This window comes from Ensifer sp. ENS08, assembly GCF_014852195.1.
Lineage (GTDB): Bacteria > Pseudomonadota > Alphaproteobacteria > Rhizobiales > Rhizobiaceae > Ensifer > Ensifer adhaerens.
The window spans coordinates 56,334-516,692 of sequence record NZ_JACVBF010000001.1; the positions used below are offsets into that span (position 1 = coordinate 56,334).

The 460,359-nt window shown below is 62.5% G+C and carries 421 protein-coding genes, 4 tRNA genes, 4 pseudogenes and 1 riboswitch (2 of these 430 running past the window's edge); of the genes and pseudogenes, 198 read left to right on the forward strand and 231 right to left on the reverse strand.

The features are described 5' to 3' along the window. Positions 1-126: the 3' portion of a DUF2336 domain-containing protein gene (locus tag IB272_RS00265; protein ID WP_060584374.1), read on the forward strand. Its footprint begins 948 nt before the window's first position; only the last 126 of its 1,074 coding nucleotides appear in the window; the start codon falls outside the window, past its left edge; the stop codon is at positions 124-126. A gap of 62 nt (positions 127-188) precedes the next feature. Here IB272_RS00265 and IB272_RS35530 read toward each other — a convergent pair whose 3' ends face one another. From IB272_RS35530 to IB272_RS00285, 5 genes and pseudogenes are all read right to left on the reverse strand, one after another. Further along, entirely contained in the window at positions 189-746 is a 558-nt protein-coding gene (locus tag IB272_RS35530) for a hypothetical protein (RefSeq protein ID WP_348646776.1), read from the reverse strand. A gap of 159 nt (positions 747-905) precedes the next feature. Then, positions 906-1,112, reverse strand: a pseudogene (locus tag IB272_RS35535) (MerR family transcriptional regulator); the annotation flags it as partial. A 65-nt stretch (positions 1,113-1,177) separates the two neighbouring features. Next, the gene (locus IB272_RS00275; RefSeq protein WP_034789344.1) at positions 1,178-1,537 is read right to left on the reverse strand and encodes a DUF1491 family protein; all 360 of its coding nucleotides are present in this window, start codon (positions 1,535-1,537) and stop codon (positions 1,178-1,180) included. A 79-nt stretch (positions 1,538-1,616) separates the two neighbouring features. Further along, positions 1,617-2,579 carry a peptidoglycan-binding domain-containing protein gene (locus IB272_RS00280; protein WP_060584318.1) on the reverse strand — a complete coding sequence of 321 codons (963 nt, stop codon included), beginning with the start codon at positions 2,577-2,579 and terminating at the stop codon, positions 1,617-1,619. Then, complete coding sequence (locus IB272_RS00285) at positions 2,551-4,116, reverse strand: HAMP domain-containing sensor histidine kinase (RefSeq protein ID WP_082566257.1); 1,566 nt, start codon at positions 4,114-4,116, stop codon at positions 2,551-2,553. The genes IB272_RS00280 and IB272_RS00285 overlap by 29 nt, the downstream gene beginning before the upstream one ends. A 641-nt stretch (positions 4,117-4,757) precedes the next feature. Here IB272_RS00285 and IB272_RS00290 point away from each other — a divergent pair. From IB272_RS00290 to IB272_RS00300, 3 genes are all read left to right on the forward strand, one after another. After that, entirely contained in the window at positions 4,758-5,204 is a 447-nt protein-coding gene (locus IB272_RS00290) for a DUF5330 domain-containing protein (protein ID WP_060516215.1), read from the forward strand. Positions 5,205-5,389: 185 nt separating this feature from the next. Next, on the forward strand, positions 5,390-6,097 hold the full coding sequence (locus IB272_RS00295) for a hypothetical protein (RefSeq protein ID WP_192444173.1): 708 nt from the start codon (positions 5,390-5,392) through the stop codon (positions 6,095-6,097). A gap of 174 nt (positions 6,098-6,271) precedes the next feature. After that, the gene (locus IB272_RS00300) at positions 6,272-6,694 is read left to right on the forward strand and encodes a SufE family protein (RefSeq protein ID WP_034789482.1); all 423 of its coding nucleotides are present in this window, start codon (positions 6,272-6,274) and stop codon (positions 6,692-6,694) included. Between the two features lie 132 nt (positions 6,695-6,826). On the opposite strand, the gene mucR is transcribed toward IB272_RS00300, so the two are convergent. From mucR to IB272_RS00340, 8 genes are all read right to left on the reverse strand, one after another. After that, positions 6,827-7,258: an exopolysaccharide biosynthesis transcriptional regulator MucR gene (mucR, locus tag IB272_RS00305; RefSeq protein ID WP_034789336.1), complete on the reverse strand. Its 432-nt coding sequence runs from the start codon at positions 7,256-7,258 to the stop codon at positions 6,827-6,829. Positions 7,259-7,659: 401 nt separating this feature from the next. Beyond that, positions 7,660-8,019: a monovalent cation/H(+) antiporter subunit G gene (mnhG, locus tag IB272_RS00310; RefSeq protein WP_060584314.1), complete on the reverse strand. Its 360-nt coding sequence runs from the start codon at positions 8,017-8,019 to the stop codon at positions 7,660-7,662. Further along, entirely contained in the window at positions 8,016-8,399 is a 384-nt protein-coding gene (locus tag IB272_RS00315; protein ID WP_034789332.1) for a cation:proton antiporter, read from the reverse strand. Before IB272_RS00315 ends, mnhG begins: the two co-directional genes overlap by 4 nt. Continuing rightward, the gene (locus IB272_RS00320) at positions 8,396-8,872 is read right to left on the reverse strand and encodes a Na+/H+ antiporter subunit E (RefSeq protein WP_034789330.1); all 477 of its coding nucleotides are present in this window, start codon (positions 8,870-8,872) and stop codon (positions 8,396-8,398) included. The genes IB272_RS00315 and IB272_RS00320 overlap by 4 nt, the downstream gene beginning before the upstream one ends. Continuing rightward, entirely contained in the window at positions 8,869-10,431 is a 1,563-nt protein-coding gene (locus tag IB272_RS00325; RefSeq protein ID WP_192444174.1) for a Na+/H+ antiporter subunit D, read from the reverse strand. Before IB272_RS00325 ends, IB272_RS00320 begins: the two co-directional genes overlap by 4 nt. A gap of 7 nt (positions 10,432-10,438) precedes the next feature. Then, positions 10,439-10,816 (reverse strand): Na+/H+ antiporter subunit C, encoded by a 378-nt coding sequence (locus IB272_RS00330; protein WP_034789327.1) that lies wholly within the window; start codon positions 10,814-10,816, stop codon positions 10,439-10,441. After that, positions 10,816-11,235: a Na(+)/H(+) antiporter subunit B gene (locus tag IB272_RS00335; RefSeq protein ID WP_192444175.1), complete on the reverse strand. Its 420-nt coding sequence runs from the start codon at positions 11,233-11,235 to the stop codon at positions 10,816-10,818. The genes IB272_RS00330 and IB272_RS00335 overlap by 1 nt, the downstream gene beginning before the upstream one ends. Continuing rightward, on the reverse strand, positions 11,232-13,592 hold the full coding sequence (locus IB272_RS00340; protein WP_192444176.1) for a putative monovalent cation/H+ antiporter subunit A: 2,361 nt from the start codon (positions 13,590-13,592) through the stop codon (positions 11,232-11,234). Before IB272_RS00340 ends, IB272_RS00335 begins: the two co-directional genes overlap by 4 nt. 423 nt (positions 13,593-14,015) lie before the next feature. On the opposite strand from IB272_RS00340, the gene IB272_RS00345 reads away from it, so the two are divergent. The 3 genes from IB272_RS00345 (at position 14,016) to IB272_RS00355 (ending at position 16,733) form a co-directional block, all read left to right on the forward strand. Continuing rightward, complete coding sequence (locus IB272_RS00345) at positions 14,016-15,608, forward strand: EAL domain-containing protein (protein ID WP_051659159.1); 1,593 nt, start codon at positions 14,016-14,018, stop codon at positions 15,606-15,608. Positions 15,609-15,694: 86 nt separating this feature from the next. Beyond that, positions 15,695-16,102 carry a peptide-methionine (R)-S-oxide reductase MsrB gene (msrB, locus tag IB272_RS00350; RefSeq protein WP_034789321.1) on the forward strand — a complete coding sequence of 136 codons (408 nt, stop codon included), beginning with the start codon at positions 15,695-15,697 and terminating at the stop codon, positions 16,100-16,102. A 106-nt stretch (positions 16,103-16,208) separates the two neighbouring features. Next, complete coding sequence (locus IB272_RS00355; RefSeq protein WP_060584303.1) at positions 16,209-16,733, forward strand: hypothetical protein; 525 nt, start codon at positions 16,209-16,211, stop codon at positions 16,731-16,733. A gap of 7 nt (positions 16,734-16,740) precedes the next feature. Here the strand turns inward: IB272_RS00355 and IB272_RS00360 are convergent, their stop codons facing one another. Then, positions 16,741-17,397, reverse strand: a complete 657-nt coding sequence (locus tag IB272_RS00360; RefSeq protein WP_029742916.1) for a hemolysin III family protein — start codon at positions 17,395-17,397, stop codon at positions 16,741-16,743. A gap of 243 nt (positions 17,398-17,640) precedes the next feature. Between IB272_RS00360 and IB272_RS00365 the strand changes: the two genes are divergently transcribed. After that, positions 17,641-18,111, forward strand: a complete 471-nt coding sequence (locus IB272_RS00365; protein WP_034789317.1) for a GNAT family N-acetyltransferase — start codon at positions 17,641-17,643, stop codon at positions 18,109-18,111. Between the two features lie 2 nt (positions 18,112-18,113). On the opposite strand, the gene IB272_RS00370 is transcribed toward IB272_RS00365, so the two are convergent. After that, positions 18,114-18,458 (reverse strand): TraR/DksA C4-type zinc finger protein, encoded by a 345-nt coding sequence (locus tag IB272_RS00370; protein ID WP_029742914.1) that lies wholly within the window; start codon positions 18,456-18,458, stop codon positions 18,114-18,116. Between the two features lie 65 nt (positions 18,459-18,523). Next, entirely contained in the window at positions 18,524-18,946 is a 423-nt protein-coding gene (locus IB272_RS00375; RefSeq protein ID WP_029742913.1) for a universal stress protein, read from the reverse strand. Positions 18,947-19,246: 300 nt separating this feature from the next. Between IB272_RS00375 and IB272_RS00380 the strand changes: the two genes are divergently transcribed. Beyond that, entirely contained in the window at positions 19,247-20,125 is an 879-nt protein-coding gene (locus IB272_RS00380) for a VOC family protein (protein ID WP_060584300.1), read from the forward strand. 61 nt (positions 20,126-20,186) lie between these two features. Here the strand turns inward: IB272_RS00380 and IB272_RS00385 are convergent, their stop codons facing one another. After that, positions 20,187-20,543, reverse strand: a complete 357-nt coding sequence (locus IB272_RS00385; RefSeq protein ID WP_034789314.1) for a helix-turn-helix domain-containing protein — start codon at positions 20,541-20,543, stop codon at positions 20,187-20,189. A gap of 130 nt (positions 20,544-20,673) precedes the next feature. On the opposite strand from IB272_RS00385, the gene IB272_RS00390 reads away from it, so the two are divergent. Then, on the forward strand, positions 20,674-21,513 hold the full coding sequence (locus IB272_RS00390; protein WP_060584298.1) for an SDR family oxidoreductase: 840 nt from the start codon (positions 20,674-20,676) through the stop codon (positions 21,511-21,513). A 166-nt stretch (positions 21,514-21,679) separates the two neighbouring features. Beyond that, positions 21,680-23,839 (forward strand): inverse autotransporter beta domain-containing protein, encoded by a 2,160-nt coding sequence (locus IB272_RS00395; RefSeq protein ID WP_060584296.1) that lies wholly within the window; start codon positions 21,680-21,682, stop codon positions 23,837-23,839. 64 nt (positions 23,840-23,903) lie between these two features. Here IB272_RS00395 and IB272_RS00400 read toward each other — a convergent pair whose 3' ends face one another. The 3 genes from IB272_RS00400 to IB272_RS00410 all read right to left on the reverse strand — a co-directional run bounded on the left by IB272_RS00400 (position 23,904) and on the right by IB272_RS00410 (position 25,570). Next, on the reverse strand, positions 23,904-24,662 hold the full coding sequence (locus tag IB272_RS00400; RefSeq protein WP_060584294.1) for a class I SAM-dependent methyltransferase: 759 nt from the start codon (positions 24,660-24,662) through the stop codon (positions 23,904-23,906). Positions 24,663-24,774: 112 nt separating this feature from the next. Next, complete coding sequence (locus tag IB272_RS00405) at positions 24,775-25,140, reverse strand: SH3 domain-containing protein (protein ID WP_112975671.1); 366 nt, start codon at positions 25,138-25,140, stop codon at positions 24,775-24,777. 157 nt (positions 25,141-25,297) lie between these two features. Next, complete coding sequence (locus IB272_RS00410) at positions 25,298-25,570, reverse strand: DUF2798 domain-containing protein (RefSeq protein WP_060516228.1); 273 nt, start codon at positions 25,568-25,570, stop codon at positions 25,298-25,300. Positions 25,571-25,717: 147 nt separating this feature from the next. On the opposite strand from IB272_RS00410, the gene IB272_RS00415 reads away from it, so the two are divergent. Next, the gene (locus IB272_RS00415) at positions 25,718-26,638 is read left to right on the forward strand and encodes a LysR family transcriptional regulator (RefSeq protein WP_034789469.1); all 921 of its coding nucleotides are present in this window, start codon (positions 25,718-25,720) and stop codon (positions 26,636-26,638) included. Between the two features lie 3 nt (positions 26,639-26,641). On the opposite strand, the gene IB272_RS00420 is transcribed toward IB272_RS00415, so the two are convergent. Further along, complete coding sequence (locus tag IB272_RS00420) at positions 26,642-27,043, reverse strand: helix-turn-helix domain-containing protein (RefSeq protein ID WP_060584291.1); 402 nt, start codon at positions 27,041-27,043, stop codon at positions 26,642-26,644. Positions 27,044-27,177: 134 nt separating this feature from the next. On the opposite strand from IB272_RS00420, the gene gstA reads away from it, so the two are divergent. From gstA to IB272_RS00445, 5 genes are all read left to right on the forward strand, one after another. Continuing rightward, positions 27,178-27,795, forward strand: coding sequence for a glutathione transferase GstA (gene gstA / locus IB272_RS00425; protein WP_348646771.1), 618 nt, complete (start codon positions 27,178-27,180; stop codon positions 27,793-27,795). Continuing rightward, entirely contained in the window at positions 27,792-28,187 is a 396-nt protein-coding gene (locus IB272_RS00430) for a nuclear transport factor 2 family protein (RefSeq protein ID WP_060584289.1), read from the forward strand. The genes gstA and IB272_RS00430 overlap by 4 nt, the downstream gene beginning before the upstream one ends. 9 nt (positions 28,188-28,196) lie before the next feature. Then, positions 28,197-28,403 carry a 4-oxalocrotonate tautomerase family protein gene (locus tag IB272_RS00435; RefSeq protein ID WP_060584287.1) on the forward strand — a complete coding sequence of 69 codons (207 nt, stop codon included), beginning with the start codon at positions 28,197-28,199 and terminating at the stop codon, positions 28,401-28,403. A gap of 153 nt (positions 28,404-28,556) precedes the next feature. Next, the gene (locus IB272_RS00440; protein ID WP_034789294.1) at positions 28,557-30,665 is read left to right on the forward strand and encodes a S9 family peptidase; all 2,109 of its coding nucleotides are present in this window, start codon (positions 28,557-28,559) and stop codon (positions 30,663-30,665) included. A 71-nt stretch (positions 30,666-30,736) separates the two neighbouring features. Beyond that, positions 30,737-31,255, forward strand: coding sequence for a DUF1697 domain-containing protein (locus IB272_RS00445; RefSeq protein WP_060516230.1), 519 nt, complete (start codon positions 30,737-30,739; stop codon positions 31,253-31,255). A gap of 57 nt (positions 31,256-31,312) precedes the next feature. Here IB272_RS00445 and IB272_RS00450 read toward each other — a convergent pair whose 3' ends face one another. Next, a complete protein-coding gene (locus IB272_RS00450) occupies positions 31,313-31,927 on the reverse strand; it encodes a TetR/AcrR family transcriptional regulator (RefSeq protein WP_034789290.1) in 615 nt (204 codons plus the stop codon). A gap of 238 nt (positions 31,928-32,165) precedes the next feature. Here IB272_RS00450 and IB272_RS00455 point away from each other — a divergent pair, with 238 nt between their 5' ends. The 8 genes from IB272_RS00455 to IB272_RS00490 all read left to right on the forward strand — a co-directional run bounded on the left by IB272_RS00455 (position 32,166) and on the right by IB272_RS00490 (position 41,076). Continuing rightward, positions 32,166-33,122: a homocysteine S-methyltransferase family protein gene (locus tag IB272_RS00455; RefSeq protein ID WP_060584283.1), complete on the forward strand. Its 957-nt coding sequence runs from the start codon at positions 32,166-32,168 to the stop codon at positions 33,120-33,122. A gap of 152 nt (positions 33,123-33,274) precedes the next feature. Further along, positions 33,275-34,780, forward strand: coding sequence for a protein adenylyltransferase SelO (locus tag IB272_RS00460; protein ID WP_060584281.1), 1,506 nt, complete (start codon positions 33,275-33,277; stop codon positions 34,778-34,780). A gap of 426 nt (positions 34,781-35,206) precedes the next feature. Beyond that, entirely contained in the window at positions 35,207-37,543 is a 2,337-nt protein-coding gene (locus IB272_RS00465) for a glucose/quinate/shikimate family membrane-bound PQQ-dependent dehydrogenase (RefSeq protein WP_060584370.1), read from the forward strand. A gap of 104 nt (positions 37,544-37,647) precedes the next feature. After that, positions 37,648-38,115, forward strand: a complete 468-nt coding sequence (locus tag IB272_RS00470) for a hypothetical protein (RefSeq protein ID WP_113135467.1) — start codon at positions 37,648-37,650, stop codon at positions 38,113-38,115. A 230-nt stretch (positions 38,116-38,345) separates the two neighbouring features. Then, positions 38,346-39,221 (forward strand): alpha/beta hydrolase, encoded by an 876-nt coding sequence (locus IB272_RS00475; protein ID WP_060584277.1) that lies wholly within the window; start codon positions 38,346-38,348, stop codon positions 39,219-39,221. 125 nt (positions 39,222-39,346) lie between these two features. Further along, positions 39,347-39,760 carry a helix-turn-helix domain-containing protein gene (locus tag IB272_RS00480; RefSeq protein ID WP_034789279.1) on the forward strand — a complete coding sequence of 138 codons (414 nt, stop codon included), beginning with the start codon at positions 39,347-39,349 and terminating at the stop codon, positions 39,758-39,760. Positions 39,761-39,974: 214 nt separating this feature from the next. Continuing rightward, on the forward strand, positions 39,975-40,478 hold the full coding sequence (locus IB272_RS00485; RefSeq protein ID WP_060584276.1) for a GNAT family N-acetyltransferase: 504 nt from the start codon (positions 39,975-39,977) through the stop codon (positions 40,476-40,478). Between the two features lie 10 nt (positions 40,479-40,488). Continuing rightward, complete coding sequence (locus tag IB272_RS00490; protein WP_034789277.1) at positions 40,489-41,076, forward strand: DJ-1/PfpI family protein; 588 nt, start codon at positions 40,489-40,491, stop codon at positions 41,074-41,076. Between the two features lie 52 nt (positions 41,077-41,128). Here IB272_RS00490 and IB272_RS00495 read toward each other — a convergent pair whose 3' ends face one another. The 4 genes from IB272_RS00495 to IB272_RS00510 all read right to left on the reverse strand — a co-directional run bounded on the left by IB272_RS00495 (position 41,129) and on the right by IB272_RS00510 (position 44,194). Further along, positions 41,129-41,803, reverse strand: coding sequence for a nitroreductase family protein (locus IB272_RS00495; protein ID WP_034789276.1), 675 nt, complete (start codon positions 41,801-41,803; stop codon positions 41,129-41,131). Between the two features lie 58 nt (positions 41,804-41,861). Continuing rightward, a complete protein-coding gene (locus IB272_RS00500; protein WP_060584274.1) occupies positions 41,862-42,776 on the reverse strand; it encodes a cytochrome c in 915 nt (304 codons plus the stop codon). A gap of 105 nt (positions 42,777-42,881) precedes the next feature. Further along, the gene (locus IB272_RS00505) at positions 42,882-43,328 is read right to left on the reverse strand and encodes a cytochrome c (RefSeq protein ID WP_034789273.1); all 447 of its coding nucleotides are present in this window, start codon (positions 43,326-43,328) and stop codon (positions 42,882-42,884) included. Positions 43,329-43,558: 230 nt separating this feature from the next. Next, positions 43,559-44,194 (reverse strand): LysE family translocator, encoded by a 636-nt coding sequence (locus IB272_RS00510; protein WP_060584272.1) that lies wholly within the window; start codon positions 44,192-44,194, stop codon positions 43,559-43,561. Between the two features lie 131 nt (positions 44,195-44,325). Here IB272_RS00510 and IB272_RS00515 point away from each other — a divergent pair, with 131 nt between their 5' ends. Then, a complete protein-coding gene (locus IB272_RS00515) occupies positions 44,326-45,009 on the forward strand; it encodes a YafY family protein (RefSeq protein ID WP_060584270.1) in 684 nt (227 codons plus the stop codon). Positions 45,010-45,093: 84 nt separating this feature from the next. Here IB272_RS00515 and IB272_RS00520 read toward each other — a convergent pair whose 3' ends face one another. Continuing rightward, positions 45,094-45,696: a superoxide dismutase gene (locus IB272_RS00520; protein ID WP_060516240.1), complete on the reverse strand. Its 603-nt coding sequence runs from the start codon at positions 45,694-45,696 to the stop codon at positions 45,094-45,096. Positions 45,697-45,914: 218 nt separating this feature from the next. Here IB272_RS00520 and IB272_RS00525 point away from each other — a divergent pair, with 218 nt between their 5' ends. The 3 genes from IB272_RS00525 to IB272_RS00535 all read left to right on the forward strand — a co-directional run bounded on the left by IB272_RS00525 (position 45,915) and on the right by IB272_RS00535 (position 47,653). Beyond that, on the forward strand, positions 45,915-46,253 hold the full coding sequence (locus IB272_RS00525) for a hypothetical protein (RefSeq protein WP_192444177.1): 339 nt from the start codon (positions 45,915-45,917) through the stop codon (positions 46,251-46,253). Between the two features lie 112 nt (positions 46,254-46,365). Next, complete coding sequence (locus IB272_RS00530) at positions 46,366-46,953, forward strand: TetR/AcrR family transcriptional regulator (protein ID WP_192444178.1); 588 nt, start codon at positions 46,366-46,368, stop codon at positions 46,951-46,953. Between the two features lie 184 nt (positions 46,954-47,137). Beyond that, on the forward strand, positions 47,138-47,653 hold the full coding sequence (locus tag IB272_RS00535; protein WP_060584265.1) for a hypothetical protein: 516 nt from the start codon (positions 47,138-47,140) through the stop codon (positions 47,651-47,653). Positions 47,654-47,727: 74 nt separating this feature from the next. Here IB272_RS00535 and IB272_RS00540 read toward each other — a convergent pair whose 3' ends face one another. Next, positions 47,728-48,609 carry a branched-chain amino acid aminotransferase gene (locus tag IB272_RS00540; RefSeq protein WP_060584263.1) on the reverse strand — a complete coding sequence of 294 codons (882 nt, stop codon included), beginning with the start codon at positions 48,607-48,609 and terminating at the stop codon, positions 47,728-47,730. Positions 48,610-48,761: 152 nt separating this feature from the next. Here IB272_RS00540 and IB272_RS00545 point away from each other — a divergent pair, with 152 nt between their 5' ends. From IB272_RS00545 to tam, 6 genes are all read left to right on the forward strand, one after another. Next, a complete protein-coding gene (locus IB272_RS00545; protein ID WP_060584261.1) occupies positions 48,762-49,295 on the forward strand; it encodes a GNAT family N-acetyltransferase in 534 nt (177 codons plus the stop codon). Further along, the gene (locus IB272_RS00550; RefSeq protein WP_034789258.1) at positions 49,292-50,332 is read left to right on the forward strand and encodes a zinc-dependent alcohol dehydrogenase family protein; all 1,041 of its coding nucleotides are present in this window, start codon (positions 49,292-49,294) and stop codon (positions 50,330-50,332) included. Before IB272_RS00545 ends, IB272_RS00550 begins: the two co-directional genes overlap by 4 nt. A gap of 108 nt (positions 50,333-50,440) precedes the next feature. Beyond that, entirely contained in the window at positions 50,441-51,124 is a 684-nt protein-coding gene (locus IB272_RS00555) for a YoaK family protein (protein ID WP_034789257.1), read from the forward strand. 106 nt (positions 51,125-51,230) lie between these two features. Next, positions 51,231-51,791 carry a phosphatase gene (locus IB272_RS00560; RefSeq protein ID WP_034789256.1) on the forward strand — a complete coding sequence of 187 codons (561 nt, stop codon included), beginning with the start codon at positions 51,231-51,233 and terminating at the stop codon, positions 51,789-51,791. 190 nt (positions 51,792-51,981) lie between these two features. Continuing rightward, a complete protein-coding gene (locus IB272_RS00565) occupies positions 51,982-52,644 on the forward strand; it encodes a haloacid dehalogenase type II (RefSeq protein WP_034789254.1) in 663 nt (220 codons plus the stop codon). Between the two features lie 12 nt (positions 52,645-52,656). After that, a complete protein-coding gene (tam, locus tag IB272_RS00570) occupies positions 52,657-53,430 on the forward strand; it encodes a trans-aconitate 2-methyltransferase (RefSeq protein ID WP_060584259.1) in 774 nt (257 codons plus the stop codon). 21 nt (positions 53,431-53,451) lie between these two features. Here tam and IB272_RS00575 read toward each other — a convergent pair whose 3' ends face one another. Next, positions 53,452-54,345, reverse strand: a complete 894-nt coding sequence (locus tag IB272_RS00575; protein ID WP_060584257.1) for a LysR family transcriptional regulator — start codon at positions 54,343-54,345, stop codon at positions 53,452-53,454. 139 nt (positions 54,346-54,484) lie between these two features. Here IB272_RS00575 and IB272_RS00580 point away from each other — a divergent pair, with 139 nt between their 5' ends. The 3 genes from IB272_RS00580 (at position 54,485) to IB272_RS00590 (ending at position 57,861) form a co-directional block, all read left to right on the forward strand. Continuing rightward, entirely contained in the window at positions 54,485-55,666 is a 1,182-nt protein-coding gene (locus IB272_RS00580; protein ID WP_060584254.1) for an MFS transporter, read from the forward strand. 104 nt (positions 55,667-55,770) lie between these two features. After that, positions 55,771-56,607 carry an aldo/keto reductase gene (locus IB272_RS00585; protein ID WP_060584252.1) on the forward strand — a complete coding sequence of 279 codons (837 nt, stop codon included), beginning with the start codon at positions 55,771-55,773 and terminating at the stop codon, positions 56,605-56,607. Positions 56,608-56,700: 93 nt separating this feature from the next. Then, entirely contained in the window at positions 56,701-57,861 is a 1,161-nt protein-coding gene (locus tag IB272_RS00590; RefSeq protein WP_060584251.1) for an MFS transporter, read from the forward strand. On the opposite strand, the gene IB272_RS00595 is transcribed toward IB272_RS00590, so the two are convergent. After that, positions 57,858-58,769 carry a LysR family transcriptional regulator gene (locus IB272_RS00595; protein ID WP_034789456.1) on the reverse strand — a complete coding sequence of 304 codons (912 nt, stop codon included), beginning with the start codon at positions 58,767-58,769 and terminating at the stop codon, positions 57,858-57,860. The two genes, IB272_RS00590 and IB272_RS00595, sit on opposite strands and share 4 nt — an antisense overlap. A gap of 108 nt (positions 58,770-58,877) precedes the next feature. On the opposite strand from IB272_RS00595, the gene wrbA reads away from it, so the two are divergent. Beyond that, positions 58,878-59,510 carry an NAD(P)H:quinone oxidoreductase gene (gene wrbA, locus IB272_RS00600; protein ID WP_060584369.1) on the forward strand — a complete coding sequence of 211 codons (633 nt, stop codon included), beginning with the start codon at positions 58,878-58,880 and terminating at the stop codon, positions 59,508-59,510. Beyond that, entirely contained in the window at positions 59,510-60,712 is a 1,203-nt protein-coding gene (locus IB272_RS00605) for an MFS transporter (protein ID WP_060584249.1), read from the forward strand. Before wrbA ends, IB272_RS00605 begins: the two co-directional genes overlap by 1 nt. 75 nt (positions 60,713-60,787) lie before the next feature. On the opposite strand, the gene IB272_RS00610 is transcribed toward IB272_RS00605, so the two are convergent. Continuing rightward, a complete protein-coding gene (locus IB272_RS00610; RefSeq protein ID WP_034789243.1) occupies positions 60,788-61,180 on the reverse strand; it encodes a hypothetical protein in 393 nt (130 codons plus the stop codon). Between the two features lie 250 nt (positions 61,181-61,430). Between IB272_RS00610 and IB272_RS00615 the strand changes: the two genes are divergently transcribed. After that, positions 61,431-63,005: a helicase HerA-like C-terminal domain-containing protein gene (locus IB272_RS00615; protein WP_060584247.1), complete on the forward strand. Its 1,575-nt coding sequence runs from the start codon at positions 61,431-61,433 to the stop codon at positions 63,003-63,005. Between the two features lie 80 nt (positions 63,006-63,085). Next, positions 63,086-63,287 (forward strand): annotated as a pseudogene (locus tag IB272_RS00620) (PhnA domain-containing protein). Between the two features lie 58 nt (positions 63,288-63,345). On the opposite strand, the gene IB272_RS00625 reads toward IB272_RS00620, so the two are convergent. After that, positions 63,346-63,603, reverse strand: a complete 258-nt coding sequence (locus IB272_RS00625; protein ID WP_060516252.1) for a hypothetical protein — start codon at positions 63,601-63,603, stop codon at positions 63,346-63,348. 138 nt (positions 63,604-63,741) lie between these two features. Here IB272_RS00625 and IB272_RS00630 point away from each other — a divergent pair, with 138 nt between their 5' ends. After that, on the forward strand, positions 63,742-64,029 hold the full coding sequence (locus IB272_RS00630) for a DUF1236 domain-containing protein (protein ID WP_060584245.1): 288 nt from the start codon (positions 63,742-63,744) through the stop codon (positions 64,027-64,029). 89 nt (positions 64,030-64,118) lie between these two features. On the opposite strand, the gene IB272_RS00635 is transcribed toward IB272_RS00630, so the two are convergent. Continuing rightward, entirely contained in the window at positions 64,119-64,541 is a 423-nt protein-coding gene (locus IB272_RS00635; RefSeq protein WP_043610962.1) for an organic hydroperoxide resistance protein, read from the reverse strand. Positions 64,542-64,657: 116 nt separating this feature from the next. On the opposite strand from IB272_RS00635, the gene IB272_RS00640 reads away from it, so the two are divergent. Further along, complete coding sequence (locus IB272_RS00640; RefSeq protein WP_060584243.1) at positions 64,658-65,134, forward strand: MarR family transcriptional regulator; 477 nt, start codon at positions 64,658-64,660, stop codon at positions 65,132-65,134. A 74-nt stretch (positions 65,135-65,208) separates the two neighbouring features. On the opposite strand, the gene IB272_RS00645 is transcribed toward IB272_RS00640, so the two are convergent. The 4 genes from IB272_RS00645 to IB272_RS00660 form a co-directional block, all read right to left on the reverse strand. Further along, the gene (locus IB272_RS00645) at positions 65,209-65,997 is read right to left on the reverse strand and encodes a L,D-transpeptidase family protein (RefSeq protein ID WP_034789236.1); all 789 of its coding nucleotides are present in this window, start codon (positions 65,995-65,997) and stop codon (positions 65,209-65,211) included. A 139-nt stretch (positions 65,998-66,136) separates the two neighbouring features. Next, on the reverse strand, positions 66,137-68,470 hold the full coding sequence (locus IB272_RS00650) for an EAL domain-containing protein (protein WP_060584241.1): 2,334 nt from the start codon (positions 68,468-68,470) through the stop codon (positions 66,137-66,139). Positions 68,471-68,644: 174 nt separating this feature from the next. Next, entirely contained in the window at positions 68,645-70,015 is a 1,371-nt protein-coding gene (locus IB272_RS00655) for a PepSY domain-containing protein (RefSeq protein WP_060584239.1), read from the reverse strand. Positions 70,016-70,139: 124 nt separating this feature from the next. Next, complete coding sequence (locus tag IB272_RS00660; protein ID WP_162732970.1) at positions 70,140-70,508, reverse strand: hypothetical protein; 369 nt, start codon at positions 70,506-70,508, stop codon at positions 70,140-70,142. A 197-nt stretch (positions 70,509-70,705) separates the two neighbouring features. Between IB272_RS00660 and IB272_RS00665 the strand changes: the two genes are divergently transcribed. Then, positions 70,706-71,368: a glutathione S-transferase family protein gene (locus IB272_RS00665; protein WP_034789232.1), complete on the forward strand. Its 663-nt coding sequence runs from the start codon at positions 70,706-70,708 to the stop codon at positions 71,366-71,368. A 28-nt stretch (positions 71,369-71,396) separates the two neighbouring features. Here the strand turns inward: IB272_RS00665 and IB272_RS00670 are convergent, their stop codons facing one another. Next, the gene (locus IB272_RS00670; protein WP_060584235.1) at positions 71,397-72,335 is read right to left on the reverse strand and encodes a LysR substrate-binding domain-containing protein; all 939 of its coding nucleotides are present in this window, start codon (positions 72,333-72,335) and stop codon (positions 71,397-71,399) included. 89 nt (positions 72,336-72,424) lie between these two features. On the opposite strand from IB272_RS00670, the gene IB272_RS00675 reads away from it, so the two are divergent. Together IB272_RS00675 and IB272_RS00680 are read left to right on the forward strand one after the other, a co-directional pair. Then, positions 72,425-72,619, forward strand: coding sequence for a hypothetical protein (locus tag IB272_RS00675; protein ID WP_034789229.1), 195 nt, complete (start codon positions 72,425-72,427; stop codon positions 72,617-72,619). 40 nt (positions 72,620-72,659) lie between these two features. After that, positions 72,660-73,040 (forward strand): MmcQ/YjbR family DNA-binding protein, encoded by a 381-nt coding sequence (locus tag IB272_RS00680; protein ID WP_060584234.1) that lies wholly within the window; start codon positions 72,660-72,662, stop codon positions 73,038-73,040. On the opposite strand, the gene IB272_RS00685 is transcribed toward IB272_RS00680, so the two are convergent. After that, positions 73,016-73,600 (reverse strand): dihydrofolate reductase family protein, encoded by a 585-nt coding sequence (locus IB272_RS00685; RefSeq protein ID WP_060584364.1) that lies wholly within the window; start codon positions 73,598-73,600, stop codon positions 73,016-73,018. The two genes, IB272_RS00680 and IB272_RS00685, sit on opposite strands and share 25 nt — an antisense overlap. A gap of 171 nt (positions 73,601-73,771) precedes the next feature. Here IB272_RS00685 and IB272_RS00690 point away from each other — a divergent pair, with 171 nt between their 5' ends. After that, entirely contained in the window at positions 73,772-74,677 is a 906-nt protein-coding gene (locus IB272_RS00690; protein WP_060584232.1) for a bestrophin family protein, read from the forward strand. A 17-nt stretch (positions 74,678-74,694) separates the two neighbouring features. Here IB272_RS00690 and IB272_RS00695 read toward each other — a convergent pair whose 3' ends face one another. Next, on the reverse strand, positions 74,695-75,315 hold the full coding sequence (locus tag IB272_RS00695) for a glutathione S-transferase family protein (RefSeq protein WP_034789436.1): 621 nt from the start codon (positions 75,313-75,315) through the stop codon (positions 74,695-74,697). 260 nt (positions 75,316-75,575) lie between these two features. Beyond that, positions 75,576-75,947 carry a hypothetical protein gene (locus IB272_RS00700; RefSeq protein ID WP_060516262.1) on the reverse strand — a complete coding sequence of 124 codons (372 nt, stop codon included), beginning with the start codon at positions 75,945-75,947 and terminating at the stop codon, positions 75,576-75,578. A 92-nt stretch (positions 75,948-76,039) separates the two neighbouring features. Here IB272_RS00700 and IB272_RS00705 point away from each other — a divergent pair, with 92 nt between their 5' ends. Continuing rightward, complete coding sequence (locus IB272_RS00705; protein WP_060584231.1) at positions 76,040-76,792, forward strand: DeoR/GlpR family DNA-binding transcription regulator; 753 nt, start codon at positions 76,040-76,042, stop codon at positions 76,790-76,792. Positions 76,793-76,855: 63 nt separating this feature from the next. Here IB272_RS00705 and IB272_RS00710 read toward each other — a convergent pair whose 3' ends face one another. Further along, the gene (locus tag IB272_RS00710; protein WP_060584229.1) at positions 76,856-77,863 is read right to left on the reverse strand and encodes an asparaginase; all 1,008 of its coding nucleotides are present in this window, start codon (positions 77,861-77,863) and stop codon (positions 76,856-76,858) included. A gap of 71 nt (positions 77,864-77,934) precedes the next feature. Here IB272_RS00710 and IB272_RS00715 point away from each other — a divergent pair, with 71 nt between their 5' ends. The 3 genes from IB272_RS00715 to IB272_RS00725 all read left to right on the forward strand — a co-directional run bounded on the left by IB272_RS00715 (position 77,935) and on the right by IB272_RS00725 (position 79,554). Further along, positions 77,935-78,672, forward strand: coding sequence for a DUF3750 domain-containing protein (locus tag IB272_RS00715; protein WP_060584227.1), 738 nt, complete (start codon positions 77,935-77,937; stop codon positions 78,670-78,672). Positions 78,673-78,761: 89 nt separating this feature from the next. Continuing rightward, positions 78,762-79,247, forward strand: coding sequence for an NUDIX domain-containing protein (locus IB272_RS00720; protein WP_060584226.1), 486 nt, complete (start codon positions 78,762-78,764; stop codon positions 79,245-79,247). A gap of 10 nt (positions 79,248-79,257) precedes the next feature. Continuing rightward, positions 79,258-79,554, forward strand: coding sequence for a hypothetical protein (locus IB272_RS00725; protein ID WP_060584224.1), 297 nt, complete (start codon positions 79,258-79,260; stop codon positions 79,552-79,554). A 12-nt stretch (positions 79,555-79,566) separates the two neighbouring features. Here IB272_RS00725 and IB272_RS00730 read toward each other — a convergent pair whose 3' ends face one another. From IB272_RS00730 to IB272_RS00745, 4 genes are all read right to left on the reverse strand, one after another. Then, positions 79,567-80,565 (reverse strand): NAD(P)H-quinone oxidoreductase, encoded by a 999-nt coding sequence (locus tag IB272_RS00730; RefSeq protein WP_060516267.1) that lies wholly within the window; start codon positions 80,563-80,565, stop codon positions 79,567-79,569. A gap of 95 nt (positions 80,566-80,660) precedes the next feature. After that, a complete protein-coding gene (locus tag IB272_RS00735; RefSeq protein ID WP_060584222.1) occupies positions 80,661-82,457 on the reverse strand; it encodes a GGDEF domain-containing protein in 1,797 nt (598 codons plus the stop codon). A 218-nt stretch (positions 82,458-82,675) separates the two neighbouring features. Continuing rightward, positions 82,676-83,110: a DUF3995 domain-containing protein gene (locus IB272_RS00740; protein WP_060584220.1), complete on the reverse strand. Its 435-nt coding sequence runs from the start codon at positions 83,108-83,110 to the stop codon at positions 82,676-82,678. A 34-nt stretch (positions 83,111-83,144) separates the two neighbouring features. Further along, a complete protein-coding gene (locus tag IB272_RS00745; RefSeq protein ID WP_113135466.1) occupies positions 83,145-83,546 on the reverse strand; it encodes a hypothetical protein in 402 nt (133 codons plus the stop codon). A gap of 83 nt (positions 83,547-83,629) precedes the next feature. Here IB272_RS00745 and IB272_RS00750 point away from each other — a divergent pair, with 83 nt between their 5' ends. After that, positions 83,630-84,202: a TetR/AcrR family transcriptional regulator gene (locus tag IB272_RS00750; protein WP_060584216.1), complete on the forward strand. Its 573-nt coding sequence runs from the start codon at positions 83,630-83,632 to the stop codon at positions 84,200-84,202. 2 nt (positions 84,203-84,204) lie between these two features. Here the strand turns inward: IB272_RS00750 and IB272_RS00755 are convergent, their stop codons facing one another. After that, complete coding sequence (locus IB272_RS00755; RefSeq protein WP_034789210.1) at positions 84,205-84,753, reverse strand: HdeD family acid-resistance protein; 549 nt, start codon at positions 84,751-84,753, stop codon at positions 84,205-84,207. 146 nt (positions 84,754-84,899) lie between these two features. Between IB272_RS00755 and betI the strand changes: the two genes are divergently transcribed. The 6 genes from betI (at position 84,900) to IB272_RS00785 (ending at position 92,328) form a co-directional block, all read left to right on the forward strand. Next, a complete protein-coding gene (betI, locus tag IB272_RS00760; RefSeq protein WP_060584214.1) occupies positions 84,900-85,502 on the forward strand; it encodes a transcriptional regulator BetI in 603 nt (200 codons plus the stop codon). Then, positions 85,499-87,034 carry a choline-sulfatase gene (gene betC / locus IB272_RS00765; protein WP_060584212.1) on the forward strand — a complete coding sequence of 512 codons (1,536 nt, stop codon included), beginning with the start codon at positions 85,499-85,501 and terminating at the stop codon, positions 87,032-87,034. The genes betI and betC overlap by 4 nt, the downstream gene beginning before the upstream one ends. A gap of 1 nt (position 87,035) precedes the next feature. Next, complete coding sequence (gene betB, locus IB272_RS00770) at positions 87,036-88,499, forward strand: betaine-aldehyde dehydrogenase (RefSeq protein ID WP_060584210.1); 1,464 nt, start codon at positions 87,036-87,038, stop codon at positions 88,497-88,499. 265 nt (positions 88,500-88,764) lie between these two features. Further along, a complete protein-coding gene (gene betA, locus IB272_RS00775; RefSeq protein WP_060584208.1) occupies positions 88,765-90,414 on the forward strand; it encodes a choline dehydrogenase in 1,650 nt (549 codons plus the stop codon). 228 nt (positions 90,415-90,642) lie between these two features. After that, positions 90,643-91,527, forward strand: coding sequence for a sigma-70 family RNA polymerase sigma factor (locus IB272_RS00780; RefSeq protein ID WP_318266873.1), 885 nt, complete (start codon positions 90,643-90,645; stop codon positions 91,525-91,527). A 165-nt stretch (positions 91,528-91,692) separates the two neighbouring features. After that, entirely contained in the window at positions 91,693-92,328 is a 636-nt protein-coding gene (locus IB272_RS00785; protein ID WP_034789198.1) for a flavodoxin family protein, read from the forward strand. Positions 92,329-92,336: 8 nt separating this feature from the next. On the opposite strand, the gene IB272_RS00790 is transcribed toward IB272_RS00785, so the two are convergent. Then, the gene (locus IB272_RS00790; RefSeq protein WP_060584206.1) at positions 92,337-92,816 is read right to left on the reverse strand and encodes a hypothetical protein; all 480 of its coding nucleotides are present in this window, start codon (positions 92,814-92,816) and stop codon (positions 92,337-92,339) included. After that, a complete protein-coding gene (locus IB272_RS00795) occupies positions 92,813-93,202 on the reverse strand; it encodes a DUF6152 family protein (protein ID WP_034789195.1) in 390 nt (129 codons plus the stop codon). The genes IB272_RS00790 and IB272_RS00795 overlap by 4 nt, the downstream gene beginning before the upstream one ends. A 382-nt stretch (positions 93,203-93,584) precedes the next feature. Here IB272_RS00795 and IB272_RS00800 point away from each other — a divergent pair, with 382 nt between their 5' ends. The 4 genes from IB272_RS00800 to cysN all read left to right on the forward strand — a co-directional run bounded on the left by IB272_RS00800 (position 93,585) and on the right by cysN (position 98,990). Further along, the gene (locus IB272_RS00800; protein WP_060584204.1) at positions 93,585-95,498 is read left to right on the forward strand and encodes a HAMP domain-containing methyl-accepting chemotaxis protein; all 1,914 of its coding nucleotides are present in this window, start codon (positions 93,585-93,587) and stop codon (positions 95,496-95,498) included. A gap of 231 nt (positions 95,499-95,729) precedes the next feature. Beyond that, positions 95,730-96,488: a phosphoadenylyl-sulfate reductase gene (locus tag IB272_RS00805; RefSeq protein WP_060584202.1), complete on the forward strand. Its 759-nt coding sequence runs from the start codon at positions 95,730-95,732 to the stop codon at positions 96,486-96,488. Between the two features lie 43 nt (positions 96,489-96,531). Beyond that, on the forward strand, positions 96,532-97,485 hold the full coding sequence (gene cysD, locus IB272_RS00810; protein WP_060516276.1) for a sulfate adenylyltransferase subunit CysD: 954 nt from the start codon (positions 96,532-96,534) through the stop codon (positions 97,483-97,485). Further along, complete coding sequence (gene cysN / locus IB272_RS00815; RefSeq protein WP_060584201.1) at positions 97,485-98,990, forward strand: sulfate adenylyltransferase subunit CysN; 1,506 nt, start codon at positions 97,485-97,487, stop codon at positions 98,988-98,990. The genes cysD and cysN overlap by 1 nt, the downstream gene beginning before the upstream one ends. 130 nt (positions 98,991-99,120) lie before the next feature. On the opposite strand, the gene IB272_RS00820 is transcribed toward cysN, so the two are convergent. Then, entirely contained in the window at positions 99,121-99,264 is a 144-nt protein-coding gene (locus IB272_RS00820) for a hypothetical protein (protein ID WP_089045238.1), read from the reverse strand. Between the two features lie 488 nt (positions 99,265-99,752). Here IB272_RS00820 and IB272_RS00825 point away from each other — a divergent pair, with 488 nt between their 5' ends. Further along, positions 99,753-99,932, forward strand: a complete 180-nt coding sequence (locus IB272_RS00825; protein WP_034789185.1) for a hypothetical protein — start codon at positions 99,753-99,755, stop codon at positions 99,930-99,932. A gap of 68 nt (positions 99,933-100,000) precedes the next feature. Here IB272_RS00825 and IB272_RS00830 read toward each other — a convergent pair whose 3' ends face one another. Together IB272_RS00830 and IB272_RS00835 are read right to left on the reverse strand one after the other, a co-directional pair. Next, positions 100,001-100,837, reverse strand: a complete 837-nt coding sequence (locus tag IB272_RS00830) for a glycosyltransferase family 8 protein (protein WP_060584199.1) — start codon at positions 100,835-100,837, stop codon at positions 100,001-100,003. A 356-nt stretch (positions 100,838-101,193) separates the two neighbouring features. Beyond that, the gene (locus IB272_RS00835) at positions 101,194-101,607 is read right to left on the reverse strand and encodes a hypothetical protein (RefSeq protein WP_060516549.1); all 414 of its coding nucleotides are present in this window, start codon (positions 101,605-101,607) and stop codon (positions 101,194-101,196) included. A gap of 289 nt (positions 101,608-101,896) precedes the next feature. Here IB272_RS00835 and IB272_RS00840 point away from each other — a divergent pair, with 289 nt between their 5' ends. Continuing rightward, positions 101,897-102,829: a ribose-phosphate pyrophosphokinase gene (locus tag IB272_RS00840; RefSeq protein ID WP_060584197.1), complete on the forward strand. Its 933-nt coding sequence runs from the start codon at positions 101,897-101,899 to the stop codon at positions 102,827-102,829. Positions 102,830-103,037: 208 nt separating this feature from the next. Here the strand turns inward: IB272_RS00840 and IB272_RS00845 are convergent. Beyond that, positions 103,038-103,114: transfer RNA gene (locus IB272_RS00845), tRNA-Pro, on the reverse strand. A 318-nt stretch (positions 103,115-103,432) separates the two neighbouring features. Between IB272_RS00845 and IB272_RS00850 the strand changes: the two genes are divergently transcribed. Continuing rightward, entirely contained in the window at positions 103,433-103,870 is a 438-nt protein-coding gene (locus IB272_RS00850) for a hypothetical protein (protein WP_034801335.1), read from the forward strand. 63 nt (positions 103,871-103,933) lie between these two features. Here the strand turns inward: IB272_RS00850 and IB272_RS00855 are convergent, their stop codons facing one another. Next, positions 103,934-104,116 (reverse strand): YegP family protein, encoded by a 183-nt coding sequence (locus IB272_RS00855; protein WP_034801332.1) that lies wholly within the window; start codon positions 104,114-104,116, stop codon positions 103,934-103,936. Positions 104,117-104,241: 125 nt separating this feature from the next. Continuing rightward, positions 104,242-104,316, reverse strand: a tRNA-Gln gene (locus IB272_RS00860). Between the two features lie 203 nt (positions 104,317-104,519). Here IB272_RS00860 and IB272_RS00865 point away from each other — a divergent pair. Genes IB272_RS00865 through IB272_RS00880 form a run of 4 tightly spaced genes read left to right on the forward strand, consistent with a single transcriptional unit; the run spans position 104,520 to position 106,820 of the window. Next, the gene (locus IB272_RS00865) at positions 104,520-104,816 is read left to right on the forward strand and encodes a cupin domain-containing protein (RefSeq protein ID WP_034801330.1); all 297 of its coding nucleotides are present in this window, start codon (positions 104,520-104,522) and stop codon (positions 104,814-104,816) included. 17 nt (positions 104,817-104,833) lie between these two features. Further along, entirely contained in the window at positions 104,834-105,757 is a 924-nt protein-coding gene (locus IB272_RS00870) for an MBL fold metallo-hydrolase (RefSeq protein WP_060584195.1), read from the forward strand. A gap of 2 nt (positions 105,758-105,759) precedes the next feature. Then, positions 105,760-106,212, forward strand: coding sequence for a thiol-disulfide oxidoreductase DCC family protein (locus tag IB272_RS00875; protein WP_060584193.1), 453 nt, complete (start codon positions 105,760-105,762; stop codon positions 106,210-106,212). A gap of 11 nt (positions 106,213-106,223) precedes the next feature. After that, the gene (locus tag IB272_RS00880) at positions 106,224-106,820 is read left to right on the forward strand and encodes a DUF4166 domain-containing protein (RefSeq protein WP_192444179.1); all 597 of its coding nucleotides are present in this window, start codon (positions 106,224-106,226) and stop codon (positions 106,818-106,820) included. A 25-nt stretch (positions 106,821-106,845) separates the two neighbouring features. Here the strand turns inward: IB272_RS00880 and IB272_RS00885 are convergent, their stop codons facing one another. Then, entirely contained in the window at positions 106,846-107,754 is a 909-nt protein-coding gene (locus IB272_RS00885; protein WP_060584189.1) for a DUF1499 domain-containing protein, read from the reverse strand. Between the two features lie 267 nt (positions 107,755-108,021). On the opposite strand from IB272_RS00885, the gene IB272_RS00890 reads away from it, so the two are divergent. After that, positions 108,022-108,405, forward strand: coding sequence for a hypothetical protein (locus IB272_RS00890; protein WP_060584188.1), 384 nt, complete (start codon positions 108,022-108,024; stop codon positions 108,403-108,405). Between the two features lie 359 nt (positions 108,406-108,764). Then, a complete protein-coding gene (locus IB272_RS00895) occupies positions 108,765-109,037 on the forward strand; it encodes a hypothetical protein (protein WP_034801317.1) in 273 nt (90 codons plus the stop codon). 49 nt (positions 109,038-109,086) lie between these two features. Here the strand turns inward: IB272_RS00895 and ppdK are convergent, their stop codons facing one another. Continuing rightward, a complete protein-coding gene (gene ppdK, locus IB272_RS00900) occupies positions 109,087-111,753 on the reverse strand; it encodes a pyruvate, phosphate dikinase (RefSeq protein ID WP_034801313.1) in 2,667 nt (888 codons plus the stop codon). 317 nt (positions 111,754-112,070) lie between these two features. Between ppdK and IB272_RS00905 the strand changes: the two genes are divergently transcribed. Together IB272_RS00905 and IB272_RS00910 are read left to right on the forward strand one after the other, a co-directional pair. Then, on the forward strand, positions 112,071-113,951 hold the full coding sequence (locus IB272_RS00905) for a caspase family protein (RefSeq protein WP_060584186.1): 1,881 nt from the start codon (positions 112,071-112,073) through the stop codon (positions 113,949-113,951). 59 nt (positions 113,952-114,010) lie between these two features. Continuing rightward, positions 114,011-115,780 (forward strand): caspase family protein, encoded by a 1,770-nt coding sequence (locus tag IB272_RS00910; protein ID WP_060584185.1) that lies wholly within the window; start codon positions 114,011-114,013, stop codon positions 115,778-115,780. 1 nt (position 115,781) lies between these two features. Here the strand turns inward: IB272_RS00910 and IB272_RS00915 are convergent, their stop codons facing one another. From IB272_RS00915 to IB272_RS00925, 3 genes are all read right to left on the reverse strand, one after another. Beyond that, positions 115,782-119,243, reverse strand: a complete 3,462-nt coding sequence (locus IB272_RS00915) for a chromosome segregation SMC family protein (protein WP_060584184.1) — start codon at positions 119,241-119,243, stop codon at positions 115,782-115,784. Positions 119,244-119,348: 105 nt separating this feature from the next. Beyond that, complete coding sequence (locus tag IB272_RS00920) at positions 119,349-120,185, reverse strand: DsbA family protein (RefSeq protein WP_034801306.1); 837 nt, start codon at positions 120,183-120,185, stop codon at positions 119,349-119,351. Between the two features lie 221 nt (positions 120,186-120,406). Further along, the gene (locus tag IB272_RS00925; protein ID WP_034801304.1) at positions 120,407-120,913 is read right to left on the reverse strand and encodes a DUF721 domain-containing protein; all 507 of its coding nucleotides are present in this window, start codon (positions 120,911-120,913) and stop codon (positions 120,407-120,409) included. An 89-nt stretch (positions 120,914-121,002) separates the two neighbouring features. On the opposite strand from IB272_RS00925, the gene mutY reads away from it, so the two are divergent. The 3 genes from mutY (at position 121,003) to IB272_RS00940 (ending at position 123,803) form a co-directional block, all read left to right on the forward strand. Continuing rightward, a complete protein-coding gene (gene mutY, locus IB272_RS00930) occupies positions 121,003-122,094 on the forward strand; it encodes an A/G-specific adenine glycosylase (protein ID WP_113135462.1) in 1,092 nt (363 codons plus the stop codon). Between the two features lie 59 nt (positions 122,095-122,153). Then, the gene (locus tag IB272_RS00935) at positions 122,154-122,771 is read left to right on the forward strand and encodes an HAD family phosphatase (protein WP_060584177.1); all 618 of its coding nucleotides are present in this window, start codon (positions 122,154-122,156) and stop codon (positions 122,769-122,771) included. Positions 122,772-122,870: 99 nt separating this feature from the next. Then, positions 122,871-123,803, forward strand: coding sequence for a hypothetical protein (locus tag IB272_RS00940; RefSeq protein WP_113135461.1), 933 nt, complete (start codon positions 122,871-122,873; stop codon positions 123,801-123,803). Positions 123,804-123,860: 57 nt separating this feature from the next. On the opposite strand, the gene IB272_RS00945 is transcribed toward IB272_RS00940, so the two are convergent. From IB272_RS00945 to IB272_RS00960, 4 genes are all read right to left on the reverse strand, one after another. After that, complete coding sequence (locus tag IB272_RS00945; RefSeq protein WP_060516293.1) at positions 123,861-124,262, reverse strand: YkvA family protein; 402 nt, start codon at positions 124,260-124,262, stop codon at positions 123,861-123,863. Positions 124,263-124,502: 240 nt separating this feature from the next. Further along, complete coding sequence (locus IB272_RS00950) at positions 124,503-125,633, reverse strand: site-specific DNA-methyltransferase (RefSeq protein ID WP_034801293.1); 1,131 nt, start codon at positions 125,631-125,633, stop codon at positions 124,503-124,505. A 199-nt stretch (positions 125,634-125,832) separates the two neighbouring features. Next, positions 125,833-126,183, reverse strand: coding sequence for an antibiotic biosynthesis monooxygenase (locus IB272_RS00955; protein ID WP_034801289.1), 351 nt, complete (start codon positions 126,181-126,183; stop codon positions 125,833-125,835). 3 nt (positions 126,184-126,186) lie between these two features. After that, on the reverse strand, positions 126,187-126,507 hold the full coding sequence (locus tag IB272_RS00960) for an NIPSNAP family protein (RefSeq protein WP_060516551.1): 321 nt from the start codon (positions 126,505-126,507) through the stop codon (positions 126,187-126,189). 95 nt (positions 126,508-126,602) lie between these two features. Between IB272_RS00960 and IB272_RS00965 the strand changes: the two genes are divergently transcribed. Further along, positions 126,603-127,283: a winged helix-turn-helix domain-containing protein gene (locus IB272_RS00965; RefSeq protein WP_192444180.1), complete on the forward strand. Its 681-nt coding sequence runs from the start codon at positions 126,603-126,605 to the stop codon at positions 127,281-127,283. A gap of 20 nt (positions 127,284-127,303) precedes the next feature. On the opposite strand, the gene IB272_RS00970 is transcribed toward IB272_RS00965, so the two are convergent. Further along, positions 127,304-127,972, reverse strand: coding sequence for a GntR family transcriptional regulator (locus IB272_RS00970; protein ID WP_034801282.1), 669 nt, complete (start codon positions 127,970-127,972; stop codon positions 127,304-127,306). Between the two features lie 180 nt (positions 127,973-128,152). Here IB272_RS00970 and IB272_RS00975 point away from each other — a divergent pair, with 180 nt between their 5' ends. Both IB272_RS00975 and IB272_RS00980 read left to right on the forward strand, forming a co-directional pair. After that, positions 128,153-128,848 (forward strand): HAD family hydrolase, encoded by a 696-nt coding sequence (locus IB272_RS00975; protein ID WP_034801280.1) that lies wholly within the window; start codon positions 128,153-128,155, stop codon positions 128,846-128,848. Positions 128,849-129,076: 228 nt separating this feature from the next. Continuing rightward, entirely contained in the window at positions 129,077-130,183 is a 1,107-nt protein-coding gene (locus tag IB272_RS00980) for an ABC transporter substrate-binding protein (RefSeq protein WP_034801278.1), read from the forward strand. Positions 130,184-130,250: 67 nt separating this feature from the next. Here IB272_RS00980 and IB272_RS00985 read toward each other — a convergent pair whose 3' ends face one another. Beyond that, positions 130,251-130,802 carry a hypothetical protein gene (locus tag IB272_RS00985; RefSeq protein WP_060584362.1) on the reverse strand — a complete coding sequence of 184 codons (552 nt, stop codon included), beginning with the start codon at positions 130,800-130,802 and terminating at the stop codon, positions 130,251-130,253. A 281-nt stretch (positions 130,803-131,083) separates the two neighbouring features. Between IB272_RS00985 and thrC the strand changes: the two genes are divergently transcribed. From thrC to IB272_RS01005, 4 genes are all read left to right on the forward strand, one after another. Next, positions 131,084-132,484, forward strand: a complete 1,401-nt coding sequence (gene thrC / locus IB272_RS00990; RefSeq protein WP_060584171.1) for a threonine synthase — start codon at positions 131,084-131,086, stop codon at positions 132,482-132,484. A gap of 16 nt (positions 132,485-132,500) precedes the next feature. Then, on the forward strand, positions 132,501-133,802 hold the full coding sequence (locus IB272_RS00995; RefSeq protein ID WP_034801274.1) for a pitrilysin family protein: 1,302 nt from the start codon (positions 132,501-132,503) through the stop codon (positions 133,800-133,802). Between the two features lie 306 nt (positions 133,803-134,108). Continuing rightward, positions 134,109-134,720: a GNAT family protein gene (locus IB272_RS01000; protein WP_034801272.1), complete on the forward strand. Its 612-nt coding sequence runs from the start codon at positions 134,109-134,111 to the stop codon at positions 134,718-134,720. Then, positions 134,720-137,629 (forward strand): EAL domain-containing protein, encoded by a 2,910-nt coding sequence (locus tag IB272_RS01005; protein ID WP_113135459.1) that lies wholly within the window; start codon positions 134,720-134,722, stop codon positions 137,627-137,629. Before IB272_RS01000 ends, IB272_RS01005 begins: the two co-directional genes overlap by 1 nt. A 111-nt stretch (positions 137,630-137,740) precedes the next feature. Here IB272_RS01005 and IB272_RS01010 read toward each other — a convergent pair whose 3' ends face one another. Then, positions 137,741-138,346, reverse strand: a complete 606-nt coding sequence (locus tag IB272_RS01010; protein ID WP_034801471.1) for a YqgE/AlgH family protein — start codon at positions 138,344-138,346, stop codon at positions 137,741-137,743. A 169-nt stretch (positions 138,347-138,515) separates the two neighbouring features. On the opposite strand from IB272_RS01010, the gene IB272_RS01015 reads away from it, so the two are divergent. Further along, positions 138,516-139,358, forward strand: coding sequence for a protein-disulfide reductase DsbD domain-containing protein (locus IB272_RS01015; RefSeq protein WP_060584169.1), 843 nt, complete (start codon positions 138,516-138,518; stop codon positions 139,356-139,358). Positions 139,359-139,431: 73 nt separating this feature from the next. Beyond that, positions 139,432-139,917, forward strand: coding sequence for a peroxiredoxin (locus IB272_RS01020; RefSeq protein ID WP_034801256.1), 486 nt, complete (start codon positions 139,432-139,434; stop codon positions 139,915-139,917). Positions 139,918-139,967: 50 nt separating this feature from the next. Here the strand turns inward: IB272_RS01020 and rnhA are convergent, their stop codons facing one another. From rnhA to coxB, 13 genes are all read right to left on the reverse strand, one after another. After that, a complete protein-coding gene (rnhA, locus tag IB272_RS01025; RefSeq protein ID WP_060584167.1) occupies positions 139,968-140,435 on the reverse strand; it encodes a ribonuclease HI in 468 nt (155 codons plus the stop codon). Next, complete coding sequence (locus IB272_RS01030; protein ID WP_060584165.1) at positions 140,432-141,412, reverse strand: homoserine kinase; 981 nt, start codon at positions 141,410-141,412, stop codon at positions 140,432-140,434. The genes rnhA and IB272_RS01030 overlap by 4 nt, the downstream gene beginning before the upstream one ends. Before the next feature lie 40 nt (positions 141,413-141,452). Continuing rightward, positions 141,453-142,463: a 4-hydroxy-3-methylbut-2-enyl diphosphate reductase gene (gene ispH, locus IB272_RS01035; RefSeq protein WP_034801247.1), complete on the reverse strand. Its 1,011-nt coding sequence runs from the start codon at positions 142,461-142,463 to the stop codon at positions 141,453-141,455. A gap of 3 nt (positions 142,464-142,466) precedes the next feature. Then, entirely contained in the window at positions 142,467-142,832 is a 366-nt protein-coding gene (locus tag IB272_RS01040) for a DUF1304 domain-containing protein (protein ID WP_060584164.1), read from the reverse strand. A 54-nt stretch (positions 142,833-142,886) separates the two neighbouring features. After that, positions 142,887-143,654: an SURF1 family protein gene (locus IB272_RS01045; protein WP_034801243.1), complete on the reverse strand. Its 768-nt coding sequence runs from the start codon at positions 143,652-143,654 to the stop codon at positions 142,887-142,889. After that, complete coding sequence (locus tag IB272_RS01050) at positions 143,623-144,006, reverse strand: DUF983 domain-containing protein (protein ID WP_060584162.1); 384 nt, start codon at positions 144,004-144,006, stop codon at positions 143,623-143,625. Before IB272_RS01050 ends, IB272_RS01045 begins: the two co-directional genes overlap by 32 nt. After that, positions 144,003-144,491, reverse strand: coding sequence for a L,D-transpeptidase family protein (locus tag IB272_RS01055; protein ID WP_113135458.1), 489 nt, complete (start codon positions 144,489-144,491; stop codon positions 144,003-144,005). Before IB272_RS01055 ends, IB272_RS01050 begins: the two co-directional genes overlap by 4 nt. A 100-nt stretch (positions 144,492-144,591) precedes the next feature. Continuing rightward, positions 144,592-145,470, reverse strand: a complete 879-nt coding sequence (locus tag IB272_RS01060; protein ID WP_060584159.1) for a cytochrome c oxidase subunit 3 — start codon at positions 145,468-145,470, stop codon at positions 144,592-144,594. 64 nt (positions 145,471-145,534) lie between these two features. Beyond that, a complete protein-coding gene (locus IB272_RS01065) occupies positions 145,535-146,128 on the reverse strand; it encodes a cytochrome c oxidase assembly protein (RefSeq protein WP_034801235.1) in 594 nt (197 codons plus the stop codon). 11 nt (positions 146,129-146,139) lie between these two features. Beyond that, positions 146,140-146,280 (reverse strand): hypothetical protein, encoded by a 141-nt coding sequence (locus IB272_RS01070; RefSeq protein WP_043619862.1) that lies wholly within the window; start codon positions 146,278-146,280, stop codon positions 146,140-146,142. Next, positions 146,280-147,236, reverse strand: coding sequence for a heme o synthase (locus IB272_RS01075; protein ID WP_034801469.1), 957 nt, complete (start codon positions 147,234-147,236; stop codon positions 146,280-146,282). Before IB272_RS01075 ends, IB272_RS01070 begins: the two co-directional genes overlap by 1 nt. A 98-nt stretch (positions 147,237-147,334) precedes the next feature. Then, complete coding sequence (ctaD, locus tag IB272_RS01080) at positions 147,335-149,023, reverse strand: cytochrome c oxidase subunit I (protein ID WP_034801224.1); 1,689 nt, start codon at positions 149,021-149,023, stop codon at positions 147,335-147,337. Positions 149,024-149,043: 20 nt separating this feature from the next. Further along, positions 149,044-149,925 (reverse strand): cytochrome c oxidase subunit II, encoded by an 882-nt coding sequence (coxB, locus tag IB272_RS01085; protein WP_034801222.1) that lies wholly within the window; start codon positions 149,923-149,925, stop codon positions 149,044-149,046. Between the two features lie 366 nt (positions 149,926-150,291). Between coxB and IB272_RS01090 the strand changes: the two genes are divergently transcribed. Further along, positions 150,292-150,822 carry an invasion associated locus B family protein gene (locus IB272_RS01090; protein WP_034801218.1) on the forward strand — a complete coding sequence of 177 codons (531 nt, stop codon included), beginning with the start codon at positions 150,292-150,294 and terminating at the stop codon, positions 150,820-150,822. 130 nt (positions 150,823-150,952) lie between these two features. On the opposite strand, the gene ribB is transcribed toward IB272_RS01090, so the two are convergent. From ribB to IB272_RS01105, 3 genes are all read right to left on the reverse strand, one after another. After that, the gene (gene ribB, locus IB272_RS01095) at positions 150,953-152,053 is read right to left on the reverse strand and encodes a 3,4-dihydroxy-2-butanone-4-phosphate synthase (RefSeq protein WP_060516306.1); all 1,101 of its coding nucleotides are present in this window, start codon (positions 152,051-152,053) and stop codon (positions 150,953-150,955) included. 39 nt (positions 152,054-152,092) lie between these two features. Next, complete coding sequence (gene aroC, locus IB272_RS01100; RefSeq protein WP_192444181.1) at positions 152,093-153,190, reverse strand: chorismate synthase; 1,098 nt, start codon at positions 153,188-153,190, stop codon at positions 152,093-152,095. A 114-nt stretch (positions 153,191-153,304) separates the two neighbouring features. Continuing rightward, positions 153,305-156,484 carry an EAL domain-containing protein gene (locus IB272_RS01105; RefSeq protein ID WP_060584158.1) on the reverse strand — a complete coding sequence of 1,060 codons (3,180 nt, stop codon included), beginning with the start codon at positions 156,482-156,484 and terminating at the stop codon, positions 153,305-153,307. Positions 156,485-156,780: 296 nt separating this feature from the next. On the opposite strand from IB272_RS01105, the gene IB272_RS01110 reads away from it, so the two are divergent. Continuing rightward, on the forward strand, positions 156,781-157,041 hold the full coding sequence (locus tag IB272_RS01110; RefSeq protein WP_034801209.1) for a DUF1344 domain-containing protein: 261 nt from the start codon (positions 156,781-156,783) through the stop codon (positions 157,039-157,041). 152 nt (positions 157,042-157,193) lie between these two features. Here IB272_RS01110 and IB272_RS01115 read toward each other — a convergent pair whose 3' ends face one another. From IB272_RS01115 to IB272_RS01130, 4 genes are all read right to left on the reverse strand, one after another. Further along, on the reverse strand, positions 157,194-157,778 hold the full coding sequence (locus tag IB272_RS01115) for a histidine phosphatase family protein (RefSeq protein WP_034801207.1): 585 nt from the start codon (positions 157,776-157,778) through the stop codon (positions 157,194-157,196). A 47-nt stretch (positions 157,779-157,825) separates the two neighbouring features. Next, entirely contained in the window at positions 157,826-158,644 is an 819-nt protein-coding gene (fabI, locus tag IB272_RS01120; RefSeq protein ID WP_034801205.1) for an enoyl-ACP reductase FabI, read from the reverse strand. Between the two features lie 208 nt (positions 158,645-158,852). Further along, a complete protein-coding gene (locus IB272_RS01125; protein ID WP_060516310.1) occupies positions 158,853-159,944 on the reverse strand; it encodes a DnaJ C-terminal domain-containing protein in 1,092 nt (363 codons plus the stop codon). Positions 159,945-160,163: 219 nt separating this feature from the next. Beyond that, positions 160,164-160,616, reverse strand: coding sequence for an RT0821/Lpp0805 family surface protein (locus IB272_RS01130; RefSeq protein ID WP_034801195.1), 453 nt, complete (start codon positions 160,614-160,616; stop codon positions 160,164-160,166). Between the two features lie 71 nt (positions 160,617-160,687). On the opposite strand from IB272_RS01130, the gene pdxH reads away from it, so the two are divergent. Both pdxH and IB272_RS01140 read left to right on the forward strand, forming a co-directional pair. Further along, the gene (gene pdxH, locus IB272_RS01135) at positions 160,688-161,377 is read left to right on the forward strand and encodes a pyridoxamine 5'-phosphate oxidase (RefSeq protein WP_082566261.1); all 690 of its coding nucleotides are present in this window, start codon (positions 160,688-160,690) and stop codon (positions 161,375-161,377) included. A gap of 30 nt (positions 161,378-161,407) precedes the next feature. Continuing rightward, on the forward strand, positions 161,408-161,983 hold the full coding sequence (locus IB272_RS01140) for a GNAT family N-acetyltransferase (protein WP_162728760.1): 576 nt from the start codon (positions 161,408-161,410) through the stop codon (positions 161,981-161,983). Positions 161,984-162,016: 33 nt separating this feature from the next. On the opposite strand, the gene IB272_RS01145 is transcribed toward IB272_RS01140, so the two are convergent. After that, positions 162,017-163,048 (reverse strand): polysaccharide deacetylase family protein, encoded by a 1,032-nt coding sequence (locus IB272_RS01145; RefSeq protein WP_060584358.1) that lies wholly within the window; start codon positions 163,046-163,048, stop codon positions 162,017-162,019. 245 nt (positions 163,049-163,293) lie between these two features. Between IB272_RS01145 and IB272_RS01150 the strand changes: the two genes are divergently transcribed. Further along, on the forward strand, positions 163,294-164,571 hold the full coding sequence (locus tag IB272_RS01150; RefSeq protein ID WP_083523616.1) for a D-alanyl-D-alanine carboxypeptidase family protein: 1,278 nt from the start codon (positions 163,294-163,296) through the stop codon (positions 164,569-164,571). 25 nt (positions 164,572-164,596) lie between these two features. On the opposite strand, the gene IB272_RS01155 is transcribed toward IB272_RS01150, so the two are convergent. From IB272_RS01155 to IB272_RS01165, 3 genes are all read right to left on the reverse strand, one after another. Further along, entirely contained in the window at positions 164,597-165,253 is a 657-nt protein-coding gene (locus IB272_RS01155) for a hypothetical protein (protein WP_060603845.1), read from the reverse strand. Between the two features lie 6 nt (positions 165,254-165,259). After that, complete coding sequence (gene tldD, locus IB272_RS01160) at positions 165,260-166,675, reverse strand: metalloprotease TldD (RefSeq protein ID WP_060584148.1); 1,416 nt, start codon at positions 166,673-166,675, stop codon at positions 165,260-165,262. Positions 166,676-166,811: 136 nt separating this feature from the next. Further along, positions 166,812-168,008: a winged helix-turn-helix domain-containing protein gene (locus IB272_RS01165; protein ID WP_060584146.1), complete on the reverse strand. Its 1,197-nt coding sequence runs from the start codon at positions 168,006-168,008 to the stop codon at positions 166,812-166,814. A gap of 132 nt (positions 168,009-168,140) precedes the next feature. On the opposite strand from IB272_RS01165, the gene IB272_RS01170 reads away from it, so the two are divergent. From IB272_RS01170 to IB272_RS01190, 5 genes are read left to right on the forward strand one after another with little or no spacing between them, the layout of a single operon-like run. Next, complete coding sequence (locus IB272_RS01170; protein WP_060603842.1) at positions 168,141-168,821, forward strand: energy-coupling factor ABC transporter ATP-binding protein; 681 nt, start codon at positions 168,141-168,143, stop codon at positions 168,819-168,821. Continuing rightward, positions 168,815-169,420 (forward strand): energy-coupling factor transporter transmembrane protein EcfT, encoded by a 606-nt coding sequence (locus tag IB272_RS01175; protein WP_083523615.1) that lies wholly within the window; start codon positions 168,815-168,817, stop codon positions 169,418-169,420. The genes IB272_RS01170 and IB272_RS01175 overlap by 7 nt, the downstream gene beginning before the upstream one ends. A 36-nt stretch (positions 169,421-169,456) precedes the next feature. Further along, positions 169,457-170,020, forward strand: a complete 564-nt coding sequence (locus IB272_RS01180; protein ID WP_060584143.1) for a biotin transporter BioY — start codon at positions 169,457-169,459, stop codon at positions 170,018-170,020. A gap of 4 nt (positions 170,021-170,024) precedes the next feature. Beyond that, positions 170,025-171,527: an AMP-binding protein gene (locus IB272_RS01185; protein ID WP_192444182.1), complete on the forward strand. Its 1,503-nt coding sequence runs from the start codon at positions 170,025-170,027 to the stop codon at positions 171,525-171,527. Then, on the forward strand, positions 171,505-172,686 hold the full coding sequence (locus IB272_RS01190; RefSeq protein ID WP_060584139.1) for a thiolase family protein: 1,182 nt from the start codon (positions 171,505-171,507) through the stop codon (positions 172,684-172,686). The genes IB272_RS01185 and IB272_RS01190 overlap by 23 nt, the downstream gene beginning before the upstream one ends. A gap of 188 nt (positions 172,687-172,874) precedes the next feature. Here IB272_RS01190 and IB272_RS01195 read toward each other — a convergent pair whose 3' ends face one another. Further along, the gene (locus IB272_RS01195; RefSeq protein ID WP_034801160.1) at positions 172,875-173,276 is read right to left on the reverse strand and encodes a thioesterase family protein; all 402 of its coding nucleotides are present in this window, start codon (positions 173,274-173,276) and stop codon (positions 172,875-172,877) included. 16 nt (positions 173,277-173,292) lie between these two features. Between IB272_RS01195 and IB272_RS01200 the strand changes: the two genes are divergently transcribed. From IB272_RS01200 to IB272_RS01230, 7 genes are all read left to right on the forward strand, one after another. Continuing rightward, positions 173,293-174,264, forward strand: a complete 972-nt coding sequence (locus IB272_RS01200; RefSeq protein ID WP_060584137.1) for a zinc-dependent alcohol dehydrogenase family protein — start codon at positions 173,293-173,295, stop codon at positions 174,262-174,264. Between the two features lie 62 nt (positions 174,265-174,326). Beyond that, positions 174,327-175,256: a histone deacetylase family protein gene (locus IB272_RS01205; protein ID WP_060584135.1), complete on the forward strand. Its 930-nt coding sequence runs from the start codon at positions 174,327-174,329 to the stop codon at positions 175,254-175,256. A 2-nt stretch (positions 175,257-175,258) separates the two neighbouring features. Beyond that, positions 175,259-175,510 (forward strand): exodeoxyribonuclease VII small subunit, encoded by a 252-nt coding sequence (locus tag IB272_RS01210; protein WP_034801154.1) that lies wholly within the window; start codon positions 175,259-175,261, stop codon positions 175,508-175,510. Between the two features lie 164 nt (positions 175,511-175,674). Beyond that, positions 175,675-176,598 carry a pirin family protein gene (locus IB272_RS01215; protein WP_060516327.1) on the forward strand — a complete coding sequence of 308 codons (924 nt, stop codon included), beginning with the start codon at positions 175,675-175,677 and terminating at the stop codon, positions 176,596-176,598. A 246-nt stretch (positions 176,599-176,844) separates the two neighbouring features. Further along, positions 176,845-178,758 carry a 1-deoxy-D-xylulose-5-phosphate synthase gene (gene dxs / locus IB272_RS01220; protein WP_060584133.1) on the forward strand — a complete coding sequence of 638 codons (1,914 nt, stop codon included), beginning with the start codon at positions 176,845-176,847 and terminating at the stop codon, positions 178,756-178,758. Positions 178,759-178,896: 138 nt separating this feature from the next. Next, a complete protein-coding gene (locus IB272_RS01225) occupies positions 178,897-179,667 on the forward strand; it encodes a TlyA family RNA methyltransferase (protein ID WP_060584131.1) in 771 nt (256 codons plus the stop codon). Then, entirely contained in the window at positions 179,664-180,914 is a 1,251-nt protein-coding gene (locus IB272_RS01230) for a class I SAM-dependent RNA methyltransferase (protein ID WP_034801145.1), read from the forward strand. The genes IB272_RS01225 and IB272_RS01230 overlap by 4 nt, the downstream gene beginning before the upstream one ends. 127 nt (positions 180,915-181,041) lie before the next feature. Here the strand turns inward: IB272_RS01230 and IB272_RS01235 are convergent, their stop codons facing one another. The 4 genes from IB272_RS01235 to IB272_RS01250 form a co-directional block, all read right to left on the reverse strand. After that, positions 181,042-183,258 carry a methyl-accepting chemotaxis protein gene (locus tag IB272_RS01235; protein WP_060584129.1) on the reverse strand — a complete coding sequence of 739 codons (2,217 nt, stop codon included), beginning with the start codon at positions 183,256-183,258 and terminating at the stop codon, positions 181,042-181,044. A gap of 300 nt (positions 183,259-183,558) precedes the next feature. Next, a complete protein-coding gene (mcpU, locus tag IB272_RS01240; protein ID WP_246810306.1) occupies positions 183,559-185,637 on the reverse strand; it encodes a methyl-accepting chemotaxis protein McpU in 2,079 nt (692 codons plus the stop codon). Between the two features lie 378 nt (positions 185,638-186,015). After that, complete coding sequence (locus tag IB272_RS01245) at positions 186,016-186,768, reverse strand: crotonase/enoyl-CoA hydratase family protein (RefSeq protein ID WP_060584126.1); 753 nt, start codon at positions 186,766-186,768, stop codon at positions 186,016-186,018. Positions 186,769-186,779: 11 nt separating this feature from the next. Continuing rightward, complete coding sequence (locus IB272_RS01250; RefSeq protein WP_060584124.1) at positions 186,780-188,561, reverse strand: acyl-CoA dehydrogenase; 1,782 nt, start codon at positions 188,559-188,561, stop codon at positions 186,780-186,782. A gap of 289 nt (positions 188,562-188,850) precedes the next feature. On the opposite strand from IB272_RS01250, the gene IB272_RS01255 reads away from it, so the two are divergent. After that, positions 188,851-189,840 carry a transporter gene (locus tag IB272_RS01255; protein WP_034801135.1) on the forward strand — a complete coding sequence of 330 codons (990 nt, stop codon included), beginning with the start codon at positions 188,851-188,853 and terminating at the stop codon, positions 189,838-189,840. 76 nt (positions 189,841-189,916) lie between these two features. Next, positions 189,917-190,351, forward strand: a complete 435-nt coding sequence (locus IB272_RS01260; protein WP_060584122.1) for a VOC family protein — start codon at positions 189,917-189,919, stop codon at positions 190,349-190,351. Positions 190,352-190,481: 130 nt separating this feature from the next. On the opposite strand, the gene IB272_RS01265 is transcribed toward IB272_RS01260, so the two are convergent. Then, on the reverse strand, positions 190,482-190,910 hold the full coding sequence (locus IB272_RS01265) for a BA14K family protein (protein WP_060584355.1): 429 nt from the start codon (positions 190,908-190,910) through the stop codon (positions 190,482-190,484). Positions 190,911-191,326: 416 nt separating this feature from the next. On the opposite strand from IB272_RS01265, the pseudogene IB272_RS01270 reads away from it, so the two are divergent. Then, positions 191,327-192,337: pseudogene (locus IB272_RS01270) on the forward strand (GH25 family lysozyme); the annotation flags it as partial. A gap of 249 nt (positions 192,338-192,586) precedes the next feature. Here IB272_RS01270 and IB272_RS01275 read toward each other — a convergent pair. Together IB272_RS01275 and IB272_RS01280 are read right to left on the reverse strand one after the other, a co-directional pair. Continuing rightward, positions 192,587-193,681, reverse strand: a complete 1,095-nt coding sequence (locus IB272_RS01275) for a hybrid-cluster NAD(P)-dependent oxidoreductase (protein ID WP_034801131.1) — start codon at positions 193,679-193,681, stop codon at positions 192,587-192,589. A gap of 1 nt (position 193,682) precedes the next feature. Beyond that, positions 193,683-194,927, reverse strand: coding sequence for an aromatic ring-hydroxylating dioxygenase subunit alpha (locus tag IB272_RS01280; RefSeq protein ID WP_060584120.1), 1,245 nt, complete (start codon positions 194,925-194,927; stop codon positions 193,683-193,685). 103 nt (positions 194,928-195,030) lie between these two features. Then, a riboswitch (cobalamin riboswitch) is annotated at positions 195,031-195,232 on the reverse strand. Between the two features lie 317 nt (positions 195,233-195,549). Between IB272_RS01280 and IB272_RS01285 the strand changes: the two genes are divergently transcribed. The 3 genes from IB272_RS01285 (at position 195,550) to IB272_RS01295 (ending at position 198,779) form a co-directional block, all read left to right on the forward strand. Continuing rightward, on the forward strand, positions 195,550-196,149 hold the full coding sequence (locus IB272_RS01285) for a DUF6656 family protein (protein ID WP_034801127.1): 600 nt from the start codon (positions 195,550-195,552) through the stop codon (positions 196,147-196,149). 77 nt (positions 196,150-196,226) lie between these two features. Beyond that, positions 196,227-197,201, forward strand: coding sequence for an L-threonylcarbamoyladenylate synthase (locus IB272_RS01290; protein WP_060516346.1), 975 nt, complete (start codon positions 196,227-196,229; stop codon positions 197,199-197,201). Positions 197,202-197,345: 144 nt separating this feature from the next. Continuing rightward, complete coding sequence (locus tag IB272_RS01295) at positions 197,346-198,779, forward strand: FAD-binding oxidoreductase (protein ID WP_060584118.1); 1,434 nt, start codon at positions 197,346-197,348, stop codon at positions 198,777-198,779. A 69-nt stretch (positions 198,780-198,848) separates the two neighbouring features. Here the strand turns inward: IB272_RS01295 and IB272_RS01300 are convergent, their stop codons facing one another. Beyond that, complete coding sequence (locus tag IB272_RS01300) at positions 198,849-201,323, reverse strand: DUF1217 domain-containing protein (protein WP_060584117.1); 2,475 nt, start codon at positions 201,321-201,323, stop codon at positions 198,849-198,851. Between the two features lie 343 nt (positions 201,324-201,666). On the opposite strand from IB272_RS01300, the gene IB272_RS01305 reads away from it, so the two are divergent. Beyond that, positions 201,667-202,233: a DUF6101 family protein gene (locus tag IB272_RS01305; protein ID WP_034801118.1), complete on the forward strand. Its 567-nt coding sequence runs from the start codon at positions 201,667-201,669 to the stop codon at positions 202,231-202,233. A 401-nt stretch (positions 202,234-202,634) separates the two neighbouring features. Here IB272_RS01305 and ubiA read toward each other — a convergent pair whose 3' ends face one another. The 3 genes from ubiA to IB272_RS01320 all read right to left on the reverse strand — a co-directional run bounded on the left by ubiA (position 202,635) and on the right by IB272_RS01320 (position 205,461). Then, positions 202,635-203,594, reverse strand: a complete 960-nt coding sequence (gene ubiA / locus IB272_RS01310) for a 4-hydroxybenzoate octaprenyltransferase (RefSeq protein ID WP_034801116.1) — start codon at positions 203,592-203,594, stop codon at positions 202,635-202,637. A 74-nt stretch (positions 203,595-203,668) separates the two neighbouring features. Beyond that, positions 203,669-204,475, reverse strand: coding sequence for a MipA/OmpV family protein (locus tag IB272_RS01315; protein ID WP_060516353.1), 807 nt, complete (start codon positions 204,473-204,475; stop codon positions 203,669-203,671). Between the two features lie 170 nt (positions 204,476-204,645). Further along, a complete protein-coding gene (locus tag IB272_RS01320) occupies positions 204,646-205,461 on the reverse strand; it encodes a helix-turn-helix transcriptional regulator (RefSeq protein WP_192444183.1) in 816 nt (271 codons plus the stop codon). 109 nt (positions 205,462-205,570) lie between these two features. On the opposite strand from IB272_RS01320, the gene IB272_RS01325 reads away from it, so the two are divergent. The 5 genes from IB272_RS01325 to IB272_RS01345 all read left to right on the forward strand — a co-directional run bounded on the left by IB272_RS01325 (position 205,571) and on the right by IB272_RS01345 (position 212,354). After that, positions 205,571-206,767 carry an MFS transporter gene (locus IB272_RS01325; RefSeq protein ID WP_060516356.1) on the forward strand — a complete coding sequence of 399 codons (1,197 nt, stop codon included), beginning with the start codon at positions 205,571-205,573 and terminating at the stop codon, positions 206,765-206,767. 173 nt (positions 206,768-206,940) lie between these two features. Then, positions 206,941-207,981: a spermidine/putrescine ABC transporter substrate-binding protein gene (locus tag IB272_RS01330; protein ID WP_034801108.1), complete on the forward strand. Its 1,041-nt coding sequence runs from the start codon at positions 206,941-206,943 to the stop codon at positions 207,979-207,981. After that, on the forward strand, positions 207,978-210,347 hold the full coding sequence (locus tag IB272_RS01335) for a GGDEF domain-containing phosphodiesterase (protein WP_060584114.1): 2,370 nt from the start codon (positions 207,978-207,980) through the stop codon (positions 210,345-210,347). Before IB272_RS01330 ends, IB272_RS01335 begins: the two co-directional genes overlap by 4 nt. A 108-nt stretch (positions 210,348-210,455) precedes the next feature. Next, positions 210,456-211,727 carry a phosphoribosylamine--glycine ligase gene (gene purD / locus IB272_RS01340; protein ID WP_060584111.1) on the forward strand — a complete coding sequence of 424 codons (1,272 nt, stop codon included), beginning with the start codon at positions 210,456-210,458 and terminating at the stop codon, positions 211,725-211,727. 105 nt (positions 211,728-211,832) lie between these two features. Further along, complete coding sequence (locus tag IB272_RS01345; protein WP_060584109.1) at positions 211,833-212,354, forward strand: plant virulence effector HPE1-like domain-containing protein; 522 nt, start codon at positions 211,833-211,835, stop codon at positions 212,352-212,354. 118 nt (positions 212,355-212,472) lie between these two features. Here the strand turns inward: IB272_RS01345 and IB272_RS01350 are convergent, their stop codons facing one another. The 6 genes from IB272_RS01350 to IB272_RS01375 form a co-directional block, all read right to left on the reverse strand. Continuing rightward, positions 212,473-212,976, reverse strand: a complete 504-nt coding sequence (locus tag IB272_RS01350; RefSeq protein WP_034801098.1) for a DUF523 domain-containing protein — start codon at positions 212,974-212,976, stop codon at positions 212,473-212,475. A 63-nt stretch (positions 212,977-213,039) separates the two neighbouring features. Further along, positions 213,040-213,420, reverse strand: coding sequence for a cupin domain-containing protein (locus IB272_RS01355; protein WP_060584107.1), 381 nt, complete (start codon positions 213,418-213,420; stop codon positions 213,040-213,042). Positions 213,421-213,532: 112 nt separating this feature from the next. Further along, positions 213,533-215,698: a glycine--tRNA ligase subunit beta gene (gene glyS / locus IB272_RS01360; protein WP_060584105.1), complete on the reverse strand. Its 2,166-nt coding sequence runs from the start codon at positions 215,696-215,698 to the stop codon at positions 213,533-213,535. A gap of 112 nt (positions 215,699-215,810) precedes the next feature. Continuing rightward, positions 215,811-217,751, reverse strand: a complete 1,941-nt coding sequence (locus IB272_RS01365; RefSeq protein ID WP_060584104.1) for a DUF2207 domain-containing protein — start codon at positions 217,749-217,751, stop codon at positions 215,811-215,813. 109 nt (positions 217,752-217,860) lie between these two features. Continuing rightward, complete coding sequence (locus tag IB272_RS01370) at positions 217,861-219,132, reverse strand: 3-phosphoshikimate 1-carboxyvinyltransferase (protein ID WP_060584103.1); 1,272 nt, start codon at positions 219,130-219,132, stop codon at positions 217,861-217,863. A 72-nt stretch (positions 219,133-219,204) separates the two neighbouring features. Beyond that, a complete protein-coding gene (locus tag IB272_RS01375; protein WP_034801085.1) occupies positions 219,205-219,753 on the reverse strand; it encodes a LemA family protein in 549 nt (182 codons plus the stop codon). Positions 219,754-220,000: 247 nt separating this feature from the next. Here IB272_RS01375 and IB272_RS01380 point away from each other — a divergent pair, with 247 nt between their 5' ends. Continuing rightward, positions 220,001-220,198 (forward strand): hypothetical protein, encoded by a 198-nt coding sequence (locus IB272_RS01380; protein ID WP_034801082.1) that lies wholly within the window; start codon positions 220,001-220,003, stop codon positions 220,196-220,198. Here the strand turns inward: IB272_RS01380 and IB272_RS01385 are convergent. The 6 genes from IB272_RS01385 to IB272_RS01410 form a co-directional block, all read right to left on the reverse strand. Next, on the reverse strand, positions 220,191-220,757 hold the full coding sequence (locus IB272_RS01385; protein WP_060584102.1) for an AAA family ATPase: 567 nt from the start codon (positions 220,755-220,757) through the stop codon (positions 220,191-220,193). The genes IB272_RS01380 and IB272_RS01385 overlap by 8 nt on opposite strands. Next, positions 220,754-221,710 carry a glycine--tRNA ligase subunit alpha gene (locus IB272_RS01390; protein ID WP_060516372.1) on the reverse strand — a complete coding sequence of 319 codons (957 nt, stop codon included), beginning with the start codon at positions 221,708-221,710 and terminating at the stop codon, positions 220,754-220,756. The genes IB272_RS01385 and IB272_RS01390 overlap by 4 nt, the downstream gene beginning before the upstream one ends. A 125-nt stretch (positions 221,711-221,835) precedes the next feature. Further along, positions 221,836-222,027, reverse strand: coding sequence for a membrane protein (locus IB272_RS01395; protein WP_034801076.1), 192 nt, complete (start codon positions 222,025-222,027; stop codon positions 221,836-221,838). Between the two features lie 34 nt (positions 222,028-222,061). After that, positions 222,062-222,928, reverse strand: coding sequence for a S49 family peptidase (locus IB272_RS01400; protein ID WP_034801074.1), 867 nt, complete (start codon positions 222,926-222,928; stop codon positions 222,062-222,064). 173 nt (positions 222,929-223,101) lie between these two features. Beyond that, positions 223,102-223,872 (reverse strand): tRNA1(Val) (adenine(37)-N6)-methyltransferase, encoded by a 771-nt coding sequence (locus tag IB272_RS01405; protein ID WP_060584101.1) that lies wholly within the window; start codon positions 223,870-223,872, stop codon positions 223,102-223,104. An 11-nt stretch (positions 223,873-223,883) separates the two neighbouring features. Beyond that, positions 223,884-224,105, reverse strand: coding sequence for a DUF2007 domain-containing protein (locus tag IB272_RS01410; RefSeq protein ID WP_034801069.1), 222 nt, complete (start codon positions 224,103-224,105; stop codon positions 223,884-223,886). A 107-nt stretch (positions 224,106-224,212) separates the two neighbouring features. On the opposite strand from IB272_RS01410, the gene IB272_RS01415 reads away from it, so the two are divergent. From IB272_RS01415 to moaB, 4 genes are all read left to right on the forward strand, one after another. Continuing rightward, positions 224,213-225,229 (forward strand): polyprenyl synthetase family protein, encoded by a 1,017-nt coding sequence (locus tag IB272_RS01415; protein WP_034801067.1) that lies wholly within the window; start codon positions 224,213-224,215, stop codon positions 225,227-225,229. A 160-nt stretch (positions 225,230-225,389) separates the two neighbouring features. Then, positions 225,390-227,225: a tetratricopeptide repeat protein gene (locus IB272_RS01420; RefSeq protein WP_060516379.1), complete on the forward strand. Its 1,836-nt coding sequence runs from the start codon at positions 225,390-225,392 to the stop codon at positions 227,223-227,225. 7 nt (positions 227,226-227,232) lie between these two features. Beyond that, positions 227,233-228,144: a 4-(cytidine 5'-diphospho)-2-C-methyl-D-erythritol kinase gene (locus IB272_RS01425; RefSeq protein ID WP_060584099.1), complete on the forward strand. Its 912-nt coding sequence runs from the start codon at positions 227,233-227,235 to the stop codon at positions 228,142-228,144. Position 228,145: 1 nt separating this feature from the next. Continuing rightward, positions 228,146-228,688 carry a molybdenum cofactor biosynthesis protein B gene (gene moaB / locus IB272_RS01430; protein ID WP_034801059.1) on the forward strand — a complete coding sequence of 181 codons (543 nt, stop codon included), beginning with the start codon at positions 228,146-228,148 and terminating at the stop codon, positions 228,686-228,688. Between the two features lie 292 nt (positions 228,689-228,980). Here the strand turns inward: moaB and IB272_RS01435 are convergent, their stop codons facing one another. Beyond that, positions 228,981-229,502, reverse strand: coding sequence for a glycosyl transferase (locus tag IB272_RS01435; protein WP_034801056.1), 522 nt, complete (start codon positions 229,500-229,502; stop codon positions 228,981-228,983). A gap of 175 nt (positions 229,503-229,677) precedes the next feature. Between IB272_RS01435 and IB272_RS01440 the strand changes: the two genes are divergently transcribed. Both IB272_RS01440 and IB272_RS01445 read left to right on the forward strand, forming a co-directional pair. Then, a complete protein-coding gene (locus IB272_RS01440) occupies positions 229,678-230,835 on the forward strand; it encodes a PA0069 family radical SAM protein (RefSeq protein WP_034801053.1) in 1,158 nt (385 codons plus the stop codon). A gap of 221 nt (positions 230,836-231,056) precedes the next feature. After that, positions 231,057-231,707 carry a ribonuclease HII gene (locus IB272_RS01445; protein WP_060584097.1) on the forward strand — a complete coding sequence of 217 codons (651 nt, stop codon included), beginning with the start codon at positions 231,057-231,059 and terminating at the stop codon, positions 231,705-231,707. A gap of 299 nt (positions 231,708-232,006) precedes the next feature. Here the strand turns inward: IB272_RS01445 and IB272_RS01450 are convergent, their stop codons facing one another. From IB272_RS01450 to IB272_RS01510, 13 genes are all read right to left on the reverse strand, one after another. Beyond that, positions 232,007-232,492 carry a F0F1 ATP synthase subunit B gene (locus IB272_RS01450; RefSeq protein WP_034801048.1) on the reverse strand — a complete coding sequence of 162 codons (486 nt, stop codon included), beginning with the start codon at positions 232,490-232,492 and terminating at the stop codon, positions 232,007-232,009. 13 nt (positions 232,493-232,505) lie between these two features. Continuing rightward, positions 232,506-233,123 (reverse strand): F0F1 ATP synthase subunit B, encoded by a 618-nt coding sequence (locus tag IB272_RS01455; RefSeq protein ID WP_034801046.1) that lies wholly within the window; start codon positions 233,121-233,123, stop codon positions 232,506-232,508. A gap of 76 nt (positions 233,124-233,199) precedes the next feature. Then, positions 233,200-233,427 carry a F0F1 ATP synthase subunit C gene (locus tag IB272_RS01460; protein WP_025426100.1) on the reverse strand — a complete coding sequence of 76 codons (228 nt, stop codon included), beginning with the start codon at positions 233,425-233,427 and terminating at the stop codon, positions 233,200-233,202. A gap of 82 nt (positions 233,428-233,509) precedes the next feature. After that, complete coding sequence (locus IB272_RS01465; RefSeq protein WP_043620932.1) at positions 233,510-234,262, reverse strand: F0F1 ATP synthase subunit A; 753 nt, start codon at positions 234,260-234,262, stop codon at positions 233,510-233,512. A 60-nt stretch (positions 234,263-234,322) separates the two neighbouring features. Next, complete coding sequence (locus IB272_RS01470; RefSeq protein WP_034801042.1) at positions 234,323-234,682, reverse strand: AtpZ/AtpI family protein; 360 nt, start codon at positions 234,680-234,682, stop codon at positions 234,323-234,325. Positions 234,683-234,983: 301 nt separating this feature from the next. Beyond that, positions 234,984-236,105, reverse strand: a complete 1,122-nt coding sequence (locus tag IB272_RS01475) for a cell wall hydrolase (RefSeq protein ID WP_060584095.1) — start codon at positions 236,103-236,105, stop codon at positions 234,984-234,986. A 346-nt stretch (positions 236,106-236,451) separates the two neighbouring features. Beyond that, positions 236,452-238,353 carry a potassium transporter Kup gene (locus tag IB272_RS01480; protein ID WP_034801041.1) on the reverse strand — a complete coding sequence of 634 codons (1,902 nt, stop codon included), beginning with the start codon at positions 238,351-238,353 and terminating at the stop codon, positions 236,452-236,454. A gap of 16 nt (positions 238,354-238,369) precedes the next feature. Then, positions 238,370-239,347 carry a magnesium transporter CorA family protein gene (locus IB272_RS01485; RefSeq protein WP_034801039.1) on the reverse strand — a complete coding sequence of 326 codons (978 nt, stop codon included), beginning with the start codon at positions 239,345-239,347 and terminating at the stop codon, positions 238,370-238,372. 362 nt (positions 239,348-239,709) lie between these two features. After that, the gene (locus tag IB272_RS01490) at positions 239,710-240,873 is read right to left on the reverse strand and encodes an Mrp/NBP35 family ATP-binding protein (RefSeq protein WP_034801037.1); all 1,164 of its coding nucleotides are present in this window, start codon (positions 240,871-240,873) and stop codon (positions 239,710-239,712) included. A 27-nt stretch (positions 240,874-240,900) separates the two neighbouring features. After that, positions 240,901-241,251 (reverse strand): hypothetical protein, encoded by a 351-nt coding sequence (locus IB272_RS01495; RefSeq protein ID WP_162732968.1) that lies wholly within the window; start codon positions 241,249-241,251, stop codon positions 240,901-240,903. An 82-nt stretch (positions 241,252-241,333) separates the two neighbouring features. Beyond that, the gene (locus IB272_RS01500) at positions 241,334-242,107 is read right to left on the reverse strand and encodes a LuxR family transcriptional regulator (RefSeq protein ID WP_051659571.1); all 774 of its coding nucleotides are present in this window, start codon (positions 242,105-242,107) and stop codon (positions 241,334-241,336) included. A gap of 140 nt (positions 242,108-242,247) precedes the next feature. Beyond that, positions 242,248-242,988: an autoinducer binding domain-containing protein gene (locus IB272_RS01505; protein ID WP_034801035.1), complete on the reverse strand. Its 741-nt coding sequence runs from the start codon at positions 242,986-242,988 to the stop codon at positions 242,248-242,250. 195 nt (positions 242,989-243,183) lie between these two features. Then, the gene (locus IB272_RS01510; RefSeq protein ID WP_060584354.1) at positions 243,184-243,999 is read right to left on the reverse strand and encodes an IclR family transcriptional regulator; all 816 of its coding nucleotides are present in this window, start codon (positions 243,997-243,999) and stop codon (positions 243,184-243,186) included. A gap of 154 nt (positions 244,000-244,153) precedes the next feature. Between IB272_RS01510 and IB272_RS01515 the strand changes: the two genes are divergently transcribed. From IB272_RS01515 to IB272_RS01535, 5 genes are all read left to right on the forward strand, one after another. Next, positions 244,154-244,924, forward strand: a complete 771-nt coding sequence (locus IB272_RS01515; protein ID WP_060584093.1) for an SDR family oxidoreductase — start codon at positions 244,154-244,156, stop codon at positions 244,922-244,924. Beyond that, the gene (locus IB272_RS01520; protein ID WP_060584091.1) at positions 244,924-245,841 is read left to right on the forward strand and encodes a 2-dehydro-3-deoxygalactonokinase; all 918 of its coding nucleotides are present in this window, start codon (positions 244,924-244,926) and stop codon (positions 245,839-245,841) included. Before IB272_RS01515 ends, IB272_RS01520 begins: the two co-directional genes overlap by 1 nt. A 15-nt stretch (positions 245,842-245,856) precedes the next feature. After that, positions 245,857-246,492, forward strand: a complete 636-nt coding sequence (locus IB272_RS01525; protein WP_060584089.1) for a 2-dehydro-3-deoxy-6-phosphogalactonate aldolase — start codon at positions 245,857-245,859, stop codon at positions 246,490-246,492. Further along, the gene (locus IB272_RS01530; RefSeq protein ID WP_060584088.1) at positions 246,492-247,376 is read left to right on the forward strand and encodes an SMP-30/gluconolactonase/LRE family protein; all 885 of its coding nucleotides are present in this window, start codon (positions 246,492-246,494) and stop codon (positions 247,374-247,376) included. The genes IB272_RS01525 and IB272_RS01530 overlap by 1 nt, the downstream gene beginning before the upstream one ends. Before the next feature lie 96 nt (positions 247,377-247,472). After that, positions 247,473-249,197, forward strand: coding sequence for an IlvD/Edd family dehydratase (locus IB272_RS01535; RefSeq protein WP_034801023.1), 1,725 nt, complete (start codon positions 247,473-247,475; stop codon positions 249,195-249,197). A 63-nt stretch (positions 249,198-249,260) separates the two neighbouring features. Here IB272_RS01535 and IB272_RS01540 read toward each other — a convergent pair whose 3' ends face one another. Then, positions 249,261-250,355: a YfhO family protein gene (locus IB272_RS01540; protein ID WP_162732967.1), complete on the reverse strand. Its 1,095-nt coding sequence runs from the start codon at positions 250,353-250,355 to the stop codon at positions 249,261-249,263. 358 nt (positions 250,356-250,713) lie between these two features. Here IB272_RS01540 and IB272_RS01545 point away from each other — a divergent pair, with 358 nt between their 5' ends. Beyond that, positions 250,714-251,352 carry a PRC-barrel domain-containing protein gene (locus tag IB272_RS01545; RefSeq protein ID WP_060584081.1) on the forward strand — a complete coding sequence of 213 codons (639 nt, stop codon included), beginning with the start codon at positions 250,714-250,716 and terminating at the stop codon, positions 251,350-251,352. Positions 251,353-251,427: 75 nt separating this feature from the next. Here IB272_RS01545 and IB272_RS34820 read toward each other — a convergent pair. Both IB272_RS34820 and IB272_RS01550 read right to left on the reverse strand, forming a co-directional pair. Next, positions 251,428-252,000, reverse strand: a pseudogene (locus IB272_RS34820) (N-methylproline demethylase); the annotation flags it as partial. An 85-nt stretch (positions 252,001-252,085) separates the two neighbouring features. After that, positions 252,086-253,636, reverse strand: coding sequence for a trimethylamine methyltransferase family protein (locus IB272_RS01550; RefSeq protein WP_060584080.1), 1,551 nt, complete (start codon positions 253,634-253,636; stop codon positions 252,086-252,088). Positions 253,637-253,728: 92 nt separating this feature from the next. Here IB272_RS01550 and IB272_RS01555 point away from each other — a divergent pair, with 92 nt between their 5' ends. Continuing rightward, positions 253,729-254,667, forward strand: coding sequence for a LysR substrate-binding domain-containing protein (locus tag IB272_RS01555; protein ID WP_060584079.1), 939 nt, complete (start codon positions 253,729-253,731; stop codon positions 254,665-254,667). Between the two features lie 6 nt (positions 254,668-254,673). On the opposite strand, the gene IB272_RS01560 is transcribed toward IB272_RS01555, so the two are convergent. Next, complete coding sequence (locus tag IB272_RS01560; RefSeq protein ID WP_051659581.1) at positions 254,674-256,020, reverse strand: EAL domain-containing protein; 1,347 nt, start codon at positions 256,018-256,020, stop codon at positions 254,674-254,676. Positions 256,021-256,283: 263 nt separating this feature from the next. Beyond that, positions 256,284-258,002, reverse strand: a complete 1,719-nt coding sequence (locus tag IB272_RS01565; protein ID WP_060584078.1) for a response regulator — start codon at positions 258,000-258,002, stop codon at positions 256,284-256,286. 381 nt (positions 258,003-258,383) lie between these two features. On the opposite strand from IB272_RS01565, the gene mutL reads away from it, so the two are divergent. Together mutL and IB272_RS01575 are read left to right on the forward strand one after the other, a co-directional pair. After that, complete coding sequence (gene mutL, locus IB272_RS01570) at positions 258,384-260,201, forward strand: DNA mismatch repair endonuclease MutL (RefSeq protein WP_060584077.1); 1,818 nt, start codon at positions 258,384-258,386, stop codon at positions 260,199-260,201. A gap of 90 nt (positions 260,202-260,291) precedes the next feature. Beyond that, entirely contained in the window at positions 260,292-260,525 is a 234-nt protein-coding gene (locus tag IB272_RS01575) for a DUF2093 domain-containing protein (protein WP_034801006.1), read from the forward strand. Positions 260,526-260,578: 53 nt separating this feature from the next. On the opposite strand, the gene lpxK is transcribed toward IB272_RS01575, so the two are convergent. The 6 genes from lpxK to IB272_RS01605 form a co-directional block, all read right to left on the reverse strand. Then, on the reverse strand, positions 260,579-261,619 hold the full coding sequence (gene lpxK / locus IB272_RS01580; protein WP_060584076.1) for a tetraacyldisaccharide 4'-kinase: 1,041 nt from the start codon (positions 261,617-261,619) through the stop codon (positions 260,579-260,581). A gap of 213 nt (positions 261,620-261,832) precedes the next feature. Continuing rightward, positions 261,833-262,537 (reverse strand): HAD family hydrolase, encoded by a 705-nt coding sequence (locus tag IB272_RS01585; protein WP_060516415.1) that lies wholly within the window; start codon positions 262,535-262,537, stop codon positions 261,833-261,835. 24 nt (positions 262,538-262,561) lie between these two features. Beyond that, the gene (gene waaA, locus IB272_RS01590) at positions 262,562-263,875 is read right to left on the reverse strand and encodes a lipid IV(A) 3-deoxy-D-manno-octulosonic acid transferase (protein ID WP_060516417.1); all 1,314 of its coding nucleotides are present in this window, start codon (positions 263,873-263,875) and stop codon (positions 262,562-262,564) included. 91 nt (positions 263,876-263,966) lie between these two features. Further along, entirely contained in the window at positions 263,967-264,203 is a 237-nt protein-coding gene (locus IB272_RS01595; protein ID WP_043620984.1) for a DUF4170 domain-containing protein, read from the reverse strand. Between the two features lie 60 nt (positions 264,204-264,263). Next, positions 264,264-265,079 carry a 3'(2'),5'-bisphosphate nucleotidase CysQ gene (locus IB272_RS01600; protein ID WP_034800994.1) on the reverse strand — a complete coding sequence of 272 codons (816 nt, stop codon included), beginning with the start codon at positions 265,077-265,079 and terminating at the stop codon, positions 264,264-264,266. 84 nt (positions 265,080-265,163) lie between these two features. Beyond that, positions 265,164-266,510, reverse strand: coding sequence for a TldD/PmbA family protein (locus IB272_RS01605; protein ID WP_060584070.1), 1,347 nt, complete (start codon positions 266,508-266,510; stop codon positions 265,164-265,166). 147 nt (positions 266,511-266,657) lie between these two features. Between IB272_RS01605 and IB272_RS01610 the strand changes: the two genes are divergently transcribed. Further along, positions 266,658-268,493 carry a monovalent cation:proton antiporter-2 (CPA2) family protein gene (locus IB272_RS01610; RefSeq protein ID WP_113135450.1) on the forward strand — a complete coding sequence of 612 codons (1,836 nt, stop codon included), beginning with the start codon at positions 266,658-266,660 and terminating at the stop codon, positions 268,491-268,493. Between the two features lie 71 nt (positions 268,494-268,564). On the opposite strand, the gene IB272_RS01615 is transcribed toward IB272_RS01610, so the two are convergent. The 3 genes from IB272_RS01615 to IB272_RS01625 form a co-directional block, all read right to left on the reverse strand. After that, positions 268,565-269,446, reverse strand: a complete 882-nt coding sequence (locus IB272_RS01615) for a patatin-like phospholipase family protein (protein WP_060584069.1) — start codon at positions 269,444-269,446, stop codon at positions 268,565-268,567. Between the two features lie 83 nt (positions 269,447-269,529). Further along, entirely contained in the window at positions 269,530-270,090 is a 561-nt protein-coding gene (gene rsmD / locus IB272_RS01620; protein WP_060516422.1) for a 16S rRNA (guanine(966)-N(2))-methyltransferase RsmD, read from the reverse strand. Positions 270,091-270,096: 6 nt separating this feature from the next. Further along, positions 270,097-272,172, reverse strand: coding sequence for a pseudouridine synthase (locus tag IB272_RS01625; RefSeq protein WP_060584066.1), 2,076 nt, complete (start codon positions 272,170-272,172; stop codon positions 270,097-270,099). A 73-nt stretch (positions 272,173-272,245) separates the two neighbouring features. Between IB272_RS01625 and IB272_RS01630 the strand changes: the two genes are divergently transcribed. Continuing rightward, a complete protein-coding gene (locus IB272_RS01630) occupies positions 272,246-272,695 on the forward strand; it encodes a nucleoside deaminase (RefSeq protein WP_192444184.1) in 450 nt (149 codons plus the stop codon). Positions 272,696-272,710: 15 nt separating this feature from the next. On the opposite strand, the gene IB272_RS01635 is transcribed toward IB272_RS01630, so the two are convergent. The 5 genes from IB272_RS01635 to IB272_RS01655 all read right to left on the reverse strand — a co-directional run bounded on the left by IB272_RS01635 (position 272,711) and on the right by IB272_RS01655 (position 279,056). After that, entirely contained in the window at positions 272,711-273,190 is a 480-nt protein-coding gene (locus IB272_RS01635; RefSeq protein WP_060516425.1) for a GNAT family N-acetyltransferase, read from the reverse strand. A 115-nt stretch (positions 273,191-273,305) separates the two neighbouring features. Further along, positions 273,306-273,926 carry a hypothetical protein gene (locus IB272_RS01640; RefSeq protein WP_060516427.1) on the reverse strand — a complete coding sequence of 207 codons (621 nt, stop codon included), beginning with the start codon at positions 273,924-273,926 and terminating at the stop codon, positions 273,306-273,308. A gap of 127 nt (positions 273,927-274,053) precedes the next feature. Beyond that, positions 274,054-276,963 (reverse strand): isoleucine--tRNA ligase, encoded by a 2,910-nt coding sequence (gene ileS, locus IB272_RS01645; protein WP_034801431.1) that lies wholly within the window; start codon positions 276,961-276,963, stop codon positions 274,054-274,056. A gap of 244 nt (positions 276,964-277,207) precedes the next feature. Continuing rightward, complete coding sequence (locus IB272_RS01650) at positions 277,208-278,194, reverse strand: bifunctional riboflavin kinase/FAD synthetase (protein WP_034800973.1); 987 nt, start codon at positions 278,192-278,194, stop codon at positions 277,208-277,210. A 13-nt stretch (positions 278,195-278,207) separates the two neighbouring features. Next, on the reverse strand, positions 278,208-279,056 hold the full coding sequence (locus tag IB272_RS01655; protein ID WP_034800971.1) for a TIGR01459 family HAD-type hydrolase: 849 nt from the start codon (positions 279,054-279,056) through the stop codon (positions 278,208-278,210). 433 nt (positions 279,057-279,489) lie between these two features. Here IB272_RS01655 and groES point away from each other — a divergent pair, with 433 nt between their 5' ends. The 3 genes from groES to IB272_RS01670 all read left to right on the forward strand — a co-directional run bounded on the left by groES (position 279,490) and on the right by IB272_RS01670 (position 282,569). Further along, a complete protein-coding gene (gene groES, locus IB272_RS01660; RefSeq protein ID WP_004675403.1) occupies positions 279,490-279,786 on the forward strand; it encodes a co-chaperone GroES in 297 nt (98 codons plus the stop codon). Positions 279,787-279,848: 62 nt separating this feature from the next. Next, entirely contained in the window at positions 279,849-281,489 is a 1,641-nt protein-coding gene (gene groL / locus IB272_RS01665; RefSeq protein WP_034800965.1) for a chaperonin GroEL, read from the forward strand. Between the two features lie 630 nt (positions 281,490-282,119). Further along, positions 282,120-282,569: a hypothetical protein gene (locus IB272_RS01670; RefSeq protein ID WP_034800963.1), complete on the forward strand. Its 450-nt coding sequence runs from the start codon at positions 282,120-282,122 to the stop codon at positions 282,567-282,569. 118 nt (positions 282,570-282,687) lie between these two features. Here IB272_RS01670 and IB272_RS01675 read toward each other — a convergent pair whose 3' ends face one another. From IB272_RS01675 to hisS, 6 genes are all read right to left on the reverse strand, one after another. After that, positions 282,688-285,486, reverse strand: a complete 2,799-nt coding sequence (locus IB272_RS01675) for an EAL domain-containing protein (RefSeq protein WP_060584063.1) — start codon at positions 285,484-285,486, stop codon at positions 282,688-282,690. A 216-nt stretch (positions 285,487-285,702) separates the two neighbouring features. Then, a complete protein-coding gene (locus tag IB272_RS01680; RefSeq protein WP_060584352.1) occupies positions 285,703-286,926 on the reverse strand; it encodes an FAD-dependent oxidoreductase in 1,224 nt (407 codons plus the stop codon). An 87-nt stretch (positions 286,927-287,013) separates the two neighbouring features. Continuing rightward, positions 287,014-287,721 carry a glutathione binding-like protein gene (locus tag IB272_RS01685; protein ID WP_060584061.1) on the reverse strand — a complete coding sequence of 236 codons (708 nt, stop codon included), beginning with the start codon at positions 287,719-287,721 and terminating at the stop codon, positions 287,014-287,016. Between the two features lie 146 nt (positions 287,722-287,867). Then, positions 287,868-288,563, reverse strand: a complete 696-nt coding sequence (hisG, locus tag IB272_RS01690) for an ATP phosphoribosyltransferase (RefSeq protein ID WP_043618363.1) — start codon at positions 288,561-288,563, stop codon at positions 287,868-287,870. Then, positions 288,560-289,702: an ATP phosphoribosyltransferase regulatory subunit gene (locus IB272_RS01695; protein WP_060584060.1), complete on the reverse strand. Its 1,143-nt coding sequence runs from the start codon at positions 289,700-289,702 to the stop codon at positions 288,560-288,562. Before IB272_RS01695 ends, hisG begins: the two co-directional genes overlap by 4 nt. Positions 289,703-289,707: 5 nt before the next feature. Further along, complete coding sequence (gene hisS, locus IB272_RS01700) at positions 289,708-291,219, reverse strand: histidine--tRNA ligase (protein ID WP_060584058.1); 1,512 nt, start codon at positions 291,217-291,219, stop codon at positions 289,708-289,710. A 440-nt stretch (positions 291,220-291,659) separates the two neighbouring features. Between hisS and IB272_RS01705 the strand changes: the two genes are divergently transcribed. Both IB272_RS01705 and IB272_RS01710 read left to right on the forward strand, forming a co-directional pair. Continuing rightward, positions 291,660-292,088: a hypothetical protein gene (locus IB272_RS01705; protein ID WP_060584348.1), complete on the forward strand. Its 429-nt coding sequence runs from the start codon at positions 291,660-291,662 to the stop codon at positions 292,086-292,088. A 108-nt stretch (positions 292,089-292,196) separates the two neighbouring features. Beyond that, positions 292,197-292,583: a DUF305 domain-containing protein gene (locus IB272_RS01710; RefSeq protein ID WP_060584056.1), complete on the forward strand. Its 387-nt coding sequence runs from the start codon at positions 292,197-292,199 to the stop codon at positions 292,581-292,583. Between the two features lie 60 nt (positions 292,584-292,643). Here the strand turns inward: IB272_RS01710 and IB272_RS01715 are convergent, their stop codons facing one another. Continuing rightward, complete coding sequence (locus tag IB272_RS01715) at positions 292,644-293,288, reverse strand: DNA-3-methyladenine glycosylase I (RefSeq protein ID WP_060584055.1); 645 nt, start codon at positions 293,286-293,288, stop codon at positions 292,644-292,646. Between the two features lie 256 nt (positions 293,289-293,544). On the opposite strand from IB272_RS01715, the gene IB272_RS01720 reads away from it, so the two are divergent. Next, entirely contained in the window at positions 293,545-294,318 is a 774-nt protein-coding gene (locus IB272_RS01720) for a L,D-transpeptidase (RefSeq protein WP_034800946.1), read from the forward strand. A gap of 191 nt (positions 294,319-294,509) precedes the next feature. Further along, a complete protein-coding gene (locus IB272_RS01725; RefSeq protein WP_034800943.1) occupies positions 294,510-295,205 on the forward strand; it encodes a L,D-transpeptidase in 696 nt (231 codons plus the stop codon). 66 nt (positions 295,206-295,271) lie between these two features. Here the strand turns inward: IB272_RS01725 and glcF are convergent, their stop codons facing one another. The 4 genes from glcF to IB272_RS01745 form a co-directional block, all read right to left on the reverse strand. Further along, positions 295,272-296,567 carry a glycolate oxidase subunit GlcF gene (gene glcF / locus IB272_RS01730; RefSeq protein WP_113135449.1) on the reverse strand — a complete coding sequence of 432 codons (1,296 nt, stop codon included), beginning with the start codon at positions 296,565-296,567 and terminating at the stop codon, positions 295,272-295,274. A 111-nt stretch (positions 296,568-296,678) separates the two neighbouring features. Then, positions 296,679-297,059: a membrane protein gene (locus IB272_RS01735; protein WP_034800937.1), complete on the reverse strand. Its 381-nt coding sequence runs from the start codon at positions 297,057-297,059 to the stop codon at positions 296,679-296,681. A 31-nt stretch (positions 297,060-297,090) separates the two neighbouring features. Then, positions 297,091-298,302, reverse strand: a complete 1,212-nt coding sequence (glcE, locus tag IB272_RS01740; protein WP_060584052.1) for a glycolate oxidase subunit GlcE — start codon at positions 298,300-298,302, stop codon at positions 297,091-297,093. Continuing rightward, on the reverse strand, positions 298,299-299,738 hold the full coding sequence (locus IB272_RS01745; protein ID WP_060584051.1) for an FAD-linked oxidase C-terminal domain-containing protein: 1,440 nt from the start codon (positions 299,736-299,738) through the stop codon (positions 298,299-298,301). The genes glcE and IB272_RS01745 overlap by 4 nt, the downstream gene beginning before the upstream one ends. 106 nt (positions 299,739-299,844) lie before the next feature. Here IB272_RS01745 and IB272_RS01750 point away from each other — a divergent pair, with 106 nt between their 5' ends. Then, complete coding sequence (locus IB272_RS01750; protein ID WP_034800931.1) at positions 299,845-300,741, forward strand: LysR family transcriptional regulator; 897 nt, start codon at positions 299,845-299,847, stop codon at positions 300,739-300,741. Positions 300,742-300,813: 72 nt separating this feature from the next. Here IB272_RS01750 and IB272_RS01755 read toward each other — a convergent pair whose 3' ends face one another. Continuing rightward, positions 300,814-302,088: a DUF3422 family protein gene (locus IB272_RS01755; protein WP_034800929.1), complete on the reverse strand. Its 1,275-nt coding sequence runs from the start codon at positions 302,086-302,088 to the stop codon at positions 300,814-300,816. A 286-nt stretch (positions 302,089-302,374) separates the two neighbouring features. Here IB272_RS01755 and IB272_RS01760 point away from each other — a divergent pair, with 286 nt between their 5' ends. The 6 genes from IB272_RS01760 to IB272_RS01785 all read left to right on the forward strand — a co-directional run bounded on the left by IB272_RS01760 (position 302,375) and on the right by IB272_RS01785 (position 308,949). Further along, positions 302,375-303,163: a FadR/GntR family transcriptional regulator gene (locus IB272_RS01760; protein ID WP_089044715.1), complete on the forward strand. Its 789-nt coding sequence runs from the start codon at positions 302,375-302,377 to the stop codon at positions 303,161-303,163. Between the two features lie 313 nt (positions 303,164-303,476). Then, positions 303,477-303,983: an NUDIX hydrolase gene (locus tag IB272_RS01765; RefSeq protein ID WP_060516578.1), complete on the forward strand. Its 507-nt coding sequence runs from the start codon at positions 303,477-303,479 to the stop codon at positions 303,981-303,983. A 137-nt stretch (positions 303,984-304,120) separates the two neighbouring features. Continuing rightward, on the forward strand, positions 304,121-305,626 hold the full coding sequence (locus IB272_RS01770; protein WP_060584345.1) for an inorganic phosphate transporter: 1,506 nt from the start codon (positions 304,121-304,123) through the stop codon (positions 305,624-305,626). A gap of 11 nt (positions 305,627-305,637) precedes the next feature. Further along, entirely contained in the window at positions 305,638-306,375 is a 738-nt protein-coding gene (locus IB272_RS01775; RefSeq protein WP_060584049.1) for a 16S rRNA (uracil(1498)-N(3))-methyltransferase, read from the forward strand. 243 nt (positions 306,376-306,618) lie between these two features. Beyond that, a complete protein-coding gene (locus IB272_RS01780; RefSeq protein WP_034800925.1) occupies positions 306,619-307,992 on the forward strand; it encodes a glutamate--cysteine ligase in 1,374 nt (457 codons plus the stop codon). Between the two features lie 126 nt (positions 307,993-308,118). Then, positions 308,119-308,949, forward strand: a complete 831-nt coding sequence (locus tag IB272_RS01785; RefSeq protein WP_060516453.1) for a DUF937 domain-containing protein — start codon at positions 308,119-308,121, stop codon at positions 308,947-308,949. 301 nt (positions 308,950-309,250) lie between these two features. Here the strand turns inward: IB272_RS01785 and IB272_RS01790 are convergent, their stop codons facing one another. Further along, positions 309,251-309,547 carry a DUF1127 domain-containing protein gene (locus tag IB272_RS01790; protein WP_034800920.1) on the reverse strand — a complete coding sequence of 99 codons (297 nt, stop codon included), beginning with the start codon at positions 309,545-309,547 and terminating at the stop codon, positions 309,251-309,253. Between the two features lie 207 nt (positions 309,548-309,754). On the opposite strand from IB272_RS01790, the gene IB272_RS01795 reads away from it, so the two are divergent. Then, on the forward strand, positions 309,755-310,705 hold the full coding sequence (locus tag IB272_RS01795; RefSeq protein WP_034800917.1) for a LysR substrate-binding domain-containing protein: 951 nt from the start codon (positions 309,755-309,757) through the stop codon (positions 310,703-310,705). A gap of 92 nt (positions 310,706-310,797) precedes the next feature. Here IB272_RS01795 and katA read toward each other — a convergent pair whose 3' ends face one another. Further along, positions 310,798-312,282 carry a catalase KatA gene (gene katA / locus IB272_RS01800; protein ID WP_060584047.1) on the reverse strand — a complete coding sequence of 495 codons (1,485 nt, stop codon included), beginning with the start codon at positions 312,280-312,282 and terminating at the stop codon, positions 310,798-310,800. Between the two features lie 184 nt (positions 312,283-312,466). Here katA and IB272_RS01805 point away from each other — a divergent pair, with 184 nt between their 5' ends. Continuing rightward, positions 312,467-313,378, forward strand: a complete 912-nt coding sequence (locus IB272_RS01805; RefSeq protein WP_060584046.1) for a hydrogen peroxide-inducible genes activator — start codon at positions 312,467-312,469, stop codon at positions 313,376-313,378. A gap of 12 nt (positions 313,379-313,390) precedes the next feature. Here the strand turns inward: IB272_RS01805 and IB272_RS01810 are convergent, their stop codons facing one another. The 5 genes from IB272_RS01810 to IB272_RS01830 form a co-directional block, all read right to left on the reverse strand. After that, on the reverse strand, positions 313,391-314,266 hold the full coding sequence (locus IB272_RS01810; protein WP_060584044.1) for a dienelactone hydrolase family protein: 876 nt from the start codon (positions 314,264-314,266) through the stop codon (positions 313,391-313,393). 147 nt (positions 314,267-314,413) lie between these two features. Beyond that, on the reverse strand, positions 314,414-315,442 hold the full coding sequence (adhP, locus tag IB272_RS01815; RefSeq protein WP_060584042.1) for an alcohol dehydrogenase AdhP: 1,029 nt from the start codon (positions 315,440-315,442) through the stop codon (positions 314,414-314,416). 142 nt (positions 315,443-315,584) lie between these two features. Next, a complete protein-coding gene (locus IB272_RS01820; RefSeq protein ID WP_060516461.1) occupies positions 315,585-316,001 on the reverse strand; it encodes an MAPEG family protein in 417 nt (138 codons plus the stop codon). A gap of 83 nt (positions 316,002-316,084) precedes the next feature. Beyond that, entirely contained in the window at positions 316,085-317,587 is a 1,503-nt protein-coding gene (gene guaB, locus IB272_RS01825; protein WP_034800902.1) for an IMP dehydrogenase, read from the reverse strand. Positions 317,588-317,791: 204 nt separating this feature from the next. Then, entirely contained in the window at positions 317,792-318,778 is a 987-nt protein-coding gene (locus tag IB272_RS01830; protein ID WP_244546717.1) for an MBL fold metallo-hydrolase, read from the reverse strand. A gap of 186 nt (positions 318,779-318,964) precedes the next feature. Here IB272_RS01830 and IB272_RS01835 point away from each other — a divergent pair, with 186 nt between their 5' ends. After that, a complete protein-coding gene (locus tag IB272_RS01835) occupies positions 318,965-320,374 on the forward strand; it encodes a DHA2 family efflux MFS transporter permease subunit (RefSeq protein WP_034800899.1) in 1,410 nt (469 codons plus the stop codon). 51 nt (positions 320,375-320,425) lie between these two features. Here IB272_RS01835 and IB272_RS01840 read toward each other — a convergent pair whose 3' ends face one another. From IB272_RS01840 to IB272_RS01855, 4 genes are all read right to left on the reverse strand, one after another. After that, the gene (locus IB272_RS01840; protein ID WP_034800896.1) at positions 320,426-322,192 is read right to left on the reverse strand and encodes a penicillin-binding protein 2; all 1,767 of its coding nucleotides are present in this window, start codon (positions 322,190-322,192) and stop codon (positions 320,426-320,428) included. A 299-nt stretch (positions 322,193-322,491) separates the two neighbouring features. Continuing rightward, positions 322,492-322,872, reverse strand: a complete 381-nt coding sequence (locus IB272_RS01845; RefSeq protein WP_060584041.1) for a VOC family protein — start codon at positions 322,870-322,872, stop codon at positions 322,492-322,494. Position 322,873: 1 nt separating this feature from the next. Continuing rightward, complete coding sequence (locus IB272_RS01850; RefSeq protein WP_034800892.1) at positions 322,874-323,611, reverse strand: RlmE family RNA methyltransferase; 738 nt, start codon at positions 323,609-323,611, stop codon at positions 322,874-322,876. Then, positions 323,608-325,197 carry a Ppx/GppA phosphatase family protein gene (locus tag IB272_RS01855; protein WP_034800890.1) on the reverse strand — a complete coding sequence of 530 codons (1,590 nt, stop codon included), beginning with the start codon at positions 325,195-325,197 and terminating at the stop codon, positions 323,608-323,610. The genes IB272_RS01850 and IB272_RS01855 overlap by 4 nt, the downstream gene beginning before the upstream one ends. 317 nt (positions 325,198-325,514) lie before the next feature. Between IB272_RS01855 and IB272_RS01860 the strand changes: the two genes are divergently transcribed. Beyond that, a tRNA-Gln gene (locus IB272_RS01860) sits at positions 325,515-325,588 on the forward strand. 265 nt (positions 325,589-325,853) lie between these two features. Here IB272_RS01860 and IB272_RS34825 read toward each other — a convergent pair. Continuing rightward, the gene (locus IB272_RS34825) at positions 325,854-326,204 is read right to left on the reverse strand and encodes a hypothetical protein (RefSeq protein WP_246810289.1); all 351 of its coding nucleotides are present in this window, start codon (positions 326,202-326,204) and stop codon (positions 325,854-325,856) included. Here IB272_RS34825 and IB272_RS01865 point away from each other — a divergent pair. Beyond that, the gene (locus tag IB272_RS01865; RefSeq protein ID WP_246810290.1) at positions 326,203-327,804 is read left to right on the forward strand and encodes an integrase; all 1,602 of its coding nucleotides are present in this window, start codon (positions 326,203-326,205) and stop codon (positions 327,802-327,804) included. The two genes, IB272_RS34825 and IB272_RS01865, sit on opposite strands and share 2 nt — an antisense overlap. Positions 327,805-327,848: 44 nt before the next feature. Here the strand turns inward: IB272_RS01865 and IB272_RS01870 are convergent, their stop codons facing one another. From IB272_RS01870 to IB272_RS01905, 8 genes are all read right to left on the reverse strand, one after another. Continuing rightward, positions 327,849-330,185 (reverse strand): hypothetical protein, encoded by a 2,337-nt coding sequence (locus tag IB272_RS01870; RefSeq protein ID WP_192444185.1) that lies wholly within the window; start codon positions 330,183-330,185, stop codon positions 327,849-327,851. Between the two features lie 232 nt (positions 330,186-330,417). Further along, positions 330,418-330,732 (reverse strand): hypothetical protein, encoded by a 315-nt coding sequence (locus IB272_RS01875; RefSeq protein ID WP_192444186.1) that lies wholly within the window; start codon positions 330,730-330,732, stop codon positions 330,418-330,420. 319 nt (positions 330,733-331,051) lie between these two features. Then, a complete protein-coding gene (locus IB272_RS01880) occupies positions 331,052-331,990 on the reverse strand; it encodes a DUF429 domain-containing protein (protein ID WP_192444187.1) in 939 nt (312 codons plus the stop codon). 42 nt (positions 331,991-332,032) lie between these two features. After that, positions 332,033-332,809: an ATP-dependent Zn protease gene (locus IB272_RS01885; protein ID WP_192444188.1), complete on the reverse strand. Its 777-nt coding sequence runs from the start codon at positions 332,807-332,809 to the stop codon at positions 332,033-332,035. Beyond that, positions 332,806-334,779 carry an ATP-binding protein gene (locus IB272_RS01890; RefSeq protein ID WP_192444189.1) on the reverse strand — a complete coding sequence of 658 codons (1,974 nt, stop codon included), beginning with the start codon at positions 334,777-334,779 and terminating at the stop codon, positions 332,806-332,808. Before IB272_RS01890 ends, IB272_RS01885 begins: the two co-directional genes overlap by 4 nt. After that, entirely contained in the window at positions 334,772-335,311 is a 540-nt protein-coding gene (locus tag IB272_RS01895; protein WP_192444190.1) for a hypothetical protein, read from the reverse strand. Before IB272_RS01895 ends, IB272_RS01890 begins: the two co-directional genes overlap by 8 nt. 118 nt (positions 335,312-335,429) lie before the next feature. Further along, positions 335,430-336,500 (reverse strand): hypothetical protein, encoded by a 1,071-nt coding sequence (locus IB272_RS01900; RefSeq protein WP_192444191.1) that lies wholly within the window; start codon positions 336,498-336,500, stop codon positions 335,430-335,432. Positions 336,501-336,863: 363 nt separating this feature from the next. Further along, entirely contained in the window at positions 336,864-338,090 is a 1,227-nt protein-coding gene (locus tag IB272_RS01905; protein ID WP_192444192.1) for a hypothetical protein, read from the reverse strand. A 357-nt stretch (positions 338,091-338,447) separates the two neighbouring features. Here IB272_RS01905 and IB272_RS01910 point away from each other — a divergent pair, with 357 nt between their 5' ends. The 8 genes from IB272_RS01910 (at position 338,448) to IB272_RS35540 (ending at position 347,397) form a co-directional block, all read left to right on the forward strand. Then, complete coding sequence (locus IB272_RS01910; RefSeq protein WP_192444193.1) at positions 338,448-339,383, forward strand: HNH endonuclease; 936 nt, start codon at positions 338,448-338,450, stop codon at positions 339,381-339,383. 281 nt (positions 339,384-339,664) lie between these two features. Then, positions 339,665-340,831, forward strand: a complete 1,167-nt coding sequence (gene dcm, locus IB272_RS01915) for a DNA (cytosine-5-)-methyltransferase (RefSeq protein WP_192444194.1) — start codon at positions 339,665-339,667, stop codon at positions 340,829-340,831. A 232-nt stretch (positions 340,832-341,063) separates the two neighbouring features. Beyond that, positions 341,064-341,795: a GIY-YIG nuclease family protein gene (locus IB272_RS01920; protein ID WP_192444195.1), complete on the forward strand. Its 732-nt coding sequence runs from the start codon at positions 341,064-341,066 to the stop codon at positions 341,793-341,795. 19 nt (positions 341,796-341,814) lie between these two features. Continuing rightward, the gene (locus tag IB272_RS01925) at positions 341,815-342,198 is read left to right on the forward strand and encodes a very short patch repair endonuclease (protein WP_348646775.1); all 384 of its coding nucleotides are present in this window, start codon (positions 341,815-341,817) and stop codon (positions 342,196-342,198) included. 220 nt (positions 342,199-342,418) lie between these two features. Continuing rightward, entirely contained in the window at positions 342,419-343,288 is an 870-nt protein-coding gene (locus IB272_RS01930) for a hypothetical protein (RefSeq protein ID WP_192444197.1), read from the forward strand. Continuing rightward, positions 343,285-344,598: a ParB/RepB/Spo0J family partition protein gene (locus IB272_RS01935; protein WP_192444198.1), complete on the forward strand. Its 1,314-nt coding sequence runs from the start codon at positions 343,285-343,287 to the stop codon at positions 344,596-344,598. The genes IB272_RS01930 and IB272_RS01935 overlap by 4 nt, the downstream gene beginning before the upstream one ends. Then, positions 344,598-346,502 carry a DEAD/DEAH box helicase gene (locus tag IB272_RS01940; protein ID WP_192444199.1) on the forward strand — a complete coding sequence of 635 codons (1,905 nt, stop codon included), beginning with the start codon at positions 344,598-344,600 and terminating at the stop codon, positions 346,500-346,502. The genes IB272_RS01935 and IB272_RS01940 overlap by 1 nt, the downstream gene beginning before the upstream one ends. A 58-nt stretch (positions 346,503-346,560) precedes the next feature. Beyond that, positions 346,561-347,397: a DUF3883 domain-containing protein gene (locus IB272_RS35540; protein ID WP_192444200.1), complete on the forward strand. Its 837-nt coding sequence runs from the start codon at positions 346,561-346,563 to the stop codon at positions 347,395-347,397. Positions 347,398-347,572: 175 nt separating this feature from the next. Here IB272_RS35540 and IB272_RS01950 read toward each other — a convergent pair whose 3' ends face one another. Both IB272_RS01950 and IB272_RS01955 read right to left on the reverse strand, forming a co-directional pair. After that, positions 347,573-348,997, reverse strand: coding sequence for an HD domain-containing protein (locus IB272_RS01950; protein WP_192444201.1), 1,425 nt, complete (start codon positions 348,995-348,997; stop codon positions 347,573-347,575). Positions 348,998-349,007: 10 nt separating this feature from the next. Next, a complete protein-coding gene (locus tag IB272_RS01955; RefSeq protein WP_192444202.1) occupies positions 349,008-350,444 on the reverse strand; it encodes a radical SAM protein in 1,437 nt (478 codons plus the stop codon). A 46-nt stretch (positions 350,445-350,490) separates the two neighbouring features. On the opposite strand from IB272_RS01955, the gene tmk reads away from it, so the two are divergent. The 5 genes from tmk to IB272_RS01980 all read left to right on the forward strand — a co-directional run bounded on the left by tmk (position 350,491) and on the right by IB272_RS01980 (position 356,789). Next, entirely contained in the window at positions 350,491-351,147 is a 657-nt protein-coding gene (tmk, locus tag IB272_RS01960; RefSeq protein WP_192444203.1) for a dTMP kinase, read from the forward strand. Beyond that, entirely contained in the window at positions 351,144-351,929 is a 786-nt protein-coding gene (locus IB272_RS01965; protein WP_192444204.1) for a hypothetical protein, read from the forward strand. The genes tmk and IB272_RS01965 overlap by 4 nt, the downstream gene beginning before the upstream one ends. A gap of 154 nt (positions 351,930-352,083) precedes the next feature. Continuing rightward, positions 352,084-352,644 (forward strand): hypothetical protein, encoded by a 561-nt coding sequence (locus IB272_RS01970; RefSeq protein ID WP_192444205.1) that lies wholly within the window; start codon positions 352,084-352,086, stop codon positions 352,642-352,644. A 556-nt stretch (positions 352,645-353,200) separates the two neighbouring features. After that, the gene (locus IB272_RS01975; RefSeq protein ID WP_192444206.1) at positions 353,201-354,985 is read left to right on the forward strand and encodes an AAA family ATPase; all 1,785 of its coding nucleotides are present in this window, start codon (positions 353,201-353,203) and stop codon (positions 354,983-354,985) included. Continuing rightward, a complete protein-coding gene (locus IB272_RS01980) occupies positions 354,972-356,789 on the forward strand; it encodes an ATP-dependent helicase (RefSeq protein ID WP_192444207.1) in 1,818 nt (605 codons plus the stop codon). The genes IB272_RS01975 and IB272_RS01980 overlap by 14 nt, the downstream gene beginning before the upstream one ends. A gap of 487 nt (positions 356,790-357,276) precedes the next feature. Here IB272_RS01980 and IB272_RS01985 read toward each other — a convergent pair whose 3' ends face one another. The 3 genes from IB272_RS01985 to IB272_RS01995 form a co-directional block, all read right to left on the reverse strand. Next, entirely contained in the window at positions 357,277-357,465 is a 189-nt protein-coding gene (locus IB272_RS01985) for a hypothetical protein (RefSeq protein ID WP_192444230.1), read from the reverse strand. 646 nt (positions 357,466-358,111) lie between these two features. Next, on the reverse strand, positions 358,112-360,082 hold the full coding sequence (locus tag IB272_RS01990) for an ABC transporter substrate-binding protein (RefSeq protein WP_192444208.1): 1,971 nt from the start codon (positions 360,080-360,082) through the stop codon (positions 358,112-358,114). Positions 360,083-360,086: 4 nt separating this feature from the next. After that, the gene (locus tag IB272_RS01995) at positions 360,087-372,899 is read right to left on the reverse strand and encodes an RHS repeat-associated core domain-containing protein (protein ID WP_192444209.1); all 12,813 of its coding nucleotides are present in this window, start codon (positions 372,897-372,899) and stop codon (positions 360,087-360,089) included. A 796-nt stretch (positions 372,900-373,695) separates the two neighbouring features. On the opposite strand from IB272_RS01995, the gene IB272_RS02000 reads away from it, so the two are divergent. The 7 genes from IB272_RS02000 to IB272_RS02030 all read left to right on the forward strand — a co-directional run bounded on the left by IB272_RS02000 (position 373,696) and on the right by IB272_RS02030 (position 381,038). Continuing rightward, entirely contained in the window at positions 373,696-376,674 is a 2,979-nt protein-coding gene (locus IB272_RS02000) for an AAA family ATPase (RefSeq protein WP_060584037.1), read from the forward strand. A 6-nt stretch (positions 376,675-376,680) separates the two neighbouring features. Further along, entirely contained in the window at positions 376,681-377,847 is a 1,167-nt protein-coding gene (locus IB272_RS02005; RefSeq protein WP_060584035.1) for a YcaO-like family protein, read from the forward strand. Continuing rightward, on the forward strand, positions 377,837-378,595 hold the full coding sequence (locus tag IB272_RS02010) for a TfuA-like protein (RefSeq protein WP_060584033.1): 759 nt from the start codon (positions 377,837-377,839) through the stop codon (positions 378,593-378,595). Before IB272_RS02005 ends, IB272_RS02010 begins: the two co-directional genes overlap by 11 nt. Before the next feature lie 62 nt (positions 378,596-378,657). Further along, positions 378,658-379,869 (forward strand): hypothetical protein, encoded by a 1,212-nt coding sequence (locus tag IB272_RS02015; RefSeq protein ID WP_060584031.1) that lies wholly within the window; start codon positions 378,658-378,660, stop codon positions 379,867-379,869. A gap of 17 nt (positions 379,870-379,886) precedes the next feature. Next, the gene (locus IB272_RS02020; protein WP_034800879.1) at positions 379,887-380,375 is read left to right on the forward strand and encodes a hypothetical protein; all 489 of its coding nucleotides are present in this window, start codon (positions 379,887-379,889) and stop codon (positions 380,373-380,375) included. 24 nt (positions 380,376-380,399) lie between these two features. Next, a complete protein-coding gene (locus tag IB272_RS02025; RefSeq protein WP_034800877.1) occupies positions 380,400-380,663 on the forward strand; it encodes a hypothetical protein in 264 nt (87 codons plus the stop codon). Between the two features lie 126 nt (positions 380,664-380,789). Then, on the forward strand, positions 380,790-381,038 hold the full coding sequence (locus tag IB272_RS02030; RefSeq protein WP_034800874.1) for a hypothetical protein: 249 nt from the start codon (positions 380,790-380,792) through the stop codon (positions 381,036-381,038). Positions 381,039-381,069: 31 nt separating this feature from the next. Here the strand turns inward: IB272_RS02030 and IB272_RS02035 are convergent, their stop codons facing one another. Beyond that, positions 381,070-382,209 carry a fumarylacetoacetate hydrolase family protein gene (locus IB272_RS02035; protein ID WP_060584023.1) on the reverse strand — a complete coding sequence of 380 codons (1,140 nt, stop codon included), beginning with the start codon at positions 382,207-382,209 and terminating at the stop codon, positions 381,070-381,072. A gap of 261 nt (positions 382,210-382,470) precedes the next feature. Between IB272_RS02035 and IB272_RS02040 the strand changes: the two genes are divergently transcribed. Next, positions 382,471-382,887: a hypothetical protein gene (locus IB272_RS02040; protein ID WP_060584022.1), complete on the forward strand. Its 417-nt coding sequence runs from the start codon at positions 382,471-382,473 to the stop codon at positions 382,885-382,887. 127 nt (positions 382,888-383,014) lie between these two features. Here the strand turns inward: IB272_RS02040 and IB272_RS02045 are convergent, their stop codons facing one another. Further along, positions 383,015-383,632 carry a TetR/AcrR family transcriptional regulator gene (locus tag IB272_RS02045; protein ID WP_060584020.1) on the reverse strand — a complete coding sequence of 206 codons (618 nt, stop codon included), beginning with the start codon at positions 383,630-383,632 and terminating at the stop codon, positions 383,015-383,017. A 51-nt stretch (positions 383,633-383,683) separates the two neighbouring features. Between IB272_RS02045 and IB272_RS02050 the strand changes: the two genes are divergently transcribed. Next, a complete protein-coding gene (locus IB272_RS02050; RefSeq protein ID WP_060584019.1) occupies positions 383,684-384,478 on the forward strand; it encodes a 3-oxoacyl-ACP reductase family protein in 795 nt (264 codons plus the stop codon). A gap of 74 nt (positions 384,479-384,552) precedes the next feature. Here the strand turns inward: IB272_RS02050 and IB272_RS02055 are convergent, their stop codons facing one another. The 3 genes from IB272_RS02055 to IB272_RS02065 form a co-directional block, all read right to left on the reverse strand. After that, positions 384,553-385,806 carry an FAD-binding oxidoreductase gene (locus IB272_RS02055; protein ID WP_060584018.1) on the reverse strand — a complete coding sequence of 418 codons (1,254 nt, stop codon included), beginning with the start codon at positions 385,804-385,806 and terminating at the stop codon, positions 384,553-384,555. Positions 385,807-385,869: 63 nt separating this feature from the next. Then, positions 385,870-386,373, reverse strand: coding sequence for a TIGR00645 family protein (locus IB272_RS02060; protein WP_082566270.1), 504 nt, complete (start codon positions 386,371-386,373; stop codon positions 385,870-385,872). A 155-nt stretch (positions 386,374-386,528) separates the two neighbouring features. Further along, complete coding sequence (locus IB272_RS02065; RefSeq protein ID WP_034800864.1) at positions 386,529-386,693, reverse strand: DUF1328 domain-containing protein; 165 nt, start codon at positions 386,691-386,693, stop codon at positions 386,529-386,531. Positions 386,694-386,917: 224 nt separating this feature from the next. Here IB272_RS02065 and IB272_RS02070 point away from each other — a divergent pair, with 224 nt between their 5' ends. Then, positions 386,918-387,112, forward strand: coding sequence for a hypothetical protein (locus IB272_RS02070; protein ID WP_060584342.1), 195 nt, complete (start codon positions 386,918-386,920; stop codon positions 387,110-387,112). 105 nt (positions 387,113-387,217) lie between these two features. On the opposite strand, the gene IB272_RS02075 is transcribed toward IB272_RS02070, so the two are convergent. Further along, positions 387,218-387,415: a CsbD family protein gene (locus tag IB272_RS02075; RefSeq protein ID WP_060584017.1), complete on the reverse strand. Its 198-nt coding sequence runs from the start codon at positions 387,413-387,415 to the stop codon at positions 387,218-387,220. A gap of 61 nt (positions 387,416-387,476) precedes the next feature. Continuing rightward, on the reverse strand, positions 387,477-387,800 hold the full coding sequence (locus IB272_RS02080) for a hypothetical protein (protein ID WP_034800858.1): 324 nt from the start codon (positions 387,798-387,800) through the stop codon (positions 387,477-387,479). A gap of 491 nt (positions 387,801-388,291) precedes the next feature. Between IB272_RS02080 and IB272_RS02085 the strand changes: the two genes are divergently transcribed. Next, positions 388,292-388,540: a glycine zipper domain-containing protein gene (locus IB272_RS02085; protein WP_034800856.1), complete on the forward strand. Its 249-nt coding sequence runs from the start codon at positions 388,292-388,294 to the stop codon at positions 388,538-388,540. A gap of 46 nt (positions 388,541-388,586) precedes the next feature. On the opposite strand, the gene IB272_RS02090 is transcribed toward IB272_RS02085, so the two are convergent. Continuing rightward, positions 388,587-388,805 (reverse strand): NepR family anti-sigma factor, encoded by a 219-nt coding sequence (locus IB272_RS02090; RefSeq protein ID WP_060584014.1) that lies wholly within the window; start codon positions 388,803-388,805, stop codon positions 388,587-388,589. Between the two features lie 188 nt (positions 388,806-388,993). On the opposite strand from IB272_RS02090, the gene IB272_RS02095 reads away from it, so the two are divergent. Beyond that, the gene (locus tag IB272_RS02095; protein WP_060584013.1) at positions 388,994-389,791 is read left to right on the forward strand and encodes a response regulator; all 798 of its coding nucleotides are present in this window, start codon (positions 388,994-388,996) and stop codon (positions 389,789-389,791) included. An 18-nt stretch (positions 389,792-389,809) separates the two neighbouring features. Here IB272_RS02095 and IB272_RS02100 read toward each other — a convergent pair whose 3' ends face one another. The 8 genes from IB272_RS02100 to IB272_RS02135 all read right to left on the reverse strand — a co-directional run bounded on the left by IB272_RS02100 (position 389,810) and on the right by IB272_RS02135 (position 397,349). After that, positions 389,810-390,955 (reverse strand): AI-2E family transporter, encoded by a 1,146-nt coding sequence (locus tag IB272_RS02100; protein ID WP_034801402.1) that lies wholly within the window; start codon positions 390,953-390,955, stop codon positions 389,810-389,812. 122 nt (positions 390,956-391,077) lie between these two features. Further along, positions 391,078-391,248 (reverse strand): hypothetical protein, encoded by a 171-nt coding sequence (locus IB272_RS02105; RefSeq protein WP_089044705.1) that lies wholly within the window; start codon positions 391,246-391,248, stop codon positions 391,078-391,080. 177 nt (positions 391,249-391,425) lie between these two features. Next, positions 391,426-391,773, reverse strand: a complete 348-nt coding sequence (locus tag IB272_RS02110) for a RidA family protein (RefSeq protein WP_060516475.1) — start codon at positions 391,771-391,773, stop codon at positions 391,426-391,428. A 180-nt stretch (positions 391,774-391,953) separates the two neighbouring features. Beyond that, positions 391,954-392,784 (reverse strand): dipeptide ABC transporter ATP-binding protein, encoded by an 831-nt coding sequence (locus tag IB272_RS02115; RefSeq protein WP_034800847.1) that lies wholly within the window; start codon positions 392,782-392,784, stop codon positions 391,954-391,956. Continuing rightward, positions 392,781-393,623, reverse strand: coding sequence for an ABC transporter ATP-binding protein (locus tag IB272_RS02120; RefSeq protein WP_082566271.1), 843 nt, complete (start codon positions 393,621-393,623; stop codon positions 392,781-392,783). Before IB272_RS02120 ends, IB272_RS02115 begins: the two co-directional genes overlap by 4 nt. Positions 393,624-393,625: 2 nt before the next feature. Then, a complete protein-coding gene (locus IB272_RS02125) occupies positions 393,626-394,534 on the reverse strand; it encodes an ABC transporter permease subunit (RefSeq protein ID WP_034800846.1) in 909 nt (302 codons plus the stop codon). 10 nt (positions 394,535-394,544) lie between these two features. Further along, the gene (locus IB272_RS02130) at positions 394,545-395,549 is read right to left on the reverse strand and encodes an ABC transporter permease subunit (RefSeq protein WP_034800844.1); all 1,005 of its coding nucleotides are present in this window, start codon (positions 395,547-395,549) and stop codon (positions 394,545-394,547) included. A 204-nt stretch (positions 395,550-395,753) separates the two neighbouring features. Beyond that, positions 395,754-397,349 carry an ABC transporter substrate-binding protein gene (locus IB272_RS02135; protein WP_034800843.1) on the reverse strand — a complete coding sequence of 532 codons (1,596 nt, stop codon included), beginning with the start codon at positions 397,347-397,349 and terminating at the stop codon, positions 395,754-395,756. Between the two features lie 648 nt (positions 397,350-397,997). Between IB272_RS02135 and IB272_RS02140 the strand changes: the two genes are divergently transcribed. Together IB272_RS02140 and IB272_RS02145 are read left to right on the forward strand one after the other, a co-directional pair. Next, a complete protein-coding gene (locus IB272_RS02140) occupies positions 397,998-398,711 on the forward strand; it encodes a helix-turn-helix transcriptional regulator (protein WP_060516477.1) in 714 nt (237 codons plus the stop codon). Positions 398,712-398,721: 10 nt separating this feature from the next. Next, positions 398,722-399,177 (forward strand): response regulator, encoded by a 456-nt coding sequence (locus IB272_RS02145; protein ID WP_089044704.1) that lies wholly within the window; start codon positions 398,722-398,724, stop codon positions 399,175-399,177. A 64-nt stretch (positions 399,178-399,241) separates the two neighbouring features. Here IB272_RS02145 and rirA read toward each other — a convergent pair whose 3' ends face one another. Further along, on the reverse strand, positions 399,242-399,706 hold the full coding sequence (gene rirA, locus IB272_RS02150) for an iron-responsive transcriptional regulator RirA (RefSeq protein ID WP_034801384.1): 465 nt from the start codon (positions 399,704-399,706) through the stop codon (positions 399,242-399,244). 192 nt (positions 399,707-399,898) lie between these two features. On the opposite strand from rirA, the gene IB272_RS02155 reads away from it, so the two are divergent. Beyond that, positions 399,899-400,939: a Fe(3+) ABC transporter substrate-binding protein gene (locus IB272_RS02155; protein ID WP_034801382.1), complete on the forward strand. Its 1,041-nt coding sequence runs from the start codon at positions 399,899-399,901 to the stop codon at positions 400,937-400,939. A gap of 80 nt (positions 400,940-401,019) precedes the next feature. Here IB272_RS02155 and IB272_RS02160 read toward each other — a convergent pair whose 3' ends face one another. The 3 genes from IB272_RS02160 to IB272_RS02170 all read right to left on the reverse strand — a co-directional run bounded on the left by IB272_RS02160 (position 401,020) and on the right by IB272_RS02170 (position 404,885). Then, a complete protein-coding gene (locus IB272_RS02160) occupies positions 401,020-402,075 on the reverse strand; it encodes a M48 family metallopeptidase (RefSeq protein ID WP_060584012.1) in 1,056 nt (351 codons plus the stop codon). Continuing rightward, positions 402,065-403,156, reverse strand: a complete 1,092-nt coding sequence (locus IB272_RS02165) for a DUF898 family protein (RefSeq protein WP_051659565.1) — start codon at positions 403,154-403,156, stop codon at positions 402,065-402,067. The genes IB272_RS02160 and IB272_RS02165 overlap by 11 nt, the downstream gene beginning before the upstream one ends. Before the next feature lie 232 nt (positions 403,157-403,388). Then, positions 403,389-404,885, reverse strand: coding sequence for a CoA-acylating methylmalonate-semialdehyde dehydrogenase (locus tag IB272_RS02170; protein ID WP_034800841.1), 1,497 nt, complete (start codon positions 404,883-404,885; stop codon positions 403,389-403,391). A 128-nt stretch (positions 404,886-405,013) separates the two neighbouring features. Between IB272_RS02170 and IB272_RS02175 the strand changes: the two genes are divergently transcribed. After that, positions 405,014-405,895, forward strand: a complete 882-nt coding sequence (locus IB272_RS02175) for a LysR family transcriptional regulator (protein ID WP_034800840.1) — start codon at positions 405,014-405,016, stop codon at positions 405,893-405,895. A gap of 31 nt (positions 405,896-405,926) precedes the next feature. Here IB272_RS02175 and IB272_RS02180 read toward each other — a convergent pair whose 3' ends face one another. Further along, on the reverse strand, positions 405,927-407,690 hold the full coding sequence (locus IB272_RS02180) for an adenylate/guanylate cyclase domain-containing protein (RefSeq protein WP_192444210.1): 1,764 nt from the start codon (positions 407,688-407,690) through the stop codon (positions 405,927-405,929). 248 nt (positions 407,691-407,938) lie between these two features. On the opposite strand from IB272_RS02180, the gene IB272_RS02185 reads away from it, so the two are divergent. Continuing rightward, positions 407,939-408,139, forward strand: coding sequence for a hypothetical protein (locus tag IB272_RS02185; protein WP_060516485.1), 201 nt, complete (start codon positions 407,939-407,941; stop codon positions 408,137-408,139). Between the two features lie 49 nt (positions 408,140-408,188). Here the strand turns inward: IB272_RS02185 and IB272_RS02190 are convergent. Together IB272_RS02190 and IB272_RS02195 are read right to left on the reverse strand one after the other, a co-directional pair. Continuing rightward, positions 408,189-408,265: transfer RNA gene (locus tag IB272_RS02190), tRNA-His, on the reverse strand. 189 nt (positions 408,266-408,454) lie between these two features. Further along, positions 408,455-408,904 carry a phasin gene (locus tag IB272_RS02195; protein WP_034800834.1) on the reverse strand — a complete coding sequence of 150 codons (450 nt, stop codon included), beginning with the start codon at positions 408,902-408,904 and terminating at the stop codon, positions 408,455-408,457. A 230-nt stretch (positions 408,905-409,134) separates the two neighbouring features. Between IB272_RS02195 and IB272_RS02200 the strand changes: the two genes are divergently transcribed. Together IB272_RS02200 and IB272_RS02205 are read left to right on the forward strand one after the other, a co-directional pair. Then, positions 409,135-412,818, forward strand: a complete 3,684-nt coding sequence (locus tag IB272_RS02200; protein ID WP_060584009.1) for an ATP-binding protein — start codon at positions 409,135-409,137, stop codon at positions 412,816-412,818. A gap of 92 nt (positions 412,819-412,910) precedes the next feature. Further along, a complete protein-coding gene (locus IB272_RS02205) occupies positions 412,911-414,593 on the forward strand; it encodes an iron ABC transporter permease (RefSeq protein ID WP_113135487.1) in 1,683 nt (560 codons plus the stop codon). A 289-nt stretch (positions 414,594-414,882) separates the two neighbouring features. Here the strand turns inward: IB272_RS02205 and IB272_RS02210 are convergent, their stop codons facing one another. Continuing rightward, positions 414,883-416,835 carry an acetoacetate--CoA ligase gene (locus tag IB272_RS02210; protein ID WP_060584007.1) on the reverse strand — a complete coding sequence of 651 codons (1,953 nt, stop codon included), beginning with the start codon at positions 416,833-416,835 and terminating at the stop codon, positions 414,883-414,885. A 186-nt stretch (positions 416,836-417,021) separates the two neighbouring features. Between IB272_RS02210 and IB272_RS02215 the strand changes: the two genes are divergently transcribed. After that, positions 417,022-418,839: an AsmA family protein gene (locus IB272_RS02215; protein WP_060584005.1), complete on the forward strand. Its 1,818-nt coding sequence runs from the start codon at positions 417,022-417,024 to the stop codon at positions 418,837-418,839. 78 nt (positions 418,840-418,917) lie between these two features. Here the strand turns inward: IB272_RS02215 and IB272_RS02220 are convergent, their stop codons facing one another. The 4 genes from IB272_RS02220 to IB272_RS02235 form a co-directional block, all read right to left on the reverse strand. Then, positions 418,918-419,736, reverse strand: coding sequence for an ABC transporter permease subunit (locus IB272_RS02220; protein ID WP_034800828.1), 819 nt, complete (start codon positions 419,734-419,736; stop codon positions 418,918-418,920). A gap of 3 nt (positions 419,737-419,739) precedes the next feature. Continuing rightward, complete coding sequence (locus IB272_RS02225; protein WP_034800826.1) at positions 419,740-420,651, reverse strand: ABC transporter permease subunit; 912 nt, start codon at positions 420,649-420,651, stop codon at positions 419,740-419,742. Positions 420,652-420,655: 4 nt separating this feature from the next. Next, complete coding sequence (locus IB272_RS02230; protein WP_034801375.1) at positions 420,656-421,798, reverse strand: ABC transporter ATP-binding protein; 1,143 nt, start codon at positions 421,796-421,798, stop codon at positions 420,656-420,658. A gap of 104 nt (positions 421,799-421,902) precedes the next feature. Continuing rightward, positions 421,903-422,943 carry a polyamine ABC transporter substrate-binding protein gene (locus IB272_RS02235; RefSeq protein ID WP_306299847.1) on the reverse strand — a complete coding sequence of 347 codons (1,041 nt, stop codon included), beginning with the start codon at positions 422,941-422,943 and terminating at the stop codon, positions 421,903-421,905. 389 nt (positions 422,944-423,332) lie between these two features. On the opposite strand from IB272_RS02235, the gene IB272_RS02240 reads away from it, so the two are divergent. Next, a complete protein-coding gene (locus IB272_RS02240; RefSeq protein ID WP_051659564.1) occupies positions 423,333-424,301 on the forward strand; it encodes a fatty acid desaturase family protein in 969 nt (322 codons plus the stop codon). Here IB272_RS02240 and IB272_RS02245 read toward each other — a convergent pair. Then, positions 424,295-425,704 carry an XRE family transcriptional regulator gene (locus IB272_RS02245; protein ID WP_034800820.1) on the reverse strand — a complete coding sequence of 470 codons (1,410 nt, stop codon included), beginning with the start codon at positions 425,702-425,704 and terminating at the stop codon, positions 424,295-424,297. The two genes, IB272_RS02240 and IB272_RS02245, sit on opposite strands and share 7 nt — an antisense overlap. Positions 425,705-425,932: 228 nt before the next feature. Here IB272_RS02245 and aceA point away from each other — a divergent pair, with 228 nt between their 5' ends. The 3 genes from aceA (at position 425,933) to IB272_RS02260 (ending at position 428,960) form a co-directional block, all read left to right on the forward strand. Next, positions 425,933-427,222, forward strand: a complete 1,290-nt coding sequence (gene aceA / locus IB272_RS02250; protein WP_060601923.1) for an isocitrate lyase — start codon at positions 425,933-425,935, stop codon at positions 427,220-427,222. A 119-nt stretch (positions 427,223-427,341) separates the two neighbouring features. Next, entirely contained in the window at positions 427,342-427,581 is a 240-nt protein-coding gene (locus IB272_RS02255) for a hypothetical protein (protein ID WP_034800815.1), read from the forward strand. Positions 427,582-427,850: 269 nt separating this feature from the next. Beyond that, a complete protein-coding gene (locus IB272_RS02260; protein WP_060584002.1) occupies positions 427,851-428,960 on the forward strand; it encodes a helix-turn-helix transcriptional regulator in 1,110 nt (369 codons plus the stop codon). A gap of 65 nt (positions 428,961-429,025) precedes the next feature. Here IB272_RS02260 and IB272_RS02265 read toward each other — a convergent pair whose 3' ends face one another. Next, the gene (locus tag IB272_RS02265; RefSeq protein ID WP_060583999.1) at positions 429,026-429,907 is read right to left on the reverse strand and encodes a LysR family transcriptional regulator; all 882 of its coding nucleotides are present in this window, start codon (positions 429,905-429,907) and stop codon (positions 429,026-429,028) included. A gap of 89 nt (positions 429,908-429,996) precedes the next feature. Between IB272_RS02265 and IB272_RS02270 the strand changes: the two genes are divergently transcribed. Beyond that, positions 429,997-430,200, forward strand: a complete 204-nt coding sequence (locus IB272_RS02270) for a hypothetical protein (RefSeq protein WP_060516499.1) — start codon at positions 429,997-429,999, stop codon at positions 430,198-430,200. Between the two features lie 90 nt (positions 430,201-430,290). Here IB272_RS02270 and IB272_RS02275 read toward each other — a convergent pair whose 3' ends face one another. The 3 genes from IB272_RS02275 to IB272_RS02285 all read right to left on the reverse strand — a co-directional run bounded on the left by IB272_RS02275 (position 430,291) and on the right by IB272_RS02285 (position 434,737). After that, the gene (locus tag IB272_RS02275; RefSeq protein WP_034800805.1) at positions 430,291-432,816 is read right to left on the reverse strand and encodes a methyl-accepting chemotaxis protein; all 2,526 of its coding nucleotides are present in this window, start codon (positions 432,814-432,816) and stop codon (positions 430,291-430,293) included. Positions 432,817-433,170: 354 nt separating this feature from the next. Continuing rightward, positions 433,171-433,317, reverse strand: a complete 147-nt coding sequence (locus IB272_RS02280) for a hypothetical protein (RefSeq protein WP_089044690.1) — start codon at positions 433,315-433,317, stop codon at positions 433,171-433,173. Between the two features lie 235 nt (positions 433,318-433,552). Further along, positions 433,553-434,737 carry an NAD(P)/FAD-dependent oxidoreductase gene (locus IB272_RS02285; RefSeq protein WP_060583998.1) on the reverse strand — a complete coding sequence of 395 codons (1,185 nt, stop codon included), beginning with the start codon at positions 434,735-434,737 and terminating at the stop codon, positions 433,553-433,555. A 123-nt stretch (positions 434,738-434,860) separates the two neighbouring features. On the opposite strand from IB272_RS02285, the gene IB272_RS02290 reads away from it, so the two are divergent. The 5 genes from IB272_RS02290 to edd all read left to right on the forward strand — a co-directional run bounded on the left by IB272_RS02290 (position 434,861) and on the right by edd (position 441,894). Continuing rightward, positions 434,861-436,297: a glutamine synthetase family protein gene (locus IB272_RS02290; protein WP_034800800.1), complete on the forward strand. Its 1,437-nt coding sequence runs from the start codon at positions 434,861-434,863 to the stop codon at positions 436,295-436,297. Positions 436,298-436,312: 15 nt separating this feature from the next. Then, positions 436,313-437,599 (forward strand): FAD-binding oxidoreductase, encoded by a 1,287-nt coding sequence (locus IB272_RS02295; protein ID WP_060583996.1) that lies wholly within the window; start codon positions 436,313-436,315, stop codon positions 437,597-437,599. A 96-nt stretch (positions 437,600-437,695) separates the two neighbouring features. Beyond that, positions 437,696-439,171: a glucose-6-phosphate dehydrogenase gene (gene zwf / locus IB272_RS02300; protein ID WP_060516507.1), complete on the forward strand. Its 1,476-nt coding sequence runs from the start codon at positions 437,696-437,698 to the stop codon at positions 439,169-439,171. An 8-nt stretch (positions 439,172-439,179) separates the two neighbouring features. Continuing rightward, entirely contained in the window at positions 439,180-439,878 is a 699-nt protein-coding gene (gene pgl, locus IB272_RS02305) for a 6-phosphogluconolactonase (protein WP_060583994.1), read from the forward strand. Positions 439,879-440,073: 195 nt separating this feature from the next. Further along, entirely contained in the window at positions 440,074-441,894 is a 1,821-nt protein-coding gene (gene edd, locus IB272_RS02310; RefSeq protein WP_060583992.1) for a phosphogluconate dehydratase, read from the forward strand. Positions 441,895-441,953: 59 nt separating this feature from the next. Here the strand turns inward: edd and IB272_RS02315 are convergent, their stop codons facing one another. The 7 genes from IB272_RS02315 to IB272_RS02345 form a co-directional block, all read right to left on the reverse strand. Then, positions 441,954-442,319, reverse strand: coding sequence for a GFA family protein (locus IB272_RS02315; RefSeq protein ID WP_043617946.1), 366 nt, complete (start codon positions 442,317-442,319; stop codon positions 441,954-441,956). A gap of 77 nt (positions 442,320-442,396) precedes the next feature. Beyond that, the gene (locus IB272_RS02320; RefSeq protein ID WP_060583991.1) at positions 442,397-442,804 is read right to left on the reverse strand and encodes a hypothetical protein; all 408 of its coding nucleotides are present in this window, start codon (positions 442,802-442,804) and stop codon (positions 442,397-442,399) included. Positions 442,805-443,032: 228 nt separating this feature from the next. Further along, positions 443,033-444,121, reverse strand: a complete 1,089-nt coding sequence (ugpC, locus tag IB272_RS02325) for a sn-glycerol-3-phosphate ABC transporter ATP-binding protein UgpC (RefSeq protein ID WP_060583989.1) — start codon at positions 444,119-444,121, stop codon at positions 443,033-443,035. A gap of 49 nt (positions 444,122-444,170) precedes the next feature. Further along, positions 444,171-445,829 carry an alpha-glucosidase family protein gene (locus tag IB272_RS02330; RefSeq protein WP_060583987.1) on the reverse strand — a complete coding sequence of 553 codons (1,659 nt, stop codon included), beginning with the start codon at positions 445,827-445,829 and terminating at the stop codon, positions 444,171-444,173. A gap of 22 nt (positions 445,830-445,851) precedes the next feature. Beyond that, the gene (locus IB272_RS02335) at positions 445,852-446,997 is read right to left on the reverse strand and encodes a carbohydrate ABC transporter permease (protein WP_089044685.1); all 1,146 of its coding nucleotides are present in this window, start codon (positions 446,995-446,997) and stop codon (positions 445,852-445,854) included. Position 446,998: 1 nt separating this feature from the next. Next, a complete protein-coding gene (locus IB272_RS02340; protein WP_060516515.1) occupies positions 446,999-448,012 on the reverse strand; it encodes a sugar ABC transporter permease in 1,014 nt (337 codons plus the stop codon). A 189-nt stretch (positions 448,013-448,201) separates the two neighbouring features. Then, entirely contained in the window at positions 448,202-449,560 is a 1,359-nt protein-coding gene (locus IB272_RS02345) for an ABC transporter substrate-binding protein (RefSeq protein ID WP_060583984.1), read from the reverse strand. Positions 449,561-449,854: 294 nt separating this feature from the next. On the opposite strand from IB272_RS02345, the gene IB272_RS02350 reads away from it, so the two are divergent. Continuing rightward, positions 449,855-450,886, forward strand: a complete 1,032-nt coding sequence (locus IB272_RS02350) for a substrate-binding domain-containing protein (RefSeq protein WP_034800775.1) — start codon at positions 449,855-449,857, stop codon at positions 450,884-450,886. A 48-nt stretch (positions 450,887-450,934) separates the two neighbouring features. Here IB272_RS02350 and folD read toward each other — a convergent pair whose 3' ends face one another. Both folD and IB272_RS02360 read right to left on the reverse strand, forming a co-directional pair. Then, entirely contained in the window at positions 450,935-451,834 is a 900-nt protein-coding gene (gene folD, locus IB272_RS02355; RefSeq protein WP_060583982.1) for a bifunctional methylenetetrahydrofolate dehydrogenase/methenyltetrahydrofolate cyclohydrolase FolD, read from the reverse strand. Between the two features lie 251 nt (positions 451,835-452,085). Beyond that, positions 452,086-454,101, reverse strand: a complete 2,016-nt coding sequence (locus IB272_RS02360; RefSeq protein ID WP_060583978.1) for a GumC family protein — start codon at positions 454,099-454,101, stop codon at positions 452,086-452,088. A gap of 269 nt (positions 454,102-454,370) precedes the next feature. On the opposite strand from IB272_RS02360, the gene IB272_RS02365 reads away from it, so the two are divergent. Continuing rightward, positions 454,371-455,636 carry a lipopolysaccharide biosynthesis protein gene (locus IB272_RS02365; protein ID WP_348646772.1) on the forward strand — a complete coding sequence of 422 codons (1,266 nt, stop codon included), beginning with the start codon at positions 454,371-454,373 and terminating at the stop codon, positions 455,634-455,636. Between the two features lie 15 nt (positions 455,637-455,651). On the opposite strand, the gene IB272_RS02370 is transcribed toward IB272_RS02365, so the two are convergent. From IB272_RS02370 to IB272_RS02380, 3 genes are read right to left on the reverse strand one after another with little or no spacing between them, the layout of a single operon-like run. Beyond that, positions 455,652-456,530, reverse strand: coding sequence for a DUF6492 family protein (locus IB272_RS02370; RefSeq protein ID WP_060584341.1), 879 nt, complete (start codon positions 456,528-456,530; stop codon positions 455,652-455,654). Positions 456,531-456,541: 11 nt separating this feature from the next. After that, the gene (locus IB272_RS02375) at positions 456,542-457,357 is read right to left on the reverse strand and encodes a WecB/TagA/CpsF family glycosyltransferase (RefSeq protein ID WP_034800768.1); all 816 of its coding nucleotides are present in this window, start codon (positions 457,355-457,357) and stop codon (positions 456,542-456,544) included. Further along, positions 457,354-458,601 (reverse strand): glycosyltransferase family 4 protein, encoded by a 1,248-nt coding sequence (locus IB272_RS02380; RefSeq protein ID WP_234824383.1) that lies wholly within the window; start codon positions 458,599-458,601, stop codon positions 457,354-457,356. Before IB272_RS02380 ends, IB272_RS02375 begins: the two co-directional genes overlap by 4 nt. A gap of 140 nt (positions 458,602-458,741) precedes the next feature. Here IB272_RS02380 and IB272_RS02385 point away from each other — a divergent pair, with 140 nt between their 5' ends. After that, positions 458,742-459,731 carry a glycosyltransferase gene (locus tag IB272_RS02385; protein WP_060584340.1) on the forward strand — a complete coding sequence of 330 codons (990 nt, stop codon included), beginning with the start codon at positions 458,742-458,744 and terminating at the stop codon, positions 459,729-459,731. Positions 459,732-459,798: 67 nt separating this feature from the next. Here IB272_RS02385 and IB272_RS02390 read toward each other — a convergent pair whose 3' ends face one another. After that, positions 459,799-460,359: the 3' portion of a hypothetical protein gene (locus tag IB272_RS02390; RefSeq protein WP_034800764.1), read on the reverse strand. 6 nt of this gene lie beyond the right edge of the window; 561 of the gene's 567 nt are visible here — the last part of the coding sequence; the start codon falls outside the window, past its right edge — the gene reads right to left on this strand; its stop codon occupies positions 459,799-459,801.

Below are 460,359 nucleotides of genomic sequence, written 5' to 3' on the forward strand. Positions count from 1 at the left end.
GCAAGGCACGAAGCCTATTTTGCCGAAAATACTGCAAACGACACGCGCCACGTCGGCCCGCGCAAAGTTGCAGCAACGTCCGTCAACGGCCAGCCGCAGCGACTATTTGGCCGCCGCCGCGGCTGACACATGCTGCCGTTCATGCGGGCATGTCTCGCAACTTCGGCGATGGAGCCGACCTCCCCGCCCTAGAAAAGCTGCTTCATCGCGTCGATGATCCAGCTCCACTCACGACCGGTCGGAGCCTGCGGCGCCTGCCCCTGCAACACCGCCATCAATTCCTGGTAACGCGCCGAACGGGCGTGGTGCTTGCGGTACTGTTCGAGCTGCCAATCCAGGAAAACCTGATCCGGAGCCCGCTTCATCGCCCTTGCCGACTGCGCCAGCCAATCGGCAGCGATCTCTCTGCCGACGGCTGATTGTGGAGCAAGGTTGTTTTCGATCGCCGCCCTCACCCGCGCAAAGGTGGCTTCGGCGGCTTGAGCGTAGGCGGCGGGATCGAACTCTTCGGTCCACAGATCCGACATGTAGGCGCGCATCTCGGCGGCATAGGCCTTGTCCGACAGCATCTCCATCAGTTCAGCCCAGGCGTCGACCTGTTCGGCTGTCGGGTCGTCCGGCAGGTCCGGCGCACCGGCATCCATCATTTTCGTCTTCCACGCCGCATCCATCGGCGCGCCGCCGGCGACGTCATCATAGAAACGCTCGAGCGCGGCACGAAATTCCGTCTTTGAAATCCTGGTCACGGTCCACAATCTCCTGAGATCCGTTGGGGAGGGTTCATGGATCCTCAAAGCCATTCTCAAGGCCGTGGCGATCCGGCGCTTTGACCGGATTTCCGTTTCGAGCGTTCGAAGCCGCAAAGCCAGAACGTCGGTAAACGAGGTTCGGTTGGCCAGGATCTTGCTGATGTCCGCGAGGCTCACGCCCGCTTCACGCAGGGCAAGAACGAGGTCCAGCCGCGCCAGGTCGGCCCCGGAATACATACGGTAACCGCTCTCCGTCCGTGTGGACGGTGGCAGCAACCCCTTGTCCGAGTAAAACCGAAGCCGCCGGACCGGTACGCCGCTCAGCTTCGAAACTTCGCCTATCGAAAAGATTTGATCGCCCATAAACGCGTCCTACGGCCTCCACCAAGTGGAGAGTCAAGCAGGTCGGCGCATTCGGCAAGACGGCGTCAGGGCCGGCCTTTTCCATCTTCGGCAACGACCTCGAACAGATCGCCGCGGTCGTCCAGTTCGATCTCCACGATCCAGCAATCCGGATCGAAGCGGATCTCGCTTGCAAGCGCCGCGTCGACCTGCTCGGCGTCGCTGTCGCTGAGCCGCACTTCGAACTTGCGGCCGAGATCAATCTCGTCGGCGAAGAAATTCTGCGGCGCCGGGGCAAAGAGCGTCTCGGTGCCCAAACGCGTCCGCTGGCGAATGAAGATCGCGCCGGCGTCCTCTGCTCCCTTGCGCAGCACCGCGGCATAGCCGCCAAGCGAAAACGCACGACGCAGCAGGGACGAGACGAAGATGTGGGACTTCAGGCGCATGGGAGGCTGATACACGCGCGGAGCGAAGGAGGCAAACCGCAGCTGAGCGACGACAGGCGCGGGGCGTGCATTAAATGCGTCAGAGCGCGCCGATTTCCTTGAGCTTCTTCAGCACCTGGGGATTGGGTTCGCCGGTCTGTGGCAGGCGGTAGTGCTTTTCGAAGTGGCGAATGGCTGCCCGCGTCTGTTCTCCGGCAACACCGTCGACCGCCACGTCCGCATAGGCGAGGTTGCTGAGACCCTTCTGGATGTTCAGCACCAGTTCGCTCGATACCGGAATTTCCGCGCGCGGAACGAAGGTGCTTTCCTTCTCGGCCGAGCGGATGGCCGCAGCGACCGGATCGATTTCCACGCCCCCGCCCTTCGTTTCGGAAAGCGGCCGTCCAGCCGGAACCGCGGCGGCCTTTTCAGCCGGTGCAGACTTCAAGGCCTGCAGCAGCTCGACGCTCGCCGCGCCGGTTCCCGTGCGACCCGCCCGCTCCTCGAACCGCAGGATCGCTGCTGCCGTGCGCGGACCGCTCCGTCCGTCCGGCGCGCCGTCATAAAGGCCGATCCGGCCCAATTCCTTCTGGATCTCGGAGACAAGCTTCGACTGCGCCGGATCCGGCACGCTCGCGACCCGTTCGGGCGACGGCTTTTCCGACGCCACGTCCGCGGAGGCAGACGCGATCACATCCTCGACGTTTTCAGCCTTTGCCTCACCCTCGCGCTCGATAACGAAGGTGGTCACCTTTCGCGGCTCGATCTCCTCGCCCTTGGCGATGGCGATTCGCTGCGCCGTTTCGGCGCTGACGAGCGGGACGCGGGTGCGCAACAGCGGCGACGGGTGCGTGCCGTGCTGATACCACATGGCATTGGCCGCAACGAAGGAGAACACGACGAGGAAGGCGGCCGAGCCACCGGACACCAACGGATGGCGCGCCATCAGACGACCGGCAAGCCCAGCACCCCGTCCGGCAAGGACCAGCCCGCGCACGGCCAGGCCGGGCGTTTGCCGCGCAGCCTTTTTCCGGTCAGGCTGTTTTCGCTTGCGCGGTGCCATATCCCCGTTCCTCGTTCAAGCTTTTCCCCTCGAACCGCCCCCCTTCGGCGGCCGGGGCGACATCACAATCCTTCAGGCGCGGCGGAAATTCCACCGTCACCGGCGTACGCGCTTCTTCCTGCTCCGCGCAGGCGATACCAGAGCCATCACGCGGCAGCGTGACGACGATGACGGTACCCTCGCCTTCGCGGCTACGGATGGAAAGCTCTCCGCCGTGCAACGCCACCAGACCCTTGACCAGCGAGAGGCCAAGGCCGGTGCCTTCGTAGCGGCGAGTATAATCGTTCTGGATCTGGACAAAAGGTTGACCAAGCAGCGCCAGCTTGTCGGCCGCAATCCCGATGCCGGTATCGCTGACGGAAAGCTTCAGCATCGCGCCGTCGGCCTCCGCATCGATCGTGACGACGCCGCCCTGATCGGTGAACTTGATGGCATTGCCGACCAGATTGATGAGGATCTGCTGGAAGGCGCGCTGGTCTGCGTTGATCTCGCCGATGCCGCGGGTGATGCGGCTTGCAAGCTTCACGCCCTTTTCCGTGGCCTGGTGCGACAACATCGCCTCGCAGGCGGAGACGGCTTCGGCCACACCGAAGGGCTCGGGCATCAGCTCGTAGCGACCGGCTTCGATCTTGCTCATGTCGAGCATGGTGTTGACGACGGAAAGCAGGTGCTCACCGGACTTATGGATCAGGCCCACATATTCGCGCTGGCGATCGTTCTCGAGCTTGCCGAAATACTCGCCGGCAAGCACGTCGGAAAAGCCGAGAATGGCGTTGAGCGGCGTGCGCAGTTCGTGGCTGACGGCGGCAAGGAAGCGCGTCTTGGCATCGTTTGCCGATACCGCCTCGGCCGTTCTGGCCGCAGCTTCGGCGCGCAGGCCCGCTTCTTGCGAGACATCACGCGACTGAGCGAGGATCGCGACCAGCCGGCCATTGTCGTCGCGCAGCGGCGCCAGCTCACAGGACATATAGACGAACTGTTCGCCTTCGATCGGCAGCGTGCGCCGCTCGATGCGGATGTCGACCGTCGCCCGGTCGCCGCCCTGGCGAAGAATGTCGATCGCGCTCAGGAAGGTGATGCGATCGGATATGTGGATCTGCTCGATGAAACCGCGGCCCGCTGGATCGCGCATCAGGGTCAGATGCTCGGCCGCGTCGCGGCCGTGGACGGAAAGCACGTTGCCGCGCAGATCATGCACAGTCACAAGGCCCGCAAAGAGGTCATAGGCGGCAGACAGATCCGGAACGACCGGCTCCAATGGCGGCGCCACCTCTTCCGGCGCGCGGCCACGAACAATCGCGCCGGCAGCCGCAAGCAGCGAGGCCGAGGCCCAAAGAGCGGTTCCCAAAGGAAGAGCCGAAGACACGGGCATGGCGAGCGACAGGGCAAGCGGCACCACCGGCAGAGCCGTCAGGGAAACCGCTGCCAGCGTGCGCAAACGCTTCGCATGGCGGAGATCGGCCGGCGAAGACGCCTCACGACGGGGAAGCCACAGGGCCGCGACCTCGTCCACACGGGACGTCCATCTGCCAGCCATGTTACGCAATACGCTCACGCTTTACCCTGCTACATTTGTTGTTCTTGCGAGGCCGACGCTCTCTGTTTTCACGACCCTTTGGATCGAGACTCAAGCCGCCTCGTGACATGTCGGAATCTCGCATCCCCGGCTTAATGAAAGAATAAACGCGGCCGCGCCGGAACCGTGCGAAACGGTCGAAAAATCCCGTTTTGAGCCAAATCGGGCGACCTTCATTTCTTGTGGTTAATGGGGCGTAAGCAACGGATTTCTGTGCATTTTCTGCACTGTGTTAACGATTGTGGCGCGGCTTTTGGCGTGCGATTGCCGCTGCCTTCGGGGTTGCCGCGCCCGGCTCTGCCACGAACCTTAACGGCGAACGCTAAAATGCGACACAAATGCCCTGCAAATCGCCGGACACCGGCATTTCATTAAAATTTGAAGCAAATGCCGCTCGATTTCGAAAAGCCGTCTTGTGATTCCCGCCGTAATGTCGATCTCAACAAGGGGCCGGGCACCAAGAGAACGCCGGCAGGCTCCAAGGATTAGAAGGTGGCGTGAACGGGTATCAGGGGATACCACGGCGCTGCGGGATGTCGAAGGTGCAAAAGCCGGCTACAAGACTGGCGGGCCGCGGCAGCCGAACGAAGGATGGGCAGAACATGTGGTTTCTCATCAAGGCGACATTCTGGTTTTCGCTGGTACTGGTGTTGCTGCCGTTCCTCGACCCTTCGAGCGCGCAGAAACTCGAACACGCCCCGAAAGTGGAACTCGGCGACACCTTCTCTGCTGCCAATGAGGCGTTCCAATACATCAGCGCCATCTGCATCCAGAAGCCGGATGTCTGCGAGAAGGGTGCCGAAACCTTCGTTGCCCTCGGCCACCGAGCCCGCGAAGGCGCCCGCATCGCCTACGAATTCCTCGACACACAGTTTGCCGAAACCGATGCCACGACGCCGGATGCCAAGGTGACGACCGGTACGGTCACGCCGGCTGCCGACGTGGCAGCTCCGGCGACCGAGGTCAGCACCCTCGACGCCGAACCCGTCTTCAAGCGCACCCCGGTTCCGGAAAAGCGCCTCGACCCCAAGGCTGCCGTTATCCAGTGACCGCGCCGCATCCTGCACATTCCTGACTTACTGCCTGACTTGCCGTCCCGTTGCGGCCGCCGCGAGGATCCCATCCCCTCGCGGCGTTTTCTTTTTTGCACCCGCAACCGCTGATTTTCTCGCCGCACAGCCACACGCAAGCCCTGCCTGCTTAGGTCCGCCGCACCGACGGCTGGAGGCAGACAATGCAGATTTATGGGCTTTTCTCGAACGCCAGCGTGACACGCCCGGCGGCGTCCGGCGCCGCCCCCGGCGCAGGCGAAAGCAAGAGCCCTGCCTCGACCGCCCTGCTTCTTGGCCGCGATGACGAAAGTGCTGCGAACCGCGCCGCTGCCGCTAAAAAGAAGCTCGACGAAGTCAAGGAGCAGCTCCGCATGCTCCGGTTCTTCGCATCGGACCCGGAAACGCTTGCAAGGCTCGCCAAGCAGCTTGCACAACAGCTCGGCACGGCCGCCCAGCAGCTGGCCGGCGCCGGCGGCGGGGGAGCTGCAAGCGGCGTTGCATCCGCCTCGGCCGCAGCCGTGCTTGCCGATGCCGGCCCCGTGCAAGCAGATGCGTCCAGCGCGCAAACCGATGCCCCCGTGGCCGGCGGTGAGGCTGAGCCCTCTTCGGAACGGACAAGCTTTGCCGAGCGTGCCTATCGCGAATTCGGCGGGGATGACGGCGGCTCCGATCCCGTGGCGAAGGTGGCAGCCGAACTCAAATCTGTTGCCGAACAAGTGAAGCAACTGCTGTGCAAGGCGGAGCAGGAATTACGCGCCAAGGGATCCGGCCGCGATGCGGGTGAGGCCCGGACCGCCGGCCAGTCGCTTTCGGCCGCCACCGGCAATATCGAGGGCGCTGGCGGCAACGTGACCGTTTCAATCAGTATCCCGACAAGCATCTCGGTCTGACCAAGAGATAGGTGCTCCGCATCCGTCGTATATTTGCCGGTTCTCAATGGCTCTGCCATCGCCTATATGAAGGCTGAAAGCCCGAGCGCGTGAAAGCGGCGGGCAAGAACAGGAATGAAAGTGTTCGCGGCAAGGACCGGCGAGCCTATAATCTCCCGACGAATGGACCGGACCATGACGACGCTCGACCAGATCATCGACGATTTCGCCTTTCTTGAAGAATGGGAGGATCGCTATCGCTATGTGATCGAGCTCGGCAAAGCGCTGCCGGAAATGCCCGAGGCCAAGCGCACGCAGGAAAACAAGGTTCAGGGTTGTGCCAGCCAAGTCTGGCTCGTCACCAATGCGGCCGGCAATCCCGAGGATCCCGTCCTTAATTTCGAGGGCGAGTCCGACGCCCATATCGTGCGCGGGCTCGTCGCCATCGTGCTTGCCATCTACTCCGGCAAACATGCCTCCGACATCGCCCGGATCGATGCGATCGACACCTTCGGCAAGATCGGCCTGATCGAGCATCTGTCGACCCAGCGCGCCAACGGTCTGCGCTCGATGATCCGCCGCATCAAGAACGAGGCGGAGCTTCGCTTGGCGGCTTGAACAGCGCGGGGCCGGACGCACGACCTTCTCCATTGCCATCGAAACACAAAGGCCGGACACTCTGGTCCGGCCTTTGTGAACATGCCCATATCCGTCATGCGCGGGGCAATTGGGCCCGCGGGACGACCAGTCTTACTTGCCGCGACGCTTGCGGCGCTGGCCGAGACCCATTTCCTTGGCGAGGCGCGAACGTGCTTCCGCATAGGCGGGCGCGACCATCGGGTAATCGGTCGGCAGGTCCCACTTCTCGCGGTATTCTTCCGGCGACAGATTGTGGTGGGTCATCAGGTGGCGCTTCAGCGACTTGAAGGTGCCGCCGCATTCGAGGCAGGTGATCTGGTCGTCCTGAACGGACTTGCGGACCGATACGGCCGGCTTCGGCTTTTCGACGGGGATGACGACCGGCGCGGGAGCCGCCGTGTTGTTCAGCGCCGAATGCACATCTGCGATCAGCGTGGAAAGCTCGGCGACCGGAACCACATGATTGCTGACGTAAGCGGCAACGATTTCCGCCGTCAGCTCAACCAGAAGTTCATGGCTCGCGCCAAGCGCTGTTTCAGTCATTTCTTTCTCCTATCGGACTTAAGCACAACCCGAAACGGCGTTTCGGGGGAGGAACGCTTGCAAGAGCCGTCAGGAAGCCTTGGCTGCCTTGGGATGGACCATCAACGCGGCAAGGAGAAACACCGGCCGCGATATCAAGAGCTGGAATTTGATTACAAAACCTGCTGCCGAGTCACCGGTGACGACCGAACTCTCAAAGCAACAATCAGCATTCACAACTCAAGCTGGAATTTCAGATCAAAGTATTTTCCACGACGACACTTTACATTTACTCGATTAACATCGATGCGCGAAAAATCCAAACATAAATTTAGCGACACTTAGCAAGTTTATCTCCAAATTGCTAAAATGGCCACACTCGATCGTAATGTTCTGAAATACAGTTTCAGAACTGTCGTCGATCAGTCGCGACGCGGCTCTTCCTTTTGCGGAAGCTGATCTATGACAGACAGCTTTGTCAGCCTGTAACCTACCTGATGTGCGGCTTTTGCCAGGAGATGAGCCGAGATCGGCGCAGTCAGAACGAAGAAAAAGAAGCCTGCGAGCGCGCGAATCAAGATGGCTGGATCGAGAGAATGCACGCCTGCGCCCAGAAGCAACAGGCCCGATCCGATCGTGCCGGCCTTGGAGGCCGCATGCATGCGCGTATAGAGATCGGGGAAACGGATGATGCCGATCGCCGCCAGCAGCGAAAAGATCGCGCCGACGACCAACAGAACGGCGACCAGCAGGGTGACGGCAATCTCGAGGACCGGGCTCATCGGCGCGCGCCCTTGCGCTTGCGCTGCGTCGATTTGCCTCTCGTCGCCGACGCGCGTTTGACCTGCACTCCGCCCCCTTCGACAGCCGCCCTCTCCGGCGAGAGGCCGCGCGCGAGGACGAAGCGGGCGAAGGCGACCGTTGCCAGGAAACCGACAAGGCCGAGCGCGATGGCAATATCGATGTAAAGGTTGAAGCCGGTGCGTATGGCGACGACGGCGATGAGGCCGATGGCGATCGCCACCAGCATATCGAGGCCGAGCACCCGATCCGGCAATGTCGGGCCGCGGATGATGCGCCAGACCGTTATCAGAAGCGCTGCGGACAGGACGACAAACGCAAAGCCGGTGGCAAGGGCGAGGATCTGCGCCGACAGGGTCATTCGAAGGCCTCCTTGATCCGGCGCTCGAAGCCATTGGCGATATCGCGCCTGAGGCCGCCCGGATCGGCGCAGTCGAGCGCATGAACATAGAGCGTGCGGCGGTCGTCGGAGACGTCGACCGACAGCGTTCCCGGCGTCAGCGTGATGAGATTGGCCAGCAGCGCGATTTCGAAGTCGCTCTTGACCGTCAGCGGATAGGCGAAGATGCCGGGCTTCAACACCATCTTCGGCTGAATGACCAGCAAGGCGACCTTGGTCGCCGAAATTGCCAGTTCCTTGAAGAACAGCGCCGTCAGCAGGAAAAGCTTGATCGGGCGCACAGGGTAGGCAACGGGCTGAAGCTCGCGCCGGATGAGAAAGAGCGACAGTGCTCCGACGGCAAAACCGAGGATCAGGTTAGCCGGCGAGAAGCTGGCGCTGATGGCGCCCCAGATCGCCGTGAACACGAGATTGATGGTCAGGAACTTGGTCACGGGGCACCTCCCGGGAAGACCGAGTTCAGGTAGGCCGACGGCTCGGAAAGGCCCGCCGCTGCACTCTGAACCGTGGCAAGCAACGGCTCCGGATAAAGACCGATCGCCAGCGCCAGCACAGTCAAGGCTGCAAGCGGCAGAAGTGCCGCCGGCGCGATCGTCGCAGACGCAGCGCCGCCCTCACCAGAGGCCGCATCACGCCAATAGGCGAGCAGGAAGAAGCGGCCGGTGACGATGGTCGTCAGGAAGCCGGTCAGAAGCAGGACGGCCGCCAGCCACCAGGCGCCGATATCGAGCGCCGCCTTGACCAGCATCACCTTGGGCCAGAAGCCGGAGAACGGCGGCAGGCCGGAGACGGCGAAGGCAAGCATGAGCGTCAGCGCCGCGAAACCGGCATGGCGGCGATAGAGGCCCGCCAGAGAGACAAGCGAGAAGCTGCCGCCGAGCCTCGCCGCGACACCGGACGCGAGATAAAGCGCGGTCATGACGAGCATCGAATGCAGCGCGTAGAAGATCGCGCCGCCGATGCCGCCCGGGCCGCCGACGGCGACACCCGCAAGGATCGAGCCGATGCCGGAGACGACGAGATAGCCGAGCATGCGGCGGAAATCCGTCTGCGCCAACGCGCCCAGAACGCCGACGAGCATCGTCAGCGCGCCGGCAATGGCGATGACGAAGCTCAGTTCTTCGCGCTCGACCGGCAGCAGCATAACGGTAACGCGGATCAAGGCGTAGATCCCGACCTTGGTAAGCAGACCGGCAAAGAGCGCCGACACGACCACGCGCGGCGTATGATAGGACGCCGGCAGCCAGAAGTTCACCGGAAAGGCAGCAGCCTTCATGCCGAAGGCAAGCACGAACAGCGCCGTCAGCGTCATCAGCGGCGCCGTACCCGCGAGCCCCTCGGCCTTGCGGGCAATGTCGGCCATGTTGAGCGTGCCGAAGCTCGCATAGAGATAGCCGGTCGTGATCAGGAACAGGGTCGTCGCGACCAGGTTGAGGAAGCCGTATTTCACCGCTCCGTCGATCTGTTCGCGTTCGGAGCCGAGCACGATCAGGCCGAAGGACGAGATCAGCAACACCTCGAACCAGACATAGAGATTGAAGATATCGCCGGTCAGAAAGGCGCCGGAGACGCCGGCCATCAGCAGCATCAGGAACGGATAGAAGCCGTAGCGCCGGCCGCTGTCGTTGATGTCGGCGAGCGAATAGATGCCGCCGGCAAGCGCCACGACGGAGGCCGTCAAAGCAAAGAGCGCGCCGATCAGGTCGACGGTGAAGGCGATGCCGAAAGGCGGCAGCCAGCGCCCCATGACCATCGTTACCGGTCCGCTTGCAAGGACATGGCGAAGAAGGAGCGCGTCGATGATGACGAGCCCGGCCAGGCCGGCAACCGCGATGTAGGGATGCCAATCAATTTTCCGGCGCAGCATTACGAGCAGCGCGCCGATTGCGAGGCACCAGGCAACTGGCAGGATGACCAGCCAGTCGGCAGACGCGACGGGCTCGAGCACGAGCGCGGCGGAGAGATCTGCGGGGGGAGAGCTTGTAGCGGCCATGGGTCGGTCAGTATCCAAGCGGCGCGGCCGGCTCGTCCTTCGGCTCGGCAACGCGCATCTCGTCGGTATTGTCGGTTTGCAGCTGCTCGTATGCCCGCCACGCAAGAACCAGCAGGAACGCGAAAAAGGAGAAGGAGATGACGATCGCCGTCAGGATCAGCGCCTGCGGCAGGGCGTTGGCGGCGGGGCCGACGAGCGCATCCTTTTGGCTGGGAACGACCGGCGGGATGCCACGCGTGAGCCTGCCACCGGTAAAGATCAGGAGATTGACGGCATTTCCGAGGATGGCAACGCCAAGCAGCACCCGGATGACATACTTCGACAGGAGCAGATAGACGGCGACCGTGAAGAAGATGCCGACGAGCAGAGCGAACCAGGCTTCCATCATTCGCCTCCCCGCTCTTCGAGCGAAAGCGCAATCGAACTGATCGCGCCGACCACCACGAGATAAACGCCGCAATCAAACAGCATCACCGTCGAGAGCGGTACTTCCAGGCCGAGCACCGAGGGATAGACCCACAGGCCGGTCATGAAGGGAACGCGGGCGGCGATCGAGACCAGGCCGGCGAGCGTCGCGGCCAGGAGGCCTGCCCCGGCAATCGCCATCGGGTGCAAATAGATCGCACGGCGCACCGTCTCGACACCGCAGGCGATGCCGTAGATCGCCAGCGCCGACACCGCGATCAAGCCGCCGATGAAACCGCCGCCCGGCTCGTTGTGGCCGCGCAACAGGACGAAGATCGAAAACAGCACCATGAGGCTCGTCAGGAACGGCGCGACGGCGCGGAAAATCACCGACTTCATGCGCGTTCCTCCGCATCCGGATCGTTATCGGCGACGCGCCGCAGCGAACCCGCCCTCAAGCGAACCAAGGACAGGATCGCAAGACCCGTGACCATCACCACTGCGATCTCGCCCAGCGTGTCCGTGCCGCGGAAATCGACGATAATGACGTTCACCACATTGGCGCCGTGGGCGATCGACTTCGAGTAGAGGTTGAAGAAGTCGGTGAGCGTCGCATCGAAGGGTACACCCGTCACCTTCAACAGCATCAGCCCGAAGCCGAGACCGCAGGCAAGGGCGATCGCGACATCCGGGATTTTTTGCGCAAGCGGACGATGGTCCGATGGCGACAACCGGAGCCGCGTCATCACAAGCGCAAGGACGACGACCGAAAGCGTCTCGATCATGAACTGGGTGAAGGCCAGATCCGGCGCGCCATAGAGCAGGAAGATGACCGCGACGGCAAAGCCCTGGATGCCGAGCGAAACGATGGCGGTCAACCGGTCGGCAGCAAGCACCACGGCGATGAGGCCGATGACCGCGATCGCCATGATCGCCAATTCATGCAGCGGCACGTCGGCGGCAAAGAACGGCGCGCGCGGGAACTCGCCATAGGCGATCGGCACGACCAAAAGCACGAAGGCAATGAGGATGAAGGTCGCGGTCATGTAGACTTCGAGGCGCCCGGATTGCAGCCGGCGGGTCAGTGTGACGGAGAAACGAACGAGCCCGCGGATGAACTGGTCGAAGCCACGATCCGGACCCCAGCCGATATCGGCAAGGATCGTCACCATGAAGGCACGCACACGGTCTAGCTTCAGATAAAAGCCGATGCCGATGACTGCGGTCACGATCGACATGATCAAGGGCAAGCCGACGTGAGGAACGACCGAAATCGTGACCGCACGGGGTTCGCCCGCGATCGCCGACGCCATCGGCGTCGATACCAGTTCATGCGTCAGTCCGGAAAGCAGCGCCGCGGAGAGCCCCTTGGCGGCAAGCAGCGCCGGCCCGAGCCAGAGCAAGATCGGAGCCTCATGGGGCGCCTTCGGCGTCTCGACCTTTGCACCGACGAACGGCTTGAGCGCGACGGCAAAGGCCACCGCGAACATCAGTGCATTGCCGAGGATCGCAATCGCGGCAAAGACCAGGGAACGGCGATCGAAGCCTGAGAGTGCGTAGTAGATCTCCTCCTTGGCGATGAAGCCGAAGAAGGGAAACAGCCCGCCCATCGAGAATGCCGCGGCAAGCGCTATGACGAAGGTGAGCGGCATGGCGGAGCGAAGCCCCCCGAGCCTCGTCACGTCGCGCGTGCCGGTCTCGTGGTCGATGATGCCGGCGACCATGAACAGGGCGCCTTTGAACAGCGAATGGGCGACAAGATAGAGCACCGCCGCTTCGATCGCGTGGGGTGCGCCAAGCCCTGTCAGCATGACCAGCAGGCCGAGGGACGCCATCGTCGTGTAGGCGAGCATCAGCTTCAGGTCAGTCTGGCGGCAAGCGAGCGCCGCGCCGATGACGAGTGTCGCGCCGCCGAAGAGCGGCAAAAGGATCTGCCATTCGGGTGTGCCGCCGAGCACCGGGTTCAGCCGCATCAGGAGATAGACACCGGCCTTCACCATGGTCGCCGAATGCAGATAGGCCGAGACGGGCGTCGGGGCTTCCATCGCGTTCGGCAGCCAGAAATGGAAGGGGAACTGGGCCGACTTGGTAAAGGCGCCGCCAAGTACCAGGAGCAGCGCCGCCAGATAGAACGGGCTTTCGCGCATCTCCGGCCCGAAGGCAGACAGCAGCGAGAGCTGGGTGACGCCGCTGACGTTCCAGATGATCAGCAGTCCGGCAAGCAGGAACAGGCCCCCGCCTCCGGTTACGACCAGCGCCTGCAGGGCTGCACGCCTTGCCGCCTCGCGCGAATGATCGAAGCCGATCAGCAGGAACGAGGTGATCGAGGTCAGTTCCCAGAACACAAAGAGCATCAGGAAGCTGTCGGAGACGACGACCCCGAGCATCGAGCCCATGAACATCAGGATGAAGGAAAAGAACCGCCCCTGCTGCGGGTGGCCTTTCAGATAGCCGCCGGAATAGAGCACGATCAGCGCGCCGATGCCGGCAATCAGCAGGACAAATGTGAGCGACAGGCCGTCGATCAGCCAGGAAAAGCTGACGTTGAACGAGGGTATCCAGGCATAGCCGCCCGTAACCACCTCGCCCTTGGCGACTTCCGGCCAGAAGCCGATAAAATGCAGCACGATCGCCAAGGGAAACAGCGCAAGCACCCAGGCGGCGTTGTGCCCGAGAAGACGTGTCAGAAGCGGCGCGAGCAATGCCGCGACGAAAGGCAGTGCGAGGGCCAGAAATGTCAGGGCCGCAACATCCATCGTCCTGGCCTGCTCCTTTTATTTCATCGTATGATCGATCGGACTCCCGACATAAAAGAAGGGTGTTGGGGTCTCAAGCCTTATCCGGATAAAATCGGCGTTATATATTCGTCAGTTCGGCCGGACGAACCGAAGCGGAAGCCTTGCATTACCAGATTCGCGCGATTTACGCGGTGTCCGCCAACAACAATTAAAATGCTGTTAGCAAAATATTCATCGGGCGGCGGGGGATAGATCGAACATTCTGGAAACGGAACTGCAAGACGTGATAGTTGTATTTGCAGACTTTCTCAATTCAGAGCGAACCGACCAGAAGCCTCCGCCGGCAGACCTTGCAACGGCTCAGAAGCGGTTGCCCGCTTCAGTATCGATAACGACAGGCACGGAACAGAACATCACTATCTCGAATAGGGCGGGACCCGCTTGGAACGATCTCGCATAGTCGTCATCGCCAGTATCCTGGCCGCCCTCGGCGCGATCCTGCCGATGCTTGCGGCCTACTATCTTTCCTGGTCGATCGCCGTGCGCGGCGAACAGGCCCGGCTCGCCCGCCTGGCCGACTATGCCATCATGCGCGCAGACGCCGCGCTCGGAGAAGCGTCCCGGGCGCTGAAGACGGCCGACCGGTTCGATATGCCGCCATGCATGGCCACGCATATCGCAGCCTTGCGCTCCCTCGTCGTCAACACGACCGCCATCGAGGATATCGGCTACTTCGAGAACGGGTTGCTCAGATGCACCTCGTGGGGTTACCCGCCGCGTCGGCTCACCCGCTCGCCGCCTGCCGATTTCTTTGCGAGCAACGGCGTCGAAGTCATCCCGCGGATGTATCCGACGATCAGCACCGGCGCGCCCATGACGGCGTTCCGGTATCGCTCCTACACGGTGCTGACCAACCCGGTCCGGTTCGTCGACGTGATCGCCGAGCCCGGCACCCGGCTTGCAGTCGCCACCAAAAACGGCGTGCTGGTCAGCACCCTCAACGATCCTGACCCGTCGCTGACGGAACGGCTCGCCGATCTTCCGAAGACCGGCAGCAACGCCGACGACCTTTTTGCAACATCACGGGACGCAAACTGGATCGCCGTTGCCACTGCGCCCAGCATCGCCATTCTAAGCGACATGGATCGGGAACGCCTGCTGCTCTTACCAGGCGGGGCGCTGGTCGCGGCGCTGATGGTCGGGCTTGTCGTCTGGCTATCCCGGCGTCGTCTGTCGCCGCTTGGCGAGCTTTCGATTGCCGTGCAGCGGCGCGAGTTCATCGTCCACTACCAGCCGCTGATCGAGCTCAAGACCGGCATCTGCGTCGGTGCGGAGGCCCTGGTGCGATGGCGGCGACCGGATGGGCAGATGGTCCGGCCAGATCTCTTCATCCCTCTTGCGGAAGAAAACGGACTGATCGAGGAAATCACCGATCAGGTCCTCTATGCGACGGTCGCCGAATTGAAGAGCGTGCTCGTCGCCGACCGCTCGCTGCACATCGCGATCAACCTCGCCGCCGACGACCTGAAATCCGGGCGCATCCTGCCGGTGATCGAGACGGCGCTTCGAAACACCGGCGTGCTTACAGAACAGATCTGGCTGGAGGCAACCGAACGCGGCTTCATGGACGTCAAATCCGCCCGGGCAACGATCGAGGAGGCGCGCCGGCGTGGCCACTCCGTGGCCATCGACGACTTCGGCACCGGCTATTCGAGCCTGCAATACCTGCAGGAGCTACCGCTCGATGCGCTGAAGATCGACAAGTCGTTCATCGATACTGTCGGCACCGATTCGGCCACCAGCTCGATCACGCCGCATATCATCGACATCGCCAAATCGCTCGATCTCTACATCGTCGCCGAGGGGATCGAGCGGCAGGAACAGGCCGACTATCTCATCGAGCGCGGCGTGCAGTACGGCCAGGGCTGGCTGTTCTCCAAGGCGCTGCCGGCGGCCGAGTTCATCGCCTTCTACAATGACAGCAAACGCAGACTCGGGGCCGGGCCGGCGGTGATCCGCCGCGAAATCGCTTGAGGCCCCTTCACGCGGACGCGGCCTGGTGATGTTTGCGCGCGCGGTCCTGTATTCCTATATAGTCGCGGCAACGACAGGAGACGTTCATGACGACCGTAAAGACGCCGAAAGTGGTGAAAACCGATGCGGAATGGCGGGCACAGCTCTCGCCGGAGCAGTATCGCATCACGCGACAGCAGGGCACCGAGCGTCCGTTCACTGGTCCGTTCCTCAACAACAAACAGACGGGCACCTACGAATGCGTCTGTTGCGGCCGGGCGTTGTTCCGCTCCGACACCAAGTTCGATTCCGGTTGCGGTTGGCCGAGCTACTTCGCCGCGGTCGACGATCAGGCGATCCGCGAGATCGAGGACCGCTCCCACTTCATGGTGCGCACGGAAATCCGCTGCGCCGATTGCGATGCGCATCTCGGCCACGTCTTTCCCGACGGCCCGCCGCCGACGGGGCTGCGCTACTGCCTGAACGGCCATGCGATGACGTTTACCGAGGATTGACACCGCGGCGCGGAAGGAGTGGCATGGGATGCTGTTCCGCCGGGAACGGCCCCATGGCGCCAGCTGCGCTAGAAGCAATAGATCGAGCAAGCGAGAGGAGGTCCGCATGCTACGCATCCTGACAGCACTCGCATTGCTGCTTCCCTCCGCCCTCACAGCGGCGGCGGCCGAAGACTGGGTTCCCTACGCCAACGCCCGCTTTGGCTACGTGCTCGATATTCCTCCCGGTTTCGAGCTGCAGAGCCAGGGCGACAATAGCGATGGCGCGAGTTTTCACGCCAACGACAACGGCGCGACCCTTTCGGTCTTCGGCAGCACGCTCATGGACGGTGACTTCGAGACCGACGTCAACGACCGCATGGGCTACGAGCGGGAGGGTGACTGGCGGATTTCCTATTCGCGTGTGACGGCCGCCTGGGCGAGTTTCTCGGGCGCGCGCGGTGACGAAGTGTTCTACACCCGGGCGATCGCGCTCTGTGACGGCAGCGCCGCCTATTTCCGCCTGCAGTACCGCAAGACCCGGCTCACCAGCTTCGATGGCGTGATTTCGCGCATGGCGGAGGCGTTGAGACCTTCAGAAGGTTGCCAGCATCCACCGGTCGCCGCGGCCGCCGGCGAAGCGCCAAACTGATCGCCGCTCAGGACGCGGCGCTGAAACAGGTCAGCACGGCCGAATAGTGTACCGCCGCTCCGGTTACGACGAAGCCATGCCAGATGGCGTTCTGGAAGCGCAGCTTTTCCCACACATGGAAGATCACGCCGGCAGAATAGATAATGCCGCCGATCAGGATCAGCACGAGCGTCGTTGCCGTCAGCGCCGACAGCAGCGGGCCGACCGCGAGCACGCCGCTCCATCCCATGGCGAGATAGAGCAGGATCGCCAGCCGGTCGAAGCGGCCCGGGAAAAAGCACTTGATGGCGACGCCCAGACCGGCGATCGCCCAGATGCCGATCAGCATCACGAACAGGAAGGGATCATCGAGGCCGCGCTGCAGGAAGGGCGTATAGGTCGCGGCGATCAAGACGAAGATTGAGGAGTGGTCGAAGCGGCGCAGGAACCACTTGGTGCGCGAAACCGGATAGAGGTTGTAAAGAAACGAGATCGAGAGCGTCGCGAGCAGTCCCGCGCCATAGACGGCGGCGGCGGCAAGCTGGCCGGTCGTGCTCCACAGCGTTGCGTAGAAGATCAGCGCGGTCACGCCAACCAAGGCAGCCGCCAGGCCGATGCCGTGGACGATGCCGTCGGCAATCAGTTCCGAACGGTCATAGTTCCATTTGACGCCTGCGAATTCCACGTCTTCCCTCTCCCCGAGCCTTTTCTTCTCCGGCGGCGCGCATGCCCCGTCGCACCGCAACGTTTCCACCATCCTGCCACAAGGCCGCGCCGCGGCAAAGAAGCAGGGACGTGGCAAAAGCATCAACTTTTGCAACGCATTACAACAATCGCATGACCGGTTTGAGAAGTTTGACGGGAGACTTGCCGAAGGCCACGGCGATGACCACATGAACGGCCGAAGGATGCGATCGGGAGGATCATCATGTCAGTCTTGCGTAGCCCTCAGCCGGATCAGGCGGCCGCGCTCAGCGACCTCTGCGTGCGATCAAAGGCCGTTTGGGGTTATGACGCCGCCTTCCTTGAGGCATGCCGGGCGGCTTTGACGCTGACAGCCGACGACTGGATGGATTCGGAGCTTCAGGTCGCCATGGAGGGCGAGCGCATCCTCGGCCTGGCGCAGGTCCGCGGGAGCGGACAGGTGGTTGAACTGGACAAGCTGTTCATCGAGCCGGAAGCACGGGCGGCAGGCATTGGCCGGCAGCTTTTCGACTGGTGCGTCGCAGCCGCCCGCAAGCGCGGCGCAATAGTCATGACGATCGATGCGGATCCCGGCGCTGCCGACTTTTATCGCCGCATGGGCGCGGTCGATGACGGGGTCGTCGCGTCGAGCGTGATCCCCGGGCGGTTCCTTCCCCGACTGAAAGTGGATTTGGGGAGCGGTCCGACCGCCTGACGTCAACGCCCGCCGCGGGCGACCTCGGCCGCGCACTCCTGACAGAGTGGCGCATGAGGCACAGCCTGCAGGCGCGCCGCCGAAATCGGCAGGCCGCAGCGCACGCAGGTTCCGAAGGTGCCGGCGGCGATCCGATCGAGCGCGGCATCGATCGCGCGGATCTCCTCCTGGCCCGCAAGGCCAAGGCCTTCGAGAACCTCGTCCCCTTCCCGCTCGGTCACCCGGTCCGGGACATCAGCGTTCATCGGCTCATCGAGATCGTGCTCGATCCTGACCAGACGCCCCTGCAGCTCCGCCTTGCGGCGTGTCAGGCGGTCGTGAAAGTCGTCAAGCCCATGTTTGTCCATCTGAAGACTCCTTGGCGGTGGCGGCGCGAAGGTCTCGCGCCGCATGCGCTCTTGTTGTTCGTGGCTTACCGGTCGACGAGAACGGCGCAGGGGCAATGGCTGACGACCCGGCTTGCCGTCGATCCGATGAAGTAGTCGATGAGACCCGGCCGATGGGACGCGATGATGACGAGATCGGCGTTTTCTTCGCTGGCAAGGGCGTTAATGGTGCCGGCGGCCCCGCCGGTGCGGATTTCGATGCGGCCCTTGATCCCATGCTTGGTTTTGAGCGCCTCGAGCGTCTTTAACGCCTGCTTTCGGGATTCCTCGACCATCTCCAGCGGGAAATCCACGATCATGTAGCCTTGCGCATAGGCGTTCAGATCCTCGACGACGTTCAGCAGGATAATCTCGCCCCCCTCATCGATCAGCTTTTCGGCAATGCCGAGCACGGACTCGCCGTGTTCGAGCTGATCCATGGCAATCGGGACGATGATCTTCTTGTACATGCTGTACTCCTTCTGTTGCCCGCGCGGATCGCCAGGCTGTTGCCACAGGCCAATCCCTCGTCTCAAGATTGCGCCTCGACGGCATCTTCGGCTTTGATTGAAATCAAATCGAAAGCGCTGCGCGCGCATGGCCCCACTCGAAATGAGGTAGGGCGACGACAACCACTGTCAACGCGCGTCGAACACAACATCAAGTGACTGACAGGCTTCCGTGAACGAACGAGGCGGCCCATATTCCCAACAGTTTCGACGAAACTGAAACGGCGAACCGGCCGTAGCTTCGATGCCAAGGAGACAGACATGACCTCGCAGGAGACTTTCGACATGCCAACCGACCATGCGCTTGCCATGCCCGCGCATGTCGAGCATGCGCATCTGGTCGTCCAGGATCTGCCGGCCGTGTCCGCCTGGTATCAGAAGATCATGGGCCTGAGCCCGATCGAAGCGAGCAAGAGCGGCGAGACGCTGGGCGTCAATGGCCACCCGCTGCTGACGCTGACGACCGAAGGCAACGCCGCGCGGGCGCCACGCAACGCGCCTGGCCTCTTCCACAACGCCTTTCTTGTTCCGAGCCGCGAAGAACTCGGCCGCTGGCTCGCCCATATCGCGCACAACAATATCAGGCTGCAGGGCGCGTCCGACCACCTGGTCAGCGAGGCGATTTACCTCGCCGATCCGGAAGGCAACGGCATCGAAGTCTATCGCGACCGACCGCGGAGCGAATGGACGTTTAAGCCGGATGGGACCGTCGGCATGGATACGCTGCCGCTCGATCTGCAGGCGCTCTACGACGAAGCACCCAAGGACAATTGGGGCGGCATGGTGGACGGGACGGCCATCGGCCATATCCATCTGCAGGTGTCCGATATTCCTCAGGCCGATGCTTTCTTCCGCGACGTGCTGGGCCTGGGGCTGATGGCACGCTATCCCGGCGCGAGCTTCTTCGGCGCGGGCAAGTACCACCATCACGTCGCCGCCAATATCTGGAACTCGCGGGGTGCGCCGAAGCGCGAAGGCCACATGACCGGACTTTCGGATTACACGATCCAGTACAAGGATGCGGGCGAGCTCACAGCGGCGCTCGCGAAGCTCGATACGCTGGAAATCGCTGTGAGCCGCAACGGCAATGGCCACAGCCTCGTCGACCCCTGGGGCATCGGCCTCAAGCTCGTCGCCTGATCCTCTCTCCCAGGCCACAGGCGCCTTTGCGCCAGTGGCAAACTTGCCGGCCGCAGCCGCCTCAGGCGCTGCGGTCGTATTTTTGCTGGGCTTGCAGCACAGCCTCGATGTTCTCCTCCGCCCAGCGCGTCAGCGCCGCGACCGTCGAGGTCAGCGTGCGACCGAGCGGCGTGATCGCATATTCCACGGTCACCGGCACCGTCGCAAAGACGCTGCGGCTGACGAGCCCGTCCCGCTCCAGCTTCTTCAGGGTCTGCGACAGCACCTTCTGCGAGATGCCGTCGATCTCGCGCTTCAACTGGTTGAAGCGCACCGGCTGTTCATCGAGCTTTCCAAGCACCAGCACGGCCCATTTGTCGGCAAGCCTGTCCAGCACCAGGCGGGTCGGACAGGTCTGGATATAGACGTCGTACTCCATCGGGCACCCCATCGCGGTTTCCGGGCGGAAACCATGTCACCAAAAACTGCCTCCTTTACAGCATTTTCCCGGACCAGTATCTAGTATCCATCCGTAACATGGTTTCATTTGGATACTTAGGAGAACGGTGATGGCAGGCAAGACTCTGGTTCTTGGATCGAACGGGACGATCGGCAGCAAGGTGGTACGGGCGCTGGCCGCACGTGGCGAAACGGTCAGGGTTGCGTCCCGAAAGGCGACAGCCGTTGATGGCGCGGAAGCCGTCGCCTTCGACTACGAGGATGCCACGACCTTTGGCCCGGCGCTCGACGGCGTCGACCGCCTGTTCGTTCTGACACCGGCGGGATACCTCGACCCGGTCGGGCTGGTCGGACCGATCATGGCCGCCGCTGCCGCGCGCGGCATCAAGGTCGTGCTGATGACCGTCATCGGCGTCGATGCGGACGACAACATCCCCTATCGCCAACTTGAGCTGCAGCTCGAGAAAACCGGAACACCCTTCGTCATCCTCCGGCCAAACTGGTTCTCCGACAATTTCCAGAGCTACTGGATCGAGGGTATCCGCCACGGCGCGATCGCGGTTCCGGCGGCCGAAGGCAAGACGAGCTTCATCGATACACGCGACATTGCCGAAAGCATCGTGGCAGCGTTGACCAGCGAAGCCTTCAACGGCCGCGCCTTCAACCTCACCGGGCCGGAAGCGCTGAGCTACGGCGAGGCGGCAGCGATCCTGTCACGCGTGACCGTTAAGCCCATCGCCTACACGCCTGTCGATGACGAGACCTTCGTCGGCGTGCTGGTCGGCGCCGGGGTGCCCGAGGACTACGCCCGCTTCCTCGCGTCGATCTTCCATCCCGTGCGCGAAGGCTGGGTGGCAAACCCTACCGGCGACGTAAAGATATTGACAGGCCACGAGCCGCGTAGCCTGGAAACCTACGCCAAGGACAATGCCGAGGCTCTCAGGGCCTGACCGAACCCGGACGATGGCCGCTCGTTCCCGCGCGGGCGGCCTGCGTCAACACGCCGCTGGATAGTTCCCAGACAACCGATCAATAAACTTGAGTATTATACTCACATATTTTAACCGCATGCCCAATCGGCCTCGCCCAAGGTCGCATTCATGCGGAGTTAATAATATGAAAAATAAGAATTTTCTTGCGGCTGCCCTGGCGAGCAGCACCCTTCTTTCGAGCCCCGCGCTGGCGGTGGATTTTCGTCCGCAGGCGGAAATCGAAGGCGGCTTCTTCAGCGGCGGGTCAGCTGCCGGCGGCGGCTTTTTCCTCCCCTTCGTGCTCGATTCGGGCGATGCGATTTTCATCGACACACGCGGGGCCATTGCCAACGATTCCGTCCGCCAGGGCTCCGTCGGCGTGGGCTATCGTTTCCGCGCCAACGACCAATGGGTCATCGGCGGCTACGGCTACTACGACTATCTGAAGAGCGACCACGGCAACGCCTTCAGCCAGCTGTCCTTCGGCCTCGAGGCGCTCAGCGGTGACCTCGAAATGCGCAGCAACTTCTATCTGCCTTTGACCGGCGCCAAGACGCTGAGCGCCTTCAATGCCACCTATGTGCGCGACCACGTGCTCGTCTTCCAGGAAGGCAAGGAACGGGCGCGACGCGGCATCGACGCCGAAATCGGCGGGCGCCTGCCTGTCTTTGCGGAAGACTCCAACGTTCAGCTGAAGGTTTTCGGCGGCAGCTACTGGTATGGCGGCCGCAACCTCGGCGACATGTTCGGCGCCAAGCTGCGTGCGGAACTGACCTTTGCCGACCTGCCGGGCCTTTCCGAGGGATCGACCGTCTCGCTCGGCGTGACCGGCACCTATGACAACGAGGACAAGCTGAAGGGCGCCGTCATGGCACGGCTGCGCATCCCGTTCGGCGCGACCGGCTCGACCGCCGACGCCTTCGATCCGATGACCCAGCGTGTCGAGCGCGCCACCCGCATCCGCACCCATGCGGGCGCCACCGGCGATGTCGAGGCCGCGCAGCTTGCCGGCACCGGCCGTAACGCCGGCCGGGTGGTGACCGTTTCCTCGGCTTCCGGCAATGCCTCCGACATCAACGCCCTGATCGGGGCTGCCGGCGCCGACGCGCTGATCCTCGCGGACGGCAACCTCGGTCTCGACCGCACACTCGCGCTCGGCAACGACCAGACACTCCTTGGCGGCGGCGGCGCAATTACCGTTAGCGGCGCGCGCAGCGGCGCGACCGCAACCTTCGTCAATCAGGGTGCGGCCACCACGATCACCGGCTACAACCCCGCCGAGGACGTGATTGCCATGGCGTCCGGCGGTACCATCTCGTCGCTTTCGGTCCGCGGCGGCCTAGCCGGCATTTCGGCCACGAACGCCGCAGATGTCACCGTCGATAAGGTCGACATTGCCGCCACCAACCACGACGGCATTCGCTTCACGCGCGTTAATGGCGCGCTGGTTCAGGACAGCCGCATCCACGACCTCTACATTTGCGAGAACAACACGACCTGCGAATTCTCGATCTACAACCCCAACAAGGCGCCCTATGCCGCCGTCAGCTCCGTCGGCAGCCGAAACGTGACGGTGCGCGACACTGTCATCGACAAGGTCACCTATGGGGTCTTTGCCGGCGGCGAGTTCAGGAAGGTCGGACGGACAGACTACGAACTGGTCACCGGCACGCAGAACGTCACGCTCGACAACGTGACGATCAGCAACTCCCGCCGCGAAGGCGTGCTGCTCGTCGCCGGCAAGGATGTCAGGCTCAACCGTGTAACGGTCGACAATGCCAAGCAGGACCGGGACATGGATCTCGTTGTGCTGCAGGGCACCTCCAACGTCGCGATCAACGACATGCGGCTCTTTGGCGGCATCAACGGTCTGATGCTGGTCTCGAGCCCGAACCTCGATGCGACGACCACCAACGTCAACGTCAAGGGACTGACAGTCGACGGTACCCGCAACGCCGGCATCTTCTTCAATCCCGTCTCCGGGATTTCGCTCGAGGACGTCAAGGTAACGAATGCCGGCACCTATGGCGCCTTCATCTACGGCAACGAGTTCGAGTTCCTTGGAGGACCGGTGCGCGACGTCGTGCTGAAGAACATGGCGGTCGACAAAGCCGGCAAGGCGGGCCTCTATTTCTCGGGCCCGACAGAAGACATCGTCGGCAATGTCAGCGTGAGCAACACGCCGAAGGATTGCTTGCTCGACAACGGCTGGTCGGCCGGGACGATCACCCAGTCGCCGGGTTCGGTGCTGACCATCAACGGCGTCAAGCTCGATCAGGGCAACGCCGCGGCCCGTTGCCGCTGATAACCGAAGCCACGCCCGGGCGACCGGGCGTGGCTCTTTTGTCCGGTTTGCTTCGCCGCGCGATCTATACCGGGCGTCGGCATTCGAAGGTGACGACATGGTCACCGTCCCTTGGAGCACGGCCGAAGGTATAATCGCCGGAAATGACGATATCGGCGAAACCGGCTGCCTGCAGCGTCAGCAGCATTTCCTGAACGCCCCACCAGCGCATGGTGAAGAATTCAAGCTCGCTCGACGCCAGCCGTCCCTCCTGCCAGAGGTCGTAGCGCAGGTGCGAAACGGTCGTCTGGCCGAGGATGTCGGTCCTCACCCGCTGACTGGTCAGGGTCAAAAGGTCGCCCGCCTCCGTTTGCCAGCTTCGGATATTCGGCTGCAGGTCGGCGACCATGTCGCCCGGGTAAAGATCGAAGATCAACCGACCACCCGGTGCCAGGTGATCGTAAAAGCGCCTCAGCACGGCTGATGCCGCTGCATGATCGGCGATCAGCTGCAACGAACCGGTGGGTACGACAATCGCATCGAAGCGCTTTGCATAGGTGAAGGTCTCGAAGGTCTGGCGAGACAGGGCCGGCGCTAAGTCGCGGCCGGCGCATTGGGCGAGACAATAGTCGAGCATGTCCTGCGAGGCATCAAACCCGCAGACATCGAAACCGGCCTCCAGCAACGGGATCAGCGCTCGGCCGTTGCCGACGGCTGGTTCGAGGATCGGCCCACGATAGCCCTCGAGCCTCTGCCGATAATACTCGATGTCGCCGAAGGACTTTCCAATATATTTGTCTAAATTATAAACATGAGAGGCAAGTCTGCCATAGGTATTGTTCACGATACCCCTGCTCCCGATAAAACAAAGCAACGCTGTGCTTTATACGGGAGTATGCGACCAGGGCTGTTGTTTGCCAGCCACGCCGACGCTTTATCGTCATCGCCCAAACGTGTCAGAAGCGCGCCGGCCGGATGAACTTGCCGTAAACCCAGCCCTCCTGCCAGTTTCCACTGCGCTGCGGATCGTGCCAAATCTGGCACCAGGTGGCCCGCACGGCCTGGCGCTGGGCGGAAGCCGACCAGCGGGCGATGCGCTTGAGATCGACACCGTTCATGCAGCGGCCGGTCATTTGCAGTTTCGTGCCGTTGGGATAGCCGGCGCGGATCGCCGAGGAGGAGGATGGCCAAGCGCGCGCGTTGAGCACGTCGTTCCAGTCGACCCCGGACACTTCCCAGGCGGCGAACGTGCTTGCGGTAGCGGGAAGTGCGGTGGAGAGCGCCCCGGCCAGAATGGCCGCCTGCACCAGCTTGTTCAACATGCCCATCTCCATTGCCTTGATCAGACCGCCAGTCGTTGCGGCAGAAAACAGAATGCGACCCCTCGGCTGAATTGCAACTGAATGGATTCACGACGAGAGCGCCCCTTATCCCGACGTGGGCATGCCGCCCGCCCCGGTTTTCCGGGACGGGGTCTTGTCAGCCCGGCAGGCGGCAGACGACGCCGACCAGCCGCGCGACCACGGGGCGGACCATGAGCACGCAGACGAAGGCGACGGGCATGGCGAGCGCGTAGGAACCGAGCACGCGGGCCGGGTAGCCGGCGTCGATGCCGGTGTTGACGCCGACGATGACGCAGCACATCAGGAACGCCATGATCGCCGACATGAAGAAGGCGAAGGCAACGGGGGCCGCACGCGGCGGCAGCTTGCGGCTGCGCGCGAGCCGCGGCGCCGATAGGGTGTCTTCCATCAGAAGTCTCCTGGTTTGATCGAGGGGACCACCCCCTCGTTTCTGGCCGCACTATACGGATCGCGTCGCAGCCAAGTAGGCCATTGCAGCCTTGTTCAGAAACAGGCAAAACCATCGAATAGATGTTTCTATTCGATGGTTTGGGTTATGGACACTTTGCGCGGCGTCGAGAGTTTCGTCAGGAGCGTCGAGGAAGGCAGCATCGCCGCGGCGGCACGAAAGCTCGGGATTACACCCGCTTCCGCGAGCCAGAACATCGCCCGCCTGGAGCGAACGCTCGGCAGCCGGCTGCTCAGCCGCACCACGCGCCAGTTGGGCCTGACCGAGAGCGGGCGGATTTACTACGAGAGGGTGCGCGGCGTCGTACACGAGCTGGAGCTTGCAGCCGCCGCCGTTTCGGCACTCAGCACCGAGCCGCGCGGGCCGCTCAAGATCGCCTCATCCGTCGCCTTCGGTCGTCATGTGGTGGCGCCGCTCGTCCCCTCCTTCGCCGCCCGGTATCCGGATGTCTCGATCGAGCTCGTCGTCACCGACCGCGAGATCGATCATATCGGCGAAGGCATCGACATCAGCGTGCGCTTCGGCCTGCAGCTCGAACAGGGGCTGATTGCCCGCAAGCTTGCCTCCGTGCCGATGATCATCTGTGCAGCCCCCTCCTATCTGGAGCGACGCGGCCGCCCGCAGCAACCCGAAGATCTCGTGCACCACGATTGCCTCGTCTACCGCTATGCGGGGCATGGCCGGATCTTTCGCTGGGCGTTTACCCGCGACGGCCTGCGCTTCGAGCCGGAACTGAAGGCGACGATCGTCAGCAACGATATCGACACGCTCGCCGAGATGGCGATCGCCGGCGCCGGCATCACCCGGCTCGGCGCCTTCATCGCAGCGCCGCTGATCGAACGCGGGCTGGTGGTGCCGCTGTTCGGCGAACTGCCGCAGGAGGGATTGGCCAGCACCGACCACGAGCCCTTCGATTTCTATGCCTGCTTTGCCGACCGCCAGGCGCAAACGCCGAAGGTGCGCGCGTTCATCGAGCATGCGGTGCAGAGCCTGAAGGGGCGCTGGTAGGTCTTACCCACCGGTGACCGGGACCGGAGCGGCAGCCGTTTCCTTGCGCACGACCTCGACGCCTCGCCGCTGCTTCAGCCGATAGCCGACCTCGACGATGGCATGGATGGCCGGGATGAACTCCGCGCCGAGCTCACTGAGGCTGTATTCCACGGAAGGCGGCGACGTCGGCATGATCCGCCGCTCGACAGCACCCTTCTCCTCAAGTTCCTTCAACCGAGTGCTCAGCACCTTTGCCGAAATACCGGGCACGTCGATCCTCAGTTCGCTGAAGCGGCGCGGTCCGGCGCTCAAGGACCAGAGGATGTTCGGCGTCCATGCGCCGCCGAGTAGCACCATGCACTCGCCGACCGGGCAGTTCGGCGGCAAGGCCGCGGCCCGATTTTTCCGAATTTTCAAGCTCATGGACAAAACTTTCCAGTTACCGCTGGGAAACCGGAAAGGGAGATAACATAAGGTTATCTGATATACAAAGGTTACTGCTTCCGCTTAGGTTCCGCCGTCCTCGACAAACGGACAATCATTTCAGAAGGAACCAGATGATGAAGCTCTATTACGCCCCCGGCGCCTGTTCGCTTTCCCCCCATATCAGCCTGCACGAGGCCGGTGCCGATTTCGAGATCGTCCGGGTCGATACCAAGACTCATCGCACCGAGACCGGTGCGGATTACAAGGCGGTCAACCCCAAGGGCTACGTACCGGCACTGGTGCTGGAAAGCGGCGAGGTCGTTACCGAAGGTGCTGCTGTGGTGCAGTACATCGCCGATCGCTTTCCGGCGGCGAAACTTGCGCCTGAAAACGGCACGCTGGCGCGCACCCGCCTTCAGGAACAGTTGAACTTCATCTCATCGGAACTGCACAAGGCCTTCTCGCCGCTGTTCGACCCGACCGCATCCCCCGATGCAAAGGAGGCAGCCACGCTGCAGGTGGCGAAACGCTTGACCCATGTCGAAAGCCTGCTCGCGGACGGGCGCCCTTACCTGCTCGGGGAGGTCTTCTCCGTCGCCGACGCCTATCTCTTCACGGTCGTGAACTGGAGCAGCGGCACCGGGATCGCGCTCATGCAATGGCCGCATCTCGCAGCCTACATGCAACGGATCGGCGCACGTCCTGCCGTGCGCAGCGCAATGCAGGCGGAAGGCCTGGTCGTGGCATGAGCGCGTCACCGAAGGATCCGCAGTTCGCAGCCATCGTCCACGTCCTGCAACGCTACTTCGACGGGCTCTATCGCAGCGACACCGACATTCTCAGGCAGGTCTTCCACCCGAAGGCGCTCTATGCCACCGCAACGGACGGAACCCTGCTCGAACTCGACATGGACAGGTACTTTCCGATCGTCGAAAAACGTCCCTCGCCCGAAAGCCGAGACGAAGCGCGCATCGACCGTATTCTTTCCATCGAGTTCGCAGGCCCCGTAACCGCATTTGCCAAGGTGCAATGCGCCATCGGCGAGAAGGCCTTCACCGACTTTTTGTCCCTGGTCTTTCTTGACGGCCGCTGGCAGATCATCGCCAAGGTCTTCCATTACGACATCGCATCCGCGCAATAGGAGAAGCTTGTGCCCTACGTAAACATCAAGATCACCCGCGAAGGTGCAACCCCCGAGCAGAAAGCAACCCTGATCAAGGGCGTCACCGATCTGCTTCACACCGTGCTCAACAAGGATCCGGCCACCACCTTCGTTGTCATCGACGAAGTGGCGCTCGAAGACTGGGGCGTCGGTGGATTGCCGGTTGATGCGTACCGGCGAAAGGTCGGCGAATAATCGTAGCAACACGCTGCCCCTACCCACCACGATGGAAGGGGCAGCCGCCCGCCCGATGCCGCGGTGATCCGCGCGTAGCTCGATTGCGCTTGATCGCTTTCGACAGGGTCTCTATCTCATTGTCTCCCGCCGCATTGATCCCGGAGACGTATCTTGTCCGTATTCAGCAACCTCCCCAAAGCTCCCGTCGCCGCAAAGAAGCCGGTCAGCGACACGCGCCACGGCATTACCCGCACCGACGACTATGCCTGGCTGCGCGCGGACAATTGGCAGGCGATGTTCAAGGATCCCTCGATCCTCGATCCTGATATCCGCAAGCATCTGGAGGCCGAAAACGCCTACATGAACGCGGCGATGGATGACACCAAGGCACTTCAGAAGACGCTGTTTGCCGAGATGCGCGGCCGGATCAAGGAGGACGACAGCTCGATCCCGGTCAAGGACGGTCCCTTCGCCTACGGCCATGCCTATGTCACCGGCGGCGAGCAGCCGCGTTACTTCCGCATTCCCCGTGACGGCGACCACAAGGACGAGGCGATCCGGCAATTGCTGCTCGACGGCGACAAGGAAGCCGAAGGCAAGGCCTATTTCCGCCTTGGCGGGCTCGACCATTCGACCGACCATAGCCTCGGCATCTGGGGCTATGACGACAAGGGTTCGGAATATTTCACGCTTCGGGTGCGCGACCTCGCAACGGGCGAAGACCTGGCAGACGTGATCGAGAACACCGGCGGCGGCGGCGCCTGGGCGCCCGATGGCAAGAGCTTCTTCTACACAGTACTCGACGACAACCACCGCCCGTCGAAGATCTTCCACCATATCCTCGGCACCGCCCAGACCGACGACCGGCTGGTCTTCGAGGAGACGGATCCCGGCTTCTTCATGTCGGTCGGGGGCTCGCTGCTCGACGATTTCATCTACATCGACATCCACGATCACGAGACGAGCGAATACCGACTGCTCTCGACAAAGGATCTGACGGCTGAGCCGAAGCTCGTCGCCGAGCGCGTCACCGGGCTCGAATACGCGATGACCGAAGGCGGCGACGTCTTCTACATCCTCACCAATGCCGACGGCGCCAAGGACTTCAAGATCGTCGAAGCGCCGGTCACGGCACCGGGCAAGGAGAATTGGCGCGAGGTGGTGCCGCATAAGCCCGGCACACTGATCCTCAGCCACATGGCCTATGCCCGCCACCTCGTCTGGCTGCAGCGCCGCGAAGGCCTGCCGGAGATCGTCATCCGCGACCGCAAGACCGGCGAAGAGCACGCGATCGCCTTTGCCGAAGAGGCCTATTCGCTCGGCCTTTCCGGTGCTGCCGAATACGACACCGACGTCATCCGCTTCTCCTACTCGTCGATGACCACGCCGTCGCAGCTCTTCGACTACGACATGGCGACGCGCGCGCGCACGCTCTTGAAAACCCAGGAAGTGCCTTCGGGCCACAACCCGGACGACTATGTCACCCGCCGCGTCTTCGCGCCGTCCTGGGATGGCACCGAAGTGCCGGTGACGCTGCTTTACCGCAAGGACACGCCGCTCGACGGTTCGGCGCCCTGCCTGCTCTATGGCTATGGCGCCTATGGCATCACCATTCCGGCCGGCTTCAACACCAATTGCCTGTCGCTGGCCGATCGCGGCTTCGTCTATGCCATCGCCCATATCCGCGGCGGCAAGGATCGCGGCTTTGCCTGGTACGAAGACGGCAAGATGGCCAAGAAGACCAATACCTTCAAGGATTTCATAGCGGCCGCTGACTATCTGAATCAACAGAAGTTCACGTCCTACGCGAAGATCGTCGCAGAAGGCGGCTCCGCCGGCGGCATGCTTATGGGCGCGATCGCCAATATGGCGCCGGAGAAGTTCACCGGCGTTATCGCGGCCGTACCCTTCGTCGACGTGCTCAACACCATGCTCGACGACACCCTGCCCCTGACCCCGCCGGAATGGCCGGAATGGGGCAACCCGATCGAGAGCCGCGAGTTCTACGACATCATCGCCGGATACTCGCCCTACGACAATGTCGAGGCGAAGTCCTATCCCGCGATCCTGGCGCTCGGCGGTCTCACCGATCCGCGCGTCACCTATTGGGAGCCGGCGAAGTGGGTCGCGCGGCTGCGCGAGAAGACGACGGGCAGCGCGCCGATCCTGTTGAAGACGAACATGGACGCCGGCCATGGCGGCGCTTCGGGTCGCTTCCAGCGGCTCGAGGAGATCGCCTTCGAATACGCCTTTGCCATCAAGGTCGCCGGCAAGATGTAAACGGATCGGGATGAGTAAACCTGTTTGCGGTTTTTCTCATCCCATTGCCACCTGAGGTGAAAGGTCCCGCCATGCCCGTCCACGTCGCCCTGCTGCGAGCCGTCAATGTCGGTGGTACGGGATCGCTTCCAATGGCCGACCTCAAGGCGATCTGCGAGGGGCTCGGCTTTGCCGACGTCAAGACCTACATCCAGAGCGGCAACGTGCTGTTCCGCTCCGATCTGCCGGCGGCAGACGCGGCGGCAATGCTGGACAGCGCACTTCAGGAAAAGCTCGGTAAGGCGCCAGGCGTGATGATCAGGACCGGCGCGCAATTGCAGGCGATCGCCGATCAGGCCCCCTTCCCGGACGCCAAGCCCAATCTGCTGCTTGTCGTTTTCCTGCGCGAGCCGGCACCATCAGACGCGCTCGACAAACTCGTGGCACCCGATGGCGAAGAAGCCCAGGTTGCCGGAGCTGAGATCTATATCCACTTCCCGAACGGCTCCGGCCGTTCGAAGTTCAAGCTGCCGGCCGCCAAACCAGGCACCGCGCGCAACCTCAACACGGTGCGCAAGCTTGCTGCCTTGGCGCTTGAGATGGAAGGCTGACGCACCGCAAGGCGCCATTCCGGACGGAAAACCGCGTCACACTTTTCCTGGAATTGCTCAGGCTGCCGGCTGGAAAAGCAGCCGGACGAAGGATCGGAGTACGAGCAGCTGCTGCGGCAGGCTTTCAGGCTGCTTCAGCGCCTTCGACAGGATGATGCCGCCTTCAAGCACGGTCGAAACCATATCGGCCAGCTGGTCGACGTCGAGCGGCTCGCGTGGCCGGTAGACTTGCATGATCGCCTCGAACATCGTGCCGAAACGCCGACGCCACATCAGCGCCGCCTGCCGGTTGATCTCCTGGATCTCGCGATCGAAAGCGCGCTCCTGCGTGCACATGACCGCGACCAGGCAGCCGGGATGGCCGTTCGGCAGGTCAGCGAGAATTTCCGACAGCATCTTCAGTCCCAGAAGAAAAGCCTGCAGCGGGTCGTCTGACAATTGATGGGCGCGGCCGAAGATCTCGTCGTAGATGCGCTCGTCGTTCTCGATGTAGCGCTCGAGCAGAGCCCGCGCGAGTTCGTTCTTGTCGCGGAAATGGTAGAAGAATCCGCTCTTGGTGATGCCGGTCTCGGCGATCAGCTCGTCGATCGAAGTCGCGCCGAAACCCTTGGCAAGCACCGCCGCCTCGGCGACGTCGAGGATTCTGGCGCGCGTTTCCTCACCCTTTCGCATTAGCTGCTCCCTACCATTGGTACGGTTTCCAGCAATTACTCGGCGGCCAGCTCCTAGCGCAGCGGCGGCTGCAAGCCAGTAAGTCACTGATTTTTCGACACTAATTTAGTATATTAGCAATAGTATACCGCAAGTCGTCTAGTTTAGAAGATGATCATAAGGCAGAAATTTACTTGGTTCTGCGGTGTTGGAGGCATCCGCGGGCCCTTCAGCCAAGACTGAACCGGTGGAGACCGATATGGCCAAATACAGACGCAGCCTGCCGCTCTTGAAGGGTGGACTGTTCCTGAGTGACGGTGGCATCGAAACGACGCTGATCTTTCATGAGGGCATCTCCCTCCCGCATTTTGCCGCCTTCGTGCTCATTTCGACGGCGGACGGGCGCCGGCGCTTGCTCGACTACTACAAGCGATATCTCGCAATCGCACAGCAGCACGGCACCGGCTTCGTGCTCGACACACCCACCTGGCGCGCCAGCGCCGATTGGGGCGTGAAGCTCGGCTATGACGCCGCGGCCCTGGCCGAGGTCAACCAGAACGCCATCTACATGCTGGCGGAACTGCGCGCCGAGTACGAACGTCCGCAAGCGCCGATCGTGCTTAGCGGCGCCATCGGGCCGCGCGGCGACGGCTACCGTCTGGGCCGCATGAGTGCGGATGAGGCCGAGGATTATCACGGACCACAGATCTCCGCCTTTGCCGCCAGTGACGCCGATATCGTCGGCGCCTATACGCTGACCAGCATCGACGAGGCGACCGGCATTGCCCGGGCGGCCCAGAGCCATGGCATGCCCTGCTCGATTGCCTTCACGGTGGAAACCGACGGCCGGCTCCCAGACGGCCGAACCCTTCAGGCCGCGATCGAGACCGTTGATGCGGCGACCGGCGGCTATCCGCACTACTACATGATCAACTGTGCCCACCCCGATCATTTCGAGACCAGCCTCGATACGGGGAGCGCCTGGGCGCAGCGCATCGCCGGTATCCGAGCCAACGCTTCCAGGATGAGCCATGCCGAGCTCGACAACAGCGAAATCCTGGATGCCGGGGATCCCCTCGACCTCGGCCAGCGTTATCGAACACTGACGACGCATTTGCCACGATTGCGCATCCTTGGCGGTTGCTGCGGCACCGACCATCGCCACATCGCGGCAATCTGCGAGGCCTGCCTTCCACCGACGGCGCTTAGCGCCTGAGGCGCGGGGCCTCGCCCTCCCGGCCCTCTCGCAAGCAATTGCGGGAGGGCGCCTTCTCGTCGCCACCCTCGCGAAAGCCACAGTGTTTGTGTAGACTTGAACGGAAAGGACGGCAGCCGGACATCCCGGCAAAGGCCGTTGACCGCCCTGCCATGAATTACGCTCCCGCCTCGCCGACCGGAAATGCCGAAGCCTTTGCCTTCGACAACAGCTACGCGCGCCTGCCGCAGCAGTTCTTCGCGCGCGTCGCGCCCACTCCGGTGGCGGAGCCCTGGCTGATCAAGCTCAACAAGCCATTGGCCGAGGAGCTCGGTCTCGACGTGGCGACGCTCGAACGCGAGGGCGCCGAGATCTTTTCGGGCAATCGCCTTCCCGCCGGTGCCGATCCGCTTGCCATGGCTTATGCCGGCCACCAGTTCGGCACCTTCGTGCCGCAACTCGGTGATGGCCGGGCGATCCTCCTTGGCGAGGTGATCGACCGCAACGGGAAGCGGCGCGACATCCAGCTCAAAGGACCGGGCCAGACCCCCTTCTCACGGCGCGGCGACGGGCGCGCGGCACTCGGTCCAGTCTTGCGCGAGTACATCGTCAGCGAGGCGATGTACGCGCTCGGCATTCCGACGACACGGGCGCTTGCCGCCGTCGTCACCGGGCAACCGGTCTATCGCGAACAGATCCTGCCGGGTGCCATCGTCACGCGGGTCGCGGCAAGCCATATGCGCGTCGGCACGTTCCAATTTTTCGCGGCGCGCGGCGATATGGAGTCGGTGAAGGTGCTTGCCGACTACGCGATCGATCGCCACTACCCTGAGGTCAGGGACGCTGAACGGCCCTATCTTGCCTTCTACAAGGCGGTGACCGCGCGCCAGGCGGAGCTGATTGCGCGCTGGCTGCATGTCGGCTTCATCCATGGTGTGATGAACACCGACAACATGACGATCTCGGGCGAGACGATCGACTTCGGCCCTTGCGCCTTCCTCGATGCCTATGATCCCAAGAAGGTGTTTTCCTCGATCGATCAGATCGGTCGTTATGCCTATGCTAGCCAGCCGGCGATCGGGCAATGGAACCTGGCGCGCCTGGCAGAAACCCTGGTGCCGCTCTTCGACGACAACCAGGATACTGCGGTGGAACTGGCCAATGATGCGCTCGGCGAGTACGGCGCGATCTTCCAGCGCCACTGGCTGGATGGCATGCGGCGCAAGATCGGATTGGTCATGAGCGAAAAGGGAGATCTCGACCTGTTGCAGGCGCTGCTGACGGCCATGCATCAGGGGGAAGCGGATTTCACCCTCACCTTCCGGCGGCTGTGCGACAGCGCCCGCGACCCGGCCGCCGATGCCGTACTCGCCTCGACCTTTGCCTCTACCGGGGCAATCGGGCCGTGGCTGCAAGAGTGGCGTCAGCGTCTCAGTCGCGAGAAGGCGACGCCGGATGAACGCGCGACCGCCATGAGGGCGGTCAACCCGGCCTTTATTCCGCGTAACCACCGGATCGAAGAGGCGATCGCGGCCGCGACCGAAGATGCGGACTTCTCGCTCTTTGAGGCCCTGGTCGAAGTCACCGCCAACCCCTATGCCGACCTGCCGCAGTTTGCCCGCTACCAGGCTCCGCCGAGCCCGGGAGAGGAAGTCCAGCGCACCTTCTGCGGCACATAGCCGTCTCTGGAATGCGGCATTCCGGTGAGCCGTATTTCCGCGGCCTTGCGCTTATGCTGCCAGGCCGATTCATCAAATCGTTCTATGCCGCTGTTTTTACGCGGGGACGGGCACCTGGCTGCCCTCAGCCAACGCGCCGCCAGCGGCGCTTGAACACACCGGTCGTCCACGTTCGGCTGGTCGCCTTGACCGCAACTTTATTGCGGGCCTGCGAATATTTCCGCGTTGCGGAATGTGGCTATTGAAAGGCAAAGACGGCGCGTTAGGTGCTAACAGGACAGGCGCTCTGCGCCTTCCCTGACCGGGCGGCCGCGACAAGGCTTGCGACCGCCGCTTCGAAGCCACCTGTCTCACGCGGTCCCGGCAACGGACCGCCGCAATGGAAAGAACCGTGCCACTGCACCGTTCTTCGATGCGGGAGTTCCCATCATGCTCGTTCTGACGGCCATCGTCTTTGCAATCATCGGCCTCGCGCTTGGCGGCGGCGGCGCCAAGCTGCTGATGCTTGGCGGCAGCCCCTATTACCTCGCAATCGGCATCGGCTTCCTGCTGACGGCGGTGCTGCTGTTCATGCGGAAATCGGCGGCGATCTGGCTCTATGCGTTCATGATCCTGGGCTCGCTCGGCTGGGCGGTGTCTGAGGTCGGTTTCGACTGGTGGCAGCTTGGCCCGCGTGGCGGCGTCATCGTCCTTCTGGGGCTCTGGCTACTGTTGCCGGCCGTGCGCCGGCCGCTCGGCTTCGAAAGCCCGACGGGCGAGCGTTATGCCGTGAGTGGCTGGCCGCTGGCATTTGCAGTGCTGGTATCGGTTGGTGTCGCGGGCTACGCAATCATGCAGGACCCGCACGACATACGCGGCGATCTGCCGAGCGATGTCGTCGCTGAAAATCCACCGCTCGGCGGCTCGGTACCGCCGGACGAATGGCACCAGTACGGGCGCACCGCCTTCGGCCAGCGCTACTCGCCGCTCGATCAGATCACGCCTGAGAATGTCGGGGGGCTGAGGGTTGCCTGGCAATATCAGACCGGCGACATCAAGAGACCCGACGACGTGGGCGAAACGACCTATCAGGTGACGCCGCTCAAGATCAAAGACACGCTCTATGCCTGCACACCGCACAACTGGGCGATCGCGCTCGATGCGGCAACCGGCGAAGAGAAATGGAAATATGACAGCAACTCGGGCATGAACCCGGACCGCCAGCACCAGACCTGCCGCGGCGTTACCTATTGGGCCGACCCGGCTGCAGCCCCGGGCAGCCCCTGCGCCGAACGGGTGTACCTTCCGACCTCCGACGCGCGGTTGATCGCGCTCGACGCGGCGACGGGGTCCGTCTGCACCAGCTTTGCCGACAATGGCGTGCTGCATCTCGAAACGGGCATGAGATACAACCCGGCCGGTTACTATTATTCGACGTCGCCGCCGGTTGCCGTCGCCGGCAAGCTGATCATCGGCGGTGCGGTCAACGACAACTATTCCACCCAGGAACAGTCCGGCGTCATCCGCGCGTTCGACATCAACACCGGTGCTCTGATCTGGAACTGGGACAGCGGCAACCCTGATGTGACGGCACCGCTCCCCGAAGGCCAGACCTACACCACCAACTCGCCGAACAGCTGGTCGGTCTTCAGCTATGACGAGGGTCTCGGCCTCGTCTACATCCCCATGGGCAACCAGGTGCCCGACCAGCTCGGCATGGGCCGCAGCGAACACGTCGAGAAATATTCCTCCTCGATCGTCGCGCTCGACATCAATTCGGGCGCGGTGCGCTGGGTTCGCCAGACCGTACATCACGACCTCTGGGACATGGACGTGCCGGCGCAGCCGGCGCTGCTTGACATCACCAAGGAGGACGGCACCGTCGTGCCAGCTTTGGTCGGACCGACGAAACAGGGCGACATCTACGTGCTCGACCGCAGGAGCGGCGAACCGATCATCCCGGTCGAGGAGGTGCAGGCGCCGGGTGGCGCGATCCCCGAGGACTTCACCGCCCCGACCCAGCCGGTCTCCGGCCTCACCTTCATGCCTGCACCGCTGCAGGAAAAAGACATGTGGGGCGTCACGCTGTTCGACCAGCTTGCCTGCCGCATCGCGTTCCGCTCGCTGAAATATGAGGGACGCTACACGCCGCCGTCGATCGAGGGCACGCTCGTCTATCCCGGCAACTTCGGCACCTTCAACTGGGGTTCCGTCGCGATCGATCCGGAGCGGCAGGTGATGTTCGGCATGCCGACCTATCTCGCCTTCACCTCGCGTCTCGTGCCCCGCGACCAGGTGCCGCCGAAGGGCCAGGACGAGAAGGGGTCGGAGCAAGGGCTCAATCGCAACGATGGAGCGCCCTATGGCGTCTTCATGGGCCCCTTCCTTGGACCGCTCGGCATTCCCTGCCAGGCGCCGCCGTGGGGTTACGTCGCTGGAGCCGATCTCAGGACCGGCAAGATCGCCTACAAGCACAAGAACGGCACAGTCGAGGACATGACGCCGTTGCCGCTGCCGTTCAAGGTCGGCGTACCGGGCATCGGCGGGCCGATGATCACCAAGGGGGGCGTCGCCTTCCTGGGTGCCGCTGTCGACGATTATCTGCGCGCCTATGACCTCACGACCGGACGCCAGCTCTGGGAGGCGCGCCTTCCCGCCGGCGGCCAGTCGACGCCGATGAGCTATGCGGTCGGCGACAAGCAATACGTGCTGATCGTTGCCGGCGGCCACGGCTCGGTCGGCACCAGGCCCGGTGACTACATCATCGCCTACACTCTGCCTTGACGCGCGCGAAGCATCCCTAATTCTCGCTAGAAGGTTGCAAAAGTAAGCTCCGCGCAAGCCCGCGACAGCAGCTTCCCCCGGACGACAGATTCCGGGGGAATCCCATGAAGATCGACAACAGCATTTCGAACTACTACTTCTCCCAGCGCCGCCAGCAGGCGGGCACTATCGCGCCGATCGAGGAGAGCGGCGGTGATGCGCGCCCGCGCCAGGCCCCGACGATCGCGCCGCCTTCGACCTCGAACGCCCTTTCCAACGCGCTGTGGATGACGGCGGCGCGCGACGGCGAGAGCACGGCTTCGATTTCCGCCAAAGAAGGCCCTGCGGCCTCGGAAGGTTCGGTCAGCGACGAGTTTCTGAAGGAAGCGAAGAAGAGCCTGGTTGAGAAAATCCGCGAACAGGTCCTCAAGGCGATGGGCCTGACCGAATCGGATCTCAAGGAGATGCCCCCCGAGCAGCGGCAGGCCGCCGAGGAAGAGATCCGCAAGGCTGTCGAGCGCGCGATGGGTGTCGAGCAGCAGCGCGACGTGGCGACCGCCGATCTCGCCAACGGCGGCGACGACATCCCCTGAGAGGGCGGTTTGCGCCGATCGGCTTGTCTCGGTCGGACAATCGATGATATCCAGCGATCCTCCAAAGAGGACCAAGATCCATGCGCCTGATCCGTTAGCGACTTTCGCCGGCAGAAAACGACCGACGCCACAGCCGCCCTTCGGCGGTTTTTGGCATGGCTTTTTTTTCGGCCGCCTGAACGTCCTGACACGGACATGACCGTTCACCGGCCATCGCTAGGATCATCCTCATGACCACCAAAGACGGATTTGTTTCCGAAGCCGGCAGCCTTGGCGCCGGCCCCTTCGACCTCGGCTATAGGATCGAAGGCAGTGGCACGCCGCTGCTCGTCATCGGCAGCGCCGCCTACTACCCCCGCACCTTCTCCCAAGCGCTTCGCGAGAAGTTGCGGCTGATCTTCATCGACCACCGCGGCTTCGCACCGGCGCGGACCAACTATGCCGCTGGCGACATCGGCTTCGAGACGGTGCTCGATGATATCGAGCGAATGCGGGCGCATCTGGGGCTCGAACGCTTCGCCATTCTCGGACACTCCGGCCATGGCTATATGGCCCTCGAATATGCCAAGCGACACCCGGAGCGCGTCAGCCACGTGATCATGGTCGGCACCGGTCCGAGCCATTCGGCTCGTCATATGGCGCTCGCCGACCGGATCTGGGAAGAAACAGTGTCGCCGGCCCGAAAAGCGATCTTCGCACGGGAGATGGCCAAGCTTGGCGACGACATCACGGCGCGGCCTGAGGAACGTTTCAAAGCCCTGCTGATCCGGCTCGGCGCGAAGAGCTGGCATCAGCCGGACTTCGACGCAACGCCTCTTTGGCGAGATGTCACTGTCAACAACGCGGTATTCGACCATCTCTGGGGCGAGGTCTTTCGCGATATCGATATCCGCAAGGGTTTGAACAGGCTGGCAGCGCCGGTCCTGCTTGCGCTCGGCCGCTCGGACTATCTCGTCGCCCCGGCCTTCAGCTGGGACGAGTACCGGGCGGACTTCACGGACCTGACGGTGCGGCTCTTCGAACAGAGCGGGCATACGCCGCAGCTGGAAGAAAGCGATCTCTTCGACGAAGCCCTGCTCTCGTTCCTCGAAAACGACCGCGGCTAGGACAAGCCGCCCTCGCAGCGTCCAGCATTCAGAGGGGCCGAGACCGGCCCCTCCCCTTCCCAACCATTGACACTTGGTCGCGCCCAACTATCTATTGCTCCAGAAGCTATAGGTTTGAGGCGAGCATGTATTCCATCGGCGATCTCTCCCGGCGCACCGGCGTCAAAATCCCGACGATCCGCTACTACGAGCAGATGGGACTGATCGCAGCGCCCGAGCGCTCCGAAGGCAATCAGCGGCGGTACGAGAAAGGCGAACTTGAGCGACTGGCCTTTATCCGCCATGCGCGCGACCTCGGCTTGTCGATCGATTCGATCAAGGACCTGCTCGCCCTCAGCCAGCATCCGGAGCGACCTTGCGGCGAAGCCGACCGCATCGCCAGCGAGCACCTGGCAACGGTGCGCGAGAAGATCGCGCGATTGAGGAAGCTGGAGCAGGAACTGGAACGCATCGTCGCCTGCGACGGCAATCACACCGTCGGCGACTGCTATGTGATCCGGGCGCTCGCCGACCATTCCATGTGCGAGAGCGAGCACTGAGGCGGCAGCTTAATTAGTCGCCTTGAAAAATCCCCGTTGACAAAATCACGAAAACAAACAATCTAGCGCCCATGATCAAGAACGCACCCATTTGCCGCGTGTATTTTTGGCTGTTCCGATAGGAGCGGCCTGCTGATCATATTCAACAAGGCCGCCATCAGGCGGCTTTTGTTTTTCCGGCTCCTGATGGCGAGAAAACCCGAGGAGCCCAGACATGCTACAGACCGCCATCCCCACCCTTCATGCGACACCGGCGACGCGCCCGCCGATGGTGACGATCCGTTGCGCCAAGCAGCGCGACCTGCCGGAACTGCGCGACATGATCACCGAACTTTCGGCCCATCACGGCGACGCCGCCCCGATCACGCCGGAACAGCTGGAGCGTGACCTTTTCGGCCGTACGCCGTGGATTACGGCGCTCGTCGCCGAGGCCGGCAACCGGCTGATCGGCTACGCGATCCTCGTGCCGATCTACCGGGCCGCCGAAGGCGCACGCGGCATGGAGCTGCATCACCTCTTCGTTCGCCCGGAAAGCCGCGGCACCGGCATTGGCCGCCACCTGGTCGCCAAGGCGCGTGAGCAGGCGAAGATGGCCGGCTGCGACTTCCTTTCGGTCAGCGCCGCCACGGGCAACTTCCAGGCACACCATTTCTACGAATCCGAACGCTTCGTCCCTCGCCCGGTGACCGGCATGCGCTATATGCAGAAGCTGGGCTGAGGAGCTGCCGATGCGTCTTGCAATCGTCCTGTGCGAAGGCTTCGCCGATTGGGAATGTGCGCTGTTGATGGCGGCGGCGCGCACCCATCTCGGCGTCGATATCGAGGTTGCCACCGTCGACGGCGCGCGTGTCACCTCGATGGGCGGCCTCGACGTCTCGGCGCATCTCTCCGTCGATGCCCTCGACCCGGCCGGCTTCGACGGGCTGGTGATCTGCGGCGGCGCAATCTGGGACACGAACGAGGCGCCCGATCTCTCCTCGACGATCCGTGCCTTCGATCGCAACAAGCGGGTGGTCGCAGCCATTTGCGGCGGCGTCCATGCCCTTGCGACATGCGGCCTTCTCGACCGCGTCGACCACACCGGCAACAGCGCCGAAAGCCTTGCGGCGCTGACCGGCTATCATGGTGCTTCGCACTATCGCGATCAGCCGCAGGCGATGCGCAGCGGCCACGTGGTCACCGCCGCCGGCACCGCGCCGATCAGCTTTTCCGGCGAGATCCTGCATGGCCTCGGTCTCGGCTCACCGGAGCTCGACGGATTTCTTGCACTCTACGGGCGGGAGCATCGGCCCGACGACAGCGGCAGCATCGGGTAAGCCGCCTTCCATTTCGGTGCAGAAAGCGGCCTCTCCACTTTTGGCAACAGGCCTAGAGCCAGTTCGAGATCTGATCGAGCGGCTTCTTCACCTTGCCGGCCACCGGCACGGTCGCATCCGGGGCTGGATAGCCGGCCACCAGAATCAGGAACGGCTTTTCACTGTCCGGCCGACCACAAATCTCGTTGAGGAAGTTCATCGGCGCCGGCGTATGGGTCAGTGTCGCAACGCCCGCATGATGCAGCGCCGTGATCAGGATGCCGGTAGCAATGCCGACGCTTTCGTTGATGTAGTAGTTCTTTTTCAGATCGCCCGGATTGGGACCACCGCGCTTCTGCGAGAAGACGACGATCAGGTAGGGAGCAGTCTCAAGGAAGGGCTTGTCTTCGTCGGTGCCGAGCGGCGCCAGCGCGTCGAGCCACTCCTGCGGCGCCTTGTCCCGATAGAAGATACGCTCCTCCTCTTCCGCCGCGTGGCGCACCTCGGCCTTGATCCGGGGGCTCTCGATCACGGTGAAATGCCAGGGCTGATGGTTGGCGCCGCTCGGCGCCGTGCCCGCCGCCTTCAGACAGGTTTCGATGACCTCACGCGGCACCGGACGATCGCTGAAGTAACGCGTGGTGCGGCGGCGGTTGACCTCTTCATAGAAGTCCGCAGCGCGGGCCACCATCTCCTCGGGGCTGCGTTCGATCCACTGGTCGTAGGGCGCGGTTTCGTGTGGGCGCATCCAGTCTCCTCCTCGTTATGAAGCCGAGTTGAGCGCGCCTTGCTACGAAGATCAAGCGTTAGAGCGCCGGTACCGCCTTCAGGTAGGCGGCGATCGCCTCACGGTCGGCCGGCGTCAGTTTTGCCATGTTCTTCTGCACTTCCACCATGGAACCGCCGACGGAATCGAACTCCGGCGTGAAGCCGGTTTCCAGATAGGAGGCGATATCAGAGGCGCTCCAGCTGCCGATGCTCTTGGAGCCGGGCGTGATATCGGGAATACGGCCCTCGCCTTCCGGGTTCGGCGCGCCTGCGAGCCACTGATCCGGCTCGAAGCCTCCGAGCGCGTTTCTCGGCGTGTGGCATTCGCCGCAGTGGCCAAGCCCCTCGACGAGATATTGCCCGCGGGCGAGCTTCGGGTCGTTGGCGTCCACCGCGGTGCGTGGCTTGTCGGTCAGGAACAGCAGCTTCCAGCCACCCAAGGCTATCCGCATGTTGTAAGGGAATGGCAATTCGTGCGGCGGCGCCACCTCGGTGCTCTTCGGCAGCGTCTTCATGAAGCCCCAGAGGTCGTTGACGTCCTTGGCCGCCATGCGCGCATAGGAGCCGTAGGGGAACGACGGATAGAGATGCTCGCCGTTGCGCCCGACGCCGCGGGTCATGGCGTTGCCGAACTCGGCGAGCGTCCAGGCGCCGATTCCGGCCGTTTCGTCCGGAGAGATGTTCGGCGCGTGGAAGGTGCCGAAGGGGCTCTTCAGCGGCGCGCCACCCGAAAGCACCAGACGCGCGTCACCTTCGGCGCCCTTGTTGGCATGACAGCTGACGCAGCCGCCGGCCCAGAAGACCTGTTCGCCCTTGGCAAGATCCGGTTCTCCGAGGCCCTCCCAATGGGAGGCGCTCCAGGGTGCCGGCTTCGTCAGCCACCAGAAGGCGGCACCGCCGACGACGCCCAGCACCACAAGACCCGATATCAGCTTTCTCGCCCGACGACCCATAGTCTCCCCTCATGCCCTGCCGCAACAGTGTGCTCAATACGAGTGAAGGCACGCGGCGGGACGTCGCGTGCCTCCTCTTTCAGCCGGATAGGACGTTGCCGCCGGTCAATTCTTCTTCAGGCGGTAGCTCTCATGACAGCTGCCGCAGTCCTTGCCGATGCCCCCGAGGGCCGCGCCAACGGCCGCCTGGTCAGCCGGCAGCTGCGCCAGAACCGCCTCGGCATCGGTGCCGAGCTTGGCGGCCTTGGCCTTGAAGTCATCCAGGTTTTCCCAGATCTTCGGGCTCGCCTCGGTCTCGTGGCCCGCTTCCGAGCCGGCCGGGAAATGGTCCGGGAAGGTCTTCATCGTCTCGCTGATCGTCGTCAGCGATGCCTTCACGACCTCCGCGTCATAGGGCTTCTCGCCCTTGGCGATGCCGGCAAGCGCGCCAGTCGCAGCGCCCACCTTCTTCATCGCCTGCTGGCGAACCACCTGCGGCTCGTCGGCTGCAGTCACGGCAGTAACACCCAGGCCCGCAAGAGCGGCAGCCAACATGAGTGCGCGTATTTTCATCAGGATCTCCCGGTCAATGAAATCTATTCGGCGAATCTGCCTGCCTGGCCTTCATGCCCAATGCGGCCGCATGATGTCATCTTGAGTATTCGACGGAAGTAACATTTTTTTGATGTGCTTGTTAGGACAAAGGAATTTCCGTCGGCCGGCGTAATTCCGGGATTTCAACAGGCCCGCCAATAACATGACTTTAAAATTCATGTTTATACTTTAGAGAAACCGGGACAGCTTCACTGTGCCGACCAGCCCTGCCACACCGTGAAAGCCGCGACCAGAACGAGCACCGCCCCGGCGGCCCGGCCGATCCACACGGTCGTCTCGGGGCTGCCGACCAGAAAATCCCGGCCGCGGCCGGCGGCAAGGGCAAGGCCGCCATAGACAGCGAGCTGCGTCGCCGCAATCATCGCGGCCATGACCAGGGCCTGCGACCAGATCGGCCCGAACTGGGGCTTGAGGAACTGGGGATAGACCGCCAGCATGAAGAGATAGGCCTTCGGGTTCATCAGGCTCGTCAGCGCGCCCTGGCGAAAACTCGCCCAGCGCGACAGCCGGTCCGCGCCGTTGATGCCGCCGATGGTGATCGAGCTTTTGACCAGGGAAAAGCCGATCCAGGCGATATAGGCAGCACCCGCGACGAGCAGCACGTTGAAGAGGCCGGGCACCAGATGCAGGATGACGCTGACGCCGAGTGCCGCATAGAGCGTGTGCAGCACGCCGCCCGCCATGATGCCGGCCGTCGCCGACAGACCGGAGGCCCGCCCTCCCGTTAGCGAGTTCGCAAGGACGAAGACCATGTCCATACCCGGCACGATGATGATGCCGAACAGAAGGGTGAAGAAGAGCCAGAGGTTTTCCGTGTAGGTCATGTCAGTTGTCCGTCGTCCGGGTTTTCATTTCTCAATCGAATTGCTGTTTTTTTCAATCCGTTGGCTGATGGTATAGATCCGGGCAACTGACAAGGTAGTGTCAGGAGCGTTGACGACGGGGGAGGTTTTCGATGCGCAAGGCGGCACGGCTTTTCGAGATCATCCAGATCCTCCGGCTTGCGAGAAAGCCCGTGACCGGCGCGCAAATGGCCGAGACGCTGGAGGTGACGGTGCGCTCGATCTACCGCGATATCGCGGCACTCCAGGCGATGCGCGTGCCGATCGAAGGCGGCCGCGGCATCGGCTATATTCTTAGGCCCGGCTTCGACCTGCCGCCGCTGATGTTTTCGATCGAGGAAACGGAAGCGATCGCCTTGGCTCTGGCGCTGCTGGCACGAACCGGCGACGAGGAACTGAAGGCAGCCGCCGGCCGCGTCAACCAGAAAATCACTGCAGCCGTGCCCGAGCCGCTGAGACTGGCCTTTCGTTCGCAGGCGCTGCACGCCTGGGGAACGATCGCCCCCTCGCCCGCCGGCATCGATCTCGCTTTGGTACGCCGGGCGATCCGCGACGAGCAGAAGCTCGAACTCGACTATCGCGACGAACTCGGCCGCGCCACAGAACGCACGATCCGGCCGGTGGCGCTGATCTACTATTCGGAAACTGCCAACATCGTCGGCTGGTGCGAGTTGCGCCAGGCGATCCGCAACTTTCGCGCCGACCGTGTCGAGCACTGCGAGGCGGTCGGCGCCTATTTTCCAGGCGAGGGAAACCGCCTCAGGGAACTCTGGATCAGCGGCTGGAAGACCACCTGAGCCTGGCCTCATCGGTACCCAGCACAAACGAAAAGACCCGGCGCAAGCGCCGGGTCCAAACGTCATGCATCGAAGACGGGCAGCTTACTTGGAAGCCGCTTCGTACATTTCGAGCACGTAATCCCAGTTGATCAGGCTGTCGACGAAGGCTTCGAGGTACTTCGGACGGGCGTTGCGGTAGTCGATATAGTAGGAGTGTTCCCAGACATCGACACCGAGGATCGGCGAGGCGCCGTGAACGAGCGGGTTTTCGCCGTTCGGGGTCTTGGAGATTTCGAGCTTGCCGTTCTTGACCGAGAGCCAGGCCCAGCCCGAGCCGAACTGGCCGGTGCCGGCGGCGATGAAATCGGCGCGGAACTTGTCGTAGCCGCCGAGGTCGGACTTGATGGCCGCGTCGAGCTTGGCCGGCAGGCTGGTGCCGCCGCCGCCCTTCTTCATCCACTTCCAGAAATGGATGTGGTTGTAGTGCTGGCCGGCATTGTTGAACAGCGGCTGGTTGGTGCCGTAGGACTTCTTGACGACTTCCTCCAGCGACAGGTCGGAGAGGCCGGCCTCTTCAGCAAGCTTGTTGCCGTTGGTCACGTAAGCCAGGTGGTGCTTGTCGTGGTGGTACTCGAGCGTCTCGCGCGACATGTAGGGCGCCAGCGCATCGTAGTCATAGGGAAGGTTCGGCAATTCGAAAGCCATGTGGGCATCTCCTCTTGGCATGGAATTTCGTCGGGAAATCCGTGAGCGGGAACATAGGCACCGACCCTCATGGAGGCAACCGATGCAATGCCAATTTTTCCTCAACCCACGGAATATACTTTCAACATCATTTTGAAAGCATGACACTTTCAAGCACATTCATGCCACGGTTTGGCTGCAGCTTCGCGACCGTTGCAAGCATGCATAAAGGACAGTCCATGCCGCAGCGTCTCATCCCTGCCCTCGCCCTTTCCGCCATCGCCGCTTTTGCTGCGTCCAGTGCAGCAGCCTCTTCCGGCGACGCGTGGGAGACATTCCGGGCAGAGGTTTCGAAGAAGTGCCTCGCCGCCGCCACCTCGCTGCAAAAACCCAGCGTCGTCGTAGACCCCTTCGGCTCGCAGAGTTTCGGGCTGGCGCTGGTGATCGGCACGCCCAAGAGCTCCAAGGCCGCCATCACACAGATCTGCGTCTTCGACAAGCAGAAGAAGACGGTCGAGCTCGGTGGTGAGCTTGCACCCGACGCGGTCAAGGTGGGCGTGCCGGCAAAGAAGAAATAGCGCGCGCGACCCGGCGCAAGCCGTCCAGTTGCCGTCCACGTCGGCCCCGGTCACTGCATATGTGGACTGCTCCTCACTTGAGCTTCGACCGACCGGTTGATAGATCTTGCTAATGGTGAGCGATACTTCCGAACGAATCCTGGACGCAACCGAACGCCTGATGGTGTCGCGGGGCTACAACGCGTTCAGCTATGCCGATATCTCGACCGCGGTTGGCATCGGCAAGGCGACCATCCACCATCACTTCCCGACCAAGGCGGACCTTGCCGCAGCCGTGCTTGCCCGCTACCGCAAGAACAATCGCCGCAGCGTTGAAGGACTGCTAGCAGCTGTCGGCGATCCGACGGCCCGGCTCGAGGCCTATGTCGGCTTCTGGGAAGAATGTATCGCTAAACGGGACATGCCCTTCTGTATCGGCGCCCTTCTGGCCTCGGAAATACCTTCGCTTCCCGATACTGTCGTCGCGCAAGTGCGCGGTCATTTTGCCGACCTTTCCGGCTGGCTCGGAGCCGTGATCGAGGATGGCGTAGCGAAGGGATCCCTGAGGACCGCTCACAGCCCCAAGGCGGCCGCCGAGGCGCTCATGGCGACGGTCCACGGCGCAATGCTCGCGGCCCGCGTCGCCGGCTCGGATCAAGCCACGTTTTCGGCGATCGCACGGCCCGCGTTGGCACAACTTCAGGCGCCAAACGATGCCTGACCCCGAAGCTCCGACCCTTCGAAGCGACACCGGTCGAAAAAGACAGTTGTTCCCGTGGGAACGGCGGGCCACATTTGCGAGCACTAGAAATCAAACCGAACGGACGCGATGGCAGGTGAAATCATCGCGTTTCTTTTTCAAACACATCCCGACCAACTAGTCGGTCGAATGAAGGAGGAAGATCATGGCAAATCCGCTTTCCACACTCGGCATCATCCATACCGTCATCAGCCTCGCCCCCTTCGTGGCGGGCCTCTATGGCTTTGCCCGGTATGGTGCGATTGTTCCCGGCACGCGCTCCGGCAAGCTTTACCTCGCCGCGATCATCCTGGCGGTGCTGACGTCCGCGGGGCTTTCGAGCACCGGCGGCTTCAACGCGGGCCATGCGCTCGGGATCGTCACGCTGCTCGCCATCGGTGGAAGCCTTGCAGCACAAAGGCTCGAATTTTTCGGCCGCCTGCGCCCCTACCTGGCAACGCTTGGCCTTTCGTTCAGCTATTTCCTGCTGATCGTGCCGGCGATCGCCGAGACGTTGAAGCGCCTGCCCGCCTCGCAGCCACTTGCCAGCGGCCCGGAATCGCCGATCGTGCAGACGACGCTGCTTGCCTGGCTGGTGATCTTCCTCGCAGGCCTCTCCGTCCAGGCCTACCTGATCCACAGGCGCGCCGTGGTCGGTGCGCGCGCGCCCCGCTCGCGCTGAGTGCCTGAACCGAAGGCCATCTTGCCCCGGCGCAGCGGGTACGACCGTGCGCCGGGGTTTTGCATGCGCGCAGTTCAGACGTCGCGGGCCGCGTGCGCCCAGTCCATGTAAAGATCGCGCGCCTTGGCGGCGACCGGGCCGGCCTGCAGGTCGCGGCTTTCGAGACGCGTCACAGGCAGCACCTTGGAGTAGTTGCCGGACGTGAAGATCTCGTCGGCCGCTTCGAAGTCCGCCATCGTCAGCGTCGCCTCGACCACTTCGAAACCGGCTTCGCGCAGCAGCGTCATGACGCGGAAGCGGGTGATGCCGGCAAGGAAGGTGCGATTGGCGGCCGGCGTAAAGACGACACCGTCCTTGACCAGGAAGACGTTGGAAGAACCGGTCTCGGCGATGTTGCCGAGCATGTCGCGCACCAGCGCATTGTCGAAGCCGCGCGAACGAGCCTCGGTCAGGATACGCGCGTTGTTGGGATAGAGGCAGCCGGCCTTGGCGTCGGTCGGCATCGATTCCAGTGTCGGACGGCGGAAGGGCGACAGCGTCAGCGACGAGCCGCCGTGGCCGTTGCCCATCGGCGCCTCGAACAGGCAGAGCGCAAAACGGGTCGATTCCGGGTCGATGGCGACGACACCGGCCGCGCCGTGCTCGGCCCAGTACATCGGCTTCACATAAAGCGCTGTCTTGCCGTCGAACTTCTTGGCACCTTCCCAGGTCAGCGCCTCGACCTCTTCCGCCGCCATCGTCGGCTTCAGGCCAAGCGCGGCGGCCGAGCGGTTGACGCGCTGGCAATGCAGGTCGAGGTCGGGAGCGACGCCGTCGAAAACGCGGGCGCCGTCGAACACCGTCGAGCCCAGCCACATCGCATGCGAGGTCGGGCCGATCAGCGGCGGATTGCCCGAGAGCCATTCACCATCGACATAGGTCCAGGTCACTGAGCGGGGGGATGTATCGACGGCCATCTGCGTCTCCTTGAGGTTTTTATTCTAGTCTTTCCGCATACCCCGAAAAAACAGCATCGGGGTGAATGGGTCTATCAAAAAATGTCATGGCGGCCGTTCTGGTACCGCGAAGGCCTCTCGCTTAGTCTCTTCGCCAAAGAAAAGGGAAAGCCGTGCGCATCAAGCATCTCGACGCTGACGACGTGGACATCTTCCGCCGCATCAGGCTGGAAGCACTCAACCGCGAGCCGCAGGCCTTCGCCTCGACAGCGGCCGACTGGGAGCGCCTTTCGGCTGAGGAATGGCGCGCGCGGCTGACCGCCAACGCCGTATTCGTGGCCTTCGACAGCGATGAGCCGGTCGGCATCATGGGCCTGATGCGCGAGCGTGCGAGCCGGCTGGCGCATCGGGGCACGATCATCATGGTCTATGTGTGCGACGAGGCCCGCGGGTCCGGCGTGGCGCGACAGCTGCTTGCGCAACTGACCGATCATGCGCGCTCGGCCGGCATCCGACTGCTCGAACTCGTGGTGCGTGCCGACAATCCGACGGCGATCCGCTTTTATGAACGTGCGGGTTTCTACAAGATCGGGCACGTTCCCGGCGGCATGCTCGACGGCGACCGGGAGGTCGACGAATTTCTGATGGCACGCCACATCGACGGCCGCGCCCCACCCATTGAGACATTGCAAGGAGCGACCCGATGAAAGCCATGTATTACGACGCCTTCGAGAAGATGCCGGAAATCCGTACCCTTCCCGATCCGACACCGACGGAGAACGGCGTGGTCATCAAGGTCGAGGCAACAGGGCTTTGCCGGTCCGACTGGCACGGCTGGATGGGCCATGACGCCGATATCCGCCTGCCGCATGTGCCCGGCCACGAGCTGGCGGGCGTGGTGACCGCCACCGGCCGCGGCGTCATGCGCTACAAGGTCGGCGATCGGGTGACCGTGCCCTTCGTTTCCGGATGCGGCCGTTGCGGCGAGTGCCGCTCCGGAAACCAGCAGGTCTGCGAGGCGCAGTTCCAGCCGGGCTTTACCCACTGGGGCTCGTTTGCCGAATATGTCGCGCTCGACTTTGCCGACCAGAACCTCGTGCATCTGCCTGAAAGCATGGACTTCACCACGGCTGCGAGCCTCGGCTGCCGCTTCGCAACGTCGTTCCGCGCCATCGCCGACCAGGCCAAGGTCAAGGGCGGCGAGTGGGTGGCGGTGCATGGCTGCGGCGGCGTCGGCCTCTCGGCAATCATGATCGCGGCGGCCCTCGGCGCCCAGCCGATCGCGATCGACATCGCCGAAGACAAGCTCGCCTTCGCCAAAAAACTCGGCGCGGTCGCTGTCATCAATGGCCGTGACGTGCAGGACGTGGCAGCGGCGGTGAAGGATATCACCGGCGGTGGCGCCCATGTCTCGATCGACGCGCTCGGCAATCCCGTGACCTGCTTCAACTCGATCAAGAACTTGCGCCGGCGCGGCCGCCACGTCCAGGTTGGCCTGATGCTCGGCGACCAGGCGACGCCACAGATCCCGATGGCGCAGGTGATCGGCCACGAACTCGAAATCTATGGCAGCCACGGCATGCAGGCCTGGCGCTACGACGCCATGCTGGCGATGATCGCCGACGGCAAGCTGAAGCCGCAGCAACTGATCGGCCGGGAAATTTCTCTTGAAGAGGCGATCCCTGCCCTCGTCGCCATGGACCGCGCCACCGATCTCGGAATCAGCGTCATCACCCGCTTCTGACGGCCACGGCAAGCCGTGAACGCCGCAGCCGGTAGGCAATATGATGACCGCCCATTCCGACTCACCATCCGCATGCGCTAGCCTTGCCCCCAATCGGAGGCAAGGCAGATGACCATTGCGAGACGGCGAAGACTGATCAAGCGGCAGCGCACGGGCACGGCGCTGGCCGTCGCCGCGACGATCTCGTTTCTCGCCGGGATGACCGACGCGATCGGGCTCTTGAGCATCGGTGACTTCGTCTCCTTCATGAGCGGCAACACGACGCGGGCGGCGATCGCGCTCGGCGACGGCGACTTCACCGGCGCCTTGCTGCTCGTCGGCGCGCTTGGAGCGTTCATCATCGGCAACGCGCTCGGCGTGATTGCGGCCGCACGCCTCGGCGTCGTCGGCGTCCTCTCGATGGTCAGTTTGGTGCTAATGCTCTGCGCCGGCTTCGGAACCTCGATGCCAAAGCCCTTCTATTTCTACGGCATCGTGCTTGCCATGGGCCTGGTCAATGCCGCCGTCGAGCACATCGAGGGCCTGCCGATCGGGCTCACCTACGTGACTGGTGCCCTTTCCCGTTTCGGGCGCGGCCTCGGCCGCTGGCTGCTCGGCAACACCAACCGCCAATGGCTCATGCAGATCGTGCCCTGGCTTGGCATGTTCTCTGGCGCTGTCGCCGGCGCCGTCCTGCAGCGCCATTTCGGCCCGGCGTCTCTTTGGGCTTCCTTCGCGCTTAGCGCCGGGCTCACGCTGGCCACCATTCTGGTGCCGTCGCGCTGGTCGAAGCGCTACATCCATCCGGGCTGATCCCGCTCCGGCCACAGCTTTTCGCCTCCCCCCAAGATTTTGCCCTTAAGCCCGGACGGGTTTCAGGGCAAAATCCGCGCTGAAGAATCACGAGCGAGGTCCTGCCATGGCGCTTGCGGCAGCCGTTACTGCGGATGAACTTTACCATCCCATCCTCAACGCCAATCCGGCGCATCCGGCCGGCTGGCCGATCCGTGTCATCGTCAGCTCGCAGACCGAGGCGCGGCACAATCGTGCGCTTTGGGCGCCGACGCATCTCATCTCCGTGCGCGCACCCGGCAGCCGGCTTTTGTCGATGATCGAGCTGCCGCCGGAAAATCACCTGGAACTCTTTTTCGGCGACACCACCGATCCGGACGAACCGGATGCGGCGCGTCCGCAGGCGATCGACGCCGCATTCGCTTTCATCGACCGCTTGCCCGAGGACGCGCATCTGCTCGTCCATTGCCTGCGGGGCATTGGCCGCGCGACGGCGCTGACGCTGGGCATTCTGGCACGCTACATGCCGCCGGAAGAGGCAGCCGCGGCCCTGCATGCGCTTCGCCCGGAAGCCAAGCCGAACCGGCATGTGGTCAACCTGTGCGACACGGCGCTCGGGTTCAAGGGCAAGCTCGCCAAGCAGGCGCTACGCTTCCCGGCAAAAGTCTGGAAACCGGCCAAGGGCTAAGGCAGGAAACCTGCCTTTGAGCGGCCGGCCGTTGTGCGACGCACAAATATTTGACATGATCCGCGTAAAGAACGGTGACAGCGGGCTGTCCGATCGGGCGTGATGCTGTAAGCCTTTGTTTTCGGATAGGCTTTGACGTGGCATGTTCGCCTTGTCAGCCAGCACCGAAGACAACAGACGGGAGGAAACGATGTCCCACGCGGCCTATGTGTTTGACGCCTACGGCACGCTCTTCGACGTGCATGCGGCCGTCAGGCGCCACGCTGAGGAGATCGGTCCGGACGGACAGGCTTTTTCCGAACTCTGGCGCGCCAAGCAGCTCGAATATTCCTGGGTGCGCTCGCTGATGGGCAGCTACCAGGATTTCTGGAAGCTGACCGAACAGGCGCTCGACTTTGCCTTCGCGCGCTTTCCCTCCGCCGACCCGAAGCTGCGCAAGCGGTTGCTGGACGCCTACTGGACGCTCGACTGCTATCCGGAAGTGCCGGCCGTTCTGAAAGGTCTCAAGGAGCGCGGGGCGCGGATCGCCATCCTCTCCAACGGTTCGCCGGCCATGCTCGCGTCGGCCGTGCGCAACGCTGCACTCGATATCGTCATCGACGACGTCTTTTCGGTCGACGCGGTGAAGGCGTTCAAGACGGCGCCCGCCGTGTACGATCTCGTTACCACCAGCTACCGGCTCTACCCGCACGCAGTCTCGTTCCAGTCGTCGAACCGCTGGGACATTGCCGGGGCGACGAAATTCGGCTTCCGCACCGTGTGGATCAATCGGGCAGACATGCCGGACGAATACCGCGATCATGGGCCTGCCTTGATCCTGCCCTCTCTCGAAAGCCTGCAATTCGGTATCTGAAGGAGTTCTTTGATGGTCTGGTCGCCCGCGCAGTATCTCAAGTTCGAAGACGAACGCACCCGACCAGCCAGAGACCTTCTCGCCCAAGTGCCTGACCTGCCAGAAGGCCTCGCCTTCGACCTCGGCTGCGGCCCGGGGAACTCGACCGAGCTCATCCGCGACCGGTTTCCCTGGACCACGCTTTCCGGCCTCGACAGCGACGAGAACATGCTCCTTGCCGCCGCCAAGCGGCTGCCCGGGGTATCCTTCGAAAAGGCGGATCTTGCGGCCTGGGTTCCTCCCGCCGGCGCCTCGCTGTTTTACGGCAACGCCGTCTTCCAGTGGCTTCCGAACCATCTCACTATCTTCGAAAGGCTGATGAAGGCGCTTGCCTCCGGCGGTACGCTCGCGGTGCAGATGCCGGACAACCTCGGAGAGCCGAGCCACCTCCTGATGGAAGAGACCGCGCGCAGCCCGGCTTTCGCTGAAGCCTTTGCCGGCAAGACCATCCGCCGCAACCCGATGCCGCCGCCGGCAACCTATGTCGAATGCCTGGTTCCGTGGGCAGCGCGCATCGAGGTCTGGCATACGATCTACTATCATCGCCTCGCCAATGCCGAAGCGATCGTCGAGTGGGTGAAGGGGACCGGCCTCAGACCTTATCTCGATACCTTGACCGAGGACCGGCGGAGCGCCTTTCTCGCCGATTACACGGACAGGATACGCACGGCCTATCCGGCAACGAGCGACGGCAAGGTACTCTTGCGTTTTCCGAGGTTCTTCATCGTGGCGGTCAAGGCGGGCTGAGTTCGTCTGCCCGCCGGGCGCTTACATGCGCTCTGCCAGAAAATCGATAAAGGCGCGGATACGGGCAGCGAGATGCTCGTGGCCGGCATAGACGGCATAGACCGTCTCGATCTCGCCCGACTGATAGTCCTCGAGCAGCGGCACCAGCGTTCCAGCCTCGAAATCCGGCTCGACATGGAAACGACCGATGCGCCCGATGCCGACGCTGGCAAGGCAAAGCTGGCGGACGATCGAACCGCTCGATACCTGCATATTGCCGGAGACGGTTCGGTGCGCGATCTGAGACTGGCCCGGCGCGCGAAACGCCCACTCGTCGACGCTGCGGCGGAAGTTGAAGCGAACGCAGTTGTGGCCGTCGAGATCGTCAGGGGTTTGCGGGATCCCATACTTTTCAAGATAGGCGGGCGAGGCGATCACCACCGGCCGGGTTTCCATCAGCTTGCGCGCCTTCAGGGATGAATCACGCAGCGGTCCGGTGCGGATCGCCACGTCCGTGCGTTCGCCGACGACATCGATCATGCTGTCGGTCAGCGTCAGGTCAAGCTGGACCTCCGGGTATCGCGCCAGGAACTCCGGCGCGAGCGGCATGATGTAGCGCTCGCCGAAGCCGACGGCGGCGTTCACCCGCAAGAGCCCACGCGGCGCCATGCGTCCGCCGGCGGCAACGACATGCTCGGTCTCGGCGATATCTCCGAGGATCCGTTGCGCCCGCTGGAAATAGACTTCGCCTTCCGGGGTCAGCTGCAAGGTCCGGGTCGAGCGCACGAGCAGGCGCGTGCCAAGCCGGTCCTCGATGCGGGTCACCAGCTTGCTGACGGCCGACGGCGACAGTTTCAGGCGCCGCGCCGCAGCGGAGAAGCTGCGGGTCTCCGACACGGCGACAAAAACCTCCATCTCACCGGCTCGGTTGTCCATGCGCTTCCCTTTGAACTCAATTCACAAACGTTTGTCTGATTATGCGTATTATCGTGATGAGTGCAAAGGCTCATATTCCACCCGACTTCAACAACAACCACACGCCCGGTGCTCCCAGCCGGGTGGGAAAGGTCTCGTCGTGCCTATTGCCATACTTGCGCTGACGATCGCGGCCTATGCGATCGGAACAACGGAATTCGTGATCGTCGGCCTCCTGCCGACGGTAGCCACCGACCTCAATGTCACCCTGCCGCTCGCCGGCCTGATCGTCAGCGTCTACGCGCTCGGCGTCACCTTCGGCGCGCCTGTTCTCACCGCGCTCACCGGCCGGATCGAGCGCAAACCGCTGCTGATCGGCCTGATGGCGCTGTTCATCGTCGGCAATGCCGCCGCAGCATTGTCGCCGAGCTATGAACCGCTGCTCGTCGCCCGCGTCATTTCTGCCTTTGCCCATGGCGTGTTCTTCTCGGTCGGCTCGACCATTGCCGCCGACCTCGTACCGGAAGACCGCCGCGCCTCGGCCATTGCCATGATGTTCATGGGCCTGACCGTCGCGATCGTCACCGGTGTGCCGCTCGGCACCTGGATCGGCCAGACCTTCGGCTGGCGCGCCACCTTCTGGGCCGTCACCGGTCTCGGCGTCGTCGCTCTTGTCGCGATCGCAGCCCTGTTGCCGAACACGCTGTCCAAGGCGCCGCCGGCAAAGCTCATCGACCAGGTGCGCGTGCTCGGCTCCGGCCGCCTGCTGATCGTCTTTGCCATGACCGCGCTCGGCTACGGCGGCACCTTCGTCGCCTTCACCTTCCTGGCGCCGATCCTGCAGGACATCACCGGCTTTTCGGAAAGCGCCGTCAGCCTGATCCTGGTGCTCTACGGCATCGCGATTGCCATCGGCAACATTGCCGGCGGCAAGATCGCCAACCGCGACCCGGTCAAGGCGCTGATCGGCCTGTTCCTGGCGCAGGCGGCGGTGCTCGTGCTCTTCACCTTCACGGCCCCCTCGCCGATGCTGACGCTGGTCACGCTTGCAGCCCTTGGCTTCCTGTCCTTCGCTAATGTGCCGGGCTTGCAGCTCTATGTCGTGCAGCTTGCCAAGCAACATCGTCCGGGCGCCGTTGATGTCGCCTCGGCGCTCAACATCGCGGCCTTCAACCTCGGCATCGCCGTCGGCGCCTGGCTCGGTGGCGTCATCGTCGCCTCGCCGCTCGGCCTTGGCATGACGCCCGTGATCGGTGCCCTGCTCGTCGCCGCAGCCCTGCTGCTCACGCTCCTGAGCGGCGCCCTTGATCGTCGCACCGGGGCGGCCTACCAAACGGCTTGAACCGCCGTCTGCGAGGACCACCTATAGCCTCATTCCTTTTTCGCCCGGCCAGGTGGCCGGGCGCTTATCAAGCATAACATGCCCAGTACAAGGAGTTACCCACGATGCATTCCGTCAATTCCAACGGCGCCAACATTCCGGCGCTCGGCTTCGGCACTTTCCGCATGCCCGGCGCCGATGTGCTGCGCGTTCTGCCGGAAGCCCTGAAGCTCGGATTCCATCACGTCGATACGGCGCAGATCTACGGCAACGAGGCCGAAGTCGGCGAGGCCATCCATAATTCCGGCGTGTCACGCGCCGATATCTTCCTCACCACCAAGGTCTGGGTCGACAAATATGCCCATCGCGACTTCCTCGCCTCGGTCGACGAAAGCCTGAAGAAGCTGCGGACCGACCATGTCGACCTGCTTCTCCTGCACTGGCCGGGCGGCAGCGACGTGCCGATGGCCGAGCGCATCGGCGCTCTCAACGAAGTGCACAAGGCCGGCAAGGTTCGCCACATCGGCGTCAGCAACTTCAACACGGCGCAGATCGAAGAGGCCGTGAAGCTCAGCGACGCGCCGATCGCCACCAACCAGGTCGAGTACCACCCCTATCTCGATCAGACCAAGGTGCTTCAGACCGCCCGCAAGCACGGCATGTCGATCACCGCCTACTATGCGATGGCGAACGGCAAGGTGCCGAGCGATCCACTCTTGAAGGAGATCGGTGCCCGCCACGGCAAGACGGCCGCGCAAGTAGCGCTGCGCTGGCTCGTGCAGCAGAAGGACGTGATCACCCTTTCAAAGACCGCGACGATCGATCGCCTGAAGGAAAATTTCGCGATCTTCGACTTTGCGCTCGGCGACGGCGAAATGGCCGAAATCCACGCCCTTGCGCGTGCCGACGGCCGCATCGTCAACCCGGAAGGCCTTGCCCCCGTCTGGGACAAGGCTGCTTAACGAACGCAATCATTTCGCCGCCGGCCAATTCCCTGCCGGCGGCGGATACGATATGGACATCGCCTCAAGGACACGGATCGTAGGGAGGGGGCGATGTCGTTGCACGAGGCACAGGCGAGCGATTTTGCTCCCGACTGGCCGGCGATTATCGCCGTCGTTCTCGGTGTCACCGCCTTCTCGGTGGCGCAGGGGCTCACCTATCCGCTGATCTCGCTTTCGCTTGAGAGCCGCGGCGTTTCGGCGGGCATGATCGGCCTCAATGCCATGGGCTTTGCCGCCGGTCTCGGTGTTGCGACGCTTATTCTAGGGCGGCTGACGCGGCTCGCCTCGGCCGACAAGCTGATCATCGCCAGCCTCATCGGCTGTTCCATCTGTCTCGCGACACTTGCCTCGACGTCGGAACTCGTCATCTGGTTTATCGCCCGCTTTGCCCTGGGTTTCTTCGTCAGCATGGTCTTCATGCTTGGTGAAGCGTGGCTGAACACCGCCTGCCCGGACCGGCTGCGCGGCCGCGTCTCCGGCCTCTATGGGGCCGGCATGTGCGGCGGCTTTGCGGCCGGTCCGCTGGCGATCCCGTTGCTCGGCACCAGCGGCGGTCTCGGCTTTGCCCTCTTGGCGATCTATATCGCACTCGTCGCCTTCCTCACTGGGCTGCTGACCATGGGCGCCCGCACCCGGCCCGAGCCGTCCTCGACGCGGGACCTCTTCGCCTTTTTCGGGAAGGCGCCGATGCTGATCCTCATGGTGCTGATGTTCGGATTTGCCGATATCGCCGCGATCTCGGCGATGCCGGTCTATTTCGTCAAGACCGGTCACAGCCAGGCCTTTGCCGCGCTGAGCGTAACGGCGCTGGCGATACCGACAGCTGTGGCACAGCCTTTCATCGGCGTGCTTCTCGACCGCCTGCCGCGCCGCCGGGTGGCGATCTCGGCGGCCGCGATCGCTGCCAGCGGCTATCTGCTCGTGCCGTTGCTGTCGTCCGATATCGCTCTGCTTCTGACCTTCGCCTTCATCGGCGCGGCGAGCTTCGCGCTCTATACGGCGGCGCTCACCATGCTCGGGGAAGAGTATCGCGGCAGCATGCTGGTTGCCGGCAGTGCCGCCTTTTCGCTCGCCTATGCCGCCGGCAGCGCGGCTGGATCCGGCGCGACCGGCGCGCTGATGAACTTCATCAACCCGATCGCTGGCCCGATCGGCGTGGGCGTCGTGCTGGTGGTCTTCACGCTTGCCTTCGCGCTCAACGGCCGACGCTAGCCCTCCGCGCAGATCCGGGCGAGAGCCTCGCTGAAGATGCGGGCGGCCGGCCCGAGCGGCTCGTCGATCCGATGAACGAGATAGGCTTCGGCCCCCACCTGGCTGTTGCGGCCAAGGGCGGCCGTCGGCATGCGCACGAGCCGGCCTTCCGCAAGGTCGCGCTCCACCTGCCAGAACGGCAATCGACCCCAGCCGAGGCCCGAGCGGATCATCGCATGCTTTGTGTCCTGGCTGCTGACACGGCAGGTTTGCGGCGAGAGCACGCCGTAGTCGCGCCCGACCGTGCGCTGCGACTGATCCGACAGGACGATCTGCAGATGGTCCGCAAGCTCGGCATTGTCGAGCACGTCTCCCCCTGCGCGCAGCCCCAAGGGATGATTTGCGGCAACGACCGCGACGAGTTCGACCGTCGCAAGCGCCCGACGGGCGATCGCCGGGTCGCGGAAATCTTCGCCGACAGTGATGCCGAGCGTGAAGCGGCGATCGACCAGGCCGTCGAGCGGCCCACCGAGCGGCAGGACCGCAAGCCGGATCGACACATCCGGATAGGCGCCGCGCATCTCCTTCAGCGCCAGGCCGACGGTCTCGATCGGAAACAGCGTATCGACGACCAGAGAAAGCTCAAGCTCGATGCCTTCGCCGAGCCCGCGTGCCCGGGCGCGCATCGCGTCCACCCGCAACAGGATGTCGCGCGCATTGGCGAGCAGCGCATGCCCTTCCGCCGTCAGGACCGGCCGGTGGCCGGACCGGTCGAAAAGGCCGACCCCCAGTTCGGCCTCCATGTTGGCGATGGCGTGGCTGACGGCCGATTGCACCCGTGAGAGCCTGACGGCGCCGGCGCGGAAGCTTCCGCTTTCGGCGACGGTCACGAAGGTCCGCATCTGATCGAGAGTAAGGGCATCGAGCATGATCGATTCCATAGATCATCTTGATGAAAATTATATCACTCCAAGAGATCGAGAAAAGCACCCATCTTTTCTGTGAACGGCAATGCCGCCCACAAAAAGGAAACCGAAATGACCAAGGTGCTCGTGCTCTACTATTCCTCCTACGGCCACATCGAGACCATGGCGAAGGCCGTCGCCGAGGGTGCGCGCACCGCCGGCGCCACCGTCGCGCTCAAGCGCGTGCCGGAAATCGTCCCGGAAGCCGTGGCCGTCAAGGCCGGCTACAAGCGCAACCACGATGCACCGGTGGCAACCGTCGCCGAACTGCCCGACTATGACGCGATCATCATCGGCACGCCGACACGCTTCGGCAACATGGCCGCCCAGATGAAGAACTTTCTCGACCAGGCGGGTGGGATCTGGGCACGCGATGCCCTGGTCGGGCGTATCGGCAGCGTTTTTACCTCGACCGGAAGCCAGCATGGCGGCCAGGAATCGACGATACTCGCCACGCATACCGTACTGCTGCATCTCGGAATGGTGATCACCGGCCTTCCCTACAGCTTCAAAGGCCAGATGCGCATGGACGAAATCACCGGCGGATCACCCTATGGCGCCTCGACGCTGGCCGATGACGGCAACGGCGGCGACCGGCAGCCGAGCGCCAACGAACTGGAAGGCGCACGCTTCCAGGGGCGCCACGTGGGGGAACTGGCGGCAGCGCTGGTTGCCGGACGCACCCGCGTTGCGGAGATCGCCTGATGGCCACGGCCGCAGCCTTTGTTCGCGAAAGAACCGATTGGTCGGGCGTGATGACCGTTGTTGCGGCCGGCGTGGTCGCGGCGATGCAGGTGGGCAAGGGGCTGATTGCCGGCCCGCTGCTTCAGTCCCATCTTGGGCTCGACCTCTCCGCCCTCGGCTGGATCACCTCCGTCTTCGCAGTCGTTGGCGTCGTCGGGGGCATGGCAGCCGGCGCGTTCGTCACAGCTGCCGGCGACCGGCGCCTGCTTGGCATCGGCATGGCGCTGCTGGCGTTCGGTTCCTTTGCCGGCGCGGCGAGCCCAGCATTCACGCTGCTTCTGCTGTCGCGCATCATCGAGGGCTTCGGCTTTCTGCTTGTCGTCGTCGCCGGCCCCGCCATCCTCATGCGCCTGGTGACGCAGGAGCGCAGCGACCTCGTCTTTGCGCTCTGGAGCTGTTTCATGCCCGCGGGCATGGCGATCGCCATGCTGACGGGGCCCGCCTTTGCCGGTTGGCAGGCGATCTGGTGGAGCAACGGGCTGCTCACGCTTGCGAGCCTCGCCTCCATCTTCCTGGCCGTGTCGCCATCCCGGCAAGCGCCCCGTGTCGCCACCCGCTTCCGGGATGATGCCGCGGAAACGCTGACGAGCCGCGGGCCCGTGCTGCTCTTCGCGCTGTTTTCGCTCTACAGCCTGATGAGCTTCACGCTTTCCAGCTTTCTGCCGATCCTGCTGATCGAGCGCCTGCAGGTCTCGCTTGGAACCGTTGGCCTGTTGAGCGCCGTCATCACGCTGGTGAACGTCTTCGGCAATCTGGCCGCCGGCCATCTTCTGTCCCGCGGTTTCGCCCGCGGCAGGCTAGTCGCAAGCGCCGCGTTGCTGACCGGCGTGTCCGGCCTCTGGATCTTCCTGAGCCCTTCAGGCGGACATCTGATCCTGGCGCTCTGCCTCCTGTTTTCCGCGATCGGCGGGCTCATTCCGGCGACGCTGATCTCATCGGTGCCGCTCCTGTCGCCACGTCCGGCGCTTGCGCCGATGGCGATGGGCCTGCTGATGCAGGGCAGCAATCTCGGGCAACTCGTCGGCCCCGTCGCGGTCGGAACCGCGATCGAGTTCTACGGATGGACATCGGGTGCGGCTTTTATCGGCGCCAGTGCCGTTCTTTGCATCGGGCTGACGCCCACACTCGAACGGACGCTACGGGAAAGCAGGCCGGAACGCTGACAGGGACCGCAGGCAACAAAAAACCCACCGGCAGACGCCGGTGGGCTTCGCTTTTTTACGTTCGGGTCGCCGGTATCAGACGAACTGGCTGAGACCCGGAACCGAAGCGACGACTTCGTCGACCACGTCTGCGCCGGCCTTCTCCTTGGCGAACGCGATGGTTTCCTTTGCAAGTCCGGTGATTTCACCCATGCCGAGGCCCTGGCTCATCAGCTGCTGGCCGAGCGCCATGACGCCGCCACCACCGATTGCCGACATCAGACCGCCGAGCAGGCCGCCGCCGCCCGTGCCTTCGCCGTTGTACTGAGCGATCAGTTCGGACGCGCCCGGGATCGCTTCAATCATCTGGGCAACCGGACCGTCGGCGGCTTCGCGCTGCAGGAAGCCGAGGATCATGCCGACAGCCTTTTCGGCGGTTGCCGGCTCGATGCCGACATTTTCAGCAACGCGCGTGACCAGTTCATTCATGGAGAAACTCCCTCATTTTGGATTTTTGACGTTGACGTCAAGGTAAATGATCGCCCACCAAATAACAAGCCGTGAGCCGTGACTATCGACCTATCGATATCGCCGCATTCCGGTCGCGGATAGGCACAGCCTTGTTGCCGGGCGCAACCGCACCACCTATAACAGAAATCCAGGCACATTTCGATGACGGCGCGCCCCTGCGACACTGCGAACCGCCCGCTTTCATTGATGAAACGGAGATGAAGCCCACATGTTGGAAGAAGGCAAGCTCTTTATCGGCACCAGCCGCAAGCCTGATGATTCGATCAACAAGGGCGAGTATCTGGAGCTCAAGTTCGGCAATCGACACGGCCTGGTCACCGGCGCCACCGGCACCGGCAAGACGATCACCCTGCAGGTGCTTGCCGAAGGCTTTTCCAACGCTGGCGTCCCGGTCTTCTGCGCCGACGTCAAGGGCGACCTCTCCGGCATCGGCGCGATCGGCGAGGCCAAGGATTTCATCCTGAAGCGTGCCGAACAGATCGGCCTGCCGACCAATCCTTACGAGTTTCAGGAATTCCCGGTCATCTTCTGGGATATCTACGGCGAGAAGGGCCATCGCGTTCGCACCACCATGTCGGAGATGGGCCCGCTGCTCCTGTCGCGGCTTATGAACGCGACCGACGCGCAGGAAGGCGTGCTCAACATCGCCTTCAAGATCGCCGATGAGGGCGGACTGCCGCTCCTCGACCTCAAGGATCTGCAGGCGCTGCTCAACTACATGGGCGACAATGCCAGCACGCTCTCCAATCAGTTCGGTTTCATTTCCAAGTCCTCGGTCGGCTCGCTTCAGCGCGAGCTGCTGATCCTCGAACAGCAGGGCGCCGAACATTTCTTCGGCGAGCCGGCGCTGAAGATTTCCGACATCATGCGCACCACCAATGACGGCCGCGGCGCGATCTCGGTGCTGGCGGCCGACAAGCTGATGATGAACCCGCGGCTCTACGCCACCTTCCTGCTCTGGCTGCTGTCGGAACTGTTCGAGGAGCTGCCGGAAGTGGGCGACCCGGACAAGCCGAAGCTGGTCTTCTTCTTCGACGAGGCGCATCTGCTCTTCAACGACGCGCCGAAGGCGTTGATCGAACGCGTCGAACAGGTGGTGCGCCTGATCCGTTCCAAGGGCGTCGGCGTCTATTTCGTCACCCAAAACCCGCTCGACGTGCCCGACACGGTTCTCGGTCAGCTCGGCAACCGCGTTCAGCACGCGCTGCGCGCCTATACGCCGCGCGACCAGAAGGCGGTGAAGACCGCCGCCGACACCTTCCGCCCGAACCCGGATTTCGACTGCGCCACGGTGATCACCAATCTCGGCACCGGCGAGGCTCTGGTCTCCACGCTCGAAGGCAAGGGCGCGCCCTCGATGGTCGAGCGTACGCTGGTGCGACCGCCGCAGTCGCGCGTCGGCCCCCTGACGGAGGCCGAACGGAAGAAGGTCATGGACGTGAGCCCGGTCCGTGAGCTTTACGATGAGGATTTCGACCGTGAATCCGCCTACGAAATCCTGGCGGCGCGCGCCAAAAAGGCAGCCGACGCACGGGCCGAGGCACAGTCTCAGGCCGAGCAGCAGACGAGCGAGGCGAGCACCGGCGGCAGCCGCTGGACGCTGCCGGGCTTTGGCGACGACGATCAGGCGGCACCGGCCGGCAAGCAGGCGCGCCCGCGCAGCTCCGGCTACCAGCGCGAGACGGTCGTCGAAGCGGCGATGAAATCGGTCGCCCGCACAGTCGCGACCCAGGTCGGCCGCGCCCTGGTGCGCGGCATCCTCGGCAGCCTTAGCCGACGCTAACCAGGACCGGCCGACGCGGCCCATCCGTTCCCACGCGCCCTGACCAAATCAGGGCGCGTCGTCATTTCTGGAGCATCCGCATGGATGTGAAGGATTCAATCGGCGCCATCCCCAAGGACGGCGAAAACGTCACCCTGATCAAAGACCTGAATGTCAAGGGAACCTCGACGACGCTGAAGCGCGGGACGATGGTCAAGCGCATCCGCCCGCGATGAAGTCGAGTGCCGCGTCGAAAAGACCAAGGGTCGGGTGATGCGCACCGAATTTCTGAAGAAGGCTTAAGGCCCGCGCGGGATGCCGGAATGGCACGGCGAAATGACCCGACGGCCCGCCGTGCCGATCAATGCCGTGTCTTGTCAATGCCGTGTGTTGGGGAGGGTGAAGCGCTCAAGCGGCGCCCGCTCACCGCAACGGCGGCCCGCTGGGTGGCGGCGTATTCGTCCGTCAACTCCAGCAGAGCCAAGGCGATCTCGTCCCAATGCCACCCTACCCGCTCGGCGAGATCCGTCAGTAGTTGGAACTCCTCGCGCAATGCGGTCGCGCATTCGAGCTCTCGCTGCGCAAGCGCGCAGGTTCTGGTTTTCGGCCTGGCGATCATCCTATTTTACCTCCTGCTCATCAACTCCTCAGCCCGAGCATAGGTTCCAGCAGCTCCCAGTCGAAGCATAGGTTCCCGCGCCGCGGCAGGGGAACCAATCGGTCGCCGGACCGTTGGCTAGGGACAGGAGGTACTGTCATGAAGAAAATCATCCTAGCCGGTTTTGTGGCAAGCCTTGCCTTTTCCGGCGTCGCCCTGGCTCAGACCACGACGGTCATCGTTCCCGGCGAGGTCAAAACCTACGTCCTTCAGCAAACCAGCCCATCCGTGACCTATGACGGCACTGTCGTCGTGGGCGAACCCCTGCCCGACACGGTCGAGGTCTACCCGATCCCGCAGCAACCGACCTACGGCTATGTCGTCGTCAACCAGCAAAGGGTGCTGGTTGATCCGCAGAGCAGGCGGGTCATCGAGGTTCTGCAGTAGACCGGCACAACATGCCTGAAAAAAGAAGCCCGACGGAGACCGCCGGGCTTCTTTCAACAGGGGATCTGAGAGAACTCAATCTGAGAAACTTAGGCGACGGTCAGCTTGACGTCGATGTTGCCCTTGGTTGCATGGCTGTAGGGGCAAACTATATGCGCCTTCTGGACGAGATCTTCGAGCACGGCCTTGTCGACGCCCGGCGAAGAGATTTCGAGCGCAGCGTCGATGCCGAAGCCGGTGCCATCCTCGCGCGGACCGATGCCGACGGTTCCAGTCACCGTGGTGTCTTCCGGAAGCTTTACCTTCTCCTTGCCGGCCACGAATTTCAGCGCGCCGAGGAAGCAGGCCGAGTAGCCGGCTGCAAAGAGCTGCTCGGGATTGGTGCCGCGGGCGCCGTCGCCGCCAAGTTCCTTCGGAACGGTGAGCGTGACGTCGAGCACGCCGTCGGCGCTTTTGGCCTGGCCGGCGCGGCCACCGGTTGCGGATGCAGTGGTGCGGTAAAGAATGGGCATTGGCGGGGTCTCCTTTGCGTTTCCTGAGTGAATGCGATTTAGATAGCGCAAAATTCAATTGTACGCAAATTAATTTTGCAAATTGCATTTCGAGCGTCTTTTTGCGACAATGGCGCATGACGAACAAGGCGGCACATAGCGACACCATTCCCGAGGAAGCACTCGCGCTCGGCAAGCAGCTGTGTTTTGCGGTCTACTCTGCGGCGCATGCATTCAACCGCGCCTACAAGCCGCTGCTCGATCGTTTCGGCCTCACCTATCCCCAATATCTCGTGCTCCTGGCGCTCTGGCAACAGGACGAGATGACGGTCAAGCGGATCGGCGAGGAGATCGGTCTGGACTCAGGCACGTTGTCGCCGCTTCTCAAGCGCCTGGAGGCAGCCGGTTATGTCGGTCGCCAGCGCGACCCGAGCGACGAACGTCAGGTGATCGTGCGGCTGACGGACAAGGGCCAGGACCTGAAAAACGAGGCTTTCGGCATCCTGATCGGCATCAGCAAGGCCTCGGGATGCAGCCTGAAGCAAGCAGAAGACATTCGCGAGACGCTGCATCAGCTGACGCGGCAGCTCAATGCCGGCCCCGGCGAGGATTGACCGACCTGCCTTCCGCTAGACGCGGTGGGGGCTGTGCAGAAACGTGAGGGGCGGATATCCGCCCCTGCCCGTCATCAGATAACGAGGATCGGCGCCTTGCCGCGGACGCGATCGTAGAGATCCATGACGTCCTGGTTGAGCATGCGCACGCAGCCCGACGAGACCGCCTTGCCGATCGACTTCCATTCCGGCGTGCCGTGAACGCGGTAAAGCGTGTCCTGGCCGTTCTGGAAGATGTAGAGCGCGCGCGAACCAAGCGGATTGTTGAGGCCCGGGGCCATACCGCCGTTCTGGGCCGAATAGGGCTTTAGCTGTGGCTGGCGGGCGACCATGCTGTCCGGCGGGGTCCAGCGCGGCCACTTCTGTTTCCACTGGATGACGCCGCGACCCGACCAGGCAAAACCCTCGCGACCGAGGCCGACGCCGTAACGCAGCGCCCGGCCACCCGGCTGGATGAGATAGAGGTAGCGGTCGCCGGTATCGACGACGATCGTGCCCGGCTGCTCGCCGAAGGGATCGCTGACCTCCTGGCGGTAGAAGCGCGCGTCGATCTGGCGATAGGGAATTTCCGGCACCTGATAGCCACTGTCGCTCACAGAGGCATAGATGTCCGAGACATAGAGGCCCTGCGGCGGAAGACCGGTTGGAACTGGCCCTGGGCCATCCTGCCTTTCATAGATGCCTTCGGCGCGCGGATCGGTAAACCGTCCCTCGACCGCTGGATTGCGGAACACCGGCGCCGTCTCATAGCGAAAGACATCCGTGTTCATCGACGAAGTGCAGCTCGCAAGACCGGCGGAGGCGAGCGCCACGCCGGACGAGCGAAGAAACTGGCGACGGGAGAAAAGGACTGAAGAGGACATCGAACTCTGGGGGCTTGAGTGCGGCATGAGGAGTGCTGCATGAATTTGCTTAACGAAATGCTACGCACAGCCCCCACGGATTGGGGCGATGCTTGCATTTACGGCTGGAACGAAGCTTGCGTCGCGAGGGTGGCAGGGCTCAAACGCTGTGGATACTGAACCGCGGCTGCAGCATCAGCGCCTCGAAATCCGGAGCCGAGAGCGGCCGGCTGAAGAAGTAGCCCTGAATTTCGTCGCAACCGCTCTGGCGCAGGAATTCCACCTGGGCCTGGTTTTCCACACCCTCGGCAATGACACGAAGGCCGAGGTTCCGCGCAAGCGAAATGATCGCGGCGGTGATCGCGTTGTCGTCCAGATCCGTCGGAATGTCGGCGACGAAGGACCGGTCGATCTTCAGTCGGCGCACCGGGAAGCGCTTGAGCGCGCTCAAGCTCGAATAGCCGGTGCCGAAATCATCGATCGCCAGGTGCACCCCGATCGCCTGCAGCTCGTGCATGGTGGCGATCGCGCCAGGGACATCCTGCATGATCAGGCTCTCGGTCAGTTCCAGTTCGAGGCAGAACGGGTCAAGCCCGGTCTCTGTGAGAATCGCCGCGACATGGGCGGCCCAGTTGCGCTCACGGAACTGGCGCGCCGAAACGTTGACGCTGATGATCAGCGGCGGCAGGCCGGCATCCTGCCAGGCCCTGGCCTGGCGGCAGGCCGCGCGCAGCACCCAGTCGCCGATCGGCACGATCAGCCCGGTTTCCTCGGCGAGCGGAATGAACGCCGCCGGCGAGACCGTGCCGCGTTCGGGGTGGCGCCAGCGCAGCAACGCTTCGGCCGCGAAAACGCGGCCAGTCGCCAGATTCATCTGCGGCTGGAACTGCAGGAAGAACTCTTGCCGCGCGAGCGCCTGGCGCAGCTCCTCCTGCTGCTTGAGCTTCTCATGCGCCTTGGCGGCCATCTCTTCGGTGAAGACCTGCAGGTTGTTGCGGCCGAGCTCCTTGGCCCGGTACATCGCCATGTCGGCATTGGCGAGCAGTTCGCCGACCGTCTTGCCCTGATTGGGAAAACAGGCGACCCCCATGCTGCAGGTGACCTGCAGGCTGCGGCCCTCGATCTGCATCGGCGCGGCGATCGCTCGCCGGATATCCTCGAGCCGAGCCAGCACGATATCGCGCTCGCAGGGAAGCCCGTTCAAAAGCAGGATGAATTCATCGCCGCCGACCCGCACGACCATGTCGGACTTGCGCACCGAAGCGCGCATGCGCGAGGCCGTGACCTTCAAGAGTTCGTCGCCGGCGGCGTGGCCGAGCGTATCGTTGACCAGCTTGAAATTGTCGAGATCGAGGAAGGCGAGCACCGCCCACTGGCCGCTGCCGCGCAGGGCTTCCAGCGCCTCGGCGACCTGTTCCTCGAACTGTGCGCGGTTGGGCAGACCGGTCAGCGCGTCGTGGTGCGCCATGAAGCTGATGCGATCTTCCGCCTGCTTGCGCTCGATCGCGATGCCGGCGAGATGCGCCGCCATGGCGATCAGTTCCTTTTGTCCGTCGTCGGGCACGCCGACGACATCTGAATAGAGCGCGAAGGTGCCGAGCACCTTGCGCTCGCGCGAATGGATCGGGGTCGACCAACAGGAGCGGAAGCCGTAGGGAAGCACCAGCTCGCGATAATCGTCCCAGAGCGGATCGACCTGAATATCCGAGACGATCACCTGTTCGCCGCGCCAGGCGGCCGTGCCGCAGGAGCCCATGCGCGGGCCAATTTCGACGCCGTGGATGGTCGCGCAATAGGCCTCGTCGAGGCTTGGCGCTGCGCCGTGGAAGAGATACCGGCCATCGGGCGACAGCAGCAGCACCGAGCCCTTGATGCCCGGCATCAAGGCTTCGATCAACAGGATCATGTCGCGGAAGAAGGCATCGAGCGGCCGGCCGTTGGCGATCATCTCAAGCAGGCGCGCCTGCCCTTCGAGCAGCCGCTCGGCCGCCTTGCGATCGGATATGTCACGCGAAACGCCAACGATGCCGACGATCTTGCCGCTCTTGTTGCGCAGCGGCACCTTGGAGGTCATCAGCCAGCGATCGCGGCCCTTGCTGACGATGGCCCGTTCCTCGATGCCGAAGATCGGCTCGCCGGTTTCGATGACGCGACGCTCGATGTCGGCAATCGCCTTGGCCATCTGCGGCGGATGGAGATCGAAATCGGTCTTGCCGACGATATCCTTCATGGCTTCGAGCCCGTTGTCGGCAACCGTCACCTGATTGGCGATCAGGAACCGCCCCTCCACATCCTTGGCGTAGATGTAGTCCGGCACGTGGTTGATGATCGTCTCCAACCAGTAGTGGCGATCGGCGATATCGGGTTCGCTCGGAAAGATGCGCGCGACCTCCTCGGCCAGCCGATTGCTGGCGTCGATCAGGCGGCGCGTTTCCGCGTTGCCGCCGGCATTGAGAGCGGCATATCGCGGATTGCGGGACGTGTTCTTCGCCAAGCAAGGCCTCCCGACGCTCTTCGCCGCGTCGCTGGTCGATCTTTCCCCACTTCACGTTAGACGAGCAAGAGTTAGCTCTTCCTAAATAACTGTAGAAAAATCGTGTAGAGGTTGCAACGGTCAAGTTGCAAGAGGCGATAGAAGGGGTGGACGACGCCACCCCTTAATGTCCGCTCAGGACAACCGCCGGCGCACCGGTGCAACGCGCATCAGCAATTGATCGACGATCACCATGACGACGATCGCGATGCCCGTCAACGGAAACGCCAGCCCGAAGACAATGGCCATGACCCACAAGCCCACATAGACGCTGCGCCGCGGCGGCATCGGGGGCACGCCGATGCGTCCCGCCGGGCGCCGCTTCCACCACATGATGACGGCGGAAAGGGAAACGAGCACGATGGAAATGCAGGCGGCCAGCATCAGGAGCTGGTTGACGCGCCCCCATTCCTGCCCCTTGTGCACGTTGATGCTCCATTCGATGGCCTTTCCGAACGCCGGGTAATCGCCAAAGGAAATGTCGACGAGAGGCTTCCCGGAATATTGATCGATATGGATCGTGCGCTCCCGCGCAAGGTCGGCGGGAAAGATGGCGGCCGTATAGACGGCAGTCTCGTCGAGCGGGATCGCGAGCTCGTAGCCGGGCAGCATGCCCTCAGCATCCGCGATCGCGACGGCGCGATCGATCCCGACCGGCTCGCCCGCGCCACCGCTGGACGCCGGAACCGGCGCGTTTTCCATCAGCCAATTGGCCCTGGGCAACACGTCGGTCGACACCTTGCTGGAGGTCGGGACCTCATCCCAAAGCGCTGCCGGATAGCCGAGCCCCATCGCCGTCAGCTTGCCGTTGACCGTTGCACCCCAATAGCCGGACCACAGAAGCCCGGAGAAGGCGAGAAAGACGATCAGCAGGCCGGCGCCGATACCGGTCACCGCATGGAGATCGCGCCAGAACACCCGGCGTGCCGGCGTGCCGCGCACGGTCAACACACCGCCGGTCTGCTGGCGCGGCCACCAGAGATAGATGCCGGTGAAGACCAACAGGATGGCAAAGCCCGCAACGATCTCGATGATTGTTTCGACCGACTTGCCGAAATAGTCGAGGCTGTGCAGGTCCTCGACCACCCGGTTGAACTCCTCCGATGGCGCGACCCGGTCGAGGATCGCGCCGGTGTAGGGATCGACGAAGACCAGCATGCGCGCCTTGCCGATGCCGACAGTGACGCGTGCGGAGCGATCCACGCCGGCCGGCGTGCGATAGGAGACGGCAGCGCTGCCGGGCACGGACTCCACCGCCGTCGCGACGATCGCCGAGGGCGACATCCGTTCGGCGCCCACTGCCACGACGTTGCGGTAGGCAAAGACGGTATCGTCGATCTCGTCGTTGAACAGATAAAGCCCCCCGGTCAGCGCCAGGCTGATCATGAAGGGGATGACGAGCAGGCCGGCAAAGAAGTGCCAGCGCCAGATGGCACGGTAGAGCGAGATGCCGCGCTCTGTGGCCGCGGGGCTGTCCACGGCATTGGTGAAGGATGCGGTTGTCATGGTTTTCTCCGGGAAGGACCGTTTGCACGGCTTCGCCTCTTGGTGATCGGGACGACCGCCGATCACGGCAATGCGCGTCGAAGATGGACGCCCCAAGGCCAATCAGCTGTCGTTCAAGCGCGTATCAGGCGGAGAAAACCGTTGGTGGCGCCCTTGGCCCTGCTCCGGTTAAGAGCACCGAGCGAACGAAACCGAAATCGCCGGCTGGAACGGAAAGCGGGCGCGCGCGGGCTTGCGACGGCAAGACGATCGGGTAAGGCGCCGGCAGGTCGGCGGGCGCAACCAGGCAGCAGGACTGGCAGCCGTGGCCCTTCGTGCCACCTTTTCCATCGGGATCGTCGTGGCCAGAGAGGCAAAGATCGGCAAGGCTGCCATCCGGGAGGGCGTAGGCGATAGCATCCGGCGACCGCGGCATGGCGGCGGCCGGTTGCTGGATCAAGGCCGAAACGACGAGAACCAGCGCGCAAAGCATGCGCGCCGCCAAGTTCGTCAACCGATCCCCTAAAAGCCCTGCCAAATGCATCCCCAAATCGACGGGCGACAGCTAAAGATCTGCGACCGCAAACGCAAGTCGGCAAAGCGCCGCACGGACCATCAAAAGATTTCATGTGTGCTATCAGCGCCGCCCGCTTCCGTCACTCCCGATGCTTGCCTAAGACAGGCGACAACGCAGCACGGGAGGAACACGGCATGCTGACGATCTATGGGGTTTATCGCTCGCGCGCATCGCGCAATTACTGGATGGCGCGGGAACTCGGCATCCATTTCCAATCGGTACCGGTCATCCAGGCACGCCGCGTCGCCGATCCGTTGGCTGCTGATGCGCCGATCAACACCAAGTCGCTCGCCTTCCTCGCCGTCAATCCGATGGGGCTGATCCCGGCGATCGAGGATGATGGCGTGGTGCTGACGGAATCGCTTGCCAACAATCTCTATCTCGCGCGCAAGTATGGCGGCCCACTGGCGCCTGCCGATATCGCCGAGGAAGGCTTGATCGGCAACTGGACGATGTGGGCGGCGACCGAGGTCGAGCCGCACACCGTAGAGATCATCCTGACCTACGACTACGGCGCCGAGAACACGGATGAAGGCAAGGCGATGATCGCCAGATGCGTGACGTCGCTCGACAAGGTCTTTGCCCGCATGGAAAGCCACCTCGACGGACGCGACTATCTCGTCGGCGATCGCTTCACCGTCGCCGACCTCAATCTTGCGGAGGTCTTCCGCTACGCCATGAGCCAGACGCAGCTGTTCGACAAGCATCCGCGGGTTTCGGCCTGGCTTGCCCGTTGCCATGCCCGCCCGGCCTTCAAGGCGATGATGGAAGAACGCCTGAAAGAACTGGCGGACTGAGCGGTCAATAAGGGGGGCCTCCCTGCGATCAGCCCATGGTCGCCGCGTCGAAGCGAACGCGCGGCGCCTTGATGTCGAGCAGGCGCATGCCCTCCTCCACCTCATCACGAACCCAGCGCTTGAACGCCTTGGCGGCGTTGCTTTCGCGCCGTGACGGCGCGCTGACGAAGTAGTGGCCGAAGCCCGTCGGCACCCGGATGCCGAACGGTACCACAAGGCTGCCCTGCGCGATCGCAAAGCCGGCGAGTGTCTGCCAGGCGAGCATCACCCCCTGCCCGGAGATCGCGGCATCGAGCACCAGCGACGCCTCGTTGAATGTGTGGCGCACGTTCACTTCCGCGCCCGAGAGCCCGACTTCGCGGAGCCACACCTCCCAGCTGAACATCGAATGGCCGTCGATAACAGCGGGCAGTTTTAGAATATCTGCAGGCTTCCGAAGCCCTTCGGCCATGGCCGGCGAACAGACCGGAAAAACCTCCTGCTGCAACAGCGGCTCGGATTTCACGCCCGGCCACTCGCCCGTACCAACGCGAATGCCGACATCCACATCCGACGTGTCGAGATTGACGAGCTTTGTGGTCGCGTCGATGCGCAGGCGAATGTCGGGATGGCGTTCGGCAAAACGGTTGAGCCGATAGACCAGCCAGCGGGCGGCAAAGACCGGCGCGACCGAGATGGTCAGCACCGACTCGTCGCGGCGGCGCGCTGAAGCCACGGCCTCTGCCAGCTCGTGAAAGGCGTTGCTGATGCGCGCGAGGAAGCGCTGGCCGAAATCGGTGGGCACGAGGCCGCGCGGGGTGCGCTCGAACAACACGCGGCCGAGCTGGGCCTCCGCCTTGGCAATCTGCTGGCTGACGGCGCCAGGGGTCACGCCCAATTCGTCCGCCGCGGCGGCCAGCGATCCCAGCCTGCCGGCAGCCTCGACGGCGCGCAGCCCGTTCAAATGTACCGTGTTCAGATCTCTCATATAGTTTTTCTAAACACGATCTCTGCCATTCTCAATTGAAAAGATGACAGGACAGGCGGATCATCCAAGCATCGAAAGGATGGTCCGCCATGTTTAGGCTTCTCTCGAAACTGACGCCGCTCAAAACATCCGACGACCGAAAGGACGATGCGCCGCTCGCCTGGGCGCGCGATCCGCTGCAGCATCCGGATCTCGAACGGATGGATGGGCGCGAACTCGGTGACCTGCCCTTCCCGGGCTGGCCGTGGCCACGCACGGCGGAGTGCACCGGCAGCCGCCTCTAGGACCTGCGGCTTTGAAGCTGCACTATGATATGCTGGCCGGATGAGCGACGATCTCGAGCGCAACTTCATCCGTGTCATCAGGCTGGCGGAGGCCGCAGGCCTGCCCGAAGTGACGATCGGCACGTCCTACGGTACGCCGGCGCTGCTGGTGAAAGACAAGAGTTTTGTGCGCATGAAGGATGGCGAGACGCTGGTCGTCATGTGCGCGCTCGAAGAAAAGGAAATGCTGCTGGAGCTCGACCCGGGGCTCTACTTTCAAACGGATCACTACAAGGGCTGGCCCGCTATGCTGGTGCGGCTTTCGGAAATCGACGACCAAAGCCTAACCGGGCGACTGGTTGCCGCCTGGCGCGAGAAGGCGCCAAGGCGGCTCGCCGCGAGCTTCCTCGAGCCAGGTCAGGCTCCGCCGCCGACCTTGTAGACCAGACAGACCTTGCCACCATCCAGCCGCTTCACGTTATCGAGCTGCACATGATGGCGCTCCGCCACGGTGTCGAACAGCGCCTTGCCCTTGCCGACCACGAGCGGGTGGATGGTGAGACGCAGTTCGTCGATCAGGCCGTGGTCCATCAGGCTCGACACCGTGCGCGCGCCGCCGACGACATAGATGGTGCGGCCCGGCGCCTGCCTGAGCGTCTCGATTTCGGAGACGTCGCGCACGATCCTGGCGTTTTCCCATTCGACGTCGGAACGGGTTTTCGAGAGGACATAATGCGGCGTGCCAAGCGCAAAGTCCGCATATTCGATTTCTTCGGGCGTCGGCAACTGGCCGGTGAACTCCAGCGGCGCATGCGGGTCGCGCTTGATCGCGCTCCAATACTGCTCGTAGCCCGAATACATGCCGTTCCCGAGGACGCAGGCGTCGATCTCGGGCAGGAGGTCGAACGTATCCGACCAGGAATCGACCCAGTCCGTATAGCCATCCGGCCCGTCGATCAGACCGTTGATGGACATCTGCATGCCTGCAACCACCTTGCGCATCGTCATTGTCTCCCTGTTGGCGTTACACGCCAAGGACGCGCGGCAGACAGGAAGCCCGACATCCCAGGCAAAATAATCCTGGCTACGCGGGGGACGTCGCCCAACGGACGGCTCTTCCATTTCCAAGCCGGCGCCTATACCGGTTAAGCGAACAGCCGGACAGGTATTTCCATGATCGTTCGCAACCGCCCCACCCTTTTGAAACTCTTCTTCATCCTCCGGGGTTCGGTCATCCAGCGGATCTTTCCGCAAGTGCTGTTCGTCTTTGCGCTCTCCGCCTTCGTCGTCTGGGCGCACCACGTCGATCCCGGCCTGGTGCCGAGCGTCAGCAGCGGCCCCTTCGCGTTGCTCGGCATCGCGCTCTCCGTGTTTCTCGGCTTCCGCAACAATGCCTGCTACGACCGCTGGTGGGAGGCGCGGAAAGACTGGGGACAGTTGATCTTCACCGCACGCGACCTCGCCCGCCAGACGCTGATCCTTGCCGGAACCGAGCGGCAGCGCCTGCTCGACATCACGATCGCCTTTGGCCACGCGCTGGTCTGCCATCTGCGGCCGGGAAGCGATGTCGGCAGACCGCTAGCGCGGCTGCCGACAGATCTCGTTGCCGGCTACAAGGCAAGCCGCAACGGACCGGACTTTCTGCTGCGCGAAATGGGCGGCATTCTCGCCGGACTGCACGGAACCGGCACGATCAGCGACTTTCAGTGGGCGCAGCTGGATGGCACGCTCGGCAAGATGTCGGCCATGCTTGCGGCCTGCGAGCGGATCCGCAACACCCCCGTGCCGTTCGGCTATACGCTGCTCCTGCACCGCACCGCCTATCTCTTCTGCTTTCTGCTGCCCTTCGGCTTTGCCGATGCGCTCGGCTGGGCGACGCCCTTCGTCACCGCGCTTGTCGCATACACCTTCTTCGGCCTCGACGCGCTCGGCGACGAGCTGGAGGAGCCGTTCGGCGTGTTGCCGAACGACTTGCCGATCGTTGCGCTTGCCGAGACCATCGAAATCAACCTGCGCGAGGCGCTGGGCGAGACCAACCTTCCGCCTCTACCGCAGCCGAAGAACTACATCCTGATGTAGCCGCAACTGCCGAGGCGTCAGACCTTCAGCATCGCCAGCACCCGAGCGACGGCCGGACGTGCCGTCATGCGGTTGCGGTGATCGACGATTTTTGGGAAGCGCGCGGGATCCACACCGTCCGGCTCGATCCAGCCGGCGACGGTGAAGAGATAGGGATCGGCGATCGAATAGCTGTCGCCAAAAACGAACGGCCCTTCGAACATCTTGCTTTCGATCAGTTCGTAGCAGGCGGTCATGTTGGAGGCGACCTTGGCCTTCATCGCCTCATGCGCGGCCGGATCGTCGGCCCAGCGTGCGCCACGGCGGCCATGGGCGTGGGCAATATGCACCGTCGAGCAGAGGTAATTCAGAAACGACTGCAACTGCGCGAAGGCGAAGGCGTCGTTCGCCGGAGCGAGCTTCGCAGCTGGAAAGGCCTGCGCGATGTAGGTCAGGATTGCCGGCGTTTCGGTGATGACGCCCCTGTCGGTCACGAGCGCTGGGACCCGCGCCTTCGGGTTCACCGCGAGATAGTCGGGCTTGGTCTGCTCGGCTGTCGAAAAATCGACACGGCGCGCCTCGTATTCGGCGCCCGCTTCTTCCAGCGCGATATGCGAAGCCAATGAACAGGTTGCGGGGGCGTAGAACAGTTTCAACACTTTGAGCTCTCCTCTGCGATCATGCGGACCGGTTGACGTGATGTCGATGGACCGAACCGGCTCTGTCAATTCCATGGATAGAAGCGGCATGCGCGCGGAGAACCGCACGCTTCCTGCCGTGTCGCTCCAAAGCAAAGACCGGCTGCAGAAGAAAGGAAGTCACCCCGATTGACAAGCAGAAGTGGCAAGGCGCCACAGATCGCTGCCGTCCGCCGTCGTTTAGGGGTGCCCGGCAGGCTACAACTGCCGGGCCTGCACGTTCACGCGACCAGCGGCTCGCTGCAGCCGGGTACGTCCTCCAGGCGATAATAGACGGGAATGCCGCGCTCGCGGGCAATGCGCACGTCGTTATCGGCCCCCTTGCTGTCGCCCGGCAGGCGCAGAACCGCCTCGCAAAGCGCCAGCAACCGGCCCGCCACAGGATGAAAAATCTCCTCATAGAGATCGTCACCGATCCGCGCACCGCCAGCCGCATGCCACACCGGCAGCGCCACCCACTCGCCGATCATCGGCACGTGGCCTGCCTTGAACAGCGCATAGGACGGCTCTTCCAGCCGCTTCAGGTTGGCGGCCATTTTCGCCGGGTCGTCCCCGGTTCCCGAACGATAGGGGCCTGCGATCAAGATCAGCATTTTTCTCTCCCGAGATGCTATGAACGATCCAGATTATTCTGGAATAATCGTGATATTTCGTGCAATATCGTGAAGAGTCAAGGAGACATTTCATGCTGACGATACAGAGGCGGGCTTTGATTTCGGCGCGGCTGGCGCGAGATGGCGAGGTCGTCGCCAAGCGCATGGCTGACGAGTTGGACCTGTCCGAGGACACGATCCGGCGCGATCTGCGCGAAATGGCGGCGGAGGGACTGCTGAAGCGCGTGCACGGCGGCGCGCTGCCTCTGGTGCCGCCGCTGCCCAACTTTGCGGCGCGTCAGGAGATCGCCGGCGACGTCAAACGCCGGCTCGGACAAAAGGCGGCTGCGATGATCGAAGCCGGTCAGACAATCTTTCTCGATGGCGGCACCAGCAATGCAGAGATTGCCCGTGCGATGTCGCGCGACATGCGGCTGACCGTCGTCACCCACAGCCCGACGATCGCCGCCGAACTCGAGCGCCACGAAGCGGAGGTTATCCTGATCGGCGGGCGGCTCTACAAGCATTCGATGGTCGCGACGGGAGCAGCAGCGCTTGCAGCGATTGCCGGCATCCGAGCCGACCTGTTCTTCCTCGGCGTCACCGCCATTCACTCGGCCCACGGTGTTTCAACCGGCGACTTCGAGGAGGCGGCCGTCAAGCGGGCGATCCTCGGCCAGGCCGCGGAAACCTACGTGCTCGCAACGGTGGAAAAATTCGATGCGGTCTCGCCGCACCACGTGGCCGCGATCCCTGAGCTCTCGGGCTTCATCGTTCCCAACGAGATCAGCGACGACATGCTCGCCCCTTATGACGGCACGGACATTGCGATCATCGGCGCTTGATGGCGCGCCGCGCCGACAGCGGAACGTCGGGAAAGTGAGCGGGCCGAGATGGCCCGCCACAGTTCAGGCGGCGAAAGCGTCGGTCACTCTGACGTCTCCGACATGGATGCCGTTCCAGTTGTGCATGGAATGGTTGGCCTGCGCCATCAGCGCCGCGTGCAGCTCGGGCTCGTCCCTGAAGAAGCGGGCAAGCGTTGCCGCGACCATGGCTTCGGCAGCCCGGGTCGTACCATCTTCGCACTTCAAAGCGATCGCGATGCCTTTTTCCGGAATGGCGGCGCAGAACACACCTTCCGCCCCGGTCTTGGCAAAGATGCGGCCGGGCGCCGTCTTCATCAGCCGCGTGCAGGCGCGCTTGGTGCCAGCAACGAAAAAGGGCTCGGCCATGCAGGCCTCGATCAGCCGCCGCGAGACGCGGGCGCGCTCGGCTTCAAGGCCGACGCCGGTCGCCATCTTCGCGAAACCGTGTGCGAGCCCCTTCAGCGGCACCGCATAGGTGGGGATCGAGCAGCCGTCGACGCCGCAATTGTCCTTGGCAAGGATCGCGCCCGTCAAGTTTTCCATAGCGCCGCGGATTTCGCGCTGCAGCGGATGGTCGTAGCCGACATACCCCTTCACCTCCGTGCCCGAATGGCAGCAGGCACAGATGAAGCCGGAATGTTTGCCGGAGCAATTGTTGTGCAGCGCCGTCGGCGCTTCCAGGCTGCGGGCCTGGCCGATCAGGGTCTTCTGGTCGGACGACCAATGGGCGCCGCATTCGAGCGCCGAGACATCGCGGCCGGCGGCGGCCAGCATCTTGGCGGCCAGTTCCACATGTTCCGGCTCACCGGAATGGGACGAACAGGCAAGCGCCAGTTCCCGGTTGCCGAAGCCGTAGGCGTCGGCCGCGCCGCTTTCCATCAGCGGCAGCGCCTGCATCGCCTTGCAGGCCGAGCGCGGGAAGACGGCGCTGTCGGTTTCGCCCAGCGAGAAGACGGTCCGGCCGTCGCCGTCGACGGCAATGACCACGCCGCGGTGGCGGCTTTCGACGAGGTTTCCGCGGGTAACTTCGACGAGAACGGGATTTGACATGCCTTGCCCTCAAATATCCGAAATTGCTCCGTGCATTTAGCAGGATTTTACCGGCAAGAAACGGAGTTTTCATGAAATTCGCCCGCAGGCTGGCCGCTGCTTTTCTCGTCATCTACCTGCTGCCGGCGTTGGCCTCGGCCGGCTGGTGGTACATGCAGGACCGGCCGCAAAGCTGGCGCGACGCCGATTGGTCCTCGGCCGGGATCCTGCCGAAGGCAACGGAAAGCGCGGACGCGGCGATCTACGTGTTCTCGGCGACCACGGGCGGCATGAAGGGTGCTGTCGCGAGCCACGCCTGGATCGTGACCAAGAATGAGGGCGCTGCCACCTACGATCGCTACGACAAGGTCGGCTGGGGCAAACCGATCCGCAGGAACGGCTATCCGGCGGATGCACGCTGGTACTCGAATGAGCCGCGGCTGGTCGTCTCGGTGACCGGTGCTGACGCCACGCGGCTGATCCCGAAGATCGAGGCGGCGATCGCCAGCTACCCTTACGCTTCGCCTGGCGGCTACCGGATCTGGCCCGGCCCGAACTCCAACACCTTCGTCGCCCACGTGCTGCGAACCGTACCGGAACTCGGCGCCGTGCTGCCGCCGGACGCAGTCGGCCGCGACTATCTGCCGGAGGGAAAGCTGTTCCAGATCGATGCCGACGGGCGCGACCTGCACGCGACGCTCTATGGCCTGGCCGGTATCTCGGCGGGTGTTCGCAGCGGCCTCGAGCTGCATTTCTTCGGCCTTGTCGCCGGTTTCGACTTCGCCAATCCCGGCATCAAGGTTCCGGCGGTCGGACGCATCGGCATATGATGGTCCAGGCTTGACGGGCCATCGCTTAGGTTGAGCGCCGGTGGTTTGCATTGCATGGTGCGCTGGTCGAATCAGGAGGACGCGCCCGCATGCATGAAATACCGATCAGGAGCTTTGCTGTTTCGGTTGTCGTTCTCCGCCCGGCTGGGAGCACCTTCGAGGTTCTCCTTCTCAAGCGCACCGGGACACTTGCGGGGACCTGGTGCCAAGTCGCCGGCGCGATCGAAGCGAATGAAACGGCCTGGCAGGCGGGCCTGCGCGAAGTCGAGGAGGAAACGGGCCTGCGGCCCGACCGTTTCTATTCCGCCGACATCTGCGAGCAGTTTTACGAGGCCGACTGCAATGCCATCAGCCTGCTGCCCGTCTTCGTCGGCTTTGCAGCCATGGGCGCCACGGTCCGGCTCAATGCCGAACACAGCGCGTTTCGCTGGGTGAGCTTTGACGAAGCGCTCCGCATGGTGCCCTTTGCCGGGCAAAGGAAAGTGCTGAAGCATATCCGGGACGAGTTCGTCGACAACGAACCGAACCCTTGGCTGCTGATCCAGGAAACGGCGCCGGTCGGATCGGCCGGTTAGGCGAGGCTTGATGCTGAGCCAAGTGCTAAAAATGGAAAAGGGCCGCGCGAGGCGACCCTTCCATGAGTTTTGGCCGTATGACTGGCCCGGGCTTTCAGACCCGAAGGAAGGCGGGGATTATGCCGAGGGCTGCCTCGACACCTTCACCTCTTCCATGCCCTTCACCAAGACCGAAATCTCATTAGACATTGGACCACCTTCCTTTCTGTTCGTTGCTGATGATTTGAAAGTAAGCGATCGATCAGCGATTACAAGGGCGACGATGGTCGAAGATCGTTTTCCTCTTCGCCGCCGATCACAGGCCTGACGATCGTTCCGATCACAGGGACATGATGATCTTGCCGACATGGTCGCCCTGCTCCATCTGGCGATGGCCGTCGGCGACCGCGCTGAAGGGCAGGACGGAATGGATGACCGGCGCGACCTTGCCCGTTTCCAGCAGCGGCCAGACCTTCTCAACCAGACCGTCGCGGATCGCCTGCTTTTCCGCCGCCGTGCGCGGACGTAAGGCCGAGCCCATGACATGCAGCCGCTTGGTCAGGATCGGCGCGATGTTCGCCCCTTCAACCTTGGCGCCGCCGAGGAAGGCGATGATCGACAGACGGCCGTCCTTGGCGAGCGAACCGATGTTGCGGTCGAAATAGCGGCCACCGACCATGTCGAGAATGACATCGACGCCACGCCCGCCGGTCTCTTCGAGAACGACCGTCTTGAAGTCCTCATCGCGATAGTTGATCGCCCGCTTGGCGCCGAGCGCTTCGCAGGCGCGGCATTTCTCGGTGCTGCCGGCGGTGACGAAGACCTCGGCGCCGAAGGCCTTGGCGAGCTGGATCGCCGTCGTGCCGATGCCGCTGGAGCCGCCATGGATGAGGATAGTTTCGCCCGCTTTCAGCCCGGCCATATCGAAGACATTGGCCCAGACGGTGAAGAAGGTTTCCGGCAGGGCGGCCGCCTTCACGGCGTCATAACCCCTAGGCCAGGCGAGCGCCTGGGTCGCGGGCACCGCCGTATATTCCGCATAGCCGCCGCCATTGGCGAGCGCGCAGACCTTGTCGCCGATCCGGAACCCTTGAGCCCCCTCGCCGAGCGCCACGACTTCGCCCGCCACTTCCAGGCCGAGGATCGGGCTTGCGCCCGGCGGCGGCGGATAGTCGCCCTTGCGCTGCAAAACATCAGGACGGTTGATGCCCGCCGCCTCCACCCGAACGAGGATGTCGCCCGGCTTGAGCTCTGGCAACGGCCCCTTCGCGAGCACCATGTTTTCAGGCCCGCCCGGGGCTGGAAGGTCGACGAATTGCATTTCCAATGGAAGAGACATGGCACTACCTCGCGAATTCTCAAGGCGCATAGGTAGCGCCGGAAACGCGAGGCGAAAAGGCTGATTGTCGAACGAGCGGTCGTCGAAAGCGCAGCTCAGCCGCCGAGTGCATCCATGACAAGACCGGTATCGCTCGCCTTGGCGCGCGACTTGATCTCGGCGATGCGGGCGCTGACGGCCTGGGCGTCGGAGAAAACAAAGCCTTCGGGCAGCCCCAGGACGGCAATCGAGCAGCGCATCAGCGGAAAATCCTTCGCCGAGCCGTCACGGCCGTAGCCGCTGATGCGGCCCTCCGCCTGATGCTCCGGCGAATAGAGCTGGCCTACGTCGGAGCGAAAATCGTCGAGCAGGCGGTTCAGCACCGCTTCCAGCTCCTCGACCGAACAGCCGCTGACACCGACGAAGAAGTCGTCGCCGCCGACATGGCCGAGGAATTTCTCCTCGCCGATGAAATGGCGGCGCAGCAGGGCGGCAAAGAGCGTGATCGCGAGATCGCCCTTCTGGAAACCGTAGGTATCGTTGAAGGGCTTGAAGTCGTCGAAATCGCAATAGCAGAAGTAACGCGCATGATCGCCGTCGAGGATCGCGTCCTGGACATAGTCGCGGATGGCGCGGTTGCCGGGCAGACCCGTCAGCGGATTCTGCTCCTGCGCCATCTTCAATTGTTTTTCGTTGATAATCTTCAAAAGCGACGAGGCCGAGAGAGTGCCGGCGTAGCGCATGTTCTCCGTCAGGATCAGGCAATCGCTGCCGTCCATTCCGGCGAAGATCTTCAACATTTCATCCGCCGGCGTGTCGAGATCGGCGATCGGCGCCGGGCTGGCGAAGTGCGAAATCCGCCGCTGGTAGATCCGGTTCTTCAGGAGATCGCGGCCGAAAGGGTGATAGATCAGCTCCTTGACGTGATACTCGTGCAGGATGCCGCGCGGCTCGCCATTGGCGTTCAGGACCGGGAAGAATCCCTGGCGCGGATTGCGCCGGAAGAGATCGAAGACGGAATCGAGTTCGTCACTTTCGCGAACGGTCGGCAGTTGCTCGATCTGCTTGCGGATCAGGATGCCGTCCAGCGAAGACGAGGACCGCCGGCTGGCGACGCTCTGGTCGAGATGCGGATAGGCAGGCAGAAGTTCGCTCAGATGCGTCGTCGGCCGGGCGACGTAATAACCCTGCACCAGATCGCAGCCGAGGTCGCGACAGGTCAGAAACTCCGCCTCCGTCTCCACACCTTCGGCGATCACCCGCGTGCCGAGCACATGGGCGGTGTTGACCGTGTGGCGGACGAGATGGCGCTTGCGGGCATCGGCCTCGATGCCCGAGACGAAGTGTCTGTCGATCTTCACATAGTCGACCGGCTGGTCGCAGAGCAGCTTCAGCCCGTTGAAGCCGGCGCCGAAATCGTCAATCGCCAGCTTGAAACCGGCAAGCCGGAGATCACGCACGAGGGCCGAGAAATCCGGCATCTTGCCGCCATCGAAGCGCTCGGAAAGCTCGAAACAGAGTGACGACGGGGCGATATTGGCGCGCTTCAAGTGGTTGACGAGGCGTTCGACGATGTCGCCTTCACCGCCAACGAGGCGTGAGTCGAAGTTGAGGAACAGCGTGCGTGCGGAATGATCGGGCAGCGTCGCAAAGCCGGCGACGGCGCGACTGTTGATCATGTGTTCGAGCGCCAGCAGCTGCCCTTCTTCTTCCGCCTTGTCGAGCAGCTCCAGCGGCGAGGCAAAGCCGAGTTTCTGAAAGCCGCGCATCAGGGATTCGTAGCCGAAGACGGTGCCGGTCGCCGCTTCTGCGATCGGCTGGAAGGCGGTTTCGATCACCAGCTTGGCGAGCGTTACGATCTGGTCGTCGCCGAACCGGCGCAACGAGAGAATTTCGGCGGGGGCGGCGGACATGCCGGGCTCCAGAAATATGGGACGGACGGTCGAACGCCGGCAGCATGGCCAGCAAGCGTCAACGAAGTCTTTCCCCATTATGAAGCTTTGATGAAAGCTATGTGACAGCCGCAACTGCGCCAATCAGATGCAAACACTCTAATGAAATCAGTAGTTTCATGAGCAAGTCCTGCGATCGGTCGGCGTCTGCCCCATCCTGACCGTCGCGCCAGGATGGTTCAGACGAGAACGAGCAATGTCAGGTATCCGGCACCGATGACCAGGCAGAGCGGACCGTAGATGCGACGGTCGAGCGTCACGAAGGGCTCCGTGCCGTGGCGTTGGTGGAACGCGGTGGTGAAGGCCAGGAGGCCACGGGCGACGAAGATGGCGGCAAGCCCCGCAAGGCCGCCATGGCCGAAGATCGGCGGCAAAAGCCCTGCAAAGACGGGCGTCACGGACAATGGCAGGAGCGCCGCCGCAAAGAGGAGTACGACGACGACCAGCGTCAGCCAGACCGGCGGCATCGCCGACCGGTGCTTCGTGCCGACCACCGTGCGGACAAGCGTTTCTTCGTCGTCACAGGGCCAAAGTCCGCCGAACGCCCAGTAGGCATGCAGCCCGGCGATACCGGAAAGAACGAGGAAAAGCAGGATCGCGATTGCCGCCAACATGATGGGTTCCTTGCTTGCCTGTGGGCGGACCGCCTCAAGCGGTCACGGTTGACGGAGACCCTTTGCCCGACCGCACGCCGATCGCCGCAAGCGCGGCCATGAGGAGAAAGGCCGCCCATTGCGGCGTGGTCGAGAGAGAACCGAGATAGGCAAGCCCGTAGCCGATGAAGAGCACCGCATAGGCGAGATATTGCACGATCACCGCAGCGGCCAGCGGCGCACGGTAACGCCCGTTCACGGCGGCAAACAGCAGGGCGATACTGTTGATCAGGAGGATGGCGCTCGTCGCGTGCCAGAGAAGCGAGACATAGGTTTTAAGCAGCGCCGAGGGGCTGCTTGCAAGCAAAGGCACATGCACCTCCGGCCCGCCGGCAAAGAGATGAATGCCCGTTGTCGCCAGGGACAGGATGCCCGCTGCCAGAAGCCATTTGCTCATGCCTTCGCCTCCAATCTTCACCATACGGCAGCGTATGTACGCGACCTAGTTGCATCAGTCAATACGGTGACGTATGGAAGGCCATGACGACAAAAAGTACCCTCACGAGCGATGATTGGATCAAGGCCGCCTTCCGCGCACTGACGACCGGCGGCGTGCAGGCGATCCGGGCCGAGGCGATCGCCCGCGACCTGAAGGTGAGCAAGGGCTCCTTCTATTGGCATTTCAAGGATGTGCCGGATCTTAAGGCAAAGATGCTAGCCCATTGGGCGCGCGAAGCGACAGACGCGATCATCGCGGAAATCGAAGCCGTGGAAGTAACGGCGCAGGAGCGATTGCGGTTGTTGGTGCATGCCGCGACCGACGAACGCAGCCTTCCCTATGGCGGCTTGCTGACGGACAGCGCGGTCCGCGAATGGGCGCGCTTCGACACCATGGCCGCCATGACCCTTAAGTCCGTCGACGAACGCCGCCTTGGCTACATTGCCGACCTGCTCGGTCATTGCGGATTTTCGTCAAGTGAGAGCCACAGCGGCGCCAGCGCGCTCTACGGCGCGCTGATCGGACTTGAGGCGCTCGCTGCAAACGGTCTTGCCGATCTTCGCGGCGATCTGCTCCGGCTGCTCGAGGCGCTGCTCGGCAGCACCTCGCGCTAAACTCAGCCCTTGGCCAGAACGCCGAAGGCGATCAGCGACAAGCCCTGCATGACGAGGTCGACGGCGAGAAACAGGCCGAGGATCCAGAGGCTGTTGACCGGCCAGCCGGCAGCGATGATCAGGCCGGCCACAAGCGTGACCAGACCGCCGAGTGCAACCCAGCCCCAGCCCTGCAGCGGCCTGAGCTTCAGGCCAACCCAGATGCGGAAGCAACCCGCGACGATCAAGGCGATCGCCATGATAAAGGTGAGGAAGGACGAGGCGAGCACGGGATTGATGAAGGCAAAAAGGCCGGCGATCGTATAGCAGGCGCCGCTCAGGCCCCAGTAGAGCACGCTGTCCCAGCCCTTTACCTGAAAGGCGTGGGCGAGATTGAACAGCCCGCCGACCAGCATGATGATCCCGACATAATAGACGGACGCGACCGTCGCCATCAGCAGATTGCCGAAGGCAAGGCCGCCGCACATGATCAACAGCACGCCGAGGGCGACGAACCACCCCCATTTACCGGCAACCGCTGACTTGTCGGCTCGATCGAATGCGTGGGTCATCTCAACCTCCAGTCCTTTGCAACGCGAGATCGCTAACGCGGGGATTGAGCCGGATTTCTGCACAAAAGGAAAGTGAAAACACAGTCGATTTTTATTGATTGATGAGTCAATCAAAAATAGACTGATCATCGTCAAGGGAGAGACGGATGCCGAAGGTCGGGATGGAACCGGTGCGCCGCAAGGCGCTGGTCGACGCAGCGCTGCGCGTGATCGGCGATCAGGGCACGCTTGCCGTCACCATGTCCGAGATCGCCCGCCACGCCGGCGTTTCCCCTGCCCTTGCCCACCACTATTTCGGCAGCAAGGAACAATTGCTGATCGAGACCATCCGCAGCCTTCTAAGGCAATTGCGCGACGACACGGTGACGGCGCTCCGCACCGTGGCAGGCCCGCGCGAAAGGCTGAGCGCGCTCATCCGCGTCTCCTTCCAGGCAAGCCAGTTCGCCCCTGATACGATCGCCGCCTGGCTTGCCTTTTACTCGGAAGCGCAGCGCTCGGAAGAGGTGCGGCGGCTGCTCGTGGTCTATGCCCGGCGCCTGCGATCCAATCTGCTGGCGAACCTCAAGACGCTTTGTGCCGATGATGACGCGGAACGCATTGCCGAAGGCGCAGCTGCGATGATCGACGGGCTCTATATCCGCCAGAGTCTGCGCTCCGCGCCGATCAGCATCGAAGCTTCGATCGCGCTTACCGAAGACTATGTCACCTCGCACATCGATCGGCTCACATACCAGGGAACGGCCGCATGACCGCAAGACCGAACATCCTGATCATCATGGTCGACCAGCTGAACGGAAAGTTCTTTCCCGACGGACCGGCCGCGTTCCTGCATGCGCCGCACCTGAAGGCACTCGCCGCCCGCTCGGCCCGGTTCCGCAACAATTACACCTCGTCGCCGCTCTGCGCCCCTGCCCGCGCCTCGTTCATGGCCGGGCAACTGCCGAGCCGCACCCGCGTCTACGACAACGCCGCCGAGTACCAGTCGTCGATCCCGACCTATGCACACCACCTGCGCCGCGCCGGCTACTACACGGCGCTGTCGGGCAAGATGCATTTCGTCGGCCCGGACCAGCTGCACGGCTTCGAGGAACGGCTGACGACCGACATCTACCCGGCCGATTTCGGCTGGACGCCGGACTATCGCAAACCCGCCGAGCGCATCGACTGGTGGTACCACAATCTGGGCTCGGTCACCGGCGCCGGCGTCGCCGAGATCACCAACCAGATGGAATATGACGACGAGGTCGCCTTCCTTGCCAACCAGAAGCTCTACCAGCTGTCGCGCGAAAACGACGACGCGGAGCGCCGCCCCTGGTGCCTGACGGTCTCGTTCACCCACCCGCACGACCCTTACGTGGCGCGAAAGAAGTTCTGGGACCTCTACGAGGATTGCGAGCATCTGTTGCCCGAGGTCGGCATGCTGCCGGACGACCGGCAGGATCCGCATTCCAAGCGCATCATGCACTCCTGCGACTACGTCAATTTTGACCTGACGGAAGACAACATCCGCCGCTCGCGCCGCGCCTATTTCGCCAACATTTCCTATCTTGACGAAAAAGTCGGCGAACTTCTGGATACGTTGACGCGCACCCGCATGCTCGACGACACGCTGATCCTCTTCTGCTCGGATCATGGCGACATGCTCGGCGAGCGCGGACTGTGGTTCAAGATGAACTTCTTTGAGGGTTCTGCCCGCGTGCCGCTGATGGTCGCCGGCCCCGGCGTCGCAGCCGGCCTGCATCTGGCGCCGACCTCCAATCTCGACGTGACGCCGACGCTTGCCGACCTCGCCGGCATTACCATGGACGAGGTCAAGCCCTGGACCGATGGCATCAGCCTGGTGCCCATGATCAACGGCGAGGAGCGCTCAGAGCCGGTGCTGATGGAATATGCGGCGGAAGCCTCCTACGCGCCGCTGGTCGCCATCCGCGAAGGCAAATGGAAATACATCCACTGTGCGCTCGATCCCGAGCAGCTCTACGATCTCGAAGCGGATCCGCTGGAACTGACAAACCTCGCTGCCAAGCCCGAAACGCCGGTACAGGCGGCAACCCTGCAGGCGTTCCAGGACATGTGCGCCGCCCATTGGGACATGGAAGGTTTCGATGCCGCCGTGCGTGAAAGCCAGGCCAGGCGCTGGGTGGTCTACGAGGCGCTCAGGAACGGCGCCTATTACCCCTGGGATCACCAGCCGCTGCAGAAGGCATCCGAGCGCTACATGCGCAACCATATGAACCTCGACAATCTCGAGGAATCCAAACGCTATCCGCGGGGAGAATGACATGAAAGCCCAACCGCAAGCCTCGCACTTCATCGACGGCGAATATGTCGAGGACATCGAAGGCACTGTCATCGAGAGCATCTATCCGGCGACCGGCGAAGTGATCGCCCGGCTGCATGCGGCAACGCCGGCGATCGTCGAAAAGGCGATTGCCGCTGCCAAGCGCGCGCAGCCGGAATGGGCCGCGATGAGCCCGACGGCGCGCGGCCGGGTCCTTAAGCGCGCCGCCGAGATCATGCGCGAGCGCAACCGCGAGCTCTCCGAGCTCGAAACGCTCGACACCGGCAAGCCGATCCAGGAGACGATCGTCGCGGATCCGACCTCCGGCGCCGACAGTTTCGAGTTCTTCGGCGGCGTCATCGCCACCGCCCTCAATGGCGACTACATCCCGCTTGGCGGCGACTTTGCCTATACCAAGCGCGTGCCGCTTGGCGTATGCGTCGGGATCGGCGCCTGGAACTATCCGCAGCAGATCGCCTGCTGGAAGGGCGCGCCGGCGCTCGCCGCCGGCAACGCCATGGTCTTCAAGCCCTCGGAAAACACGCCGCTCGGCGCCCTGAAGATCGCCGAAATTCTCGTCGAAGCCGGTCTGCCGAAGGGCCTCTACAATGTCATCCAGGGCGATCGCACCACCGGGCCCCTGCTCGTCAACCATCCTGACGTCGCCAAGGTGTCGCTGACAGGCTCGGTCCCGACCGGCAAGAAGGTGGCGGGTGCAGCAGCGGCCGAACTCAAGCACGTCACCATGGAACTCGGCGGCAAGTCGCCGCTGATCGTCTTCGACGATGCCGACCTCGAAAGCGCCATCGGCGGCGCCATGCTCGGCAACTTCTATTCGACCGGCCAGGTCTGCTCGAACGGCACCCGCGTCTTCGTGCACAAGGGTATCAAGGAACAGTTCCTGACGCGGCTCAAAGCCCGCACCGAGGCGATCGTCATCGGCGACCCGATGGACGAGGCAACGCAGCTCGGGCCGATGGTCTCGGCGCCACAGCGCGACAAGGTCTTTTCCTATATCGAGAAGGGCAAGGCCGAAGGTGCGCGACTGGTGACCGGTGGCGGCATCCCGAACGCCGTGAACAGTGAAGGCACCTATATCCAGCCGACGGTCTTTGCCGACGTCACCGACGGCATGACGATCGCGCGCGAGGAAATCTTCGGGCCTGTCATGTGCGTGCTCGACTTCGACGACGAGGCCGAGGTGATCGCCCGCGCCAATGCCACCGAATTCGGCCTTTCGGCCGGCGTCTTCACCGCCGACATTACCCGCGCCCACCGCGTCGTCGACCAGCTGGAGGCCGGTACGCTGTGGATCAACACCTACAATCTCTGCCCGGTGGAAATCCCCTTCGGCGGCTCCAAGCAATCCGGCTTCGGCCGCGAGAATTCGGTCGCGGCGCTCAACCATTATAGCGAGCTGAAGACCGTCTATGTCGGCATGGGGCCGGTGCAGGCGCCGTATTGAGATTGTTGATTTGCCGCTCCCCCTAGCCCTCCCCCGCTCGCGGGGAGAGGGGACGAGGCCTGCTCGCCAGACCACACGCGGCAACGCATAAGGACGTCAGAGAGGGAGCAAGACATATCCGCGTTTTCCTTCTCCCCGCCTGCGGGGAGAAGGTGGCGGCAGCCGGATGAGGGGCGGATCCCTCACCGTGCGTATGAGCGGCGCATCCCGTCACTGCGGATGAGAGGCATGCCGAGGGGCAACGATTAAAAGAAAGACGACGCTTATGCAGGCAGATTACATCATCATCGGCTCCGGCTCCGCCGGCTCGGCGCTCGCCTATCGCCTCTCAGAAGACGGCAAGAATACCGTCCTGGTGCTGGAATATGGCGGAACGGATGCGGGGCCGTTCATCCAGATGCCGGCAGCGCTTGCCTGGCCGATGAGCATGAAGCGCTATAACTGGGGCTATCTGTCTGAGCCTGAGCCGAACCTCAACAACCGCCGCATCACCGCGCCGCGCGGCAAGGTGATCGGCGGTTCCTCTTCGATCAACGGTCTCGTCTATGTGCGCGGCCATGCGGAAGACTTCAACCGCTGGGAAGAACTCGGCGCGCGCGGCTGGGCCTATGCGGATGTGCTGCCCTATTTCAAGCGCATGGAAAACAGCCACGGCGGCGAAGCCGGCTGGCGCGGAACCGACGGACCGCTGCACGTTAAACGCGGCCCGGTCCACAATCCGCTGTTCCATGCCTTTATCGAGGCCGGCCAGCAAGCCGGCTTCGAACTCACCGATGACTATAACGGCTCGAAGCAGGAAGGCTTCGGGCTGATGGAGCAGACCGTCTGGCAGGGCCGGCGCTGGTCGGCGGCAAACGCCTATCTGAAGCCGGCGATGAAGCGGCAGAACGTGTCGCTCGTGCGTTGCTTCGCCCGTCGGATCATCATCGAGAACGGCCGGGCGACCGGGGTCGAGATCGAGCGCGGCGGCAAGATCGAGGTCGTCAAGGCCAACCGTGAGGTCGTCGTCTCGGCCTCCTCGTTCAATTCGCCGAAGCTCTTGATGCTCTCGGGCATCGGCCGGGCCGAGCACCTGAAGGACATGGGCATCGAGGTGAAGGTTGACCGACCAGGCGTCGGCGCAAACCTGCAGGACCATATGGAGTTCTATTTCCAGCAGATTTCAACCAAGCCCGTGTCGCTCTATTCCTGGCTGCCCTGGTTCTGGCAGGGCGTTGCCGGCGCGCAGTGGCTGTTCTTCAAGAAGGGCCTCGGCATCTCCAACCAGTTCGAGGCCTGCGCCTTCCTGCGCTCGGCCCCCGGCGTCAAGCAGCCAGATATCCAGTACCACTTCCTGCCGGTGGCGATCAGCTACGACGGCAAGGCGGCCGCCAACACCCACGGCTTCCAGGTGCATGTCGGCTACAACCTCTCGAAGTCGCGCGGCAACGTCACGTTGCGCTCCTCCGATCCGATGACCGACCCGGTCATCCGCTTCAACTATATGAGCCACCCGGAGGACTGGGAGAAGTTCCGCCACTGCGTGCGCCTCACCCGCGAGATCTTCGGCCAGAAAGCCTTCGACCACTATCGCGGTCCGGAGATCCAGCCGGGCGAGAAAGTCCAGTCGGACGAACAGATCGACGCGTTCCTGCGCGAGCATCTGGAAAGCGCCTACCACCCCTGCGGCACCTGCCGGATGGGTGCCAAGGACGACCCGATGGCGGTGGTCGATCCGGAGACCCGCGTCATCGGTGTCGAAGGCCTTCGTGTCGCCGACAGCTCGATCTTCCCACACGTGACCTACGGCAACTTGAACAGCCCGTCGATCATGACCGGCGAGAAGGCGGCCGACCACATTCTCGGCAAGCAGCCCCTCGCCAGATCGAACCAGGAACCGTGGATCAATCCGCGCTGGCAGGTCAGCGACAGATAGTTTGCCGCAAGGCGAACTTTTTTGCCGGCGACCGACAGCCGCATGTCACATTCGCCGGTGTTATCTTGTCTTGTCTTCTCGAGTGCTTGAGATGAAGGAGACGAAGATGACAGCGAAGCCCGATCCGCATGGGACTGCCGCAGCGGTGATGCCATCATGGCCCCTTGTGCGCGCTAGCCATTTCGTGGCCGGCCGCGCCATATCGCAGCGGGGCGCGTGATGGCCGGGATGACCGACGAAGACGTCAGAACGACCTTCGGCGCGGTACGCCCGAGACTGATCCGCATCGCCTATCGCATGCTGGGCTCCGTCAGCGAAGCCGAAGATGTCGTACAGGAAGCATTCCTGCGCTGGCTGAACGCCGACCGTGCGGCCGTCAAAGAACCATCGGCGTTTCTGGGCCGGATCGTGACACGCCTTTGCCTCAACCAGTTGAAGTCGGCACGGCGGCGGCGCGAAACCTACCTCGGGCCATGGCTGCCGGAACCGGTCGTCGAGCAGTGCGACGAACTAGACGACATTACCCTGCCTCTGATGATGGCACTGGAACGCCTGTCGCCGCTGGAACGAGCGGCCTTCCTGCTGCACGACGTCTTCGGTGTCAGCTTCGATGAAATCGGCGAGACGCTCGGCCGCAAGGCAGCAACCTGCCGTCAACTGGCCAGCCGTGCCCGTGTCAATGTCCGCGAGACCCGCCGCCGATTTGCGATGCCACGGGAACAGGGCATGGAAATCGCCGCCGCCTTCTTTGCCGCTTCCCGTGGCGGCGATTTGCACAAGCTTCGTTCGCTGCTTGCGACCGGCGCGATCGTCTATGCCGACGGCGGCGGCAAGACAGTGGCGCCAAGACGGCCGATCGTCGGAATAGACGAGGTGATAATGCTGCACGCCTCGCTGAGGCTGATCTTTGCCCGGGCGATGTCGCGGCTCGTGCGTTACGAATTCATCAATGGGCTGCCTGGTTTTATCACCATCGAAGACGGGGTCCTGCAGACCACCGCGATCGAGATCGAGCGGGATAGAATCACCGTCATCTATGTCACGCGCAATCCGGACAAGCTAAAACACCTCCCAGAAGCGCTGACATATCTCGATGCTCCGGCCGTTCATTGAGCGACGGGTGACCGCGCCCTAACGATCGCGCCCCCGCGCACAGGCACCAGAGCCGACAGCTCTGCTGATCGCCCCTGCTCCAAACAAACTTAACCTGCCACGCGCCGAAGGCGCGTGCCTCTACTCGCTCGGCAGGCCCAACACCAAACCATAGGAGACCAAACCATGAGCAACATATGCATTGCCGTCATCTACCACAGCGGATACGGGCACACGGCACGCCAGGCCAAGGCTGTTAAAGCCGGTATCGAGCGCGTCGACGGCGCACAAGGTCTGCTCCTAGCGGTTGAGGATGTACCGGCACGGTGGAACGATCTCCGCTCGGCCGAGGCGATCATTTTCGGCACGCCGACCTATGTCGGAGGCCAGTCAGCCGCGTTCAAGTCATTTCAGGAAGCGAGTTCCAGTGCCGTGATGGCCAAGGGCTACCTTTGGAAAAACAAGTTTGCTGCCGGTTTCACCAACTCGGGAACCGCCTCGGGCGATAAACTCGCGACGCTGATGCAACTTGCTCTCTTTGCTGCCCAGCATGGCATGCACTGGATCAACCTCGACCTACCACCGGCCAACCACTCGACCAAAGGATCACCTGACGATCTCAACCGGCTTGGCTTCTGGCTGGGCGCCGGCGCCCAGTCCTATGTCGACCAGGGCGCCGATCTGGCGCCGCCACCATCCGATCTTGAGACGGCAAGTCATCTCGGCCAACGCGTGGCCGAGACAACGCTGCAGTTCGTGCGAGGAAGAACGGTCGAACAGGAGCCTGCCCTTCCCGCGTGGAGAACGGCAGGCGAGCGATAGGATCAGCGTCAGAGAAAGCCTATCCAGCGGCCGGCGAGCAGAGCACCCAGCCATGTGACCAAGGAGGCAAGCGCCTGCGCACGCAGGCGCAACGCAACCGCTCCCCCTGCGCGCGCGACCGACCAGGCTGTACCCACGTGGACCGACAGTGCATTGAGCGTCCCGATTGCCAACAGCGCGAGCTTGGTCAGAAATGCCGGATTGGCGAGATAGGCCGAAGGCCTGACGCTGAAGAGGCAAAAGCCGGTGACGATCGCGATCGCCAGGCCGATCGCAGCCGCTTGCGCCAGAAAGGGTCCAAGCACCGCGACGGGCGCATCACCGACAAGCCCGAGCAGCTTCAGATCAAGCGGTACGATCGCGCCGATGAGCAGGCCGATCGCGAGAATATGAGCCGCGTTGACCACGAGATAGAGGATCGCCGAGCGTCTGAGCGCCGCGCCCACCGGCCAGCCGGCGATCCACTCGACGAGTTCCGCGCCGCTCATCCACCGGCCCGGATGCGTTCCGGATAGATGTCATAGGTCTTGCCGGCGACCGTGATGCGCACCGCCTTCATGCGCTTTTCGTTCGGGTCGAGCGAACGGTTGCCGAGAACGATGATCTCGTCACCGGCCTTGGCCGATCCCTCGACAAAGCCTGAGCGCTCCGTCTGGCGGGGATTGCCGAGTTCGACGTGCCACATGCCATCCGTGGACGACTCCACCTGTAAGGTCGGATGCGGCGGCGCCATCGAGATCTCGCGGATGGTGCCCTTGAGCTCGATCTGGTCGGCCTCGGCCCAGGACCATCCGTGATGGGCATAGGCGCCGGTAACCAGAAGCCCCGTCAGGATGATTGCGACAACGCCACGGCGTGAAATGGCATTCAACATGTCCCTGCTCCTTCGCCTGTTTCGGAGAGGTGGCAGCTTGAACCCGAAGAGCGGTTTGCGAAAGGACGCGGTCTTCAACACTTCTTGAGCATCGCAGACAGCCACCGCCTATGGTTGCGATAATCTTGGGTTGCGCGAACTTCAATCAACAGCTTAAAATTTAGCCATTCTTAATCTCCGGTTGTTATGTCTATATGAGACGGAGTGAACGCTGGGCGAACATGCCATGACGGCAGTTTCGCCGCGTAATATCGCGTGCTCCATCCCATCATCGACATCACTCCCCTGCCAAGGCGAGCTCGCTTACCGATGCCTTTGCGGCCGTGCCCGCGGCCATCGGCCGAGGATGATTTGCCTTGCGGGCAACCGCGGAGCGTTATTCATGACAATCAAAGCACGCCTGCTCGTCTGTCTGTCCCTGCTCGCCGTCGCCATGCTGGTCATGATCGTTACGGCCTTCAGTGCGCTGACTTCCATCTCCAAACGCACCGAATCGATTGTCGTCGACCGGTTGCTGCCGGTCGACCACTTGAAGACGGTGTCCGACATGTATGCGGTCGAAATCGTCGACACGACCCATAAGGTCCGCAGCGGCGCCCTGGACTGGGCGGCCGGCGCAAAAGCGATCGACACGGCGCTTGCGACCATCGATACGCGCTGGCGCACCTACGAAGCCACACGGCTCACGCCGGAGGAAAAGACGCTGACCGAGATTTTCGACAGGGCGCGCATCGCAAGTGATGCGTCGATCCGCGATCTCGCGCAGATCATGCAGCGTCAGGACAAGGCCGAACTCGAACGCTTTGTCGATACCAAGCTCTACTCATCAGTCGATCCCCTCGCCGCGCCAATCAGCGACTTGATCAAGCTGCAGCTTTCCGAGGCTAACGGCGAGCTCGAAGCGGCGAATGCCGAGAAGGACAACCTGACACTCTGGCAAAGTGTGATTGCTGGCTTCGCCCTGCTCATGCTTGGCGCGACCGTCTGGTTCGTCATTGCCGGCCTGCTGCGCCCGCTGACGAGCCTGCGCGAAGCCATGCGCCAGCTTGCCGCCGGCAATCTCAAGGCACTGATCTTCGGCGAAGGTCGCCGCGACGAAATCGGCCAGATGGCCGGCGCTGTCGCCGTCTTCCGAGACAATGCGCTGGAACGCGAGCGGCTGGAGCAAGAGGCCGAAGCCGGTCGTTCGCTGTCGGAACGCGAGCGTGAACAGCGCGAGGCACAGAAGGCGAAAGAGGCGGCCGAGGTCCAGGCGGCAGTCAGCGCGCTCGGCTTTGGTCTCGATCGCCTTGCCGAAGGTGATCTGACCTTCCGCATCGACACGCCGCTTGCAGAACGGCTCGACGCGCTGCGAACCAACTTCAACAGCTCGGTCACCAACCTCGAAGAGGCACTGCGCTCGGTCGGGGAGAATGCCCGCAGCATCAATGCCGGCGCCAGCGAAATCCGCTCCGCCGCCGGCGACCTCTCCAAGCGCACGGAACAACAGGCCGCCTCGGTCGAGGAAACCGCAGCCGCGCTCGACCAGATCGCCACCACCGTCGCCGATGCCAGCCGGCGCGCGGAAGAGGCGGGCACGCTTGTCATCCGCACCCGTGGTGCTGCGGAGAAATCCGGCGAAATCGTCGGCAATGCCGTCACCGCCATGAGCGGCATCGAAGCCTCGTCGCGGGAGATCTCCAGCATCATCGGCGTGATCGACGACATCGCCTTCCAGACGAACCTCTTGGCGCTCAACGCCGGCGTCGAGGCGGCTCGCGCCGGTGAGGCGGGCAAGGGTTTTGCCGTCGTCGCCCAGGAAGTGCGCGAGCTTGCCCAGCGCTCGGCTCAGGCTGCCAAGGAGATCAAGGTGCTGATCGCCACATCCGGCCAGCAGGTCAAATCCGGCGTCACCCTGGTGCGAGAGACCGGCGCGGCACTCGAAAGCATCATCGTCGAGGTCAAGGAGATCAGCAACCACGTGACGGCGATCGTCGAAAGCGCCCGCGAACAGGCAGCCGGCATCCAGCAGATCAATACGGCGGTGAATGCCATCGACCAGGGCACGCAGCAGAATGCGGCGATGGTGGAGCAATCGACCGCCGCCAGCCACAGCCTCGCCCGCGAGGCCGGCGCGCTCAACGACCTCCTGATGCGCTTCAGGACCGGCATCGGCTCTTCGGCAGGACCACGCCTCGTGGCAAGTGGTGCCACGGAAAGTGCAGCCCCCTCGCCCGCACGTGCGTTGACCCGCAAGCTCGCCGGCGCCTATCGCGGCGGCGCGCGACCACAGGAGGACGGCTGGGCGGAGTTCTGACGATCAGGCTTCGGCCGCAAAACAAGGAGACGCGAGCCGCAGGGTTCGCGTCTCTAGCTTTTGCCACATACAGTATTAAATCTAGTAAATTACTAGTCTATATTCGGTTTTTCGCTGCTTTTCGATCTGAGAGGCAGATTTGCTCCAAACAAACAGCATTAGAAACCGCTATTTCTGTCCATTGTCCTGTTCGGCTGCGATATTCCGCCCAAGTTGGAACAGGACGCAGCCATGACCACGTCATCCCTCGAAACCACCGCCAAGGCACTGAACGAGAGGCTCGAAAGCCTGGATCTCGCCGGGCGGCTGGCGCTCGTTGCAAGCCTTGAAGGGCGGGCAGTCTTCACGACCTCGCTCGGCATCGAGGATCAGGTGATTACCGCCGCGATCGGCAAGAACAAGCTTGCCGTCGATGTCGTCACGCTTCAGACCGGTCGTCTCTTCGATGAGACCGCGGCGCTGATCGACAAGACAGAAGAAGCCTACGACATCCTGATCAAGCGCTACCATCCGGAAAAGGCCGACATCGACGCCTATGCGGCGCGCTACGGTCTCAACGGTTTCTATGAAAGCGTCGAAGCGCGACATGCCTGTTGCGACGTGCGCAAGCTGAAGCCGCTTGCGCGCGCACTCGAAGGAGCAAGCTTCTGGGTTACCGGGCTGCGCCGCGGCCAGTCGGGCAACCGTGCCTCCACGCCCTTTGCCGAGGCAGATGCCGAACGCGGCCTGATCAAGATCAATCCGCTGGCCGACTGGGGCATCGAGACCATCAACAGCTACGTCGCCACGCACGCCGTTCCGGTCAACCCGCTGCACGCCCGCGGCTATCCGTCGATCGGCTGTGAGCCCTGCACCCGCGCCATCAAGCCCGGCGAGCCCGAGCGCGCCGGCCGCTGGTGGTGGGAGAACGACGAGAAGCGCGAATGTGGTCTGCATGTTCCCGAGGCCGCCGCAAGCTCCATCATCCCCAATTCGAGCAGCGCCGCCTGAGGCTGGCGCGCTCGTCCGAAGACAAATCCTCCCGGAGACTGAAATGCCCCACATCCATCCGGAAACGGAACTGCATAATCCGCAGAGTGCCAAGCCGCCGCTCGATCCGCATCTGAAGGCGCTGGAAAACGAAGCGATCCACATCTTCCGCGAAGTGGCCGCCGAGTTCGAGCGCCCGGTCATGCTTTATTCGATCGGCAAGGATTCCTCGGTTCTCTTGCATCTGGCACGCAAGGCCTTCTATCCCGGCCGCGTTCCCTTCCCGCTGCTGCACGTCAACACCGGCTGGAAATTCGCCGAGATGATCGCGTTCCGCAACGAGATCGTCGAGCGCTACGACCTTGACCTGATCGAGCACGTCAATCCGCGCGGTGCCGCCGAGAACGTCACGCCGTTCACCCACGGTTCGGCGCTCTATACGGACATCATGAAGACCGAGGCGCTGCGCCAGGCGCTCGACGCCGGCCAGTTCGATGCTGCCTTCGGCGGCGCGCGTCGCGACGAAGAGGCGAGCCGCGCCAAGGAGCGCATCTACTCCTTCCGCACGCCCGACCACCGCTGGGACCCGCGCAACCAGCGTCCGGAACTCTGGAACGTCTACAACGGCATGATCCGCAAGGGCGAGAGCGTGCGCGCCTTCCCGCTGTCCAACTGGACCGAGGTCGATATCTGGCGCTACATCCAGGCCGAAGACATTCCGATCGTGCCGCTCTACTTTGCTGAAAAGCGCCCGATCGTCGAACGCGACGGCATGATGATCCTCGCCGAAGACCCGCGCCTCGAACTTTTGCCTGGCGAGACCAAGCGCGAAGAAGTCATCCGCTTCCGCACGCTCGGCTGCTTCCCGCTGACCGGCGCCATCCGTTCGACCGCGACGACGCTGGACGACATCATCTCCGAACTCGAAACCGCGACCGTTTCCGAACGCCAGGGCCGCGCCATCGACCGAGACCAATCCGGCTCGATGGAAAAGAAGAAGCGCGAAGGATATTTCTGATGACCGCACCCGCAACCGCGAATGCCGTCGAGCACGTTGCAGCTGGCGAAGTTCTCGCTTTCCCGGCGCAGGAGCCGGCGCGCGCCACCCGTGACAGCCGTCCCCTTCGGCTCATCACCTGCGGCTCGGTCGACGACGGCAAGTCGACACTGATCGGCCGCTTGCTCTGGGACACCAAGGCGGTCAAGGAAGACCAGGCAGCGACGCTTCAGCGCGATTCCAAAGGCAAGCAGAACGATCTTGGCCTTCCCGATTTCGCGCTGCTGCTCGACGGGCTGCAGGCCGAGCGCGAACAGGGCATCACCATTGATGTCGCCTATCGCTACTTCTCGACCGACAAGCGCTCGTTCATCGTCGCCGACACGCCCGGTCATGAGCAATATACCCGCAACATGGCGACCGGCGCCTCGACCGCCGATCTCGCCGTGCTGCTCGTCGACGCCCGCGTCGGACTGCTCGAACAGACCCGCCGGCATGCGACGATCGCGACGCTGATGGGCATCAAGCAGTTCGTGCTGGCGGTCAACAAGATCGACCTCACCGACTACAACCGCGCCCGTTTCGAAGAGATCAGCCACGAGTTCCGCGAGCTGGCGCTGTCGCTTGGCGTGCGCCAGGTCATCGCCATCCCGGTCTCGGCGCTAAAGGGCGAGAACGTCGTCTACGACGGCCGCGCCTCGATGCCCTGGTATGACGGCCCGACGCTGATCGAGGTACTGGAGCTGGCAACCACCCGTTCGGCCCAGACCGTTGGTTTCCGCCTGCCGGTGCAGCGCGTCTCGCGGCCCGGCGAAAGCTTCCGCGGCTATCAGGGCACGGTTGCCGGCGGCTCGGTGAAGCCCGGCGACAGTGTTGTCATCCTGCCCTCGGGCATGGTTGCCAACGTCACCAAGATCGTCACCTTCGATCTCGTGCGCAACGCAGCGGTCGCCGGCGACGCGATCACGCTCGTGCTCGACCGCCAGGTGGACGTCTCGCGCGGCGACATGATCGTCGCGATCGACAGCCAGCCGCTGACCGGTCTTTCCTTCGACGCCCAGCTCGTCGCGCTGCAAGCCGAAGGCATCCAGCCCGGCAAGCGCTACTGGCTGAAGAGTGGCAGCCGACGCCAGCGCGTCCAGGTGCAGCCGGCAAGCCAGCTTGACCTCCAGACCGGTAAGTGGAACCAGGCCGATCAGCTGCCGATGAACGCCATCGGCAAGGTGCATCTTGCCTTCGACGAGCAGGCGATCTTCGACACCTACGAGCAGAACCGCACCACCGGCGCGTTCATCCTGATCGATCCGGACACCAACAACACGGTGGCGGGCGGCATGATCACCGCCAAGCGCTCGGCGCTCGGCGGCATCCACACGGAAGACGCCCGCGTCATCCTCTCGCTGCCGGCCGACCTTGCCGACCAGCTGATGGCGACCGAACTTTTCGCCGGTCGCCGCGAGGAAGCCGAAGTCCGCCGCGTCTCCGCCGGCAGGGCCGTGGAGATCATCGACGACATCGACGGGTGAGCGACATCGCACGCAGCAAAAAGGGGCCGGAGCGGCCCCTTTTTATTTTGCATGGACGGCTGAGAACCAGTGGTGATCGCCGTGGACGCATTTCGACAGCTTGCCGGAGGCGCAACTCCGCAGGCATCCATCAAAGCTGCTGCTCGATCGCAGGAAGAGTGATCGTCAGCGGCGCAGGATCGGCGTGCTGCCAAAGCTGGTAGCCGACGACGCTGCCAAGAATGGCGGACCAAATGGCGATCTCGCGAAAGGTAAAAATTGGTTCCTTCAACATCTGAGCCTCTCGGGCAAAAACAAGTGTTGATGGAAATATCGCCCTGATTGTTCACGCTGATAAGACACCAATCTGCGAACACGTCGTTTCCATGTGAACAATAAACGGCCTGCGTCGGCGCCGCGATCGCCGAGGTCAAGGTTCCGTTGCGGCGTTATCAAGCCGGAGAGGCGTTGCTTCAAAATGAAACAACGCTGGTAATCGCTTCACCATGGCGCAATCCTCGCGCGATCACGACTATCAATCCAACGCCGCATTCGTAATTTGGCGCGTCGATCATGAGGATCGATAGGGCTGTTTCACCGTTTCCGAACGCCGTGGGACAGTCCGCCTGACCATGGACGAATGAAAGCGGACGCGACGTTCGCCTTCACCCTCGCCCGGAACATTTGCATCGACGGTCGCGCACCCTGCGGTGGACAGAACCGCTCTCCTCGGCGTATCTGGGCGGCCTTGGCGCAAGAATGCCGAATCAGGGAGACGACAGGGTGAGCACCGACAAGCAACCGGAAACCACCGTAAAGGTCGAGAAACGCATCAACGGCAAATGGTGCTTCGTCATCAAGTTCCGCGGCGTCACCTACCCCGCCCAGGGCAACTTCACGTCGATGCTGGAGGCACAGGCCGCCGCTCAATCCGTGCTGAACGGCCTGGAAAAGCGGGGCTGATCGAGCGCATGGCTGGCGGCGGTGCTATGCGGCCCGCGCCGCACTGCCGCTACACAAGTCAAGCGCAGCTACCGAGCAAACGCCGAGAGCCACTGCCACTTCTTTCTGATCGATAGCAGCAGCGTGCGAATGCGCCGGTCGCGATTTGTGATTAGTCGCGCCGAACGCCAGGGCGTTTGTTTCCGGTACTCCAGAAACGTCGCCTTCTCCGGGTGCTCGCATTCTTTCGTGTTCGGCTTGGCGTGAGTGAAGTGCACGATGGAAGCTTGAGAATAGTCTTCCCACCCCTTCTGCGCATTCCAGTGGCCGGGAAGATGAACGAAATTCCCTTCGGTCGTAAGGTTCAGTACGTCCTGATCCAAGAAATCGAACGAACGCGTCTGAAGCAGCCTGGCAATGCGAGCCGTGTAGTCCTGCGCGTTCCAGGCGTCGATATCGACCAGCAGGACTCCCGCGTTGAAGTAGGGTGTGTTCGCCTCTCGGCCGAGCGACGGATTGAAACGCGTCGGGTCATCATAGGGAACGGCTGCAACGGCCCTGCCTTCAAACGACAGATCGGCCAGTGGTGCCAGGCTCTTTTTGATCAGCGTGTCAGCGTCCAGGTAGAGCAGACGGTCGTGCCGGTCGGCTAGCAATTCCGGCAGATACAGTCGAGCGTAGGTAGCGCGGCTCCAGTAGCTCGTCGTCTTCAGGCCTGAGATTTTTGAGAGAATGTCGCTTTCGACATCGATGAAGCACAGCTTCCGTTTGGCACAGGCTTGCAGCATTTCCTTGTCGGACGCCCGCAGCCCGTCACCTAGGATAAAGACCTGCGCATCTGGAATGCCACCGTTCTTTTCGAGCGAGTAAAGCATGACACCCGCGAGTTCCGCGAAGCGCCTGTCGATCGAGCATGCAACAATCATTTAAAGTCAATTTCAGCAATGCAACGCGCAGCCACAGGGCCGCATGCAGTGTCCAGGCCAAAAGCAAGATCTCGCTCGACCGGACATACCGGTAGACGCTTTGATTGCTTTCATTTGAAATGGCGTGACCCTCGCCAAGCGAGGGCCACGCTCATGGTGTCGCGCAATATGCGACGGAAGTATCAATGAAATTAATAGGTCATCTCTTACCCGAAAACACGCGGATGCACTGGTGTGCTTCTCTTCATGGCGAATGACTTCGCACACCATGCTTCCGCGTCAAGTGGGCAGAGCAGATAATAGTTGTTTGTCCGCAGAATCTCGCGCAGATCGTGTAAAAGACCTGCGCGCGGCACCTATTCGGTCGCGGACCGGATGATGTTGCAAAGGCCTTCCTGCACCACCTGCTTGGTGGCCACCTGCCCCACCTGAATATCAAACATCGCATCAACCCGCGTGCCTGAACCGCGCTTGCGGGCGACTACTCGCAATGTCTGCAGCCGCCCGGAGCCTGCCGTATCCTGGTAAGCTTCGATGGTTCCGAGTGCCTTGTTGATCTCGATCCCGGAAAAGCCTTCCGCCGCGACGCCCCGCGCCATCCGCTGCAGAGCGGTCTCGGGCTTCACCTTCGGGAACTCCTGCCAGGTCTTATAGAAAACAGGCGTCACCAGCGGAACGCCGCTCGCCTTGAAATTCTTCTCGCAGCTCTGCGCCGCCGCCACCGAATGGCCGGCCACCAGCAGAACCGTCGCAATGGATAGATGCTTGATCGACATTCCCGTTCCCCGTCGTCCGTGATTGAATGGCGGGAACCTAGAGGCTTCGCCCGCATGCCGACAGAGCAACCCCGTTGCGAATACACCTCTATTCGACCAACGGCTTTTAAGCGGCGACGAACGGCATTTGCGCAGACATTAAGGCACCGGAGTGCAGCGTCGCGAATAGCCATCTCAAACAACCCCAAACCGGTTGCGTCACAAAAGTGTGCAGCACTGGTTGTGAATCCACCAGCGAGGCTCTAAAGCTGCCTCAAAGGCTCCCTGTAACAGGATTGCGCTCATGAAGCTGGTGACCGGTAAGTCCAACCGCGCCCTTGCCGAAGCCATTGCCAGATATCTCAATCTTCCCCTCACGGACTGTACGGTCGGGCGCTTCGCCGACCAGGAAGTCAACGTTCAACTTCACGAGAACGTGCGCGGCGAGGATGTCTATATCCTCCAGTCGACCAGTGCTCCTGCCGACGGCAACCTCATGGAACTGTTGATCCTGACCGATGCGCTGCGCCGTTCGTCTGCGCGCCGGATCACCGCCGTCATCCCCTATTTCGGCTATGCCCGTCAGGACCGCCGCGCCACCGGCCGGACACCGATTTCGGCGAAGCTGGTCGCCAACATGATCGCCGGCGCGGGTGTTAATCGCGTTATGACGCTCGATCTGCATACGGACCAGATTCAGGGCTTTTTCGATATCCCGACCGACAACCTTTATTCGGCGCCAGTGACGACCCGCGACATCAAAGAGCGCTACGACGTCGGGAATCTCATGATCGTTTCGCCTGACGTCGGCGGCGTGGCGCGGGCTCGCGGCATCGCCAAGCGCATTGGCACCGATCTTGCGATCGTCGACAAGAGGCGCCCCCGCGCCGGCGTGTCGGAGGTCATGAACATCATTGGTGACGTCTTCGGGAAGACCTGCCTCTTGATCGACGACATCATCGATAGCGGCGGGACCTTGATCAATGCGGCTGACGCCTTGCTGGAAGCGGGCGCCAGAGAGGTCTCGGCATACATCACCCACGGCGTGCTTTCCGAGGGGGCTTGCGAGCGTATTGGCGCCAGCAACCTCAGGGAACTGGTGCTGACCGATTCCATTCAAGACACCGAATCGCAACGCCAGACCGCCAACATCCGCCGCGTCACCGTCGCGCCGCTGCTCGGAGAAGCCCTTGCCCGAACCGCGCGAGAGCAAAGCGTTTCAAGCCTTTTCGACTGAACCACGCGAACAGTGCAAAGCCGTTTCGATTGAGCCAGGCGGCGTTTGCCGGTGAGAAAAGACGTAATCCGCCCGCTCATCCGAAAAGACCACAGCGTCACGCGGCGCAAGATACAAATGCATATAGAAGTGATGATTGAAGCAGTCCGCAGTCGATCCGCGCTTTGGCGCATATTTCGGGAAAGATCGGCTAAGCGGTTGATTTGGCTGGTCGGAGTGGCAAGATTCGAACTTGCGACCCCCACGTCCCGAACGTGGTGCGCTACCAGACTGCGCTACACTCCGTGACCAGCGGCGCCTCTATAGAACAGGCATTTTGATTTCACAAGCGCCTATCTCGAAAAACATTGCGCCTTTTCCAAAAAAATCGTGACGGTGGAAAACGTAGGCGCGAAATGGCCCCGGTCGGCGCCAACGGCGCCCCGGAGATGCGCGTGATAGGGACTTTCTGCAACGCTTCATAATTTCCTGGAACAGGAACCGCTGCGTGCATTTCCTTTCGTCTCTTTTGGCGCTAGAGGCTCAACGGAAAGCGCGGAAAGCCAGGGGATACGGGCTTCCGTGCCATGCCGATTTCAGAACGAGAGCCAAAGGGGCAGAAACATGAACTTCCGCATGATGACGGTGGCGGGCCTCGCGCTCGTGCTCGCCGGCTGCACGACGACCGGGACGGGGATTTCCAGGAATGCAGTCGAAGCCCGTTGGCTCGGCCAGCCGGCCGGCGGCTTCTTCGCCCAGTACGGTCCGCCGATCTCCGACGTCGAAAGCGGCAGCTCCACGGTCTATAGCTGGAAGGGCGGCTACAAGACCCGCAAGATCCCGGCGCAGTACGAAACCACCAAGGACGGCAAGCGCGGCAAGCGCATTTCCTCGGCGCGCACCGAGTATCTGAGCTGTGCGGTGCAACTGACCGTCTCGTCCGACTACGTCATCCGCTCGATCCACATTGCCGGCGACCGCAAGCGTGCCGAAGGTCCGAGCTGGTGCGAAGAGTTCCTCGGCGCCCCGGCCCAGACCAAGCCGGCGGCAACTGCAGGCTAAACCAACAAACAAAAAACCCGCCGGTGAAAATCGGCGGGTTTTTTCTAGGGGATTGCGTCGAACTCAGCCGGCGCTGTTGTCCTCGACGGGCGCGTCGGGACCGTTCTTCTTGATCGAGTCGATGGCGTTCTGCGCGCTGGCCTTGGTCTTGTAGCCCTCGGTCGAGAACATCACTTCGCTGTTGTACTTGAAGCGAACACGGAACTCGCCAGCCTTGTCTTTGTAGATTTCGAATTTGTGAGCCATCTTCTCCCTCACACATGTTGGAATCAACGAAACTAGCGTGTCAGTTGCAAGATGACTTGACAAGAGTGCATGCAAATCCGGCGCGCGCGATCGCCCGCCCAATGGATCAACTGGCTGGAAAAATGTGGCTGGGGCGCCAGGATTCGAACCTGGGAATGCCGGTACCAAAAACCGGTGCCTTACCGCTTGGCGACGCCCCAACGGATTGACGGGACAATACGTCCGCCAAATCGAGCGCCTGATTATCAAAGCTCGCCGCCCGTCACAATCACTAAGTTGGCACTAAGTTGAATTTTCGGCGGATTTGTTGGCGACGACGCCGAAGGGCGCTCGCCGCGGGTACCGGATGTACCCTTCCCTTCGCTGACCGCACCTCCTATTGTCCCGGCAGATGGAGAATTTCATGAGCCAGTTTCGCGCCCGCCCCCCTGCCGTTCCAACCGTACTCGTCGACGACACGGTCGTCAGGATCACCCGTTGGGATTTCGAGCCCGGCGCCGACACCGGTCACCATGTGCACGGGCTCGGCTATGTGGTGGTGCCGATGACCGACTGCCAGTTCCTGCTCGAGGAAGAGGCGGGCAGCCGGCGGGTCGATATCGCCAAGGGTGCCGCCTACCGCCGTGAGGCGGGCATGGCGCACAACGTCGTCAATGCCGGCAAAGAGCCGATGTCGTTCATCGAGATCGAATACAAGTGAAATCCAGGAAGAGACGCATGCAGGGCCCGGACTTCGATCTCGATTTCAAGCCGGCCCATGGCGAGGCCGTGACGGTTGCGGACGATGTGCAGCGCATCACGGTCAACAATCCCGGCCCTTTCACCTTTCACGGAACCAACAGCTATATTGTCGGAAGACGTTCCGTTGCCGTCATCGATCCCGGCCCCGATGACGAGGCGCATTTCCAGGCGCTGATGGCGGCGCTCGCCGGCCGTGAGGTCACCCATATCGCCGTCAGCCACACGCATCGCGACCACTCGCCGCTGGCGCGCCGGCTGAAGGCTGCCACCGGTGCGGTGATCGTCGGCGAAGGCCCGCATCGCTCCGCCCGTCCCTTGCATGCGGGCGAGAGCAATCCTTTCGCCGAGAGTTCCGACATGGAGTTCGTCCCCGATCTCGGGCTTGCCGACGGCGGGCGCATCGAGGGCGACGGCTGGAGCCTGACGGGGCTTGCCACGCCCGGCCATACGGCCAACCACATGGCCTTCGCGCTCGATGGCACCGGCATTCTCTTTTCCGCCGACCACGTCATGGCCTGGGCGACGACGATCGTCGCGCCGCCCGATGGCGCCATGGCCGATTACATGGCCTCGCTCGAAAAGCTGCTTTCCCGCGACGAGCATCTCTACCTGCCCGGCCATGGCGGACCTGTGATCGAGCCTGCCTCCTTCCTTCGCGGCCTGCGCGCCCACCGCAAGATGCGCGAGCGTGCCGTGCTCGAACGCATCCGCGCCGGCGACAGCCATATCCCTGACATGGTCAAGGTCATCTATGCGTCCACCGACGTGCGGCTGCATGGGGCGGCGGCACTTTCGGTGCTCGCCCATCTCGAAGACCTGATCGAACAGGGACGGATCGAAACCGATGGCCCGCCCTCGCTTCTCGGCGCCTACCGGCTGGCGCCCGGCGGAGCGGGCTGATCATGCGGCGCGAGGCCTACAGCTATCGCAATGATGCTTCAGTGCCCGCCTTTGCCGACGACAAGCCGGTGATCGTCTTCGACGGCGAATGCATCTTTTGTTCCGGCTGGGTGCGCTTTCTGCTTCGCCACGACCGACGGGCGCAATATCGCTATTTGACAGCACAGTCGCCGCTAGGCCAGGCGCTCTACCGGCACTACGGGTTCGATACCGTCCATTTTGAGAGCAACATGCTGATCGAGGACGGCATCGCCCGCATCAAATCCGACGGATCGATCCGCACGCTTGCGCGGCTGGGTCTGCCGTGGTCGCTCGCCAACATCTGCCGGATCCTGCCCGCTGCCCTTCGCGATCCGCTCTATGATCTCGTGGCGAGAAACCGCTACCGCATCGCCGGCCGCCGCCAGAGCTGCATGGTGCCGACGCCTGAGGAGCGTGGGCGCTTCATCGCATGACGATGGAAGACATGGTCCAAAAACAGAGCCTTTACCGCCAGATCCTCGGCCGGCAATGGAACCACCTGCCCGCGTCGATCCGCGCCCTGCACCACCTGTCAGAGGGGCATGCCACCTTTCGCGGACGTGCGGTCATCGAGCGCGGCAGCTCGATAGGGGCTCGGCTCGTCGCCTCCATGCTCGGCTTTCCCGGTGCAGGCGCTGACGTCCCTGTTGAAATCCACTTCGCATGCAGCAATGGTCGGGAAGTCTGGACCCGACGCTTCGGTGGGAAAGTCCTGCGCAGCTCGCAACGAAAGGCCGAGAGGCAGAACGAACCACTGCTCGCGGAAGATTTCGGACCGTTCCGTGTCCTGTGCGCGCTTGAGCCCGCCGAAAACCGCCTGCATCTCTTGGTTCGCGCCTGGTCCTTCCTCGGCCTTCCGCTTCCTCTACTGCTTGCGCCGGGTGGCCGGACGTTCGAGGAGGATCGTGACGGCCTGTTTCATTTCCACGTGGAGGTCGCAAGCCCGTTGACCGGCCTGATCGTGCGTTATCGCGGCTGGCTACGGCCAGTGGGCGAGCCGACAGCCGACTTGGGTGGTCGCAAAGCCCTCGTAGACGAATGACGTTTTCTGGCGGGCACTCCGCCGATCAGTCGCCGGCAATGCCCAACAGCTCGGCATCGAGCGCCCGCAGGAATTGATCGGCGAAGGCGGCGCCCATGCCGAGATCATGAGGCCCGTAACGCGAGGCGACGCGCAGGTCGACGAAGGTGGTCTCCGCCTCTTCGCGCAGCCGGATCAATACATCGAAACGAAAACCCGCGATCAGCGTGCGCCACTCGCCCTGCAGCACGACATCGCTGGCGCGGCGCCCTGCAATCGCGCCTTCGAGAGCCATCTCCGGGCGCGCCGCCGGAACGGGTACATTTTCCGGTTCGGCGTTCGTATCCGCGCCCGCATTCGGCCGTACTGCCAGATCCTCCAGATCGGCGCGGGCGTTCTCGACACCAAGTTCTTCGGTGATGCCGACGCGGCTCTGTTCGATGACGTTGCGCACCCCCTGATAGACGCGGTCGAGTGCGCCATCGTAGCGCCGGCCGGTCAGAGCCGGATAGGCGAGGATCTGCGCTTCACGGTCCTGAGGCGTTACCGCCGCCTTGCGCTTCAGCCAGCTCTCTTCCGCCTGCGGCACCTTGAGCCACGGCGGCGGCGTCACCGTATCCGTGCTGACGTCGTAGATTTCGGGGCGGGTGAGATACTGGATGACGCCATAGCCGATAAAGCCGAGCGTCGGCGCGGCGTAGACAAGCGCCGCAGCAGACGCCAGGCCACCAATCGCCGCAACCTGCCACAAGCGCGCCAACCCGACGACGGCAAACAGCACGCCCAACAGCGCAAAGGCGCCGACGAGGCCGACAAGGGCGAGGAAATGCGGTGTCGTCAGCGGACCGAAGCGGTGCGCCAGCAGCGAGAGCGCAAAAAGCAGGAACGAGACACGGGCGAAGCGGCGCGCCCAGTGGGCGGCAAAGGAATAGGGGCGCTCGTACCGGACCATCATATAGTTGAATCAATTCCCTGCCGCGAAACAGACCGCATTCTTAGACCATGCCCCGTGCCGAGGGAACAGGCAATGCGGCAGTCCGCCACCGCGCTCCGGGCCTACCTTACAGTTCGCCGCAAAATCGCCATTCTCGTTAACCACCTATCAACACATGGGAATGTGCCCGCGCGCCCGGGATTCAAAGGGCACGCGGAGTTTCAATCGGAGGCAACGGCCAGCGCGCAACATCAATCGAGGGCGCTCGGCAATCGACGGAGAACCGACATGGGCGCATCGCAAGCAGCCGTGGCCATCGCCACCCCCTCTGGCTTACCGGCCGGAGACGGCGGCATCCCCATGGGGCTCCTTGAGCTCGAACTCTCCCTCGATGGTTTCTCCGGCAACAATGCCGATTTCACCAGCTTCGTCCGCACGGTTGCTGACAACGTCGGCGGTGAGTTTCTGTTTGCCCTGCCCGCTTCTGATCTGATCGAAGACTGCCGCAGCATTGCCGTGCTCCGTCTGGCTGATGCCGGAGGCGACGCTTCGATCCTGTTTGCCTGCCTCGACGAACAAGGCCGAGCCGTCCGTATCGAACATCCGAGCGACACCACGCGCGACCTCGAGCGCTTCGCCGAATCCTTTGTCGGCGTGCTCGAACGCATGTAGCACTGCAGGCCTCTCACAGGGACAACTCCAACCACATCCCTGGGCGAGGCAGCAAGCGACGGTGAATGCGTTTTGGCAGCGGATTACGCGCAATCGGACCATCGCGCAGGGATCACACCCCGACACCCCTCCGGAACAGGCTCACACACACACACACACGTCAACGACGGGTGTGAGGTGCCCTCGCCTACAACCGCGACATGGCACAGAATTGGCATCGTTCGTTTCGATTCTCGATACAAGTCCCTATATTGATTGTGATTCGAGGCGTTGAGTGGTGTGCCGCTCGATTGCTCACGGCGAGACGCAGACCGGTACGGCCTCACACGACCCGGTTGCGCCCAGGAGGCGCGAGAACCATGATGAAACGACTGTCCATCCTTATCGCAGCCGCGCTTCTCTTGACGGCATGCCAGACGATGACGCCGGAGGAACGGCGCATCGCCGACGGCAACACCTGCGCGTCCTACGGCTTCCGCCGCGGCACCGATGCGTTTGCCACCTGCCTGCAGCGGATCGAACTCGACCGCCGCGCCGAATCGCGCGCATTCCGCTACCAGAACGACATGATGATGTGGGGCTGGGACCGGCCGGTCATCGTCTCACGACCGGTGATCGTCCAGGCCAGGTAAAGCGGATCATGCCGAGCCAACGCCGCTTGGGCGGCGTTGGCGATAGACGTTACCCCTTGCCGTTGATCGCGGCCTGGGCCGCGGCGAGCCGGGCGATCGGCACGCGGAAGGGTGAACAGGAGACGTAGTCGAGGCCGGCGTCCTCGCAGAAGCGGATCGAGGCCGGATCCCCGCCGTGTTCGCCGCAGATACCGAGTTTCAGACCGTTCTTGGTGCGACGACCACGCTCGGCTGCGATCTGGATCAGTTCGCCGACGCCGTCGAAATCGAGCGAGACGAAGGGGTCCTGCTCGATGATGCCCTTCTGCTGGTAGGTCGCCAGGAACTGCGAGGCGTCGTCGCGCGAGATGCCGAAAGTCGTCTGCGTCAGGTCGTTGGTGCCGAAGGAGAAGAAGTCGGCCGCTTCGGCAATCACACCGGCGCGCAGGGCTGCACGCGGCAATTCGATCATGGTACCGACGAGATAGTCGATGTCGATACCCGCCTCACCGATCACCTCCTTGGCGACCGCATCGATGCGCGCCTTGACGTAATCGAGCTCTGCCTTGAGGCCGACAAGCGGCACCATGATTTCGGGAACGACGGCCGCTCCGGTCTCGTGCGCCGCTTCAACGGCGGCTTCGAAGATGGCACGCGCCTGCATCTCGGCGATCTCCGGATAGGAGATGGCCAGCCGGCAACCACGGTGGCCGAGCATCGGATTGAATTCGTGCAGTTCGTCGACGCGCTGGCGCAGTTCCGACGGATCGAGCGAGAGCGCGCCGGCAACGTCGGCGATCTCCTCGTCGGTCTTCGGCAGGAACTCGTGCAGAGGCGGGTCGAGCAGGCGGATCGTTACAGGAAGGCCGTGCATGATCGAGAACAGCTCGGCGAAATCCGAGCGCTGCATCGGCAGAAGCTTGGCGAGCGCCGAACGGCGACCTTCTTCGTCGTCGGCGAGGATCATTTCGCGCATGACATTGATGCGGTCGTCCTCGAAGAACATGTGTTCCGTGCGGCAGAGGCCGATGCCCTCCGCACCGAAGGAGCGCGCGGCGCGTGCGTCCGCCGGCGTTTCGGCGTTGGTCCTGACGGTCATCCGGCGGGTGGCGTCCGCCCAGGCCATGATCTTGCCGAAGTCCCCGGAAAGTTCCGGTTGCAGCATGGCGATCGCGCCCTTCAGCACCTGGCCGGACGAGCCGTCGATGGTGATGACGTCGCCCTTCCTGAGCGTCACGCCTCCGGCGGTCAGCGTTTCGTTGCGAAGGTCGACACGAATGCTGCCGGCGCCGGAAACGCAAGGGGTACCCATGCCGCGGGCAACCACGGCGGCGTGGCTGGTCATGCCGCCGCGGGTCGTCAGAATGCCTTCGGCGGCATGCATGCCGTGGATATCTTCAGGGCTGGTCTCGACGCGGACGAGGATGACCTTGCGGCCTTCCTTGTCGGCCTGCACCGCTTCCTCCGAGGTAAAGACGATCTCGCCCGTCGCAGCCCCCGGCGAGGCCGGAAGGCCCGAGCCGATGATGTCGCGGCGCGCATGTGGATCGATCGTCGGGTGCAGCAGCTGGTCGAGCGAGGCGGGATCGATGCGGGCAACGGCCTCCTGTTCGGAGATCAGCCCCTCCTCCGCCATATCGACCGCGACCTTCAGCGCCGCCTTGGCGGTGCGCTTGCCGGAGCGCGTCTGCAGCATCCAGAGCGTGCCGCGCTCGATGGTGAATTCCAGATCCTGCATATCGCGATAGTGGCGTTCGAGCGTATCGCAGATCGAGCGAAACTCGGCGAAGGCTTCCGGCATCAGCTTTTCGAGCGAGGGCTTGTCGGAGCCGGAGCCAAGGCGCGCCGCTTCGGTAATGTTCTGCGGCGTGCGGATGCCGGCAACGACGTCCTCGCCCTGTGCATTGACCAGAAACTCGCCGTAAAGCTCGTTCTCGCCGGTCGAGGGGTTGCGGGTGAAGGCAACGCCAGTCGCCGACGAATTGCCGAGATTGCCGAAGACCATCGCCTGGACGTTAACGGCGGTGCCCCAGGCGGCGGGGATGGCGTGCAGGTGGCGATAGGTGATCGCCCGCGGGTTCATCCAGCTCGAAAACACGGCGCCGATCGCGCCCCAGAGCTGCACTTCCGGATCCTGCGGAAAGGGTTCGCCCAGCGCTTCCTCGATCGCTTCCTTGTAACGGGCAATGACGCTCTGCCACTCCACCGCCGAAAGCTCGGTATCCTGCTCATGGCCGAGGCGCGCCTTCTCGTCCTCGAGGATTTCCTCGAAGACGTCGTGGTCGACGCCCATGACGACGTCGCCATACATCTGGATGAAGCGACGATAGCTGTCCCAGGCAAAACGGGCATCACCGGCGTCATGGCCAAGCGCATGTACCGACTGATCGTTGAGACCGAGGTTGAGAACCGTGTCCATCATGCCGGGCATGGACGCGCGCGCGCCTGAGCGAACCGAAAGCAGCAGCGGACGGGAGGTGTCGCCGAAGACGCGGCCGGTCACCTCTTCCATCCGGCTGATCCCCTCGCGCACCTGGTCGCGCAGGCCATCCGGCATCTGCCTGTCATTGTCGAAGAAGCTGTTGCAGGCATCGGTGATGATCGTCAGGCCCGGCGGAACCGGCAGGCCGAGGTTGCACATCTCGGCAAGGTTGGCGCCCTTGCCACCCAAGCGCTCACGATCACCCGCACGTCCCTCGGCCTTGCCCCCACCGAAGGTGTAAACCCATTTCGTCATGCCTGCTCTCCACCCAGAAACAGTCTTTAATGACGATTTACAGTATATGCTTCAGGCTGAAAATGCACCCGGCGAAGATTTATGCTGCAGCGCATCATTTTCTGTAACATTGCTACACATCGCGCTTGACCTCCCACAAATCGTGTCGGTGGCTTTAAATTGCAGCCGAAATTCCTGAAAAGGCTGCGCCGGGCGGCCCGATCCGACATTGCCCGAAACATAACAATTATCTAATATACAGATGTGCGATGGGGGTGCATCCAGGAATATCCCGTCATGGCAATCCGTTTCCGTCTCGATGGCTCGGAGGGTCGGTCATGAGGTGGCGTGCAAATCTGACAACCTGGCTCCTTTCGGCGGCGCTCATGGTCCTTTTCACCATGGGAAACGCCTTTGCCGAAGGAAACGGCAAGCGGCTGGCGCTCGTCGTCGGCATGAGCAACTACGTGCTCGCTGGAACGCTGCCCAATGCTTCACGCGATGCAGAAGCCTTCAACACCTTTCTCAAGGACCAGGGCTTCGAAACGAACCTCGTGCTCAACGCCGATCGCCGCGGCCTTGCCGGTGCACTTTCAAACTTCTCGCGCAAGATCGGGCCTGACGATACCGCCCTGTTTTACTACGCCGGCCACGGCATGCAGTTGCACGGCGAGAATTTCCTTGTTGGCACCGATGCCAAGCTCGAAAGCGAGTTCGACGTGCCGGCCGAGACCGTGGCGCTGTCCGAGATCATCGGCGCGATGGAAAAACGTGCCCGCATCTCGATGGTCTTCCTCGATGCCTGCCGCAACAATCCGCTCGCCGAGCGGCTAACACGCGAAGTCGAAGGTGCGACCCGCGGTGCGGCGACCCGCGGGCTAGCGCCGATCGAAACGCAGGGCGGCGGCACGCTCGTCGCCTTTGCCGCAGCCCCGGGACAGGTCGCCGCCGACGGCACCGACGGGCATTCGCCCTTTACGCGGGCGCTGATCGCCAATCTCTCGGGCGCCGGCCTCGAAGTCGGCACCGCCTTCAAGCGGGTCGTGCGCGACGTGCGCAAGGAAACGCAAGGCAAGCAGCAGCCGCAGATCCTGTCATCCCTGTCGCTGGAATTCTACTTCGGGCCGGAAACCGCAGCGCCCCAGACGACCCCGGCGGTGCAAACCCCGGCGGTACAGACGGCCATACCGCAGACTGCGGCGGTTCAGCCGGTGCAGCCGGCCCTCACTGTGCCGGCCATGGATCCCGAAGCGCTTGAGGCAGAGAAGGACTTCAAAAAGGCGCTGAAGATCGGAACGGCGCGCATCTGGCACTTCTTCGTCGAAAAACACCGCACCGGCGAATATGCCGACCTCGGACGCCAGGCGCTGGCGCAGATCGAACCCGCCGCCGTGCGCAACCAGTCGCATCTGCCTCAGTCCGTCGAAGCGCGGCTATTGCCGGACAAGGACAAGCGACGAAACGTCCAGGTGGCACTCGCCTCGCGCGGATTTGCGGCGGGCACGGCCGATGGTGTTTTCGGTGGACAGACGCGCGAAGCGATCAAGCGGTTCCAGAGCACCAACCAGCAGCCAGCAAGCGGCTTCATCACAGAGCGCACGGCAGAAGCCCTCGGCATCAAAATCAACGACAGAGCCGAGGGCATGTACAGCTCTCCGAAGGCCCGACGCTATGATGTTGCCAACCTCGAGGGTCTGGAAACCGATCAAACCGTCCTGCGGGCGCTGACCTGCCTGCGCCACTTCGAAACCGTATATGGCGTGTTCGAAGGGCACCTCTATGTCGCAGTGCGGACGGGAATAATTTTGGCCGTTTATGCGCGGGGGATCGCCGGCGGTTGCGGCGCGCACCTCGCGTCGATTTCGTCTCAAGAGGAGAACGCCTTCGTCGCATCGCTTTTCAACGCCGATCAGACCTTTTTCAACACCGGCTACGACCCCTCAGGCAACGTCAGCTACAAGATGGGCCCCTGGATCGGCCTGACGCAGGACCCACAGGGCAAGGAGCCCAGAGGCGGCTGGCGCTGGGACACCGGCGCGCCCCTGACCTACACGAAATGGTTCCAGGACATGCCGAACGAAGGCAAGAAGGGCGACGATATCGGCATGTACTACGCCCATCGCAACGGCAGAGCCGACACGAAATCCGTCTACGTCGATAGCTGGGACGATATGGGGCCAACCGATGGAACGGGCGGTCTGATCCTCGAATTCGAGTGACCGCTTGGGGCAAATCAACACCTGCACGGCTGAGTCAATCATAAGCAGGAGGCAAGGTCATGAACTGGCGTGTGAGGCTGCTATGGCTGGTTCTTTGCGCTCTGATCGTGCCCTTCACCACAGGGAATGCCCCCGCCGAAGGAAACGGCAAGCGGCTGGCGCTCGTCATCGGCATGAGCAACTATGTGCTTGCGGGAACCCTGCCCAACGCCTCGCGCGACGCTGAAGCGTTCAATGTCTTTCTCAAAGGCCAGGGTTTTGAAACCGACTTGATCCTCAACGCCGATCGCCGTGGTCTTGCCGGCGCACTTTCAAACTTCTCGCGCAAGATCGGGCCTGACGATGTCGCCCTGTTTTACTACGCCGGCCACGGCATGCAGTTGCGCGGCGAGAATTTCCTTGTTGGCACCGATGCGCGGCTCGAAAGCGAGTTTGACGTTCCGGCAGAAACCATGCCGCTGTCGGAGATCATGAACGCGCTGGAACAACGCGCGAAAATCTCGCTGATATTCCTCGACGCCTGCCGCAACAATCCGCTCGCAGACAGACTCAATCGTGACGTGGCGGGCACAAGCCGCGGCGGCGCCACCAGAGGTCTGGCACCGATCGAGACACAGGGCGCCGGCACGCTCGTTGCCTTTGCTGCGGCGCCCGGACAGGTGGCGGCTGACGGAACCGACGGGCATTCGCCCTTCACCCGGGCGCTGATAACCAACCTCTCCGGCCCAGGGATCGAAATCGGCACCGCCTTCAAGCGCGTGATCCGTGAGGTGCGCTCGGCAACGGGCGGCAAACAGTCGCCGCAGATCCTCTCCTCTCTCGATCTGGAATTCTACCTCGACGGCAGCGCCACGCTTGAAGCGCCGCGACCCTTGAAAGTTGACAACGTCGATATCGCCGCGCTCGACTTCAACAAGGCGATGCGCGTGGACACGGCCAGGACCTGGAAGCGCTTCATCGCCAAACATGGCGAGAGCAGCTACGCCGACGCGGCGCGTCAATCCATTCAGCGGCTCGGCAAAAGCGACGACTTCAGATCATCCCTGGCTGCGATGGCACAGGAACAGAAGATGCTCGATAGCAAGGACAAGCGCGCAGCCGCGCAACAGGCTCTGCAGAGCAAGGGCTTTGACACGGGCGCGACGGACGGCGCCTTCGGTGGCCAGACACGCAGGGCGGTCACGGCATTTCAGGCGGCCCGCGGGCTAAAGCAATCCGGATTTCTCGATCAGGAGACCGGAGCGAGCCTGGGTCTCACCTTTGCCCGGATCGATCAGGACATTCTCTCGGCTACCAGCGCACGTCGCTATGACGCCACCGATCTCGAGGGACTGGAGGACGAACCGGTGATCGCCATGGTGCGGTGTCTTTCGCCTCTACCACTGACCTATGGCACCTTTGCCAGACACCTCTATGCAGCGGTCTATGACGGGCAGCAAGTCGGCTGGCAGGAAGCGAAGGCGATCGTCGAGCGCTGCGGCGGTCACCTTGCCACGATCGATTCCAGCGATGAAAATACGTTCGTCGCCTCACTCGTGAATACGGATGACCGGTTCTTCAGCAGTTCGTTCGAAGGCGGCGAGCACCGGCGGGTCGGGCCATGGCTCGGGCTCTCCAACGAGAACGGCAGTGCCGAAGGGTGGAGATGGACGACGGGCGCTGCCGTCACCTTCGGCAGGTGGTTCAGGCGGCCGCCGGAAAAGGCTGGGGCGGCAACGCTTTACGCAGCCTATCGAGCAAACAAGGTCCCCCTCGCCGCCTACGTCGACACCTGGGAAGCGCGCGACCCATCGCGGCCGGTATCCGGTTTCATCGCCGAATTTGAGTGAATCAGACGACTTCGCGCAGGCGTTCCGCCGTCTGCAGGTCAACGGAGACGAGCTGGGATACGCCCTGCTCGGCCATGGTCACGCCGAACAGGCGGTTCATGCGGGCCATGGTGATCGGGTTGTGGGTGATGATGATGAAGCGTGTCTCGGTCGACGCCGCCATTTCGTCCATCAGGTTGCAGTAGCGCTCGACATTGTGGTCGTCGAGCGGTGCATCCACTTCGTCGAGCACACAGATTGGCGCGGGATTGGTCAGGAACACGGCGAAGATCAATGCCATCGCCGTCAGCGCCTGCTCGCCGCCGGAAAGCAACGTCATGGTCTGTGGCTTCTTGCCCGGCGGGCGGGCGAGAATTTCAAGGCCGGCCTCCAGCGGATCGTCGCTCTCGATCAGTTGCAGCTCGGCCGTGCCCCCCCCGAAGAGGTGGGTGAACAGCCGCTGGAACTGTACGTTGACGACGTCGAATGCGGCGATCAGGCGCTCGCGGCCCTCGCGGTTCAGGTTCTGGATGGCGCTCCTGAGCTTGCGGATCGCCTCGATGACGTCGTCGCGCTCTCTGAGCAGCAGGGCGAGCTTTTCTGAAAGCTCCTTCTGTTCTTCTTCGGCCCGCAGGTTGACGGCGCCAAGCCGCTCGCGCTCGATCTTCAGCCGTTCGAGCTCGCGCTCGATGTTGCGCATGTCCGGCAGTGCCTCGTCGACGGCAAGCCCCGTCAATCGCATGACCTCGTGCGGCGCGCAGGAGAGCGCTTCCTGAATGCGGGCCTCGATCTCGACGCGACGTTCGCGGGCGGAGACCAGCCGCTCTTCGGCGCGGCCGCGCTTTTCGCGCGATTCCGCCAGTTCGGAGAGCGCGGTTGCCGCCAACCGGTCCGCCTCGCGCTGACGGTTTTCAGCCTCGGCGAGCAGATCGGCCGCTTCGCGTCGGGCCGCTTCCGCCTTCTGCAACTCGTTCATCAGCGCCCGGCGCTTGTCCTCGAACTCGTCGGGCGCATCGATCAGCTCTTCGACCTCGTCGCGGGCTTCTGCCTCGCGGTCGCGCAGGGTCGCGATGTGCTCATCGGCGCTCGCCGCGCGCGCCTTCCAGGTCTGTCGTTCATTGGCAATCGCCGCGATGCGCCGCTGACGCGCCTCGTTCTCGCGCGCCAGGCCATCATGGGCGGCACGGGCCTCGGCGACGGCGGCACGATCGGCTGCGACATCGGCCGTCTGGGTGCGCAGCGTCAGTTCCAGTTCGGAGAGATCGGGCGCATCGGCGAGCGCGTCGTTGGCCGTCTCGATCTGCTCGGCCACCTCTTCGACCTGCGACTCGATCTGGCTGCGCGATTCGGCAAGCACCGCGCGGCGGCGGGCAAGGTCGCCAGAGGCGCGTTCAGCGGCGGCGAGCGCGTCGCGGGCTTCGCCGAGCTGTCGGGTGATCATGCGCTGCGCGTCGCGGGCAAGCCGCAGCCGCTCGTCCTCGGCGCGGATGCGACTGCCCGCAGAGGCAAGTTCGGCCTCCGCGAGGCGCAGCGCCTCAGCGGCGCCGTCGGCCTCGGTATCGAGTTCGGCCAACCGGTTCTTCTGCGCCAGCCGCAAGGCGGCAGCACTTGGCGCCTCGGAGCCGGTGACGTGGCCGTCCCAGCGCCAGACGGAGCCCTGCTTGGTGACAAGGCTCTGGCCGGGTTTCAGCAGGGGCAGCAGCCGCTCGGCTTCCGCCTCGCTTGCGACGATGCCGATCTGCTTCAGGGCGCGGGTCAGCGCGTCGGGCGCCTTTACATGGGCAATCAGCGGGCTCACGCCTTCCGGTAATTCGCCGTCCCCGACATGATCCCCCGGCGCGCGCCAATGGGCCGGCGCGTCGGTTTCGAGCGGCGAGTCGAGATCGTCGCCAAGGGCCGCGCCCAATGCGGTCTCGAAGCCCCGGTCGACCTTCATCTCCTCGACGACGGCGGGATAGGCGCCACCGGCCACCGCCTCCAGCATGCGCCGGATGGTGCGTGCCTCGGTCTCGATGCCGCTCAGCGTCGCGCGCGTCCGATCGACGGGCTGACGCGCCTCGACCTCCATGCGCCGCGCTTCAGCGAGGCTTTCCTCGATCGCGAGCACATTGCTTTCGGCTTCTTCCAGCGCAGCTTCTGCGACCTCGACCTGACCCTGCTTTTCGTGCGGATCGGGAAGGGCCGCCATCTGGCGGTCGAGTTCATCGAGATCGCGCGACTGGTCGCCAAGTTGGCGGGCAAGACGTGCCTGGCGCTCCGACAGGTCGCGCAGCGTGCGCTCCAGCTGGTTGCGGCCGGCCTGTGCCTCGGCGCGTTCCGCCGTTAGACGCGCCAATAGCGCCTCGCTGCCGGCGAGCTTTTCGTTTGCGTCTTCGAGGCGCTCGCGCGCTTCCGTCGCACGGTCGTCGGCCTCGGCGAGCATGTCGCTGAGTTCGGCTTCCTCTTCGTCGAGACGCGAAAGAATGCCGGCATTGTCGGCGACAAGGCGCTCCTCGCGGGCGATATCCTCGGCAAGCTGCGCCAGCCGGCGCTGCAACTCGTCGCGGCGCCTGAGGATGCGGCCGGCATCCTCTTCGAGCTGTGAGCGGGCAATCTGCAGACGCTGGAGGGCGGCGGCGAACTTCGCTTCGTTTTCGCGCAGCTCCGGCAGCTTCAGGCTGGCGATCGCCTGGTCCTTGGCCGCCTGCATCTGCTGCTGCGCCTTTTCCGCGACCAGCGCAGTCACCTGGTTGAGCTGGCTCGTCGCCTCGCCCTCCGCCTCCTTGGCCTGCACCCAGCGAATATGGAACAGGATCGCCTCGTGCTTGCGGATATCGGCCGAGAGCATTTTGAAGCGGTTGGCCTGGCGCGCTTGGCGCTTGAGGCTCTCGATCTGGCTTTCGAGCTGCGAGGTGACGTCGTCGAGACGCTCGAGATTGGTCTCGGCGGCACGCAGACGCAGCTCCGCTTCGTGGCGGCGAGAGTGCAGGCCGGAGATGCCGGCCGCCTCTTCCAGGAGCTGGCGACGGGCCTGCGGCTTGGCGGCGATCAGTTCGCCGATGCGCCCTTGCCCGACCATCGACGGCGAGCGTGCACCAGTCGACGCGTCGGCGAAGAGAAGCTGTACATCCTTGGCGCGCGCTTCCTTGCCGTTGATGCGGTAGACCGAGCCCTGCTCGCGCTCGATGCGGCGGCTGACCTGGATCTCGTCGCTGTCGTTGAAGGCAGCGGGTGCCGTGCGGTCGCTGTTGTCGAGATAGAGGCCGACCTCGGCCGTGTTACGCGCGGGACGATTGCCGGATCCGGAAAAGATCACGTCGTCCATGCCGGAAGCGCGCATGTTCTTGTAGGAGTTCTCCCCCATCACCCAGCGCAAGGCTTCGACGAGGTTCGACTTGCCGCAACCGTTCGGTCCGACGACACCGGTCAATCCGCGCTCGATGATGAATTCGGTCGGTTCGACGAAGGACTTGAAGCCGAGCAGGCGAAGCTTGTTGAACTTCATGGGGCGGACGCTGGGGCTACGAGGTCCCCCCCTCTACCATCAGCCCAGACAAGAAAAACGGGCGCACAGCTGCTGCCGTCGCCCGTTTTCAGGAAAAGCGAAGGATCAGAGCTTGCTGTCGATGAGGGCCGACATAACGTCAACCGACATGTCCCCCGAATAGTGCTCGCCATTGACAAAGAAGGTCGGCGTCGACTGAACCCCGAATTCCTTGGCGCCCCGTTGCATAACAGTATTCACATCATCCAGAAGTTTTTGGTTCGTCAAGCAGGCCTCGAAGCTCTCCTGTGTAAAACCAGCGAGTTTGGACATCTGCAGCAGAGCGTCGCGACCATTCTGGGCTGCGGCCCACTGCTGCTGCTGCTTGAACAGCATCGAGATCATCGGGAAGTACTGGCCTTCCGGAGCGCAGCGCGCCAGCATGAAGGCGGCCGCCGCGCGCGGATCGAACGGGAATTCGCGCAGCACGAAGCGGACCTTGCCGCTGTCGACATACTTGGTCTTGATCGCCTCGAAGGTGTTGTTGTGGAAGGCAGCGCAGTGCGGGCAGGTCATCGACATGTATTCGACGATCGTCACCGGCGCGTTGGCGTCGCCGATCGCCATTTCCGGCAGGGCGCCCGGTTCCATCAGCTTGGCGACGTCGACGGACCCTTCCGACGAGGGGAGCTCGACCTTGACGGGAGCAGCCGTCGTCTGGGCGACTTCGGTGCCGGCAGAGGGCTTGGCTTCGGTGGTGGCCGGGGTCGCGGTCGTCGATGCAGTCGTGGTCGCGTCCGTTGCCGGCTTGGTTTCAGCCTTGGCGGCTTCGGTGGTCGCGGCCGGTGTGGTGGAGGCCGTTTCCTTCTTTTCGTCGCTGCAGGCAGCAAGCACCAGGGCGACAGTTGCGATGGCGGCACCGCTGAGCAGGCGCTTGGTAAGGTTCATTGCGGAAGCGGACATGATTTGACCCGTGTTCGGAGGGAATTGCAGTGCGGATTCGATATCTTGCCCCGCGCAGGGCGGCAAGTGGCGCGGCGTCAACAGAATTCAAAGAATTGTGACCGAGCGATGGCCGCCCAAAAGCGCGTCGCGATCTTTCCGATTCGCTGCTTGCGCTTTAAGCCTCTGGTTTTCGCGTCTCGTAGTCGCGAAAACCGCTGCATAGTTTTGCGCGCCGTGCCTTAGCGGCGCCGGGGATTGAGCACGGCGGTCCCCAGCCGACGCAAGGCGGCCTTCAGCTCCTCGCTTTCGATGCCTTCGACCATGGCCTCGAGCCGCCGGGCGGGTTCGCCCGAAAGCGGCTTGGGCTTGCCACGGTGTTTCGGCTGCTGGGAGACGGGCTTTTGAACGATGCGCAGCTGCCCGATCGCATAGAAGCCGAAGAAGCCGTTGATGCGCTGGATCAATTCGCCCTGAGCGTGGGTCAAAAACAGGGCGCGCGCGCCCTCGCAGGCAACCGTCAGGACGCCCGGCTGATGGCCGCCCTCGCCCATGATCTCGGAGGCCCGGCGCGGCCAGGCGATCTTTTCGGGCCGCGTGCAATCGGCAAAGTCCTCGCCGGCGATTTCGTCCCAGGAGCCGAGCAGCATGGTGTTGATGCCTGCCCGCTTGGCGAGCACCGGGTCGATCAGGCCGTTCGCGACTTCGCTGATCTGGACGACGCCCTTCCGGGTCTTCTGCTCGCTCACGTATGGACTTTCTGTAGGCAATGTCGATTGAGCCTTGATGCCGCGGCTCCGCTTCGCCAAGTATAGGCCGGAAACGGAACTCCCGGCAAATCATGCACGATACGATACCGGCGGCGGACGCTGCACCCCTGCTTTTGGAATGGTACGACAGGCACCATCGCGACCTGCCCTGGCGGGTTTCGCCGCCGATGGCGCGCCGAGGCATCGTCGCCGATCCCTACCATGTCTGGCTTTCCGAAGTGATGCTGCAGCAGACGACGGTGCAGGCGGTAAAAGCCTATTTCGAAAAGTTCCTGTCACTGTGGCCGACCGTCGAGGACCTTGCGCGCGCCGAGAATGAGGACGTGATGAAGGCATGGGCCGGGCTCGGCTATTATGCGCGCGCCCGCAACCTGAAGAAATGCGCCGAGGCCGTCGCGAACGATCATGGCGGCCGCTTTCCCGACACGGAGGATGGGCTGAAGTCCCTTCCCGGCATCGGCGACTATACCGCCGCCGCGGTCGCGGCGATCGCCTTCAATCGCAGAAGCGCCGTGCTCGACGGCAATGTCGAGCGGGTGATTTCCCGCCTCTATGCAATCGAAACGCCGCTGCCGGCGGCAAAGCCCGAGATGCGGGCCCGCGTCGCCGCACTCACCCCTGAGAGCAGGCCGGGCGATTTCGCCCAGGCGATGATGGATCTCGGCGCGACGATCTGCACGCCGAAACGGCCCGCCTGCTCGCTCTGTCCCTTCCGCGCCCACTGTCGCGCGCTTGCCGTCGCAGACCCGGAAACCTTTCCGCGCAAGGCGCAGAAGAAGGACAAGCCGCTTCGGCGCGGCGCCGCCTACGTCGCGATCGACGCCGACAACGCGGTCTATCTGCGCAAGCGGGCCGAGACAGGCCTGCTTGGCGGCATGACCGAAGTGCCCGGCACTGACTGGACGTCGCGGCAGGACGGCGACACTTCGCTTGCCTCGCAGCCCTTTGCAGCGGCCTGGGAAGATTGCGGCACCATCAGCCACGTGTTCACGCATTTCGAGTTGCGTCTCTCCGTCTACCGCGCCAATGTCGCGCGCGCCGGAACGCAGGGCAACGGCTGGTGGGAGCCAGTTCACTCGCTGAGTGCCCAGGCGCTGCCGACGGTGATGAAGAAGGCGATCGCCCAAGCGATCCCGCATGCCTTCAAGGCGGAACGCTAGCGCGGTACGGGGCCACCCGTCCCGCTCCAACTCCGAAAGTTCAAGCAGGGAATACGTTCATGAGCAGCATCGATATCCGCCACATCGTCTTCGACATCGGCAAGGTGCTTATCCACTACGACCCCAACCTGCCCTACAGCCGCATCATCCCCGACGAGGCCGAGCGCGAGTGGTTCTTTGCCAATGTCTGTACCCACGACTGGAACATCGAGCAGGACCGCGGCCGTTCCTGGGAAGAGGCGGAAGTGCTGCTGATCAAGGACTTTCCCGAGCGTGAAGAACAGATCCGCGCCTTCCGCAAATATTGGCAGGAGATGGTGCCGCACGCCTATGTGGAGACGGTGTCGCTCCTGGAGCGACTGATCGCCGAAGGGCGCGACGTGACGATGCTGACCAACTTCGCCTCCGATACGTTCCGCGAGGCGCAGGTCCTTTATCCCTTCCTGACGCTGCCACGCGGCGTCACCGTTTCGGGCGACGTCAAGCTGATCAAGCCCGATATCGCCATCTATGAGACGCACACGCGGACCTTCGATCTCGACCCATCGGCCACCCTCTTCATCGACGACAGCATTCCCAACGTCGAAGCCGCGCGGCTTGCCGGCTGGCATGCGTTGCATTTCGTCGATCCGGAAAAGCTGAAGGCCGATCTCGCCGGCTACGGCATTCATCCGTAGGCTGAAACTGCCGGTCGAGGATGGTTCCTGCTCGTGGCGGCACGATTCCGCCACGAATCATATTTACTACCTGCGATTGCGTAATCGCAGAGGTAATATATGAATAGTTTAGAATTTTCAGTAATTCCAGACGGCGCCGCCAAGGACGCCTTCATCGACGAACTCTACGCGACGACCGAGGCCAGCTTTCGCGACGAGGTGCCTCCGGAAGAGTTTGGAGAACGGTTTTCAGATACCCGTTTCGTCGTCGCCAGACGCGATGCCAAACTGGCGGGCTGGCTCAGCCTTCGGCCGCCGACTGAAGGCGACGACAAGAGAGTGGCCGATCGAGGCTGGCACGCCATGCCGTCGCACGACCTGCACGACGCCGAAATTCTCGCGCGGCTCATTCGGCTTGCAGCCGTAGAGGCCGGTTCAGAAGGCATCATCTGGCACTCCCGAAAAACCGCCCTCAACCAGCAGGTCGTCGAAATGGCCGGCGCGACCGCGCTTCGGGATCTGTTCAGGACCTGGCAGGCGTCACCCAAGCGCTGGCCGGCCGCAATCGCAAAACCCAAGGACGGTGCCGTCGTTTACGCCGTCCAGGCGCCTCTTCCAGAAAATCTCCTCGCAAAGTTCGTGGACTTCCTCACACGCGCGGGGATACCGGACTGCAGTGAAGAAACCTGCACCACGACCTGGGACGCGGACTCCGTCGCCCAACGTATCGCTGACTGGGATGAGGGCGGGCTGCTGATGCAGTGGCTGGAACATCACGACCTCGTGGTCGCCGAGGCCTACGCCTTTGTCTGGAGCGATGAAATGATGATCCACATCACCGAACACCATGCCCCGTCTTGCGGGCTGATTGCCCTGGTTGCCGCACTACTTCAGCGCATACCCGCGGCCTATCCCGATATCAGGGTCGCCACCGTCGAGTTACAGGAAGACGAAAGAGCACGCCTCGAGCCTGTGCTCGCCAGTTGCGGCTTCGAGGATAAGGGCGCCGGAACCCTCTACCACTTGCGCCCACAGGGAACGCCGGCTCTCTAAAGGCGGCGTATCCTCCATTCGGCGCGCGGCGGCGGCACGGGTCGCCGCCGCCCATTGTCAGGGCCTGGCCGCGATGAAGCCCCATGCCAGCCAGGCCGCAATGACTGCGGCCACGAACCAGATGCTCAGGATCGCGAGGAGGCCGCTGCGGCTGGACGGGCGTCCTTCCAATGCCGCCGCCCGCTCTCGGAATTCTTCCATCAGCGCTGGCGGCACCAGACGTACGGCCAAGAGGATGCCGAGCGGAACGAGAATAAGATCATCGAGGTAGCCGAGTATCGGAATGAAATCGGGGATCAGGTCAACCGGCGAAAGTGCGTAGGCCGCCACAGTGCCGGCAACGAATTTCGCCGAAAACGGCGTTCGACGATCTCGCGCGGCGAACCAGAGCGCAACGACGTCGCGTTTGATTTGCCGCGCCCATTGCTTCACGCGCTGGAGACGATCGGGCACGGCCATGCGGTTAACACTCTTGTTCGGATGAAGTTGCTCTGTCCGAACCCTATGAGCGGATGCGAAGATTGGCAATCGACCTCAGGGCCCTGCCGGGCGCTTCAAACGCTCCGTCGGATGGCCCAAACATACAAATGCCCGGAATCCTCACATTGAGGATTCCGGGCATTTAAAGCTCTCTTTCCGGGACTGAAGGTACAAAAACCGGTTAGAGCGCTTTTCGAAGGATCCGGCGGAACTGGTTGATCAGTTCAGTTTTGCCAGATCATTTCGAATGACGCTTCTGAGTTCGTCGATGGGCTTCAGGGTGTTCCCCTCTTCGAAGTGCCAGAATGTCCATCCGTTGCAGGCATCAAGCCCCTGGACCTTGGCGCCCAGGCGATGAATTGAACCGGCCTCGCCGCCGGAGGCGACCGTGCCGTCGGCACGAACGATCGCGCTGTAGCGGCGCTTGGCGTCCGTCAGAACCGTGCCGGGCTTGATCAGCCCGCTTTCGATCAGCGTGTTGAAGGCGACGCGCGGCTCGGCCTTCTTGCCGGTCATGACCGAGAGCATCGCCTTGCCGAGCGGTTCGACCGCGTCGATGCGTGCCGATGCCGCGTCGATGTAATCCTGCTCGCGCTCAATGCCGACGAAGTGGCGGCCGAGGCGTTTGGCGACGGCACCGGTCGTGCCGGAACCGAAGAAGGGATCGAGAATGACGTCGCCCGGCTTGGTCGAAGCCATCATGATACGGGCGAGCAGCGCTTCCGGCTTCTGGGTCGGATGCACCTTCTTGCCGTCATCACCTTTCAGGCGCTCGTGACCGGAGCAGATCGGGAACAGCCAATCGGAGCGCATCTGCACGTCGTCATTGGCCGCCTTCATCGCATCGTAGTTGAAGGTGTAGCCCTTGGCATTGGCATTCGGCGTCGCCCAGATCAGCGTCTCATGAGCGTTCTGGAACCGCCGACCCTTGAAATTCGGCATCGGGTTGGTCTTGCGCCAGATGATGTCGTTGAGGATCCAGAAGTGCAGATCCTGCAGGATGGCGCCGACGCGGAAGATGTTGTGGTACGAGCCGATGACCCAGAGGGTGCCGGTCGGCTTCAGCACGCGGCGGCAGGCCAGCAGCCAGGCACGGGTGAAGGCGTCGTAAGCTTCGAACGACGCGAACTGGTCCCATTCGTCGTCGACGGCGTCGACCACCGACTGATCGGGACGGGTCAGCATGCCGCCGAGCTGGAGGTTGTAGGGCGGGTCGGCGAAAACGACGTCGACCGAATTGTCGGGAAGCGCATTGAGCGCGGCAACGCAGTCACCCTTGATGATGCTGTCGAGCCAGCCCAACGGACGGGTGGAACGGGAGACTTCGGCAAGCGAAACAACTGAAGACATGGACAACTCGCAAATACGCTTACTCGGAACGGATCATGGAGCGTATGGTTACCGAAGATGGTTACCAAAGCCTGAAGGCCGTTTCGAAAAAGTGCGTAGTCGCGCTATGTTAGAGAGGTCTTCTGGAGTGGACAGGAAAGGCGGGAACGGGCTTTTCACCCGCCTCCCGCCGCCCCGTTCAAGCGTCGCGGACGCCGTTTCACCGGGCGTCGTGAAAGGCGCGGCTGTCTGAGGGGGCCTCATGGCGCTCGTTCAGCCCGTAGTCGCGGATCACGGAGGCGATGCGCAGGCGGTAATCGGCAAAGACGCCGTGGCGCCCCGCATCCTGGGCGGCACGATGTTCGGCGCCGTTCCGCCAGGCCTTCACCGCCTCCTCGTCGCGCCAGAAAGACAGGGACAACACCTTGTCGGGATTGGCCAGACTCTGGAACCGCTCGATCGAGATGAAGCCATCGATGTCGTCGAGCAGCGGACGCAGGTCGGCGGCAATGCCGAGATAGGCGTCACGCCGGCCCTCGGCCGGCAGGACTTCGAAGATAACGGCAATCATGTTTCACTTTCCTCCGATGGGCATCGAGACGTTCTTCAGGAAAATACGATCCTCCTTCAGGATAAACCGCTCGCGGCGGGAGAAGGCATAATTTTCCCGGCCGAGCGGATCGGCGGCAAGCCGGGCGCGATAGGCCTCGTAGGCCGCGAGGCTCTCGATGTTGTAAACGCCGTAAGCCGTCGTCGCAGATCCCTCATGCGGACCGAAATAGCCGATGAGATCGGCGCCGCAACGCGGGATGACCTCGCCCCAGTTGCGCGAATAGGTGGCGAACTCGTCCTTCTTGAAGGGATCGATTTCGTAGCGGATGAAACAGGTGATCATCATCATCTCCAGGTCTTTTGGGGCCTTTCGCCCGGTCTTCGATGAAGTGACTATGCCCGCTTGAAGTGCGAGAATGCTTCGATTACGATCGAAGTATGAAGGAAGGCCCAGACATCGCTCTCATCGGATCGCTGATCGGCGATCCCGCCCGCGCCAACATGCTGACGGCGCTGATAGGGGGTAGTGCGCTGACCGCAACCGAGCTTGCCACCCATGCTGGCATCACGCTGCAGACCGCCAGTTCCCACCTGGCCAAGCTCGAGGCCGGCGGTCTGCTCAGCCAGCGCAAGCAAGGCCGTCACCGATATTTTCAGCTGGCAGAAGACGAAGTCGGGCTGATGCTCGAGAACCTGATGGGCTTTGCCGCCAGCCGCGGCATGAACCGGCACCGCCCCGGGCCGAAGGATCCGGCGCTGAGAAAAGCGCGCGTCTGCTACAATCACTTGGCCGGCGACTATGGCGTGCGCATGTATGACAGCCTGATTGCCGAAAAGCAGATCGAAGTCACCGGCGACGACCTGGCGCTGACGCCCGACGGGCAGAACCGGATCGAGGCGCTCGGCATCGACTATGCGGCGCTGAAAAAATCCCGCCGCCCGATCTGCCGCACCTGCCTCGACTGGAGCGAGCGCCGCTCGCATCTGGCCGGTTCGCTTGGCGAAGCGCTGCTGACGCTATTCATCGACAAGGGCTGGGCGAAGCGCGAGGCGAACAGCCGCGCCATCCGCTTCACCGCCAATGGCGAGAAGGCTTTCTCCGAGCTGTTTCCGCAGTAGCTGCTGCCAGCAAAACCACTCTAGCCGACGATGGAAAAGGCCTCGCGGGTTTCGCCCGCGGCGGTCCTGACCGGCGTCTTGCCGATCCAGCCCACATGGCGTTCGAGGATCTTTGCCGCCTCGTCGCCTCGGCCTTCGCGCAAGGCGGCGAGGATCGCGCGGTGATCGTGGTCGGTGCGTGCCTCCCAGCTCGTGCGCCAGGCGGAAAACAGGAAGCGGGCGCTCGCTGCATGCAGATCATCGATCGCCGCCAGCAGCCGCGGCATGCCGCAGGGTTCGAGGATCAGCCGATGGAAGGCGCGGTTTGCCGCCTCCCAGGAGCGCACGTCGCGCGAAGTATCGGCGGCGGCCGTGGCCATCTCGGCCCGATCGAGGATCGCCGGCGTCAGATGCGGGATGGCATGGCGAAGCGCCAGAACCTCCAGCACCGCGCGCATTTCGGCGACCTCCCTCACCTCCTTCAGGTCGAAGGAGGCGACGCGAACGCCGCGGCGCGGCTCGCTGACGGCAAGGCCCTGGGCCTCCAGCCGTCGAAAGGCTTCGCGAACGGGAACGTGGCTCGCGCCGAATTCCTCGGCGATATGATCCTGCCGCAAGCGCTCCCCGGGCATCAGCATACCGGAGATGATCCGCTCGGCCAGGGCCTTGCTGATGCGACTTGCGAGCGTGTCGTCCTGCTGCTTTTCCATCGCCTACTGATAGAGCCGCGAAACAATACTGTCGAGCAAGCGCACGGGCGGTTTCGATAATTTCCAATGGTTGAGCTTTGGCCTACCATCGTATAAAAGCTCTGCCGTACGAAAGCCCCGCGCCGCGCGAACATTCCTCCCCCCGCCTGCGGCGCCTCTCCTCCCAGGGAACTGTTCCATATGACCGGTATCGATCTCATCATTTTTGATTGCGACGGCGTTCTCGTCGATTCCGAAATCATCGCATCGGAAGTCGAAGCAGCACTGCTGACAGAAGCGGGTTACCCGATCAGCGTCGAGGAAATGGCGGAGCGTTTTGCCGGCATGACCTGGCACAACACGCTGCTGCAAATCGAGAAGGAAGCAAGCATCCCGCTTTCGGCCCAGCTCATCAGCAAGGTCGACGTCATCCTCGACGAGCGCCTTGCCCGCGACCTCAACATCATCGACGGCGTCAAGCCGATGCTGGCGCAATTGACGCTGCCGCACTGCATCTGCTCCAACTCGACCTCGGCGCGACTTGCCATGATGCTCGGCAAGGTCGGCATCAAGGACCATTTCGGCCGACACATCTATTCCGCGCGCGACCTCGGCGCCGACCGCGTCAAGCCGAAGCCGGATATCTTCCTGCACGGCGCCAAGCAGATGGGCGTCGACCCGTCGCGGGTGCTGGTGATCGAGGACTCCGTGCACGGCATCCACGGTGCACGTGCCGCTGGCATGCGCGTCGTCGGCTTCACCGGCGGTTCGCACACCCATCCCTCGCATGCCGACCAGCTGACCGAAGCGGGTGCGGAAACGGTGATTTCGCGCATGACGGCGTTGCCGGGCGTGATCGCGGCCCTTTCCGCATGGTCGGAGTCGATGACGGCCTGATTGGCCGCAGGCGGTCGCACACCGCCATGCCCCTTTCGCTCCGGCTTTCGGCCGGAGCGGGAAAGAAGCCTTCGGCCAACACGGCAGACGTCCAATTAGACGCCGAGGGACATGATGACACATTGCAGTGGCGTCACGTCCCCTAGAAAATCTTCCCGGTTTTCGAGGAGCCGCGCACGAGGGCCGTACCAAGCAAGCCCCATCGGGGTATTTTTAGGAGGAAACACAATGCGTCTTTCAATGTTGACCGGCCTGACCCTGGCGGCCAGCGTCGCCTTCGGCCCGCTCGCCTTCGCCGACATCACCATTGGCGTGATCACGCCGCTCACCGGCCCGGTCGCGGCCTATGGCGAGCAGGTGAAGAACGGCGCGGAAACGGCTGCAGACGAGATCAACAAGGCTGGCGGCATCAATGGCGAGAAGATCGTGCTGAAGATGCTCGACGACGCCGGCGATCCGAAGCAGGCCGTTTCGGTTGCCAACCAGGCTGCTGGTGAAGGCATCCGCTACGTCGTCGGCCCGGTTCTGTCGGGCACCTCGATGGCGGCTTCGGACATCCTTGCCGAAAACGGCATCCTGATGGTGACGCCGACGGCAACCACGCCTGACCTCACAACCCGCGGTCTCTGGAACGTGCTGCGCACCTGCGGCCGCGACGACCAGCAGGCCGAAGTCGCCGCTGCCTATGTGGTCAAGAACCTCAAGGACAAGAAGATTGCCGTCCTCCACGACAAGGCGCCTTACGGCAAGGGCCTTGCTGACGGCTTCAAGAAGGCGATCAATGCCGGCGGCATCACCGAAGTCGTTTATGAAGGCCTGAACCCGGGCGACAAGGACTTCAGCGCGATCGTTACCCGCCTGAAGTCGGAAAACGTCGATGTCGTCTACTTCGGCGGCTACCATCCGGAAGGTGGCCTGCTGGCACGCCAGATGCACGACCAGGGCGTGAAGGCGCAGATCTTCGGCGGCGACGGCCTGTCCAACACCGAGTTCTGGGCAATCGGCGGCGAAGCTGCGACCGGCACGGTCTACACCAATGCCAGCGACGCGACCAGCAACCCCGCCTCGGCTCCGGCTGTCGAAGCGCTGAAGGCAAAGAACATCCCGGCCGAAGCCTTCACGCTCAACGCCTATGCTGCCGTCCAGGTGCTGAAGGCCGGCATCGAGAAGGCAGGCTCCGCCGAAGACGCGACCGCGGTTGCAACTGCGATCAAGTCTGGCGAAGCCATCGACACGGTTCTCGGCAAGCTGACCTACAGCGAAGCCGGCGACCTGACCTCGCAGGCTTTCTCGCTCTACAAGTGGGAAGGCGGCAAGAGCGTTCCGGCTGAATAAGCCGCACACGACGGAAATGAAAACGCCGGGGCAAGCCCCGGCGTTTTTTTGCCGCATAGGCCGCTGCTTACTTCTTCTTGCCCTTGGCCGGCGGGCCTTCGTCGAAGCCCACATAGACGGTGACATTGGATCCGGCGCCGGCCGGCAGCGTCACGTCGGCCTTGGTGAAGACGAACTGGGCCGAACCGGTTGCAGGGATTTCCACCGCATGCTGCGTCAGTTCGGAATAGAGCGTCTTGTCTTCGTCGGTTGCAGCCACGCGGATCGGCATGGTGACCTTGCCGGGACCACCGGCAGGACCGCTGACGACGCGCCCCTGGACCACGACGGTTATCGTCAACGCGCTCTCGCTCTGCACGCATTGCCGCGTGGTGTCTGCCAGGGAGGCCTGATAGACGAGCTTCGTCGGGTCGTTCTTGGCCCCCTTTGCGTAGCTGGCATGCACATTTGTGCCGTCACGAATGACGACCTGCGGGCATGCGGCCTGAACGACGGCCGGCGTCGGAGCAGCGGCACTGCCGCCTGCGTCGATCGCCCCACCGGATTGCGTCTTATTGCAGCCGGCTAGGGCTGCGAGAAAAGATATTGCGAGAACAGGCCGGGAAACTTTGCCAAACACGTTGAACAACCTCTGCTGGACCGGTTGAAACTCCTTGACCGAAATCTCGGCCGGAAGACCTTTCATGGCCTTCGGGCATCGTCTATAGCAGCGACAAACTGAAAAATCGATTGGGTCAGTCCGTCCCTTCCGAATTTTCCGAAGCTAGTTTTGCGACCGGAAATTGGGTCGGTGACAAGAATAGATGCAGACTTTGTCAAGGACTGACGCAATAAGACGAGCGTGTCGCGACGACGTTTCCCAAGGTCGCCGCAATCCTTGAGGTGGGACGAAGGACAACGATGGTGAAGTATATCTCGACGCGCGGCGAAGCCGCTCCTCTCGGCTTCTGCGACGCGCTGCTTGCCGGTCTTGCGCGCGATGGCGGTCTCTATCTCCCCAAGGAATGGCCGAAGTTTTCCAAGAAGGAAATTCGCGGCCTGCGCGGCAAATCCTACCAGGACATTGCCTTTACCGTGCTCGAACCCTTCATCAATGGCGAGATCCCGGCGGCCAAGTTCCGCGAAATGATCGACGAGGCCTATGCCACCTTCCGCCACCCGGCGGTGGCGCCGCTGGTGCAGACCGGACCGAACGCCTTCGTCATGGAGCTCTTCCACGGCTCGACGCTCGCCTTCAAGGACGTGGCGATGCAACTGCTCGCCCGGCTGATGGACTATGTGCTTTCCGAACGCGGCGAGCGCGCCACCATCGTCGGCGCGACTTCGGGCGACACCGGGGGCGCCGCCATCGACGCCTTTGCCGGTCGTGAGCGCACCGACATCTTCATTCTTTTCCCGCACGGCAAAGTCTCGCCGGTGCAGCAGCGGCAGATGACGACCTCGAGCGCATCGAACGTCCATGCGATTGCAGTCAACGGCAACTTCGACGACTGCCAGAACCTCGTCAAAGCGATGTTCAACGACGCCGCCTTCCGCGACCGCGTCAAGCTTTCGGGTGTCAACTCGATCAACTGGGCGCGCATCATGGCCCAGATCGTCTATTACTTCACGACGGCGGTCGCGCTCGGCGGCCCAGACCGCAAGATCTCTTTCACGGTCCCCACCGGTAACTTCGGCGATATCTTCGCCGGCTACGTCGCCAAGCGCATGGGCCTGCCGATCGACAAGCTGATCATCGCCACCAACGAAAACGACATTCTCGCCCGCACGCTGAAGACCGGCCGCTACGAGATGCGCGACGTCAAGGCGACCACCGCACCGTCGATGGACATCCAGATCTCGTCGAACTTCGAACGGCTTCTGTTCGAGGCGAACGATCGCGACCCGGGCGAAATCCGCTCGGCGATGGACGGGCTGAAGCAGTCCGGTTCCTTCACCATCCGCGAAAAGGCGCTGAAGGCGATCCGCAAGGAGTTCCGCGCCGGTCGCGCCTCGGAGAAAGAAGTCGCCAAGACGATCGCAAAGACGCTTGCAGACACGGGCTATCTGCTCGATCCGCATAGCGCCGTCGGCGTCTTCGTCGCCGCCAAACACGAGAAGGCATCCGCTCCCATGGTGACGCTTGCCACCGCCCATCCGGCGAAATTCCCGGACGCGGTAAAATCGGCAAGTGGTATTGACCCGGCGCTTCCGACGTGGCTTGCTGACCTGATGAACAGGGAGGAGCGTTTCGATATCCTGGATCCGGACCTGAAAACCGTCGAAACCTTTATCGGCGAGCGTACCCGTCTCCGGGGGTAAGAACGAGAAGAAACGTATGATGAAAGTTGAGTGCACCCGGCTCCCTTCCGGGTTGACGGTGGTAACCGAGCACATGCCGCATCTCGAAAGTGTGGCGCTCGGCGTGTGGATCAAGTCCGGTTCGCGCAATGAAACTCTCGGCGAACATGGCATTGCCCATCTGCTGGAGCACATGGCTTTCAAGGGCACCGCGCGGCGCACCGCCCGCCAGATTGCCGAAGAGATCGAAAACGTCGGTGGCGAGGTCAATGCTGCGACCTCCACCGAAACGACCTCCTATTATGCCAGGGTTCTCAAGGACCACGTGCCGCTTGCTGTCGATATTCTCGCCGACATTCTGACCGAGTCCAGCTTCGACGAGGAAGAACTGCGCCGCGAGAAGCACGTGATCCTGCAGGAGATCGGCGCTGCCGACGACACACCCGACGATGTCGTCTTCGACCGCTTCGCCGAGACCGCCTATCGCAATCAGACCGTCGGCCGGCCGATCCTCGGCACGCCGGACACGGTCATGTCGTTCTCCGCCGACCAGATCCGGCACTATCTCGGCCGCAACTACACGACCGACCGCATGTTCGTGGTCGCCGCCGGCGCCGTCGAACACGAATCCTTTGTTCGCCAGGTCGAAGAACGCTTCTCGTCATTGCCGCGCACACCGATCGCAACGCCCGTGCTCGAAACTGCCCTCTACACCGGCGGCGAGAGCCGCGAAACCCGCGACCTGATGGACGCGCAGGTGCTGCTCGGCTTTGAAGGCAAGGCCTACCACGCGCGCGACTTCTATTGCTCGCAGATCCTCGCCAACATTCTCGGCGGCGGCATGTCCTCGCGCCTTTTCCAGGAAGTGCGCGAGCATCGTGGCCTCTGTTATTCGGTCTATGCTTTCCACTGGGGTTTCTCCGACACCGGCATCTTCGGCGTGCATGCTGCGACCGGCGGCGAGAACCTGCCGGAGCTGATGCCCGTCATCGTCGATGAACTGCGCAAATCCTCGATGAACATCGAGCAGCAGGAAATCGAGCGCGCCCGTGCCCAGATCCGCGCACAGCTTTTGATGGGGCAGGAAAGCCCGGCGGCCCGCGCCGGCCAGATCGCCCGTCAGATGATGCTCTACGGTCGCCCGATCCCGAATGAAGAACTGATGGAGCGCCTCTCCGGCATCACCATCGAGCGCCTGACCGACCTTGCCGGTCGGCTGTTCTTCGACACCACGCCGACGCTTTCGGCGATCGGCCCGCTGGAACAGCTTGCCCCGATGGGCGACATCCTGTCGTCGCTGACCGGCAAGGCCGCCGTCCCGCACGCCGTCGCAAGCTAAGCCGAAGGCTGAACGGCCGGGCTCCATTTCATCAAAACGATGAAGCGATCCCGGCCTCCCAAACATTGCGCAATTTCGCACGGAAGGCGCTTTCCAGCGTCGCCTGGAAACTGCGTTCGGCCAGCCGGCGCGCCACGGATGATGACCGCATGTCCGAATGGTGAAGTCTTTGCGACTTTTCGCAAAATCGGATTCGATTTGCGCGCAAAGTTGTGCAACGTTTCGATTTGTGACGGCGCAAAGACGTGCCGTCGGGCGGATGGTACAAGGTCCTCGCGCGTAAACGGAACGGCCTCGGAGGCAGCTATGACACGATCGGTTTTTCGGTTCCTGTCGCGGCAGCCGGAGACGGTCGAAATCGCCGACCAGAATTACCTGCTCCGCCTCCCCCGCTATTCCGATTATCGCCAGTGGTATCAGCTCAGAAGCGACAGCCGCGCCTTCCTGGAGCCGTGGGAGCCGACCTGGCGCACCGACGAAATGACCGAAAGCGCCTTCCGCGGCCGGGTCGTCCGCAACGAGCAGGAATATGCCTCCGGCCAGGCGGTGCCGCTCTTCCTTTTCCACAAGCCAGGCGAGGTCCTGCTCGGCGGACTGACGATCGGCCACATTCGCCGCGGCGCCGGGCAAAACTGCATGATCGGCTACTGGATGGGCGCGCGCCACGCGGGCAAAGGCCACATGTTTGCGGCCCTCAGGCTCGCGATCCCCTACATCTTTTCGACCCTTGAGTTGCACCGTATTGAAGCAGCCTGTATTCCGGACAACTCAAGAAGCATCCGGCTCCTTGAAAAGGCCGGTTTTGAGCGTGAAGGCTATTTAAGACAGTACTTGAGAATCAACGGCCAGTGGCGAGACCATCTGCTCTTTTCTCTCCTGTCCGACGATGCCCTACCGAACAGGAATATGCCCCTTTGATGCCTCTAGCCCGCTCGCACTTCGCCTGGTCAGCCTCCAAGCTGGCAGCGTTTCTGATAACGCTCACGACGATTTTCTGTGCGCTCGGCGGCGCGGCCCAGGCTTTGGAGCCGGTCAAGATTTCGCGTGAAGACACGGCGCTCGACCTGACGGCAACGACCGAAATCTACAGCGGCCGCAACGAAGCCTTTCAGGTTTCGACAGCACCCGGAACCGACGGCATCGTGCGCCGCATCGAAGTGCGCTCCAACAGTGCGGACCATCAGGGCGACTGGGCTGTGTTCGCGCTCGCCAACGTTTCGGCCGAGCCGCTCGACCGCGTGATCGTCGCACCGCATTTCCGACTGGTGAATTCCAAGCTCTTCTGGCCGGACCTCGGCTCCAAGCGCATTCTTTCGATCACGCCAAGCGAAGGCTCCGCGCTCAGCCGCGAACCGAGCGACGAGGCGGACGTTTTCCGCATCACACTGGCGCCGGGCGTCATCATCACCTTCGTCGCCGAGCTGGCAACACCGGAACTGCCGCAGATCTATCTCTGGGAGCCGGACTCCTACAAGGATACGGTCAACGCCTTCACGCTCTATCGCGGCATCGTGCTCGGCATTGCCGGCCTGCTTGCGGTGTTCCTGACCATCCTTTTCGTCGTCAAGGGAACCTCAATGCTGCCGGCAACGGCCGCCCTTGCCTGGGCCGTTCTCGCCTATATCTGCGTCGACTTCGGCTTCCTGTCGAAGCTCATTAGCGTGACGGCCGGGGACGAGCGAATATGGCGCGCGGGCACAGAGGTCTTCCTTGCGGCCGGCCTCGTGATCTTCCTGTTCACCTACCTCAATCTCAACCGCTGGCACCAGCATCTCGGCTATGCGACGCTCGCCTGGATCCTCGGCCTCGGCCTGCTCTTCGGCGTCGCCGTCTACGACCCGGCGATCGCATCTGGCATCGCCCGCCTCTCCTTCGCGCTGACCGGCACGGTCGGCATCGTCCTGATCGCCTATCTCGGCTTCAACCGCTACGACCGCGCGATCCTTCTCGTTCCCGCCTGGCTGCTGATCCTCGTCTGGCTCTTCGGCGCCTGGCTGACGGTCACCGGCCAGCTCGCCAACGACATCGTGCAGCCGGCGCTCGGCGGTGGTCTCGTGCTGATCGTACTGTTGATCGGCTTTACCGTCATGCAGCACGCGGTCGCCGGCAGCGGCTACCAGCAGGGCCTGTTCTCCGATCTCGAGCGCCAGTCGCTGGCGCTCACCGGCTCCGGCGACACCGTCTGGGACTGGGACGTCGCCCGCGACCGGGTGGTGACGATGCCCGATATCTCGACGCAGCTCGGCCTGTCGCTCGGCAGCATGCACGGCCCCTTGCGCAACTGGCTTCCGCGGCTTCACCCTGACGATCGCGACCGCTTCCGCGCCACGCTCGACGTGTTGCTGGAACGCCGCCGCGGCAAGCTGAACCATGAATTCCGCGTACGCGCCGAGGACGGCCACTATCACTGGCTCTCGATCCGTGCCCGGCCGGTGCTTGGTGCCAACGGCGAAATCATCCGCTGCGTCGGCACGATCATCGACATTACCGAACAGCGCAACTCGGTCGAACGGCTGCTGCACAACGCCCTGCTCGACAATCTGACCGGGCTTCCGAACCGTCAGGTCTTCCTCGACCGGCTGCAGGCGATGCTCTTGATGGCCGACGGCAGCAACTCGGTCCGCCCGACGGTGCTTGCGATCGACATCGACCGCTACAAGCAGGTCAACGATCTCTTGGGCATTGCCGCCGGCGATAACATCCTCATCGCGCTGACGCGGCGCCTGCGCCGGCTGCTGCGCCCGCAGGACACGCTGGCTCGCCTCGGTGGCGACCAGTTCGGCCTGATCCTGATGTCCGAGCGCGATCCGGCCAAAGTCGCCGATTTCGCCGATGCGGTGAGCAAGGCGATCATGGTGCCCCTCAACTACGGCAACCGCGAAATCAACCTGACGGCATCGATCGGGCTCGTCTCCTGGCTCGACCAGGAACAGAGTGCGACCGGCCTTCTCGACGACGCAGAGCTCGCGATGTTCCGGGCCAAGAAGGAAGGCGGCAACCGCGTCGAGCCTTTCCGCCCGGCCTTCCGCACCTCCGGCTCGGACCGCATGCAGCTTGAAGCCGATCTCAAGAAGGCAATCGAGCGCAAGGAACTTTCTCTCGTCTACCAGCCGATCGTGCGATTGAACGATGCCGAGATCGCCGGCTTCGAGGCCCTGATGCGCTGGGATCACCCCAAGCGTGGCAACATCTCGCCGACCGAGTTCATCCCGATCGCCGAGAATTCCGACCTCATCAACCAGCTCGGCATGTTCGCCTTCGACCGGGCGACCAGCGACCTGACGGAATGGCAGCTGCAGACCGGCGATCTGCCGATCTTCGTCTCGATCAACCTTTCGAGCGCGCAGCTTCTCAACAACGAGCTCTATGACGACGTCCGTGCCATTCTCACCAAGAACCGCTGCGACCCGGGCAAGGTGAAGATGGAGCTGACGGAATCGCTGGTAATGGAAAATCCGGAGCAGGCCCGTCTCGTACTCGAAAAGCTGAAGGAAGCCGGTCTCAAGCTGGCACTCGACGACTTCGGCACAGGCCACTCGTCGCTCTCCTACCTCACCCGCTTCCCCTTCGACACGATCAAGATCGACAAGGCGCTGGTGCGCGACCCAAGCGACAAGCGCGGCATCCTCTTGCGCTCCGTCATCACGATGGCGCGCGAGCTCGATATGCAGGTGGTGGCCGAGGGCATCGAATCCGAGGACGACGCAATCCAGCTGTCGCAGATGGGCTGCGACTATGGGCAGAGCTTCCTCTTCGGTCCGCCGATCGGTTCGGAATCGATCCAGCGCCTGCTGAAGGAACGCTTTCCACTGATGAAGCGGGCGTAATCGCCAAGGCGACGCCGCTCAGCGCGCAGACCAACGTCTGCAGGCCCGTCGGTTACAATCCGACGGGCTTTTCCTGCATCAAGGATCTGGGAAAGGTCGGTCAGCCGCCAATCAGGCGTGACCGGCATCCATGGAGAGCATCGCGGCCGAAACACCCATCAGCGCCAGCGCCCGATCGTATTTGTCGTCGAGCGCCTTGTCGAAGATCAGTTCATCGCGCGCCGGGCATGTGAGCCAGCCATTCTGGGTGATTTCCGATTCGAGCTGGCCCGGTCCCCACCCGGCGTAGCCGAGCATCATCGTCGCGCGCACAGGCCCCTCCCCGCGCGAAATGGCGCGGACGATGTCGAGCGTCGCCGTCAGGCAGATATCGTCGCTGACGGGAATGCTGGAATCGCTCAGATAATCGTCGGAATGCAGCACGAAGCCGCGCCCGGTCTCGACCGGACCGCCCGCCTGAATCTGGAAATCCCGTGTTACCTGCGGGAGTCGGATCGCCTCGTCCTCATCGAGAAGATCGAGGTGAAGCAGCACGTCGGGGAAGGTCAGTTGCTGCGGCCGGTTGAGAATGAAGCCCATGGCGCCATCGTCCGAATGGGCGCAGATGAAGATGACCGTGCGAGCGAAATTGGCGTCAAACATCCCGGGCATGGCGATCAGGAACTGACCGTCAAGAAAGCCTCGCTCGCGTCTCTTTTGCGCCATCGGAGTAGCCATCATGCGAACAGCCTATCAATTCGCCGCGAAATGAAAAGCGCCTCAGCGTCGCGGCCCATAATTATTGCACGCACGGCGTTCACTTCGCCGTGTCCGATCAAGCAATTATGATCGTTGCGTCCGTCGCAGCGTCTGGAGCGGTTTTGGCAGAAGCGATATTGCTTGCCGTATGATCCAGTGCTTCACCCACCAGAAAATGGCCCAGTTCATCGGCGCGGCAAGCCTTGCCGGCTGTTTTTTTCTCCCCTTCGGCGCCAACGCGGCCACCAGCGAGTGGGTCACCTCCCCCGGCGGCATGATCCGTCTGGTCGCCGCCCAGCCCAAAGAGGATGGCACGATCCCGGCGACGCTGGAGGTCAAGCTCAACCCTGGCTGGAAGACCTATTGGCGCGAGCCGGGTGCAAGCGGCATTCCCCCGCAGGTGACGCTCGACCCGGCAGGCGACGTGGAGCTGGAAAAGATCGGCTTCCCGGTGCCCAAGACGTTCGACGACGGCGTCGTGCGCTACATCGGCTATGACAGGCCGGTCGCCTTTCCACTGACCTTGAAGCGCGTCCACGGCAGCGGCGACGTTACCATTCGCGCCTCCGTGTTCCTCGGCATCTGCGAGGACATCTGCATCCCCATTCAGGGCGAGCTAACGCTCGCCATCAAGCAAGGCGGCTTCGACAATCCGCTCGACGGCGCGCGGATCGACGATGCCGTTGCCGCGTTGCCGGAGGCGCCGTCGGCTGATTTCTCGGTGACGGCGAGCCGCTACGATGCCGACAAGGCGCTGATGCATCTGTCGGTTCGCCTGCCCGTCGACGACAAGGATCCGGAACTCTTTCTCGCCGGACCTTCGGGCATTTCGTTCGGCAAGCCCGAGATCCAGCCTGCAGGCGACAGGGCGTTAGACGCAGCCGTTCCGGTGAGGCTCACGGGCAAGGACAGGGAACTCAAAGGCAAGCCGATCGTTTTGACTGTGCGCGCCCAGGGCCGCAGCATGGAGACGACCCTTGCCTTTGATTAGGGCGCATCTATAGTCCGCCGAGTTCTCCGACGAGTGCGGAGAAGCGAGACGCAAGCAACGCAAGGAGAGTGCCGTGACCATTGCCGTCGGAGACAAGCTGCCAGCCGCAACCTTCAAGGAAAAGACCGCCGACGGTCCCGTCGAGGTCACCACCGATCAGCTCTTTGCCGGCAAGCGCGTCGTGCTCTTTGCCGTCCCCGGCGCGTTCACGCCCACCTGCTCGCTCAACCACCTGCCCGGCTATCTCGAAAACCGCGACGCGATCCTTGCCCGCGGTGTCGACGACATCGCCGTGGTCTCGGTCAACGACCTGCATGTGATGGGTGCCTGGGCGACCACGTCGGGCGGCATGGGCAAGATTCACTTCCTCTCGGACTGGAACGCCGCCTTCACCAAGGCGCTCGGTATGGACATCGACCTGTCGGCTGGCACGCTCGGTGTGCGCTCCAAGCGCTATTCGATGCTCGTCGAGGACGGCGTGGTGAAGTCGCTCAATCTCGAAGAAAGCCCTGGCCAGGCGACCGTTTCGGGCGCCGCCGCCATGCTCGAGCAGCTCTGAGCGCAGAAGCGAGTGCAAATGAAAAACGGGCCTCAGCGGCCCGTTTTTTTTCATTTCACGAGAAGTGAGTCCGAACGACGCCCCTTCTTGTAGGGTTCCATGCCCTTGCGGGCGAGCTCGTCGGCGCGTTCGTTTTCCGGATGACCGGCATGCCCCTTGACCCAGTGCCATGTCACCTTGTGGCGGCGATTGGCTTCGTCCAGCCGCTGCCAGAGCTCGCCGTTTTTCACCGGCTTCTTGTCCGCAGTCTTCCAGCCGTTCTTCTTCCAGCCGTGGATCCACTTGGAGATACCGTCCATCACATATTTGCTGTCGGTGTAGAGATCGACCTCGCAGGTGCTCTTCAGGGCGTCGAGCGCCGAGATTGCCGCCAGCAGCTCCATGCGGTTGTTGGTGGTCTCGGCCTCGCCGCCGGACAGCTCCTTTTCCACCTCGCCATAGCGCAGCACAGCGCCCCAGCCGCCCGGCCCCGGATTGCCCGAGCAGGCACCGTCGGTAAAGATATCGACATGTTTCATGCCTGACCCCCGTCCCGGCGCAGGCCATATTCGGCGCTGGACGTAATCGCCCGGTGGAACCGGATCTTCGTCAGATATTCGAGCGGATCCTTCTTGACCACCAACGCGCCCGCGGGCGTCATCAGCCAGTCGTAGAGGCGCGTCAGGAAGAAGCGCAGCGCCGAGCCGCGGCAAAGCAGCGGCAGGGCGTCGACCTCGGCGGGCGTCAGCTTGCGCACGCTCTCGTAGCCCGAAAGCATCGCCATGCCCTTGGTGATGTTGTAGGAGCCGTTCTTCTCGAAGCACCAGGAATTGAGGCAGACGGCGACGTCATAGGCGAGATAGTCGTTGCAGGCGAAGTAGAAGTCGATCAGCCCGGAGAGCTGGTCGCCGAGGAAGAAGACGTTGTCCGGAAAGAGATCGGCGTGGATGACGCCTTCCGGCAGCGATTTCGGCCAATGGCGCTCCAGATGTTCGAGCTCCGCCGATATCTCGTCCTTGAGACCTGGCTGAACTTCGTCGGCGCGCGCTTCGGAATTGACCCAGAGCGGCCGCCAGCCGCCGACGGAGAGCGCATTGGTGCGCTTCAGCGCAAAGCCTTCGCCGGCGACGTGCATGGCCGCCAGCGCCTTGCCCACTTCGTGGCAGTGCTTGGCTTCGGGCTTTCTCAGCCACATGCCCTCGAGGAAGGAGATGACGGCGGCAGGGCGGCCGGAGAGCTCACCGAGCAACTCGCCGTCGGCGCGCGGCAATGGCAGCGGGCAGGACAACCCACGCTCGGCCAGATGATGCATGAGGCCCAGGAAGAACGGCAGGTCGCCGGCATTCACGCGCTTTTCGTAGAGCGTGAGGATGTAGGAGCCTTTGGTCGTGTGCAGCAGGAAATTGGAGTTCTCGACACCCTCGGCGATCCCCTTGTAGGAGGTCAGCTGGCCGACGTCGTAAGCGGTGAGAAAACGGGCGAGATCGTCTTCCGTAATATCGGTGTAAACGGCCAAGGGTGTCCACTCTCAAGAAAATGCGGGCAGGGAATGCGGCTTATTCGCCGTTGACGAAGGCCATGTCGGCAGCCGTCAGCGGCACGTGGCGGATCTCGCGGTTGACGAGGAAGTTCTCGTTTTCCTCGACCGTATCGGCAAGCTCCACCGAAGCGTCGTAGCGTTCGCGAAACGCCTCGATGATCTCGTTGACGATTACTTCCGGCGCAGACGCGCCGGCCGACAGGCCGACCGTAGAGATATCGCCGATTTCGTCCCAATCGATTTCCGACGCCCGCTGGACCAGCACGGATTTTTTCGCGCCGGCCCGAAGGGCCACCTCGACAAGCCGCTTGGAATTGGACGAGTTGGGCGCGCCGACGACCAGGAACAGGTCGCAACCGGGTGCTGCCTGCTTCACCGCCTCCTGGCGATTGGTGGTGGCGTAGCAAATCGAATCGGCGGCGGGCGCCGTCAGGTTCGGGAAGCGCTCGTGCAGCCGCTTGATGACGCCGGCGGTGTCATCGACCGACAGTGTCGTCTGGGTGACGAAACCAAGATTGTCCGGGTCCGGCGGCTGATAGACGTCGGCGTCCTCGACGGTCTCGACCAGGGATACCGTGCCTTCAGGCAATTGGCCCATAGTGCCGATCACTTCCGGATGGCCGGCATGGCCGATCAGGACCACATGGCGGCCGAGGCGGTTGTGGCGCATCGCCTGCTTGTGGACTTTGGAGACCAGCGGACAGGTGGCGTCGAGATAGAAAAGGTTGCGGGCATCCGCGTCGGCGGGCACCGATTTCGGCACGCCGTGCGCCGAAAAGACGACCGGTTGCTTGCGGTGCTCCGGCGGGATCTCGTCGAGCTCTTCAACGAAGATTGCGCCCTTGGCTTCGAGGCCTTCGACGACGTAGCGATTGTGGACGATCTCATGGCGGACATAGACCGGTGCGCCGAATTCCTTCAGCGCCAGGACGACGATCTGGATCGCGCGGTCGACGCCGGCGCAGAAGCCGCGCGGGCCGCAAAGGCGGATGGTGATCGGGGATTTTTCTGCCGCTGATGATGCCATGGATCAGGATGCCATTAGTAGGAAAACGAGCGCTGCGATCGCCGGGCCGCCCTGGATGAGGAGGATGCGCGGCTTGACCGACCACGCGCCATATATAGCGGCAACGACCACGCACACAAGGAAGAACACCTTCAGCTGAAAGGCAAAGGCGGCTTCCGCCTGGATCAACGACCAGAACAGACCGGCGGCAAGAAAGCCGTTGTAGAGCCCCTGGTTGGCCGCGAGCACCCGTGTCGCCTCGGCCTGCTCGGCCGTCATGCGGAACACGGCCCTTCCCTTCGGCCCGGTCCACAGGAACATTTCCAGCACCAGAAAACCGATATGCAGCAAGCTGGTCAAAGCAATCAATGTGTTTGCAATGATCGTCATAATTGCTCCCACCGCCGTTCGTCCCACACGGTTAGCATGACGGCAAACGCGAGACTATCGCCCGCGCCGCATAGCATAGATGCCGCTGACCAACACCAGAGCCGCTGCCAGCCCATACCAGGTCAGCGCATATTGCAGGTGGTTGTTGGGCAGGTCGAACTGGGTGACACCGCCAATCGGCAGACCGCCCGGATTGGGCGTCGCATCGGCATCGACGAACAGCGGCACGACCTTGTCGGCGGGAAGGCCGACCGAAGACGCCATCGTGTCGAGATCCTTCCAGTAGAAGATGTTCTTGGCGAGGTCGTTGTCGGGAACGAGCGACGACGGCTTTCCGTCAAGCTTCGGCCTTGCAAGACCATGAACGCCTACGAAGGCGGGAAGCTCGCCGGCAAGCCGGGTCGATGCATCCTTCTGCTCGAAAGGCACGAAACCGCGATTGACGAAGAGAAAACGGTCGTCGTCCAGCCGTAGCGGCGTGAAGACGTAATAGCCGGTGCGGCCATTGAACGTCGCGAAGAAATGCCGCTCCTTGGTGTGGTCGAACCCACCGGTCACCGAAACCGTGCGGTAGTCGATGTCGCCACCATCAGCGAGGATCTTCTCGATCTCGGCAAGCGTCGCCGGCGGCGCAGACCTGCGCTCGGCCATGGCTGAAAGCAAGCTTTCCTTCCAGTGTAGCCGCTGCATCTGCCAGGTACCGAGAGAGACAAGAATGGCAAATGTCGCGACGAGCAGCAGCAACGTGCCGATGCGGCCGATCAGGCCACGCTTTTTGCTGGTCGCGATCTCAGCCACGGTCGATCTCGCCGGGACGCGCATTGTTGCGATATTGCAGATTGATCAGGATACCCTTCAGCATCCGCGTCAGGCCGAGGCTGAAAATCACCGCAAGCGGGATCCACAAGATGAAATGCAGCCAGAGCGGCGGGTTGAAGTTGACCTCCGCCCAGAGCGCCGCGCCGACGACAATGAAGCCGACGATCAGGATCACGAAGACCACCGGACCGTCGCCGGCATCGGCGAACTTGTAGTCGAGATCACAGCTTGCGCAGGCAGACTTGACCTTCAGAAACCCGTCGAAAAGCTTGCCCTGGCCGCAGCGCGGGCAAAGCCCCTTGATCCCGGTCATCACCGGGTCAACCGGCGGGAAATGTGCCTTGTCTTCACTCACGGCTTGATCTCGATTGGCGTGTTGTTGGGAACCATGGCCCAGATTTCTTCCATTTCGGCATTGGTAACGGCAATGCAGCCATTCGTCCAATCGAAGCACTGCGTCAAAAAGGCCAGCCAACCGAAATAATTGGGCTGGCCATGGATCATGATCATGCCGCCCGGATCGACACCGTTCGCGGCAGCGGCAGAGACATCGGCCGGCGCCGGATAAGAGACGTGGATGGACTTGTAGTAACCGCTGCCGGGATTGCGCCAGTCGAGAGAATAGAGCCCTTCCGGCGTCCTCTGGTCTCCCTCCTGACGCTTGTGACCGATGGGGTTGCCGCCGAGTGCAATCGTGTATTTACGGATCACCTGGTCACCTTGGAAGAGCTGCAACAGCCGCCGCTCATTGTGCACGACAACCCTGTCCGCGCTATCGGCCGCCGCAGCGGGAAAACCGCCGGATGCCACTAGCGTCGCAGCCACCAAGGCCAACCTCATTTCCGTCTCCCATCAAGCAGATCGGCGGGCACACCACCAAAAGAACAAGGCGGCTGCATGACTGCAACCGCCTTGTTCCTTGACTTAGATGCTCGCGCTATCAGCCGTGCGCGATCGGCGCGCCCCAGCTTCCCCAGATGTAGATGGAGAAGAACAGGAACAGCCAGACGACGTCAACGAAGTGCCAGTACCAGGCGGCCGCTTCGAAGCCGAAGTGCTGCTTCGGTGTGAAGTCGCCACGCAGTGCGCGGAACAGGCAGACGAGCAGGAAGATCGTGCCGACCAGAACGTGGAAGCCGTGGAAACCGGTCGCCATGAAGAAGGTCGCGCCGTAGATCGAGTCCTTGAAGGCGAAGGGAGCGTGGGCGTATTCGTACGCCTGGACGAAGGAGAACAGCACGCCGAGCACGACCGTCAGCGCCAGGCCGTTGATCAGGCCCTTGCGGTCATTGTGCAGCAGCGCGTGATGCGCCCAGGTCACCGTCGTGCCCGACAAAAGCAGGATGACGGTGTTGTAGAGCGGCAGGTGCCACGGATCGAGCACTTCGATGCCCTTCGGCGGCCAGACGCCACCGGTGAAGGTAGCGCGGGTTGCCTGGATGGCTTCGCCCGGGAACAGGCTCGCATCGAAGAAGGCCCAGAACCAGGCCGCGAAGAACATCACTTCAGAAGCGATGAACATGAGCATGCCGTAGCGCAGATGCAGCGAAACGACGCGGGTGTGGTGGCCCTCGTGCGCTTCCTTCACCGTGTCCGACCACCAGCCGTACATGGTGTAGAGCACGATGATGAGGCCTGCGAGCAGGATCCAGACGTTGGCAAGCTCGAGGCCGAAGATCTTCAGCGAGCTACCCGACAGGTAACGCATGTAGCAGATGCCGCCGAACGCCATGACAAAGGCGCCGATGGAAGCAAGCAGCGGCCAGGGGCTCGGGTCGATGATGTGGTAGTCGTGATTCTTCTGATGCGCACCGGCCATGTCAGTAATCCCCGATATGTCTCTCTCTTGTCGCCCTTCCGGCATAGCCGAAAAGGACCTCCAGTCAAAGTTTGTTCTGTTCCGTCTTCACCTGTGCGACCGGTTTCGACGGTTCGCGCGGATAGAAGGTATAGGAAAGGGTCAGCGTCTTGATGTCCTTGGTCTCCACCGCCTTGACCATGTCCGGATCGACGAAGAATACCACCGGCATCTCCATCTCCTCTCCCGGCTGCAGGGTCGTCTCGGTGAAGCAGAAGCACTGGACCTTGTTGAAATAGGCGCCCGCCTGCATCGGCGTGACGTTGAAGGTCGCCTGGCCCGTCGTCGGCTTCGACGACAGGTTCTTTGCCTTGTACATCACCTGCACCGTTTCACCGATGCGGATGTCGATGTCGCGCTGGACCGGCTTGAACTCCCAGGGCAGGCCCCCGGAAGTGTTCGCGTCAAAGGTGACCTTGACCTTCTCGTCGAGGATGACGTCGGACGCCTGCTCGACGCGCTGCGTCGTGCCGTTATAGCCGGTGACGCGGCAGAACATGTCGTAAAGCGGTACAGCCGCATAGGCCATGCCCACCATGCCGCCAACGAAGGCGAGGCAAGTGCCGACGACGACGCGGTTGGAGCGCTGCGAGCTTGTGGTCTGCGGTGATTTCGTCATGCCATTTCGCCTCAGTTGACCATGCCGTTGCCGAACTTGATCAGCGTGACGATGTAGAAGAGGACGACGAGGCCGAAAAGCACGAAGCCAAGCGCGATGTTGCGGCCGCGGCGCGATTTCTTCTGGGCATCAGTGAGCTTGACGGTTTCCATCAGGCAATACTCCCGGCATTCAGCCAGATATTGACGATCAGGTGATCCGCCATCAGGGCGGAGAAGATCACGAACAGATACATGATCGAGAAGGCAAAGAGCTTCTTGGCCGGCAGCATGCGCTCATCTGATTCCGGCATGCGCAGCACGCCGATCGAGTACCATACGAAGCCAAGGCCGAGGGCCGCTGCGACTGCGCCGTAACCAATGCTCGCAAAACCGAGCAAGGTGGGACAGATGCCGATAAGTGCGGTCAGAACGGCGTAGATGACGATCTGCTTCTTGGTGGTCGCCTGGCCGCAGACATTCGGCATCATCGGTACGCCGACGGCGCCGTAGTCGCCCATCTTGAAGAGGGCGAGCGCCCAGAAATGCGCCGGGGTCCATAGGAAGGTGATCAGGAAAAGCACGATGCTTTCGACCGATACGGCGCCGGTCACGCAGGCCCAGCCGATCATCGGCGGGAAAGCGCCGGCAGCACCGCCGATGACGATGTTCTGCGGCGTCGAGCGCTTCAGCCACATCGTGTAGATGACCACGTAGAAGAAGATGGTGAAGGCGAGCAACCCGGCTGCGAGCCAATTGACGGCGAGCCCGAGGATGATCACGGAAAAAGCAGACAGCGTCAGGCCGAATGCCAGCGCTTCCTGCGGCAGGATCTTGCCTGCCGGGATCGGGCGCTTGGCGGTACGGGTCATGACCGCGTCGATGTCGGCGTCATACCACATGTTCAGCGCGCCCGAGGCGCCAGCGCCGACAGCGATGCAGAGGATGGCGATGAAACCGATGAAAGGATTGATGTGTCCTGGTGCCAGCACCAGCCCGGCGAATGCCGTGAAGACGACCAGGGACATGACACGCGGCTTCAGAAGCTCGAAGTAATCGCGCGCAGAGGCTTCGGACAGGCGCGGTACGCCTTCCATGCCGACTGCTTCGTGATTGTCGATGACCGTCATGTCTTGTCCCTGCAAAAGTCCCGGCCGCAAGGGCCGTGTGTCGCCGGTTGCCCGGCGGGGTGAAGCCGCCGGAACCGGCGGCTTCTGTTCGTTGCCCGTCACTTGATGCGCGGGAGCTGTTCCCACTGGTGGAACGGCGGCGGCGAAGACAGCTGCCATTCCAGAGTGTTCGCGCCCTCGCCCCACGGGTTGTCGCCAGCGACGCGCTTCTTGGCGAAGGCTTCGAAGACGCCGAAGAGGAAGATCAGGACGCCGACGGCTGCGATGTAGGAGCCGTAGGACGAAACCATGTTCCAGCCGGCATAGGCATCCGGATAGTCGATGTAACGGCGCGGCATGCCTGCGAGGCCGAGGAAGTGCTGCGGGAAGAAGATCAGGTTCACGCCGATGAACATGACCCAGAAGTGCAGCTTGCCGACGAACTCGGAGTACATGTAGCCGGTCATCTTCGGGAACCAGTAGTACCAGGCAGCGAAGATTGCGAAGACAGCGCCGAGCGACAGAACGTAGTGGAAGTGAGCGACCACGTAGTAGGTGTCGTGCAGCGAGCGGTCGAGGCCGGCGTTGGCGAGCTGAACGCCCGTGACGCCACCGACGGTGAACAGGAAGATGAAGCCGATCGCCCAGACCATCGGGGTCGTGAAGCGGATCGAACCACCCCACATCGTCGCGATCCACGAGAAGATCTTAACGCCCGTCGGAACAGCGATGACCATCGTCGCGAAGACGAAGTAGCGCTGCGTGTCGAGCGACATGCCGACGGTGTACATGTGGTGTGCCCACACGATGAAGCCGACGGCGCCGATCGCGACCATGGCGTAGGCCATGCCGAGGTAGCCGAAGATCGGCTTGCGCGAGAAAGTGGAAACGATGTGGCTGACGATGCCGAAGCCCGGCAGGATCAGGATGTAGACTTCCGGGTGACCGAAGAACCAGAACAGGTGCTGGAACAGGATCGGATCGCCGCCGCCTTCAGGCGCGAAGAAGGCCGTGCCGAAGTTGCGGTCGGTGAGCAGCATGGTGATGCCGCCTGCCAGAACCGGCAGCGAGAGCAGAAGCAGGAAGGCGGTGATCAGAACCGACCAGGCAAAGAGCGGCATCTTGTGCAGCGTCATGCCCGGAGCGCGCATGTTCAGGATCGTGGTGATGAAGTTGATCGCACCGAGGATCGAGGACGCGCCGGCAATGTGCAGGCCGAGGATGACGAAGTCCATCGCCGGGCCTGGCATGCCCGATGTCGAGAATGGCGGATAGATCGTCCACCCGCCCCCTGCGCCGTAGGCACCGGCCGGGCCTTCGACGAACATCGAAAGCAGCACGAGCAGGAAGGCAGGAATGATCAGCCAGAAGGAGATGTTGTTCATGCGCGGGAACGCCATGTCCGGCGCACCGATCATGATCGGAACCATCCAGTTGGCGAAGCCACCGATCAGCGCCGGCATGACCATGAAGAAGATCATGATGAGCGCGTGCGCGGTCGTGAACACGTTGAACATGTGCTTGCCGCCGTCGATGGCAGCATCGCCCTCGAAGCCGTAAACCATCTGCGCCAGGCCGTGGAAGATCTGGATGCCTGGCTCCTGGAGCTCGGCGCGCATGAAGATGGACAGCGTGCCGCCGATGATGCCCGCGAAAATCGCGAAGATCAGGTAGAGCGTGCCGATGTCCTTGTGGTTGGTCGACAGGAACCAGCGCTGGAAGAAGCTCAAAGGCTTATGCGCATGGTCTGCGTGGCCATGATCGGAGTGATCATGGCGTTGGTCGTGATGAACGGCTGTTCCAGCCATGGGTCGAGCTCCCCTTCCGATTACTGTGCGGCGTTAGCGGCGACGTCGACGGTCTTGGCCGAGTCGATGGACGCCATGAGCGCCTTGTTCGCATCGCCAACATTCGTTGCGGCGGCTGCGAGCCAGGTGTCGTATTTTTCCTGCGAAACCACGCGGATGGCGATCGGCATGTAAGCGTGGTCCTTACCGCAAAGCTCGGAACACTGGCCGTAGTAGAGACCTTCGCGCTCGGCCTTGAACCAGGTTTCGTTCAGGCGACCGGGAACGGCGTCGATCTTCACGCCAAAGGCAGGCATTGCAAAAGCGTGGATCACGTCAGCAGCGGTGACGAGAACACGAACCGTCTTGCCGACCGGCACGACGACTTCGTTGTCGACGGCGAGCAGGCGCGGATATTCTTTCTTGTCTTCCTTGCCGAGCGTCGCGCGATCTTCTTCCTTCATCATGATGCTGTCGAAGGTGAGCGGGCTTTCGCCGACTTCATACTCGTAGGACCAGTACCACTGGTTGCCGGTCGCCTTGAGCGTCAGGTCCGGATTGGCCGGCGGCGTCAGCTGCGCGGTCAGGAGTTGGAAGGACGGAATGGCGAGGAAGAGAAGGATGACGACCGGACCGACGGTCCAGACGACTTCGATCGCGGTGTTGTGGCTGGTCTTGGACGGAACCGGGTTCGCGCTTTCGCGGAACTTGATCACAACGATGATCAAAAGGAGGAGAACGAAGAGAGTAATCGGAATGATGAACCACAGGGTATAATGTTCAAACCACGTGATTTCTTCCATGATGCCCGTAGCGGCCGTCTGAAAGTTCGTCTGCCATTCGACAGGCTTGTCAGCAAAGGCGCTCGAAGCAAAAAGCAGACAGGCAAGCGCTGCCAGAACTGCATAAGCCTTGTTTTTCACAATGTGTCTCCCCAATGCGCTTGATCAGGATCAAACCGGAACGCAGAATCCCTGCGATACTGCTGCGCTTCAAACCACAGTTTGTCCGATGCCGCAACATCTGACCAATCAACCCCATGCGGCATTTTTGCACAAACGCAGCTTTTCACACAGGCACCCCTCGAAACCCGTGGCGAAACCACCTATAGGGGCTCTTCTGCGCGCTTGGCGATCCGATTGCACAGCGCTTTGACGGCGGCGCGCCGGATAGGGCGCCCAACCCGCCCAATTTCCGCCATATGGCGCTGGAATGTGCCCCGCAGGGCTTTTCATTTATTCCTGCGCGCTTCAAGAATAGCCCTGATGATTCGACGTTTTGAGGTTTACATGGGCCTGCCCCTCTTTTCCCGACTGTCGGCCTTCGCCGCCTTCGGCCTTGCCGTTCTCGCTCTCCCGGCTCAAAGCCTGGCCCAGCAGCCCGCCGGAACACCCGGCACGGTCAAGTCCAACCATGGCGCATGGTCGATCGTCTGCGATCAGCCGCCGGGCGCCTCCGCTGACCAGTGCGCGCTGATGCAAAACGTCATCGCCGAAGACCGGCCCGAAGTTGGCCTGTCGGTGGTCGTTTTGAAGACTGCGGATCGCAAGGCCAAGATCCTGCGCGTACTCGCTCCGCTCGGCGTGCTTCTGCCGAACGGCCTCGGCCTGAACGTCGACGGCAAGGATATCGGCCGCGCCTATTTCGTGCGTTGCTTCTCCGACGGCTGCTACGCAGAAGTGGTGCTCGAGGACGAACTCTTGAAGACCTTCCGTTCCGGTGCGACGGCGACCTTCATCGTCTTCCAGTCACCCGAAGAAGGCATCGGCATCCCTGTCGACCTCAAGGGCTTCGGCGAAGGCTACGACGCGCTGCCCTGAACGGCGACAAGTTCAAAGACAAACAAAGAGCCGCGCTTCGAGCGCGGCTTTTTTGTTGGCTGCCGCCGAGCATAAAAGACAAGGCCCGGATCGATGATCCGGGCCTGATGCATGCGAGAGCGACGCGTCTTTAGATGATGTCGGTCCCGACGATCTTGATGCCGAAGCCTTCGAGGCCGACATAATGGCGTTCGCGCGAAGCGAGCAGCCTGATGGAGCTGATGCCGAGATCCTTCAGGATCTGCGCGCCGAGGCCGATTTCCAGCCACTCGTTTTCGCGCGCCTGCGCCTCGTCGTGCGCTTCGCGCTCGTGCTTGCCCTTGCGCGCCGTCTGCGACACGCCGACGCCGACCGAGCCTTCGCGCAGATAGACGATGACCCCCCTGCCCTCGTCGGCAATGCGCTTCATGATGCGGTCGATCTGGCAGTCCCTGCCGAAGACGTCGGCGCCGACATTTTCGAGATGCAGGCGAACCGGGATATCGACGCCGTCACGGATGTCGCCAAAGACGACGGCGAGATGCTGCATCGGATCCCAGGGCAGAGAATAGGAATGTCCCTTGGCCGCACCATAGGGCGTCTCGATATCGAAGGAGCCGCCATGCTCGATCAGCGTTTCCTTGCGCTGGCGATAGGCGATGAGATCGGCGACCGAAACCTGCTTCAGGCCATGGGTGTCGGCGAAGCTCGCCACCTGTGGCCCACGCATGACCGTGCCGTCGTCATTGACGAGTTCGCAGATGACGCCGATCGGCGGTAGGCTGGCGAGCCTGCAGAGGTCGACGGCAGCTTCCGTATGGCCGGAGCGCATGAGAACGCCGCCTTCGCGCGCGACCAGCGGGAAAATGTGGCCGGGGCGAACGAAGTCCGTCGGCCCGACATTGGGATTGGCGAGGTTGCGTACCGTCAGCGTGCGGTCGTCGGCGGAAATGCCCGTCGTCGTGCCGTGCTTGAAGTCGACCGAGACTGTGAAGGCGGTGGTGTGCGCGGAATCGTTTTCCGCCACCATGGCGTTGAGGTTCAGGCGCTTGGCCTCCTCGCGCGGCATCGGCGTGCAGACGATGCCCGAGGTGTGGCGCACGATGAAGGCCATCTTTTCCGGCGTGCAATGCACCGCCGCGACGATCAGGTCGCCCTCGTTCTCGCGGCCGTCGTCATCGGTGACGACGACGATTTCGCCGGCCTCGAAGGCGCGAATGGCATCGACGACACGCTTCTGATCATAGGACATGGTGTTCTTCCCGAATTGTCTGGGCCGGTTGAAGCCGAATTACTTGAGGCGGCCGGTCTGGCCGCGGTCACGCAGGTAGTGATCGGCGATCGTGCAGGCAAGCATCGCCTCGCCGATCGGCACGGCGCGGATGCCGACGCACGGATCGTGGCGACCCTTGGTATGCACATCGACCTCGTTGCCGTCGCTGTCGACCGAGCGTCGCTCGGTGAGGATCGACGAGGTCGGCTTGATGGCGAAACGCGCGATCACCGGCTCGCCGGTGGCGATGCCACCAAGAATACCGCCAGCATGGTTCGACAGGAAGACCGGCTTGCCGTCAGCGCCGATGCGCATTTCGTCGGCGTTTTCCTCGCCGGTGATTTCGGCCGCACCGAAACCGTTGCCGATCTCGACACCCTTGACGGCGTTGATCGACATCAGGTTCGAGGCGATGTCCTGGTCAAGCTTGGCATAGATCGGCGCACCGATGCCGGCGGGCACGCCCTCGGCAACCACTTCGACGACGGCGCCGATCGAGGATCCGGACTTGCGGATGCTATCGAGATATTCTTCCCAGACCGGCACGATCTCCGGATCCGGTGCGAAGAAGGGGTTGTTGTCGACCTCGGTCCAATCCCAGTTGGCGCGGTTGATCTTGTGCTTGCCGATCTGCACGAGCGCGCCGCGAACGACGAGACCCGGCACGACCTTGCGGGCGACACCACCGGCAGCGACGCGCGCCGCGGTCTCGCGCGCCGAGGAACGGCCGCCACCGCGATAATCGCGGATGCCGTATTTCAGATCGTAGGTGTAATCGGCGTGGCCCGGGCGATAGCGCTTGGCGATCTCGGAATAGTCCTTCGAGCGCTGGTCGGTGTTTTCGATCAGCATCGAGATCGGCGTTCCGGTCGAGATCATCGTCTCGCCGTCCTCGTCGAACATGACGCCGGAGAGAACCTTGACCAGATCGTCCTCGCGGCGCTGTGTCACGAAGCGCGACTGGCCGGGTTTGCGCTTGTCGAGCCATACCTGGAGTTCGGCGAGCGTGAAACGGATGCCGGGCGGGCAGCCGTCGATGACGCAGCCGAGCGCCGGCCCGTGGCTTTCGCCCCAGGTGGTAACGCGGAAGAGATGACCGAAAGTATTATGCGACATGAAGGCAACCGACCCTAAGCAAGCAACGGCCGTACGTTTTGTACGCGGATGCCTTCTCTTAGTGGAAAGCCGGAGATGGGGAAAGGCTTTTGCGACCTGACGCGACCTCCTTCATCACGACGCCAGACGCAAGCCGCGTTCGGCTGCAAAGGCGAGAAACTTCTCCGCGCTCAACGGCCGGGCAAATGCGTAGCCCTGCAGCACATCACAGCCCAGAATGCCGAGCATTTCGGCATGCGCCATGGTTTCCACGCCCTCGGCCACGGTCTCGATATTGAGCGAGCGGGCAATCTCGATAATCGAGCGCACCAACGCCTGCTCCCTGCGGGCGCTCAAAACCGGAACGACGAGCTGGCGGTCGATCTTCAACCGTTTCGGCTTGATCTTCAAAAGGCTGACGATCGAGGTATGGCCGGTGCCGAAATCGTCGAGTTCGATATCGATCCCGAGCTTCTTGATGCCCTCGATGTTGGCGGCGACGATATCGTCGCTTTCGTCGAGGAAGATCGACTCCACCAGTTCGAAACAGATCTGTCCGGGCGTGATGCTCAAGCCTTCAAGCGAGGACAGCAGGTCGTCGTCCTGCAGCCGCTTGGCCGAAACATTGACCGAGATCTTGGGAACCCGAATGCCGGCCGCTGCCCATCGCATCTGATCGGTGAGAGATTTCTCCAGAACGAGACGGTCGAGCATCGCCGTCACGTTGAGTTCGTCGGCGATGCCGAGAAAACGATCCGGCGTCAATATGCCCTCGCGCGGATGCCTCCAGCGCACCAGTGCCTCGACGCCGCAAAGCGCGAGCGTCGTCGCATCGAACTGCGGTTGGTACCAGGGTTCGAATTCGTCGCGCTCGATGCCTTCCAAAATCTCGTCGGCAATGCGCTTGGCGGTCACCACTTCCGCCTGGAGCACCTCGGTGAAGAACTGGTAGCGGTTCCGGCCCGCCTCCTTGGCGCGATAGAGCGCGATATCGGCGTTGACGAGCAGCTTGCGCGCGTCGATGTCGGCGCCATACCCGACTGCCACGCCGATGCTGACACCAAAGCGGCAGGGAAATCCGTTGTAGTCGACCGGCTGCCGCATCGCGGCAATGATCCGGTCGCAACGGGCAGCAAGCGTCGCCTCGCCCTGTTCGCCGGTAACGGCGACAACGAACTCGTCGCCACCGATGCGGGCAATGATGTCGCCCGCCGATGTGTTCGCCCGCAGGATCTCCGAGGCATGGATCAGCATGGCGTCGCCGGCTGCGTGACCCAGGGTGTCGTTGATCTGCTTGAACCGGTCGAGATCGATATGAAGGATGGCGATGTCCTCACGGTCGCTGCCGGCGTCCAGGGTCAGTCGCTCCAGCGCCTTGTCGAGCATGCGGCGGTTGCCGAGCCCTGTCAGCGGGTCATGCAGTGCGTTGTGCTCGATGCGAACCCGGGCCTGCTCCAGCTCGGCGTTCTTTGCGTCCGCCATGGCCTTGGCCGCGCGTAACTGTTCCGTCATCAGCACGTCGTCGGTAACATCGAGCGCCATGCCGACGAATTTCCGTGCACCGTCCGGGGCGACGTGCAGCTTGCCGACCGAGCGGATGTGGCGAACCGTTCCGGCCGACAATATCACCCGCACCTGATGCACATAGGTTTCGTCCGCTTCGATGGCGCGATTGACCGCGTTGAGCGCCGGCTGCCGGTCATCGGGGTGCAGCGCTTGAAGCCATGTCTGCTCGTTGGTGGCGCCGTCGGTATAGACCAGCCCGTAGAGCTGATGCATGCGCTCGTCCCAATAGGCGACGTTGTTGTCGAGATCGGCCTCCCACATGCCGCAGCGATAGGAATCAAGAGCGAGGTCGAGACGTCGTGACAGGAGCTCTAGATCCTGTTCACGCTCGTAGAGACCCTTCAGCGCCTGCTCGAGCTCAAGGTTCTGCTGGTCGACCTGTGCCTTGGCCGCACTCAGCCGCTCGTTCTTCAGCACATCGTCGCTGACATCCCAGCTGATGCCGGTGACCTTGGCGCGGCCATCGGCGCCGCGGTGGCTGGACCCGACATTGCGGATGTGGCGCACCGTACCGTCGTGCAGAATGACACGATACTGCGATCGGTACTCGAGGCCGTCATCGAGGCTACGGAACAGCGCATTGGCGGCAATACCTATGTCGTCGGGATGCACGGTCGCGCGCCACTCGTCGTACGTGGGCTCGTCCAGATGCACCTCCAGTCCATGCAGGTGGAACATCCGGTCGTCCCAGGAACGCTGCTGGCTCTCGACGTCGATTTCCCAGATGCCGATCTTCGACGCGTCGAGCGCGAGGTTCAGGCGATGAGACAGCGTCATCACCTCCCCTTCCCGCGCCTTCAGCTTGGCGATGTTGCGCTGTCGCTCGTTGACCAGGCCGCCAGCCAGGAGGATCGGGATAACCACCACCGTGACGGCGACGGCGATCGCCAATTGGATGAAGCTGCTGTTTTCGGGAAGCTGCTGCCATCCACCGACGGGCATGGCCGCTAGCTCCCACACGCCGCCTGCTAGCTCCAACCGGCGGTTGACCGGCGCAGCGCGAAAAAGCGCGTCGTCGCCATAGAACGCATCCTGTATGCGGTCCGGCTCGGAAATATCGCGGATCGCCAGGTGAACGTCGACATGGCGGTGGTCCCGCGCCAGTTCCGGCGCCTCGCCGCCCGACTCGAGCAGGCGCGCGGCGCGGTACAGCGCCTTCTCGTCGAGTATGGCCTCGACGTAGCCCCAACGCTCCATGCGTCCCTGGATCTTGGAAAAGACTGGCAGGAACAGCTCGAAACCATTGCGGCCGCTTGGCAGCCGGATCGGGCCGATCATCACTGGCCTGACCGTCGAGGACGCGCGCTCGATGGCATGTCTTGTCGCGCCGAATCGGTTGAAGTCGCTGCCGACGAACCATTGCTGGCTCTCGCGCGGAAAGGCGATCCGCACGACGCCGCCGGGCGCTGCCGAGGCGCGCACCATCTGCGGATTCTGCAGGAGGAGCTTCGTCGCCATGACGGTGAAATCGTCTGTTGTCATGGCCGGATGCACGCCGATGCTGTTGGCAAAACCGTTCAGCGCGGCAATGCTGGTGTTAACCTCCGATTGCAGGCGGTTGGCAATGAGGTTCAGTTCGTTCTCGACGTCGATCCTGAGGTCGTTCTGGAAGTTTTCACGGTTTTGCCGCTCATAGACATGCCCGCCCGTAAACACGACGAGGCCCGCGATCGCCGCAGGAATGAGCGACGGTTTCGCAAATCTGGCGGCGGCCCGAATGCGCTGGCGCAGAACGTCAATGATCTTCAATCTCTTCCCCTCGATTCCCAACCAAAGGTAGCGAGCGAGTCTTAAGATTGGCTTTCGTCACAATTCCTTGGCAAACCCTATAATTCATGGGGAAACCACACCGCCGATACCCGGAGTTCGGCCCCTGCCCGCTTGAAAAATACGGTACCGCCGTCCAGTCTCCAGAGTTCGGATAGACCATCAAAAAAGCGGGGGCGTCCGGCCAAAAGCCACGCCGCAAGGCAATTTTTGCCACAATCGGGGATCAAAGGGGAGTGACAAGGATGTTCGCAGAAACGTTGAAGAGGGCAAGAAGAATGCGTTTTGTTATTGCCGCACTCATGGCCACCGCAGGGCTGCTCTCGCCCTTGTCCGCCCTTGCCGAAAGCGCCGACGTTGAAGCTACCATTACGGGTGTTGATACCGAAAGGCTGAGCCTGTCGCTTGACGACGGCAAGAACTATCAGGCGCCTGAGGAATTCAATTTCGAAGGCCTGAAGGCCGGCGTGAAGGTTCTCGTCTTCTACACGGAAGTGGACGGCAAGCGGGTCATCAACGATCTCGAAATCGTTCAATAGAAAGCGCGGCCTTACAGGCCGCTGCGCGGTTCGCCCGAACCGGATTTCCACATTTCTGAAAAATGACCTTTATCGGATGCCCCTCGCGCGGGCATCCATGTGAAGCGCTTTGGCGCGTCGTTGCGCCAATCTACGCCCGACGCTTCAGGCTATCAGACCCAGCCGATGGCATTGCCGGAGATGCGCAGAAGGCGGTCCTGCGGGATCGCCGCGGTCGCGGCCTCCTCGGCTTCCATTTCCCCGAAAAGCTTGAAGAGCACGCGAATGACGCCGCCGTGACTGACGCAGACCGTCGGCTTCGTCACGTCCCTGAGCCAGGCGGCTATGCGCCAGGACAGAATTTCGTAACTCTCGGCATCCTCACCGGGCGGAATGAAGTCCCATTTCACCGCGCGCCGCTCGGCGATCCTCTGTGGCGCCGAGCGCTTGAGTTCGGGCAGCGTGTGCCCTTCCCAATCGCCGAAGGAAACTTCCTTGAGCCGCTCGTCGGTGCGGTAGGCGTCCGGATCGAGCCCCATGGCCCGCCGGACACGCTCCATGGTCTCGCGCGTGCGGCCGAGCGGACTGGCGACGAAGTCGAAATGCCGGGCATCGGCGCCGAGGATGCCTCCAAGCGCCACGCCGTTGCCGGTCGCCTGCTGGCGACCGAAATCATTGAGAGGGATATCCTTTTGCCCCTGGAGCCGGCTTTCGGCGTTCCAGTCGGTCTGTCCGTGACGGATCACATAGATCAGCACAACATGTCTCCGGGCAGCAGGCTGCCGAATCCGACTTGGCGGTTCGGTCAGTCCTTGATCACGGAGATATCGGGCGCATCCACAGCCTTCATGCCGACGACATGGTAGCCGCTGTCGGCGTGGTGCACTTCACCGGTAACCGAGCGCGACAGGTCCGAAAGCATGTAGAGGCCGACGTCGCCGACTTCCTCGATGGTGACGGTGCGGCGCAGCGGCGCGTTGTACTCGTTCCACTTGAGGATATAGCGGAAGTCACCGATGCCGGAGGCGGCCAGCGTCTTGATCGGGCCTGCAGAAATCGCGTTGACGCGGATGTTCTTGGGGCCGAGGTCGACGGCGAGGTACTTGACGCTTGCTTCCAGGGCAGCCTTGGCGACACCCATGACGTTGTAGTTCGGCATGACCTTTTCGGCGCCGTAATAGGTCAGCGTCAGCATCGATCCGCCGTCCGTCATCAGCTTTTCAGCGCGACGGGCAACCGAAGTGAAGGAGTAGACCGAGATCTGCATCGTCTTGGCGAAGTTGTCGGCCGAGGTATCGACGTAGCGGCCGGTCAGTTCGTCCTTGTCGGAGAAGCCGATCGCATGCACCACGAAATCGATCTTGCCCCACTTCTTCTCAAGCGCGTCGAAGACCGCGTCGATGGTGGCTTCGTCGCTGACGTCGCAATGGCCGGCCATGAAGCCGTCGATTTCCGCGAGCAGCGGCTCGACGCGCTTTTTCAGAGCGTCGCCCTGATAGGTCAACGCAACTTCACCACCCTGCGCGTGGATGGCCTTGGCAATGCCCCATGCGATGGAACGGTTGTTTGCAACGCCCATGATGACGCCGCGCTTGCCCTTCATCAGACCGGATGCCTGAGCCATGGTAAGTCCCCAATACTATTCCAGCATCGGCCGTCGCCGGTGCCAAAGATCAAAAATGTCACAGACGCCCCACGAGAACGGGTGCGGCAAAATGTCGAGAATTGCCTATGGCATAGCCGCAAGGGTGGTTCAAGCACGGCTGAGATCAGGAACTGTTAGTCCCCGTAATATTGGTTCAGTGTGTCAGCGAACTGTCACAAATGGCCTGTCACAGATAGAGGCCGTCGCGCTGCGACTTCATCAGATCGGTGATCTTGTCGTCGGGCGCCTCGGGCAGGACCAGCCGCAATTCGACCAACAGATCGCCATGCGTACCATAAGCACCGGGCATCCCCCTGCCCGCAAGGCGGATGACCTTGTCGGAACCGGACCAGGCCGGCACGACCACCGTAACCTGCCCGACCGGGGTTTCGAGCACCTGTTCGCAGCCGAGCACGGCGCCCTGCAGATCGATCGGCAAGGTGGTCATGAGATCGAGGCCGCGGGCGCGGAACGTCCCGCCCTGGTCGACCCTGAGCGTGACGACGACGTCGCCACGGGTCATGCCCGTCACCCGATAGCCCTGCTCTGCCAGACGAATGCTCTGACCGTCGACGGCACCCGGAGGGATCTGCACCTTCAGGCTTTCGCCGTCGGGAAGCTCGACGGAGAGGCGCTGGCGGTTGATCAGGTCGTCAATACTGACAGCGAGATCGACAGGAAGATCCGGGACCTTCTCGGCCGTCTTTGCCGCGCGACCCCGGATGCGCCGGACGATCGCCGCCACAAGCTCGGCGGCCGGTGCGGCTGCACGCTGCATCAGCGGAGTTTCTGTCTTGAGAGCGCTTTCCTGCTGCGGTTCGGGGGCTGGTTCCGGCTTGCTTTCGGACGCCTGGGCCGGGCGCTCCGGCTCCTTTGCTGCCGCAGCCGGCTTGGGCGATGGTTTCGGCGTCGGCTTCGGCGATGGGCGGGCCGACTTGCTGCGGGTCTCCGCGCCGAAAATCTGTGAAATGGCGTCCTCGGCGGTCTCGGCGTCGACCGGCGCCTCTTCCTGAGGCCGCATCTTTGCCTTCATCGCCTCCATGCGACGAAGCTCGGCTTCGCGGCGCGCATAGTCGTAGCGGCTTCTGAGCTTCGGGTCGCGCAGCAGCTCATAGGCCTTGCCGGCCTCGGCAAAACGCTCCGCGGCGTTGGGATCGTCCTGGTTATGGTCCGGATGCACGGCCTTTGCCAGCGAACGCCAGGCGGCCTTGATTTCATCCTGCCCGGCATTGCGCCGTACCCCGAGGATCACATAGGGATCACGCATGGTTTCTACCATCTTCTCTGATCGGCGGCCTCTCCCTGATGCCCGCCTTTGCCCCGATTGCAGGCGCCATTGTCGCCCGTCCACTGAACGCCGATGATCCGGAGAAGTTGCTAAATAGTGGTTAGCCACGCGGCCTCATGTGGCCGTTGAGACGGCAACGCCGGCCGTCATGCGCGCATTTGCCAAAACGTGGTTAATCACCGATTTCAACGGCTTGCGTCGAACGCTCGCTCAGGCGCGCGGGCCGAAGCTCGTCAGATACCAGGCGCCGTCGCCGCCCTGGCAAGTGCTGCCGTCGAACTTGGCGATGCCTTCGTAGGAATGACGCGTCGTGGTGAAGCGGCGGCAGAGCATGCCGCTGGCGCGGTCTTCCTGGATGCTGCTGATGACACCGGCACTGCCGGAGGTCGCATTGGCCCAGGGAATAGGATTGATGGCGCCGCTGTTGAGCTCGGCCGATGTCACGGCGTTGCGAACCATCACCGCATCGGAAAGGCCATCGGAGGTCTTGGCAACGGGAACTGTGCCCGTCGAAACCGTGCGGTCGACTCCGCTGCCGAAAAGGTCGAGGCCAGCCCCCATGCAGCCGGACAGCGCCAGGACCGGCAGGCAAATTGCCGCGCTACGCAGCAAGGCGAAGGAATACCCCTTCTTGGCGTCGATCCACTTTGCTATGTCTTGCACGGCAATCCTGTCAGACTCGCTGGAGCCGCACGTTTCTCGACAAGGTCAACATACAGGCTCCGACATTTTCGATGCGGAAACACCGGTCGGGCTCATCCCGAAGTATTTCCGCGCCAGACATCACGGCATTGGAACGCAATATGGCGGCGAATGAGTTAACAAGCGGTGACTTCACCGAATCAAATGAACCCTTTTCCCTGTTTGGCACATGGCTGAAGGACGCGGAAGGTAGCGAGATCAACGACCCGAATGCGGTGGCGCTCGCAACCGTCGATGCCGACGGACTGCCGAATGTCCGCATGGTGCTGCTCAAGGGTTTCGACGAGCGCGGCTTCGTTTTCTACACGAATTTCGAAAGCCAGAAGGGTGAGGAGATCCTCGGCGCCCGCAAGGCGGCGATGTGCTTCCACTGGAAATCGCTGCGTCGGCAGGTGCGCGTGCGCGGCCCGGTCGAGATCGTCACCGACGAGGAGGCCGACGAGTATTTCAAGAGCCGGCCGCGCGGCAGCCGCATCGGCGCCTGGGCCTCGAAGCAGTCGCGGCCACTCGAAGGCCGCTTCGCGCTGGAAAAGGCCGTTGCCGAATACACGGCCCGCCACGCGCTCGGCGAAATCCCGCGCCCAAGCTATTGGTCGGGCTTCCGCATCTGCCCGACGTCGATCGAATTCTGGCACGACCGCCCCTTCCGGCTTCATGACCGGATGGAGTTTCGCCGCGAGGCACCCGAAGGCGGCTGGGAAAAGGTGCGTATGTACCCATAACCCGCGCGTCCGTCGCAAGAGAGGCGCCAGATGCAATCACGACGCTCGGCTATGCAGGTGGCCGAGCGGATTTTGTCTTTTGCCCGGCCCGAGCCGGGCATTTTCGTTGAGTGCCTATTGATAACGATCGATGTTCGTGACGCGACGCTCGACGATATAGCCGGTTGTCACCGCTGCCTCGATGACGTCGCCCAGGAAGGCCGCTGGCTTTCACGGCTAAGCGCACCACCCTTCGACGGATGCCGCATACATGACAGTCCTGCATCGCGCCCGGGCGCCCAGATCGTTGCTGTCGACGATCGCGTGGTCGGCTGGTGCGATATCCGGCTGGATGCCTCGCCCGTTCGGCGCATGTCGGGACCGTGGGCATGGGGCTCCTCGGTATCTATCGTGGGAAGGGAATTGTACGCCGCCGCCTGCAACTGCGATGCAACGCGCTCGCGAAGCGGATTGGAACGCATCGAGCTTTCCGTCCTTCATGAGAACGCCGCTGCCCGGGCGTTTTACGCGCAGTTTGACTTCCAGATCGAAGGCCGTCGTGTTCGCGACTGGAAACACGACGGTGTTTACCAGGACAGCATTCTCATGGCTTTTGCCTTCAATTGACGTCGAAGCACTCGGCTGCCCAAGTCGCCTTTTCTAGCCGGCCGCCAGGCGGAACGGTATGCCGGAGGCCAGAGCCGAAACGTAGCGGGCGCGCTGGAAATGGCCGTTCAGAGAAATGCGCGGTAGCGCATAAAGGCTGGCTTTCGCGCGAGCGATGAGCGTGCCGGGTTGGGTGGTGACGGCCAGGGTGAAACCCAAATCGGCGACGATGCGGTGGTCGCGTGCGGATACCGCCGGTGCGTCGCCATAGGGATAGGCGAAAGTCTGGGGCGGCCGACCGGTGATCGCCTCGACGCGCCGCAGCGATCCCTCGATCTCCCGCCGCGCCTCAGCATCCGTCAGGCGCGCGACCGCGCGGTGGCTGATCGTGTGGGCGCCGAGGCTCGCGATAGGACTTTCGATCAGGCGCCGCAAACCGGCCTCGTCCAGTGTGAGGCGTTCGGTTATCGCCTGCGGATCGATGCCGCCATCGAGGGCTGCAGCGTTCAAGGAAGCGATCGCCTTTGCCTCATCATGGCCGTGAATGAACGCCGCAATGCGATTGAAGACGGCCTGCCTTTCGGCCGTGGTCGACGCCTGCAATGTTTCTACGCCACGGCCGAAGTCAAAGCGCAGCTTCTCGCGCGTTGCGAGCATATCGGCAAGCGTCTCCCACCAAAGCGTATGGGTGCGATCGACGAACCCGCCGGTAACGAACACCGTGAATGGCGCCTGGTGGCGCTGGAAGACCGGCAACGCGTGCTCGAGATTGTTCCGGTAGCCGTCATCAAGGGTAAAGCAGGCGACCGGCCCACCTTTGGCGGCCAGCGCCTCCGGCAAGTGTTCGAGCGGGGTGAAGCGATAGCCGTCGCGCTTCAGCGTCCTCAACGCGACATCGAGGAATTCCGGCGTGATTTCCAGGTGCGCATTGGGATCGAAGGCACGGGCAGATTTCGGCCGGACATGATGCAGGGTAAAGATCGCCCCCTGCCCGCGCGCGCCGGCAATCAGCCCGGCGCGGCTCAGCCCCCCGGCGACTTCCAGCCCACCGGCAATTGCGGCGCGGCGAACAATTGTCCTGATCATGCCCTTGATGGTCGCCCCCAAATCTGGCCCGCGAGGTTCCGGCGCGGACTATCAGCCTGGAAAGTTAACGGCGAGGGCGTTAAACCTTGTTGAACGGGGAGAGCGTTCATCGGCCATTTACCACAACCTCGAAAACAAGGTCGGCTCGCCACATTCCGCCCTAAAGTTGCAGCAAAGACACGGATCTTGTCACAAAACGAAACAGCTTTGCGCCTTGCCGAGGGCGCTACTCGACGGGGATCGATATGAAAACTTTGCGCTGCCTCCTGCTGGCGACCTTCGCACTGGCGCTCGGGACGGCGACAGCCGTCGCCGGAAGCGCCTCGCTGGTGCTCGATGCGCGCACCGGCAAGGTCCTCTCGTCTGAAAACGCCGATGTCCTCAATCATCCTGCCTCCCTGACCAAGATGATGACGGTCTATATGGCCTTCGAGGCGCTGAAGAGTGGCAAGCTTTCCTGGGACAGCAAGATCAAGGTTTCGAAGGCGGCGGCTGCCAAGCCGCCGATGCGGCTCGGCCTCAAATCCGGCATGACGATCACGGTGCGCGAGGCGGTCCTCGGCATGATCGTGCGCTCGGGCAACGATGCCGCGGCAGCGATGGCCGAGAAGCTCGGCGGCTCCGAGGCGAATTTCGCCCGCATGATGACCGCCAAGGCGCGTCAGCTCGGCATGAGCAAGACCATCTTCATCAATGCCTCCGGCCTGCCTGCCAGCAAGCAGGTGACGACGGCGCGTGAAATGTCGACGCTCGCCGTGGCGCTGATGCGCGACTTCCCCAGGGAGTACCGGCTGTTTGCGACCGAAAGCTTCAATTTCCGCGGCCGCAAGGTGCGGGGGCACAACAACCTGATGTACCGCTACGACGGCATGGACGGCATCAAGACCGGCTACACCAACGCCTCCGGCTTCAACCTCGTCAGCGCCGTCAAGGACGGCAATCGCCGGGTGGTCGGCGTCGTTCTCGGCGGCAAGACGGCGCGCAGCCGCGATGCCAAGATGGCGGCCCTTCTCGATCGCCATGTCGGCAAGGCAGCCAAGGGCGGAAGGCAGCTGGTGGTATCCACGCGCGGCGGCAAGACGGTCGAAGCCCCCGTCGAAGTGGCCGCGGTCGCGACATCCGAGGTTCCGATGCCCTACACCGCACCGCAGCGGGCCAAGCGGGATTCGGTTGCTGCCCTGATTACAGCGACATCGACGGCCGCCATCCCCGCGGAACGGCCGACGGAGCTTGCCGAGATCGAAACGACGGCTGCAGTTCCGGCTGCGTCAGGCGGCTGGCAGATCCAGATTTCGGCGGCGCCATCCGCAGAGGCTGCGCGCATGCTGCTGGCGCAGGCGCGCTCGGAAGCCGGTGCGCCGCTCGCGGGCGCCACGCCCTACACGGAAGCCGTCGGTAAGGGTGCCAAAGCGATCTACCGCGCCCGCTTCGTCGGCTTTTCGAGCCGCGACGCGGCAGCAGCAGCCTGCGATGCCCTCAAAGAGCGCTCCTATGACTGCATGATGCTGCCGTCGCGCGGCTGATTGGCCGCCGGCCTCAGAGCCTTCGTCACTCTTGCACGACGGCTCTACGGAAGCGGTTGGCGAGCCACCAGTCGCACTGCTCCTGGCTATAGCCAAGCAGCAGCCCCTCCTCGCGCTCGTCTTCTGCCGTCCATGGGCGCCAATTGCAAAAGAGCTGGTGGCAGCGTTGCCTGAAGCGCGCGAAACGCCACTCTTCCTCCGGCAACGCATAGGTGAGGTAGAGAACCCTTTGCTCCTTCTCGCCACCGGTCGTTGTCGGGCACATCCGCGAGAACTCGAACATGTCCGCAAGCAAAGTTCCGTCGGCAACGTGCGGCGCGAACAACTCTTTGGTTTCGGCAAGCCAGGGCGACGCGGCATCGTCGCTGAAGAAGGCGAAGGGCTTGCGCCCTTCCAGCATCAGCGGAAGCTCATAGCCGGTGTGTACCAGATAGGGCACGGTATCGAGCGCATGCGGCCGCCGAAGCTCAGCTTCCTCGCCTGTTTCTGGCAAGGCAAGCCCGACGGCCGACGCCAGCAGCGTCAGGTCGTCTTGATCCAGACGGTAGCAGGCATGATCCAGGAAGACGCCGTTGCGCAGGTCCAACGCCCGCGCGATCTCGGTGGCATCGCGATCAAACCTCAGTTCGTGCGTCGGTGTGGCGGTCTTCGGCGACAGAAAGGACAGCTTGAAGACCGCCATCGGACCTTACGCCTGCGTGCCGCCGACGGTGATCTGATCCATGCGCAGATGCGGCTGGCCGACGCCGACCGGTACCCATTGGCCGGCCTTGCCGCAATTGCCGATGCCGGTGTCGAGCTTGGTGTCGTTGCCGACCATGGTGACACGCTTCATCGCGTCCGGACCGTTGCCGATCAACATCGCGCCCTTCACCGGTGCGCCGATCTTGCCGTTTTCGATCAGGTAGGCCTCGGTGCAGCCGAAGACGAACTTGCCGGAGGTGATGTCCACCTGGCCGCCGCCGAAGGAGACGGCATAGATGCCCTTCTTGACCGAGGCGATGATTTCCTCCGGCGTTTTGTCGCCGGAGAGCATGTAGGTATTGGTCATGCGCGGCATCGGCACATGGGCATAGCCCTGGCGACGACCGTTGCCGGTCGGCTGCATGCCCATCAGCCGGGCGTTCTGCCGGTCCTGCATGTAGCCGACGAGCTTGCCGTCCTCGATCAGCACGTTGTAGCCGGACGGCGTGCCCTCGTCGTCAATCGAGATCGAGCCGCGGCGCGCCTCAATCGTGCCGTCGTCGACGACGGTGACGCCCTTGGCAGCCACCTGCTGGCCCAGCAGGCCGGCAAAAGCCGAGGTCTTCTTGCGGTTGAAGTCGCCTTCCAGGCCATGGCCGACGGCTTCGTGTAGCATGACGCCCGGCCAGCCGGAGGCAAGCACCACGTCCATGGTGCCGGCGGGCGCATCGATCGCTTCGAGATTGACGAGTGCCTGGCGCAGCGCCTCGTCGGCGCCCTGCTTCCAGTTTTCCGCGGTGACGAAATCGCCGAAGCCGCGACGCCCGCCGGTGCCGAAGGAGCCGCTTTCCTGGCGATCGCCTTCGCCGGTGACGACGGAGATGTTGATGCGGGTCATCGGCCGGACGTCATGGACGCGGTGACCATCGGCGCGAAGGATATCGACGACCTGCCAGCTAGCGGCGATGGTCGCCGTCACCTGACGGACCTTCGGATCCTTGGCGCGCAGATAGGCGTCGATTTCCTGGAGCAGCGCGACCTTCGCCTCGAAGCTCGGCTCGCCGATCGGGTTTTCGTCGCCGTAGAGTTTCTTGTTGGTACGCTGCGGGGCTGCGGCATAGGAGCCGGCATAACCGCGGGTCACCTGCGCCACCGCATCGGAAGCACGGCGCAGCGCCGAAAGCGAAAGTTCGCCGGAATGGGCGTAGCCGACCGCTTCGCCGGCAACGGCACGCAAGCCAAAACCCTGGTCGGTATTGAAGCTGCCGCCCTTGAGCCGGCCGTTGTCGAAGGAAAGCACCTCGGCCTGCGCATGTTCGAGGAACAGTTCGCCGTCGTCGGCACCGGCGAGCGTTTCCGAGAGAACCTTGCGGACCGTTGCGTCGTCGGCATCGAAGAGGCTCATCAGATCGGTGTTCATAGTGGCACGCTCCCGCGTCAGGAATTTCTATCGCCTCCATTTAGGAACGCAGCGGGTTCAAGCCAAGGAAAATATCACGGGCCGCATGTTTCCTCGATCCGCACCGATCGACGCAAGCATGCAGCGGCTCAAGTCGCTACAGCGACGTATTCCAGCCGTCGAGCCGTTCCACCCGCTCGACGCCGGCGAAGCGGGCAACCCGATCGAGCTCGGCATCGATGCGTTCCAGGCGCCCTGCCGAGACGCGGACGCCCTTTTCGAGCCAGAGCTTGCGGACATCGAGGCTGCCGCGCTTGCGGTCCGCCTTCATGTCGATGCGGCCGATCAACCGGTCGCCCTCGATCAGCGGGAAGACGTAATAGCCATATTCGCGCTTGGCCTCGGGCACGAAGATCTCGATGCGATAATAGAACCCGAACAGGCGCTCGGTACGATTGCGGTCGCGCAGCAGCGGATCGAAGGGGCTCAGCACCCGCACCCGGCCCGGCGGCTCAGGGATATCGCCAAGTGCGTCCGGGAATCCAGCGAAGGCGTAGGCGACACGTGGGCGTCCGCCATCGATCGCTTCGATCTGCACTTCCACGAGTTCGTCGCGATGCTCCGCCACCCAGGTCTTGGCCTCCTCGGGCGACACCAGATCCCAGAAGGCTGCAATCTCGCCATGGGTGGCAAAGCCGAGACGCTCCAGCGCACTGCGGCAAGCCCAGTCGATGAACTCCGGATGGCTGACGTCATCCTCGTTGTGGTGCGGCGGGATCACTCTTTCCGTGAGATCGTAGACCTTCTGGAAATTCTCGCGCCGCGCGATCGCCAGCTTGCCCGTGCGCCACAGCACTTCCAGCGCCGTCTTCGACGGATGCCAGTTCCACCAGCCGCCAGACTGGTGTTCGGCTTCCTTCAAGTCTCGGGCGAGCACCGGGCCGCCTTCGGCAATACGCTGATAAGTGTCGTCGCAGCCTTTTTCAAAGCCTTCGCCACGCCACGCCTTCCACCGCTCGACGATCGTCTCACCTTCCCATTTGAAGCGGTGCTTCCAATAGCGGAAGAAGCTGCTTGGAATGATCGAGGCATCGTGGGTCCAATGCTCGAAGAGGTCGCGATCGTCCTCCAGCAGCGCCGTCAGATGCTCTCGACGATAGGTCTGGTTGCGGGAAAACAGGATCTGGTGATGGGCGCGCTCCACCGTGGCGATGCTGTCTACCTGCACGAAGCCGATGTCGTGGATGAGCTTCAAGAGGCCTTCCTTGCCGAGCGCGCGGTTGGGCGCGCCTGAAAGGCCCTGCTTGGCGAGGAAGATGCGACGGGCGTCGCTGTTGGAAAGGCGAATCGTCATGACGATAACAATAGGCTTTTATTCCCATAATTCAAATACCGCATCGGTCCGCGGACTGCATTGCCCTTGTTGTCGCACTTGGCCTATAGAGCAACCCGAAAACGGCGCGGGCCGGAGACAGCGAGGAACGGAATGGACATCCGCTTTACCGATTGCGCGGTCCGCTTCGGCGAGCGGGTGGCTTTGCACCCCTTGACGCTCACGCTCAACGAAAAACGCATCGGCATCATCGGCCTCAACGGTTCCGGCAAGACAACCTTCGCCCGGCTGATCAACGGTCTGGTGAAGCCTTCCTCCGGCGGCGTTACGGTCAACGGGCTCGATACGATCAAAGACGACCGCGCCGTGCTTTCCGAGGCCGGCTTCATCTTCCAGAATCCGCACAACCAGCTGATCATGCCGATCGTCGCCGAGGACATCGCCTTCGGGCTGAAAAACCGCGGGCTTTCGCGCGAAGAAGTCGACCGCCGCATGCAGGCAGCACTTTCGCGCTTCGGCATCGAACACCTGGCAAGGCGACGCGTGCATGAGCTTTCGGGCGGAGAAACGCAGCTCGTCGCCATGGCGAGCGTCGTCGTTACCGATCCGAAGATCCTGATCCTCGACGAGCCGACGAACCAGCTTGACCTCAAGAACCGCCGCCGTGTCGCCGCGGCGATCGACGACCTGCCGGAGGATACGGTGGTGATCACCCATGATCTCGGGCTCGTCGAGAATGTCGAACGGCTATTGCTCTTCCACGAGGGCCGCCTTGCCTTCGACGGCAACCCGCAAGACGCGATCCGCCGCTATCACGAGATCGCCGGATGCTGACGAGCCTGCACATCGAGGGCAACAGCTTGCTCCACCGGCTGCCGGTCAGGGTCAAGCTGATGGCACTCGTGGCGTCGAGCATCGGCCTTTTTTTGAGCGCTTCGCTCGCGGTTCAGGCGATCGCCTTCATCGTGGCCGCCGCTCTTTATCTCTGCGCCGGCCTCACGCCCAAGGAGGCGCTGAAGCGCGTCGGCTTCGTCTTCCTGACGATCTTCTTTCTGGCGGCCGTCAATCTCTTTTACCTGTCCATTGCCGAGGTCGCCACGTTAACCTTGCGGCTGATGGCGCTGGTTCTGTTTGCAGCCGCCGTCACGGCGACGACGACGATCAGCGCCTTCATGGACGAGATCACCATCCTCTTGAGCCCGCTGGAACGGCTGGGCTGGCTGAAGGCGGCCGATGTCAGCCTGGCGCTCGGGCTCGTACTGCGCTTCGTCCCGGATATCTTTGCGCGCTATCAGGCAATCCGCGAAGCCCATCGCGCCCGCGGACTGCCCGTCCGGCCGTTGACGATCATAGGGCCGCTGATCATCCTGACGCTGAAAGATGCCGACACGATTGCTGCCGCGATTGACGCGCGCGGATTTCGCCGTCAATAAATTCGCGAATTCTAAAAAACAGGGAAGCGGAACTACATGAATACCAGAGATCTCGTGCTCATCGCCCTCTTCGCCGCGATCGTCGTCGTGCTCGGCTTCATTCCGCCGATCACGCTCGGCTTCATTCCTGTCCCGATCACTGCGCAATCCATGGGCGTCATGCTCGCCGGCTGCATTCTCGGCGCGAGGCGCGGCGCGCTCGCCTTCCTGCTGTTCCTGCTGCTGGTCGCCATCGGCCTGCCGGTGCTTTCGGGCGGCCGCGGCGGCCTTGCGGTCTTTGCCGGCCCGTCGGGCGGCTTCATCATCGGCTGGGTCGTTGCCACCTTCGTCACCGGCCTGATCGCCGAGCGCACCGTGCGCGAAGGCCAGGCCGAAACGCGCCAGTTCATCGGCTTTTTCCTCGCCTCCGTCCTCGGCGGTATCGTCGTGCTCTATGCGATCGGCATGCCCTGGGTTTCCGCCGTCACCGGCACCCCGCTCATGACCGTTGCTGCCGGCTCGCTCGCCTTCATTCCGGGCGACCTGCTGAAGGCTGCGATCGCGACGCTTGCCGCACGCGCGGTCTACGCCGGCTATCCGCTGTTGCCGGCCCGCGCCTGAGCCGATGCCGTTTGCCGCCGCGATCCATCGCCACGCGCAAGACCACCCGCATGCCCCGGCCTTCCAAATCGAGGGCCGGGTTTTCACTTTTGGTGACCTCGCACGCATCGCCGGCGCACTTGCCGAACGTTTCGGAGACTTGGTTGGGATTGCCGAACGCCGCAGCGTGCTCGGCGACCGCTCTCGCCTGATCGCACTGGAGACGGGCAATCATCCGCTCTTCGCCGCTGCCTTCCTTGCCGCCACTAGCGGCGGCAACTGCGTCGCGCTGATCGATCCGCATCTGCCGGAGGCGACGCGCCAGACGATGCACGATCGCCTTTCGCCCGATCTCATTGTCAGGGCCGATGGCGCCAACCTCTCGCTCCATGCGCCCGCAAGCGGCAAAACGCGAACCTTTCGCGAGACCGACGGCAACGAGCGAAAGCCGCTCGCAATCGGCGACGACACCGAGCCATTCCTGATCGTCTTCACCTCGGGCACGACAGGAACGCCGAAAGCGATCATCCGCGATCGCGGTTCGTGGCGCAGAAGCTTGGCCACGGGCGAACCCTTCTTCGGCATCGACCGCGCCACTCGCACCTTTGCGCCCGGTCCGCTCGCGCACGGGCTGACACTTTATGCGCTTGCCGAAACCCTTGTCGCCGGCGCCGAATTCATCGGGGCCGCGCATTTCGAGGCCTCCCGGGCGATGTCCATCGTCGAGGCGAAAGAGGTCAAGCGACTGGCGCTGGTGCCGACGATGCTGCGGCGGCTCTGCGCTGCAGCCGCCGACCGGCCGCAAACATCCGTCACCCAGATCACCGTCGCCGGCGCCAAGCTGACCGAAAACGATCGCGACAGCGCGGCACTCGCGTTTCCTCAAGCCGATATCATCGAATATTACGGCGCCTCGGAACTGGGCTTCATCAGTGTTGCGACCAACGGCGACACCGCTTCGGCCACCGCCGTCGGCCGTGCCTTCCCGGGTGTTACGCTCAGCATTCGCGACGACAGGGGGGGCGAAATGCCAACCGGTGAGACGGGCACGATCTTCGTCGACAGCGCCCTCATATCCGACGGGTATGTCGGCACCACCGATGGTGCCGGCTTCCGTCGTCTCGGGTCGCTGGCGACGGTCGGCGATCTCGGCTTCCTCGATGAGTGCGGCACCCTGCACCTCCTCGGCCGGTCCGGCGGCATGGTGCTTTCGGGCGGCAACAACATCCACCCGCAGGAAGTGGAAGCCGCGCTGACCGCAGATCCCGGCGTGCACGCCGCTCTCGTCCTCGGGCTCGACCACCCGGATCTCGGCAGCGAACTCGTCGCCGTCATCGAGCCGGAAGGCGGTATGTTTGATCGAGAAGCGCTTGAGCGTCATCTCGCCGCCCACCTGCCGCGCTATAAGCATCCGCGCCGCATCTGGCTCTGCCTGAATATGCCGATGACGCAGTCGGGCAAGGTGGCGGCGGGCACGCTCAGACAATGGATCGCGGATGGAAACGATGCTCTCGAACTCATCGACTGACCCGGCACGCATACCTGTCATTATCGCCGCTCTCCGCACACCGATCGGCCGCGTCAACGGCACGCTTCGCGATATCGAACCGTCGCAGCTGGCGGCACCGCTGATCGCCCGTATTCTCCGCGATACCGGTGTAAAGGCGAGCGAGATCGACGACGTTCTTCTCGGAAACGCCGCCAACAGCGCCGGCAATCTCGCCCGGCTCGCCGCCCTCGAAGCCGGCCTGCCGGTCTCGACGCCGGGTATCACCGTCGACCGCCAATGCGGTTCCGGGCTGGAGGCGATCACCCTTGCCGCACGGATGATCCAGGCGGGCGCCGGCCGTTTCTATCTGGCCGGCGGCACCGAGAGCGCCAGCCGTGCGCATATCCGCCTGAGACCGCCGCTGGAGCGCGGCGGCGAACTCGCGCCGGTCAAGCGCGCCCGCATGGCACCAGACGAGACCGGTGATCCGGATATGGGCGTCGCCGCCGAAAACGTCGCGACCGCCTGCAAGATCTCCCGTGAGCGTCAGGACGCCTTTGCGCTTCAAAGCCACCGTCGCTCGGTCGAGGCTGCCGTTGCCGGCCGCTTCGCCCGCGAAATCGTGCCGGTCGAAACGGCGGCAGGCTCTGTGTCGCGCGATGAGTGCCCTCGTGCCAATGCTTCGCTGGAGACGCTGCAACGGCTGAAGCCGGTCTTCGTCGAGGGCGGGACGGTAACGGCCGGCAATGCCTGCCCGATCAACGACGGCGCGGCGGTGGTGCTGGTGACGAGCTTTGCCGAGGCCCAACGACTTGGCGTTTCCTTCGCACTCGAATTCGTCGATGCGGCGACCGCGGGCGTCGATCCCAATCTGCTCGGGCTTGGCCCGGTCCCGGCAATGCAGAAGCTGAAGGCACGGCAATCCGCGCTCGATCCGGCAAAGGTCGATTTCATCGAATTCAACGAGGCCTTCGCCTCGCAGGTGCTCGGCAGCCTCGACCAACTCGATATCGCCGCGGAAAGGGTCAATCTCGACGGCGGCGCCATCGCACTCGGCCATCCCTATGGCGCCTCGGGGGCGATCCTCACCGTCCGGCTTTTCTCGCAGATGCTGGCATCGCCGAAAGGCACGGAAGGACTGGCGATGATGGGCGTCGGCGGCGGCATGGGCATCGTCACCCTGTTTCGCGCGGTTTAGGCGGCGCAATTCCGAACGGAAAACCGCTTCGCATAGTACGCGACAATGGTCTGGTAACGAGATAGATACCCCCTCTGCCCTGCCGGGCAGAGGGGGTGGCGCCTTTTGCCTGGACGGGCCAAAAACACCATGAAAGCTGGAGCGTCGTCTATTGTGACGGCTTCGCGCTTTTCCTGGAATTGCTTTGGCTAGACCGAGTAGGCCGCCAGCCATTCGCGCGTCGCCGTCGGCAGCGGCAGCGGCGTGTGTCGCTGCGGATCGACCGCGACCCAGACGACCTCGACTTCGGCAGCGAGTTGGCCGCGTGCTTCGACCTTGACGACAAAACTGATCGAGCTGCCGCCGACCTTCGCCACGTTGACGGTAAGACGGGCCGGCTCGTCGTAGCGCAGACCACGGTGATAGACGCAGGCCGAGCGGCGCACGAGATAGCTCGGCTCGTTCACCACATGCGGACGGTGACGCCAGAGGCTGGAAAGCGCGGCCTCGGCGTGGGCATAATAGGCGGCATTGTGCATGTGGCCGTGCATGTCTATATCGCGAAACGGAATCCGGATTTCCGTGACGTTCTCCAGCTCCCTGCCGTCCATGCGAGGCTCCCTGACGATGCGCTCCACCCTCGTTAGCCAGTTCGGCGATCCCCGGCAAGTGATTGCGATGGTCGACGCCGGGCGCGTGGCGCCTGCGGCGGGCGAAGTCGAGGTGGCGCTGTCGCTTGCCGCCATCAACCCGTCCGATCTCATCCCGGTGACTGGCGCCTATAGCGCCCGCACCACGCTGCCCTTCGTGCCGGGCTTCGAAGGCTTCGGCACGGTGACGCGCGTCGGCCCTGGCGTGACGTCGTTGAAACCCGGTGATCGCGTGGTGCCCATCGGTGCCAGCGGTCTCTGGCAGGAATATCTGATCCGGCCGGCCGAATGGTGTTTCGCCCTGCCCGACGACATCGGCGAGACCGATGCGGCCACCTGCTACGTCAATCCGCTGACGGCGCTGCAACTGGTCGAGGCGCTGCGCCAACATTTCGGCCCGCTCGGTGGCCGCCGTATCGGCGTCAACGCGGCTGGGTCGGCGATCGGCGGCATGCTGATGAAGCTGCTGGCCGGCGAAGGCGCGGATGCCACCGGGATCGTCCGCAGCGCGCGTAGCGCCGAGCGGCTGGCAACCGAGGTCCCCGGCCACATCGTGTTTGTCGACGAGGGCCGCGTGCCGCAGCTTCGCTTCGACGCAATCATTGACGCCGTTGGCGGTCCGCTTGCCGGCGATCTCATCCAGCGCACGCTCGAACCGGGCGCCGCCTTCATCCAGTATGGGGCGCTCAGCGGCGTTCCGGTGCCGCAGGCGGCGATCCAGGCGCGGCCGGACATCCGCTTCTCCTTCCTGTGGCTGCGGACCTGGGTGCATTCGGCCGGGCGACCCGTGATCGAAGCGGCCTTTGCCAAGAGTTTCGAAGGTTTGCGATCGGGTCTCTTTTCCAGCCGCATCGCCGAAATCTATCCGCTAAGCAGGCTCGACGCGGCGCTCGCGCATCAGGCGGATCCGAGCCGCGACGGCAAGCTGCTCATCGATCCGCGCTGTTGAAAATTGCGCCTTTCGACCGGCTCGCCATGGACCTTGCAGGGTGGGCGCACTAGGTTCCGGGCATGACCACGTTCCTCTATGAAAATCCGGTCTTTCTGGAACACGCGGTTCCGGAAGGGCATCCTGAGCGGCCGGACCGGCTGAAGGCGCTGAACCTTGCGCTCGAACATCCGAACTTCTCCGATCTCAAGCGGATCGAGGCGAAGAAGGCGAGTGAGGATCTCGTCCTGCTCGCACATCCGGAAGAGCATCTCGCTGCCGTCAGGCGCGCCATTCCGGAGGAAGGCCTCAACCATTTCGAAGCCGACACCTATGCCAGCCCCTTGAGCCTCGACGCGGCGCTAACCGGGATCGGCGGAGCGACTGCAGCGGTGGACGCCGTCTTTACCGGCGAGACCGACAACGCCTTCGTCGCGGCGCGGCCACCAGGACACCACGCCGAAAAGAACAAGGCGATGGGGTTCTGTCTTTTCAACACGGTGGCGATCGCCGCCCGCTATGCCCAGAAGGTCCACGGCGCAGAGCGGGTCGCGATCGTCGACTGGGACGTGCACCACGGCAACGGCACGCAGGACATCTTCTGGGACGACCCCTCGGTGCTCTTCTGCTCGACGCACCAGATGCCGCTCTATCCCGGCACCGGCGCCAAGGACGAGACGGGCATCAAGGGCAATGTCGTCAACGCGCCGCTGTCGCCGAACATGGGCAGTGAACATTTCCGCGAGGCGTTCCGCAGCCGCGTGCTTTCAGCACTCACCAATTTCCGGCCGGACTTCATCCTGATCTCCGCCGGCTTCGACGCGCATCACCGCGATCCGCTGGCGCAGATCAATCTCGTCGCCGAGGATTTCGACTGGGCGACCGGGCGTCTGCACGAGATCGCCGATCGCAGCGCCGGCAACCGCATGGTCAGCCTGCTCGAAGGCGGCTATGACCTTCAGGGCTTGGCCGAATCGGCCGGCCTGCACATCTTGAGACTGATGAGAGGGTAAGCATGAACACCACTACGCAACCGGACGTTTCCGCCCTCTCCTTCGAGCAGGCCGTCGAGGAACTGGAGCGGATCGTTTCGGCGCTGGAGCGCGGCGATGTCGCCCTCGACAAGTCGATCGAGATCTACGAGCGCGGCGAAGCGCTGAAGAAGCATTGCGAGGCGCTGTTGAAGGCCGCCGAAGACCGCATCGAAAAGATCCGCCTCGACCGCGCCGGCAGACCGCAGGGCGTGGAGCCGCTCGACGCCGACTGATCGTTCATCGCAATTCCGGGCGGAAAACCGCTTCACGCTTTTCCCGGAATTGCCAAGATCGGATTGATCGTCGCGCGGAAACACTGCGTCCTTGTTTCGCCCCTACCCGCCTGATGTCATAGGCGTTAGGACTTGAAGCGACAGCAAAAACGGGAGCACGCGCCATGTCTTTCTTTCCAGGCCCCGACCCGCTCGCCGGCGACAAGCCCGCCTGCGACGCCATCGAACATCTGATCGTTCCGCGCACCAGCGACATCGGCGGGCTGCAGGTTCGTCGCGCTTTGCCGACAGCCAAGCGCCGCCTGGTCGGCCCCTTCATCTTCTTCGATCGCATGGGTCCGGCGCTGCTGCGCGCCGGCGAGGCGATCGACGTGCGTCCGCACCCGCATATCGGTCTTTCGACCGTCACCTACCTCTTCGACGGCGAGATCAAGCACCGCGACAGCCTCGGCACCGAGATGGTCATCCGTCCCGGCGACGTGAACCTGATGACGGCCGGCCGCGGCATCGTGCATTCAGAGCGCTCGCCGGAGAACCAGCGCGGCCACGACCGTTCGATCTCTGGCCTGCAGACCTGGCTGGCGCTGCCCGATCACAAGGAAGAAATCGACCCGATCTTCAGCCATACCGAAGAACGCATGCTGCCGCATATGAGCGACGACGGCATCAAGGCGCGGGTGGTGATCGGCAACTTCGAGGGCGCGAAGTCGCCGGTCTCGGTCTTCACCGACACGATCTATGTCGATCTCAACATTGCACCCGGCAAGAGCGCCCCCTTCGCGGCGCAATGGGAAGAGCGCGCGCTCTATATCCTCTCCGGCGAGGCGATCATTGCCGGCGATCATTTTGCAGACAACCAGCTGCTCGTCTTCCGCGCCGGCGACGAGATCACGGTCACGGCCGGACCGCAGGGTTGTCACGTGATGCTCTTCGGGGGTGCTGCGCTCGGGTCGTCCCGCCACATCTGGTGGAATTTCGTTTCGTCTTCGAAGGAGCGCATCGAGAAAGCCAAGGAAGAGTGGCGCAGCGGACGCTTCGACATCGTGCCCGGAGACGAAGAGGAATTCGTTCCGCTGCCCGAGGGCTGACCGCGACCTAAAGTGGCACAGGATGGATGCGAAAAACCGCGCAACATTGCCTCATGGCGCTTGAATCGATTTCGATTCACAGAATCATGCGCTAGTCTCTTGGTTGACGACGCAGGAACGCCTAATTTTGCATTCAGCAACGATTGCGTCTAAAGAGCCGCTTCGACGGTACCCACCAACTATCGCGCGCCCGACCTTTGGGGCGCGCATGAGGCATGCAGCGTGACACAACTGCCAACCAATCCGATGCCGGCTACTCCCTTGCTCGACAAGGTGACCTATCCCGACGATCTGAAGAAGGTCGACGACAAGGATCTGCCGCAGCTTGCCGGAGAAGTCCGGGCAGAAATGATCGACGCAGTGTCGCGCACCGGCGGGCATCTTGGCGCGGGCCTCGGCGTCGTCGAACTGACGATCGCCATCCACAAGGTGTTCAACACGCCGCATGACCGGCTGATCTTCGACGTCGGCCACCAGTGCTATCCGCACAAGATCCTCACCGGCCGCCGCGATCGTATCCGCACGCTCCGTCAGGAGGGCGGCCTCTCGGGCTTCACCCGCCGCGCCGAGAGCGAATACGACCCCTTCGGTGCTGCCCATTCCTCGACCTCGATTTCCGCCGGCCTCGGCATGGCGGTCGCGGCCGATCTCGACGGCAAGAACCGCAATGTCATCGCCGTCATCGGCGACGGTGCGCTTTCGGCCGGCATGGCCTATGAGGCGCTGAACAATGCCGGCGCGCTCGACGCGCGGTTGATCGTCATCCTCAACGACAACGACATGTCGATCGCGCCGCCGACCGGCGCGATGAGCGCCTATCTCGCGCGCCTTGCCTCCGGCCGCACCTATATGGGCATCCGCGAAGTCGGCAAGAAACTGACCGCGTATCTCGGCAAGACCGTCGATCGCGCGATCACCCGCGCGGTCGAGCATGCCCGCGGCTACGTCACCGGCGGTACGCTCTTCGAAGAGATGGGCTTCTACCATATCGGCCCGATCGACGGGCATTCGTTCGACCATCTGCTGCCGGTGTTGCGCAACGTGCGCGACAACTCCAAGGGTCCGGTGCTGATCCATGTGGTGACGCAGAAGGGCAAGGGCTATCCGCCGGCGGAAGCTGCCGCGGACAAGTACCACGGCGTCAACAAGTTCGACGTCATCACCGGTGCCCAGGCGAAGGCGAAGCCGAACGCGCCCGCCTATACCTCTGTTTTCGCCGATGCGCTGACGCAGGAAGCCGGCTTCGACGACAAGATCGTCGCCGTCACCGCCGCCATGCCGTCCGGCACCGGGCTCGACAAGTTCGCCAAGGTCCATCCGTCGCGCTGCTTCGATGTCGGCATTGCCGAGCAGCACGCCGTAACCTTTGCCGCCGGCCTTGCCGCCGAAGGCTACAAGCCGTTCGCAGCGCTTTATTCGACCTTCCTGCAGCGCGGCTACGACCAGGTGGTCCACGACGTGGCGATCCAAGGCCTACCGGTGCGCTTCCCGATCGACCGTGCCGGTTTCGTCGGCGCCGACGGTCCGACGCATGCGGGCTCGTTCGACACGACCTATCTCGCCACCCTTCCCGGCTTCGTGGTGATGGCGGCTGCCGACGAGGCGGAACTGAAGCACATGGTGCGCACGGCTGCTGCCTATGACGCCGGCCCGATCTCGTTCCGTTATCCGCGCGGCGAAGGCGTTGGCGTCGAGATGCCGGAGCGGGGCCAGATCCTCGAGATCGGCAAGGGCCGTATCGTCAAGGAGGGCTCCAAGGTGGCGCTGCTTTCCTTCGGAACGCGCCTTGCCGACTGTCTGCTGGCCGCAGAAGACCTCGACGCCGCCGGGCTTTCGACCACGGTCGCGGATGCGCGCTTTGCCAAGCCGCTGGACCATGACCTCATCCGCGAGCTTGCCCGCAACCACGAGGTGCTGATCACCATCGAGGAAGGTGCCGTCGGCGGCTTTGCCAGCCACGTGCTGCAGTTCCTCGCCGAGGACGGCCTGCTCGACGGCGGCCTCAAGGTTCGCCCGATGGTCATGCCCGACGTCTGGATGGAACAGGCCAAGCCCGAGGCCATGTATGCCGCCGCGGGCCTCGACCGCGCCGGCATCGTCTCGACCGTCTTCAAGGCACTCGGCCAAAAGCAGGATATCGGCATCGGCGCTGCCGGCTGAGGCTTCCGTGCGACTTCAAGCAAAAACCCCGGCTCGTCCCCGGGGTTTTTGCTTTTCCGGACGGAATTGCAGGAAGGGCTCGATGGCTGCGAGCACAGGGGGCTTGCCATTGCGACGGCAAGTCGCCATGAGAAACACATGTCAGAAGATCGCCAGAACGAAGAACACAAGAACCGGGTCCGCCTCGATCAGCTGCTGCTGAACTCGGGGCTGGTCGCAAGCCGCGCGCGTGCCCGTGACGCAATCCAGCGCGGGACCGTCAAGGTCGATGGCCGCACGGTCACCAAGGCAGCGTCGATGTTTGCCGAGAGCGTGACGATCACCATCGATGACCCGGCGCAGGACTATGTCTCGCGCGCCGCGCTGAAGCTGGTCGCGGCACTCGATCATTTCGGGCTCGACCCCGCAGGCCAAAGCTGTCTCGATATCGGCGCCTCGACTGGCGGCTTTACCGAAGTGCTGTTGAAGCGCGGCGCCGAGCACGTGGTTGCGATCGATGTCGGCCATGGCCAGATCCATCCGCGCATCGAAGGTGACGAACGCGTCACCAGCATTGAGGGCCTCAATGCACGCGCGATGACCGAGGAGGACATCGACGACCGCGAAGTCACCTTCGTCGTCTCGGACGTCTCGTTCATCTCGCTCAAGCTCGCGCTGCCGCCGGCACTCGACATGGCGCTTCCCGGTTCGCACTGCATCCTGCTGGTGAAGCCTCAGTTCGAGGCGGGTCGCGACGCGATCAGCAAGGCGGGCCTGCTCAAGGATCCCGACAGTGCGCCTGATGTCGCCGCCGAACTCGAGCGCTGGCTCGTCGAGGACATGGGCTGGCAGAGCCTTGGGCTCATCCCCTCGCCTATTGCCGGCGGCGACGGCAATGTCGAATACCTGCTGGCAGGCAAGAAGCCATGACCACTGAAGCCGTCACCATCAAGCGGCTGGGCGCTCAGGGCGACGGCATTGCCGAAGGTCCTGACGGGCCGATCTATGCACCCTTCACCCTGCCCGGCGAAAGCGTCGCGCTCGCCGTCAACAAATCGCACGGCACGCTGATGTCGGTGAGAGAAGCCTCACCCGAGCGCGTCGAACCGCACTGTCGGCACTTCGGGCCGGACGGCATCAACGGCACCTGCGGCGGCTGCACGATGCAACATGCCTCCGACACGCTCTACCACGGCTTCAAGCGCGATCTGGTGATCGCCGCCCTGAAGTCGAAAGGGCTCACACCCGAGGTGGCGCCGCTCATCACCGCCGAGCCCGGCCAACGCCGCCGCGCGGTCTTCACCGCCCGCAAGACCGAGAAGGATCTGCTTCTCGGCTTCAACCAGGCGGAAAGCCACCATATCGTCGCGATCTCGGAATGTCCGATCGCGAGCCCGGGTATCGTCTCGAAGCTCGCCACCATTGCCAAAGTCGGCGCGGCCATGGCCGTCAATGCCGAGCCGTTCCGCATCACCGTGCTCGAAACGCTCTCCGGCCTCGACCTCTCGGTCGATGGCATCAAGAAGCTCGACGACCGCGAGCGCCGCCGCACGGTCGAAGCCGTGCTCGGTGAGCGCGGCATCGCCCGCGTCAGCCTCAATGGCGAGATCATTGTCGAGCCGGTGAAGCCTGTCATCGATTTCGGCGGTGTTTCCGTCTCGCCACCGCCCGGCAGCTTCACCCAGGCGACGGCGCAGGCCGAAGAGGCAATGGCGAAGCTGGTGCTCGACCATCTCGGCAAGTCCAAGCGCGTCGCCGACCTCTTTGCCGGCTGCGGCACGTTTGCGCTACGCATCGCCCGCAAGGCGCGGGTGCATGCGGTCGAAGGCGAAGACAAGGCGCTGAAGGCGCTTGATCTGGCGGCTCGCAACACGCAGGGGCTCAAGCCCGTCACCATCGAGAAGCGTGATCTCTTCCGCCGCCCGCTCATGGCGCAGGAACTGAAGGTCTTCGACGCGGTCGTCTTCGATCCGCCACGCGCCGGCGCGGACGTGCAGTGTCACGAGATCGCCCGCTCCGGCGTCAAGAAGGTCGTCGCCGTCTCCTGCAATCCAGTGACGCTTGCGCGCGACCTCTCGATCCTCGTTGCCGCCGGGTACCGCATCACCTCGGTGACGCCGATCGACCAGTTCCTCTGGTCGGCCCATGTCGAGGCGGTGGTCACGCTGGAGAAATGAGAAGGCCCGGTTTCCCGGGCCTTCGTTATCGTTCGACTTGAAGCGTCTGCCAGACTGATTCACGCTTGCGTGCTATCCTCTTGTTTTTGCACTCGTCTTAGCATGACTCGCGGACGCCGATCCGTCGTCACGCCGCGCGGCGGCGGTATCCACCCCCACCTGCGTAAGAGCCCTGCCCTTCTCCGAGGTTGAACTGGGCGAGCAGCGCATTGAGCGAGGCTGCTTCCGACGCCAGGCCATGGCTTGCCGCCGTCTGTTCCTCGACCATGGCCGCGTTCTGTTGCGTGCCCTGGTCCATGGTGTTTACGGCCGTGTTGATCTCCTGAAGACCGGTCGACTGCTCGCGCGTCGCGGTCACGATCGCGCTCACATGCTTGTTGATCTCATGAACTTCGGCAACGATCGTCTCCAGTGCCTTGCCGGTATCGCCGACCAGCGTGACACCGTTTCGAACCTGGTTTCCCGAGGTCGTGATCAGCGCCTTGATCTCCTTGGCGGCCTGTGCCGAGCGCTGGGCGAGTTCACGCACTTCCTGGGCGACGACCGCAAAACCCTTGCCGGCTTCACCGGCACGGGCCGCCTCGACGCCGGCATTCAGCGCGAGCAAGTTGGTCTGGAAGGCGATGTCGTCGATGACGCCGATGATGTTGGAGATCTCGCCCGAGGACTTCTCGATCGCATGCATCGCATCTACGGCGTTGGCAACGACTTCGCCGGACTTCTCAGCGCCGGCACGAGTACGGGCGACCAGCGCACCAACCTCTTCGGCGCGGCGAGCCGAGTCCTTGACCGTCGTGGTGATCTCCTCGAGTGCCGCGGCGGTCTCTTCGACCGAGGCTGCCTGCTGTTCTGTGCGGCGGGCGAGATCGTCGGCGGCCGAGCGGATCTCGGTCGCGCCGGCGTCGATGCCGCGGGCATTGGCACCGACGGCGCAGAGCGTGTCGTGCAGCTTGGCGACCGAATTGTTGAAGTCGGCTCTGAGACTGTCGAGGCGATCGGCGAAGGGGTTGTCGATGCGGTAGGCGAGATCGCCTTCGGCCAGACGGCCAAGGCCCATCGCGAGACCGTTTACAGCTTGCTGGATTTCGGCCGCATCGCGCGCCTTCTGCGCTTCGCGTTCCAGACGTTCGCGTTCTGACAGCGAGCGGTTCGCATCCGCCTCGCTTTCGAGCTGCATCTTGGCGATCGTCGCATCACGCAGGACACGCAGCGACCGGGCGAGATCGCCGATCTCATCCTTGCGCTCGGCCTCGGAGAGGTCGACGTCGGTCTCGCCAGCGGCGATCTGGCCGGTGACGCCGATGACATTGGCGACGCGCTTGCGGAAGCGGCTTGCCAGTGTCCAACCGACGATGATCATGATCGCGGCGGCAACGGCAATGACGGCGATCGAAATCATCGCGAGATGCGAAAGGCCGGCAAAGACCGTGGCTTCGGGCACCGAGACCACGACGTACCATTCGGTGTCGGGCAGCAGGTTGACCGGTACGGCGACGGCCAGATGCCCGCTGCCATCCGTGTGCTTCAGCGCGAAGGCCTGGCCGGTGTGGCTCAGGAGGTCACCCCACCCCTCACCCGCGAGAGGCGTGTCTTTCAGCACCTTGCCGAGGACCTTGGCATCCGGATGGCTGATGATGCTGCCATCCTTGCTGAGCAATGAGACGAAACCGGTGCCGAAGGGCTTCAGTTTGGCGAGTTCGGTCGAGAGTTCGCCGAGCGCCATGTCGACGCCGACCACACCGATGAAGGCGCCGTCCTTCTTCAGCGGCACCATGATCGAGGTCATCAGCACGTCCTTGCCGTTGATCGGGTAGACATAGGGCTCGGTGACCATGTCGAGGCCGGTCTTCTTCGGGATCTGGTAGTAGTCGCCGGGACCCGGCTTGTCATAATCGGCCAGCGCCTCGTGGATCACCTTGTCGCCGGAGCGCGCGATATAGGGAACGAAGCGGCCGGTCGCGTCATGGCCGGGCTTGCCGACGAATTCGGCGTCCTTGCCGTCGAAGGCGTTCGGCTCCCAGCCGGTGCTCATGCCGACGGCAAGCGGATTGTCGACAATCCAGCGTTTCATCAGGGTTTCGATTTCGGCGCGCGACGGCTCGCCGGTGCCCTTTACCGCATAGAGCGCGGAGCGGATGTTGTTTGCGAGCGTCTTTGCCTCGGCAAACTTCGTCTCGACGTTGCGCGCGCTTGCGGATGCGGCATTGGTCATTTCGGCGATGCTGCGCTCGCGCAATTGCTGATAGGAGAGCCAGAAGACGACGGCGGCGGTGACCATGGAGGTCAACAGGCCGGTCATCACGATGGCGAACATGTTTCTTGCCGTTGCAGTCTTTAGGATCACCGTATGTCTCCCCTCGCGCCTCCGCCGTTGCGGTCGTGCGCGGCCAAATCATCGATTGCGTGACGGGCACGCTGAGCATTGGGACAGGTGTCTGGGGCACATCGCGATGATGAATGCTGGAGGCGACGTGCGGGCGAAGTCATTTCGCGGCGAAGAAACGGTATGCGCGAGCGCTTTATCAAAGCTTAAGAAACAAGGGGATGACTCGCGATCCTGCAGTGAAAAGCGAGAATCCTGATGCACTGCGCAAAGAAAAGGCCCGGTCTCCCGGGCCTTTTGCTTCTCAAATGTCGGCGAGGACTAGGCTGCCCGGCGGCGGTGGCTGGTCGCTGCCGCGTATACGCTCTGCGTATCGCCGAGGTTAAACTGGGCCAGCAGTGCGTTGAGCGAGGCTGCTTCCGACGCCAGGCCATGGCTTGCCGCCGTCTGTTCCTCGACCATGGCCGCGTTCTGTTGCGTGCCCTGGTCCATGGTGTTGACCGCCGTGTTGATCTCCTGGAGGCCCGTCGACTGCTCGCGCGTCGCGGTCACGATCGCGCTCACGTGCTTGTTGATCTCCTGGACTTCGGCGACGATCGTCTCCAGTGCCTTGCCGGTGTCGCCGACCAAGGTCACGCCGTTGCGGACCTGGTTGCCGGAGGTGGTGATCAGTGCCTTGATCTCCTTGGCCGCATTGGCCGAGCGCTGGGCGAGTTCACGCACTTCCTGCGCGACGACGGCAAAACCCTTGCCGGCTTCACCGGCACGGGCCGCCTCGACGCCGGCATTCAGTGCGAGCAAGTTGGTCTGGAAGGCGATGTCGTCGATGACGCCGATGATGTTGGAGATCTCGCCCGAGGACTTCTCGATCGCATGCATCGCATCTACGGCGTTGGCAACGACTTCGCCGGACTTCTCAGCGCCGGCACGCGTGCGGGCGACCAGCGCGCCGACCTCTTCAGCCCGGCGGGCGGAGTCCTTGACCGTCGTAGTGATCTCTTCAAGCGCTGCGGCGGTCTCCTCGACCGAGGCTGCCTGCTGCTCCGTGCGGCGGGCGAGATCGTCGGCGGCCGAGCGGATTTCCGTCGCGCCGGCATCAATGCCGCGGGCATTGGCACCGACGGCGCAGAGCGTGTCGTGCAGCTTGGCGACCGAGTTGTTGAAGTCGGCGCGCAGGCGATCGAGACGATCGGCAAAGGGATTGTCGATGCGATAGGCCAGATCGCCGTCAGCAAGACGGCCGAGACCGGTTGCCAGACCATCGACGGCCTGCTGCACTTCGGCAGCATCGCGCGCCTTCTGCGCTTCGCGTTCCAGTCGCTCGCGTTCCGACAGCGAACGGTTCGCATCCGCTTCGCTTTCGAGGCGGGCGCGCTCGACTGCATTGGCCTTGAAGACGGCGACGGCGGCGGCCATCGAGCCGATCTGGTCGGTCCGCTCTTCGCCGGGGATCTCGACGTTGTGGTTACCCGACGCGAGCTTCTCCATCGCGCTGGTCATATCCGTGACAGGACGGATGACGAGGCGGTTGAGGAAGGTCGCGAGGAAGACGAGCATCACGCCGACCGCAAGGATCGTGGCGATGGTCGCGGCAATGCGGAACTGATCGATCGCCGAATAGGCGGCGTCGGCGTCGATGACGAAGCCGACATACCATTCGACTGAGGGCAGGCCTTGGACCGGAACGAAGCTCACCAGCATCGGCTTGCCGTCGAGCTCGGTGTTCATGATACCGGAGCCGATTGCCGGTGTGTCGATCGGGAAGGCATCGGCGAGCGACTTGGTGACCAGCTTGGCATCGGGATGAACCAGGATCTGGCCGTCCTTGCTGGCGAGGAAGGCAAAGCCTTCACCGCCGACATCGACGCCCTTGATCATCGTCACCAGGGTATCGAGCGAGAAGTCGCTGGCGGCAACGCCATAGAGCTTGCCGTCGCGCTTGACCGGAACGGCGGCGCTGATGATCAGCGCGCCGCTGGACGCGTCGACATAGGGTTCGGTCAGCACGCGAGCGTCAGCCTTGACGGCCTGCTGGTACCAGGGGCGCTGACGCGGATCATAGCCTGCCGGCATCGGATTGTCGGGCCAGGTGATGAACTTGCCGCTTTCGTTGCCAACATAGGTCGACATGAATTCGCTGGTGAGAACGTTGTTCTTCAGAATCGGCTGGACCCCACCGTCATCCGCGACGTTGCCGGTGGCATCAGCCACCATCGCCGTCAGCGTGACGCGGCCGTTCAGCCACTTGGCGACGCTCTGCGCGGCCTGGGTACCGGAGGAGGCAATGTTCTCCTCGACGGCCTTGGTGGTCGTGTCGCGCTGCAGGCTGTCGATGTAAACGGAAAAGCCGGCGAAAGCGCCGACGACGACACAGGACGCGGCAACGAGAATGCGCGTCATGAGGTTCGATCGCTTGGACAAGGTGGGCTCCCAATGGGTGCCGGCGGCGGCCGCCGGACATGAGCTCTTGATGATTTTCGCGCAGCATCCGTCGTCCGTCCGTGAAGACGGCGCGCAGAGGCTGACGGGAAAACGTTGAACATGCCCGAAGGCGAGGCCAGCCCTGCTTCATGCGGCTGGGGCCATCCCAAAATAGGGATGGGCCTATCGCGCAGGACGCTAGCGACCGGTATTTAAGAACAAATTAAAATTGATCTATTCAAGTTCGCGATGGCGGCGGCAACGGGATCTTTACCGCGGGACGGGTAAGAGCTTGCCCCCGAATGCAAAACGGGTGCACAGCGGCACCCGTCTCACCCATCACAAATCCAAACTGGTTTAGCGGCGCATGAACGCCTCGAAGGCGGCCCGCGCCTCGGCACTCTTCAATTGCGCGGCGAAGTGCTTCGCCTCTTCGTCGATACGCGCCAGCACGTCGCTGCGGTCGCCACGGACGAGATCGCGGGCGATGCGAAGCGCCTCCGGCGGCTTCTTGGCGAGCCGGCCAGCAAGCGCCAGGGTTTCGCTCTCGACCGCGTCCGCGCCGACAATCTTCCAGATAAGTCCCGCGTCCACGGCCTCGCCTGCGGTGAGCGGTTCGCCGGCAGCAAGCAGCGCGAAGGCCCGCTGGTGACCCATGATGCGCGGCGCGATCAGGCTGGAGGCCGCTTCCGGCACCAGCGCCAGGTCGACGAAGGGCGTCTTGAAGACCGAGCGCTCGGACGCAATCGTCAGGTCGCAATGCAGATGGATCGTCGTGCCGATGCCAATCGCGAGACCGTCGACGCCCGAAACGACAGGCTTCGTTGCGGTCGCGAGTGCCTTCAGGAACTCGATCACCTCTATGCCCATGGAACCGCCCATGGCGAAGGCGAGGAAGTCGGCCATGTCGTTGCCGGCGGAGAAGCAACCATCGGTGCCGAGAAAGGCGGTGGCGCGCACGGCCGGATCGCTAGAAGCGACCGTCAGCGCATTGGTCATCTTCGCGTACATGTCGCGCGTGATGGCGTTTTTCTTTTCCGGCCGGTTGAAGCGGATCACCTGGACGCCGGGGTGGGCTTCCGGCCGTCCGATGAGCACGTGGTCGGTCATGATGGGTCCTTTCAGGCCAGAACAGCGCGAGCGACGGCGAGGCTGTCGGCACCGTTGACGACACGGTCTTTCAGCGCGGCAGTCTCGGCCAGCAGGTTTTCGGCGGTGAAGCGGCAGAGCGCGATGCGCTGATCGTCCTTGCCATCGCTGACGTCCGCCAGACCACCCTTGGCGAGATAGGCGCCGGTCAGCGCCAGCCCGAAGAGCCGCTGGTAGGCGGTGGCGCCGGCGAGTGCTTCTGTGAGCTTGCCGCCGGCAACCGCCGCAATCAGCCACTCGGTCGCGGCCGAAAGATCGTCCAGCGCCGCATCGAGGCGTGCAGCCGTCTCGCCAAAACCGTCGCGGTTCGAGGCGCGAACTGCCGCCGCGATCTCGCGCAGCTCGGCAATGAAGCCACGCACGTGGCCGCCATCCGAAAGCGGCAGCTTGCGGGTGACGAGGTCGATCGCCTGGATGCCGTTGGTACCCTCGTAGATCGGCGCGATGCGGGCGTCGCGCAGATAGCGGGCAGCACCCGTTTCCTCGATAAATCCCATGCCGCCATGCACCTGGATACCCATCGAGGCGACATCGACGCCGGCGTCGGTCGAGAAGGACTTGGCGATCGGCGTCAGCAGGCTGGAGCGTTCCTGCCAGAACTTCGCCTTTTCGCCTTCGGCTGCATGCCCCATGTCGACGGCGTGGGCGCAGGCGTAGGAAATCGCGCGCGAGCCCTGCGTCAGCGCCTTCATCGTCAGGAGCATGCGGGCAACATCCGGGTGCTCGATGATCGGGCTCATGCCCTGCCCCGTCCAGCCAGGCGCCTTACCCTGGGTGCGTTCCTTGGCAAAGGCGATCGCCTTCTGCGTCGCGGCGTCGGCAATGGCCACACCCTGCATGCCGACGGCCAGGCGGGCGTTGTTCATCATCGTGAACATGCAGGCGAGGCCGCGGTTCTCCTCGCCGATCAGATAGCCGATAGCGCCCTTTTCAGCGCCGAACTTGCCGTCGCCATAGATCATCGTGCAGGTCGGCGATCCATGGATGCCGAGCTTGTGTTCGAGCGAATGGCAGAAGAGATCGTTGCGCTCGCCGAGCGAACCGTCCGCGTTGACCAGGAATTTCGGCACGAGGAACAGCGAGATGCCGCGGGTGCCGGCCGGCGCGTCCGGAAGGCGCGCCAGCACCAGATGGACGATGTTGTCGGTGAAGTCGTGTTCGCCCCAGGTGATGAAGATCTTCTGGCCGAAGATGCGGTAAGTGCCGTCGTCGCGGCGCTCAGCGCGGGCCTTGAGCACACCGAGGTCGGAGCCGGCATGCGGCTCGGTCAAGTTCATCGTGCCGGTCCATTCGCCGGAGACCATCTTCGGCAGATAGGTGGCCTTGAGTTCATCGGAACCGTGCTTTTCCAGCGCCTCGACGGCGCCCATGGTGAGCGTCGGGCCAAGCGCGAAGGCCATGGAGCCGGCGTTCCACATTTCCATGGCGGCGACGTGCAGCATATGCGGCAGGTTCTGGCCGCCGAAGTCTTCCGGGGCCGTCAGCCCGTTCCAGCCGCCGGCGATCCAGTTGTGGTAGAGATCGCGCCAACCGTCTGGGGTCTCGACCTTGCCTTCGACGAGGCGCGACCCCTGCTTGTCGCCGATGTTGCCAAGCGGCGCCACCTCTTCCGTCGCGAACCGACCGGCCTCCGAAAGGATGGCATCGACCAGGTCTTCACCGAGATCACCCAGCGCGCCCGATTGCAGCGCATCGCCCATGCCTGCCACGTGCTTCAGCGTGAATGCGATCTCGTCGACGGGTGCCTTGTACATGATGATCCTCCCAGATAGCCAGGTCGCGCCGGGCGCGGCCTCGTGCGCCGAACACTATTGATTTTTACGTAAACGTCAACGTCAATTGCCGTCGGCTTCCCGAACATCGGGCTACGGCCGCCCGTAACAAAACTGTCATCAACGGCGCATAGAAGCCAAGACAGATAGTGCCGCGCGTCGTCGCTGGACGCGCGACTGTCACTTTAGCACTTTGAATGGCTGCGTGTTCCTCCCTCCCGTTGCCAACGATGGATCGGAACAGGCAGCGGACCCTGGACAAGGCGTTCAGATGAACCTGATTTCCCCTGAAATACCCGGCATCGTCTGGGCCTATCGTTTCCTGCCGGGCGAAAGCCGCTGCCAGCGGATCGCCACCGACGCCTCGATCGACAGCCTGCTATCCGGGGAAGGATGGGTGTGGGTTCACCTCGCGCTCTCGGACGCGCGAACGCCTGCGCTCATCGAGCGGATCGGCAACCTGCCGCCGCTCGCAGTCGCCACGCTGACGAGCCACGACACCCAGGCGGCCATCACCGTTTCGGACGATATCGTGCACGGCACGCTCGTCGATTTCGAGCGCACCTTCGACGCGGTGACGAAGACGATCGGCTGGCTGCATTTCGCCGTCAGCGACCGCATCATCATCACCACCCGCCTGCATCCTTTGCGCAGCATCGACCGCGTCAAGGCAGCGGTGGAAAAGAGCACGAAATGCGCACGGCCGATCGACCTCTTCGAGATGATCGTCGTCGAATTCCAGCGCACGCTGATCTCGCTGGTTCTGGAACTGACCGAGGATCTGAACGTCATCGAGGACCATGTTTATGGCGAGGCTGGGCATCGGCAGCAGCCGGGGCTTGCGCCGCTGCGGCGCACGGTGGTGCGGCTGCATCGGCACCTTCGCACGATCCTCGCCTTGCTCAGGCGGGCGGGCGCATCGGATGAGGACGAGGTACCGCCCGGGTTCATCGACGCCGCCGAGCGGCTTTCCGACCGGCTCGAAGCGGTCGACCGCGACGTCTTCGCGCTGCAGGAACGCGCGCGTCTGCTGCATGAAGAGATCGACAGCAAGATCTCTTCGGAGACCAATCGGCATCTTTACATCCTGTCGCTGATGACCGCCTTCCTCCTGCCGCCGACGCTCGTCACCGGCTTCTTCGGCATGAACACCGGGGCGCTGCCCTTCGCCGACGGCACCGGCACGCTCTATGCGGCGCTGTTCATCGCACTCTCCATGGGCTTTGCCTGGTGGATTCTCCGGCGGATCGGCATTCTCTAAGACGCCGGTCGGAACTCTCCCCAGGCGTTCGGTGTTGTTTGGAGCGACGTCCCCGTAGACCGTGGAGATTGGAAACATGGCGCTCAAGCGAATGGACAACATAGGCATTGTCGTCGAAGACCTCGAAGAGACGATCGATTTCTTTCGCGAACTTGGCCTTGAGCTCGAAGGGCGGGCGACGATCGACGGGGAATGGGCCGGGCGTGTCACCGGGCTCGGCGATCAGCATGTCGAAATTGCCATGATGCGCACGCCGGATGGCCACAGCAGGCTCGAGCTTTCCCGCTTCCTCGCACCACCGGTCGTCGCCGATCACCGCACTGCCCCGGTCAATGCGCTTGGCTACCTCCGCATCATGTTCGCGGTCGACGACGTCGACGAGACGGTTGAGCGGCTCCGCAAACGCGGCGCGCAGTTGGTCGGCGAAGTGGTCCAGTATAAGGACGCCTATCGGCTTTGCTATATCCGCGGTCCCGAGGGCCTGCTCATCGGGCTCGCCCAAGAACTTTAGCCACTGCAGGACAAGTTGTCGCCAGGCACGGCGCGATCATCGCCAGGCCCATCGCTCCCAGCTATGGCGGCCTCATGTGATCCCAGGCGAAGAAGGGCCAGGAGCGGAAGCGCCCGGCCCTGCCTACCCTTTAACTATAGGGCGAATAGCACTGGCGGCGCGGGCCGCCATAGGGCTGATAGGTATTGTCGTAGGCCCGGTATGAGCGGTAGCGGTCGTAGCACCACTGCACATGGCGGCTGCCATAGACGGGGGCAGGACGCGTGTAGCGCGGCGGCTGGGCGATCGCTCCACCGATAATCACTCCGGTGCCGAAGGCTGCCATCGGATACCACCAGCCATTGTAGTAGCGATAGCCAGGGCGGCGGTAGTTATAACCGCGGTAGCCGTTGTAGTAGTAATAGCCGCCACGACGCTCCATGCCCGGTCGGCGATACTGGACGTTCTGTGCATCGCTCTGCCGCTCAAGGCGCGGCGGTGTCGGCGTGAAGGCCTGCGACGGGGCGGCCGACGTCGCCAGCACAGCCACCGCAACGGCCACGGAAAACCACCGGCTCATCCCGGAATTGAGAACGTTCTTCATAAAATCCCTCCATCACCGAACGCATTTTGCGCGGCCCGGTTTCGGGTTGCCGCGGCATTTCAACCTTTCCATGATTTCACCCGGACCGAGGCCGATACGGGGATGTCCCTCAGCCGGGAAATCCGAAATCGACCGATAACGCGTAAGTCACCGGTTTTGTTCCATCTTCCGCCTCCTGCGGGATCAGGTGGCGGGGCCAGCACCCGTTGCTGCAGCAAGGCATTGCCGCATCGTCGACCAACGCCTTCCCGGCTGATCTTCAGATCGCGAACATGAAAGCAATTGCTTATATACAGCCACAGGTCGGTATACATTCGCGCGTCGCTCCCGCACAGTCCGCTCGGGGGCTGGGATTTACGATGCGTTAACGATACTGTCGGCAATCTCAGAGAATGGCAAAGCGGTGTATCTCGACGACAGGGATGATTCTGCGCCTCGCGACCTTCATCGGTCTGGCTTTCGCGGCGGCGATCGCACGCGCCGGTGAACTGGAGCCCTGGAAGACCAAGTCGAATGCCATCATCGTCGACGCCTATGAGATGAACAGCATCGACTGGGAAACGATGCTTGGCGACAAGCGCGTTTCCGGTTTCATCGCCAAGGCCTCCGACGGCCTGCCCGAAAGCTTCTCCTGCACCGGCGACCACAACGGCGACACCTTCAACCACTGCAAGACCATGTGGCGCAAATACGCCGTCAGCCGCGAGCTCTACCAGACCCGCCGGATGATTGCCCGTTCGCACGGGCTGCTGTGGGGTGCCTACCATCTTGCCCGCCCGGGCAATCCCGTCGACCAGGCGAACCATTTCCTCGATTACGCCGATCCGCGCGACGACGAGCTGATGGTGCTCGATCTCGAGGGCATCGATCCGGACAAGTACATGTCGCTGGAGGACGCCGCCATCTTCGCCGGGCACATCAAGACCCGGACCGGGCGCTACCCGATCCTCTATACCAACCACATCACCGCCAAATACATCGCCGCGCACCGGGCCAAACACCGGCTGCTGTCGCGCCTGCCGCTCTGGTACGCCCGTTACAAACCGGATATCCGCCAGGTTTTCCCGATGGGCAACTGGGACAGTTACGCGCTGTGGCAGTTCTCCTCGGGCATCAACTGCGGCAAGCGCCGCTGTCCCTACCGCGTGCCGGGAACGCTTGACGACATCGACGTGAATGTGGCGGCAATGTCGCCGCTGGCGCTGAAAGCGATCTGGGCACAGGGCGCCTTGCTGCCGGAAAAGCCACTGCCGCTGATGCTCGTCGCCCAAGCCGAGCGGGGAACGGGCATGCTGGCGGTGGCAAGGGCGACTGCGATGTTTAGCGAGCCGCTGCTCGTGAGCCGCGCTGACGCTACGAGCGGCGCCGGCAGCGGCGTCGACATGTTGGTGACCGGCTCGATCGATTTCGCCCGCCAGGACCGTGCCCTGCAGGTGGCGATCGCCGGCAATGAGGCCGCCCAGGGCGCCTGCTCCAAGACGGAGGCCGGCACCGACGCCCCGGCAAGCGTTTCCGCCAATCCGATCCCCTGCAACGCGCCCTAAAGCCTCTCGCTTGAAAAAGCATTCACGCGACAGGCATTAAGCGCTTGTTGTTATGCATGTCGTTGCCGCAAAACCGCTGCACACTTTTGCGCGACATCATAAAAGCCTTCAAGCTTCGATCTGGACGTCTCCGAGCGGTCGTGAGCAGCAGGCGAGGATGTAGCCCTCATCGATCTCGTCGTCGAGAATGCCGCCATTGTGGCTCATATCCACCTCGCCTGAGACCTTCATCACCCGGCAGGTACCGCAGATGCCGCCTTCGCAGGCAGCGCCGATGCGCACGCCGTTGGCGCGCGCCGCCTGCAGGATCGTCTGGCCGGGCTTGGCCTCGATCTCCTTGCCGCTCATGGTGAAGGCGATCTTGGCGGCCTGGACCTCGCCCTCGTCACCGGCGCCGGCGCGCACGGCAATCTCTTCCGCCGCAGGTGCGGCGGCCGGCTGGAAGCTCTCCTCGTGGTAGCGGCCCATGTCGAAACCGGCCGATTTCAGCATCTCGCGCACGCCGCGCATGAACGGTTCGGGGCCGCAGCAGAAAACGGTGCGGTCCATGAAATCGGGCGCAAGCAGCGGCAGCTTGGCGCCATCAATGCGGCCGCGAAGCCCGTGCCAGCCGTGGCGTGCCTCATGTCCCTCGACGATGAAGCCGAGGTTCAGCCCGGACATCTGCGTCGCCAGAACCTCCAGCTCCGAACGGAACAGCAGGTCCTCCGGACGACGCGCGCAGGAGATGAAGGTCACATCCGTCTCCGGCACGCAGTCCGCCATCCAGCGCGTCATCGACATCATCGGCGTGATGCCGGAGCCGGCCGAGATAAACAGGTATTTGTCGCCGGGATGGCGGACGAAGCTGAAATCGCCAAGCGGGCCAAAGGCGCGGAGTTTCATTCCGGGCTTCAGGTGCTCGAACATCCAGCGGGTGCCGATGCTGTCTGACTGCGCCTTGACGGTCACGGCGATCGACAGCGGCCGCGAGGGCGTCGACGACAGGGTGTAGGTGCGCATCACTGGCTCGTCGGCGACGGGCAGTTCGAGGGTCACGAATTGCCCGGGCAGATAGCGAAACCAGGCGGGCTTTTCGGCCCGGAAGGTGAAGGTCATGACATCGGCGGTCTCGACGACCGCCGATGTGCATTCGAGCATCTGCTGCCGGTCGATCCAGACGTGGAGCGCGTCGAAATGGTGAAACGAAGAGGCCATCTGCATGTCAGGCGACCCTTGAAAGCGGAGCCGCGTCGCCGGCAAGGCGCTGCTCCATGAACTTGCAGTACCACTCGACGAACTGCATCACGCCACCCTCGTGCTCGGGCGAATAGGGACCGGGCTCATAGGCCGGTGAGCGGATGCCGAAGGCATTTTCCTCGACGATCTGACGGTCCTGGTCGTTGGTCTCGGTCCAGACATGCGTCAGTTCATCTAGATTGTAGTCGACGCCTTCGACCGCATCCTTGTTGACGAGCCACTTCGTCGTCACCTGAGTCAGTTCGGGCCCGAGCGGCAGCACCCGGAAGGTGATGGCGTGGTCGGCGAGCACATGGTTCCAGGTGGTGGGATAGTGGAACATCAAGAGCGTGCCGATCTGGCTCTGGGAGACGTCGGCGGACAGGGCCCGCCTGACGGCGCGGGCGCCCGACATGGTGTAGCTTTCGGCATTGTCGACAAGCGGCATGCGGGCGGCGCGGAACTGACCGGTCGGCGACATCTTAAATTCGCTCGGCAGGCCCTCGGCCTCGCACTTCGCCCAATGTTCGGCGATCACAGGATCATCCTTGGCGCCCTGCACCCCGGTCGCCGTCGGCGCCTCAGGATAGGTGCGGCAGAGTTCCGGATGATTGGCGGCGCAATGGTAGCATTCGCGGTTGTTTTCCCAGACGAGCTTCCAGTTGCCCTTCTCGATGATGGTGCTTTCGAACGCGACCTTGGTTTCGCCGAGCCGATGCGGCGCAAGATAGGGCAAGGCCATGTCGCGGAACGTCGTGAAATCCATCGGCTTTTCCGACAGGTTGATGAAGATGTAGCCGCCAACCGTTTCGCAATGGATCGGCTTCAGACTGTGGGCGGCCTTGTCGAAATCCTCTCCCATCTGCCGGGCAAAGAGCAGCGAGCCGTCGAGTTCGTAGGTCCACTGGTGATAGGGACAGACAAGCTTTGCCGACGAGCCTTTCGCCTGCGTGCAGACGCGCGAGCCGCGGTGGCGGCAGGAATTGTGCAGCGCCCGGATGGCGCCCTGGCGGTCGCGGGTGATGACAACGGGGTAGTCGCCGACCTGGACGGTGAAGTAATTGCCGGCCCGCGGGATCTCGCAGTCATGGCCGATGAACAGCCAATCCTTGTACCAGATGTTTTCCAGATCCTGCCTGTAGTAGTCGGGATCGATGTAAAAGGCCCGGTCGAGGCTGTAGCCGTCCCGCCTGCCCTTCAGCTTTCGAAGCATATCGTTTCTGGTGTCCATGTCCTGTCCTCATGCGCCATGTTTCGGAGAGGCAGGACAGGAACCCGCACGGGCGCACACCCATGCGTTTGAGGCTCCGATCCGGCTGCCCGCCGCAACCCGTTACGGTTATGTCCGTCAAGGCTGGTTTCCGGGCTCAGGAGCCGTCCTTTCGGACCTGCCCGGCGCCTTCCCGGACGAACCGTCCAGTGGCCTTTGCCGAGGCTTTCGCTCCACCACCGTTGCGGGGGCAGCGCCGGGATTTGACCGGCTTCCCAATTCTCCATCTTCCCTTCGAAGACGGCACCTTGAGTAAGGATATGTAATCGCGGAAGTCACCTTGGCAGCTGCCCGATAGCGACATCCAATTCCAGAATGACGACACGGAAAAAACCGCCACAAAAGGCCACCGTCTTAGAATTTTTACATTGCAAACATATAGATAGATCACATCTTGGGCAATTGCCGACTTTTGCGGCGCGGTCGGCGCAGATGCGGGAGGGCTTCGCCCGTTTGCGACATCGCGTCAGATAGAGAACGCTAATGATGCAGCCAGGACGAAATCATTCATTAACCATGAGCCGCTAGCCTAGCCGGCGGACGAGAGAGGTCCTGCAGGCAGGCAGATGGCGCGCTGACGATCATGGCAAAGTTGAGATACTACGACGCGACAGCCGAGAAGCTGCCGACAATCCCGCCGAAGGTGGCGGTTCATACCGAATTCCTGCGCACGGGCCGGATCAACCGCAGGCAATGGTTGCCGAGCGAACGCCGGTATTTGAGCTATGAGGAAGTCGCAGACAGGACGGGCAAGAAGCTCAGCACCGCCGGCGACACGACCCATAAGCGGATCAACGGGTTCCACAACTCGATCCAGTTCCCGAAGATGATCTTCCACCGCACGCTCGTCGGCCGGCCGCATCTCGGCTACTGTCACGTGACGGCGGCGCGTACGCCGGTTACTCCCTCCAAGGACATCACCTGGTCCTTCTACTTCGCCAACTTCTTCTGCAACCTGGGCGACGAGACGCATTTTTTCGAGAGTATCCAGCCCGGCTATTCACGCATGTACTTCGCCGTCGCCATCGAACCGGGCGCCCAAGCCGGGCAAATGGTCATCAACCGCAACTTTCGTGACAACGGGCTGCTGTTTCGCACGGATGATCCCAAGGTCGCGCTGAAAAACGTACTGATGCTTGGCGCCAAGGATGACGCGTTGCGTCGCATCATTCGCAGCCTCTGAGCCGAACCGGTTCCTTCAAAGAAAATCGTTCTGTTTTTCCGGTGCGTCCGTTAAGGAAGCGTCGGAAAGGAAACGGCATGGCTGAGATCATCGACACGGATAGAGAACCGGACCGCGCGATCGCGCGCGCCTGCGCCGTTCTTGCCGAAGGCGAGCCGGTCGCCATTCCGACCGAGACCGTCTACGGCCTTGCCGCCGACGCTACCAATCCCGATGCGATCAGTCGCATCTACGAGATGAAGGGGCGCCCGCGCTTCAATCCGCTGATCTCGCATGTTTCCGACATGGCGATGGCCGAAGCCCATGTGCATTTCGATCCGATTTCGAGGCAGCTGGCCGAAGCCTTCTGGCCCGGCCCGCTGACGCTGATCCTTCGGCAGCGCGCCGACAGCACGGTTCATGCGCTGGCGTCCGCCGGCCTCGACACGCTCGGCATTCGCATGCCCGACGGTTTTTCCCGCCGGGTAATCGCCCACTTCGGGCGACCACTGGCCGCGCCCAGTGCCAATACGTCGGGCAAGATCAGCCCGACCAGTGCGGTCCATGTGGAAGCCGATCTCGGCGAAAAACTGAAACTTATCCTCGACGCCGGCCAGGCCCAAATCGGCCTTGAGTCGACGATCATCAAGGTCGACGGCGACGAGATCCGGTTGCTTCGGCCGGGTGGCCTCGATGCCGCCGAGATCGAACGCCTGCTTGGCCGTCCAGTGACCCGGCCGGAGACGGCGGGAGCGACGATCGAGGCGCCGGGCATGCTCGCCTCGCACTACGCGCCCGGCGCTGCAGTCCGGCTCGATGCCGCCGAGGTGCATGCCGGCGAAGCCTTGATCCGTTTCGGCGGCAATCGGATCGCCGGCGAAGAGCAGGCGGCCGTCGTTCTCGATCTCAGCCCGACTGGCAATCTGCGCGAAGCCGCCGCCAATCTCTTCGACTACATGAAGCGGGCGGATGCCAGCGGCGCAGAGACCATCGCCTTCGGGCCGATCCCTTCGGACGGGTTGGGGGAAGCCATCATCGACCGGTTGCAACGGGCGGCGGCACCGCGAGGGTAAGATAGTGTGCGGCATCTTCTCTGCACCCACCCTCATCGAACGGCACCAATTGCGGTTATGATCGCCGCCAACCAGGAACCGAGGACCAGATCCTCAGATCGACCGATCCGATAGCGCGCGCAGGCGCAATGCGAAGTGAGGCCCATGACCACCCTTCCCTCTCCCGAACTCATCGCTTCCTTCGCCGAGATCGTCGGCAACACCAACGTGCTGACGGACGAAGCCGACAAGGCGCGCTATCTCGTCGAATCGCGCGGACTCTACCGCGGCACGACGCCGATGGTCCTGCGTCCGGGCAACGTCGACGAGGTCTCGCGCATCATGAAGCTCGCGAGCGCCACCCGCACGGCGATCGTGCCGCAGGGCGGTAACACCGGCCATGTCGCCGGGCAGATCCCGCGGGAGGGCAAGGCAGACATCGTTCTTTCGCTGGAACGGCTGAACCGCATTCGCGACATCGATCCGGTCGGCAATGTCATCGTCGCCGATGCCGGCTGTATCCTCGCCGATATCCAGAAGGCGGCGGACGAGCACAATCGCCTGTTCCCACTGTCGCTCGGCTCGGAAGGTTCAGCCCGCATCGGCGGCAATCTCTCCACCAATGCAGGCGGCACCGCCGTGCTTGCCTATGGCAATATGCGCCAGCTCTGCCTCGGCCTCGAAGTGGTGCTGCCGACCGGCGAAATCTGGGACGGGCTGCGCCGGTTGAAGAAGGACAATACCGGTTACGACCTGCGCGATCTCTTCATCGGTGCCGAGGGCACGCTCGGCGTGATCACCGGCGCCGTGCTCAAGCTTTTCCCGAAGCCGCTCGGGCATCAGGTCGCCTTTGCCGGAGTCGGCAGCGTCGAGCATGCGCTCGCTCTGTTCGAAAAGGCGTCCAGCCTTTGCGGGCCGGCGTTGACCGGCTTCGAGCTGATGCCGCGGCGCGGCGTCGAATTCACCACCAAGCACATCCCCGGCGTTCGTGATCCGATGGAAACGGTCCATCCCTGGTACGCGCTGATCGATATCTCGACGTCCGATAGCGCCGAAAGCGCGGAACGGATGGTGCAGGACCTGCTGGAGCAGGGATATGCGGCCGGCCTCGTCGAGAATGCAGTGATTGCCGCCAACGAGACACAGGCGAAGGCGCTGTGGCACATGCGCGAGAGCATGTCGCCGGCACAAAAGCCCGAGGGCGGCTCGATCAAGCACGATGTCTCCGTGCCCGTCTCCAGCATTCCGGCCTTCATGAAGGAGGCGGATGCCGCCGTCGTGAAAGCGATCCCCGGCGCCCGCATCTGCTCCTTCGGCCACATGGGCGACGGCAACATCCATTACAACATTTCGCAGCCAGTCGGCGCCGACAAGCAGGCCTTCCTCGACCGCTGGCGCGAAATCAACGCCATCGTCCACGGCATCGTTCTGAGCTACAACGGCTCGATCTCCGCCGAGCACGGCATCGGCCAGTTGAAGCGCGACGAACTCGCCGAGGTCCGGGCGCCGATCGAAATCGAGCTGATGCAACGCATCAAGCACGCGTTCGATCCTGCAGGTATCATGAACCCCGATAAAGTGCTGCGCGCCGACGGTTGACGACGCGCCGTTTCGCGCGGTGCGCGGCGATGCAGCAACAGTCTTGGGCTGACCGTCAGACGGCGTGCGTCAGCGGCCGCCTGCGCGCAATTGCGAGAGCGACAGCAAGGTCTCGGCACTGACGCCAGCGCTGCCGCCGCCAGTCAGAATCGCGAGACCGGGCGATACATCCTGGTTGTTCTCGACGTCGTAGAGCGCCGTGAAGCGTTGCAGAAGCTTCTCAAGCTGACCCGGCTGCTGCAGTTCCTTGATGTTGACGGTGCGCTCGATAAAGGCCGCCTGGGCCTCGATCTTGGCGTTCTGCAAGCCCTCCGGCATGCTGTAGGCGGTCTTGATGACCTCGAACAGGGCGCGATCGGCCAGGATGTCGTAGGCCGTGTTGATGTCCGAGGCCTTGCGCTTGAAATAGAGCGCCAGGCGAATGCCGCCGTTATCGGCGCCCTCCTTCTCTTCGAGCGACTGATTGAGGAAGAGATCAACGGTGGTGACGAGACCGCGGCGGGTCTGGATCTGCCCTGCCTCGCCCCTGACGATCTTGCCGTCCTTGTCGAAGTTGAAGGACGAGACGACCTCGCGATACTTCAGCCCATTCGGGTCGGTGTTGATGAAGCTCTTCGGATCTTCGAGATCCGACGTAAACATACTCCTGAGATAGTCGGACTTGACCGTCTCCGGATCGATACCTGCGCCGACGAGAACCATGTCGACCAGCCGGCGGTTCTTGAGGAAGGCATCCAGCGTTTCGATCTTCGCGATCTCGGAGGTGTAATATTTGGCTTCTTCCTGGGCCTTTTCCTTCGCGATCTTCTTCTCGTCGTCCGTGCCGAAGCGGGACTTGGCGACGATATAAGCCCGCGCCGTATTCATGATGTCGCCGTCGCTCTGGGCGAGTTTTGGTGCGCCGAGAGTCCCGTCCGGATTGAAGTTGAACGCTTTCACGAGCTTGACGTAGCGTTCGTCGCGCAGCGTGTTGACGTAGCTTCTGGGATCGTTGAGATCGCTCGTCAGAATGCGCTTCAGATCACGCTTGCTCAGGCCCTCGTCTTCGAGACCGAAGGCGCTGAGCGTGAACTTCAGTACGCCATTGTCGGCCAGCAGCTTGTCGACCGACTCCATCGAATTGACCAGCAGCTTGAAGCGCTTGACCAAGGCTTCGTCTTCGGCATCGCCCTTGTCATTGTAGCGGACCATGTAGCCGTCGGACGTCTTCTTCAACTGATCGGCGTCCTGCGCCGTCTTGCCGGGCTGCAGCGTGCCGTCGGGCCGGAAGTTGAAGGCTTTGTGCATTTCCTTAAAGGCGGCATTGTACTCGCCGCCCTGCGTGTTGACGTAGCTGTTCGGGTCGTTGATGTCGCTGGTGAGGATGTTTTCGATCGTCGACGGCACGGTCGTCGACGCTTTGAGGCCGAAGGCCGTGACGAGGTAGTTGAACAGCCGGCTGTCGCTGGTCAGCTCGGAGATGCTGGTGACGCCGGCGATCTTGCCTTCGTAATATTCCTTGTTCAGCAGTGCCCCGGCGCCGGTCAGGCGCGCGCCGCCGAGCGGCGTTTCGCCCGGTTTCTTGAACACGTAGATATTGTTGAGTTCCGTCTTCTTTGCGTCGCTTATCGCCTTTTCGCCGGCCGGCACGCTGCCATCAGCGTTGAAGTTAAAGGTTTCCGCCAACTTGATGTAGGTTTCGAGATTGCGGATGCGCCCGTTCAGCGTGTTCAATTCCTCGCCGAGCGATGCGAGCAGCGCGGGCGCCTGGTCGCGTGGCGGAAGCTTGGCATCGAGATCGGCGACGATCGCGTTGTGCTCGTCGATCTTGGCCTGAATCGCCGGCTTGTCGGCAGCGGGCGCCTCCGCAAGTTCGGACGTCAGCCTGTTAATCTCCCCGAGGGACTTGAGCCGCGTCTGAAGGTCAGTCTGCAGCTTGAGCGCTTCTTCCCGCCTCGTCACAGCGGCCGTGCGGCTTGCGGTCAGAGCGGCAGGGTCGCTGGTCAGCGCGTCGCGGACCTCGGTGTAGTTGAACGTCTTCGGGTCAATATCGAAGACGGTGAAGGCAAACGAACGCAGTCGTTCGTTGCCGAGGAACTTGTCGACATCGGTGACGAGATCCATGGCCGCGCCAAAATAGGCCATCTCTCCGCGCATGGCCGTGTCGAGGCTGGCGATCCGCTCGTTGTAGAGACCGATCAGCGCATCCTGCTGTGCGTTGGTTTGAGCCACCGGCTTCGACGAGCTGAAGCTGAAGGCCTGCGCGAAGTTGCGGTAGCGTTCATCGGTGAGACGGTTGGCAAAGCTGCTTTCGTCCGAAAGATCGCTTTCCAGCACCTTGCGCATGAAGGCCTTGGCATAGGTCATGTCCTCCAGGCCATGCGCTTTCATCGCGTATGAGTAGAGTCGATAGTCGTTCAGAAACTCCTCGACAGTTTTCACGCTGCCGATGTTCTCTTTATAATACTCCGCTTCGCGCGCGATCTGCGGCTGCTGGGCAATGCGGTTGAGGCTGCTCCTCATGTCCCGCGTGATGCGACTGTAGTCGAGATAGGTCGATACCATGCCCTGGCGCCTTGTCGGTTACCCATGGGGACAGGCTGGACCCGAGCCCCGAAACAGAATTCTGACGCGTCATGATTGCAGGACTGGCTTGCGTGTGGCTTTTCCCGGCAGTTCGAACGACGGCAAAGGTGCGCCTGATCGGAACGAATGCGGCCGCGCTGTTGACGAAACGGAAACCCTGACCGGTCGGCTTTTGCTAACCATCGAGAAACGCAAAGTTTTCTTAACCGCGAATTTTAAGTCGTTCGGAAAGGGCGCCGCCTATTCTCCCGCTCATAGAGGACGAAAAGTCCCGACGAGAAGACCGGAAACCGGCTCTCAAGGAAAAACAAGGGCGATTGAAATGCGCAACACACTCTCTCAACCCGCATGGGTCGAAAACACGCTCCGTCTTGATCCGCAGCGCTTTCCACAGCAGGCGAGCTACGCCTTGCGCGGTCACACCGGTAATGTCACGATCAGCCTGGACGAGCGTGGCGCAGTTCTGCGCAAGGTGCTACCATCGAGCGGCCTGCCGCTTTCGATCGCACTGCCGGCGCGCGCATTCAAGGGGGTCGCGGCTCGCGCGATCGATCACGGCGACGGAGACGTTACAGTGACGCTGGAACTTCATCACGACGACCCGGACCTCTGTGTCCCGCTGCTCGTCGCACACGACCTGTCCGACATCGCAGCCGACTGGCGCGCCTGGGCAGAAGCTTATCGCATTCCGATGCTCATGGTCGAAGCGGATGGCGTGGCAAGGCCGCTCGAAGAGCACCTTGGCGACGTGCGCACCGCGCCCGTCAAGCCGCGCCGCCGCCACTCCTTCTTCGCAGAGCGCCGCCCGCGCTTCCTCGTGCGCCGCTCCACCGGCACGCTTGGCGTACACATGAAGATCGACGGGCGCGAGATCATCGCCCGCAGCTGATTGAAGAGCCTACCTCCAGCGCGACAGCCGGCCGTTCCCTGCGGCCGGCTGTCGCGTTTGGCGAGGTCAGATCTGTCGGGACATTTTCTTCGTGCACGCATGCACTGGGGTCGTCGCCGCCTCCCCCGACGATTTACCGAATGTTCCCCCGGAAACAGTTGCGTCGCCTTCTTCGTGCCATATGGGCTGCATAGCCAAGACCACGAAAGAAGGAGAAACCCGATGCGCAAGCACATCGCCTCAGTCGTTGCCGCCGTCCTGTCCAGCTTCCGTGCGCGTCACGAGGCGAGGAAGCGCAAGGCCGCCCGCGACATCAGCTGGGCCTGAGATTTTTGCGGCCCGCAACAGGCAGGCCGACCATGGGGCAATGAAGACGATCCTCCGCCGCAACGGAGGATTTTTCATATCAGGCGCAGGAGAAGCGCCAGCACCAGCCCGGCGAAGATGATCAGACCGACGATGCTGTTGAACTTGAACAGCGCCAGGCACTGTGCAGGATCATGGATGTTCAGGACGAGGATCTGATAGGTCAGCATCGCTGCTGCGATCAGGAGGCCGACATAGGCGACGGCACCGGCGCCGGCTGCGACGAACGACAGAAGGACGAGCAGCGTCGCGATGCCATAAAGGCCGATCAGCCAGGGGCGCGGGTTTTCACCGAAACGCCGCGCCGTCGAGCGCACGCCGATCAGCTCATCGTCCTCCTTGTCCTGGTAAGCGTAGATCGTGTCGTAACCGATCGTCCAGGCGATGGCCGCGCCGTAAAGCAGAACGGCGGCAACCGACAACGTGCCGAATTCGGTCGCCCAGCCCATTAGCGCGCCCCAGGAAAACGCCAATCCCAGAAAGAACTGCGGCCAGTCGGTAAACCGCTTGGCGAAGGGATAGATCGCGACGATCGCCAGCGACAGGATGCCGAGCACGATCGAGAAGGTGTTGAACTGCAGCAGCACGACAAGGCCGACAAGTGCCTGCAGCACCGTGAACACCTTGGCCTGAAGGCGCGAGACACGCCCCGACGGCAGCGGCCGCGAGCGGGTACGGGCAACCTCCATGTCGATGTCGTGATCGACGATATCGTTGTAGGTGCAGCCAGCACCACGCATGGCGATGGCGCCGACAGTGAACAGGAAGCAATGGAACAGGAAGCGGCCGAAGGAGAATTGACCGGCACTCGCCGACACACCCGACGCCAGGGCCACGGACCAGAGGCAAGGCAGCAGCAGCAATTGCCAGCCGATCGGACGGTCCCAGCGGGCAAGCTGCGCATAGGGCCAGAGCGCACGCGGCAGCACGCGATAGACCCAGTTGTTGGACGGCGCGTCCTGAACGCGGCCGGAATCGGCAGAGATTGTGTTCATATCCCTGTTTGACGCCGCAGGCCCGGCCGGTCAAGCGGCGAGATCGCCGCCGACAACGGGAGGAAAACGCCTGATCAGGGAAGCGTGAAGTCGAAGCGGTAGGTTGCCGACAGACCGACGAGAACCTGGTTGCGGCTGCCGCGTTCGCGAACGAGGCTGGAATCGGCCGCCGGGCCAAGCAGGCGCTTGTATTCGGCATAGGCGCTCGTCTCGAGCTTTTCGGTTGCCTGCCAAGTGATCGCAGCACCGATACCGGCCGAGCCGACGCCGCCATGCGGGGTATAGTTGCTGAGACCGGACGCCGTCGCCTCGCGATCATTCACGCCGTAATAGGCCGTGTAGTAGCCGCTGCTGGCTGCCGACAGGCGCGGGCCGCCGGAAATGCGGACATTGCTGCTAACATCGGCAAAGGCGTCCGCCGCGACATCGGCAACGACGCCGTGGTGACTGCGGATACCCTGGCGGACTTCGGCGCGCACACGCAGCCAGTCGGTCGGGTAGACCTCGGCAAAGCCGCCGGCTTCACCGCCGAACTTGACCGGATCAAGTCCCTTGAGGTCGCTGGACGTGCCGGCATCGCGTTCGAAAATCAGCTTTCCGACGAGACCGGCGCGGAAGCTGCCCTGGTCGACCAGCGCATAGGACATGTTGTCGTTGCGCGAGGAGAAGCGGACCGTGCTGCCGGCCTTGCCGAGCGAGATCAGCGGGGCCGCCTGGAACATGCGCTTGGAAGCGCCTTCGTATTTCGGGCCGTAAAAGCCGGTGGCGCCGACCTTCAGGTACCAGTCACCGGACCAGAAATGTTGGCCGTCACCGGCGGAGGCGGCATTTGCCGACAGCAAAAGGGTTCCAGAAAGGAAAACAAGAGAACGGATACGCAAGAAACAACTCCGGAAGATTCATTCGCCGGGGCGAAATTGGCCGTGCCGTCGGGCCGAAGGAGGGAGTGGGCAGGAACGGCACAGGGCGAGTTATTGGCCCTTGTTCCTACGATTCCGTTAACCAGGTCAATTCAGCTTTCGTTTCCCATGAGCGCCGTAGCTGCCCGCGGTCACTGGCCGAGATAGGTCTTCAGATAGACGCTCGAAGGGCTGCCGAGCATGCGGCGGAACATCGTCGTAAAGGCCGCGACGTTCTCATAACCGGCATCGAGCGCCACATTGATGATCGGCTCGCCGTCGGCCAGAAGCGGCAGCGAGGCGAAGATGCAGGCCTGCTGGCGCCAGGTGACGAAGCTGACGCCCGTCTCGTTGCGAAACAGCCGCGTGAACGAGCGGCGGCTGAGACCCAGCCTGTCGGCCCACTGGTCGATGCTTGCGGCCGCCGACGGCGCCTGCAGGAATTGCCGGCAGAGCGCCGCAAGCTTTTCGTCGCGCGGGAACGGCAGGCCGAGTGGGCGCTCCCGCAGCCGGCCGATTTCCTCCAAAAGCAGATCAGTCACCAGTTGTTCGCGCCGCTCCGACATCGCCTCGTTCTCTACGCTGACGAGAGCATCGACGAGGCTGCCGGCCAGCGGGTTGATTTCCATGACCATCGGCCGCTCGGCGCGCAAAAGGTCCGGCGCGAAATAGATCGAGTGCATGCGCACGTCGCTGATCATCTCGGCCGAATGCTCCACGCCCGCCGGGATCAACAAAGCGTGGCCGGGCGGCACCATCCACCGCCCGCGCTCGGTGCGCATCAGCACGACGCCGCCGCGCGCCCACCACAGCTGGGTCCGGGTGTGTTTGTGAAAAGGCACGAGGAGGCCGGCATTGTAATCCCGTCCGAGCGCGAGCACCGGGGCGTTTCCCGTCTCGACCCAGTCGAGGTTCCGGAAGTGATCGTCATCGGGAAGCTGCGGCAGCGGATATCGGCGGATCGGCATTTGGCCCACTCACGAAAGAAATCGACCAGATCACAAAAGCAGGCCAACGGCAACCTCAGTAGAGATAGGCCACGCCGCACACAACCTTCGAGACGGCAAGGAATCACCCATGTCTACCGTGACTTCAACTTCCGGGATCTCCCCGGAGAAGACGGCTTTCTCCGTCATCCTGGCAGTCAGCTTCTGCCATATGCTGAACGACATCATGCAGTCGCTGCTGACGGCACTCTATCCGCTGCTGAAGGCGAACTACTCGCTCGACTTCGTGCAGATCGGCCTCCTGACCTTTACCTTCCAGCTGACGGCATCGATGCTGCAGCCGGCCGTCGGCATCATCACCGACCGCTGGGCCCTGCCCTATTCCCTGCCGCTCGCCATGCTGTCGACCTGCAGCGGCCTGATCCTGCTCGCCAACGCCCATGACTTCTGGGTTCTTCTGGTTGCTGCCAGCCTGATCGGCGTCGGCTCGGCGATCTTCCATCCGGAGTCCTCCCGCATCGCGCGCCTCGCCTCCGGCGGCCGCCATGGCCTGGCGCAGTCGCTGTTCCAGGTGGGCGGCAATGCCGGCAGCGCCATGGGTCCGCTGCTCGCCGCCTTCATCGTCATCCCCTTCGGCCAGGGCAGCCTCAGCTGGTTCTCGATCGTCGCGATCATCGGCTTCTTCGTGCTCTCCTGGGTCAGCACCTGGTATGTCCGCCATCGCCGTACGACCATGAGCCGCGCTGCGCCGAGCCGGGCGCTGCCTCTGCCGAAAGGCCGGGTGATGTGGGCTGTTGCCGTGCTCGTGCTTTTGACGGCCACCAAGAACGTCTACATGGCGAGCATCTCCAGCTACTTCACCTTCTTCGTCATCGAGAAATTCGGCATCGACGTACAGCAGGCGCAGTTGATGCTGTTCCTGTTCCTGGGCGCTGCCGCCGCCGGGACCTTCCTCGGCGGCCCGATCGGCGACCGCTACGGCGCCCGCTTCGTCATCTGGTTCTCGATCCTCGGCGTCATCCCCTTCGCGCTGATGCTGCCCTATGCGAACCTCTTCTGGACCGGCGTGCTCTCCGTCATCATCGGCCTGATCTTCTCCTCGGCCTTCTCGGCGATCGTCGTCTTCGCCCAGGAGCTGGTTCCCGGTCGCGTCGGACTGATTGCCGGCGTCTTCTTCGGGTTCGCCTTCGGTTTCGGCGGTATGGGCGCTGCCGTACTCGGCATCTTCGCCGACCGGCAGGGCATCGAGTTCGTCTACACGATCTGCTCCTATCTGCCGCTGCTCGGCATCCTGACGATCCTCCTGCCGAAGATCCCGACGCGATAGCCGCTCCGGCAGAAAAAAACAGAAAACCGGACCGGGCGCCGCCATGCGGCGCCCGGTTTTCGTCTGTGCGGCAAACGGCACGCGGCACCCCGGCCACTCGTCGCAGCCCTACGTAATCATTCATCAATTTTTGCGCGCTACGGTCGTCTGACGGGCTTGGGCAGGGGTACACAATGCAGGGGCGAACGGCGATTCCGGCCTTACTGGCGACGTTGCTCTTTGCAACGGCGGCACCGGCCGAGACCCTGAACCTGCTCATCTGGGAATCCTATATCGACCAGAAGATCCTCGACCGCTGGTCGTCGATTACAGGCGTGTCAGTGCACCAGGTCTATTACGACAGCGGCGATACCCGCGACGAGGTGCTGGCCGATCCGAACAGCCGCGTCGATCTGGTGGTAACCGGCGAAAACAGCGCCGCTCTCTTCGGTCGCAAGGGCGTTCTCGAAAAAATCGACGAGACCAACGTCGCCTCGCTCAGGGACTATGACGAGAGCTGGCGCAAGCGCTGCTCCGGCCGGGGCCTGCCCTATCTCTGGGGCACGATGGGCATTCTCTACCGTTCCGACGTCTTGGCCGAAGCGCCGACCTCCTGGCAGGATCTGATGCGCCCTGCCGCTGCGCTTGCCAAGCATGTGGCCATGTACGACGACCACAACGAGGCCTTCGTCGCCCCGTTGATGCTGCTCGGCCAATCGATCAATACCAACGACAGCAGCACGCTGAAGGCCGCCTTTACGCTGATGAAGGAACAGGCCCCTTCGGTGCTCACCTACGAATACATCATCAGCGCGATCCAGAACCCTGCAGTCAGCAAGGACATCTACATGGCGCTCGGCTACAGCGGCGACCAGCACGTGCTGAACGCCAAGGCCGGCACCCCTGGCGTGTGGCGTTATGCGGTTCCGAAGGAAGGCACACTCTCCTGGCTCGACTGCATGTCCGTCGTTGCCAATTCGCAAAACAAGGATCGGGCGCTGGCGCTGCTCGACTATCTCGGTTCGCCGGGAAGTGCCGCCGCCAACGCGCTGGCGCTCAACATGCCGACGGCAAGCCGGGCGGCCCACGCACTCCTGCCGGAAGAGGTTCGCTCCGACCCGGCGATCTACCCCTCGCCCGACATTCTGGCCAAGAGCCAGTATCAACAGGAACTGTCCACAGAGTCGGTGCAACTGCGCCGGCGCATCATCAGCACATTGGCGAATTTCCAGTGAACCTCGGCAAACGCGCGCTCATCCTGATCTTTCCCGTGGTGCTTGCCGGCTATCTGCTGGCGGCGGTCTCGGTCCACGTCACGCAGAGCCGCTCCATTCGCGCGCTCGAGCATGCCAAGCTGTCGCAGCGCCTTGAACATGCGGCCGCCGTCTTCCAGAACGAGATCGGCCGCAGCAAGGGCTTTCTCAATGCGCTGCTGAACGGCAATTCGCTGCGCCAGTACGTTTCCGAAACCGATGCGAGCTACCGGGCCAATGCGCTCGGCGTCCGGCTGCAGGAGAGCGTCAAATCGCTGCTCGACGATCCGACGGGTTATGTTTCGCTCGCGCTTCTGAGTTCGGAACTCAAGTCCGAATACTATTTTGAAAACAGCTGGGATCCGTTCGCCGAGATCGACGAGGCGCAGCTCAACCTCGCCCGCCGGCTGATCCGCGAAGACAAGCTCGCCGACTGGACCTATCTCTACGAAGCGGGCCAGAGACCGCGCATCGTCTATTCGTTCTTCCTCGACCCCATTGCCTTTACCCGGCCGTTGCCGAGCAAGAAATCGAACGCCCTGCTCGTTCAGGTCGCGATCCAGCCCGACCGCTTCCTCGACATGCAGCAGGCGCTGAAGAAGGAATACGGATCCGACATCGTTCTGCAGCCCTGGCCGCAGGCCATCACCGACGACCTTTCGGCAAGCGTGCATCTCGGACCTTCGCTCTATGCGACGCTCACCGTTTCGAGCGAGCATTTCGACGCGCTGATGGCGCGGCAGAAAATCCTGCTGGCGCTCGGCGCCGTCGCCATGAGCCTGTTCTCGATCTGGTTGATCATCATGTTGATCCGCCGCTTCATCACCGATCCGATCGCCACTCTCGACGCCAATGTGATGGCCGTGATGGTGGGTGCGCGCGACGAAATCCGCGATATGGAAGAAAAGGGCGAGATCGGCCGCCTCACGGAAAACATCCGCGAACTGCACCGCCAGTCGGTGCAATCGCTGAAGCTCGTGCAGCGCAGCTCCTGGACCGATACGCTGACCGGGATCAGCAACCGTGGCCACTTCAACGCACTCGCCGCCGGCGTCGTTCGCGAGGCGATCGCAGCCGGCGAGAAGTGCAGCCTGCTTTTCATCGACATCGACAACTTCAAGTTCGTCAACGACAAGCATGGTCACGAGATCGGCGACGAACTCCTGAAAACCTTGGCGGCCCGCATCGCCGAGCGGGTCGACGTGATCACCGAGCGCCGCGGCCAAAGGCCGGCGATCCTCGCGCGCCTTTCAGGCGACGAATTCGCCGTGCTGGTGCGCTCGCGCCCGGGCGACGGAACGGTCCGGGAAATCTCGGGCGCCATCCTCTCGCTGTTCGAGGACGGCTTCGAAGTCTCCGACAAGCGTTATCCGGTGACCGCAAGCATCGGCGCTGCGATCTGCCCGGATGACGCCACCAACCTCACCGAACTGATCGCGAATGCCGATGCGGCAATGTATCAGGCCAAGACCAGCGGCAAGAACCGCTCCGCCCGCTACTCGCGCGCGCTTCACGACAAGCGCACGCGGCTGCGCCAGATCCAGGACGAGCTGCGCTCGCTCGATCCAGACGAACAGTTCCACCTCGTCTACATGCCAATGGTCGATACCGAGGGCCGGGTCACCGGCTGCGAGGCGCTGCTGCGCTGGTACTCGCCGGTGCTCGGCAACGTCACGCCGGATGAATTCGTGCCGATCGCCGAAAGCTCGGGGCTCTTCACCAAGATCGACTGGTGGGTGATCAACAAGGCGATGTCCGACTGCGGCCAGTTGAAGGCCCTGTTCGGCCCCGAAACAGTGCTCGCCATCAACATTTCCTCGGCCGAACTGCATTCCAAGGCGATCGCCGACCACTTCGCCGACTGCCTGGAACGGCATGGGCTGGAGGCACGCTCGATCGAGATCGAGCTTACCGAAACCTTCGCCGTCAAGTTCAGCGACCAGCTTCGCCGCAACATCGATGCGCTCCGCCAGAACGGCTTCCGGCTTTCGATCGACGATTTCGGCGCCGGCTACACGTCCGTGCAGCAGATCATCGAATACACCGCCGATACCATCAAGCTCGACCGGGCGCTGGTGTCGAACCTCACCGCGTCGCATTCCCTGCCGGTATTGAAGGCGCTGATCGCGCTCTGCCACGCCAAGGACGTCGCGGTCGTCGGCGAAGGCATCGACACGCCGGAGAAACTCTCCATGCTGACGGCTGCCGGCTGCGACCTGTTCCAGGGCTACCTCATCAGCAAGCCGCTGCCGATCGAGGATCTGGCGATCTGGGCGCTGACACGCACCGCGCGTTATGCGCACGACGAAGCGCTGGACGAGCAACAGAGCCGCCAGGCCATCGCCTGAGATGGTGGCGATTGCGAGAATCGCCACCCGAACTCCCGTTTTCCCTTGACCTTGCCGCCCTGCCGTCCTAACCGCAGCGCAATATTTTTCGGGATATCGGGGGCTGCAATGAAGGTTCTTCTGATCGGATCGGGTGGGCGCGAACACGCCCTTGCATGGAAGATCGCGCAGTCGCCGAAACTGACGAAGCTTTATGCCGCACCGGGCAATCCCGGCATCGCCGAAGAAGCGGAAATCGTCACCCTCGACACGGACGACCATGCAGCGGTCGCCGACTTCTGCCGCAAGGAAGCTATCGATTTCGTCGTGGTAGGACCTGAGGGTCCACTGGTCGCCGGCATCGCCGACGTGCTGCGCGCAGCCGGCATCGCCGTCTTTGGCCCCTCTGCCGCGGCCGCCCAGCTTGAAGGCTCCAAGGGCTTCACCAAGGATCTCTGCGCCCGCTACGATATTCCGACCGGCGCCTATGGCCGCTTCACCGATGCGGAGAGCGCCAAGATCTATGTGCGTGAACAGGGCGCACCGATCGTCATCAAGGCCGATGGTCTCGCCGCCGGCAAGGGTGTCACCGTCGCCATGACGCTCGACGAGGCGCTCGCCGCCGTCGACGACTGTTTCGCCGGCGCCTTTGGCGCCGCCGGCGCCGAAGTGGTCGTAGAAGCATATCTCGATGGCGAGGAGGCAAGCTTCTTCTGCCTCTCAGACGGCAAGACGGCGCTGGCGCTCGCGTCGGCCCAGGACCACAAGCGCGTCGGCGACGGCGATACCGGACCGAACACCGGCGGCATGGGCGCCTACTCGCCGGCCCCGGTCATGACGTCAGAGATGATCGAGCGCACGATGAAGGAAATCATCGAGCCGACGATGCGCGGCATGGCGGAAAGCGGCCATCCCTTCTCCGGCGTGTTCTTTGCCGGGCTGATGATCACCGCCAAAGGACCGGAACTCATCGAATACAACGTCCGCTTCGGCGACCCGGAATGCCAGGTGCTGATGATGCGCATGAAGAGCGATCTTCTGCCGCTTCTCTATGCCGCGGCGACCGGCACGCTCGCCGGCATGACTGTGGAATGGCGCGACGAGACGGCGCTGACCGTCGTGATGGCCTCCAAGGGCTATCCGGGCAGCTACGCGAAGAACACGCCGATTGACGCCCTCCCCGCAGCATCCGACACCACCAAGGTGTTCCACGCCGGCACAGCGATGAAGGATGGAGACCTGGTCGCAACCGGTGGCCGTGTGCTCAACATTACGGCGACAGGGGCAAGTGCCGGCACGGCCAAGGACAGGGCCTATGCGGCACTGTCGGCCGTTTCCTGGGACAACGGCTTCTACCGGCACGATATCGGCTGGCGCGCGGTCGCGCGCGAGAAGGCTTGACCGGAAACCGGTCAATTCGCGGATCATTCTATTTTTACCAATTCTCCTGACGGGAAAGTAAGGGAGCGCGCATATTCTCGCCGATAACGATCCGGGAGAAAAACGATGCGCCTGTTGCTGATCACTACCGTCCTTGGGCTTGCTGCTGGCAACGCCGCGGCGTCGTCGATCGAAGCGATCGCCTCCGGCACGACCGACAATGCCAGCGTCTCCACGGTTTCCTGCGCCGATTGCCCGCCGTTGCAGTCGCGGAAAAAGGTCACCTACGTCGTCCCGACGATCGCGGCGGGCGACGAGACGATCGAGCTCAAGAAAATCAACGGCGAGATGAAGATGGTGCGCACGGAGGCCTGGCTCGGCGGATCGCCGGTGGTGTTCGTCAGCAAGCCGTCCCACGAGATGATCAGGACGGCCGCGGCCGAAACCGACGATGCTGCAACGGTGACCGTTTCGAACATCGCAAACGACCAGAACCCGCAGGCTTCCAGGCCGGAGTTTCTTTCCATCGATCAGACCGCAAAGACCGCCGCGGTGACCCCGATCGGCGCGTCCATGGTGGCTGTGCCCGTGGCCGACGAGAGCTCACAGGATTTTGATCCGTCCACCCTCGAACTTCGGCTAGACTGATCGCCTATCGGGAAAGTTCCCTGCCCCGCTCAGCCGTCCCCTGCATTTAAAGGCTGACGGGCGTATCGCTGTAAGAGCGAGAGATTGCGCCCCTGAGAGAAGCGGGGGCGCAATCTTTTTATTGCGAGCCTTCCAATTCATCGATCCGCGCGACCAGCGCCTCTATCTGTCTGTCAGAATAGACTTCGACGCCGTTGGCGAGGAGCAAGGCGGCCGTTACGCCTTCACCCGGATGGCGCGCGCCGGAAAAGCTCCCGTCATAGACGAAACCCGACCCGCAGGACGGGCTGCCATCGATCAGGAGCGCGAAGCGACAGTCGGCTTGCCTGGCAAGCGAAAGAGCGTTTTCGGCAGCCTGTATGAACCCCTCGGTGACGTCGCCGCCGTCTATCTCCACCACCCTCGCCTTGCCGGCGAGCACGTCCTTGCCGACAGCGCCGGCGGCGATCTCGGCCGGCGGACGCGGCACCGGCATGCCGGCCGACATTTCCGGACAGATGGTCACGAGACGGCCTTCCGCGCGCCAGCGGTCGATCGCCGGGTGCAGGAGCGGCTTCGACTGGCCGTCATAGCGGACGGCATGGCCCATGAGGCAGGCGCTGACGAGAATTTTTGCGGGCATGCCTTTCTCTACTCCGGCGCCATGTCGGTCAGCAAGCGAGATCGTAGTGACCCGGACAAGGGATCAGATCCAGCGGTCGTTTTCCGCGGTGCGTTCGCCACCCTCGTGGCCGGTGTTGAGCGTGCCGCGCGGCTCGATCAAGAGCATCTTCACCTCGCGCTCCGCATAGGGCTTGTGTTCGACGCCCTTCGGCACGACGTACATTTCGCCGGGACCGAGCGTCACAGCCCCATCGCGGAAATCGATGCGCAATGTTCCTTCGAGCACGATGAAGGCCTCGTCGGTATCTTCATGATCGTGCCAGATGAAATCGCCTTCGATGCGCACGATCTTGAATTGGTAGTCGTTGAGTTCGGCAAGAACGCGCGGTTGCCACTGATCGCTGAAGAGCGAGAGTTTTTCGGCAAAATTGATCGGCTTGTAGGCCTTTGTCGCGATAGTCATCGGCTGTCTCCCTCTTGCGTGATGGAGACAGCATATAGGTCGCCGGGCAGCGAGCCGCTTGAACGTTTGTGCGCGGGTGTGAGGCCGCCGGTCTCCCGGCGGCGACCCGGCCTTAGCCGACGATCTTCGAGAAGTCCGCGACCGTGCCGGTGGCCGAGCGGATCAGGCCGAGCAGCGCCAGACGGTTCGCACGGATTGCCGCATCATCGTCATTGACGAGTACGTCGTTGAAGAACTGGTCGACCGGTTCGCGCAGCTTGGCCAGCGCTTCCATGGCCGAACGGAAGTCTTCCTTGGCGATCGCATCGCGTGCTTCAGCCGAAGCAATTTCGACAGCCTGGTGCAGCGCCTTCTCGGCGTCGAGACGGAAGAGGCCGGCATCGACGGCGTCGGCGACGGCGGTGCCCTTCTTCTCTTCGGCTGCGAGGATCTGGGTGGCGCGCTTGGTGCCGGCCAAGAGGTTGCGGCCCTCCTCGTCGGTGATGAAGGCGGTCAGCGCTTCCACGCGGCGGGCGATCATCAGCAGGTCGTCGGCTTCCGGCGTCAGCACGGCGTCGATCAGGTCGTGACGGGCGCCGAGGTCGCGCAGATAGACCTTGAGGCGATCATGGAAGAAGGAGAGCAGATCGGCCGAAATGTCGTCCGCAAGCGCCGGCTTCTGCGCGCGCAGGGCGACGAGTGCCGTTTCGAATGCAGGCAACAGCGCCAGGCGCGCCTTGCCTTCCAGGATCAGACGGATAACGCCGAGTGCGGCGCGGCGCAGCGCAAAGGGATCCTTCGAGCCGGTCGGCTTTTCGTCGATCGCCCAGAAGCCGACGAGCGTGTCGAGCTTGTCGGCAAGCGCAACGGTCACTGCCACCGGATCGGTCGGCGCACGGTCAGAGGGACCATTCGGCTTCCAGTGGTCCTCGATCGCCGTGGCGACAGATCCGTTCTCGCCCTGAAGCAGGGCGTACTTGTGCCCCATGATGCCCTGAAGCTCAGGGAATTCGCCGACGGCTTCAGTGCGCAGATCGGCTTTGGCCAGCACGACGGCGCGGTCGACGAGCTTGGCGTCGGCGCCGGTGACCTTGGCAAGTTCACCAGCAAGCGCGCGGATACGGGCGACGCGTTCGCCCTGGGTGCCGAGCTTGGCATGGAAGGTAACGTTCAGCGCATCGAGCTTGGCCATGCGCTGATCGAGCGGCTTGCCGAGGTCCAGATTGAACTTCTTGGCGGATGCTTCCAGCGTTTCGAGATCCGGCAAGTTGCCCTGGTCGCGGTGCCAGAAATGCGCTGCGTCCGAAAGACGGGCGCGCACGACCTTGCCGTTGCCATGCACGATCTCCTTGCCGCCGTCCTTCGCCTCGATGTTCGAGACCAGGATGAACTTGTTGGAGAGCGTGTCGGCGCCCGGCGCGCGGGTGACGAAGCACTTCTGGTTGGTCTTGATCGTCAGCCGGATGATTTCCGAGGGGATCTCGAGATAGGCTTCCTCGAAGCTGCCCATCAGCACCTGCGGCCACTCGACGAGGCCGGAGACTTCTTCGAGCAGGCCTTCGTCTTCGACGAGCTCGAGGCCGTTGGCGAAGGCGACATTGCGGGCGTCGGCCAGGATCATTTCCTTGCGGCGCTCGCCATCGAGAACGACCTTCGCCTTTTCCAGCTTCTCGGCATAGTCGGCAAAGCGACGAACCGTGATCGCTTCCGGTGCATGGAAGCGGTGACCATAGGTGACGTTCGAGGCGACGATGCCGTCGACTTCAAACGGGATCACGTGGGTTTCCTCGGTTTCCGAACCGAAGGTGCAGACGATCGACTGCAGCGGGCGGACCCAGCGCAGCGCGCCGGGCCTGGCCGATGCCACGCCGGAACGCATCGGCTTCGGCCAGGGGAAATTGCGGATGATATCCGGCATCGCCTCGGCGATGATCTCTTCGGCGGGACGGCCCGGCTTGACGATATGGGCGACGTAGAAGTCGCCCTTCTTCGGGTCGCTATGGACGTGCGCCTCGCTGATCGAGGAAAGGCCGGCGCCGCGCAGGAAGCCTTCGATCGCCTTCTCGTTGGCGTCGGTGCGCGGACCCTTGCGCTCTTCGCGAACATCGGCGGAGCGGGCGTTGAGGCCGCGGATGTCAAGCGTCAGCCGGCGCGGTGTCCAGTACTCGCGCGCGCCCTCATAGGTCAGGCCCGCTTCGACCAGGGCATCGGTCAGCAGCTTCTTGAGGTCACCGGCCGCCTTGCGCTGCAGGCGGGCAGGAATTTCCTCGGAGCGGAGTTCGATAAGAAGATCGGGCATGGGAGTGACTTTTTCTGTTCCTGACGGTTGCGGCGGACTTAGCAATCTCTGGCAAGATTGTCACCAAGCGCCGCGATGAATTTGGTTTTCCAAGGGCAAGTGCGAGGCGGATTTACCAGCCGCCGCCACCACCGCCACCACCGCCGCCGCCGGAGAAGCCGCCGCCGGAAGAAAAGCCCGACGATGACGATTTGGGCGGCGGAGGCAGCGACGACGTCATCGTGTCCGCCATGGATCCGGCAAAACCGCCGATGCGATCGCCGAAAGTGCTCGAGCCGAAGCCGTCACCGTGATACCAGCCCGGCTGATAGGCAGCGGCCGCAGCCGCCCCAGCCGCCGCGGCAAGCAGCCAACGATCGAAGGTCTCGGTCCAAGGCTTCTCGACGCCAAGCGCCACGGCGTAAGGGAGCAGCGTCTCGAAATGCCGGGGCGACATTTCGGGCGCGCCTTGCATGTTCATCCGGTCTTTCTCGGCGAGCGTCATGTATTGCCTGAGCCCGTCGATGCCATCCATCATCCGCGTTCCGAGCGGCGTCGGCGCACCCATCAGGAAGAAGAACAGCACGTTGACGAGCACGATCGCGCCGATCACGAAGAGCAGCGGCAGTTCGTCGGTTTCGGCTGCCGAATAGAAGACGGCCGCAAGGATGGTCGAAAAGATGGTGAAGGCGACGAAGCCGATGAAGGCGACCACGACGATCGACATGATCCGGCTCATCAGGCTCCTTTCGCGGCGAAGCGACTTGCCGAAGGAGACTGCGAGGATCGAGACGAAGAAGGCGATGAAAACAGGAACGATCACCAGCGGCAGGCTGTCCTCGCTGAGATCCGCGAACAGGAACACGGCCGCAACCGCCAACACCGAAAGGATGACACCGGCGACGATGTAACCGCTGTTGGCGTGGTAGTACTTGCCGCGATGCTCGCGCTCCATGGCGTTGCGGAAATCAGCGCCGGTCGCCTGCACCCGTGTGCCATGGGCGCGGTCGATGGTGAGCTTGCCGCCAGCGGCATTGACCGCCTTCATCACGGCCGCCTCGCCGGTCGGCAGCTTTTCCTCGGGTTTCTTGCCGGTGGCGGCAATGACGATGGCGTTCTTCAGGTCTTCGAGAACCACGTGGCCCTTGACCGCGAGATTGAGTGCTGCCGCCGACAACGCGGTCCAGCCCTCACCGGAAAAGCCCCTGTTGTCGATGTAATTGACGAGCGCCGGTGAGATGCCCTCCGGCGGATCCCAGCGCGGCACCATGACGCCGCGGTCCGGGTCACGCCCGGCCCTGAGCCAGGCCTGGCTATAGTAAAGCAGGACGACGGCAAGGCCGGCACCGGCGATGACGAGCGCCAGATGGTCGTGCAGCCACCAGGCATTTTCCTGGCTGGAGGTGGGCGTGTCGATGCTGCCCTTCGGCATCTTGATGGCGATCGTCAGCCCTTCGCGCGGGTCGAGACGTCGGGTGGTGGCAAAGAAGATTTCGCTGCCGTCCCTGGATGCGCGCGCATCCTTGCCGGTCGCGCCATAGCCGCCAGTGAAGTAATCGAGCGCTTCGGCCCTTACGCCTTCCGGCAGCGTCACGGTCGCACTCGCCTCGTCGATCGGGAAATCCCACTCCGTACCGGTGACGTTCCAGTAGAGTTCGTCGTGATCGTCAAAGAAGCGGATCTGCCGGCCAGTCTCGTAGGTGAACTGGAAGGTATGCTCGCCCCGCTCCAGAAAGACCTCGGCCGAACCGGTGTAGATGCGGATGCCGCCGTTGATCGTCTCGGTGCGATAGGGCTCCTCCTCACCGTCACGCTCGACCGAGAGCAGCTTGAAATCGACCTTGCTGCGCTTGCCCTTCGCGTCGGTGAAGGTCAAAGGCATATCGCGATAGATACCTCGGCGGATCTTGTTGCCCTCGACCGTCGCCGTGATCGTCTCGGTCACCGTCATCGTGCCGTCCTTGGCGACATCGATGACGGAGCGATAGGCGGAGAAGACCTCCTCCGCCCGACCGACGCCTGCCGTTGCCAGCAAAAACACCAGAACGGCAAATGCGGCAGCGAAACGGACCATGCGGATCAAGCTTTCTTCCGGTTGAGGTTCAAGACACGAGATCGGTTCTTATGGGTGAGAACGGGATGCGCGCGGAAACCGCAGACACGGCCGCACATCCCGCACGGTATCAAGGCCGGTCGCCGGTAAATTCGACGCCGAGCGAGGCGAGCGCATCCCAATAGGCCGGGTAGGTTTTGGCAACGCAGCCTGGATCTTCGATGGCGATCCCGTGGATCTTCAGGCCGGCAAGCGCAAAGCTCATGGCGATGCGATGGTCGGCGAAGGTGTCGATCGAGGCGGGCAAGGTCTGGCCGGCAAGCGTGGGATCGGAAGAGACGATCAGGTCGTCGCCTTCCTCATGCGCCAGATCCGGCCGGATTGCTGTCAGACCGAGCGACAGCGCGCGCACGCGGTCGCATTCCTTGACGCGCAGGTTGGCGAGACCGACGAAGCGCACCGGCGTCTTGTTGAAGGCGGCAAGTACGGCGATCGTCGGGATCGCGTCCTGCATCTGCGAGCCGTCGATAACGGCGGGCAGGTTCGGGAAGCTCGCGATCACCGCATGGGCGCGGGCATCCGGCTGCGAGAAGGCGTCCGCCGGAACGCCGATATCGATGGCGCCGCCGGTCAGGACTTCCGCAGCCCAGAGATAGGTCGCCGCCGAAGCATCCGGCTCGATGACATAGTCGGCTGCCTTGTAGCCGGTCGGCGCGACCTGCCAGACGGAGGGGCTCAGCTGCTCGACTTCGGCGCCGAAGGCACGCATGGCGGCAACCGTTAGGTCGATGTAACCGCGCGCGCCGATCTCGTCGCCGGCAAGCTCGATGTTGACAGGACCCTTGGCGCCGGGGGCCGCCATCAGCAGGGCCGAGACATACTGGCTCGACAGGCCGGCATCGATGACGACGCGACCGGCCGGGAAGCCGCCGGTGCCTTTGACGGTGACCGGCGGGCAGCCGGTTTCGGAGGTGACTTCGACGCCGAGCGTTCCGAGTGCTTCGACCAAGGGCTTGATCGGCCGCTTGCGCATGTGCTGGTCGCCATCGACCACGACCGTGCCATCGACGAGCGCGGCAGCAGCCGTCAGGAAGCGTGTCGCCGTTCCGGCATTGCCGAGGAACAAGGGAGCTGCCGGCGGGAGCAACTTGCCCGTGCTGGTGACGACGAAGGTCGTTTCATCCGGCTCGCTGACTTCGACGCCCATCGCGCGCAAGGCTTCCGCCATGTAGCGGGTGTCGTCGCTCTTCAAGGCACCCGTCAGCCGGCTCGTGCCCTTGGCAAGGCCGGCCAGAAGCAGCGCCCGGTTGGTGATCGACTTCGAGCCCGGCGGGCGCACATGACCGCGGAGCGGGTGGTCGGTCGGCAGGATGGTCAGTTTTTTCATGCTATCGGAGGTCATCGAATAGGTCTCTTGATGCGAATGGCGCCGCGGCGGGATCCCGCGGCGAGGAATGTTCGGGAGGCGTGGCGGTCAGAACTTGACCTGCGGCACCGCGCGGTCGGCTTCGTTGGTGATCTCGAAATAGCCGGCTTTGACGAAGCGGAAGGCGTTTGCGATCAGGTTGGACGGGAAGCTCTCGACCTTGACGTTCAAGTCACGGGCCGCACCGTTGTAATAGCGGCGCGACATCTGGATTTCGCCCTCGATCGTTTCCAGCGAGCGCTGCAGTTCGGCGAAATTCTCGTTGGCCTTGAGGTCCGGATAAGCTTCCGCCAGCGCAAAGAGCTTGCCGAGCGCCTGGGAGAGCGCGCCTTCCGCCTGGGCCCGCCCCTCGACGTCGCCGGCTGGCACCGCCTGTGCGCGGTTGCGCATGGCGATCACCTCTTCGAACGTCGACTTCTCGTGCGCGGCGTAGCCCTTCACGGTTTCGATCAGGTTCGGGATCAGATCGGCGCGGCGCTTCAACTGCACATCGATACCGGACCACGCCTCCTCGGCGATCTGCCGCGCCTTGACGAGACCGTTATAGACGAAAACCAGATACAGAATCACGACGACGGCGATTGCCAGACCGATCATAGGGCACCCTCCAAAAACTCGCGCAGAGATTAGCATTCGCTTCTCAGCTTCAAAGCGCTTTCTGCAGCATTTGGCCAGAGAAACCTGCTCCTCCCCAATTCCCGCCTGCACCGTGAACACTGTGTTTCCCGATGCCACGCCTTTTCACGTCAAAAGACCGGCTTTCCTGTTCCATCGGGAACGGCGACCGGACCGGTGATGGGCGATAGTCGGTTCATCGAACAACCCCGGAAACGAAGTGAAGACCATGAAAACGCTCGCAACTCTCATCAACGTGATCGCCTTTACGGCGCTCTTCGTTGCCTATGCGAGCGCCCATTCTCCGGAACGGCCGAGCGGTGTTCGCCGCGCTCTTCAGACCTACTCCGGTCAGGTCTATACCGGCGCCTATCCCACAATGAAGCCGTACTGCAAGAACGACGCCGGCACGACCTTCGTCATCTGACAGTTGAAGGTTCAGCGATCCGCGCCGCGATTGCCGCTGCCGCCTCATCAGCGCCGAGCGTCGACACATCGATCTCAATCAATCGGTCGCTTCTGCCGCGCAGCAGCCGGTGCGCGCGCCGCAATCCCAGAAGAACTTCCGGATCGGTCAGCTTGTGCAGCTTGCTCCGGCCGGCGCGTGTCAGGCGCTTGAGATTTTCCTCGACGTCGCAATCGATCACGACCGCAACGAAGCGAGCGCCGCGTTTTTGCGCGAGTGCGGCGCAGTCCTCGAAGGCACGCGTGTCGGTGGCATCGTCCGAGAGCGCATCGGTGAAGATGATCGACCGTTCGGCTGCCGCCCTTTCCAGGTGCTCGAACACGCTTTGGCGGACCGCCGATCGAAGCGAGCGATAAAGCGGGTCACTGCGCGCAAACAGTGCCTCGGCCGGATTGATCAGCGTGTGATTGTCGGCGAGCCGCGCGCCCAGCCTTTCAGCAAGATGGCGCGCGATCGTCAGCTTACCGGTGCCCGGCCAGCCGTTGATGTGAACGACAAGGCCGGACGGTTCTACGCTCAAGCGGCGTCCCGGTTGAGGTTCGCGCCACCGGCGTCGGTCAACAGGAAGGCTTCGCCGCAGGCCTTGGCGAGCGTGCGCACCCTAAGGATGTAGCTCTGGCGCTCGGTGACCGAGATCACGCCGCGGGCATCGAGCAGGTTGAACACATGGCTTGCCTTGATGCACTGGTCGTAGGCTGGGAAGACGCATTTGTGCAGGTGGTTGTTGCTGTGGTCGCCCGGTGCTCCGGCAGCCAGCAACGCCTGGCACTCGGCTTCCGCATCGATGAAGTGCTGATGCAGCATCGCCGTGTTGGCGTATTCGAAATTGTAGCGCGAATATTCCTGTTCGGCCTGCAGGAAGACATCGCCATAGCTGATCTTCTCGGCACCCTCGCGACCGTTGAAGTTCAGGTCGTAGACGTTGTCGACGCCCTGCACATACATGGCGAGGCGTTCGAGACCGTAGGTCAGTTCCCCCGAAACCGGCGAGCACTCGATGCCGCAGACCTGCTGGAAGTACGTGAACTGCGACACTTCCATGCCGTCGCACCAGCACTCCCAGCCGAGACCCCAGGCGCCGAGCGTCGGGCTTTCCCAGTCATCCTCGACAAAGCGGATATCGTGCAGCAGCGGGTCGAGGCCGATCGCCTCGAGCGAGCCGAGATAGAGTTCCTGCAGGTTGGACGGGTTCGGCTTCAGGATTACTTGGTACTGATAGTAGTGCTGCAGGCGGTTCGGGTTTTCGCCGTAGCGGCCATCGGTCGGGCGACGCGACGGCTGGACGTAAGCCGCACGCCAGGGACGCGGGCCCAGCGCGCGCAGGGTCGTTGCCGGATGGAAGGTACCGGCGCCCACTTCCATGTCGTAGGGCTGCAGCACGGCGCAACCCTTATCGGCCCAGTAATTGTGGAGTGTCAGGATCAGAGCCTGAAACGAGCGCTTCGGGTTCATATGATCAGGCAGAGTGGTCATGGATCGCGTCCGGATTTCTTCTAGAAAATGTGCCGGACAGGTGCCACGCCTGATGACAGGGGTCAAGCGCTACGGCAGCGGGCGGGCAAATAGACCGCAGCCACACTGACGCGTTCCGACCGCCCTCACTCGCCGTCGCGCTTCAGCCTGTATTCGCCGGTCTCCGGGTCCTGCACCAATGTTCCCTGCGCCCCGGTCTGCTCCTCGCGGCGAGCCTGTTCGCGCTGGCGCGTCAGCTTCTGGGCATCCGCCACGAACTTGCGATAGCCGAGCCAGAAGACGAAACCTGCGATCAGGAGCAGGATGAGTTGCGGCATTTTCCCTCCAAGGACATTTCAGGCCGGGCAGGCATCAAAGCCCGAACCGCGCCCACAATGCCCTTTCCTCGATGGCTTCGGCAAGTCCCGCCGCTGCGGAAGCGGCCATTGGCTCGACCAGAGCACCGGCAATGGCCGCGCCGCTCTGCCGGCGGCCAAAAAGGCTGCGCACCGGCTGGATGAGCTCGAGCCGCGCCTTGTCGCCATAGCGCTTCTTCACCTCGCCGCGCAGATCGCCGAGACTATCGATGATGCCGAGCTCCAGCCCGCGCCGGCCGGTCCAGAAAAGGCCGGAGAAGATATCCGGATCGTCGGCGAGCAGCTGGCCGCGACGGGCCTTGACCATCTGGATGAAGGTATCGTGGATATCGAGCTGCAGGTTCTTCAGGAATGCGATGTCGTTTTCCTTTTCCGGCTGGAACGGATCGAGCATCACCTTGTTTTCGCCAGCGGTATAGACACGCCGCTCGACGCCGATCTTCTTCAGGAGTTCCGGAAAACCGAACCCGCCGGAGACAACGCCGATCGAGCCGACGATCGACGTCGGGTCGGCAATGATCTCGTCGCCGGCAAGCGCGATCATATAGCCGCCGGATGCGGCGACGTCCTCGACGAAGATCAGCACACGCTTTTTCTTCTCCTGGGCGAGATCGCGGATGCGTTGGTAGATCAATCGCGACTGCACCGGGGAGCCGCCAGGCGAATTGACGGAGATCGCGACAGCAGGCGCCTCCTTGATTGCGAAGGCCTTTTCGAGAAGCGGGGCCGCTGTCGCCAGGTTGAGCGCCGGCCGGAACTGACCGCCGCCGGCCATGATCGCGCCGTGGAGCCGGACGACGGGGATCGTCACGCCTTCCTTGCGAAAACGTTTGGGCAACAACCGTCTCAGGAACGCCTTCATTTCAACTCCTGCCTGCTGGGACATGCCATGATTTTGAGCCGGAACGACCGGAAATCATAGACATGACCGCGTCTCATCGGCGAAAAGCGGAATGCTTCGCCGGATCGCCCGCCAGGGGCTCTTCCATGCCATGTATGCACTGATGCGGCGAACGCAATGCCGCATACGGTAAATCAGCGGCGGCGATAGGCGGCGCGGCCATTGTTGAGGTCGTCGACATGGTCTGCGAAGCGATGCCCCTCCTCGTGCATGACGAGCGGGGCGCGGAAGACCAGCCGTTTGCGACTCTGCTTGATCGCCGTCACCAGGATGCGCACGGCGTTTTCACCGACCCGCGGATGCAGCGCCGTGATCTCGATGCCGCCAAAGCGGCGGCCGCAAGCGGCGATGATCTCGGCGATCGATTCCGGCCGAGCGATCAACGACAGCTGCCCGCCGGGCTTCATGATCGCGCCCGCCGTCTTCACCCAGATCTCGAACAGCCCGTCGCTCATCGCATGGGCCTCGGCCTTGAGCGCATCCGGAGTCTTGCGGTCCGAGGCATCGTTGAAGGGTGGGTTCATGATCACATGATCGAAGCTGTCATCCGCCAGACCCGTCGCGACACGCGCCTTGCCGGTCAGTGAAACGTCGGCCTCAACGACCGAGACGCGCGAGGAAAGACGGGCGTTTTCGGCAAGCGCCAGGCTGCGGCGGGCAAACTCCGCCATAACGGGCGAGCGCTCCACCAGCACCACTTCCGCATCGTCGATCCGCGAGGCGACGGCCATGCCGGCTGCACCCGCGCCCGCACCGAGATCGGCGACCCGGCAGGGACGATCCGATGCAACGAGCGACGCAAGCAGCATGGCGTCCATGCCGGAGCGATGCCCCTGGCCGAGTGGCTGGACGACATGGAACTTGCCGCGGTGAAATGCATCGACGGTTTCGGTCGCAGCCGGCATCGGCTCCGTGCTCAAGGGCGCAACTCCGCCTCGAGCCCGGCATCGATCAGGATCCGGCGCGCCGCGTCCGCGTCTTCCTCGGCGACCAGAAAGCGACGGGGCAAGAGGCCGAGCGAGCCCTCAAGAATGCTCATCCCCTGGTCGGCGATGAGGCTTGCGATGCCGGCATCCTTCATCAGGCTCTCGGCAAAGGAGAGCACGACGGCATCGTTGGTACGGATCAATTCCTTCATCCGGCGGTTTTTCCTGTCCTATTTCAGCAAGCGGGACAATTCGCCTCTTGCCGCACGGGACACCCCTTCCTATTGTCGAAAGCGACAATGAAAACAGGAGTCCCGGTGTGGGCGTAGTGATACCGCTGGAAGACAGCAAAAACAAACAGGCGTCCGTAAAGCCGCTCGTTGATCTGACCGCTGCGGACATGGAGCGCGTCAACCAGCTTATCCTGTCGAAGGCCGGCTCCGACGTTCAGATGATTCCCGAGGTCGCCAACCACCTGATTTCTTCGGGCGGCAAGCGCCTGCGCCCGATGCTGACGCTCGCCTCCGCTGCGATGTTCGGCTACGAGGGCGACGCCCACGTCAAGCTCGCAACCAGCGTCGAATTCATGCACACCGCGACGCTTCTCCATGACGACGTCGTTGACGAAAGCGACCTTCGCCGCGGCAAATCCACCGCACGCACGATCTGGGGCAACCAGGCAAGCGTGCTGGTCGGCGACTTCCTGCTCGGCCAGGCCTTCCGCATGATGGTCGATGTCGGCTCGCTCGACGCGCTCGACGTGCTGTCGACGGCAGCTTCGGTCATTGCCGAAGGCGAAGTGCTGCAGCTCTCCGTCGCCAAGAACATGGAAACGACCGAGGACGACTATCTCCAGGTCATCCGTGCCAAGACCGCAGCCCTTTTTGCCGCCGCCGCCGAAGTTGGGCCGATCGTTGCCCAGACCAGCAAATCGGACCGCAACGCGCTGAAATCCTACGGGATGAACCTCGGCCTCGCCTTCCAGCTCGTCGACGACGTGCTCGACTATGGCGGCTCGTCGAGCGACCTCGGCAAGAATGTCGGCGACGACTTCCGCGAGGGCAAGATCACCCTTCCGGTAATCCTCTCCTATCGCCGCGGGACGGCGGAAGACCGTGCCTTCTGGCGCGAGGCGATCGAAGGCGGCGACAGCAGCGACGCGAACCTCGACAAGGCACTCGGCCTGATCAAGCGCTATGGGGGCTTGAGCGACACCATCGCGCGCGCCCAGCATTACGGCACGATTGCCCGCGATGCGCTGGCGCCGCTGCCGGCGTCTCCCTGGAAATCGGCGCTCACCGAAGTCATCGACTTCTGCATCGATCGCGTCAGCTGACGGGCTCCGGGCAGGTCAGAACGAGCGACAGGATTTTCTTGCCGCGTTGCGCCAAAAAAGCCATTCTGTTCCTCAAGAGTTGCGTTGGGCTATATGTGGCTGACTCCGAAAACAACCCCTAGTGGTGCGAAAGCCGAGCAATCGGCGCGAAAGGTTTGACATGCGGCAAAAGACGATTCTCCGCCTCCTCAGCGGCGCAGCACTGCTGGCTCTCGCTGCTGTCAGCGGCGGCTACCAGGCATTTGCCGAGGAGAAGACCGCAGCCGTCGAGGAAACTGAGCCGTTCGACATCAAGTCGGTCAATACCTTTTCCGGCGCGTTTCTCGCTGCCCGCACCGCCGATACGGACCGCGACTTCGCTTCCGCCACAGAACTCTACCGCATCGCGCTGCAGTTCGAGCCGAACAACAACGACGTCAAGCAGCGGCTGATGATCACGCTTCTGATGGCGGGCCAGTTCGACGAAGGCGCGAAGATCGCCGAGCAGCTGAAGTCCGACCCGGCCGTCGAGCGCATCACGACGGTCATTCGCGCGATCGAGGCGATCCGCAAGCGCGAGTATCGCAACGCACAGAAGCTTCTGAACTACCAGGGTCCGAACGATCTCGACCGGCTGATGAACGGCCTGCTTTCGGCCTGGGCGAAATTCGGCCAGGGCAAGCCGAAGGAAGCACTCGCCGAGATCAACGGCCTTGACGGTCCTGAATGGTTCCGCGTGTTCAAGAACTATCATGCGGGCGCGATCGCGGTTGCTGCGGGTGACAAGCAGACGGCGCGCACCAGGCTCAACGATGCCATTCTCGACCGCGAGGGCGGAAGTGCCGCTCCGGACACCTTCATGCGCGCGGTCGAAGCGCTTGCCCGTTTCGAGGCGCGCGAAGGCAACAAGCAGAAGGCGCTCGATACCGTCGCCGTCGGCGAAAACATGGTCAACAACTACACGCCGCTGCAGGCGCTGAGGACCGATATCGAGAATGGTGTTCCGCAGGAACAGCAGGTCAAGAACGCCACCCAGGGCGCTGCGGCCGTGCTCTTCTCGATCGGTGCGGCACTCAACCGCGACGGCGCCGAGGACATCGTTTCGCTCTACCTGCAGACCGCGCGCCGGCTCGACCCTGACAGTGCCGACATCCTGGTCATGCTCGGCGGCATCGCCGAAAACCTGAAGAAACCGAACGAGGCGATCGAACTCTACAAGGCCATTCCCGAGACCTCGCCGATGCGGCGCGTTTCGGAACTACAGCTCGGGCTCAGCCTCGCCAGCATCGGCAAGGTCGACGAGGCGAAGAAGCACCTGAAGGCGCTCATCGACGTCGATCCGAAGAACATCCGCAACTATCTCGCCTATGGCAGCGTGCTTTCCGACGCCAAGGACTACAAGGAGATGGGCGAACTCTACGATCGCGCCGTCGAACAGATCGGCTCCGTGCCGAAGCGCAGCGACTGGACCGTATTCTTCCAGCGCGGCATCGCCTATGAGCGCCAGAAGCTCTGGGACAAGGCCGAGCCGAACTTCCGCAAGGCGCTGGAGCTCAATCCGGACCAGCCGCAGGTGTTGAACTATCTCGGCTATTCCTGGGTCGACATGAACATCAACCTCGAAGAAGGCCTGGAGATGATCCGCAAGGCCGTCGAGTTGAAGCCGGATGACGGCTATATCGTCGATTCCCTCGGCTGGGCCTATTTCCGCATGAACCGCTTCGACGACGCAGTCGTGGAACTGGAGAAGGCGGCCGAACTGATGGCCGGCGACCCGACGATCAACGATCACCTTGGCGACGCCTACTGGCGCGTCGGCCGCAAGCTCGAAGCCGTGTTCCAGTGGACGCAGACGCTCGAACTGAAGCCCGAGGAAGCCGAGATCCCGAAGATCAAGGCAAAGATCGAGAACGGCTTGCCGCCGCTCAAGGAAACAGTCCCCGCTTCGGCCGATGCCAAGGAAACTGCGCCGAAGAAGGTGACCCCGGAAGCACCGGCGCCGGACAAGAAGTCCTGATCGTTCCATGTCGGAAGGTGACATCGCGGGCTTCGCGCTGACGCGCGCAGCCCCCGCCAAGATCAATCTGGCCCTTCACGTCGTCGGCCAGCGCGCCGACGGCCACCATCTTCTCGAAAGTCTCGTCACTTTTGCCGATCGCGGCGATCGCATCGGTCTCTCGCCGGCGGATGCGGATCGCTTCACGGTTTCGGGCGCGTTTGCCGCCGCGCTGCCGATGGATGCCGGCGCGGGCGGCAACCTGGTTCTGAAGGCACGGGACCTGCTGCGCGCCGAACTGCAGGCACTTGACCCCGACACGGCCGGGCCGGTCCACCTGCATCTCGAGAAGAACCTGCCGCTCGCCTCGGGCATTGGCGGCGGATCCGCGGATGCGGCGGCGACGCTTCTTGGGCTTCTCGATCTTTGGGGCGCGACGATCGAACCCTCCCGCCTCGGCGCCATCGCGCTGCAGCTCGGAGCGGACGTGCCGATGTGTCTTGCCGGCACGCCACTGCTCGCGAAGGGGATCGGCGAGGACATTACGCCGCTTGCGGATTTCCCCGCGCTGCCGGTCGTGCTGGTCAATCCGCTCGTCGCCGTCTCGACGCCGGTTGTCTTCCGGGCCCTCGCCAACAAGACGAACCCGCCGCTCGTTGCGCCTCACAGAGCCGGCACGGCGGCCGAGTGGATTTCTGCGATCGCAACGATGCGCAACGATTTGCAGCTGCCGGCAGAGGGCCTTGAGCCCGTGATCGGCACGGTCTGCAAGGCATTGACCGAAGCCGGAACGGCGCTCACGCGCATGTCGGGCTCAGGCGCCACATGCTTCGGCCTTTTCGATAGCGACGTGCGCGCGGCTGCGACAGCGCGCGCTCTTTCGGAGGCCTACCCCGGGTGGTACGTTCTCGCCTGCAGGACAGTGGGCAAAGGGAAATAGCATGGCCGGTATCGACGAAAAGCGTCCGTTCATTCCTGTCGGGATCGCCATCCTCACGGTCTCCGACACGCGCACGCGCGCCGACGACAAGTCGGGCGACACATTGGAAGCGCGGGTGCGTGACGCCGGCCATCGGCTTGAGGCGCGCGCCATCGTTTCCGACGACAAGACGAAGATCTACGACCAGGTAAAGGCCTGGACGCTCGATCCCAACATCGACGTGGTGATCACGACAGGTGGAACGGGCTTCACCGGGCGGGACGTGACGCCCGAGGCGCTGGAACCGTTGTTCGAGAAGCGCATGGACGGGTTCTCCGAAGTCTTCCACCGTATCTCCTTCGAGAAGATCGGCACCTCGACGATCCAGTCGCGGGCAACTGGCGGCGTTGCCAACGCCACCTTCATCTTCGTCCTTCCGGGTTCGCCCGGTGCCTGCCGTGATGCGTGGGACGGCATCCTCAAGCAACAGCTCGACTATCGGCACATGCCCTGCAATTTCGTGGAGATCATGCCGCGGCTCGACGAGCATCTGAAACGTGGCTGAAGAGCTTGGACCGTTCCGGCTTGGCCGACCTGTTACCTTAGTAACTGACGGTCGCTTCTCCTCTCGTTAGTCTCCAAGCGTTGACACAGCGAGGAACGACCGCCGCACGTTCCATTCCTCGCGCCGCAAGACCCTTCCGCCTCTGTCCCCCAGGCGGAATGAAATGTTGGATACGACGGGTAGCCAGAATGCTGCCCGGATAGAAATCTACCAAACAAGGTCATTTGAGAGCCGCTTGGAGGTGCCGTCCCCCGGGACTGGCACCTTTAATTTTGCGCGCTACGAACCGGCGTTACCGCCTGGCTTCGACGGCGACCCAGGCCGGAACAAGTTCGGTCGAAAGCTTGCGGACAGAGCGGACATTCGTCATGGCATCCAGGCCCGTATTGCCGCGGGCGGCCGCAAGAGCATCGTTCTTGCGCAGGAGAAAGCCTGTCTCCAGCGGCTTTCCCCGCCGGGTCAGCCGGCGGAAGAAAGGCCTGCGATGCAGTCTCGAACCGGAGAAGCGGGCCGGTGCCTTGTTCATCGACACGTACTCGGCCAGTTCATCGATCCAGCGGCCGATCGGGCGGGCGCCCGGCTCCAGCAACATCAGCCATTCGCCACGCGCCGAACCCACCACATCGGCGAGATCCCAATCCCGGCAGAAACGGCATCCAGCGGCATCGGCCACATCGGACGAACCATCCTTCGAACCATGATCGAGGATGATCACATCGCTGACCAGCCCCTCCACGGCGCCGGCAACCAACACAGCAAGCGTCTGCGCCAGTTCGGCTTCGTTGTCGCGGGTTTCCATGATGATCGTGAGCATGGTTTCTCGTAACGCATCGGTACGACAATTGCTACATCCAGGACATCGACCGAAGCGGTGCCTTGATCGACAAAACCGAAATTCCAATTTTTTGTTCTTGAATTGTTCCCTCATTCGCGATAGGAAAATAATCAGAACAAAACGGGATCAAATATCTGATTCCGGGGAGATTCCAATGACCGAGCTGTCTCAGATCAGGCAGGGTGCTCTTGCGCCCGCCAACACGGCAGATGTGGCCGAAGCGATGATGAGCGCAACGGGCCTCCGGATCGACATCGATCGCCGCCGGGGGCGCGGCGCCGGGATCAACATGTCCGGCAGGTTCGAACCGCGCAGCCGCGAGACGTTCGACGACGGTTGGGAAAGCCTGGAGGATCTGCCGCCGTTCAAGACCGAGGTTCAGGTCGAGAAGCCGCGCACGGTGATCACGAGGAACGAGTCTCCCGACATCTCCTTCGACCGCTCGATCAATCCCTATCGCGGCTGCGAGCATGGTTGCATCTATTGCTTTGCCCGCCCCACGCACGCGTATATGGGCCTATCGGCCGGCCTCGACTTCGAAGCGAAGCTGTTTGCCAAGCCGGATGCACCGCGACTTCTGGAGCGCGAACTGGCGCGGCAGGACTACAAGGTGAGACCGATCGCCATCGGCACCAACACCGACCCCTATCAGCCGATCGAGAAGGAGTGGCGCATCATGCGCCAGATCCTCGAGGTGCTGCGGGACGCCAACCATCCGGTCATGATCGTCACCAAATCAGCGATGGTCACCCGCGATATCGATATCCTGGCGCCGATGGCGGAAAAGGGACTGGTGCGCGTCGGCATCTCCGTCACGACACTCGACCGGAAGCTCGCCCGCACGATGGAGCCGCGGGCCTCTACGCCGAGCAAGCGGCTGGAGGCGATACGCATGCTTGCCGAAGCGGGCATCCCGGCCGGTGTTCTCGTTTCCCCTATCATTCCGGCGCTGAACGACCACGAGATCGAGCGCGTGCTCGAAGGAGCAAGGACAGCCGGAGCAACCGAAGCAAGCTATGTCCTGCTGCGGCTGCCGCTCGAGGTCAGCCCGCTCTTTCGCGACTGGCTGCTGCGCAATTATCCGGACCGCTACCGGCACGTCATGTCGCTCATCCGCTCCATGCGTGGCGGCAAGGACTATGACGCCGAATTCGGCAAACGCATGAAGGGCGCCGGCCCCTATGCGTGGCAGATTGGCCGCCGCTTCGACCTGGCGGTCAAGCGCCTCGGCTTCAACCCGACGCGCCGGCAGCTGCGCGACGATCTCTTCGTGCCGCCGCTCGGAACGGGGGTGCAGCTCTCGCTTCTTTGAAGGCTTTCCGGTCGCCTGGGTAGCCATCCCGCAATTTCGTAATCGGCGCGCGGCGAGAGATGATCGCCCCGCACCGCCAGGCGAACCCGATAGCGGGCGCCTCAGATCGCATAGCAGTTCCGGTGCCCCTTACCCGCCGTGGGCCCCGGTAATCCCCCGTCCGCCGCCGCACTCGGACCTGGGGGCTTGAAGAGAATCGGTCGATCATGCGAATTAGACTTATGTCTCGCAGATCGTCCGATTCTCCCCTTTTTCCCGATATCATCGAAGCGCCCGATTTCAATTTCGAGCTTTCGGCCAAGGGCGATGGCTTCTGGCCGGTCGCCGGAGCGGATGAGGCCGGGCGTGGGCCGCTCGCGGGACCGGTGGTCGCCGCCGCCGTCATCCTCGATCCGGACGCCATTCCCGCAGGCCTCGACGACAGCAAGAAGCTGACGGCGCAGGCGCGCGAAAAACTGTTCGAAGAAATCCTCGCCACGTCCGAAGTGTCGATCGCCTCGGCTTCGGCCGGCACGATCGACGCCACCGACATCCGCAAGGCAAGCCTTGAAGCCATGCGACGCGCCGTGGCCGGCCTGCCCTCGAACGCACGCTTCGTGCTCGTCGACGGCCGTGACGTGCCGCCCGGCCTCACCTGCCACGCCAAGGCGGTCGTCAAGGGCGATGCGCGGTCGCTGTCGATCGCCGCCGCTTCGATCGTCGCCAAGGTCACCCGCGACCGCATGATGGCCCGTGCCGATCTCGCACATCCCGGCTACGGCTTCGCGCTCCATGCCGGCTATGCGACGGTGACCCACCGTCGCGCCATCGAGACCCACGGCCCCTGCCCGCTGCACCGGATGAGCTTCCGGCCGCTACGCCGGGACGACTAACCTTTGCGCAATCCCTGACCAGCGCTACGCAGGCGTTTTCGGTTCCGCTTCCGACATATCTCGTCAACAGCTTTTCTCGCGTCAAAAGCCATACCGGCGGCGCGCATGCTGACGTGCGCCACGCTAGCCCTTGAACGCTAGTCCTACTTCGGCAGCCGAACCTGATGTGGCGAAACGCCTACGGGATTCTCTGACGGAGGCTGGCGCCACCCATTGGTCGGGCCAACGCGGTCTCTGCAGACAGGCATAAAAAAAGCCCCGCACGAAGCGGGGCTTTCTTCAATCGAATGTCCGAGCGCTTAGTTCAAGCGTGCCTTGACGTCGCCAAGTGCCTTCTTGAACAGATCGCTCTGGGCGCCGGCGTCGGCCTTGGCGGCAATGACCTTCTCGGCAGCGGCGATCGCGAGATCGACGGCAGCGGAACGAACCGCGTTGATCGCGTCGCTTTCGGCCTGCTTGATCTTCTGTTCCGAAAGAGCCGTGCGACGAACGACGTACTCCTCGGTCTTCTGCTTGGCTTCCGCGGTCAGCATTTCGGCTTCGCGCTGGGCGGCAGCGACGATGCCGGCAGCTTCCGCTTCGGCATCCTTGCGCTTGCGCTGGTACTCAGCGACGAGGCCCTGCGCTTCTTCGCGCAGGCGCTTGGCTTCGGTCAGCTCGTTGCCGATCTTTTCGGCGCGGGCGTCGAGCGCCTTGCCGACCATGCCCGGAACCTTGAGATAGGCAATCAGGACGAAGAACAGGATCAGGCCAACGAAGGCATAGAAAGTTGCATCAAGATGCATAGTTCAGTGCTCCTCAGTTGCCAGCCGATGCCTTGACGGCAGCGGTGATCTCGGCCTTGGTGACGGTTCCGCCGATCAGCTGCTTGACGACAGCCGTTGCGGTTTCCTCGGCGATGGCGCCGACGTCGGCCAATGCCTTTGCCTTGATGTCGGCGATGCGGTCTTCTGCAGCCGAGATCTTCTTGGCAAGGTCGGCTTCGACGGCGGTGCGGTCAGCATTGGCCTTGGCCTTTGCGGATTCGCGGGCGTCGTCGGCGATCTTGTGACCCTTGGACTTGGCGGCTGCCAGGTCCTGCTCGTAGGAAGCGATGGCAGCGTCGGCTTCGCCCTTGAGGCGGGACGCTTCATCGAGATCCTGAGCGATCCGATCGTGACGGGTTTCCAGAATTCCGCCGATGCGCGGAATGATGACCTTCGACATCAGGAGATAGAAGAGGCCGAACGTGATCGCGAGCCAAAGCAGCTGCGATGCGAAATGGGTCGTATCGAAGGGCGGGAACACGCCGGAGCCAGCCTCGCCTTCGTGAGCCACACCCGTTTCGGTGTGCACCTCACCGGCCGCAGCGGCATCGTGTGCTTCGGCGCCTTCAGTGGTGGTTGACTGCTGGGCATAAGCCGCGGTCACAAACATGCTCACCTCCAGGTGCACTCAAGAATATGCGCGGCCGCGACCTTTTGACGGGTCGCGGCCGAAACTCCAGCCGATATTAGACGGCGAAGAGGAGGAGCAGGGCTACGAGCAGCGAGAAGATGCCCAGAGCTTCCGTAACGGCGAAGCCGAATACGAGGCGGCCGAACTGGCCGTCAGCAGCCGACGGGTTACGCAGCGCGCCAGAGAGGTAGCTGCCGAAGATGTTGCCGAGGCCGAGAGCCGTGCCGGCCATGCCGAGGCAAGCGAGACCTGCGCCGATGTACTTTGCTGCTTCCGCTTCCATGTTTGAACTCCTTCGAATGGTGTTGCGGCTTAGGATTGCGCTTCCGGCGGAGGTCCGGCCGGAAGCAAGCGACTGTTATTCCTTAGTGGCTTCCGGGATGGACAGCGTCGTTGAGGTACATGCAAGTCAGTACCGCGAAGACATAGGCCTGGAGGAAGCAGACGAGGAACTCAAGACCGGTAATGGCGACGGTCATGATGAGCGGCAGGATGGCGCCACCGATGCCGACCGCGCCGAGGGCGCTGAGCGAGGTGACGAAGCCTGCGAAGACCTTCAGCGTGATGTGGCCGGCCAGCATGTTGGCGAAAAGACGGACCGAGAGGCTGATGGGGCGGGAAAGGAACGAGATGACTTCGATCGCGACGACGAGCGGCAGAAGGACGCCAGGAACGCCATGCGGCACGAAGAGCTTCAGGAAGCCGAGACCGTGCTTGTAGAAGCCGTAGAGAATGACGGTACCGATGACGAACAGCGCCAGAGCGAAAGTGACGATGATCTGGCTGGTGACCGTGAAGAAGTAGGGCATCATGCCGAGCAGGTTCGCCGTCAGGATGAACATGAACAGCGAGAACACCATCGGGAAGAACTTCATGCCGCCGCTGCCGGCACCTTCGCGCAGCATCGAGGCGATGAATTCGTAGGACATTTCCGAGACCGACTGCATGCGGGTCGGGATAAGACCGCGCTGCGACGTCGTCAGATAAAGAAAGCCTGCGGCAACACCCACGGTCGCAACCATGAACAGCGACGCATTGGTGAAGGAAAAGTCCATTCCGCCAATTTCGATCGGGACAATCTTATTGACCAGGAACTGGTGGGTCGGATCGTTTGACACCGCGCTTCTCTTTCGTTCTACCCGCCCGAGAGCGGAAACCGTTTTCTTCGGGGCAACGCCTCAGCGGGCGTCGCCGTCCTTCTTGTCATTCCCAGAACCGCCTCTTCCGGCTTCCGGTGTCGCCACCATACCGGCCGAGCGCAGCACATTCAGCACGCCAGCGCAGAAGCCGAGAAGCAGGAAGATAATCAATCCCCACGGCCCTGTACCCGCAAAGTGGTCCAAAAGATAGCCCAGAAACGCCCCGACAACGATGCCGGCGATGAACTCGCTCGAGAGCTTCATCGCCGCCGCATAACCTTTACGGCTTTCGGCGGCCCTGGCTTCCGCTACATCAGGCGTATTGGGCCTCTTGGCCTCAATCTTGTCGCCGAGCTGCTTCAGCCGCGCTTCCAGACTTTCTTCAGGTTTCTCCGCCACGTGGCTACTCCCTTGTCGTCCTTATCGGGTCTCAGACCGCGATTTCGGTCATACAATAGGCCTTCGCACAAGCCACGTTTCGGCCCCATTTGAAGTCGCGCGCAACATAGTTTTAGGCACCCGCATAGTCAAGGCGTGCAGGTCGCTTGATCGTGGACAATGTTTTCCATGAAATTCAATGGGTTAAGCACACGTTCATCGATCTTCGACAAGGTCGCGGCAGGATTCCGGCCGGAGACCGGCGGGAATCCCCCCTTCCGCGTGTGCGCAGGAAAGGCGGCGGAATCGCGTCGGGCGCGGATCAGCTCCAGCCGCCGCCATAGGTGCGATAGAATATATGCATGCCGATCTTGCCGACCCGCTTCATCGTCTTCGCCCACGGCGGATTGACGTAGGTTGCGTGGTAATGGGTGGCAGAGCCCACTTCCGGCAGCCAGATCTTGCCGGCGGTGACGGCCATCGCAACTTCCTTGGCGGTCTTCCAGTGCGAGCGGGAATAAATAAGGTCACGGATCATGTCGCAGGCGAAGGAAAACTGGCAACGGTTGCGCCAGGCCTTGTTCTGATAAACAACGCCGCAGATGGTCTTCGGATAGGTGGGATTGCGCACGCGATTGAGAATCACTTGCGCGACGGCGGCCTGGCCCTTGAGCGGCTCGCTACGGGCTTCGAAGTAGATGCCTTCGGCCAGGCAGGTCTGCTCTTCCTTGCTGAAGACCGACTCCGGCAATGCGGTGGCGGCCCAGGCGTGGTCGTCCGGCGCAATCTCGGGAATGAAGCGACCGGCGTTCCTGTCTTCGCGCAGGATCGAATCGAAGGGCGATTCACGCGCATAGTCCGGCTCGGGCCGGACGTAAGCAGTCGCAAGAATGTCGGGGCGATCGTTGGTAACGAGCTTGGCCAGCATCGGCGAAACGCCGGGCTCCGCCTTTGGCGGCGTCTTCCGGTAGAAGGCGGTGGCGATCTCGATCTCCTTGCCTTCGATGCGGGACTTGGCGAAGACCATCTTCTCTCCCTCCCCCAGGCTTGGCTCCATCAGGGAGCTGGTGCGCTGCAGGATGGAGCCGGCGGAGAAATCCTTCGGCGGCGTTACGGGAGTCACGGCAACGACGCGACCCTTCTTGGCCTGACGGTTGACGCGGTCTTCGTCGGGCGTGCCCGAGTGCTTGGTTTCCGCGGTCAGCGCGACGCGGCTGCCGTCCGGCATGGTGATGCCGGCGCCGCCGTCAAGCGCGCCCGTGGTGACCGGATCGGCAAACACCATTTCGGCTTCGTGGATCGAGCCGGCCGGCGACGGCGTCATATACATGCGCCAGCGCTCGCCGCCCCGGTTGATGCCGGACAGGAAGGTCGCGAGGTCGGCATAGGCCGCAGCCGAGGGAAACCCGAGATAAAGCGCAAGGCCGATGATCGCGGGCGCCATCCAGGCGGACGGGTTCAGGCGAGACTTTAGACGCAGGTTCCGACTCTTACGCACCAACCGACTCCACGCAACGCTATCAGGCGGCACGGCTTCGCCCGCGCCGGCTATGCGCCAGCGTCGAGAATTCCGCGCGGGAAGATTAGACAATCAAGCAGCCGGACACTTCGCCGGGACCGCTCCGTTCGTGCTTTGAAAATGAAGCATTAACCTTGATGTTTGGTTAATGCGCGATCGCTGAAAGGTGGATGCCCCCACAACGCAACGAAGCCGCCTCCCCATCGGAAGGCGGCTTCGTTGCGTTGTATATCCGCCCCATCCCGCGGCCCGGCCAAGGACCGGGCAAACGTCAGATGATCACGTGCGAGCCGAGTTCGACCACGCGGTTGGTCGGCAGGCGGAAGTAGTCCGACGGATCGATTGCCGCATTCGCAAGCGCGATGAACAACCGGTCCTGCCAGTGCGGCATGCCGCTCTCGGCATCGGGCACGAGCTTGCGGCGGCCGAGATAGAAGGACGTCGACATGATGTCGAACTTCAGGCCCGACTTGCGGAAGAGACCGAGCGCCTGCGAGACGTTCTGCGTTTCCATGAAGCCGAAGCGCATTTCGAGCAATGTGAACCGGTCCGACAACGGCTGCATGCTCACCCGTTCCGACTTCGGCACCTTCGGCGTATTGGCCGTGCGGATCGTCAGGATGAAGTTCTGATTGTGCAGCACGTGGTTGTGCTTGATGTTGTGGAGCAGTGCGGCCGGCGTCGATTCCGGATCGCTCGTCAGGAACACGGCGGTTCCGGGCACGGCCACCGGCGCATGTTCGCTCTTGCGCTCGATCGACTTGATGAAGCTCGCCAGCGGAATGTCGATGTGGCGGGTCTTGGCGTGCAGGATTTCGGTGCCGCGCCGCCAGGTCCACATGATGATGATGAAGGTGGCGGCGATCAGCACCGGAACATAGCCGCCGTCGTGGATCTTCAGCATGTTGGCGCCGAGGAAGATGAACTCCAGCGCGAAGAGCGGCAACAGCACAGCGGCGGCCGCAAGCGCCGACCAGTTCCAGCGCATGCGCAGGAACTCGAAGGAAAGCACCGTCGTCACCACCATCGCGCCGGTCACCGAGATGCCGTAGGCGGTCGCCAGCGATTCGGACGAACCGAAGACGAAGACCAGCGCCATGACGCCGAACATCAGGAGCGTGTTGACGTTCGGCAGGTAGATCTGGCCCGTATGGGTCTCGGACGTATGGAAGATCGCCATGCGCGGCAGGAAGCCGAGGTGGATCGCCTGGCGCGTCAGCGAGAAGGCACCGGTTATCACCGCCTGGCTGGCGATGATGGTTGCCGCCGTCGCCAGAATGACCACTGGCAGCAGTGCCCATTTCGGGAACATCAGGAAGAACGGGTCGGACATCGCTTCCGGGTTCTTCAGGACGAAGGCGCCCTGGCCGAGATAGTTGAGGGTCAATGCCGGAAAGACGATCAGGAACCAGGCCCACTGGATCGGCCGGCGGCCGAAATGGCCAAGGTCGGCGTAGAGCGCCTCTGCACCGGTCACCGTCAGGAAGACGGCGCCGAGCACGATGATGCCGACATAGCCTTCGCTGAGCATGAAGCTCACGGCGTAGTAGGGATTGAAGGCCTTGAAGATCGATAAGTCGTCGGAGATGTGCACGAAACCGATGCCGCCCATCACCAGAAACCAGACGAGCGTGATCGGACCGAAGAAATTCGAGACCGCCGCGGTTCCCTTCGACTGCACCGCAAAGAGCATCAACAGGATGACCACCGCGATCGGCACGACATATTCCGACAGCGCCGGCGTCACCAGCTTCAGACCTTCGACCGCCGAAAGAACCGACAGCGCCGGCGTGATCATCGCGTCGCCGATAAAGAGCGCGGCGCCGGCAATGCCCATGAAGAAGAGGATGGCGGCGTGGCCGTTGGCGGACTTCATCAACAGGGCAAGCAGCGACAGCGTACCGCCCTCCCCCTGGTTGTCAGCGCGCAGAAGAAACAGCACGTATTTGATCGTGACGATGATCGTCAGCGTCCAGATCATCAGCGAGATCAGGCCGATGATCTCCGCATCGGTCACACCGTCATGGGAAACCGGGCGCAACGCTTCGCGAAAGGCATAGAGCGGGCTGGTGCCGATATCGCCATAGACGACACCGATCGAACCAAGCCCGAGGACCAGCAGACGGCGCAGGTCCTTCGGCTCATGAGTGGAAGGGGCATGCGATTGGGTCATGCAAACCTACTGGCGTTCAAAGCCAGCCTTTCCAGCGGAAAAAGAAAAAGGGGATCACGGCCGATATCACCATCGCCGCGATCGCCCAGGGATAACCGAATTGCCATTCCAGCTCGGGCATGACGCGGAAGTTCATGCCGTAGACAGAGGCGACCAGCGTCGGCGGCAGAAGCACGACCGACGCGATCGAGAAGATCTTGATGATGGCGTTCTGCTCGACGTTGATCAGGCCGAGCGATGCATCGAGCAGGAAGGTAATGTTGCCGGAAATGAACCCGGCATGTTCGGACAGCGATTGGATGTCGCGCGAAATCGAGCGGCAGAGTTCGCGCGTTTCCTTGTCGTCCTGCACCTGCGGAACGGTGTAGACGAATGTCAGCAGGCGCGAGAGCGAGGCGAGGCTGTCGCGGGTCTTGGCGACCAGACGATGATGCCCGGCAACGTCGCGCAGGCGCGCCTCGAGAAAATGCGGCGGGCGGCGCTTGCCGGCGGCCTTGTCGCCGAAGACGGCGATCGACAGATCGTCGATCTTGGTCACGGCCTCTTCGAGAATTTCGGCGGTCCGGTCGGCGATCGTTTCCAGGAGCCGGGTCAAAACCACCGCGCCGTCTCGGCAATTTCCGGGGAAGCGGTGCATCGACGCCTTGAAGAGGGCGAAGGATCGGGGCTCGGCATAGCGGATGGTGACGAGCCGGCTACCCGCCAGGATAAAGCCGATGTCAGTCAGGCCGGGTATCTCCGTGTCCGAACGAAACACCAGTGACGCCGTCATGAACACGGCGTTCTCCTCGATATAGAGACGGCTCGAAGGCTCGATGTCCTTGAGGTCGTCGCGCGTCGGGATGGAAATGCCGAGCAGCTTTTCCATCATCAGATCTTCCGCCTTGTTCGGCTCGACCAGATCCAGCCAGATGAGGTCCGAACGCAAACTCTCGGGCGGGTCGGCGGGCGTCAGGACGACGGCCGTGCCATCGGCGCAATAGCCGGTGATCATGCGAGCGTCCTCGTCATGCCAACCTTAGGGTCGAATGGAAGAGGCGAAAGGTCGTGCGCCACAAAATACCCACAATAGAGATCCATCGGATGGGACGTTCCGCCAGTCAGGACAAAGTCTTCAACTCAGTCATCGCGAGAGGCCAAGATCTCGGGCGAGAGGGCGTCAAGTTGGGCACCTTCGCAAGTGCGGCAAGGCATATGGCGCAACGCAAACGCAAAATCAATGCCCTCTTGCAATCCGGCACGCGGGCATGCGCCGCCAGTTCGGCGCCACCCTATAGCATGTTTGCTTAAATCAAAACCGAATCAAGGGCAAAACGATTCGTGCCCGGCAGCCGGGCAGAACCGCTTCGAGACAAACTACTCGAACACGATGTTCGGCGCGGCGCGGCTTTTGTCCTGCTGCGTGGCTGATACCTGTTCCCAGACCTTGGTCGCGATATCGCGGTAGACGCGCGCGACCTCGCCTGCCGGGTCGGAGGCGACCAGCGGCGTTCCCGCATCCGACGTCTCGCGAATTCCCATCGTCAGCGGCACTTCGCCGAGGAAGGGCACGCCGATGCGTTCTGCCTCCTTGCGGGCGCCGCCGTGCCCGAAGATGTCGTAGCGGTTTCCGGTGTCGGGCGCGACGAAGTAGCTCATGTTCTCGACGATGCCGAGCACCGGGACTTCCACCTTGCGGAACATGGCAAGCCCCTTGCGCGCATCGATCAGCGCCAGGTCCTGCGGCGTCGAGACGATGACGGCACCGGCAAGCGGCACCTGCTGGGCCATGGTGAGCTGGGCATCGCCCGTGCCCGGCGGCATGTCGACCACGAGCACGTCAAGATCGCCCCAGGCGACCTCGCGCAACATCTGCAGAAGCGCCGACTGGATCATCGGTCCGCGCCAGATCATCGCCACTTCCTCATCGACGAGGAAACCCATGGACATGACCTTGAGGCCGTAATTTTCCATCGGGCGGATGAGCCGGCCCTCGATCTGCTGCGGCCGGCCGGAAATCTTCAGCAGCCGAGGCATCGAGGGGCCGTAGATATCGGCATCGAGCAGACCGACTTTCAGGCCGTTTGCCTGGAGTGCCAGCGCCAGATTGACCGACGTGGTCGACTTGCCGACACCGCCCTTGCCCGAAGCGACGGCGATAATCGCGCCGACGCCGGGGATCCCCGCCTTGGCGGGCGGTCCGCCAGCCGGACGCGGGGCGTGGGAGTGGCCTGCATGGGACGGTGCCTGCGGCTGCGGGCGCTGCACCGGCGCGCTGCCTGCGGCCGCCTTGCGGTCGGCCGTCAGAGCGACCATTGCCGCGGTGATCCCGGGAATGTCACGCACCACGCGCTCGGCTGCAGCCCGCATCGGCTCCAGCTCCTTGGCGCGTTCGGCCGGCACGGTGATCGAGAAATAGGCCTTGCCGTCGGAGATGAAGACATCAGACACGAGCCCGAGGTCGACGATATTGCCTTCCATGCCCGGGCCACGCACCGTGCGCAACTTTTCAAGCACCACTTCTTTCGTGACTTCCGGCATCGCGCCCTCTCATTCTTTTGTTATCTCTTAGATAGTCGAGGCGGGGCGCTTCGCCAATGCGACATAACGGAAAAAGGAAGGGCCACCACCCGCCTCGGTGTCCGTACATCCGGGATCACCTTCAAGGCGGGCAGTGGCCCTTTCGGTCGCGACCTTCTTGGGCGCTGTCTTCTTTTTAGTCCCCTCTGGACATGCCAATAGAAATGCAGGATGCGTGCCAGTTTCAGATCTGGCGGAAATAAGCAGCAATTTCAAAAAGATAATCTCGACCGCCATGCATCGGCCGGCGATGGCATATGCCCAGTTTCTGAGCAACCGTCTGCAAATCGTCCAAGGATGGAGCAGATCGCCCAGATGACGGAACCTTGGCGACAGCATGCCGGGCTTCCCCAAGCTTCTTTCGATCGCATCAGGTCGAGGACATTCAGGAAGAGGCTTGCGGCGCAGGGCCGACTTGGGGCTAGCTGATGTAGCCCTTCTTCATCGCCTTCACGACCGCCTGGGTACGGTTGACGGCGTCGAGCTTCTTGGTCACGTGGTTGAGGTAGTGGTTGACCGTATGCTCGGAGAGCCCGAGGATGCCGGCGATCTCGGCGCTGGTCTTTCCGGCAGCCGTCCAGCTCAAACACTGGATCTCGCGCTCCGAAAGTGCTGCGCCGCTGCTCTTCCACACGGAGCCGATTTCGGCGAGGCGGTTATAGACATGGATTGCAATCATCTGCAGTTCCATGGTGACGGTCATCGGCAGTTCGACCAGCGGGCCCATCAGGATGACCGCGCCGCGGCCGCCCTCGGCGTCATGAACCGGGAAGTAGCTTGCCTGGAAGATACCGTTTTCGCGCAGCATCTCGATGTATTCGGCCGCCGATTCCGGTTTGCCGCCCTCTCCCTCCCAGGCTGCAAGCGTCACCTGGAACGGCGTCGTCGTCTCGCGCAGGCGGCGCACGCCGGTGCTGAAGCGCAGCATCGACAGGCTGTCATACTTGTTCAGCAGCTCGGCCGGCATGTTGGAGATGACGGTGCTCGCGGCGAGGCGCTCCACGTCGATCGAGGGGATCGAGCAGATCAGAAACGTCTTGAAGCCAAAAACCTGCGTGATCCGCCGCATATAGCGGATGATATCGAACTGGGTCTCAAGCTTTGCGATCTCGGACGCGAAATCGCCGCCCCGGGGCAGATCTGCGTCAGTCATCCCGGTCGTCATCGTATCCTGCATTCGCGCGTTCCATGGCATTCATCACGTATCAAATAGACCGAGCCGCCTGCCAATGCCAACAGATGATCGAAAATCCCTGCCGCTTCGACCCAAAAGTCTGTGTATTTCCCCTCGTGAAGGCCGATATTGCCATCAACTCGCGCGACGCGTGCCGGCGATCAGTTGATCAACCCGGCGCGCACGGCCTTTGCGACGGTCTGAACGCGATTGACCGAATCCAGCTTGCGCGTTGCCCGGTTGAGGTAGTGGTTGACGGTATATTCGGACAGCGCCAGAATTTTCGCCATTTCACTGGTGGTCTTGCCGGCCGCCGCCCAGCGCAGGCACTCGACCTCGCGGCGTGAAAGGCTTCCCGCACCGCGCTTGTCGCGATCGCGCACCTCCATGTATTTGCTGTAGAGCACACCGGCCCAAAGGTTGAGCTCCTGAAGCTCGTCATTGGAAACCACGGGACGGTCGCCGCCAAAGGCGATCGCAGCGCGGTGGCCGCTCGCATCGTGCACCGGCAGATAGAGGCCGCGCGGCATGTTGGCCTGCTCGAAGACGCAGACCGCCGCATCGCCCTTGCCGTCGGCTCGGCGGCGCGCAAGCTGGTGCGCGTCGTAGGTAAAGGGGATGGTGCTGCGCCGAAGCCGCTGGATCACCGGGCTGCCATTGATCAAGCCAGCACTGTCATAGCCTTTGAGAAAGGCGGCCGGGTAGTTCGTCATCAAGGCGTTGACGGAAAGGCTGTTGCTTTCCGTTTCCGGAATGGCAAGCACCAGGAAACCACGGAAACCGTAGGAATCCGCAACCTGGGCGATCACGCGCCTGATATCCTCTTCGCAACAAATCGGCCCACGGATGGTTCGCCCATCAGGAAGCGCCAACGCCGACAAATTCGCGCTGAAATCGATCATCTTCCGCCCTTCTCCACATCCGGTTCCATGCGGGAACCGGCCGCTGACGCCGCATGAAGATCACGTCAAAAATTTATACCAATACCAAAAACGAACCAGACTAAGACCATCCACGAACCTGAGTCTGATATATTAAAGCTATCGAGCGAGACGCGCTACGTCCAGTCGATGTTTCTAATTTACCGTAAAGTGAATTCAAGGTCCACCACGGCCGGGCCCAAGACGGATCGCCGCGTCCTCGCCAACCGCTTGCGCCGCTGCCCGAACCGCTGCCGCCCAGGCCGACAATTGTTCCATGGTCACCCGATAGGCAGGCCCGGTTACCGACAGGCCGGCCGCAAGTTCGCTGCCGGGAATGAGGATAGGCGCTGCAACGCAGCGGATCTCCGTTTCATGTTCCTCGCGGTCGAAAGCGTGGCCCTCGCGCCGGATTTCCTCGATCTCCGCCAGCAAGGTGGCGGCCGAGCGATGAGTGTGCGGCGTGAAGGCGTGAAACTCGGTTCGGGCCAAAATACCTTCCAACTCCGGCTGCCCAAGCAAGGACAGCGCCGCCTTGCCGATGCCGGTGCAATAGGCCGGCGACGCCTTGCCGATCTGCGAACTCATGCGCACCGTCTGGCGGCTTTCTACCTTGTCGACATAGACGATCTCGGTCTCGCGCAGGATGCCGAGATGCACGGTCTCGCCGGTCAGTTCGTGCAATCGCTGCAGGTGCGGCTCGGCAACATCGCGAAAGCGATTGGCGGACCAGGAGCGATAGGCCAGTGTCAGCAGCCGAAGGCCAGGCTCATAGGAGAGGTCGCGGCGCTGGATCAGCAGTCCTTCCTCGACCAGATGGCTGAGCAGCCGGTACAACGTGCCGCGCGGCTGGCCGGACCGGGCGAGAATATCGGTAAAGCGCTGCGGGCCATCGGCGGTGACCACCGCTTCCAGGACGGTGATTGCCTTGCCGAGCGTGCCCGTGCCAGCCTCACGCACTTCGTCCCCTCCGCCTGCCGCTTCACCCGTCATCGTCGCTCGCTTGTTTGTTTCCGATTGCAGTCGCGCGATCGGGCGCGCGACCTTGACAAGGTAGACGCTTCGACGTGATAATTCCATATAATAAAATCAAGTTCCAAATAATGGAACAATTCTTCACCATAGGACTGATCGGGGATACAGGAATATGCCGGTGCCGAAGGCACAATTTCATGATCTCGAAGACCGCGCGGTGCTGGTCACCGGCGGCGGTTCCGGCATTGGCGCAGCGCTTGTCGAGGGCTTCGTCGACCAGGGTGCACGGGTGGCCTTCGTCGATATCGACGAAAGGGCAAGCCTCGACCTCGTCGAACGGCTCGCCATCAAGGCAAGCACGGCACCGGTCTATATTCCCGCCGATTTGCGCGACATCGAAGCGGTAAAAAAGGCCGCGCAGACTGCGGCGGCCGCTCTCGGCGCGATCCACGTGCTCGTCAACAATGCGGCGCGCGACGATCGCGAGCCACTGGAAAGCGTGACCGAAGAGAGCTGGGACGAGAGCCAGGCGGTCAACCTCAGGCACCTCTTCTTCATGAGCCAGGCGGTTGCACCGCATATGCGCGAAGCCGGCGGCGGGTCGATCGTCAATTTCTCGTCGATCGCCTATCTGCTCAACATGGCCGAAATCCCGGCCTATGCGACGGCGAAAGCCGCGATTGTCGGCCTGACCAAATCGCTCGCCGGAAAGCTCGGCCACGACAACATCCGCGTCAACGCGATCCTGCCCGGCATGATCGTCACCGAGCGCCAGAAACGGCTGTGGCTGAGCGACGCGGCAATCGCCGGCATGCAGGAACGGCAGTGCCTGAAGCGCAGCCTCACCGCCGACGATCTCGTCGGCCCTTGCCTTTTTCTCGCGTCGGCGTGCTCGTCGGGCATGACCGCGCAAACAATGATCATCGATGGAGGCGCACTTTGATGACGGCAGCCTATTATGCCGCAGTCGACTGGGGAACCACGAGTTTCCGGCTGTGGATCATCGGCGAGGACGGCTCGGTGCTCGCCGAGCGCCGAAGCGGCGAAGGCATGACCACGGCCAACAAGGCCGGGTTCCATGCGATCCTCGAAAAGCACCTGGTCGCCGTCGATGCGCCAGGCCACCTGCCGGCGATCATCTGCGGCATGGCCGGCGCCAAGCAGGGTTGGGTCGAGGCCGGCTATCTCGATACGCCGGCCGCGCTCGCCGATATCGCCTCCCATGCCGTGGCAGTGCCGGATCTCGATCGCGACATCCGTATCCTGCCGGGTCTGGCGCAGCGTGATCGGCGGCACCCGGATGTGATGCGCGGCGAGGAGACGCAATTGCTCGGCGCGGCAAGCGACCTCGGTCGCGGTCTACATCTCGTCTGCATGCCGGGCACACACAGCAAATGGGTGCGGCTCGAAGACGGCGCCGTCAGCGGCTTTTCCACCTTCATGACCGGCGAATTGTTCGACGTGATCTCCAAGCACTCGATCCTCAGCCACTCGATCGCCGACGCGCACGCGTTTACCGGCGATCATCCCGCCTTTGCGGCGGCGGTGGCCGAGGCACGCACAAATCCGGCGCTCGCCACCAGCCTGATCTTCGGCGCGCGCTCAGGCCAATTGCTGCACGGCGCAAGCGCGACCGACGCCAAGGCGTTGCTGTCGGGCACGCTGATCGGCCTGGAGATCGCCGGCGCGCTGGCTTCAGCCAAGACGATCGACAGCATCTGCCTCGTCGCCTCCGGATCCCTTGGCACGCTCTATCAAGCCGCGCTCGAAAGCCTCGACTGCCCTCTTCAGGTGGTCGATGCCGACACGGCCGTCCGCTCCGGCCTTTCGACCGCCGCCCAGGCGATCTGGCCCCTCTGAACGAAAGACACGCTCATGACCCGCATTCCCTTTCCGTCGATGAAGTATCCGCTGATCGCGATCCTGCGCGGCCTCAAGCCCGAGGAAACCGCAGGCGTCGTTGGTGCCCTGATCGAGACCGGCTTCTCCGCGATCGAGATCCCGCTGAACTCGCCCGATCCGTTCCGCTCGATCGAGACGGCCGTGAAGATGGCGCCCGAGGGATGCCTGATCGGCGCCGGCACGGTGCTGACGACGACACAGGTGGAACAACTCGCCGATGTCGGCGGCCGCCTGATGGTGAGCCCCAATGTCGAGCCGGCGGTGATTTCTCTCGCCGCCACGAAGGGCATGGTGACCATGCCCGGCGTGCTCACCCCGACCGAGGCGCTTTCGGCCGCGGCAGCGGGCGCCACCGGTCTCAAGTTCTTCCCGGCAAGCGTGCTCGGCCCGTCCGGCATCACCGCGATCCGGGCGATCCTGCCGCCGGAGCTGGAAATCGCTGCCGTCGGTGGCGTTTCGGACGCGAATTTCGGCGACTATGCCAAGGCCGGTATCCGCAGCTTCGGTCTTGGTTCCAGCCTCTACAAGCCCGGCATGAGCGCGGCTGAAGTCCGCGAGCGCGCCGTTGCCACCATCAAGGCCTACGACGCCGTCTACGGAGCGCGCTGATGAGCGACACCATCCCCTTTTCCGGCAACATTCTCTGCGAAGCGACGTCGATCCTCGGCGAAGGTCCGACCTATGACCCGGCCACCGGCACCGCCTGGTGGTTCAACATCAAGGGCCAGGAACTGCATGAACTGCACCTCGAAAGCGGGCGCAAGACCGTGCACGCCCTACCCTTCCTCGGCAGCGTGCTCGCCGTCATCGATCCGACCCGGCAGCTGATCGCCTCCGACCAGGGCCTCTTCATCCGGGATACGCAGACCGGTGCCTTCAGCCTGCTGACCACGCTTGAGGACAAACCCATCAATCGCTCGAACGACGGCCGGGTTCATGCATCCGGTTCGCTCTGGATCGGCACCATGGGCCGCAGCGCCGAAAAGGGCTCCGGCGCGATCTATCACGTCGCCGGCAGCAAGGTGACGAAGCTCTATGCCGCCATCACCATTCCCAACAGCATCTGCTTCTCGCCGGATGGAACCGTCGCCTATTTCGTCGATACCGACATCAATCACCTGATGCGCGTCGATATCGACGCCGCGACCGGGGTGCCGAAAGGCGAACCGAGCCTGCTCGTCGACGGCAGTGGCGAAGCCGGCGGCATCGACGGCTCCGTGTGCGATGCCGACGGCCTGATCTGGAACGCCCGCTGGGGCAGCGGCACGGTCGATGTCTACCGCCCCGACGGCGCGCGCATCGCGCGCTACGCCGTGCCGACGGGCCAGCCGAGCTGCACCGCCTTCATCGGAGCGAAGGCCGACCGCATACTGGTCACATCCGCCTGGCAGGACATGGACGAGGCAACGCGTGCGGCGGACCCGCATGCCGGCAAGACCTTCGATCTCGGCGTCAGCGTCAAGGGCCGGTTCGAACCGTCTTTCCGTCTCTGACCGGAAATTCTTGGCCGAGTAACTCTTGGCGAAGCGCCAATAAAAAGTCATACAATTCAGCCACGCGTTTGATCGCATGGTGAGGAGGAAGCTCGCATGAGCGACAAGAAGAAAGAACTGCGCAGCCGTCACTGGTACGGTGGCACCGACAAGGATGGGTTTATCCATCGCTCCTGGATGAAGAACCAGGGATTTCCGGACCACGTTTTCGACGGCCGCCCGATTATCGGCATTTGCAACACCTGGTCGGAACTTACGCCCTGCAACAGCCATCTGCGCATTCTGGCAGAGGGCGTGAAGCGTGGCGTGTGGGAGGCCGGCGGTTTCCCGGTCGAGTTCCCGGTGTCTTCGCTCGGCGAGACGCAGATGCGCCCGACCGCGATGCTCTTTCGCAATCTGCTCGCCATGGATGTCGAAGAGGCGATCCGCGCCTATGGCATCGACGGCGTGGTGCTGCTCGGCGGCTGCGACAAGACAACCCCCGGCCAGTTGATGGGTGCGGCGTCGGTCGACCTGCCGACGATCGTCGTCTCCTCCGGCCCGATGCTGAACGGCAAGTGGAAGGGCAAGGACATCGGCTCCGGCACGGATGTCTGGAAGTTCTCCGAGGCCGTACGCGCCGGTGATATGAGCATGCAGGAATTCATGGCGGCAGAAAGCGGCATGTCGCGCTCACCGGGTGTGTGCATGACCATGGGCACGGCCACCACCATGGCGTCGATCGTCGAGGCTATGGGCCTGTCGCTGCCGACCAATGCGGCGCTGCCGGCCGTCGACGCCCGCCGCATGGCGCTGTCGCACATGACCGGCAAACGCATCGTCGAGATGGTGCATGAAGACCTGCGCCTGTCGAAGGTGCTGACCAAGAAGAATTTCGAGAACGGCATCATTGCCAACGCCGCCGTCGGCGGCTCGACCAATGCCGTCGTGCACATGCTGGCGATCGCCGGCCGCGCCGGCGTTGATCTCTGTCTTGAGGATTTCGACCGCGTCGGCAGCCAGGTGCCGTGCATCGTCAACTGCATGCCGTCCGGCAAGTATCTGATCGAAGACCTCGCCTATGCAGGCGGCCTGCCGGCGGTGATGAACCGCATACAGCATCTGCTGCATGCCGACGCGCCGACAGTCTTCGGCGTGCCGATCAGCAAATACTGGGAAGATGCCGAAGTCTACAACGACGACGTCATCCGCCCGCTCGACAATCCGCTGCGGGCTGCCGCCGGCATTCGCGTGCTCAAGGGCAACCTTGCCCCGAACGGCGCCGTCATCAAGCCGTCGGCCGCAAGCGAGCATCTCCTCGTCCATGAAGGTCCGGCCTATGTCTTCGAGACGATCGAGGAGCTGAAGGCGAAGATTGACGATCCCGACCTGCCTGTGACCGAAGACACGATCCTTGTGCTCAAGGGCTGCGGACCCAAGGGCTATCCGGGAATGGCCGAGGTCGGCAACATGCCGATCCCGCGGCGCCTCGTCGAAAAGGGCGTGCGCGACATGGTGCGCGTGTCCGACGCCCGCATGTCCGGTACCGCCTTCGGCACCGTGGTCCTGCATGTCAGCCCGGAATCGAATGCCGGCGGGCCGCTCGCCATCGTCAAGACCGGCGACCGCATCCGCCTCGACGCGATGAAGGGCGAGCTCAACCTGATGATCAGCGAGGAAGAGTTTGCGACGCGCATGGCCGCCTGGCAGGCGCCGCCGCAGAAATGGACCCGCGGCTACTACAAGCTCTACCAGGACACGGTGCTACAGGCCGACAAGGGTGCGGACCTCGACTTCCTCGTCGGCGGCAGCGGCAGCGAAGTGCTGCGCGAAAGCCACTGACGGCTTCGGACGCAGTTCGAGGCTGACGCGTTTCAAATACCCCGCCCGTCAGGCGGGGTATTTTTATCCGGCCAGGGAACGGGAGCCCAACGGCGAAAGCCTTGCGGCCGGCGCACGCAGCCGCGACCAGGTTTCAAAGCCGTAGATGGCGAGCCCGAGCGCAATGAAAAACTCCTTATACTCGGTCGGGTCCCAAAGGCGCACGAGCGTGGAAGCCTGGAGAATGAACAGCTCCTGGATCGCGACGATCAGAATGGCGCCTGCCGTCAGCACGATGAACTCGCGCCAGTGCCCCGCCCTCAGCGCGATATCGGCGATCACCAGCAGTATGATCACGGTCATCATCACCATCATCTGCGTCGGCAGCATGCTCCAGTTGTCGCTGTTGAAGGCGGCCATCGGGGCGCTTGCCGCCAGCACCAGCACGCTCGGGGCGAAAGCATCGAGCCGGCCAAGGCTGATGCTCTTGCGCAGATAGAGCCAGACGAAGGGCGCCAGCGTCAAAAGGAAGAAGCTGCCGGTGTAGTAGAGCAGTTCCGAGAAGCCGGTGGAAATGTTGTGCAGGTTCAATTCCTGCTGCTTGTTGAGCGCGAGCAGGCCCTCCGGCGTGGCGATACCGAAGACGCGCTGCATCCAGGATATCTCCTCCATGCCGACCACGAAGAAGCAAAGCGCCAGAAGCGCTGCAAAAGCCGCGGCCATCCAGGCGCGACTTCCCGTTCCTGAACGGGCCACGCGCAGTTGCCCAACGGCAGCAAACGCAAAGAAACCGCTGGCGATGAAGATCAGCAGGGCAGAGACCCATTCGACCAGACCGTCTTCACGCGCCAGAAGGCTGAAACCGAGGGGATCGGCAACGAACACCAGCGCCATCAGCACGGCGAGCATCCAGCCGGCGACACAAAGCCCAAGCTCACGGCCGGACGCCAGCCGCAGTTCCGGCGCGCCAAGCCAGGCGGCATCGCGGGTAAAGCCCTGAACAGCCGCGAGCGACAGGCTCAGAGCCACCCAGGCATGCCAGAGATTGTAGGGCTCGACGCCAGGAACCCGTTCCGAAAAATAGCGCAGCCCAAAAAGATTGCGCTCGATCAGAACGAGGCCGGCCATCGCCAGAACGGAGAGCAAGGAAACAGAAAGAAAGCGGCGCGGCAAAAACATCGTGAAAACCATCCCGGGATAACAGGGTGACGACGCTGCGCGCTATTTCCTGCCATCTGCCAAGTATCGACAAGAACGCTCAAGAATTCATGAATGACCCAAAGTACATAATTGATCACTAAAATACATATATTCGAAAACCAAAATACATGTCCGCGCGAGATTGCCGACAATCCTTGGAAAATCGCGGACGAGGGTCACGTTCACCGGCAACGGACCTTTCGACCTGAAACTTTGACTATTTTTTCCGGAACCGTTCGGGCTCCCGGGCGTTGACACCATATCACCGGCGCGGTGGACCTGGCGGCAGAAGCCAGGCCCGCGCCCTGATCGAAACGTCAAGGAAAGGCAGTTTGAGATGATCAAGAAACTCGTAACAACCGTCGCAGCCGGCGCGCTCTTCGCGGGTCTTACTGTCGCCCCGGTGGCTTTCGCGCAGGACGCAACCAAGCCGATGGAACAGCCGCAGACGATGCAGCCGGCGCAGCCCACTCCGGACGCCATGGCTCCGGCCGATCAGGCTGAAACGAAGCCGCCGATCACGGAAACCAAGCCCGCGGATATGGCGCAATCGGACGCCACCTATCTGACCGAGCAGGCAAGCGACCAGATCGCAGCCAGCACCTATATCGGCCAGAGCGTCTACAATGCCGGTGACGAAAGCATCGGCGAGATCAACGACCTGATCATGAAGAAGGATGGCGGCGTGGAAGCGGCCGTAATCGGTGTCGGCGGCTTCCTGGGTCTCGGTGAAAAGGACGTAGCGGTTCCGTTTGATCGCATCACGATCGCCGAGCAGCCCAACACGGACAAGCTGAAGCTGACGACCACCGAAACCGCCGATACGCTGAAGGCGGCTCCGGAGTTCAAGACGAAGGCGCAGCAGGTTGCCGAACAGAACGCCAACCAGCCGGTTGACACGTCGACGACCTCTTCGACCACGACTACTGCACCGGCGCAGCCGATGCAGCAGGGTACCGAACAGCCGCAGCAGTAACGTCGTAGCATTCCAAGCTGTTCAGTACGCCTTCCAACGGGCGGCGGTGCCAGGCACCGCCGCCTTGGCTTTGCGTCAGACGAGCACTCCGTCGCGTAGGGCATCGTAAATGCCCGCGTGGATGTTGCGGCTGGCGACGGCATCGCCGATGCGGAACATGTCGAAGCGGGCATCGAGGTTTTCTGCGGGGTGGTGTTCTCACCGCGAAGCAGCGCCTTGTAATCGACGCCCCCCAGCTTGCGTGAAAGCGGCTTCAGTTCACGATAGAGGTCGTCCATCGGCACCGTGCCATGCTCGACCACCACTTGCGCCACACGCCCCTTGATCGTTGCCTTGTCCGAAAAATCGGAACCGAGCGTCGCAACAAGGCCATTGCACTCCCGCCGAACGGATTTCAGCCGCGTGTTGATCGTCACCCGGACATTGTGTTCGGCAAAGGCGGTCGCATAGGGCACATGGTTCATGCCCCCCCGACCTCGGGCGCGAACATGCGCTCGGGCGAGACAATCTCGAGCTCGCCGCCGCCGCGCGCGATCAGCTCGGCCGCCATCATGCCGCTATAGGCGCCGTTGTCGTCATAGAGCGGCACCGCCCCTCCGGCTTCACCGTCCCGGCGATGATATCCCAGCTCGACACGACGAGGTCGTCGGCTCAGGCGGTAAGACTGCAGCAGCGGATCTTTCGACGATGTCGTTTCCTGTTCCTTGAAAGGCGACCGAGAATGCCGGCTTCGTCAGTACCAAGCATCCGCCATGCTCTCCTTACGGCGCGTGACATAATCGATCAGCGCCTCGTCGAGCGCCACATCCAGTGGCGGCGCTTCATATTCGGCAAGCGTCTTCTTCCAGGCGCGGTTGGCACGCGTCGCCATGTCGGTCTCGCCCTCCTCAACCCATTTCTCGAAGGGCTCGTTGTCCGAAAGGGCCGAATCCCAGAAGGCGGTCTGGTAGTTGCGCATGGTGTGGTCGCAGCCGAGGAAATGGCTGCCGGGACCGACCTGCAGGAAGGCGTCCATGGCCAGCGTGTTGTCGTCGACGACCACGCCGGCAAGATAGGCATGCAGCGCGCCGCAGAAGTCGGTGTCCATAACGAACTTCTCGTAGGACATGGCGAGCAGCCCATCGACGAAGCCGGCGGAATGCAGGATGAAATTCGCGCCACAATGCACCGCCGAGAGCATCGACATCGCGCCTTCCTGCATCGCCTGTGCATCCGGCAGCTTCGAATTGGAGAAATTGCCGGCGCAGCGCAGCGGCAGGCCGAGCCGGCGCGCAAGCTGGCCGACGACCATGCTGCCGATCGCCGGTTCCGGCGTGCCGAAGGTGGGCGAGCCCGAGCGCAGCGACATGGACGACAGGAAATTGCCGAAAATGACCGGGGCGCCCTTGCGCTCTAGCTGGGTCAGCGCACAGCCGGCAAGCGTCTCGGCATAGGACTGGGCGATGGCGCCGGCATTGGTGACCGGCCCCATGGCGCCGCCGAGGATGAAGGGCACAATGACCGCGGCCTGGTTTGCCCGCGCATAGGCGCGTAGCGACTTCGTCATCGTCCCGTCCCAGACGAGCGGCGAATTGACGTTGACGTTGCCGAGGATGACGCAGTTGCGATCGACGAAATCGCGACCAAAGAGAATGCGCGCCATCTCGATCGAATCTTCGGCACGGTCTTCCGCCGTGATCGAACCCATGAAGGCGCGGTCGGAATATTTGATATGGCTGTAGACCATGTCGAGGTGGCGCTTGTTGACCGGCACGTCGACCGGCTCGCAGATCGTGCCGCCGGAATGGTGCAGCCAGGGGCTCGACTGCGCCAGCTTGATCAGATTGCGGAAGTCCTCGATCGTGCCGTAGCGCCGGCCCTTGTCGAGGTCCATGACGAAGGGCGAGCCATAGGCCGGCGAGAAGACGACGTTGTTGCCGCCGATCTCGACATTGCGCGCCGGATTGCGGGCATGCTGGGTAAACTGGTGCGGCGCCGAGGCGACGATTTCCTTCAGCATGCCCGGTTCGAAGGTCACCCGGACGCCGTCGACCTTCGCGCCGGCCCTTCGCCAGTGATCGAGAGAAACCGGGTCGTCGCGAAACTCGATGCCGACTTCGGCAAGGATTCGATCGGCAATCGCCTCGATCCGAAGCAGGCTTTCCTCGCCGAGGATATCATAAGTCGGAATGTTTCTGGTGATGTAGGGAACACCGAGGCTGCGTCCTGCGCCCTCGCGCCGGTTCGGCCGTGTGCCGCGTGTCCGTCTGGGTGCCGCCGCGTCCGTTGCCAGTGCCGTATCCATGCCCATATCCTCCCATCATCTCAGATGATGCTATGGGTGAAAAAATCCACTGTAACGCTGGAAAAATTCGATCCATGCTATAATCGTCATTTATGGAAAACCTGCGCCGCCTGCTCCCGTCCGCCGCAAGCCTCATCGTGTTCGAGGCAGCCGGCCGCCACCAGAACTTCACCCGTGCTGCCAACGAGCTCGGCATGACCCAGGCTGCAGTCTCCTACGCCGTGCGCGGTCTTGAGGAACAGCTGGGCGTGCCGTTGTTTCATCGCGTGCACCGCGCGGTCGAGCTGACGGAAGCGGGCGAGAAGTTTCATGCCGACGTCTCCGTCGGCCTGTCGCGCATCCAGAAGTCGGCCGAAGACATTCGCGCAAAGGGCCGCGAGACCAACGTGACGCTCGCGGCCTCCACCGCCTTTGCCTCGATGTGGATGCTGCCGCGCCTCAACCGCATGCGCGAGGACCTGCCGGAAATCGATCTCCGGATCCAGACCAGCGTGCGCGACCTCGATCTGGAGGAAGAGCCGATCCCGCTCGGCATCCGCGGCGGCGACCCAAGCCATTGGCCGCGTTACCATGCCGCCCTGCTCGCCGACGAGGTGGTCAACGCGGTCGCCACACCCGCCTATATCGAGCGGCACGGCTTGCCGAAAACGGCCGCCGACCTGCCACGCCACAACCTCATCCACCTGGAAGAGCCGGTCCGACGCGCCTGCGACTGGACCGAGTGGTTTGCGAGCGCCGGTCTTGCCTATCCCAAACAGGCCCGCCGGCTTTCGATCAACGACTATGTCCTGGTGATCCAGGCGGTGCTATCCGGCGAAGGCGTGGCGCTCGGCTGGGAACACTTGATCTATCCGCAGATCCGCTCGGGCGCGCTGGTCCCGGTCGCCGGACACGTGCTGAAGACGGGCCTTGCCTTCTACGTCGTCTGGCCGCGATCGCGCGAACTGAATGCGCAGGCCAAAAGGGTGCGTGACTGGCTGCTGGATGAGGGGCGGCGCGACCGCGCAGCGATGTCCGGCGCCGAGGACTAACCCGGATCAGGCCTGGGCGGGAAGATCGCGGTAGCGATCGGCAAGATAGCGCATCGTCGCCACCGCATCGGCGGGCTTTCCATAGAAGTAGCCCTGCCCCAGGCCGCAGCCGAGCGCCTTCAGCTTCAGGGCCTCGGAAAAGTCCTCGATGCCTTCGGCGACGACTTCGAGCTCAAGCCCCTCGCACATCGACACGATCGCCTTGATGATGTGCTCCGAGGCACGATCGGCAGAAATGCGCGAGACGAAGGCCCGGTCGATCTTGACCTTGTCGAAGGAGAAGTCGCGCAGCCGGCCAAGGCTCGACTGGCCGGTGCCGAAGTCGTCGAGCGAGACGCGGACGCCGGCGGCGCGCAGTTCCGCAACGATCTTCTGGGCGATATCCGCATCGGCCATGACGGCCGTTTCGGTGATCTCCAGCTCCAGGCGCCGCGGGTCGAGGCCGATCTGGCTGATGATCGACAGCAGGCGCCGGCTGGTGGTCGGATCCGTGAGCTGCGCCGAGGAGAGATTGAAGGAGAGGAAGAGCTCCTTCGGCCAGGAAAGCGCGGCATGGGCTGCCTTGCGCAGCAGGACCTCGGCGAGCGAATCGATGAAACCGCGCTCTTCGGCGAGCGGCACGAACACCGCCGGCGAGACATAGCCGAGATCGGCATCGCACCAGCGCGCCAAGGCCTCGAAGCCGACAACCGCGTCGTTGCGCAGATCGACGATCGGCTGGAAGTGCACGTCAACCTCGTTGGCGATGATGGCGTTGCGCAGCGCTTGCTCAAGCTGCGTCGCGCGCTTCATCTCCTGGGCGATCTCCTGCGAGTAGACGGTGATCTGCCCGCGGCCGCGGCGCTTCGAGCGATAAAGCGCGGTATCGGCGCTTTTCAGGAGGTCCTCGAATACCTCTCCGGCAAAGGGATAAACGGCGAAACCGAAGGAGGCGGAAAGACGAACGTGACGGTCGCCGAGATCGAAGGGGGCCGACAGCACCTCCTTCAGCATCTGTCCGATCTTCTCGGCGCCCTTGCGCTCGAAGATCAGCGGCAACACGAAGGCAAATTCATCGCTGTCGAAACGGATGATCGTGGCACCCTCGGGCGCGCAGGCCTTCAGGCGATAGGCCACCTGGCAGAGGATCTCGTCGCCCGCTTCCGGTCCGAACAGGTCATTGATCGGCTTGAAACCATCGATATTGGCAAGGCCGATGGTGAACGGAGCCGGGTCACTGGCACGCTCCTCGGCGAGATCAAGGACACACTGGCGCAGGCAACGGGCGTTGCCGAGCCCGGTCAGTTGATCGACATCACCCCGGGCCGCAGGCGCCTCGCGGCCAACACGGTGGTAAGGTGTTTCCGCTGTCATCATCGCCGTCCCCCACTCATCTGGCAGGGATGGCGTGCGATCGAGCCCGCCGCCAGCGTGCGCCACGACGCAAACCGGCTGTGTCTTTCCGACACGACCGGGGCTTGGGCAACGAGGTGGATGCGAGGCATACGGATGGGGCTCTACACTTTAGCGGCAATTCGGGGCAGACGATCGCAATCGGCGGTTAACAATCCGATATCGTGCCGCTCCAAGATTTGCCATTGGCCTCCCCAATTCTAGCGAGTTGACACGCCTTTTACTCAACCTGCCGTTCGTACTGCCTTCACCGGCATGAATTTTCTCAACACCGCCTCGATCATATCGGGGCTCACCGGCTTCATGATGTGGTCGTCCATGCCGCATGCCTTGCATTGTTGCAGGTCGATATCCAAGGCCTGGGCGGTAACCCCGATGATCGGGGTTTTCTGTGCGCGTCCCTTTTCAGCCGACCGGATTGCGACGGTTGCGTCGAAGCCGTTCATGACCGGCATCGACACATCCATCAACACAAGGGCCGGTTGCAGTTCGTGCCAGAGTTCGACGGCCTCGCGACCGTTGGCGGCGATCCGATGCGAAACGCCGAGCCCCTCGAGGATCTGGGTGAAGACGAACTGGTTGATCTGGTTGTCTTCGGCAACGAGCACGTCGACCTGCGGAGCCGGCGGCGGCGGCGCGATCTCTTCGGCCTCGAACGACAGCGACCATTCCGGTTGCGGCGCGGCACCCGCGCGCTCGGAACAAACACGGAAGACTTCCGCAAGCACCGCCGCCCCGTCCTGATCGGCGGATACCGGGAGGATCGGGCTGTCGCGCCAGCCGGTAGCGATCTTCTGCCGCTCGGGGAAAGCCGCGTCCAGCAACAGGATGTCGAGCTTCAGCCCCGCCTCGTCGACGGCAGCGCAGAAGGCGTACAATTCGTCGGCATCGCGAACGGCGCAGGCGTCGAGCCCGGAGCCGCGCAGCCGGGCGACAAGCCGCTCCTCCAGCGCTCGGTCGTCGGTCGCCAGAAGCACCCGCAGGCCGCGCGCCGGCAAGGTCTCGATCATCGACCCCGCCTCGACGAGCTGCTGGACATTCAGCGCCCTGAAAGGATCGTAGAAATTCTGCGCCGCGGCAAAAATGCTGTAGTCGCGGATCTGCAGGGCGACCTCGCCCGAGGGCTCCTCGCCGCCCTGATACCAGACGGCAATATCGGTCACGTCGTTCATGCAGGTGACGACGAAATGGCGGCCGGGCATGCCGACGCGGTACTTGCGGGTCAGCACCCAGAGGTCGCTACCGTCGGCACGCACGATGTGCTCGGCCTGCGAAAACGGTTTGCCGGTTTCAAGCACCATGCGATCGGACTGTTCGAAGCGCTCCGCCAGGTCGCTCTCGACCAAGTCCCAGGCTGAGCGGCCGAGGATGGCGTCCTGCGCCAGGTCATGGATCAGGCAGAAGGCCTTGTTGACTGCGATGTAATTGAGATTGCGATCCTTGACGCAGATGGGATTGGGCTGCGCGTCGAGGATCTGCTCGGTCAGTTCCACCCGCTCCAGGTCGGTCTGAAGCTGTTCGTCGCGCTTCTTCTGGTCGGAGACGTCGCTGATCGACAGGATGCCCATGCCGCTCGACAGGCGGCGCTTGCGCATCGAAACCCAGCGGGTGCGGCCGGCACGCTCTACGCTCTCGTAGCGCTCGCGCCAATGCAGCGCCATGTGCTCGGCAATCCATTCCTCGCGGTTGGTGCGTCGGCGGCTGTTTTCCGGGACGGTGCCCGGACGGACACCGGTGTCATAGACGGCACCGAGGAAGTCCCTGAGCCGCGCGCCCGGCATCAGGGCTTCCGCCGGCACCGGGAAAAATTGCAGCATCGTGCGGCTGGCAAAGAGAATGGTATCGTCCCGGCTGCAGACAAGCACAGCGATGCCGAGTGCGTCGCAACTCGACTCAAGAATGACCCTGTTGATGTCCGCGCCGTTCGGCGCCCCATCGCTCATCGCACTGTCCTCACTCGCCTACCGCATGTGTCCCTGGATCGTCAGATCAGGGGGAACAGGCGGCCATCCAAAGTGCCACAACGGCCTGCCGCGTCTTCATAATGACGCGCGGCGCTGCAACGGCGGTTTCATTTCGGGACATGCTGGGGTGGCCTTGGCAGGCGTCCCTTCGAGCGGCGGGAGTGCGGCGTCCAGCTACGCCGCAAGGCTCAAAAGACAAAACCCGTGATCATTCAGGTTGTTGTGGAAAATCGCAGCAGAGTGTTAAGGGCCGATTAAACCCTCGATCATTTTTCAAGGGTGTCGGCACCAAGCGCTCGCGACCGGGGACGAGATACCGTCCCCTCTTCCGTTTCCGCGGCGAATCCCGGAAAATGGGCCATGGCCATCAAGCAGCTTTCAGAAACCCTCATCAACCAGATCGCCGCCGGCGAAGTGATCGAACGTCCGGCCAGCGCCGCCAAGGAGCTGATCGAGAATGCGCTCGACGCCGGCGCGACCCGCATCGAGATCGCGACCGCCGGCGGCGGCAAGACGCTGCTGCGGGTCACCGACAACGGCTCGGGCATGGCACCTGGCGACCTCGAACTTGCGGTCCGAAGGCACTGCACGTCGAAGCTCGACGACAGCCTCTTCGACATCCGCACCCTCGGTTTTCGCGGCGAGGCCCTGCCTTCGATCGGCTCGGTCGCCCGGCTGTCGATCACGACGCGCACGGCCGGCGCCAGCGAAGGCGCGGTCATTGCGGTTACCGGCGGCAAAACCGAGGCGGTCCGCCCCTCGCCGGCCAATACCGGCACCGTCGTCGAAGTGCGCGATTTGTTCTTCGCCACCCCGGCCCGACTGAAGTTCATGAAGACCGAGAAGGCGGAAGCGGCGGCCATTTCGGAAGTGGTGCGCCGCATGGCGATCGCGTTTCCGGCGGTCCGTTTCGTGCTCTCCGGCAGCGACCGCTCGACACTCGAATTCCCGGCAACCGGCGACGACCGGCTGGCGCGCATGGCGCAAGTGCTCGGCAAGGATTTTCGCGACAATGCGATCGAGATCGATGCGGCGCGGGAAGACGTCGAACTGACCGGCTTTGCCGGCGTGCCGACTTACAATCGCGGCAACTCGCTGCAGCAATATGTCTTCGTCAATGGCCGCCCGGTGCAGGACAAGTTGCTGCTGTCAGCGATCCGTGCCGCCTATTCCGAGACGATCCCGAGCGGCCGCTATCCGGTCGCCGTGCTGTCGATCACGCTCGACCCGGCGCTCGTCGACGTCAACGTGCATCCCGCAAAGTCCGACGTGCGCTTCCGCGACCCCGGCCTGATCCGCGGGCTGATCATCGGCGCGATCCGTCAGGCGCTGACGCGCGACGGCGACCGCGCCGCAACGACGGGCGCCCGCGGCATGATGCAGGCGTTCCGCTCCGGCGATTACCGCCCGCAGCCCTGGAGCGCCGAGACGTCGCCTTCCCGGCCGACACAATTCGACGCGGTGCTGCGCCACCTCGGCGAGCAGCCGCAGGCAAGCTTTGCGGCATTTTCCGCCCCTTCGGCGCGCGTTGCCACCCCGTTCGAGCGGGAAATGCCCGTGCCGGCGCCGGAGGCCAAGCAACCGCCGCCGCCGCAATCGTTCCCGCTCGGCGCCGTGCGCGCCCAGCTGCACGAAAACTACATCGTCGCCCAGACCGATGACGGCCTCGTCATCGTCGACCAGCATGCCGCGCACGAGCGGCTGGTGTTCGAGGCGATGCGTACGGCGCTGCATTCGCGGCCGGTCGCCGCCCAGGCGCTGCTGATCCCGGAGATCGTCGACCTGCCCGAAGACGATTGCGACCGGTTGATGGCCCATGCGGAGGAGTTCTCCCGCCTGGGTCTCGCGATCGAGCGCTTCGGACCGGGCGCGATTGCGGTGCGCGAAACGCCGGCCATGCTCGGCGAAATGGATGCCGTCGGTCTCGTGCGCCAGCTCGCCGACGAGCTTGCCGAATGGGATACGGCAAGCGGGCTGACGAGCCGGCTCGAATATCTCGCCGCGACCATGGCCTGCCACGGATCGGTGCGCTCGGGACGGCGCATGCGCACCGAGGAGATGAACGCGCTTTTGAGGCAAATGGAGGCGACGCCCGGCTCGGGCCAGTGCAATCACGGCCGGCCGACCTATATCGAACTCAAGCTCTCCGATATCGAACGGCTGTTCGGCCGGAGCTGATCTTCACGCCTGGCGAAATGCGACTGGCATTTTTCCGGACGGCGAGCTAGACCAGAGAACCAATAACGAAGACGGAAACAGGCGCCGAGCATGATGAACCGGTTTGAAGGAAGCGCTTCGCGCGAAGCGAAGATCCGTTATCTCGACGGCGACTTTCAGATCGTGCTCGCGGGTTCGCACGTGGTCTGCGCGATGACCGGCAAGATCATCCCCGTCGACGAACTGCGTTACTGGAGCGTCGCCCGGCAGGAGCCCTATGTCGACGCGGAGGCCTCGCTCGAGGCGGAAAAGCGCGCAGGCGCGCTGCCCAACCAGCGCCGCTAATCAAGCCCGGACACCAACAACGGCACTCCGGCGCCACGACCCACAGGGCGCCGTTACTTAGCCGCGCCTTCGCGCAGCTTGCGGGCACGCGCCGCGGCAAGCGCCTTCTCGATGATCTTTTTCGGCGCCATCGGGTCGTCGAAGCGCACATCGATCTCGATCACCCTGCTCGCTGCGGCAAGTTCGGCGGCGCGGCCGTGGCCGGGCTCCAGGCGCACCAGATCCTTGGCGGTGGTAACGAGCTGGCAGCCGAGCGCTGCAGCCTGGTCGAGCAGATCGGCGATTTCGTCCTCGGAGAAATGGTGGTGGTCGGGAAAACTGCGGGTTTCCTCGATGACGGCGCCCGTCTCCCGAACGGTGCGGTAAAACTTCTCCGGATCGGCAATGCCCGCCCAGGCAAGCACCTTAACGCCATTTAGCGATCCGTCGTCGCGGCTTATGACGTCGGCTTCGTAGATCTGCTTGCCGGCGCGGGCGGCGCGACGGATCAAGGCGTCGGCCTCGGTGCCGTCACCGATCTTGAGCAGGGCCGTGGCGTGGCGGAGCTGGTTCGACAGTGGCGCCCGCACCGGGCCCGCCGGCACCAGATAGCCGTTGCCGATGCCGCGGCGAGAATCGATCACCAAAAGCGCGAAGTCGAAGGCCAGCCGCGCGCTCTGGAAACCGTCGTCCATGATGATGATGTCGACGCCTTCCTTTACCAGCCGACGAGCCCCATCGACGCGGCGGCGGCAGACGACGGTCAAGGCCTCCTTCGCCAGAAGCAACGGTTCGTCGCCGACGTCGCGGGCGCGATGATGTTCCGGATCGACGACGGTCGTCACGTCGAGCGAGCCGCCATAACCGCGGCTGAGGAATCCGGGCTTCAGCCCGTTTTCGCGGATGACGCGCGCAAGCGCGATGGAGGTCGGCGTCTTGCCGGCGCCGCCGACGGTGAAATTGCCGATGCAGATGACCGGGACCGGCACCGAGGCGCGCTGCGCGCGATCCATGCGCATGCCGGCAATCCGTCCGTAAACCCATGAGAACGGCCACAACGCGCGCGCACGCCAATCCGCCTTGGTCCACCAGAATGGCGGCGCTTCCGATACCATCTTTGTTCCGTGGCCTCCCGGCCGCTCAGGTCCTTCCGTTTCCGGGAGGGACGGTTTGTTCGCCGGTCGAAACCGGCGGATTGCGACAAAAAACGTCAGAACGGGAAAAAACGCAAGCTATGGAGACCGATACGGCCACGGCAGGGGCGCTGAACCGGGCCGATCACGATGCAAAACTGAAGGCAATCGCGGCAAGCGCTGCCGCAACTCGATCTAGAGGACAGCTTCGAGTTCGGTGATATCCGAGAGGCAATGGTCGGAAGCCGCTGCAAGCGACTGGCGCGAGCCGGTACCCGTCAGGACGGCGACCGTCATGCCGACGCCGGCGCTACGGCCCATGTGCATGTCGTGATTGTTGTCACCGACGACGACCACCTGCCGCGGCTCAAGGCCGGTCGCAGCACAAAAGCCAAGCACCATGCCCGGCTCCGGCTTGACGCCGTAGCCGCTGTCATAGCCCGCGACATAGTGTAGGTAATCCTCGAAGCCGAAGCGCTTTGCCGTTTCGCGGATCGAACGCTCGTTGTCGCTCGAGGCGACACCGAGGCGGTAACCTTTGGCGTGCAGCCCGGCGAAGAAGGCGCCGAGATCGGTCACCGGCACCGCATATTCCGCCGAGCGCGCAAACAGGCCGTCAAACAGGTTCGTCAGTTCGGCAATCGTGAAGGGCGCGCCCGCGCCGACGAAGCCGGTCGCGATCTCGACAGTGTTGCCGGCGGCAAGCAGGCTGTCGGGCAGCACGTGGCCGGTGTCGGCGTCCATGCCACCGGCTGCAAGCAGCGTGCGGGCCAGAGCCTCATCACCCTTTGCCGCGATCCGCGCCAGTTCGTAGTTCACCGGTACCCAGCTCTTTGCGTAGTCGAGCAGGGTTCCATCCTTGTCGAACAGGATGCCGGCTATGGCTTTGGCTGCTGTCATGACGAGGCTTCGTCTCCTGCTGGATCAGTTGTCGGTCGGCGGGTTGAGACGCGCCTTGACGACGAGCGGATTGATATAGGGCTCAAGTCCCTTCATCGTCGCCGACAGGGCACCGCGCATCTCTTGCACGGTTTCGAGGCCGGCATCGATCATCGAGCGACGCATGTCGTCGTTGGCGAGCAGATAGTTGACGCCCTTGGCCAGCATCTCGACGTCGCGCACGATCTTGGCGCTGCCGTTCTTGGCCAGCGTCTGATAGGTCTCGCGAAAGTTCTGGACGTTGCCGCCGGAAAGTATGGCGCAGCCGAGCATCGCCGGCTCCAGCGGGTTCTGACCACCCTCGGCAAACAGCGACCGGCCGACGAAGGCGACCTCGGTCAGGCGAAGATAGAGGCCCATTTCGCCGATCGTGTCGCCGAGGAAGATATCGACGTCGGGCGTCAGCGGATCGCGGCGCGTGCGCCGGGCGACCTTCAGCCCCTTGGCCGTCAGCGCCGCCTCGATGGCGTCGCTGCGATCGGGATGACGCGGAACGATGATCGTCAGAAGGCCGGTTCGCTCCTTGAGCGCACGGTGCACGACACCGGCGGCCGCCTCCTCGCCGTCGAAGGTCGAGATCGCCGCCCAGGTCTTGCGGGCGCCGATCTGCTGGCGATACTCCTTCAGCGCCTGCGGATCGTGTGGCGGTGCGTCGGTGTCGACCTTGAGATTGCCCGACACCATGACCGGCAGCGCACCGAGCGTGCGGAAGCGCTCCGCATCGACATCGGACTGGGCAATGACGAGCGCGAGATTCTCGAACAGCGCGTCGGCGAGCGCCGGTCGGCGCTTCCAGCGCGCGAAGGTCCGGTCGGACATGCGCCCGTTGACCAGAACCTGCGGGATATGGCGGCGGCCGAGTTCCAGGATGGTCATCGGCCAGATCTCGGATTCGGCGATGATCGCCAGATCCGGCTCCCAGTAGTTGAGAAAACGGCTGACGGCCGGCTTGAAATCGAGCGGGACATACTGGTGGATCACCGTCGACCCCAGGCGCTCGGCCACGACACGCGCAGAGGTCATCGTCCCGGTCGTCAGCACGACGTGGATGCCGCGCCGCCTGATTTCCTTGATCATCGGGATGACGGCGTTGGTTTCACCGACGCTTGCCGCGTGGAACCAGACGAGGGGGCCTTGCGGCCGCGGCTCGCTGGCATGGCCGTAGCGCTCACGGCGGCGCGCCGGATCCTCCTTGCCCTTCGCCGCGCGAATGGCAAGGTAGGACCAGACGAGGGGATAGATGGCCGAGCCGATCCAGCGGTAGCTGGACAGCGCCAGGCGCGCGCGAAAGCTGCTCATGACAGGCCACCTTCCCCGGCCGTTCCGGCCCGGAGAGACTTAAGGGCGACTGGCATGCGGGTAAACACCGCGCATCCCGACCTCATCGGCATCAGCCGTTTTCCGGGTCGAGCAGACGGTGCATGTGGACGATGAAGTAACGCATGTGAGCGTTGTCGACGGTCATCTGCGCCTTGGATTTCCAGGCAGTCAGGGCGCTGTCGTAGTCCGGGTAGATGCCGACGATATCGAGCTTGTCCAGGTCGCGGAAATGTACGTCAGTCAGCGTGGTGAGTTCGCCGCCGAAGACGAGGTGCAGACGTTGTTTTTTCTCGGTGTCGTGAGCCATCGGACTTCCATTTATTCTTGTTGGGTGTGGGCGTTGATTTGAGGCATTCAGCCTCAAAGGTCAATGGGGCTCCATGGACCGCGATGCGGCGATCAGGCCCGGCAAGAGCGGCTTTGCCGCCGCGCAGAGAACCCCGTGAACGACAGTGGATCGATTGTAAGAGAGCGGCTGCGCATCGAGATCGGCCAGCGCGCCGCCGGCGCTCGCTAGAATGAGATCTGCTGCAGCCAGGTCCCAGTCGTGGGAGTTCTTCTTCACCAGCGTTCCGTCGATCCGCCCGTCGGCAACCATGGCCAACCGATAGGCAAGCGACGGCACATGCGGGATACGGGTAACGGCGCTGCGATAGGGCGCCGGAAGCTTGCCGATCGTGTCCTCGGCAGCCGCCAGATGCAGTGTTTCCCCGGGTTTTGCCTCGCGCACCGAGATTTGGGCACCGTTTTTCAGCGCACTGCCGCCTGCGACCGCCTCGAAGAGTTCATCGAGCGCCGGGGCATAGAGCACGCCGGCAACGGGCTGGCCGCGATGCACGACGGCGACGCTGACGCACCAGAGTTCCTTGCCGGCGATGAAAGCCCGCGTGCCGTCGATCGGATCGACGACGAAGACCGTTTCGCGCGACAGCCGGCTCAGATCGTCGTCCGTCTCCTCCGACAGCCAGCCGTAATCGGGCCGGGCCGCAAGCAAGCGCGTCTTCAGCACATCGTTTGCGGCAAGATCCGCCTCGCTTACCGGCGAGCGGCCTTCGTTCTTCCAGCGGACGTCGGGCGCCTTGCGGAAATAGCCGAGCGCGGTTTCGCCGGCGACAACCGCCGCGGCACGGATCACGTCGAGATCCGGCTTCCAGTCCGCGCCCGGTGGTGCTGTGTCAGACATTCAAAACCCCGTCAGCCCGCCTCTCCCTTGTCCGGAAGGCGGGATCGGCGCGGGCTTCCCGCGCCTGCTTTTCCAGCGGCCTTGTCAGAGGCCGGCGAGCGTCATGCCCTCGATGGCGAGCGTCGGCGCCGCGACGCCGAACTTGCGGTCGATGTCGTCTGCCGGCGTCAGCGCCATAAACATGTCTTTGAGATTGGACGCGATCGTGACTTCAGAGACGGCAAAGGTCAGCTCGCCGTTCTCGATCCAGAAGCCGGAGGCGCCGCGGCTGTATTCGCCGGTCACCATATTGACGCCCTGGCCGATCAGTTCGGTGACGTAGAAGCCGGTGCCAACCCCGCGGATGAGATCGTCCCGCGAGATCGATCCCGGCTCGAGCGCCAGATTGGTCGAGGACGGATTGACCGTCGGACCGCCGCGCACGCCGCGGCCGTTGGTCTGAAGCCCGAGTTCGAGCGCTGCCGATGTGGACAGGAACCAGTGGTTCAGCACACCATCTTCGACCATCGCCAGTTTCTCGCCGCTGACCCCTTCGCCGTCAAAGGGACGCGAAGAGGAGCCACGCACGATCAGCGGGTCGTCGGTCACGGAAAGACCCGACTTCAGGATCTGCTTGCCCATCATGTCGCGCAGGAAACTCGTCTTGCGGGCGACAGCCGCGCCATTGATTGCGCCGGCCAGATGGCCGACGAAGCCGCGGGCTATGCGTGGATCGAAGACGACGGTGACATTCTTGGCGGTCGGCACCTGGCGCGGATTGATGCGGGCGACCGCGCGCTCGCCGGCCAGACGGCCGATTTCGTCGGCGTCGCGCAGGTCGGCAAAGAAGAGGCGGCTATCATAATCGTAGTCGCGCTCCATCTTGGTGCCCTCGCCGGCAATCGCGCTGACGGAGCGGCCAAAGCGGGTGGCCATGTAGGAGCCGGAAAAGCCATGCGAGGTGACAAGTACCAGCCCGCCCATGCCGGCCGATGCCCCAGCGCCGCTGGAATTGGTAACGCCCGAGACCGCGAGTGCCGCCTCTTCGGCGGCAAGCGCTGCCTCGGTCAGGGTTTCAGTGGAAACCGCCGTGGCGTCGAAAAGGTCGAGGTCCGGATAGGACTTCGCCAGCCGGTCGGCGTCCGCCAGCGCGGCGAAGGGATCCTCCGGCGAAGCCTTGGCCATGGCAACCGCGCGCTCCGCGAGCAGCTTCAGGTCAAAACCCGGATTGGCCGCAACGCTGGCGACACGCCGTCCGACAAAAACACGGAGCGAAAAGTCGTCGCTTTCGGAGGCTTCCGTCGCTTCAACCTTGCCGAGGCGGACGGAGACGGAGCGGGAGCGCCCGCGCACCACCACCGCGTCCGCCGCATCGGCGCCGGCCTTGCGGGCGAGGTCCACGAGTTCGGATGCGCGTTTTTCGAGGTCGGCAGAATCGATCGTGTCTGACATGGTGTGGCCTTTCATTCCTGCCCCATTTATTGTGCGGCGAAGCAGGCATCAAGGGCATCGACCCGATTCCCGCTCAAACACCGCAAATGAAGCGCTCTCGAAAGCTCCGCTTGGGGGCCGGGTTCAGCAACAGTGAAAGCCTGAGGCATGGCAACGACACCGATCATCTATTCCCAGGCCCTGATGCTGCTCGGTGGCGCAGTGATCGCCGCTCCCATCTTCAAGCGGCTCGGGCTCGGCACGATCCTCGGCTACCTTTCGGCCGGCGTGCTGATCGGACCTGTCGCCCAAAGCATCACCGAAGGCGAGCAGATCCTGCACGTCTCGGAACTCGGCGTCGTCTTCCTGCTCTTCATCATCGGGCTCGAACTCAAGCCTTCGCGCCTCTGGCAGATGCGGCGCGACATCTTCGGCCTCGGCACGGCGCAGGTGCTGATCTCCGGCATCCTGCTTTCCTACGCCATCTATGCGCTGGGGCTTCTCGGGCACGGCGGCAGCATCATCGCCGGCTTCGGCCTGTCGCTGTCCTCCACGGCTTTTGCCATGCAGATCCTCGACGAGAGCAACGACCGCAACACGCGCTACGGGCAGAGGGCCTTTTCGATCCTCCTGCTTCAGGATCTCGCCATCGTGCCGCTGCTGGCCCTCATCCCGCTGATGGCCCTGCAGGCGCCGGAGGACACCACGCCGCCGCTCGAAGACTTCGCCATCGCCACCACCGCGATCGTCGTGCTCTTTGCGGCGGGCCGCTACCTTGTGAACCCGCTGTTCCAGATCATCGCCCGCACCGGCGCCCGCGACGTGATGATAGCTGCGGCACTGCTCATCGTCATGGGAGCGGCGACCATGATGCAGCTCGCCGGCCTGTCCATGGCGATGGGCGCTTTCCTGGCCGGCGTTCTGCTGGCGGAATCGTCCTACCGGCACGAGCTCGAAGCGGATATCGAGCCTTTCCGCGGCATCCTGCAGGCGCTGTTTTTCATGGCCGTCGGCCTGTCGTTGGAGCTTGGCGTCATCGTCGAGCGCTACCAGCTGATCATCGTTGCGGTGCCGTTGCTGATGGCCCTGAAGAGCCTGGTTCTCTATTGGCTCTGCCGCTTCACCGGATCACATCACAATGATGCCGTGCGCATCAGCCTGCTTTTGCCGCAGGGCGGCGAGTTCGGCTTCGTGCTGTTCACGGCGGCGGCGACCGCCGGCGTCTTTTCGGACGGTGACGCCTCGCTGCTGGTCGCGATCGTCACGCTGTCGATGGCATTGACACCGCTCGCCGCCATGCTCGCACCGAAACTGATGCGCGAGCAGGACGAGATGGACGAAGAGATCGAAGAAGACTTCGATGGCGCCAATGCCGATGTGCTGATGATCGGCTTCTCCCGCTTCGGCCAGATCGCCGCCCAGATCCTGCTTGCCGGCGGTCGCGATGTGACGATCATCGATCATTCCGCCGCGCGCGTGCGCCAGGCCGCGACCTTCGGCTTCCGGATCTATTTCGGCGACGGCAACCGCCTCGACGTGCTGCGCGCCGCCGGCATCGAACGGGCCAAGATCGTCGCCGTCTGCACCCAGAAGAAGGAAACAACCGACCACATCATCGATCTCGTGCAATCCGAATATCCGAATGCACGCATCTACGCCCGCTCCTACGATCGTCTGCACACGCTGGAACTGCGCGCCAAGGGTGTCGACTACGAGCTGCGCGAGACCTTCGAGTCCGGCTTGCTCTTCGGCCGCAAGACGCTGGAGGCACTTGGGGTCGGCGACGACGAGGCGATCGCGATCATGGACGACATCCGCAAGCGCGACGAGGCGCGCCTCGTGCTGCAGGAGGCCGAGGGCATCACCGCCGGCCGCGACATGCTGCACTCGCGGCCTGTGCGTCCGGAGCCGCTGGTCAAGCCGAAGCGCGAGGTCGACCATTCGCAAGAGACCGGCGAACGGATCCTCCCGGGCCTTCCCGCGGACGAGCGCGAAAGCGCCTAACCGCTCACGCTGCGACGGCACGCGCCGTCATTGCCAAGGTTGTTCAGGCCCCAAGCTTCAAACACCAAGGTTCAGGTGAGCCTTGGCGCTGTCATCCGCTCTTCGAGTGCGCGCTTCAGTTCGTCCTTGATCGCAGCCGTTGCGCTCAGCACGTCTTGGGCGCGCAGGAAATCCATCACGCGGTAGCGGCCGACATCGGGACGCAACAGGATGTCCGGCGCCCCCTCCTTCAGCTTCATGGCGATGATCGACTGCATCATCAGCTGGCTCGCGCCGAACAGGCTGTCGATCCGGCTCGGGATCGCCTTGCCGTCGCCATCCGGCCCGCCGACGACATCGACCGCAATGACGATATCGGCAAGGCCGCGCAGGTGATCGAAGGGAATGGGATTGTAGATGCCGCCGTCGATCATGACCCGCCCGTCGATCCGGACCGGCGTGAAGATCGCCGGCAGCGCCGCAGACGCAGCCAGGGCCTTGCGGAGGTCGCCCTTCTCGCAGATCTTCTCCGTCTGACCGTAATAGTCGGTGGCGACTACCTTCAGCGGGATTTCGAGGTCGGAGAATTTTTGCGGGATGGCCTCGGGCAGGAAGGCCTTGAGCACCCGCTCGACATTGAACTGGCCGAAACGGAAGCCGCTCGCCATCGCTTCGGAAAGACTCGACGGCCGCAATTGCCACAGGCGGTTGACCACTTCGCGCCGGTGGCCGACGGTGGAAAGCGTATGGGCCCGGATCTCTTCGCCGCGCAAACCCGCCGCCATGCCCGCGCCCATGATCGCGCCGATCGACGAGCCCGCGATCGCGACCGGCCGAATGCCGAGTTCATCCAGCGCCTCGATGGCATGGATATGCGCAAGACCGCGGGCGCCGCCACCGCCAAGCGCCAGCGCGACGGTGGGCCGCGCCGGGGCTTCCGCCGATCCATGCGTCATCGAAAGATCCTGCTTCATCGGCATGCCTCCGCGCTGGGCGGGTTGAGAAAATGGCGTCATCCGGCTGAGCCTATCCCGGCAACTCAACCGAAATTACGGCATCAGGCTCCGCGAAACCGATAGAAATGCATGCGCGTGTCGCCGAACACCCTGACGTCGAGGTTTTCGAAGACGGCGACCGGCGCCGGCTGGACATCTGCCCGCTCTTCGAGGATCACCAGGGCGCCGGGCACCAGCCAGTTGCCGATGGCAGCCGACTCCAAGGCCTTTTCGCCCAGCCCCTTGGCATAGGGCGGGTCGGCGAAGACGAGATGAAACGGCTCCATCGTACCGACGCCGCCAAGGCTGGTGGCGTCGCGCCGGAAGACCTTGGCCCGGCCCTGCAGGCCGAGCGTCTCGACGTTGGTCTGGATCAGGCCCCTGCCCTCGACGCCCTGCTCGACAAAGAGCGCATGCCGGCACCCGCGCGACAGCGCCTCGAAGCCGACGGCGCCGGTGCCCGCGAAAAGGTCGAGCACACGCGTGCCGTCGAGCGCGTTCGGATAGGAATGGCTCAAAATGTTGAACAGGCTTTCGCGCGTCCGGTCCGTGGTCGGCCGGATATCGTTGGACTTGGGGGTCGCCAGGCTGCGACCCCGAAACTCTCCGCCGACGATCCGCACGACCGCTTAGTTTCCTCTGCCGCGCGGCTTGCCGCCGCCAGCCGGGCGCCCGCCGCCGGAGCGACCAGAACCGCCGGGGCGTCCACCGCCGGGCTTGCCGCCACCAGGCTTACCGCCGCGCGGACCGCCGGAGCGTTCACCGAAGGATTTTCCGCCCGAGGGCTTGCCGCCGAACGACTTGCCGCGAGGCTTGTCGCCAAACGGACGGTCGCCACCTTCGCGACGCGGCGGACGGTCACCGTCAGCGCGTGGAGCCCGCGGCTTGTCGAACCGGCGATCACCGCCGTCGCTGCGAGCTGGACGGTCACTGAACGAACGCTCACCGCCTTCGCGACGCTGCGGACGATCACCGTCGGCGCGTGGCGCCCTCGGCTTGTCGGAATAGCTGCGCGGTCCGCCTTCAGAACGGGGACGGTCGCCGCCGTCACGGCGCGCAGGACGGTCACCGTGATCGCGCGACCTGCGGTCACCCGCGTCGCCCGACTTGCGTCGGCCAAAGCCGCCATCGCGGCCCTCGTCCTTGCCGCGACGGGCAGGCTCGCTGGCGCTGATCCATTCGCCCTCGTCGTCGCGACGCTTGACCGGCGCGGCAGACGCCGGACGATCGGCGCGGTCGAAGTCTCTGTGCGGGCCACCCTTGCGGTCCGGGTCGAACTTGCCGGTCGTCTTCGTCGCCAGACCATCCTTGTTGCGGCCGTAGCGCTTGGACTTCGGCGCGCTTTCCGGACGCTCGCGACGGGCGGACTTCTCGGTGGCATCGCCATCAACGGACTTCGGCTTCTTTTCGGCGAGCGGGCGGGCGCCCGGCGCCATCCAGACATTGGCCGTGCGGGCGCGCTGAGCCGGCGCGCGCTTCGGCCGATCCTCGAACTTGGCGTCGCGGTCTTCGCGCGGGCCACCCTTGCCGCGGGCACCATCCTTGCCACGACCACCACCGTCGCGGCGGTCGTCACGACGGGTGTCCAGACGAGAAAGGGCACGCTCGCGCTTGTCCTCCGGCTTTTCCCAGCGGTTGTTGCGCTCCGGCCTGCGCGTGTCGGCGGCGTCGTCTTCAGCCTCACCGGCAACGGTCGCCGCCTGATCATTGTAAAGCGGCGCGTCGAAGTTCGCCTTGGCGTCCTCGATCAGGCGCGGTCCCAATTGGTCGCGCAGCGTGCGACCGCGAATTTCCTGGACGTGTCCCTCCGGCAGTTCGCCGAGCTGGAACGGGCCGTAGGAGATGCGGATCAGGCGGTTGACGTCGAGGCCGAGCGCGCCGAGCACGTTCTTGATTTCGCGGTTCTTGCCTTCGCGAAGCCCCATCGTGATCCAGACGTTCGAGCCCTGGACGCGGTCGAGCGTCGCTTCGATGGCGCCGTACAGCACGCCGTCGACGGCGATGCCGTCCTTCAGCTTGTCGAGCGCTTCCTGATCGATCTCGCCATGGGCGCGCACGCGGTAACGGCGCAGCCAGCCGGTCGACGGCAGTTCGAGCACGCGGGCAAGGCCGCCGTCATTGGTGAGGAGCAGCAGGCCCTCGGTGTTGATGTCGAGGCGGCCGATCGACAGAACCCGCGGCAGCTCGTCCGGCAGGTTCTCGAATACGGTCGGACGGCCCTCCGGGTCGGCATTGGTGGTCACCAGACCGGCCGGCTTGTGATAGAGCCAGAGGCGCGTGCGCTCGATACCGCGGATCGGCTGGCCATCGACCTCGATCGCATCGGCGAGCGTCGCGTTGACCACGGGCGTGTCGAGGATGACACCGTTGAGCCTGATGCGGCCTTCCATGATCATGCGCTCGACGTCGCGACGCGAGGCAACGCCGGCGCGCGCCAGGATCTTCGAGATGCGCTGCGGCTCGTCGGCGGCCGCTGCAGCCGCTGCCGGACGCTCCCGGGCCGGACGCGAAGCGCCGGCCTTGGGATCAGACGTCTTTGCGTCGAAGCTCCTGCCGGGGCCCTTGGCACCGAAAGACTTCGGGCCGGAAGCCTTGACTCCTGCAGCCTTTTTCGGCGCAGCGCCCTTCTTGTCGGCGAAATGCGGTTTCTTGTCCCGGCCAGCGGACTTGCCGCCAGGCCGCGTGGGCTTGTCTTTGGATGTCATTTGTGTTGCCTGCCTTTTGCGGCTGTCCTATCAGGTCGCGGCCCGTGGGTTAAGAGAAATTATTGTTTGAGCGATGGCTGAGACGACACGCTTCATGGATGCGGCCCTTGAAGAGGCCCGCAAGGCTGCCGAACGCGGCGAAGTGCCGATCGGTGCCGTGGTGGTTTTCGACGGCCGCATCATCTCGCGCGCCGGCAATCGCACCCGCGCGCTCAACGACGTGACCGCCCATGCGGAGATCGTCGCCATCCGCGAGGCTGCCGCCGTCCTCGAGGACGAAAGGCTGACCGGCGCCGATCTCTACGTCACGCTCGAACCCTGCACCATGTGCGCGGCGGCGATTTCATTCGCCCGCATCCGTCGCCTCTATTACGGCGCAGACGACCCGAAGGGCGGCGCGGTCGACAGCGGTGTGCGCTTCTTCGGCTCGCCCACCTGTCACCATGCGCCCGATGTCTATTCGGGCCTCGCCGAGCGGGAAGCCGCCGATATCCTCAGGGATTTCTTTGCCGGCAGGCGGTGAGACCCCTTAACGTCTTCAGTCGGCAGCGAAGCTCTCGAGCGCGACACCCGAAAGGCGGTAGCGCGTCCACTCGGACATCGGCTCTGCGCCGACCGATTCGTAGACGCGGATCGCCGGTTCGTTCCAGTCGAGCACACTCCATTCGAAGCGCCCGCAGCCTTCCTCGACGGCAATCTTTGCCAGATGCTTCAGGAGCATCTTGCCGGCGCCCGAGCCGCGGCAATCCGGGGTGACGTAAAGATCCTCGAGGTAAAGACCCTTGCGCGCCTGCCAGGTGGAATAGTTGTAGAACCACATGGCAAAACCAGCCGGCTTGCCATCCTTCTCGCAGATCACCGCGCGGGTGATCGCACCGGGACCGAAGAGCGAGGCCTGCAGCATCTCGACCGTCGCCTCGACGGCGTCGGGCTCCTTCTCGTAGATGGCAAGTTCGGTGATGAAGCGCAGAATGGTTTCGGCGTCTTCCGGGCGGGCGTCGCGAATGCTGATGGTCATGGCTCAGGCGCTTCTCAAGCAGTTCCAGCAGCCAAGCAAACGCGCTTTCGACCGGAACTGCATAGATCCAAGGGAGAGAGGCATTTCGCCGTTCAAGGGAACGGCGAAAACGGGTTTAGAAGGGCCAATACCACTTGGAGCCGGTATTCTTGATCTGCGCCTCCTTCTTGCGGCGGCGCTCCTTGTCCTTCTCCGGCTCGCCGAGATCGGTCTCGGTACCCTCGGGCAGGCGGCGGTAATCGAGCGGCGGATCGCTCAGGAAGCGGCGCTTGTCGGAATAGGCGCCCATCTCGATCTTGCGCCCTTCACGATAGGCCTCCTGCTGCTCCTTTGCAGAGAGCCGGCGACCGTTGGCGCTTGCCTTGGCAAGCGGCGAGACATAGTTCGGGTTGTTCTTGTTGGCGTCGGCCTCTTCACGCAGGCGGTTGCGCACCTCTTCCGGAGACTCGACCCATTCCGGGTTCCCCTCGCGGCTGGCGAGCGACTTCTGCGGCTCGACGAGCGAGGCCTGCTGGGCCGACGGCGGCAGGACGAGACCCGGACGCGGCTGGTACTTGACCGGATCCCGCTTCGGCGGGCCGAAGCTTGCGACGCTGCCGAGGTCGTCCATGAGCTGTTCGCCGGCGGTCTTGTCCGTGCCGTAGGTCGGGCCGCCGATGCAGCCCGTAAGCACCAGGCCGCTCGTCAAAATGGCGGCCACGCTGGCAAACACTCGCAACTCTCGCGTCATTTCCATGAGATTCCTTCCAGCCGGCCACCAGTCAGCGCGGCCACTCAAGCGCCCATGGCGGAGAAATCCGCCAAATTTCGGGCAGGTTTTACCGGATGAACGCAAGGAGTGCAATTCATCCGGTAACAATGCGTTAAGCCTTGAAACCAAGCTCGCGCAAGGCAGCGGCATCCCGGGCGGACACGTCCGGGTAGAGTGCGTCAGAACCGACATCGGTCGTGATCCGCCAGGAGCGAGCGCATTTCTGGCCTTCGGCAAGCTTCGGCACGACGCTGACCTTGGCCACGTCAGCCAGCCGGAACGCGTCGGCCGGACCTTCGGTGGTTTCGACAGTGATCCCCGAGGTGATGCAGATCTCGGCGAAGTCCTGGCCTTCCAGCGCCTTCAACAGCTCCGGATCGGCGACGTGGACGACCGGTGCGGCTTCCAGCGACGAGCCGATGCGCTTGTCCTTGCGTTCGATCTCGAGCGCGCCGGTGACGACGGTGCGGACCGCACGGATCTTCTCCCACTTGGCTTCGAGCGCATCGTTCTTCCATTCCGCCGGGATCGCCGGGAACTGTTCGAGGTGCACCGAGACCGCATCGGGCTTGCGCGACAGCCAGGCCTCTTCGGTCGTAAACGGCAGCATCGGCGCCAGCCACAGCACGAGGCAATCGAAGAGCTTGCGGATGACGGCGAGTGCCGCACGGCGGCGCAGGCTCGACGGCGCGTCGCAGTAGAGCGCATCCTTGCGAACGTCGAAATAGAAGGCCGAGAGTTCGACGTTCGAGAAATCGATCAGCGAACGGGCGATCTTCTTGAAGTCGAAGGCGTCGTAGCCTTCGCGCACGACCTGGTCGAGTTCGGCCAGGCGATGCAGCATCAGCTTTTCGAGTTCCGGCATCTCGGCATAGGCAATTTCCTCGCCCTTGTCGTGGGCGAGCGTGCCGAGCATCCAGCGGATCGTGTTGCGCAGCTTGCGATAAGCGTCGATGTTTGTCTGGATGATCGTCTTGCCGAGGCGCTGATCTTCCCAATAATCCGTCGTCATCACCCACAGGCGCAGGATGTCGGCGCCGGCATCCTTCATCACCTCTTGCGGGGTGACGGTGTTGCCCTTCGACTTCGACATCTTCTCGCCCTTCTCATCCATGGTGAAACCATGGGTGACAACGGCGTTGTAGGGTGCGCGGCCGCGCGTGGCGCAGGCTTCGAGCAGCGAGGAATGGAACCAGCCGCGATGCTGGTCCGAACCTTCGAGATAGACGTCGGCCGGCCACTTCAGGTCCGGACGGTCTTCGAGCGTGAAGGTATGGGTCGAACCGCTGTCGAACCACACGTCGAGGATGTCCATGACCTGATGCCACTTGGCATGATCGTGGTCGTTGCCGAGGAAGCGATCCTTGGCGCCTTCGGTGAACCAGGCATCGGCACCTTCCTGTTCGAAAGCGTCGAGGATGCGAGCGTTGACGGCCTCGTCGATCAGGATCTCGCCCTGATCGTCGGCAAAGATCGCGATCGGAACGCCCCAGGCGCGCTGACGCGAGAGCACCCAGTCCGGACGGCCTTCGATCATCGCACGCAGGCGGTTCTGGCCGGCGCCCGGAACGAAGCGGGTGTCGTCGATGGCAGACAGCGCGCGCGAACGCAGGGTCGTGCCATCACCGAAGGCCTTGTCCATGTAGACGAACCATTGCGGCGTGTTGCGGAAGATTACCGGTTTCTTCGAGCGCCAGGAATGCGGATAGGAATGCTTGAGGCGGCCGCGAGCGAAGAGCGCGTGACGGGCGATCAGCGCCTTGATTACGCGATCGTTGGCGTCGCCCTTCTTGCCCTTGTCATCGATGACGCGGCCCGCGCCACCTTCGGCGTCCGGGCCGAAGCCATGGGCGTCAGCGGTGAAGTAGCCGGCGTCGTCGACCGTGAACGGGATCGCCGAGGAGATGCCGCGGGCTTCGAGCGCGCGGGCATTGTCCATCCAGGCATCAAAGTCCTCGCGGCCGTGGCTCGGGGCCGTGTGCACGAAGCCGGTGCCGGCATCGTCGGTCACGTGGTCGCCGTCGAGCAGCGGCACCTTGAAGGCGTAGCCGCCGCCCAGACCGTGCAGCGGATGGGCGCAGGTCACGGACGACAGTTCATCGGCCTCGAGGTCGCGAACGAAGTTGAAGGTGAGCTTCGCCTTGGCGGCAGACTCATCGGCCAGGCGCTTGGCAAAGATCAGCTTCTCGCCCGGCTGGGGGCCGAAATCGTTCTCGGCGGTCGCCACTTCGTAGAGGCCATAGGCATAACGCGACGAGTAGGCGATGGCGCGGTTGCCGGGGATGGTCCAGGGCGTGGTCGTCCAGATCACAACGAAGGTGCCGGCAAGGCTATCGGGACCTTCGGTGACCGGGAACTTCACCCAGATCATGTCGCTTTCGACATCGGCGTATTCGACTTCGGCTTCGGCAAGCGCCGTACGCTCGACAACCGACCACATGACAGGCTTCGAGCCGCGATAGAGCTGGCCGAGCTTGGCGATCTTCATCAGCTCACCGGCGATGCGCGCTTCGGCGTGGAAGTTCATCGTCGTGTAGGGATTGTCGAAGTCGCCCTCGATGCCGAGACGCTTGAACTCCTCGGCCTGGACCTGGATCCAGCCGGCGGCGAAATCGCGGCATTCCCGACGGAACTCGTTGACCGGAACCTCGTCCTTGTTCTGGCCCTTCTCGCGGTACTTCTCCTCGATCTTCCACTCGATCGGCAGACCGTGGCAGTCCCAGCCGGGCACGTAGTTGGCGTCGAAACCGCGCATCTGGAACGAGCGGTTGATGACGTCCTTGAGGATCTTGTTCAGCGCGTGGCCGATGTGGATGTTGCCGTTGGCATAGGGCGGGCCGTCGTGCAGCACGAACTTGTCGCGGCCGGCAGCCGATGCGCGCAGCTTCTTGTAGAGGCCCATCTTCTGCCAGCGGGCCACCGTTTCCGGCTCCTTCTGCGGCAGGCCCGCGCGCATCGGAAATTCCGTCTGCGGCAGATAGAGGGTCGAGGAGTAGTCGATCTTTTCAGCGGTGTCGGTCATGGTTTTTGCAATCGCTTCTTGGCGCGAACGGCCGCGCATACGAAATGGGCTCGGTATCGAGAGATGACTGGGGCGTCGGAAACGCCGAAATCCCGGACCTTCCGGCTGATCACAGCACGCGGAAGGCCGGGCCAATAATTCGCTGATCGATGATCAATCGACGGTGCCGGGTCATGGTGGCCGGTTGTTTAAGGCGTTTTCGGCCTTTTGAAAAGGTCCGCCGCCGCGCGAAGACCGAAATCTTTTATCGGGCGAAGTTGAGCTTGCGGTCGATGTCGCCGAGTGGCGTGACGCCGGAAAGCAGCGCGCGGGCCTCGGCCTCGTCCTGCCGGATCTGCGCCACCAGCGGATCGAGGCCATCGAATTTCAATTCGTCGCGCAGGTGACCGAAGAAAGTCACGGCGCAGACTTCGCCATAGAGATCGCCGGAGAAGTCGAAGACGAAGGTCTCGAGCAGCGGTTCGCCGTCGCTGTCGACCGTCGGCCGGCGCCCGAAACTGGCGACCCCGTCGTAAAGCGAGCCGTCGGGACGACGGAAGCGCACGGCGTAGATGCCGGGTCGGAGTTCCACCTCGGGTGCAAGCCGCATGTTGGCGGTGGGAAAACCGAGTTCGCGACCGAGCTTCTTGCCGCCGATCACCTCGGCTTCGACGAGATAACGGTAGCCGAGCATGCCCGCGGCCTGGGCGACATCGCCTTCGCCGAGCAGCGCACGGACATAGCTCGACGAGATGACGGATGCATTTTCATCACGGAAGGCATCGACCAGCGTCACACCAAACCCGTTGTCGCCGCCTGCCGCCATCAGAAAGGCAGGCCCGCCTTCGCGGCCCTTGCCGAAATGAAAGTCGAAACCGGTCACCACATGCGAGGCATGCAGCCATTCAAGCAGGATGCGGTGGATGAAATCCGAGGCGGAAAGCTGAGAGAAGGTACGGTCGAAGGGATATTCGATGACGGCGCCGAAGCCCATGCCTTCGAGGATGCGCGCCTTCAGCGGCGCCGGCGTCAACCGGAAGACTGGAGTGTCCGGGCGAAAAACGGTTCGCGGATGCGGCTCGAAAGTCAGGACCAGCGCGGGCACGCCGCGCGACTTGGCCTCCTCCAGCGCCCGGTTAAGGACCGACTGGTGGCCGCGGTGAACGCCATCGAAATTGCCGATGGCGACGACACCGCCGCGCAAGTGCTCCGGAAGCGGATCACGGGTCTCGTTGCGATGAAAAACCGTCATCTCCGTCTTCCCGTCAGGCGAGCCGTGGCATCCAGTATTTCGGCGAGGCGCCCTCCTTCTTGAGGAAGGCGGCAAGCTTCGCCTCGTCGGTCCGGCTTTCGTTCATGTATTCCTGGGCGTGGATACCGGCGCTGATATAGAGCAGATCCAGGCCCGCGTCCTGCGCGCCCTTGACGTCAGTCGGCATGCCGTCGCCAACGGCGATGACACGGGTCAGGTCAATCGCTCCGCGCGCGGCCTTCGCCTCGCCCAGGGCGGCGCGATAGATCGCGATATAGGGTTTGCCGGCGATGCGCGCCTCGCCACCCAGCTCTTCGTAAAGCTTGGCAATCGCACCGGCGCAGGGGATCAGCCGGTGACCACGCTCGACGACGAGATCCGGGTTGGCGCAGATGAACGGGATCTTGCGCTTGGCAAGGCCCGTCAGGGTCGCGCGGTAATGCTCGGGCGTTTCGGTCTCGTCGTCGTAGAAGCCGGCGCAGACGACCGTCTCGGCATCTTCCGAGGAAACGATCTGCGTCCCCAGACCCTCGAGCAGGGGCAGGTCGCGCTCGGCGCCGATGAAGAAGATCTTCTTGTCGGCGGCAGCGATCAGCGCCCGGGTCACGTCGCCCGAAGTGACGATCCGGTCATAGGCTTCGTCGGGCACGCCGAGACTGCGGATCTGCACCTTCACCATCGGGCTCGGGCGCGGCGAATTGGTGATGAGCACGACGGTCAGTCCGGCGGCGCGCGCCTCGGCCAATGCTTCACAGGCGGACGCGAAAGCCTGCACGCCGTTGTGAAGCACGCCCCAGACGTCACATAAAACGACATCGTAGCGCTTGGCGATTTCGCGAAAACTGTTGATCCTTGCGGCCATCCTGGCTTCCTGCAAACACGGTTTCCGGCTTGCATGGCAAGGAAGGCAGGAGATTACAAGTCTCGTCTCCCGAAAAAGGCGCACCCTCCCAAGGATTCCGGCGGTCCCGAGAACCAGGAAAAATGCGCTGCAGATGCGGCCCGCCGCGCAGAAGCACATTGTCGTGGTTATCAACCGTCAAAATCCCGCCCATGCCACTCATCGACGCGATCGCCCACATTTCGCCAAGAATGGGGCTAGGCTGCCTGTGCCCGCGCCTGCTGCGCCCGTCCGGGGCACGTGCCGTCAGCAAAAAATCTAGGCGCCGATCCTTGACTCACCCCATACCCAAGCTTATCTCGGCATCGCTAGCACTCGATAAATGAGAGTGCTAACACCCATCCATCGGGTCGATCAGCGATCCGTAATGTCATTTGATCGAGGGATTAGACTAATGGCAAGCACCAACTTCCGCCCGCTGCACGACCGCGTCGTCGTTCGCCGCGTTGAGTCTGAAGAGAAGACCAAGGGCGGCATCATCATTCCGGACACCGCCAAGGAAAAGCCGCAGGAAGGCGAAATCGTCGCCGTCGGTTCGGGCGCCCGTGACGAAAGCGGCAAGGTCGTTGCCCTCGACGTCAAGGCTGGCGACCGCGTTCTGTTCGGCAAGTGGTCGGGCACCGAAGTCAAGATCAACGGCGAAGACCTTCTGATCATGAAGGAAGCCGACATCATGGGCATCATCGGCTGATCAGCCGGCGTCCACCCCTTTTTATGACAACCAATGGGCAATGAGCCCGGGAGTTTTCTCTAATGGCTGCAAAAGAAATCAAGTTCGGCCGCACCGCGCGCGAAAAGATGCTGCGTGGCGTCGACATCCTCGCTGACGCCGTAAAGGTCACGCTCGGCCCGAAGGGTCGTAACGTCATCATCGACAAGTCCTTCGGCGCTCCGCGCATCACCAAGGACGGCGTATCGGTCGCCAAGGAAATCGAACTCGAAGACAAGTTCGAAAACATGGGCGCCCAGATGGTCCGCGAAGTTGCTTCGAAGACCAACGACATCGCCGGCGACGGCACCACGACTGCAACCGTTCTTGCCCAGGCGATCGTTCGCGAAGGCGCAAAGGCTGTTGCTGCCGGCATGAACCCGATGGACCTGAAGCGTGGTATCGACCTCGCTGTCACAGAAGTCGTCAAGGATCTCCAGGCCAAGGCCAAGAAGATCAACACTTCGGAAGAAGTTGCACAGGTCGGCACGATCTCGGCCAACGGCGAGCGTCAGATCGGCCTCGACATCGCTGAAGCGATGCAGAAGGTCGGCAACGAAGGCGTCATCACGGTTGAAGAAGCCAAGACCGCCGAAACGGAACTCGAAGTCGTCGAAGGCATGCAGTTCGACCGCGGCTACCTGTCGCCCTACTTCGTCACCAACCCGGAAAAGATGGTCGCTGACCTCGACGACGTCTTCGTTCTCCTTCACGAGAAGAAGCTCTCGAACCTCCAGGCCATGCTCCCGGTTCTCGAAGCTGTCGTTCAGACCGGCAAGCCGCTCCTCATCATCGCTGAAGACGTCGAAGGCGAAGCTCTTGCAACGCTCGTCGTCAACAAGCTGCGTGGCGGCCTGAAGATCGCTGCCGTCAAGGCTCCGGGCTTCGGCGATCGCCGCAAGGCCATGCTCGAAGACATCGCCATCCTGACGGGCGGCACCGTGATCTCCGAAGACCTCGGCATCAAGCTCGAAAACGTCACGCTCGACATGCTCGGCCGTGCGAAGAAGGTTTCGATCTCCAAGGAAAACACGACGATCGTCGACGGCGCCGGCCAGAAGGCCGACATCGAGGGCCGCGTTGCCCAGATCAAGGCCCAGATCGAAGACACCACCTCCGACTACGACCGCGAGAAGCTGCAGGAACGTCTTGCCAAGCTCGCTGGCGGCGTTGCCGTGATCCGCGTTGGCGGCTCGACGGAAGTCGAAGTGAAGGAAAAGAAGGACCGCATCGACGACGCTCTCAACGCGACGCGCGCTGCTGTTCAGGAAGGCATCGTACCGGGCGGCGGCGTTGCCCTGCTGCGTTCTTCCGTCAAGATCACCGTCAAGGGTGCAAACGACGACCAGGAAGCCGGCATCAACATCGTTCGTCGCGCTCTGCAGGCTCCGGCCCGCCAGATCGCTGAGAACGCTGGTGACGAAGCCTCCATCGTTGTCGGCAAGATCCTCGACAAGGACCAGGACAACTTCGGCTACAACGCCCAGACCGGCGAATACGGCGACATGATCTCGATGGGCATCATCGACCCGGTCAAGGTCGTTCGCACCGCCCTTCAGGACGCTGCTTCGGTTGCCGGCCTCCTCGTTACGACGGAAGCCATGATCGCCGAACTGCCGAAGAAGGACGCCCCGGCTGGCATGCCTGGCGGCATGGGCGGCATGGGCGGCATGGACATGATGTGATAATGGCGACAGCCTTATCGCAGCATCGTCCATAAAGCTTCGCCCATGCACTTAAAGTGGTTCAGCGCGTCAAGCGCACTGAACGGGCGGCATGGACATGATGTGATAATGGCGAAAGCCTTATTGCAAGGATCCATCCGGATCGGAAAGGCGGCCTTCGGGTCGCCTTTCTTGTTTTTTATCAATGCCACTCATCGCCGGAGAGCATCTGCCGAACAGTCGGCAGGAAAAAACCCATCGGTTGTAGTCAGGCTTCAAAAAACCGTTGAAGTCGAAAAAAAACGAACTATAACAGCGCCCCAAGTGAGCGAAGATTGAGGGGAGACTGGGCGGCACACTTAAGGCAGACAGGCAATCGCCGGGGCTTTTTCGTATTCGCTGCCCATCCGGAAATTCTTCGAGACTATACCTAAAGAATAAAAGTATTTAATCGCAAATTAAGCCGACACTCTCCTTCGAAATAAGTTCGCCGGCGAGATCCACTACTATCTATAGACCTTTCTACTTGAGAAAACACCCACATCACGTGGCGTGCGCTCTCGTAATGGTCATGTCGGGCGCAGTTTGCACATTGGGACGCGTTTCCCTGGGGCGCCGAAGGCAGCTCCGGGAACTCTGCTGGGGTAGACCGTGTTTAAGATCACCAGAGCAAATTCCGCTCCCCTCGGCTCTTCGGGACATCTGCATCCGGGCCTACCGCATCATGAATTCATGGAGCAGTTTTGCGTCTCGGAGGGGTGGTCCGGCGACCTGTCGACGGGCCTGTTCCGGCTCGGCGAGAAGGCGGCCGCGATCCATGGCCTGCGTGACGGCGAGTGCGGCCTTCTGAACTTCGTTCGCTGCTACGATCCGGCCGATCGCAATCACGTGCTCGAACTGTTCGAACAGGCGGCAACGAGCTGCTCGTCTTTCTGCTTTTCGACGACGATCGCGCTCGAGGAGTCCGGCCAGAAGCAGCCGCTATTCTGCATCGGAGAATCCTCCGGCCTCGAACAGCGCTATTCCGGCATGATCACCGGCATCTTTTTCTTTCCACGCTTTCTCGTGGAAGTCGCGGGTCGCGCACTGCTGCGCCAGTAAGCCCGCCCCTGCCCGCGCACGGGCCCGAGTGTAGAGAACCCTCGATCACATATGGCCGCCGCAACCGCCCCATGGGCGATTGCGGTGAAGGTGTGCGGCAGAGACGCGGACGTACGGCTCAGGCTGCCGCCGCGTCGTCCTTGCCCGTGAAGAGCACCGTGATCGGCGCCGGGCGACCAAGCAGATAGCCCTGCGCCTCGTCGCAGCCCTCGGCTTGCAGGATATCGAGCTGCTTCTGCGTTTCGACGCCTTCGGCAAGGACAGGCACGGACAGGCTCTGGCCGAGCGCAAGAATGGCGCGCACGATCGCCTTGGCCTGCGGACTGCCTTCCACTTCCCACATGAAGCTCCGGTCGAGCTTGATCTTGTCGAAGGGGAAGGAGCGCAGCGTCTCGAGCGACGAATAGCCGGTCCCGAAGTCGTCGATCGCGATAGTGACGCCCAGTTCCTTGATCTGGCGCAGCGTCAGCAGCGCCCGCTCCTTGTCGTCGATGATCGTTGATTCCGTGATTTCGAGCTCCAGCCGGTTCGGGTCGAGACCCGTGTCGGCAAGCACGTCCTGAACCAGGCTGACGATGTCGCCGTTGGCAAGCTGGACCGGCGAAAGGTTGACGGCAATCTTGTGACTGCTCTCCCAGCCCGCCGCCTCGCGGCAGGCCTCGCGCAGCACCCATTCGCCGATCGGCAGGATCGCGCCGCATTCCTCGGCAAGCGGGATGAACTCGCTCGGAGGCACCATGCCGCGTTCCGGATGGCTCCAGCGCAGGAGCACCTCGTAGCCGATGACGGCGCCGCTCATCACAGACTTCTGCACCTGGTAGTGCAAGGCAAGCTGCTTCTTCTCGACCGCGTCCCAGAGATCGTTGGCAAGAGCGCGCCGCTGGCGGGCAGCTTCATCCATCGACACCTCGTAGAAGCAGACGGTCTGGTTGAGGGCGGCCTTCGCCCGGTACATCGCAAGGTCGGCATTGTTGATCAGCGTGTCGGCCGTCTCGGCATCCTGCGGGTAGATGGCGACACCCATGCTGCCGCCGGACTTGAGCTCGAAATCGCCAAAGCGCATTTCCTCATGCAGGCTCTTCTCGATCCGGCGCAGGAAGTCGTTGAGCTCGGAGAGTTCCTCGAAGCGCTTGACCGCCGCGAACTCGTCGCCGCCGAAGCGTGCCACGAACTCGCCTTCCTGCAGAAGGCCCTTCATGCGCTGGGCGATCGTCACCAGCACGAAGTCTCCGGCGGCGTGGCCGTGCAGATCGTTGACTTCCTTGAACTTGTTGAGGTCGATGCCGATGACGGCGACCTTGCGGTTGAACCAGGCGGCCGCGTCCAGCTCCTCTTCGAGATAGCTGCTGAACTGCAGCCGGTTCGGCAGCCCCGTGAGGCTGTCGTGGCGGGCAAGGAAGGTAATCTGCTCCTCGGTGTCGAGCCGCTCGGTGATGTCCTCATAGGTGCTCACCCAGCCGCCATCGGGCAGCGTGCGATGCTTGGTCAGGATCGAGCGGCCGTTGACGAGCTTTTCGACGATATCGCCGCCGCCATTGCCGACCATTTCGATCCGGTGCTTCTGGTAGAGCTCCTCGGCCTTGGTCCGGGCCATCTCGGGATCTGTGTAGATGCGGGCAAAGACGATGTCGAGGATTTCGCGGAAGGTCAGCCCCTTGCCGGCGAGTGTCTCGGAGAAGCCGAAGATCTCTCGGCAGCGACGGTTGGAGAGCAACAGCCGGTCGCTGCTGTCGAACAGGCAGATGCCCTGCGACATGTTTTCGAGCGCGACATCGAGATTGTTGCTGACTTCGGCGATACGGTCGGCGTCAAGCTTCGCCTTGGTGATGTCCTTGACGATCTTGATGAAGCCGGCGTGCTTGCCGTCGTCGTCCATGAAGGGGTCGAGCACCACGTGAGCCCAGAACCGGGATCCGTCCTTGCGATAGCGCCAGCCTTCGTTCTCGTACTTACCATCGGCCAGTGCGACCTCGAGCGCCCGCTGCGGTACGCCGTCGCGCTGATCCTCCTGCGAGTAGAAGCAGGCGAAATTCTTGCCGACGATTTCCTCGCCCTTATAGCCCTTGTTGGCCTCGGCGCCGGCGTTCCAGCTGGCGACGCGGCCGTCGGTGTCGAGCATATAGATCGCGTAGTCCTTCACGCTGCGCACGAAGCGGGCGAATTCTCGTTCGGCAGCAACGGCGGAAAGGTCGGCATGATGGGCGAAGCCGGCGGCGATCAGCACCATCGACAGCAGGAAGAAGGCGGTGCCGGCGATGACGAAGGCAAGCAGATGCGGCTGGATCATGCCCGCATGGGTCGGCGTCAGCAGATCGGCCTCGATCGTGACCGCACCCATGGCGGTGAAATGCAACGCGACGATCCCGAGCGTCATCAGCAGGGTGGCAAGGATCTTCGCCTTCAGCGGCTTGCCGACACTGGCGATCGTGCGCAGAGCGGCGATGTCAAACAGCGAGCCGACGACCACGGAGGCGACGACCAGTGCCGCATTCCAGCGGATGCTGCCCGGCACGTCGAGCGCCGCCATGCCAAGAAAATGCATGCAGGCGACGCCGCCGCCGAGAACGAAGCCGCCAGCAACCCAGCCGAGGCGGTCCTGAACATGGGTCGCGATCAATAGGGCCGTCGTGGTGAGAATGATGGCAACGGCCAGCGACAGGCCGGTGAGATCCATCTGGTAACCGAGGACGACGCCGGGATCATAGGCGAGCATGGCGATGAAGTGGGTCGCCCAGATGCCGAAGCCGCTGGCGATGCCGGCGGCCGTCGCCCAGATCGCTTTCGCCTTGCCCGAGGAGCCGCGGGCGCGCTGCAGCAGCGTTACTGCTCCGTAACTCGCGAGAAAGCACACAAGTGCGGCCAAAACGACCAGTCTGGGATTATGCTCTACCACCAGGCATGTAAGAACCTTGAACATCGCCAATCGCCTAAATCAAATTCTGTCGGGAAACGAGACCTCTCGCCTCCACTTAAGCTGCCTGTGTTGGCGTCAGGTGATTTAAGGAAGTGATAAATCGAGGCTCTGCCGGGCAATTGCCCAGCAAGACAATAGTTTCGTCGTTAACGAATTTTGAAACCACGCCGCCTTCAAGTTGCAGCCTGCCAAAAAGCGCCGCCTGGCGTGGTTCGCCGCCTATGCTTGCGACAGCAGCGCCTTGAGGTCGGATTGGGGATCGGCGATGACGGCTCGGTCAGGATTGATGCCGCTCTCCAGCAGCTTCTTGCCGGTCACATAGGCCTTGGCGTCGTTGATCGCATCGACGGCCACCAGGCGCCCCTGCCGGAAATACCAGACCGATACGCTGCCTTCGCGCTGGCCGGGCCTGACGATGGTTTCGTCGTGGCCGAGCCCAAAGCCGGCGATCTGCAGCTTGACGTCGTACTGGTCCGACCAGAACCAGGGCTTGGGATCGTAAGGGGCATCACTGCCGGCAAGGATCGCCGCGACCGCTTCGGCCTGATCGACGGCATTCTGCACCGACTCCAGCCGGATGCGCAGATCCTCGAAGGGAAGAACGGCGCAATCACCCATCGCGAAGATCGCCGGATCGGAGGTGCGGCCATGCGCGTCGACGACGATGCCGTTTGCGGTTTCGAGCCCGGCGTCGTGCGCCAGGCGGTCGTTGGCGGTCACACCGATGCCGACGATGACGACATCGACCGGCAAGGTGGAACCATCGGAGAGTTCCGCCGCGGTGACACGGCCATTGTCGCCGACGAGGCGGTTGAGACCGGTACCCTCGCGAATATCGACGCCGCGACCACGATGAATGTCGCGCACGAGCCCCGACGTCGCCGAGGAGGCAACACGCTGCAGGATGCGGTCGGCCATTTCGATGACCGTGACGTCCAGGCCGCAGGTGCGCGCGACGGCTGCCGCTTCAAGACCGATGTAACCACCGCCGATGACGAGCGCGAGACGGCCGGGCTTCATCTCCTCGGCAAGGCGGTCGGCATCCCTGAAGTCGCGAACGACGAAGACACCCTCGAGATCGCCGCCGACCGAGGCCGGCAGCCGGCGCGGCGTGGCGCCGGTTGCAAAGGCCAGCACTTCATAGTCGAGCGATGTTCCATCGCTGAGCGTCACGTGTTTGCCGGCCCGGTCGAGCCCGATCACGGTCGTTTCGAGGCGCACGTCTACAGCGTGCTCGCCGTACCAGGCTTCCGGCCGGTAGAGCAGGCGGTCGAGGCTCATCTCGCGCAGGAGATACTTTTTGGAGAGCGGCGGGCGCTGATAGGGCAGGCTTGCTTCGGAGGCGACGATGGTGATCGGCCGCTCGTCCTTGAGCGCACGGAGCTTCGCAACCAGAGCAAAGGCGGCCTGACCGCCACCGACAACAACAAGCCTTCCGGACACGCTTTCCACCTGCCTTTATTCATCTGTACAACAAGGCCTAGCCTTCCACCCGAGCTTCGTCAACTCTGGCACAGGCCACGCCGTTTGCTATTCCTTGCGCGGCACGTCCATGCCCTTTTGAGCCGCCGGGCGCGACAGGCCGCGCTCGACCCAGGCCATCACCTTGGGGAAGCTCTTGTAATCCAGGACCTCGGCACCGCCATAGAATCTGCGCGCGCCTTCGACCCAGGGATAGGTGGCGATGTCGGCGATCGTGTAATCGTCGCCCATCAGCCATTGCCGCCCTTCAAGGCGGGTTTCAAGCACGCCGAGCAGCCGCTTGGCTTCGTCACGGTAGCGCTCGACGGGGTAGGAATTGTTGGCGACCTTGTCGGCGGCGAACTTGAAGAAGTGACCGAACTGGCCGAACATCGGACCGACGCCGCCCATCTGGAACATAACCCAGGCGATCGTTTCGTAGCGGCCGGCCGCGTCGGCAGGCAGCAGCTTGCCGGTCTTTTCAGCGAGATAGATGAGGATCGCGCCGGACTCGAACAGCCCGATTGGCTTTCCATCCGGGCCGTTGGGATCGATGATCGCCGGGATGCGGCCGTTGGGGTTGAGCGAGACGAACTCCGGCGACTTCTGGTCATTGGTATCGAAGGCGATGCGGTGCGGTTCGTAGGGCAGGCCCAGCTCTTCGAGCGCGATCGAAACCTTCACGCCGTTCGGCGTCGGCAGCGAATAGAGCTGGATGATATCAGGGTTTTTCGCCGGCCAGCGCTTGGTGATCGGAAAGGCGGACAGATCGGCCATGAAGGTCTCCTGGAACGGAACAGCGGGAAGCGGCAGAAACGCCGCACGCAGACTTACATAGGAGCGGAGGGCGCGCCTTTTGAGGGCCCTACTTTATTTTTGTAACCGGCGGGATCGTCAAGACCGCGCCTGCTCCGTTCGCAGCGTCAGAGGACGCTACGAACGGCCGCGATAATCCGTGCCACGACCGGATCGCCGTCGTGAGCCGCCTTGCGCGCCCGAACCAGGCAAGCTTCGGAACGCAGGATCACACCATCGGTGAGTATCTTCAGATGGTTTGCCTTCAACGTCGAACCGGTCGAGGTGATGTCGACGATGATGTCGGCGGAACCAGAGGCCGGCGCGCCTTCGGTCGCCCCGAGGCTTTCGACGATGCGGTAAAGCTGGATGCCGTGGCTGCCCGAGAAATGGTTCTGCGTCAGCCGCCAGTACTTGGTGGCGATCGCCAGACGGCGACCATGGCGGGCACGGAAATCGGCGGCAACGTCGCCAAGGTCGGCCATGGTGTCGACGTCGTACCAGACCTCAGGCACCGCGACGACGACGTCGGCATGACCGAAGCCGAGACGGGCGCAGAACTCGACGCGCGCATCGGCGTTGGCAAGCCCCTCGCGTACCAGGTCTTCGCCGGTTACGCCGAAATCGATTGAGCCGTTGCCGAGCTCTCGCGAGATTTCCGACGCCGAAAGGAACGCAATCTCCACATCATCAGCACCTTCGACGCGGCCGCGATAGGAGCGGTCGTTGCCGACGGCAACGATCTTCAGGCCGGCGCGTTCGAAGATCGCCGAAGCGTCATCCTTCATCCGCCCCTTGGACGGCAAGGCGATGGTGATGGTCATTGGGCGCCTCCTTCAGAGGCAATCGCCTTTTCGATGCGGTCGAGCCAGAGCGAGAAGCCGACGGCCGGGATATGCTCGCGGGCGCCGAGCAGGGTCAGCAGCCGATCGAAGCGGCCGCCGCCGGCAAGAACGGCATGCGTGCCGGCAAGCTCAACCTCGAAAACCAGGCCAGTGTAATAGTCGAGCGGACGACCGAAGGCCGCACGATAACGAATGGCGCCGATGTCGGAACCGGTCTTGCCAAGGGCGGCGACGCGGGCATCGAAACGGGCGAGCGCGTCATCGATCTTGAGGCCGGATTTCTGCGCGAAAGCGAAGAGTGCGGCCGGCGCATCGGCAAGCGGCACGTCGAGCGCCAGGAACGCGGCGACCTGATCCAGCGTTCTGCGGTCGAGCCGCGTGTTCGCCAGTTCCATCTTCTCCTTCAGCCGGCGCGCAATATCCTGCGGCGAACGGCTAGCGTTGGTCGAATAGCCGGTCGCTTCCATCGTTGCGGCGACATGCGCGACGAGACGGTCCTCGTCTTCGAGCAGGCCGTCCATCGACAGCCGCACGACTTCAGGACCGAAGACGCCGACCGTGCGCGGATGGGCGAGCTCGGTCAGAAGCTTCTGCAGGTGCTTCTGGTCGCCGAAGGCGTGGATCAGCCGCTTCTGCCAGCCAGCCGGCAGGCCACAGGCGCCGACGACGGCTTCAAACACGGCCTGGTCGCCAAGCGTCACGCTGAGAGACCGGTCCGGCACCCGGTTGGCGACGATGCGCATCGCGTCAGAGACGGCGCGCGCATCGGCTGCCGCCGTATCGGTGTCGCCAAGATCCTCGATGCCGGCCTGGTAGAATTCGTTGCCGCCTTCGCGGCGCTGGCGGAAGACCTCGCCGAGATAGGCATAGCGCTTCGGCGTCCCGGTCACCGCCTCGATATGGCGGAGACAGACGGGAATGGTGAATTCCGGCCGCAGGCACAGGCTCTCGCCGGTCTCGCTCTCGGTCATGAAGATACGGCGGCGCAGATCCTCACCGGCCATGGCGAGGAAAGGCTCGGCCGGCTGGATCACCGGAGTGTCGACACGCAGCGCGCCGAGGCTTTCGAAGTCGGCAAGCAGCGCATCGGCAAAGGCGGGCAGATTGATGAGGGCCATAGTCGTCAGCCCCTTGCCCGATCCTCGGCCTGTGCCGCCAGCATCTCGCGTACCTTTTCGACCAGTTCGGCCGTCGGCACGGAAACCTGGGCCACGCGCGCCTCGCGCCAGGCCGCATTGTCCTCGATCTCACCCGACAGGCGCTTGCCCTCGATCAGATCCTTGATCTGCACGACACCGGCGGCGCGCTCGTCGCCACCCTGGATGATGGCGAGCGGCGAGCCACGGCGGTCGGCATATTTCAGCTGATCGCCAAAGTTCTTCTTGTTGCCCTGGTACATTTCGGCGCGGATGCCGGCATGGCGGAGCTGCTGCACGAAACGCTGGTAATGGCCCATCGCCTCGATGTCGCGGTCCATGACGCAGACGACAACAGGCGCGAGCACGTCAGATGCACCGAGCTTGCCGAGGTTCTTCAGCGCCGTCATAAGGCGGGAAACGCCGATCGAGAAACCGGTCGCCGGGACCGGCTGCCCCATGAAACGCGATACGAGACCGTCGTAGCGACCACCACCGCCGACCGAACCGAAGACGACCTTTTCGCCCTTCTCGTTGGTGACGGCAAACTGCAGCTCGGCCTCGAAGACGGGGCCGGTATAATATTCGAGACCACGCACGACCGAGGGGTCGATCTTGATGCGGTCAGCCTCGTAGCCGGCGCTCAGGACCAGGCTGCGGATGGTGTTGAGTTCCTCGACACCTTCGCCGCCTTTGGCGGTGCCTGAAACGAGCGCCGCCAGTTCGTCGGCACTTTCGGCATAATTCTGGATGCCGACGAAGAACAGGACCTTGTCGATCTGCTCGCCATTGAGGCCCGCACCCTTGGTGAAGTCGCCGCTTTCGTCCTTGCGGCCTTCGCCGAGCAGGAGCCTGACGCCTTCGGGGCCGAACTTGTCGAGCTTGTCGATGGCGCGCAGCACCGTCAGGCGGGCATTGACCTTGTCGTCGCCGCCAAGACCGATCGCCTCCATGACGCCGTCGAGCACCTTGCGGTTGTTGACGCGGATCACGTAGTCGCCGCGCGCAATGCCAAGGGCTTCCATGGTGTCGGCCATCATCATGCACATTTCGGCGTCCGCCTGGACGCCGGCGGCACCGACGGTGTCGGCATCGAACTGCATGAACTGGCGGAAGCGGCCCGGGCCAGGCTTCTCGTTGCGGAAGACGTAGCCGGCGCGATAGGTGCGGAACGGCAGCTGGATCTCGTTGAAGTTCTCGGCGACGTGACGGGCGAGCGGCGCCGTCAGGTCGTAGCGCAGCGACATCCACTGGTCGTCGTCATCGGTCAGCGAGAAGACGCCTTCGTTCGGCCGGTCGCTGTCGGGCAGGAACTTACCGAGCGCATCGGTGTATTCGAACAGCGGTGTTTCGACCGGGTCGAAACCATAATGCTCGTAGACCGCCCGGATCTTGCCGATCATTTCGTCCGTCGCGCGGATATCGGCAGCGGAGCGATCGACGAAGCCGCGCGGAAGACGCGCCTTGAGCTTCTGCGGTTTCTTCTGTTTCTCGGTCATGGGAGCATTCCGGACTGTCTCTTGTTGGCTGCTTTCCCTATCGGATCAAGTGGGGGGCGGCAAGGGTTTGCACCGCGCAAAGCGTTCGCCCGGGCCATGCGCCGGCGCTTTGCGTCAAAGCCTAGCACGGGTGAGCTTCGCGTCATCGGGATCGACACGCACCATCGCGACGCGTCGGGGAGGACTTGACCTCAACCACAAGGCGCATTAGACGATATGCAATCACTAAAAGTTTATCGCCTGACCGATCGACGACGTTCCGGCTGCACCGATGATCGTCTATCTTCGCGGCCAAGGGCCGAGTACCTACAAACGAGTTTTCGATGCAATGACTGCATCGGGAAAACACTTCAATGGCAAACAACGCATCGAAGCGCCTTGCGGCAGTGGCGGTCTCCGGTAACGAGACATCACGTCCGCGCGGCGAGAAGAAGGGCATCATGTTGAGGTTCATGACACCTGGCTCGGGAGCCATCCAACCCGGGCACCTCGGGGCGCATTCGGCCTGGATGGACCACCTCGATGAAAGCGACTATTTCGTGGAGACATGGCGCTGCGATCTGGCCAGCGGCGTCTTTCATCTGGGCGAGCGAACCGCCGCCCTGCTTGGCGCTTCCAACCGCTCCTGCGGCATCGTCGATCTGGTGCGTGCCTATGACAGCCGGGATCGCGTGACAGTGCTCAACATCCTCGAGCAGGCAACCGCGTCGCCGTCTTCGTTCTGCTTCACGGCGCTCGTGCGCTTGACAAGTTTGAAGGCGGCACAGCTTTTCTGCGTCGGCCGGTCGTCGCTCGACGCGTCCACCGGCGAAAACATGCTGCAGGGCATTTTCGCCTTTCCGCGCGAGCGTCCGGCGCTTGACGCCTGAACGGACGGGTTGAATCCGCAGCCAGCCCTTCCCTAGATTGATGGAGTGCCAAGAATCCGGCCACGGCCGGCCTCTTGGCACGAGACATCAGATAAGGAAGGAAACACCATGTCGCTGAAACTGCTGATCGCCGCCCTCGCGCTTTCCGCCTGCCTCGGCTTTCCTGCGTTGGCAGAGGAGTCCGGACACGGCAGCATGCACCATGGAGCGACCGAAACCGCGATGCCGAAGGGCGACAATTCGCCTTCGAGCAAAGCCTTCGCCGAAGCCAATGCCCGCATGCACAAGGACATGGACATCACCTACACCGGCAAGGCGGACATCGACTTCGTGCGCGGCATGATCGCCCACCATCAGGGCGCGATCGACATGGCGAAGGTGGAGCTCGAATACGGTAAGGACGAAACGCTGCGCAAGCTGGCCGAAGAGGTCATCAAGGCGCAGGAAGGCGAGATCAGGACGATGAAGGCGTGGCTCGCCAAGAACGGCGGCTGAACCCGCAGTCCCAACGCCACCGGCAAACACCCGTCGTCAGGCAGACGACGGGCGCACTCATCAGGCGACGCGGGCCTGGGGCCTTGCAAGCTTGCCACGCAACTCCTCGACGACCGTGCGGCAGTGGCAGCCTTCGATGTGATCGTTGACGAGGCCCATGGCCTGCATGAAGGCGTAGATCGTCGTCGGGCCGACGAAGGTCCAGCCGCGCTTCTTCAAATCCTTGGAAATGCGGGTCGAGGTCGGGGTCGTCGGATTGGCGACGATCGCTTCATAGGTCACCACCTGCGGACGCTCGGCTGCCTGCGGCTCATAGGACCAGAAATAGGCCGCCAGCGAACCGAACTCTTGCTTCAGTTCCTGGGCGCGGCGCGCGTTGTTGATCGTCGAGACGATCTTGCCGCGATGACGCACGATGCCTGTATCGGCAAGGCAACGCTCGATTTCCGCGTCGCCGAACGTTGCGACCGCGTCGAAATCGAAACCGGCGAAGGCGGCGCGAAACGCCTCGCGCTTGCGCAGGATCGTCAGCCAGGACAGGCCGGACTGGAAACCTTCCAGGCAGATCTTCTCGAAAAGCCGACGGTCGTCGGTGACCGGGCGCCCCCATTCCTCGTCATGGTAGCGACGATAATCGTCGAGATTTCCCTGCCAGGCGCAACGCAAAAATCCGTCCTCACCGATCACAATGCCCTTGGCCGTCATCGCCCTCTTTGCTCCATCCTGCTCATTTTCCTGCCTTTACCATTTGCAAACCAGATTCCTAAAGCAGCGGATAACCCTACCCAAAGCTTTATCGGCGCCATCGGCTTTTAACGAGGCACCGTTTACCATTCGGTCGCCCTCCAAATGACACGATTGCCCCCATTGCCAAGGCGCAACCCGTCCGTTCGAGCATTCCGCTCACCGGCAGACTGCGCCCCCTTCAGTGATTTTCGGCGAAAGGTAGCGAGTCCGTCCGATGTTGAAAAAGTCTCTTCTTATAGCCGCCTCTCTTCTGACCCTCGTGGCTGGCCCGGCCGGAGCGCAGGACCGGTATCAGAACAGGCCGCCCGTCGTCGTCAGTCCCGACCTCACCGCCCCCTGGGTGATGCAGCTCGGCGGACAGCAGGCGCGCACGCGGCAGGTGATCTACCGGCAGCAGATTCCGCAGGCCACCCGAAAACAGTTCTATCAGCAGGGACAGGTCGCGAAACCTCAGGTCAAGCGCCGCGCCGTCAATCCTCTGATCCAGCCGGCCAATGCCATGCGCGCCCAGCGGCCGGTGAAATCGAAATTCGATCCGCAGTACCTGCCGCAGACGGTCGCCTATGAGAGCAAGGAAAAGCCGGGCACGATCGTCATCGATACCAACAACCGCTTCCTCTATCTGGTGACCGGCAACGGTGAGGCACGGCGCTATGGCGTCGGTGTCGGCAAGCCGGGCTTCGAATGGGCCGGCGCCCACAAGGTCACCCGCAAGGCGGAATGGCCGAGCTGGACGCCGCCGCAGGAGATGATCACCCGCGAGGCGGCCAAGGGCCATTACCTGCCGGCCCGCATGGACGGCGGCCCGGAAAATCCGCTCGGCGCACGCGCCATGTATCTCGGCTCGACGCTGTACCGCATCCACGGCACCAACGCCCCCTGGACGATCGGCTATGCCGTTTCCTCCGGCTGCATCCGCATGCGCAACGAAGACGTTGTCGATCTTTACGAGCGCGTGAAAGTGGGCACGAAGGTTATCGTCATCTAATTGCAGCACTGCATAGAATATTCCCCTCTCCTCACCCGTGTTGCTGTTGCCTATGCGTGATTTTCAGGCAACAGCAGCGTAAGGACAGGCCAGTTTTGTGATCACGTTTGATCTACCGGATGTATCGCGGGCTTGAACTTCGATGCGTTTTGCATAGCCTGCCTGCAACGAGGGTTTAGAGGGAATCGTAAATGAAGCGTCATGCCAGCAAAGTGGTCGCAATCGCGATTGCGACCAGCACTATTCTTGTGGCCGCCAGCGCCTCGGCTTTCACGCCGGCGCCCGTAGCAGGCCCCAAGATCCAGTCGTCAGACATTGTACTCGTGGCCACTCCGAAGAAGCCGGCAAAACAATACTGGCGCACCAAGGTTCGCTTCCGCACCGACGAAGCCCCCGGCACGATCATCGTCGATACCAACAACAAGTTTCTCTACTACATCGACGGCCCGAACCGCGCGACGCGCTACGGCATCGGCGTCGGCCGGGACGGCTTCGGCTGGTCGGGTGTCGTGAAGGTTGGCCGCAAGGCCGAATGGCCGACCTGGACGCCGCCGGCCGAAATGCGCCGCCGCGAGGCCGCCAAGGGCCGCATCCTGCCGATCACCCAGGAAGGCGGCATCGACAACCCGCTCGGCGCCCGCGCCATGTATCTCTACAAGGGCGGCCGCGACACGATCTTCCGTATCCACGGTACCAACCAGCCCTGGACCATCGGCCAGAACATGTCGTCCGGCTGCATCCGCATGATGAACGAGGACGTGGAGCATCTCTACGACCGCGCTGACGTCGGCACGAAGGTCATCGTCATCGGCCCCGGCAGCAAGGCCGGCGACACCTATTTCGACGATCGCGGCGTCGACATCTTCCGCCAGATCTTTGGCGGCTGAGGACTCCGAAACTTCCACCCACCAAAAAGGCCGGCTCCCGAAAGGTGGCCGGCCTTTTGCTTTGCCTCAGAGCCCCTCAGGCTTTGCCCCGCCATAGGCCCAGTCGAGCAATTCGACCGTATGCAGGATGGGGATTTTGGTGCCGCTGGCGATCTGGGTGATGCAGCCGATGTTGCCGGTCGCAATCGCATCCGGCTTCGTTGCCTCGATGTTCCTGACCTTGCGCGCCTTCAGCTTGGCCGAGATTTCCGGCTGCAGGATGTTGTAGGTACCGGCCGAACCGCAGCAGAGATGGCCCTCGGCCGGATCGCGCACGACGAAGCCGGCGCGCTTCAGAAGCTGCTTCGGCGCAAGCGTGATCTTCTGGCCGTGCTGCATCGAACAGGCGGAATGGTAGGCGAGCGTCATGCCGCGCGCCTCCTGTTCCGGCAGGTCGAGGGTCGCCAGATACTCGGTGATGTCCTTGGCCAGCGCCGAGACCCGTGCGGCCTTTTCCGCATAGGCGGGATCGAGCCTGAGCATGTGGCCGTAGTCCTTGATCGTCGTTCCGCAGCCCGAAGCGGTGATGACGATGGCGTCGAGTCCACCTTCGTCGGCGACCTTGAGCCAGGCATCGACGTTGCGGCGCGCGGCTTCGAGCGCCTGGTTCTCGCGGCCCATGTGATGCACCAGCGCGCCGCAGCAGCCCTCGCCAGCCGAAACGACCACCTCCACACCAAATCGTGTCAGAAGCCGGATCGTCGCCTCGTTGATTTCCGGCTTCAGCACGGGCTGGGCGCAGCCGCTGAGCAGCGCAACGCGGCCGACACGCTTGTCCTTGGGCGCATGAACGCCGGGTGTGGCCGAAGCCGAGGGCTCCGCCACGACGGCGGGCGCCAGATCGAGCATCACGCCAAAGGTTTTCAGGAAGGCGACGCGCTTCATCAGTCCGGCGAGCGGCCGGGCAAGGCCGGCTGCCTTCAGCGACAGGCGAAAGCGGTGCGGATAGGGCAGCACGGCTGCGAGCACGGAACGCGCCAGCCGGTCCTTGAACGGGCGGCGATAGGTGTTTTCGATATGCACACGGGCATGGTCGACGAGATGCATGTAGTCGACGCCGGAGGGACAGGTGGTGGTACAGGCGAGGCACGACAGACAGCGGTCGATATGGGTGACCGTTTCCTTGTCGGCCGCCCGGCCGTTCTCCAGCATGTCCTTGATGAGATAGATACGCCCACGCGGGCTATCGAGCTCGTCGCCGAGCGTCACATAGGTCGGACAGGTCGCGGTGCAGAAGCCGCAATGCACGCACTTGCGCAGAATGGCCTCGGATTCGGCCACGTGCGGATCGGCGAGCTGCGCGGCGGTAAAATTGGTCTGCAAGTGCGAACTCCACTCTTCGTCCTGCGGAACCGGGCGCTTCGCGCCGCGGTCGATTGCAACATTCTGTTTTCAGCTTCCTTCGACCTTGCCGGTCTCCGGTTGCATACCGGCCTAAACCATCCAGCCCTCGGGATTGGTGATCGGCTCTTCGCGCGCGGCCCTTTGCAGGCCGACGACGCAGCGCACGACGATCCAGACAGCGGTGGCGATGAAGCCGAGGATGCCGACAAGCACCACCGTCAGCAACAGCGAGATCAACAGGAACAGCAGCGATATCCAGAAGGTCCGGATCGCCCAGACATAGTGCGTCTGGACCCACGGCGCGCCCTTGCCACGATTGAGATAGGCCATGACGACGCCGATGATCGGCGTGATGCCCACCGCAAACCCGACGAGATAAAGGACATAGATCACCTGCACGTTGATCTTGCCCGGCTCCAGCCAGCGATCGGTCTCCCGGGAGAACGGTGTCTGCGGACCCTTATCGCTCATGATTGTCTCTCCTGTTCCCTTGCGAATGCGCTCAGGAAATCGCGGCCATGCGGCCGGGATTGAAGATCCGGTGCGGGTCGAACTTCGCGCGCACGCGCTCGCTCAACTGTGCCACGGGCAAGGGTTGCGGTTCAAACGATGAAACGGCCTGACGGTAGCTGTCATCGGCCCTGACGAGGGTCGCGTGGCCGCCGCCGAGAACCTTGATGTAACGGCGCACCAGTTCCGCCTCGGGATCGGCCTCCATGCGCAACCATACGAGACCGCCCTGCCAGTCGTAGAAAGCGTCGACGCCGGTCTGCAGCCGCAGTGCTGCTACCAGTTGATGGCCAAGCGACGGGGCGACGGACGCGCGCCAGAGCGGCTTCCTGGTACCGTCGGCATAGGGTTTGACGTCGCGGATCTCCGTCCAAAGCCTTGCTGTTTGCGATGCATCAAGCCGCGTCACCGCGCCGAAGCGGCCGACTGCCTTTGTCAGCTTTTCAGCCCTGATCGCAACGGATGCCTCCAGCCCTTCGAGCCTAAGCACGGTGACTGCACCATCCGGAAGGTTGCCATCCAGGAACCGTCCGCGCACGCTCTCGGGCAGATGCGCCGCGCCGGAAACCTCAGTTGTCTGCGCCATTGCCTCGGCCATGACCGCCGCCGCCTCGGCATCGTTGAGCCCGGAGACGACGATGGTCTCCGACGCCGGCGGCAGCGGCAGGACGCGGAAGGTGACTTCGGTGAGGATGCCGAGCGTGCCATGCGAGCCAGCCAAAAGCTTGACCAGATCGAGACCGGTGACGTTCTTCATCACACGCCCGCCGGCCTTGATCGCCTCGCCTTCGCCGTTGACGAAACGCACACCGAGCAGGCTGTCGCGGGCGGCACCGGCGACATAGCGCCTGGGGCCGGACACGTTGGCGGCAAAGACCCCGCCGATCGTCGGCTCACCCGAGGAGGCGAAGATCGGCCGGTGATCCATCGGCTCGAAGGCGAGCATTTGCCGGTTTTCGGCCAATGCCTCGCCGATCTCGCGCAGTGGCGTTCCCGCAAGCGCGGTAATCGTCATTTCGGCCGGATTGTAGCTGACGATGCCGGAAAGGCGGCGGGTCGACAGCACCCGATCGGCACGCACAGGATTGCCGAGGCCGGAGCGCGTGTTGCCGCCGATCACTGTGAGCGACGCCTTGTCCGCCGCCATGGCGCGAACGACAGTCGCAATCCCCTCTTCGCTGGCCGGTTCGAAATGCACGATCATGCGGCGGGACGCCCTTTAAGAGGGAAGACCTTGGACGGGTTCAGGATCCATTGCGGATCGAAGGCAGCGCGCGCCGCCATCTGCTGGTCGAGGTCGATCTGGTTGTACTGATGCAGCATGAGATCCCGTTTTTCGATGCCGACGCCATGCTCGCCGGTGAGGCAGCCACCCGCGTCGACGCAAAGCTTCAGGATATCGTTCCCGGCAGCCTCGGCGCGCGCCGCATCCTCCGGGTCGTTGATGTTGTACAGGATCAGCGGATGCATGTTGCCGTCGCCGGCGTGGAAGACATTGGCGACGCGCAGGCCGTAGCTCGCGACGATCTCACCGGTGCGGGCAAGCACATGGGAGAGTTGGCTGAGCGGCACGGTGCCGTCCATGCAGATATAGTCGGCGATGCGGCCGGTGGCGCCGAAGGCGGATTTCCGGCCTTTCCAGATCGCGGCCGCCTCCATGGCCGACTGGCATTCCTTGATGGTCGCGACCCCGTGACGGCGCGCGACCGCGACGATGCTCGCGAGCATCGCATCCATCTCCGGCTCGGAGCCTTCGACCTCGACGATCAGTAGCGCTTCGACATCGAGCGGGTAGCCGGCGTGGGCGAAGGCTTCGCAGATCTCGATCGCCGGCTTGTCCATGAACTCGATCGCGACGGGAATGATGCCGGAACCGATGACATCAGCGACGCAGGCGCCGGCCGCCTCCGACGAGGCAAAGCCGAAGAGCACCGGGCGGGCTCCCTCCGGTTTGGCGATCAACCGCACCGTCGCCTCGGTGACGATACCGAGCTGGCCTTCCGAGCCGCAGACGAGGCCAAGCAGATCATAGCCCGCCGCATCCAGCGCCTTGCCGCCGAGATCGACGACGGTGCCATCGAACAGCACCATCTTCACGCCGAGCAGATTGTTGGTGGTGACACCGTATTTCAGGCAATGAGCACCGCCGGAATTCATGCCGATGTTGCCGCCGATCGTGCAGGCGAGCTGCGAGCTCGGGTCGGGTGCATAAAAGAAGCCATCGGCGGAAACCGCCTCGGAGATGTTGAGGTTGGTAACGCCCGCCTGAACGGTGGCGGTGCGATTGAAAAGGTCGACATCGAGGATGCGCGACATCTTCGAGAGGCCGATGACGACCGCATCCTCTTGTGGGATGGCACCGCCCGAAAGCGAGGTACCGGCCCCGCGCGGCACGACCGGAACGCCGTAGCGGCTGCAGTATTTCAGGAGCGCGGCCACCTGTTCGGTGGTTTCCGGCAAGGCGACCGCCAGGGGCATGCGGCGATAGGCGATGAAGGCATCAGTCTCGAACGGCTTCAGTCCGCGCTCGTCGCTGATCAGACAGCCCTCGGGCAGCAGGTCCGAGAGGTCGGCGATAATCTCGCGGCGCCGGGCGATAACCTCTGGTTTCGGCTGCAGAAAACCGATTGTCTCCGCCATCAGCTCCTCCCGCCGCGTATCGATTGGTTCATTTTCTTTACCACTAGGACAGAGGCCTCGCAAATGCTATTGAGCTTTTCCGTTTTGGAAATAATGGCAACGATTGATGACGAATTTAGGCGATCTTGAGATTTTTGCACGGGTCGTTTCCACCGGCAGTATGTCGGCAGCGGGGCGGGCGCTGGGGTTTTCCCCAGCTGTGATCTCCAAGCGCATCAAGAGACTCGAAGACCGGCTCGGCACGCGCCTCCTTCAACGCACGACGCGCCAGATTTCGCTGACGGAAGCCGGCCAGGGCTTCTACGACCGGGTGCTCGGCATTCTGACCGGCATCGAGGAGGCGGAAGCCTATGCGTCGGGTCGCTCGTCGCATGCGCTCGGGGTGCTGCGGATATCGGCGCCCACCTCCTTCGGCCGCATGCACATCGCGCCGCATCTGACCAAGTTCATGAAGGACCATCCGGATCTGAAATTGCACATCGTGCTGACGGACGAATTCACCGACATCGTTGCGGAAGGCTTCGACATGGCGGTCCGGATCGGCGAACTGGTGGATTCGTCGCTCGTCGCCCGTAAGCTTGCCCCCGTCCGCCGGCTGCTCTGCGCCTCGCCGGACTACATCGCCCGCAACGGCGCACCGAAAGAGATCGGCGACCTCGCCAACCACCTCTGCCTGCCGGCGCATAACAACGACAATTGGAAGCTCGAAGGGCCGGAGGGCGCGCTGGTCTGGCACCCGGAAGGGCCGCTCGTTACCAATTCCTCGGAGATTGTGCGCGCCGCCGTCATCGCCGGAGCCGGCGTTGCACTGCGCTCCACCTGGGATATCGGCCCGGAATTGCGCAGCGGCCAGCTGGTGCAGGTGCTACCGCAATGGGAAGGTTCGAAGCAGCTGACGCTTTCGGCCGTCTACCCAAGCCGCCAGTTCCTCCCGGCCAAGGTGCGCCTCTTCATCGACTATCTCGCCGAACTCTACGGACCGATCCCCTATTGGGAGCAGTAGGCGAACCGGCCTGGCATCTTTGTTTTCCGCAATTCCGGACGCAAAACCGCTGCACACTTTTGCTGGAATTGCTTACTTATGCTCGCTGTCCTCGTGGTGGCGGCGAATGCGGCGCACGATCAGCCAGACCCCGGCAACGGCGAAGGGCACGGCAAGCCCGGTCAAGAGACCGGGATCGATCGGCAGCTCGTGGCTGACCGCCTTGGCGAGATAGCCGAACAGCCCGACCACGTAATAGGAGATGGCGGCGACCGACAGGCCTTCGACGGTCTGCTGCAGGCGCAACTGCAACCTGGCGCGCCGGTCCATCGAGTTCAAAAGCGCGCTATTCTGCCGTTCAAGCTCGACATCGACCCAGCTTCGAAGCAGCGCCGTGGCGCGGGCGAGCTTGCGCGACAGGTTCGCCTGGCGCTCCTCGACCGACTGGCAGGTGCGCATGGCCGGCGCCAAACGTCGTTCGAGGAAGGTGCCGATGGTCTCGTAGCCTGGCACCGGCGTTTCGGCGAGCGTGCGGATGCGCTCCTGGACGATGCCGTAATAGGCGCGGCTGGCGCCGAAGCGATAGAGGCTGAGCGCGGCACCGGCCTCGAGATCGGCCGCGAGCCGAGTGATCTCGGCCAACATGTCGTCGGCCTCCTCGCGCACGTTTTCCTTCATGCGCTGGGTCACCGCCGTCAACCCGTCCTCCGTCCGGCGGATTTCCGGCGACAGCGACTGCGCAAGCGGCAGGCCCATCATCGCCAGCGTCCGGTAGGTTTCGATATCGAGCAAGCGCTGGACGAGAGCGCCGGTACCGGCTTCCGTCATGCCGCGATCGATCACCAGGATCTGCGTCAGGCCGTCACCGTTCTGGCGGAAGTCGGTGACGATCACCGCCTGGCCGTTCTTGGTCTCGCTGTAACAGAGGCTCGTCGGATCGAAGAGGCCGATGGCCTCGCGGGTCTCGGGCGTATCCGGCCGGATCTCGAGGCGGATGCCGGAGATCAGAGAGCCGGGCGGCGAAAAGCCGTCGCCGAACGGATGGATCGGCACATCGCCGCCGAATTTCTCCGGCGGCGGCGCGTCCCAGAAATAGGTGGAGAATTCGGTATGACGCTCCCAGCGCAGCGTGCCCTGCCCCCAAGGCATCGCGTGATGGTTGGCGTCACGGCCGGGCGGCGCGATGCCGCGGGCCCGCGAAAGCTCCGACAGCACGGCGTGATCGACGATCGAGCCACCATCTGTCAGGAAGGCGAGCTGAAAGATCACCCGCGGCGTGGTCACCAGCGCATAGGGACGCGAATGAACCTCGCCCAAGGCCAAAGCGCGCATCGGCGCCACCGGAAATGCAAAACTACCCTTTGCCATGAAGCGCCTTGTCCCCCTCACGCGTTCATCACAACTTTCTTATCAACGGAAAGAGCAAAAGAACAAAGGACGCATTGCCGCAGTTTGACTTTTGTCAGTCGCATCCAATCGGACGCACCCAAGTGGACAATCAAATTGACCACTTTGCGCGACCTGCCTAGATTGCGGCGCTGACAGGAAGCGGCGCTGAGCATCGACGCTCCTTTCGCCCTTGCCGCATGCAAACCGACCACATTCGCGATTTAGGGCAAACCCGGCCGAAATCCTCGTGATCTGGAGACCAGACGTGACCGAAGACCAGATCGACCTTTTCGCCCGTATCAGCCATAGCCGCACGGCGGACGAGGTCGTGCAGCAGATCGAGCTTTTGATCCTCGAAGGCGTATTGCGCGACGGCGACCGTCTGCCCGGCGAGCGGGAACTCTCCAAGCGCTTCGACGTGTCGCGGCCGATCCTGCGCGAGGCGCTGAAGGAACTCGAAGGGCGTGGCCTGGTCGAAAGCCGCCACGGCGGTGGCACCTTCGTCGCCGACGTCGTCGGGCAGATCTTTTCCAGGCCGCTGATCGACCTCATTGCGCGCCATCACAAGGCAACCCAGGATTACCTCGAATACCGGCGCGAGCTTGAGGGGCTGACAGCGGAACTCGCCGCCACCCGCGCGACGGATTACGACCGGGACATCCTGACACGGATCATCGAGCGCATGCGCAGAGCGCACGGCGCCGGCGATTTTGACGCCGAACTCGAAGCTGATATCGAACTGCATCAGGCGATCGGCGAAAGCGCCCACAACATCATTCTCTTGCATACGCTGCGCGCCTGCTACCGGCTGCTGCAGCAGGGCATATTCTTCCATCGCAATTCGGTCTTCGATGCGCCGGGGGCGCGCGACCGGCTTCTTGTGCAGCACGAAGCGATCTACGAGGCGATCATGGCAAGGGATCCGGCGAAGGCGAAAGCCGCCTCGCAGAGCCATATCGACTTCGTCGCCGCCGCCACCCGCGAGGCGGAACGCACCGGAGAATGGAACCGCATCGCCCGCCTGCGCATGCAGCAGCGCGACCGCGCGAACTGACAGATCGGGCCCGCGCCCGTCCCCCGGCTCTACCCTGCAGCCGCCTCTCCGGTCGGAATCAATCGCCCTTGCGATCTCGAACCGTTCCACCCCGAAACCAATCGTGATCCGACGACAACGTATGGCTGTCGGTCGGTTTGCAAATATGCCGCGAAAACACCATATCCTGTCGTATCCGGACCACAGTTCTGCGGAAAGCAAACCGCATATCCGGCTGCCGAATGCCCGCGACATTTACACGCTGCAGGACGCTGCCATACTGGCCGGCAAAGCAATTAAAGCCACTGATTCGCCGAGAGGAGCACCGACGACCTTGAACTTCTTGAACAGGCTCGCATCCGATGTCCAATTGATGCTGCGTCGACCGGCGCGCATGCAGTATGCCGCGCTCTGCTATCGGATCCGCAAGAAGACCAAGGCCCTCGAAATCCTCCTGATCACCAGCCGCGATACCGGCCGCTGGGTCATTCCCAAGGGATGGCCGATGCAGGGCAAGCGCGCCCATGAAGTGGCCGAGCGCGAAGCCTACGAGGAAGCCGGCGTCAAGGGGCATGTGCAGAAGGCGACCGCCGGCTACTATCTCTACCAGAAGCGCATGGATCACGGGCTGAAGATTTCGGTCAAGGTGCAGGTGCACGCGTTGGAAGTCGACGATCTCTGCAAGCACTTCCCCGAGGAAGGGCGCCGACAGCTCGAATGGGTCGACTACAAGGAAGCGGCCTCGCGGGTTGCCGAACCGTCTCTGAAAGATCTCATCCTTGCCTTCGGTGAACGCATGGGGAGCGCGTCGAGCCCGATGCCGAAGGCTGTGAACGGCTAGCCTTTTCAAGCATTCCAAGAGCATTCGACGCCGCCAGACGCGGGTTCCCGGCCTGCGCCATACGGATGTCCATCAAATCCACTTGAATGCGTGTCGCTGTGGCCTTAGTGGCCGTCGTGACAATGGAGTTCCAGGTAGTGGCACAGCCGCGCATACGCCTCGCAAAACAAACGATCGACAAAGACCTCGACAAGCTCAGCCTTGCCGAAGAGGCGTCGCAACATGTCAAGCGCAGCCTTGCGGCACCTGCGCTCGCCGGGCTGTTCCTGCTCTTGAGCATGGCCTTCGCCGCGAGCTTCGTGACGAGCTCCGCCAGCGCGCCGATCATCATCGCGGCAGCTGCCATTGCCGGCTACATGGCCATGAACATCGGCGCGAACGACGTGACCAACAACGTTGGCGCCGCAGTCGGCGCCAAGGCGATGTCAATGGCGACGGCGCTCACCATCGCCGCGATATTCGAGATCGCCGGGGCGCTGCTTGCCGGCCGGCAGGTCGCGCTGACGATCGAGGCGGGCATCGTCTATGGCGAAGACGTGCTTGGACCACAGGCAATCGTCTGGATCATGATGTCGGCACTCGCTTCCGCGGCGGCCTGGATCAACATCGCCACCTATTCCGGGGCGCCGGTCTCGACCACGCACTCGATCATCGGCGGCATCGTCGGCGCCGGCATCGCGGCGGCCGGCTTCTCGAGCGTGCAATGGTGGTCGCTCGCCGGCATCACGCTCAGTTGGTCGGTCTCGCCGCTACTCGGCGGCGCCATCGCCGCAGCCCTCCTCGCTTTCCTCAAGGAATTCATCATCTACCGCGAGGACAAGATCGCCGCGGCCAGGCGATGGATGCCGGTCATCCTTGGCGTCACCGCCGGCTGCTTCATGGCCTATCTCGCGGTGATCGCACTGGTTCAGGTGGCCGCGATCACCATGCCCGTGGGTCTTGCTGCCGGCGGCGTCGCTGGTTTTGCGGTCTATCTGCAGGCAAAGCCCTGGATCGCCAGCCAATCGGAAGGGCTCGAAAACCGCAACCAGTCGCTGCGCCGACTCTTCCGCCTGCCGTTGATCGTAGCGGCGGCACTGCTTTCCTTCGCTCACGGCGCCAACGACGTCTCCAACGCCATCGGTCCCTTGGCCGCGATCGTCTCGGCGCTCGACGGCGTCATCACGACGGACAAATCACCGGCGCCCCTGTGGGAACTTGCGATCGGCGCGCTCGGCATCTCGATCGGTCTGTTGCTTTACGGCCCGAAGCTCATCCGAGTCGTCGGCCAGGAGATCACCAAGCTCAATCCGATGCGCGCTTTCTGTGTGGCACTGGCCACCGCGGTCACCGTGCTGCTGGCATCGGCGCTCGGCCTGCCCATCAGCTCGACGCACACGGCCGTCGGCGCCGTCTTCGGCGTCGGCTTCTTCCGCGAATGGTACATCCGCAATTCCAAGCGGCGGCTCGAATATGTCCGGCAAAAAACGGGACAGGCGGATTTCATGGAATCGGCGGAAACCAACTTTGCCGAGGTGCGGCGCCGGCATCTCGTCCGTCGCTCGCATTTCCTCACCATTATCGGCGCCTGGGTTATCACCGTCCCGGCCTCTGCCGCCCTGTCGGCCGTACTTTATTTCATCCTCTCCGGCATTTTCACCTGAAGGCCTCCTCAATGCGCGCCAATTTTCGCATGCAGCGACTGTTCGTCGAACACCCCTTGAGTGCCGGCTCGGCGCACGAGGCGTCCAAGGAACAGTTCAACTACCTGGTGAACGTGCTGCGCTATGAAGAAGGCGCCTCGATCCTCGCCTTCAACGGGCGCGACGGCGAGTGGCGGGCCGAGCTTTCCTTCGCCAGCAAGAAGCGCTTGGTGCTGACGCCCGTCGAGCAGACGCGCCCCCAGCCGGCGCCTTGCGATCTCGTCTATCTCTTTGCCCCGCTCAAAGTCGGGCGGCTCGACTATCTCGTGCAGAAGGCCGTCGAAATGGGCGCCGGCACTTTGCAGCCGGTCATGACGCAACATGTGCAGGGCAAGCTTGGCAACATCGAGCGGGTTCGCGCCAACGTCATCGAGGCGGCCGAACAATGCGGCGTACTCGGCATTCCCCATGTCGAGGAACCACGCCGGCTCGAAGACCTGCTTGCCACCTGGCAGAGCGACCGGCGCATCATTTTCTGCGACGAAGGCAGCGACAGCCAGAATCCGGTGCCGATCCTCGCCGGCATCAAGGAAAAGAAGCTCGCGCTGTTGATCGGCCCGGAAGGCGGCTTCTCGGAAGCCGAGCGCACACTGCTGCACAGCCTCGATTTCGTCACCGCCATTCCGCTCGGGCCCCGCATCCTCAGGGCCGACACGGCAGCCGTCGCCGCCATGGCGGTCATCCAGGCAACTGTCGGCGACTGGCGATAGCCGGTCGTTCCCGGGCAAATCGGACACCGCTCGCTCCCCTAGAAGGGGACGATCTCTCCGGCAAGGCAGGATTGGGTCACCAGTACCCATTTCCGCGGTGCTTGCTCCAGAGCAAGAAAATGTCCTACTTTTTTTGATGAGATCTTGAAAGAAATTGACTTGCACCGCACCTGATTACGGTTCAAGCAGCCTCCATCAACTCCCGCTAACCTGCGGGAGCCGCCCAAACAAAAGAAGACGCTCATGGCCCGAGATACCACCGACCAGACGCCGGTAACCTCTGTCGCTGACCTGACCGCCTACCTGGCAGAAGGTTCGAAACCGGAGGAGCGGTTCCGGATCGGCACGGAGCACGAAAAGTTCGCCTTCTTTAAGGCGGACAACAGCCCCGTCCCCTATTTCGGCGAGGCCAGCATCCAGGCGCTTCTGAACGGGATGGCGGCGAAAAGCGGCTGGGAACCGATCATCGACGAAGGCAACATCATCGGCCTTGCCGAACAGTCGGGCAATGGCGCGATCTCGCTGGAACCGGGTGGACAGTTCGAACTTTCCGGCGCGCCGCTCGAAAACCTGCACCAGACCTGCAAGGAATCGAACCAGCATCTGGCGGTGCTGCGCGAAGTCGCCGAGCCGCTCGGCATCCGCTTCCTCGGCATCGGCGGCAGCCCCAAGTGGACCTTTGATGAGACCCCGCGCATGCCGAAATCGCGCTACGGCATCATGAGCCGCTACATGCCGAAGGTCGGCACCCAGGGCCTCGACATGATGTATCGCACCTGCACGATCCAGGTGAACCTGGACTTCTCCTCGGAAGAGGACATGCGCCGCAAGATGCAGGTGTCCTTGAAGCTGCAGCCGCTCTCGACCGCGCTGTTTGCAAGCTCGCCCTTTACCGACGGCAAGCCGAACGGGCTTCTCTCCTGGCGCGGCGACATCTGGCGCGACACCGACAACCAGCGCGCCGGCCTGCTGCCGTCCGCCTTCCGTCCCGATTTCGGTTTTGCCGACTATGTGGAGTGGGCGCTCGACGTGCCGATGTACTTCGTCGTGCGCGACGGCCACTACCACGATTGCACCCACATCACCTTCCGCCAGTTCATGGGCGGCGCACTCAAGGGCGAGGTCGCCGACTGGCAGCCGAACATGGGCGACTGGACCAACCATCTCTCGACGCTGTTCCCCGACGTGCGCCTGAAGCGCTTCCTCGAAATGCGCGGCGCCGATGGCGGCCCGTGGCGGCGGATCTGCGCGCTGCCGGCCTTCTGGGTCGGCCTGCTCTACGACCGCGAGGCACTCGACGCCGCCGAGGCACTGACGCGCGACTGGACCTTCGAAGAGGTGAGTGCCATGCGCAACGCCGTGCCGGCTCAGGCGCTTGCCGCCAAGTTCCGCACCGGCACGCTTTACGACGTTGCCCGCGAGGTCATCTCCATTTCGCGCGGCGGTCTGAAGCGCCGCAACAGGCTGAACGGCGATGGTATCGACGAAAGCCAGTTCCTGGCGCCGCTCGACGAGGTGCTGGCCAAGAAGGCAACGCTCGCGGAAGACCTTTTGGCGCTCTACAATGGCCGCTGGAACGGCTCCGTAGACCCGGTCTTTGCCGAGTACCAGTATTAAGGCTCGGACAGGGGCGCGGTGCTCGTCGCGGCCCTCTCAAAAAGCGGTTCCCAGTCCCTGATTTCCCGTTATAGTGCAAGGATATGCGTCGCTTAGAGCGCCGCGCGTCCATAAAGGGGAACTGGGATGGCACCGCTTTTCGACATGTTCGCGCAGGCGCAGAACGGCAAGGCCATCGAGCTGATGGCGCAACAGTTCGGCATCGCCCAGGAGCAGATGACGAAGGCGACAGCGGCGCTGCTGCCGGCCTTCTCGGCGGCTTTCAAGCGCAACACCGCCAACCCCTACGACTTCGGCGCCTTGCTGACGGCGCTCGGCAGCGGCAACTACGCCAAATACTTCGAAGACATGAGCCAGGCCTTCACGCCGCAGGGCATGGCCGACGGCAACGGCGTTCTCGGGCAACTGTTCGGCTCGAAGGAAATGTCGCGCGCGATCGCCGCGCAGGCGGCCCAGGTCACCGGCGTCAGCCAGGAGATCTACAAGCAGATGCTGCCTGTGATGGCCGATACGCTGATGGGCGGGCTGTTCAAGCAGACAACCGGGCAATTTGCCGCCGCAAGCGATGCCTTTGCCAACAACCCGATGGCGACCGCGATGCGGCAATGGATGGAAGCGGCCGGTTTCGCCAAGAAGCCGGAACCGCAGCCGAACCCGTTCGACAACCCCTTCACCCAGGCGATGCAGGGCTTCTTCGGCATGGCCCCGAAGAAGGAAGAGAAGCCGAAGACAGCCGACGTCTTTGCCGACAACCCCTTCGTCAAGGCGTTTCAGGACATGATGCAGGCGGGTGCCGCCGGCGCGCAGAAGCCGGCAGCCGACAATCCGGCGCTGGCCCAATTCTCCCAGGTCATGAACAGCATGTTCGACACCGGGCTGGAGATGCAGAAAGAATACCAGAAGAACGTCGAGGCGCTGTTCGACCTTTACAAGACCGGCCCCGGCACGAAGAGCTGAGGCCAAGCCTCCCCGTCAGCACATCCCGCGCCTCCATCGGACGCAGCGATCGCCCGCGCGTGTGGGCATCAGCGCGTTGTTTCGAACAGCTTTGGAAAGAAAAAGGCCCGGTGCATGTCTTGGTCATGCACCGGGCCAAGCGGCAGGGTCTATTGGCTCTACCCTGCGGGGAACGTTTGGGCGCGCGACCGTTGAGGTCAGCGGCACCGAATTTCGCAGCATGACCCGCGGCGGCGGCAGGCTTTCGCGGATCATGCTCGACTGGCACATCTCAAGCGGCGGGATGCGCCATTGGGGACGATCAGTCGTGGCGGGCCCCTTTGTAGAAGAGGCTCGCCCGGTTTCGCGACGCGCGTGTCAGGTAACTCGCCGGATTGTCGAAGAAGGGCGAGGTAATCGCCTCGCGCACATCTTCGCGTTTCAGCCCCATGTCGAGGAGCTGGCGGTCATCCAGGTCGTTCAGACGGCCGATCGCATAGCGATTTCGGAGGAGCTGCCATACGGACGTTAGCATGCCTGTCACGCCGACGGCGCGGGAGGCATAGGACTGCGTTCCGGCAACGAGGTCGAGATCGAGGGCGTGCTGTGTCGTGCGCATGACAATTTCTCCTTTCAGGCACGAAGAGGCCCATCCCCTGCGGGGAGATCATACGCAGGGGCGGGCCAAAGAGTTTGGGATTCGCCGGCGAAATTGCCGGCCGGGGATCGATGAATTTGCTTCCGATAGATCGCAAATCCTTATTGATCAGTCCAACGAATGTTTTTAATGATATTCATCAAACAATCTTATGGATGCATTACGGCCATGTCCGCACCCCTTGATATCGATCAGCTCCAGACCTTTGTCGCGATCGCCGATACGGGCAGCTTCACCAAGGCGGCCGACCGGGTCTTCAAGACCCAATCCGCCGTTTCCATGCAGATGCGCCGCCTGGAAGAGCGCATCGGCAAGGCGCTGTTCATGAAGGACGGCCGCGGCAACCGGCTCACGGTCGAAGGCGACCGGCTGCTCAATTTCGCGCGCCGGATGATCCGCCTCAACAACGAGGCGATCGCTTCCTTCGACGACAATCGCCTCGAAGGCACGCTCCGGATCGGCACGCCAGACGATTACGCCGACCGCTACATGCCCGAGATCATCATGCGTTTTGCCAAGACGCATCCGAATGTCGAGCTTTACATCATCTGCGAGCCCTCCGTGGACCTCGCCGAGAAGATGGCCAAGGGCGACCTCGACATCGCGCTCGTCACGCACAATCCGCGTGCCCGCGCGTCGGACGTGGTGCGGACCGAACCGCTCTGCTGGGTGAGCTCGATCAACCACCCGCTGCCCGAGAACGCACCGATCCCGCTTGCTGTCGGCCGGCGTGACTGTCTGTGGCGCCAGGCGGCCTGCGCCGCACTCGATGCGACGGGTCGGGAGTACCAGATCCTGTTCACCAGCTGGTCGTCGACGGTCGTCGCCGCCGCGGTGCTGGCCGGCATGGCCGTCTCTGTCCTGCCGGAATCGGCACTTCGCCCGGGCATGAAGGTGCTGACGCTTGCGGACGGCTTCCCGGCCTTGGCGCCGGTGCAGATCGGCATCATGAAGCGTCCGGGCCTTTCGCCCTCGCTTTCGAACGCGATCAGCAACCACATCACCGCCTGCCTCGACAACATCACGCCGATCAGCGCCAACGACGACCTCGAGGCCGACATCAAGGGCTTCCCGCGTTATCCGCGCCTCCGGCAGAGCCATATGCTGCCGGGCTGGTAAGAGCTGCAGAAAGCGGAAAAGGCCACGCACCAAGCCGGTGCGTGGCCTTTTTTTGTCCAGAGATCAGCACGTGGCCGAACTCGATACCGAGTCTATTCGGCTGCCGCGCCGACGGCGTCGGCTTCGTAGCCGTGGGCCGCGTGAAGGGCGGCACGCACACCGGCCTCATAGTCCGGGTGGACGCGCTTGAAGTGCGCAAGCTGGCGCTCGACGATCGGCCCCGGCACGCCGCCCATCGCCGCGGCGATGTTGGAGAACAGGCGCGCCTTCTGGCCGGCATCGAAGAGGTTGAAGAGCGCACGCGGCTGGACGTAGTCGTCGTTGCCTTCGCGGTGGTCGTAGCGGGCCATGTCGCCGCTGATGCGTAGCGGCGGTTCCATCGCGGAGGGCTGCTCGACCGGGCCGTTGAACGAATTCGGCTCGTAATAGGCACTCGGATTGCCGGTCTGAATGCCGCCGAACGTGTTCATCTGGCCATCGCGGTGATAGTGATGCACCGGGCATTTTGGCCGGTTGACCGGAATGTGCTCGTAATGCGTTCCGAGCCGGTAGCGGTGGGCGTCGGCATAGGAGAACAGCCGGGCCTGCAGCATCTTGTCCGGCGAAAAGCCGATGCCGGGCACGATGTTGGACGGCGAGAAGGCGGCGTTCTCGACCTCGGCGAAATAGTTCTCCGGGTTGCGATTGAGCTCCAGCACGCCGACCTCGATCGGCGGATAATCCGCATGCGGCCAGACCTTGGTGACGTCGAAGGGATCATAGGCCGTCTTCTCCGCCTCGAGCTCGGGCATGATCTGCACCTGAAGCGTCCAGCGCGGATAGTTGCGCTGCTCGATCGCGCCATAGAGCGCTTCCTGGTAGCTCTCGCGCGTCCGGCCGATCACGTCGGCAGCCTCGGCGTTTGTGTAGTGCTTGTGGCCGTGTTGGGTCTTGAAATGGAACTTGACCCAATAGCGCTCGCCGGCGTCGTTCCAGAACGAGAAGGTGTGCGAGCCGTAGCCGTTCATGTGCAGCGGCGACACCGGACATCCGCGATCGGACATCAGGATCGTGACCTGATGCAGGCTTTCCGGCGACAGCGACCAGAAATCCCACATCGCGGTCGCCGAACGCAGGTTGGTCTTCGGGTGGCGCTTCTGGGTGTGGATGAAGTCCGGGAACTTGTAAGCGTCGCGAACGAAGAAGATCGGCGTGTTGTTGCCGACGAGGTCCCAATTGCCCTCGGGCGTATAGAATTTCAGCGCGAAGCCGCGCACGTCGCGCTCGGCGTCGGCAGCACCCAGTTCACCGGCAACAGTCGAGAACCGCGCCAGCATCGGCGTCTCGGCGCCGGGCTGCAAAACCTTGGCCTTGGTGTATTTCGAGATGTCGCCGGTGATCTTCAGCGTGCCATAGGCGCCCCAACCCTTGGCGTGAACGGCACGCTCGGGAATGCGCTCGCGGTTTTGATGCGACAGCTTCTCGATAAGCTGATAGTCCTGCATCATGACGCCGCCGCGCGGGCCGGCCGTCAGCGAATTCTGGTTGTCCGGCACCGGGGCTCCGGCACTCGTCGTCAATATGGGTCGATCAGACATCGCGTCCTCCTGTCAAAGGGTTTCGCGTCCGGGTGGTCGCACAGGACCGACGGCAGCCACGGCGACTACCAGCCGCAACCTGCGCGGCGATCAAAGCCCGAACGCTCTGGCAGAAGGTTTTTCCCACAGCGCTTCGATAATCTCCAATTGCATAAAAATTAAAAATCGATAATATTTTCCTATCATGCTTACACTCAGACAAATGCGCTATTTCGAGGCGCTTGCCGCCGCTCGCCACTTCGGCAAGGCGGCCGAACTCGTCCATGTCAGCCAGCCGGCGCTCTCTGCCCAGATCATGGAAATGGAAAACCACCTGGGCGTGAAGCTGGTGGAGCGTAGCCGCAGCGGCGTCTTCCTCACGCGCAAGGGCGAAGAAGTGCTGGCCCGCACCCGCGCCATCCTTGCCGAGGTGGATCAACTGGAGATGAGCGCGCGCACCAGTTCCGGCACGCTCGAAGGTCGGATCCGCATCGGCGTCATCCCGACGCTGGCGCCCTATCTCGTGCCGCGGCTGGTGCCGCACCTGCGCCGTGTCTATCCGGCGATCGAGATCGAACTGAAGGAGTCGGTGACATCAAGACTGGTCGCCGATCTCGGCGAGGGCCTGCTCGATGCCGTTGTCGCCGCCTTGCCGATCGAAACAGACGGCCTTTCGACGAAGCCGCTCTTCTCCGACCGTTTCTACATGGCAATGGCGGACGACGAGCGAAACATCCTGATGTCGCCACTGACCGAAGACCAGGTGGATGTCGAACAGCTGCTCCTGCTTGAGGAAGGCCACTGCCTGCGCGACCAGGCGCTTGCCGTCTGCAGCACGGCGGGCAAGCGGCGCCTGGTCTCGTTCGGAGCGACCTCGATGACGACGCTCCTGCAGATGGTCGCCAACGGCATGGGCATGACGCTGATCCCTGAGATTGCCATTGCGACCGAGGCAGCGCGCAACTCGATCCGGATCGTGCCCTTCGCCGCTCCCGAGCCGGCGCGCGAGATCGGCCTCGTCTGGCGGCGCAGCAGTCCGCGCGAGCGCGACATGGAAGCGCTCGCAGCGGCGATCAGCGGTTGCGCCGACGACATTCTTCAGGCGGCTGCCGCCTGAGTCCGGCAAAGCTCAGGCGAGCTTGGCCTTCAGGAACTCGACCGTCCGGCTCCAGGCAAGGTCCGCTGCGGCCTTGTCATAGCGCGCAGCCGAGGTGTCGTTGTTGAAGGCGTGGTTGACGCCGTCATAGACGTAGATGGTCGCGTCCTTGCCATCGTCCTTCAACGCCTTCTGGTAGGCCTCGATACCGGCATTGATGCGCTCGTCGAGCCCGGCATAGTGCAGCAGCAGCGCCGCCTTGATCTTCGGCACGTCCTCCGCCTTGGGCTGGGCGCCGTAATAGGCGACGCCGGCCTTCAGGTCCGGCGAGCCGACCGCAAGCCGATTGACGAGACCACCGCCCCAGCAGAAGCCGATGGCGCCGACCTTGCCGGTCGATTGCGCATGTCCTTCGAGAAACGCCACAGTCGCAGCCGCATTCGCCGTCGTCGCGGCCGCATCGAGCGCGCCAATCATCTCGCGCGCCTTGTCCTCGTCCGTCGGCGTGCCGCCCGCAGGCGACAGGAAATCCGGCGCCAGCGCCAGGAAGCCTTCGAGCGCCATCCGCCTGGCGACGTCGCGGATATGCGGGTTGAGCCCGCGGTTCTCGTGAATGACGATGACGGCCGGCAGCTTGCCGCTCACCTCTGCCGGGCGAACGAGGTAGCCTTTCATGTCGCCGCCGGCGCCAGGATAGGTAATGTCCTCGGCGCTGACGCGGCTATCGGTCGGGGCGACGATTTCCGCCTTGGCGCCGCTGGCGGCAAGCAGCGGCGCAATCGCGGCGGCTGCGGCGGCAGAGCCTGCCAGGCCGGTGAGCTTTTCCATGAAACGACGGCGATCGAGGGTCAGATGCGTGTACTCGTCGTAGGCGTCGATCATCGCCTGCGTGATTTTCGGTTCCTGCATGCCAGCCTCCTTCGGTTCTTATCTCCCGCGGCGGCAGACAGAACCGCCCGCGACAGAATAAGTCGGCGGGCGGTCTCGAACATACAAACTTGCGTTACTGCCGCGTGTTTCCTCTCACTTCACAGGCCAAGGGACCACGCGCGCCGATCAGTCGTTGAGATCAAGCACGATGCGACCGTCGATCTTGCCTTCCTCCATGCGCTTGAAGATGGCGTTGATGTTCTCGATCTTGTCCCAGGTGAAGTGCGAGGCGACCTTGCCTTCACCGGCGAACTCGAGCGATTCCTCCAGATCCTGCCGCGTCCCGACGATCGAGCCGCGGATGGTGATGCGCTTCAGAACCGTATCGAAGATTGGCAGGCACATCTGGCCGGGCGGCAGGCCGACCAGCGCCATGGTTCCCTTGGAGCGGAGCATGTTGAAGGCCTGCTCCATCGCCTTGGGCGCGACGGCCGTCACCAGGGCACCATGCACGCCCCCGGTCGCCCTCTGCACCTGCTCGACCGCATCCTTGTCGCGCGCATCGACGACGAGGTCGGCACCGATTTTTCGGGCAAGCTCCAGCTTGTCCGGGAAGATATCGACGGCGGCGACATGCATGCCCATGGCCTTGGCATATTGCACCGCCATGTGCCCGAGTCCGCCGATGCCCGAGATCAGCGCCCATTCGCCCGGACGCACTTCGGTTTCCTTCAAGCCCTTGTAGACGGTGACGCCGGCGCAAAGGATGGGGGCCGCGGGCCCGAATTCGAGCTTTGCCGGCAGGCGGCCGACGAAGTCAGGATCGGCGAGGCCGTATTGCGCAAACGTGCCGTTGACGGAATAACCGGTGTTCTGCTGGCTGCCGCAGAGCGTTTCCCACCCGGTGCGGCAAGGCGTGCAGCCGCCGCAGGCGGTGTGCAGCCACGGAACGCCGACGCGGTCGCCTTCTCTCAGCCGCGCGACGCCGCTGCCGAGCTTGGCGACATAGCCGACGCCTTCATGTCCGGGGATGAAGGGCGGCTTCGGCTTGACCGGCCAGTCGCCGTTGGCGGCGTGCAGGTCCGTGTGGCAGACGCCCGTCGCCTCGTATTTGATCAGCACCTGGCCGGGACCCGGCTCCGGTATCGGCACATCCTCGATTACCAGCGGCTTGCCGAATTCGCGCACCACGGCGGCTTTCATCGTTGCGGTCATCTCGTCCTCCGATGCGTTGTTACCCAACGCCGGAGAGACTACGCGCAAAAGCGGCATCGGGTAATTGATACGCATCAAGACGGGAAGATGAAGGCGCAGACTGTCTCAGATCTGCGTCAGAATGGCGGTGCGCCTGGCCGGATCAGCTCATCGCCATCCAGACGGCAAGCCACACCCACATCGCAAACAGCGTTGCAACACCGCCCATGAACAGCGGGCGGCGATAGCGCAGGCGATTGCTGGTGACATGCACGAAGGCGTGCACATAGCGCAGGGCAACGAAGAGCCAGGCAAGAGCGAGGGAGACGATGTTGTCGGCCTCGGTGATGTAGAGCAGCACGCAGCAGACGTAGAAGAGAACCGGCAGCTCGAACTGGTTGGCGATGCTGTTCTTCACCACCAGGCTTTCGCCCGGCTCGTCACGGTTTTCGCGAAACTGGCCGGCATTCGCCGTACCGGCGCGCACCAGGCCCATCCGGCGGAAGGAGAGAAGAGCATAGAGGCAGAAGACGAGGAAGACATGCGCCACGATCGGCCAGAAAATCTCGAAACCCGTCATTACGCTACTCCCTCAAACACGCTTACTCTGAAATAGCGAAGGGCGCCGCGCGATGGCGCGGCGCCCTTCGAATGCAATCGCAATCAGTGCGCGCCCGGGTAGTTCGGGCTTTCGCGAGTGATCGTCACGTCATGGGCGTGGCTTTCGCGCAGGCCTGCGCCGGAGATGCGCACGAACTGGGCGCGCTCCTGGTATTCCTTGATCGTCGGGCCGCCGACATAACCCATGGAGGCCTTGAGGCCGCCCGCGAGCTGGTGCAGGACGCCTGCGACCGGACCCTTGTAGGGGACCTGGCCTTCGATGCCCTCGGGAACCAGCTTCAGCGTGTCGCGCACTTCCGCCTGGAAGTAGCGGTCCGCCGAGCCGCGCGCCATGGCGCCAACGGAGCCCATGCCGCGATAGGCCTTGAAGGAACGGCCCTGGTAGAGGAACACTTCGCCCGGGCTTTCATCGGTGCCGGCAAGCAGCGAGCCGATCATGACGGCCGAAGCACCGGCAGCGATCGCCTTGGCAAGGTCGCCAGAGAACTTGATGCCGCCATCGGCGATGACAGGAATGCCGGCCGCCTGGGCGGCTTCGACGGCGCCCATGATCGCAGCGAGCTGCGGCACGCCGACACCGGCGACGATGCGCGTGGTGCAGATCGAGCCCGGGCCGATACCGACCTTGACCGCATCCGCACCGGCATCGATCAGCGCCTTGGTGCCGGAAGCAGTCGCGACGTTGCCGGCCATGATGCGAACCGAGTTCGAGAGCTTCTTGACGCGGGCGACCGCGTCGAGAACGCGCTGCGAGTGACCATGGGCGGTGTCGACGACGATCAGGTCGACGCCGGCATCGATCAGTCGCTCGGCGCGCTCAAAGCCGTCATCGCCGACCGAGATGGCGGCGGCGGCACGAAGGCGGCCCTGCGCATCCTTGGAGGCGTTCGGGTTCAGCTGTGCCTTCTCGATATCCTTGACGGTGATGAGACCGACGCAACGGCCGTCGCCGTCGACCACGAGCAGCTTTTCGATGCGATGGGCGTGCAGCAGGCGCTTGGCTTCCTGCTGGTCGACGCTTTCCTTGACCGTGACCAGGTTCTCATGGGTCATGAGTTCGTGAATCTTCTGGTTCGGATCCGAGGCGAAACGAACGTCGCGGTTGGTGAGGATACCGACGAGGCGGCCCTGCTTCTGGCCACCGGCACCGCCGTTTTCAACGACCGGGATGCCGGAAATGCCATGCTGCTTCATCAGGCCGAGCGCATCGGCGAGCTTGGCGTCGGGACCGATGGTCACCGGATTGACGACCATGCCGCTTTCGAACTTTTTGACCTGGCGAACCTCTTCGGCCTGCTCGGCCGGCGTCAGGTTGCGGTGGATGACGCCGATGCCGCCGGCCTGCGCCATGGCGATTGCGAGACGCCCTTCAGTCACCGTGTCCATGGCCGACGACAGGATCGGCAGGTTCAGGTCGATGTCCTGGGCAATGGTGGTCGCGATGTTGGTCTGACCCGGCATGACTTCGGAATGCCCGGGCAGGAGCAGGACGTCGTCGAAGGTCAAAGCCTCCAGACCAGTTGCCGTTTCGATGATGCGCGCCATGGCCAATTCCCTTCAAATAGCGAAAATCCCCGGGGACGGGCTGCGATTTGTCCACCGGGCGACTTCAAAGCGTGTCTTGGAAGTTGGCGAGGGCTCGTAACACGGATATGTCAGGATGAAAATAGCCAAAGCCGGGAAATGTCCCGCCGTCGGCCGATATTTGTTGCAGAGCAGCAATTTCGCGCGAAGAGGCGCGGCAACCGATCAGATATCGAGCTGATAGCTTGCAGGCACGAAACGGTAACCCTCGCCCTGCTTCTCGACGAAACCGACCGCAGGAAACGGCATGTGGTAGCCGATAAAGGGCAGCCGTTCGCTGGCGATCATGTCGAACACCCGGCGGCGCGTCTCTGCTGCCTTCGCCTTGTCCATGTCGAAGCGCACTTCCCAGTCCGGCCGCTGCAGCGACAACACATAGTGGTTGGCGGTATCGGCCGTCAGCATCAGCGCCTTGCCGTCGGAATCGAGACGGAACACCATGTGCCCCGGCGAATGGCCGAAGGCGGCAATGGCCGAAATGCCCGGAACGACCGCGGCACCGTCGCCGATGAAGGTGGTCTTTTCCGCAAGCGGCACGACCTTTTCCAGCACGGCCTTGTGACCGTTTTCTGCTGGCGTGCCGGCGCGCGCCGGATCTTTCCAGAAGGCGTATTCGACTTCGCCCATCACATAGCGGGCATTGGCGAAGGCCGGTTTTTCGGCCTCCATGAGGCCGCCGATGTGATCGCCATGCATATGGGTTACCACGACAACCGAGACCTGCTCCGGCGAATAGCCGGCAGCGCGGATCCCGTCGAGCAGGCGGCCAGCGCCGGTCTCCCGACCGCCCTCGCCCATGCCGGTATCGAAGAGCACGAGGTCCGATCCGGTATCGACAAGAACCGGCGAATAGCTGTTGAGCAGCGCATCGGTCGGCAGGAAGTTCTGCTGCAGCAGTTCGGCCACCGCCTGTTGCGGCTGGTTGGTGCCGTAGGTCTCGTGCGGCTTGTCGCTGACGCGAGTGCCGTCATTGACGACAACGATCTTGAACGCGCCAAGCTTGAGCATTCTTGTCGGAGGGCTGGCTTTCATGCCGGTGTTTTCCGATTTTTCCTGAGCGACTGCAATGCCCGTCATCAGCGAGGGCGCTGCGAGCACGCCGAGCGTTCCCGCTCCCATCAAGGTCCTGCGCTTCATCGACATTTCACTCATGGTTCGTTTCCGCTTTCTGTTGGATCCGTTGCCATCGGCGGCAACTCGGCCAGAACTAGCGTCTTGACAGCAAAGGCCAGTCGGGATCACAGGCTTTTGATCCGCAATCACCGGTTTTGCCCCGACAAAAGCCATGACCGGCATTATTAGCTTCTGCTTATCGCTGACCGTCCGAAGCATCGTTTCATGAACCGTATCGTCCCGATGATCCTTGCCGTCGCTCTTTTCATGGAGCAGATGGACTCGACCGTGATTTCCACGTCGCTGCCGGCAATCGCCCGCGACATCGGCGTCGGGCCGATCACGCTGAAGTTGGCGCTGACCGCTTACATGGTGGCGCTGGCGATCTTCATCCCCTTGAGCGGCTGGATGGCCGACCGCTTCGGCGCCAAGAGGATCTTTCGCGCGGCGATCCTGGTCTTCATTGCCGGATCGATCTTCTGCGCCATTTCGAACAGCCTGCCCGCCTTCGTCTTCTCCCGGTTCCTGCAGGGAATGGGCGGCGCGATGATGACGCCGGTCGCTCGCCTCGTGCTGGTTCGCGGGACACCGCGCAGCGAACTGGTGTCGGCCATGGCACTGTTGACGATCCCCGCGCTCGTGGGTCCGCTTGCCGGACCGCCGCTCGGTGGCTTCATCACCACCTACTTCTCCTGGCACTGGATCTTCCTGATCAACGTGCCCGTGGGCATCGCCGGCTACATCCTGTCGGGCATCTACCTGCCGAAGATGGAGCCGCTCGATCCGCCGCCGGTCGACGTGCTGGGCTTCCTGCTCGGCGGGATTGCTGCCTCCGGCATCGTCTTCGGCCTGTCGGTGATCAGCCTGCCTGCCCTGCCCCCCGTTGTCGGCATCGCCTCGGTAGCGATCGGCCTTGTTTCGGCCCTGCTCTACATCCGCCATGCGCGGCGTCATCCGGCCCCGGTCCTCGACCTGAAGCTCTTCCGCGACAACGCCTTTCGCGCCGCTTCGATCGGCGGCACGATCTTCCGCATCTCGGTCGGCGCCGTTCCCTTCCTGATGCCGCTGATGCTGCAGGTGGGGTTCGGCCTCAATCCGTTCCAGTCCGGCCTCATCACGTTCATCGGCGCGGTCGGCGCGATTACCACGAAGTTCTACGCGCGGCGCGTTCTGGCCTTTGCCGGCTTCCGTACCACGCTCATCATCGCTGCGATCATTGCGGCGATCACCACCTTCGCCAACGGCTTCTTCACGCCGGAGACGCCCTATCTGGTGCTGATCACTATCCTCCTGATCGCCGGCTTTGCGCGCTCGTTCTTCTTCACCAGCGTCAACGCGCTGTCTTTTGCCGATATCGACGATGCGGATGCCAGCAAGGCGACCTCGATGAGCGCGGTGCTGCAACAGATCAGCCTGGCGCTCGGCGTTGCGGTCGCCGGCGCGATCCTCGAAATCGAGACGAAGCTCAGCGGCGGCCCGCTGCAGCTCGACGATTTCCACACCGCTTTCATGATCATCGCCGCCGCCAACCTGATCGCGGCGATCCCGTTCCTCACCATGGCGAAGAACGCCGGCTCCTCCGTGTCGGGACACCGGCTGCCGGCGCGCGAAGTCGAGACGGCTGCGGGGAAATGATCCCTTGGGCACCGACTGATCGACGGTGCCTTCCCAGCAACGGTGCCGGCCTTAGTAGTTGGCCAGCCACTGTTCGGCGCCCAGGTCTCCAAACCGGGGCTTCACCCCAAGGAGCGGCGCTGACCGACCGATGATCGACTTGACCATCGGAGCGGCGTTGGCCGCGGCCGTCCGCCCGCCGTTTTCTCCGGTTTTCGGTGCGTCGATGATCGACAGCACGATGTATTTGGGCTTATCCATCGGGAAGGCCGCAAGGAAGGCGTTGAAGTTGATGTCCTTGGCATAGCGGCCGTTGATGACCTTGTCGGCCGTGCCGGTCTTGCCGCCGACATGGAAGCCTTCCACCTGCGCCCGCCTGCCGGAGCCCTTCACGCCGTTCCAGTTGTAGAGGAAGCGCATGTCGGCGCTGGTCGTTTCCTTGATCACCCTTTGCGAGACGAACTTCGTTTCCTCCGGCGAGCGCGGCAGGAAGGTCGGCGGGATCAGGTGTCCGCCATTCATCAGCGCCGCGGCGGCGACGGCCGTCTGCAACGGCGTGGTCGCCACGCCGTGACCGAAGGAGATCGTCACCGAATTGATCTTCTTCCACGTGCGCGGCTGGGTCGGGATGGCGACCCCCGGCATTTCGGTTTGCATGCGGGACAGGAGGCCCATCTTCGTCAGGAACTGCTGGTGACCTTCGATCCCGACCATGTCGGCAACTGCCGCGGTGCCGATGTTGGAGGAGTACTGGAAGACCTCCGGGATCGATAGCGGGCGGTTCTTGCCCTTGAAGTCCTTGATGGTGAAGCCGCCCATGCGGATCGGCCGCGACGCGTCGACGACCGAGTTCAGGTTGACCTTGCCCGCGTCGAGGCCCATCGCCAGCGTGAAGCTCTTGAAGGTCGAGCCCATCTCGAACGTGGCGTTGCTCATCCGGTTGAACCAGCCCTTTTCGTACTCCTTGTCGACGCCGCCGCCAGGCAAGGTTCGCGAGGGTTCGTTCGGATCGTAGTCGGGTACCGAGGCCATGGCGAGCACCTCACCGGTCTCTGCATCGAGAACCACAGCGCCGGCCGCCTCGGCCTCATAGTCGGTCATCGCGTTGGCGACCACTTCGCGCACGATGTTCTGGACGCGCAGATCGATCGACAGCCGCACAGGCTCGAGCGAGGCGTTGCTGGTAAGGCCAGCGGCCCGCAGATCGGCAAAGCCCTGCTGGTCGAGATAGCGCTCGATGCCGGCCAGCCCCTGGTTGTCGACATTGACGTGACCGAGGATGTGCGAAGCGGTGACGCCGCCGGGATAGAAACGGCGCTTTTCCGGGCGGAAGCCGATGCCGGGAATGCCGAGCGCCAGAATGTCCGACTGCTGCTTCGGCGTGAGCTGGCGTCGCAGCCACTGGAATGCTGATCCGGACTGGAGCTTGCGGTGCGTATCGCGCCAATCGAGATTGGGAATCACGGTCGCGAGCTTCTCGACGACCTCGTCGGCGTCGACGATCTTGCGCGGCTCCGCATAGAGCGACATCGTGTTGAGATCGGTCGCCAAGAGATGGCCGTTGCGGTCGACGATATCCGGGCGAGAGGCGATGACATGGCCGCTGCCGCCGATCGACGCGGTTTCGGCCGGCGCCGACAGGCCATATTGAACCAGCCGCCCGCCGACGACGAGAAAGACGACGGCAAAGCCGGCGATCAGGATCCCCACGCGCTGCCGCGCCTGGTTCCTGCGGCCGGCGCTGGTGCCGATGATCACCCCCGGCTTGCCGGCACCATTCCTCTTGACGGAAAAATGCGCGCGGCTTCTGAGCCGAACGGCAAGCGAAATCATCGACATCCAGGTACTTCCACATGCAGCCAACCGGGCACGTGCTCGACCCGTCGCCAATCGTCGATCGGCAGCCAGCGCTCGGTGAAATTTAAAACCTTAGGAGGTCCTAATGGACCAGATAGTAACACCAGAGTTGCACTCAACTGGTTAATGGCCGATTAACCACGATGCGCCGTCTTTGGGGGGACCGGGTTTTGGAGGGCGATCAGGAGTGCGGCCGATCGGCACAAGCCGGCCTGGCGCCGTGGCGCCTGCGTGCTTTCGCCATCAGGAAATCGTTGGAAACTCGGCGCCCGAGCGGCAGGTTACTCCGGCTGCTCGCAGACGGCGGCGATCTTGTTGCCGTCGTGATCGCGAACCCAGGCACCATAAAAATTTGCGTGAAACGGGCGTAGGCCCGGCGCACCCTCGTCCGTGCCGCCATTGGCAAGGGCTGCGGCATGAAAAGCGTCGACGGCGGCGCGGGTCTCAGCTGCAAGCGCGATGCTCACGCCATTGCCATAGGTGGCGGGCGCGCGGTTGAAGGGCGTCACCACCCAAAAGCGGATGCGATCGCCCTCAGCGCCATAGCCGATCTCGGTCTCGTCCTGGCGCTGCCGGCGGTGGCCAAGGGTCGGCATTACCGCATCGTAGAACGCGCCGGCGCGTGTCAGATCGTTGCTGCCGACGGTGACGTAAAGCAGCATGTTATTTGGCCGCTTCGTCTTCGGTTTCCGTTTCGCTGCCGGCCTGCTGGCGCCCCTTGAAATCCTTGGCAAGCAGGAACATCTCGACCGATTCGGCGCGCGAGGAGGCCGGCTTCACATGGATGACCTGACGGAAATTCTGCTTGAGCATGTTGAGCAGCTCGCGCTCGGTGCCGCCCTGGAAGGTCTTCGCCAGGAAGTGCCCGCCCTTGGCCAGCACGTCGACGGCGAAATAGGCCGCGACCTCGCACAGATGCATGGTGCGCAGGTGGTCGGTCTGGCGGTGGCCGGTCGTCGGCGCCGCCATGTCGGAGATCACCAGATCAGGTGTTCCGCCGATCGCTTCCATCAGCTTGCCCGGCGCTTCCGGATCGAGAAAATCCATCTGAAGAATGCGCACGCCCGGAAGAGGGTCGACCTCGAGGAAGTCGATCGCCGCAACGCGCGGATCGGTATCGGTGGAGTTGGTGACCTTGGCGGCAATCTGCGACCAGCTGCCGGGGGCAGCGCCCAAGTCGATGATGCGGCGCGCGCCGCTCAGGATCTTGTGCTTCTCGTCGATCTCCAGGAGCTTGAACGCCGCGCGGGCGCGGTAGCCCTCGAGCTGCGCCCGCTGCACATAGGGGTCGTTGATGTGGCGCTCGATCCAGCGGCGGGAGGATGCCTTGAGCTTGCCCTTCTTGACCTTCTGGCCAAGCTTGCGGCCGCTGCGGTTGGCGCCGACGGGGGGTTTCGTCATGGTTTGTTTCCTTCGTGGCTGCCGGAGGCATTGGAACCGCGCTGGTGGCGGCGCGGCCGCGAGCGGCGCCAGGCGCCGTCGTCCGCCATCATATCGGTGAGCAGGCCTTCGCGCAGGCCACGATCGGCAACCCGCATGCGGGTCGACGGCCAGCGCCGGCGGATCGCTTCGAGGATAGCGCAGCCGGCAAGCACCAGATCGGCGCGATCAGGGCCGATGCAGGGATTGGCGGCGCGCGCGTCGAAATCCCAGGAGAGAAGCCGCGCCTGCATGGCCGAGACTTCGTCGTCCGTCAGCCACAGGCCATCGACGCGGCGGCGATCATAGCGCGGTAAGTCGAGATGCACGCCGGCAAGCGTCGTCACCGTGCCTGACGTGCCGATCAGGTGGAAACCGCTGCCCGACGTGCCGTTCGCCAGAGCTTCGACAGGCGGGCTGTCGAAGCGGGAAAGCATGCCTTCCACTTCCTGCACCATCGCCTCGAAGCTTGCCGGCGTCACATGCTGGCCGCCATGGCGCTCCGAAAGCGTCACGACGCCGACCGGCAGCGAAGTCCAGTGGGTGATGTGGTTGGCGAGCCGGTTCGAGCGCGAATCACCGATGCGGATGACGGCGATCTCGGACGAGCCGCCGCCGATATCGAAGAGCACGACCGAGCGCGTCTCGCGATCCACCAGCGACGAGCAGCCGGAAACGGCAAGCCGTGCCTCGGTTTCGCGGTTGATGATTTCGAGATCGAGACCGGTTTCGCTCGCAACCCGCTCAAGGAAGCTTTCGCCGTTTTCAGCCGCGCGCGCAGCCTCCGTCGCAATCAGGCGGCTGCGGCGAATGGTACGGGCGCCAAGCTTCGACGCGCAGATCTTCAGCGCCTCGACGGCACGCTCCATCGCCTCGTCCGACAGCCGGCCGCTGGCACCGAGCCCTTCGCCGAGACGGACGATGCGCGAGAAGGCGTCCACCACCCGGAACTGGCCGGGACGGGTCGGCTGAGCGATCAACAGACGGCAATTGTTGGTGCCGAGATCAAGTGCGGCATAGAGCGGCGCGGGCGGTTCGCTAGCAGCGATATAGGGTGCACGCGGTTGTTCGCCGCGATTGCCCGAACGCGGCTGTGCGCCCGCCTGACCGCTGCCGGCGGCAGAAGTCTGCCGCGCATTGCCGCCGCCATCGGCGCCACGCTGCTGCGCCGGCTGGCGCTCGCCGCTCGTCAGCGGGCGCCCCTGGAGCCCGCGGCGGTGCTTGGCCTTCTTGCTGCGCTTGTGGCCCTTGCGTTCGCCAAGCGACGCATCGACGACCTGAACGCCGCTGCTTTGTGACGCGGATCCGGCCTGCGCCTGCTGTTTTGCTGATTTCGAACGACGCCGCCGCTTGCGCTTGCGCGCCGGCTCCGTTTCGTTCTCTCCTGCGGGACGCCCTGCCAAACCGGCTGCGCCGGACTGGCTGGCAATTGCAGACGGCGAAGCAGACGACTTGCGTCGTTTACGCTTGCCCTTGCCGTTGCGCGGACCGAGCTTCGATCCATCACTGCGGCCTGCTGCCGACGCCCCGGATTCGGACGGCTTATCGCCGTGATCGGGGTCTTTCACTTGTTTCAACCATGGCGCCGCGCAAGGCCTTAGGGCCGCTCAAGGCGCTCTCTCGATTTTTCGTTGGCGCGACTGTACCAGCGCAACCCCCATTCGCCAAACTTTTTTTGAGAACCGGCTTGTGCACAACAAAGGCGTCGGGCGCCCGAACCCAGCAAACACACCGGGTTGAGCACCTGGGTCCCTGTTCCGGTCCCCCTCGATGGCTGCGATCTCACTTCAGCCGCGATTTTTTTTGCAAAAGGTATTTGCATCAGCCGCCGATTTGTTTATAAGCCCGCCAACCACACCGACGGGCTTCGCTCCGACGGCGGCTTTGGGGAATAGGTTAACGGTAGACCCACGGACTCTGACTCCGTTAGTCCTGGTTCGAATCCAGGTTCCCCAGCCAATTCTCTCGAAATCCCCTTAATTCCTTGATTTTCCAGTCGTGCCGGATATCGTTTTGGCATCATTGGCGACCTGATGCCCAGAACTGATGACCAAAGGTGATGCCCACGCCCCCGTGCGTCACGGCCGCGCCTTTGGGAGAAGACAGGGCATGCGTCATGGCCGTGCGTCACGAGGTCGAGAATCTGATCCGCCGAGGAAATATCTTCTATTGGCGGGCTCGCATCCCGGCCATCTTCGTCCGTTGCCGTCCCGGCAGCCGCCTTTCACTCAGCCTTCATTGTTCCGACCATAAAAAGGCTCAGATCATCGGCCGGAAGCTCAATATGCGACTGGCCGAACTGAAGATGAATTCGAAGGACGCGATGACCGACAGACAGCAGCTCCAAATCCTGTTCGAGCATGAGCGGGACAAGGAACTTGAGAGGCTCGATGACATCAGCACGATGGCCAAGCGCAATGGGCGGGGTGGCGACGTCGTTGAAATGGAGCTCGATCTCGAGGCTGGCTGGGCCTATCAGCTCCTCGCGAAGTTCGGAACCCGCTCGGACCTCAGCCTCGAAGGCAACTGCCCTGGCCTCACCTACCTCCTGAAGAACGGGGTGCCCGCCTCGCATGTCGATGCCATCCGGGCGAACTATCGGGCCGAGCTCTCTCCGGCGGCTGATCTATCACTTCGACATTGCCGACACCGCAGTCAATCGCCAACGCGCGATGTCGAAAATGTTCGAAGGCCGTGCTGCAGCCCTCCTCGACATCGACGAGCGCCACGAACTCGTCGACCGGACCTTAAGCGAATTCACAGGTGGCGGCAGCGCGAACGCGTCCGTGGTGGAGGAGAAGCCCGTCGAGGTCCCACCTGCTGCCGCTCCCTCGTTGGTGCTGACCAAGGAGAGCAAGCCGGCACCGACTGCAACCGATATTCCGGAGCCAGAGGAAATCGCCTACCTCGAACTTTCGCCGCGCGCGGCGCCGACAACTGAGAAGACGGCGCTCGAAGCTCAACAGCCCAACCAGAGAATCGTTGCCGTCGCGGATTTCGAGCAGGAGTGTGAAAAGCTCATCGTCAACATGCGCGACGAATGGACGAAGGACACCGCGCGAGATGCAATGGCGCTGGTGCGGATGTTCAAGTCGGTGCTCGTAGAACATGGCGTCGAGCATTCCGGGCAGATCGAGCAGTACCACATCGGTCTGTTGCGTCAGCACTTCAATGAGATCCCGATCAACTGGGGTCGAAGCAGCCGGATGAGGATCATGTCGGCGCCGGAACTGCGCGCGAAGGGCCATGAGCTGCGCAAGGCTGCGGAGGCTGCGGGAACCAAGGCGGAGGTGGGCCTCGCCGCCGGGACCATCCGCAAGCACTTCGGCAACCTGCAGCATTTCCTGAAACATCTGAAGGGACACGGGTTCGAAATCGAGGATTGGACGTTCGAAGGTCTGCGCCCGAGAAAGCCCAAAGCCGGTGAGATCCGTCGGCAGCAATACAAACCGAAGCCGGAAGACATCGCTCCGATCTTCTCAAGCCCGGTCTATGTGGGTTCACACGGCCACTTGCGCGGAAAGAGGCTCGTCCCCGGCAAGCATGTCTTCCACGATTCGCTCTACTATCTGCCGATCCTGTTCACCTATCTGGGGCCAAGACGTAAAGAGTTTGCTGGACTTGCAGTCGACGACATTGCGAAGGACGATGAAGGTTACGTGATCATCCTTCGCACGAACGGCATTCGACGGTTGAAGAACGTACAGTCTCAACGATTGCTGCCGATGCCCGGTGAAATGGTTCGGTTGGGTTTCATCGACTACCTTCAAGCGATCAAGAAGCTGGGATACGGAGCTCTTTTCCCAGATCTGTTCTCGGATAAGACAGAAAACGATCCGGGGAATCGGTTCTACGACACCTTCATTCCTGTCATGCGGGGCGCACTCGGCGAAAAAATGTGGGAGCGATCCATTCATGCTCTTCGTCACGGCATGGCAGATACTCTGAAGCAGGCAGGTGTTTCGCCTGAGGTCATCGATGACATCTCGGGGCGGCTAAGCGAAGGCAGCGAAACCAACACACGATACACCAATGCAGCCGGCCTTCCGTTGATGCGAAGCGCCTTGAAACACTATCCGATCATCACCTCGATCATCGAACCCAAGCCGCTGCAACTTCTTCCGTGGATCGAAAACAAGGAACCGCCGCCATGGGCGCGTGAAGGTAAGAAATGAACTGACCGGGGCGGAAATAATCTCCGCCCCGGCTTGCCGCGAAACTATGCGGCTTCCCAAACCTGGTTGAGAATTCGTGCCGCCAACGCCGCCTTGTCCTGCGGTAGGAAGCGGCCGTAGTGCTTGGCGACCATGTCTGCCGTATCCTGGATGGCATAGCTCGCCTGCTCGTACGAGCCAGTCTGTTTGAGGATGTGGGTGGCCAGCACATCACGAACGTTATGAGGACCGTGGGGCAGCAGGCCCTTGATCGCCCCACGCCCAGTGTATGGATTGTAAATGCCATAGCGCTGGATGGTGAGCCGCCACGCCTCATAGAAGCTGGTGATGTCGTAGGCCGCGTCGGTACTCGTCGTCTTGACAGTCTTCACGAAAAACGTCCCGGGATCGACGGTGTCCTTCAGCAGGACCGAGCGATGGCGTTCGACGTAATCGTCGATGTAGCGGTAGAGATCGAGCAAATCAGGCAAAAGCAGCCGAAATGGCTTGTCTCCAAAAAACGATGAATGAGCGTTCTTGAAGGCCACCGCCGGAATGAGCACCTCCCAGCCACCGTCGCGATCACTCCAGCGGATTTCACCGCGTTTTAGCTTTTCCAGGATGCGTTCCGAACGCGGCATGTGGCCTCGCGGGCATAGCATCAACTGCCGCAGGTTTTTCTGACGAAGCCCGAGATGTAGTCCCAGCCGCAGCATGAGGAATGAGCGAACCGCCTCTGCTGCCGGACGCGGATAGCGCTCTTCGTCAGGCATCAGCCGGATGATCTCCTCGGTGATCTTCCGATATTCGCCGACAGGACTGTCGGCTTCGAGCACCGGCATGATCGGCTCGAACGGATCACGATGGACTCGGGCAATGCGTTGAATCTCTTTCACACGGTGGGAGGCATGTTTGTGAAAGTCCTCGCAGGCGCCATGCCAATCGTCGCGGGCATAATCGATCTCATTCTGCGAAACGAGACCGACAATAGGCTGCACACGCGCCAGCAGTTCGGGATGTTGTCTAAGCCATCCGGTGCTTTCCTTTGTGATTGCCAGGGCAATCCGAAGCATGTCGACTTCCCACGCCGTATAGAAACCCCGCCGGCTCTCACGCCACTGCAGATACCAGTCCCAGACGCCAGGGAAGAGAAGAAGCCCAAAAGTCAGTTGACGCAACGGCACCCCGTATCCTCTGATCTCTCCCACCTTCGACGCAGCCAATGCGCCGAACATCAGACCGAGGTGCTCGATTTTCTGGGAAGCAGTTTCCTCACCCCAGACACCGTTCCGCTGAAATCCGATCGAGGTCAGCGCAGATGTCTTGAAACGCACCAGGTCCGCCATTTCCATGGCAAGCGTCGGCGGCGCATCGACGACGCCGGACAGCAGATCGGGATCCTCGATCCAGGTTTCCTCATAGTTCGCCGGGACCGTGATCTTGCCATCACGCGGCGCGCGCCCACCATACGATACGCCGGGAAAGCGGATGGCGTAGCGCTGCTTGGCTGCGGCAGCCTGGAATTTGCGGTAGTCCGTTGACCCGCTGATGATCACACGGCGGACCCAATCGAGGATCTCCTCGCGCTTGGCGAATGGAAGCGAGTTGAAGTCATCGGGTAGATGCCATGCGATCCTACGTCGCTCCGCGGGCTCGATACCCGAGAGATTGAATCCGGAGGCCGATCGCGACTGATGGGGTAACTTCGCTTTGAAGTAGCCCTCCGGGAGGCGATAACGGCGCTCGACACGGCCAAGGACATCGAAGCTATCGGTGCTGCGCGGGACACGCCGGCCTTCGATCCAACTCAGCAGGGTGTTCTTGTCCATGGGTTCGTCGGCCCGCACTATCGACCGATAGAGAACCCAGTAGGTCTCACCGTGGCGACGCATGTGAAGCTGGAGCGCGGCGGCGAAATCGGCAGGGTCATCCCACTCGCGAAACAAGGGTTCTGGAAACTCGACTTTCACGCCAGGCTTAAGCACCGCCGAGGCAACGTGAGGACGTGCCGTTTTCGAAGGCGCGGGCTTGATTGTCGGTTTCGTCTTCTCGGCGGGGGCCTTTTTTGCCCTCGTCGCACCTCTAGGCTTGCGGGAGGCCCCTTCCGCGTCTCCGGCAGCTTTCCCGCCGTCCTTGTTCCAACGAATAATGGCGTCAAAACCAGGGTCGATCAAACGGTGATGCGATGCAAGCAGTCCAGCGTCGATTCCGGTCATTCGGGCAACGACATCCCATTCTGTGCGGCCTCCCGTCCTGGGTGGCCCACACCTTCGCTCGATAAGACGCCGCATGTAGGCCTTAAGGGCTTCGGCCTGATCGCCGGAGAAGGTGGTCGAAAGACGCAGTTCGCAATAAGAGTCGATTTTGCGCTGGAAGGCTTTGATTGCAGTTAGCTTGGTCATTTCACTTCATGCTGTTCGTTACTCGGACCCTCTATGCGAGGGGCCGGCCGAGCTAAGCGAAGTGAATTAACGAAGGATTGGAGCCTTCTCGGGAAATCCGATTCATAATCAAACGGCGTTTTCGGGAGTAATGGGGGGAGAAGTCGTAAGAGAAACAAACGCCGTTAGGCGTTGATCGGCCGCGTGGAGCAGGCAGATCCGGTAACAACAGACCAAGTGGACACGGACGCGCTCAGACCTCCTGGTCGGGGCCGTCGGGATAGATCAGGTGGATTTTCCTGCGAAACGGCGAGCCGCCCGTCCGGTACTTGGCGACGAGATCGTCGAACACTGCGTCGCATTCGCGCTCATCGAAACCCTGATCGGTCAGCATCGAGACGATCCTGTTCTGGAACTTCTCGAGCTCCATCTGCTGCCCCTTCTCAACCGCCCTCCGGATCAGCCAGAACAGCGCCACCCGAGCCACATCATCTCGGTCAGGTCGCTTCGCCCTTCTGCTGGCGTCGCGAAGCGCCTTCTGTCGCTGCCTTGCTGCTTTCAGGTTCATGCCGCTCCTCCCGATCCTCGACCTCTTCAATGGTCAGGGGACCGGCCTACCGGCGCAAGCCTTGTTCGGCTGAATCGGAAATATCGACCTTCGAATCGGCGGCTCAGAATAGAGAATCAAATGACCGCAATTTGTTTAGAGTTGCGGGCACGTTATCTCACGTCAAAACGACCTATTCGGCCGCGAACGGCGTTGATGAATCGTCGTATTCGAGTTCCGAATCAAAAATCCGGTATTCGGAATCAAATGAGCGCAATTTGTTTCAGGTTGCCGGAGACCTGAGATGAATTGCCAACAACATGCCAGAGCTCACCCCAGGTCATGTCACATCATCACGATGGTGTCCGAGGATCCAACCTTCCCATTTGTGGACGGCAGCGATTGCGGGAATGCCTTCACCGCGCCGCCCATCGACGACATCGAGCATGCCCAGCAGCCCGATAGTGGCATCGAAACGGTCCTCGCCCGCCTTGTCCGAGCCGAAGCCATCGTCGATGAACGGCAGAAGCAGACCGGTATCGAGGTCCGGCCGCGCTGCAAGCCAAGGCAAGATACTCTGCCCCATCCGTATACGGTCTGCCTGACGCCGTTTGCTCCAGCCACCTCTAGGCATGCCGATTTGACGGTACACGTCACCAGGATAGGTCTCAGTGACGACGACTGGCTTGCTGTTGGCGAGATCGACCAGGCTGCCATCGAATGGCCACAGCCCAATCGCGTCCAGTCTCGGCACGATGATTTCTCGCCATCCCGAGATCGCGCCTTTGCCGACCTGATTGCCGCCGAGTGTCCAGAACAACATGCAGGCGGCCTGCCGATCTGCGGTCGCCCGTTCGCAAACACGCAGAAGAGACGAGGCGTCAGAGATGCCGAGAGCCTCGAAGAGATGGGCGCGCGCCGTACCACCAGGACGCACTGGATAGAACGGGCGACGCAGCGAGATATGATCGCGATGATTGGCGACACTGTACCAGTCCGACCAGATTCCGGAGCCGAACAGTGTGAGCGCCTCCCTGAAGGAGCTGAGGCCGGCCGCTCGCGCATAGGCCTCCGGCAGGCCGATCGGAAAATCGAAGCCGATGAAAAGCGAGCCAGGATCGACGGCGCGACGCTGCAGCCGGTCGAACAAGCTCAATGTGTCCCCGACGAGTTCCGGAGGCTGAACGTGCCATTGTCCGCCGCGCTTGATCGCCACAGCCATCCAGCGCTTTTTCTGTTCCATGCTCCAATCGCAATGGGCAACAACCGCGACACTCATCCTGCACTCCGCTTCTCCTCATCGGCCGCATGACTATCAGCTTTAGGGCGGCAGATCACCGTCTGCCAGGATTTGCAGAACCGCGTTCTCATCCATTGCCTGGGCATCGAACAGAGCCTTCGCCAGGGCATGGAAGGTCGGTCTACGCCTCCTCAGGATTGTCGCCCCGCGGTCGAGCGCCGCTTCCAACCTGGCATGCACACGAGCCGCCAGTTCGGGGGCGCGGTCCAGAACCGCGCCCGGATCACGGTGGGGGCGATAGAGCAGCGGATGCTCGCTGCCGAAGCCAAGGGTCCGTTCCATGTCGAAGGCGATCCGCGTGGCTCGCGCCAAATCGCTATCGTCGGCGCCACCGGAGCCGCTCGATACGCGCTTGAACATCAGATTCTCCGCTGCCCGTCCGGCCATCAGCATAGTCAGCATGTGTTCGTACCAGTCGCGGGTGTCGGTGGCCCACACGTGGAAGCCGACGAGATTATAACCACCCTGCCCCGTGTCGATATTGAGCCCGCGAACGGGACCGAGATCGAGAGCATGATGGACAACCGCATGCCCTGCCTCATGGAACGCGAAACGCCAACGCAGATTGTAGGGTACCGGCGGACGATTACCGCGAATGCCCTCTTCGATATCCTCGTAGGTGATCGCCCGCTTGCCGCGACGCGCCTTCAGTCGCGCTTCCCGGATGATCCGTTCGATATCCGCGCCCGTCAGCCCCATCGCCCGCGTGGCAAGACGTCTCAGGATTACATCAACGGGATTGCCCTGCTGCGCGACTGCCGTCGTTTCCACCGTATTGCTGTTCTGGGTCGCGGTCATCGGCCTGCTCCCTTCCGTTCGTCTTCTGCTTGTTCGTTCAGGTGGTCGGCGACGATCTTCCTCAGCGAGAATCCATCATCAGCTTCTCGCTCCACCTCCAGTACCGGTTCGTCGATCAGCGCCGTCACATCGTCACCGAGATGGTGGGCCAGGATTTCTGCGAGCGTCGACACATCAGGCTTCGGAATTTCGATATGGGTCTCCAGGCGGCCGGACCGCTTGATGGCCTCGTCAATCTCATCGGGCCGGTTGGTGGCGCCGACGATGATCAGACCTTCGCTTTTGACGGCGCCGTCCAGCAGTTCCAACGCCTTGTTGACCACGGCATTCCAGTAGTCGGCATAGTTACGTTCGGCCGGCTGGCGCTTGCCGATGCCATCGATCTCGTCGATGAACAAAATCGCCGGCGCCATGGCTCGGGCCTCGATGAAGGTCTTCGCCATCTTGTCGATCACATCATTGAGGTGACCACCCTGCAGCCATGTCGAGACCGAGGTGGCGACCAGTGGGATTTGCAGGCTGTTGCACAGCGCCCGGGCGAAGGTTGTCTTGCCGGTTCCGGGCGGACCCGACAACAACAGCTTGGTGCTCATCTCTGGCCAAGTAAGGATGCTGGCGCGGTAATCGTCGAGGTCGGTCTTGAGATCGAGCGCCCAGTCCTTGGCCCTGCCGTATCCGGAGAGTGTTTCGACGGTCACCGGTGACCTGCCGTCGATCTCGCCCGCCGTCAGCAAAGGCTCGGGCTGGATTACTTCGGCGCCGGACGGCTTGTCGCGCTTCCAGCGGCCGTTGCTCTCGGCTTCGGACAACTTCGACTTTTCGTCCGATCCCGACGCCTTCTCTGGGGATGTAGCGGATAACTTTGATCCGGATGTCTTGTCATCACCGGAGTCGCCGCCCTCGTCCTCGGAGTCGCCACGATTGCGTACGATCAGCGTGGCGAGGAGATGCAGCACATCTCGAACATCCCGTCCCGGGCGAAAGGCAAGCACCAGATCCTCCAGCGACAGCCAGCGCGCATCAGTATCCGACGGCAGGCCAAGCATTCCGATTACCGCATCCGGATAGAGCACCTCGACCAGATCAGCGACAAATCTCCGTTCGAGCTTGCCCGTTTCCAACGACAGGTCGGCGGAGATGCAAAGCAGGGCCGGAATGTCCGATCGTTTTTCCGCGATGGCGAGGATCGGATAGTTGCGGGACAATGCGCTGATCATTCGCCGACGCAAGGCGTTGCCGGTAACACGATGCACACTTGCGCCCGGGAACACGACGAGACGTCTGCGCCGCTCCCCTTCAACGACGTCAAAGTGATCGTCATTGAACATGTGATCGGAATTGATGATTGCGAAGGGACCGTCAGGCACCACCCCGGATTTTTCCAGAAGCCGTAGCACCTCCCGTTCGAAGCCATCGAGCGGCGCATGGAGGGTGACGACCGGTGTCGTATGGATCAGCGTCTGAACAATCTCCCGCAGCGACCGTCCATTACTGCGCACCGCGCGCGCCAACACCAGCGCCGCCACAATATGACTAATCGGCGGCGTTGCCACGGCCCGATCCACGAGGCGGACCGCGTAGGCACGCCGATCAATGCCGTTGCCCGGGGTTGCGTCTTGCGCGGTCACGCCCCGGCGAGCCCGGGGGAAGGCAAGCATGGGCGAGACGAGCGGCGCGGCGACAGACTCCACGTTCACGTCATCATCGCCGCCAGAGTCCGACGTCGGATTGCCATTCTCCTTCGATGCGACAAGCACCGCGTCAAAATTCTGCCGGAACCAGGTACCATCACGAACCGGATCGCCAGTCAGCCTTGCCGTGTCGAAGGCCGGTGTGTAGCGGCAGAGCACATGACCCTCCACCTCCACGATCTTGGCCTCGAGCAGGCCATTGCGCAGCGCGATCCGGCGTGCCTCGCGGCGAGCGAGATACCGAAGACGGTGAATGAACAGACGGGCGACCTTATCCATCGGCGCGCCCCCCGGTCTCCGCGGCAATAATTGCCGTTTCCGGGTTCCTCGCCGGATCGCGCGGTCGTGTCCGGCTCCGCTTTCGACGTTCGCGATGATCAGACGTCGAAACAGCCGCCAACACACGCTCACGCGGTGAACGACGCGGCAGATGGATGTCAGCCGACGCGTTGATCGTGGTCGACGGAGCCAAGTGCTCGCTCCCTGACCGACCAAGATTCCGGTTGCGGTTCCGCAGCCAGTCGAGCAGCATACGGCATGCGGCATCGCCGCCGTCGGCAAGCGCGTTCAACCGGAGCATCAGGGATTCCGGGACATTGCCATCCATCAGGCGGCCTTGCCGGACGAAGGCAAGCGCCAGGCCGATCAGAACGGCGGGATTATCGCGACGGCTCGAACCGCGATCCACGGCAGAAGATTGGGGGGAGATATTCGCCAGCCTGCTGTGAAGGCAGGGCGACGCGTTGGTATTGATCGTGACCGCTTCACAGAGGAAGCCGGCCACAGTCAGGCTGTGGGTCTCGATGGACATGACTGTCTCCTCGCCGGAGCGCATGGGCACCTGGCGATCATGGAATGCAAGAAAGAGGGGAAGCCGGCCACGAGCTTCTGGGCGCGGCCGCGATCAGTGCCGTTAGGCTAGCCGCCGATCAGTGCCGATGCGGACGGCGGGCAAAGCCAATCCGGATACGGACGGGTTCCGGTTCGTCGTCCTCATTCTCATCGAAGCAGCCAAGATCGTAATGATCATCGTCATCGTCCCGCGCGGTCATCGCCTGCTCTTCCTCGTAGCTGCGGGCCGCACCGTTCAAGGCGATCAGCGGCTTGCCCGGCATTGTTGAGGCGTGCATCGCATCCGATGCGGCCGTCGCCACGACACCGAGGGCCTTGCGGGCTTCCGCTTCGAGGAGCTGCCGCACGCGGCGGCCGAAGCGGAGACGCAGTTCGGCCATGCAGGCGGCGACACCATCGATTTCCAAGAGATCGTCGATCTCGGACAAAGCCCAGATGCCGGTGGCATGATCGCTCGGGCGGCTGGCCCCATCGACGATCGCGACTTCGACCGTGTCGACCATCATTCGCTTGTGATGCTTGTAGAGCCAGTCCGGCAGCACCATAGCCGACGCCATCATCCTGAGCTTCAGTTCTTCGAGACGGCTGGTGTCGCCATAGGAGGCGAGCGAACGCTTGAGGTCGAGGATGTAGGCCGTATGTCGCGCCCGGTTCACAATGATCAGGTCGGGTGTATAGCTGCCCTTCGCCGGCGCCTCGCAATCGAGCTTGACGCCGTCGAGGCTCTCCCAGTCGTTTCCGGAGACGGCTTCGAGCGCCGCCTTGACCAGCGGTAGCTTCAACGACTGGGTCAGCACCGTGATGTCAGGGTTGGCCTTTGCCAGACGCTCGACCGCCTGCTCGAGCAGCTTGCCTTCCCGGAACGAGACGGCACGGACCAGCGAGGCGATGTGAACGTAATGGCCGAGAATCTCGTCCTCGATCGGCTCGCCGTCGGCGATGGCCGCAATGGCGCGATCGATCAGCAAGTCGAGATCGGCCTCGACCTCGGCGAAGCGAACGATATGCGGATGACGGCGCAGTACTGCCGGCTCGCCGATGCCGATTCGGGCGCTGAGGCCACGCGAACGGTGGGAGAAGACAGATGCCTCGGCGGCCATCGAACGGAGAACTTCCCCAGTGGGGAGTGTAGAGGTAATGATGCTCATAGCCCGATTCCTTTCGCAAGAAGGCTGAGGGTCAGGCCCTTGTCGATGTTGGTAGCATCGGCTTGGGCCGCTTTGTGTCCGGTCGTTCGAACAGCCCCAACCTGGCAGGACCGGGAGCCGGGCTCAAGGACCCGCGAACAAAAAAGAGAACGAAGCCGGTACAAGGTTAACGCCGGGCTCACGGGCACGATGACGCTTCGGACCTGACCTCCGGCGGACTGGCAGTCTGCTCCCCTCATCATCGGAACATTGTCGTCCAACCGCGGATCGAAGCCGAGCATGAGCAAGGGCCGACAAGCGGCCCTCTGGATATTTTTTAGGGGAAGGCCGAATTTCCGGCCATCCAGTCTTCGACCAAGCGCATTAAGCGGTGGCGGCCGGCGATGTTGTCGATGGCGTCGCAATGCCCGACGCGGACTTGATCCGGCCGACGATCTCCGGACGCTTCAGGTGCTTTCCGGATTTGGAAAGAGCTTCAGCGATGGAGGGAACGTCATCCTGCAGTGTGAGCTTAGGCTTGGGCACCTCGGTCGTGGCAGTGGCTCCAAAAGCCGCAGCAATAGCCCCCATCCTTTCTTCGACTGAGGGGGCACCCGTCGCCACCGCATCAGGATTGCCGCTGACATCAGCAGGAACTGGCCCGTCCGCATCAACCTCGGCCGGAACGTTCACGCTCAGCACCTCACTGGTTTCCACACCTGGCCAAGCCGGGGCACTTGATTTGGAGGTGGCCCATTCCAGGATCGGCACGACTTCCGCTTCCAACCAGGTCCGCAGTTTTTCTTTTTCTGGCCAGTTTTCGTTGCTGCCCATCTTATAGAGCATATCGCCGACTTCCGACCATCGTGTCTTCGGTGGAAGGGGGCTGTTCCAAACCACACTCGTGCAGTGAGGATTCGGCATCACGAACTGAGCAAGGCTCTCAAGCTCTCGCCGAGCAAGGCGCGCCGTCAGGTGTGTTTTGTCCGCGAGCGACTTTTTGACGATGTTCTTCTTCGGCAACGCCTCGTCGATATGCGCGCGGATCTCTTCGAGATGTCCGATGAACGACTTGAGGCCTTCCCGGACCTTGATCGCGATGATCGCCTTCAGCCCGTCAAGGCCGCCGACGTCATACGGATCGATCTGCGGCCGTGCCTCTGCCTCGTTTTTCGAGTCGGCCATAATCGCCGCAACGTCCTGCACCCTAAGCTTCCCGTTCTGGGCGGCGAAGCCAATAGCCTGCTCGATCTGATCGGGCTCCGCAGCACTCAGCTTTCCAAGAACCGTCGGGCCGACGGCCAATTCCACCAGTATGTCCTTGTAGTGAGCCAGGTTGCGAAACACCGCGCGTTGGGTCCGGACATGACGCGCGGTATAGCCACAGCGTTCCACAGCCCACTTTTCCAAGGTTCCTTCCGGGAGCAGCTCCGCTGCGCGTTCAAGGTGTTCGCCGAGCTTGAAGGCCTCTTCAGTCGAACGACGCGAAATGTTGATCAAGAACATGGCCGTCTCTTCGAGCTGGCTCTTGATGTCTTCTGCGACCGCGTTGGCTTCGTAGAACGTGCGGGCGGCGGATGGGAGAGCGAATGCGTTGGTATTCTTGGTCATGGGTAACTCCATGTAAGAGGAATGATCGTAAAAGCATATCCGCTTCCACCCCTCAATTATCACAGAATATCATGACACTTGAAAGCAATCTAAAGTTTTGCAATAAATTGTTTCCAAGTATAATAATGAATTATACGCAATTAGTTACTTTGAATTACTTTAAATCTCCTCACATCAGCATCAATAAAAATATTTTCACTTCCGCGAACGCAAGCAACAATTACAATTAATACGTGCGCGCTTTCCGCTAAAGTAGGGGCTGCAACAGCGGGAGCATCCGGGTCTTTTCAAGTCAGCCTGCCGCCTGGTACCAAGGTCCCGGCAACCTAATTTCCAGAGTGAGAGCAAGTCCATCCCATGGCGAAGGCCATACTTACCACCAAGGTCGATCCGACCTACGACGATCTCCCGGAACAGCGGTATCATTTTCCGCGCACCTATCTGCGTCAGGTCGAGGCGGCGCGCGGGGACTGGATCGTCTATTATGAACCGAGGCGTCCGAGCGGCGACCTGATGAAGACCGGCGGCAAGCAGGCATATTTCGCGACGGCACGAATTGCCGACATCATCGAAGATCCATCGAAGCCCGATCACTTCTACGCGCTGATCGAGGACTTTCTGCCCTTCGATCATGCCGTCCCGTTCAAGGAGGCGGACCGTTACTACGAGAGCGGCCTGCGCAAGGAGGACGGCTCGACGAACAAAGGCGCGTTCGGCCGCGCTGTCCGGAACATCCCCGACGCCGAGTATGACCTGATCCTCGGCGCCGGCTTCGCGCATGTCCTCGGGAAGCGTGACCGCGAACGGTCTGCGCCGGATCCGGCCGAGGACGCGCGCATCGGATTTGGCGACAACCCGCAGATGCCCTACGAAGCCGACAGCATCGAGCGCCGTATCGTCACCCAGGTGCTTCAACGCCCCTTCCGGGACCGTGCTTTCTCCGCAGCCATAAAGACGGCCTACCACGACACCTGCGCCGTCACCGGCCTCAAGCTCATCAACGGCGGCGGACGATCGGAAGTTCAGGCAGCGCACATTCGCCCCGTGGCGAACGGTGGCCCGGACAGCGTGCGAAATGGCATCGCACTCTCCGGTACAGTGCACTGGATGTTCGACCGTGGGCTAATCTCGGTTGATGATGACTACAGTTTGTTGATCGCAGGTGGCGGCGTACCCGACACCATCACCCGGCTCATCAATCCTGATCGACGTCTGCTTGTGCCGTCACGGGCTGACGAGCGGCCGCACCCGCAGTTCCTCCGATATCATCGCAAACAAGTGTTCAAGGGTTAGTAATCGGAAATAATCTCCGCCATCCGCGGCACACCCCCCTGCTGGCCGTCCGGCTCGTGCCTCACCATGCAAGCGGCTTCGCGTTTATGGTCAGCATTGCGACGGCAGAAAGGCATTCGATCCGGCACCTCAGCCTACGCCGATTTACGCCCCTGGGGACTTTCTTCGTGATGCGCCCAAGAGCTCTAGGAATCTGCACAAAAGATGTTAGAAGGAGAACGAACCGTAAACGACCCTTAAAGTATGCTGATTCGGAAGCATCCGGGTTTCACGAGGGCCAAATGACCGACGGCAGCAAAACGACATTTTACGAGTTCTTCGCTGGTGGAGGAATGGCTCGAGCCGGCCTCGGTTCTGACTGGCAATGTGTCTTCTCCAACGACTTTGACTTCAAAAAGGGTGCTGCGTATCAGTCTAACTGGGACAAAGACAAGCAGACCGTGCTGAAGGTTGGTGACATCCGGAAGGTCGAGACGAGCGAATTGCCTGGCATCGCCGATCTCGCTTGGGCGTCGTTTCCCTGCCAGGACCTGTCCCTCGCCGGCGGCGGTGCAGGTCTCCGCGGCGAGCGCTCGGGCACGTTCTATCCTTTCTGGGACATCGTGAAGTCGCTCATTACTGAGGGCCGTGCACCTCGGGTCGTTGCGCTAGAAAATGTTACAGGCACACTGACGTCTCATGGCGGCAAGGACTTCGAAGCGATCTGTCAGACCTTTGCAGAGAATGGCTACCGCTACGGTGCGCTTGTAATCGATGCCGCGCTGTTCGTGCCACATTCGCGACCGCGCCTTTTCGTCGTCGGCGTGCGTGAGGAAATCGATGTCGACGATGCCATTGTTGCCCCGGGTCCGATCGAACCGTTCCATACACGTGGGCTGCAGGCTGCATATGAGCGGGTGAATGACGCCGCGAAGGCAAAGTGGCTTTGGTGGAACATGCCCACGCCACCGCACCGGAACACCGTGTTCGCTGACTTGATCGAGGAAGAGCCGGACAGCGTCCAGTGGCATTCTGCGGTCGAAACAACGAAGCTGCTCGGCCAAATGTCTCCGATCAACCTAGCGAAGGTGGAGGCCGCTAAGCGCGCCGGCCGTCGCATGGTCGGCGCCGTCTACAAACGCACTCGTGTAGAGGATGGCGTGAAATATCAACGCGCCGAAGTCCGGTTCGATGATCTCGCCGGTTGCTTGCGTACGCCTTCCGGCGGATCTAGCCGCCAGGTGATCGTGGTTGTTGATGGCAATCGCATACGATCGCGCTTGATTTCGTCGCGGGAGACAGCCCGGCTTATGGGCTTGCCCGAGGGATATGTCCTGCCCAAGAACTATAACGAGGCCTACCACCTTACAGGCGACGGTGTCGCAGTCCCAGTTGTACGGCACCTCGCCCAATATGTGATCGAGCCGCTGCTACGCGAGCTCAAAACGAAAGATGCCGCGGCGGCATGAGCGCTATTCCCTGCGAACAAAACAGCGACCTTCGGGAGCAGATCGAAAAGTTTGCAGAGGCACTTAAGAGCCCACTAGCTTGGTAAGCGCGGACTGGATGAGAAAGAGCTTTATAACTCCGGCCTGTTCCGCGGCGCGACCGAGCGCATCCGTGGACTGCCGCAAGACGACGGTCACCCGTGCCTGCACAGTACAGGTCGAATCGGAGATGACGCCAATCCGGAGGCGCTGAATGGCGGAAGAAAACAAACCGGACGGGACCAACATCCCACCATTCGAAACCGAAGACCTCCGCTCTAACTTAGCCAGGTTCCTCGACAGTACCATCGATGATCCCGTTGCGGGCACCAAACGACCCGTCGGTAACTTTCGATGGGGTGTCTACATCTTCTACGACTACGACGGCGAGCCGATCTACGTGGGGCAGACGAACGAGCGTTTGCGCTCGCGCATTCGTCGTCACTTGACAAACCAGCGAACCGACGCAGTGGCAATGTCAGTACTTGACCCGTTCGAGGTCTTCGAGATCGAGGTTTATCCGTTGGCGCAGTTCGAGAACCTGCAACCCGGCCAACGTGAGTATGCCAAAGCCTGCCTTAACGCTCTGGAACATGCTGTCTACGCCAATGCGGTGGCTGGCAGCGAGTTCAAGGCGATTTTGAACGAGAAGGATCCACCCCCGCCCACAGTAGAAATAGAAATGCCGCAACCATTCCGTATGCGGGTCGTGTCGGACAAAGTGGCCGAGATTCGCAGTCATCCCGATTTTCGAATTGCTCGACGGTCGTTGATCATCTCCCGCCTGGCCCAGGTCATTTCAGAACGCAAGGTCCAGGGTGGCTTGAGGCGAGTGCTTCTCACGCAGGCCAAACGGCTGCAGTGGCTCGCCGAGCGCAGGTATCAAGCACTGGGCGGCGCGGCGTCGGTGGAGACAGAGAATAGTGATGAAATCGACAACGACTGACCCCCATCGCAGTGCGGTTATGCGAGCAGTTAAGTCGAAAGACACAACAACCGAAATGATCGTGCGCCGGTTAATACACAGTCTGGGTTTCCGCTATCGGTTGCATCGGAAGGAGCTTCCCGGCACACCGGATCTTGTATTCCCAGGCCGGCGGAAAGTGGTGTTCGTTCATGGATGCTTTTGGCATGGGCATGATTGCTCCCGTGGGGCCCGGAAGCCGAAGTCCAACGCGGATTATTGGCACGCTAAGATTGCACGCAATATCGAGCGCGACGAAAGAAACAGCGAAGCGCTGCGAAAAGCCGAATGGGACGTGATGACGGTTTGGGAGTGCGATACGAAGGTCTCTGCCCGAGAAGACCTTTCGGCGAGGCTGAGGGCGTTTCTTGGCTCGGCAGAATAGGGCCTGGGACAACGACGGATACAGAACCCAGAGCTGCAGACGTCGCCATGGGCAGCCGGTTGAAGGCTCGTCACGTCGTTTACGCTGAATCTCATCACGTGGCTGGTATGATTATACCGCGCGGTTTCGGATCCCGTATACTAATCAACATCTTGCCTAACACAACACTTGCCGTCATCCTCTTGACTTGGGGAATCAATCATCAATCAGGAGTTAATACGTGGCGGGCGAAACGGCGGCACCGTGCCGACATCCGGGTGCACCTCCGGAAGAAGTCATCAATCTGGTCGTGAACGCGGTGAAAGCGATGGCTGCCGATCATGCGTTTCTCCAGCGGCAGGGGTTGAGCTCCGCCGACTTTGAACTTGCATTGCCTGCTGCCATCCAGAGAATCCGCGGCAGTGCCGCTGCCAGTAACTCCGCACGTCGTGAATTTCTGGTCGGGCTGCTACAATGGTTCGCCGATACAGGATCCATCTCCAGCTTCGATATACCTGAATATGGCGACGACACGGTCTACAGGCTTGAGGTGCCAGGCATCGGAAGCGTCGCGATTGTTCAAAAGGGATGCCCAGATGGGGCTCATAGTAGTGTGAACTGGTCTACACCTGATTGGGCTGTAGAGTCATATCTTTGGTGGCTGTGCGACAGCTTGCAGTATGAACCCGGGGAGCATGTCGCTAAAGGTGTCAACCGACTCCGAAATCGCTTTTTTTCATCGACCTATCAAGATGCCGTTGACGGAGTGATCTTTCACAACGCAACTTGTGGAACACCCCTCCGTCCATGCCCAAAGGCATCGCTTGCTGTCGAAGTCGACGGCAAGAGAATTCCTCCACCGTGCTTATGGGTAATGCCGGAGCGGGTCGATTATGAAGTGGGGGCCGAGCGTTCCGAGTGGAATTGGCAGGGTGGCCGCCGACTCCGTTTCCCTAGTGTCCTATATTCGGCTTTCGGCATCGACCCAACCTTGCTGCAGTCTTACGAAGGGTATGTCGGTTTCTCGCGCGGTGACCGCGGTACAAGAACCACTATAGCGTCGCGGTTTGGACCAGGACGCTCGACCGTATTTAGGAGTGAACCACGTTGAACCCTGTATTGGATCAAGAACGGGCCGATTTTCTTGCAGCGCGCGTTGCGACTGCACCGAAGCAGTTGCTCCCTCAGTGGATAAGACCTGAAAAGGAGCTTCCAGTTGTAAACGTGCCGACAGATTGGGTTCGGTTTTCAACGCTGAATCACCGAACGCGTGCCGAACAGATGAGGGAAATCGAAACTAAAGGCGTCCTCGACCTGTTCTCATCGGACCCCCTTGGAACTACTGCTCAGAACGCACAGTTCACTATCCTCGCCGGTCAAGAGGGGTTCGACGACCTAAAGAACGATCTACGCGCGCGGGGCCAACAGGAGCCGGCCGTCGTTACGGCGGAAGGTGTCCTTATTAATGGAAACAGGCGTACTGCTGGACTGAGATCACTATGGTTAGACGAGACTTTGCCAACGGCACGGTACGTGAGGGCCTATGTGTTACCGTCGGACGCCACTGCGGATGAGCTAATCGATCTCGAGACCGAGTTGCAAGTCGCGAAGGACTTTCGGGAAGACTATTCTTGGGTCAACGAAGCGTTGTTGATCGAGGAAATCTTCATCGCATCTAAAAAGGATTGGGATCGCGTCGCCCAACGAATGCGCCTAAAGCCAGAGAAGGTTCGGGCACAGTATGAGAAGCTGCAGCAACTTCATCAGCTTGTCGCCCTTTCAAACGGAACACGCCATCACGCAGATTTCGTTGGGAACGAATCCGCCTTCGAAGAACTAACCAAACATATCAAGGACAAAGCTTCGGATGAGGCAGCGTCCGTTCGCAGCGTATACTTCATTGGCACGCTCGCTGGTGTAAACTACCGCGACTTAAGACACCTCCGGCGAAAGGACGCGGCCGCGTTCGTCAAGGGCGAATTCATCTCGGATCCAACCCTCGCCCAATTATTGACAGTCGCCGTAAGCGAGCCAGCCGATTCTGCCGACGATTTCCTGGACGACGTGCTTGGCGGCAACCCTGCACAGCCCGAAGACTTAACTGCAGTTCTATCGTTCCTAGCCCAGCGCACGCCTGACGAAATCGTTACTTTGCCCGATGGCGCGACCGTTCCGGTCGAGAATCTGTTGAATTCTGTCAAGAGCGCTGTTACCGCGGCCGCCAAAGAGGCGAGTGAAGAAGCAAAGGATGTGCAAGCGGTTATTGCACCGATCCTCCGGCTATCGGAAGCTTTAGATGAGATTACTCGCGCAGGAACGTCTCTTCCGAAAGCCCGCGCTCAGAGTGGATGGGACGAGGACAGATTCAAGAAGCTGATTGAAGATGTGAAGATTGCCGCCGGCAAGCTCGAGTCGATGTAATGATCAAAGCAGAGCTTTACCGGCAAGGTCGTCCGACAGTGATCGTCGAGCGTGCAGCAGACACGAACTCTGGTGCGTGGGCGCGCCTTCAGGAGGCACTTGCTAGAGGTATCGAGTCAGGTTCACAAAACCACACTGTGGTTCATGCCGATGTATTTCTCGCCGAGCTCAACGTTCTGCGGGAGCTGAAGGCGGTTTTTGGCGAGCGCTTTGAGCCGGGGCCGACACTATCGGACAGGCTTCGATCTATGGCTTCGGATCGGAAAAGTCGTGAAGCGGTTGTCGATGCTGGAGAACCCGACTACACTTCCTTAGATTCATTGGCGAAGCAACTTGGGGCATCGGGCTTCAAGAGAGCTTTGAAGGAATTCCAGCTAAGAAATCTGCATCGACTTATGAGCCTGCCTCACGGGGCGGACTTCTCGGTACCGGGTGCAGGTAAGACGACTGTCGCACTCGCAGGCTTCGCCCTTCATCGCGCCCGCGGTGCAATCCGCCGCCTGGCGGTCATCGGCCCAATCGCAGCGTTTGGAGCCTGGAAAGAGGAACTTGTCGCCTGTTTCGAGGTCCCGCCAAAATTCGTAATCCATACCGGCCCTGGCACAATCATCCCGCAGGACACTACCGTCCTCTTGTCGAACTACAACCGAACCGCGAGCGATTACGAAACAGTCCGTGCATTTGTTGCCGCGGATGCGACCCAAGTCATTCTCGATGAAGCTCATCGGGTCAAACGAGGGGCGGCAGGCGTTCACGGACGCGCAGTCCTAGACCTCGCGTATGCTGCTCAGCGTCGCGACGTTCTTACGGGCACCCCTGCACCTCAAGGAGCCAATGACCTCGTCGCATTGGTGAGCTTCCTTTACCCAGGGCAAGATCGGCAGATTCTCCCCGACGCTGCGTATTTCGAAAGGCTTGGTCGTGACGAGCAAGTGCTCATCGACACCAATAAGGCGGTACGTCGATATTTCGTCCGAACGCCCAAAACAGCGCTCGAGCTGCCTGAGACGAAATTCGAAGTTGTGCGGGAGCCAATGAGGCCAATCCAGTCTGCGATCTATCAGGCACTGGTGGGCGAATACAGATCGTCCTTCGCTTTACCGGATCGTGGCAGGCATGAGATGCAACGACTTGGGCGCATCGTCATGTACCTGCTTGAGGCCGCCACAAACCCAATGCTGTTGACCGCGGGCTCTGATGATGGAGACGATCCCGCTTTTCTGCATCCGCCTATCAAATTACATGGTGGGGAACCGCTGGCAGACCTACTGGCGCGCTACGGGAGTTTCGAACTTCCGTGGAAGTATGAGCGAGTTGAAGAAATAATCAAAAATGCAGCGCTTCGAGGGGAAAAGGTTCTCGTTTGGTCGAGCTTTGTTCGGAATATTAAGGCGCTGGCCCGCAGAGTTGATAGCTACCAACCTGCGCTAGTTCACGGAGGCGTTCCGTCAGACGATATGGCCACAGACGACGAAGTCTCTCGAGAGAAAGAATTCGATCGCTTTCGGCATGATCCAAATTGCACCGTGCTGTTCGCTAATCCAGCGGCTTGCGGCGAAGGCGTCAGCTTGCATCACTGGTGCCATCACGCCGTGTACCTCGATCGAACCTTTAATGCCGGCCACTTTCTTCAGAGCCAGGACCGTATCCATCGACTTGGTTTGGCGAGTGATGTGATAACCCGCTTCACTCTTCTGATCAGCGCCGGTTCCATAGACGACACTGTGGATGGGCGTCTCGTTGATAAGGTTGAAGCGCTTGCTCGCCTGATGGACGATCCAGGCTTGGTTCGGATCGCCCTCCCTGCATCAGACGAGGGATCGGGTGGAACTCCGGCGTTTCAAGATGACCTTTCAGCAGTTAACGCACACCTAGTAGCGAGCAGCGATGCCCGACCTTCCTAGCAGAGGAAGATGTCACGCGACTTTCCTGCTCGCTTATAGCGCGCGGGTGCGGCATTGCGTGGACGCCGAGGCGTGGATCACCGCTGCTTTGGACAAGCCCACCCATATGGCTGCGTCACTAGATCTGAACGGCACCGCAGAGCTCTTGCTCGATGTGGGACTGGCAAAGGTCGAAGGTGGCGTACAGATCATGCACGAGCTATCTAAGCTCGACCAGGCTGCTGATCTTTCGACGTTGAAGGGCATTGCTCGTCTTCTTATTGTCCGTCGACCACCAGACTGGCTTCGCAGCTCCGTAGTCGAAGGTCAGCTAGCTACCGAATTCATCCCTGCACAAGACCTCGAAGCGCTGTCCTGGCTCGGACCAGATTTGGACCCGATCATTGTTGCAGCCCACCAACAGCTATACGGGCGCCAAGATGACGACCTTCTCAAACGTATCGGTGATGCGGGTGAGCTGATGGTCATAGCGGCCCTCCACGCGTTGAACCGTCAGCCTCGGCATGTCTCCCTCGTGTCTGATCGCTTCGGTTACGACATCGAGCTGAACTCCCAGCAGTATCGGTTTGGTCTGGAAATCAAGACTGTCGTTCCTTCCACTGCTGATCGCGTACTGTTATCACGACATGAGTTCGATGTTGCTGCGCGTATGGCGGACCGTTGGAAGATCGTGCAGATTACGATTTCCTCTATTGCCGTGGTACGTGGCGTCGTTTGCGCTGCTGACGTCATAAGCATACGCGAGCTTTCCAGCTCTGCATTGGTGCAAATGGCACCACCTGACACCTCAACATTTCAATGGAGCGAGAGCGCCGAGTTCCACCCCCTGGACTCCATGTGGTTACCGAGCGACCTACAGGTGCCCTCGAACTTCACCTTTTCCCTTCGGGCTTGAATGCGAGGGGAACGGTTTCTGCGCGTTTATCGACATGGCCCTCGCCCAATTGGTGGCCAAGGGGGAGAGGTTTCGCTCTTGTTCCTACAACAGCGCTTCTTCAATCGGAAAGCACAGGCGGACCCGATGCGGTCGATGATCTCGCGTGCAGCCGGAAGCCACTTAGGTGGAGTGACTATCCCCTCAACTCTTCTGCCAGCCCACGTCGGATGCTTGACTGTATCTCCGACGCCAGTCGCTCGCCCAATCCTTCGTCCGCGTCGTCGAAGTATATCCGATGTATGCTGAAGGACGCCGCGCTGGCGACGATTGGAGATATGGAGGCGATATCAACGATATCGCCGCCGACTTCGACGTTGATCTGCTGCGGATGCCCACCTTCGGTGTGCAGCGGTTTGTAGATAGGTCGCGGGTACTTGTCGTAGTAGCAGGCCTCGGTCCACAGTCCACTCTTCTTGTGTAGGTCTTCCGACACTTTCTCGCATATATCGTGCAGCACGCCCACGCGCTGGGCTGCGTCGAGGTTTGCTAGGGTGCCGTCTTGGGCGGCGACCTCGTCCGCGAGTTTCCAGACGTCGAGCATCGGATAGAACTTGCGTGAAGTGATGCGGTTAGCAAGTGTGCGGATCGGCCCACTCCCCGCCTCTTGGAATAGGTGTAACGAGCCCCAGAAAAGGGTATCGTCGAGGAGGAGCGCGTTGTCGAGATCGTCGGGCTGTCGGAAGAACCGGACCAAAGGATGGTTTGATGGCAGGCCGGCGGCCTTTTCGTCGCCGTCGGCGATGCGCTCAAACACCCGGCTCATCAGCAGGGAGAACATGTATTCGAGACCCCGCGTGCGCTTATGTAGATACAAGGTCGGATAGAGTTGGAACAGGGTCACCGTGAACTGTTCCAACGAGATATAGGCCTTGCTGTTGACGTAAAGGAAGCGGCCGTTCGCACCGGAGCCGACATGGAAGTTGCGGATCAACCAGTCGAGGTCGATCCCGCCGGAGGAGACGCCAGCGAAATAAGGGTCGCGTTTGGCGTAATCCAGGCGGTCAGCATCTAACTGACTCGAGACGAGCGAGGTGTAGACGCAAGTTTTGTCCGATTTCTCTATCATGCCTGCCACCATAGCTGGGAACTCGGCACCACCCATCTCTACCAAGGTCCGGGCGATAGACGAGCCGGTTACGATCTTAGGGCTAACCTTTTCATGGTTCACCGCGGCTTGCAGCGCGCTGTTCTCAGGCTGTGGATTGCGATCCACGAACAACTCCATCGCTTTTTCGAAGGCGTGGCTGAACATTCCATGGCCAATGTCGTGCAGTAGGGCGGCGGCTAGACAAGCTCGACCCTTCAGGCTCCAGCCGCCGTTCCGCACGTCAGGTTCCACTACAGACAGCATGCGCTTGGCCACAGAGTAAACGCCTAGTGAGTGCGCGAATCGGGAGTGAGTGGCCGAGGGAAAGACATAGTCGGAAAAACCCAGTTGCTTCACCCGGCGCAGGCGCTGGAAGAACGGGTCGGCGAGCATGGACTTAAGTTGAAGCTCTGCCTCTCCCTCAAACTCGATCGACCCGTGAATCGGGTCCTTAATCATCTTAACGTTCATAAACTTCGCCTCATTTTAAATTCGCCTCATCGAAAGTCTGGTCATGATCAACCCTGGCCGCGTCGCGCCTGCGGACAGTAAACGGGAGCTTCGCCGGGTCGGACGCGGCCACGTCGCGCTCGAAGTCAGCGCGACGATAATCCCGGGGATAATATGAAAAGCTCTTGAGCTCGAAGTAAGCGTCTTCGTCCATGAATCTGCGAGAGAGCTGGAGGCTCGCAACTTCCGCCGCTTCGGCGGGAAAGGCGGTGCTTAGGTGCATGGTCGTTATCCCGGTAGATGCCGCGCTGGTCGTGTCGACCGGCCGCGCGCCAAGACGACGCCAGTCATCGAGTAGCAAGTCAGCCGTCTTGGGTGGGCCGTAGGCAATGACCGGACCGACCGACACCCCAGCGATGGCGTTGGCATGGGCATCAAGCCAAGCGGTCGTTTCAGCCAAGGTTTCCTCAGTTTCTCCCGCGTAAAGCAGCACGTTGACTTTAGCCATCACGCCGTGGTCCCGGCATGTCTCCAACAACTCGGAAGCCCGACGAAGATAACGGTCAGGGTTGTCGGCTTTTCTCATCGCCAGGATCTGGCGGGGCGATGCAGTCTCGAGGCCCAAATCGATCACGCGCAAGCCCGCTTCCGCTAGCGAGACGAGCGTCTGCGTGGTAATGGCGTCGACCCTCGTCTCGGTCCGCCAAGCCATGTTAAGTCCGATCCTCGCCGTTTCGACTGCAAATGCAGAGGCCCACCGAGCGGTTGGCAAGAACATCGAGGACTGCAGATAGGGTCGGATTTCCTCCCCGTTGTATTGTTCACCGACCAACGCCATCGATGCCGCCAATGTGGCGGCGTCACCTAGCTTCTCGACCTTGATATCCCGTTCCTCGCAGAAAGCGCAGCCCATGCCGCAGCCGCGCGATGCCTCGACACTCGGTTGGTATCGTCGATAACCGTCTACAAGGAGATGGTTGAGGGTGAAACCCGGAGCCGGCTCCGCGACCCGCTTCAGCACGGGGCTCTCGGTCAAGAGTCGCTCGATGACACCCTCGCTGAGGCCGGGGGCCAAGACGTCGGCTTGGGGTAGCAGCCCCCGAAGCCACTCCGGATCCGGTCCGACCACCCACCGCCCACCGACAACGAGCCGGCATTCAGGATCCGCGGCTTTTGCCAGCTTGCAGAACGCTTGCGCCCATGGCAGCGCATAGAAGCTGGGGATCGAGATCATAAGCGGATAGATCGACGGGAAACGGCCGCTATCGCGTATTTGACAAAAGAGGTCCTCAGGGTCGCGATGCTCGCCGTGGAAGAGAGCGACGTCGTGACCGGCCAGTTGCAACTTGGTCGCCAAAGACAGCGCGCCGTAGTTCAGATATAGCTGTTGGCGCGCCAGCACGTGGTCCCGCTTTTTGGGCGAGAGCATGCCGGCCGAGACGAAAGTGACGACGCTGGATCTAATCATTCGGACCGCTTCGGGAGACTTTGGCTGCACTATATAGGGGGAAGCATTGCCGTTTGTAACTATCGAGGGTATCGACGGAAGCGGAAAATCGTTACAGGCAGAGTACTTGACCGCATCACTCCGCTCGATGAACTTGCAAGTCGTCAAAACCAAGGAACCCGATGGCGGTTGGATCGGCGCGGGCGTGCGTAGCATCCTGATCGCGCCAAGGCCGAACCGGCTGTCTCCGCTCGAGGAGATGCTGCTAGTTTCGGCGGCGCGGGTGGACCACGTAAGGAGTGTGATCCGACCGGCGCTGAAGGCCGGCGGCTGGGTCGTTAGCGATCGGTTTCTGGACTCAACCTATGCGTTTCAGGTCCATGGCACCGGCGTTTCAGAGCGGCTGTTCTCTCTAGTCACCGAAGCCGCCGTCGGCGAGACGATGCCCGATCTGACTTTCGTGCTCGATATCGATCCGGCCGTCGCAATGGAGCGGCGGGCCGCCCGGGGCGACGCAATCGATCAGGATCCCTCCGAAGCCACTAGGGATTTCGTTCGGATCCGGGAAGCCTTGTTAGCCGCCGCAGAACGTGATCCGGGACGTTGTCATGTGATTGAGGCAGGTCGCGGTCCCGAAGAGGTGTCCGAAGCGATTTTTTCGGTCGTCTCGCGGTCCGGCCTGCTCGACGTGGAACGGGGATCGAGTTTGGGAGCGGACAGGTGAGCGAGGAGTATGGCGTAGCAGAGTTTTTGGCGGAGACGGAGACTATCCATCTCGCTTCTCTTAGGGCAAGAGCCGGGATGGCCAAACGGTTAGGGCGGGCCTACGGGCGAGCCGCTCCCGGTTCCGCTGGGCAACTGTTCGCCAATTTCGGCCGAACGGTCAACAACCGTGTCATCGATCTCTTTGACGACGCGGTCCTGCTTGTGGATGCGGATCGCGCGGCATCGGCGTGCATTCTGGCGCGATGCTTAATGGAAACCCATGCGGTCGGCATGTACGCGCTCAATGAAGTCACCAAGGCGGCAGAGGGGGATGACTTTGATCGGATTGGCAAGAAGGTGTTGGCATTCGTCAACAGCTCCCGCATCAAGGTGGATGAGCAGAAGTCCCTGAAAGGCGGCGAGTACTCGCTGAACGACTATTATTTCACCGATGAGGCCAGAGAAAGAATGTTGGCCGAAGCCGCACAAGGAGTCCATGTTCTGAACGCCATGCGTTATATGTTCGAGGTCGAGATCAACCTCACAGGTCATCAAGAAAGCGGTAACGAATTGACCTATAGGGGGCTGTCCGAGTGGGTGCATCCGTCTCAAACGAGTCTGCTGCATCACTACGTTGAGGATGCCCAAGGCGTGGAGACGTCGATTGGAAAGGTCTGCATGAAGGACTCCCGGCGCCGTCTATGCGTCTCGGCGCTGGCGTTAATCCAGAACACACCTTCGGTATGCTCCGCGATCGAGGAGGTAAGCGATATCCTTCACCGGCGTCAAACCGGTAGGTAACCCAGTTATCACCGACCCCCATACTACCGTGTCGACCGAGACCGACCTCAGTAGCATTCCGCACATTGTCCGCTTTCGAGCTGTGCTGCGGGCGTCTCACGGGCGCAATGGAGCCGTTAGGATTTTACCATCATAGCCAGGAAATGAGTTCCCCATGTCCTACTCCACATTGGTAACGCTCGCCGAGTTGCACTTCGAGTTCGGGCTCATTGGTATTATTGAATTTAGGGAGCGCTGCGATGTCGCTGCATGGGTGTTTGACCTACCAGGATTCATAACCGATCCACGCATTGAGGAAGACGAAAATCACGAGCCTGTGGCCGATCACGGCGATCCAGAACCCCCGCTGGCTTCGAAGCTGTCGGAAAGTGGCGATCAGAGCGATGCGTCGCCGCCCGGCGTCGTTCATTTCACCTATCTCGGTTGGGTTTTTACTAAGGCCGATCCCGATCCATATCCCTCGACACCCCACGGACACTGGCAGCACCAAAACCGCACGTGGCCGAAGATGGACCCGTATAATGGGAGAGTCTTCAATAGGAAACAAAGTGAGGCAATTGAAAAACGACTTAGCAAAACCGAGCTTAGGACCCTGTGGTCTGATGAAGGTTTCAAAGACTTTTGTCGTGGCCACCTCGTTTGGTACATGGAGATGTTTCCGCACCACCGTTTCCGCGTCTCGAAAGAACGTCTCTTCCGCTGGCCGCGCGTTTGAGCTCACCACCAATGCGGCCGTCGAGCGGATTCAATCCATACCAGTGGGGCTACTCGCTAGAAAGCTTATTAGCCTAGAAATGAAGTCCGCTTTGGGCGGAAAACGGAAATAATTGCCGCTCGCCGTCCTGTTGACTGATGCCCAAAGCCAGGGCACAAAGGTGGCATCCACGGTCGCTCGCGATGGCGAGAACAGAGGGAATTTCAAGGCTTTTCAACAAGCCTTTGAAGTCCGTGAGAATCCCACCCCCCAGGTAGGTCTATTGGGGACCTTTTCTTCCTTTTCAGTAATTGCCATTCCCCACCAGAAAAATCGGCGTTTTTAAGGTGCTTGGCTTTAATTTCCTGGCAATTGGAATTTGACGTTCCCCAGATCAGAACTTTCAAACGCGACGGCTGGGGACCCTGCCCGAGTGCCACGAGCAAACTGTGGCGAACGACCACTCTGGGGCCGAAAGGAGACAGTTCGCATCGACTGACAACACAGGCATAGCGGACACCCGCCTTGGAATGTTAAATCTACAGTTGATGTGATTCATTGAAGTCGGGGGACGGGTTTGCGCATCTCACGGGTAAGAATAAGCAATTTCGCAAATTTCTCGGACATTGACGTCGAGACCGGCGAGAGCATCGTCATTGTCGGCGAAAACAAGGTTGGCAAGAGCAATTTCATTCGCGCCCTGCAGTTGATCCTGGATCCGGGCCTGTCGGAACGTGATCGCCAGCTCGGGCTTGAACATTTCTGGGATGGGATGGGCGAGGACAAGCTCGGCGAGACAATCGAAATCTCTGTCGATCTGACCGATTTTACCGACGATCCGCGATTGATGGCGCATCTCAACGACTGCGTGATCGATCCGGGTCCGCCTATGGTCGCGCGTCTGACGTACCGCTTTCAGCCGAAGGCAAATCTCGGCCGCGTGCCTGAGAGCCTGGCCGACTACGAGTACATCATTTTCGGCGGCGACGATCCTGATATGTCGATCGGTTCGACCTTCCGCCGGATGCTGCCGCTCGACGTCCAGGTCGCACTGCGCGACGCCGAGAAGGACCTGTCGAGTTGGCGGAACTCGCCATTGAGGCCTCTCATCGAGGAACTGGCGACCTCGCTCGACGAAGACGCGCGGGACGAGATCCAGCAGCAAGTCAACGAGGCGCACGCCGAGCTTGCTGGTCATGCCGAGGTGGTCGCAACCGCGCAGCGCATCAGCGAACGGCTGATCGCTATTGCGGGCGAGCAGCACGCCGTTCCGCTCACGCTTGGACTTGCGCCAACCCGCGTCGATGCGTTGCTGCGCAGCCTGCGGCTGCTGATCGATAATGGCGCGCGCGGCATTAGCGACGCCAGCCTCGGCACCGCCAATCTGATCTTCCTGGCGTTGAAGAGCCTTGAGCTCGATCGTCTGGTCACGGATGGCGAGCGCGACCATACGTTCTTCGTGGTCGAAGAGCCCGAAGCGCACCTTCACCCGCATGTACAGCGGCTCGTCTACCGGTACTTCCTCGGCGGGGCTGGGGACGGAGAGGAAGACACCCCGCCGCTCACAACCATCCTCACGACGCACTCGCCGCATATCGCGAGCGTGACCCCTATCCGCTCGATCGTCCTGCTCCGGCACGACGCCGGCGAGGAGGCGACGACCGCGGTGTCCACGGCCGCGGCACCCCTGACGGCACGTGATGAGGCGGACCTGCAGCGTTACATCGATGTCAGCCGCGGTGAGATCTTCTTCGCGCGAGGCGTGATCCTCGTCGAGGGCGATGCCGAGCGGTTTCTTATCCCTGCATTCGCCGAGGCCTTGGACATCCCGCTCGATATGCTCGGCATCACCGTCTGCTCTGTGAGCGGCACAAACTTCACGCCCTACGTGAAGTTGTTGGGACCGCAGGGACTGAATATCCCGCACGTCATTCTGACGGACCGGGATCCAAATGGCGTAAACCCGCCGCTAGTCCGCCGGCGGCTGATCAATGTGCTGCGGCTGGTCGAGAATGGCGTGAACTACGCGCCGTTGGACGTCGACGCTGTGATCGCGCGCGCCGAACCGTTCGGCTACTTCGTCAACAGCAATACGCTTGAGCCGGAGCTCTTCACGGGCGGCCTTGCCGAAGCGATGCAGCAGGTCATCGAGGAGGAGCTATCGGTCAATCAGAACACCCAAGACCTGATCCAGGGCTGGGTTGACGATACCGACACCCTTGACGAGGAGCGCTTAATCAAGCTCATCGAGCGGATCGGCAAAGGGCGCTTCGCTCAGGCGCTGGCGCCACATGTCGATGAAGATACGTGCCCGGACTACATCCGGCAGGCGCTGGAGCACATTCGCGATGCCCTTGCGTAGTGTCAGCGCCGCATATCTTGCCCAAGCGGCTGATCTGGCCAGCAATCCTGGCCAGCAAGCAGCCTATGATTCGACGGGACATTGCGTCGTGCTCGCAGGACCCGGCAGCGGCAAGACCAAGACGCTGGTGCTCAAGCTTGCCCGGATCATGGCTGAAGACGTGCGCGCGCCGCGAGGTGCAGCATGCATCACCTATAGTCAGGAGTGCGCGCGCGAGCTGACGCGCCGTCTGGAGCGGCTGGGCTTGCGGGAGGCGCCGAACCTTTTCATCGGCACCGTCCATGGCTTCTGCCTGAGACATCTGCTGATGCCTTATGGTCGCCTTGCCGATCTCCCGGTGCCGTTTCCGCTTGCCGTGGCCACGCAGCGGCAGAGCGATCAGGCGATGCGGCGGATCGGCGACAGGCTCTTCGGCTCAGGTCATCCCAATAAGCCGATGGACCTCGGCCGCCATCGGCGGTCGATCCTCGATCGAACGTCGGAAGACTGGACGGCAGAGGAGGAGCTTGCGGAGTGGGCAGAGGGCTACGAAGCTGAGCTGCGGCGTATCGGTCTCGTCGATTTCGATGACCTTGTGATCTTCGGCCAACGGCTGGTGTCGGAGCACGATTGGGTGCTGCCGCTTCTGCAGGCGAAGTTTCCTGTACTGGCGGTCGATGAATATCAGGACTTGGGCGTGGCGCTGCACCGCATCGTCAAGCGCATGGCGTTCGACGGAGGGGTCCGGCTGTTCGCCGTCGGCGACCCGGATCAATCGATCTACGGTTTCACCGGCGCGGATGGGGCTCTTTTGCAGGAACTGGCCGAGCGAGACGATGTCGAGCGTGTACAGCTTCAGCTTAATTACCGTTCAGCCTCAAGCATTGTCAGCGCCTCGGAAATGGCCCTCGGCGAGGCTCGCGGCTACCAGTCGAACGACCCCGACCGCCAGGCTATTATCGCGATGGTAGAATGCGACGATGGCCTTGAGGGGCAGGCAGCACACGCCGTCGCCGAGATCATTCCAGCGGCGCTCGGGGCCAAACCCGGCCGTATGCTCGGCGACATCGCGATCCTCTATCGAGACTATCGCGCCGGCGACGTGGTCGCGGAAGCAGTCGCGGCTGCGGGCCTTGACTTTGTGAGGGTCGACACAGCGGCGCCTTATCGCAAGGTCGCGCTCACGAGCTGGATCGAGGATTGCGCGGCCTGGTGCGCAGGCGGGTGGCGGGAAGCGCGCCCCCAGCTTCGCGGCCTGCTGGATCGCTGGATCGGCTTTCATCGAGCTCGGATATCGGAGGCGGAAGCCAGCGCGGAGCTGCAAAGCCTTACCCGGCTTCTATGGTCGCTCAGACTAGAGGATGGGCTTGCCCGCGATTTCGTCGCGTCCTTGCGCGACGGAATGCTCGATGGGCTGATCGCGGCTGAGCCGAGTCTCGCGGATCAGGCTGAACAGGTCGAACGCATGTCGACGGCGCTCGCGGTTGGCGGGGCGCTCGCCGATCTCGACCTCGCAAGCCTTGGCGGTCGCGATGGCTCGCCGCTTCACCTCAACCTTCTGACCCTGCATTCCGCCAAGGGCTGCGAGTACGACGTGGTCATCATGGTGGGGCTCGATCTCGGCAGCTTGCCCTGGCGCAACGAACTTCCTGCGGCGCGGCGGGAGAGCCGCCGCCTGTTCTATGTGGGCCTGACGCGCGCCCGCGATGAAATTCACATGTTATATTCCGGTTATGTCGATACGGGCCGCGGGAGAATGCATTGGGGACGCTCACCCTTCCTGAACGAGCTTGAAGCGCGCATGGAGGAGGCCGAGGGCGACTAATTATGCTGCCATTCCGCGAAGCACAGACGGTCGAGGACCAGGCCGATCTTTTCTGCGACTTTCTCCCGGGGAGCGGAAACAACAAGACGGCCTTTCGGACTAACGTTATGAATTAACCGATTTCCGGGTTGCTCGGTGGCTCCGCATATTTCCGAGTTGAAAGGCGGCCAAGTCCATTTTGAGGCCGACAGTGGGCTGACCGTTTTGCAAGTAAGAGGCCGAAAACGCGGACAGGGTCTGTTGTAAGCATACGATGCGTTCGACGATCATTTTTGGGGCGTATAGCACTCTGACTAACGTTCATCCAATTCAAGTGAACTTGGCGGGCCATCATGTCTCAATTGACTGCTTCTGCACACCGCGTAGGTGAATTGTCATCAAACTCCGCCGGTCGAGAATAACTGGAGGATAGACTGGTTCAACAAACGCTGGCTTCTCGAGCCGATCGGCAACATCCCGCCCTCCGAAGCCGAGGAGCAGTATTACGTCATGCTGGACGAACCAGCCTCCTCATGAACTGAGACGCCGTCGCGGATGAACGCGACGGCGTGATGGATGGGACGGTGGCACCCAGGTAACCCGCTCCAAACGAAACAGAAAAGTCGTAGCTTACTGATGCCATGGTATTCAGGTAGGCGATGTAGTTCTTGGACTTCTTTTTAGTATTAGTTTTCATATTCATTCTCCTCTTTCCGTAGTTGCCTTCACGATGCACTTGAGCACGATTAGGTAGATTACAAAAATCAGAGCGGGTCCAAGCACCCCCAGGAGAGTTGAACTCCCCACCATCCCCGACGAGCCTGCGCCCGCCAACTATGATTACCCCACACTTACGGTGTTCTGCTTGCCCCGTCAATGCATCCAAGGCGGGCCCCAATCGCGGCGATGACCCGGTGCGGCACGGCTCCCACTCGGAATTCGATACAGTACGCGAGGCTCGATGCCGCCTCGCTGCGGCACCGAAACCGGAGGTCCGACAGCGGAAATTATTGCCGCTCGCCCTGATATTGACTGATGCCCAAAGCCAGGGCACAAAGGTGGCATCCACGGTCGCTCGCGGCAGGAAAAAATAAGGAAATCAAAGGCTATTTCTTTAAGTCTTTGAAATTATGTGAGAATCCAGGTCTCCCAGGAAAGTCATTGTTGACCAATTTTTCGATCCAAATTGGCAGCTATCCGCCACACGGAAAAGTGGCGTCTTCTCAATAAGTTGGGCGATCTCGGCCGCAGTTCCTTAGACCATCCGTCGTGTTCGAGGCGGCTAGGAAAATTGGCTGGGGACCGAATTGCTACAGCGGCAAGCACTCTTCTCCGCTGGGACGCTATGGGGCTTTCTTGAGCGCGTGGATCATCTGATGCGTGGCACCCCAATTGTGCATCGGTATACCGCCCTCCGGCTCATTTGCCGATGGCCAACCGGTCCAGTGCGTCGTATTAAACGGTATGATGCGAGGCGTCTGAACGAGCGGTATGAACGGGACTTCATCCACAATGTAGGCATACGCTTCCACGACCAGTTTTGGGATCGCTGGATCAGCGAGCTTCAGCGGTTCAATTTCATCAAGCTTCGCAGCGTAATCCTTGTTGGCCTGGCTGTCCCAACGCCCGGTATTGTTGAAGTTCGGGCTATGGGATCCGACAGCGGGAACCTTGTCCATTCGGTAGCGGGCCATCGAAGTGTAGGGTTCAGCAAGCGATCCGCATGAGAGCCATCCGTACGCCAAGTCGTAGTCGCCTGTCGGGATACTGCGGCCCCAAAATTCGCCGTTGGGAAGCGGTTCCAACCTTGCGTCAAGGCCCTGTTCCTTGAGCTGAGCGACAAGATCGGCTGTCGCCTTCTGATCTTTCGCGATGTCCTGGTTAACTGTTATAACGGCCGTCAGAACATTGTTGTCCTTGTCGCGGTATATTCCATCGGGACCCTGCTTGTATCCGACGCTGGGGTCTTCAAGAAGCGCCTTGGCTTTGGTTGTATCAGGTTTCGCCGGGAAGATCTTGCCGGCGTCTTCGATCGCCTTGATGAAGGGCTCCATCGAGCCATATTCGACAAACATCGTCCTTGAGGGCACGGTTGTCTTTTCGTAGCCGATTGCTGCCAACCGCTCGCGGTCAATCATGTAGGTCAGCGCTTGGCGTGCCTTCACATTGTTCCAGGGGGCGACCTTGGTATTTACTTCAAGCTGGCGCGTGCAGGGCTCATTCCAAGCGATATCCTCATTGACCGCTGGTTCCGCGGCAGGGAGCAGTTGGGCCGTTCCCGCACCGGACGCAGTCGGCGACAACGTGGACCAACCTCTAACCGAACCCTTTGATTGAATTTTTGCATCATCGAAATTCGGCTTGGTATATTCCCGAGCCGCATCAAGCTCACCCGCGATGAGCAGCTTCTTACTCTCTACCTCGCTAGCTACATATTGCCAGATCAGTTGCTTGGGGCCCGGATTGTCGGCTTTGAAGCCAGACTTCTTCCCCCACCAGCCATCGTTTCTATTCCATATGACCTGCTGCTTACTCGTGTCGTAGGAACCAAGGATATATGGGCCGGTCCCGATCGGCTTGTCCCACAAAAATTCCGATATGGGTGTGCTGTATTCCCACCGTCCATTCTTTTCCACCCATCGAGGCCATTTGTGTTCCGGCATGATCAGAAAACTGCCGAACATGCCGCCACCAAAATTCTTCAGCGCGAAGCGCGGATCGGGCTCCACAAGCTTGAAGATAACGGTCAGGTCGTCGATCTTTTCGACGCCATTGATGACAATATTGTCTGTACCCCCCTTGTTGCCTTCATCGATGGTGTTTGGCTTTAGCGCGCGCCGCATCTCGGCCGCCTCATAGGCAGCGAGCTTTTCTTCGCGCAACACCATACTCACAGTGTAGACGACGTCATCAGAGGTGAACGTTTCACCGTCCGACCACTTGACGTTTTTCCGCAACTTCAGCGTCCACTCGTCCATCGTTGCGTTAGGCTCGATGCTTTCGGCTAGCCAACCCTTTAGCTCGCCGGCGGTATAGTCGAGGATAAACAGAGGCTCCCACATGGCCTGGTGCCCGCCGGTTTCTCGGCGGGAAGCGGGGAATACCGGATCGTCGGGATTGGGCTTCTTGGGCAGTTGATACCAATTGAAGTTTGGCGCAGCTTCCAGGATATTAGAGGCTTCAAAGATCGCTGCATCATGCGCGACGAGATTCTGAGACGCCGAAACGTCGACGAAAGTAACTAGAAGAAAAAAAGCTAATACTACCTTCCCAAGCTTCTTGCCTGTCGATTTCCCTACGGCACGCTCTCCCATTTGACTATTCCTTCGATCTAACCTGCTCTCTCTCCGCGTGCCTCAGAATTAGTTCAAGATTCTTGATCACGTCGTCAGAAATACGTCTCGAAATTCTCGTGCTTGCGCCATCGTTTCGCTTATAGCCTTCTAAACCTCGATTGTGCGCCGTTCCCGCCGCGCGTGGGGACAGGGATTGCATGAGCCCTTCCTGGTTTTTCTCCAGGTTTCTCGCCACTAGCTCAATTGCAGTTGGGACATTATTAACAATGCTCCACAACTCATCGAATTGCTTTTTGTCATCCAAATCAAGTCCGGTCAGCTCCGCAGCAAGCTCAAGCTGCATCTCACCAGGGCCAAATGACGTTTTTTTCCAGTCTTTACTTATTTTCATCTTAAGGAAAGATCCAATATTCTTTATATCCGCAAAAATTCCTTGTTCTTTTTCCTGATATACAATCGCCGCTATATTGATCGCACCAACCGTGGGATGCTTTTTCGCCGCCTGGAGAATGTCGGGCGCCATGTATTCAAGGCGCCGGTAGACTGAGGTATTGGGCGCGCCACTTGCTAACTTTGCTTGCATGCCATCGGGGTCGTGCAAAACCGTAGGTCGCAAATATGCATAGGCATAACTGCTAAGGTTTTGTGCTATGAATGCATCGTCCCCGGACCCGTCTACGAGATATCCTGCCATCATGGGGTCTGGGCTCAGCCATATGCCCAGATCACGACTATACGACCTCGCTCCGAATGACGAGAAGCTCGTGATCCGGTCGAGTTCCTTGCCATGGAAAGCCGAGATCGTTGCTGCGCCTGCGCGTCCACTCTCGGCGAGCCAATCAGTCGTCATTTCTAACCCGTAGGGACTATACTCGCGCCGACCGATCACGATCGAGTTCGCGTCATGCGCCTCACCATAGGCCGTAGCGCTAGCCGTCATTGAGCCGACCGCAAGATCTGAATGGATATAGGTGACGATCGGCGTCTCACTGTTATCGGACGGCGCATCCAGCGTAGCAGCCGGCAGACTGCCCTGCGCGAGCTGCACAGTGCCGCGATGGTCCAGGGTTTTGGCATAAAATGGCGTCAGGTAGACCGTCGCCGTGGCTGATTGTTCCTCATCATCCAGGGCTTGACCGGCGGCATCGATACGTGACCGATGAATGCGCAGGGCGCGATTACCACCCGCGTCATAGACATAGTCTTCACGCAGCCACTGCGCATTGCCCTTGGCGGTCTCATCGGCCACGCCTCGCACTCGGATCAATCGTCCTTCGGCGTCCCAGACCATCGCACGGTTTGTCAGCAGCCCATCACTTGCTTGCGACTTCGCCGCCCCAACCCGTGTCAAGCGGCCGATATCGTCATAGGCCAAGGACATATCCCGTCGGTTGTCGTTGGCGTAGAACTCGATTTTCTCCGGGGCATGAAGAGGGCGGTTGTCCGGCGTGTTCCGGTAATGATAACGCCAATCTCGCATCAATCTCGACGCCGAGGTACCCCTGCCCTCTATCAGCAACTTGCGGGTCGCAAAGCGGTGGCCCTCATCATAACTATAGCTGCCCTCGCTCGTAATACTGTCGCTGCGTTTGCGGATGGTAGCCGCGAATCCCGTCAGTCTGTTGACGGCATCGTAGCCGAAGCCAAACGCGCTTTCGTAATCCTCGCGCGGAAGCGCGCGGTTGGTGTAGGCGAGCACATTGCCGCCGCCATCATATTGATAGCCGTTGACCTGCACCGGCAGGACACCATCGCCGATAACACCTGCTGTCAAGGTCGCCAATTGGTTGAGCCGCAGGTCTTTCTCGTCATAACGATAGCCTGTAGCAGTCCCGTCCGCCGTCCAGCGGATGGACGGGCGTCCCAAGGCATCCTGAGCTGCGCTGATCAAAGGACGATCATTGAACAGAAGCTGAGCTACCGCACCATCGGGCGAATATTTGCGGCCGATGGTGAAACGTGCGATGCAGGTGTCGAGTCCTGCTTTAAAGCATGTCTCGTGCGGGTTGGATGGAGCGCTCTCGGAAAAGCGTTGTTGTACTAGGTCGCCGAAAGCGGTGTAGGAGTTCTGCAGTTCGTAGAATGCAACTTCCGGCAGATAGTCCTCGCTGGCTCCATCGCTGTGCTTTAGCCCGGCGCCCTGTAGAGGTGCAACCAGGGTGCGAACCTCCCGACCAGCAAGCCCGAGTTCATTGTAGGCAAAGCTGCGCGCGCCGCTTCGATCCGACACGATCGAGACCTTGCCAATGCAGTTGCCGCAGACCCTGCCGGTCACGTCGACAAATCTTCGATTGGCATCGTCGTTGGGCACGTAGCGAATTGGTTCAAGCAACTCGCCACTGACCGCTGCATGAGGATAGCTGTCGTGATAGTAACGGACCGTATCGCCACGGTCATCCTTCCCGCCCTGCTCCTCCAGAGAACGATAGTTTATCTCGATGAGCCGATCTCCGGCGTATCGATACGCCTTTTCGTTTGCAACCCGAAAGCTACTGCCACATGGCTTGCCCTGAGCCTCGAACTTGGAACCGCGCACCGAGATCAGAAGATTTAGGGGGTCATACTGATAGTTCGTGCATCCCGAGTTCGGCTCGTGCAGTTCACGCATTCGCCCAAGCAGATCATAGCGCACTTTGATATGGGCTCGAGCTTGCCCAGCCAGCGGATAGCTAACGTCAGTGAGCTGTTGCAGAGGATCGTAGGTATATGAAACCCTTACCGGCTGAATCGCCGTCGCAGTGGCGCTGCCGCTTTCATGAGGCCATTCAGATGCAGCAGACAATTCAATTTCAGAGCCGAGGGTATTGGCGACCGCCTCGATCTGATCACAGTCGCCCCAACTGAGTTTGTGGTCTCGGTCATAGGGCACAGCGAGGTCCGGAGCGGCTGCCGCCTGGCCTGACAGTGGATACAAACGGGACTGCTGTTCGAAAACTGTGCGCGTCAGGCCGCGGGCGTCGGACCAGGCCGCACTTGCACTGCAGCGTGGAGAAAGAGTCATTGCCTCAAAGCGAGCAAGCCTGGGCGAATTAGCAAGATTAGAAGCCGGCACCACGCGATAGCGATATTGCGTCGCGCCTCGCACCCGTCCTGCTGGAGTCGCTCCTTCCAATGCAAGACGCGATTCGACAAGGACCGGACGACCCGCGCCGTCATATGCGCTGCGCAACAACCATTCTGGCTTCACACTTGCAGATGCCAGACCGCTGAAACGCGGCGATGCCGTGACGGCACCCGGAATTGCAGCGGCGTAGGGCTCATATGACAAGAGCTCCCGCCCTATTCCGTCAATGGCACTAGCGGGAGTCGCGATTGCCGTCGCAAAAGCCTTGCAGCGCTGCATCAAACCCGTCGCGGGCGTCGACGAGGTACCGTCTTTCGTTACGTTCCTGGATCCGTCGATGAGTTGATCTGGAACATCGATGCAGACGTCGGCTTCACGCAAGTTCTGAATCGGTCGCCCATTGCCGTCCGCGAATTGTGCCGTCTCTCGAGTCGTTTTCCCGGTTTCGATGAGCCCAGAGTAACGGTCAGATGGCTCGAACCGCCGCAGATTGCTTCGCAACAGTCCGGCGCTCAGTCGCTCATAGTCTGCAAGCGCCAGGATTCGCCAATCGTCTGTCGCGAGAATCTCATCGGGTCCGCGTGTCTCATTGACGCTTTTGGCCATTGCTAAGCGCAGTTGTGGTGCGAAGGTTCGGTTTTCCCGTGGGGCATTGCCCCAACCGCGCGCGATAAGCCGCAGACGTCCCCAACGGTCCCAGTCGATCAGGATGGAATTGCCATTTACATCCCGCGTTTCAGCGAGCGCGCCGTGATGCGTGTCAACACGACTGGTCGAGGCGTGCGTCACTGCGGTGCGCCTTATAGGCTCCGGCAAAGTGCCGAGACCGAAGCTGCAGCGATCATAGTCTTCAAGATTGCCGGCAGTATCGCTTCCTGCTCCAGCCACATCCTCCACGCATCGGGTCAGAGTTCTGGTGGTCGCGGCGCGTCTGAATGGGTCTGACGTATAGTTGAACCGACGTTCGATCCATTCCTTACGCGCGGTTAGCGGCGAAACAGCGTGCGTGAGATTGCCGAACTCGTCATAGCCTATCAATTGGTGGTGCACGACAGCATCAAAGTCGGAGACACCATCGGGGAGTTCATCAATGTCTTCGTATGTCGCCCGCAAGGCGGCTTGAACAGTCGAATATCCGTCGCCAAGATGTTGCCGTAGTGTGTCCTTGTAGTTTTGACATAGCTGCGTGGAAACTGACACACCAGCCAAGGGATAGGTACAGACGTCGGTTAGGTTGCCGCGGCCATCTTCGGAATAGATCGCCTGCCTCATTCTCAGAACCGAAGACCGACCGCCCTGCTCTGGCCAAGCCCCTCTGAAGACAGCGAGTTGTTCGGCCAATCCAAGCAATGGATAGCCCAATTCTGGCCCTGCGATGGTAGCGCTTTGTCCTTGGCGAAGCGCGTAGCTGATCGACGCGTGTGACGACGTATCGGTCTCTGGCCTCCAGCCTTGATCTGCCTCTCCGACGCTGTTGAATGTCGCTACCTGGCCCCACTGATCGTAGTCAAACCCGACTTGCGAACGCAGCCGCGGAATAATCGCCTGCTCGGCATCAAGTGGCGAGACATTGCCGCCAAAAACTTCGAGACTTTCGAGCCTCTGGCGTCTGGAACCGCTTTGCTGCGCCCAGAAGGCTTGTTGCTCCCGCACAAACCCAGCGCGGCAAACATCGTCCTCAAGTTTCTTCGTGCATATGGAATCACCGCCCTGCTCGCAGATCCCACCGGGTCCGAGCAAAGGCTGGCTGCGCTCAAACTTCGAGCCGTCCCAAAGCGCGGGAAGTTTAGAGCCGGGTGTCTGCTGTCCCGGAGTCCAAGACCCAGATTGAAGGTTTGTCGGCAGTGGCACCGAACATTGGCCAGGATCCGCAACCGCTTGGTGATGGGTGAGGTATTCAATAGAATAGCCGAACTTGACAGTGGAGATGGCTTGTGGATCACCCGCTGGCGGATGCTTGTCATCCTTGCCCAGCGAACGGGAGTCAAAACCCTGTACTCGTTGCGCCATCACGACGCCCTGAGTCAGGAAATCTCTATTTGAAAAGCTCTGATCAATGAATTGCAGTTTTCGGTATCCGGCGCCTGCCAGATCTTCGGTTAGCCCCTCCTCATCTTCGAAAATCGCTAGGCAGCGCTGGCCCTCGCTCGCCAGATCGCATCCGAACGTGGTACTCGTTCGCCCGGCGAAACCGTAGAACTGACGTTCCGCCCTGTTAAAATAGCCCTTTTCATAATCGTAACGCGTGAGTGTGACGTCATCACCGTCATCGGCCAGCTCCTCATTTCCGATCGTCTGCCGTGGCTCAAAACCGTCGTAGCGCGCAACCTCCGTCAATGCCCATATTGGGCTGCCATTAGCCGCGCTTTCATTGCCAAATAAGCCATGGCTTAGCAGCAAACGCGATCCGGACGGATTTGTGACGCCCTTAAGAAGATGATATCTCGCTTCTGGATTATAGTGGACGGTAGCGACTTGGTCGCCCAACGACTGAAAAGTTCCACGGACCATGGCGAGATCCGGAAAGCCATCTCCGTTGATATCGCGAAGGTTCAGAAGCTCGCGCGTCTGGCCACGAGAATGCTTGGCACCGACATTAATGACGACCTTAACTACCCAGACATTAAAGCCATAGGTATAGAACCCGCCAGCGTCGACAATCGTTGTCTCGGTAAAGCTTGTGTCTTCTGGCTGGTGCTGCATTATCGTGTGCCAGCGGCCCTCACCAAAACCATTCCCAAGATTTGGAAAGACAAGCAGATTGCCGCCGCCGCCAGCCCGCTCCGCCGGGACCACAATATCGGGCCGCCCATCGCCAGTGAAGTCCATCAGCGCAGCCTTTGAACCGGCCCCGCGATGCGCCAGTCCCATACCGGCACCATAGCTGCCCGATTCCACGCTAAAGCCCAGCCTGACGCCAAATCCAGCAGAACGGTTTGTGTTGAAATGTTCGCCGGACACCGGAGCCCCACCGACTGTGACGTTGCCCGAGTCGGGAGACGAGACAATCGCGTTGCCCGCATTCAGTGAAAGCTCAAGGCCAGCGCCAACAGTTTTGCCTTTCAGCTTGTCGGCAAGGCCATCGCCATTGAAATCACGGAGCTCCGTGAAGTTCTCGTCATAGCCTTGCTCTTCATCAAGGCTGAAACTTGGGTCGAGCACGGCATCCGGAGAGCCGCTTTCCTTTGTTTTTGGTCCCCTCTGCCTGAAAACCGCGAATGTTGAAGGCGAAATCCCAATACCTTCGCCACTATTGACCGAGTTCCCGCCCTGATTCATACCTCCCGCGCCAAGTTCCGGCACCAGCGATGGCATGTTTTCCTCGACGCGGAAGTACTGCCACCAGTCTCGGCGCGACAGGCCAACAGGTGAGGTCAACTCGGCATGGCCATTACTGACAACTTCAGGATAGCCGTCGCCGTTCACATCAAGGTATGCAGTCGTCTGTTCGCGCTCAGTGTTGCTGCTACTTTTGTTGAAAAGCAGTGCGCCGGCATTGCGTGAAACAGTCCGCGACCGGCTCGCTTGGACCGGCGCATAGACGGGGATAGTCGCCCCTCTGTCTGGATGGTTGGGCCGGTTGGGATATTCGAGCGCGCGACCTTCCGACGCAAGGACAGGTTGTTTTGGGCAGGTCTCTGGCGGAACTCCGGTCGATGCAAGAACAGGATCGAGGCAAGCCAGGCGCTTATACGAGTCGAATTCGAAGAGAAACTGAGCTAGTGGGGGCCGTTCAAATCCGATCAAGGCAGACACTGAGTGCAGGCCTGCGCGTTCGGCCCTTTCCTTCAATATCGCTTCTTCGAGAAACACAGTGTCGTCCGGCCCTCTCCAGCAACTGGCCGTCGCATTCGGACGCGCGACGGAGCATTGTCCGATGCCGATGCGCGCAGCGTTTTCTTTCTCGACAAACGGCTCACCGCTGCCTGGATAGGGACCGCCATCCACCGGCCCCACGAACCGATGCTCGAGTGGGAAGGTCTCATAGCCCTTCAGGGCAAGGCTGCTTTGCCCCTTGCCCGAAAGATGGTTTTCACATTCGTCGAACTTCGGAGCGGATTCAGTTCCACAGTTTGATGAACTCTCAGCGTAAGCATTATCTGGCCCTTGCGAGGGCTCCTTATTCAAGTCGCCGAAGCGGAGCTGCGAGAATGCCGGAATAGTTTCGAGAGAACCATCCCGCGGCGCTCGACTCGCGAACATCGTCCAAAAGCCACCAATTTTTGCAACATTGGGCTCACGTCGGTAGAAGGCAAAATACTGGCTGGGTAACGTGACCGTAAGACCTTGCGGAAATGCCGGATCTTTCAAGACTTCGTTGAGAGCCGCAATATCCGGGGCCGATTTAGCTTTGATCTCGCTGACAAGGACATGATTCAGGCCAGCGCCTTCCAACAAAAAGCGGTCGGCGGCGACCTCGATTTCAGGCTGGAGCCTCAGGATTTCACGCCTTCTCTGGATAGAGTACTCGTTGGCGCGGAGGGTCTTCTGTGCATCGCTATAGGTGCGATATTGTGCGCCCAATAAGAGTTCCGCCCAGCCAAGCTGGCTCCAAGGGCGACACGTCTTTGGGAGCCTTCCGGATCCGGGCTGGAGTAGATTTGCAGGCGCCGTCGGACATTTGTACTCGGCTTGCATATCGAGCGGCAACGGATCTCCCGGACGAGGAAGGATGTCAGAAGGTGAACGCGGAATGAGGTGTCTTTGCTGAAGAAGGCCGTTCCCAGCATTGCCGCTGAGGACTGAAAACGCGCCACGCACCTTGGATTGGGGGTTGCCCTCATCGAGATCGATGACTTGCTCCACAGGCACGATCCGGACTTGGAACTCGACCAGATCCAATGGCCGTGCGCGGAACTCCAATACCCGATTACGGCCAATGAACTGGTTGTTTTCAAGAATTTCGTAGCGGACTGTGTACTTTGGGCGTTCCTTTTCGTCGGGGACATACTTCTGTGCTGGCGTGATGTCGGAGGCCTCGAACAGGCAGTCCTGCTTGGACTCCATCTGCCAACCGGTCTCGTAAAGCGGAAAATTGCGCTCGCATACGGGCGGCATCCCTGACGACATGATGCTGTTCGAGAATGCTACAGCACGGCCCGAGCGCTTATTGGTCGATATGCGCTGAAGGACATCTCCGGTATCGGGATCGCCGGCGGCGCCCTTTGGATAGAAATAAGCCTTGACACCTATCGGCTTGCCGTCGCTTCCTAACTGCACCCCGGTCGTGCCATAGTTGCCCATGCAGGTGTTCGGCGTCATGGGCCGGCATGGGTCGTCGATGGTCTTTGCTCCGGTAAGTTCACTGAACTCGGTTGGCTCTCCATTCACCGTGGCAGCCAGCTCGATCCGGAACGCCGCAGCCGTGCTCGAACTCAGGGGCGAGACCATCCGCCGAAGGTTTGCCGCCCTGTCCTTCCCAATAAGATCTTCAAAGTCCTGCATCGAGAAATTCGTTAGCAGGCGGTAGGCGCAATCCGGAATGCGGCGGCCGGGCTCGTCAACGATTGGTACGGGCAGGGGCGAAGCCGTCTTGCCGAGCATGTTGCAATCGAGCGGGTTGACCTTGATCGGAAGGCGATAACCGCGGCGGGTGAGCCTGTGTTCATCTGTCAGAAACTGGTCGCCCAGGTTGAGGCTTTCCATCACCCTCTTGAGCAGTGTCTCCGCGCTCGAAATCCGTTCCTCATAGGGCAGATTACGCAGCAGAACCGGCAAATTCAGGCTGTCGGTAACACCGGCGTCTGGGGCCTTGTTTCCTGTAAATCTTGCCTTCGCGTATTCTCCCTTGGCGGTCGCGCAGCGTGTGGCATAGGCCTTTGCCTTATCGTTCCAATGATCGAGGTAGCCTTCGGAATAAGGCGGGGCGTGGCTGGCGAAGCTGTCGCGCAGATAGGTCAGAATTTCGTCGGAGAACCGGCATAGTTCAAGGGTCTGCCGGATGCGCGTAAAATTGACTGTCTGGCGCTCAAGATCCATCATCGTGCTGAAGTTGATAATCTCCGCCTGCGGATCACCCTCATTCATGTCGATGTCGGGATTCTCAAACGCGGCGAATTCGACCCGGAAATAGTCCGTGTCCTGCTGCCCCATCGCGATCGGCAAATAGACAAGACTGTAGCGCTTGATGTCCGCGCCAGGCGCCTTTGCCATACTGTCCTGATGGTCGGGCTTGGCTAGAACAGTTCGGACGTGGGGCGGGATTTGCCACACGACGTTCTGAAGCGTCGAATCTATGTTGCGTGCTACTAGGCCCCGTCCGACTTTGTGTTCCACCAAGAGGCGGGATGCGACCGCGAAATGCGCGTCCGTCGCTGCTATAAAGGCCAAGCAGTCAGCGTCGCCGACCGGGCACTGCGGCGCCAAGGCGACGATGCAAGTTTCACTCGATTCGGCTGCGCACTGCTTTGATACGTCCAGGCGGTAAATGGGGCGCAGCGTATCGATCGGTGTCGGCCCCAAATCTTGGCCGGCCATGCCTGTCTGAGTGCTCGGCTTGGGTATGTGGCGCGCAAGAACTTCGAAGCTGACGGCATAGTTCTGCGTCAGCCACCTCGGGATCGAGAATTGTCCGTGGAAAGTTCTTTCTATTCCGGTCGCCAGTTCAACAGCTCGGTTGGGTGAGGAGGAAAGAGCGCCCGCGCGCAGGTCAAATACATATGGAGACAATTGTGCAAGCGCACAGCTTCCCGGAGGAGCACCTTGCTGCCCAAGGTTCCAGTTGCAAGGAAGACGCCGGAGCAACCCTTGTGAGTCTCCGCTTTGCGCAATTGAAAATGCCGGGTCCTTCTCAACATCCGCATACCGGATTACGGCGCGCGGCTTCAGCCATTTGGCGAAATGCGGGTGCACCGAGTAAGTCAGATAGAGGACGTCGCCAGTGCGTACGCTAATCCGTTTCTTGGCGCCGTCCGTCGGCCTGCATCGGTCGTCAAAGGGATATGCCTCGTCACCGATCTCGATGGATCCCCGTTTCTTCTCTTTTTTGCCGCCGTCACCAGACACCAGCTTGTCCACCAAGGATTCGTCGAAACAGATATCAACTGTGCCTTTGTCGCGCCTATAGAGGGAAACTCGCATCCGGCCCGGAGAGGTCCGGACGAAACTGAACTCCTCGGCGGGACGGGTGTATTGCGCCTGATAAGGTTCGGAGTAGGGCCGATGGCAGAACTCTTTCTCCGGCCATGCGGCGCAGTTATAGGCATAGCTCTTGTATGCCTCGACCTCTTCGAATAGCGCCTCAAAGGCAGCGGAACCGAATTTGGGATCCACACCTGCAAGCGGTATCTCTCCCGCTTCAACGTCACCGCGCTCGAACAACCCACCAAGTGTAATGGCTCCGTCTAGCGGCGCCTCCCAAGCCAAGGTCGTCTGGCTGTAATCCAATGTTTGAAGTTGGCTCGCTGTCGCCTCGAGACGCGACTCGATTTCGAGAATCGTCGCCCGAAGGTCCTGAGGCAGCCGTTTTTCAGCCTCTTCCATCCGGGCGCCGCCCGGCAAGGGCGGCGTGAGCGCGCTGTTGGGCGCGAAGCGAACTGTGCGCTTCTTAACAGTCTCACCGTTGACGGTTTCGTCCTCGACGGTTTCGCCCAAGCCGTAATAGATCTGCCCGTATGCGGCGAGGTCGATCAGGCCGTCGGCATCGCGATGAGTGAAGTAAATATAGGTGTCGTTCTTCGAACGGTTGATGCCGACGCCCGCGAAGACCGAGCCATAGGCCGTGACCTCGGCGCCTGCGCTGAAGGTCGAGGTGCTCGATAGCGCAAGGTCCGAAATGCCTTCGATCCAGCCGCACCGCTCCACAGGGTATGATACAAAATGAGTGTGAGGGTGCCGCAATCCGCCGCAATAGCGCAGACGCCCATCTTGGCGCGCCACGACATCGTCGATACCGTCGCCTGTCACGTCAACAAGCATCGAGTTTGTTTCTGACTTGGTGAAATTCTGGCCGCCCTTGAAGCCGCCAGAGATCGGCTTGACGCTGGTATCGCCTGCTGGACCCACGCCGAGGAAAGCTGAAGCACCTGTCTCCTCGATCCGGCCCGTGCCGAGCAGAGATTGGCGCGTCAGTCGGTCGAAACCCAACCCGTTCAAGAGGTCAGACGGAAAACCGATCGCTCCCCCAGGCGCGACTTCCGGGAAATCGCCCAACTTGGCGATCGGTTGTGGCGCGGACCATGGGCGCGAGCATAAGCCTTTCTCGGAAGACCCGTAGCTTTCGCCGTTATAGTTGAAGGTGAATACCTGGCCTTTGTCCGTCGAGACTTGGTCATAGCGCGGGTTGCCGTTCACCTTGTAAGTCTTCAAAACGACGTCGTAGTTCATGCAAGGGTTGTCGCCCTTCGACAGGCCGAATTCATGTGTCGAATAGTCGACCTGATCGCTCGAAGCTGTCGAGGCAAGCCAAAGATTACCTTTGTCAGGGCGGTACTTGACGGCGATGCTTTTCAGCCAGTGTTGGTGACCACGAAGGAACCCCATCCGCCCATCGCTGTTTTGGCGGAGTTGATCCCGCTCCTCCCATTCGAATAGGACCTGCGTTTCGCCGCTTCTATCACTCGGCTGGTAGCTCTGATCAAACGTTTTGCTGTACTCAACTTCGGCGAGCCGAAGCGCGGCGCTGCATGACGCCGGAAGTCCCGCGATGCAGGCTCGTCCGCCGTTATCCGTCTGATGGTACCGATAACTGGTGCCGCTACGGGCCGGCTGATTGTCATACTCCTGAGTCAAACCCCATTGGCCGATAACGTTGCGCGTCACATTGCCAGAGAAAGATGCCTTCCCGCGTAGAAGGCCATTGCCGTCTTTGGCCACTTGCGGCGGAGCGGTTTTTGAGTGGAATTCGCCCCCATAGAGCCGTGTTACATGGCTCGTTGGATTCCATGCTTCCCAGAAATAATTCGACGGATTATCGCCGTATCGGCGGATGATTAGTGGATTCGAACTGTCGCGGAGGCGGAAAAAACGGACACCATCTTTGACGCGCCGTACGATCGGCCCACCCTTGTACAATGGAGCGATGTCTGTGCCCTTACCGTCAAGCGCAATTAAGTCCATCCCGTCAAGGACATAATCCTCCGTCTCGAACTCCGGATGATAGATCGGCGCGGGTCCACGAACCTCGACTGCGCTGAATGAAAGATCCCATCCTCTACCGAGAACACCGGCTACCCCATTAGAACTGTAAGTTACGGAAAAGCTCGGGCCAGGCCCGCGCGATGGCCGCAACAGCATCGGGAGCTTGGCGCCGTAGGCGCCTTTACTGTCTGGTTCAGTTCCATCGATCGAAAGATAGCCGTCCGTTGCGCTAACCTGATCGAGGGGCGCGATCAGCGAAGACGGTGTGTTGCTGGCCGGCTCACTCTGAAGGGTTTCGCTCTGTGCAATAACGCCGACGATGATACGCTGATAGTGCTCGGCTAGCGTGGCGTACGCCTTTTGGGCATCCCTTGTGGCTGGCAAGTAGGCCTTTGCCTCAGTCCAATGGCCATGTACCGGATTGAACACGAAGACGGACGGGTTGCCGACCGCCTCGGAGGGTGGTTTGCCGGAGTGGTGAATTGCGACCGCAAGTCCAGCTCCCGGACTTCCCGTTGCCAGACCCGGTTTGGAGACGCCAGCACTGTTCGTCACAGCAGCTACTTCAAACGAAGCGCACTCGCTCTTCTTTGTCTTAGTCAGGTTGAGTAGACGTACATTGCGCCCATAAATTGCCTCGTCCACCTTGAGCGGCGGCGTATTTTCTTGCGCGAAGCAGTCAATCCTAGCCAAGACCGGCTCGCTTCCAGCCTGCGGCCCAGAAAGTCTAAGTTCAATATCGGCCAGATGGATAGAACTGCTGTTCCCGTCCAATATTACTGTTGTTGACCATATTACATCTCTTTGTGATGTATCATGATGAACAGTAATTTGTTCTTCGGCAACGCCGGGTCTCGCTTGAAATGTTGCTAAGATAGTCTGTAGCGCAAACAGACCAGCATAGAATAGCGATACTGCCCCTCTCCGCATCACCATCACCCCTTTTCCCCATATTCAACCTAGGGCAGTGTAGTTTAAGAGTCGAGTCTCTCTTTTATTTTTATATCTGCTTTAAGCAGCAGTCAGCCAGCTCCGGGACGGTGACTCTACCTTCCAACGCCCGGTAAAGCCGCGCAGAGCCGTTTTCAGGACCGAACATTCTATGTCCTTGTGCCGACTGCGGAAATAATTACCGCTCCGGCGCCCCGTTGACTGATGCCCAAAGCTAGGGCACAAAGGTGGCATCCACGGTCGCTCGCGATTGGAAAACAGAGGGAATTTCAAGGATAATCCACTAAGCCCTTGAAATCATGTGAGAATCCAGGTTCCCCAGCCAATCTTCTCTCTTCAATTCCTTGATTTTCAGATCGCGCTGGATGTCGCTTTGACACCATTGGCGGCCCGATACGGCGCCGAATTCCCTGCGCACCATAAGCTCCGTCACCTCTGAGGTAGGAATATTAGGATATTCTGCCCCATGGTCGCTTGCCTATGCGTGGCAAATGGAGTGGGATGTGGTCAACTCGGCTGACGTTGGGCGATGGCGAGAATGAAGGGGTCCGATTCGCAAATTCAGCTCGGCGGCGAAAGGCGCCAGGTGACGGCGGTTTTCTACGATATCGTCGGTTCGACCGAGCTGTTGCTCAGCAACGACCCGGAGAAATACCTCCGCTCCATCGCCAGTCTCCACAACAGTTCGGAAGACATCATTCGTCGCCATGGGGGCAATCTTAGCCGGCGGCTTGGCGACGGCGGATGCGGCTACTTCGGCTATCCGGCGCAGGTCGAGGACGCAGCCGAAATGGCCGTCCAGGCGGCTCTGGAGCTCATTGAGATGGCGACCCGGCAAAGCCACCGCCCGCGCACGGTACCCTTCAAGTTGCGCGTCGGCGTCGCAACCAGCGTCGTCGTCCTCTCCTCCGACGGCAAGGATATTGTCGGCACCGCGCCGATACTGGCGGCGCGGCTTCAGGCGGAAGCGCAGCCTGATACGGTCCTTGTTGCCGAGGCAACCTACCAGCTCACCCGAAACAGGTTCGACTATACTTTCTTGCGCGACGCCGCTCTCAAGGGCTTCTCTGAACCGTCGGCGCTGTGGCAGCCTCTTGCCAGAAGCCCCGGATCTCTCCGCGACCGGTCGAACCCGGCGCGCGGCGCGCCGATGGGCGGGCGCGAGAAAGAGCTGGCGCGGCTCACGATCGAGTGGAACGCCGCATGCAGCGGCACTGGCAGATCGGTCGCCGTGACCGGTGAAGCAGGTATCGGCAAGTCCCGGCTCGTCGCCGAACTGCGCCGCTCGCTCGGGCGCGAAAACGATGCCGATATTCTTCTGCAATGCGATGCACGGATGACCGGCGAGCCCATGCAGCCGCTGATCGGCTTTCTGGAAGCAAGCGTGGGAAAGGATGTCCTGCAGCGCGGCAACGCACCGCAGCTGCGGGAGGCCCTGCACGGCATCGGGCTTCCCGTCGATGAGCGCGCGGCGCGCGCGATCGCCACGTTTACCGGCGGCGATTCGCGACGCAAGGCCGGCAATATCCAGGTTGCCGATCTCTCCGGCGAGGCGTTCCGAAAGGATGTCATCCGGGCGGCCGTGCAGATCCTGTGCGCCGGCGAGGCGGCCAAGCTCATCGTGATCGAGGACGTGCACTGGGCCGACAGCATGACCCTGACGATGCTCGAGCACCTGGTGAGCCACGCTCGCCATCGTCCGGTTCTCGTGGTCCAGACCTCGCGTGGACCGACGGCGGTTGCAGCCGCCGAAAGCCTGCCCCTCCAAGGCCTCGGAACCGCGGCGATGAAGAGCCTGGTCGCCTCCGTATGGGGCGGCGCGCCACCCGCAGGCCTGGTGTCCTTCATTCTGCAGCAATGCGACGGACTGCCGCTTTATGCCAAGGAGCTCGCGCTTCTGCTTCGCACCCGGCATTCCGTCGCGCCTGCCGCCGCCAGCTGGACGAAGCTGCTCGTCGAAGAAGGCGTTTCGTCGCTGAACGATCTCCTAGCCGTCAAGCTTGCGAAGGTTGGAAGCGCCCGCCGCGTCGCCCAACTGGCAAGCGTCATCGGCAGGGAGTTCAGCGTCAGCCTGCTCAATCGGCTGCTCGATGGCGCAGCTGCAGCCTCGCTCGAAGCGGACCTTGCCGCACTCGTCGCGCATGGCGTGATCGAACAAGGCGCCACATCCAACGACGCCTTCCAGTTCCGCCACGTGCTGCAGCACGAGGCGACGTATGGCAGCCTGCTTCGCACCGACCGGCGCAGGTTCCACAAACGCATCGCCCAATTGCTAAGCGAGGAGGACGTGCCGAGCGTGCCGCCAGCCGTGGCCGCCTGGCAATGCGCCGAAGCTGGCCTCCATCTCCAGGCGGCGCAATTTGCAATGAAGGCGGCGGAGGCGTGCGTCCTGCGATCGGCGATGCGCGAGGCCCGCCAGTCGCTCGATCTTTGCGCCCGCGAGATCGCGGCGATGCGGCGGCACGTGGATCGCCGTCAGTTCCTGCTGGACCTGCTGCAGCTTCAGGGCGTCGTGGCGACGGCGCTCGAGGGCGAAGGGTCGCAACTGGCCCGCCGGACCTACGCGCGCGCCATTTCACTGCTCAAGCGCGACGGCTCTGCCAACCGCGAAGAGCGCCTGCCGCTCTATTGGGGCTGGTGGTTCACCGCTCCGAACATTTCTCTGCAACAATCGCGGGCGCGCGTGCTGGTGAGCGACATGGAGGGCGCCCGGGATCCCGAAACGCGGCTTCAGGCTTATCATTGCGGCTGGGCGACGAGCTTCCATGCAGGCCATCACGACTACTGCCTGGACTGCGTCGGCAAGGGCATCGCCCTATATGACGCGGAACGGGCGCTTCGCAATCGCGCCTTCTACGGCGGCCACGACGCCAAGGTCTGCGGCCTTGGCGAAAGCGCCTTGTCCTACCTTCTGACGGACGCACACGAACCGAGCGAGGCGGCCATCCGGCAATGCCTGGAGTGGGCCGACAGGACGGAGCATGTCGGCAGCATGGTGCATGCGCTCTACTACGGAATCGTGTTGCGCCGCTGCCAGCAGCGATATGAAGACGTGCACAGCCTCGGCGAACGCATGCTGGCGCTCGCCGACGAAAATGGCCTGGTGGCGAGCCAGGCGCGCGCCAATATGTATTGCGGCTGGGCGGAAGCCATGGCCTCGTCACCGGAGCGGGGCGCTGCGCGCTTCGAGGAAGGGCTGCGCCTCCAGAAGCTCACGGGGACCGACGACAATCTGTCGATCCACAGCGACATGCACTCCGAGATCCTGGAACGCATGGGAGATCCCGGAGCGGCGGTCGTCCCGATCGAGAACGCCATCGCGCTTGGCCGCAAGAGCGGCCAATGGTTCTGGCTTGCGGAGCTCTACCGGCGAAGGGCGCATCTGCGGCTGGCGCTCGGCGACGCTCCTGCGCGGGCACGGCGCGACCTGCGATATGCCTTGCAATCGGCCGAGACGCAGGGCGCCGAATGGCTGGCCAAGCGCGCCGGGCACGATTTGCGACATCACTTCGGCTAGTCGGCGATGGCGAGCGTTTCGTTCCAGGACCGATCGCTCGAGGGCGTGCTGAACGCCCCCTCCCCAGCCCCTCCCGACACCTGGCAAACCGTGGAGAAAATTCTCGCCCTCCGACGGGATTTCGGGATCACCCGCCTCGGATCGGTAACCGGGCTCGATCGGATCGGCATACCGGTCGTGCAGGTGGTCCGCCCGGCCTCGCGCTCGGTTTCGGTCAATCAGGGCAAGGGCCTCAGCTATGCCCAAGCCGCCATTTCCGGCCTGATGGAATCGCTTGAAGGATGGGCATCGGAGCGCATACCGGCCGAGCGCGTGTGGCGGGCCAGCCTTGCGGACATGAATGCCGACGGGATGTGGTCGCATCTCCATCCAGCTGCAACGCCGCGGGCCGACAGCCACGCTCTCGCCTGGATTTCAGGCTGGGATCTGATCTCCGGCTCTTTCCGGCCCGTGCCGCTGGCGGCGGTCGACACAAATTACGTCATCCCCTCTCCGCATCCGCACTGGCTTCAACGCAACACCACCGGGCTTGCCGCAGGCACGAGCCTGCAGCAGGCACTGATTCACGGCTGCCTTGAGATCCTCGAACGCCACGCGCATCATCTGGCCACGAGGAGGCCGCACTTCTTCGATCGCTACCAGATCGGCGTCGACACCATTGGCCGGGGCAAATCCGGTGAAATCCTTGACCGGCTGCGCCAGGCGGGGCTGGCTGCAGGCGTATGGGCGTTACCAAGCCCGAGTGGCCTGCCCGCCTATTGGTGTCATGTCATGGAAGACCCGGCGCGGGTTCCGCTGGCCCCCTTGCCGGCGTCTGGCTTCGGCTGCGACATCGATCATGACCGCGCCCTTGGCAAGGCTCTTCTCGAGGCGTGCCAGTCGCGCCTCGGCGCCATCGCCGCGACCCGGGAAGATGTGATCGGCCGCTTCTACGCCCCACCGGAACGAAGCGAACTGATCGCCTGGTTCGAAACCCTGTCGCGCGGCGGTCTGCCCTTTCCCGAAAACGAGCCTGCGCACGGGGGCGAAAACCCGTTGCCGGCCATTCTCGAGGCGATGGTCGCCGCTGGTGTCAAAGCGGTCGTCGTCGTGGTCCTGTTCTCGGACGAAGCGCTCCCTCTGCATGTGGTCAGGGTGGTTGCCCCGCCCCTGGAGGTGAGCATTGAGGAGTGAACCGATCGTCTTCCTCGGACCAACGCTGAGTGCCGCCGAGGCGCGAGCACAGCTCGATGCGACCTATCTTCCGCCCGCCGGGCAGGGGGACGTCGTGCGCGCCGTGCTGAAACATCGCCCGGCGGTGATCGCGATCATCGATGGCGAGTTTGCGCAGCGGCCGGCGGTCCGGCACAAGGAGATCCTCTGGGCCTTGGCAAAGGGCGTGTATGTCTGCGGCGCATCCAGCATGGGCGCCGTCCGCGCGGCGGAACTCAGCGACGAAGGGATGATCGGCTATGGCTTCGTCTACCGTTGGTATCGGCGCACGAGGCTTGCCGACGACGCCGACGTCGCTGTGGCGATGGCGCCGCCCGAACTGGGTTCAAGAGCTCTCACCGAAGCCCTCATTGACATCAGACTGACACTGAAACAGTCTGAACGAAGGGGCATCATCACACACGAACTGCGCGTTGCACTCGAACAGGCGGCACGATCGCTTCATTATTCCGAGCGCAGCTACAGCACCATCCTCGACAGTGTCAGGAATAATAACAACGACCCTGATATTGAGCGATTAAGACGTCATCTCGCAATCGGATTACCGAGACAGAAGAAACTTGACGCAATCGAACTACTAAAGGCGATCTCCACCTTTAAACTTCGGCGCAAAGGCCCGGACAAGAGCAACGCGTTCGAGATGACCGAGGCTTTTGCATACGATCTTCAATACGCTGAGCTGCTCGATGAAATATTCCGAGCGGATTAGTCCGAACAAGTTAATCGAATTTTACAATCACAGGTGATAATGAAACCGCGAGGGAGGCCAACATGGATGCCGCCGCTCACACGTCCGACGCCGACCCGGGCAGAGCCGCTTCACCGCGTCTCGGAACGCGCTTTCTTGTCTTTCCGCAACCCCCATACATTCCAGGTTACGAGAAACCCGAGGTGGTCTGGCTCGCCCCTTCGGCAGGCGGAATTACGGCCGGCCCGTCCGACCGGCGCATGTATGTCGCCGATCCGCTCGAAACCAAGAGGCCCTATGCCTACCCTATCCTGCCGCCCTATGCCGGCGCACTCTGCCCGCCGGTGGAACCGGACGCTGACGGACATTTCGATTACATCACGCCGGACTCGCCTGCCTTTCTGGCGACACACAGCTTTGCCTGCGCACGGCGCGTGCTGGATATTTTCGAGGGCTATGTCGGGCGCGAAATCAGATGGTTCTTCGAACCGACCCTGAGCCGGCTGGAGATCATTCCGCACATTGCCGACTGGGACAACGCACAATCGGGCTTCGGCTTTGTGGAATTCGGGGAAAGCGAACCTGCGAGAGTGACGTCGCGATTCTCGCTCAATTTCGATTCCGTCGCCCATGAGATGGGCCACCTGATCCTTCTCAGCGAACTGGGCCTGCTTGAGGGCGACGGCGCCGGCAGCGAGTTTTTTGCCTATCACGAAGCGGTCGCCGACTTCGCATCGCTGCTCGGCTTGCTGCATTTCGATACAGCCGCGGATCGCATCCTGCGCCGCACCGGCGGCAACCTTTTGATCAACAACGAACTCGATCGCTTCGCCGAGCTCAGCGACGAAAGGCAGATCCGCACCTTCAACAATTCGCTGCGCGCGGGCGACGTCAGTCATGAAGTGCACGATCATTCCAAGCCATTTGCCGGAGGGCTCTTCGACTGCCTCGTCGAGGTGTACCAGACCCTGCTTTTCGAGCGAGGACTGTCCGACCTCGATCCGCGTCAGTTCGGCAACCTGCGCCAGCAACTGGCGCCAGAGCTCATCGAAGCGACGTTGCGCCCATCAAGAGCGGACTACGAGCTGAAGCACTTTGCCAGCAAGGCTGCCCTAGAAGAGGCCCGAGACATCGTCGGCGAGAGCGTCGTTCGCTCCTGGCGGTTTCTGGAACCCGACGACGTCACCTTCGAAGCGGCAGCGGAAGCCTTTTTGACGGCCGCCGATCGGGGACGTGGTCGAGCCTATGTCGAACAGTTTGAAGATTGCATGCGATGGCGCGAAATTCTTTGGTGAAACAGAGGGAGAACGAGATGGACTACGAACATGTACCGGCACCGGCAACTGGCAGATACAAAGCGGACGAGCTTGTTCTCTACGGCGTCAAGCTCAACGCAAACGATGACTACGGCAGGTTCGATATCGGTGAAGGCCATAGTACCGAGCTTCGGGTCCAACTGTTTAAGGATGGTGGCGGCCTCAAGGCGGGCGACTACTCTATCGTCTTGGCCTACGGCTACGCATTCGACGGTCATTGCTACAGACTGGATTCGCATCGAATCTTCATCGTGACAGGCCCGAAGGCCGAAGCAGCGGTCGGTTGCGGCTTCGATTCGATCGCAGGTGCATCCTATCAAATGTGGCGCATTCGGGCATCGACAGAGTTGATTGAAATCGCGACTAGCTTTGGCGATGCGCAGACGCTCATTCTAGACGCGAACCTGCCCGGAAAGCGGTCGCCGACCTCATATGCGATCACCCAATCGATGGCGCATCGCGACCGCCGACTAAACCGCGACTAGCCGGACTCTCTAACGGAGAATGTCATGTCGATCACCTCAACCGTGAAATTTAAGCAGGACTGCAACAATTTAACGATGATAGACGAATTGCCCGGCAGCTACTGCGTGGACGACAAGTTGGAACCTATCGTCGGGCGCAGCGTCAAAAAGGACACAAGCCTCAAATTCTCGGCTGATACAAACAACGGCATCGCAGACGTGAGGATCACTGGGGACATCAACGGAACGCCGCATGACGACAGGTACGATCTGGAGGACCTAAGTAAGGGAATCACTTTCCCCAAGTAGGTGTCGGTACGCACTCGGTCGAAAGCCGCACGCTATTCATCAGGTGGCTAAGGTCGACATTGGCGGCTTCGGCCAAACAAGCGCATGATCACACCTCTCCCGAAACGATCAGGCGGAGGAAGACTTATGCTCGATACCGATAGAAAAGCGGATGCAGCCTATGCGATCGAGTACATCCAGGAACATCCGGAAGCCGGACTTTGCCAGGAGGGTCGGCGCTGGTGGATTACCCCAAACGCCAACGAGACGGATGGGCGGGTTTTTTCCATGGATACGGTGGAGGCCATACGGCTCCGGGATGATGCGCGCCTACGGGCCGTGCCTGACATTGCGCATGCGGGTCGGTCGCTCTGGGTCATGCGGGACATGACGTAGTCGCCGTCGCGAAGACGGGAAGACGTTTGCCCTACAGCAGCCCCCTGCCCGCGAGATTGCGCATCAGAGCCGCGGATCCGAAGGTCCATGGCGCGCACTGCGTCGACAACCTCACCGTATTGGTGAGATGGCCGAGCTCGGCATTGGCGATCGTCACCACGTCGCCGAGCTTGTGGGTGAAGCCCTGGCCGGGCACGTCGCGGTCTTCGACGGGCGCAAAGAGGGTGCCCATGAACAGCATCAGGCCATCAGGATACTGGTGGTGCGGGCCAATCGTCTGAGCGACGAGGTCGAGCGGGTCGCGGCTGATTTCGGCCATCGAACTGCGGCCGGTCAGGCGGTAGCCGTCCTCGCCTTCGACCAGGAGCGTCAGTTCGGCCTTGCGGACATCGTCGATCCCGTAGGTTTCATCGAAGAGGCGGATAAAGGGACCGACGGCGCATGAGGCGTTGTTGTCCTTGGCCTTGCCGAGAAGCAGCGCCGAGCGCCCCTCGATGTCGCGCAGGTTGACGTCGTTGCCGAGGGTGGCACCCCTCACCTGACCGCTCGAGGAAACCGCAAGCACGATCTCCGGCTCCGGATTGTTCCAGCGTGAGGCCGGGTGCAGGCCGACATCGGCGCCCGGGCCGACCGCCGAGAGCGCTTGCGCCTTGGTGAACACCTCCGCATCCGGACCGATGCCGACCTCCAGATACTGCGACCAGATGCCCTCTTCGATGAGGGCTGCCTTGACGCGGGCCGCCTCCGGCGAACCGGGCTTCAGGTTTCGCAGGCTGTCGCCGATGACGGTTGTGACGCGGGCGCGGATCGTTTCGGCGCGCGACGCATCGCCCGCCGCCCGCTCCTCGATGACGCGCTCGATCATCGAGCGCGCGAAGGTGACACCACAGGCCTTCACCGCCTGAAGATCGCAGGGCGCAAGGAGATGCAGGGCGGACGGATCCGCCTTCTGTGCGAGGCAATCCTCGAGCGCGACAAGCCGCTCGCCCTGGGTGGAGCGGATGTGCGCAACGGGATCCGGGTGTTCGAGGAGGTCGCGCATGGTGGGCGCTGCCTTCGAGGTGATGTCGACGAGCGCGCCGTCACGGATCACAACTACCGACGGGCCGCCGACATCGGCTCGCCAGGCGCGACCGACAAAGGTGCCATTTTGAAATACCGGATCCGCCATGCCGTTCTACCCTCCCGTGAGCGCTACCATCATGCAGCGGAAACCTCCGCTGTAAAGCGGGCGACGACGATCGAACGTCCCTTGGGTTGTAGCGGTCGGAACATTGCAAATTTTCACGCGTTTACGGTTACGGCGCGCCGATCCGAGCGCGCCCCGCCGCTCTGTCTCGCGAGCGCATGAAATCCGGCGCCCACCGCTGCCCCGGGAAGGTTCAGGAGCAGCCGGCCGAGGCCACGAGGAGATCAAGAAAGGATCAACGCAATGAACCAGCACGAAGAGTTCAAGGAAAAGCCGGTCATCGACCCCGTGACCGGGCAGCCGCTGCCCCAACCCACTGCGCAAACGCACCTCAGCGACGTACCTGTCGAGCCCCCCAGACGCAGCAGCTGGCCAATCATCATCATCCTGCTCGCCGGCCTGGTGCTGGCGTTGATCGCCTGGCTGCCGGCCGAACTGAGCCGCGACACCGCCAACACGGCAGCGCCGCCGGCGACCACCGACCAGCCGGCAACCGGAACGACGGGCCAGACCACACCGCCGGCCGATACGGGCACGGCTCCCGCCGGTGGAACGACGACCCAGCCGGCCCCGGAAGCGACGCCGCAGCAGGGAACACAGGGCGCTAGCCCGAACTCGACCCCTGGCGCGACACCCGACATGACGCAGCCGGCGCCGTAAGCAGGACGGAGCACGCGCATACCGGTGGGCCGGAGGCTTTTGATCTCCGGCCCTCGCGTCGTCGTTCACCAGAACAAAAATCATGAGGCCGAATGACGGATCGGGTGTGTCCGTTAAACGTCGTTCGTCAGTCCGGCCGGATGTTTGCGGAAATCATCGCGTCCCAGCCGGCTGCGGCGCAGTCGGCGATCGCGACCAGGGTTTCCCGCGTGGCGCCGTCGCGCGCCTGGATCGACATGCCGTGCTGCAGCGAGGCGACGTAGGCGGCAATCGCGGCGCAGTCGACACCCACAGGCAGTTCGCCTTCCTCGACTGCGCGCTCGAAACGCTGCTCCAGAGCCATCTGCTTCTCCAGCCGACGCAGCTTCAGTGCGTCACAGACCTCCGCATCACCACCCGCCATCTGCGGTGCCGACAGAACCACCATGCAGCCTCTCGGCTCGCCACGCTGTGTAAAATTCTCGGCCGTGCGTCTCAACAGGTCGTGCACCGCCGCCTTTGCGGTCGGAACCGTCTCCAGTTCATCCCAGATACCGGCACCGTCGGTGCGGCCGTAAAGGTCCACGGCGTCGATGAAGAGCTGCGCCTTGCTGCCGAAGGCAGCGTAGAGGCTCGGCGGGTTCAATCCCATGGCCCGAGTCAGATCCGACAGCGAGGTATTGTCATAGCCCTTGTCCCAGAAAAGCTGCATGGCGCTTGCAAGCGCCTCGTCCCTCGAAAAATTGCGTGGCCGCCCGCGGCTCATCTCGGCTGATCCTTTTTTGTATCGATCAATACATAAATCGCTTGACAGCGGATGGCAAGTCGTTTCCCCTTATATGTATCGATCACTACAGATTTGGAGAAACCAGTGACGAGTTTGAAAGACAAGGTGGCCCTGGTGACGGGCGGCAGCCGCGGCATCGGTGCAGCGATCGCAAGGCGCCTGGCAAACGACGGCGCAACCGTGGCGGTGACCTACAGCCAGTCGAAAGAAAAGGCCGAGGCGCTCGTGGCGGAGATCACGGGGGATGGCGGCAGCGCACTGGCGATCCAGGCGGACAACCGCGATCCGGGCGCGGTTGAAGCCGCCATCAAGACGGTCGCGGAAAAACACGGTCGCATCGATATCCTCGTCAACAATGCCGGCATCTTCGACGCCGGGACGCTGCACGAGGTGACTGAGGAGGATTTCGACCGGACGATCGACGTCAATGTGAAGGCGGTGTTTCTCGCCACGCGCGCCGCTTCGGCGCACATGCCGGATGGCGGGCGCGTCATCACGATCGGCAGCAACCTCGCCGCCCGCGTCCCATGGCCGGGCATGAGCCTTTATGTGCTGAGCAAGAGCGCGCTGATTGGCTTCACCAAAGCGGTGGCGCGCGATCTCGGGCCGAAGGGCATCACCGTCAACATCGTCCATCCTGGCTCGACCGACACGGACATGAACCCGGCCAACGGCGAACATGCCGGCCCGCAGCGCGGACTGATGGCGATCCCGCGTTTCAACGAGGCGAGCGACGTAGCAGGCGTCGTCGCCTGGCTGGCGGGGCCTGACGGCCGCAGCGTAACGGGCGCCGAATTCACCATCGACGGCGGCACCAACGCCTGATCAGGCAAGGAACAAGGCCGGAAACGCAGCGTCCGGCCTTTTCCTACTTCGTGATGCTATGGCTTCGGACCGTGTCAGGCCAGGAAACGCTCCGGCCGGTAGGGCGCGATGTCGATGACCGTCTTTTCGCCGGTCATGGCTTCCGCCAGCGCCCGACCGGTGACCGGCCCAAGCGTCATGCCGTGATGGGCATGGCCGAAGGCAAACCACAGGCCCTCGTGACGCGGCGCCTTGCCGATAAGCGGCATCATATCCGGCGTGCAGGGACGCGCACCCATCCAGGGTTCTTCGTCGCGACGTTCGGCAAGCGGGAAGAATTCGCGCGCCACCCGCTCGGCCCGCGTCAGCTGCACCGGCGTCTTCGGCGCATCGCGCCAGGCAAATTCCGCACCCGTCGTCAAACGGATGCCGCGCAGCATCGGCGCCAGGAAGTAGCCCTTTTCGGCATCGAGCACCCAGTTGTTGAGCTGCGCGCCGTCCTGCATGCCGTAGTGCATGTGGTAGCCACGCTTCACAGCCAGCGGGAAATGATAGCCGAGCTTGCGGGTAACCGTATCGGCCCAGGGGCCGAGCGCCACGACGACTTCGCGGGCTTCCAGCGGCCCTTCCGGGGTGGCGACGCGCCAACCGGGACCTTCGAGTACGTGTTCGGTCGTCGCCGCATCGCCGGAAATCAGCCGTCCGCCCAGGGACTGGAAGTAGGCGAGATAGGCCTTGTTGAGGCTGTGCGGATCGCGGATCGACCAGGGATCGCTCCAGCGCAGACCGCCGACGAGATCGGCCTTGATCGACGGCTCCAGCGTCTTCAGCTCGCTCGTCGAAAGCTTCTGGTGGTTGACGCCGAAGCCCGCCGAGAGCTTTTCCGCTTCCTTGTACGCGGCGTCGCGTTCCTTCTCGGTGCGGAACACTTTCATCCAGCCGTCCTTGCGGATGAGGTCGCCGGCGCCGGACGCCTCGATCAGATCCTGATGTTCGGTGATCGAATGCACGATCAGCGGCGCATAGAGCTGGGCGATGCGCCGGTGCTGGGTAAAGCCGGAATGCCACCAGTAGCGGGCGAGGAACGGCACCAGGCCCGGAAGGGCGCGGAAATGGTAATGGGCGTCGATGGTGTTGTTGAGCGCGTAGCGGAAGAGCGCGCCGAAATCATGCGGGAAGCCGTATGGAAAGACGCCTTCGCGCTGGATCAGGCCGGCGTTGCCGTAGGAGGTTTCCTCGCCGGGGCCACGACGATCGAGCAGCACCACCGACTTGCCGCGGCGGGCGAGATGGATGGCGGTGGAAATGCCGACGATGCCGGCGCCCAGAACCACTACGTCAGTCTTCATCTCAGGCTGCCCCGTTGCTCGATCAAGACAAACCGCGGCTTTGCTGAAGCCGCGGCACCAATATCACTTCTTCTTCAGCGCATTCATGATTTGCTCGAGATAGCCGAGCAGTACGGCCGAGACGACAAAGGCCAGATGTATGATCGTCGCCCACATCAACTGCTCGCTCGAATATTGCTGCGCGTTTAAGAAGATCTGCAGCAGGTGGATCGAGGAAATGGCCACGATCGACGACGCAACCTTGATCTTCAGGCTGCCGGAATCGAGCTTGCCGAGGAAGGAGACCTCCGCATCGCCTTCGTCGAAGCGGCTGACGAAGTTCTCGTAACCGGAAATCATCACCATCACGATCAGGCTGGCCACGAGCGCTGCATCGATTAGGCCGAGCATCGCCAGAATCATCTGCGCATCGTCATAGACGAAGACCATGCTGGCGATCTTCAGCAGCTTGAAGGCGAACGAGATGCCGTAGAGGGCAAGTGCCGCGACCAGGCCAAGGTAGAAGATGACGAGAAGCCAGCGGCTGGACAGGATGATCCGCTCGACGAGCAGTTCCAGCGATTTCATGATGTTCGATACCCCGGGGCGAAAACGACAATTGGGGCATCAATAGCCAAGCGGGCCAGCAAGGGCAAGCAAGACGATTCGGCCACCAAACACATCGAGGGCGGCTGTGACGCCGCCCGTTTCCTGTTTATGCCTAAAAACTCAAATAAGGCCGCTCAGCCGCGGCGCACCAGGCCGGCAACGAGCGAAATCACCAGAAAGACCAGGAAAAGGAAGAAGAGGATCTGCGCGATGCCCGCGGACGTGCCGGCAATACCCCCAAACCCAAGTACACCCGCTATGATTGCCACAACGAGGAAGACAAGCGCGTAGTATAACATAGCAATTCTCCTTGCCTAAATCACTGCAATGCAAACGCGATAGCTTTCAATTTGTTCCAGTTCTCGATCAAAATCGGCGCGCGGAATTCCGTGGCGTCACTCGACATTAATATTCTGTTTACGATGAAAGACGAAAGAGTCCCAAATCGGCACGGTTTGCACCGGAAATGCCCGGAACCTTCGCAATACTCTGACGTTCTTCATCCATGGAACGCAGGGTCGAAATGAAGATGCCGACAGCACATATCTGGAAAACGGCGACCGAAGCCGGACGGGAGCGGACGCATCTCTCCGATAGAAATCTTCACATCGGAAAGACGATGCGCGACCTGTACACGGACGGCGAAGAACAGAGCGCCAAGCTTCAGTCTCTGCTTGAAGAACTTCGCAGGCGAGAGGCCAAGGCAAAGAAGAAATAAGCGCGATGCGCATGACAAACAAAAGCCGCTCGACAGGTGTCGCGCGGCTTTTGTCTTGGCGTCGTTCTTCCGGGGAAGCAAGACTGACTGCTTGCCACGAACCGCCTAGCGGCGCGACATCCAGTCGTCGATCTGGCGCTCCGCCTCGTCACGTGCAACGCCGTATCGCGCCTGGATCCGCCCGGCGAGTTCTTCCCTGCGGCCATCGATGATATCGAGGTCGTCGTTGGTGAGCTTACCCCACTGCGTCTGAACCTTACCCTTCAGCTCGTGCCATTTGCCTTCAACAATGTCCCAGTTCATTTCCGATCCTTTCGGTTGATGCAGTCGCCCTAGCGCAATTGCCCAAGAGCTACCGGTGAAATCAGTTACGAGCCTTGGCGCCGCTTTCGCTTCGCGCGGCAACGGCATAGCTGCCGTCATCGACCTTGACCTCGACCTGCAGACGGCCAGGCGCCTTCACCTGCCACTCGATGGTCGCGTCTTCTACGAACAGCGCCGGATCGACTTCCGCGCAGGCGCCATAAGCGTGCTTGAAGCTCGTCGATGTCGCCTCGATCGCAGGCGAAAGCAGTTCGCGGCATTCGTCTACGGTCTCGAAAGCCACGGTGGGCGCCGGCACTTCGCGGCAGGCCTCTGTCGTCTGCATGCAGCCGACCAGGACCATGATGGCGGCAATGTGTTCCATTCGCATGCTCCCTTGCGTCAAACTCCAACAGCAAACGGAAATGTGCGATCTGCGGTTCCGCGAACGGGCGCGAAATATTTCCTGGAACCTTGGCGTCAGCTGCGCGTTTGAGCGGCCCAGAGACGGTCGGGAGGCGTCATTCGCCCACAGCGTTCAGCGGGCGACCACGGCCCACAACCGGGACGGCCATCGACCGTCGGCCACCCCAACAATGGAACAAAAATGCCCCGGTCTCGTTTTCGCAACGATAACAAGCGCTGCGACCGCGGCCGAGCGACGGAGGATATACTGGCGAGGCAAGGACACACCACAAGCGGCTCGCTCATTGCGAGCGCCGAAAGGTAACATCAAAAGTCGATCAGGACGGCGCGGCATCGGGTACGGGCTATGCCTCATTGTCGTCATTCTGTTCGTCACCAGTCGCGGGCAAATCGATTTCACCGAAAATTGATTCTCAGTTCAACAAAGCAACCCTCGGATAGGAACGCGTCATGAAGAAGATACTTATCGTAGCAAGCCTGATCCTCCCCCTCGCGGCATGCACGCAGACAGAAAAGGGCGCGGCGATCGGCGCAACCGGCGGTGCCATCGTCGGCGGTGCGGCGACGGGCAATGTCAGGGGTGCGGCCGTGGGCGCGGCCATCGGCGGCGTCGCCGGCGCGCTCATCGGCAACGCCAACGAACCGGGCCGCTGCATCTATCGCGACCGCTACGGCCGCCGCTACGAAGCCGCCTGCTGATCGGCGCATCTCATAAAGAAACGGGCAGCCGCCCGTTTCTTCCCCCTCAAAGCGGAACCCCACCCTTCGACGGGACTTTGGCCGCAGCCTCCGCTTCATCGAGTTTTTCAAGAAGATTGAGAAAGAGTTCCGGAACGGGCTCCTGCTCCAGCGACCGATAGAGCGCCTTCAAGCTGGTGCCGATCGAGCCGCCGATTTCGAGCGTTTCGGCAGTGCCTCCGCGCTGTTGGCCTACGCCGCCGTGCTTTCCGGTTTCTTCATCCATGCTGCGTCCCACCACCGCTTAGTCCTTCACGGCTTTTGCTGCCCTTGCGAAATCGCCGGCACACCGTTTCGAACACGTCCCCCATTTGCTCTAAGCCGAAAAACGTGTTCAAAACATCCATCTATTCCGCCCCATACCCCCTATCCTCAGAAATCAAACGAATCGCATTGCACGTAAGGAAGTCGTTGATGTCACTTTCGACCCGGATTGCGCCCCACCTGCCCTTTCTGCGCCGTTACGCGCGGGCCGTCACAGGCTCGCAGGCCGCAGGCGACGGCTATGTGGCCGCCGTTCTCGAAGCCCTGATCGAGGATATCAGCCTCTTTCCGGAAGCCTCGAACGACCGGATCAGACTCTACAAGCTGTTCTGCTCGCAGTTCGAAAAGATCTCGATCGACCGCAGCGAAAATGCCTCACCGTTCGCATGGGAAAAACAGGCGGCCGCCAATCTCTCGCTGATCGCGCCGGCGCCGCGCCAGGCGTTTCTGCTCGTATCGGTCGAGGGTTTCTCCATCGCCGATGCGGCCGAGGTCATGGACCTCAGCCAGGCCGAGTTTTCGAAGCTGCTGACAGTCGCCTCGGAGGACATTTCGCACCAGGTTGCAACGGACGTCCTGATCATCGAGGACGAGCCGCTGATCGCGCTCGATATCGAGGATATGGTGACCAGCCTCGGCCACCGCGTCACCGGGATCGCCCGCACCCACGGCGAGGCGCTCGATCTCTACCGCAAGACCTCTCCGAAGATGGTTCTGGCCGATATCCAGCTTGCCGATGGCAGCTCGGGCATCGACGCCGTCAACGAGATCCTCACGCAGGCCGCTGTGCCGGTGATCTTCATCACCGCCTTCCCCGAGCGGCTGCTGACCGGCAAGCGGCCGGAGCCAGCCTTTCTCGTGACCAAGCCGTTCAATCCGGACATGGTGAAGGCACTGATCAGCCAGGCGCTGTTCTTCGACGAGCACGCACGCTCTGCCCGGCGCTAGGCCGGGCAACACATCCCCTTATCCGGGCAGCTGACGTTCAGGCGGCTGGTCGCTGATTTCCTCGACGATGGCGAGGACGATGAGAGAGAGCGGCAGCGCCAGCATGGCGCCGACCGCCCCCCACATCCAGGTCCAGAACACGATCGCCAGGAAAATCAAGAACGGGTTCACCTCAAGCTCGTTGCCGAGGATGGCCGGAATGGCAAGGTTTTCCATCGCAAGGTGAACGACGAAGAAGGCCACCGCCGGCGCCAATGCCAGCCACAGCACCTCGTGCGTCATCAGCCCCGCCACCAGCAGGCTCAGCGTCATCGCCGTGACGCCGAGATAGGGAATGAAGCTGGAGACGAAAGCGAACAGGCCCCACAGCGGCGCCATGCCCAGACCCCCGACAAAAGCGATCACCGTCGTAACGAGGCCGAGCGAGAAATAGATGACGCTGGCGATCGAGAAGTATCGCGCCAACGCATCCTCGATGCCGTTCATGATGCGAATGGCGCTAAGCCGCCGCTCACGGCTGGCAAAGGCAAGGATGACCGCCTTGCGCAGTTGCAACCGTCCGAGCAGAAACAGGCCGAGTGCTGCGAGAAAGATCAGTGTCTGCACCAAAGCGGGTGTCAGCCCGGCGGCGGTGGCGGCAAGCATCGGGCCGGCATTCTTCATGACGGTATCGGCAATCGCATCGTTGCCGACGCTGCGCGCGACGGCCAGACGCAGCCACTCGAACCGGTCAATGAACGGCATCACCCGCGCCACCACGCTTTCGGCAAGCTTCGGCGCCTCCGAGGCGAGCGCCGTCAACGGACCCAGGAGGGCATTGACGAGCCACGAGAGGCCGGTGACGAAAATGATCGCCAGCAGCAACCCTCCGAAAATCGGCGGCAGGCCATAACGCGCCAGTCCGTCGGCCGTCCGGCCGAGCACGACGCCGACGACGATTGCGAGCGTGATCGGCAGGAGGATCGTTTCCATGGCGTAGATGCCCGCGCATGCGGCAATGGCGAAGAGGCCGATAATACTCCAGGCGACCATCAGATCGATGCCGTCGCGCCGCGGGGCTGTCGATGGCGCCGCCGTCGCCACAGCAGCCTCTTCCTCGACGATCCACCGCGCACGCTTGCGCTGCTGGGCGGCACCCGCCCGACGCAGCGTATTCGCGATCATGCCTCGCCGTCCTTCAGTCAGGGCCGCGCGCGGTTCGTTCGCGTTTCCGGTCAACAGATCAGGCCGCCCTGCCTTTTGCTCCGGCCCGGCTTGCGGCACATCGCGTGAATGATCTTGCACGGTCAATGGTGTTCCGGCGGGAAGACATGCAGGGTCAGCGACAATAGGCCAAGCCCAAGGATGATGACGAGCAAGGTATGGGCGACACCTGCGGCGGTGTAGGGAAGAAGACCGAAACCGATCATGACGCCCGCCAGGAGAAGGACACAGACACGGGGCAGCCAGTAAAGCATAGACAGTCCTCCCAATCGTGGCGGCCGGTTTTGGCCTGCTTCTTCGGATTGGACACTTAACGTGCCGGTGCGCCGTTTGGTTCCGCGCAAGGGAACTGAAATGGGAACGAAAAACGCCGCCGGACGGCAGTCCGGCGGCGCAGGAATAAGAAGACGGGAAATCCCGTAGCGCAGGCCTTAGGCGGCAGCGGCGACGACGATGACTTCGACGAGGTATTCCGGGGTCGCGAGCTTGGCTTCGCCGGTGGCGCGAGCCGGGGTGTGGCCCTGCGGTGCCCAGGCGTCCCAGACCGAGTTCATCTTCGGGAAGTCTGCCATGTCGGCGAGCCAGATGGTGGCCGAGAGGATGCGGGTCTTGTCGGTGCCGGCGAGCGCCAGAAGACGGTCGACTTCGGCAAGCGCCTGCTTGGTCTGCGTCACGACATCGTCACCGGCGTTGCCGACCTGGCCGGCGAGGTAGACGGTGTTGTTGTAGACCACGGCCTGGCTCATACGGGGGCCGGTTTCGAAACGCTTGATTTCCATGAACGTGTTCCTGAGGTTGGGCCGAACGATCGGTCCGGCCAAAAAGCGGCTGCCCGCCGCCAAGAGGCGAGAAGTGAAGGCGGCGCGACACCTCTACACCATCAAGCCCCCAAGTCAAAGAAGCCGGGCATTGGCTGCCCGGCTTCTCTTGTTTCTTCAGCAAAAATCAGCAGCGGCGGATCAGGCCGCCTGCTTCTTCTTGGCAAGGCGCGCCTTGATGCTCTCGACATCCGCACGCGGCGTCGCTGCAAACAGCGTCTTGGTGTAGCTGTGCTTCGGGTCGGCAAAGACCTCGTCGCGGCTGCCGTATTCGACCGCTTCGCCGAAATACATCACCATGACATCATCAGCGATATAGCGCACGACAGAGAGGTCGTGGCTGATGAAGACGTAGGTGAGCTTCAGTTCGTCCTGAAGGTCGGCGAGCAGGTTCAGCACCTGTGCCTGGACCGACAGGTCGAGCGCCGACACCGGCTCGTCGAGCACCAGCAGCTTCGGGTTCAGCATCAACGCGCGCGCAATGGCGATACGCTGGCGCTGGCCGCCCGAAAACATGTGCGGATAGCGGTTGAAGTGCAGCTCGGTGAGGCCGACCTTCTTCAGCATCGTCATCGCCCGGTCGCGACGCTCGTCGGCCGGCGTGTCGGTGTTGATGACCAGCGGTTCCATCAGGATGTCGCCGATCTTCTGGCGCGGGTTGAGCGAGCCATAGGGGTTCTGGAAGACGATCTGCACCTTGCGGCGCATCTCCGGCGTCATGTCACCTTTGGAGATATCGATCTTCTTGCCCTCGATCAGGAGTTCGCCGGAGGTCGCCGGGTCGATCAGGGTGAGGATGCGGCCCAGCGTGGACTTGCCGCAGCCGCTTTCGCCAACGATCGCCAGCGTCTTGCCCTGTTCGACGGAAAAGCTCACGCCTTTCAGCGCATGAACCGTCTTTGCCTTTTTGATGAGGCCGCCGGGGATATGGTAGTCGCGCACCAGATTGCGCGCTTCGAGGATCACGCTCATTGGGCCGCTCCTTCGTCGACGAAGAGTTCGGAAATCGTCGGCAGACGATCGCCGGTCGCGTTGTCAGGCAGCGCCGCCAGAAGTGCGCGCGTGTAGTTGCTCTTCGGGTTTTCGAAGAGCGTCAGCACGTCGGCCTCTTCCATCTTGCGGCCCTTGTACTGCACGACCACCCGGTCGGCAGTCTCGGCGACCACGCCCATGTTGTGCGTGATCATGATCAGGCCCATCTTGTGCTCGGCCTGCAGCCTCATCAGGAGGTCCAGGATCTGCTTCTGGATCGTCACGTCGAGCGCGGTGGTCGGCTCGTCGGCGATCAGGAGCTTCGGGTTGCAGGCGATCGCGATCGCGATCATCACGCGCTGGCACTGGCCGCCCGACATCTGGTGCGGATAGTGGCCGAGCCGCTCGGCCGGATCGGGAATGCCGACCGCCTCGAACAGTTCGATTGCGCGCTTGCGGCGACCGGCCTTGTCGAGGCCCATGTGGATGCGCAGCACTTCCTCGATCTGGAAGCCAACGGTGAAGCACGGGTTGAGGCTGGCGATCGGCTCCTGGAAGATCATGGCAATATCCTTGCCGACGATCTTGCGCCGTTCGTTTGCCGACATGCCGAGCAGGTCGCGGCCGTTGAAAGTGAGCTTGTCGGCGGTCACTTTCGCCGTCCAGGGCAGAAGCCCCATGGCGGCCAGCATCGACACGGACTTGCCCGAGCCGGACTCGCCAACGATCGCAAGCACTTCGCCTTCATGGACCTTCATCGACACGCCGTTGACGGCGCGGAAGGGACCGGAGGCCGTCTGGAATTCGACGACCAGGTTTTCGATTTCGAGAAGCGCCATGATCAGGACCTCTTCAGCTTGGGATCGAGCGCATCGCGCAGGCCGTCACCCATAAGGTTGATCGCCAGCACCGTGATCAGGATCGCGATACCCGGAAGGGTCACCACCCACCAGTGGCTGCTGATGAACTCGCGGGCTTCGGCGAGCATCGTGCCCCATTCCGGTGTCGGAGGCTGTGCGCCCATGCCGAGGAAGCCGAGGGCCGCAGCGTCAAGGATCGCGCTCGAGAAGGAGAGCGTCGCCTGGACGATCAGCGGCGCCATGCAGTTCGGCAGGATCGTCTTGAACATCAGACGGCCATGACCGGCGCCGGCCACCTTGGCGGCGACGACATAGTCACGGGTCTTTTCGCTCATGACGGCAGCACGCGTCAGGCGCACGAAGTGCGGCTGGAAGACGAGCGCGATGGCGATCATGGCGTTGACGAGGCCCGGGCCGAGGACGGCGACCAGCACGAGGGCGAGCAGCAGCGACGGGAAGGCGAGGATGATGTCCATCACGCGCATGATGACGGTATCGACCCAACCACGGAAGTAGCCGGCGATGACGCCAAGCGCGATACCGCCGACGAGCGACAGGGTCGTGACGATGACACCGACGAACAGCGAGAAGCGCGTGCCGTAGATCAGGCGGGACAGCATGTCGCGGCCGACGGCGTCGGTGCCGAGCAGGAAGCCGGCGCGGCCGCCCTCCTGCCATACCGGCGGTACCAACACCGCATCGCGGTACTGTGCCACCGGATCGTGCGGTGCGACCCACGGTGCGAAGACCGCGAGCAGAACGAGGAACACGAAGAACACGAGACCGATCACGGCGCCGCGGTTCTCGGAGAAGTAATACCAGAACTCGGCCAATCGCGCCCGGCGGGACGGATCGGTCGAAACGGTGCTTGTTGCAGCAGCTTGAGACATGACGCCCTCCTTAGTGCCGGATGCGCGGATTAATGAGACCGTAGAGCAGGTCGACGATGAGGTTGACCAGCATGATCACCGCGGCGATGACGAGCAGGCCGCCCTGGATGACGGCGTAGTCGCGACGCGACACCGAATCCACCATCCACTTGCCGATGCCCGGCCAGGAGAAGATCGTTTCCGTCAGGATCGCACCGGCGAGCATGACGCCCACCTGCAGGCCGATGGTGGTGACCACCGGGATCATCGCATTGCGCAGCGCATGGACGCCGACGACCCGGAAGGTCGAAAGGCCCTTGGCCCGTGCCGTGCGCACGTAGTCTTCGGAGAGAACTTCAAGCATCGCCGAGCGCGTCTGGCGAGCGATGACCGCAAGCGGAATGGTTCCAAGCACGATCGTCGGCAGGATCAGGTGGCTGACGGCCGACTTGAACGCGCCGGCCTGACCGGACAGGAGCGAGTCGATCAGCATGAATCCGGTTACCGGCGGGAAGAAGTACATCAGCGAGATGCGGCCGGAGACCGGCGTCCACTGCAGCATGCCGGAAACGAGCATGATGAGCAGCAGGCCCCACCAGAAGATCGGCATGGAGAAGCCGACGAGTGCCGTCCCCATCATCGCCTGGTCGACGGCCGAGCCGCGCTTGATCGCAGCAATCACGCCGGCCGGAATGCCGAGAATGACCGCAAACAGGATCGCGCAGAGCGAAAGCTCGACGGTTGCCGGGAACAGTTCGAAGAACTGATCGATGACCGGCTTCTTGGTAACGATCGAGGTGCCGAAATCACCCTGGAGCACGCCCCAGAGATAATCGAGGTATTGCACCACGATCGGCCGGTCGAAGCCGAGTGCGTGTGAAATTTCCGCATGTCGCTCCGGCGACATGACGCGCTCGCCCGAAAGCAGCGCAACCGGATCGCCCGGAAGCAGGCGGATGAAGGAGAAGGCGATGATGGAGACGCCGACGAAGGTCGGTATCAGGACAGCCAATCGCCCCAAGAGAAATCGGAACATGTTAAACCCCGCGCCATGTTGCCGCGGCATTGTATCCCGCCGCTGGCACCACCGCATGCTTTCCCACTTAACGGCCAAGCATACAGCAAGTCGAAATGCCACAGCGACCTTTTGCGCTCCAGCCGGAACTCAGGGTCGCTATAGTGGATGCAAAGAGGGGCGCTTGCCCTTGGCAAACGCCCCCTTAAGGATCAGTTAACTAAATTACTCGGTGATGTCCACGCCGTCGAAGGCAAAATCACCAAGTGGGCTCTGAACGAAGCCCTCGACGTTCTTGCGCATCGGCACGACCGAGAGCGAGTGGTCGATCGTCGCCCACGGCGCTTCGCGCTTGAAGACGACCTGCGCCTCTTCGTAGAGCTTGGTGCGCTCTGCGGGGTCAGAGGTTTCCTTCGCCTTCTTCACGAGAGCGTCGAATTCCTGGTTGCACCACTGTGCACGGTTGTTGCCGCCGACAGCGTTGCAGCCGAGAAGCGTGTCGAGGAAGTTGTCCGGGTCGCCGTTGTCGCCGGTCCAGCCGAGGATGACGGCACCGTCACGATCCTTGGCCTTGGACTTGTCGAGGTATTCGGCCCATTCGTAGGAGACGATCTCGACCTTGACGCCGATCTTGGCGAAGTCCGACTGCATCAGTTCAGCTGCGCGACGGGCGTTCAGCATGTACGGACGCGAAACCGGCATTGCCCAGAGCTTCATCGACAGGTCCTTGACGCCTGCGTCTTCAAGCATCTTCTTGGCGACTTCGGGCTCGTAGGTGTCGTCTTCGATCTTGTCGTTGTACGACCACATCGTCGGCGGGATCGGGTTGACGGCCGGCTGGGCAGCACCCTGGAAGACGGCATCGACGATCGCCTGCTTGTTGATCGCCTTGTTCAGCGCCTTGCGGACTTCCGGCTTGTCAAACGGAGCCTGGGTCGTGTTGTAGGCGAGGTAGGAGACGTTGAGGCCGGCCTGTTCCATGACCTTCAGGTTCGGGTCTGCCTTCATCTTCGAAACGTCGGCAGCATTCGGGAACGGCATCAGGTGGCATTCGCCAGCCTGGAGCTTCTGGAAGCGAACCGAAGCGTCAGACGTGATCGCGAAGACGAGGTCGTCGATCTTCTGCTTGCCACCCCAATAGTCCGGGTTTGCCTTGTAGCGGATGACGGCATCCTGCTGGTAGGCGACAAAAGCGAACGGACCGGTGCCGAGCGGCATCTGGTTCATCTGCTCCATCTTGCCGTCAGCCTGCAGCTTGTCGGCATATTCCTTCGACAGGATCGAGGCAAACGGCATCGCGATGTTGGCGAGGAACGGCGCTTCCTTGCGCGTCAGGGTGAACTTGACGGTCAGGTCGTCGACCTTCTCAACCGACTTGATGACTTCCGGGAAGCCCATGCCGGCTGCGTATTCCCACGAAGCGCCAGCAATGTACTTGTTCCACGGATTGTCAGCCTTCAGCTGGCGCTCGTAGGAGAACACCACGTCGTCGGCAGTGAAATCACGCGACGGCGTGAAGAATTCGGTGGTCTGGAACTTGACGCCCGGACGCAGCTTGAAGGTGTAGACCAGGCCGTCGTCGGAGATCGTCCAGCTTTCGGCGAGGCCCGGCTCAACTTCGGTCGTGCCCTTCTTGAACTCGAGCAGGCGGTTGTAAACCGTGTGCGCAGCCGCGTCGAAGGTCGTGCCGGCGGTGTACAGGCCCGGGTCAAAACCCTCTGGCGAACCTTCCGAGCAATAAACGAACGTCTTCGACCAGGCGGAGCCGGCCATCAGCGTGGCAAGCGCCGTCGCTGCAAACAGAGTAGTGAGCTTTTTCATGAGCTTTGCTTCCCAGATTTGTTTTTGTTCTCGTGTTTTCCTGACGCGGAATGCCGTTGCCCCCGGTCAAGGCCGGATGGAACGACATTTGGCGTCGCATTGCAATAAGTCGCCGCAGAAATTTGTCTATGCGAAAAATTCGTCCGCAGGTAGAGCCGGGATATTCGTCCACTGTTTTAGAATCGCCTGACAAAACAGTACACCGCGGCACCTAAAATCCACGACGTTCCGGCCGCTTCCACAGGGTCTGCAACCTCCCCCGCCAGCCCCTTGGGCGGCGCGATGCCACACCGGGGAAGCCACCTTGGTTCCGGAGTGAATACCCCTACGGAGAATGCCGTGATCATTGGCCGCACGAACACGCGATTCGGCCTCGACAGGTTTTCGTCAATCCCAAGATACTATGGTAGAAATCCCGACCGGGATTGTGCAATAAAATGTATACAAAACTCGGGGGAGATATTCGACGTGCCCAGACGTCCTTGGGAGGGACCGGCAGCAACCTTTTACAGCTTTCAGTCGCTCGGTGGGCTTGCCGAGGGACGGGCATGACCCTGCCTGTCGGCAATACCGGCAACGCACTTTGCCGATTGATCGCTGCGGCTCGCGGGATAAACTGCCGCACGACGATAAGGGGATAGCCAGTCCGTGGCGGCTTTGCTGGAAAATCACAGGCGATACGACCTTCGCGACGAGCTGGAGAAGGCGCTCAACCGCGTCGATTTCTTCCGCATTTTTCATACCATGGCATTGCGCTACGGCTTCAGCCATTTCGGCATTCTGCAGCTCGGCAACGAGAACGACGCCTGCATGCTGTCCACCCGCCTAGTATTGCACGACCTGCCCTCCGGGCTCGCGGAGGAATACGACAAGCGCCATCGCTTTGGCGACTCCGTGTTTTACAAGACGCTGCACCGCTCGGCGATCTCGTCGGTATGGCGGGCGGACGACCCCGGCTGCGACGCCAGCCAGAACCTGCTGGTGCAGCTCGGTTTCGAACTGCTCGTCAGCGCGCCGGTGCACGCAGCCTCCACCGGCGCGCGCTACGCCGTGCTCTTTCTCGGAGACGGGGAGGATATCGGCCGGGCCGAGCATGTGGCGCTCGCCTATGACGCGATCGCCGCCTTCGACTATTTCTATCGCATCGCGCTTGCCAACAAGGCCGGGATGGGACTGACGCCGCGCGAAACCGAAATCCTCAAGTGGATCTCGCATGGCAAGACGGCAAGCGAGATTGCGCTCATCGTTTCGGTGTCGGAGCACACGGTGAACTCACACACCGCAACGATCCTGAAGAAACTCGACGTCGTCAATCGCACCCAGATGGTGGCGAAGGCAATCCGAGAGCAGATCATCCAGTAGCAGCCGATGCGTGGCCGCGTTTCGCACCGCCACGCCCAACGAACGGGACGCCCGCCATCAGCAAGGGTATTCGGTCATGACGCGAAAAGCACACATCCTGCTCGTTGACGACGACCCGGCAGAAAACCTGATCCTGCGCGCGCTCATCCGCAAGGTGAGCAGCATCGACATCGAGCTGCACTACTGCCAGACGATCGATGATGCGCTTGCATTCCTGCGCTCGGGCAAACCCGTATCGATGATCCTGCTCGACAACCGTCTGCGGCCGCAGCTCGATTTCCGCGAGACGGTCCCGGCCCTCCGGCATCAGGGCTATATCGGCCCGATCGGGGTAATCTCAGCATCGCTCGCCGATGCCTATTTTCAGAATCTGGAGGATTACGGCGCCGATTTCCGCATCGACAAGGCTGAAATCGACCCCACTGCGATCGACTTCATATTGCGGGAATATCTACCGCAAGAGTAATACCCGGCGGCACTTCAGCCGCCAGGTCATGCCGCACCATTTGCGCGGGCGTTGCTCGGAGATATCAGGCCGCCGAGGTCTGCGGACGCTTGGTTTCTTCCAGGCCGAGCAGGAAGTTGATCTGCGGGCGCGCCTTGACCAGGTCGTCAATCGTGTAGCCCTGCAGCACTTCGAAGAAGGCGTTCAGCGCCTTGCGGAGCGCCGAGTTCAGGCCGCAACTGTCGACGAGCGGGCATTCGATCTCGCCCGCCTCGAAGCATTCGGCCATCGCGAAACTGTCTTCCGTCACCTTGACGACGTCGAACAGCGTGATCGCCGAAGCGGGCTTCGGCAGGCGCACGCCGCCGTTACGGCCACGCACCGTTTCAACGAGGCCAGCCTTGGTCAACGGCTGCAAGATCTTGAAGAGAAACAACTCGGAAACACCATAAGCCCTGGCGATTTCGGGAATGCGGCTGAGCTTTTCCCCGTTGGCGGCGCAGTACATCAACATGCGAACCGCGTAGTTCGTTTGCTTCGTCAGACGCATCATTCACTCCGGCATCGAGAGGTTCACGAACTCATCATATAGGACGGATCGTAGTTTGGAACAATTCCAAAAAGCCAGAAAAGTCACTTCTTGTTGAGCGTTTACGGTTTCCTGATTGACTGTTTTCAGCGCTCCGGTCAGAAAGATGAGGAATTTTGTTAACTTAGCTCAAACAAGAAAATGGAGGAAGCGATGTCCGTTTCAAGAGCAGCGATGGGCGTTCTGTCCCTGACGGCAACCCTGCTGGCAACGAGCGCCGCCTGGGCCGATGGTGAAGTCAATATCTACTCGTACCGGCAGCCCGACCTGATCAAGCCGCTGCTCGACGCCTTCACCAAGGAAACCGGCATCACCACCAATGTGCTCTTCCTCGACAAGGGCCTCGTCGAGCGCATCCAGGCCGAAGGCGCCAACTCGCCGGCCGACGTGATCCTGACCGTCGACATCAGCCGCCTGACCGAAGCCAAGGATGCAGGCGTAACCCAGCCTGTCGTCAACGAGACGATCAACAAGGATATCCCGGCGCATTTCCGCGACCCTGAGGGCAACTGGTTCGGCCTCACCACCCGCGGCCGCGTCGTCTACGCATCCAAGGAGCGCGTCGCCCAGGACGACATCACCTATGAAGAGCTTGCCGACCCCAAGTGGAAAGGCAAGATCTGCACCCGCGACGGCCAGCACTCCTATAACATCGGCCTCTTCGCCTCGATGATCGCCCACCATGGCGAAGCCGAGACCGAGAAATGGCTGACCGGCCTCAAGAACAACCTCGCCAAGAAGCCTGACGGCGGCGACCGCGACCAGGCCAAGGCGATCCTCGCCGGCGAATGCGACCTGGCACTCGGCAACACCTACTATGTCGGTCTGATGATGACCAACGAGAAGGAGCCGGAACAGAAGGATTGGGCAGCGGCGATCAAGGTACTCTTCCCGAACGCCAAGGACCGCGGCACGCACGTCAACATTTCGGGCATGGCACTCGCCAAGAATTCCCCGAACAAGGACAACGCGCTGAAGCTGATGGAATTCCTGTCGGAGGGCGAAGCCCAGAAGATCTACGCCGAGCAAGTGTTCGAATATCCGGTTCTGCCGGGCGCCGAGCCGTCTGACGTCGTGAAGTCCTTCGGCACGATCAAGCCGGACGAACTGCCGCTCGCCGACATCGCCGCAAACCGCAAGAAGGCTTCGGAACTGGTCGACAAGGTCGGCTACAACGACGGTCCGCAGGACTGATCAACAAGGCAATTGCTTGAATGCGAACAGCGGGCCATCGGCCCGCTGTTTTCGTTTCAACAAGCGAAACTCAAGGAGGCTCATTGCGCCTTGGCGCGCAACTCCGCGGCGTAGTCGAGGATCGCCTTGCGCCGCTCAGGCGTCCCTGGATGCGTTGAGAGAATGCTGGTGTCGCCGTGATCGTCTAGCTTCTTTTCAAGCAGGTCGAAGAAGCGCGCGGCCGCCGTCGGATCTCGCCCTGCCTTCTGCATCAGTTCGACCGAGTGTCGGTCGGCAGCAGTTTCCGCGCCGCGCGAATAGGAAAGCGACAAGAGACCAGCGCCCTGCACCAGGACGTCGTCCACGCCCGAACCGATATCGCCGCCGATCATCATGATGAGGCCGGCAACGCCGGCAGCACGGTAGATCTGCCGCAGACTATGTTCGAGCTCGACATGGCCGATCTCGTGCGCCAGCACGCCAACGATCATTTCGGTATCGTCCCCAGCAAGTTCGATGAGCTCGTCGGTGACGACCAGCGTGCCATCCGGAAGCGCAAACGCATTTGGTCCGACCACACCGCCCTTGCGGAAATTGAGCGTGTAACCGGCCTCGCCGCGGTCTGATCGGGCGGCGATTGCCTTGAAGCCGTCGCGGATCCTTTCCTGCCGCTCAATCGCCAGCTGCGTCTTGTCGAACAGTGTCCGATCCATCGTCTCCATCGTGCCCCTCGACATCATCTCCGGCACGATCGGCGGGGTCACGAGGACGGCAACCTCGACGAGCGCAGGAACCGCATAGCGATAGATGGCAACGCCGCACAGCACGGTGGCTGCGACGACGGCGATGAGACGTGGACGAAAGCGCTCCCATTCGTGGATGTGGTTGACCCTGCCATTCAGCTTCAGAAAACGATCGACTGCCTCGTTGTCCGGCGTTTCGAACAACGAACCGTCTGCAAATTCGACGCGACGCGGTATCGCTCCGACGCGGTCGGAAATATCGACACTTGCCAAGGTGCCACGGGCAAGTTCGGTGCTCGCATCGTCTACGGCCCTAAGGCTGCCCCCCTCTTCCAACAGCCGCGAGGGCACCGACCGGCTGGAACCGGCCGGATGCCATTCGCCACGCGCGATCTCGATGCTGCTAGAAGCCAAAATCGAACCCTTCGAAATCCATGAATTCCGCTCCAACCGCCGACGCTTCCGCTTCGATTTCGCTCATCAGCGTTCCGACGGCGCCAAAGACGGTTACGCCCGTCAGGGTCCATTTGTAACGGGCCATGCGGACGGCCGCCCAAGGTCGCAGCAGGCCCAGCGTCAGGATGGTGACGACGAAGTTCGATATGGCGATCCACGTGTAGCGGCCCCGAGAAAGACCGCTGAGGAACCGATGTTTTCCGTCAAAAACCGTCGCCCCCCAAACGGCGTTGCGCACGGCTGCACTGTAGAACAACGCGATGACTGCGTAGAAAGACATGGACGCCACATATCCTGCGCCCAAGCCTACCCATCCCCACCTCGGATCGTTCAGCGATTGGAGCAAACTTGGCGATGCGCGAAGCGTTCCCATCAAGATCGCGAAGACAACAACGCCAAGAACCAGCGCAAGCCCCACACCCAGGAACATGCCGCGATAGAGCGGGCCGAACGGCGGATTGGTCTCAAAGGCCCTGCCGCCAAAGCGCAGGTTCGATCCGACGTAGCGCCCAACCCATCGGCTTGCGAGCGGCGTCAGTAGGCCCAAGGTGATAATGGAAAGGAACCCGCCCAGAATGAACGCCTTGAAGGCACCGCCCATCGTGCCGACGAAGTCGAAGCGGACGTTGCGGTAGCTCGTCACCCGTGCGCTGAAGCGCAGCCCGCGTGCGGCCAGCCAGGGAACGAAGAAGAGCGAAAGCAACAATAGCGCGATGCCGACGATCGGAACGAATGTCAGCAGAAGATTGTAGAGGATCAGATAGCCGAAAACGATCACTCGCCCGATCAGGATCTGCTTGCCCTTGGCATGGTACTCGAAGGTACGGCCGAGCAGAACCGTGTTTCCGTAGAAGTATCGGTTGCGCCGGACTTTTGCCCAGGCGGAATAAATGCCAAGCGTGACGATCGTCAAAAACACGTTGACGATCCAGATGCCGAAATATTCCTTGCCGCTCCCCATGAAAGAGAAACGGTGAAAATCGATCGACACATCGCGTGTCGGCGCTGCTTGAAACGACGTCGCTTCAGCCACGACCATGATGGGCCCCTCCGTCCATCCTTTGTGCAGCGGACGCGCCGCAATGCGCTCCGGAGCACATGATCAAACACAAATCGTCTGGTGCGCCCCCGCCCGCCAGACTGCCGTTGGAGCAGCGGTCAATTCACGACCCATGCCCACGGTTCGCAAGTTAGTTGTGCCGTATCGCCGAATGCAACAAAAAAGGGCCTCCCGAAGGAGGCCCCGAGGCGGGAGGATCTTTATCCCGTTGTTACTTCATCGTCGGCATGACGAACTCGGCACCGTCCTTGATGCCCGAAGGCCAGCGCTCGGTAATGGTCTTGGTGCGGGTCCAGAACTTGATCGAGTCCGGGCCGTGCTGGTTGAGATCGCCGAAGGACGAGGACTTCCAGCCGCCGAAGGAGTGGTAGGCGAGCGGAACCGGGATCGGAACGTTGACGCCGACCATGCCGATGTTGATGCGCGAGGCGAAGTCGCGGGCCGCATCACCGTCGCGGGTGTAGATCGCGACGCCGTTGCCATACTCGTGCTTCATCGGCAGGTCGAGGGCTTCCTCGTAGGTCTTGGCGCGGACGACCGAGAGAACCGGTCCGAAGATTTCCGTCTTGTAGATGTCCATGTCCGGCGTGACGTTGTCGAACAGGCAGCCGCCGATGAAGTGGCCCTGCTCATAGCCCTGCAGCTTGAAATCGCGGCCGTCGACGACGAGCTTGGCGCCTTGCTCGACACCGCTGTCGATCAGGCTGCGGATGCGCTGTTCGGCTTCCTTGGTGACGACAGGGCCCATATCGGCCTTCTCGTCGGTGTAGGGGCCGATGCGCAGGCTTTCGACCATCGGGGTCAGCTTGCTGATCAGGCGGTTGGCGGTCTCTTCACCGACCGGGACGGCAACCGAGATCGCCATGCAGCGCTCGCCGGCCGAGCCGTAGCCGGCGCCCATCAGGGCGTTCGCGGCCTGGTCGAGATCGGCGTCGGGCATGATGATCATGTGGTTCTTGGCGCCACCGAAGCACTGGGCGCGCTTGCCGTTCATCGCCGCGGTGCCATAGACGTAGCGAGCGATCGGGGTCGAGCCGACGAAGGAAACGGCAGCGATATCCGGATGCGTCAGGATCGCGTCGACAGCACCCTTGTCGCCGTTGACGACGTTGAGGATGCCTGCCGGCAGGCCGGCTTCGATCATCAGTTCGGCAAGGCGGATCGGAACGGACGGATCACGCTCGGACGGCTTCAGGATGAAAGCGTTGCCGCAGGCGATGGCCGGGGCGAACATCCACATCGGGATCATGGCCGGGAAGTTGAACGGGGTGATGCCGGCGCCGATGCCGACGGCCTGGCGGATCGAGTACATGTCGATGCCGGGACCGGCACCTTCGGTGAACTCGCTCTTCTGCAGATGCGGAATGCCGATGACGAATTCGCAGACTTCGAGGCCACGGATGAGGTCACCCTTGGCGTCTTCGATCGTCTTGCCATGCTCGCGCGACAGGATCTCGGCGAGCTCGTTCATGTTGGCGTTCAGAAGTTCGACGAACTTCATGAAGACGCGGGCGCGGCGCTGCGGGTTGGTGGCCGCCCACTTCGGCTGCGCTGCCTTCGCGCTTTCGACGGCTGCCGAAAGTTCCGCGTCGCTTGCCAGCGCCACGGTGCCCTGCACTTCGCCGGTTGCCGGGTTGAAGATGTTGCTGACGCGGCCGCTCTTGCCGGCGACGCGCTTGCCATCGATGAAATGACCGAGTTCGTACATGAATGGTTCCTCCAGATCTTGATTGTGGCGGCATGATCGCACTACGATTTCAACAAATCAATTTCCGATATTCAGCAACCGTTGTGCAAAAATTGAAGTCCAACGGTTTTGTATAGGATTGTCGCACTATGAATTGGGACGATGTCAGAATGTTTCTAGCCGTCGCGCGGACCGGACAGATCCTGGCCGCATCCAAGCGGCTCGGCGTCAATCATGCCACCCTCAGCCGTCGGGTGACTGCGCTGGAAGAGGCGATGAAGACACGGTTGCTCGTTCGTCGGCCGAACGGTTGCGAACTGACCGCCGAGGGCGAAATCTTCCTTGCGGCAGCCGAGCGCATGGAAACGGAAATGCTGGCGGCGCAATCGCAGATCGGCCGGATCGACACGGCGATCGCCGGCACGGTGCGCATCGGTGCACCCGACGGTTTCGGTGTTTCTTTCCTCGCGCCCCGGCTCGGCCGGCTGACGGCGCGCTATCCGGAATTGAAACTGCAGCTCGTGCCGGTCCCTCGGTCTTTCTCGCTGTCGCAGCGCGAGGCCGATATCGCGATCACCATCGAACGTCCGGAACAGGGGCGCCTCGTTTCCTCGAAGCTCACCGACTATACGCTCGGCCTCTACGCCTCGGCGGACTATCTCGAAAAGCACGGCACGCCGCAGACGATCGACGATCTCCGGGAGCACCGCCGCATCGGTTACGTCGAGGACCTGATCTTCACGCCGTCGCTGAACTTCTCCGCCGAAATCATGCGCAGCTGGGACGCGTCGTTCGAGATCTCCAGCGCCACCGGCCAGACGGAAGCGGTGCGTTCCAGCGCCGGCATCGGCATTCTGCACAATTACATTGCCCGCCATGCGCCGGAACTAAAACGTATCCTGCCGGAAACGACCATCCGCCGTGCCTACTGGACCACCTATCACGAAAGCGCGCGCGATCTCGTGCGCGTTCGCACCGTCGTCGCCTTCCTGCAGGAACTGGTGACCGCGGAGCACCAGATCTTCATATGAAGCGCTCAAGCGCCTGACGTCGGCGCCGCACCTATAGCGAAATCCCGGCCTCCCGCAGGCCGTCAATCAGCCGCGGAATGACGGCCGGATCCTGGTAAGGCATCGCCCGCTTGAAGTGGTCGATGGAAAAGTCCGGATTGACCTCGAAGACCTCGTGCCAGTAGCGCCGCGCCTCCTCATGGCGTCCGGTGCGGCCATAAAGACAGGCGAGATAGAAGCGCGTCATGTCCGAACGCGGTGCCAAGGCCAGGCGCCGCTTGAAGGCAATCTCGGCTTCGTCGAAACGGCCGAGATTGAGCAGGGTCCGGCCGAGGAAATGCAGCGCCAGGTCGAACTGCGGATCGAGCCGGTGGGCGCGGGTATAGAAGGGCAAGGCCTCCTCGAACTGGCCCAGGAAATCCCTGATCGTGCCGAGCTGCGTGTGACCGCCGGCGGAGTTCGGGTCGAGCTCGATCGTGCGTTGGGCGGCCCGCTCGGCCTCGTCGAAGCGGCGCTTCCAGCAGAGCGCAATCGCGAGCGCGTGGTGGCCGTGGGGCTCGTGCTCGTCGGTCTCGACGGCCTTCTGTGCAAGCTTGAGAGCGCGCTCGATATTGTCGACGGTGCCACCGTTCCACCGGTTGATGTAGTCGGTCATGGCAATGATCGCGAGCGACGCATAGGCCGCGGCAAGCGCCGGGTCGATGGCGATCGCACGTTCGAGCATGCTGCGCGCCTCCGCAGACGATACCGCGTCGAACCGCAGGATCGCCTGACGCGACCGCACGAGCAGATCGTAGGCCTCCGGGTCGACCTTGCCGCGCCCCTCGCGCCGCTCCGTTTCGCCGGCCGTCAGCTTCACCTTGAGCGCCGTCACGATGGTGCGCGTCACCTCGTCCTGAACCTCGAAAATATCCTCGATGCCGCGATCGTAGCGCTCGGCCCAGAGATGGCCCCCGGTGGTGCCGTCGATCATCTGAGCGTTGATGCGAATGCGGTTGGCGGCGCGGCGCACGCTGCCTTCCAGCACATAGCGAACGCCGAGGTCGCGGCTCACCTGGCGGATATCCGCCGACTTGCCCTTATAGGCGAAGGAGGAATTGCGGGCGATGACGAAGAGGCCGGAGACCTTCGAGAGATCGGTGATGATGTCCTCGGTAATGCCGTCGGCGAAATAGCCCTGCTCCGGATCGCCGGACATATTGTCGAACGGCAGCACGGCGATCGACGGCCGGCTCGGAAGCTGCGGTGGCACCTCGGCGGCGACCTTGAGGGGCGCGTCGGCATACTCGTCCGGCGACCAGCTCCAGATATGCACCGGCCGCTCGATGTTCTTGACCTCGTGATGGCCGCTGTCGACGAAAATGAGATCAATGCGGCCGTGCACATATTCGTGCACCCCGTCCGAAATCGCCACGCCGCCGGGCCTCGCAAGCGCCTCGATCCGGGCTGCGACATTGACGCCGTCGCCGTAGAGGTCGCTGTCGGCGACCATGATGTCGCCCATGTTGATGCCGACGCGCAGCACGATTTGCTGATCGTGGGGCACGTCCGCATTGGCGGAGATCATCGCCCGTTGCAAGGCAGCCGCACATTCGACCGCGTTGACCGCGCTGGAAAACTCGATCAGCACGCCGTCGCCCGTTCGCTTGAACACCCGGCCCTGGTGGGTTTCGACGAGCGGTTCCAGCACTTCGCTCCAGCGCGCCATGAGTTGCGTATAGGTGGTTTTCTCGTCTCGCTCCATCAGCCGGCTATAGCCAACGACATCAGCAGCCAGGATGGCGGCAAGCCGCCGTGTGATGGATTCTTTGGCCATGGATTGCGACGCCTTACTGGGAATCCTCTTGGCGAAATTTTACCGGCGGATGAGCCCTATGTCCATTCGAACCGGATCCGACCCGCGCCCAAGCGCTAGCCCGAATTGGGTATTGCCGCGACAGGAACCTGGCGCGGTATCCCGACGTTGCCTTCACAGGGAATTGAGCTGCTTGCTCAAGGCGATGGCTGCGAGCACGCCGGTCGCAATCGGCTCGCGCTCCCGTTTCGACAAAGGAGTGTGAAAGGATGCTTGTGTCCATACCGGGCCGGCCGATCCTGCCGGGTGAACTCACCAAGATCGACGATGTCTTCAAGGAAACACTAAGAGAGCGAGAGCTGTCGCGCCAGTCGGCAGAGGCAACGGCGCTCGCCGCCCGGCTGATCGAACTTTATCAGAATGGCGTACAGGACGTGGTGGCGCTCAGAGCCTTGGCCAAGCTGTTCTGACGAAGCAAGGCGCCCCGCAAATCGCGATACCGATCGTTTAGAGAAGAAATGGTACGGTTGGTGGGAATCGAACCTACGACCTCAGGTGCCACAAACCTGCGCTCTAACCAACTGAGCTACAACCGCACATAAAGCGACATCAGTCGCTTGGCGGCTCACATACGGAGACTTCCGTCGCTTTGCAAGCCTTAACTTGAGATTATCCTGGAAAAAATCCGGATGGCAAGCCATCCGGATTCTTGGTTTTGGGCGCAGATGGCAGAATTCGGCGACAGCAGTCTGTCGCCATCGTTCAGCCGGCGCGGTCGGTTGACTTTAGACCTTCTTGAAGGACGACATCGCCTTTTCAGCGGCGTCCTTGCCCGGCTTGGTGACGTTTTCGGCAACCTTCTTGGTGGCTTCCTGCATCGACTTCGCCTGCTCGACGGCGAGTTCGGCCTGCTTGCGGACAAAGCTCGTCTGCAGTTCGACGAATTCCGACAGCGACTTCACGCCGAGCAGCGCTTCCATGTGAGACAGCGAGTTTTCGGCATTGGTGCGCAGCGCGTCGATGGCCTTGAGGCCGAGTTCGACGGAGCCGGTCTGGGCGCTTTCGAGCGTTGCTTCAACGGTCTTCGTCGCCTCTTCGGCAGCGGTCTTCATCTTGGCATAGGCTTCCTTCGACTGGACGGCACCCTTTTCCGCGAAGTCGCGGAAGCTGTCGGTGAACTTCGCCGGGTCGAAAGAGGAGAGGGAAAATACGTCGTCGGTCTTCTTGGTAGCCATGAAAGCGCTCCTTGGTGTCTGGCCCTCTTCAGAGGCGCCGTTGATTGATGCGCATTATATAAACTACTTGCTTGTGCAATGCAATAAAATTGTGCAGTGCACAAAATCCGGAGAATTAACCTTTCGCGCTGAAAGCCGTGACGAAGCTCCGGCCCTCGCTGGACCCTTGCGGGCCTGCCGGGTATTAATAGAGTGTTAACCCGCAAGCGATCCGTCAATAGGCCCCCTTTATGCCCGCGAGACAGTATCCCTTCATTGATATCGCCGTGCATGCGCGGGTGCGGGAGCATTTTGCCCGCGGCGACGCGGCGATCCTGTTTTCGCGGGACTTTGCGCGCATTCTCTGGGCCAACGACCAGGGCGCGGCCTTTTTCGGCGCCGGGTCGATCTATGATTTCATCGATGCGGGACCGGACCAGGGCGAGCTGTCGCTGCGTCAGCTCAAGGCCGCGGGAGCGCAGCTCGTGCGCGCCGGCGACCGGCGCCAGCTTTCGATCCGGAAGTTCTCGGGTTTCCGCGGCACACCGCTCAATGTGAGCGTGGAGATGATCCGCGTGCGCCCGGACGAGGACGCGGTGCTCTTTACTGCACCGCATTCGGGCACGCCGCTGTCGCTTGAGGATCGTGCTGCGCGCATGATCGCCGGCCTCGACGGCCCGGACACCCACATGGCCGTTCTCGATGGCAACGGCGGCATCATCGCACACTCGCCGGGCTTCATCGATCTCGGCATGTCGGACGAGACACGCAAGCAGCTCGTCGATACGGTCGGCCGAGACCACGACTGGCTGATCAAGCGCCCGGTCGCAACGCGGAAGGGGCACCTGCCGGCCGCGGTCGGCAAGATCGCCGACGAACCGTCGCTGCATCTGCTCTTTGCTGTCGAGACCATTCTCGGCACGCTCGATCCGGACGAAGAGACCCCGGCGGCGCAAGTGTTGCCGATCTTGCCGCTGGCCGAAGAGCTGGAACCGACCGTCGAGACACCGGCCCCGGAGGCAAAGGATACCGTCGAACCGGCCGAAGCGCTGGTCGAAAGCGCTGCACCAGCCGAAGACGCTGCCCTGGCCGACGCATTCGAACAGGCGGAACCTGTCGAAGCGGTTGCCGCGCCACAGGACGATGGCGACCTTGAGGACGCAGACGTCCAAGTCGCTGCAGGCCAAGTCGTTCTGCCGGAGGACCCACAGGCGGTTGCCGCTGCAGATGCGGAAACTTCGGCGCAGGGCGTGGAGCCAGCGGAAGATGAACGCGAGCCAGCGCTTGCGGTCGCGACCGACGTGACCGCGAACGATACGCCGGTTGCCGCGGAAATCCCCGTGACGGAAGAGGTCGCTCGCGAGGATGAGACGGTAGAGGCGACCGATGCCGGCACCGCTGAAACGGAACAGGCCGACTTCGCCTTCGTGCCCGGCGGCCGTGCCGTCCGCTTCGTCTGGAAGATCGACGCCGAAGGCCGCTTCAGCGAGATTTCCGAGGAATTCGCCACCGCCGTCGGCCCGCGCGCCGCCGATGTGATCGGCGCCACCTTTAACCACGTGGCAGCACGCTACGGCCTCGATCCTGATCAGAAGATCGGCGCTCTGCTGCAACGCCGCGACACCTGGTCGGGCAAGACGATTTTCTGGCCCGTGCAGGGCACCAGCCTCAAGGTTCCGGTCGACCTGGCGGCCCTGCCCACCTACTCGCGCGCACGCGAATTCGACGGCTTTCGCGGTTTCGGTATCGTGCGCCTTGCCGATGCCGTCGACGACGAACACGCCAACGGCCTGACGCTCGGCGCCGCAACGGACATGACGGCAGAAGCTGCCGCGGAAGCGACGCCGTCGGAAGACCACGCGCATATTCCAGCGGTCGGCCCTGAGATCGAGGAGCGGTCCGCCGACAACGAGCAGGTCGTCGGGCAGAGGTCCTCCGAAACGGAGGCCGAGCCTGACGCAGCTGCGCAGGATCGTGATGCGCCCCAAGACCAGACCCTCACCTCCAGCGAGGAGGCAGAGGCAGAGCCGGACCATGCAGCCGAAGTTACCGCGGACGAACAGGTCGCCGCAACTGACGATCTCTTCCAGGGAGAGCGCCCTGCCCTACAGCTCGTCGACAACGCTGAGCCCCCCGTCTCCGACAAGATCGTCGAGCTCGAGAAACATCGCGCGGCGACCGCGCTGACGCGGGGCGAACAGGCGGCGTTCCGCGAGATCGCGCGGCAATTGGGCGAGCATTTTGGCAGGCCGGCGGAAACCGCACCGGCAGAGGAAAGCGACGCAGCGGCCGATGCAAGCACACCCTTCCCGGTAGACGCGCACGAAGCCATCTCTTCCTCGACGCTCCCGGCAGAAGAACAGGCTGGCGCGGAAGAAACCGGAGAAGAGACCGACGACGGCGCAGCCGAGGACGAACAGGCGAACGTGCATCTCGAGCAGCAAGCGGCAGATATCGGCCTTAGCGGTGAGATCCTCGACAGCCTGCCAATCGGTATGCTCGTGCATCGCGGGGAAGAGCTGCTGCACGCCAATCCGGAATTCCTGCGGCTCACCGCCTATGGCGACCTCGACGACTTTGTCCGGGAAGGCGGCCTTGACGCACTCTTTGCCAATGGCGAAGAGGCGACCGACCAGGAACCCGACGGCACGATGATGCTGATCCGCAGGGACGGTCAGATGCGGCCGGTCATCGCACGGCTGCACACGATCCGCTGGGACGGCCGGAGCGCGCTGATGCTGGCGCTGACGCCGGCAGCCGCGAACGCGCCGTCGACCAAAGCAGACGATGCCATCTCCGATGACGACGTCGACCGTCTGAAGACGGAAATCGACGAACTCAAGTCCATCCTCGAAACCGCGACAGATGGCGTCGTGATTCTCGGGCATGACGGCGACATCCGCTCGATGAACCGCTCGGCAAGCGCGCTCTTCAACTATGACGAGGGCGAGATCCGCGGCAAACCTTTCGCCGCGCTCTTCGCTCACGAAAGCCAGAAGGCAGTGATCGACTACCTGCACGGGCTTTCCGGCCACGGCGTCGCGAGTGTGCTGAACGACGGACGCGAGGTGATCGGGCGGGAAGCGAATGGCGGCTTCATTCCGCTGTTCATGACCATCGGCCGGCTTTCGGCCTCCAATGGCTTTTGCGCCGTGATCCGCGACATCACCCAGTGGAAACGCACGGAAGAGGAACTCCGGAACGCCAAGCGCGCCGCGGAAACGGCCAATGCCCACAAGACCGAGTTCCTCGCCCGCGTCAGCCACGAGATCCGCACGCCGCTCAACGCGATCATCGGCTTTTCCGACATGATGGCGAGCGAGCATTTCGGCCCGGTCGGTCACCCGCGCTACATCGAATATGCCGGCGACATCGGCCGGTCGGGCCGCCACGTGCTCGATATCGTCAACGATCTGCTCGACATCTCGAAGATCGAAGCAGGCGAAATGGAACTCGATTTCGGCGCCGTCGAGATCAACGACGCGGTCTCGGAAGCCGTGTCGCTCGTCCAGCCGCAGGCCAACAGCCAGCGCGTCATCATCCGCACCTCGCTTTCGGCAGCCGTGCCGAACGTCGTGGCCGACGGCCGGTCGATCAAGCAGATCGCGCTCAACATTCTGGCGAACGCCATCCGTTTCACGCCGTCGGGCGGCCAGATCGTGGTGTCGACCTCCTACGAGGCGAACGGTAGCGTCATGCTGAGGATTCGCGACACCGGCGTCGGCATGACCCGCGGCGAACTGGACCAGGCGATGAAACCGTTCCGGCAGGTGACGACAGGCGCGCGCAAGCGTGGCGACGGCACCGGGCTCGGGCTGCCGCTCACCAAGGCGATGGCGGAGGCGAACCGCGCCCACTTCTCGATCACCTCGGCGCCCAACGAGGGAACGCTGGTGGAAATTTCCTTCCCGTCACAACGCGTCTTGGCGAACTGAGGCCGGATGCTATAAGGAAATGTTGACTTGTGGTGGCCAGTTTGCTGGCCGCCATTGGCCATTTCTTGCCGTCATGCCGCGGAATCGATCGATTGCAGTCCACATCTCAGAGCATCAAGCGCCGCCATGCGCGTGCCGGAACCGGTCTTTCGCATCCCCTGCTGGCGACATGGGCCGGATTGACATCGGTCATCGTGCTGATGCCGATCATCGCGATCGCCTGGCTGGCGATCTCGGGCGGCGGCGGCGACTGGCCGCATCTGATGCAGAACGTCATTCCGCGCGCCACCGGGCGCACGCTGCTCTTGATCTCGCTGACGGGTGCCGTGACCGCCTTCGTCGGCATCCTCACGGCCTGGCTTGTCGCAAGCTGCGAGTTTCCGCTGCGGCGCTTCCTGTCGGCAGCACTGGTGTTGCCGCTTGCAATCCCCGCCTATCTCGCTGCCTATGCGTTCGGCGAGCTTTTCACCTTTACTGGGCCGGTGCAGGGACTGATCCGCGCGATCTTCGGCTTCAAGACGAGCCGTGACTACTGGTTTCCAGATATCCGCTCGCTCGGCGGCGCCGTGCTCGTGCTGAGCTCGGTTCTCTATCCCTATATCTACCTCGCCTGCCGTTCGATGTTCCTGATGCAGGGACGCGCGGCCGCCGACGTCGCCCGCACGCTCGGCGCCGGGCCGCTGAAGGTGTTCTTCCGCATCCAGATCCCGATGGCCCGCCCGGCCATCATGATCGGCCTGACGCTGGTGGCGATGGAAACGCTGAACGACATCGGCGCGGTCGAATTCCTTGGCGTGCAGACGCTGACCTTCTCGATCTTCGACACCTGGCTGAACCGCGGCAGCCTCGCGGGCGCCGCGCAGATCGCCTGCATCATGCTGGTCTTCGTCATCGGCCTGATGATGATCGAGCGGGCCGCACGGCGACGCCAGCGCTTCTCCAGCCAGAAGACGACGTCCGCCGTCCACGATGCTGCCCGGCTCATACTGTCCGGCTGGAAGAAGTGGGCCGCCATGGTCGCCTGCCTGCTGCCCGTGGTTTCAGGCTTTGCCGTACCCGTGCTGATCCTCGGCAATTATGCGCTCAAGCGCATCGACCAGTTCATCGAGCCGCGGCTGCTCAACGCGCTCTTTCATAGCATCCTCGTCTCAGGTGCGACCGCAACGGTGACCGTTCTGCTCGGTTTCGTGCTCGCCTATGCGGCGCGCACGGGGCATTCTCGGGTGAGCGACATCGCCGGGCGACTCGCCTCCTTCGGCTATGGCGTGCCCGGCACTGTTCTTGCGATCGGCGTGCTCTTCCCGCTGGCCGCTCTCGACAACATTATCGATGCCGGCATGCGCAATACGTTCGGTATCTCCACCGGGTTGATGATGACCGGCACCGGCTTTGCGATCATCTACGCCTGCAGCGTGCGCTTCCTCACCATGGCCGAGGGCTCGCTCGAAGCGGGTTTCCAGAAGCTTTCGCCGCATCTCGACATGGCGGCGCGCGCGCTCGGCCGGACCGGCGGCCAGACTTTGCGCACCGTGCTTTTGCCGATGATGCGGCCGGCGGTACTGACCGCCGCTCTCCTCGTCTTCATCGAGACAATGAAGGAGCTTTCGGCAACGATCATGCTCAGACCCTTCAACTTCAACACGCTCGCCACGCTCGTCTACGAAGACGCGTCTCGGGCCAAGGTCGAAGACGCTTCGGTCGCCGCGATGATCATCGTCGTCGCCGGCATGATCCCGGTCATCCTCGTGTCGCGATCGCTCGAACGCCGCTCCTGAGCCCCGTTCAGCAAGGCCTGGCGGACGAGAAACGCATAAAAAAAAGGTGGCTGGGAGGCCACCTCGATAGTTGAATGCTAAACCAACAATCGCTCGAGAAGTAACGACGTCATGTCCGCGACGGCATCTCTGCCGAACGCCGATCCAACATCGATCGGCCTCAAGTTGGCATGACCATGCGCCCCCAATCCTTAACAAGACCTTACCCGCCGGATCCGCAATTTTAGGGATTTTTCAGCAAGTCTGAAGCCTTGGTTAATTCCAATCACGCGAATCCGTTAACGCGCCCTCAATTTTTAAGGGCATCCAGTCCGGCGTAAAGATCAAGCGCCTCGGGGTTGGCGAGCGCCTCCTTGTTCTTCACCGGACGGCCGTGCACGACATCGCGGACCGCGAGTTCGACGATCTTGCCGGACTTCGTGCGCGGGATATCGGCGACCGCGATCACCTTTGCCGGCACGTGGCGCGGCGAGGCGCCGACGCGGATGCGGTTCTTGATCGCCTTCGTCAGGTCGTCGGTCAGGGCGACGCCGGCGGCGAGACGAACGAAGAGAACGACGCGCACGTCGTCTTCCCAGTCCTGACCAATGCAGAGCGCCTCTGCGACCTCCTCCATCTGCTCGACCTGATTGTAGATCTCTGCCGTGCCGATGCGCACCCCACCGGGATTAAGCGTCGCGTCCGACCGGCCGTGGATGATGATACCGCCGTGTTCGGTCCATTCGGCGAAGTCGCCATGGCACCAGACATTGTCAAAGCGCTCGAAATAGGCGGCGCGATACTTGGCGCCCTCGGGATCGTTCCAGAACATCACCGGCATCGACGGGAATGCCTTGGTGCAAACGAGTTCCCCCTTCTCACCGCGCACCGATTGCCCCTCGTCGTTCCAGACGTCGATCGCCAAGCCAAGACCCGGCCCCTGGATCTCGCCGCGCCAGACGGGCTTCAGCGGGTTGCCGAGGACGAAGCAGGAAACAATGTCGGTCCCGCCCGAGATCGACGCAAGCTGAACGTCAGACTTGATGCCTTCGTAGACGAAGGAGAAGCCTTCCGGCGACAGCGGCGAACCGGTCGAGGTCAACAGCCGAAGGGTGGAAAGATCATGCGTGTTGGCCGGTACGAAGCCGCCCTTGCGCACGGCGTCGATGTATTTCGCCGAGGTGCCGAACACCGCGAACGTCTCGGCTGCGGCATAGTCGAAGAGCACGTTGCCGTCGGGATAGAAGGGCGAGCCGTCGAACAGGCAGAGGGTCGCGCCGACGGCCAATCCGGAAACCAGCCAGTTCCACATCATCCAGCCGCAGGTGGTGAAATAGAAGAGCTTTTCGCCGCGGCGAAGGCCGCAGTGGAAACGATGCTCCTTCAGATGCTGCAGCAGGGTGCCACCGGCCGAATGCACGATGCATTTGGGAACGCCCGTCGTGCCCGAGGAAAACAGCACGTAGAGCGGATGGCTGAAGGGCAAGCGTTCGAAGGTCAGGGTTGTTGCCGCAAACGGCGCGATGAAATCGGCAAGGGTTGCGCCACCCTCGATCGAGGCCGCCAGCGCGGCGCTGTCGCCGGCATAGGGAACGATCAGCGCCGGCACGCCAAGGGCCTTGGAGACCGCGCGAACCTTCACATCGACGTCCTGGCCCTTGCCGTTGTACCAATAGCCGTCGCAGGCAATGAACAGCTTCGGCGTGATCTGGCCGAAACGATCGAGGACGCCCTGCTCGCCGAAATCGGGAGAACAGGACGACCAGATCGCGCCGATCGAGGCGGTCGCCAGCATCAAGGCGATGGTTTCGGGCATGTTCGGCATCATCGCCGCAACGCGATCGCCGGGGCCGATACCCTGAGCCTTCAGCGCCTGCTGCAGGCGCGACACGAGCGCGCGAAGCTCGTCCCACGACAGGCGATACTCGACCTTGTCTTCACCGCGGAAGACGAGCGCGTCGCCGTCGCCGGTTTCGCGAAGAAGGTTCTCGGCAAAGTTCAGCTTCGCGTCGGGGAAGAAGCGGGCGTCGAGCATGCGGTCGCCGTTGACGAGGGCTGTTGCGCCGCGTTCTCCGATGACGCCGCAGTGCTCCCAAACCGCGGTCCAGAAGTCGCCGCGCTCGGCCACCGACCAGGCGTGGAAGGCATCGTAATCCGCAAAGGTTCTGCCGAAGCGTTTGCTGCTCCAGGCGATGAATTCGGCCATGGGGCTATGCGCAAGGATTTCCGGACCTGGAACCCACAACGGCTGCTCTGCGTGCATGCTTTCCTCCACTCCTGCTCCATGCCCTCTATACCATGCTGCATCGCAAAATAAACAGCACCGGAAAGCGCCTCGTCATCGCGTGGACGACATTTACCTGTCTGTTGCCTGTCCGTCGCATTTGATTTCTGAGGACCGAAGGCCTATCCAAGCTCACGTGACCCAAGCGACGGCGACCAGGCGGACATGAGACGTAAATTTCTGCATATGATGCGCGACGTACGCCTGTTGTCGCAGCTGCGGCGCCGCCATTTCCTGTGGCCGGCCGCGATCGGCGTCGGGCTTGCAGCCGGCTACAACGCCGTCCTGCCTCTGGTGATTTCGACGACGAACGTGCGTCCGACCGTGGAGCATATGCTGGACGCCTGGTCCGGCGGAAAGAGCCGGATATCGGGCAATCCCGAGATCAGCTTCTGGCCGGAACCGACTTTGACGCTCCGCTCGGCGACGATCGAAACTACGGATGGATCGTCCCGCAAGCTCGCGCATATCGGCAGCATTACCGCGACGTTCAGCCTGTTTTCAGCGATCGACGGCACACCGGCGCTGGACGATATCCGGCTGATCGAGCCCGTCGTCACGCTCGAGCGGCACACGGACGGCACACTCAACTGGCAGCGGCCGCACTGGCTGAGTACCCCGGACACACAGGCTGCCGAGAAGGATACGCCGTTCGGCGATGTCACCGTCGAAAATGGCCGCCTGCAGATCATCGACCTCGTCACCAACCAGACCCGGGAATTTTCCGGCATATCCGGAACCGTCTCCTGGCCTTCGTTCACCAAGCAGCTCAGCGCCCGGCTTTCGGGAAGCCTTGGCGGACAGACGGTGGCCTGGACGCTCGAATGCAACGAACCGCTGATGCTGCTGACCGGCCACGATGCGGCGCTCAAGACGTCGCTATCCTCGGCGGCGCTCAGTCTCTCGTTCGAAGGCAACGGCAATCTCTCCCCTACACCGACTGCCGCGGGACGGCTGCAGGTTTCGACGGCCTCGCTGCAGGCCCTTGCCGCCTGGTACAAAGGCAAGGCGGCGGGCGCATTGCCGGACAGCGGCTTCAGCCTCAGCGCCAACGTCACCAGCGGTAAGGCCTCGCTGAAGCTCGACGAGCTTCAGCTGACGCTCGGCGGCGCCAACGCGAGCGGCATCCTCGACATCTCCACGCCGATCGACGATACCCACCGCGTCGAAGGCACGCTCGCCTTCGACCGCATCGATCTCAATGGGCTGCAGCCATTCATCGACCCGCTGGAGCCGGACGAACTCACACAACAACTCGGCGACGCGTTCGCGCGCAGCTGGCGTGCCGATGTGCGGCTGTCGGCGCAGGAGGCGCTGGCAGGCCCGCTACGGCTCGAAGATCTCGCCGCCGGCGTCATCATCGATCACGGGCGCGCCTCCATCGACGTCGCCGACAGCACCTATGCCAATGGCCGGCTCAGCGGGCGGCTCGCCGCTTCGGAAGAGGGGCTGGCCGGCGGTGGCCGTCTGGAACTGGTGCTGAAGAATGCCGACCTTGCCGCCGCCCTTGCTGACTTCGGTTTCACCGGCCCGGTTCCGACCGGCCGGGGCAATGTCAATCTGGACCTTACGACGGAGCACCCGTTCTGGCGCGCGCAGGTGGCCGAGGCTTCCGGCCGCATCAGGCTTTCGCTCGCCAACGGCAACCTCACCGGCTTCGACGCAAATGCCTTTGCGAACCTTGTCCGGGCCGGCGAATTCTTTTCGCTGGCGCAGGCGAGCGACGGCAACTTCGCCTTCCAGACGGCGGATATCGAAGCCAGCTTCGGGGAAGGGTCGGCGCGGCTGAACCGAGCGCTCTTTGCCGGCCAGACCGGCAATCTCTCGGTCAACGGCGTCATTCCCTACCGCAGCGGCAGCCTGGCGCTCGCAGGCACCTACACCGACACATTGAATGCCGGGCAAAGGCTGCGTTTCTTCGTCGGCGGTTCCTGGCCGAATGCAGTGATATCACCCCTGTCGGTTCTTGGCGAACCCAACTGAAAACGGCCGGCGTCAGGGACACCAGCCGTCGGTTCGTGGCGGACAAGCCGCGTCACGCTAGTCTCGAATTCGCACCGTTCAGGACTGGGCGAAGGCCGCCCGCTCGTCCCGTTCGCGCTGCGCCTCGCGCTGCTTGGTGACGATCGAGGCAACGACCACCCCGATGGCGACGACACCGATGAGGATGGTGCAGATCGCGTTGATTTCCGGCGTCACGCCCAGCCGCACCTGGCTGTAGATCTTCATCGGCAGCGTGGTGGCGCCCGGTCCCGTGGTGAAACTCGAGATCACCAGATCGTCCAGCGACAGCGTGAAGGCGAGGACCCAGCCGGAAAACACCGCGGGCGCGATGACCGGAAGGGTGATCGAGAAGAAGGTCGTGACCGGCGTGGCGCCGAGATCGAGGGCTGCCTCTTCGATCGACCGGTCGAAGCTGAGCAAGCGCGACTGCACCACCACGGCAACGAAGCACATGGTGAAGGTGATGTGCGCCAGCGTGATCGTCCAGAAGCCGCGGTCGAGACCGATGGCAACGAACAACAACAGCAGCGACAGGCCGGTGATCACCTCGGGCATGACGAGCGGTGCATAGACCATGCCGGAAAACAGCATGCGGCCACGGAAGCGCGTGTAGCGGACGAGCGCCAAAGCCGCGAGCGTACCGAGCACGGTGGCGAAGGTCGCCGAGATCAGCGCGACGCGGATCGTCACCCAGGCGGCATCGAGCAGCGCCTGGTTATGCCAGAGCTGCGTGTACCATTTGGTCGAAAAGCCCGCCCAGACGGTGACGAGCTTCGATTCGTTGAAGGAGAAGATCACCAGAAGCACGATCGGCAGGTAGAGAAAGCCGAAACCGAGCACGATCGAGGCGATGTTGAAGCGTGACCAGTTGCCCATGTCCTACCTCCCCTCGCTGTCGGCTTTGGCCTGGGCGTTCTGGAAGTAGACGATCGGCAACACCAGGATCAGAAGCAGGATCGTCGCCACGGCCGAAGAGACCGGCCAGTCGCGGTTGGCGTTGAACTCGTTCCAGAGCGTCTTGCCGATCATCAGCGTTTCCGAACCGCCAAGCAGGTCGGGGATAACGAATTCGCCGACGGCTGGGATGAAGACCAGCAGGCAGCCGGCGACGACGCCCGCCAGCGACAGCGGGAACGTCACGCGCCAGAAGGCGGTAAACGGCGTGCAGCCGAGGTCGAGCGCGGCCTCCGTCAGGGTGTGATCCATCTTCTCAAGCGACGAATAGATCGGCAGCACCATGAAGGGCAGATAGGAATAGACGATGCCGATATAGATCGCCCAATTGGTGTTGAGGATGATCAGCGGCTGGTCGATGACGTTGATGCTCATCAGGAACTGGTTGAGCAGCCCCTCGGGTTTGAGGATCGCGATCCAGGCGTAGACGCGGATCAGGAAGCTCGTCCAGAAGGGCAGGATCACCAGCATCAGCAACGTCGGGCGAATGGTCTTCGGCGCTTTCGCCATACCGTAGGCAACCGGATAGGCGATCAGCAGCGTCAGCACGGTCGAGACGCCTGCGATGATGACGCTCGACACATAGGCGTTGAAGTAGAGGACGTCTTCCGTCAGCCAGACGTAGTTGTCGAAGGAGAATTCCCGCGCCTTTTCAAGGATGCCGGACAGGCCGCCGAACAGATCGAAGACCGGCGTATAGGGCGGCATGGCCACCGCAGTCTGCGACAACGAGATGCGGAAGACGATGAAGAAGGGGATCAGGAAGAAGAACAGCAGCCAGGCATAGGGGATGATGATGACGAGGCGGCTGAAGAGGGCGGATGCGACACGGGTCATGGCCTCAATCCTTCAGAACGACGCCGGCGTCTTCGCCGAAGGAAACCCAGACCTCCTGGTCGTAGCCGAGCGGATCCTCGACCGCGCGCACCGCGTTGAGCGACGAGGCCTTGATCACGCGTCCGTCCTTCAGGCGCACGTGGAAGACGGTCATGTCACCGAGATAACCGATGTCCCAGATTTCGCCCTGAACGGTGTTGACGGGCGCGTGCGCCGGCGGCTGGCGGCTGACGCGGATCTTTTCCGGGCGGACGGCAACGGCGGACTTGCCGCCGGCAGCCGGCGTCTCGGGCGATGCCATGCGGATCGGGAAACCGTTGGTGCCCTCAAGGCGCACATAGCCGCCCTCGGCGCCGGAAACAGCGCCCTCGAAAATGTTGACGTCGCCGATGAAGTCCGCGACGAAACGGGAGTTCGGCGCCTCGTAGATTTCGGCAGGCGTCGCCACCTGAATGACCTTGCCGTGGCTCATCACCGCGATGCGGTCGGCCATGGTCATTGCCTCTTCCTGGTCGTGGGTGACGACGACGAAGGTGAGACCGAGTTCCTGCTGCAGATCCATCAGTTCGAACTGGGTCTCCTCGCGCAGCTTCTTGTCGAGCGCGCCGAGCGGTTCGTCGAGGAGCAGCACCTTCGGCCGCTTGGCAAGTGAGCGGGCAAGCGCGACACGCTGGCGCTGACCGCCCGAAAGCTGGTGCGGCTTGCGCTGGGAGAACTTTTCGAGCTTCACCAGCTTCAACATCTGGGCGACGCGCTCGGCAATATCCGCCTTCGGCATGCCATCCTGCTTCAGGCCGAAGGCGATGTTCTTCTCCACGTTCATATGCGGGAAGAGCGCGTAGGACTGGAACATCATGTTGACCGGACGCCTGTAGGGCGGAATGCCGGCCAGGCTCTGTCCGTCGAGAATGATCTCGCCCGACGTCGGCTGTTCGAAGCCGGCGAGCATGCGCAGAAGCGTCGACTTTCCGCAGCCGGACGCACCGAGCAGCGCAAAGAACTCGCGCGTATAAATATCCAGCGAAAGGTCGTCGACGGCGGTGAAATCGCCGAACCGCTTGGTCACGTTCTTGAAGGAAATGAATGGCTTGGAAGCGGGATCCGCCCAAGGGGCAAAGGACCGCCGGATACTGCCGAGAGACTTCATCATCTATCCCCGAATGATACAGCCGATGGGCACTCTCGTTTTCCCCGGTGCCCCCTTAAGAAAATTGCCCGGATTTTGAGGTCCGGGCAATTCGTTTTCCGCTCTTACTGGCCGGTTACGACCTTTGTCCAGAGTCGGGTCAATACCCTCTGCTCTTTCGCCTCGAAGGGCGTCACCGTGAACAGTTTCTGCATCACCTCTTCCGTCGGGTAGATGGCGGTATCTTCCATGACGGCCTTGTCGAGGAACTGCTGCGAGGCCTTGTTGCCGTTGGCGTAGAAGACATAGTTAGATGCCTTGGCGACGACCTCGGGCTTCATCATGTAATTGAGGAAGGCGTGCGCCTCCTCGACGTGCGGTGCATCAGCCGGGATCGCAAGCATATCGAACCACATCTGCGCGCCCTGGGACGGGATCGCGTAGTCGACGGTCACACCAGCCTTGGCTTCGGCCGCACGGTCGCGGGCCTGGAAGACGTCGCCGGAAAAGCCGATTGCAAGGCAGATGTCGCCGTTGGCGAGCGCGTTGATGTATTCCGAGGAATGGAACTTGCGCACATTGGGGCGGATGCTCGCCAGCAGCTCAGCCGCCTTTTCGAGATCGGCCGCCTCGTGGCTATCCGGGTTGAGGCCGAGATAGGCGAGCGCCGAAGGCATCACGTCGGTCGGGGAATCGAGGATGTGGATGCCGCAATCCTTGAACTTCGCCGCCAGTTCCGGCTTGAAGATGACGTCCCAGTTGGGCTTCTCGTCCGTGCCAAGGATCGCCTTCATCTTGTCGACATTGTAGCCGATGCCGGTGGTGCCCCACATGTAGTCGATGGCATAGTCGTTGCCCGGATCGTACTTGGCCGTACGCTCCATGATCACGTCCCACATATTGGAAAGGTTCGGCAGCTTCGACTTGTCGAGCTTCTGGAACACGCCCGCGGCGATCTGCCGCTGCAGGAAGGTTGCCGTCGGCACCACCACGTCGTAGCCGGAGCCACCTGCAAGCAGCTTCGTCTCCAGGATCTCGTTGGAATCGAAGACGTCGTAGACGACCTTGATACCGGTCTCCTTGGTGAAATCTTCCAGAATGCTGCTGTCGATATAGTCCGACCAGTTGTAGACGTTGACCACGCGCTCCTGCGCCGAGGCCAGCATGGTCGAGCCGGCCAGAACGGCTGCCGCCAGGGTTGTGACGATGAGCTTGGACATACAACTCCCCTCTTGGTTTTTTCGTATCGGGCCCGGCACGCCGGGACACCGTCCAATCCGCTTCGTTCAGGCCGGAGGTTAGGCATCTTTCTCGATAACCTCAAGCGCTTTCGTGCCGATAAGAAGCGCCGCCCTGTGGGCTCATCAGTTTCACAAGTCGAAGAAAAACGGGCACTTATGGCGCCTTGCTTCCAGCCTGTCGCCTTCGACCCGGCCGCGGCGGCACCGTTAACCATAGCTTTGCCGCCTCTGTACGGACCGCCATTTACGATTGATTAACCATGATCGCCATGCGATTTTCCCGACAGTTGCGGTTCAGGATCTCAGGTGTCGTCATGGGTGAGCAGATCGTCGGCGGGAAAAGCCGCAGGATCGATCCGAAGCAGTTGAAGCGCCTGTCGGTGCTCGAGCCGCAAAAGGCCCTTGCGGCAATCGCATTCGACTGGACGATGATCGCAGCAGCCATCGCCGTCAGCGAGTATTTCGGCAATGTCTTCGTCTACCTGATTGCCGTGGTGCTGATCGCCGGACGCATGCATGCGCTCGGCTGCATGATCCACGAGGCGGCGCACTATCGCATCATCCGCAACCGGAAACTCAGCGACTGGATGAGCGACCTGCTGCTCGCCTGGCCGGTGCTGGCCACGGTCGATGGCTACCGCCAGAACCATCTCGCCCACCATCAGCACGCCAATAGCGACGAGGATCCGGACTGGACAGCGAAGCTCGGCATGCCGCAATTCACCTTTCCGCAAAAGGTTGCGCGCGGCGTCACGCAATTGCTCGGTTACCTCGTCGCGGTCAATTCGCTGCGCGACATGCTGCATATGGCCAAACGCATGGGCAAGAACGACCGTTCAACGCTGCAGTACAAGCTGCTGCGCGTCGGCTTCTACGCCGCCGCCGCCGCGATCTTCACGCTCTTCGGCATCTGGCGGGAAGTGGCGCTCTACTGGGTGGTGCCGTTCCTCACCTTCTTCTGCCTGTTCCTTTATATACGCAGCGTCGCCGAGCATTTCGGCAGCATGGACTATAGCGACGAACTGACGAGCTCACGCACCGTCTATCCGCACGCCTGGGAGAAGCTGTTCTTCGCGCCCCACAACATCAACTACCACCTGGAGCACCATCTGTATCCCGGTGTGCCGTTCTACAATCTACCGGAACTGCACGCGATCCTGATGCGCAACAAGGCCTATGCTGACACGGCCCATATCACCCGCGGCTATACTACCGGGCTACCGGCGGAATGCTTTGCCGCGAATGCGCCGCTTCTGCCCAACCAGCACCCCGTCAGCTACTGAAAATCGAAAACGCTGAGCCCGGTCGCCATCTCATCAAGTCCGAGCGGCCGGGTAACGGGCGGCTCGGCACGCGCCAGGCAGCCCTGGCGCTCGCAGAGCCGACAGCCGGCACCGATTTCGACCGCCGGCAGCAGCACCGAACCGTAGACGGTCTCGTCGGCAAACGAAGCTTCGCAGCCTAGAAGCAGGGCTGTGCGCCGGACGCGCTCGTGGAACGCCGCCTGCGGACCCTCCAGCGTGCGTGCGATGGTCAAGAATGCAGCGCCGTCGGGCATCTCGACACGATCGACCAGTAGCTGGCCCGGCACTGAGAAGGCGGCATGGATATTGAGCTTGGGACAGCCACCGCCGAACTTTGCCTGAGGGAAGCCCGATGCGCCCGCCCTCCGCAATCGGTGGCCGGCATTGTCGATCTCCATCAGGAAGAATGGCAGCCCTTGGGCGCCCGGCCGTTGCAGCATGGTCAGCCGGTTGGCCGCCTGTTCGAAGGAGACCTGGAAACGGGCGCGCAGGACATCGAGGTCGTACTTCGCCCGTTGTGCGGCGGCGAGGAACGCAGCATAGGGCATCATCAGCGCATGCGCGCCATAGCGCGCCAGCTCGAAGCGAGCAATACGGCGTGCCTCCGCGGTCGAAAGCCGTAACGACCCAAGCTCGGCCGTGATCGCCTCGTGGCAGGCAATCGACACGGCCTCCATCGCGATCTCGCGCAACTGGTCGTAGGGCGACAGCCGCTCGGAAACGAAGAGGCGCATGGAGTGCCTGTCGAAGCGACGGCGCAGGTTCGGCATGGCATGGACCGGCAGGCTGCGCACGACGAGGCCATGCTCCTTCTTCAGCCAGGCCTTGAGCGCGCCGATGAGATCATCACCCGGCGAGAGCGCCTCGTGGAAGGCTTCCGCCGCCGCCTCGATGCCGGCAAAATAATTCGGCCGCCCCTCGAAGGTCTCGCGTACCTCGTCCATCGGCAACCGTGTGCCCGAAAGCGCCTCCATGTGCCCCTGCCCCGCCAGGAGGTCAGCCAAGTCCCTGAGACGCGCTGCCTGCTCGCGATAGGCGCGGTAGAGCTTGACGACGCCGCCGGCAGCATTGGGGGCCGCTTCTGCCACCTCGATCAGCTCCTGCTCTCCCGGCAGCTCGGCCGACAGCAGTGGATCGGCGAAAACCTCGCGCAATTGCGTGAGGCTGCCGCCGGTTTCGCCCTGCAACTCGTCGAGGTCGACCTTGTAGACCGAGGCAAGCTTCAAAAGCAGCTGCACCGTCAGCGGCCGCTGGTTGCGCTCGATCAGATTGAGATAGGACGGCGAGATACCGAGGGCCTCGGCCATGGCCGTCTGCGTCAGCGACAGGCCGTTACGAATGCGCCTGACCCGCGGGCCGGCAAAGATCTTGTTCTCGGCCATTTGTAACTACCTTTACAATCCGCTCAACGCAGGACGCTTTACATTTTTTACAAATTTACTTCGCCGCCCTGTCAAAGGCAAGACAAGATAACCCTTTTGATCTCTGCAAACCACCGTTTCCAATAGCCGAATACTGCAGCGCAATGTAAAAACTGTCACATGAACTCGAAACACAAGTCGCCATACGACAAAAGTCGAATGGGTCTTTGATTTTGACAGGAGGAAGTAATGACTGATTTTTACAAGCTCGTTCCCAGCGCACCGCAAGGCCGCTTCGATGGCGTCGATCGCCCCTATACCGCAGAGACCGTGAAGCGGCTGCGCGGGTCGGTCGAGATCCGCTATTCGCTGGCCGAAATGGGCGCGAACCGCTTGTGGAAACTCATTCACGAAGACGACTTCGTCAACGCACTCGGCGCACTTTCGGGCAACCAGGCAATGCAGATGGTGCGCGCCGGCCTGAAGGCGATCTACCTCTCCGGCTGGCAGGTCGCAGCCGATGCCAACACCGCTTCGGCCATGTATCCGGACCAGTCGCTCTATCCGGCCAATGCCGCGCCTGAGCTTGCCAAGCGCATCAATCGCACGCTGCAGCGCGCCGACCAGATCGAGACCTCAGAAGGCAAGGGCCTTTCGGTCGACACCTGGTTCGCACCGATCGTCGCTGACGCCGAAGCCGGTTTCGGCGGTCCGCTCAACGCCTTCGAGATCATGAAGGCCTTCATCGAGGCGGGCGCTGCCGGCGTCCACTACGAGGACCAGCTTGCTTCGGAGAAGAAGTGCGGCCATCTCGGCGGCAAGGTGCTGATCCCGACGGCAGCCCATATCCGCAACCTGAACGCGGCACGGCTTGCCGCCGACGTCATGGGCACGCCGACGCTGGTCATCGCCCGCACCGATGCGGAAGCGGCAAAGTTGCTCACCTCCGACATCGACGAGCGCGATCGCCCCTTCGTCGACTACGATGCCGGCCGCACGGTCGAAGGCTTCTACCAGGTGAAGAACGGGCTTGAGCCCTGCATTGCCCGCGCCATCGCCTATGCGCCGCATTGCGACCTGATCTGGTGCGAGACCTCCAAGCCGGACCTGGAACAGGCCCGCAAGTTCGCAGAGGGCGTCCAAAAGGCGCATCCGGGCAAGCTGCTCGCCTACAATTGCTCGCCGTCGTTCAACTGGAAAAAGAACCTCGACGACGCGACGATCGCCAAGTTCCAGCGAGAGCTGGGCGCGATGGGCTACAAGTTCCAGTTCATCACGCTTGCCGGCTTCCACCAGCTGAACTTCGGCATGTTCGAACTGGCGCGCGGCTACAAGGCACGGCAGATGGCCGCCTATTCGGAGCTGCAGGAGGCGGAATTCGCCGCCGAGGTCAACGGCTACACCGCGACCAAGCATCAACGTGAAGTCGGCACCGGCTACTTCGACGCCGTCTCGATGGCGATCACCGGCGGCCAGTCCTCGACAACAGCGATGAAGGAATCGACCGAGCACGATCAGTTCCGCCCGGCCGCAGAGTGAAGCCCGGCGGGAGCGTGGCAATCCCTGCCCGCTGCGCTCCTGCCGGCCCCTCGTAAGTGAAATGGATGCGGGCGGAAAACCGCAAGCACCTCCAGCCTCGAACCTCAAGGAGAAGTCCAATGACAGTCCAGACACGCGTCAAGGAACGGGCCGAGGAACAGTCTTCGGCGATGACCCCGGACCAGCAGGCGGCAATCCGCATGGTCGCCAACGACCTGCACCGCCTCAACCAGTCCGTCATGAAGGCCGTCGATGCCGGCGTTTCGGTCGAGCTCGTGCGCTCCGCCCGCCACCACGGTGGCGAGGGCAACTGGGGCGACCTGCTGATCCCGGTTATCGTCACCCAGGGCCGGCCATGATGCTCGCCACAACGCTGTTCGCGGCGATGCTGTTGTCGCCGCTAGCGCTCCGCCACGCAGCTGTGGCCGTGAGCATCAAGGCAACCAAAAGTTGATTTCACCGAAACCGGTTGAAAGTGGGAGAAATTGGAATAGCCGGCTCTTTGCCGGCTATTCTGCGTTGTCAGGATGGCAGCGCACGCAACGAATGCTTGTCTCCGCTATTTCAGGTTGATCGAACCCGTGATGCCTGACTATATTAGGCATACCTGTCTTAGACAAAGGCACGCATGTATCGTTCGACGAAACCTGCAGATACCGCCGAACTGACGGAGCTGATCTACGGCGCCGCCTTTGGCGATTGCGGCTGGCAGGATTTTCTCGACCGGCTGACGACGACCATGCCCGATGGATGCTCTGCGCTCCACTATCATGACCTCACAGCGCCAGCGTCGTGCGTGCCCTATGTCTCCGGCTTTACCTCTGATGCCATCGACCAGTTCAACGATCACTTCGCGGCGATCAATCCCTGGATACCGAAATCGGTTCTCGTGCCGGTGGGCCGCGGTCTCTCCGGCGAGCATATCGTCTCGCGCTCGGAGCTGATGAAATCGGAATTCTACAATGACTGGCTGAAGCGCCAGACCGGCAGCGAGACCACCGTCGGCGTGACCATCGTGCGCAGCCCGACGCGGACCCTGCTCCTATCGACCTGCACCTCGTCGACCGACGAGCAACTCAACCAGCAGGCGGCGGACCAGTACACGCTTCTTGCGCCCCACCTGAAGCGCGCCTTCGACTTCCTGCGGCGGCGCGACCTGATGATGGCCGAGCAGCATGAGGGCCGGACCCTGCTCGATACGATCGGCGTCGGCGTGATTTATGTGGGCGGCAATCTGCGCATCCGCTCGATGAACCACAACGCCGAGCGAATGGCGGCGAACGGCTCACCGTTCCGGGTCGCGGTCAACGGCCGCCTGTTCATGGACGAACCGGAAACCAATGCGGCGCTCGAGCTTCTGGCCTCGCCGGTCGGCGCACCGGCACAGCCGCAACTGCGTGTCGTCAGGACCGCGGAGCACGGCGCCTTCCGCATTACCTTGGTGCGGCGAAGCGCCAGCATCTTTACCGAACTTCTCGACGGACCGACTGTGGCGGTTCTGGTCGAGCCTGCGACGTCGCTGCTCGGCGATCTCAGGCACGACCATCTGAAGGACAATTATGGTCTGACCCCCGCCGAAATCCGCATCGCCTGCGGTATCGCCGCCGGCCTGACGCTGAAGGAAATGTCGCAGGCCAACGGCGTCAGCTATGAGACGATCCGGACGCAGCTCAAAAGCATCTACGCCAAGACCCGGGTCAACTCGCAGGCGGCACTCGTCAAGCTGCTGATGCGCTGACCCATATACAAAAAAGACCACGGCGGTAGCGTTCCCAGCAGCAGGGGTTCAGTCCTTGCTCCGCCTCAGCTGCGGCGCGGTCGCTTTCCGGCAAAGATGTCCACGTGACTGCGCAACAGCCTGGTCATGCGGTCGACAACCGTTCGTATTTCCTTGCGGTGCCGATCCTCATTGTTCATGACGATCCATTGCCGGTGCCGGAGCGCCGGGATCTCCTCGCCGGCGCGCTCCAGCATCGGATCGAGATCGCCGACGAAACAGGGAAGCACCGCACATCCGGCGCCGGCGCGGGCGAGATCGAGCAGCGAGCGCGGCCGCGTGACCGTGGCGACGATCCGCCCCTCCCAGCCCCCTTTCACCTGCTCGTGCGGCCAGCGCAGATAGGCGGAGATCGCCTCCTCCTCGCCGACGGCCACCCATCGCGCGCTCGCGCCCGACGGCGCGTTCTTTTGACGATAGGCGGCATAGGCGACATCGCCGACCGGACTTGCCGCCAGATAGGCCTCCTCGGGCTCGAAGGCGCGGATGCCGATATCGGTTTCGCGATAGGCGAGGCTGGCGCGTGTTTCGCCGACCGTGATCGCCAGACTGAAGCCGTCCCTTTCGGTGCAGAGCGCCGGAAAGTTCTCCGCCAGCAGCCAGGCGATCCAGGTACCGACGGTGATGCGGACCGTTACGCCCTCGCCTTCCTGCCGCCAGCTCTCGACCCGGCGCGCCGCCGATTCCATTTCCTGAAGCTGCTCGAACAGCAGTTCACCATCGCCGGTAAGCTGGTAGCCGGTCTGGCTGCGCAGAAACAGCGCGCGGCCCGTGCGCTCCTCGAGTTCCAGCATCCGCCGGCCAACGGTCGCCGGGCTGGAGCCGAGCGCCTGCGCCGCTCCGGTGAGCCCACCAGCGCGCGCCACGCTCATGAAACAGCGATAGATATCCCAATCCATGTCTTTCATCGGTGAAAAACATAGAGCGATATCCGATGTATGTAAAACTAGTTTTGCTGCATAAAAGAAGTGATGCCCATCAACTAAGGAGCATCACGATGGAAATGATGGCAATGGTCTACATCGCCGACATGGCCCTGAAAACGCGCCGCTGGGACGAGGATTTCGATCCGAAACCGCCCGGCCTTCTACGTCGGACCTTCACAACACTCGCGGCCGCGGTTACCAAGCGACGCAAGAGCAGCCTCTACGCCGATAAAAAAAGCACCGCGAAGCCCTGCGGCCACGCGGTGCAATGTTAGCCCCTGCCCTTGTTATATCGCACGGCACCGGTTGCCGTGCTTTCGGCTGGCGGCGTTGCCTGCCGCCAGCGAAACCGTCTACCGCACGCCTCAGGCCGCCCGGTAGTTGTCGTAGTCTTCCGCCGCCGGCTCCAGCCGGAACTGCTCGACCAGCATCATCAGCGTGTCGGCCTGGTTTGAGAGCGCGCGGCTCGTCGCCGTCGCCTCTTCCACCATCGAGGCGTTCTGCTGCGTCATCTGGTCCATCTGGTTGACTGAGCCGTTGACCTCGTTGAGCGCCACGGCCTGGTCGCGGCTGGCAGTCGCGATCATCTCGACGTGCTGGCTGACCGTGACGATCTGGGCGCTGATCGAGGCCAGCACTTCGCCGGTTTCCTTGACCAGGTGCGAGCCGGCATTGACCTCGTTGGTCGACTTGTTGATCAAGCCCTTGATCTCGCGCGCAGCTTCTGCCGAGCGCTGGGCCAGTTCACGCACTTCCTGGGCGACGACGGCAAAGCCCTTTCCGGCTTCACCCGCCCGTGCCGCCTCGATGCCGGCGTTCAGCGCCAGGAGGTTGGTCTGGAAGGCGATGTCGTCGATCACTTCGATGATTTGCTCGATCTGGCGCGAGGCCTCCTCGATGCGTCCCATGGCGGCGATCGCGTTGGTGACGACGGTCGCCGAGCTATCGGCGCTGCGTTTCGTCTGGATCACCGCATGGTTGGCTTCGCCGGCACGCTCGGCCGAGGAACGGACGGTGACGGTGATCTGGTCGACGGCGGCCGCCGTCTCTTCGAGGGAGGCGGCCTGGGCCTCCGTGCGCTTCGACAGCGAATCTGCCGCATGGTGCATGCTGGAGCCGCTCTCCTGGATCGCCTGCGCATTGGCGCGGATCTGGGCGAGCGTGTCCTGCAGGCGGATCAGCGAACCGTTGAAGTCCTGGCGAAGCTGTTCGAGGCGACCATGGAACGGCACGTCGATCTGGCGCGACAGGTCGCCCTGGGCCAGGCGGCCGAGGCCAGCGGCAAGCTCGCTGACAGCGAGATCGATCTGGCGATCGAGCTCGCGCTTTTCCTGGTCGTTGCGGCTACGCTCGATTTCGGCGCGGCTGCGCTGCTCCTCGCTTTCCGCTTCGATGCGGACCTTGGAGAGCGCGTTCTCCTTGAACACGCCGAGCGCACGGGCCATGTCGCCGATTTCGTCGCGACGACCGTCGCCATCGATCGTCGTGTCGAGGCGGCCATCGGCGAGACGACGCATCGCCGCGGTGATCTGACCGATCGGCTTCTTCAGCGTCAGCGTCAGCGCGATGCCGGCCAGAAGCGCGATGACGACGCCGGCAACGGTGGCGGCAACCGAGATCTGGTTCGCCTCGTTGCGCTCGGTCCCGGCGGCAACCTTCTGCTGTTCGGCAAATTCGGTGAGATCGGTCCAGATCTGGTTGATCGATTGTCCGGCGGCGTCGAAGTCTGCGGTGCGCTTGACCGTGATTTCGACGAGCGCTGCGGCATCTTTCTTCATCGCGGTCAGGATCGGCATCAGCGTGTCGGCGATCTTGTCGAAGGATGCGCCGTCGCTTGCGACACCGCGAAGCGTCGCCATGTTCTGCTGAACGGCGAGCGACTTGTCGAGCAGCTTCTGGCGATTGCCCTCGTTCGTCTGCCCCATGAAGGTGGCGGCGGAAATCTGGATATCGGTGATCGACGACGACAGCCTGCGGGTAGCGGTCAGAACCGATTCCGTCGTGACGATCTGTTCGTCGAGTTCGGCGAAAATCCGCGTGGCGTCGCGCATCTTGCCGACGGATGCCGCTTCCAGGCGGAAGCTCGCAGTGCGGAAGCGGTCGACATATTTGGAAATGCCGGCAAGCGTTTCCGGTCCGGCGGGCGCCTTCAGGATCGAGCCGATCTCGCTCGAAGCCGAGGTGATGGTCTCGGTGAGCGACTTTTCGTCCTTCGGCAGCAGGCGGAAGATGTCACGCTCGGTGCGGCCGATCATCGGGAAGCGTTCCTTGACCGCCTTCAGCTTCTCCTCGACGGTGATCGCCTTGCTCACTTCGGTGCCGAACTCGTTGAAGAAGCGGCTTGCGCGCATCAGCTTTTCGGCTTCGCGCAGCATGGTCTTGGCGGCGTTCTCGCTCTTGCGAACGGCGTATTGCAGGCGGTTCGACTCTTCATTGATCTTGGCGCGCTCGATCAGCAAGGCGTCCAAGTTCGAGCTCATTGCCGTGCGCAGGTCCTGCTCGCCGACATGCAGCGTCCAAAGGCCGCCGATGCGCGCTTCGATGTCGCTGGTCGCCGCGATCGCCGCCTTCAATTCGTCCTGGCCGTTCTGGCCGGCAACCTGTGCAGCGGTATCGGCGAGCACGTCCTTCTGCGCCGAGATCGTCGATTGCACGGCATCACGTGTTTCTTCGGTGGTCGAATGCAGGAAGGCGTTCATGCCCGCATAGACATCCTTGAAGCCGCTCAAGGTCTGCAACACGCTGTTGGAAATCTCCATGCGTCCCTGAAGCAGGCCGGATGCATAAAGGCCGGTGATACCGACGGCACAGATGCTGACGACGAAGGGCAGGATGAAAAACAGCACCTTCGTCTGGATCTTGAAGCGGGCAAGAATTCTATCGATGAACATGGAAAACACCTTGGCTCGCAGCTCGCATTCGCCTCCCCCGACGGCTCACTACGTCTTCGCACTCAACGACAAGGCGTGAATGTGCGAACGATCGAGAGCCACCCGATGCGCAAACAGGCTGATGTTTTTCGAAAAATCATGCGGCGCACACCGCCAGTCCGTCAGCAATCATTGCGGATCCACGGCGCCACTCCTCGGCAACGTGAACCTGACGAAACTCACATCGTCACACTATCTGTTTTGAACGATTAAAATTTGTATAAGCGCGTTCCGCCCGCGACAGAAAATCCGTAGGCGTGCGCGGACGCGTCAAATGCGCCCGAGAGACGGCCGCTCAGGGCCGATCCCCTGAACTCAGAACCAAAGAGCCGGGAGGGCTGCGAGGGCAGCAACGGCAAAGAATGCAATCAAGGCGAGGCGCGTGAGCACGGCCTTCTGCTGACGGCTTTCATCGGTGCGGGCGATCGCGATGGCGCGGGGACGGCGGCGGATTTGGTTCATGGCATCCTGTCCTTGTCACATTGACCGGCAACGTTCGGTCCGGATGACCCCGCATTGCCTGTCACAGTTATATTGCAGCCATGCCGTGGCGGAAGAAAGTCAAAAAATTAGAAACAGTGTTATTTCCGTTTACGCGACAATCCGATCCACCAACTGCCGGCTGTGCCGACAAGGATAAAGGTTCGGCGAGATACATTAACAATCACTGAAGCTCGATCCGCCAAAAGCGGGGAGATCAGGCGTCCTGGCCGGCCGCAAAGCCCGATGCCCAGGCCCATTGGAAATTGTAGCCGCCGAGCCATCCGGTCACATCGACGCACTCACCGATAAAATAGAGCCCCGGCACCGCCTTGGCCTGCATCGCCTTGGAGTCGAGCCCGTTGGTATCGACGCCGCCAAGCGTGACTTCGGCCGTCCGGTAGCCTTCCGAACCGGCTGGCTTGATGGTCCAGGCCTGGATCGAGGTAGCAAGCTGATTGATGGCCTTATCCGAGAGGTCGGCAAGCTGGCGCCCGGTCAGCTTTGCGCCGTCGGCGAAAAACTGTGCCAGCCGCCGCGGCAGGATATCGCCGAGCGCCGTCTGCACCGCTTGTTTGCCGTGGGTGCGGCGGATTTCTTTCAGGATCGCGGCAATGTCGATGTCGGGCATCAGCCTGAGCACGATCTCCTGCCCTTCGCGCCAATAGGAGGATATCTGCAGGATCGCAGGGCCGCTCAGGCCGCGATGGGTGATCAGCACCGCCTCGCGGAACGCCGTCTTGCCGGACCGCGCTTCCGCATCTGCGGCAACGCCGGCCAGTTCCCCGATCGCTTCGAGCTGCGCCGGGTCGAGCGTCAGCGGCACGAGACCGGGCCGCGTTTCAATGAGCCCGAGACCGAACTGCTCGGCGAGCCGGTAGGCAAGCCCGGTCGCCCCCATCTTCGGGATCGACTTGCCGCCGCTGGCAACGACCAGCGACTGCGCATCGATCGGCCCCTCGCCCGTCATCACGCGAAAACCGGCGCCATGGCGCTCGACACTCTCGATCGTCGTTTCGAGGCGAAGATCGGCATGCACGTCACGCATTTCGGAAAGCAGCATCTTGATGATGTCTTTCGCCGAATGGTCGCAGAAGAGTTGGCCGAGGGTCTTTTCGTGCCAGGCTATGCCATGCTTTTCGACAAGAGCCAGGAAATCGCGCGGGGTGTAGCGCGCCAGCGCCGACTTTGAGAAATGCGGGTTGGTCGACAGGAAGTTCTTCGGTCCCGCATGGATGTTCGTGAAATTGCAGCGGCCGCCGCCGGAGATGCGGATCTTTTCGCCCGGCGCCTTGGCATGGTCGAGCACGGCCACGCGGCGGCCGCGCTTGCCCGCCTCGATGGCGCACATCATGCCGGCGGCACCGGCGCCAATGATGACCACATCTGTCTTTTCAGCCACGAAACACTCCGCTCGTTTGTCCTTCCATTCCGGGGGCAAAGCAGAAAGTCAATGATCAAGCCCATCTAGCCAATTGCCAATCTGTGGTTATGATGCGCTATCCGAAGCCAAAACCGGTGATTTATGCCCTCCAAGAGAAGTGCTGCCCAACAAACAACGAAAATCAGCAAAACTTCGAAAATACCTCCCGCCCTCCACTCCCTCCGAGGTGTAAAGACCTGGAAGGAAGCCACGGACTGGCTCAAGATCCGCGGCATCGAAGACGTCGAATGCATCACGCCCGATCTTGCCGGCGTTCCGCGCGGCAAGATGATGCCGACCTCGAAGTTCACCTCCAATACCTCGCTGGCGCTGCCGTCCGCCGTCTATCGCCACACGATCTCGGGCGAATATCCAGACGAAACCGGCCAGTTCCGCTACGATTCCCGCGACAGCGACATCAAGCTCGTGCCCGATCTCTCGACCCTTTCGGTCGTGCCTTGGGAGACCGACCCGACGGCGCAGGTGATCTGCGACATCGTCGGCTCGCAGGGCGAACAGATCAGCTACACGCCGCGCAACGTGCTGAAGCGCGTGGTCGATCTCTACAAGCAGAAAGGCTGGAAGCCGGTCGTAGCACCCGAGATCGAATTCTACCTCGTCGCCACCAATGACGATCCGGATTATCCCCTGCATCCACCGAAAGGCCGCTCCGGTCGCTCGATTCTCGGCGGCCAGGGCTATTCGATCGCCGGCATCAACGAATTCGACGAACTGATCGACGACATATACCACTTCTCGGAGAAGCAGGGTCTCGAGATCGATACGCTGATCCACGAAGAAGGGCCGGCGCAACTGGAGATCAACCTGCGCCATGGCGATCCGATCGAGCTGGCCGACCAGGTGTTCCTGTTCAAGCGCACCATCCGCGAGGCGGCGCTGAAACACGGCATCTACGCCACCTTCATGGCGAAGCCCATGCAGGGCCAGCCGGGCTCGGCGATGCACATTCACCAGTCGGTGGTCGAGATCAACACCGGCCGCAACCTGTTCTCCAACCCGGACGGTTCCGCATCGAAGGAATTCTTCCACTTCATTGGCGGCATGCAGCACTATGTGCCGCGCACGCTTGTGATGATGGCGCCCTATGTGAACTCCTTCCGCCGACTGACGCCCGACATGTCGGCGCCGGTCAACACCGCCTGGGGTTACGACAACCGCACCACCGCCTTCCGCATCCCGGTGTCGGAGCCGGTCGCCCGGCGTATCGAGAACCGGCTGCCGAGTTCAGATGCCAATCCCTATCTGGCGCTCGCGGCCTCGCTTGCCTGCGGTTATCTCGGCATCATCGAACAGCGCGAACCGACGGCGCCGACCGAGGACACGGCCAACGAGGGCGAGATCGACTTGCCCCGCGGCCTGCTCGAAGCCGTGGCCCTGCTGGAATCGGCACCGTCGCTGGCCGAGGTGCTGAGCCCGGAATTCATCGCCATCTATGCCGGCGTCAAACGCGGCGAGTTCGAGACCTTCATGCAGGTCATCAGTCCCTGGGAACGCGAATTCCTGCTTCTCAACGTCTGACCTCAGAGGTTCTCCATGTCCTGGCAAAGCCCGATCTCGCCCGGTTATTCCTGGTATGAGGCGACGGTTCCGGACCGACCGGAGTATCCGGCCATGCCGGGATCGCGGAAAGCCAATGTCGCGATCGTGGGCGGCGGCTATACGGGATTGCAGGCGGCTTACAACCTTGCCAAGCAAGGCGTCGACGTCACCCTGATCGACGCCTGCCGCTTCGGCGACGGCGCCTCTGGCCGCAATGGCGGCCAGTTCGGCACAGGTCAGCGCGCCTGGGCGGATGAGACGGAGGAAAGCCTCGGCCATGAGCGGGCGCAGGCACTGTTCGACATGGCCGAGAACGCCAAGCGTTACGTGCTCGACTTCGCGAACGGGAACGGGATCGACATCGAATTCGTGCCAGGCCAGCTCTCGGTCGGGCACAAGCAAAGCCTCGAAAAAGACTATCGCGACCATGCCGAAGCGATGGCGGCGCGCTTCGGCTATCCGCATCTGACTTTCATGGAGCGCGAGGAAACAGCAAGCCGGCTCGGATCGAACCACTACCACTTCGGCATTCGCGATGCCGGCACCGGCCATATCCACCCCATGAAGCTGCTGGTCGGCCTTGCGAAACAGGCAGCGCTTGCCGGCGCCAACCTTTTCGAGCAAACCAAGGCCCTGAAAATCGACCGCCAGGGTGGCGCGATCGTCATTGCCACCGACCGCGGCACCATCACCGCCGACCGCGTTCTCGTCGCCTGCAATGCCTATATCGGCAACCTGGAGCCGGTGAGCGCCAGCCACGTCATGCCGATCCGTTCCTTCATCGGCGCGACGACGGTGCTTTCGGACCACCCTGATGTCATTCCCGGCGGCGAATCGGTCGACGATTCGCGCTTCGTCGTGCGCTACTTCCGGAAGTCGCGGGATGGGCGGCTGCTGTTCGGCGGCCGCGAAGCCTATACGGCCGATAATCCGCGCGACATCTCCACCCATATCCGCCGGCAGATCAGCGAGATCTACCCGCAGCTCGCCAATGTCGAGATCACCCACGCCTGGGGGGGCTCCGTCGGTATCACCATGCCGCGCACCCCCTTTTGTCGCGAGGTCATGCCGGGCGTCACCTCGATCGGCGGCTATTCCGGCCACGGTGTGATGCTCTCCAACTATTGCGGCAAGCTCTATGCGGACCTGGCGCTCGGCCAGGACACCGAGCTCGACCTCTTGAAGGCTCTGAAAATCCCGGCTTTTCCGGGCGGAACCCGGTTCCGCTCCGCCCTTCTCTTCTTCGCGCTTAGCTGGTACGCATTACGCGACAGGTTTTGAAAAACGCTTGCGGCGGCATTTTATTGCGCCGCACTCTAGCGCCTTTAAATCGATTAGATTATATGTGCCCCTGACCTGAACAGATCGAGATATCCCATGAGCAGCCAGATCATCCCCGTCGAACCATTTGACTATGTGGTGTTCGGGGGCACCGGCGATCTTGCGGAGCGCAAGCTGTTGCCGGCGCTCTATCACCGCCAGTTGGAAGGCCAGATCACCGAGCCGACGCGCATCATCGGCGCCTCGCGCGCGGCACTCAGCCATGAGGACTATCGCAAGTTTGCCGTCGATGCTCTGAAGGAACACCTGAAGGCGGAAGAGTACAAGGAGGAGGAAGTCGCGAAGTTCGCTGCACGCCTGTTCTACGTCTCCGTCGACGCCAAGTCCGACCAGGGTTGGGACTCGCTGAAGAAGATCCTCGAAGAGGGCAAGGAGCGCATCCGCGCCTTCTATCTCGCCGTCGGCCCTGCGATCTTCGGCGACATCTCCGAGCGCATCCGCGATCACAAGCTGATCACCAAGAACACCCGCATCGTCGTCGAAAAGCCGATCGGCCGCGACCTCGCCTCTGCGACCGAACTCAACGACACGATCGGCAAGGTTTTCCGCGAAGAGCAGATCTTCCGCATCGACCACTATCTCGGCAAGGAGACGGTGCAGAACCTGATGGCGCTGCGCTTTGCCAACGCGCTCTACGAGCCGCTGTGGAACTCGGCCCATATCGACCACGTGCAGATCACCGTGTCGGAAGCCGTCGGGCTTGAAAATCGTGCCGGCTACTACGACAAGGCCGGCGCGCTGCGCGACATGGTGCAGAACCACATCCTGCAGCTCGTCTGCTTCGTCGCCATGGAAGCGCCGACCTCGATGGACGCCGAAGCGGTGCGCGACGAGAAGCTGAAGGTTCTGCGCGCGCTGAAGCCGATCACCTCGTCGAATGTCGAGCAGGTGACGGTGCGCGGCCAGTACCGCGCCGGCGCTTCGGCAGGCGGCCCGGTCAAGGGTTACCTCGAAGAGCTTGAAGGCGGCGTCTCGAACACCGAGACCTTCGTGGCAATCAAGGCCGAGGTCAGCAACTGGCGCTGGGCCGGCGTGCCTTTCTACATCCGCACCGGCAAGCGCCTTGCCGGTCGCATGTCGGAAATCGTCATCACCTTCAAGCAGATCCCGCACTCGATCTTCGACAACAATGCCGGCCGCATCTCGGCCAACCAGCTGGTCATCCGCCTGCAGCCGAACGAAGGCGTGAAGCAGTCGCTGATGATCAAGGACCCAGGCCCGGGCGGCATGCGCCTGCGCAGCGTCTCGCTCGACATGAGCTTTGCCGAGGCCTTCGCCGTACGCAATGCGGACGCCTATGAGCGGCTGCTCTTCGACGTCATCCGCAACAACCAGACGCTGTTCGTACGCCGCGACGAGGTCGAGGCCGCATGGAAGTGGGTCGATCCGATCCTGAAGGCCTGGGAAGAAACCGGGCAGCAGGTTCAGGGCTACACCGCCGGCACCTGGGGCCCGAGCCAGTCGATCGCACTGATCGAGCGTGACGGCCGGACCTGGAACGACGCGATATAGGTGCGCCGATGACGTCTAAGCTTCATACATTCGAAAACGGCGCAGCACTGGCGCAAGGCCTTGCCGATGCGGTCAGCAGCGCTCTTGCTGCCGGTGTCGCCGCACGCGGCTCCGCAAGCATCGCCGTCTCCGGCGGCTCCACGCCCAAGGCATTCTTCCAGGCGCTTTCGAAGAAGGACATCGCCTGGGACAAGGTGACGGTGACGCTGGTCGACGAACGCTTCGTGCCGCCGGAAAGCGACCGCTCCAACCACGGCCTCGTGGCGGCCAACCTGCTTCAGGACAAGGCCGCTGCAGCAACTTTCCTGCCGCTCTACCAGGCGGCCCCGACAGCGGAGGCCGCGGCTGATCTCGCAAGCCGGGAAACGGCGAAGATCGGTGCACCGTTCGACGTAGCGATCCTCGGCATGGGAACGGACGGGCACACCGCATCGTTCTTCCCGGGCGGATCGCAGCTCGCGCGCGCCATCGATCCGGCAACGCCGCGCGGCGTGATCACGATGGAAGCCGACGGTGCTGGCGAAACCCGGCTGACCTTTACTTTTGCCAGCCTCCAGGATGCGCGGCTTCTGGTGCTGCACATCGAAGGCGAAGGCAAGAAGACGGTTCTCGCCAAGGCCGAAGAAGCCGGCGACGAGAAGGACATGCCGATCCGCGCGATGCTGCGCCGCGCCGCGTCGCCGGTGCAGATTTACTGGGCGCCGTAGATCGGAATGATGTTGGGCCGAACCGGCCCGATAGGAACTTTGGAGACACGTTCAGCCGGTGGCGCGCTCCCGTCGGAATGGACAGGTGTTTCTGAGAAACGCCGGGACGCGGCTTGCGCTCTCCCAAGCTCGCCGCGCTCCGGACGATGACTGGATGAAGATGAGGAGTCTGAAGACTCCGGAACAGGATTTGTCATGTCCGCCGATTCCCGCATTGCCTCGATCACGGCTCGCATCGTCGAGCGCTCGAAACCCCACCGCGAGCCCTATCTCGATCGCGTCCGCCGGGCGGCATCGAGCGGTCCGCATCGCAGCGTGCTCGGCTGCGGCAACCTCGCGCATGGATTTGCGGTCTGTTCCCCCGCCGAGAAGGTGGCGCTTGCGGGCGACCGCGTTGCCAATCTCGGCATCATCACCTCCTACAATGACATGCTTTCGGCGCATCAGCCGTTCGAGACCTATCCGGCGCTGATCCGCCAGGCGGCAAGCGAGGCAGGTGGCGTCGCCCAGGTCGCCGGTGGCGTGCCGGCCATGTGCGACGGCGTCACGCAGGGGCAGCCGGGCATGGAGCTCTCGCTGTTTTCCCGCGACCTGATCGCCATGGCCGCCGGCGTCGGCCTGTCGCACAACATGTTCGATTCCACCGTCTATCTCGGCGTCTGCGACAAGATCGTGCCGGGCCTCGTGATCGCAGCGCTCACCTTCGGCCACCTGCCGGCGATCTTCGTTCCCGCCGGACCAATGACCTCGGGCCTGCCGAACGACGAGAAGGCGCGGGTCCGCCAGTTGTTCGCCGAAGGCAAGGTCGGCCGCGACGAACTGCTCGAGGCGGAATCCAAGTCCTACCACGGACCGGGAACCTGCACCTTCTACGGCACCGCCAACTCCAACCAGATGCTGATGGAGATCATGGGCTTCCACCTGCCCGGCGCTTCCTTCATCAATCCGGGCACGCCGCTACGCGACGCGCTGACCAAGGAAGCCGCCAAGCGGGCGCTGGCGATCACCGCCATGGGCAACGAGTTCACCCCGGTGGGCGAAATGATCGACGAGCGCTCGATCGTCAACGGCGTCGTCGGCCTGCATGCGACCGGGGGCTCGACCAACCACACTATGCACCTCGTCGCCATGGCGCGGGCTGCCGGCATCGTGCTCACCTGGCAGGACATTTCAGAGCTCTCGGACATCGTTCCGCTGCTGGCCCGCGTCTATCCGAACGGGCTTGCCGACGTGAACCACTTCCACGCCGCCGGCGGCATGGGCTTCCTGATCAGCCAGCTGCTTCGCGCCGGCCTGCTGCATGACGACGTGCGCACCGTCGTCGGCCAGGGCCTCGACGCCTACAAGATCGACGTCCGGCTTGGCGCCGACGGCAATGTCGAACGCGTGCCGACGCCGAAGGAAAGCGCTGACCCGAAGGTGCTTGCGACCATCGAGCAGCCGTTCCAGCATTCGGGCGGCCTGAAGATGCTGACCGGCAATCTCGGCAAGGCCGTCATCAAGATCTCTGCCGTCAAGCCGGACCGTCACATCATCGAGGCGCCAGCCAAGATCTTCCACGACCAGGCCGAGCTCAATGCCGCCTTCAAGGCCGGCAAGCTCGAGGGCGACTTCGTCGCCGTCGTGCGCTTCCAGGGCCCGAAGGCCAACGGCATGCCGGAACTGCACAAGCTGACGACCGTGCTCGGCATTCTGCAGGACCGCGGCCAGCGCGTCGCCATCCTGACGGACGGCCGCATGTCGGGTGCGTCCGGCAAGGTGCCGGCGGCAATCCACGTGACGCCGGAGGCCAAGGACGGCGGCCCGATCGCCCGCATCCAGGAAGGCGATATCGTCCGCATCGACGCCGTTGCCGGAACGATCGAGGTGTTGGTCGAGGACATCGCACTCAAGACACGTGTGCCCGCGCATGCGGATCTTTCGGACAACGACTTCGGAATGGGCCGCGAGCTGTTCGCGCCGTTCCGCGCGATCGCGGGTGCGGCTGATCAGGGCGCCAGCGTTCTCTTCCACTGACATAGAAAAGCGCCGCTCCCGTTGGGGCGGCGCTTGGTCTTCAAACGATCGTTAAAAGCTCAGGGCAGTGGCCCGGGGAACATGTCGTTGCGCCCGTCATAGCGCTCGATTTCCAGCGTGAAGACATCGACCCCCTCGATGCAGCGCGCATTGATCGAGATCTTGTTATCCGGATAGCCGCTGCGCATGATCGGAGTCGAACAGGTCGGGCAGAAATGGTGCCCCTCGTTGAGCCCGCGCCAGATGTAGCTCGACAGGCGACGCTTTTCGGTCAGCAGCTTGACCTTGGCGGCATCCACCTTCCAGTGCAGAAAGCCGGAGCGCCGGCAGGTCGAGCAGTTGCAGTCGACGAGACCGGTAAGCTCTTCGTCGACTTCGACGGCGATATCGCCGCAATGGCACGAAAGCCGATAGGGTCGCTGCATCGTTCAGGTCCGAGTCCGTTAATTGAGACCACAACCATCCATTGAGCGCGGTGGAACCGTCAAGCCCAGCATGGCACTCAGCGGTAGATGTCGAGCGTCCGGTTGCGGTGGTTCGGATGGGTGCTGTAGACGAAGATACGATTGAGGTCGCGGTCGGTCAGCATGCGCAGGAAGCGCGCCTCGATGACGTTGTTGGCATGCACCCGCTTCAACAGGCAGCCGACCATCTGGATGCGTGCGCTCGGGATATCCAGGTAGAAATTCTGTGGCAGCTGGTACTGCGTGAGGATGCTGATCAGCGCGCCGCTTTTCGAAAGCTTGATGATTTCGCAGCGACGAGAGCTCAGTTGCGTCATGCCCTTCTCAGTGTATTCGATGCGCGCCTCGTTTCGCGTGTCCTCCATCGGGAAGCTGGTCTCCCGATCGTACATGAAGGACTCTTCCTTGTTCAGGAAGTGCTGCAAGACAGGTGCCGCGCCGTTCATCGAAATGCCTTTCCATATCCCCTTTTGATACAGACTAGCGGCAGAGATTTAACAGACGGTTGGTCCGACGACCGGATGAAAAACCGCCCGGCAAAAACCGGGCGGAGCAAGTTCGTGACCAGGAATCTTGGTTACGCAATCCTCAACGCAAAGCCGCTTCGCACGTTTCCTTGGAAGTAGGCCGCAATTCCGGACGGAAAACCGCTTCGCACTTTTCCTGCAATTGCTTCAGACGCGGTAGCTGCGGCCCTCGTCGTTGAAGAGGTGTAGCTTGGCCTTGTCGGCGGTGAAGCGCACCTTGTCGCCGCGGTGAACCGGCAGGATGCCGGGGATCTTGGCGATGATCGGCTCCTTGTCGACGAGACCCTCGATATAGAGCAGGGTCACTTCGCCGAGCGCCTCGACGATCGAGATCGTGCCTTCGAACAGGAAGTCATCACCGGCACTCACCTGAAGGTCTTCCGGGCGAACGCCGAAACTCGCAATCTTGCCGTTCTGCGAGGAGTCGGTCGGGATATCGAGCGTCACGCTCTTGCCGCCGGTCAGCTTCACCGTCGTCTGCGCGCCGGTCGCCGTGATCGTCGAAGGGATGATGTTCATCGCCGGCGAGCCGATGAAGCGCGCGACGAACAGATTGGCCGGACGCTCATAGAGTTCGAGCGGCGGGCCCACCTGCTCGATGTGCCCCTGCGACAGCACGACGATGCGGTCGGCGAGCGTCATTGCCTCCACCTGGTCGTGGGTGACGTAGATCATCGTCGTGCCCGCCATCTGTTCGCTGAGCTTGGCGATCTCGATGCGGGTGGCGACACGAAGGGCCGCGTCGAGGTTCGAGAGCGGCTCGTCGAACAGGAAGACCTTGGGGTCACGGCAGATGGCGCGGCCGATGGCGACGCGCTGTCTCTGCCCGCCGGAGAGCGCCTTCGGCAGACGGTCGAGATACTTGGTCAGCTGCAGGATATCGGCGGCGTTGCGCACGCGACGGTCGATCTCTTCCTTGCTTTCCTTGGCAATCCGCATGCCGAAAGCCATGTTGTCGTAGACGGTCATGTGCGGATAGAGCGCATAGGACTGGAACACCATGGCGATGCCGCGCTTCGACGGCGGCACGGTGTTGACCCGCTCGCCGTCGATGAACATGTCGCCGCCAGTGATCTCCTCGAGACCCGCAATCATGCGCAGAAGCGTCGACTTTCCGCAGCCGGACGGGCCGACGAAGACGATGAACTCGCCCTGCTTGATGTCGAGATTGATGCCGTGAATGACATCGACCGCGCCGTAGGACTTGCGGATATCTTTAAGCAGCAGACCCGTCATTGCACCCTCCTCTTCGGTTCTTCCCGTCTATCTCTGTTGTCATCTGCCTTCACACCAGCCGCGCGAAGTAGGCGCCCCAGGCCGGCAGATGCACCGTTCCGTTCTTGACCTCGGACACGAAGCCGTGCCCTTCCAATGCAGCCACCGGCTCGTTCGGCAGCGTGGCCGCAGCCGGCACGCCGCTCATGTTGAACAGGCAGAAAAGCTTCTCGTTGCCGTGGCTGCGCACGAAAGCAAGCACCGAGCCGTCCGTGCTCAGGAACTCGATCTCTCCCTTGGCAAACGCCGGATACGCCTTGCGGAACTGCAGGAAGCGGCGGTAGTGCTCGAGCACCGAGGCCGGATCGCCCTGCTGCGCCGACACGGCGCGCTTGAGGTGTTCCGCCGGCACCGGCAGCCAGGGTTTTGCGCTGCCGAAGCCGCCGTTGGCAGCGGCATTGTCCCAGACCATCGGCGTGCGGCAACCGTCGCGACCCTTGAAATCCGGCCAGAACTGGATGCCATAGGGATCCTTCAGGTCTTCATAGGCAAGCTCGGCTTCCGACAGCGCCAGTTCCTCGCCCTGATAGATGCAGACCGAGCCGCGCAGCGACATCAGAAGGCTCGCAAGCAGTTTCGCATGAGCGTCGCTATCGGCAACGCCCGCTCCCCAGCGGCTGACATGGCGCACGACGTCATGGTTCGAGAAGGCCCAGCAGGCCCAACCTTCTGGCGCCGCCTTCTGGAAGTTTCGGAGAACCTCGGCGACCGTCGCCGGTGTCAGCGGATCCGGCGCCAAGAATTCGAAGGCGTAGCACATCTGCATCTTGTCGCCGCCGGAGGTATATTCGCCGGCGATCTCCAGACCGCGCTGGCTGTCGCCGACTTCGCCGACCGCAGCGATCGCCGGGAACTCGTCCATAACGGCGCGGAAGCGCTTCAGGAACTCGAGGTTCTCCGGCTGGTTCTTGTCGTAGAGATGTTCCTGATAGTTGTAGGGGTTGACCGCCGGTGCGGTCTGGGCGTTACGGCGCTCCGGCGCCAGCGCCGGATTGTCGCGCAGCTGCTTGTCGTGGAAATAGAAGTTGATGGTGTCGAGGCGGAAGCCGTCGACGCCGCGCTCCAGCCAGAAACGCTCGACGGCCAGCAGTGCATCCTGCACTTCCGGATTGTGCAGGTTGAGGTCCGGCTGCGAGGTCAGGAAGTTGTGCATGTAATATTGCAGGCGCGTCGGATCCCACGCCCAGGCCGAGCCGCCGAAGATCGACAGCCAGTTGTTGGGCGGGGTGCCGTCCGGCCTGGAATCAGCCCAGACGTACCAATCAGCCTTCGCGTTCGTCCGGCTCGACCGGCTTTCGACGAACCAGGGATGCTGGTCCGACGTGTGCGAGAGAACAAGGTCGATCATCACCCGGATGCCAAGGCGGTGCGCCTCGGCTATGACCGCGTCGAAGTCGGCAAGGCTGCCGAAGATCGGGTCGACATCGCTATAGTTGGAGACGTCATAACCGAAGTCCTTCATCGGCGAGGTGAAGAACGGCGAAATCCAGATTGCGTCGGCACCGAGGGCGGCAATATGCGGCAAGCGGGCAACGATGCCCTTGAGGTCACCGATGCCGTCGCCGTTGGAGTCCTGGTAGGAGCGCGGATAGATCTGGTAGATCACCGCGCCGCGCCACCAATCCCGATCGGCCTGCAAAGTGGAAGTGCTCATTTCGGTCATGCTCATTGTCGTCGAAAGTCCTTAGATGTCAGCCGCCCTTGACCGAGCCCGCCAGCAGGCCGCGCACGAGATAGCGCTGCAGGCTGAAGAAGACGATCAGCGGAACGATGATGGTAATGAAGGCGGAGGCCGTCAGGATCTCCCAGTTGCCGCCGCGTGAACCGAGCAAGTTGACGAGCCGGCCGGTCAGGACCAGTTCGTCGGGCCCCGCGCCCAGGAACACGATGGCGACCAGCAGGTCGTTCCAGGTCCACAGGAACTGGAAGATCGCGAAGGAAGCGAGCGCCGGGAAGGACAGCGGCAGGATGATCTTGACGAAGATATCGAAATCGCTGGCGCCATCGACGCGGGCGGATTCCATGATTTCGCGCGGCAGGCCGGCCATGTAGTTGCGAAGCAGATAGATCGCCAGCGGCAGGCCGAAACCGGTATGGGCGAGCCAAATGCCGACATAGGTCTTGGCCGGCACGCCAAAGAAGGCGCCGACGCCGTTATAGAGCTTCAAGAGCGGGATCAGCGACATCTGCAGCGGCACGACGAGGAGGCCGACGACCACGGCGATCAGGATCGCACGGCCCGGAAACGGCATCCAGGCAAGCGCATAGGCCGCGAAGGCGGCGATCATGATCGGGATGATGGTCGCTGGCACGGCGACCGTCAGCGAATTGATGAAGGAGCGGCCGATGCCTTCGGCGCTCAGGACTTCGACATAATTGTCGAAGGTAAAGCGCGGCGGCGATGATGCGGTGACGAAGACGCGCTGGCCGCGCGATCCTTCCATCTTCTTGTCGGAAACGATCTCGAAGTTGCCGTCGGCCTGAACGGTCAGTTTCTCGCCGTCGTTGAGCTCGGCGGTTTCGCCGGCCTTGAACGCAGTCGGCTCACGGCTGTTGAAGCCGAAGGCGGAGATCTGGCCCGGCTGACCTTCGAGCAGATTGCCGGAGATCACGAACTTGCCGTCGCGCTCCACCTGGCTTTCGGGGCCGGGCGCTCTCACGACGGTATTCTGCGACGAAGTCGAAAGGGAGGTCCACCAGCCGGAGACGGCAAGCTGGTCCTTGTCGCGCAGCGACGAGATCAGAAGGCCTGCGGTCGGCAGCGTCCACAGTGCGACGATCAGAAAGACCGAGAGGTGGACGACCCACATGAGGGGAGAGCGTGTCGCTGGATTCATCTCAATGCCCCTTCATTTCCTTGGCCGCATTGCGGATGTTCCAGACCATGATCGGAATGACGAGGATCATGATGACGACGGCGATCGCAGCCCCTCGGCCGAAGTCGCCGCCACCGCGGAACATCCAGTCGAACATAAGGTTGGCGAGCACCTGGCTCTGCCACTGGCCGTTGGTCATGGCGAGCACGATGTCGAAGACCTTCAGCACCAGGATGGTGATGGTCGTCCAGACGACGGCGATCGTGCCCCAGATCTGCGGCACCATGATCTTGAAGAAGATCTGCCAGCCATTGGCGCCGTCGATGACGGCAGCCTCGATCGTCTCCTCCGGGATGCCACGAAGGGCCGCCGACAGGATGACCATGGCAAAGCCGGTCTGGATCCAGACGAGGATCGCCATCAGGAAGAAGTTGTTCCAGAAAGGCAGCGTGATCCAGGCCTGCGGGGCGCCTCCGAAGGCAACGACGATGGCATTCAGAAGGCCGATCTGCTCTGCCCCTTCCGGGCGAAAATCGTAGATGAACTTCCAGATGACCGCGGCGCCGACAAACGAGATCGCCATCGGCATGAAGATCAGGGTCTTGGCGATATTGCCCCACCAGATGCGGTCGGTGAGCGCCGCGATGACGAGACCGAAGAAGGTCGAGAGCGCCGGGACGACGAGCAGCCAGAGGAAGTTGTTGTAAATAGACTGGCGGAATTCGCCGTCGTTGACCATCCATGCATAGTTGCTGACGCCGACGAAATTCTGACCCGCGCGGTCGTGGAAACTGTACCAGAGCGACATGATCACCGGGTAGATGAGGTAGGTCGCCAGAGCAAAGAGCGCGGGTGCGAGGAACAGCCACGGGCGGATGGCATTGGTGATGCGCAGGTTTCGCGAGGCGACCACACCCGATTTTCCCTTGGACGGGAAGATCAGGTCGAGAACAAGGCTGGTTCCCCAGAAATAGGCAGCGCAGCCGAGCACCCCGGCCAGCATGAACCCCGCAGCAGCGGCTAGCTGATAAAACATGACATGTCCCTCCCCTTGGGTGCACGTCCCCGTGCAGGGCTGGCGATTGTCGCCGTTCTCATTGGGGCGCGCGGCCTCTCAAGGGTTGGGGGCGGAAACGCACGGAGACCGCAACGCTTTTCCTCGTCCCGCCCTGGCAGCGAACCCGGGTCGGCAACGGGCGGCATTGCTGCCGCCCGTCATCTGTTGTTACTTGATGGCGTCCCAGGCCTTCTGCACGCCGTCTGCGACGTCGGCCGACGACTTGCCGCCGACGAAATCGACCATGCCGGTCCAGAACGCACCGGCACCGATCTTGCCGGGCATCAGGTCGGAGCCGTCGAAGCGGAAGGTGGTGGCGTTCAGAAGAATCTCGCCCTGCTTCTTCAGCGGCGGGTTGCCGTAGGTGTCGACGTTGACGCTCTTGTAGGGCGTCAGGAAGCTCGTCTGCGCCATCCAGACCTCATGGGCGATCGGCGTCTTCAGGAATTCGATGAAGGCGCGCGCGGCCGGCGTGTCCTTGGTGATCATCGCCAGCGTGCCGGCGCCGAGCACCGGGTTGCCGAGTTCCTTCTTGCTCTCATAGGGCGGCATGTAGAAGAAGTCGGCATCCTCGCCGATCTTGGTGCCCTCGGGGAAGAAGGACGGGATGAACGACGCCTGGTGGTGCAGGTAGCACTTCGGCGGCGAGGCAAACAGGCCCTTCGGGCTGTCGCGGAAGTCGGTCGAGGCAACGGCTGCAGCGCCACCGTCAACGAACTTGTCGTTCTTGGCAAACCAGCCGAACTCGTCGATCGCGCCGACGACAGCCGGATCGGTGAACGGAATCTCGTTCTTCACCCACTTGTCGTAGACGTCGGCCGGCTGCGTACGCAGCATCATGTCTTCCACCCAGTCGGTGGCCGGCCAGCCGGTGGCACCACCGGAGCCAAGGCCGATGCACCAGGGCTTGCCGCCATCGGCGGCGATCTTCTCTGTCAGCGCCTTCAGCTCTTCCATGGTCTTCGGCACTTCGTAGCCGGCGTCCTCGAAGTTCTCCGGCGAGTACCAGACGAGCGACTTCACGTCGATCTTGTAGGGGAATGCAAAGAGCGCAGCATTGCCATCCTTGCCCTTGTAGGTCGACAGATCGACCCAGGACTGACCGGCGGCATAGTTGTCGAGCAGCCACTTCTGGGTCTCGTCGCCGAGCGGCGTCAGGTAGCCCTTGGAGGCGAGATCGGCGATCAGACCCGGCTGCGGGAGGATCGAGATTTCGGAGGGGCTGCCGGCCTGGGTGTCGATGACGATCTGCTGCTCGTAGTTTTCAGACGAGGAGTACTTGATCTCGGCGCCCGTCGCTTCGGTGAAGTAGGCATAGACGCTCTTGAACAGCGCCTCGTCTTCACCGCGCCAGGGACCGAAGATCGTCAGCGTCTGGCCCTTGAGGTCGTGGCCCTTCTTGAACTCCTCGAAGCTCGCCCAGTTGAACTTCGTATCTTCGCCCGGCTTGAACTTGAGGTCCGCGGCACCGGCGCCACCTGCCAACAGGGCAAACGCCGCCACGCCCAACAGCAATGATCTCTTCACGTTCTTCTCCTCCCAAGGATGAACCCGGATCCCGCCGGGCAGACTACAATGCGCGAAAAATTCAAAGCGCTTTGAGTTCGCTAACAAACCATTGCGACACGCGCGGAGTCAAGAGCTTTCCCATCGCTGTTCTCCATGCGACGTATTTGTGCCCTGCGGTAACGTTTTGCACCGCGCAATAGTTGAATTCCGCTTTGTTGCTCGAAAAACGGATGCTACACAAACCGGAGGGCGCTGGGGCCAAACACCAAAAATCATATGGGTATCCAAAGCGCTTTGAGAGGAATCCCGACCATGGCGGTCAATCTCAAGCAATTGGCGGAGCTGCTCGGCCTGTCACAGACGACGGTCAGCCGGGCGCTGAACGGCTATCCGGAAGTCAACGCCGAAACCCGTCAGCGCGTGCTGCAGGCCGTGCGTGAGACCGGCTACAGGCCGAACCGCGCAGCGCAGCGATTGGCTACCGGCAAGGCCTATTCGATCGGCATGGTCATGCCGATCGCGCCCGGCATCGATTCCGACGTACATTTCGGCGAGTTTCTGGCAGGGCTGGCGGAAGAGGCGGTCAAGCACGACTTCCACTTCGTGCTCAATCCGAGCGCGCCGGAGGACGAGGAGGTGACCTTCCGGCGCCTGGCGGCCAGCGGCAATGTCGATGCGCTTTTCCTCGCCTATATGCGCGCCAACGACCCGCGCATCGCCATGTTGAAATCGCTCTCGATCCCCTTCGTCGTGCACGGCCGGTCGATTGGCGAAAGCCGCGACTATCCGTTCCTCGACATCGACAATACGAGTGCCTTCTATGACGCGACACGGCTGCTTATACAGCTCGGACACCAGCGGATTGCGCTGATCAACGGGCCGGAATATCTGGCTTTTTCCATTCGCCGGAAAAAAGGCATGCTGCGGGCGCTCGCCGAACACGGCCTTTCGCTCGACGAGGCGCTTGTCCAGCATTCGCTGATGACCGACGAGCACGGCTACCGCAGCATGCAGCCCTTCCTGCAGCACGCGCAGCCGCCGACGGCGGTGCTCTGTTCAAGTACGGTGCTGGCGCTTGGCGCTGTCAGGGCGATCAACCAGGCGGGCTTGAAAATCGGCGAAGACATTTCGCTGATCGCCCATGACGACGTCTTGCCGATGCTGAAGCCCGAAAATTTCAGCATCCCGCTGACAACGACACGCTCGTCGCTCCGGGCCGCCGGGGCGCGGATCGCCACACGGCTGATCGGCGGCATCCTGAAGCGCGGCGACTATCCGGAGCAGGAACTCTGGCGCGCCGAACTCATCGTGCGCGCCTCGACCGGACCTGCCCCGCAAAAATGAAAACGCGCCGCAATCGCGACGCGTCTCATCATCCCATATGAGCCAGGATCAGAAGCGCGGCGGCTTGCGGCCGGCCTTGCGATAGGCGGCAATCACGGTGTTGGCCATCAGCATGGCGATGGTCATCGGTCCGACGCCACCCGGCACCGGCGTGATTACGCTTGCAACCTCGGCCGCTTCCGCAAAGGCGACGTCGCCGACGAGTTTGGACTTGCCCTCACCCTTCTCCGGCGCTGGTACGCGGTTGATACCGACGTCGATGACCGTCGCGCCCGGCTTCACCCAGTCGGCCTTCACCATTTCGGGGCGTCCCACGGCGGCAACGAGGATATCGGCGTTGCGGCAGACGGCGGCCAGATCCTTGGTGCGCGAATGGGCGGTCGTGACCGTCGCGTTGGCGGCAAGCAGCAGCGCTGACATCGGCTTGCCGAACAGGTTCGAGCGACCGATGACGACAGCGTTCAGACCGGAGAGATCGTCGCCATGGGTCTGGCGCACGAAGACCATGGCGCCGGCCGGCGTGCAGGAGACGAGACCGCCTTCGAGATCGCCGGTCGCAAGCTTGCCGGCATTGACGACGTGCAGGCCGTCGACGTCTTTTTCGGGCAGGATCGACTGGATGATCGGCTCGGAATTCAGATGTTTCGGCAGCGGAAGCTGCACGAGGATGCCGTGGATAGAGGGATCGGCGTTGAGCTTAGCCACGAGTGCAGCGAGTTCTTCCTGGGTCGTTGCCTCGGCCAAGGTGTGCTGGACCGACAGGAAGCCGCACTCCTTGGCCATCTTGCTCTTGGAAGAAACATAAGCGTGGCTTGCCGGATCGTCGCCGACGATCACGACGGCGAGACCTGCGCGAACACCCGCATCCGTTTCGAGCGCACGGGTCGCGGCCTTCACGCTTTCGATCACCGAAGCGGCGACCTTCTTGCCATCAATCACAGTCGTCACGGCATGTTCCTCCTGGCTTCCTGTTCACGCGGCATACTCTAGTTCGCCTCAGAGAAGGCGATGGCCTCAACGCGCCCTATGCTGTCCCAAACGCATAAATGCAAGAGGCGACAACGAGGTTGGCTGCCGTTTCGAGTGCCCCGATGATATTTCCTCTCAAGACTGAGAGGTGCACGTGGTTTCGCCGAAAGCCGTGAGGTCTCAGCCTCACAAGACGTTCGCGAATGAAGCGTGCCTCTCCGCCCGTCGTATCAACGGCGCGCGAGCTTCTGGCGGGAATAGTGCTCGACGCGAGACCTCAGCGCGCGAAGGCCTTCCTGGACCTTGGCGATGTCGGCGTCATCCTCGTCTACGGTCTGCGGCACAGGCTGAGCCGTGACCGGACCCGCCGTTGCGCTCCGGCGAGCAACGGCATAGGCAGCGTTTAGCGATTGTGCATGGTGCGCAGCCGGACTGAACTGCGGCGGCAGCTCGAGCCTGGCCGAAGCCGGATCAGGCTGCGGCTGCTGGCGCCGTGTGGGCTCGGGGCCGCCATCGGGTTCCGGCGGCTCGGGCGCCTCATCGTCCTCGGCCTTCCGGGTTGCGGGAAACAATCCGTTCAAGCTGCGATAGATGCCGAGCAGCACGCCGAGGCCGAGGCCGGCAAAGAAACCCGCCATGGTGGCGGCGATCACGATGATCTTGCGGGAGGGCCCTTTTGCCTGCAGCGCCGGCTCGGCCTTGGAGATCACCCGGATGTTCTTCGCGGTCAGCTTTTCCTCTTCGCGCGTCTCGCCGGCGCGCTTCAGGAAGGATTCGTAGATCTCGCGGGTCGCCGCCGCTTTTCGCTGCAGCTCGCGCAACTCGACGAATTCGGCGGAGGAATCGATCTGGCGCGCCTTCTGGACGGCAAGCTGCTGCACGAGGTCCTGTTCCGTTCGCTGGGCGCGGTCAAGCTCGGTCCCCGCCGCAGCCGCGATGCGGCGCAACTCGTTGGCGATCTCCGAGCGCGACGACTCGAGTGCCTGCTGAACGGCGATGCGTTGGGGATGGCGGGGCCCGAGGCTCGCATCAAGGGCGCTCAGTTGCGCCCTGGTCGCCGCGTATTGCTTGCGCAGTTCGGAGAGCGCCAGCGAACTGATTTCCTCGGGATAGGCGCCCGTCAGAACATCGGTGAGCTGCACCTTGCCGGACGCCTCGGCTTTGGCTTTCGCCTCGGCGATGCGATTGCGGGCCGCAGCGACCTGATCACTGAGGCTGAGGAGCTGCTTGTCGGCGATCAATTCGCCGCCGGCGCCGACAATGTCGTTGCTCGCCTTGTAATCCTCGACGGCCTTTTCGGCCGCGTCCAGTTCGGCCTTCAGTTCCTTGATACGCGCGTCGAGCGCAACCGTCGTCTTCTGGAAGAAGCCGGATTGCGCGGCGGTCTCCTCGCCGAGGAACGTGTCCACCAATCGGTTGGCAATCAGTGCCGACTTCTCGGGATCCCTGGTCTTCGCCTCAATGGTGACGATGAAGGTTTTCGGATCGCGCCAGACCTGAATTGCCTCGCCCAAGGTCTTCAGGACGCGCGCGGACGCGTCGCCACCAGCTCCCTTGCCGGCGAATTCCGGGTCCTTTTCCAGATCGAGACTGGCCGCGACCTTTTCCATAACCGTTCGCGAGCGCAACACTTCGAGCTGGCTGTCGACGATGGCGAGAATGCCTTCGGTTGCGAGCGATTGTTTCGACAGATCGGAATCCGTCAGCCGCACTTCGCGCGGATCGACGTAGAGCTTGCTTTCGGAAACGAAGACGCTGGGCGTCGACAACGCCAGCAGGACGCCACCGACGGCGCCGAGCGCCGTGGTCGCGAGAATGATCTTGCGGAGCTGCCAGACCGCGCGCACCACGGTCTTGATATCCACGAGCGGGCGGTCACCTGCGGCTCGCCCGTCGGCTGTCACTCCCGGCGCAGCCGCCTCAGGCGGACTATCGGCAAGCCAGCGCGCAAACTTGCCACGCATGCCGCCGAGGCCGGGTTGGTTACGGGCGGCGGGTGCCTTGGCTGTCGGCCGCACCGTTTCGCCGCGCGGGGGCTGACCTTTCGAACGGTTTTCGCGCCGCGCCGCTGATTGATTGGCTGATCCACCGGAACCGGACGGACGACCGAGCAAGGACGAGCCTGCACCCTGCGGGTCGGCGGTGCGCCTGTCTCGCGCACGCGCGGGATCGCGCGCGTCCTCTGCTGCAAAATCGAGCAACGATGCACGCGGAACCGGGCGTTTCTCGTCGTCGATGTTGAACATGACTGATCCCGCGGCTGCCGAAACGGCGAATTCCGAATAGTGAAGCCAACCTAAGGAAACATGGAAAACAAATCGTTAATTTCGGCGGGAAGTGACGGCGCGAACGGCGTGATCTCACGCCTTATTAAGCTTTCCCGCCTATGACGGAGAGACGAGCGCAATTCCAGGCGAACGCTTTGCGCGCCCTGCCCTTGGAACTGTGAGATATCAAGGAGATAGAGCGTTTCCATCGGCATCGAGCGGGAAACGCGCTACTGGAAATGTCGGCCGTGCCCCATCGCATCAAAGCGCTTTATCTCCGCCACCGGGCGCTCATCCACGCTTACCTCTCGATGACCGGAGGTTCGGCGGGCCGGCTCGTGCTGTCGCTCGTCTATTTCATCGCCGTTGCCAACACGCTCGCCATCGCCGACTTCGGGTTGTTCGCGACCGCGTCTGCCGCCGGCATCATGATATCGCGCGTGCTTGCCTTCGGCTTCATGTCGCCGCTCTATCGGGTCGCGACCGTAAAGCCGCTGCTTGTCGGCACCTATAGCGCCGGCTTCCTGGTCGGCGCCGTGCTGTCGCTGCCGTTGATCGCAATCATCTGCGCGATCACCTTCCTCGCCCTCTTCTCCCGCGACATGGCGGCCGGCACTTTTGCTGCCTTCATGCTGGCCGAGATCCTCTGCTGGCGCGGGCTGGAGACCGCCGTCATCGTGCTGAACGGTCTCGGTCGCTTCGGGCGCGGCGCCCTCCTCGTGGTGATCGGAACGGCGATCCGCACCGCCGCTGCCCTGCTCCTTGCGTTGCTCCCCTGGAAAACGCTCGAAGCCTGGTCCTACCTCTATCTGCTTGCGAATGCGCTCGGCCTTCTGGTGGCCCTTCTCTGGTTCTACCCGCCTGTCCGGCTGCGCTGGCAGCCACGGCTTTACTTCCGGCGCTGGGCGGATTCGGTGTCGGTCGCCGGCGCCGAGGTGCTCTTCTACATCCAATCGGAGTTCGACAAGATTGCGGTACTCGCCATTGGCGGGCCGGCGGTGTCCGGCCTCTATGCCATCCTGATGCGGCTGGCGGACCTGACGGCGCTACCGGTGCGGTCGTTCAACACCTTGCTCGTCCAGCGCATCATGCGAACGCCCGAGGCGATTGCTCGCTGGCGTGTCCGGCTCTCGATCGAACTCCTGGTGGCGCTTGCGTCCTTTGCCGCCATCGCGGCCATGGCATTCTATCTGTGGGTCTTCCCCGATGGCCTCGGGCGCAACGTGTCGGCAGCCGCGCCGATTGTCGCGATGATCGTGCTCGTGCCCTCGTTCCGCAACCTGATCGAGTACCACTCCGAACTGCTCTACGCGACCGGCCGCACTGTGCGGCGCATGCTGAACCTGTTGATTGCCGGCGTCGTCAAGGTGGGGCTGCTGGTTCTGTTGCTGCAGACGACGACCGATGTCGCGACCTGGGCGCCGACGCTGAACGGGATCTTCCTGGTCCTCTACGCGCTCTCGTTCGGACTGACCTATTCGGCGCTCAGAAAGCCGACTGATCGGGTCATCTGAAGCAAGACAGATGCCTCAGGCCGCGAGTTCGAACACCGCCCGGCGAATATCGTCGAGATCGTGGCCGACGAAGGACTGCACGCCGATGCCGACCTGATGCGGCGCCATGTCCTTCAAGAACGCCCTGAGACCGGAGAGATCCTGCCGGTAGCTGTCTTCGAACCAGAGCACATGACAGAGCGCGGCATCAGAGGGAACATGACCTTCCCCGCCCAGCACCTCGTCGACGAAGCGCCCGTAGATCGTGCATTCGGAGAAGGCGCGGGTGCGGGTCATCGCCCTCACCCAGTTCCGACCGTGCAGCGTCTCGATGTGCTCGAGCAGCTTGCGGCTGGTATCGGTGCGCCACGCGATCAGCGTGTTGATATAGTCGTTGGCCGGCAACGTGTAGGGGCCGATCCCGAGAAGCCTGTCGGAATGGGCGAGCCATTCGAGATGGTTGGAGCGCATTTGCGCATTAATCGCCCCGTCCTTGCGGTAGAGCGTCAACCGCTCTCCCTGCCAGAGGCTGGCGGGATCGAAGGCGCGCAGGAAGACGACATCGGAATCGACGGCAAACATCGCCGCCTCGTCGATGTGGCGCGCGAGCACCAGGCGGCGAAGCTGTTGGGCATGCCAGCCACGCAGCGGCAGGCCAAACGGGCTGAGCCACAGCTTCCGGCGGCCGCCCGAAAGCGGGTCGGTGACGGGATGCAGCCACCAGGGCAGGAGATCGCGTTCGCTGATCACCTGGCGTCTGGAGCCCTCCAGTTGCCGGAAGAGCTTAACGTCGAAATCGGCAACCAGCAGATAGTGCTTCCAATCGCCCTGAAGCTTGCGGTCCATGCTTTCGCACATCAGCCGGCAGCGCTCGAAGTCATTGGCGTAGGACGCTGTGACAATGGCTGTGCGCATGGTCTGACCGTTCACGATGTTCCCGTTCGAAGGCTGGTGTCGGCGACGTTTTCCCGCGCCCGCCCCGACAGCTTGTGCCAGAGGACGTAAAACAGGAAAAGCGGGTTTCCGAGGACATAGCGACGCCACATGCGCCGCGGCTCGACCGCCAGGCGAAAGAACCATTCCAGCCGCATCCGGCGCAGGAACTTCGGCGCCCGCGGAAACGCCTCGGCGACGAAATCGAAGAGCGCGCCGACGGTAATGACCAGCCGGGCGTCCTGCGGCCCCACATGGGCATCGACCCATTTCTCCTGACCGGGGCTTCCCATCGCCACCAGCAGGATATCAGCATTCAGCGCCCGGACATCGGCAAGCACTTGCTCGGAGTGGTCACGATCGAAGAACCCGTCGGAAACGGGGAGGAACTCGTGCCATGGCGCGTGCCTGCGAAAATTCTCGGCCGCGCGCGCAAGCACCTTCGCACGGGCGCCGATCATCGCAACGCGCAGCGGCCGGTCGATGAAGGTCAGCAGCGCCGGCACGAAGTCCGTGCCGTTGAGATTGGCCGGGAACATGCTGCCGTAAAAGAGATAGGAAGCGATATCGACGCCGTGACCGTCGGGAAAGACGACCTGGCGACCGAGAACCTCGCGGTACTCGCCGTCGCGCATCATCAGGTTGGCATTGTTGGCGTTGAGGAAGGCGAGCGTTGTTTGCCCGCCCGGGCGCGACAGCGCGTCGGCCGCAAAGGCAAAGGCACTCCCCCAATCGAAATCGACCACCGGCATGCCCAGGATGAGGCGCCCGGACAGGGCGGCGTTCGCGCCGGTGGTCGTCTTGGTCACGACCGCCCCCCGTCATGGACCTTTAGCTCGGGCGGAACCGAGGGTGTCTCGGCCGAGGCACTCGGAGCGAGGCCGGCCAGCACATTGCGCATGACCCGCATCAGCTTCGCCTTCTGGGCGCGATGGAAGACCGAACCGTCAAGGCGTTGGCGGTCGCCGCCGCGCGCGCGGGTGACCTTGTCGACCAACAGGCGCGCGAACTCGGCCGGATCTTCGGCCGCGGCGCAATTCTCAGGAAGCGCCTCGATGCCGCGCAACGACGCCTGCGTCGCCACGGATGGCATGCCAAGCTCAAAGGTCTCGATGCTCTTCAGCTGGACGCCCGTACCGCCCCGGCTGACGAGCGGTATGACCGCACTTTCCGTGACGAAGGCGCGTGCATCAGGAACCCGTCCGACGAAGCGAACACCGGGATGGGAAACCGCCGGTATGCCATCCATCTGGCCGGCAATCGCGATCGAAAGATCCTGCGGCAGATGCGGTACGACCTCGGCGAGAAACCAGTCGAGCCCCAATCGGTTCGGCCGCCAGCTCCAGGTCCCGATCAAGCCGAGGTCCTGCTGGAGCTCGGCTGCTTCTGTCGGCACTACTGCCGCATCCCAACCGGTGACCAGCGGCAGCACGAAGGCCCGGTCGCTGACGGCGCGGCCGAAGCCGAAGCGATCGGCCTCCGCAAACGTCCAGACGGCCACCGCATTCTGCGCCAGTTGCTGCTCGTAGCGTTCGAGATACTGCGCCTCGCGCCGGAAAAGAAAGCGTTCGACCGTACCCTTGGCCCGCTCGGCATTCTCAAAGGCAGAATCCGCCTCGACATTGTGCGCGACATAGATCGACGGATGGGGGCGGAAAACCTGCTGGAAAGCGGCCGGCAGTTGCACCGAGTTGAGCACGAGACCGTCGAACGGAGCGAGGCTCTCGAGGATCGACTGAATCCGGCTCGACGACACCACCAGCATCTTGCCGGATGAGACGGTCGTGCGGTTGAGGAAGGCCGTCGCGAGCCAGCTCAACTTCTGCCACGTGCCAACCTTGGCATTGGTGACTTCCAGCTCGCCGAGAAGATGCATATCGCAATCGGGCGCGGGCACGCGTCCCGGCTGGAGAAAACCGATGACGCTGACGCGGTGACCGAGCGCGCGCAGACCGTCGAGCACAGCCCGGTTGGCAATGTCGAAACCGGACGCCGGATTGGCGACGGGAACGAGCGAAGAGACCAGGACCAGATGCATTTTGCCACGCGTCATGAATGGAACTGCGGCCTTCATTAGCAGCATGGGGTGAAGGAGCGCTTAAAGACCCCTTTCAAAATATGCCGCCAGGGTTCAGCATCTGTTTAGGAAGATTTGCTGTATTGCGACACAATTTTGCTTTTACAGGTTTCGCCATGACGACGACCGGCCAGGACATTTCCGTCTACTTCCGGACAGAGCTGGAAGACGCCGGCGACATCGAACTCGTCGTCGTGCTGCCGACGTTCCGTCGGCCGGACCATGTCGTCAAGACGCTGAAAACCATTGTTTCCCAAAGGCCTGACATCTCCTACGCCACGGTCGTCGTCGAAAACGATGCCGACGGGCTGGCCGGGGCTGCGGCGACCAAAGACTTCTTCCTGGGACATCCTTCGGATTCTGTCGTGATCGTCGCGCATCAGCGCGGAAACTGCCACGCCTACAATGCCGGCTGGGCGACGGCGCTCCAAACCTACCCGAACCTCAAGGCGATCGCGATAATCGACGACGACGAAGTGGCGGCGCCCGAATGGCTCGATTGCCTCATCGCGGCACAGGAAACGACCGGTGCCGATATGGTCGGCGGCCCGCAGCTTCCGGTTTTCGAAGGCGATGGCGGGCAGAAGTGGAAACGCCATCCGGTCTTCACGCCCCATTATGACGCGACCGGGCCGGTGCCCATCCTTTATTCCTCCGGCAACGTGCTCGTTACGCGTGGAGTGCTGGACGCGATGCCGCAACCCTTCCTGGATCCCGCCTTCAACTTCATCGGCGGCGGCGATGCGGATTTCTACAGCCGCTGCAAGGCGAAAGGGTTTTCCTTTGCCTGGGCAACCGACGCCTGGGTTGCCGAGACCGTGCCCGCCCGCCGCACCAGCGCATCCTGGATCAGGGCGCGCAGCCTCAGGAACGGCGCGATCTCGACGATGCTCGAACATCGGCGTGATCCGAGCTTCAAAGGCCGGCTCAGGACCTTCGGCAAATCGCTGGCGCTGCTTGGCGCATCGGTGCCGCGCGGGCTGGAACTGTGGAACAAGAGCGGGCTGGCAGCGGCCGGACTATACCACTTCTATGTGGCGATCGGCCGGCTGATGGCGGAACTCGGCCTCATCAACGAGCAGTACCGCACCCCGGAAAAGAACTGACGGATACCACCTCGTCGAGGGCAAGCGGCCGAGCGGAAACCCACCCGGGCGTCCCTCACAACAATCATCAGTGCGCGCTGCTTGCCTTGACGGCACCTTCAGGCAACTTGTCGCCGGCGACGTTGCCGTTCTTGTCGGTGATCGGGACCGGCTTTTGCCGCGGCACATTCTGGCTGTTGGCGACGCGTTTGACGTCTTCCTTGGTCAGATATTCGAGCTGCTCGACGAGCACCTCGGTAATCACCTCGTCGCCGAGCTTCTTGTTCAGGCCGTCCTTTACCGTCGTCTTGAAGGTGGGCAGGTCGAACGTACCGGTGTCGGCGATGTCGATGAATTTCGAACCTACGAGCAGATCGTAGAGTTCATCGGTAACCATCTGGCGCAGCGGCGCACGAAGATTGTTGATCCCCTCCTTGGTGGCGGAGAAGGAAAGCTTGGTCAGGAAATAGCCCTGAACGGAACCATCCCGGATGACCGGAATGGTGATCATCTCACCGGGAACATATTGCTCCGATGCGCGCCGGGCAGCCTCGCCGTCCGGGACGGCGGGCGCGGAGGCGCTTTGCATCGAGAAGTAGACGGATCCGAGCGTGACCGCGCAGACCCAGACCCCGGTGAAAACGAGCTT

Coding starts and splice junctions, on each gene's coding strand:
- cysN (WP_060584201.1), top strand. CDS start 97,485: ATGACCGCACCCGCAACCGCGAATGCCGTCGAGCACGTTGCAGCTGGC.
- ispH (WP_034801247.1), bottom strand. CDS start 142,463: ATGGCATCATCAGCGGCAGAAAAATCCCCGATCACCATCCGCCTTTGC.
- tam (WP_060584259.1), top strand. CDS start 52,657: ATGGTCTGGTCGCCCGCGCAGTATCTCAAGTTCGAAGACGAACGCACC.
- IB272_RS01060 (WP_060584159.1), bottom strand. CDS start 145,470: ATGGCCGGTGCGCATCAGAAGAATCACGACTACCACATCATCGACCCG.
- IB272_RS02385 (WP_060584340.1), top strand. CDS start 458,742: ATGACGACGACCGGCCAGGACATTTCCGTCTACTTCCGGACAGAGCTG.
- IB272_RS00490 (WP_034789277.1), top strand. CDS start 40,489: ATGCGTCTTGCAATCGTCCTGTGCGAAGGCTTCGCCGATTGGGAATGT.
- IB272_RS00615 (WP_060584247.1), top strand. CDS start 61,431: ATGTTGGAAGAAGGCAAGCTCTTTATCGGCACCAGCCGCAAGCCTGAT.
- betI (WP_060584214.1), top strand. CDS start 84,900: ATGCCGAAGGTCGGGATGGAACCGGTGCGCCGCAAGGCGCTGGTCGAC.
- IB272_RS00560 (WP_034789256.1), top strand. CDS start 51,231: ATGGCGCTTGCGGCAGCCGTTACTGCGGATGAACTTTACCATCCCATC.
- IB272_RS00625 (WP_060516252.1), bottom strand. CDS start 63,603: ATGATCGCCAGGCCGAAAACCAGAACCTGCGCGCTTGCGCAGCGAGAG.
- IB272_RS02290 (WP_034800800.1), top strand. CDS start 434,861: ATGCCCTCCAAGAGAAGTGCTGCCCAACAAACAACGAAAATCAGCAAA.
- IB272_RS02125 (WP_034800846.1), bottom strand. CDS start 394,534: ATGTCTCAAGCTGCTGCAACAAGCACCGTTTCGACCGATCCGTCCCGC.
- IB272_RS02350 (WP_034800775.1), top strand. CDS start 449,855: ATGGCGGTCAATCTCAAGCAATTGGCGGAGCTGCTCGGCCTGTCACAG.
- IB272_RS01510 (WP_060584354.1), bottom strand. CDS start 243,999: ATGACGGGTGAAGCGGCAGGCGGAGGGGACGAAGTGCGTGAGGCTGGC.
- IB272_RS00330 (WP_034789327.1), bottom strand. CDS start 10,816: ATGGAAGCCTGGTTCGCTCTGCTCGTCGGCATCTTCTTCACGGTCGCC.
- IB272_RS00505 (WP_034789273.1), bottom strand. CDS start 43,328: ATGAAAATACGCGCACTCATGTTGGCTGCCGCTCTTGCGGGCCTGGGT.
- IB272_RS01885 (WP_192444188.1), bottom strand. CDS start 332,809: ATGACCGCGACCCAGAACAGCAATACGGTGGAAACGACGGCAGTCGCG.
- IB272_RS01390 (WP_060516372.1), bottom strand. CDS start 221,710: ATGACCACTCTGCCTGATCATATGAACCCGAAGCGCTCGTTTCAGGCT.
- IB272_RS00445 (WP_060516230.1), top strand. CDS start 30,737: ATGCCCGTCCACGTCGCCCTGCTGCGAGCCGTCAATGTCGGTGGTACG.
- IB272_RS00685 (WP_060584364.1), bottom strand. CDS start 73,600: ATGCGCAAGGTGGTTGCAGGCATGCAGATGTCCATCAACGGTCTGATC.
- IB272_RS00995 (WP_034801274.1), top strand. CDS start 132,501: ATGATGAAAGTTGAGTGCACCCGGCTCCCTTCCGGGTTGACGGTGGTA.
- IB272_RS00365 (WP_034789317.1), top strand. CDS start 17,641: ATGTCAGTCTTGCGTAGCCCTCAGCCGGATCAGGCGGCCGCGCTCAGC.
- IB272_RS01515 (WP_060584093.1), top strand. CDS start 244,154: ATGCCGGTGCCGAAGGCACAATTTCATGATCTCGAAGACCGCGCGGTG.
- IB272_RS00380 (WP_060584300.1), top strand. CDS start 19,247: ATGACCTCGCAGGAGACTTTCGACATGCCAACCGACCATGCGCTTGCC.
- IB272_RS01540 (WP_162732967.1), bottom strand. CDS start 250,355: ATGTTTTTGCCGCGCCGCTTTCTTTCTGTTTCCTTGCTCTCCGTTCTG.
- IB272_RS01440 (WP_034801053.1), top strand. CDS start 229,678: ATGACCGAGCTGTCTCAGATCAGGCAGGGTGCTCTTGCGCCCGCCAAC.
- IB272_RS01865 (WP_246810290.1), top strand. CDS start 326,203: ATGTCGATGCCATCCGGGCGAACTATCGGGCCGAGCTCTCTCCGGCGG.
- IB272_RS01840 (WP_034800896.1), bottom strand. CDS start 322,192: ATGTCGATGATTTCGCTTGCCGTTCGGCTCAGAAGCCGCGCGCATTTT.
- IB272_RS02240 (WP_051659564.1), top strand. CDS start 423,333: ATGGGTGAGCAGATCGTCGGCGGGAAAAGCCGCAGGATCGATCCGAAG.
- IB272_RS01530 (WP_060584088.1), top strand. CDS start 246,492: ATGAGCGACACCATCCCCTTTTCCGGCAACATTCTCTGCGAAGCGACG.
- IB272_RS00525 (WP_192444177.1), top strand. CDS start 45,915: ATGCCGCAGCGTCTCATCCCTGCCCTCGCCCTTTCCGCCATCGCCGCT.
- thrC (WP_060584171.1), top strand. CDS start 131,084: ATGGTGAAGTATATCTCGACGCGCGGCGAAGCCGCTCCTCTCGGCTTC.
- IB272_RS01705 (WP_060584348.1), top strand. CDS start 291,660: ATGTTGAGGTTCATGACACCTGGCTCGGGAGCCATCCAACCCGGGCAC.
- IB272_RS00515 (WP_060584270.1), top strand. CDS start 44,326: ATGCGCAAGGCGGCACGGCTTTTCGAGATCATCCAGATCCTCCGGCTT.
- IB272_RS01295 (WP_060584118.1), top strand. CDS start 197,346: ATGACCACCCTTCCCTCTCCCGAACTCATCGCTTCCTTCGCCGAGATC.
- IB272_RS01925 (WP_348646775.1), top strand. CDS start 341,815: ATGCGAGCAGTTAAGTCGAAAGACACAACAACCGAAATGATCGTGCGC.
- IB272_RS01345 (WP_060584109.1), top strand. CDS start 211,833: ATGCGCCTGTTGCTGATCACTACCGTCCTTGGGCTTGCTGCTGGCAAC.
- IB272_RS02185 (WP_060516485.1), top strand. CDS start 407,939: ATGCTTGTGTCCATACCGGGCCGGCCGATCCTGCCGGGTGAACTCACC.
- IB272_RS00920 (WP_034801306.1), bottom strand. CDS start 120,185: ATGTCCGCTTCCGCAATGAACCTTACCAAGCGCCTGCTCAGCGGTGCC.
- IB272_RS01460 (WP_025426100.1), bottom strand. CDS start 233,427: ATGGAAGCGGAAGCAGCAAAGTACATCGGCGCAGGTCTCGCTTGCCTC.
- aceA (WP_060601923.1), top strand. CDS start 425,933: ATGACTGATTTTTACAAGCTCGTTCCCAGCGCACCGCAAGGCCGCTTC.
- IB272_RS01525 (WP_060584089.1), top strand. CDS start 245,857: ATGACCCGCATTCCCTTTCCGTCGATGAAGTATCCGCTGATCGCGATC.
- IB272_RS01150 (WP_083523616.1), top strand. CDS start 163,294: ATGAAAACTTTGCGCTGCCTCCTGCTGGCGACCTTCGCACTGGCGCTC.
- IB272_RS01195 (WP_034801160.1), bottom strand. CDS start 173,276: ATGGACGGCAGGGAGCTGGAGAACGTCACGGAAATCCGGATTCCGTTT.
- IB272_RS01830 (WP_244546717.1), bottom strand. CDS start 318,778: ATGAGTGAAATGTCGATGAAGCGCAGGACCTTGATGGGAGCGGGAACG.
- IB272_RS02005 (WP_060584035.1), top strand. CDS start 376,681: ATGGCGAGCGTTTCGTTCCAGGACCGATCGCTCGAGGGCGTGCTGAAC.
- IB272_RS01910 (WP_192444193.1), top strand. CDS start 338,448: ATGGCGAAGGCCATACTTACCACCAAGGTCGATCCGACCTACGACGAT.
- IB272_RS01330 (WP_034801108.1), top strand. CDS start 206,941: ATGCAGGGGCGAACGGCGATTCCGGCCTTACTGGCGACGTTGCTCTTT.
- IB272_RS00405 (WP_112975671.1), bottom strand. CDS start 25,140: ATGTTGAACAAGCTGGTGCAGGCGGCCATTCTGGCCGGGGCGCTCTCC.
- IB272_RS01485 (WP_034801039.1), bottom strand. CDS start 239,347: ATGATCACCGGCTATTGCGCCGATGGCACGGCCGTCGTCCTGACGCCC.
- IB272_RS01475 (WP_060584095.1), bottom strand. CDS start 236,105: ATGGCGCCCGCGATCATCGGCCTTGCGCTTTATCTCGGGTTTCCCTCG.
- IB272_RS01205 (WP_060584135.1), top strand. CDS start 174,327: ATGACCACGTTCCTCTATGAAAATCCGGTCTTTCTGGAACACGCGGTT.
- IB272_RS01490 (WP_034801037.1), bottom strand. CDS start 240,873: ATGCCGGAAGTCACGAAAGAAGTGGTGCTTGAAAAGTTGCGCACGGTG.
- IB272_RS00450 (WP_034789290.1), bottom strand. CDS start 31,927: ATGCGAAAGGGTGAGGAAACGCGCGCCAGAATCCTCGACGTCGCCGAG.
- IB272_RS01955 (WP_192444202.1), bottom strand. CDS start 350,444: ATGATTAGATCCAGCGTCGTCACTTTCGTCTCGGCCGGCATGCTCTCG.
- IB272_RS02245 (WP_034800820.1), bottom strand. CDS start 425,704: ATGGCCGAGAACAAGATCTTTGCCGGCCCGCGGGTCAGGCGCATTCGT.
- IB272_RS02165 (WP_051659565.1), bottom strand. CDS start 403,156: ATGGTCGTGGCTGAAGCGACGTCGTTTCAAGCAGCGCCGACACGCGAT.
- IB272_RS01920 (WP_192444195.1), top strand. CDS start 341,064: ATGGCGGAAGAAAACAAACCGGACGGGACCAACATCCCACCATTCGAA.
- IB272_RS02060 (WP_082566270.1), bottom strand. CDS start 386,373: ATGAAATCGCTGGAACTGCTCGTCGAGCGGATCATCCTGTCCAGCCGC.
- IB272_RS00940 (WP_113135461.1), top strand. CDS start 122,871: ATGAATAGTTTAGAATTTTCAGTAATTCCAGACGGCGCCGCCAAGGAC.
- rnhA (WP_060584167.1), bottom strand. CDS start 140,435: ATGAAACATGTCGATATCTTTACCGACGGTGCCTGCTCGGGCAATCCG.
- groES (WP_004675403.1), top strand. CDS start 279,490: ATGGCAAGCACCAACTTCCGCCCGCTGCACGACCGCGTCGTCGTTCGC.
- IB272_RS00800 (WP_060584204.1), top strand. CDS start 93,585: ATGACAATCAAAGCACGCCTGCTCGTCTGTCTGTCCCTGCTCGCCGTC.
- IB272_RS00865 (WP_034801330.1), top strand. CDS start 104,520: ATGAGCCAGTTTCGCGCCCGCCCCCCTGCCGTTCCAACCGTACTCGTC.
- IB272_RS02035 (WP_060584023.1), bottom strand. CDS start 382,209: ATGGCGGATCCGGTATTTCAAAATGGCACCTTTGTCGGTCGCGCCTGG.
- IB272_RS00275 (WP_034789344.1), bottom strand. CDS start 1,537: ATGCGCCTGAAGTCCCACATCTTCGTCTCGTCCCTGCTGCGTCGTGCG.
- IB272_RS01375 (WP_034801085.1), bottom strand. CDS start 219,753: ATGATCGGTCTGGCAATCGCCGTCGTCGTGATTCTGTATCTGGTTTTC.
- hisS (WP_060584058.1), bottom strand. CDS start 291,219: ATGACCGAGAAACAGAAGAAACCGCAGAAGCTCAAGGCGCGTCTTCCG.
- IB272_RS00890 (WP_060584188.1), top strand. CDS start 108,022: ATGGGCGCATCGCAAGCAGCCGTGGCCATCGCCACCCCCTCTGGCTTA.
- IB272_RS01675 (WP_060584063.1), bottom strand. CDS start 285,486: ATGTTCAAGGTTCTTACATGCCTGGTGGTAGAGCATAATCCCAGACTG.
- IB272_RS00510 (WP_060584272.1), bottom strand. CDS start 44,194: ATGACCTACACGGAAAACCTCTGGCTCTTCTTCACCCTTCTGTTCGGC.
- IB272_RS01745 (WP_060584051.1), bottom strand. CDS start 299,738: ATGGCGGAGACAATCGGTTTTCTGCAGCCGAAACCAGAGGTTATCGCC.
- IB272_RS01145 (WP_060584358.1), bottom strand. CDS start 163,048: ATGATCAGGACAATTGTTCGCCGCGCCGCAATTGCCGGTGGGCTGGAA.
- IB272_RS01990 (WP_192444208.1), bottom strand. CDS start 360,082: ATGGGAGAGCGTGCCGTAGGGAAATCGACAGGCAAGAAGCTTGGGAAG.
- IB272_RS01190 (WP_060584139.1), top strand. CDS start 171,505: ATGCTCTCGAACTCATCGACTGACCCGGCACGCATACCTGTCATTATC.
- IB272_RS00880 (WP_192444179.1), top strand. CDS start 106,224: ATGGTCCAAAAACAGAGCCTTTACCGCCAGATCCTCGGCCGGCAATGG.
- IB272_RS00830 (WP_060584199.1), bottom strand. CDS start 100,837: ATGATTGTTGCATGCTCGATCGACAGGCGCTTCGCGGAACTCGCGGGT.
- IB272_RS01125 (WP_060516310.1), bottom strand. CDS start 159,944: ATGGTAGAAACCATGCGTGATCCCTATGTGATCCTCGGGGTACGGCGC.
- IB272_RS01835 (WP_034800899.1), top strand. CDS start 318,965: ATGAACCGTATCGTCCCGATGATCCTTGCCGTCGCTCTTTTCATGGAG.
- IB272_RS01535 (WP_034801023.1), top strand. CDS start 247,473: ATGAGCGACAAGAAGAAAGAACTGCGCAGCCGTCACTGGTACGGTGGC.
- rirA (WP_034801384.1), bottom strand. CDS start 399,706: ATGCGTCTGACGAAGCAAACGAACTACGCGGTTCGCATGTTGATGTAC.
- IB272_RS02210 (WP_060584007.1), bottom strand. CDS start 416,835: ATGCACGCAGAGCAGCCGTTGTGGGTTCCAGGTCCGGAAATCCTTGCG.
- IB272_RS00790 (WP_060584206.1), bottom strand. CDS start 92,816: ATGAGCGGCGCGGAACTCGTCGAGTGGATCGCCGGCTGGCCGGTGGGC.
- IB272_RS01940 (WP_192444199.1), top strand. CDS start 344,598: ATGATCAAAGCAGAGCTTTACCGGCAAGGTCGTCCGACAGTGATCGTC.
- IB272_RS00410 (WP_060516228.1), bottom strand. CDS start 25,570: ATGGAAGACACCCTATCGGCGCCGCGGCTCGCGCGCAGCCGCAAGCTG.
- mnhG (WP_060584314.1), bottom strand. CDS start 8,019: ATGAGCCCGGTCCTCGAGATTGCCGTCACCCTGCTGGTCGCCGTTCTG.
- tldD (WP_060584148.1), bottom strand. CDS start 166,675: ATGAACACCGATCTGATGAGCCTCTTCGATGCCGACGACGCAACGGTC.
- IB272_RS01010 (WP_034801471.1), bottom strand. CDS start 138,346: ATGGCTACTCCGATGGCGCAAAAGAGACGCGAGCGAGGCTTTCTTGAC.
- ileS (WP_034801431.1), bottom strand. CDS start 276,963: ATGACCGACACCGCTGAAAAGATCGACTACTCCTCGACCCTCTATCTG.
- IB272_RS01750 (WP_034800931.1), top strand. CDS start 299,845: ATGACGAATTTAGGCGATCTTGAGATTTTTGCACGGGTCGTTTCCACC.
- IB272_RS01615 (WP_060584069.1), bottom strand. CDS start 269,446: ATGAAGCAGGATCTTTCGATGACGCATGGATCGGCGGAAGCCCCGGCG.
- IB272_RS01810 (WP_060584044.1), bottom strand. CDS start 314,266: ATGCAGGAACCGAAAATCACGCAGGCGATGATCGACGCCTACGACGAG.
- IB272_RS00385 (WP_034789314.1), bottom strand. CDS start 20,543: ATGGAGTACGACGTCTATATCCAGACCTGTCCGACCCGCCTGGTGCTG.
- IB272_RS02100 (WP_034801402.1), bottom strand. CDS start 390,955: ATGATCGCGAATACGCTGCGTCGGGCGGGTGCCGCCCAGCAGCGCAAG.
- IB272_RS01455 (WP_034801046.1), bottom strand. CDS start 233,123: ATGTTTGTGACCGCGGCTTATGCCCAGCAGTCAACCACCACTGAAGGC.
- glyS (WP_060584105.1), bottom strand. CDS start 215,698: ATGCCCGATCTTCTTATCGAACTCCGCTCCGAGGAAATTCCTGCCCGC.
- IB272_RS02230 (WP_034801375.1), bottom strand. CDS start 421,798: ATGAAGTCTCTCGGCAGTATCCGGCGGTCCTTTGCCCCTTGGGCGGAT.
- IB272_RS02075 (WP_060584017.1), bottom strand. CDS start 387,415: ATGAACTGGGACATTGTTGAAGGCAAATGGCACGAGCTGAAGGGTAAG.
- IB272_RS02155 (WP_034801382.1), top strand. CDS start 399,899: ATGTCCGTTTCAAGAGCAGCGATGGGCGTTCTGTCCCTGACGGCAACC.
- IB272_RS00910 (WP_060584185.1), top strand. CDS start 114,011: ATGAACTGGCGTGTGAGGCTGCTATGGCTGGTTCTTTGCGCTCTGATC.
- IB272_RS00335 (WP_192444175.1), bottom strand. CDS start 11,235: ATGAAGTCGGTGATTTTCCGCGCCGTCGCGCCGTTCCTGACGAGCCTC.
- mcpU (WP_246810306.1), bottom strand. CDS start 185,637: ATGACGCGCATTCTCGTTGCCGCGTCCTGTGTCGTCGTCGGCGCTTTC.
- cysD (WP_060516276.1), top strand. CDS start 96,532: ATGCCCCACATCCATCCGGAAACGGAACTGCATAATCCGCAGAGTGCC.
- IB272_RS00455 (WP_060584283.1), top strand. CDS start 32,166: ATGGCCAAATACAGACGCAGCCTGCCGCTCTTGAAGGGTGGACTGTTC.
- IB272_RS00905 (WP_060584186.1), top strand. CDS start 112,071: ATGAGGTGGCGTGCAAATCTGACAACCTGGCTCCTTTCGGCGGCGCTC.
- IB272_RS02065 (WP_034800864.1), bottom strand. CDS start 386,693: ATGTTATACTACGCGCTTGTCTTCCTCGTTGTGGCAATCATAGCGGGT.
- gstA (WP_348646771.1), top strand. CDS start 27,178: ATGATGAAGCTCTATTACGCCCCCGGCGCCTGTTCGCTTTCCCCCCAT.
- adhP (WP_060584042.1), bottom strand. CDS start 315,442: ATGACCGCAACGATGAAAGCCGCCGTGGTGCGCGAATTCGGCAAGCCG.
- IB272_RS02200 (WP_060584009.1), top strand. CDS start 409,135: ATGCCCGCGAGACAGTATCCCTTCATTGATATCGCCGTGCATGCGCGG.
- IB272_RS01720 (WP_034800946.1), top strand. CDS start 293,545: ATGTTGAAAAAGTCTCTTCTTATAGCCGCCTCTCTTCTGACCCTCGTG.
- IB272_RS01805 (WP_060584046.1), top strand. CDS start 312,467: ATGCTTACACTCAGACAAATGCGCTATTTCGAGGCGCTTGCCGCCGCT.
- IB272_RS00785 (WP_034789198.1), top strand. CDS start 91,693: ATGAGCAACATATGCATTGCCGTCATCTACCACAGCGGATACGGGCAC.
- IB272_RS00975 (WP_034801280.1), top strand. CDS start 128,153: ATGACCGGTATCGATCTCATCATTTTTGATTGCGACGGCGTTCTCGTC.
- IB272_RS02380 (WP_234824383.1), bottom strand. CDS start 458,601: ATGACGCGTGGCAAAATGCATCTGGTCCTGGTCTCTTCGCTCGTTCCC.
- IB272_RS02275 (WP_034800805.1), bottom strand. CDS start 432,816: ATGTTCATCGATAGAATTCTTGCCCGCTTCAAGATCCAGACGAAGGTG.
- IB272_RS01200 (WP_060584137.1), top strand. CDS start 173,293: ATGCGCTCCACCCTCGTTAGCCAGTTCGGCGATCCCCGGCAAGTGATT.
- IB272_RS02255 (WP_034800815.1), top strand. CDS start 427,342: ATGACAGTCCAGACACGCGTCAAGGAACGGGCCGAGGAACAGTCTTCG.
- IB272_RS01000 (WP_034801272.1), top strand. CDS start 134,109: ATGACACGATCGGTTTTTCGGTTCCTGTCGCGGCAGCCGGAGACGGTC.
- IB272_RS01520 (WP_060584091.1), top strand. CDS start 244,924: ATGACGGCAGCCTATTATGCCGCAGTCGACTGGGGAACCACGAGTTTC.
- IB272_RS01895 (WP_192444190.1), bottom strand. CDS start 335,311: ATGTCCATCGAGACCCACAGCCTGACTGTGGCCGGCTTCCTCTGTGAA.
- IB272_RS01890 (WP_192444189.1), bottom strand. CDS start 334,779: ATGGATAAGGTCGCCCGTCTGTTCATTCACCGTCTTCGGTATCTCGCT.
- IB272_RS01850 (WP_034800892.1), bottom strand. CDS start 323,611: ATGACGAAACCCCCCGTCGGCGCCAACCGCAGCGGCCGCAAGCTTGGC.
- aroC (WP_192444181.1), bottom strand. CDS start 153,190: ATGTCGCATAATACTTTCGGTCATCTCTTCCGCGTTACCACCTGGGGC.
- IB272_RS01175 (WP_083523615.1), top strand. CDS start 168,815: ATGCTGACGAGCCTGCACATCGAGGGCAACAGCTTGCTCCACCGGCTG.
- IB272_RS02040 (WP_060584022.1), top strand. CDS start 382,471: ATGAACCAGCACGAAGAGTTCAAGGAAAAGCCGGTCATCGACCCCGTG.
- IB272_RS01285 (WP_034801127.1), top strand. CDS start 195,550: ATGGCAAAGTTGAGATACTACGACGCGACAGCCGAGAAGCTGCCGACA.
- IB272_RS00700 (WP_060516262.1), bottom strand. CDS start 75,947: ATGCTGATCTTGATCGCAGGCCCCTATCGTTCGGGAACCGGGGACGAC.
- IB272_RS01110 (WP_034801209.1), top strand. CDS start 156,781: ATGCGTTTTGTTATTGCCGCACTCATGGCCACCGCAGGGCTGCTCTCG.
- IB272_RS02170 (WP_034800841.1), bottom strand. CDS start 404,885: ATGTACGAACTCGGTCATTTCATCGATGGCAAGCGCGTCGCCGGCAAG.
- IB272_RS01725 (WP_034800943.1), top strand. CDS start 294,510: ATGAAGCGTCATGCCAGCAAAGTGGTCGCAATCGCGATTGCGACCAGC.
- IB272_RS02315 (WP_043617946.1), bottom strand. CDS start 442,319: ATGCAGCGACCCTATCGGCTTTCGTGCCATTGCGGCGATATCGCCGTC.
- IB272_RS02235 (WP_306299847.1), bottom strand. CDS start 422,943: ATGCTGGCCTCGGCGCAGGAGCGCGTGGTCAACGTCTACAACTGGTCG.
- IB272_RS01215 (WP_060516327.1), top strand. CDS start 175,675: ATGTCTTTCTTTCCAGGCCCCGACCCGCTCGCCGGCGACAAGCCCGCC.
- IB272_RS00855 (WP_034801332.1), bottom strand. CDS start 104,116: ATGGCTCACAAATTCGAAATCTACAAAGACAAGGCTGGCGAGTTCCGT.
- IB272_RS00315 (WP_034789332.1), bottom strand. CDS start 8,399: ATGACCCTGTCGGCGCAGATCCTCGCCCTTGCCACCGGCTTTGCGTTT.
- IB272_RS00495 (WP_034789276.1), bottom strand. CDS start 41,803: ATGCGCCCACACGAAACCGCGCCCTACGACCAGTGGATCGAACGCAGC.
- IB272_RS01260 (WP_060584122.1), top strand. CDS start 189,917: ATGGCGCTCAAGCGAATGGACAACATAGGCATTGTCGTCGAAGACCTC.
- IB272_RS00555 (WP_034789257.1), top strand. CDS start 50,441: ATGACCATTGCGAGACGGCGAAGACTGATCAAGCGGCAGCGCACGGGC.
- IB272_RS01575 (WP_034801006.1), top strand. CDS start 260,292: ATGATGAACCGGTTTGAAGGAAGCGCTTCGCGCGAAGCGAAGATCCGT.
- IB272_RS00375 (WP_029742913.1), bottom strand. CDS start 18,946: ATGTACAAGAAGATCATCGTCCCGATTGCCATGGATCAGCTCGAACAC.
- IB272_RS02215 (WP_060584005.1), top strand. CDS start 417,022: ATGAGACGTAAATTTCTGCATATGATGCGCGACGTACGCCTGTTGTCG.
- IB272_RS02120 (WP_082566271.1), bottom strand. CDS start 393,623: ATGGCGCTTCTCGAAATCGAAAACCTGGTCGTCGAATTCCAGACGGCC.
- IB272_RS01275 (WP_034801131.1), bottom strand. CDS start 193,681: ATGCAGATGGCCTCTTCGTTTCACCATTTCGACGCGCTCCACGTCTGG.
- IB272_RS01630 (WP_192444184.1), top strand. CDS start 272,246: ATGGCTGAGACGACACGCTTCATGGATGCGGCCCTTGAAGAGGCCCGC.
- IB272_RS01065 (WP_034801235.1), bottom strand. CDS start 146,128: ATGACGAAATCACCGCAGACCACAAGCTCGCAGCGCTCCAACCGCGTC.
- IB272_RS00950 (WP_034801293.1), bottom strand. CDS start 125,633: ATGTCTTCAGTTGTTTCGCTTGCCGAAGTCTCCCGTTCCACCCGTCCG.
- IB272_RS00500 (WP_060584274.1), bottom strand. CDS start 42,776: ATGGGTCGTCGGGCGAGAAAGCTGATATCGGGTCTTGTGGTGCTGGGC.
- IB272_RS00295 (WP_192444173.1), top strand. CDS start 5,390: ATGCAGATTTATGGGCTTTTCTCGAACGCCAGCGTGACACGCCCGGCG.
- IB272_RS01155 (WP_060603845.1), bottom strand. CDS start 165,253: ATGGCGGTCTTCAAGCTGTCCTTTCTGTCGCCGAAGACCGCCACACCG.
- pgl (WP_060583994.1), top strand. CDS start 439,180: ATGACGTCTAAGCTTCATACATTCGAAAACGGCGCAGCACTGGCGCAA.
- IB272_RS00565 (WP_034789254.1), top strand. CDS start 51,982: ATGTCCCACGCGGCCTATGTGTTTGACGCCTACGGCACGCTCTTCGAC.
- IB272_RS00915 (WP_060584184.1), bottom strand. CDS start 119,243: ATGAAGTTCAACAAGCTTCGCCTGCTCGGCTTCAAGTCCTTCGTCGAA.
- IB272_RS01650 (WP_034800973.1), bottom strand. CDS start 278,194: ATGACGGTTTTTCATCGCAACGAGACCCGTGATCCGCTTCCGGAGCAC.
- IB272_RS01880 (WP_192444187.1), bottom strand. CDS start 331,990: ATGAGTGTCGCGGTTGTTGCCCATTGCGATTGGAGCATGGAACAGAAA.
- IB272_RS00970 (WP_034801282.1), bottom strand. CDS start 127,972: ATGGAAAAGCAGCAGGACGACACGCTCGCAAGTCGCATCAGCAAGGCC.
- IB272_RS01980 (WP_192444207.1), top strand. CDS start 354,972: ATGCCCTTGCGTAGTGTCAGCGCCGCATATCTTGCCCAAGCGGCTGAT.
- IB272_RS01250 (WP_060584124.1), bottom strand. CDS start 188,561: ATGTACAAGGCACCCGTCGACGAGATCGCATTCACGCTGAAGCACGTG.
- IB272_RS00595 (WP_034789456.1), bottom strand. CDS start 58,769: ATGCTCGATGCCCTTACTCTCGATCAGATGCGGACCTTCGTGACCGTC.
- IB272_RS00585 (WP_060584252.1), top strand. CDS start 55,771: ATGCATTCCGTCAATTCCAACGGCGCCAACATTCCGGCGCTCGGCTTC.
- IB272_RS02225 (WP_034800826.1), bottom strand. CDS start 420,651: ATGACCCGTGTCGCATCCGCCCTCTTCAGCCGCCTCGTCATCATCATC.
- IB272_RS01600 (WP_034800994.1), bottom strand. CDS start 265,079: ATGTCTGACACAGCACCACCGGGCGCGGACTGGAAGCCGGATCTCGAC.
- IB272_RS00640 (WP_060584243.1), top strand. CDS start 64,658: ATGACGAACAAGGCGGCACATAGCGACACCATTCCCGAGGAAGCACTC.
- IB272_RS02265 (WP_060583999.1), bottom strand. CDS start 429,907: ATGAAAGACATGGATTGGGATATCTATCGCTGTTTCATGAGCGTGGCG.
- IB272_RS00980 (WP_034801278.1), top strand. CDS start 129,077: ATGCGTCTTTCAATGTTGACCGGCCTGACCCTGGCGGCCAGCGTCGCC.
- IB272_RS02080 (WP_034800858.1), bottom strand. CDS start 387,800: ATGGAACACATTGCCGCCATCATGGTCCTGGTCGGCTGCATGCAGACG.
- IB272_RS02110 (WP_060516475.1), bottom strand. CDS start 391,773: ATGGAAATCAAGCGTTTCGAAACCGGCCCCCGTATGAGCCAGGCCGTG.
- edd (WP_060583992.1), top strand. CDS start 440,074: ATGTCCGCCGATTCCCGCATTGCCTCGATCACGGCTCGCATCGTCGAG.
- IB272_RS02270 (WP_060516499.1), top strand. CDS start 429,997: ATGGAAATGATGGCAATGGTCTACATCGCCGACATGGCCCTGAAAACG.
- IB272_RS00935 (WP_060584177.1), top strand. CDS start 122,154: ATGAGCAGCATCGATATCCGCCACATCGTCTTCGACATCGGCAAGGTG.
- IB272_RS02085 (WP_034800856.1), top strand. CDS start 388,292: ATGAAGAAGATACTTATCGTAGCAAGCCTGATCCTCCCCCTCGCGGCA.
- IB272_RS01005 (WP_113135459.1), top strand. CDS start 134,720: ATGCCTCTAGCCCGCTCGCACTTCGCCTGGTCAGCCTCCAAGCTGGCA.
- IB272_RS01320 (WP_192444183.1), bottom strand. CDS start 205,461: ATGCCGATCCGCCGATATCCGCTGCCGCAGCTTCCCGATGACGATCAC.
- IB272_RS01785 (WP_060516453.1), top strand. CDS start 308,119: ATGGCACCGCTTTTCGACATGTTCGCGCAGGCGCAGAACGGCAAGGCC.
- IB272_RS01265 (WP_060584355.1), bottom strand. CDS start 190,910: ATGAGCCGGTGGTTTTCCGTGGCCGTTGCGGTGGCTGTGCTGGCGACG.
- IB272_RS01560 (WP_051659581.1), bottom strand. CDS start 256,020: ATGACAGCGGAAACACCTTACCACCGTGTTGGCCGCGAGGCGCCTGCG.
- IB272_RS01090 (WP_034801218.1), top strand. CDS start 150,292: ATGGGCCTGCCCCTCTTTTCCCGACTGTCGGCCTTCGCCGCCTTCGGC.
- IB272_RS01635 (WP_060516425.1), bottom strand. CDS start 273,190: ATGACCATCAGCATTCGCGACGCCCGCCCGGAAGACGCCGAAACCATT.
- IB272_RS01425 (WP_060584099.1), top strand. CDS start 227,233: ATGTCGGAAGGTGACATCGCGGGCTTCGCGCTGACGCGCGCAGCCCCC.
- IB272_RS01180 (WP_060584143.1), top strand. CDS start 169,457: ATGAATACCAGAGATCTCGTGCTCATCGCCCTCTTCGCCGCGATCGTC.
- IB272_RS01695 (WP_060584060.1), bottom strand. CDS start 289,702: ATGGCCCTCATCAATCTGCCCGCCTTTGCCGATGCGCTGCTTGCCGAC.
- ppdK (WP_034801313.1), bottom strand. CDS start 111,753: ATGACGAAATGGGTTTACACCTTCGGTGGGGGCAAGGCCGAGGGACGT.
- IB272_RS01605 (WP_060584070.1), bottom strand. CDS start 266,510: ATGTCAGACACGATCGATTCTGCCGACCTCGAAAAACGCGCATCCGAA.
- moaB (WP_034801059.1), top strand. CDS start 228,146: ATGGCCGGTATCGACGAAAAGCGTCCGTTCATTCCTGTCGGGATCGCC.
- pdxH (WP_082566261.1), top strand. CDS start 160,688: ATGCGGAAACACCGGTCGGGCTCATCCCGAAGTATTTCCGCGCCAGAC.
- IB272_RS01500 (WP_051659571.1), bottom strand. CDS start 242,107: ATGCCATGGAACGCGCGAATGCAGGATACGATGACGACCGGGATGACT.
- IB272_RS00645 (WP_034789236.1), bottom strand. CDS start 65,997: ATGTCCTCTTCAGTCCTTTTCTCCCGTCGCCAGTTTCTTCGCTCGTCC.
- IB272_RS01735 (WP_034800937.1), bottom strand. CDS start 297,059: ATGAGCGATAAGGGTCCGCAGACACCGTTCTCCCGGGAGACCGATCGC.
- IB272_RS01165 (WP_060584146.1), bottom strand. CDS start 168,008: ATGACGATTCGCCTTTCCAACAGCGACGCCCGTCGCATCTTCCTCGCC.
- IB272_RS01410 (WP_034801069.1), bottom strand. CDS start 224,105: ATGAAGGAATTGATCCGTACCAACGATGCCGTCGTGCTCTCCTTTGCC.
- IB272_RS01300 (WP_060584117.1), bottom strand. CDS start 201,323: ATGGTATCGACCTATCTCGACTACAGTCGCATCACGCGGGACATGAGG.
- IB272_RS02195 (WP_034800834.1), bottom strand. CDS start 408,904: ATGGCTACCAAGAAGACCGACGACGTATTTTCCCTCTCCTCTTTCGAC.
- IB272_RS01875 (WP_192444186.1), bottom strand. CDS start 330,732: ATGAACCTGAAAGCAGCAAGGCAGCGACAGAAGGCGCTTCGCGACGCC.
- IB272_RS01040 (WP_060584164.1), bottom strand. CDS start 142,832: ATGACGATCATTGCAAACACATTGATTGCTTTGACCAGCTTGCTGCAT.
- IB272_RS01655 (WP_034800971.1), bottom strand. CDS start 279,056: ATGGCCGCAAGGATCAACAGTTTTCGCGAAATCGCCAAGCGCTACGAT.
- IB272_RS00655 (WP_060584239.1), bottom strand. CDS start 70,015: ATGACAACCGCATCCTTCACCAATGCCGTGGACAGCCCCGCGGCCACA.
- dcm (WP_192444194.1), top strand. CDS start 339,665: ATGACCGACGGCAGCAAAACGACATTTTACGAGTTCTTCGCTGGTGGA.
- IB272_RS01905 (WP_192444192.1), bottom strand. CDS start 338,090: ATGACCAAGAATACCAACGCATTCGCTCTCCCATCCGCCGCCCGCACG.
- IB272_RS02220 (WP_034800828.1), bottom strand. CDS start 419,736: ATGGGCAACTGGTCACGCTTCAACATCGCCTCGATCGTGCTCGGTTTC.
- IB272_RS00475 (WP_060584277.1), top strand. CDS start 38,346: ATGACCACCAAAGACGGATTTGTTTCCGAAGCCGGCAGCCTTGGCGCC.
- IB272_RS01790 (WP_034800920.1), bottom strand. CDS start 309,547: ATGCGCACGACACAGCACGCCCTCGATCTCGACCTCGTTGCCGGAACG.
- zwf (WP_060516507.1), top strand. CDS start 437,696: ATGAGCAGCCAGATCATCCCCGTCGAACCATTTGACTATGTGGTGTTC.
- IB272_RS02320 (WP_060583991.1), bottom strand. CDS start 442,804: ATGAACGGCGCGGCACCTGTCTTGCAGCACTTCCTGAACAAGGAAGAG.
- IB272_RS34825 (WP_246810289.1), bottom strand. CDS start 326,204: ATGCGAGGCGGGCACCCCGTTCTTCAGGAGGTAGGTGAGGCCAGGGCA.
- IB272_RS02335 (WP_089044685.1), bottom strand. CDS start 446,997: ATGAATCCAGCGACACGCTCTCCCCTCATGTGGGTCGTCCACCTCTCG.
- IB272_RS00430 (WP_060584289.1), top strand. CDS start 27,792: ATGAGCGCGTCACCGAAGGATCCGCAGTTCGCAGCCATCGTCCACGTC.
- IB272_RS01435 (WP_034801056.1), bottom strand. CDS start 229,502: ATGCTCACGATCATCATGGAAACCCGCGACAACGAAGCCGAACTGGCG.
- IB272_RS00325 (WP_192444174.1), bottom strand. CDS start 10,431: ATGGCCGCTACAAGCTCTCCCCCCGCAGATCTCTCCGCCGCGCTCGTG.
- mutL (WP_060584077.1), top strand. CDS start 258,384: ATGGCCATCAAGCAGCTTTCAGAAACCCTCATCAACCAGATCGCCGCC.
- purD (WP_060584111.1), top strand. CDS start 210,456: ATGAAGGTTCTTCTGATCGGATCGGGTGGGCGCGAACACGCCCTTGCA.
- hisG (WP_043618363.1), bottom strand. CDS start 288,563: ATGACCATCACCATCGCCTTGCCGTCCAAGGGGCGGATGAAGGATGAC.
- IB272_RS01795 (WP_034800917.1), top strand. CDS start 309,755: ATGTCCGCACCCCTTGATATCGATCAGCTCCAGACCTTTGTCGCGATC.
- IB272_RS00955 (WP_034801289.1), bottom strand. CDS start 126,183: ATGATTGCCGTTATCTTCGAAGTCCTGCCGGCCGAGGGCCGGCGTGAC.
- IB272_RS00805 (WP_060584202.1), top strand. CDS start 95,730: ATGACCACGTCATCCCTCGAAACCACCGCCAAGGCACTGAACGAGAGG.
- IB272_RS00480 (WP_034789279.1), top strand. CDS start 39,347: ATGTATTCCATCGGCGATCTCTCCCGGCGCACCGGCGTCAAAATCCCG.
- IB272_RS01325 (WP_060516356.1), top strand. CDS start 205,571: ATGTCTACCGTGACTTCAACTTCCGGGATCTCCCCGGAGAAGACGGCT.
- IB272_RS01870 (WP_192444185.1), bottom strand. CDS start 330,185: ATGACCAAGCTAACTGCAATCAAAGCCTTCCAGCGCAAAATCGACTCT.
- lpxK (WP_060584076.1), bottom strand. CDS start 261,619: ATGGTATCGGAAGCGCCGCCATTCTGGTGGACCAAGGCGGATTGGCGT.
- IB272_RS01400 (WP_034801074.1), bottom strand. CDS start 222,928: ATGAAGGCGTTCCTGAGACGGTTGTTGCCCAAACGTTTTCGCAAGGAA.
- IB272_RS02340 (WP_060516515.1), bottom strand. CDS start 448,012: ATGTTTTATCAGCTAGCCGCTGCTGCGGGGTTCATGCTGGCCGGGGTG.
- IB272_RS02370 (WP_060584341.1), bottom strand. CDS start 456,530: ATGCGCACAGCCATTGTCACAGCGTCCTACGCCAATGACTTCGAGCGC.
- dxs (WP_060584133.1), top strand. CDS start 176,845: ATGCCGGCTACTCCCTTGCTCGACAAGGTGACCTATCCCGACGATCTG.
- IB272_RS01420 (WP_060516379.1), top strand. CDS start 225,390: ATGCGGCAAAAGACGATTCTCCGCCTCCTCAGCGGCGCAGCACTGCTG.
- IB272_RS00590 (WP_060584251.1), top strand. CDS start 56,701: ATGTCGTTGCACGAGGCACAGGCGAGCGATTTTGCTCCCGACTGGCCG.
- IB272_RS00715 (WP_060584227.1), top strand. CDS start 77,935: ATGAAATTCGCCCGCAGGCTGGCCGCTGCTTTTCTCGTCATCTACCTG.
- IB272_RS01820 (WP_060516461.1), bottom strand. CDS start 316,001: ATGACGGGTTTCGAGATTTTCTGGCCGATCGTGGCGCATGTCTTCCTC.
- IB272_RS01255 (WP_034801135.1), top strand. CDS start 188,851: ATGAACCTGATTTCCCCTGAAATACCCGGCATCGTCTGGGCCTATCGT.
- IB272_RS00710 (WP_060584229.1), bottom strand. CDS start 77,863: ATGTCAAATCCCGTTCTCGTCGAAGTTACCCGCGGAAACCTCGTCGAA.
- IB272_RS00390 (WP_060584298.1), top strand. CDS start 20,674: ATGGCAGGCAAGACTCTGGTTCTTGGATCGAACGGGACGATCGGCAGC.
- betA (WP_060584208.1), top strand. CDS start 88,765: ATGCAGGCAGATTACATCATCATCGGCTCCGGCTCCGCCGGCTCGGCG.
- IB272_RS00840 (WP_060584197.1), top strand. CDS start 101,897: ATGAAGCTGGTGACCGGTAAGTCCAACCGCGCCCTTGCCGAAGCCATT.
- guaB (WP_034800902.1), bottom strand. CDS start 317,587: ATGGCGCGCATCATCGAAACGGCAACTGGTCTGGAGGCTTTGACCTTC.
- IB272_RS01380 (WP_034801082.1), top strand. CDS start 220,001: ATGAAAACGCTCGCAACTCTCATCAACGTGATCGCCTTTACGGCGCTC.
- ctaD (WP_034801224.1), bottom strand. CDS start 149,023: ATGGCTGGAACAGCCGTTCATCACGACCAACGCCATGATCACTCCGAT.
- IB272_RS00680 (WP_060584234.1), top strand. CDS start 72,660: ATGAGCGACGATCTCGAGCGCAACTTCATCCGTGTCATCAGGCTGGCG.
- IB272_RS01170 (WP_060603842.1), top strand. CDS start 168,141: ATGGACATCCGCTTTACCGATTGCGCGGTCCGCTTCGGCGAGCGGGTG.
- IB272_RS01450 (WP_034801048.1), bottom strand. CDS start 232,492: ATGCATCTTGATGCAACTTTCTATGCCTTCGTTGGCCTGATCCTGTTC.
- IB272_RS00740 (WP_060584220.1), bottom strand. CDS start 83,110: ATGTTGGCGGCAATCGCGATCCTGCTTTTCCTCGTTCTTTCCGGTATC.
- IB272_RS02000 (WP_060584037.1), top strand. CDS start 373,696: ATGAAGGGGTCCGATTCGCAAATTCAGCTCGGCGGCGAAAGGCGCCAG.
- IB272_RS00745 (WP_113135466.1), bottom strand. CDS start 83,546: ATGAGCAAATGGCTTCTGGCAGCGGGCATCCTGTCCCTGGCGACAACG.
- IB272_RS01140 (WP_162728760.1), top strand. CDS start 161,408: ATGCAATCACGACGCTCGGCTATGCAGGTGGCCGAGCGGATTTTGTCT.
- IB272_RS00610 (WP_034789243.1), bottom strand. CDS start 61,180: ATGAATGAACTGGTCACGCGCGTTGCTGAAAATGTCGGCATCGAGCCG.
- IB272_RS00870 (WP_060584195.1), top strand. CDS start 104,834: ATGCAGGGCCCGGACTTCGATCTCGATTTCAAGCCGGCCCATGGCGAG.
- IB272_RS00850 (WP_034801335.1), top strand. CDS start 103,433: ATGAACTTCCGCATGATGACGGTGGCGGGCCTCGCGCTCGTGCTCGCC.
- IB272_RS02130 (WP_034800844.1), bottom strand. CDS start 395,549: ATGTTCCGATTTCTCTTGGGGCGATTGGCTGTCCTGATACCGACCTTC.
- IB272_RS01595 (WP_043620984.1), bottom strand. CDS start 264,203: ATGGCTCACGACACCGAGAAAAAACAACGTCTGCACCTCGTCTTCGGC.
- IB272_RS00960 (WP_060516551.1), bottom strand. CDS start 126,507: ATGATCACCTGTTTCATCCGCTACGAAATCGATCCCTTCAAGAAGGAC.
- IB272_RS00750 (WP_060584216.1), top strand. CDS start 83,630: ATGACGACAAAAAGTACCCTCACGAGCGATGATTGGATCAAGGCCGCC.
- IB272_RS00470 (WP_113135467.1), top strand. CDS start 37,648: ATGAAGATCGACAACAGCATTTCGAACTACTACTTCTCCCAGCGCCGC.
- IB272_RS01185 (WP_192444182.1), top strand. CDS start 170,025: ATGCCGTTTGCCGCCGCGATCCATCGCCACGCGCAAGACCACCCGCAT.
- glcE (WP_060584052.1), bottom strand. CDS start 298,302: ATGATCGTGCATTTCGAACCGGCCAGCGAAGAGGGGATTGCGACTGTC.
- IB272_RS00535 (WP_060584265.1), top strand. CDS start 47,138: ATGGCAAATCCGCTTTCCACACTCGGCATCATCCATACCGTCATCAGC.
- IB272_RS01950 (WP_192444201.1), bottom strand. CDS start 348,997: ATGAACGTTAAGATGATTAAGGACCCGATTCACGGGTCGATCGAGTTT.
- IB272_RS00395 (WP_060584296.1), top strand. CDS start 21,680: ATGAAAAATAAGAATTTTCTTGCGGCTGCCCTGGCGAGCAGCACCCTT.
- IB272_RS00285 (WP_082566257.1), bottom strand. CDS start 4,116: ATGGCTGGCAGATGGACGTCCCGTGTGGACGAGGTCGCGGCCCTGTGG.
- IB272_RS01710 (WP_060584056.1), top strand. CDS start 292,197: ATGTCGCTGAAACTGCTGATCGCCGCCCTCGCGCTTTCCGCCTGCCTC.
- IB272_RS01985 (WP_192444230.1), bottom strand. CDS start 357,465: ATGAAAACTAATACTAAAAAGAAGTCCAAGAACTACATCGCCTACCTG.
- IB272_RS01355 (WP_060584107.1), bottom strand. CDS start 213,420: ATGACTATCGCGACAAAGGCCTACAAGCCGATCAATTTTGCCGAAAAA.
- IB272_RS02180 (WP_192444210.1), bottom strand. CDS start 407,690: ATGGCCAAAGAATCCATCACACGGCGGCTTGCCGCCATCCTGGCTGCT.
- IB272_RS00670 (WP_060584235.1), bottom strand. CDS start 72,335: ATGAGAGATCTGAACACGGTACATTTGAACGGGCTGCGCGCCGTCGAG.
- IB272_RS00605 (WP_060584249.1), top strand. CDS start 59,510: ATGGCCACGGCCGCAGCCTTTGTTCGCGAAAGAACCGATTGGTCGGGC.
- IB272_RS02295 (WP_060583996.1), top strand. CDS start 436,313: ATGTCCTGGCAAAGCCCGATCTCGCCCGGTTATTCCTGGTATGAGGCG.
- IB272_RS01555 (WP_060584079.1), top strand. CDS start 253,729: ATGGAAAACCTGCGCCGCCTGCTCCCGTCCGCCGCAAGCCTCATCGTG.
- IB272_RS00540 (WP_060584263.1), bottom strand. CDS start 48,609: ATGGCCGTCGATACATCCCCCCGCTCAGTGACCTGGACCTATGTCGAT.
- IB272_RS01350 (WP_034801098.1), bottom strand. CDS start 212,976: ATGCCCGCAAAAATTCTCGTCAGCGCCTGCCTCATGGGCCATGCCGTC.
- IB272_RS01610 (WP_113135450.1), top strand. CDS start 266,658: ATGGCAACGACACCGATCATCTATTCCCAGGCCCTGATGCTGCTCGGT.
- IB272_RS01775 (WP_060584049.1), top strand. CDS start 305,638: ATGCGCGCCAATTTTCGCATGCAGCGACTGTTCGTCGAACACCCCTTG.
- IB272_RS00520 (WP_060516240.1), bottom strand. CDS start 45,696: ATGGCTTTCGAATTGCCGAACCTTCCCTATGACTACGATGCGCTGGCG.
- IB272_RS02030 (WP_034800874.1), top strand. CDS start 380,790: ATGCTCGATACCGATAGAAAAGCGGATGCAGCCTATGCGATCGAGTAC.
- betB (WP_060584210.1), top strand. CDS start 87,036: ATGAAAGCCCAACCGCAAGCCTCGCACTTCATCGACGGCGAATATGTC.
- IB272_RS00895 (WP_034801317.1), top strand. CDS start 108,765: ATGATGAAACGACTGTCCATCCTTATCGCAGCCGCGCTTCTCTTGACG.
- IB272_RS01370 (WP_060584103.1), bottom strand. CDS start 219,132: ATGACCTCCGATAGCATGAAAAAACTGACCATCCTGCCGACCGACCAC.
- IB272_RS00485 (WP_060584276.1), top strand. CDS start 39,975: ATGCTACAGACCGCCATCCCCACCCTTCATGCGACACCGGCGACGCGC.
- IB272_RS00370 (WP_029742914.1), bottom strand. CDS start 18,458: ATGGACAAACATGGGCTTGACGACTTTCACGACCGCCTGACACGCCGC.
- IB272_RS00300 (WP_034789482.1), top strand. CDS start 6,272: ATGACGACGCTCGACCAGATCATCGACGATTTCGCCTTTCTTGAAGAA.
- IB272_RS01245 (WP_060584126.1), bottom strand. CDS start 186,768: ATGACCGACCACGTGCTCATCGGACGGCCGGAAGCCCACCCCGGCGTC.
- IB272_RS01685 (WP_060584061.1), bottom strand. CDS start 287,721: ATGGCCGATCTGTCCGCCTTTCCGATCACCAAGCGCTGGCCGGCGAAA.
- IB272_RS02175 (WP_034800840.1), top strand. CDS start 405,014: ATGAATTGGGACGATGTCAGAATGTTTCTAGCCGTCGCGCGGACCGGA.
- IB272_RS00945 (WP_060516293.1), bottom strand. CDS start 124,262: ATGGCCGTGCCCGATCGTCTCCAGCGCGTGAAGCAATGGGCGCGGCAA.
- IB272_RS01280 (WP_060584120.1), bottom strand. CDS start 194,927: ATGGACACCAGAAACGATATGCTTCGAAAGCTGAAGGGCAGGCGGGAC.
- IB272_RS00415 (WP_034789469.1), top strand. CDS start 25,718: ATGGACACTTTGCGCGGCGTCGAGAGTTTCGTCAGGAGCGTCGAGGAA.
- IB272_RS00675 (WP_034789229.1), top strand. CDS start 72,425: ATGTTTAGGCTTCTCTCGAAACTGACGCCGCTCAAAACATCCGACGAC.
- IB272_RS00735 (WP_060584222.1), bottom strand. CDS start 82,457: ATGTCCGCCGCCCCCGCCGAAATTCTCTCGTTGCGCCGGTTCGGCGAC.
- IB272_RS01550 (WP_060584080.1), bottom strand. CDS start 253,636: ATGGATACGGCACTGGCAACGGACGCGGCGGCACCCAGACGGACACGC.
- betC (WP_060584212.1), top strand. CDS start 85,499: ATGACCGCAAGACCGAACATCCTGATCATCATGGTCGACCAGCTGAAC.
- IB272_RS02055 (WP_060584018.1), bottom strand. CDS start 385,806: ATGAAGACTGACGTAGTGGTTCTGGGCGCCGGCATCGTCGGCATTTCC.
- IB272_RS00885 (WP_060584189.1), bottom strand. CDS start 107,754: ATGATGGTCCGGTACGAGCGCCCCTATTCCTTTGCCGCCCACTGGGCG.
- IB272_RS02360 (WP_060583978.1), bottom strand. CDS start 454,101: ATGTTCAACATCGACGACGAGAAACGCCCGGTTCCGCGTGCATCGTTG.
- IB272_RS02330 (WP_060583987.1), bottom strand. CDS start 445,829: ATGAGCATGACCGAAATGAGCACTTCCACTTTGCAGGCCGATCGGGAT.
- IB272_RS00875 (WP_060584193.1), top strand. CDS start 105,760: ATGCGGCGCGAGGCCTACAGCTATCGCAATGATGCTTCAGTGCCCGCC.
- IB272_RS01055 (WP_113135458.1), bottom strand. CDS start 144,491: ATGAGGTTGGCCTTGGTGGCTGCGACGCTAGTGGCATCCGGCGGTTTT.
- IB272_RS00755 (WP_034789210.1), bottom strand. CDS start 84,753: ATGACCCACGCATTCGATCGAGCCGACAAGTCAGCGGTTGCCGGTAAA.
- IB272_RS01365 (WP_060584104.1), bottom strand. CDS start 217,751: ATGGTCCGTTTCGCTGCCGCATTTGCCGTTCTGGTGTTTTTGCTGGCA.
- IB272_RS01045 (WP_034801243.1), bottom strand. CDS start 143,654: ATGCGCGTCCCGGCGAGATCGACCGTGGCTGAGATCGCGACCAGCAAA.
- IB272_RS01845 (WP_060584041.1), bottom strand. CDS start 322,872: ATGCTGCTTTACGTCACCGTCGGCAGCAACGATCTGACACGCGCCGGC.
- IB272_RS01395 (WP_034801076.1), bottom strand. CDS start 222,027: ATGCCGCAACTCATCCTGCTCCTGATCGCAGGTTTCGTCTTCTGGCTC.
- IB272_RS02280 (WP_089044690.1), bottom strand. CDS start 433,317: ATGAACCAAATCCGCCGCCGTCCCCGCGCCATCGCGATCGCCCGCACC.
- ugpC (WP_060583989.1), bottom strand. CDS start 444,121: ATGACGGGTCTGCTGCTTAAAGATATCCGCAAGTCCTACGGCGCGGTC.
- IB272_RS00705 (WP_060584231.1), top strand. CDS start 76,040: ATGCTGACGATACAGAGGCGGGCTTTGATTTCGGCGCGGCTGGCGCGA.
- IB272_RS01900 (WP_192444191.1), bottom strand. CDS start 336,500: ATGAGCATCATTACCTCTACACTCCCCACTGGGGAAGTTCTCCGTTCG.
- IB272_RS00575 (WP_060584257.1), bottom strand. CDS start 54,345: ATGGACAACCGAGCCGGTGAGATGGAGGTTTTTGTCGCCGTGTCGGAG.
- IB272_RS02025 (WP_034800877.1), top strand. CDS start 380,400: ATGTCGATCACCTCAACCGTGAAATTTAAGCAGGACTGCAACAATTTA.
- IB272_RS00965 (WP_192444180.1), top strand. CDS start 126,603: ATGAAGGAAGGCCCAGACATCGCTCTCATCGGATCGCTGATCGGCGAT.
- IB272_RS00630 (WP_060584245.1), top strand. CDS start 63,742: ATGAAGAAAATCATCCTAGCCGGTTTTGTGGCAAGCCTTGCCTTTTCC.
- msrB (WP_034789321.1), top strand. CDS start 15,695: ATGACGACCGTAAAGACGCCGAAAGTGGTGAAAACCGATGCGGAATGG.
- IB272_RS02115 (WP_034800847.1), bottom strand. CDS start 392,784: ATGAGCGTGATCCTCGAAGCGCGCAATCTGGTGCGCGACTACCATATC.
- IB272_RS02015 (WP_060584031.1), top strand. CDS start 378,658: ATGGATGCCGCCGCTCACACGTCCGACGCCGACCCGGGCAGAGCCGCT.
- IB272_RS02070 (WP_060584342.1), top strand. CDS start 386,918: ATGAAGATGCCGACAGCACATATCTGGAAAACGGCGACCGAAGCCGGA.
- IB272_RS01225 (WP_060584131.1), top strand. CDS start 178,897: ATGTCAGAAGATCGCCAGAACGAAGAACACAAGAACCGGGTCCGCCTC.
- IB272_RS00420 (WP_060584291.1), bottom strand. CDS start 27,043: ATGAGCTTGAAAATTCGGAAAAATCGGGCCGCGGCCTTGCCGCCGAAC.
- IB272_RS01070 (WP_043619862.1), bottom strand. CDS start 146,280: ATGGAAACCGTCAAGCTCACTGATGCCCAGAAGAAATCGCGCCGCGGC.
- IB272_RS02095 (WP_060584013.1), top strand. CDS start 388,994: ATGTCACTTTCGACCCGGATTGCGCCCCACCTGCCCTTTCTGCGCCGT.
- IB272_RS01585 (WP_060516415.1), bottom strand. CDS start 262,537: ATGACAGCAGCCAAAGCCATAGCCGGCATCCTGTTCGACAAGGATGGA.
- IB272_RS00280 (WP_060584318.1), bottom strand. CDS start 2,579: ATGGCACCGCGCAAGCGAAAACAGCCTGACCGGAAAAAGGCTGCGCGG.
- IB272_RS01480 (WP_034801041.1), bottom strand. CDS start 238,353: ATGACCCAATCGCATGCCCCTTCCACTCATGAGCCGAAGGACCTGCGC.
- IB272_RS01305 (WP_034801118.1), top strand. CDS start 201,667: ATGCGCAACACACTCTCTCAACCCGCATGGGTCGAAAACACGCTCCGT.
- IB272_RS01545 (WP_060584081.1), top strand. CDS start 250,714: ATGATCAAGAAACTCGTAACAACCGTCGCAGCCGGCGCGCTCTTCGCG.
- fabI (WP_034801205.1), bottom strand. CDS start 158,644: ATGGCTCAGGCATCCGGTCTGATGAAGGGCAAGCGCGGCGTCATCATG.
- IB272_RS00340 (WP_192444176.1), bottom strand. CDS start 13,592: ATGGATGTTGCGGCCCTGACATTTCTGGCCCTCGCACTGCCTTTCGTC.
- IB272_RS00820 (WP_089045238.1), bottom strand. CDS start 99,264: ATGTTGAAGGAACCAATTTTTACCTTTCGCGAGATCGCCATTTGGTCC.
- IB272_RS01015 (WP_060584169.1), top strand. CDS start 138,516: ATGATCCAGTGCTTCACCCACCAGAAAATGGCCCAGTTCATCGGCGCG.
- IB272_RS02105 (WP_089044705.1), bottom strand. CDS start 391,248: ATGCTTTACTGGCTGCCCCGTGTCTGTGTCCTTCTCCTGGCGGGCGTC.
- IB272_RS00460 (WP_060584281.1), top strand. CDS start 33,275: ATGAATTACGCTCCCGCCTCGCCGACCGGAAATGCCGAAGCCTTTGCC.
- IB272_RS00355 (WP_060584303.1), top strand. CDS start 16,209: ATGCTACGCATCCTGACAGCACTCGCATTGCTGCTTCCCTCCGCCCTC.
- IB272_RS00550 (WP_034789258.1), top strand. CDS start 49,292: ATGAAAGCCATGTATTACGACGCCTTCGAGAAGATGCCGGAAATCCGT.
- IB272_RS01970 (WP_192444205.1), top strand. CDS start 352,084: ATGTCCTACTCCACATTGGTAACGCTCGCCGAGTTGCACTTCGAGTTC.
- IB272_RS00530 (WP_192444178.1), top strand. CDS start 46,366: ATGGTGAGCGATACTTCCGAACGAATCCTGGACGCAACCGAACGCCTG.
- IB272_RS01565 (WP_060584078.1), bottom strand. CDS start 258,002: ATGAGCGATGGGGCGCCGAACGGCGCGGACATCAACAGGGTCATTCTT.
- IB272_RS00795 (WP_034789195.1), bottom strand. CDS start 93,202: ATGTTGAATGCCATTTCACGCCGTGGCGTTGTCGCAATCATCCTGACG.
- waaA (WP_060516417.1), bottom strand. CDS start 263,875: ATGAGCAGCTTTCGCGCGCGCCTGGCGCTGTCCAGCTACCGCTGGATC.
- groL (WP_034800965.1), top strand. CDS start 279,849: ATGGCTGCAAAAGAAATCAAGTTCGGCCGCACCGCGCGCGAAAAGATG.
- IB272_RS01405 (WP_060584101.1), bottom strand. CDS start 223,872: ATGCCGGCTGCGACCGAAACCGTCGATGCATTTCACCGCGGCAAGTTC.
- IB272_RS01755 (WP_034800929.1), bottom strand. CDS start 302,088: ATGGCAAAGGGTAGTTTTGCATTTCCGGTGGCGCCGATGCGCGCTTTG.
- IB272_RS00725 (WP_060584224.1), top strand. CDS start 79,258: ATGCTGAGCCAAGTGCTAAAAATGGAAAAGGGCCGCGCGAGGCGACCC.
- IB272_RS01445 (WP_060584097.1), top strand. CDS start 231,057: ATGTCTCGCAGATCGTCCGATTCTCCCCTTTTTCCCGATATCATCGAA.
- IB272_RS02135 (WP_034800843.1), bottom strand. CDS start 397,349: ATGAAAAAGCTCACTACTCTGTTTGCAGCGACGGCGCTTGCCACGCTG.
- IB272_RS02050 (WP_060584019.1), top strand. CDS start 383,684: ATGGCAAGTCGTTTCCCCTTATATGTATCGATCACTACAGATTTGGAG.
- IB272_RS01640 (WP_060516427.1), bottom strand. CDS start 273,926: ATGGAAATGACGCGAGAGTTGCGAGTGTTTGCCAGCGTGGCCGCCATT.
- IB272_RS01715 (WP_060584055.1), bottom strand. CDS start 293,288: ATGACGGCCAAGGGCATTGTGATCGGTGAGGACGGATTTTTGCGTTGC.
- katA (WP_060584047.1), bottom strand. CDS start 312,282: ATGTCTGATCGACCCATATTGACGACGAGTGCCGGAGCCCCGGTGCCG.
- IB272_RS01505 (WP_034801035.1), bottom strand. CDS start 242,988: ATGATCGATTTCAGCGCGAATTTGTCGGCGTTGGCGCTTCCTGATGGG.
- IB272_RS01075 (WP_034801469.1), bottom strand. CDS start 147,236: ATGACGGTCATCGACAATCACGAAGCAGTCGGCATGGAAGGCGTACCG.
- IB272_RS00730 (WP_060516267.1), bottom strand. CDS start 80,565: ATGTCTCTTCCATTGGAAATGCAATTCGTCGACCTTCCAGCCCCGGGC.
- IB272_RS01780 (WP_034800925.1), top strand. CDS start 306,619: ATGGCCCGAGATACCACCGACCAGACGCCGGTAACCTCTGTCGCTGAC.
- wrbA (WP_060584369.1), top strand. CDS start 58,878: ATGACCAAGGTGCTCGTGCTCTACTATTCCTCCTACGGCCACATCGAG.
- IB272_RS01625 (WP_060584066.1), bottom strand. CDS start 272,172: ATGACATCCAAAGACAAGCCCACGCGGCCTGGCGGCAAGTCCGCTGGC.
- IB272_RS02090 (WP_060584014.1), bottom strand. CDS start 388,805: ATGGATGAAGAAACCGGAAAGCACGGCGGCGTAGGCCAACAGCGCGGA.
- IB272_RS02020 (WP_034800879.1), top strand. CDS start 379,887: ATGGACTACGAACATGTACCGGCACCGGCAACTGGCAGATACAAAGCG.
- IB272_RS00720 (WP_060584226.1), top strand. CDS start 78,762: ATGCATGAAATACCGATCAGGAGCTTTGCTGTTTCGGTTGTCGTTCTC.
- IB272_RS00665 (WP_034789232.1), top strand. CDS start 70,706: ATGCTGACGATCTATGGGGTTTATCGCTCGCGCGCATCGCGCAATTAC.
- ubiA (WP_034801116.1), bottom strand. CDS start 203,594: ATGAACACAATCTCTGCCGATTCCGGCCGCGTTCAGGACGCGCCGTCC.
- IB272_RS00780 (WP_318266873.1), top strand. CDS start 90,643: ATGACCGACGAAGACGTCAGAACGACCTTCGGCGCGGTACGCCCGAGA.
- IB272_RS00290 (WP_060516215.1), top strand. CDS start 4,758: ATGTGGTTTCTCATCAAGGCGACATTCTGGTTTTCGCTGGTACTGGTG.
- IB272_RS01230 (WP_034801145.1), top strand. CDS start 179,664: ATGACCACTGAAGCCGTCACCATCAAGCGGCTGGGCGCTCAGGGCGAC.
- mucR (WP_034789336.1), bottom strand. CDS start 7,258: ATGACTGAAACAGCGCTTGGCGCGAGCCATGAACTTCTGGTTGAGCTG.
- IB272_RS02260 (WP_060584002.1), top strand. CDS start 427,851: ATGTATCGTTCGACGAAACCTGCAGATACCGCCGAACTGACGGAGCTG.
- IB272_RS00635 (WP_043610962.1), bottom strand. CDS start 64,541: ATGCCCATTCTTTACCGCACCACTGCATCCGCAACCGGTGGCCGCGCC.
- IB272_RS01290 (WP_060516346.1), top strand. CDS start 196,227: ATGGCTGAGATCATCGACACGGATAGAGAACCGGACCGCGCGATCGCG.
- IB272_RS01495 (WP_162732968.1), bottom strand. CDS start 241,251: ATGCTGTCGCCAAGGTTCCGTCATCTGGGCGATCTGCTCCATCCTTGG.
- IB272_RS00690 (WP_060584232.1), top strand. CDS start 73,772: ATGATCGTTCGCAACCGCCCCACCCTTTTGAAACTCTTCTTCATCCTC.
- IB272_RS01210 (WP_034801154.1), top strand. CDS start 175,259: ATGAACACCACTACGCAACCGGACGTTTCCGCCCTCTCCTTCGAGCAG.
- ribB (WP_060516306.1), bottom strand. CDS start 152,053: ATGTCCTATGATCAGAAGCGTGTCGTCGATGCCATTCGCGCCTTCGAG.
- IB272_RS02045 (WP_060584020.1), bottom strand. CDS start 383,632: ATGAGCCGCGGGCGGCCACGCAATTTTTCGAGGGACGAGGCGCTTGCA.